We start from the raw sequence: 461,373 nt of genomic DNA on the forward strand, positions 1-461,373 counted from the left end.
TTGCCTGATATGGCGAGCGGTGAGAAAATTGGTGCATTTGCATTGACAGAGCCTGAGGCTGGGTCCAATGCCGCCAATTTAAAAACCACTGCCGTCAGAAAGGGTGACAAATACATTTTAAATGGCTTAAAGCATTATATTACCAATGCCACTGAGGCAAGTGTCTTCACTGTAATGGCGGTCACCGACCCGGAAAAAGGAGCCAAGGGAATTACTTCATTTATTGTTGAAAAAGATTTCCCCGGCTTTAAGGTCGGAGCGATTGAAAAAAAAATGGGTCTGCGCGGCTCGCATTCGGCAGAATTGATTTTTGAAGATTGCGAGGTTCCGGTGGAGAATGTGCTTGGGGTTGAAGGACAGGGCTACGTTAATGCATTAAAAATCTTGGCCAATGGCCGTGCTGGCCTAGCTTCTCGAAATCTGGGATCCTGTCAAAAGCTGCTCGACATGACAACGAGGTACGCGATGGAGCGGATCCAGTTCGGCAAACCGATTATCAAAAATCAGGCTGTCAGCCACATGCTGGCGGAAATGGCTGTGGAGATTGAGGCGCTGCGTTCATTTACCTACCGGGTTGCCTGGATGGTCGACCAGGGGATGAAGGTCATCAAGGAAGCGGCGATGCTGAAGCTTTATGGCTCCGAAGTTTATAACCGCGTTGCCGATAAGGCGGTACAGGTTCACGGCGGAATTGGCTATATTGCCGATTACCCGATTGAACGCTTCTATCGTGACGCGCGGATTACGAGAATTTATGAGGGCACCTCGGAAATCCAGAAAAACATTATTGCCGCCCAGCTGGAAAAAGAATATAGCTAATTTGATAAAGGAGGAGTTTGATGCAGGACGATATCGTGATTTTAAGCGCAGTCCGGACGCCCGTCGGAAGATATGGCGGCGCCCTTAAGAGTCTTAACTCTGGCCAATTGGGCGCAATCGCCATCAAGGAGGCGATTACCCGGGCTGGAATCACACCTGAACAGGTGGATGAGGTAATTTTAGGAGAGGTGCGGCAATCGACGGAATCCTCAAATGTTGCCAGGGTGGCAGCTTTGCGGGCAGGGGTCCCGGAAACTGCACCGGCATTTACAATTAATCGCCTTTGTGCATCTGGGATGCAGGCAGTTGCCTCTGCAGCTCAGCAAATTGCCTTCGGCCAGACAGAAATTGTTGTTGCTGGAGGAACAGAAAGCATGAGCAATGCGCCTATTTATCTGAGAAACTCCCGTTTTGGCGGGGACAATCCCAAGTTGGTTGATTCCAATACGGAGGCAGGGCAGCAGCCGCAGGAGATTTACGGCAGCGGGCTTGGTATGGGAATTACCGCCGAAAACGTAGCTGAGCGATTTTCAATTTCTCGTGAAGACCAAGACGTCTTTGCATTAGAAAGCCAGCGGCGTGCTGCTGTCGCAATCAGCGAAAAGCGCTTTGTCGAAGAAATCGTGCCAGTCGAGGTGAAAGGAAAAAAGGGTTCCGTACTCGTTACACAGGATGAACATCCAAGACCGGAAACCACTCTGGAGGCGCTGCGTAAACTGCGGCCGGTTTTTAAAGAAAATGGCAGTGTTACTGCCGGAAATGCCTGCGGTCGGAATGATGGCGCTGCCGCAATGGTTTTAACGTCGAATCAACATGCCGTAAAGCTAGGATTAAAGCCTCTGGCAAGAATCGTGGATTGGGCCGCGGCCGGTGTTTCTCCTGAGGTAATGGGAATTGGTCCGGTTCCTGCAGTGAAAAAATTGCTCCAACGTACAGGACTAACATTGGCTGACGTCGGTTTAATTGAACTCAATGAGGCATTTGCTTCTCAAGCACTGGCTGTCATTCGGGAACTAAAGCTTGATCCAAGGACTGTTAATGTTAACGGCGGTGCGATTGCGCTTGGGCATCCACTTGGGGCTACCGGGGCCAAAATCATGACCACCCTGATTTATGAAATGATCCGCCGCGGGGAAAAGCGGGGAATTGCCACTCTATGTATAGGCGGAGGCCAGGGAATGGCCATCATGGTCGAATTAATAGAAGAATAGAAAGGAAATTGCCTGTGAGAACGCCTGAAATGAAATCAACATTTTTTGAGTACATGGGCTTTAACAGCGCCATCACCGATAGGTTCCAGCTGGATTTGCCCTTGCAGCAGCATTTGCTGCAGGATGACGGAAGTATTCATCCTGGCGTTTTTTCAACAATGCTCGATATCACCATGGGAGCAACCATCTCGTTTGCGACAAACTCATTTGCGGCAACGATTAATCTGAATTGTTCCTATCTAGATCTCTCGCCAAAGGAAGCTTACCATGCCGAAACAAACATATTGAAACAGGAAGGAAAATATGTAACGGCGGAAGGGATGATTTACGATCACAATCGTGAGCTGGTTGCCAAGGGAATCGGCACTTTTAAGGCAACTCCCCGCGAAGACATAAGGAGGGAGGAGATTGATTAACTTGCAATCAGAGCTAACTAGAATACTCGAAGGTAATCCATTTTATCAGCATCTTGGGTTTGAAATTGTCGAGGAAGAAGGCAAGGAAATGGTTCTAAAGCTGCCGTTAAAACAAGATTTGCTAAATACAAACAAAACACTTCATGGCGGTGTCCATGCCTCGATGCTGGATGCAGTCTCTTCTGTGGTGTTACGCAGCCTCTACCAAACCCAGGTTAGTGCAGTGAATTTGGATGTGCACTATTTTGCCAAGTCTGTGTCAGGTAACCTGTATGCGCGGGCAAAGGTGCTGCAGCAGGGTTATAAGCTGGCGACAATTGAGGCAGTAATAGTCGATGATCACCAGCGGCTAATTGCCAAGGGAACAGGCGTCTATAAGATTGCCAGATGAAAGAGTTTTGTTAGTATGGAAATAAATTTTATAAAAAATTTAAAAAATAATAATACTTTAATATAGCTTTAATAGGCGATATTGTCCGAGCTTAGAAGGGCAGGTTTAGAGTCTCGTAGATTTAATATGTTTTTACTATACCTATGAAAAAAATGACGAAAATTTGTATGTTGAATATTCTAAAAATTTCTAATATTATAGGGTTATTCACATACTAACTAGTTAGTATGTTGAGTCATAAGAGGAGTGGATAAAGATGAATTTTAGTTATTCCGATAAGGTAGTAGAGTTGCAAAACAAGCTGAACCAATTTATGGAAGAGTATGTTTATCCAAATGAGCAAGTGTATCATGACCAGATTGATAAGAACGATCCATTTTCCAAGGTTCCGCCAATCATGGATGAATTAAAAGAAAAAGCCAAACAGGCTGGATTGTGGAATTTATTTTTACCAGAGAGTGAATATGGTGCCGGGTTAACTAATCTCGAATATGCGCCGTTATGCGAAATCATGGGCCGTTCTTCTATCGCTCCGGAGGTGTTCAACTGTGCCGCACCTGACACCGGGAATATGGAGGTTATTGTCCGTTATGGTACCGAGGAGCATAAGGAAAAATGGCTGAAGCCATTATTAAACGGTGAGATTCGTTCCTGCTTCTCGATGACAGAGCCGGATGTAGCTTCCTCTGATGCGACTAATATTGAAGCTAGTATTATCCGTGATGGTGATGAGTATGTCATCAACGGCACGAAATGGTGGTCATCAGGTGCTGGCGACCCGCGCTGTAAAATTGCGATTGTCATGGGGAAAAACGACCCGAATGCTCCGACACACGAGCAGCAATCGATGATTCTTGTTCCACTGGATACTCCAGGGGTAACAATTAGGCGAGTTCTTCCAGTCTTTGGTTATGACCATGCCCCACATGGCCATGCCGAGATAGAATATAATAATGTCCGCGTACCTGCTTCTAATATGCTTTGGGATGAAGGCAAAGGCTTTGCTATTGCCCAAGGCCGTCTTGGACCAGGACGAATCCATCACTGCATGAGAACAATCGGTGCCGCTGAACGTGCGCTTGAGTTACTCTGTAAGCGCGTTCAGAGCCGTGTGGCCTTTGGCAAAAAGCTTGCCGATCAGGGTGTTATCCAAGAATGGATTGCGGAAGCAAGAATGGAAATCGAACAGGCACGCCTGTTGACGTTGAAGGCTGCCTATATGATGGATACTGTCGGCAATAAAGAAGCTAAGGGCGAAATTGCCATGATTAAAGTGATTGCTCCTAATATGGCATTAAAGATTATCGACCGGGCGATCCAAGCCTTTGGTGCAGCAGGTGTCAGCGAAGACACACCACTTGCAGCCAGTTGGGCGAATATCCGTACATTGCGTTTAGCTGATGGTCCGGATGAGGTCCACAAGCGCGCGATTGCCAGATATGAATTGAAAAAATACCGTTAAGGTTTGGAAATAGGAGGATTTGTGGATGCATATTAACCAACTGTTTGATCTTACAGGAAAAGTGGCGATTGTAACCGGCGGCGGACGCGGTCTGGGACAGCAAATCGCCGAAGGGTTTGCCGAGTCGGGTGCCCATGTGGTTGTCTGTTCTCGTAGATTGGAAGCTTGTCAGGAAGTTAGTGAAGAATTGAAAAAGCTTGGGGTCGAAAGCCTCGCATTCAAATGTGATGTATCGAACCCGGATGATGTTCGCAATGTTGTCGAGAAAACGATGGAGAAATTCGGACGCATAGACATTCTTGTCAACAACAGCGGTGCTTCTTGGGGCGCTCCTGTAGAAGAAATGCCGCTTGACGCGTGGTATAAGGTAATGAACGTAAACGTGACGGGAACGTTCTTGATGTCACAGGCAGTTGGCCGCGTAATGATTGAACAAAAGGGCGGCAAGATTATCAATATTGCCTCTGTTGCCGGCTTGCAGGGCTCGAATCCGAAGTACATGAACGCAATTGGCTATAACGCCAGCAAGGGTGCCGTTGTCACGTTTACAAAGGACTTGGCAGTGAAATGGGGCCAGCACGGAATCTATGTAAATGCAATTGCTCCGGGCTTCTTCCCGACGAAAATGTCCAAAGGCTTGCTTGACCAAGGCGGTGCCGCGATTCTGGAAGGCACTCCGCTGCGCAAGTTTGGTTCGGATACCGACATTAAGGGTGTTGCCGTATTCCTGGCATCGGCTGCTTCGGATTTTGTGACTGGGGATATTGTGGTTGTAGATGGTGGCGCGCACGCGATGTAGTTTTTTAATTTTAAGGAGGAATGAACTTGAGCAATAGAGATGCAGTTATCGTTTCGGCTGTCAGAACCGCGATTGGCCGGCAGGGAAGTGCGCTGGCAAGTGTTCCGGCCCACGTTTTTGGCGCTGAAGTGATCAAAGAGGCGGTAAACAGAGCAAAAATATCACCGGAAATGATCGATGACGTTATTTTTGGAAATGTCTTATCAGGTGGTGGAAATATTGCTAGATTAACAGCTTTGCAGACGGGGTTATCGATCGATATCCCCGGTGTAACGGTCGACCGCCAATGCGGTTCAGGAATTAATGCCGTGAATTTGGCTGCCCAGGCGATTCGCGCCGGAGATGGCGACATCTTTGTAGCCGGCGGAGTGGAAAGCATGAGCCGTGCTCCTTATTTAATGGAACGGCCGGAAAAGCCCTATAGCGCAGCGCCGCCAAGCTTTAAAAAATCGCAGCTGTCACCAAAGGAGATCGGTGATCCGCCAATGGGCATCACCGCTGAGAATCTCGTAAAAAAATACAATATTACGAGAGAAGAGCAGGATGAATTTGCGTTAAGAAGCCAGCAGCGGATGGCAGCGGCTATGGAAGAGGGACACTTTGACGAGCAAATTGTGCCAATTAGCATCCCGGTTAGAAAAGGTGAGCCGATTGTTTTCAAAATAGACGAACATCCAAGACCGCAAACAACCCTTGAAGCACTGGCAAAGCTGCCCCCAGCCTTCCTTCAGGGCGGCACGGTAACCGCAGGCAGCAGCTCTGGCCTAAATGATGCGGCAGCAGCCCTGGTGATCATGTCGAGGGAAAAAGCCGAAGAATTAAATCTAACTCCACTTGCGGTGGTACGACAATTCGCCGTTGCCGGGGTAGACCCGAATATCATGGGAATCGGTCCGGTTCCAGCCGTCCGTAAGGTGATGGAGAAATCGGGATTGAGTGTAAGTGACATGGACGTAATCGAAATCAACGAAGCCTTTGCCGCACAAGTCATCGCTTGTAACCGTGAGCTAGAAATGGATATGGACAAAGTCAATGTAAACGGTGGAGCCATCGCACACGGACACCCGCTCGGAGCTACTGGCGCCATCCTGATCACCAAAGCCTGCTATGAACTAAAACGCAGTGGTGGAAGATACGCACTCATCACCGCATGCATCGGTGGCGGCCAAGGTATCGCTACCATCATCGAGCGCGAATAACCAAGAAGAAATCGCGGTGCCCGGTGTCCAAATCCGGAATTTTCAGCAATGATAAGGTGGTAAGGTGAGTAATGGTGTCAGGCACCATTTGCTGACTCCACCCCTTATATATGGTGAAAACCCTCCAAACCCGGGCGCCACGATGGATCAGGCTGAAAGGAATTGTCCTATGAAGCAGAAATTAATGGAGGCGGGTATCCTGTTGTTTGATCGGAATGGGTTTAAGTCGACTTCGATCCAGGATATTGTACAGATGATGGGTGTAACGAAGGGGACTTTTTACTATTACTTCAACAGTAAAGAGGAGCTTCTGAAGGAAATCCATTTGCAGTACATTGAGGGGCTGATCAAACGGCAGGAGGAAATATTGTTAAATCCTGATTATGATTTTGTCAGGAAGCTTTATGAGATTGTTTATTTGCTCATTCACAATATTAGGGGCGAGCTGCGCAGTGCCCGAATTTTCACAAGAGAAATGCGGCATTTAAGCGAAAGCAATGTAAAAGAAATAAAGGAAAAACGCAAGCTGTTTCGCTTAAACGTACAAAAATTTATTGAAGAAGCTTGCGAACGGGGAGAAATAAAAAAGGGGTTCCGGCCCGATATTTTAACAATGGGTATCCTTGGCATTACCAACTGGAGCTACTACTGGTTCAATCCGGATGGTGAAGTTTCCGAAGACAAGGTAGTGGAGATCTTCCTTGAACTAATCTTAAACGGGATTTCCCAAAATGACAGCGTTTCCAACTGCAATATTACTGAAGCAAATGCCTAGCAATCTACTAAAAGGAGAGATCATTTGTGTTAACTCTTCATTTTGAACACTGGCCAAAAATCTCTAAATCTTTAAAAGTACCAGCAACCTCTCTTTACGATAACCTCAAGGTCTCGGCAAGCCGTTACCCTGACCAAACAGCCATTTTTTATTACGGAAACACCTTAACCTACCAGCAATTGGATGAAGAAGTAAATGCCCTGGCGGGATACCTGGAGCATAAACTGGGTGTCAAAAAAGGTGACAAAGTCCTGCTGTTCATGCAAAACTCGCCGCAATTTGTGATTGGCTTCAATGCAATCTTAAGGGCTAATGCCATCGTCGTCCCAATCAACCCGATGCTGGTTGCCAATGAACTTGAATTCTATGTTCGTGACTGTGAAATTAAGACAGCGATTGCCGGACAGGAATTATACGACCGTGTTCAACCGCTATTGGGACAAACTTCTCTGCAGAACTTGCTATTGGCTGCCTACTCCGACTACAAAGGGGAAGGCTTTGAGTCCATGCTGCCAAAGGAAGTAGAGCTCCCTAGAGTTGTCTTCAATGAACCTAATCATTATTACTGGCGTGAAGCGATACAAGCCAATTTACAACCTTCCGAGCACACAGCGAAAGCAGATGACCTGGCCGTTTTTCCATATACTTCAGGAACAACAGGTCTACCAAAAGGCTGTATGCACAGTAACAGGACGGTAAATGCCAACGTTGTCGGGGCATATCACTGGTCGTCATCCACGCCAAATAACATTCATCTGATGACACTGCCGCTTTTCCATGTGACGGGAATGGTGCACAGCATGCTCATGCCGATTTACAGTGGCAGCCCGATGGTCATTTTAACACGATGGAACCGTGATGCAGCGGTACAATTGATAAAAAATCTGGGTTGTACCCATTGGGTGACCATTGCCACGATGATAGTCGACTTCCTTGCCAATCCGAATCTGAAGGCAGAGGATATTGCGTCGCTTACCTCGCTTTCCGGCGGCGGTGCCGCACTGCCAGAAGCAGTTGGTGAAAAATTATTCAACCTTACTGGATTGAAATTTGTCGAAGGCTATGGACTTTCGGAGACGATTTCCCAGACCCACTTTAATCCGCCAAACCGTCCTAAAATGCAATGTCTGGGTGTACCGGCATTTGATGTGGATGCTAGGGTAATAGAACCGGCAACAGGTAAAGAACTGGGCGTAGGCGAAATCGGCGAAATTATCGTGAATGGTCCACAGGTCATGGTTGGTTATTATAACCGCGATGATGAAAACCGAAGCTCGTTCATTGAGTTGGACGGGAAGAAATACTTCAGAACCGGCGATATCGGCCGCTATGATGAAGATGGCTATTTCTTCATTGTTGATCGGGTCAAACGCATGATCAATGCCTCAGGCTTCAAGGTTTGGCCGACAGAAGTAGAGTCCTACCTTTACAAGCATCCGGCAATTCAGCAAGCCTGTGTCGTTGGTGTACCTGACCCAAGACGAGGGGAAACGGTTAAAGCCTTTGTGATCTTAAATGAAGGTTACGAAGGAAAAGTAACGGCAGAAGAGATTATTGAATGGTCCAAGGAACATATGGCCGCTTACAAATATCCTAGATTCATTGAATTTAGAAAGTCATTCCCAATGACGTCCAGCGGTAAAATTTTATGGCGAAACCTCCAAGAAGAGGAAAAGCAAAAGGTAGAAAATAAAGTTCAGTAAATGTATAGAGTCATGGGAGTCGTCCCTGCGATCCATCAAGGACGGCTCCATCGGAAAAAAGGACAAGTTTTAAAGGGGGAAGCTATGGAGATTCTCATTCAGCAACTATTTAATGGCCTTACCATTGGAAGTGTGTACGCCCTTGTAGCCCTAGGATTAACGCTGGTCTATGGAATCCTGCACATTCCAAACTTTGCTCATGGAGCTTTGTACATGATGGGCGGATACATAACCTTGACGATGATGACAAGATTTGGGCTGCATTATTGGCTGGCGATTTTTGTGTCAATTATCGTAGTTGGACTTCTCGGCGTGTTGATGGAACGATTTGTCTTCCATCCACTTCGCGAGGCGCCGCCGATTCACGATAAAATTGCCGCCATTGGGATACTCTTGTTTCTTGAAGCTTTCGCCCAATTTTACTGGGGAGCGGAATATCAAAGTATGCCGACTCCATACGGGCAAATCGTTGAAATTTTTGGTCTTACCTTAACGATGCAGCGAATTCTGATTGTCGTTGCTGCGGTAGTCGTCATGATTATTTTATATCTATTCCTGAAAAAAACCTTTACCGGTGCGACCATTATTGCGATGTCGCAAAACCGCGAGGGGGCCAACTTGGTCGGGATTAATACCAATAAGGTGGCGATGCTGACATTCATGATTTCCGGAGGACTGGCAGCGATTGCCTCGTCTCTGTCAGCACCAATTAATCTCGTATTTCCAGGAATGGGACACCTCGTTATTTTAAAAGCTTTCGTCATTATTATTCTTGGGGGGATGGGCAGTATTCCGGGAGCAATTGTCGGGGGTTATATTGTCGGCTTCAGTGAAAGTTTGGGAGCTACTTATATCTCGAATGACTACAAGGATATTATTGCCTTTCTTTTCCTAGTGCTGATTTTAACCGTTAAACCAACCGGCCTGTTTTCGAAAGGGGGCAGCCATTGATGACAAATGTTTTAAACAAACGAAACGTGATCATTGTCCTGATTCTGTTTTCGGTCGCCTTTCCGATGATGACTTCAAACACCTACATGATTCACGTCATGACCCTATCATTTATTTGGATAATTGGTGTGTATGGTCTTAATTTACTTGCAGGATATACTGGATACCTATCTCTGGCCCATGCAGGATTCTTTGCGATTGGCGCATACGCTCTCGGCTTGTTAACGGTCAAAGCGCAAATGAACTTTTGGCTTGCTCTCGTACTATCTATAGTCATTACTTGTTGTATTGGTCTGGTAGTCGGTGTGGTTGCGTTAAGGACGAAAGAGCACTTTTTTGCTATCTATACACTTTGCTTGGGATATATTATCTATCTTGTGATTGATAAATGGGAAAGTTTAACAGAGGGTGTGCGCGGTTTAATCGGAATTCCTGCCCCGGCACCAATTGGGCCAATCACCTTTGAAACGGAAAAATCACATTATTACTTTGTATTGTTTTTCTTACTCTTGGTCGTGTTAATCATGTATCGTATTGTTCACTCCTTATCCGGGAGAACGTACATCGCCATCCGCAATAGTGAGGATTTGGCCCAGACAATTGGTATCTCAACGAAAACAAATAAATTAACGGTGTTTGTATTATCGACGGCTTTTGCTGGCCTGTCTGGTGCCCTTTATGCCTCATTTGTGCGCTTTATCGGGCCGGACATTGGATCAACGAATATCGTTTTTGATTTACTGACCTACCTGCTCGTAGGGGGAATTGGCACACTTAGCGGCCCAATCGTTGGTACCCTTATAATTGTGTGGCTCTCTCAGTTACTGCAGGACTTCCAGCAGTACCGGATGCTGATTTTCGGTCCTGCGTTAACACTCCTGATTATTTTTGCCCCGCGCGGAATTGTCGGAGCAGTGGCAACCTGGAATATGAACCGCAAGCTGAAAAAATATCCGAACTATCAAGGAAGGACTAGCCGCGGCAGGAATGATTCCTACACCCAAAGCGAGATTGTTCCTGAAAAACAGGTAAAGGAGGGCTAGGAATGATTTTTTTAGAAACAAAACAGCTAACGAAAAGATTCGGCGGGCTCGTGGCCGTTAACAATGTGGATTTTGCCATAGAGCAAGGAAAAATCAATGCCATCATTGGACCTAACGGTGCTGGTAAATCTACCTTTTTCAACCTGATCAGCGGTTTTCATCCTCCGACCTCAGGACAGGTTATTTTCAAGGGACAGGATATCACCAAACTGCCTTCTAATAAAATTGCCGAGCTTGGAGTAGCACGGACGTTTCAAACGACCAATTTGTTTGAGCAATCCACAGTTTTGGACAACGTCATCGTAGGCCATCGGCTCAGAACAAAGTCTACCCTGGTTGACGCGATTTTAAGAACGCCGCGTTTAAAACGGGAAGAGGCCCAGTGCCGCGAGAAGGCGATGGAAGTATTGGAGTTTGTCGACCTGGAGCATATCGCCCATAAACCGGTCGCAGGGTTAACCCAGGAGGAGAAAAAACGGACTGCGTTTGCCCTAGCCCTGGCAACTGACCCGGAAATTGTCTTTTTGGATGAACCAGCGGCAGGGGTAAATCCCGATGAAACGGAAGGTCTGGCGCAGTTAATGAAAAAGATGGTTAACAAAGGGATTACCGTGTGTCTGATTGAACACAAGATGCAAATGATTATGAAAATCGCCGATAAAATCATGGTATTGAACTACGGAGAAAAAATTGCCGAAGGAAGACCGGAGGAAATTCAAAATAATGAAATGGTGATAAAAGCTTATTTGGGAGGGAGTGCCAGTGCTTAAACTTACCGATGTCTCTGTCAAATACGGAAGCTTTACCGCCGTTCATGACATTAATATTGAGGTAAATGCAGGGGAAATCGTCGTCCTGCTGGGTTCCAATGGTGCCGGAAAAAGCACCACCTTCCGGACAATCAGCGGATTGAACAGGCCGGCAGTTGGTGAGGTTTTGTTTGAAGGGAATAAAATTAATCGCCGCTCGCCGGACCAAATCGTTCAAATGGGAATCGGCCAATGCCCGGAAGGCAGGAAGCTGTTCCCGGCGATGTCTGTCGAGGAAAACCTGCGGATGGGTGCGTTTGTCCACCGCCGAAAACGGGATCAGATAAAACATTCATTGGAACATGTCTATGAGTTATTCCCAATTTTACAAGAAAAACGCCACGATGCCGCAGGCTCTTTGAGCGGCGGGCAGCAGCAAATGGTTGCCATCGGCAGGGCGTTAATGTCCAAACCAAAGTTAATGCTGCTTGATGAACCATCGGTCGGTCTTGCCCCGTTAATCGTCGAGCAAATGTTTGAGGTTATCCAAAAAATTAACAAGGAAGGGACAACGATACTGCTAGCGGAGCAAAACGCCAATGCCGCATTAAAAATTGCCGATAAAGGCTATGTGTTTGAAAATGGGACGATCGTCCTGGAGGGCACATCAGCACAGCTGTTCTCCAATGATGAGGTCAGAAAGGCGTATATCGGGGCTTAGCAGGCAAAGCAAAGTCTTTTTAAAGGGGGTGATGAACAAAGAATTCATCACTGGCGGTTTCTGAAGATTTTTTTGAATAATAAAAGGGGGAAAACCAATGAAACGAATGAAATCACTATTTATGTTGGGTTTTATTTTCATCATGATTTTCAGTTTGGCCGCATGTAACAGTACATCTGAAAAGCCGGCAAACACCAAACCATCCGCTGGCGGCGGTGGCGGCGACACCAAAACAGAAGAAGCAGGAACAGTCAATATCGGTTATACCGGCCCGCTGAGCGGACCAGCAGCCTTTTATGGCGAGCGTACCTTAAACGGGGTTAAGATGGCCGTTGAGGAAATTAACGGTGCGGGTGGTATTGAAGTTAGCGGCAAGAAATATAAGTTTAATGTCGTGTCACTTGATGACAAATACTTACCGAACGAAGCAGGAGCCAACGCCAAGCGTCTTCTGCAGGAAAACAAAACACCGATCATTTTTACTCCGCACAGCGGTGGTGTCTTTGCCCTTCAAGTATTCAACAAGCAGCAGGATAAATTTATTATCGGCGCTTACACAAGTGAGCCGAAAGTTTCCGAAGTTGGCAACGAACTCACAGTTCGAATCCCTCCTCGTTATGATGGGTACTTGAAGCCGTTTACTGATTATTCTATGAAAAAATTCGGAAAGAAAATTGCGTTTCTTCCGACCGCTTCACAATACGGTAAAGACTGGGCCGGACACTTGAAACCATTCTGGGAAAAAGCAGGCGGCGAGGTAGTATTCGAATCAGCCATTGACTTTTCAAAGGAAACAGATTTCTTTACGCTCGTAACAAATGCATTGAAAGAAAAGCCAGATGTATTATTTATCGGCGGACCATCTGAGCCAACGGCGAAAGTGGCAAAGCAGGCACGTGAGCTTGGCTTTAAAGGCGGCTTTATCGTAATGGACCAGGCAAAATTTGATGAAATGAAGGCTGTAACTGGTTCCTACGATTTGCTAAACGGTGCGATTGGAGTTATGCCATTGCAAGATTCCAAGAATAGTCCAGCGGTTCCAGGCTTCATTAAAAAGTATCAAGAAAAATATAAAGAGATTCCAGGTTCTGAAGCTGGTTTGAACTACATCGGCATGTATATTTTTGCGGAGGCAATGAAAGCGGCTGGTTCCGTGGACGATGTGGATAAAATTATCGGTGCTATGCAGCAAGGTCTCGATAACGTTCCGGATGACGTAAAAATCTATCAATTTGATAAATTTACCGGCGGCGGCTTTGACGGAGACTTGGAAGTAGCTGCAATCGAAGACGGCAAGGTTGTTCCGATCAAGGTAAAATAATTTCGGCAATACATTACTGGTTCCCCTTGGATGATAGTTTTCAAGGGGAACTTTTACGAAAAAAAAAGCCTCCTTTATCAACAAAAGGAGGGCTTAACAACCATTTTAAGAAGGTTTGCTGCATAGGCTTCTGCAATTTCCTCGCCAGTTTGCGGGCCGTCATGGTTATACCAATGCCGGATTGAGTTTAAAGCACCGAGAATAATCATCCGGACCATTTTAATATCTTGAATCTCAAACACCTGTTTCTGTATTCCTTCTTTTAGAATCCTATCAAAAAAGTGGGCATACATTTTTTGGGCATCCAGCACTTCTTTTAACTGTTCATCGGTAAACTTTTGCGAAGGTTTATCCATAATCATAAACATCGATTTTTCTTCAATGGATAGCAGGATGTGAGCTTTAATGGCACTCTCTAGCTTATCAATCGGATTGGTATCACTGTCCGCTACTTCCTCGATTTTTTCAAGGCTCAATTCCATAATCATTTGATGGCAATGATAAAGTATATCATCTTTATTTTTAAAATAATAATACATTGAACCTTTCGTCATTAATAGCTGGGCGGCTATTTCTTCCATTGTTGTGCCATGATATCCTTTTTCGGCCAGAACAGCTGCGGCAGAACGCAGGATCTCTCGCTTTTTCTTGGCAATTTTTTGTTCTCTGAACGAAGCCATTTTTTATCCTCTCCAATGAAGCTATTTATGAATATTATACTAAAAGCTAGAGTAATAGTATAGAAGTCTAGGATAAAAATTAAACGCAAATTTAAATAATAAATCAATTGTTAAATTATCTAAAAATTGGTATTATTTTAATAGTTGGAAATGCTAACAAAATACCGTTTGGAGGGTACATATGAAAAGCTGGAAGGTCACAGAACTTGGCGAACCTCGTGATGTATTAAAAATCATGCAATTGGAAGTGCCGGAGAAACAGGAAAATGAAGTGTTAATTAAGGTAAAAGCAACGGCACTCAATTTTTTTGACATTCTTCTCTGTCAAGGGAAATACCAAGAAAAACCGCCGCTGCCATTTACGTTTGGTTCAGAGATTGCAGGTGTTGTCGTAAAAGCCGATCAGTACAGTACTTTCCAAGAAGGGCAGCGGGTTTTGGCACTGCCAAAGATGCCTAATGGAGGGCTGGCGGAATACATATCAGTTCCCGTAAACTTAGTTTATCCCATTCCAGAATCGATGAGTTGGAATGATGCCGCGGCCCTGTTTATTACCTATCATACTTCGTATTATGCCTTATATAATCGCGCCAATTTGCAGAAAGGTGAAGTGCTGCTTGTTCATGCGGGTGCTGGGGGAGTCGGTTCCGCAGCGATTCAGCTTGGTAAAGCAGCGGGGGCATTTGTGATTGCTACAGCAGGCGGCCCGGATAAAACGAAAATTTGTAAGGAACTGGGAGCGGATGTGGTCATTGATTATTTGCAGGAGGATTTTGTTGAGATTGTAAAAAGGGAAACTGGTGGAAATGGGGCAGATGTCATTTATGACCCGGTAGGCGGGCATGTGTTTGACAGGTCACGGAAATGTATTGCCTTTGATGGCAGACTTCTGGTCATCGGCTTTGCCGGCGGGGAAATCCCCAATATTCCCGCCAACCATATCTTAATAAAAAATTATTCCGTTGTCGGCGTTCATTGGGGCCTATTCAACCGTTTAACACCTGAGAAAGTTACCCAAGAACATGGTGAACTGATGAAACTCTACGTAGAAGGAAAAATAAAACCATTGATTTATCAAGAGTTTGATTTTGAGGAAGTACCAAAAGCCTTGGAATTATTGGCAACCAGAAAAACCTGGGGCAAGCTGATAATCAAACATTAATTTATCGAAAAAGGTGATTCAACATTGCTCAATGAAATCGGAGTTACAAGAGTAACCATTCCACTGCCATTCCGCTTGAACCATGTCAATTGCTTTTTCGCCCAAGGGGAAAAGGGCTGGACAATTATTGATGCCGGTTTGAACATTGATGTGTCCAGGGATAGCTGGCAGCCTATTATTGAAAAACATGATGTCAAGGACATCATTATAACCCATTACCATCCGGACCATTTCGGCTATGCCGGAACCCTGCAAACATTAACAGATGCAGAGGTTTGGATGACAAAAACAGATGCTGCTGCCGGTTTAACAGTTTGGGAGCCACAGTCCGCGATGTTGGCCGATGAGTATTACGATACTTGCGGCCTTCCCGGCAAGATTTTATCCAGAGCGTTAACAACTGATGAAAAAAGCTTTAATGCGAAAGTAAAACCATACCCTGAAGTGAATCATTACCTTGAAGAGGGAATGGTAATCCAATTTGGAAAATTACAGTACGAAGTTATTTTTACCCCTGGCCATTCCGATGGACTAATAACCTTATTTAACAAGGAACATAGCATCCTTTTCTCTACTGATCATATTCTGCCAAGAATATCACCAAACATCTCTTACTGGTTTCGAGGCGATCCCAATCCGCTTGAATCATTCTTTCACTCTCTTGAAAAAATGAAAGTACTGAACGCTGATTACGTCATTCCGTCCCACGGCCATCCGTTTCGAAATGCAAATAAGAGAATAGAAGAATTACTCCACCACCATCAGGAACGGTTAGCGCAAACATACGAGGCGATTAAACATCCTGCCAACATCTACGAAGTGAACAGCCATCTTTTCAAAAATTTAAACACCCACGAAACCCGGTTTGCGATCGGCGAAACCATTGCCCATCTTGAATATCTATTACACAACAATCAATGCCAAAAAAGCCTTATTAACGGAACCTGGTATTACAGAGCAATTTAATAACTATATAGGAGGAAATCACTATGACTGAATTAGTGCATCTCGAAAAATCCGAAGGAGTAGCCATTGTTACGATTGATAACCCGCCAATGAATGTCTTAAGCAGGCAGGTAACACAGGAACTTGGAGAGGTTTTTGCGGCCATCGCGGAGGATTCTGATGTAGTTGCAGCGATTTTAACGGGGGCCGGCAGCAGGGCGTTTATGGCGGGGGCAGACATTAAGGAATTTCCGCAATCATTGGGACTGGAAAAAGAAGAGTTTAAGAGAAATAATGGTAAGTCACATGAAATATTGAACTTTATTGCCGACATTCCTAAACCTACGATTGCCGTGTTAAATGGCCTTGCGTTTGGCGGCGGCTGTGAACTCGCGTTAACCTGTGATATTCGAATAGCTGAAGAGCATGTGAAGGTTGGGCTGCCTGAGATTAAATTGGGGCTATTCCCTGGCGGTGGTGGAACGCAGCGTTTACCGAGATTAGTAGGTTCATCGAAAGCAAAGGAATTAATGTTTTTAGGGGAGCCGTTATCGGCAGAAGAGGCTCTTAAAATCGGGCTTGTTAATCAGGTTGTACAGAGCGGAAAAGGGATGGAGACTGCCCTTTCCATGGCAAAAAAAATGGCGGGCTATTCCTTACAGGCGTTAAGCAGAATTAAGGAAGCAGTAAACAAGGGAACCGATACATCATTTGCCCAAGGAATGGAGATAGAGGCCGAGTTGTTTGCGCAAGTATTTGGTACAGAAGATGTAAGAGAAGGGGTTCAGGCATTTATTGAAAAACGGCAGCCTTCCTTCAAACACCGTTAATTTTAACGATTTCATTTCTGAATGTAGTTTAACAATTTAAAAGAGTTGAATGGAGGAAGAAGGAGATGGATTTTTCGTTTACAGAAAATGAATTAGCGTTTCAACAAGAGCTGCGGGCTTGGCTTGAGTGCAACCTGCCTGAGGGTTGGCTGGAAGGAAAACGGGTGATGCCGGAGGATGACAAAGGATCATTTTTAAGAGAGTGGCAGGCTAAGCTTGCGGAAGGCGGATGGGCAGGAATTTCCTGGCCAACAGAGTATGGCGGCAGAGGTGCCACGTTAATGCAGGAGGTTATCTACGAACAGGAGATGGCAAGGGTAAAAGCACCACCGGCATTGAATATTATTGGAACGGCCATGGTCGGCCCGACTCTTCTGCAAATTGGAACACATTATCAAAAGGAGCGGTATATCCCGAAAATTTTAAATGGGGAAGAGAATTGGTGTCAAGGCTACTCGGAGCCAAATGCCGGTTCTGATCTTGCTGCAATTCAAACAAGGGCGGTTAAACAGGGGGATAAATGGATTATCAACGGGCAGAAGATTTGGACGAGTTTTGCCCATTTGGCTGACAAGTGCTTTTTGCTTGCCCGCACTGAAAATACCGGAAAAAAACATGAAGGCATCACGGCTTTTCTTATCGACATGCACCAGGAAGGTGTGGAAACACGCCCAATCCGTTCCATCAATGACAACCGTATTTTTAATGAAATGTTTTTCAATGATGCCATCGCCTATGACCGGGATGTTGTCGGCGAGGTGAATCAAGGCTGGAAGTCCTCTTTGATTTTGCTGAGCCATGAACGTGTCGGTGTTGCCAGACAGACATTCAGACTGCAAAAGCTATTTGAAGAATTGGTAGATTTGGCTAAGTCATTGAAAAAGAATGGCCGGCCGCTCGCCCATGACCCGCTGGTTCGGCAAAACCTTGCCATTTTCCGGACTAAAACAAAAGCTATTCTTTTTAACTATTATCGCCACTTGACCAATACGATACGGACGGGACGTCCGGGTCCGGAAGGCTCAATGGATAAGCTTGCTTCAAGTGAATTGGGGCAGGAAATGCTGGCATATGCGATGTCACTTCAAGGCGCATCCGGCACCTTGTGGAAAGAAAATTCGCTGGTGGACCCAAGTTGGCAGCAGGAGTATCTCCGTTCCTTTGCTTATACCATTGAGGGTGGGACTTCGGAAATTCAAAAAAATATCGTAGCAGAACGGATTATGGGATTGCCAAAAGATATTAAATATTAAATCAAATGTGGAGGTGGGATTATGGATTTCGCATTAAATGAAGAACAGGTAATGTTTCAACAAACAACCCGGCAATTTTTAGAATCAAAGGGTGATTTGGGTATTCCAAGGGAATATATGAACGGAAATAAACAGGTGCTAGATGAGTTATGGAACGGTTTGGGCAATCTCGGTTTTATGGGTATTAATATTTCGGAAACTTACGGCGGGTTGGGTCTTGGGTCTCTGTCATTAGTTCCTATTTTAGAAGAAATGGGGCGTTGTGTGGTGCCGGGTCCCTATCCAGAAACCGTAGCTTTCGCGGTGCCGCTGTTAGAATCTTATGGGTCAGAGGAGCTGAAAAATAAGTACCTGACGGAGGTTGCCGAAGGTACTCGCAAGTTTTCACTTGCTTTGCTCGAGGATAGCGGGGAACTTTCACACTCCGCTATCCAATTGAAGGCTGAGCAAAGAGGCAATGAGTATGTTTTGCAAGGTACAAAGATCCTTGTTCCGTTTGCTGATAGCGCAGATACGTTGATTGTTCCGGTACGAACAGGCGGAGATGTTCAGGGGGAATTTGGAATTTCCTTGCTGTTAGTGGATTGCCGTCAAGAAAACATAGTGATAAAGGAATTGCAAAGCATTGATGAGACGAGACAGCTATTTAATGTAACGTTTAACAATGTAAGGGTACCAAATACTCAGTTGTTAGGTACAGAAAACGAGGGCTGGTCCCTATTACAGGATGGTCTAAATCATTTAAATGCAGCCTTTTCTTCAACAATGGCAGGAGGTATTGATCGTGTGGTAGCGATGGCAACGGAATATGCCAAGACGCGCGAACAATTCGGCCAGCCAATTGGCAGGTTTCAGGCAGTCAAACACCGGATTGTCGATATGAAACTGGCGCTTGAAAGCGCCCGGTCATTATCCTACTACGCCTCATGGGCAGTCGAAAACAAGGCTCCAGAATTGGTGGAAGCTGTCTCAATGGCCCGCTCATTTATTAGCGAAGCCTATATTAAAGCAGCAGGAGCCAATATTCAAATTCATGGGGGTATGGGTTTTACGTGGGAATTTGATTGCCATTTGTTCCTTAAACGGGCCCGTTCACTGGAAAATCATCTTGGTTCACCCCAATATCATCGCGAAAAAATCGCAGATGAACTGAGGTTGTCTGAGGATGTCCTTCCCGAAATGTTGATGTCATAACCGGATTTTTTAAAAAGGTAAGACTGCCGGAATGGGGCCTTACCTTTTTTAAAGTCATTTAGAAACAAGGAGGGATTGGTTAGTGAACGGGAAAACAGTTATCATTACTGGCGGCGGCAGTGGGATTGGGAAAGCTATGGCCCAGAAGTTTGCCAACAAAGGGGCAAACGTCATGATCACCGGCAGGAATGCCGAAAAGCTAAAAAATGCGAAAAGTGAAATACAAACCTTTGAAGGCCAGGTTTTAGATTTTGTAATGGATGTGCGGATCCCGGAAAATGCACAAGCGATGGTGGAAGCTGCAAAAGAAAGGTTTGGAAAAATAGATGTACTCGTTAATAACGCCGCCGGAAACTTCATTTGTGCCGCTGAGGATCTAACGGTTAATGGCTGGAATGCGGTCATAAATATTGACCTTAACGGGACCTGGTATTGTACGCAGGCAGTTGGCAAAGATTGGATTGCTAACAAGCAAAGGGGCAGTATTCTTAATATTGTCGCCACGTTTGCCTGGGGAGCAGCGCCGGGAAATGTTCATGCGGCAAGTGCAAAAGCCGGAATCCTAGCGATGACGCGGACCCTTGCGGTGGAGTGGGGGAGAAAATATGGAATAAGAGCAAATTGTATTGCCCCAGGGCCTATCGAAAATACAGAGGGAGTTGCCAGATTAATAGACTCAGGAGACGGTTATCAAAAGGCCATCAATCAAGTCCCGCTTAAACGTTTCGGCAGAGCAGAAGAGATTGCAAATCTTGCTTACTTTTTGTTATCACCGCAGGCAGAGTATATAAATGGGGAATGTGTCGCGATGGATGGAGCACTATGGTTAAATAACTCCGGACTCAAAGAAGTTTAGGATTTCTGCAGGCTATAGTCTTTAGTCGAACCTCATAAGGACAAAACCGCGCTCATAAGAGGTGAAAACACCTTTTGGTTGTAAAATTTTGGAATCACAAAGACAAAACGATTAATAAAAGCAGGCAAAATGTCTTTAAGCGAGGTTCTTAAAGACAAAACAGTGCGCAAAAGAGGCGAGAATGTCTTTGGGCTGTAAAATTATGGAACGCTAAAGACAAAACGACCAATAAAATCAGGCAAAATGTCTTTAATACAGCCTCTTAAGGACAAAACTGCGCTCAAAAGAGGCAAAAGTGTCTTAAGTCTGTAAGATTTTGGTAATCCAAAGACAAATTTGCAGTCTGAACATTAAAGTTACGTTACTTTGAAAAATAGGTGTGATTCCATGGCACCAATGCCTATGCCCACAGTTTATACTAGCAGCGGGAAACCCTTTCAAGAAAATAAAGTTATTTATGTATGGAGTTTTACGGTTTGGCTAGTGGTCATGAACACAACCATGTTTAATGTTGCCTTGCCATCAGTCCTTGCCGATTTTTCACTATCATCAACGGAGGCATCCTGGATTGTCTCAGGCTACTCGATTGCTTTTGCCATTTCAACATTAACATTTAGCAGGCTTTCGGATTTTGTTCCGATTTCCAGGCTGCTTTTTACCGGATTGTCGCTGCTAAGCGCTGCATCCATCTTCGGATTTTTTTCTACTCATTATTATAGTTTGTTAGCTGCTCGTATTCTGCAGGCAGCAGGGGCTGGGGCCGTGCCAGGACTGGCTATGGTTCTAGCCGGACGCTATATACCTGTTTCAAGACGCGGCAGGGCCATGTCATTTATCGCCTCCGCCGCTTCCTTGGGATTTGGTCTAGGTCCAGTAATCGGAGGCGGTATTACCCAATATTTGGGCTGGAATTTCCTCTTTGGTATTACTGGATTAGTAGTCTTATTCATTCCATTATATAAAAGGCTGCTGCCAATAGAGCAGGTAAAGGAAGGTCAATTTGATGTTGGCGGCGCTGCTTTAACTGGCCTAAGCGTAACAGCATTTTTACTGCTAACCTCTTCATTTTCTTATTTTATATTGGCGTTAACAATTGTCCTTTTTGCAATATGGTGGATTTATCTTCATCGGCAGTCTACACCATTTATTCAGCCAAAGCTGCTTAAAAATAGTCAGTATATAAAATTGATTACCATTGGTTTTAGCGGGTTTATCATTCATTTTTCAAGCCTTTTCTTAATTCCAATAATCCTCACCGCCGTTTACCATAAAGAGGCTGCAGAAGTGGGGCTTATTATCTTTCCAGGTGCTTGTCTTTCGGCGATTAGTGCTCAAGTAATCGGCAGGCTAATCGATCATTTTGGAAACAAATTAGTAATACTCCTTGGCCAAGGTTTACTGATATTCGCTGTTATCATGTTGGCATTTACTTCTACGATTTCTCCCTACTTGATCCTTGTAACCTACATATTTATGAGCACAGGTTTTACTGCACTCACTTCTAGCATATCAAATGAAGTGACTAGATTGCTGCCATCGTCGGAAATTGGGTCAGGTATGGGAATTGTCCAATTGGGCCAATTTATTGGCGGTGCATTCGGGGTGACTTTAACTGGGCTCTTGCTGACACTTCAACAAGGATTAGCAAATGAAAATATTTACCGAAACATTTTCCTTTTGCTCTCATTTATCTTCCTTAGTACATTTATCATCCTCATATCGTATTTCAGAAAGGCTAAACTTGCGCCGGTAAAAGAATTCCAAGTATAGGCAACAGGACAGCCGGTAATTGAAATGAAAAGGCTCTCAATATGGATGGAAGTTACTTTTTATCATAAAGGAGGAAGAATAATGACAACATCAAGCTTGCAAATGTCGCGTCAATTACTAGTAGGGGAATTAATTAGAAGAGTAGCTCACAAGACCCCAAATCAAGAAGCATTTATTTACGGTGATCAAAGATTGACTTATCTGGAGCTGGAAGAGAGGACATTGCAGCTGGCAGGCTGGCTCCAGGGGCAAGGACTGCAAATCGGTGATAAGGTAGGGATTATTTTTAAAAATAATCTCGCCTTTGTTGAGGTCATGTTTGCCGCCGCTTCTGCCGGATGTGTCAGTGTGCCAATCAACTTTAGATTGGTACAGGAGGAATTTATTTATATCCTTAATCATTCTGATACAAAGATCTTGTTTATCGAAGAAGAGTACCAAGAAATGATTCTATCAATTAGGAAGGAACTACCAAATGTCGAAAGGATTGTCGTTGTCGGGAAAGGAAATGTTCCGGAAATGGTTCCATATGATAGCATCTATGGAACAAATAGGCCCTATGTATCAGTTGACGGTCTAGTTGATGAAGATGACGCCTGCATGATTTGCTATACGTCCGGGACAACCGGAAAGCCTAAAGGAGCCGTATTAACACACAAAAATTTACTCATGAGCGCGACGAACAGCGTCATAGATTCCAAAATTGAGCATGGATCCAAACAATTATTGATTACACCGTTATTTCATATCGCCGGAGTTGGCAATGTGCTGATAAGCTGTTTGGTTGGCGGCCTGACTGTGATCCACCGAGACTTTAATCCGGTGGCAGTCCTTGAGACCATTGATCAGGAAAAGATTAATGGCTTGTTTATGGTGCCAGCCATGTGGAACCTGGTGCTGCATGTTCCCAATATTGAAGATTTCGATTTGACTTCGGTCATTAGGTGTTCAACAGGCGCGGCCATCTGTCCGCTGGAAGTGAAGCACAAAATGATGAAGTATTTTCACAATGGCGGGATCTTTGATGCGTTTGGCCAGACGGAGATGAGTCCTACTACTACTTGTCTTTTGCCGCAGGATAGTATTCGAAAAACTAATTCCGTGGGGAAACCGGCAATGAATGTGGAAGTGCGGATTGTTGATGAAAATATGAACGATGTTCCAGTCGGAGAAATTGGTGAAATTATTTACCGCGGCCCTACCGTGATGAAGGAATATTACAAAAATCCGGAAGCGACTGAAGAGGCATTCCGCGGCGGCTGGTTCCACAGCGGTGACTTGGTCCGCCAGGATGATGAAGGCTTTATTTATGTGGTTGACCGCAGCAAGGACATGATTATCAGCGGCGGAGAAAATATTTATCCTGCTGAAATAGAAGCGGCATTGCATCGGCATGAAGCCATTTTCGAGGCCGCAGTTGTCGGTGTTCCAGACCCGAAGTGGGGTGAAAGTGTCAAGGCATACGTTGTGTTAAAACCGGGAAGCAGCTTAACAGTACAAGGGGTCATTCTGCATTGTCAAAACCACCTGGCTTCCTACAAAAAGCCGAAATATGTGGAGTTTTTAAGTGAACTGCCAAGAAACACATCGGGAAAAATCCTGAAACGGGTGTTAAGGGAGCAGGAAGTAAACCTAAAATAAAGGCATTGCTGCCCAACCCGACTGTTTTAGCGGGTGGGCAGAGAAAAGAATGACCGAAAGGCGGGGGTCTAGTGACAGAAAAAATGGAAGAGGCGCTGCAGGCATATTTTGAATCTAAACTAACAGGGGCAAAAAACGTAGAAGTTCGGGACCTATTCCAACCCTCTGCCGGTTGGTCCGACGAGGCTTTTATCTTTAATGTCCACTGGGAATCCGCGAATGGAAAACAACAAAAAGGGTTTGCGGTTCGTAAACGAAATAAGGGCGGGTTAATGCGGGAAAACCGGAATTTTTATCAGCAGTTCAAGTTTCTCGACATTCTCAGTAAAAATAGTGACCTGCCTATCCCGGGTGTTCACTGGTATGAAGCCGACGAATCGATTCTTGGCGGACCGTTTTTTGTCATGGATAAGCTGCCTGGAAATAGTTTTGTTCCTTGGTCTAAACAGGGGCGGGATTTTTTCAAAGCAGCTCATGAGGAGGGAGACATTCCGGTTCAATTTGTTCAGTATTTGGCGAAGCTGCATCTGCTGGATTACCATGCCGCCGGATTTACCCAGGATTTTAGGGAGCCAGTAGGGAAATTCGGATTTATCGATGAAAAATTAAAAGATTTAGAGAATATGTACTATCGGTACCAAATCAGCCCGGACCCGGTAATGGTCGATGCCTTGGAATGGTTAAAGGCCAATAAACCTGCTCCCCAAAGGTATTCCCTGATACATAACGATTACCGGACCGGTAACTTATTATACAACGGTAACGAAATTACGGGGATACTCGATTGGGAGGCTGCGGAAATCGGCGACCCGTTGGCAGATATAGCCTATGTTTGTGCCAAATCGAACCGGATGGATTCACCCCTCTTGTGCTATCTATTAGACCGGGAGATGTTTTTGGAAACGTATAGCGAATTAACAGGTTTAAGTATCGAGGAACGTGTTCTTCATTATTATGAAGTATTTCATCAAGTCCGCTTTGTCCTCATTTCCCAGTCGGCAGGTACGGCTTTCGCTAAGGGAGAAACAAAGGACTTGCGGATGGCACGGCAAGGCTATCGCTGGCCGTTGATGCGGGGGATGGTCGCTGAATTACTAGGGTACTAGGAGGTAACAGATGTTCAATAAATCATTTACGATAAAAACCGTTAATGAAGTGATTAAAGATGTGATCATTCCTAATCTCTCAAATGACATGGCTAAGGAACAAGCTATTGCTATGCTTGCTGTTTTGAAAAACTTGGATACCAATACAGTCGAGAATACCAAACCGAAAGAACAGCTGAACCTATTAATCAAAGAATCTCTTAATGAGATTTTTCTAAAGATCCAGGAGGATGATGCCGTCTTTACCTGGGTAGAAGAGCTTCTGACTGCCATGGAGGATACGGATTTTAATGAGGATGTAACGGAAAAATGGAAGGAATTAAATGAGATTCAATGCCGGCTGCTTACCTTTTTATATAAGGAATGGGCTGTTCATCCAGGGGTTGAGGCACAGTATATTCACCCCTTCAGAAAAAAACTAAGAGAACAGCTTACCATTGAAATGGCTCTGGTTCGGTAAAAGCTTTGAGAAGAATGGGAGGGAAGTTGACGTTGAATGAGATTGAGCAAAGCTTTGGCATTAGTGAACATGTCTTAGAAATTCGCAACAAAGTTAGAAGGTTTATTGATGAGAAGGTAATCCCTGTTGAAACCATCATTGAAAAATGGGACGAACAAGGAGTAAGCACCCTTAAGGAATTACAGGCTCAGGCGAAACAAGAAGGAATCTGGGCGCTGGGACTGCCAACAGAAATTGGCGGCGGTGGACTCCAATTTATGGACTATGTATATATCAATGAAGTGATTGGCCGTTCCGAGGCAGCAATGGCGGCACTTGGCACCCATACGGCCCAGGATGGGACGATGTTAAATCTATTCGGAACAGAAGAGCAAAAGAAACGATGGTTATACCCGCTGGTCAATGGGGAAATCAATCCATCGGTAGGGTTGACTGAGCCTGATGTCGCCGGGTCGGATCCTACACTAATTGTATCAACCGCTTACCTTGATGGGGACGAATGGGTTATAAACGCCCATAAGTGGTTTACAACATTTGCAAATCACGCTGCCTTTACGACTGTTTTTTGTGTAACCGAACCAAATGATCCAAACCGTCATAAACGTGCTTCGATGATCATTGTACCGACTGATACTCCCGGTTACGAGATTGTTAGAGTTGTCCCAACGATGGGACATACTGGCGGAGGTCACTGCGAAATCCGTTTGACCAATGTCAGGGTTCCAAAGGAAAACCTGTTGGGAGAGCGGGGCCACGGTTTCGTCATAGCCCAAAAACGATTGGGGCCAGGCAGAATCTATCACTGTATGAGATGGCTTGGCCAAGCCCAAAGAGCGTTTGATTTAATGTGCCAACGGTCGTTAAACCGTTACGCCCATGGCTCGCTGCTATCGGAAAAGCAAATGATTCAAAAATTCATTGCGGACTCGGCAACTGAGATTCAGAGTGCACGGCTGATGACTCTTGAAGCGGCACGGAAAATTGACCGGGGGGAGGACGCCCGCATTGATATTGCGATGATTAAAGTGTATGGGGCAAAGGTGCTCCATGATGTGATTGATCGGGCAATTCAGGTTCACGGCGCATTAGGGGTTACGTCTGATACGCCGCTGGAAAAAATGTACCGGGAAGCCCGCTATGCCAGAATTTATGACGGACCGGATGAGGTTCACACCGCGACCATTGCCCGCCGTATATTACGAAAGTACCAACAAGAGGAAAGCTGGGACCCAGCCAATTTTTAAAGAATGAGGTGACTAAGTATGCAAGTAGTTGAATTTGAAACGTTAAAAACAGGTGTAAAAGATAAAGTGATGACGATTACCTTGTGCAGAGAAAATTTAAATGCGTTTAATGGGCAAATGTTAAATGAATTGCTTCAAGTATTGGATGTGGCTGATGCCAATGATGACGTAAGAGCGATTATTGTCACCGGTGACGGCAAGGCCTTCTGTGCTGGTGCAGATTTAGGGAGCGGTACCAGTACGTTTGAATATAAGGAAGGTTCCAGCGAGGAATTTCGCGATGGCGGCGGGATCCTAAGTTTACGAATCTATGAATTGAAAAAGCCGATTATTGCTGCGATTAATGGATCCGCTGTTGGAATTGGGGCCACGATGACCCTGCCAATGGATATTCGGATTGCATCCTCAAATGCCAAAATGGGATTTGTGTTCAGCAGGCGCGGCATTACCCCTGAAGCTTGCAGCGGCTGGTTTTTACCTAGAGTAGTAGGAATCAGCAAAGCAGCTGAACTGGTATTAACCGGAAAAATTATTCCTGCAGAGGAAGCGCTAAAAATTGGGTTGGTCAGTCAGGTCGTGCCACCTGAAGAACTGCTTCCGGCAGCAGAGGCAATCGCCAGGGAAATTGCGGAGAATATATCTGCCATTTCTGTTGCCTTATCACGACAGCTCATGTGGAAAATGCTTGGTGCTGACCATCCCTATGAATCTCATAAAATTGAATCGAAGATGCTCCAATGGATAGGACAGCAGGATGATGTCCGCGAGGGAATTACGTCATTTTTTGAAAAAAGAAAACCAAACTTTCCGATGAAAGTCAGCGCTGACATGCCCAGCTTTTATCCATGGTGGAAATCGAAAGGAGAAGCATAATGGACTACCAAGCGATTATCGTTGAAAAAATTGGCCGCATTGCCGTCATTACATTGAATCGGCCCGAAGCGTTGAATGCCGTTAATAGCAGACTATGGCTTGAAACCGGAACGGCATTGAAAGAATTCAATGACGACCCTGATCTTTGGGCAGCCATCATAACGGGTGCGGGTGACCGGGCTTTTTCGGCCGGGGCCGATCTGAAGGAGATCGGTTCAGGCGGTTTTTCCACAACTGAGGAAATGCAGGAATGGGGCTTTGCTGGGATCGTGAGGCATCATATATCCAAGCCCGTAATCGCTGCTGTTAACGGATTCGCCTTAGGCGGCGGGACGGAGATTGCCTTGGCCTGCGATTTAATTATTGCTTCTGAAAAAGCATCATTTGGCCTGCCAGAGGTAAAACGGGGACTGATTGCCGGGGCTGGAGGACTATTGCGTCTGCCAAGGCAAATTCCGCTGAAGGTGGCGATGCATGCCATCCTTACCGGCAAACCTATTACGGCGGAAGAAGCAAAGCAGTGGGGACTCGTCAACGAAGTGGTAGCCCATAACCAGGTATTGAATGCAGCGATCGCGCTGGCAGAAGAAATTATTGATAATGCACCGCTTGCGGTAAAAGCGAGTAAAGAAATTGTCTACAGAGGCTTGGATACAACCGTCGCGTTTCCACCAGAAGCGTGGTCGATCAATCAGGAATATGCGGGTAAAGTATTTGCCAGCCAAGATGCCAAAGAGGGGCCGCTGGCGTTTGCTCAAAAACGGAAACCAAATTGGACAGGAAAATAAATACAAGGGGGCTTTTTCGTGACTAAACCATATTTATCAGAAGAGCATGAAATTTTTAGAAAAGCATTCAGAAAGTTTTTGGACAAGGAAGCTTATCCATTTTTTGAAGAATGGGAAGAAGCAAAACAGGTTCCAAAATCATTTTGGAAAAAAGCCGGTGAGCAAGGATTTCTTTGTCCATGGGTGGATGAGAAATATGGCGGGTCCAATGCTGATTTTGGCTATTCAGTTGTGATTACCGAAGAGTTAGATAAAGTAGGTGCAGGAGCAGGCGGCATTGGCCTTCACAATGACATTGTCATACCGTATATCGGCGAATTTGCCTCTGAGGAACAAAAGCAGCGCTGGCTGCCAAAAGCGGTTAGCGGGGAGATGATTTCCGCCATCGCCATGACCGAGCCTGGAACGGGTTCCGATCTGGCTGCCGTGAAAACGACAGCTGTTAAAGACGGAGATAATTATATTATCAATGGTGAAAAAACATTTATCACCAATGGTTTTTCGGCAAACTTTGTTATTGTCGTTTGTGTAACGGACCCGAATGCGACACCAAGGCATAAAGGCATCAGCCTCATTGTCGTCGAAGAGGGCACCCCTGGATTTAAGAAAGGGAAGAAGCTCCGCAAACTGGGGCAGCATTCCAATGATACGTCTGAACTTATTTTTGAGGACGCCGTTGTTCCAATGGAAAATTTGATTGGCGAAGAAGGCAAGGGGTTTTATTACCTGATGGAAAAACTGCAGCAGGAGCGATTGATGCTCGCCATCGGCAGCATTACAGCCTGTAAGCACATGCTGGATATTACCGTTGATTATGTCAAACAGCGGACAGCATTTGGCAAGCCAATCAGCAAGTTCCAGAATACCCAATTTAAGCTTGCCGAAATGGCGACGAAAATTAAGATTGGCGAAACGTTTGTTGACAAGCTGATTGCTGATCATATGGAAAAGAAAAATGTTGTGAACGAGGTTTCGATGGCTAAGTGGTGGCTGACGGATTTAGCCAAAAATGTGGCCACTGAATGCATGCAGCTTCATGGCGGCTACGGCTATATGGAAGAGTACGAGATTGCGAGAAGATACCGGGATGTCGCCGTTGGCTCGATTTATGCCGGAACCAATGAAATTATGAAAACAATTATAGCGAAAAACATGGGTTTGTAAGGTAGTGATGCACGGGGTGGTTCATTTTCAGACCGGCCCGGATTAATCCAATTTTTATTATGAGGGTAAGGGAGGAATAGTAATGAATCTATTTGAAGCTCTTGAACGGAATGCGAAATACAACCCTGATAAGCAAGCGATTATCTTTGGAGAAAACGTCTTTACCTATAAACAATACAATGAACAGGTGAATAAGATTGCCAACGCGCTCATTAGTTATGGAGTAAAGCGAGGCGATAAAATTGCCTTGATGATGAAGAACTCAGATGTATTCTGTTTTGTTTATTATGCCATTTTAAAGGCCGGCGGGGTGGCGGTGCCTGTTAATTTCCGCTTAACAGCGAAAGAGGCAAGCTATATTTTGGACGATTCCGATTCCATGATTGTCTTCGCTGATGAAGATTTGGCTGACGTCACTCAAAAAGCGGCGGAAGGAAACGACAAGATTAGGCTTCAGGTAATTGCGGATTCAACAAGTAAGGACAATCAAATGCTGCTATCTCAGTTTCAAAGTTCCTCTGTCGCAGACCCTCTGATTCAAGTATTGGAATCTGATGATGCCGAAATTCTGTATACCTCGGGGACAACCGGACAGCCGAAGGGAGTAGTTCTTGATCACCACCGCGTGATCCATGTTGCTCTAGGAACCATGATTATGTTTAAAATGGGACCGGAAGATCAATTGCTCCATATTGCTCCGTTATTCCACTGTGCCCAGTTGAATTTGTTCCTTGTAACCGGCACGACGCTTGGATGCACCCAAATCGTCCGGCAGGAGTTTAATCCTGTTCAAACACTAAAAGATATTGACCAATACAAAATCAGCTTATTCTTTGGGGTTCCGACAATGTATAATTTCCTGCTGCAGGTGCCAAACCGGGAGCAATATGATTTATCAAGCGTGAAGCGCTGCGGTTACGGTGCAGCACCAATGCCGACAGCTTTATTGAGGCAAGCAATGGAGATGTTCCAGACTGACCAATTCTTTAATATGTGCGGCCAAACGGAAGGTGGCCCAGGTGGAGTTTACCTTCTTCCGGAGGAACACAAAACAAAGTTTGGTGCCTCGGGAAAGGGCTCCTTTGGAACTGATGTAAGAGTCGTCGATGAAAACGGTGCAGACGTGAACCCGGGTGAGGTCGTGGAGTTTATTATCAGATGTGAATCTGTCATGAAAGAATACTATAAAAAGCCGGAGGAAACGGCAAAGACGCTGAGAAATGGCTGGCTTTATACCGGGGACCTCGCCAATATCGATGAGGATGGCTATATCACATTGGTAGACCGAAAGAAAGACATGATTATTTCCGGAGGGGAAAATGTATATTCCACCGAGGTAGAACATGTGCTATACAAGCATCCTGATATTTTGGAAGCGGCAGTCATCGGTGTTCCCCATGAAGTCTGGGGCGAAACCGTCGCAGCCGTGATCGTACCAAAACCGGGCAAACAAATGAATGAAGAAGAACTGAAGCAATACTGCCGCCAGGAACTAGCGGGATACAAAATTCCAAGAATCTACTTTCAAATAGACCAACTCCCACGAAACGCATCAGGCAAAATCCTAAAATACCAATTAAGAGAAAACTACAAAAGCACAGCGGTAAATTAAAGCCCAAAAATGAGTGCATGCACCAAGGTGTCCACCCCAGATGGACAAATTAGTAAAATTGTCTTTTTGTGGTGCCTGACACCTTGTTGAATTTGCGTTTAAAAAATAAATTAATTGTAGAATTATATGAAAATTGGTATTATTGGAAATAGATAGATTGCTTGGTTTGTTTATGTGATGTGAAGGGAGTGGGTGGATTTGGGTATGCCTTTGGAGGGGATTCGCGTTTTGGATTTGACGCGGCTTTTGCCAGGGCCTTATTGTTCGTTGATGCTGGCTGATTTTGGGGCGGATGTGATTAAGATAGAAGATCCAAAGCTGGGCGATTATGCACGCTGGGGGGACCCGAAGTTTGGCGGGATGAGCGCCATGTTTCATTCGTTAAATCGGAATAAGCGAAGCATGAGCCTGGATTTAAAACAGGAAGAAAATAAAGACATTTTCATACAGTTGGTGAAATCAGCCGATGTTTTAATCGAGTCGTTCCGTCCTGGGGTCATGGACCGTCTGGGCCTTGGATATGAGGAACTGAAAAAGCATAATCCAAAATTGATTTATTGTGCCATTACCAGCTATGGCCAAACTGGCCCTTATAAAGATATTGCCGGCCATGATATTAACTTTTTAAGTTATTCGGGTTTGCTAGAATTACAAGGGGAACAAAATCGAAAGCCGGTAAGCGCTTCCGTCCAGATTGGCGATATTGGCGGCGGCTCTTTAATGGCGGTTGTTGGGATTCTCGTAAGTATTATCGAGGCTAAAAACTCAGGGGAAGGTCAGTTTATTGATATTTCCATGCTGGATGGTGCAGTCTCCTGGATGCAAACGTCGCTCCCTTCTTATTTAGCGAGCGGGCACCTGCCAAATCGCGGGGAGCTGGTCTTAAATGGCGGCATGGCCTGTTACGAGACATACGAAACGAAAGATCAACGACATCTCTCGGTAGGGGCACTCGAAATGAAGTTCTGGAAGAATTTCTGCCAGGTTATCGGAAAAGAAGAGTTAATAAGCCAATTAAATGGACCGGCAGAAGAACAAGCTTTAATGAAAAGAGAGATTCAAGCTGTCATTGAAACCAAAACACTAATCCAATGGGTAGAGTTATTCGACGGCGTCGATGCCTGTGTTGCCCCTGTGTTAACAATGGAGGAAATGGTTGCTGACCCGCAAATTCAGCACCGGGGCATGATTGAAAAGGTGGACCACCCGCAATATGGAACACTCAAGCAAGTGGCCAATCCTATTAAACTATCAAGAACAAAGCTGAAAACAGTTCGCCCTGCTCCCCTTCTTGGTGAACATAATGATGAGATTTTAGAAGAATTAGGACTACTTAAACCATTAGAAGAATAAGTATGTTTAGTCCTGTTATTTTACTATATTTAGGAGGTTTGAAGTATGAGAGAAGTTGTCATTGTTGAAGCAGTACGTACCCCTGTTGGAAAGAGAAAAGGATTGCTTGGTTCATCCCGCCCGGATGAGTTGGCTGCAAAGGTTTTAAAAGAAGTGGTTAACCGCGCCGGAATCTCCCCGGATCTTGTGGAAGATGTTATTTTGGGCTGTGTCAGCCAAGTGGAAGAACAAGGATTAAATATTGCCCGCAATGCTGCCTTAATGGCTGATTTCCCGATTCACGTACCGGGAACGACCATCGACCGCCAATGCGGATCCAGTCAGCAGGCGGTTCATTTTGCATCACAAGCGATCTTGAGCGGTGATATGGATGTTGTCATTGCCGGCGGCGTGGAAAGCATGACAAGAATCCCTTTGGGCGCTACCCGCCGGGAATCTGGCTGGAGCGAAGAATTAACCTCCAAATATGAAATGATCCATCAAGGATTATCTGCAGAGCGAATTGCCGAAAAATGGGGCTATTCTCGCAGCAAGCTGGACGAATTCTCGCTTGAGAGCCACCGCAGAGCCATTAAGGCACAGGAAGAAGGCCGGTTCGACCGAGAAATCATGCCGCTTGAAGTAAAACTGGCAGATGGCTCGACAATCACGGTGACACAGGATGAAGGACCGAGAAGGGACACCTCGATTGAAAAATTGGCTTCCCTTAAGCCTGCGTTTACACAAGACGGAGTCATCCACGCTGGAAATTCCAGCCAAATGAGCGATGGTGCGGCTGCGCTGCTGTTAATGTCACGAGAAAAAGCAGAGGAATTGGGGCTTAAACCGCGCGCTCGAATTGTTGCTCGCTCGGTAGTGGGTTCCGACCCAACATTAATGTTAACCGGCCCTTCGATTGCTTCCAAAAAGGTGCTCGAAAAAGCGGGACTTACCATTGATGACATGGATACTTATGAAGTAAACGAGGCGTTTGCACCAGTTCCAATGCTCTGGATGGACGAACTTAAAGCAGATCCTGAAAAGCTTAATCCGAACGGAGGCGCTATTGCATTAGGTCATCCATTAGGTGCATCGGGGGCCCGGTTGATGATCACCATGCTGAATGAACTCGAAAGAAGCGGCGGCCGCTACGGTTTACAGGCGATTTGTGAAGGCGGCGGCATGGCCAATGCCACGATTATTGAAAGAATAGGCTAATATAAAAGGAGGTTATATATATATGAAACTAAATGGCATCGTAGCAGTAGTTACCGGAGGCGCTTCGGGTCTCGGAGAAGCCACTGTCGAAAGTATTGTGGAAAACGGAGGAAATGTCGCCATTTTTGATTTACAGGAAGAAAGAGGCGCGGCTTTAGTTGAAAAATTTGGCTCAGACCGAATTTTATTTGTCAAAACAAACGTAACGAATGAAGAGGACGTAGCCAATGCCGTAAATCAAACGGTTGAAAAATTTGGCGCAATCAATGCATTAGTGAACTGTGCCGGAATTGGCGCGGCTGAAAAGACTGTTGGCAAGGATAAGCCTCATGATCTCGGCACTTTCACAAGAGTCATTAGCGTCAATCTAATCGGAACCTTTAACGTGCTCCGCTTGGCAGCGGAAAAAATGACCCAAAACGCTCCGAATGAAGACGGCGAAAGAGGCGTCATTATTAACACTGCTTCTGTTGCTGCCTTTGATGGCCAAATGGGTCAAGCCGCATACAGTGCGTCAAAGGGCGGCATTGTCGGCATGACACTGCCGATTGCCCGCGACCTGTCCCGGCATGGAATCAGGGTGGTGACAATTGCTCCAGGACTTATGGACACGCCATTATTTGCTGGCGCTCCTGAAAAAGTCCGCTTGGCATTGGGTGCAATGGTTCCGTTCCCTCAGCGTTTAGGTTACTCTGCTGAATATGCTCATTTGGCCAAATCCATTATTGAGAATCCATATTTAAATGGGGAAACTATCCGTCTGGACGGCGCGATTCGGATGCAGCCAAAATAATAGTTACCCTAACCTCCAGCGCATGAAGCTGGAGGTTTATTTTCAAACGAGATTTCACCTTAAAGGCAGGAGATATAAATGCAGACTACTACTAAAATTGTCGTTGCACCAGAAGACATCGATCAGCTTGGCCATGTGAATTACCTGAAATATATACTTTTTTTAGAAAAAGGTGTCAGTCATTGGTACAAACAGGCAGGAGTCAACTTTTATGAATTAAGAGAAAGAGACCTAGGTACTGTTGTGCTAAAAATGGATGTCTCTTATATTAAGGAAGCTAGATTGGGAGATACCTTGAATGTCACGACAACCCTAAAGCATGTTGGCAATAAAAGCTTTTCGGTAAAACAAGAAATCCATAATCAAGACGGTGTTCTGATCACCGAAGCAACAAAGACATTCGTCATGTTTAATACCGCAACAAGGAAAGGCGTCCCCGTAATCGAAGAGATTGCCCGTCATTTTAAATGCGCTCAATAATGCAAGATTACAACAGTGGCATCGCTTAATGCTTGCCACTGCTCTTATTAATAGATTGTGAGTACTCCAAAAACAACCGAGAAATTTGTCAAACGATAAATATTGTATATTTAGAAAATTTTGTATATATTAAAACTTGGTTACATACCAACTAGTTAGTACGAAAGGAAGTGTTTCTAGTCTTTTATAAAATGATAGCGTTTCCAAAACGCTATTTAAAAAAAGGTTTAGGGTTCCCTTATCGTCTATCATGTCATGGTAGTGAGAAAATTTTTGATGAGGAGAGGATTCAGTGAAACTAAAAGACCTGCTAGAAAAAAACATCGCCGACTTCGGCGAGTACCCGCTTTTATTTTTCAAAGAAAGAACCCTGACAAACGTGGAAACCAAGAATTTAGCCGACCAATTTGCGAACGGCCTTAGAAGACTGGGGATTCAAAAAGGCGACCGCGTTATGGTTTGTCTGCCCAATTGTCCGGAAGTCCTAATATCCTATCAAGGAATCACTCGGGCAGGGGCCATCATTGTTCCCGTCATGTTTATGCTGCATCCTAAGGAACTTCATTATATCGCCCTCAATTCCGGGGCAAAAGCAGTTATTACCTCCTCTTATGTACTTCAAAATGTTGAAAAATCACTGGAAGGCCTGCCGGGCAGACCGGAAGTCCTCGTGGTAGATCGTCCAACCGATAACCAAACTAAAAACTTCTATGATGTTATGGACCAAAGCAACAGCATTTTGCCAGATGATATCAAACCGGAAGATACCGCCGTCATTCTCTACACCTCCGGAACAACAGGAAATCCTAAAGGGGTACTATTAACCCATAAAAATTTATACTCAAATGCCGATAACTCGGCTAAGCATAATGAGACCGAACGCGGAACCACACTTGGAGTACTGCCGCTCGCCCATGTGTACGGACTAACCGTTTCCAATGTTTCATTTCTGACTGGCGGTTCGATCGTAGTCTTTTCTTCTTTTGATGTGAAAGAAGTATTGTCCGCCATTGAAAAATACAAGGTCAAATCATTTTCTGCCGTGCCGGCCATGATATACGCTCTCGTATCCTACCCGCAAGCAGACCAATACGATACGTCCAGCCTTGAATCAGTCGGTTCTGGCTCAGCGCCGCTTCCAGTTGCACTGCTGCATGCTTTTCAGAAAAAGTTTGGCGCCCAAGTATACGAGGGCTACGGTTTGTCTGAGGCAGCACCAGTCGTTACCGCGCATCGAAAAGGTAAGGAAATCAAACCGGGCTCTGTTGGAATCCCGATTCCTGGGGTACAAGTGAGAATTGTTAACGACCAAGGTGAAGAGGTACCGCGCGGCGAAGTAGGGGAGCTAATTGTCTCCGGCGATAATATCACGCCAGGATACTTCCAAAACCGGGAGGAATCAGAGCGGGTACTTCGCGATGGTTGGTTATACACCGGTGATGTGGCACGTCAGGATGATGATGGCTATGTTTACATCGTCGACCGCAAGAAGGATTTAATCATCCGCGGCGGTTTCAACCTCTATCCAAGAGATGTGGAAGAAATCCTGAATGCCCATGACAAAGTGGCCGAAGCTGCCGTAATCGGAATTCCGGATGAGCGGATGGGGGAGGAAATGGTTGCCTGTGTTGTGAAGAAACAGGATGCTGACGTCACCGAAGAAGAATTGATTACTTATTGCCAAGATCATTTGTCAAAACGGAAAACACCACGGCATATTGTCTTTCTAGAGTCTCTGCCAAGGAACGGCGTGGGCAAGATTCTAAAGACGCACTTAAGGAAAACAGCAGCGGACATTGTGGTTCGGTAACAGATTTTTTCACATAAAAGCTCAAAGAGAAGGGAGATTTTTTGATGGAAAAAAGAACAATTTTGACAACTAGTAAGCGGGGGCTGCTTGAGGATTCTTTCCCGTATCGCTTGTACCAAAAAGCCAAGAGGGTGGGAACTTGGAACCCGGCAGACATTGATTTCACAAAGGATGCGGCAGACTGGAAGAATATGACTGATGATCAGCGTGAGGACATTTTAAGACTTCTGTCACTGTTCCAAGCCGGTGAAGAAGCCGTCACGTTGGACTTGCTGCCATTGATGATGGCGATTGCCAAAGAAGGACGGCTTGAGGAGGAAATGTTCTTAACAACCTTCCTATACGAGGAAGCAAAGCATACCGAATTTTTCCGCCGGGTATTGAATGCGATTGGTGAAACAGGGGATCTCTCGCATTTCCATTCCGATACTTATAAAAAAATATTCTATGAGATTCTGCCAACAGCAATGGAACGGCTGGTGACGGATCAATCTCCAGAGGCCATTGCCGAAGCATCGGTTGTCTACAACATGTTTGTCGAAGGAGTTTTAGCCGAAACGGGATATTTCTCCTTTTATAATTCATTAGAAGCCGCTGGTATTATGCCGGGTCTAATGGAAGGGATCGGTCATTTAAAACGGGATGAGTCAAGGCATATCGGTTACGGAACATTTCTCCTGCAACGACTAATTTGTGAACATCCAGATCTCTATGATTTCATTACTGCCAAGATGGGAGAACTGGCTCCGTTATCGATTCAGCTCAACCAAGATGGGATCCAAGGAAAAGAAGTCAGTTCTTTCGGCGGAAACCCAGATGATGTGATGAATTTTACGATGAAGCAGCTGGCCGTGAGAATGGAAATCTTGGCCAGGGCGCGCGGCAAGAAAATTGAAGAGATTTATAAAGTAACAGAAAGCGAGATTGGGGTTCTATAGTTTAGCCTCGTCAGCGGTCAGCTTCGGACAAAACCAGGAGAAAAACCAGTCAAAGTGTCCGCAGGAAAGCCTCCTGCGGACAAACCTAATGTAAAAACTGGTCAAACTGTCCGCTGGACGGACAAGCCTAAAATTTTGAAGATTAAAAGGAGGAATAAGTCATGACAGTAAATGTTGAGGTGCAGACATTTCCCAACTTTATTAATGGACAGTGGGTCCCATCGTCCAGCAATGAAACATTTGATGTGTTCAATCCTGCAACCGGCGAGCTGGTTGCAAAGGTAGCAAAAGGTACGGTTGAAGACGTGAACACCGCTGTAGCAGCAGCGCGCGAGGCGTTTGCCCAAGGTGATTGGAAAAACATGAAACCGAAGGACCGGGCCAATGTCCTTTATGCGATTTCTTATAAAATCGCCGAGCACGGTCAGGAATTGGCCTACTTGGAGGCAATTAGCTCAGGAGGAACGGTTCGCCGCATCGGAGGCAGCGATATTTTACAAATGGTCGACCTATTCCAAACGCTCGCAAAATTCACACTCGAATATCCATTCTCCGAGACACTGCCAGTTCCGCCATTCCCGGGGCCAGCGCAAAACTTTATTTGGCGGGAGCCAATTGGGGTATGTGCAGCAATCACTCCATGGAACTATCCAATGGTCATCGGCTGCTGGAAAATCGCTCCAGCATTAGCAATGGGGAACACCATTGTCATCAAACCGGCAAGCTACACTCCGCTATCGACACTGAAACTGGCGGAAATTATTTCTGAAGTCGTACCGCCTGGGGTCATTAACGTAGTGGCTGGTCCTGGAGCAGAGGTAGGCGAGGCGCTCGTCAGCCATCCGCAGGTTGATAAGGTTGCCTTTACCGGTTCAACAGAAGTGGGCCGGAGAATTATGGGACTTGCAGCTGGCACCATCAAAAATACGACATTGGAATTGGGTGGAAAATCACCGAACATCATTTTGGAAGATGCTGACTTGAACCTGGCACTTCCAGGAAGTTTATTCGGGGTTTTCCTGCATTCCGGGCAGTTCTGCGAATCAGGTACGCGCCTATTTGTTCCAGATAAACTCTATGACCAAGTGGTTGAGGGTCTCGTTGCATTAGCGAGCAAATTGAAACTCGGCAATCCGCTTGATCCAGCAACGGATATGGGACCGGTCATTTCGATGAAGCAAAAGGAAACAATCCTTTCTTACATTGAAACGGGGCTTCAGGAAGGAGCCACGCTTGCATGCGGCGGCAAGGAAGTGAAGGTCCCTGGCTGCGAGGAAGGCAATTTTATTGAGCCTACCATTTTCACGAATGTCACTAATGACATGAAAATTGCCCAAGAGGAAATCTTCGGACCAGTCTTGGCGGTTATTCGCTACTCTGAGGTGGAAGAAGCGATTAAAATGGCGAATGACACGATTTATGGCCTTGCTGCTGGCGTGTGGACCCGCGATGTCAATAAGGCATACGAAGTAGCCCGCAAGCTCCAGGCCGGCGTCGTTTGGATTAATGACTGGCATATGCTCCGTAATGACGCCCCATTCGGCGGCTATAAACAAAGCGGAATTGGCCGGGAGATGGGCAAGCATTCATTGGATGCCTATACCCAGGTGAAGCATGTGCATACGTCAATGACATCAGAACTTGAAAGACGCCCTTGGTACGGAATGCTGTTTGGCCAAAATTAATGGAGAGGTGAGATGAATATGAAAACGACATTATCGCAGTTCGGTTTGCGCACAGCTATTAATAGCGGATCCAATTCACGGGCAATGGTTCCTAGTCTTTTTGCCGGATTTGGTGCCAAGCGGGTTTTGCTTTTAAGTGACAGGGGGTTGGAGAAAGCGGGAGTTGTCGAAAAAGTCGCCTCCATTTTTGACCTGACAAATCACGGCAGCGGCCCGGAATTAGTCGGGATCTATCTTGACATTGCCCAGGATGCAGAAAGCAGCTGCGTCAATGCTGCGGTCCGTTATGCCAAGGAAGTTGGCGCGGATAGCCTTCTGGCTGTAGGCGGCGGCAGTGTCCTTGACACGGTAAAAGGGGTTAAATATGCTCTTCACAAAGGTTTGACCGATATTAAAGGAGCCATTCCTGGCGGATTTGTCTACGAATCGTTCCCGCAAGCAAGTTATATTCCGATTCCGCATATCGCGATTCCGACAACAGCCGGAACGGGGTCAGAGGTATCGCCGATTGCCGTAATTTATAATGAAGAAATTCAAATGAAAACGAACATCATCAATCCGTTCCTGGCTGCTGATGTCGCAATCTTGGATCCGGATTTAACAGTCGGCCTGCCGCGAAGGATTACTGCGTTTACTGGCTTTGACGCACTGACACATGCAATTGAGGCGCTTGCTTCACCAACAGCAACAGGTCTGACAGATGCCTATGCTCTGCATGCGATACGCCTGATTGAGAAAAACCTGCCTGTTGCCGTTGCCGATGGGGGAAATCTCAATGCCCGGATGGATTTGCTACAAGCGAGCTTAATGGGCATCACGGCCTTCAGCTTTGCCTTAAATGCGATCCCAGTTCATAATATGGCCCACGCTTATGGTGCCTTGTTCCGAATCCCGCATGGGTTGGCGAATGCCGTTTTCTTGCCGGTTGTAATGGAGCTTGTGCCACAGCTATACTTGCCGCGCGTGTTTGAATTAGCACAAGCACTCGATGTGGATGTGAAAGATGATAGTGCAGAAACAGCATTAGCCAAGGTCGTTGATAAAATCCGGGTGCTTCAGCATAAAGTTGGCCTGCCGGCTGATTTCAAAGAATTCGATCTTAGCGAGGAAGCGCTCCAAGCGGCGATTCCAGCGGTCATGAAGGACCCTGCCGCACTCAATTTCCCAATGCCGCCTGAATTAATCGCGGCAATTGGCCAGAGAGTAGTGCCGATTGGAGTAAAATAGTCAAACCTCTAAATGCTTACAAAGCCCATTAAGGTTAACATCTTAATGGGTTTTTTATTGAAATGTATGGAAATTTTTAGTTTAATTAAATAGACTAAGTAGTCCATTTAGAGGGGTGTACTAAGGATGAGCGAGATTCGAAAGTTGGCGATTGAGGAATTACCAGATTTTATAGAAATTGTTCTAAATGCCTATCCAGGTATTCGTACTCCTTCACAAGAAGTGAGGGATGGCATGCTTCAACAATTTATAGAGATGCAAACCGATGATAAATCCCGGGATTTATTCGGGTTATTCCGAGGGGGCAAACTGATCGCCGGGATGCGCATCCACTATTTTCATATGAATCTTTTTTCAAAAATCATCCCTGTCGGCGGTGTCGGGCTGGTGGCTGTTGACCTCATGCATAAAAAAGAAAAGGCGGCCAAGGAGTTAATTCAAGGCTTTCTGGACATGTTTTTGAAACGTCGGGTTAATATGGTGCTGCTCTACCCGTTCCGTCCCGATTTTTATAAAAAGATGGGCTTTGGCTACGGACCGAAAATCCATCAATATCGAATAAGCCCGGAAAGCTTTCATATGGGGACGAGCAAGGCAAACCTGCGATTTTTAACGCCGGAGGACAAAGAAAAGATAAAAGATTGCTACAACCGCTATGCCAGGTCCACCCACGGGATGTTTTTAAAGACCCAGCACGAACTGGATGCCTTGTTTAAAAATCCAGCAAATAGATTCATTGGCTTTGAGTCTGATAACGAGATAAAGGGTTATCTATTATTCTCTTTTGAAAAAAAGAGCGAAACCAATTTTACCCACTACGATCTCCAGATAAAAGAACTGATTGCTGAGACACCGGAGGTTTTATCAGAGCTTAGCACTTTTCTCCAAAGTCAGGCCGACCAGGTTCATCAAATTGTTTGGAATACACAGGAAGACAATATTCATTACTTAATCAGTGACCCCCGCAATGGAAGTCATAATATGATTCCGAGTGTTTACCACGAAACCAACATTTCCGGGGTCGGACTGATGTACAGGTTGATTAATGCAAAAGGGATATTTGAAGATTTAAAGGAACATGACTTTAACGGCGTCAATGTATCCTTGAAATTAGCGATTAAGGATTCGTTCCTGCCGCAAAATCAACAGGAACTTGTACTGCACTTCAATGAGGGTAAAGTGAAAGTCAGCGATTCTGAGAACTACGAAGTGGAAATTTCCCTAGATGTATCGGACTTTTCATCGCTCCTGATGGGGGTTGTCAGTTTTAAAGACTTGTATGTGTTTGGTCGTGGAAAACTATCTGACCTTGCTTATTTGAAAACCATCAATAGGCTTTTTTCAACACTTGAAAAACCAAAATGTATATCTGCATTTTAGGGGGAAGAGTAAATGGAGATTATTTTTAAAAGATTAACAGAGTGTAAAATCGATGACATCATTACCGCCTGGAATCGCGGCTTTGAGGGGTATTTTGTGAAGATTGAAATGACCGCGGATATGTTTTTTCAAAGGGTTACTAACGAAGGACTGTCATTAAATCTGTCACTGGTGGGATTCTCTGGTGAAGAACCGGTGGCCATTGTGGTAAATGGCGTCCGTACGATAGACGGGAAAAAGACTGTTTGGAACGGCGGTACCGGGGTTGCTCCTGAATACCGCGGTAAAGGGGTTTCCAGGCTGTTAATGGAGGAGAATCTCAAGATTTATCAGGAAGAGGGGATCGAAGTGGCCACGCTGGAAGCAATTAAAGAAAACACAGCGGCAATTCGTCTTTATGAACGATACGGCTATGAAATTGTCGATCGGGTTGTTTTTGCCAATGGAAATTGGGCTGAAACAACGGCGGCAGATACGCGGATTAAAGTTAAATCAATCCGCCCGGAACAGCTGCCATTTCAGTCCTTCTATAAAGAAAACGTCCCTTGGCAATGCCAATGGCAAAGCGTAAGACCAGGGGAAGTACAGCTATATTACGACAAAGATGACAATCCACTTGGTTATTGCTTGTTTAGGAGAGTGTGGAACGGGGAGGGTGACCTTGAAAAAGTCATCATCTATCAGCTTGAGCTTTTTTCTGAGATAAATAGCAGCTTATTAGATGTCATTTTAGCATTCATTTCAGATGAGGAAAGTAGTCAAGTTAATATAATTACTGTAAATTTCAGTTTGTCGAACCCGGTGAGTCAGCTTTTATTGAATAATGATTTCCAGGTAGTTACCGAGCAGGTTGTAATGGAAAAATACCTATAATAAGTATAGCCTGGATCCTTTGGGGAATCAGGCTTTTTTATTTATATTTTTGTAAAATATTTATGAAAAGAAATAATTTCCACTATTCCATTTACCTAAGTATACCGATACTCTATTAAAGAGGAAGGTGAGTTTCGTGCAGGATAAGGACCTCGAAAAATTAGCCCAAATGATATATACACATTGTGGGCTTCGATATACAACAAAACTAACTGCCTTAAAAGATAAAATTTCAAAAAGATTAACAGAACTCAATCTCTCTTGCGCTGAGTACTGTGATTATTTAAACAAATTTTCTTTAGAATGGGATTATTTAATAGAGTTATTGACAATTAACGAAACCTATTTCTATCGGGAAGAACATCAATTAAATGAATGTTGTACCGTTGTTTTGCCAGCGATGAAAGAGGAATTTAAACATCGTCCACTTCGAATCTGGAGTGCAGCTTGTTCAACAGGTGAAGAACCCTATACACTGGCAATGTTGATTCAGGAAACCGGCAAGTTTCCAAAAGGATCGGTTGAGATTATTGCCACTGATATAAACAAAAAGGTTCTGCAAAAGGCACAGCAGGGTTGGTATCACCAGGGGTCATTTGCCTTCCGCAGGACACCTGAACGCTTTATGAGAAAGTTTTTCTACAAAACAGATAATGGTTATCAAATTCATCCATCTATTCAAAGTATGGTGAAGTTTCAACATTTAAATCTACTTGAACAAAATAATTATGCTCAAATAGGTGAAGTGGATATTATCTTTTGCAGAAATGTATTAATCTATTTTGACCAGGATACTATCAAACAAGTTATTCGAAGCTTTCATCAAACTCTTTCACCGAATGGATATCTGTTTCTTGGTCATGCTGAATCCATTACGGATATGGCTCTAGGGTTTCAAAAAGTAGACTCAGACAAGACTTTTTACTATCGAAAGGAACCTGATAAAGATGAAAAAGTACGGCGTATTAGTAGTTGATGACTCAGCATTTATGAGAAGGGCGATAAGCCAAATCATTGAGGGGGACCCACAGTTCTTTGTAGTCGGCATAGCCAGAAACGGGGTAGAGGCTGTTGAAAAGGTACTAAGACTTAAGCCAAACCTTGTCACCATGGACGTTGAAATGCCGGAGATGAATGGTATCCAAGCATTGGAACAAATAATGGAAAAGTCCCCCGTTCCAATTGTGATGCTAAGTTCCCGTACAGGAGAGGGAGCAAAAGAGACATTACAAGCGCTTGAACTTGGGGCTGTAGACTTTTTCTTAAAAGACCATCTAATAAAGTCTAGTGCCGATAGCGAACAGATTCGGGATTTTCATTATAGATTGAAAGGTATCGTAGAGGCTAAAATTACAAAAGACCATACAGAAGTAACTACACCAGTAAGGTTTTCACGGAAAATAAATAGACGAAAGACCGCTCTTATTTTTATTGGCTGTTCAACCGGGGGACCGTCCGCATTACAATCTATACTTCCACGATTTCCTAAGGATTTCTCGATACCTGTAGTTGTTGCTCAACATATGCCTCCTGGTTTCACAAAACCGTTGGCAGATCGCTTTAATAGTCTGTGCGCTTTAAATGTCGTGGAAGCCAGGGATGGTATGGAAATAAAACCTGGTTCTATTTATATAGCACCCTCGGGCTTTCAAACTCAATTTGAAAAGAAACTGGATGGGACTGTGATTTTTAAGATAGAAGATATGGTTGATATAAAAGCTTTATACAAACCATGTATTGACATTTCACTTAGCTCGGCCTCACCTATTTATACTGATAAACTATTATCCGTCATTTTGACCGGTATGGGATCAGATGGCACGAAAGGCTGCGGTGTAGTTAAGAAACATCAGGGCAATGTGTTCGTTGAGGCAAAGGAATCCTGTATTGTTTATGGGATGCCAAAATCAGTATTGGAAGCAGGCTATGCAGATGGCAAGTTTCCGCTATCACAAATGTACCAAGAGATAATTTCATTTATTGGCATTTGATGATACCTGTAGGATTGAAACGGGATAATAATGCGAATTTTCACCCCGTTCCCTGTTCACAAAAACTCTGAAAGGTGAAATGGTCATGATAGATAGCGAATTTATTAATTTTATTCATAATATTAAACATAAGACCGGTATTGACTTAGCGCAATATAAAGAAGATCAAATGAAGCGTCGGCTTATATCATTGTATAAAAAGCATGGTTATAAAAATTTTGGCCATTATTATGAGGGTATGGTAAATGATGCAATCCTATTGGATGAATTTTTGGATCATATGACAATTAATGTGACTGAATTTTTTCGAAATCACACACGATGGGAGGTTCTGCAAAAAAAAATTCTTCCACGTTTAAAAAGTGAAGGTCGAAAAATTAAAAGTTGGAGTGCTGCTTGCTCTACGGGTGAAGAACCTTATTCATTAGCAATGATTTATAAAGAAATGAAAATAGAACATTATGAAATTCTGGCTTCTGATTTAGACCAGAATGTTTTAGATAAGGCTAAAAGGGGTATCTATAATCATCGAACTCTACAGGATGTACCTCCTACTTACCAACAAAAATATTTTAACAAAAAAGATTTGTATTTTGAAATCTCTGACACTATCAAAAAAAGTGTGAAATTTAAAAAACAAAACTTATTAACAGACACTTTTGAAACTAATTATGATTTGATTGTCTGCAGGAATGTCATGATTTATTTTACTGAAGAAGCTAAAGATGAGCTTTATCGTAAATTTAGTGGCGCCCTCAGACCAGGTGGGGTACTGTTTGTTGGAAGTACGGAACAAATTTTTAAACCGGAGAGGTTTGCATTAGTGCCAGAAGATACATTTTTTTATAAAAAAGTGCCTTTTTGATATGCATTTTAATACAATAACAGAATATCAAACAAAATGATAAAAGTAGTAATAACCTAGTTTAATTACTAGAGTAAAATTCATCAAAAAAACACCATGACGAGAACGTCTAAATCAGGTATAATGTAGAAAAATGGAGAATTTTATCTTTATCTGTAATTAAAAAGGGGGTTACTGTTTGGAAATCACTCAAACTTCTATCAAAATAAATCAAATAGAGGGTGCAACCTCCGGTTCAAATAAACAAAGTGACCAAGATTACAATAATGCCTTTGACCAAATACTTGCAATGTTTGCAGCTCTTGGCCAATTGGCGCCAATAACTGGGCAACCAATAAGTTCTGATGTTCAAATTGGGAATAAAAGGGAGATTTCTGATTCTAATAATCTGAAAAGTCTGAGCGAGAATAGAATTTTGATGAACTCATCTACGAAAACTAAACAAGATGTAAATCTAATCTTGACTAATTTTCTTCAAGGATTGCAAGGATTAGATCAGATATCCCCCTCGGATCCAACTCAACAGCAACAGGAGCTTAAACTATTAATTTCTGATTTGCAATCGCACGGATATTTGAGTGGAATAGAGAATTTAGAAGGATTATTAAAAGAGTTCCCAACGACGTCAAATCAATTAAATGCAGGTTTAGAAACAGAACTTAAGTCTCTGTTTAACCTCAGCGAGTTCAAAGACACCGATTTATCATTTGATACAGTGCTTAATGACAATGAGAGTTCATACGTTGAAAAAAAACATGAACAAGCAATGGAAGCAAAACCACTACTAAGTTTAAACAAGGATGAAGTATTACTTTCTTCCTTTTCCAATCTTAAATCAAATATAACTGAGGAGGACTTGATTCCAGATTCGATTACCTCTTTCGAGGCAGGGTTAACAGAATCCTCCGAGTTGGCATTTTCTCTTGAGCCCAAAGTTCAAAATACTGGGCGATACGGTCAACAGGGACCCGAATCACCTGTTCCGACACTAACTGTTTCAGAGTTTGCCCCTGAAGTGAGTGAATGGATTGGGAGAAACATAAGGCTTTCCTCGGGGCAGTCGGGGAATACAGAAGCTAAATTTTCATTGTTTCCAGAACATTTGGGTCATATTGAAATAAAAATTTCATCTCAGAAGGGTCAGGTATCTGCACAAATTTTGACTGATACTTCATTGGCGAAAGAAGCGCTGGAATCACAACTTCCTCACTTACGGCAGGCGTTGCAACATCAAGGTATCATCGTGCAAAAACTAGATATTGTACAGCAACAGTCACAAATGGAAACAAACACATTGAATTTATCCTTTTCGCAAGGTGGTTTTACTTCATCTCAGGAGCAGCGAACCTTTTCTTTTAATCAAAATACATCAAATAAACAGAAAGAGTTTGTTCATCAGGATACAGAGGTTGAACCTGTCGTTAATACATATGGGAGAACTTCTCCATTTTCAGCCTCCAATATTGACTTTACAGCATAGGAAGGGGAAAGTTCTATGAGCAATTGGGTGGATATTAAAACTTTATCCAACAGCAATTCTGTTTTTAACAATGTCAAGCCATTTGAAGAAAAAAACAAGCTGGGTAAGAATGATTTTCTCCGGATACTGACTACACAATTATCGCATCAGGATCCTTCAAGTCCGCTACAAGATAAGGACTTTATTGCGCAAATGGCAACTTTTAGTTCATTGGAACAGATGACAAATTTGAACACCTCTTTTGAGAAATTTACCAGCCGCCAGATGAGCCAATATGCTGCTGTGATTGGAAAAGAAATAACATGGTCTTCGGCTGACTTAGCGACTAGGGTAACAGGTGTTGTAAATGGTGTATCAGTTCAAGGTGGCAGTTATTTTTATTTAGTTGGACCCGATAAAGTTCCGATGGAAAATGTTATCGAGATTAAGGAAGTAAAGCAGGAATCGAAATAATGATACAGGTTGGAATGAGGAGGAAAAACAAATGTTAAAATCGCTCTACTCTGGTGTATCCGGGATGAAAGGTTTTCAAACCAAATTGGATGTCATTGGTAATAACGTAGCCAATGTAAATACAGTCGGATTTAAGAAAGGCCGTGTGCTGTTTCAGGACATTATCAATCAAAACATTGCCGGTGCTACTGCACCAACTGATCAGCGTGGCGGTGTGAATCCAAAGCAAATTGGACTTGGGTCAAAGATTTCATCAATCGATACGATCCATACACCCGGTAGCCCAATGACTACCAATGTCGGTACCGATTTAGCCATTGATGGGGATGCGTTTTTTGTTGTTAGTCCCGATAAAGGCGCGGGCAATAATTATTTAACAAAAGCCGGCAATTTTACTAGAGATGCTAATGGCTTTTTAGTAAACTCAAATGGCTTTTTCGTAGTTGGTGTCGTGGAGGATGGAAGTGCTATTCCTGACCAAGTGGAAATTAAAATTACGGAAGATGAAAAAACAGGTCTTAAATTTACATCTTATTCTATCGACTCAGATGGTTATATCAATGTAGTTGATTCAGAAGGGAAAAATGGAAAATTAGCGTATGGACCGGTGGATACAAATACACCACCAACAAATGGATATTACTTAAGCCAGGATCCAGATTCAATTGAAAACATCTCCTTGGCAACTTGTGTTGTATTTAATCCAGGTGGTCTTAATAAAATTGGTAATACGATGTTTGAGGTAACAGGAGCTGCTGACCCAACTGGGGAGGCAGTCGTAAACCGGATTAAGAGTAACAGTGGGGGTTCAATTTCTGCAGGTATCCTTGAAATGTCAAACGCTGATTTGACAGAAGAATTTACTGAAATGATCGTCGCACAGCGTGGTTTCCAAGCGAATGCCAGAACTATCACAACTTCTGACTCTATTTTGGAGGAAGTTGTTAACTTAAAACGATAGGATAGCAGGAGGAGCCGCAAAAAATCGGCCCCTCTTTTAAAGGCGGGAGAACCCATGAAAGCTAAACTTAAATTAATTTTGATTACTTCCGTTATCGTATCACTTTTACTTGGTGGAGCAGGTTGGATTTTCTATAAACAAACCATAGCTAAAGAAAAACCAAAAGAATTAACTGCTGACGATATTGTAGCAACATTGGTCGAAATCGATCAGATTACCACTAATTTGAAATCTGGAGGTTTTGTTCAGCTCCGATTTAAGATCCAAACAAGTTCGGATGAAGCAAAAGAAGAATTAGAAAAAAGGGATTTTCAAATTAGAAATATCACACTACGGCTGATATCATCCATGACAGAAGAGCAAATAACCAGTCCGGATGGAATGGCCAGTTTCGAAAAAGAAATGAAAACCCAATTAAATAATTTGATGCAAAATGGGAGTATTGTTCAAATCTATACAACCAATAAAATAATTCAATAACTCAGGGAAGAGTTAGGGGGATGCCCTGTGGCAGATGTATTATCGCAACAAGAAATAGATGCCCTTTTATCGGCCTTAAGTAGTGGCGAACTGCAAGCATCCGATGTAGCAGAAGAAAAGGAAAAGGTCAAAGTATATGATTTCAGACGTGCGATGCGCTATTCAAAGGAACAATTACGGAGCATCATGCGGATTCATGAAAATTTTACACGCCTTTTAACTTCCTATCTATCAACCCAATTACGAACTTTTGTTCAAGTAGACATTGACCTAGTGGAACAAGTAAATTACCATGAATTTATTTCATCCATCCCTTCAAAAACTATTTTGAATGTCTTTGATGTAATGCCTATGGATGGAAAAATGGCACTGGAAATTGGTCCACAAGTAGCCTTTGCTATTTTGGAGCGGTTACTGGGTGGATATGGTGACCCGTCCGATAGAAATGGGGGACTAACAGAAATAGAAATGGTACTGTTAAGGAAAATTATTACCCGCTCATTTGACATGTACCATGAAGTTTGGAAAGACATTGAAAAAATAAATGCAAAATGGGAGGCATTTGAAACAAACCCACAATTTATACAAATTGCTTCGCAAAATGATACCGTAATTGTATTAGCTTTTCGTGTGACAATCGGGGAAGTTTCAGGCATGATGACACTTTGTCTTCCACATTTAATTGTGGAACCAATGCTGCCTAAGTTATCGACACAGCAATGGCTTTCTTCCAAGACGAAAAAAAATGCCCCGCAACAGGATAAAATCAAGCAAAATCTGGACAATGTTCAAATTCCTGTGATTGCTGAATTAGGCAGGGCGACCTTACCTGTTTCCGAGTTGCTTAATCTTCAAGTTGGAGATGTAATTGGAGTTGAAACAGGGAAAATACATGTAAAAGCCGGGACCTATACAAGATTTGTTGGAAATCCTGGAATTCAGAAAGGGCGTTTTGCGGTCCAAATCGATCAAGTCATTCACACGGAAGGAGAAGAACTATAAAATGAGCGACGGTTTACTATCCCAAGATGAAATAAATGCGCTTTTTAATCAAATGGAAACCAATACTGCTTTATCTATAGATGATTTTTTGAGTCCCATGGAGAAGGATGCTCTGGGAGAGATCGGCAATATATCATTAGGGAGTTCAACAACTGCACTTTCCACCTTACTAAATCAGCGCGTGGAAATTACCGCACCGAGCCTTACCGTCGTTGAACGGGAGAAATTGGAAAGCGAAATAACAGAAAAGCATGTCGCTGTCCACGTGGACTATACAGAGGGGATTCGCGGGAAGAACTTGCTAATGATTAAGGAGAAAGATGCAAAAATCATTGCCAATTTAATGATGGGAGGGGATGGAACGGAGCTCGAACCTGAACTTTCTGAACTTCATCTTAGCGCAGTTCAAGAGGCAATGAACCAAATGATGGGTTCTGCAGCTACCTCCATGTCGACCATTTTTAGTCAAAAGGTAGATATTTCGCCGCCTGATATTGATGTTCTCGGTTTCCCACCCAAAAAATTGGCAGACCTCGAGGACGATATTATTATTGAAGTTTCGTTCAGGTTAAAGGTCGGGAATCTGATCGATTCAAACATGATTCAATTTATTCCACTGTCTTTTGGCAGGGAAATGATTCATAAAATATTAAATCCTGGGGAGGCGGCAGCTGCAAGTGCAGTGGTTGAAGAGGTAAAAGTTCCACCAACACATCCTGTCTCGGCCAAGCCGGCAACTGCTCCAACATTTAACAAGGAACCGGACTTTCATTCGCAGCACCAGGTACAGGCAAATGCCAATGTTCAAAAAGTTCAATATGCCAGTTTTCCGGAAACAACAAGCTATAATACTGGAGGTACCAGAAATTTAGACTTGTTATATGATATTCCATTAGATATTTCCGTGGAATTAGGGCGTACAGAAATGCAAATTCGTAAAATTCTTGAATTGGGTCCGGGTGCTGTCATCCAACTAGATAAATTAGCAGGGGAACCAGTTGATATATTGGCTAATAACAAGCTGATTGCCAAAGGTGAAGTGGTCGTAATTGAAGAAAACTTTGGCGTGCGGATTACCGATATTATTAACCCTATCGAACGACTAACGAAAATGACGATGTAATAAGGAAAAAAGTATTGGAGGAGAAAGACAATGGCAAGAGTATTAATTGTAGATGATGCTGCATTTATGCGCATGATGTTAAAAGATATATTAACTAAAAATGGAATTGAAGTTATTGGCGAGGCTGTTAATGGCAATGACGCTGTAGACAAATACAAGGAACTACAACCGGATGTGGTCACAATGGATATTACAATGCCTGAAAAGGATGGTATTACAGCTGTTAAGGAAATCAAAGCAATACATCCGCAGGCCAAAGTGATAATGTGTTCTGCCATGGGACAGCAGCCAATGGTATTAGAGGCCATTCAAGCCGGAGCGAGAGATTTTGTAGTAAAGCCATTCCAAGCTGATCGGGTAATGGATGCAATTAACAAGGTGTTGGCTAGCTAATTTCATGTTTTTCCTATATTCTAAGAAAAATACAAACAGGGGAGGAGCCGGCGGTGACAGTAAAACTAGGTAATTGTAAACGATGTGGGAAGTTATACCTGCGAATGCGTGATTTTTGTGATGATTGTTACCAGAAGCAGGAAGATGATTTTCTTAAGGTAGCGGAATATCTACGTGACCACCCGGGGATTATCATTCAAGAACTTAGCGAAGAAACTCAGGTCTCAATCCTGCAAATTCGTCAATTTATTCTGGAGGGAAGGATCCTAGTTGGAAACTTTCCGAATCTCTCCTATCCATGTGAAAATTGCGGTACGATGATCCGGACAGGAAAAACCTGCGACATCTGTAATGACACACTCCAGCAGCTGAGTATGCAGAATTTACAGGAGGAGAAGGAATTCCGGCAAAAAGTATCCGAGCATCATGAAAAGAGAAACGCTTATATTACACATAAGCTATAGAGATTGAAAGGTGTTGTGACTTGGTCCAACACCTTTTGTAATGAAGTAAAAAAATTACCTTCATAGGATTTTCCCTATGAAGGTTTCTTATTTTCGAAGAATAATGATATTAACACGACGATTTGCTTTCATATTTGCAGGTGAATCGTTAGGGTATAAAGGTTTAAACTCGCCATATCCTGCAAAACTCAAACGAACAGGATCAATACTTTTAGTCTGCATATAGTGAACGACTGACAACGCTCTGGCACCCGAAAGTTCCCAGTTTGATGGGAACTTTGAATTGCGAATTGGTTTATTATCCGTATGACCTTCGATGGTAATAGAATTGTCTATTGTAGTAAACATCTCAGCCATTCCATCAAGAATAGGGTAGAAATTAGGCCGAATATTGTCGCTGCCTGAATCAAAAATGATACTATCTTTTAAGGTTATTTGTATGCCTTCTTTCATATCAGTTAAACTAATTTCTGCGTTTAAATTGTTCTGGTCAACGTATTGTTGCAGCATTGCCATTAAATCCTGTAATTTTTGTTCCTCGGCATTTCCTTCATTTCCTACCGTTTTTTCAGATTCTGCAGCTGGATTTGTTTGTTGTTGTTCTTTAGTGATACTTTTATTACCCGGTGACTGCCCGCCGCTGTTGGTTTCAAATACAGATACTGTATTAAAGGCCTTGTAAAGAGATTCCATCATTGCGTCCATTTTTTGTTTGTCCTCAGCTCGCATGGAAAACAAAACAATAAACAAGGCAAGCAGCAAAGTAAGGATATCAGCATAGGGAATCAGCCACGACTCATCAACATGATCTTCCTCGGGATGATGATTACGACGCTTTCTCCTGGCCACGGTTACCCTCCATATTCATTTCTGAATGATCATTTTTCTGTTCCACTTCATCAGGACTTAAATAGACACTTAATTTGTGTTCTAATTGTCTGCTATTTAGGCCTTCTTGAAGTGATAGAAGACCTTCCACCATAATTTGACGGATTTCCACTTCTCTTTTGGATAGTAATTTCAATTTATTACTCATTGGATGCCATAAAACATATCCCGTAAAAATACCGAGAAGTGTTGCAACAAATGCGGCAGCAATGGAATGTCCTAATTTTTCAACATCGGAAAGATTCCCCAATGCAGCAATTAACCCTACTACAGCTCCAAGTACACCTAATGTAGGGGCATAGGTACCAGCTTGCGAAAAAATCAAGGCTCCCTTACGATGTCGCTCTTGCATAGCACTAATTTTTTCCAATAAAACATCTTCGGTAAATTCAGTATCAGTAGTATCGATGATGAGTTCCAGACCCTGTTTTAGAAATTCATCCTCAATGCTGGGAATCTCATTTTCAAGGCCTAGTAATCCTTCTTTCCTTACAAGTGTTGCCCAATTTGTGAACATTTCAATAATTTCTGTTTTTGATGTAAGTTTTTGACTGCCGCCAAAAATAATTTTGATTAATACTGGGAATTTTTTTATTTCAGCCATAGGGAAACTTACGAATAGAGTAGCTGCAGTTCCTACGATGATAATTAAAAAAGCCGCCGGATTGACCAGTGCAGCAAGACTGGCGCCTTTTAACACCATACCAACTCCAACTGCCAGCACTGCCAGAACTATCCCTATCAGCGTAGAAGGCTCTTTCAAATTTATTCCTCCCTTATTTATGTAGAATAATATTTATGTATTTTAATTGTATTGGAATTCGAAAGATAAAACAACAATTTGTTTGATGGATATCAAAGAAATATAGGGGGATTTTTGATAGAAAAAAATACTATGAGAATATTGATGGATAATAATAAACTTATCCTATCAGTAACCGATAAAGAGAATAATAGTCTATTAATTTACAGGTCATTGTAGTTACACTACATAGTTTTTTTTGTACTACTTTATAAGTGGGGAGAGTATGGTATGGATTTAAATAGTTATTTGGAAATATTTATCGAAGAATCGAAAGAACATTTACAAGCCATCAATGAGGAATTATTGAAATTAGAAACTGAGCCTGAGAACACAGCAATAATTAATGAAATCTTTCGTAGTGCTCACACTCTCAAGGGTATGGCAGGCAGTATGGGGTATGAAGATCTTGCCTCATTAACTCATGAAATGGAAAATGTTCTGGACCTCCTCCGAAACGACAAATTAAAAATTACATCAAAAATAATGGATATTATATTTAAATGTGTAGATTTAATAGAAAAAATGGTTGAAAACATTGAACAAGGCGGTACTGGTGACGAAAATGTTACTGAAATTGTAAAGCAATTAGCTATGATTCATAATCCGTCAGGAGTATATGAATCTGTGATGGAAGAGGCAAAGCAAGAGGTTGCCGCTACAGCGACTTTGGAAGTTGATGAATTTCAGCGGTCCATCATTAATGAAGCTAAAAGAATTGGGAACAACATTTATCATGTAACAGTTACCATCGAAGAAAGCTGTTTGATGAAATCAGTTAGAGCTTATATGGTTTTCCAAGTGGCCGAGGAGCTTGGTGAAATTATTCAAACTAATCCATCAGTGGAGGAAATTGAAGAAGATAATTTTGGCAATTCATTCTCTATTTTGTTATTAACCAAACGTGATTCAAATGAAATTCAATCTCAACTATTGAATGTGTCTGAAATAAAAGATGTAGTTGTAATCGATGGAGTATTTCAGGATAGTGTTAAACCAAAAGAGAAGGTTGATACCTTTCAGGCAGAACAAGAAAAAACTCCAATCGCAAAGGATGAAAGTGAAGCAAGTAAGAAAAAACAACGGTCTAAATCTATTCGAGTTGACATTGAAAAACTCGATCACTTAATGAATTTATTTAGCGAACTTATTATAGATCGTGGAAGACTTGAACAAGTTGCTCGGAAATCACAGCTTCCTGACCTCAATGAAACGGTCGAGCATATGACCCGTATTTCAACAGATTTACAAGGCCTTATTCTTAACATGCGCATGGTTCCTGTTGAACAGGTTTTCAATCGTTTCCCACGTATGGTACGAGATTTGGCAAAGGAATTGAACAAGAAAATTCAATTGGTGGTTGAAGGTGCAGAAACTGAATTAGACCGCACTGTTATTGATGAAATCGGTGATCCGCTTGTCCATTTACTGCGAAATGCCCTTGATCATGGTCTGGAATCACCTGAAGAACGTTTGGCTAGCCAAAAACCTGAAGAAGGTAAAGTTTTGTTAAAAGCTTACCACAGCGGTAATCATGTTTTTATTGAAGTAAAGGACGATGGCAAAGGTATTAACCGCGAAAAAGTCCAGAATAAAGCGATAGAGCGGGGAATTATAACAAAAGAAGAAGCTGAAACGCTCACAGACCAACAAGTTTACGCATTGATTCTATCATCCGGATTCAGTACAGCTGATAAAATATCAGATATATCAGGACGCGGTGTAGGATTGGATGTAGTCAAAACGAAAATAGAATCGTTGGGTGGAGTCATTAATATTGATTCAACCCCTGGTCAAGGATCTACATTTCGAATTCAATTACCACTGACATTATCTATTATTTACGCAATGCTAGTAAAAGTACAGGAAGAAACCTACGCCATACCATTTAATTCTATTGTGGAGATTACAACAGTGAACAAGGAGCAAGTTTCCACATTGTACGGCCATAAAGTTATTCAGTTTAGAGGTCAGGTTGTGCCACTGGTGTATTTAGCAGACGTTTTCAAAGTTCCAGCTGTTGACCATGCAAATGATTTTGAACAGCTTTCCATTGTGATCGTCCGGAAAGGCGACAAAACTGTGGGGTTAGTGGTGGAATCAGTGTTGGGGCAACAAGAGGTAGTACTTAAATCATTAGGACACTATTTAAATAATCTTTATGCAATTTCAGGCGCGACTATTCTAGGTAACGGAGAAGTAGCGTTAATTATCGATGCCAACCAATTTATTGAATAGAAAGGGTGGACTTTTTAAATGGATATGGTAAAAATAGTCGCCTTCAAATTAGGAAACGAAGAATATGGATTAGATATCGATTATGTACAGTCCATTGAACGAATTCAGCAAATTAAAAGAGTTCCAAATGCTCCACAATATGTAAAAGGGGTCATTAATCTCCGCGGGAATGTCACTCCATTGATTGATCTAAAAAGCAAACTAAAACTTGGGGAAACAGAATTAACTGACCAAGCACGAGTTATTATTACGAAATATGAGGACATTGAACTTGGATTAATTGTAGATCAGACAAGCGATGTCATCGATGTTAAAGAGGATGAACTAGAGGCGGCCCCTTCAAGTGGGTTGGCGTCCGAATTTTTCGGCGGGATAGCCAAAATCAATGGTAGATTAATTATACTGTTAAAATTAGTAGAATTAATGAAATCAATGTAATCCAATTATATCAGTCTATTTAGAAAAGGAAGGGAAATGTATGTCCAATCAAATTACATTGCAGGATTTTAAAGCATTAGTATTTAAAGTTGGTCAAGAAGAGTATGGGGTTCATATTAATCAAGTTATTTCAATAGAACGAATGCAGGAAATTACACCGTATCCAAATCGTCCGATGCATGTTTTGGGGGTAACCACGATTAGAGACATCGTGACCCCCGTTGTAGATTTACGAACGGCAATTTTGGGAGAAACTCAACAACTCGTAGAAGATTCCAGAATTATTATTTTCCAAGTTCATGATAGAAATGTGGGACTCGTAGTGGATGCGGCAACCGATGTACTTGATATTGCATCGAACAGTATTCAGTATCCCAATCTGTTGGAAATGAAAGAGGTTTCTTATATTAAAGGAATTTCCAAGCTTGAACAAAGGTTAATCATTCTTTTAGATATAGAAATATTATTAGAGGACACAACTAACTTGGATGAATTGAAAGAATTAAAAAATTCTATTTAAAAACTTTTATTGAATGTAAAACTATTAGTGAGTATTTCAAAATTTTGAAGTATAATAGATTTAGGTTTTTGATAAATTTTGATAAAGATTTTGAAGAATAATCAAAAAAGTGGAGGTGCTGCTTATTGAAGATTATAGACCCGGTAAGAGTCAATATAAATGATTTTCGTCCTGCCTCAAATGAGCGTTCCTCCCAAAGTTCATTGTCTTTTCAAAAAATCATGAATACATATACGAAGGAATTGAATCAGGACCATCTACAGCAATTACTGAATGAAATAGACCAACAAGGCTTGCAGTTGAGTGAAAAACCTACGTTTAATGAATTAAGGAAATATAAAGAACTAGTTAAACGGTATATGAATGAGGTAACCAAAAATGGAATTGGGCTGCATCAATCTGAGAGTTGGGATCCGTACGGCGGAAACAAGACACTTAAAACAGTGCAAGTGTTGGACCGCAAATTAATGGAATTAACAGATCACATCCTGAAACAACAGAGTTCCGGACTGTCCATTTTAGAGCGGATCGGTGAAATAAAAGGTTTGTTGATCAACCTCTATACATAAATTAGCTTGGATAAGGGGTTGCCGACCATGAAACGGTTAATGAAAATTTTGATTATCCTGATTGTTGTTATTGTCATTGGAGGATTCGGCGGGTTTTTTCTCTGGGATCATTATTTCGCTCCAGATAAAGCCAAAGAAAAGTCAGATCCACCGACGATTGAAGAATTGGTAGCAAAATCAGTAGATACAGAAGATATAACAACTAACTTTGCAGATGGTGGTTATATCAAAACAAAATTCAAAATTATTACAAAATCCGATAAAACAGCAGAAGAACTTAAGAAACTACAATTTCTTGTTGAAAGTTCCATCATTAAAAGTATTAACCGGATGAAAAAGGAAGAAGCTGCAGGTCCGGATGGGATTGTATTAATTGAAACCAATATAAAAAACGAGATTAACCATAACTTGGGTGAAGACTATATAACTGAAGTTTTTATGGTTGATGAGTTAATTCAATCAAATTAGAGAGTTTTGAGGACGGCTCTGCAACATTTCAAGGGTGCCGTCTTTCTGCGTAATTATTGAACTAACCTTCAAGGTAAGAAAGGAGCATGTCATGATTAGAGGTTTATATTCAGCAGCTTCGGGTATGTTCGCCATGGAGCGAAAACAAGAAGCATTGGCGGATAATCTTGCAAATGCCCAAACACCGGGATACAAAAAAGATGAAACGTCACTTCGAGCTTTTCCAAAAATGTTATTAAACAGGATACGTGATTTCAACGAGGCTGGAAATATTCCCAGTTCGGGTGGGCAAAATTTGATGGCACAATCTGTTCCAGTCGGTGTCCTGGCTAATGGGGTTTATGCCCAGGAACGCATCCCTAATTTCGCGATAGGTACGCTGACACAAACAGACCAGCCATTGGACTTGGCTATTGATGACCAAAATATCCCGTTCCAAACTGTGAACGGACGGCAAGTGAAACCGGCTGCTTTCTTTGCCGTTGAACTTCCAGATGGTACTGTTGGCTACACAAGAAATGGAAAATGGGATTTGGATGCCAACGGAAATCTTGTCACAGCAGAAGGTTATCGAGTTTTGGGAGGGAACCATCAACCAATTCAACTTATGGCTAATCTTGGTAAAGAGGATATTCGAATCACACAAGACGGAACAATCATTGTCAAATCAAATGACCTTGAATTTAATTCTATTGGACAGGTTGGGATTTCGGTCGTTCAGAATCCACTGGAACTTAAACGCTTAGGCGGAAATGTCTATCAATCGGATAATCCAATTCCGTTTATTCAGGATGCAGGCGGAACAAATCCTGGCGTGTCCATTCTTCAAGGTTCTATTGAACAATCAAATGTGGACCCCGGACAAACAATGACGGAAATGATGTTAACTGTACGCGGGTATGAGGCCAATCAAAAGGTAATCGGCATGTATGATCAATCGTTACAACAGCTTTACTCTATTGGCAAAATTAACGGTTAATACTTAAAAGACAGGGGAAAGGGAAAATGAACACATCATTATATATTTCTTCCGGTGCTTTGCAAGCATATCAACAAAAGATTGATACTTCCGCCAATAACGTGGCAAATGTGAATACAGTAGGGTTTAAACGGAAAGACCAAAGCTTTTCGGAAATTTTAGCTTCACAAATAAATAATCAGGGCCGGGCAGGTCAAGAGGCTGGGAGGCTGACTCCACAAGGATTGCGAGTTAGTTATGGCACGAAGGCAGGTCTAACTCAACTGGATATGGAACAAGGTCAGGCGCAGGAAACTGGCAACCCTTTTGACTTAATGATCAATGGAAAGGGATATTTTCAGGTATCCTATTCTGCATCAAATAGCGGTCAACCAAATGAGATTCACTTTACAAGAGATGGTAGTTTTCACCTTAGTCCTGTTCAGGAAAAACCGGGAAAATATCATTTAGCCGATGCTAACGGTGGGCTTTTACTTGATCAAAATGGAAGCCCGATTGAACTTGACGAACAATTTGAAGTTAATATTGATACTGCCGGCCAAATTAAGTTAAGAAATAAAAACGGTCAAGGGGAATCATTTTTATCAACACAGCGGGTCGGCATGGTAGATATTAAAAATCATCATTTATTAAAGAACATGGGGGACAATCAATATATCATTGATACAGCTGTGCTGCCAAATGGGGCAACGGCCGCTAATTATACGAGGTTAATGAACACGGGAGAAATTCGAGTTTCTTCAGGTTTTTTGGAAGGATCTAATGTGGACCTAACAAAAGAAATGACGGACTTAATGACCTCACAGCGAAGTTTCCAAATGAACGCAAGGGCGGTTTCCTATGCTGATCAAATGATGGGAATTGCTAATGGAATATTGAAGTAGGGTGGGGTTAATACATATGAAATCAAGATTATTAAAATTTAAGATTAAGTTATCTAAATTACCAGTATTACAAAAATTAATTTCAACAATTTCAGTTAGAAAGAAATTATTTATTGGCTTTTTTTCTGTTCTAGTAATCTTAGTAGCTACCATAGCACTTGGCCATTTTCAGATGTTAAACGTTGAAAAAAAATATAGTAAACTTATTGATGACAAATCTAAGAAATTAATTTTGATAAGAGAATTGAGCTACGAAATCAAAAATGAACAGGCACATCTGAAAAGTTATTTAATGTTTGGTTACGAAAAGTCGAAAAAGGACTTTTCAGAAGCTCATAGCAATTATCTGAAGATTAGTAAAAGTTTAGCTGATAGCCTTGAAGAGCCGAAAGCAAAAGGGTATCTAAATGATTTAAATACTATTGAAAGAGAATATAATGTTTTCTTTAATCGGGTCTATGAATTGAATGAACAAAGTAAAACTGATGAAGCAATACAATTAGTTTCAATGCATGAAAGTAAATATTTAAATGAATTTGAAATAAAAACCGCTGAGTTCACCACTTTCCAACAAAAGCTGTTAGACAATGGAAAGCAAGAAACATCATCTGATGTTGATTCTGTCATTTTTATGCAGTTAATTTTAGGCATACTATCTGTTTTAGCGGGTCTTGCGATTGCTTGGTATTTAGGGGTGATTATCTCAAAACCGGTTTTTGAGATTCTTGATAGAGCAAAAAAAATAGCGGTAGGGGATTTGACTGGTCATAAGATTATCGTAAAAAATCGTGATGAATTTGGGGAATTAGCCGATGCTTTTAACCAAATGGCAAGTAATCTTCGCCAACTGATTCTACAAGTCAGTTCCAATGCCGACCAAGTTGCTGCTGCATCTGAGGAATTAACTGCAAGTGCCGAACAAAACACTAATGCTATTGAGCAAATCGCTTCGACAATACAAGAAGTAGCAAGTGGTGCGGAAAATCAAGTTCATGGTATACAGGAAGGCTCAGCTGCCATGGAAGAAATATCAATTGGTATTGGGCAGATCGCTATGAATACCTATCAGGTATCCCAATCAGCAATGCAAACATCCGAAGGAGCAGCAGAAGGAAATCAAGCTGTTCAAACAGCAGTTAAACAAATGAATTCAATTAACGATACTGTTGAGGGCTTAGCGAAGGTAATTGCAAGTTTAGGGGAGCGCTCAAAGGAGATCGGGCAGATCGTTGAAGTTATCACTGACATAGCGGGTCAAACCAATCTGTTAGCATTGAATGCTGCAATTGAAGCAGCAAGAGCCGGGGAGCATGGCCGAGGGTTTGCAGTAGTGGCAGATGAAGTTCGTAAACTCGCAGAACAATCCGCTAAATCAGCCCAACAAATTTCTGGATTAATTTCTATGATTCAAGCTGAGACGGAAAAAGCGATCCATTCCATGGGTCAAGCAACGAAAGAGGTTTCTCAAGGAATTAATGTCGTTAATACGGCTGGAAACTCGTTTGAACAAATTCATCGTTCAGTTAATGAAGTGTCAGCACAAATTCAAGAAGTTTCTGCTGCAGTTGAACAGATGTCTGCAGGCGTCGTCCAGGTGGACCAATCCTTTAAAATGGCAGCGGCAGTAGCCGAGGAATCTGCAGCTGGAAGCCAAAGTGCATCCGCCGCAACAGAGGAGCAGCTGGCCTCGATGGAAGAAATCACTGCATCAGCATCATCGCTTGCGAGAATGATGGATGAATTGCAGGAAGTAATTAGGAGATTTAAAGTTTAAAAGCTTTTATATATGAAACTCCCCTGGAACGATGGGGAGTTTTGGCTTTTTGTAAGTATTGATATTAAATTAAACTATAAAATTATAATTCCGATAAAATAAAATAAGGACTTTTTATGTGAAGGAGAGTGAATATCTTGATCACAAACAATACATTGCGAATATCAGGTCTTGCTTCGGGAATGAATACTGATGAAATTGTCGCAAACCTTGTAAAAGCTCAAAGCAGCCGATTAAATAAAATGCAACAATCGAAAACATTAGCTTCATGGAAAACCGATGCCTATCGTGACGTTAACAAAAAGGTCGATGAGTTCCATAAAGCAATGAGGGATTTACGATTGCAGTCTACTTTTAATAAACAAACTGTTAGCTCTTCCCAAGACAGTGTTGTTTCGGCCACGGTAAGTGGTACACCGACACAATCTTCCTATGAAATAACTGACATTCAACCAGCCACTCCAGCAAAAGCGACTTCCGTAAAGTTCTTTTTAAATGGTGGTTTAGATTTAGATGCATCAAAAAAACTTAGCGAACTAACAGATGATAATAATGATGGAAAAATATCATTAATAATCAATAGTACCCATTATGAATTTAGTACAGAAGATACGGTTGCATCAGTATTGGATAAACTGTCTCAGGCTAAAGTTGCTTCTTATTCATCAACGGAAAAATCTCTAACCTTTACAAATAGCACTACAGGACCAGCAGATATTTCAATTGGCGGCGATCAGAGTGTGCTTGAAGCTTTAAAAATACAAGCCGGATCTACTGGTACTGCCTCTTGGGGTACATATGATGTATCCATAGTTAAGGGAACCAATGCTGAAAAGGCAAGTATGAAAATTAATGGACTGGAGTTTCGCTCTGATTCAAATAAGATCACCTATGATGGTGTTACATTTGAAATTAAGTCCGCGATGGAAAGCGGTTCAGTCACAATTGCTACTACAAATGATACTGATGCGGTTTTTAATAGCATTAAAACTTTTGTCGACAAATACAATGATCTGATAGCAGATTTGAATGGAAGGCTCACTGAAAAGAAATATCGTGATTATCCTCCATTATTGGATGAACAAAAAAAGGATATGAAAGAAAACGATATTAAGCTTTGGGAGGAGAAGGCAAAAAGCGGCCTGCTATCCACTGATTCTACAATTAGTTCCTTTCTTGCCGAAATGAGGAATTCACTTTCTACCCCGGTAGGAGGAGTTCCCGAGGAATTTAATTCTCTTAAGGATATTGGCATTTCTTTCTCTTCAAGTTATCGAGATAACGGAAAATTAGAATTAAATGAAGAAAAACTGAAGGGGCTTCTGCAGACAAATTTGGAAGATATTAAGAAATTATTTTCCAATAAGGGAACGGGTGAAGCGGAAAAGTCAACAACAGTTACTGACAAAAATATGCATGATAAAAGTGGCTTTGGCTGGAGAATTTATGAACGGTTAAATGTAACTTTGACTGATCTAAGCTCGATTGCTGGGGCTCCAAGTGCCACAGTAGATACAAAAAGTTATATGGCAAAACAAATTAAATCGCTAGATACCAATATTTACAGAGAACAAGATAAGATAAATGCTTATGAAAACCGCTTGTGGAAACAGTTCACCGCAATGGAAAAGGCTTTATCTCAGCTTAATTCACAGAGTTCATGGCTATCACAACAACTTGGAATGTAATTTTTCTCAATTATAAATACAAGAAGCACCGTTTATCGTTAAGATAGGTGGTGTTTTTTGTTTGACAAACAAAGTAAGGATTTTTTACAGAAAAAAATTCAAATATTCTCTAAACAAATTTTGGGTAACACCGATAAAGTTATATAACAAGGGTTATTGGAGGATTAAATAAAAGTTGCTTAGAAGTATTAAACAAGAATGATAATCTTCCGATAATATAAAATACCAAGGTATTCCTTGTACAACACAATTTAGAAAATACGCTAAACATTTCTAGTTATCTCCCGATAATAAAAAATGAAACAACATGGAGGAGTGTAACGTGCTCATAATCGGAAGAGAAGTAGGGCAATCAGTGATCATCGATGATCTTGTAAAAGTTACTATCCTACATGATGGACTACAACTTCGGTTAGTCATAGATGCACCAAAAGGAGTTACTATTACCAGAAAGAAACCGAATGCGAAATTTATGAGGAATTATAAAAAAAGGGTTAAGGTTATTGGAGAAATCTTACATATCGGCGATTCAATAAAGATGTCGCTCCTCCAAACCGAATCCGGATTGATCCGTTTCGCAATCGATGCACCAAAGGAAGTAAACATCTGCCGTGAAGAACTCACTTGGAATCGAAGCCAATCTAAAAAACAAATAGTCCATAATTGCTGTTAGTAGACCCACAGGGTTTATTATAAATCATTTTTAAGGGTACAATCCCTGCCAATTAAAAATAAATAGGAGGAATTTAAATTATGCGTATTAACCACAACATTGCAGCACTTAACACACATCGTCAGTTGAATAGTGCTTCAAATGCTCAAGGGAAATCAATGGAGAAATTGTCTTCAGGTCTTCGGATTAACAAAGCTGGAGACGATGCTGCGGGTCTAGCAATTTCTGAAAAAATGCGTGGACAAATCCGTGGATTAGACCAAGCATCAAAAAATGCACAAGATGGTATTTCTATGATTCAAACAGCTGAAGGAGCATTGAATGAGACGCATGACATCCTTCAACGTATGAAAGAACTAGCTACTCAAGCAGCTAACGGAACAAACACAGAATCTGACCGAGGTGAAATTCAAAAAGAAATTAACCAATTGACTTCTGAAGTCAACCGAATTGGTAACACTACTGAGTTTAACACACAAAAGTTGCTTGATGGTGGTGCCGGTGCAAATAAAACAGCTCTAGGAAGTAATGAAGCTAAAGGTACGGCAGCACGTGGAGCAGTTTTACAATCTGTTAACCCAGATGCTGTAGCTGGAGGTAATTTTAGCTTAACCAAAGGAGACTTTGCTTTAAAAATCAATGGTGCAACTTTCTCTTTAGATGTAGACAATGATGCTTATAATGCAGATGCACTAACAAAAGCAGATGGAACAGCTGCAGGATTAAAAGCAGCTTTAGAAAGTTTGAAAACAGATGAATTAGGTGTTGCATTAAGTGAATTTGCAGATGTAAATGTTACAGAAAATGGTGTTGTTACAATTACTGCGAAAGGAACTGGCGATGCTTCTAATATCAGTATAGTTAAAGCATCAGATGGAGCAGCAGCAACTGCAGCAGAAGCTTCTAGCTTGCTAGGTGAACTTGGATTACCAGCAACAATGGATTTTGATGCTGGTGATACCATAACAGGTTCAAATGGAACTGCTGCAATTGTTACTGGAAACAAAATAGATGAAGCTACAGCATTTGGTACAGGTGCAAACCAAATTAATGCTGATACAGCTCAGGGCAAAAAATTTGATGTAACGGTTAATGGTGAAACATATTCAGTAACCTTAAATGATGCATCAATAAAAGAAACCAGTGGTTTAGGTTCAAGTAATGATTTGGATGGAATGGTGGTTACCTTAAATAAAGCATTAGAAACCGCTGTAGATAAAGACGGAAATACTGTCGATATCTCCTCCAAAGTCGTTGCAAGCAAAAGTACAGATAAGCTTGTATTCACTGGTTCAGGTGCAATTCCAGAGGACGGTTCAACACCTTCTGTAAAGATTTCTGGAGACTATGCTGCAACATTATTAGGTGGTATTTCCGATGGTAAAGATGCAGTAGGTGGAACATTTACTACTAAATTCCAAATTGGTGCTAATAACGGACAAAGTTTCCAAATGGATATTCAAGATATGCGTGCACAAGCACTAAATATTTCGGGTACTATTTCTGGTGGCTCAAATTCAGCTGTATCTGGTGCAAAATTCACGGCTACAACTAATGTGACTAACGGAACAAACAACGATGCAGTAGAATATGCCCTAGACGTATCAACTCATGAATCAGCTACAGCAGCTATTGAAGTTTTAGACAATGCAATTCAATCTGTATCGGCTCAACGTTCTCAACTTGGTGCATACCAAAACCGTTTAGACCACACAATCAATAACTTAAACACATCATCTGAAAACCTAACAGCAGCGGAATCTCGTATCCGTGACGTTGATATGGCGAAAGAAATGATGAACCAAACTAAGAACTCAATTCTTGCACAAGCAGCGCAAGCAATGTTGGCTCAATCCAATCAAATGCCTCAAGGAGTATTACAACTCTTGAGATAATTGATAAGAAGGGCGTCTAGCTTGGTAACGAGCTAGAGGATAACTGGGTGAATTGCTGGAACTTCCTAAAGCTTCATCAACCACAACGTAACTGGAAACGGTAAGCGTGATGGTGTGAAAATGATAAAGATGGAACAATGGATAATCAGCAGCCAAGCTCCTATGAGGAAACTCTGGAGAAGGTTCAACGACTAGAGAAAACGGTCTAAGGCGAAAGCTATGACTATGAATCTCGTAGGGCAGCAAATGCTGTTCGAAGTGCCCGGCTCCATGAAAAAACATGGATGAAGATATAGTCTATTCTGTAATCGAAAGATACAGTCGCAAAGCAAGCGAACCAACAACCACAAGGAGTTCTACAACTTCTTCGTTAATTTTAGATTTATGGAAGGGACTCTAGTTTTGCTAGGGTCTCTTTCTTTTTGTCTGTTTTAATACGTAATATAAACAGGAGGTGATAAAATGATTGCCGATTTTTCGGAGTTTACATACGGTTTTGCATTAACCCATGAGTTGATTAACATATCACCTCGTATCGTTCCAGTAGCACCAGTCTTTCCATCATTAATAGAGGAAGGAAGGGCAGGTGGAGGGTATGATGTAGGAATAGAATTTTCGGGATACCCCTTATTTCTGCAATTCAAATTAAGTGAATATATGAAAAATAGTAGCTCTAAGGAGTGGAATGTATATAATGCACCATATTATCGTTTTGCTATTCGTCCTCCATCAAGGTCAAATCAACATGACCTTCTTTTACAACTAGAACGAAGTCGAAGAAACGTTTTTTATGTAGCACCAGCATTTAATAAGGTAACCGAAATTAATGCCGCCTTTTTTACAAGTTCAGTAGCAAGTAATAGTGTATTTGTTCGTCCATCGGCAATAGGTAGCTTAACCGACAATAACGAGCATAATGTTGTTTTTCAACCGCATTCAAGTATTGGATACTTCTGTTCAACCCCTAAGAAGATACAGGTAAAAAATAGTAAAAAAATCACACAGATATTATTAAATGAGTTGAGAAAAGAAGATTATCTTGCAAATAAAGAAGATTTTATAAAGTTGGGAGAGGAATTGTTAATTATAGCTTCAGAAATAATGGGTGATAAATGGAAGGACATACAAGAAAACTATTTAACAAGAATACCAAATAAACCAGAACAAGTGGTTTCTTATTTTTCAAGACTACTGTTTAATTGTGCTTTTTACTTGATAAGGGATAAATAAGTATTTGATGTTCGTAATATTTATTTACGGTTATTCAGAAGGGCTATTTTTATCATTAATCGAATTGATAGAAAAAATAAGCATATATCATAATAATGAACTTCATGTTCATCAAAATGGGGCTTCTCTCTTCGGAGGGAAGTCCTTTTTCTATTTTGGAGGAGGAAATGTAATCATGAAAAATCAATCTGCAAAACGTGTAAACATTGTTAGCCTAAAGCTGGTGAAGGAATCGAGTATTCTTTACAAGAATCGTTGTGTACGAAGTCCTGAAGATGACTATCAATTATTGAAGCAGTTCTTAGGTGACGTGGATAGGGAATATTTTGTCGTTGTTTGTTTGGACACAAAGAATCAGCCAACAGCTATCAACATTTGCCACATTGGAAGCCTGAACGCAAGCATTGTACATCCAAGGGAATGCTTCAAGCCTGCCATTTTGAGTAATGCTGCTTCAATCCTTGTCGGATACAACCATCCCAGTGGCAAAAGCACTGAAAGCAGGGAAGATGTAGAGGTAACTAAAAGATTAGTTGAAGCAGGTAAAATCATAGGCATTGACGTTCTTGACCATATCGTGTTGGGTGATGGGGAGTATGTTTCTCTCAAAGAAAAGGGATACATTTGAAAGGAGTGGAAGTGATGATATATTTGGACTGGTTTGCAGAAACAATGAAAAAGACGTTTAATATTGAAGTCAAAAGAGAGGATATAGGCTATGAAGCTTATGATTTCTATCATGAAGAAATAGATGATTTGCTCATCCTAGCGGAACACTTAGAAAAGCTCCCTGACCCATTACTTATTGAAACACTGTCGTATGTGGATGATGAAGGGTATGAGTGGATTACTGGCTATCTACTGGAGGAAGGAACTAGAAGGAGGCTGTACGAGGTATGGATTAAGAATGGAGAACGAATTTCATGCGAGTTGTATGTGGATTAAAACAAACTACCAAGTAAATCTCACGACATTTCTTTCAGCAAACTTACGACAAAACTAAAAGGATTCAAATCATATTTAGCAGAATACATGAACGGCAAAGAATTGGAATGCTTTTTAGATGAAAAAACAGCCGACATTATTATATAACTGTCGTGAGCGGTTAAGAAAGGGAACTGGAAAATGAGTACAAAGAAAACGTAAAGGGCTATTGGTGTATGAATGAGTACATCAATAGCCTTTTTTCATTTATGGAGGAGAATCAATCGTGGAAATAGCAGAGTTTAGTCAATGGCTCTTTACAGAGGGGAAAGCAGCCAAAACAATCGAGTCGTATGTGAACGATGTCAAAGGGTTCCAATCATATTTGCAAGAAAAACTGAATGATGTTCCAGTCCTATCCCGCTTCTCATTTGTCAGGTACAAGGAACATCTGATGAAGGAGGGCTATGCCGTTTCAACCATCAACAAGAAGATTAATAGCCTAAAGGTTTACAATGATTTTCTAAGAACCAAAGGAGTTCTAAGCGAATCGTTTATTCAGTTAAAGCGGGATAAAATCAATATTGCTGCTGGAAGTGAGGATAATGTAGATGCACTTTCTGATGAACAGGTGGAACAATTGCTTTTTTATGTTGAAAACGGCAAGAAGGTTAGCACTCGTAACAAGCTGATAGTATATTTGTTGCTTTATACGGGTGTACGGGTTAGCGAATTAGTTTCAATCAAGATTGTAGACATTGATTTTTTGACGAATCAATTGGCGGTGATTGGCAAAGGCGGTAAGAGACGTGAAATCGGGCTTAGACAAGATGTGCTTCCATTAGTAAGGGGTTACATGAAGGAAGAGCGTTCTGAGTCTAATTTCAGCCATAGCGACTATTTGTTAGTGAGCCAGCGGGCAGAAAAAATGTATCGTGACGCAGTGAGGGATTGGTTAGCAAAGATTTCAATAGAACTAGGGTTCAAATTGCATCCCCATTTGTTTCGTCATATCTTTTGCACAAGGCTTTTGAAAAAAGGTGTTGACCTTACGACTGTAAGCAAGTTGGCAGGACATTCAACAGTAAATATGACGGCAAAGTTTTACATACAAACGACCAAGCAAGAGAAGATGGATGCGGTCAATCTACTATAAGGGCGGTGGAAAACAGTCTGTCAGATTACAAGCTTCAACGGCTGGAGATGCAGCTAATAACATTGATGTAAAAGTTCATGATGCAGTTAACGGCCTTGGATCAAATGCTATTAAACTACAAGTAGGTGCCAACTCATCTCAAAGCTTCAGTATTGATATAAATGATATGCGGTCAAAAGCTTTGGGAGTTGCGAACGGGGCAGGTGGCGGTAGTGCGGCACTTAGCGGATCAGGAGTAACTGCAGATGAAATTGCAAAATCTGCCAATGCTAAATTTGTAAGTACTGCTGGTTCCACTGATGGTACATCAAATACAAAGGATGAGTATGCACTAGATGTATCTTCTCATGAAACTGTGTCTGCAGCAATTACAGTTATCGATCATGCAATTGCAAGTGTTTCAAACGAGCGTGCTAAATTTGGTGCAAACCAAAACCGTTTAGAGCATACAATCAACAACTTGAACACATCTTCATAAAACCTAACTGCTGCGGAATCTCGTATCCGTGACGTAGATATGGCGAAAGAAATGATGAACCAAACGAAGAATTCTATTCTTTCTCAAGCAGCACAAGCAATGTTAGCTCAAGCTAATCAACAGCCACAAGGAGTTCTACAACTTCTTCGTTAATTTTAGATTAATTGAAAGGGACTCTAGACTATTACTAGGGTCTCTTTTTATTAAAAGAGTAAAGAAGCTGTTTGACAGGAGATTAACTAGATGGATAAAGAGGAACAAGAGCGGAAAAATTTTCTTTCTGGAAGAACAACTGGAATGGTGTAAGAAACAGGATGGTATCTTAGAAGAGATAGAAATGAAGCTTTACGAAATGAAAAGAATAGCTGAATATGTTCTTGAACTGAGCTTACTTCGTGGATAATTGACGAATTGAATAGTTAATTAAATGAATTGAAATGTGAAGTTCATTCTCTACAGGAGGAGTTACATTCTGTTGTTCATTAGAAGGAAAAGGTGGTGTTTTTCGTGGATGTAGCACTAACATCAATTGTATTAAACCAAGGACAAGTCGAGCAACAAGCTTCTCTATCGGTCATGAAAATGGCAATGGGAGATGCCAAACAGCAAGGAGGAGCCATTCAGAAGCTGATGAGTACAAATGACTCAGCGGCAATTCAACACGGAGCACAGCCACATTTAGGTGGAAGTATTGATTTGAAAGTGTGAAGGTAATTTTGGGAGTAGCCTGGACTGTGGGTTGCTCTTTTTCTTTTGGGGCAAATGGGGAAAATTGAATGTGCCCCGAAAGTCCACTTGGGCAGCTAATGTACTGAAAGGTGAGGAATGGCGAAGCGCATTCTCTAAGTCTAACCAGTAACTATTGAGTATTCAGATATATATTATAATCATAGAATGTACTTTTGTTCCATGGATACAAGGTGTTCAGGAAACAAGTGATCTAAGCCTCTACCTCAATCTTCGGGGTAGGGGCTATTTCTATTTTTAGGAGGAATCGTAATCATGAAAAATCAATCAGCAAAACGTGTAAACATTGTTAGTCTAAAGCTAGTGGAGGAATCGAGCATGCTTTACAAGAATCGTTGTGTTCGTAGTCCAGAAGATAGCTACCAATGTTGAAGCAGTTCTTAGGAGATGTGGATAGGGAATACTTTATCGTTGTTTGTTTGGACACAAAGAATCAGCCGACAGCCATCAACATCTGTCACAAGTCTAAACGCAAGCATAGTACATCCAAGGGAGTGCTTCAAGCCTGCTATTTTAATTAATGCTGCTTCAATCCTTGTCGGGCACAATCATCCGACCGGCAAAAGTGCTGAAAGCAAGGAAGATGTAGAGGTGACTAAAAGATTAGTAGAAGCAGGTAAAATCATTGGCATAGACGTTCTTGACCATATTGTACTGGGTGATGGAGAGTACGTTTCCATGAAGGAAAAAGGATACTTATAAAGGGGGGGAAAGATAACGCTCAATCAAATCAAATGCCTCAAGGAGTATTGCAACTTTTGAAATAATTGATTAGAAGGGCGTCTTATCTGGTTACGGATAAGAGGATAACTGGGTGAATTGCTGGAACTTCTTAAAGCCTCGTCAACCAAAACGTAACTTGAAACGGTCAGTGTGATGGTTTGAAAATGATGCGAATGAACCAATGGATAATCAGCAGCCAAGCTCCTGTGAGGAAACTCGGGAGAAGGTTCAATGACTAGAGAAAACGGTCTAAGGTAAATTCTATGACTATGAATCTTGTAGGGCAGCAAAAGCTGTTCGAAGTCCCAGCTCCATGAAAAACATGGATGAAGATATAGTCTATTCAGTGACCGAAAGGCATAGTGACAAAGCAAGCCAACCAACAACCACAAGGAGTTCTTCCAACTTCTTCGTTAATAACACTAAAGGAGGCTTTGGATTCAAAGCCTCTTTTATATTATAATAAATTCTTTCTTCTCAACTCTCTTAATTTGTAAACGATCGACCAATAACTTCTGCCGAGTAAATTAGCAATTTCTTTATGTTGAAACCATTTTTCTTTATAGTTAATTACCCTTGCAATTTCCTCTTTTGAGTAACTTGAATATCGATCTGAACTAGTTGCTACTATTTTATGGTCAGGATACACCTTCCTCCATTTTCCCCTTTCCATTTTTATGCGATATTCCCAATTAGTCTTATAAAACATACAGGGGCAACTTCGTTAAATTTCCGTGATTAGGTTTAAAAAGGCAATTGTCTCATTGACAGAGGTTGTACGCAAAATAGTTTTATGCCCATCTTTCCATCTTGGTAAATGTAAAATTAAACTGTAGGTATTATTGATGTAATCTTTAAGTAGGATTAAATCTTCAGGAGTGTAATTTTTTTATAATGATATATATGGGGTTAAGAATATTTGCTTGGTATTATGATCTACACGATGAGAGATGGATAAGGAACCATCATCCATCTATATTACGGCTAAAAAATATGGAAGTTTGCAATAGTGCAAAAGAGAATGAGGAATAATTTCCCCCCCTTTAGAGTTATAAAATATTTTTAACAGTTTTGTAAATAAAGGGTCTGATTTTGAACGCAATGTATTACTAATTGGTGTTAAATAAAACAGGTCCGCCATTAAGTATGCTTTCCACTCGCGATATTCTTTTTGGTTTTCGCCATAATGTTCGCATAAAATGCTATTTTTTCTTCTGCTTCCCATGTAAAGTATTGTAAGCTCACCATTCCCGATATTACAGGCGACAAGTATATTTATTTGTATTTCTGTTAGCTCGGTAAACACAGGATCATCTCTATATTATTAGAACGTACGTTTCTGTTTTAGCGCATTCATGATATTTTGTGAACAAATACGGTCTATTAAGTCTGTGCTATAGTAAGGCGTTAATGAACTCTAAACTTTCTCCCTTAATCACCGATAAAATAATTTGGGGGTATTCAATTAATGTGAAAATGCAGAAACTTCAAGGAGGGAACGTATGGATAGAGGAAACAAGTTTTCATCCCATTTCAAATGGAACAGTACAAGAACTAAATTAATCGCCGGAATGACAGCAGTATCAATTATTCCGACGATTTCAATTGCACTTATTTCCCACACTGTAACGGAAAACATTATGACGGAGGAAGTATCCAATTCAACCACACAGGTTACTAAACAGGCTAGTCGAAGCTTGGATAATAAAATTGACGGGGTCGTCAGCCAGCTTCAATTATTAGCAGACAATGTAAACTTTAAAGAGTTTTATAATGACCCGTCAAATGCTAAATTTGGTTATTATCTATTAGATGGTACTTTGCGAACTAATAGAGACTATGCTTTTGTCTATTTTGCTTCAACAAAAAAGGATATGTTAAGCGCTCCAGATTCTGAACTCCCTGAAGACTATGATCCAACAACTCGAGACTGGTATCTAGGTGCCTTAAAAAATAATGGCAAGGTTTTTTATAGTGAACCCTATCAGGATGAAGGAACGGGGCAAGTGGTATTGACAATTTCACAAACAGTGAAGGATAATACCGGAAATTTGGTCGGGGTAATGGCCATTGATTTGGATATGAGGAATTTTTCAAAGTCAATAGAAGAACTAAAGATCGGTAAAAATGGTTATTTGACAATGCTGAGCCCGGATGGTACCTATATATACCATCCAGAAGAGAAGAAAATTGGTTCTGATGCTGTTACCAAACTTTCACTTTGGAATGATTTAAAGAAAAATAAAGAGGGTTACAGTGAATATAAATCGGATGGAGAGGACAAGTTCTCTGCATTCACCACCAATAATAAAACTGGGTGGAAATTTGTTTCTGAATTGAATTACTCAGAAATAAATGACAATGCTAGTAAAATTGGAAACATCGGCTGGATCCTTACCTCCATTTTCGGTGTCTTGTCTGCGTTGAGTGCCTTTTTTATTGACAGACGAATTGCCAATAATATCAATGCAGTAAAAGACGCTTTGGAAACAGCATCAAAAGGTGACTTCACTGCAAGAGTAAAAGTGAATACAAAAGATGAATTTAAGGATTTAGAACAGAGCTTTAATAAGACCATGGAGCAATTATCAAGATCACTTAGAAAAGTTGAGGAATCTTCCAGAGCTGTGTTAGAAACATCCGGCCATTTATCTGAGATGACAAAAGAAACCAATGCCTCTCTTTCAGAGGTGGCAACTGCCATTGAAGAAATAGCTCAGGGGGCTAATTTACAGGTGAATAACGTAAATGAAAGTTCAGACCAAATGAGGGAGTTATCCCAACAATTGGATGGGATATCGGCATCAACGATAACTATGAACGATGCATCCCAACTTTCAATGGTATTAACTAGTAAAGGCCTGGAACAAGTTGAAATGCTTACGGGTAAATCCTCAGAAACAAAAGTTGCAACGAATGAAGTTACGGCGATTGTTAAAGAAGTGGATGGGCGGATGGAAGAAATTAATGAGATTATTGGGGCGATTACGAAAATCACTGACCAAACCAATCTTTTGGCACTCAATGCTTCAATTGAATCTGCCAGAGCAGGGGAGCATGGCAGGGGATTTGCAGTAGTCGCTAATGAGGTCCGAAAACTGGCTGAGCAATCCAGGACCTCAGCGGAGGAGATCAAAAGAATTGTCGACAGTATTAAAGCCGTTGTAAAAAAGGCAGTTGAAGCAATGGAAATGACCAATCAGGCGGTAACCGAGCAAGATGTTACCGTAACTGAAACAAAAGCAATTTTCAATGATATCTTATCTGCAATTTTGGAATTGTCACAAAAAGTGGGGGAAGTTCAAGGCTCCATTTATGAGAGTCAAGAAAATAAAGAGTCTGTCAGTCTGCAAATAGAAAGCATTACGGCTGTTTCACAACAAACAGCAGCAGCTACCGAGGAAGTATCTGCATCGGCTGAAGAAATTTCCGCTACGATGTCCTCCTTTACCCAGTATGCCGCCGGCTTAAAGGAATTATCGGAGCAACTTGAGCAAGAATTAGAGAAATTTAAATTATAAATAGAAAAAAGGGGTTCCAGACTTAAAGGAACTCCTTTTTTATACCCCAAAATATAATAATATTGGCTAAACTTACCACAAAAAATTGCCGATAAAATGATTAACACACACTGTAAAGGTAGTGTCAAAAGTTCTATGAAAACTCCTTAAGGGGTTAGGCTCCTTTCCACATATTGGGTGCGTCGGCCCCGCAACCGCTCTTGACAAACACGCCAATGGTTTGAGATTCCTTTATCAAGGGCGACGGGGACAAAAAGAAGGCATGCCAAATAGCCCTTGGTATTTCCATTTTAAACCATTGGCAAGTTCGGTTTGTCAAGAGTTCGCTTCGCCGGTTGCTAGTGGGTTCAAGGGCTCTGCTAAACAAAAAGTTAGACTGTTTGTTCAATGATCCAATCTTGAGCTAAACCTATTAATTTAGTCCAGCGTGCAGGCATATTCGGTCGCAGTAAGAGCTCTGGATTAACCACTGGCACATTACCTTCTAACGCTGAGTGAGACCGTAAAAAGTTAAAGTAAGCCACAAAAAGCGTCACAAACGAAACAGACCCATGTTCGGACCCAAACCCGTGTGTTGAGCGATAATTGCCCTTAAATGTGCGATTGAGTCTTTCAATCACTTGTTTGAGAGGCCTATACTCCTTTGATACAGGATCTTCATTGGTAAGCCCAATGACCTGAGTAATGTCAAAGTGAATATCATGCTGGGCGTAAAAGTGTTGGGCTAAGAGATATATCGGATTGCCGTCCACCACAAATGTAAGATCTTCCGGAATCTCTTTAAATTTCATTAGGACATCATCAATGGCACGGATTGCTGTCGCTGTATCTCGATTTGCTGACACTGGATAAGACAGAATGATCTTTTTTACCGCATCAAAGAAGAAGAACAAGTAATGCCAACGACCTTGAACCCTAATATAGGTTTCGTCCCCACAGAACTGATCAGAAAGCTCGTAGGGATAGTGGTCTACGTAAGGTTTAAGGATTAATGCAACTGCGTTCTCGTAATTTAAAATGCTTTGATGCGATATAGAAACACCATGGATATCTTTCATGAGTGCAGCTGTCTTCCGGGCCGAAAGGCCATAGTTAACGTGATAGGTTAAAATAAGCCCCAATGTATGTGGCGACACATAAAGCCTGGCCAAGTCAACCTTTGGTTTCTTAGGAGAAGCCTTTGACAATGGCTGAAAATCAATGTGGAACTGCCGGAAGATATATCTTAATTTAAAGGCTTGTGGATCCTTTTTAAACTGTTTCTTCTCTTTCGCAGACATGCCATTCAGTTTCTGCTGGTAGTAGGAACAGTCATTATTTTTACACTTGTACACGTCAAAGTCTTTTCGCTCTTTGACTTTCTCAAGGGTCCTAGAACAATGAGGACACTTCAAAATAGCCTCCTTCGAATAGCGATTTTTATCATTGAAAAGACAGGCACACACCTTACATTGAAACTGTCCTTTGCCTCCATTATTGGCATATAGATAATCCGCTGGAGCACCACACTGCGGACATTTCATTGACTTGGGCACACATGCCTTTGTATTCGAACGCCTTTGAACAGGTTTTAGTTGTTTACCGTTCTTCTCCAGGTATTCGGTTAGGAGGCTTCGGTAATCAAGTTTCTGAATGGTTTCGATGATCGGAAGATCATCCACCTGGAGTTTACGATAAGGTTTATTTACAGGTTTTTCCTCAGGCTTTTCAAACATCCCCTTCCCAATAAGAAGGGTAAGTAATGTTCGAATTATTTGTTCTTGGTACTTAATAAAAGTTAATAAATAGGTTATAATTTGAGGGTACAAATTGTCACTTCCTATCTAGGTTGTTGAGAGTGTGGTAACCTCAATTATCCTTAGATTTAAGGGGGTGGCAATTTTTTTGCTTATAAAGCCCTCTATAATAGGATTCTATAGCCTATTTCTTATAAAAGTTTTTACAATACGACTGTAAAAAAGGGGGGATCGGTATGATAGACAAAATATTGAATCAAAGTAGCCAGGTTAATGATTTCCAAGTTAAGCCCGTGGAAGGAGTATCAAAAGTAAAGGAAGTCAAACCTGAAAACCAAGACCAGGCGCAGCCTCAGGCAAACACCAAAGAGAAAACGGAAAAAGTCATTAACAGTATGAATGAGTTTTTAAAGGCATCCAACTCCCATTTAAAGTTTGAATTCCATGAAAAATTACAGGAATACTTTGTGACAATTGTGGACGATTCTACCAATGAGGTCATTAAAGAAGTTCCATCAAAAAAACTGTTGGATATGTACGCGGCTATGACGGAATATATCGGGCTTTTAGTCGATAAGAAGGGATAACTCCTTATAGAGAGGTGATTAAATGCAGCTCCCGCAACTTAGGATGAAACAAACCTATGCTCAAATTGGACTAAAAACCATCAAGCCGGTTCAAGAAATAGAGCAGCCGCCTGCTGATTTATCAATAAAACAAGTCCCTGCCAAAATGAATATTGACCGAAAACCATCCCATCTAGAGATTAATCAAGACCAGGCCTGGAACGAATTGGGATTTAAAAATCTAGGTCAATTGACATCTGATTTTGCTGATTATTCAAAGCAAGAAGGTTTAGAAGCGATTGCTCAGATTGCCCAAGAAGGGGACCAACTGGCGGCTATTGAGAGAAATGGTGACTCCATCACTGCTATTGCAGCACAAAAAGGTAATCCTGAACCTGACGACTTTAATATTGCCTTTATTCCGAGCTATGGTTCTGTTAAACTTCAATATACTCCTGCAGAAATTAACATAGATTGGAATTTAGGAGGGGCAGAAATTGATGCCACATTGCATGAACCGATCCATCGATATACCCCCGGAAGAACCGAAGTGTATCTTCGTCAAATGCAGCAGCTTCAAATCGAGGTCATAGGTGGAAATCTCGATAATAAATCATAATATACATATAACAGCGGAGGAAAGGATTACTTATTCCCCGCTTTTTTTCATGCGCATAAGCCAGTTAGATTAAAACTATTTAATGAAATAACCACTCTCATTTGTTAAAATAAAGAAAGGCATGTCAACCTTAAATTTCGATATGTTTTTTCAATAATGCTAAACTATACGTTAATAACGTCCGATAATAAAAAGTAAGGAATAGGAGGGAACGGATATGAGAATAAATGATGTAAGATATGGATTTTATTCCCAACAAAATCAACAAAATCGTACAAACAATACTAACACTTCAAATAAATCATCAGCATCTGCTGATGTAAATATATCTTCACGCGGTCGTGAAATCTCCCAAGCAATGATGTCGGAACAAGCTCAACGCCAAAAAAGGGTACAAGAATTAAAGCAGCAAATTGCTGATGGAACGTACCAAGTTGACAGCAGAAAGATTGCAGATAAAATGCTGGATTTTTGGAAGGAATCTGCTAAGTAGGAGATGGAAAATATGGAATCTCTGAATTCACTGATATACACAATGCAATCTATGGTCAACTTACACTCACAACTGCTGGAAACAGCAAAAGTGAAAAGGGCGGCCCTAGTTGAAGGAACTTTACAAGAGCTTCAGAACGTAACGCTTCGGGAAAATTCTCTAGTTGAGGAAATTCAAAATCTGGAACAACAAAGAAAGCAATTTGTTTACGATTATATGGCTAAAAAAGGGTTTAGTGGTCAATCCTTTACACTTGAAGAATTATTAAAATTTCCGAATGATGCTGCTAGAAAAGATGAATTAAAAATGATTGTCAAACAGCTTCGGATTCTAATTCAGGAAATTACTCATATAAACGACAGCAATCAACAGCTTCTTCAAACATCCCTTTCTTATGTGCAATTTTCAATCGGTATGCATGTTAGAAAAGAGCCTTCAATCGGATATGGGCCAAATTCGAAAAATCGGTACGTAAATCTTCTGGATGCAAAAATTTAAAAGGGTTACTTATAGATAGAAAGAAGGAATCAAAATGGCTTCAACCTTTCATGGTCTAGAAATCGGCAAAAGAGGGCTATATGCTCAGCAGCTGGCGCTAACTACAACAGGTCATAACATTGCAAATGCCAATACAGAAGGTTATTCCCGACAAAGGGCGGAAATGCAGGCAACCAGTGCAATACCTTATCCGGGAATAAATACGGATACCACTCCAGCCCAATTAGGAACTGGAGTGCAGGTTGAAAAGTTGGTACGCTTACGAGAAGATTATTTGGACGTCCAGTTGCGCGGAGAGAATAAGTACCTTGGATATTGGGAAGCCAAGAGTGATACCTACACTAAAATTGAGGAAATGTTTAACGAGCCATCGGATAATGGACTAGCATTTGCAATGGACGAGTTTTGGAAGGGATGGGAAGAGCTTTCCAAGAATCCAGATAGTTCAGCTGCGCGTGCTGTAATCAGCCAAAAAGGGGTAGCATTAGCTGAAACTTTTAACTATCTATCAAGTTCCTTGGACGAAATGCAAACGGATTTAAAAAACGTCATTATCACGAAGACTAACCAAGTAAATTCGTTGGCAGAGCAAATTAGCAGTCTAAATGATCAGATTTCCCGTGTGGTCCCTCATAATTATCAACCGAATGATTTATATGACCAGCGTGACCTGCTTATCGATCAGTTATCCAAAATTGTGAATGTAAAGGTTTCGCAACCAGATAGTAAGAATGGCATGGTAGATATTTATGTAGGAACAGAGCCAATAGTTTCCGGAATTAAAGCAAATAAATTTAGCATTGATTTTGATCAAACATCTGGTCTAGTGAATCCCGATTCTATCAAGATTGGTGGGAACCAGGTCAATCTGGATTCAGGAGAGCTGCTGGGGCGAATTGAATCATATGGACTACTTGAAAAAGAATCCAGCTCGATCATTCCTACTTTTAAGAACAAGCTTAATGACTTAGTTAAGACGTTCACAGGCGCAGTCAATGAAGTCCATGAAAAAGGACTAAGCTTAGAAAATATCAATGGCTCTTCTATCCCGGCGGTGAAATTTTTTATTGGAGATACAGCAGAGTCGTTAGTTGTTAATCCAGCAATCCTCAATTCATTGGACAAGATTGCAGCCGCAAAGGTTGAAGTTGACGGAAAATCATCCACCGGAAATGGGAAAAATGCAGAGGAAATCGCCAAATTGAAATTTCTTAATCTTACATTCGGTGACTCAACTTCTACTGCTGATGACTTTTACCGGAATATCATTGCTAAACTGGGGATTGATTCCCAACAAGCAGAGCGCATGAAGGATAATTCAGAGGTAATTATTCATCAAGTAGAGAATCGTCGCCAATCCGTTTCCGGAGTATCTCTTGATGAAGAAATGACGAATATGATTCGGTTCCAACAGGCATATAATGCCGCTGCACGGATGGTGACAGTTATGGATCAATGTCTGGAAAAGGTCATTAATGGGATGGGCCGAGTTGGCTTGTAAGGAGGTTTATAAATGAGTTTACGAGTTACTCAAAATATCTTAAGTCAAAATATGCTGTTTAATTTACAGCGAAATAATAAGGCGATGGACAAGTATCAAGAACAAACATCCTCCGGGAAAAAGATTAACAAACCATCAGATGATCCAGTCGTAGCTGTCCGAAGCATGTTTTATCGCTCATCATTAAATGAAATCGATCAATATAAACGGAATGCCGATGATGGACTTTCATGGATGACTGCAACCGATGAAGCTCTTGATGAAGTTACCTCCGTAGTGCAGCGGGTGCGGGAACTTGTTGTACAGGGCCAAAATGGTACCAATAGCCCTGCAGACAAGGAAGCAATTACACAAGAAATAAATCAGCTAAAGGAACATCTTGGGGAGATTGCTAATACACAGATAGCCGGTAAATATATTTTTGCGGGTACGGATGTGAAAACTGCTCCATACAGAGTGGACCCTGACAACGCTGACTCAGTAAAGGCGTTTCGCAATTCTAATAACGGGAAACTGGAGTTACAAGTAGGTCAAACAAATAATGTTCAAATTAATATTTTAGGAACGGATGTATTTAGTTATGGTGACGATGGAATTTTTAAATTGCTTGATAATATCGTTACTAACATAGATTCAGGTGATCACCTTAAAAGCTTAGATAACCAGATTGATAATATTTTGGGTAAACGAGCTGAACTTGGAGCACGAATGAATCGTATGGAGTTGAGTATGTCTCGGATTGAAGGACTTGAGGTCTCGACTACACAATTGTTATCAACCGAAGAGGATGTTGACATTTCTATGGTCATCACTAATTTAAAAGCCCAGGAAAATGTGCAGCGTGCAGCACTTGCCGTCGGAGCTAGGATTATCCAGCCCACTTTAATGGATTTTTTACGATAATAAATTATTAGTTTTGATTAGGTAATACAAGATAATCTTGTATTACCTTTTTTGATTGCATTTTAGGAGTTTTATTGAATCAAAATATTTTTATTTGATAGTAATTTTAACTAATAATCGAAATTTTATATATTATATTTTCATATTTTGGAATATAATGAGATTATAAAATATAGTTAGGTATAAAAAATAGGAGGAGTCTATGTTTCCAAAAATCAACCAGAACATTGTGATTGATATTTTTAGTAAGGGACACTCGTATCGATCCATTGTTGCAGATATCATAGAGAAGGAGATATTAATCGGATTCCCTTTGGGCGGTGACGATTTAGCGTTATACCCGAATGGAACCAAAATAGAGGTTTCATATATTATAGACGGAAATAAATATGGATTCCAAGCTGAAATTATTGGAAGAAAAATAGAGATAATTCCATTATACCGAATTACCAGACCGCAGCCGAATGAAATTAAACGGATTCAGCTTAGAGAAAATTTCCGGGTCAATGCCAATTTGCAAGTAATTATCACAAACCACAAATTCTATACAGTTAATATAAGTGCGGGTGGATTGTTATTTACCGTTGGTGATGAATTAAAACTGTACCAAGGTGAAATGATTGCAGGAACATTAATGGTTCCAGGTTCAAATAATGGCAACCCCGAACCGATTCCATTCCATGCCGAAATCATCAGGCTGCATAAACCGGTTGACCAGGATAGAGCAAACGTTGCTGTAAAATTTGTGAGAATTGAACCGCGAAATCAATCAAAATTGCTTCAATACTGTTTTGAGAAACAGAAACAAAATCGTTTTCAAAGATAATATGGAAAATCAACAAACTCCCTCAAACAAAAAAAGAGGGGGATTTTTTTCTCTATATAAGATTCTTACCTTCTTATTCATAAAATTTCACAAAAACTTCCAGAAACTATATGATAAATATTAAAGAAAAATAGCTATTATTTTTATTGAACACACCCATAAAAAGTTTTTTATCAGCGAATAATTTGGTAGATTACAACTAACAAAAGGCTAATCAAATCAAAAAAATGTTTGATAAGAATGATTTCCAACTTTATAAATTTGTGAAAAATATATAAATTAGGCAATGGGAGGTAAGAAGAACATGGGGCTAAAATCGGCAATATTCGAAATGAAAGATGCTATTGTGAAACAACAAACAGGGAGAACAGAAGAAGAGTTCGTTCATGAATTGGAACAGAAACATTCACTTATTCCGGGAACTTTAGTATCTTACTATAATAATTTGATGCTAATAAGCATCCATAACAAACAAAATTCAAGACACTCCTTTGATCCTTCCAAGAAAATTAATAGAAAATGGTCAAAAGTTGAAGTTGAATTTATGTTCCAATATATTGAAGAACGCCAAAATGAAGGCGGATTAAATATCACTGGCATTTTGGATGAAATCGCTCAATTATTAAATCGTGGTTATCAGTCGGTCAATTATAAATACTACAGTAAGATTAAAGAATATGAACAAAAACAGCCAATCAACCAGAAATATAACTTTATTACGATTCAAGAGGACGAAGTCCCGGTTATATCAACGGAGGTAATTCGGGATAATCCTGTGAATGCACATATGCAACAACAAGATAACCCGATTCAGGACGATTTATTGGACATCCTATCAGGACTTATCTCTAATGTTCAACAACTGCCAGGGATTAATCTGAATGAGCTGCTTAAAAGCCTGTATCAGCTTACAAACATGGCATTAATGAATCAAAGTGCTGCTCGGCAAATAGAAACGATTAAATCTGAAGTTCATCTTGAAAAGGAAGCACTTCATGAAAAACTATTAAGAAAAGATCAACAATTACAAGCGGAAAAGAAGCGTAATGATCAATTACAATTGGAAGTTTCGAAATTAGCAAAAGAAATCGCAGCCTTTAATAAACTGGGTGATGCAGCTAAAATTCAGAACCTTAAATCCTATACTCAAAGACTGAATTATATGATTGATGGGTTTGGAGTTGTGCTTCAAGTTGGAAGCTGAGGAAAACTATTTTATAATTGCTAATTCAAACATAACGAAAATTCTTTTAAACCATGTATGCTTAACTTTTTTTTCGAAAATCCGATAATATCAAATAGGAATTTGTTTATGAAAGGGAGTTGTAAAACATGGTTTTTAATAATCCATATCAGACCTATCAAAGGCAAGCAGTAACGACTTCAACGCCAGAAGAATTAACGTTAATGTTATATCAAGGCTTGGTAAAATATATCCGTTTATCCAAAGCGGCAATTCAAAATAATAAATTGGAAGAATGCCATAACTATAACCTTAGGGCCCAAGACATACTCAGCGAGTTAATGATTACGTTGAAAAAAGGGTATACAGTATCGGAATCGCTGCTATCAATATATGATTATATGAAAAATCGTCTGATTGAGGCGAATCTAAATAAAAAGGCAGAAATTTTGGATGAAGTAGAAGGGTTGGCTTTGGAACTTACTGAAACCTGGACAAATGCAATGAAATTATCTAAAACTCAAAGTTAGGATTTAAAAATGATAGATGAAATAATTACAAAAATGCATAATATAACAAAGCAAATGCTTCAGGTATTAAAAGACGGAGATTTTGCTGAATTTGAAAAGATGCTAAGTGAACGGCATGAGTTGATGAATCAGATGGAGGCAATTAAAACGGGAGACCCAACTTTTCACTACTCGCCAAAAGCGAAAAGTTTGATTGAAGAGATGGTTGCTCTTGATAGGCTTGCGGAGCCTTTGCTAAAATCCAGTCTTAGTGAAACTCAAATTTCACTTAATCAAATCAAAGTGAACAAAGAAATGTCGAAAAGATATCAACCATATATGAAGCAAATGAATGGTGCATTTTTAGATGAGAAAAAATAATTACTTGCACTATTGTCAACTTCAGACAAATTTAGACACAAATGGTTCTAAATACCTATAAAATACGACAACAATTAGGAACAAAGTAGGATATTCGGCGAAGTAAAAACGTTCTATTATGGATATGAGGCTAAGGTTTTAGGGACTGCACCTCGTTAAGGGCAATACTGATGAAAATCAGTTACGCAAAACTATAGGGGCTAAGGTGCAACTCACTATGCCAGCCAGTTACCGATAATAGGGCGTTCTCAAGAAAGATCAATGTTTTCATAGGTTTTCCTGTGGTTTGATTTGAAAGATGTATCCAACCCCGCATTCGGTAATGCGGGTTTTTTTGTTTGGAAGTTTTAATTAGTGTTGACACTCTTCAACATTATTTGCGTGATTACGCAAAAAAGGAGGAAATTCGACCTATTTTTTGCGCGAAGCCGAAAAAGATTTTTCGGTTATGGAAGTAATGTAATAGATTAAAATAATGATAACGGTTTACTATTCTGTAAATTAAAGGAACGTTTGAGTATAAACAACCGTTCTCGCTTCTAATTATTTAAGCGGAATCGCTTTTTTCAATCACATCAAGTGAGCGGAGAGGAAGAACATTATGGTTCGGGAGCAATTGTTGATAGATAAACAAAAGAGTGGTACAGTTTTTAATTTTTTAGATTATAAAAGCAGAAAACCATTCTTTATGGAGCCCATGCGCATTACTGTCGAAAATCTTCATAATAGTACATATTTAATGGTGAAAAATGTCGTATATAAAGAGAAACAAATACTTGCATTAAAAAACGAACTGGATCCGAACAACATTGTTTTAGTAGAAGGGAAAATCAAAAACGGACAATTAATTAATATATCAAAACTTCCTGAAGAATATTTAGGTGAAATTAGTAGAATTTTGGTTGGAACTTTATAATCCATTATACTCAATTTTATTGCGTAACCACGCAGATTTTGTGGTTCTTATATAAGGAAGTCTTTCAGTCGAATTTTTTGATTAGAAAGGGTGTTTTTTTTGAAAATTGTTAATGAATGGCTAACGAATACAATGTTAATTAATACATTGTCTCGAAATCAAAAACTGACTTCTCAAATTGGAAATTCTAATAATGAGTTTACTACTCTTTTCATGGGGATGCTGCAGGATTTATTTTTCGACAGTGACCTGCAAACTTCTCTACCATCCCAAGTAAATAATTATGTACCCAATAATTTAATAGGTGATGTGCCCTTTACCAGCGAACGGTCATATATGCCCCCTCAAGAGAGTTCAGGAAAGAATGAGGGACAATTGAGTTTCCAACCCATCAGTGTAGATAAGTTAAACCAAGTATTAGGGGGGAAACTGAAAGGTTTTGGAGAGGTCTTCGTCCAAGTCGGAAAGCGATATAATATCAACCCTAGGTTAATCGCCGCGATTGCCCAACACGAATCTGCTAATGGGAAATCACGGGCTGCAATCGAAAAGAACAATATTGCAGGAATGATGGGAAGAAATGGTTTGAAATCATACGCAACAATTGAGGACAGCATCTCTGATATGGCTCGAAATTTAAGTAAAAATTATCTAGGAAACGGATTAAACAATATTGCCAGTATTGGGGCAAAATACGCTCCAATTGGTGCTGAAAACGATCCAACCGATCTGAATAACCATTGGGTATCCGGTGTAACTAAATTTTTCAATCATTTTAGTGCATGATAGTAAAATTAAACTCAACGACACAGTTTTTTCAAAAATCTTTTTTGCCATACTGTTTAATTAAAAAAGTGGTAGATTTATACTCTTTCTATATAGTATATTGAGAAAGAAATCATTTTTTGATAGATTATACCGAAAACTGTCGAAAAGCTCTTAAAAGGAGAGGAGTGATTTATTTTGAACAATATTAACCTCCTACAGAAGGCATTATCTGCTTCCAGTTTACGTCAACAGGCGATTTCCAATAATATTGCCAATGCTGAGACTCCCGGTTATAAAGCAAAACAGGTTGTGTTTGAAGATATATTAAAACAACACTTATCAAATCAAACAAATTTTGTTGGCAATCGAACTGATGCGCGTCATGTCGTTATCGGAAATGCTTCTGAAGTGCCAAACGCCTATAGTGTTGAAAATACTGAAACGTTTATGCAAAACAATCAGAACAATGTGGATATTGAAGAAGAAATGACGAGATTGGGAAAAAATTCACTGTGGTATTACACGTTAACCCAACAATTAAACAGTGAGTTTCAACAATTATCTATTGCAATTAAAGGAAGGGTGTAAGGAAGTTGTTTGATTCATTAAATATTAATGCTTCGGCCTTATCCGCACAGCGATTACGTATGGATGTAGTATCTTCCAATATTGCCAATGCCTCCTCAACACGAGGAACTTTCATAAACGGAAATTGGGAACCGTATCAGCGAAAAATGGTCGTCATGGAACCAAGAGAGAAATCCTTTAATAGTGTTCTGCAAGGAGAGCTTCAAAAACAAACACAGTCACAACTGCAAGGTGTCAGGGTAACTGGAATCGTAAATGATCGGACCCCATTCAAGTTGGTTTATGATCCAAACCATCCCGATGCCAATGCTGAAGGTTATGTAAAAATGCCTAATGTAGACTTATCAAAAGAGATGGTTGATTTGCTTGCGGCATCACGAGCGTATGAAGCAAATGTAACTGCATTTAATACAGGTAAATCGATGATGTTAAAAGCATTAGAGATCGGCCGTTAGGAGGATTATAATGAATATTTCCGGAATTAGTGGTGGAACAATCAAAATCAATCAAAATCCTTTTCAAAAAACAGAAGCTGACTATTCAAACTCCTCCTTTGCTAATGTTTTGCAGGGGTATTTAAACAATGTGGATACAACAGTTAAACAGGCATCTGAACTGACGGTTAAAGCGGCAACTGGAGAAATTGACAATATCCACGATGTAACCATTGCTGCCCAGAAGGCGAAAGTCGCTTTGGAACTTACTGTTACCATCAGAGATAAAGCCGTAGAAGCCTATCAAGAAATGATGAGGATGCAAGTGTAAACAACGATGGAAAGCTGGGCAGGGTGAGAAATGAATCGATCATGGACAGATCAACTTAAACAATCTATGGAGCGCATAAGTACATATTGGAAGGCGCTTAGCACGAAACAAAAAGGACTGCTAATAGGATCTTTCGTATTTATTTTTACAGCGTTATCAGCCTTTATATTTTTCGCTTCCCGCCCGGAATTTGTGCCACTTTATACTGGCCAGCTGTCTCAGCGGGAAGTAGGAGATATAAAAGCTGAATTGGATAAGCAGGGGTATACAGATTATAAATTATCTGAAACGGGTACCATGCTCCTTGTTCCAAAAAAGGACGCACCGGATTTAATAGTAACTCTCGCATCGGAGGGCTATCCAAAAGACAACAAAATTAATTACGGGATATTTGGCGAAAACCTGTCATTTGGGGCCACAGATCGTCAATACGATATTCTTGAAAGGGAAGCAATGCAAAATCAGGTTGCTCAAATCATAAAGAATATCGATGGAATCAAAAATGCAGAAGTAATATTAACATTGCCGGAGGATTCAGTTTTTGTCAAACAGGATGAGGAGGAAGCTGCCAGTGCCTCCGTAATGGTTGAGATTGAACCTGGAAACAAGCTAAATTCCCAACAAATACGAGCACTCTATACATTGGTATCAAAAAGTGTTCCAAACCTTCCGCTCGAAAATATTACGATTATGAATCAGTACAGTGAAACTTTGGCACTTGAAGATGCAGATAATGAAGAAGGTTCATTGGATAAATATGCAGAACAGAGGAAAATTCAGAAAGACATTGAAGGGGATATTCAAAAAAATCTTCAAAACTTGTTAGGATCTATACTGGGAACGGATAAGGTGTTTGTCCATACTTTTGTCAAAATGAATTTTGATAAAGTAAAAACTCAAGAAAATCTGGTAAAACCGGCTGATGACAGCAATAAAGGTGTTCCAATCAGTTCCGAAAAAAGTTCAAAGACATCCAGTGGAACAGCGGCGAGTTCGGGTGGAGTTGTCGGTACAGGAGAAACCGACGTTCCTGGATATTCCGGAACAGATACTGGCGGGGAAAACAATTATGAAGAAACTCAAGAACGTATAAATTATGAGGTCAATCGAATTAATAATGAGATTATTAAAAGTCCGTATCAAATCGAAGATATTACGATTAATGTTGGTGTTGAAGCAGACTCATCAAAATCAGGTTCATTACCAATGACTACCGAAGAGAATATTCGGAATATTGTTTCCAATACTGTCCGGACAGCTCTTGGTCATCCGGATATTACTCAAGATGAGATTGACCAACGGATTACCATTTTCCCTCATACGTTAGCAAAAAATACAGCAACGGAGAAGGAGCAAGGCAACAATTGGATTTATATTGCCGGTGCAGGATTACTTGGAACAGTTTTGGCCGGCGGTTTCGTTTGGTGGATTCTGAGGAAACGCAAAGAAGACCATTCTGAACCTCAAGAGGAAAGTTTAATGATACCTCTAGTAGAGGAAGAGGAACATGAATACTTTGCTGAGAATGAATTGAGTGTCGAAAATCAGTTAAAGAAATTGCTTGACCAGCGGCCAGAGGATTTTTCAAAAGTGATAAGAACTTGGATCAATGAGGAGGGTTAAAGCCCATGGCAACAGCATCACCATTGAAGTTGAATGGAAAACAAAAAGCAGCTATTTTGCTTATTTCTATGGGTAAGGAAGCCTCCTCCAAAGTGTTCAAGCATTTGCCGGAAGAGGAGATTGAGCAGCTTACCCTTGCAATTGCAAACATTCAAAAAGTTGACTCGAAGGAAAAAGAAGAAGTACTTAAGGAATTTCATGAAATGTGTATTGCCCAAGATTTTCTATCTATGGGCGGTATCAATTATGCACAGGATGTATTGGAGTCCGCTCTCGGCAAAGAAAAGGCACGTTCCATTATTCATCGCTTAACGACACAGCTTCAGGTTAAACCATTTGATTTTGCGCGCAGAATCGATGCTACACAAATCTATCATTTTCTCCAGAATGAGCATCCGCAAATGATTGCTTTGGTATTGGCACACTTGGAGCCGCAGCAGGCTTCCATCATTCTGTCATCACTCCCAGGTGAACTTCAATCTGATGTGGCAAGGCGCATTGCCTTGCTGGAACAAACTTCGCCAGAGGTTATCAAAGAGGTTGAAAGGTTCTTGGAGCAAAAGCTTGCGGCGACAATTCGCCAAGATTTCACGGTTGTTGGTGGTATTGATTCTATTGTCAGCATTCTTAATGGAGTAGATAGAAGTACAGAGAAGATGATTTTGGATGACCTGGGAGCAAAAGATCTTGAACTGGTCGACGAAATCAAGAAGAAGATGTTTGTATTTGAGGATATTATTAATCTCGAAAGACGGGCAATCCAGCGAGTTATTCAGGAAGTGGAGAATCAGGATTTGTTGCTAGCATTAAAAGCATCAAGTCCGGATGTCAAAAAGGTTATTATGGAAAACATGTCCAAGCGTATGGCCGAATCGTTCGAGGAAGATATGTCTTTCCTTGGGCCGGTTAGGGTTAAAGATGTGGAGGATGCACAAGGCCGAATTGTTTCCGTTATTCGTCGATTAGAGGATACTGGAGAAATTCTCATAGCCAGAGGTGGAACCGATGAATTCGTACTCTAAAGTGTTTAAGGCATCACACCTCTCTTTAGTAGAAGAAGTAAAGGTCATTTCTCAAAAACTGATCCCAATAGGGATGAAGAACAATGAACTTCACTCGGAGAATCAGCAAGAAATGGTAAATGCCGCTTCTCATCAACAGGCAGATATGATAAATGAAAATGCCAAATCCGAGGCAAAAGTCATCTTAGAGAAGGCAGAACATGATGCGCGTTTAATTGAGGCTGAAGCTAAAAGGAATATTGAACAATGGTGGCAGGAGAATCAGGAAAAGCTGACAACTGAAAAAGCCCTAGCTAAACAGAGAGGTTATGAAGAAGGGTACGAACAGGGAATGCGGGAGGCCCGCCTAGCGGTACAACAAGATTACGAAGATAAGCTGGATCAAATCCAGACATTGCTTCAGATGGCCTATAAAGAAAAAGAAGCGATTATTTCAGAAGCAGAACCGTTTTTACTACAGTTAAGTACAGTCATTGCTTCACAAATTATAAAACAGGAATTAGAAGCGAACCCTGACCAACTGGTGAACTTAATTCAACAACATATTCTTCGCTTTAAAGAAAAAGAATCCATTACTGTTTGTGTTCATCCTGATGATTTTGAATTTATTCAGGGACAGAGGACTCATCTGATTGCTGTGGTGAATGGTGAAACAGAAATTAAAATCATTCCGGACCACTCTGTTTCGCCAAAGGGATGTATCATTCGTACGGCATATGGCAGCGTTGATGCACAAATTGATACCCAAATCGAAGAAATTAAAAAAGTACTTTTAGAGGCTGGAAGGGAGCCTGAAAGTGGTTTTATCAGCTGAGAACTATATCAAACTTGTTCGAAATACTGATCCTGTTAGGGTCAATGGGAAAATCACTCAAATCATTGGACTAACCATTGAATCTCAAGGCCCAGATGTGAGAATAGGCGAATTATGTTCTATCTATCCATCACATTCGCAAATTCCTATTCAAGCTGAAGTGGTGGGAATTCGGGAGAATAAGGTGCTGTTAATGCCACTTGGGGAGGTAAGGGCAATAGGTCCCGGATGTGACGTAGTTGCAAGCGGTAAACCGATGATGGTTAAGGCTGGGCATCAGTTACTGGGACGAATTCTAGATGGTTTGGGGCAGCCTTTAGATGGGAAACCATTGCCATTAGGTTTGGAAGAAGTCCCAACCCATACGATGCCGCCTAATCCGCTAAGCAGACCTCGAATTCACTCTCCTCTTGGGGTAGGAGTTCGAACAATTGACGGGCTATTAACGATGGGGAAGGGACAAAGAGTAGGTATTTTCGCAGGCAGCGGCGTAGGAAAAAGCACATTGTTAGGAATGATTTCTCGCAATACTACAGCTGATGTGAACGTGATTGCCCTGATAGGGGAACGTGGACGTGAGGTTTTGGACTTTATTGAACAGAACCTGGGCGAGGAGGGTTTGAAGAAATCCGTTGTCATTGTGGCGACATCTGACCAGCCTGCTCTTATTCGTATAAAAGGAGCATTAACGGCAACATCTATTGCGGAGTATTTCCGAGACCAAGGTAAAAATGTCCTTTTAGTGATGGATTCCGTCACACGTTTTGCAATGGCGCAACGGGAGATTGGTTTGGCCATTGGAGAGCCTCCTACCACCAAAGGTTATACACCTTCCGTGTTTGCTATGCTTCCGCAATTGTTGGAAAGGGCGGGTACTGGTCCAAAAGGATCAATCTCAGCCATATATACGGTTTTAGTGGATGGAGATGACATGAACGAACCTATTGCGGATGCGGTAAGAGGAATTTTGGATGGCCATATTGTCTTAAATCGTGCGATTGGTGGAAAAGGAATTTTTCCGGCAATTGATGTATTAAATAGTGCCAGTCGGGTAATGACCGAAATCACATCAGACGAGCACTTACAAGCTGCAGCCAACTTTAAAAAATTGATGGCAGCATATAATGAAGCGGAAGATTTAATCAATATTGGTGCTTATAAAAGGGGTTCTAATCGTGATATTGATTTGGCCATTCGATTAAAACAAAATATGGATCAATTTTTACGTCAGGGGATTTACGAATCTTCACAACTGGAGGATGCACAATCTTTCCTAATTTCACAATTTGGAGCGATGATGAGATGAAATATCAGTTTTCTTATCAAAAAGTGCTTGATTTTAAAGAGAAAGAGAAGGAAATGGCCCAGAATGAGTATGGTACGTTAAAACGCAAACAAATGGAAGTCCAACAACAATTGGCTGGTCTTGAAGCTCATAAAGAAGATGTTTTCAATCAATTCAATCATGTAGGTCAAAAAACAGTTCGGGACATTTTAGAAGTTCAAGAGGAAATGAATCATGTAAATCGACAGATGAATCTGCTTGTATCAAAATCACAGGAAATTCATCAAGAAGTAGAACAAAAACAACAACTTCTTATTGAGAAATCGAAGGAAGCAAAAATGTGGAATCAATGGAAATCAAAGTCCAAAGCTGCATTTCAAAAACAAATGGATCAAAGGGAGCAAGCCATGCTGGATGAAATGGCCGTCTTGCGATACTCCCGACGTGTATGAGGTGAGGAAGCCTGATGGAGGAGAACAAACGAGGAATATGGGGATCAATTTTGTTCTGGATGATTCCATTATTATTAACAGTGATTGTTGTTGCAGTTGTATTAAATTTTGTTGGAATTCCTGTTTGGGAATCTTTACAAAAGCTGCCGGTCATTAATCAAATAGTCCCTGACTCGGCAAAATCCGATGAAAACAGTAATAAACAGGTTGGTTCTGATTATTGGAAAAAGGAATATACAAAACTTGAAACAACCCTTAAAGAGAAAGATCAAAAAATTGATGAACTAAATAAACAAATTAAAGAAATAGAGACTTCAAATAATAGTAACGAAGAATTGCAAAAACAATCAAAGATTAATCAAAGCAATCAATCTATTGACCAAATGAAACAAGTTTCAGGTATTTATGAGAGTATACCAGCATCTAAAGCAGCAGCCATGTTTGATACCATGTCACTTGAAGAAGCAGGATTGACCCTGTCAATGCTTGACCAAGAGATACAAGGAAATATTCTGGGGAAAATGAAGGATCCTAAAAAAGCTGCTCAATTGACTTCATTATTAAGAGAAATTGCTATGTTGAATGAATCGAATCCGGCACTATTACAGGAACAAATAAAAGCCTTGGCGCAAAATCAAGCCAATCCAACAGATGTCTTATCTGAAACGATTGCTGAAATGCCCGCAGCTCAATCTGCTAGCATTATCGAATCAATGATGGCAACGAATTTTCAAGTAGCAATGAATATAATGAAAAATATTCGTACGGAAACCCGTTCTCAAATACTAGCAGAAATTGCAAAATCGAACGCCGCTAAGGCAGCTCAGATTACGGCGGATTTAAACAACTAGAAGTAACTCCAGGGAAGGAGAAAATCATGAAACGCCTCATCTATCTATTTGTTGCAATATTTTATCTTTTATCCAATCAACCCACGATCTATGCCGCAGGTACAACATCCAGCGGCGAGTCTTCTGTTTATGACGCTATTCATGAAGGAGGGGGGAAGTCCACACCTTCGACGGGTAAAGAAGTGGATAGCGGATCATCTTCTATATTTCCCTTATTTATTAAATTCATCTTTTCGTTTATCTTTGTGATTGTTTTATTGTTTTTATTGATTCGCTTTCTTTCGAAGCGAAGCCGTTTCACGCAGACAAATGGACCGGTCATTCCTTTGGGCGGTCATATGCTCGGAAACAACCGCTCTTTGCAAGTAGTCCTGATCGGGCAGACCATATATGTCCTTGGAGTAGGTGAGACCGTTACATTAATTCGTACCATTTCAAATGGAGAAGAATATCAGCACCTAATGGACAGTTTTGAGGATCAACCGGATGTACTTCCGGGCAATTGGTTATCTACGGATTCAATAAAGAAATGGAACACGGTCTTTCAGAATCAATTGCGTAAAATGCAGCGTGAGAATAGGGAGGATTAAATGCAATGTTACGTAAACTGGCGATCCTTGTTCCTATTCTGACACTAGGAATTTTTTCTGTTGCTCATGCGGCAGATCCTGTCAGTTCCATTTTGCCTGGCATCGATCTTGGTTCAGATGACCCTGAGAATGTTTCCAACAGTGTTCGAATCATACTTTTAATTACTGTATTATCAATAGCTCCTGCGATTCTAGTACTGATGACTTGTTTTACTAGAATCATTGTCGTATTAGGGTTTGTTCGAAATGCCCTTGGGACTCAAATGATTCCTCCAAATCAAGTTTTAATAGGGCTGGCACTTTTTATGACATTTTTTATTATGAGTCCAGTATTTTCAGAAATAAATCAGGATGCTTTTCAGCCGTTCATGTCAGGTAAAATGACCCAGCAGGAAGCATTTAAAACAGCAAGTGAGCCAATGAAGGAGTTTATGGCGAAACATACCCGTGAAAAGGATCTTGCGCTTTTTATGAATTATGCAAAAATGAAAGCCCCTGAAAAGGTTCAGGACATTCCACTTACTGCGTTGGTTCCAGCCTTTGCCATTAGTGAGCTAAAAGCCGCCTTTCAAATGGGGTTTATGATTTTTATACCATTCCTTGTAATCGATATGATTGTATCGAGTATTTTAATGTCAATGGGGATGATGATGCTGCCGCCGGTAATGATTTCACTGCCTTTTAAGATTCTGCTGTTCATATTAGTTGATGGCTGGAATTTAATTGTTAAATCATTGCTGATAAGTTTCTAAGAAGGGAGTATGGCCCATGACTATAGAAGTTATTTTAAAAATTGCCCAAGAGTCTGTTTATACGATTCTTATTGTCATTGCGCCGGTTACCGGGGTAGCCTTGGCTGTTGGATTAATGGTAAGTATATTTCAAGCCACAACACAAATACAAGAACAAACCTTGGCGTTTGTTCCCAAAATCGTTGCTGTATTCTTAGCCCTCCTATTTTTCGGCGGATGGATGTTACGGGAAGTGGTTGAATTTACACAGAATCTACTTGGTAATCTCGCAAGCTTTATAGGGTAGGTGATGGCAATGGATGCTTCCACTTGGTGGACTTTTCTGCTTGTATTTGTCCGAATCTCGTCTTTCATGGTTTCGGCACCTATCTTTTCCGGACGACAATTACCAGTCCATTATAAAATTGGTATTAGTGTGGTACTTAGTATTCTATGTATGGGATTGATTCAAGACCCTATCAGTAATCCGGAGAACGGAACCATTTTCCTATTAATACTCAAAGAGCTTATGGTCGGTATATCAATCGGATTGGTCGCGGGGATTTTGTTTTATACGATACAGCTTGCGGGTTCCCTGCTGGACTTTCAGATTGGGTTTTCCATGGCCAATCTCTTTGATCCCACTTTTGAGACAAGTATGCAATTGACCGGTCGATTCAAAAATGTTTTAGCGGTATTGTTTTTATTGGCTACGAATGGACATCATATGTTAATCCATGGGATATTGGCCAGTTTCGACTGGGTTAAATTGCAAGCTTTCGTTCCCGCCTTAACAGATGGTCGGCTAGCGGCATTAATGGTTGAATGTGTGCAGCAGATGTTCATGATAGGTTTTATGATGGCTGCCCCGATTATAGGTACGCTTTTTGTGGTTGATGTCGGCTTGGGGATTATTGCAAGAACTGTTCCGCAAATGAATATGTTTGTTATTTTCCCGCCACTCAAAATATTAATTCATTTTGCAATGTATATTATCGTTTTGCCAGGATTTTTTTACTTATTAAAAATTATGTTTCAGACAATGTTTGAGTCCATAGATTCAATATTGAGAATAATGGGGGCCTAACCATGCTGCTTCGTTTAGATTTGCAGCTCTTTTCCGGTGAAAAGACAGAAAAAGCAACACCGAATAAACGCCGAGAAGCTAGAAAAAAGGGGCAAGTCGCGAAGAGCCAAGAAGTTTCATCTGCTATTTTACTATTGGTTTGTTTTGCTTTTTTAATGGTTGGTGGAAAGAGTTTAATAGAAGGATGTTTTTTAATTTTTCGTCACAGCTATCAGGAATATATGCTGTGGGATTTATCTATTTCGAGCACTAGGGTCTTGTTTAACCAACTGCTGTGGGATGTGGCTAAAATAGTAGGGCCTATCTTTGCTTTGGTATTCATTGCAGGTTTAGTTGCTAACTATATTCAGGTTGGATTTATGTTTAATCCGGATTCATTGAAAATGAATTTTGGGAAAATCAATCCACTGCAGGGGGCGAAAAATATTTTTTCACTCCGTTCATTGGTAGAATTATTGAAATCAATCCTGAAAATTGTGATGACTTCCTACATTGCTTATTTGGTCATTTGGAAACAGAAAGACGAATTTGTATTACTTGGTGAAAAGAGCCTGTGGGATTCTGCCAGGTTTATAGGTTCATTGTCAGTGCAAGTTGGTATCACTGTATCGGCAAGCTTGGTCATCCTAGCAGCAGCTGATTATTTATATCAAAAGTATGAATATGAAAAAAAACTGCGAATGTCGAAGCAGGAAATTAAAGATGAGCACAAAAAAATGGAAGGTGACCCGGTCATTAAGGGGCAAAGGCGGGCAAGACAACGACAAATTGCCATGAATCGTATGATTCAAGAAGTACCTAAAGCAGATGTCGTAATTACAAACCCAACCCATTTTGCGGTGGCAATACAATATGATTTTGAAACTATGGATGCACCGCATGTTATTGCCAAAGGTCAAGACTATGTAGCTTTAAAAATAAAAGAAATTGCCAAACAACATAAAATTATGACAGTAGAGAATAGGCCATTGGCACGTGCACTTTTTGCATCGGTAGAAATTGGGGAGACCATCCCTGAGGAACTATTTAATGCGGTTGGGGAGATTCTAGCCTATGTATACTTCCAGGAAGGCCGGTATAAGGGGATGATGGAATGAAAATAAAAGATGTATCAGTTTTAATAGTTGTTATTTTAATTGTGGCAATGATGATCATCCCATTGCCGACATTATTATTGGACATTCTATTAATTTGTAATATCTCCATTTCACTGATGATCCTGTTGGTTGCGATGAATACGAAGGAACCTTTGGAGTTTTCCATTTTCCCAACAGCAATATTACTTACTACACTTTTCCGTTTGGCTCTTAACGTATCAACGACTAGATCGATACTTTCGAAAGCCGATGGGGGAGAGGTAATTGAAACCTTTGGTTCCTTTGTAATTGGAGGAAACGCGGTTATCGGTTTTGTTGTTTTCTTAATTCTGGTTGTCATTCAATTTATCGTAATTACAAAAGGGTCAGAGAGGGTAGCTGAAGTTGCTGCTCGTTTCACATTGGACGCGATGCCTGGTAAGCAGATGAGTATCGATGCCGATATGAATGCCGGATTAATTAGCGAGCAGGATGCCCGTGCGCGTCGCAGAAAAGTAGAAATGGAATCTGATTTTTACGGCGCAATGGACGGTGCCAGTAAATTTGTAAAAGGTGATGCAATTGCCGGCATCATCATTCTCCTCATAAACGTTATTGGCGGATTTATCATTGGAATGGCAATCCATGGTATGGGTTTTGCTGAATCTGCTAGTACATTTACATTATTATCAGTAGGGGATGGATTAGTCAGCCAAGTCCCAGCCTTATTAATCTCCACAGCTACAGGCATTACTGTGACACGTGCGGCATCTGATGGAAATTTAGGCTCGGATATTATGGGGCAGATTTTTAGTTATCCGAAGCTGCTTTATATTGTGGCAGGAACGATTCTGGTGTTAGGGCTTTTTACACCGATTGGGATTTTTCTTACACTTCCAGTCGCAGGAGCACTGGTGTTCAGTGCCTTTACGATGCAAAAGAATTTGAAAAAGGAAGAACTCCTACATGAGCAAAATGACGTTCAACAGCAGGAAGAAGACATTAGGAGTCCTGAGAAGGTTATAAACCTTCTCCAGCTAGACACGCTGGAATTGGAGATAGGCTATGGTTTAATCCCTTTAGCCGATCAAAGTCAAGGTGGAGACATTCTGGACAGAATAGTCATGATTCGCAGGCAATTTACAATTGAATTAGGTTTGGTAATCCCAACCATACGGATTCGCGATAATTTACAATTGCCTCCAAATGAATATGTATTAAAATTCCGAGGGAGCAAAATTGCATCCGGGGAGATTTATCTTGATCATTATCTGGCTATGAACCAAGGCCCAAATACTGATGAGTTAGAGGGTATACAGGTGATTGAACCAGCTTTTGGCCTTCCTGCCATTTGGGTTAATATGGAGGAAAAATCAAAAGCTGAATTATTTGGTTACATAATCGTCGATCCTCCTTCAGTCATTGCTACTCATTTAACGGAAGTGATTAAGCGCTATGCTTACCAGCTGTTGCGCAGGGAAGAAACTAAAGAATTAATTGATAACTTGAAGGAATCACATCCTAATCTAGTCGAAGAACTTGTCCCTAATTTATTGTCTGTTGGTGATATTCAGAAGGTACTGCAAAACATGCTTCGTGAACAAATTTCGATACGAGACTTGGCATCAATCTTTGAAACATTGGCTGACTATGCCATATATACAAAGGAACCAAGAGTTTTGACAGAGTATGTACGGCAGTCTTTGACACGTCAAATTACAGAGCAATATGCGGAAAATGGAGTGATTCATGTCTTAACTGCAGGGGCAACCTTGGAGAAGGGGATTTCTGAAAGTATTCATCAATCCGAAACTGGCGTGCAATATTTATCCATGGATCCGCAAATTTCCAGAAGAATTACTGATGAAGTAAGGGAACAGATTGAGCGGGTTATCAATGCCGGAGGTCAACCTATTTTCCTAACCTCCCCATCCATAAGGATGTATTTAAAACAGTTTGTTGATAAAATTCTACCAACAGTGCCGGTTCTTGCTTATACAGAACTCGAGCCAGATATTGAGATCCAAAGTATAGGAGTGGTTAATATATGAGAACCCAAAAAATAGTTGCGGATACGATGCCTCTGGCTTTAAAAATGGTCAGACAACAATTGGGAGAAAATGCAATTATTGTCAACACGAGGTCGATTAAGACAGGTGGGATATTTGGCATTTTTGGTAAACAAAAATTTGAAGTTACAGCCTATGCAATTGATAAAGAAAAACCAAGCCCGCAGTCAACAAAGGCTGCGGTGAAAAAGGAATTAAAAGAGACAGTTCCTCAAAATCATACGAATATTGTTATTAAACCTGAAGGTGATGAGGACGGGAGTTCTGTTTTATTTAAAAAACCACACACCCTCTATCAACACTATTCTCAAAATAATAAAGAACTGGAAAACCATGTACCTGGCATATCGGAAATAAAAGAAAATGATAAACCTTTAACTGAATCAAAGACAATTGAAAATGATAAACAGTTACTCGATGAATTACAGCAAATGAGAAAAATGATGATGAATTTCATGATGGGGGAAAAACAAGGAGTAGTCATGCCTGAAGGGTTGACTAAGTGGATTAATCGCCTGAAAAAACAGGGTGTAAATGAAGAAATTATTGAGTACATTGTGAATGAAATTATGAAGAGATACAATTCGCTTTCTGATGTAAGTGAAGAAATCATCCTTAAAGAGGTACGGGAAATCATCGAAGACATAATTAATACTCGAATACCTTTAACCAATAAAGTAGATGAAGGTACCCGAATGATTAATGTCATTGGTCCAACAGGTGTTGGAAAAACCACCTCAATCGCTAAGCTTGCAACTGAACAAGTTCTACGGCAAAAGCGAAGAGTCGCGATGATTACCACCGATGTTTATCGGATAGGAGCAGTGGAACAATTAAAAACTTATGCTGGTATTTTAAATGTTCCTTTTGAAGTGGTTCGATCTGCAAATGAACTGGAAAAGGCTCTCACAAATCTGGAACATTATGATCTTATCTATATGGATACAACTGGCCGCAATTATAAAGAACTTCAATATCGGCATTCCATTGATGAATATTTAAAAAAGCCGCTCAAAAGTGATCATTATTTGGTACTGAGTTTAACAACGAAATATGAAGATATGCAAGTCTTGTTAGATGGCTTTTTGGATAGTCCTATAAAAAAACTAATAATGACAAAGTTTGATGAAACAACCAGTTATGGTTCCATCCTTAATATTGCCTATTCATACCCTTATAAATTGGCTTATATCACAACTGGTCAAAGTGTCCCTGAGGATATCAACGAAACTGATGCGAAACTTCTTGCAAGTTACTTATTAGGAGAGGGAAAAGAAAATGGATCAAGCTCAAAGTCTTCGTGAACGGATGCATCGGTTAAATGTACAACAAAATAATCAGCATAACTCCCGAGTGATAACCATAACGAGTGGAAAAGGCGGGGTTGGCAAATCCAATTTTACACTTAACTTTGCTTTAGGCCTTAAAGCAGCAGGTAAAAGAGTGGTGGTGTTGGATTTGGATTTATTAACCGCAAACATTAATATCCTAATGGGCGTGAATTCAAGGTATAGTCTGGAGGATGTACTGCACCAAAGAAAAAGCATTTGGGATGTAATAGAAAAAGGAACTGCAGGAATTGAATATATAGCCGGCGGCCTTGAAATGACTGATTTAATAGAATTAGATGAAACAACATTATCGTTTTTCTGGAACCAAATTCAAGAACTTCAAACATATGCTGACTTTATATTGCTAGATACTGGAGCAGGAATATCAAAGGAACTGATTCATTTTATATTAGCTTCTGATGAAACAATTATGGTTACCACTCCGGAACCTACGTCCATTGCTGATTCATATGGGGTGTTAAAAACAGTTTTTAATTATAGTAGTCAAAGTCCTGAATTTCGGCTGGTGGTCAATCGGGCCCAATATTATGGGGAAGCAGTGGAAACATCTCGTGCATTGAAAAATGCCTGCAGAAAATTCTTAAAGATAGAATTAAAAACATTAGGTTTTATCATGGAGGATGCACATGTTCGCCAAGCTGTAAAATCCCAAACACCCTTCATGCTGTCACATCCTAAATGTGATGCATCAAAAAATATTAGACAAATTGTTTTTTCCTTCTTGCCTGAAATGGATCAACAGAAGCCCTCTTCACATAGTGGAATTAAAGGATTTTTCGAAAGAATTCTCTTATTGGGAAAATCGTCGTAAGGGGAGGAGCATATGGCAGGAAAATGGAAAGTTAACGTATTCTTGGGTTTTTCGGGATTTTTGGTCACCTATTTGTTTTCAATAACCAACAATACATGGCAGACAACAATAATCCGAGCGGTTTTTGGATTGATTTTCTTCTATTTACTAGGATTTATTTTACGATATGTTTTAAGTCTTAAAGGAGCAAATAGTGTTACGCCTCAGCTTAAAGGAGATAATACAAAAGCTGAGTTAAAAAAACCGAGGGAACAAAAACAAAATCAGGAAAAGGGCACGAAAGAGGATATACCCTTTCAGGCCATATCTCTCCACTCTTTACATAAAGTGGAAGAATTACACAACCCTGAAAATATAGCAAACGACAAATAATCATGGGACAATGAATAAGAGGAGGGATAATACGTGCGACCTGCTATTAAAGAATCTTTACCTAATTCTTTACTATGGAGAACGTTCAAGGAAAGCCATGATGTAAAATCACAAGAAAACCTAGTGAAACAATATGCACATCTAGTTGAACAAATGGCTAATCGGATGAGTTTAAGTATCCCGCAAAGTATTATTCCAAAAGAGGACTTAGTCGGGTTAGGATACATCGGATTACTTGAAGCAATCAAGAAATTCGATTATAAAAAAGGGTATCAATTTGAGACTTTTGGTCTTTGGAGAATAAAGGGTGCCATGCTGGATGGGATTCGGAAAATGGACTGGGTACCTCGCGGTTTGAGGGATAAAGCTACTAAACTGAAAACAGCCTTACGACAGCTTGAGCAAACACTTATGAGATCCCCAACGGAAGAAGAGTTAAGTCACTATTTAAATATGACATTGGAAGAAGTGGATGATGCTATGACAGCATTATCTTTATCAACAATGCTATCACTCGATGAGCCAGCACATTCCAATGATGAAGAGGGTAAAAAGCATAGCCGGTTGGAATTACTAAGTGATGAACAATCCAATAACCAGGACAGGAATATTCAGGGGGCTGAATTCCGAAAAATGATTGCTGAATGTATTGATAATTTGCCAGAAAAAGAAAGGCTTGTTATTTCATTATTGTATTACGAGGAATTAACACAAGTAGAAATAGCTGAAGTGCTGAATCTTACAAAGGGTCGAATTTCACAAATTCATTCAAAGGCAATTCTGCGCCTGCGTCATTATTTTGAATCAAAAGGGTTTTCAATGGATTCTTTTCTATAATTTATTACAGATAATATAGTAAATTGTTTTGAAGGGACAAAAGTCTTAATGATAAACATTTCAGCAATTCAATCATTGGTATTTTTTTTCGTTATACTCATTATTAGTTTTTTGTTCGTGTTAGGCAAATACTTGAAACGAATGATCTCCAATCGCAAGCTTGCCGAAGATAAACTGAAAGCAAGTGAAGAACGATATAGGTTACTGCAGGAAAGTTTAGACCATTTTTCGCAGGATTTGTTTAAGGTAATGAATATTACTGAACTAGAGGATCGGCTTATTTTAGAATTGAAAGAAGTTTTAAAGCTGGATGAAATTTATATTATTGAAATTGATGAAAGGCTTAATCTTTACCGGAGTACTGGGGGAAGTGCAGACTTTCATGAATTGGTATTGCAGAATTACATACAGTCTGTACCAATTGGAGAAATCTTCAAACTGGGTAAAGGCTGTTTTTCTAAAATAGGAGAAACTAATGGACGGATTATCCTGCTATGTATTGAAACGAACCGTGATATAGGAGAAATACTCGCGTTAAAAGTATGGCTGCAAACCATCTCGAGATATGTAAGCGTTCTTTACGAAAATTTATTTATGATTGAAGATCTGGCGAAAGAGTTGGAGCAGCGTTCACAGGATAAGTCAACTCCTCGTTGGATTTTAAGATTGTTGTTTTCGTTGGCAGAAAAGGAAAGAATGAAATTATCCGCGGATTTGCATGATACAGTACTGCAAAACCAAATTTTATGGTATCGTAAACTGCAATCATTGCGTGAGGATTCCAATTTATCCTTAGCACTGGATAGGGAGTTAATGGATATTGAGCAGGGAATGCTCGATATCATACAACAAATTCGAATAACTTGTAACGAGGTGCGGCCCCCGTATTTAAAAGAGTTAGGGTTAATAAAGGCTTTAGAAAGCCTATTTTCTCATACACAAAAGAGCGTAGAATATGAAATCATATTTAATTATGCTGACTTGAAACAACAGCTCAATGAGGAAGAGATGATCACCCTTTACCGCATTACCCAAGAACTTCTAGCTAATGCAAGGAAACATTCACAGGCAACAAAGGTGGATTTTATGATTTCTAGCCTAAATGATATCATTTATTTTAGTTACCAAGACAACGGTATTGGGATTGATATTGAAACGACAGTTGACCCTTTTGAGCATATTGGACTATCCGGTATTAAAAAACGGGTGGATAGTATTGGTGGAGAAATTGAAATATATTCGGTACCAGGAAAAGGTGTAAACATTTTAATATCTTTTCCAAAAGGGGAGAATAATCATTCAAATAGTGTGTTATCTGAGGTGTTTAAATGATCCAAATACTGCTTGTTGATGATCATCCTTTGGTTGGTGAAGGAACGAAGTTAATTATTGAAAATGAAAATGATATGAGGGTTAATATTGAGACTTCGGGTTTACGGGCGTTAGAACGTTTAAAGTCTGAAAAATTTGACGTAATGCTTTTTGATTTACAAATGCACGAATTAGATGGCTTTGAATTATCAAAAAAAGTTCTTGAAATAGAGCCCTTGTCGAATATCTTAATTTATACGGGATATGATATTCTGCCACATTGGGATCTATTCATGGATTCGGGTGCTATAGGCTTTGTCTCGAAAACAGCAACAAAAGAACAGTTAATCAGGGCAATCCGATGTGCGCTAAATCGAGAGATTGTCATTCCTTTCTCGTTATTAAAAGGAATATATCAAAATGGGAATACAACTCCTAATAATCTGCCTCCTAATAAAGAAGAGCTTATGCTTAATGAAAAAGAAAAGGAAATTTTAAAAGAATTGGCCAAGGGCAAAACGAATAAAGACATTGCTCAAACTTTATTTATTGGTCAACGGTCTTTGGAGTATAGTCTAACAAATCTCTTCCATAAGTTAGGGGTTCAGACAAGGGTTGAAGCGGTAGTAAAAGCGAATGTAATAGGGTTATTATAAGAAATCTGGCATTCTAGGACACTCTTGTTTGAGGGTGTTTTTTGTTTTTTTATTATTAAACACGTGGCTAATACCTGCCGATAAGTATATTAAATACCTTTAAGAAATGTGGGGAGCATGTATTTTGAGAAATCTAAAAATGGAATCTAATTTACTACTTGAGGTTTACAAATCACTTTTTGATTATCATGATGATGCCTGCTTTGCCCTTGATTTGGAAGGTAATTTTATATTGTTTAATCGTACTGCTGCCGAGTTGACTGGATACTCAATAGAGGAAGCTTTGCAAATGTCGTTTATCCCGTTAATACCGGATCAGTATTTAGAAGATACACTTTCTAATATTAAACGTGTTATCGATGATAATAGCAATAATTTTAATGTCTTAATTAAGCACAAGAACGGAAGAATCATTAATATTTATTGTACATCTAACCCAATTTATATTGATGGCAAACTAGCTGGTCTAGTTGGGATGGTCAAAGATAAACCTGACAACAACGATTTTAAGGCATTATTAGCTGGGCAAAATACCGTTCTTGAATTAATGGCAAAAGGTTACCCTTTTACAGCCGTATTGGATAGTATCAATTACCTTATCGAAGATTTTTCAAATGGTGGTTTTTGTTCTATTATGCTGGTAGATAAAAGTGGAGATAAATTAGTAACTGGCTCAGCACCAAATCTATCGGAGGAGTTTATTAAATCTATAAACCGTACCCCCATTGGGCCAGATAGGGGTTCCTGTGGCACGGCAGCCTACTATAAATGCCCGATTGTTGTGGAAAATATTGAAACTGATTCATTATGGATTGATTTTAGGGATGTTGCTTTAAGAAATCGTTTAAGGTCCTGTTGGTCTGCTCCCGTTTTTGACAACCAGAAAAATATCATTGCAGTCTTTGCCATTTATCATGACAAACCGTGGTATCCGAAAAAAGAAGATCTTCAGTTAATTGAAAAGGCTACATACTTGACCAGTTTGGTCATTCAGCACTACCGAAATGAAGAGAAGATTAATTATATGGCTAATCATGATGAATTAACCGGACTGCCAAACAGAAGACTTTTTCAAGAGAATGTGGAAAATACAATTACAGTTTATTCTAATTCTCCCGGGAAAAATTTTGGATTGTTATTTTTAGATTTGGACCGTTTTAAAATAGTTAATGATACACTGGGGCACAGAATCGGGGATAAGCTGTTAAAAGATGTTGCAATAAGACTTCAACGCTGTCTTCGCAAAGGCGATATTGCTTCCAGACAGGGTGGGGATGAATTTACCATCCTATTAAGAGATGTTTCAAAGATAGAGGCTACTCGTCTCGCTCAAAGCATAATAGAAGTGCTATCAGTACCAATTTTAATTGATCAAAATGAAATCTTTATTACTCCAAGTATCGGGATTAGTCTTTATCCCTTTGATGGAATTTCCCTTGATGAACTATTAAGAAAAGCTGATGTAGCCATGTACCATGCGAAGAAAGAGGGAAGGAATAATTTCCAATTTTATTATGATACTTTGGATAGAAAGACATATGAGAACTTGGAAATTGAAAATGAACTTAGAAAAGCATTGGATAAAGACCAGTTCAAACTTCTTTATCAACCTATTATCAATCTATCAACCAATAAAATGTCGGGAGTTGAGGCCTTAATACGCTGGAATCATCCCAAGCTGGGTATTGTTTCACCGGACAAATTTATACCAATTGCCGAAGAAACGGGCATGATTGTACCAATTGGGGAATGGGTATTAAAAACAGCTAGCCGACAATTAATGATATGGGAGCAGGAAGGCTTATTCCCGGAAACTGTTTCAGTTAACATTTCCCTGCGCCAGTTTTACCAATCAAACTTAATTCCAATGACTGAGCAAGTATTAAATGATGCTGGAATCGAGTATAACAGACTGACAGTTGAGATAACAGAAAGTATGACGATGGATGTACAGTCAGCAACCTCTATTCTCCACGATATAAAGAAACTTGGGGTTAAAATAGCAATGGATGATTTTGGAACCGGATACAGTTCATTAAGTCACTTGAAATTATTTCCAATTGACTATTTGAAAATAGATAAATCTTTTATTCAAGATATTACAAGAAGCAACGGTGATAAAAATATCGCGATAACTATACTTTTGATGGCACATAATCTGGGATTGAGAGTCATAGCAGAAGGAGTAGAAACGAAAGAGCAATTAAAAATTCTAAGAAAATATAATTGTGATGAGGCACAGGGATATTATTTTAGTAAACCATTATCTGCGGATGATTTAACACTATTTTTAGAGAAACAGATTCTTAGTTATAATTGAATCCTTTTTAGGATTAATATATAATTCCGATAGGGGAAATCTAAATTGGATTGCCTTACATAATTTAATACGGTTAGGAGAAATAACATGGAAAAAGTACTGATTTTCGGTCATAAGAATCCGGACACAGATACCATTTGTTCCGCTATCGCTTATGCAGATTTGAAGAAACAGCTTGGGATGAATGTAGAACCGGTCCGTCTCGGTCAAGTTAATAGTGAAACTCAATATGCTCTGACAACTTTTAATGCGGAAGCACCTCGTTTGGTTGAAAAGGTAGCAGGGGAAGTTAACTCTGTTATTTTAGTCGACCACAACGAGCGCCAGCAAAGTGCAGAAGATATTACCGATGTTCGTGTGTTGGAGGTTATCGACCATCACCGTATCGCCAATTTTGAAACAAGTGATCCTTTATATTACCGCTGCGAGCCAGTTGGCTGTACCGCAACCATTTTAAATAAAATGTATAAAGAAAACGGTAAGGAAATTAAAAAGGAGATCGCCGGTTTAATGTTATCAGCGATTATTTCCGACTCCTTATTATTCAAATCACCTACTTGTACGGCTGAAGATGTGGCTGCTGCCCGCGAGTTGGCTGAAATTGCTGGTGTTGATGCGGAAGCCTACGGTCTTGAAATGTTAAAGGCCGGTGCGGATGTTCGAGACAAATCCATTGAGGAGCTGCTTACCCTTGATGCCAAAGGCTTTGAAATGGGTTCAAGCAAGGTGGAAATTGCCCAGGTAAACGTTGTTGACACTGCTGATGTATTGGCTCGTCAGGCTGAGCTTGAAGGAGCTATTTCCAAAAAAATCGAAGAGAAGAACCTGGATTTATTCCTATTCGTCATTACCGATATCTTAACAAATGATTCTGTCGGATTAGCGCTAGGAAGCAAAGCTGCAGCAGTCGAAACAGCTTATAACGTTACACTTTCAAATAATACGGCAACACTTAAGGGTGTTGTATCCCGTAAGAAGCAAATCGTACCTGTATTGACTGACGTGTTCAATAAAGGCGTTTAATAATAAGACCGTTCATGCCTTTTGAGGCGTGAACGGTCTTTTAAGTTAATCCGGCTTTTGCTGGTTCTCTTCCTTCTTTTGGTTCATCAGAAAAAAGGTCAGCGGCTTGTCGGAACCGGTCATCAGTTTATACACATAGGAGGACGTTACCCTGTAGCCTTCCTCAATTCTTCCCGCCAAATAGTTAGTCCGTTCAAACAGTATTGACCGGATATGATTTAACTGGTGGGTTATTTTATCCACCAATGCCTCCTGTGCATCTAAACGGGTCAAAACCTGTGTTTGAAGTCCTTCTTGTTCACCAAGTTTTTCGACTACCTTCTGATGCATCTCCTCCTGTTCGTTGATTTTGTCCGCGGTCGCCTTTTGCAGCTCCAGCTGCTGATTCATTTGTTGTAAAAGCTGTTGGTTGGTCATTTCATGTTTCTCTAACCGATTCGCCATAGCTTCAATGGATTGATTCAAGAGATTCACTTTCTCCATCAATACCTGCTTGCTAAGGGATTCGTCCTTCATAAATTCAGCTAAGAAATCTCGTCTGCTATAGGCTTGATTTGGCGCTGTAAGCTCCTGATTATTTATAAAAACATCCGGGTGCTTGTTTTTATTGATATATAATCCCATACCTCACTCCACTCCTTTTTTGATATTTTATGTTTGATAATGGTAAGAAGGGACAGGAATGGGCTCGGCAATGGTAAAAGAGTTTTTTCATTAAAGAATATGTAATTAATAGAATTTCTTTTAAACATGCTCTTTTTTGTTTAGGTGTAAAAAACTATAATGGGATATAAGGGAATTTTTTCATAATGGAGGTTAGGTATGAATCGCTGCGGCTGGGTCAATCAAGATCCATTATATATTGATTATCATGATCACGAATGGGGTGTCCCCGTATATGATGATCGCCTATTATTTGAATACTTAAATCTTGAGGGAGCGCAAGCCGGCCTTAGCTGGTATACAATTTTGAAAAAGCGAGAGAACTACCGGGAGGCTTTTGATCATTTTGAAGCGGAGAAAATCATCCAGTACGATGAACGGAAAATCGAAGAACTGCTGCATAATGAAGGAATTGTCAGGAACAAATTAAAAATAAATGCTGTCATCAGTAATGCCAGGGCATTTCTCAAGATTGTCGAGGAATTTGGCTCCTTCCGTTCTTATATCTGGTCGTTCGTCGGAGGAAAGCCAATCCAACATCATTTCAAGGATATGGGAGAGGTGCCCGCTGCCACTGAAATTAGCGATGTGATGAGCAAGGACTTAAAGAAACGAGGCTTCAAATTTGTCGGGTCGACGATTTGCTATGCGTTCATGCAGGCAGTCGGCATGGTGAATGATCATATTGTCAGCTGTGATTGTTATAAAAAAATACCTGCAGATAAGTAAAAAGAAGGTCCATACTTGTGATGGGCCTTCTTTGTATTTGAAATACTATGATTGGGTAGAATTCTCCAAGCCGAAATCTTTTACAGGCAAAGTAATAATCTTGCCGCCAATTTGGACATGAACGGTATCGTTGAAAATGGCCTTTACGATTCCTTTTAACGAAATCGTGGAGTTAACCGAGATTTTTTTAGATTCAGATTGATTTGCCATATAAATCAACACCTTTCGAAGTAGTCATACCAATATAAAATAACTTTAACCTATATTATTCGAAGAAAGATTTTGATATCCTGCTTCCATTTGGCTGTTTTAAAAAAATTTTTTTGTGAAAAAATCGGTCATGTTATAGTCATTTCTATCGGTCAAGGGGTGTTGGACGGGGAAGTGATATAACATGAACCGTAGTTCAAGTATTGCACGAAACAGATTGCTTGTCAACGGAAAACATGAACTATGGTTCAATTTTTTGTTTTATGGTATGATGATGGCGAGGTGGTCATATGTCAGAGCGAGAAGAACTGCATGTAGGCAGTTTTCCATTTGTACCAAAACAGGAACGGGCCCAGCAAAAGAGAAAAGCATTAGAAGAAAGCGGACAGATTTTATTTATTGAAAAAGGATATGAGCATACAACCGCCAAGGATATTGCAGCACATGCCGGGGTGGCAATTGGTACGTTTTATCGATATTTTTCGGATAAACGCCAGTTGTTACTATCATTGCTGGAGGATAAAATCGAGCAAATGCTGCCTCCTGAACCAAAATGGTTTTCCGGTGATCCGGTGAACTTCTTGAATTCCTTATTAGAAGCACATGCAGCCCGATTGGATGAAGGGGGATTGCATCGTGTATTACCTGAATTAATTCTGAAAGACCCGGATTTTGCTGAGGTGCTCTCTAGAGCCAAAAAAAAGATATATGTAGGAATCGTTACCGGACTTCGCCAAGCTCACGCACGCGGCTTAACATGGCCCGACCTGGATGAGGAAACTGTCGCCTGGTCGATTATGACTTTGCTAGAAAACGCACATGAAAAAAAAGTTCAATCTGATGTAAAAGCAGATTATTACGAATTGGCAAAGGTCATCTGCCGAATGGTTTTTCCACCAGAAGTGTTGGAAAAATTACGGAAGTAAGTGGGGGTGCCAAGCATAGTACTTGCCACCCTTATTAAGTTACGGATGCAATTTGCGGTCCAAATCAGCAATCATAATTTGTGAAGCAGCATATTCCTGCTCCCGTCTTTTTTCGACTAATAATCTTACACCATGATTTTGGCTGTATACTTTATAACATACACCATGGGAGGCCAGCATTGCTTTTTCCATTTCACTTGTGTACTTCAATCTTAAGCTCTGGATAAGAATCTCCTCCTGTTTTTTTATAACATGGGTTTTATCTTACTATTGATATCCTGATAGCACAAAGTCGAAAAATCATGAAATGAAGCGATAATTAGTGGTGAGCAGGTGAGAGGGGAAAATAAGCGGTGAGTTCTTAAAATAATAGCCAAATCCTGCCTCTAAAACCATGTCTTATGTTGGAAGGGGTTTCATTTGTACAAAAAAAATCACGAGATACTGTCTCGTGATTTTTTCTTATCTTTTCTCATAAACTGCTTTCATTTGCTTCCTATGATGCTCATCATGCTCGGCCATATCCAAAAAGTACTTTTCGATTGTAAGGTTGTGTTCCCCTACTGAAAAACTTTTTTGATGGTCTACGAGGGATAGTACATCAATTAGATTTTTGCGGTTACTGATAAATTTATCAATTAACTCCACTTTGCTAATACCTGAATGGGCAAATGTTTCGGCTTCGTTGTTTATGTCCTGGACATTGACACCGCCACGTGGAAGATCATCAAGTTTTAACATCAACGGTAACCTGTTATTTTGGATATATTGATCCCAAAAGTATAGATGTGCCACTATTGCTGCCGATGACCATTTCCCTTCGCTGATTGGTTGGAAGAAAAGTTCATCGTTTTCCACCTTTTTTAACGCCTCAATAAAAGGAATGATTGCCCCAAATTGTTTAACCGCACTCATAAAAAATACCTCCCCCAATTCACTATCAATAGAATACCAGTTTTTTGAAGCAACAAGGTATAGATAGGCTTTAAAAAACTGGAAAATATTTATATTTTTTGTTGACAATATAGTATAGGGGGGTATAGTATATAAACATAAAGTAATTACTAAATCCACACATGAACAAATTAAGCGTGGATAGGGGGTAGCAATATGAGTGAACTTTTAGAGAAAAGCGAATTTGACATTATCGGCATGACATGTGCTGCATGTGCCACGAGAATTGAAAAGGGACTAAATAAAATCGAGGGAGTTACAAAAGCAACAGTCAATTTGGCGCTAGAAACAGCAACCGTCGAGTACACTCCATCACAGGTTAACGTCCAAGATATCATCAAGAAGGTAGAGAAAATTGGTTATGAGGCAACGCTGAAGCAGGATCAAACAGCCGACAGCCCAGACCACCGCCAAAAGGAAATTGAAAAGCAACAGGGAAAATTTATCTTTTCAGTCATCCTGTCATTTCCGCTTCTGTGGGCAATGGTCAGCCACTTTGAATTTACGTCTTGGATTTATCTGCCAGACTTGCTGATGAACCCATGGGTCCAGTTAGCTCTAGCAACACCAGTGCAATTTGTCGTGGGTAAACAGTTTTATGTCGGTGCTTATAAAGCACTCCGAAATGGCAGTGCTAACATGGATGTATTGGTCGCCTTAGGGACATCGGCCGCATATTTTTACAGTCTGTACTTGTCAATCATGTCGCTTACTACCGGCGAGCACATGGTGGAACTTTATTTTGAGACAAGTGCTGTCCTAATCACATTGATACTATTAGGGAAACTATTTGAGGCTAAGGCAAAAGGCCGCTCCTCTGAGGCAATCAAGAAGTTGATGGGGCTTCAAGCGAAAACGGCAACCGTTCTGCGAGATGGAATAGAGCTGGAGATCTCCTTAGAGGAAGTTGTCGTTGGCGACATTATCTATGTAAAACCAGGTGAAAAGGTGCCTGTCGACGGTGAAATCATCGATGGCCGCTCTGCACTAGATGAATCGATGTTAACAGGAGAAAGCGTCCCTTTAGATAAAACTGTTGGCGATCCGGTAATCGGTGCCACCATTAATAAAAATGGATTTTTAAAGATAAAAGCTACAAAAGTCGGCAGAGATACCGCTTTGGCACAAATCATCAAGGTGGTTGAAGAAGCGCAAGGCTCTAAAGCGCCGATTCAACGGCTTGCAGACCAGATTTCCGGTGTATTTGTCCCAATTGTTGTCGGTATTGCAGTGGTAACCTTCTTGGTTTGGTTCATCTGGGTCAATCCAGGAGACTTTGCGGAAGCGTTGGAAAAAATGATCGCTGTTCTGGTTATTGCTTGTCCTTGTGCTCTTGGCTTGGCAACACCAACCTCGATTATGGCTGGTTCGGGCCGGGCTGCAGAAGCAGGTGTTCTATTCAAAGGCGGCGAGCATTTAGAAATGACCCACCGGATTACCACTGTTGTACTTGATAAAACAGGTACCGTAACAAACGGCAAACCAGTCTTAACAGATGTTGTCGTGACAGGCACTCTTGATGAAGTAACTTTCTTGCAGTACGTCGGATCCGCTGAAAAGCAATCCGAGCATCCGCTTGCAGAAGCGATAGTCAGCGGCATTAAAGAAAAAGGTATTGAATTATTGGATGCTGCCGAATTCGAGGCAATTCCCGGTTATGGAATCAGAGCAGCAGTCAATAGCAGGGAACTATTAATCGGTACACGAAAATTAATGGAGAAATATGCTGTGGCGTATGATAACACAGGCAAAAAGATGGAGGAACTTGAGGAAAGCGGCAAAACAGCCATGCTCGTGGCCATTGATGGAAATTTTGCAGGCATTGTTGCCGTCGCAGATACCGTAAAAGAAACTTCCAAAGCAGCAATCAAGAAATTAAAGGATATGGGGCTTGAGGTCATCATGATGACAGGTGACAATATCCGCACCGCCAATGCCATTGCGAAAGAAGTTGGAGTTGACGCTGTGATTGCCGAAGTTTTACCTGAAGGCAAAGCAACTGAAGTGAAGAAGCTTCAGGAGCAGGGCAAACGGGTGGCGATGGTCGGCGACGGGATTAACGATGCACCAGCACTGGCAATTGCCGATATCGGAATGGCGATTGGCACAGGAATAGATGTCGCAATGGAAGCGGCCGATATTACCTTAATGCGCGGTGACTTAACCAGTATTGCTGATGCCATCTTTATGAGTAAGAAAACCATTCAAAACATCAAACAAAATCTATTCTGGGCATTTGGGTACAACACATTGGGCATTCCGATTGCGGCTATCGGCTTTCTAGCTCCATGGCTTGCCGGAGCGGCTATGGCGTTCAGCTCCGTTTCCGTTGTCCTAAATGCGTTAAGATTGCAAAGGGTAAGACTTTAACAAATGAATCACGAGGGTTAGGAGCAAATCAGGTTCCTCCCCTCGAACAAAGGGGAGCAATGACTATGAGAAAATGGGCGCGGTTCGAAAATACAGGTTATCATTGGCTTTGAACAAAACAAGGAACAAATTGTGAAACTTGTTGAACTGCGCTAATAAAAAAGCTTCCTGCACCCATCGCCTTACGGTACGGGGGTATGATATAATTTTAGCAAAAAGGAGGGCGTTGTGATGTCGATGAACGAAGAGGAAGTATTGGATGAGTCCTGTTGCGCAACTGATGGCAGCCATCGTAAAAGTCACCATTCAGATAAAGTAAAGAACAATCTGGTGACACGTCTTAACAGGATTGAAGGTCAAATTCGCGGAATCAAAGGGCTAATTGAAAAAGATACGTATTGTGATGATGTTATTAATCAGATTGCTGCAACTCAATCGGCGTTGAACAGCGTGGCCAAAATCTTGCTGGAAGGCCATATGAAAAGCTGTGTTGTCGAGCGGATTCAAGAAGGCGATTTCGAAGTAATTGATGAAGTACTGGTAACTGTACAAAAATTAATGAAAAAATAATGGAGGATGTAAAGTATGGAAACTGTAACTTTAAATGTTAGTGGAATGTCTTGTGGTCACTGTGTAAAGGCTGTAGAAGGCAGCGTTGGAAAGCTTGATGGAGTGAAAAAGGTGGAAGTGAAACTAGATAAAGGTCAAGTAGATGTTGAGTTCGATACGAATGTCGTCACTCTTGCCACCATTAAGGAAACAATTGATGACCAAGGATATGATGTAGAATAAAACGGGAGGCACTCAGGCTGGTTTAACCTGGGTGCTTTTTATTTTATTGATAAAATGCCGGTAAGATGTGATAGAATGTCATGAGGAATACATAGAAAAGAGGGGCACAGCGTTGAGTAAGCAAGGGGTAATATCGCTTGGGGATGCATTTATTGATCTAATCTCTCAAGATTCAAGCAATTCGAAATATCGTCGGTTCCTGGGCGGGGCAACAGTAAACGCGGCAGTATGGACAAGCAGACTGGGCACTCCATCCTATTACCTTACCAAGCTGGGGATGGACGAAGACAGTAAGTTTGTGGTGGAAGAATTAAAAAAGGAAAAAGTGAATCTCGACTACTGCCCGGTGGCTTTAGAGAAAAGGATTTGCAGTGTAACTGTTCACATTAACGATGATGGTGAAAGAGTTTTTCACTCATACGATAATTTAACGCCTGATGTTCTCCTTACTGCAGAGGAGCTGGAACAAGAACTGTTCAAGCAGGCTAAAATATTTTATTTTGGTTCAGGAACTCTTTTTCATAAAACTGCCAGAAATACGACGAATAAGGCTATGGAATATGCAAGGAAACAGGATAGTCTGGTGGCGTTTGACACCAATATCCGCCTGAAACGGTGGGAAAGTGAAGAAATATGCCGGCAAACGGTGTTGTCCTTTTTGAGCCGTGCCGATATTGTAAAAATGGCAGAGGAGGAATTATTTTTCCTGTCAGAAACAAACAGTTTAGAAGAAGGTTTGGAAAAACTTACTCAATACGGAGTCCCTTATCTATTTGTTACTATGGGCGGGGATGGGGCCTGTGCAGTTCATGATGGCAAAAAAATTGTTGTACCAAGTGTCAAAGTGGAGGCCATTGATACAACTGGGGCGGGGGATGCGTTCATGGCCGCCGTTCTATCAAAATTCCATGAACTAGGTACCCCAAAGGATGATACCCAATTAGAGAGTTACGTTCAATTTGCCAATGAAGTTGGAGCACGCGCTACAATGAAGTTAGGGTCGATATAAAAAGACGCCTTTCCTTTTAAAGAGGAATGGCGTCTTTTTCATTATTGAGATATCGTAGTTGATTGCGTTAGTTTATTCCCTTCCGGTACCCTTAACAGGATAACCCCGCCGATGACAAACAGGACTACTAAACTGAACACGCCGCTATTGGTATTACCTGTCACTTGGGCGGTGACCCCGACCAAAAACGGACCGAGAATGGCTGCGAATTTATAAAAAATACTATAAAAGCCGAAAAACTCGTTGACGCTTTCCTTCGGCACCAATTTCGCGAAGTACGCCCGGCTGAGTGCCTGAATACCGCCTTGGGAGGTCGCGACAAGCATGGCAAGAATCCAGAAATCTAAAACTGTCTTTAAGAAATAAGCATAAATACAAATCACGATATAAATTAAAATACCGACTAGGAGCATCGTTTTGCCTTTGAATTTATCAGCAAGCTTGCCATATAGGATCGCAAACGGCGCTGCTACAACCTGGGTGGCAAATAGGATGATTAACAGATTGGTAGAATCAATTCCTAAATCTGAACCATACGCGGTCGACATCGTAATAATCGTATTAACTCCATCAATATAAAAGAAATAGGCAATTAAGAACAGGAATAATGGGCGGTACGTTTTGATTTTCTTAAACGTTTCAAACAGCTGCTTAAAGCCGTTGGCAATTGGGTTTGGCACCCGCTCTTTATAATAAACCTGGTTTACATTTTTCAGCATTGGAATCGTAAACAAGCCCCACCATAAAGCAGTAACGGCAAACGCGGCCTGGCTGGCGACTGAGACTGAGATTGGTAAGATTTCATTCTGGGCTAAGATAATCAGGGCAATTCCTATTATGAATGGGATCGTACTGCCAATATAACCCATTGCATAGCCGCGGGAGGAAATTTTGTTCATCCGCTCTTCCGTGGTGACATCGACGAGAAAGGCATCATAGAAAATATTTGTTCCACCAAAGCCGATGACCGTAAGCATATAACAGATTAATAGAATCAGCCATTGATTACTTGGGACTACAGCGAGTAAAAAGGTAAAAATAATGCCTAATGCAAAGAAAAAGGTAAAGAATCGTTTCTTAAACCCGCGGAAATCCGCGATGCTGCCTAACACCGGAGCACAAAGAGAGATTAACAGTGTTGCAAACGAATTGGCGTATCCCCAGTAAGCAGTAGAAGTAGAGCCCGCAAGCCCGGCCTGTGTTGCTGCTGCCTTAAAGTACAGCGGGAACACAGCGGTGGTAATCAGGATTGAATAGGCAGAGTTGGCCCAATCATAAAACACCCAGCTCTTTTCTTGCTTTGTCATCGTGCTCATACATTTTCCCCCAATTGATTAGATTCAAAATCTAACAGTTCCTCGATAACACTGCCATCGGTATCACCTAAACTAACACCCAAAAGTCTCGCAAAGGTAGGCCCTTCATCAATCAGACGTGCCGAAGGGATAGTACCAGCTTTAATCCCTTTTCCAGCACCCATCAAAATTGTGCCATAGTTTTCTTTTTTCGGTGAATAGCCGTGCGTTGCTTGTGTATATTTTTTATCGGCCTTTGTGTTTTCCGGGGTTATTTTTTTTAAATATTCTCCGTGATAGTCTTCTAAAATGAAATATCCTCGTTTGGCCTCAATCATAAATGCGCTGTTAGCATCAGCCCCTTGTTTGGCTGCTTCTGCACCAGTTAGAACTTGCTCTATTCCGCCATCCTGATCGTTAAGCAATGAAACCAAAAGATTTTTTACAGTTTCATAGGTAGTTGTATCACTGGGGTCTTTAAGATAAATATATGCTGAACCATCACATGTTTTGCAGTAGGCCTTCCAATTTGTCATTTTTCCTTTCCCATTGACGGTAATCAAGTTTTGTTGGCGAAATAGCACATTTAGACTTATTGCCTTGTCTTCGTCTAATGCGCTGTGATCTCCCAAAACAACTATTGTAGAGTTTTCATAGATTTCGCTCTCCTGAAGGGCATCTATCATTCTGCCAAGTCTTGTATGATGACGGTGTATGGCTGCCATGGCTTCCTTCGAGGAAAAACCATGATAATGCCTCATGGAGTCCAAATCGGTAAAATGGACCATCAACAGATTCGGCTTTTTAGTTTTAATTGTATCGACTGCAGCCTCAAGGACAAAATCATCCAGTTCCGGTTGATTTAATCCGTTGCGGATATGGCCATAGCGTTTATTCATTTCCCATTGATAGCTCGGTGTTCCGTTTAGCAGCGAGACAAGTATTTGATTGTGCCAAGGGCGGTTAGCAAAAATTTCAGGCATGTTGTAATCAATGTTGGCTTTGCCAGTGACTGGCCACAACAAAGCGGCGGTTGTCAGGTTGGCCTTTTTGGCTTCATCATAGAGGGTTGTACACTTGATGGCGCTCCGGAACCAATTCCAATCGGGAGAAATCCTTCCTGGTTGAAGAAGTGTATTGTTAATGACTCCGTGGCGGTTCGGATAATTGCCTGTCACGATGGTCGCATGACAAGGATAGGTGACGGATGGATAAATTGTATCAACACGTTCCACTAATGCCCCATTTTTTAAAATACTTTGAAAGTGGGGCAAATCCTTAATAATTGGATAGTCTAAAGCTGAAAGACAATCAAAAGATATGATGATGAGGTGGTCGGTAAGTCGCTTCATGAAAACCCTCCGAAAGTTATGTACCAGCTATTTCAATTGTACTATAGGTGCTGTGATTGTTACAGAATATTTACAAAATATTTGAAAAAATGATAGAAACTGTCGAAAGGGAACTTGCAATAGTTGGTAATGAAGATTTTTCCAGTATAATGAAAGTAGAATAATTTATGGTTAATAAAGAAGGTGTTTTGCATGCCTAGCTTTCAAAATTTTATTTTTGAAAACCTTATGAAGTTATTTGTAAAAAGACTGGCGACAAAAAAACTGCGGGAACGAGGACTGACTGCACGCAGGAAGAAGTTCGATGAGATTGGGAGAAGGCTTGGCAAACTTCCGGGAAATTGCCAATGTGAACAGATTAGAATTGGTGAATTATATGCGGAATGGTTGAGCTTTCCAACGTCAAATGAAAATAGAGTCATTCTTTATTTGCATGGAGGCGCATATGAGTACGGTTCGGCTGACATCCATCGGACGCTGGCCGCAAAAATTGGCGAGGCTTGCGGGGTGAAAGTTCTCCTGCCGGAGTATCGGCTTGCCCCAGAATATCCGTTTCCGGCGGCAATTGAAGATGGTGTTCAGGTTTATCGTTGGCTCTTACGTCAAGGGTTCCGGCCTGCTGATATCATTTTTGCCGGTGATTCTGCCGGGGCTGGTTTAAGTGTTGTTACCGCCTTGGTGCTTCGGGATCAAAATGAACCTCTTCCTGCGGCTATTATCTGCTTATCACCTTGGGTAGATTTAACTAGCAGCGGGGACAGCTATGTGAAAAATCAACAAAAGGATCCGTATTTGACAGTTAGTTCAGTTAGACGGGCGGCTCGGTTATATGCTGGTCAGCACCGGCTGGACCATCCGTTGATCTCGCCGGTTTTCGCCGACTTGACCGGCTTGCCGCCTATGTTAATTCAGTCAGGAGGCCACGAAATCCTGCAAAGTGATGCCCAAAAGCTCGCTGCTCAGGCAAGACTGGGAGGGGTAGAGGTCACAATGCAGACGTGGGACGGTATGTGGCACGTCTGGCAAATCAGCGGTAAATTTTTACCTGAAGCGACAAAGGCAGTAAATCAAATCGGCCAGTTTGCAAAAAGCATATATCAATCACAGAAGCACCGGTGAATTGTCATAATACTGCCAATTATGGTTCGGGCAGTTGGGGATGAATGGTTTATACTGATAATAGGCCATGCTATAATCTTTGGGATTTTGTGAATGAGCGATTGTTATAGGCTGTATTTGAATCTGATAGTGAGAAGGAGGAGCATATTTTATGAAAACGTTAATTGTTTATTGCTCATCTCATGGTACGACAGAAAGGGCAGCCAGTTTAGTAGCCGAATACCTAGAGGGTGAAGTTTTATCAGTAGATCTAAAGCGTGATAAGGTTCATTTCGAACTGGATGATTTTGATACAGTGATTATCGGCGGTTCGATCCATGCAGGTTCAATTCAAAGAAGAATAAGGCAATTTATGGCTAAATACCATGCCGAATTGTTGGAAAAGGAATTGGGTCTGTTTCTTTGCTGCATGCGGGAAGGAGAGCTTGCAATAGAGCAATTTAATAACGCTTTTCCACAGGAGCTAAGAAAAAATTCTGCAGCAATGGGGTTATTTGGCGGGGAATTTCTCGTTTCAAAAATGAATTTCTTTGAACGGCAGGTTGTCAAAAAAGTGGACGGAGTGGTAGAAGACCGCTCCAATCTTGATAATAAGGCCATCATGGAATTTGCTTCAAAAATTAATGATAGGAATTTCTCCTTAAATTATTAAAATTTGCGTTACTGGCCTCTTTCCAAGGAAGGGGCGTTTTTTATGGATGAAGGGGTTTTTTCTAGGAAATTTGCTTTTTGTTAAAATTATCGTTATAATTTTTCAAGCGTTTGGAACATACTGGAAAAAATACGACAACGAGATGAGGTAATCATGAAGATTTGGTTTAACAGATGGTTTACAACAGTTTCGCATTATATTGAAATGATTCGAGCCAATCCCGACAAACGGGAATTTGTCATTTATGGGACAAGTCCAAATAAGGATGCGCTCTATTTACAATATTGTGACCATGCCTATGTGGAGCCGGATATTTCCGGTGATAAATATATTGAGTTCTGCTTGGATTTTTGTCAGACGCATGGAATTGATATTTTCATTCCCCGCAAGGAGAATGTCATGATTTCAAGAAGGCTGGCAGATTTCGAGGCGATTGGTGTACAGGTTTTGGTATGCCCTTATGCGGAGTTGGTGGAAACGCTCGACAATAAGGCAGCAGCCTATCAAGCATTTTTGAAGAGAGAGGCAGAGGGGACAACCATTTTTTCCATACCTGACCATTTTATCGTCAATAATGTCCATGACTTTAAAGCGGCGTACGAAAAGTTGAAGGAGAAAGGGCACCAGGTTTGTTTTAAACCTGTGATTGGAGAAGGGGCGAATGGTTTTCGGGTGATCAAGGATGAAATTGATTCTGTTGACCAGTTGCTGCGTCATGGAACCAGCTTTCGGATCCCTTTTAGTTATGCCTGTGATATTTTAGGCCAGCAGGAGACATTCCAAGATTTAATGGTCCTTGAGTATTTGGATGGCCGGGAATATAGTATTGATTGTTTAGCGTCAAGTGAACAGTTATTCGCGGCGATACCAAGAATGAAAGGGGATGGACGGGTTAGAGAGCTTGTGAATCACTTGGAACTGATAGAACTTGCACAAAAGTTTCACCAGGAATTCAAATTGCCCTACATCTTCAACATCCAACTGAAATACAACAATGGAGTGCCAAAGCTCCTTGAAATAAACCCCCGCATGAGCGGCGGCATGCACATCAGCTGCCTCTCCGGCATCAACTTCCCATACTTGGCCATCAAACTTTTACTTGGTGAAGAAATTGGCGGAGTCAGACCGAAATATGGCATTCGCGCCAGTCACATCGAGAAGGAAATGATTCTCAAAGACGGTTGGTGTCAGGCACCATAGAAAGACAAATCTTCCATTTCGTCCACCTGAGGCGGACAAAATGGATAAATAAGGTATTTATCTGCTCGGCAAATGGGTGACTTAATTTGCCGGGTTTTATTATTGTTTGAAAATGGTGTAGAATATTCTAATAATTAAAGCTGTAGTAAAGGAAGGTGGGTCAGATTGACATATTCGGAACTGGAAGTAATTGCAGAAACTAGTAAAGGACATGTAAGCAATGTGAAGCTTTTTGATTATTTTGACCAGGCTCGAAATAACTGGTATCGTTTCTGTGCTGAACTGGGGGTAGAAGCTGTAGCCGTACATATAAGTGTGGATTATAAAAAAGAGGTTTTCAATAAAGATATCTTAGTAGTAAGAACCTGGCTTGAAAGAGTAGGGAATACCAGCTTTACACTTATGCAGAGAATGGAGAGTAAACAAGGAATACTAGTTGCATCTGCCCAAGTGGTACTCACAACAATTAATAGGCAGACGCGAGTAAAAACGGCCGTTCCTCAGGGAGTTAGAAGCTTGCTCTATCAAGATGCAGAACTAGTGACAAAGTGATAAGGTGGTCAACGGAAAGGGGGGAAGGTAAGTGGAAGGAAAATGGCTGATTGCGGACCGCGATTTAAACGAACGGGAAGGATTAAAATGGATGATAAAAACGTCATCGATTCCGGTTACGGGCATTTTCTTAGCAGCCAATTATCAGGAATTTATTGTATTGTTCGATCGGGAGGCTCCGGATATTATCCTGATGGAACTTGATATGGTCAACAAGGAGGATTGGTCCAGTTTCCGCAACTTGATGCAAATCTATGACCCCGTGCTCGTTTTAACAAGTGCCGAAGCTACCTTTGAAAAAGCCCGCCAGACTATTGACTTGCAAGCTTTGGATTTATTAATTAAACCTTTCTCACCCACAAAAGTGAAATCAGTGTTACATAGAGCATCCCGTAAAATAAGTGGAAAAAGTCCAAATGAGGGTTTCACTTCCAAGTCATTTAAAGATGTTCGGTATGAACTTTTATTTTTACCACAGCACGGAGAAGAAGAAAATTACCATATTGCCGCTTTCCAAACCGAAAGCAGAGAAGTAATCAGCACACTTCATTCCTATTTAACGGAATATTCATTTAAAGACCAACAGGGAATCTTTGGTTTAAGTGATATGGTCATACTTTTGTTTAAAAATTCCTGTCAAAATATAACCGAACAGTGCCAGAAAATGATGCGAAAATGGGAGGAAGAGTTTTCGGAACCACTCGCGATTGTGGTCCATTGGAATAATCGTGTTTCCGGATTGTCACTAAACGAAAAATACCAGCAGACGAAGAAAATGCTGGAGTTTACCTATTATAAAGGATATCGGCAAGTCGTACAATTTGATGTCCCGCCGGAATGGGTTCATATTGACCCGTTTCTCGCACCTCCCGAGCAGCGGGAATGGGTGGAAATGCTGGCAGCCTTGGATTTAGAAAAAATAAAAAACTGGCTGTACGACGAATATTTGCAACTTCAGGAACCCTATCCGGACCCAGGGCTGGTAAGAATCCGATTAACCAGCATTCTTGCCCAAATAAGAAGATTTATGAAGACAAATCAGCTTGATGAAGTGGCGAAATATGAAAATGAATATCGTACTATCTTTAACTCAATTTTGTATGATGCAGTGCTTTATCGAACAGTGCAAAATCTGATCCTTTTTATCCAAAGAATATTTGTTGGCGCCAAGGATAACATCCAAAACTTTAAACAAGACCCGATTGAGCGGGGAATCGCGTTTATGGAGGCCAATTTTTCCAACAGCGGGCTAAAGCTTGAGGACGTAGCCAAGTTTGTTGACCGCAATCCGTCCTATTTCAGTCACCTTTTTATAAAGAAAACAGGGTCTAGCTTTACGGATGCTTTAGCTAAAATCAGGTTAAAAGAAGCCAGGAGACTGTTAATTGAAAGTAATATGCCGATTAAAGAGATTTCGTTGATAACGGGATTTCAAAATTCGAATTATTTTAGCAGGATGTTCAAGGAAGATAACGGCATGTCACCGAGGGAATATAGAAACAACAATAAATAGAAGGAAAAGACCAGTTTTAACAGGCAGGTCTTTTTTGTTTTCCAAAAATAATGCTAGTTTCCAAGAATATTATAGTTTTAAGACAAAACACCAAAATAAATTACGTTTAATCCAATAAATATTTTCATTTTTCCAATGATTGAATGATATTTTTCTGAAGTTTTCATCCTTATAATGTAATCAAGTTCAAATTACGGGGAGTGAATTTAATGGAAGCGCATACAACGAATAAAAGAGTTGTGAAAAATTATAAAGGCACACAATTGCATGCAAAAGGCTGGATTCAGGAAGCCGCACTGCGGATGCTGTTGAATAATTTGGATCAGGAGGTTGCCGAACGGCCTGAAGATTTGGTCGTTTACGGCGGGATCGGAAAAGCAGCGCGTAACTGGGAATCCTTTGATGCTATTGTAAAAACGCTTCTAGAATTAGAGGAAGATGAAACCTTATTAATTCAATCCGGTAAACCAGTGGCAGTTTGGAAGTCTCATAGGGATGCACCGCGCGTCTTGTTGGCCAATTCCAACCTGGTTCCTGCCTGGGCAAATTGGGAGCATTTCCATGAGCTTGATAAAAAAGGGTTGATTATGTATGGGCAAATGACCGCAGGAAGCTGGATTTACATCGGCAGCCAGGGAATTGTCCAAGGTACGTATGAGACGTTTGCCGAACTGGCTCGTCAGCAGTTTGGCGGTTCCTTAAAGCATACGATCACGCTGACAGCCGGACTTGGCGGTATGGGGGGCGCCCAGCCATTGGCCGTTACAATGAATGATGGTGTATGTATAGCAGTTGAAGTGGATGAAACAAGAATCGACCGGCGGATACAAACGAGATACTTGGATGTAAAAGCTTATGATTTGGATGAAGCACTGCGGATGGCTCAGGAGGCCAAAGCTGTCGGAAAGGCGTTATCAATCGGCTTGCTTGGTAACGCGGCTGAGATTTTACCATTAATGATTGAAAAAGGCTTCAACCCGGATGTGTTAACAGACCAAACCTCCGCACATGATCCATTAAACGGATATATCCCGGTAGGTTATTCGTTAGAAGAGGCGGCGAAATTACGTGCTGAAGACACAGTGAAATATGTCAAGCTTTCGAAGCAAAGCATGGCGATTCATGTGAAAGCCATGCTGATAATGCAGCAAAAAGGCGCCGTTACGTTTGACTACGGCAATAACATCCGTCAGGTTGCTAAAGATGAAGGCGTAGAAAATGCCTTTGATTTCCCTGGTTTTGTTCCGGCTTATATCCGTCCATTATTCTGCGAAGGAAAAGGCCCATTCCGCTGGGCAGCACTTTCCGGCGATCCGGAAGATATTCGAAAAATTGACGAGGTCCTGCTTCGCGAGTTTAAAGATGATGAACACCTTTGTAAATGGATTAAGATGGCTCAGGAAAGAATCGCTTTTCAAGGCCTGCCTGCCCGGATTTGCTGGCTTGGTTACGGTGATCGTGCCCGTTTTGGCAAACTAATTAATGACATGGTAGCTTCCGGAGAGGTTTCCGCACCGATTGTAATTGGCCGCGACCACTTGGATGCCGGTTCAGTTGCGTCGCCAAACCGTGAAACAGAAGGAATGAAGGATGGCAGTGATGCTGTTTCCGACTGGCCGATTCTAAATGCCTTAATCAATGCAGTCGGCGGGGCAAGCTGGGTATCCTTGCATCACGGCGGCGGAGTTGGCATGGGCTATTCCCAGCACTCCGGTATGGTGATCGTTGCTGATGGTACGAAAGAAGCCGAAGTACGCCTGCAGCGGGTATTAACAACTGACCCTGGTATGGGGGTTGTCCGCCATGCTGATGCAGGGTATGATCTTGCGATTAAAACAGCAAAAGAAAAAGGCATTAAGATGCCCATGCTGAAGAAGGACTAATTTTGAAAAAAATGGAGGGACAGGTTTTGGGCGTTTCAGTCCAAGACCTTCAGTCTTTTGATTTTTATGGGGTGAGTATTGGTACTTCGACGGAGAGGAAGGGAAGCGAAATGAAGAAGGCAATTTTTATAAGAAATGCGGCGCAGCTTGTCACTTTACAGGGAAGTTCCGAGGCACCATTGGTAAAAGGAGAAATGTCGGAGCTCGGTATTATCGAGAACGGCAGTGTCTGGATTGAAGAAGGTGTCATAGAAGCCGTTGGAACAGATGAAGAACTGGCGGTGAAATACCATGACAGACTTGCTGAGGCAGAGGTAGTGGATGCAAGCGGCAAGCTTGTTACCCCAGGACTCGTCGACCCACACACCCACCTGGTCCATGCCGGAAGCAGGGAAAATGAATTTAATATGCGTCTGCAGGGAAAAACGTACATGGAAATCATGAATGCCGGCGGCGGGATTCATGCAACAACCCGAGCAACAAAAGCCGCGTCCCATGAACAGCTTTTTCAAGAAAGCTATCAGCGCTTAAATCAATTCTTGCGCCATGGTGTTACAACGCTCGAGGCAAAAAGCGGTTATGGGATGGAATGGGAGACAGAGCTGAAACAGTTGGAAGTAGCAAAGCAGCTTCAGGAAAAACATGTTTGTGACGTTGTTTCCACCTTTATGGGGGCACATGCTATTCCGAAGGAGTACAAAGAAAATCCTGATGAGTTTGTTCGTGTACTGGTGGAAGAAATGATTCCGAAGGTGTCCGAGCTGGGGCTTGCACAATTTAATGACGTATTCTGCGAGCATGGCGTGTTTACGCCGGAACAGTCGCGGATAATTTTAGAAGCTGGGAAGCGCCATGGATTGATTCCGAAAATCCATGCGGATGAAATCGAGCCATATGAAGGGGCAGAATTAGCCGCGGAGGTTGGTGCAATATCGGCCGATCACCTTTTGAAAGCTTCGGAGAAGGGCATTTCAGCGATGGCGGAAAAGGGCGTAGTCGCAGTACTGCTGCCAGGAACGGCTTACTTTTTAATGGCTGAATCGGCAAATGGGCGAAAGATGATCGATCTTGGCGTGCCGGTCGCCTTATCAACGGACTGCAACCCGGGGTCATCGCCAACAGTTTCGCTGCCGTTTATTATGAGCCTAGGCTGCCTGAAAATGGGCATGACGCCAGCAGAGGTAATTACCGCCGCGACTATTAATGCAGCTCATGCGATTAACCGAGGTAAGGAAATTGGTTCGCTTGAAGTGGGCAAAAAGGGAGACGTCACTATATTCAGCGTAGGTAATTATATGAAACTTCAATACTCTTATGGAGTGAACCATACGGACACTGTGGTCAAGGGTGGCCGGGTGGTTGTCAGAGGGGGGCAATTGGTTGAAGAGCTTTCTTTATCCTAAACTGATTCCGCCTGGCTTTACTTGGGTACGGCCGGAAGATGGGGATTCGGCTGCAAAGGTTCACGAATGGATTAAGCCACTGTCTGCAGTTTCTGACCCGGAACAATCCAAGGAAGCAGACTTCGTCGTTGTTGGTGTGCCGCTGTCCCGTTCCTCCATCAGCGCATCGGGGGCATCGGAATTTCCCGATGCTTTCCGGCGCACTTGGAAAAGTTTCACCACCTATAACCTGGACGAGGATATTGATTTGGCTGAAAAAACGGCAATAGATGCGGGTGATGTGCCAATGCATGTGACAGATATCCGCTGTTGCCATGATAATATTATCGCTGCGTCGGATGCCCTTCATCGGCATTTTGTAGATTCGAAGATTTGTGCCATTGGCGGCGATCATTCCATCACAGCGATGATGGTGAAAGGTTTGCATCAGGCAAAACCGCATGAGCGGATTGGGATTATCCAGTTTGATACCCATTTTGATTTGCGGGACATGAGTGATAACGGGCCATCTAATGGAACACCGATGCGGAATCTGATTGAAAGCGGTGTGGTCAAGGGTGAGGATATGTACAACATCGGCCTTCATGGGTTTTTTAATACTAAGGACTTAAAGCAATATGCCGACGAACACGGTGTAAACTATATTACCTTGGGTAAGGCTCGAAAGATGGGAATCGAAGCAACAGTCCTGGCATGTTTGGAGGAACTGGCAGCGAAGGTAGACACTATTTACTTAACAGTGGACATGGACGTCTTGGATATCGCCTATGCCCCAGGGGTACCGGCCTCAACGCCGGGGGGCATGACAACCGCCGAACTGCTTCAAGGCGTACTGGCCGCGGGCCGGCACCCAAAAGTTAACGCCATGGACATCGTCTGCCTCGACCCGCTAAAAGACACCGCGGTCCAACCAACCGTCAAACTCGGCACCCACGTATTTCTCACATACTTAACAGGTGTAATGTTACGACAGGGATAAAGCGGCAAATGGTGTCAGGCACCACAGAAAGACATTTTTGGGCATTGTCCGCCCCAGGCGGACAAATGCCCGGAATATGTAAAGGAGAATATACGAACAAATCAAATAGGAATTATTTAAGGAGGATGGAGTATGGCAAATCATTCAGTGGAGACTGGAAAAGTGGTGCAAACAGGTGTACCGAATGGAAATATGTTGGATGTGATGAAGTTCTTTGTGTTTAGTGCAATAGGTATTTTTGTTTTCTTCGTACCTATTACCTTAAATGGAAAGTCGTCGATTATACTTGATCATTTTGTTTCGTTTATTCAGGCAGCGGTTCCTGGACTGCTGCCCTATTATGCACTGCTCGTCATTTTGCTTGGTGCAGTCTACCCTTTCTATAAGAAAACATGGAATAAGGATAGTGTTACCCTCATCTTTTCCATTCTGAAAGTATTGGGTCTTGTCGCTGGAGTGATGTTGGTATTTAATGTAGGTCCGAAATGGTTCTTTGACCCGGACATGGCACCATTTTTGTTTAATAAATTAGTGATCTCTGTAGGATTGTTGGTACCGATCGGTTCTGTGTTCCTTGCATTATTGGTAGGCTATGGTTTACTTGAATTTGTCGGAATTTTCATGCAACCAATCATGAGACCCGTCTGGAAAACCCCGGGAAGATCGGCAATCGATGCCGTTGCTTCGTTTGTTGGAAGTTATTCGATTGGACTACTCATTACAAACCGTGTATTTAAAGAAGGAAAATATTCCATTAAAGAAGCGGCAATAATTGCTTCCGGATTCTCTACAGTGTCAGCTACATTTATGATTGTTGTCGCGAAAACATTGAATTTAATGGATATGTGGAACGCTTATTTCTGGGTTACACTAGTCGTAACATTTATCGTAACCGCCATCACAGTCCGGATTTGGCCATTATCAAAAATGAGTAATTCCTACTATCAGGATATGGAAGGTGACCAAGAAGTCATTATTAAAAAGGACCGTGTGAAAACTGCTTGGAAGGAAGCAATGATCACCGCAAGCCAATCACCAAGCTTTGGAAAAAACATATGGGATAATCTAAAAGACGGCTTTGTGATGACAATGGGGATACTGCCTTCTATTATGTCAGTGGGTTTGCTGGGCCTAATTTTAGCTGAGTTTACGCCGGTGTTTGACTGGTTGGGATATATTTTCTATCCATTTACAGCCCTTGTCCAGCTGCCGGAGCCGATGTTAGCGGCAAAGGCCAGTGCTGTTGGAATTGCAGAAATGTTCCTTCCAGCACTTCTGGTAACGAAAGCCGCACTTGTAACAAAGTTTGTCATTGCCGTCGTTTCTGTTTCATCCATCATTTTCTTTTCCGCAGTGGTACCATGTGTCCTGTCAACAGAAATTCCGCTCACAGTTGGAAAGATGGTTGTTATTTGGTTCGAAAGGGTTGTATTCACTATTCTGCTAACAGCACCGATTGCCTTCTTAATTTTTTGACAAAAGTCTCTAGTCCGTTCCACATTAAAAAACCTTGATCAGTCAAGGTTTTTATTTTTTCAAAAAAGAAATTCATAGCAGTGGCAACAAGAATTTTCTATTTTCATAAAATAGTTCAAAGGATACATGATACAAGCCTTAACCATTTTGTCCTAACATGAATTAACTATAGAAGAGGATAGAACAGATTTTAAGAGTAAGAGTAATGGAGAACAGCCTTGAGCATGCACGAAGAAACGTTCTTCAATAACAAGGTCTATTTTCAAAAGAAATTCAAAGAAAGGAGGAACCAAATGGATATTAGGCATTTGGAATTTATGATTGGGGGAATAAAGGTCGAAAGAGTCCCCCACGATAACGTGAATGTGGTGAACTATTCACAGCTTTATATGCTTGGAAAAGGCCCACTTGGAGCCGTTTTTCACTATCAGGATGGAATCTGTGTAATGGTGTTTGGCAGCGAAGAGGATTGCACCCATGTCTTTCGGGCCCTTTCAAATGCACAGGATACCAATCTTGTACCAAAGGTTTATGCCAAAGGAAGGCATTATATCGCAATGGAACTGATGAAAGGGGTAGAGATGCAGGAATATCTGGGTTACACTCCGTTTTCTAACGTCTTATCGGGAAAATTAACCGGTATACTCGATAAGCTAGTAACGAGAATTACAGTTCAAAATCAGGTAAATGCAGATGTGGAAGTCGTAAATCATTCAGGACTAAGGATGATCGGAAAAGGGCGACAGGGTGCTGTTTTTTATTTTTCGGACGGAATTTGTGTAAAGGTTTTTGGCAATGTAGAGGACTGCGAGCGTGAGTATTATGCTCTATCTCTAGGTCAACATACAAATCTGTTTCCTAAGGTGTATGCCAAAGGGAATTTATATATTGCAATGGAAATCATTAAGGGAGTAGATCTTCGCGAATACCTGCAGTCACAACCGCTCTCTCGGGAACTTTCACGTAAATTAATCGAAATGCTGATTGTTTTTAAAGAAATCGGCTATGAACGAATTGACCATCATAAACGCCAGATTTATTTGCAGCCTGATGGGAGTTTAAAAGTCATTGACGTTGCCAGAACGGTTTGGCGTGACCGGGTCTATCCATATCCGCGTAAGCTGTTAACTTCACTTGGTGAAGAAAACAAGGCCATATTTCTATCACATGTAAAAGAAATGGCCCCGCAGGTTTATGAGGAATGGCTGCACTACATCCGCATGGAAGAGCTGTCACGACAAATTTATGGTGTGCTCATCCAAAACCCTGACAAATACAAAAAGTTGAAAACTAGTAAACTGCAAACCAGAGATGATGAACAAAACTATGTGACTCTGTTATCTGGTCTAATGCACAAGGTATTTAAAGAGGAATGGGTGAAAACGATGCTGGCCCTTGGGCACGACCCTGATGCCGTGATGGGGAAAATTGACGAATTCTTGGTAAAACGTGGACAAGGTGAAAAAATCAATCTCGATTTTGGAACATGGGACGAAGACGATCGCAAGCGGAATCGGGAAAAAGAGGAAAAGCGTGACAAAGAAAAGCATGGGAAAAAGAAGGAACGTTCCAAAAGCTATGAAGGCGATCGCGATCGCCGGCACAACGAAAAAAGAAAAGGGAAAGGTCATAATCGAAGCAGCGGACATCGAAAACATTAACTAAGATTGATGAGGAGGAGCCTCCAAAAAGAGAGGTGATCGAAAATATGAGGATACTTGTCATCTGGCGTTTACTCACGGTTGGCGGGGTAAATGCCGGCTGGCGCAACCGGTCCGTGTATTTTAAAAAACAGGGGATACAAACAGAATTTCTCTATACAACCGACCACGGCGGACTTCATATCATGCAGGATGTGGCAAAAGTCTATCTCACCAAGGATGAACAAGAGATAATAAAAATTATTAAGAAAAGTGCCTATGACGCCATTATTGTTTGTGATACAGGCGCTGCTTATAAGTGGATTCGCAAAGCCAAATATAAAGGCCCTGTATTAATAGAGGCCCGTACCCCTGAACTAATCAAGCTAATGCCCCATTTAAAATCATTTCGCGGGATTGATCCACAATTAATCGTGGTTCCATCAAATTACCAAAAGCGTCTCGTTTCAATTCTGACGGAAGAGATCCCCATTCATATCATTTACAATGGCGTCGATACTACCTTCTTCAAGGCATTGCCAGCGGGCGAAATCGATTTAAGCACCATACCAGAAATCCCAAAGGAAAAGAAAATCATCGGTTGGATTGGCCGTACCGATAAGCGGAAAAACTGGCCGATGCTAATTGAAGTAGCCAAAAAAATCAAGGCTGAGCGGAATGATGTTGAAATTTGGCTGATTGGCGGAGCACAGAGTGTTCAGCGTGAGGAATTTGCTGCGGCACGCGAGCAAGAGCTGCTTACCGATATCATTAAATGGTTCCCGGTTATACCTTATCAGCAAATGCCGCATGTCTATGCAAAAATACGTGAGTCAGGCGGCTGTACCCTCTCAACAACGAAGTCAGAGTCATTTGGTAACACCTTTATTGAATCAATGGTCTGCGGTGTGCCGGTCGTTGCATCCAATATTTTGCCAATCAACGAATTGGTTGTAAATGGTGAGACCGGGCTATTGTATCGTGGTCAGAATGTCGATGATGCTGTCGCTCAGATATATAAAATTATCGATAACCAGGAGCTGCACGGGCAAATGTCCCAGGCTGCTATCGAGCGAGTCGAGAAAAAATTTGCGATTGGTGTGGTGGCACAACAATATGTGGAGCTCATTAAAGGGATGATTGACGGCCATTCCGTATATAAGGGGGTGAATCCTCAATGATTTCACCCGTTACTTATCAGCGGAAATTGGATGGAAAATCAAATGCTCACCTCATCACGTTTAGTGATGGAAAAGACTACGCAGTCAAATTTTTCCAGCCAGGGTTTGAAAAATCTTTGCCAAACGAATGGGTAGGCTATTGTTTAGGAAGGTATCTTGGCCTGCCGATCCCTTTTGCAAGAATCGTGGAAATCCCTCGGGAATTCACGGAAGGGATTCCCGAATTAACGGAGATGAATGAATCGCAATACCAATTTGCCTCATTATATATTCCTGACTGTTTAAATGGCCATGAGATTTCGGTTTCTCAGATCGAGAATCAGGAGTCATTAGCAGGCATTATCGTTTTTGATTATTGGCTGCAAAACCGTGACCGAACCCGAAAAAATGTTCTTTTTCGAAAAGAGTCAGGAAATAGTTGGAAGCTTTGGGCCATTGACCAGGCTGAGATATTTGGCTCCTATAATTGGCTGCGGGCCGATATTGAAAAACTGCCTGCACGTCTAATCAAAAGTGCAACCCATCAAATGATGGCCGGCTTTATTGAGGATGAGACCCAATTTTATGAGGCACTGGAAATCATTCAAACGATGCCGATCCTGTTAATGGAGGAAATAGTTGAGTTAATTCCTGACGATTGGAAGGTGTCGAAGGAAGAAAAAAAGGCGATGGTAACAGCACTTGTAACCCGGCGTCATAAAATTCTTCCTAAATTGCTGGAAAAGTATCTTAACAGGAGATATCGTCCGCTGCATGCTAACAAGAATAACTCCCGCATCCAGTAGGGATGGGGGTTATTTTTCAAAACTGCCTGGGTTGATACCGTGGCGTAGATTGTCCAACTGCATATAAAAAAGTAATGATATTTGGAAAGGAGAAAGGTGGATGAAAATCCGAAAGGCCATTATTCCAGCCGCCGGTCTTGGTACCCGGTTTTTGCCAGCCACAAAGGCACAGCCGAAGGAAATGCTGCCAATTGTTGATAAACCAACGATCCAATATATTGTCGAAGAAGCAGTGGCATCCGGAATCGAAGAGATTATCATGATTTCCGGCAGGGGAAAAAGGTCAATTGAGGACCACTTTGATAAATCCTACGAGCTGGAAGAAACGCTATTAAAAAAGAATAAGTTAGTAGAATTGTCTGAGGTACAGAAAATATCCAATATGGTAACGCTGTATTATGTCCGGCAAAAGGAGCCATTGGGTCTCGGACATGCTATCCTCTGTGCAAAGAGTTTTATTGGAAACGATCCCTTCGCGGTTTTGCTAGGTGATGACATCGTTTTGTCTGAAACTCCGTGTTTGAAGCAGCTTATTGATGTATTTGAAAGGGAGAAAAGCTCTGTTATTGCCGTACAAAGTGTTCCTGAAGAGGATGTAAACAAATACGGAATAATTAAGCTGAAAGCTGAGAATTTGGTTGAGAACAATCTTTATTATGTAGAGTCGCTGGTTGAAAAACCGCGAGTTGAGGAAGCACCGTCGAACTTGGCAATCATGGGGCGTTATGTACTGCGGCCGGAAATCTTTGAAATACTGGAAAAGCTCCCACTCGGAAAAGGAAACGAACTGCAATTAACCGATGCCATCAACGAACTAAACAAAACTCAGGAAATAATCGCTTGTGACTTCAAAGGCACCCGCTACGATATTGGCGACAAAATTGGCTATATCAAAGCAACAATCGACATTGCCCTTGGGCGGGAGGACACCAAACAGGCGGTCATGGACTATTTAAACGGATTATTGCTCGGGAAAGCGCAGGAATAGACATTTCTCGTAGGTTTTGTCGGATGGCGGAAGGGCCGTCAGAGCTCTTAAGTAAACCATTATTTCCTCAATTTGATATAATATTAGAAAAATAGTATTTGGGGAGAAGTAATATGAGCAAACGCGTCATTGTTTATACAACTAACGACTGTATTGAATGCACGATGGTAAAGAAAGTTCTGACGGATGAAGGGATTGTCTTTGAAACGCGTAACCTTACTGAAAATCCTGGATATCAAAGCGAAGTAGAAAAGTATGGTTTTCTTGGAGTCCCAGTTACCGTTGTGGAAAATCGGGCGGTGAAGGGGTTTACTAATGAACTCAAAGAGTTAATGGAATTTGCGAAGGAGTAATTTATAAAGCAACTATTGAAAAAATGGCGTAAAACTATTTGGTTTTTACGCTATTTTTATTGAAATTAAAGGGATAAGTAAATCTTTTAAAGAATTAATACCTTATAAATTGGGAGTTGAGGTGCAACAAAAATGATGAAGCTTAGCAGTATGGAAAATGTTGTGAATACGGTGGATCAAGATTGGCGAAGTCTATTGGCGGAGACAATCCTGCCGCTTCAGGCAGTGGATATCCCGGAGTCCCCGGAGTATCCGAAATGGCTAAAGGACCTGAGACAGAAGTTGGGACTAAAACTGGCTGCTTACCGTTCAGGGTTTGATTTATATTAAATCTTCATATGGAGGTGTGTTCTATGAATCGAAAAGGAACTTTATCTAAATCCGGTATCTTTATTTATGACAGCTATAAGGATAATATTATCATCGACAAGTACAATCGTGTCTTCCGAAAAATGAGGGCATCCAAGCTTGAAGCTATTCGGAGCATAAACAGTGAGGATGCAATGACCTGGAACGCTTTTCGAACACTGCAAAAAATTGACCCAGAACTTTGGCTGCCGTTATTGTTTCAGCAAACATTCCAGGACCACCGTACCGATATCATTGAAAATATGAAAATATCATTATGGAAAAAGCTTAGTCCGCCGGTTGAATGGGGCCTTCGGGAGAGTGATTCCGAGATTGATGTCATGTTGGAGAATGACCATTTTGTTTGGTTTATTGAAGTGAAATATAAGAGCGATGTCAGTATGGGCACAACTCATGATAGTACAAGAAATCAAATCCTTCGTAATATTGACCTTGGCACAGAATATGCGGGAGGGAAGGATTTCTATTTTTCGCTGCTGATCCTTGATGAGAGGCATTCGCCTAAAGGTTTTGGGTTAATTGGGGAATATAGAAACGCTCCGGATTTGGCGGCGGTAAACCTGCCACATAGGGATGGAAAGTTGTTTAATTTAAAGGGGATTTCTTTGCTGAAATGGCAGGAGATAAGGAGTCTCTTTGGTTATTGTGAAGAGAATGCCCAATACGAAGACGAACAAGTGCTGGCCAGGCTGGCTAAAAATGATTTGGTTCGCAGGTTAACAGGGGATTAACGCTTTTATACAAATAGTTAAAGAAGTAGAAGTTTCCTGCTTATAATTAACCCCGTATATCATCCTTAATACAAGCATAAACATGGAAATGACTGGGATTAAAGGGGAGGAAAAATATGAGTGTAAAATTAATTCGTAATATTGTTATGTCAACTGCATTATTGGTTTCGGGAATTTTTTCAGTTTCTTCAGTTAAGGTAGAGGCCCAAAAAACGGTTGCGGGGACAGAGGCCTATCAGCATGTTTATTACTTAACCGAGAAAATAGGGCCTAGAGTTGCCGGCACTGAAAACGAAGCCAAGGCTGGCGATTATATTTTGAATGAATTGGAAAAACTAGGCTATCAACCTAGTAAACAGCCATTTTCCTATACAAGCAGAGGTGTGACAAAAAATTCTGCTAACATAATTGGCACAAAATACAGCCAGTCCAATAAATTCAAAAGCAATCCACAGGTGATTATCGGAGCCCACTATGATTCAGTCAGTGTAGGAAAGGGTGCGGATGACAATGCCTCCAGTGTTGGCGTTATCCTGGAGACCGCAAAGGCCATACAAAAAAGAAACCTTCATTACGATATCAAGATTGTATTCTTTGGTGCAGAGGAAGCGGGATTGAGGGGCTCCAATTATTACGTCTCCCAAATGTCCCAAGAGGAAAAGGATAGAACAATTGTTATGATCAATCTCGACAGCTTGCTTGCCGGTGACAAAATCTATGTATATGGCAGTCCGGGTGAAGATGGGTGGATTCGCGACCTTGCCTTAGATATTGCCAATAAGAAAAATATTCCGCTAGAAACAAATCCGGGGATTAACCCTGATTATCCAGAGGGCACCACCGGGGACTGGAGCGACCATGCCCCATTCCAGGATGCCGGAATTCCAATTGGCTATCTTGAAGCGACGAATTGGGAATTAGGTGATTTGGATGGCTATACCCAGACCGTTAAACACGGTGAGATCTGGCATACGAAAAATGACAATTTAGAATTTCTTGAGAGGGAGTTTCCAGGGAGAGTGCAAGAGCATCTTGAGCACTTCACGGAGATTTTAACACAATTATTAATTGATATTAAAAAGGAAAAATAAGGATTGTTATAGTAACTTTTCCCTATTTTGACGTTTATCTAGGGCAATTTTCTTTACATTTATAGATTAGTAGATTATTCTGAACTTAACTTCATACAAGTGTACTGCTAGGGGTGCCCTGATGCTGGGCTGAGAGAATACGGCGAACGTTTTTAACCCTTTGGACCTGATCTGGGTAATACCAGCGTAGGAAAGTAGAGCAACAACCATGACGGTTTCTCACTCTAATTATGCCAGGTCCAATTTTGGGACCTGGTTTTTTTATTTTTTTTAAAAGGAGAGAGCAATTTGGAAAAAACAAGAGTTTATGAGGTTTTACAAAAAGTTAGAGAGGTTAATCCGCTTGTCCACAACATCACCAATGTGGTTGTCACAAATTTCACAGCCAATGGGCTCTTGGCACTGGGCGCATCCCCGGTGATGGCCTATGCAGCAGAAGAAGTGGCGGAAATGGCACAGCTTGCCAATGCGCTAGTCCTGAATATAGGCACTTTGAATTCGCATACGGTAGAGGCGATGCTTCTCGCTGGAAAAGCGGCAAATGAAAAGAGTATTCCAGTTATCTTTGACCCAGTGGGTGCTGGAGCAACCAGGTTCCGAACGGAAAGTGCCAGAAAAATAATGAACGAGGTTAAGGTTTCGATTATCCGAGGCAACGCTGCTGAAATTGCCAATGTTGTTGGTGAAGAGTGGGACATTAAGGGTGTTGATGCTGGTGATGCGAAAGGGAATATTACAGAACTGGCAATTACAGCGGCAAAGAAACTGAACTGCATTGTGGCGATTACTGGAAAAGAGGATGTCATAACCGATGGCGATACAACATTTCATGTCGGCAACGGTCACCCGCTGTTAACAAAAGTAACAGGAGCCGGCTGTTTATTGACATCAGTTGTTGGAGCGTTTGCTGGGGTTGAACAGGATTTGCTGTTGGCCAGTGCCGCCGCATTAACCGTCTATGGGATTGCAGCGGAAAAGGCTGCGGAAATCACAGCTGGACGCGGCCCTGGCAGTTTTCAGATTGAATTTTTAAATCAACTGTCACTGGTTTCCTTAGAAGCTATTCATACAAAAGCAGTATATAAAAGGGAGTTGAGTTTGTTATGAAAAAAGCTTTAACGATTGCGGGTTCTGACAGCGGTGGTGGTGCAGGAATCCAAGCCGACCTAAAGACTTTTCAGGAGCTCGAGGTTTTCGGAATGTCGGCGCTAACGGCCATTACTGCACAAAACACATTGGGTGTTCACGGTGTATATCCGTTAACAGCAGAGGCGGTCGAACAGCAAATGAAGGCAATTGGTGAGGATATGGGGACTAATGCTGTAAAAACCGGTATGCTGTTTAATGCAGAAATTATTCAGGCGGTAGCGTGCGGCCTCAGGAAATTTGGATGGGAAAATGTTGTGGTGGACCCAGTGATGATTGCTAAAGGCGGCGCAGCCCTGCTCCAAGAAGCTGCCATTATTGCGTTGAAAATCGATCTCCTTCCCCTCGCTAGAGTTATTACACCTAATATTCCAGAGGCCGAGGTACTGACGGGAATGAAAATTGCAACCTCTGATGATAAACAAGAAGCAGCAAAACGTCTTTTTAATTTCGGTGTAAAAAATGTTGTGATTAAAGGCGGGCATGAGGAGTATCAATCAGAAGCCGTTGATTTATTGTTTGATGGGCGTGAGTTTTATAGCTTTCCCAACAGGCGGATACATACAAAAAATACCCACGGAACCGGCTGTACTTTTTCTGCAGCCATTACAGCAGAACTGGCGAAGGGTTCTTCAGTCTATGAAGCTATTAAAGTTGCCAAAGAGTTTATTCAAGCGGCAATTGAGGATGGGATTGAGATTGGGCATGGCCACGGGCCAACCAACCATTGGGCCTATCGAAAGAGAAAAATGGAGTTGGTGGAATCATGATAGAGTTGCGGGATGCGTTGAAAATTTATTTTATTATGGGAAGCAACAATTGTTTAAAGGACCCAAGTAAAGTGTTGGAGGAGGCCATTAAGGGCGGAATTACGCTTTTTCAATTTCGGGAAAAAGGGGAAAATGCCCTTCAGGGTGAAGAAAAATTTCGCTTGGCAAGGGAACTGCAAACCGTATGCAGGCGACATGGTGTCCCGTTTATTGTCAATGATGATATCGACCTCGCGCTAGCGCTCGATGCAGACGGTGTTCACATCGGTCAGGAAGATGATCCCGTTGAAAAAGTAAGGGAGCGAATTGGTGATAAAATTCTCGGAGTTTCCGTACATACAAAGGAAGAGGCGTCCACAGCAATTAAGGATGGAGCCGATTATTTTGGAATAGGTCCAGTATTCCAAACTAAAACCAAACTTGATGCAAAGGAAGTTCAAGGGACAAGGTTGATTCAGGAATTACGTGAAGAAGGATTTACGGTTCCAATTGTAGGGATTGGCGGAATTAACGCAGAAAATGCGGCCTCTGTTGTGGAAGCAGGCGCGGACGGGGTTTCTGTAATCACCGCTATCAGTCATGCCCAGTCGCATTTAGAGGCTGCGAAAGCGTTAGCCAGAAGTGTGAAGGGGGAACTGACCTGTGAATAAAACTCATAAATTGACGCTGACGGCGATGATGATTGCCATCGGTACATTATCCAGCAACCTTGTGGCTATTCCAATTGGATTTACTAAAGTTTTTCCGATGCAGCATTTTTTAAATGTGCTGTCTGCAGTCCTATTGGGACCTTATTACGCGGTAGCCCAAGCCTTTTGTGTTTCCCTGCTCCGGAACCTGATGGGAACCGGATCATTATTTGCTTTTCCGGGCAGTATGGTCGGGGCTTACTTGGCGGCACTGTTATTCTCAAAAACAAGAAAAATATATTTTGCTTTTTTCGGAGAGGTAGTAGGAACAGGTATTCTTGGGGCACTCCTTTCCTATCCAATTGCAGCGCTAATTCTTGGACAAAAAGCAACGCTGTTTGGATTTATTCCGTTGTTTATCTTTAGTTCTTTTGCCGGGGCATTGCTCGGGTTTGTCATCTTAACTGTATTTTTGCGAAAGAAGGTGGTTTCGCCTGATGCTAAGGTGAATATTTAAAATAGAAAGTCACACTGGGGGAAGCCATCTTGGCTTGAGATGAAGCGTATGCTTCGAACCCTTTGAACCTGATCTGGGTAAGGCCAGCGGAGGGAAGTGGAGGAGATTTGTTTACCTGCTCATTCCTTTTGTTATTGGTGAGCGGGTTTTTTATTTTTAAAAAGAGCTAATTAAACGAAGATTTCACAAAGCCTATATGTGGGGAGCTATTGGGAAATCAGCAGATTGCTAGCAGTAAACTATAAATGTTCTAGCAATTATCTATTTAATCAAGGAGGCGATTGGCCTGTCTGGTTCCACGATGTTATCTATAAAAGAATTAACTTTTTCATTTGACCCAGGCCTTGTGGCAATTTTTCAACAGCTTACCTTAAGTGTTAAGAAGGGAGAATTTGTTTCGGTTATCGGCCCAAGCGGTTCTGGTAAAAGTACGCTATTTAAATTGATTACTGGTTTAAAAGAGCCTTGTAAGGGAGAAATCACCATAGATGGCGTTGGATCTGGGAGCAGATTGGGAAAGGCTGGATATATGCCGCAAAATGACCTGCTTTTACCATGGAGTACAGTTTTTGATAATGTCATGCTGCCTGTCCGGATTTCGAAAAAAGATAAGCATGCTTCCGCCCTAGTCATTCGCGATTGGTTAACCCGCTTTGGGCTTTCACAATTTGAGCAGGCGTATCCTCATGAACTCTCTGGCGGAATGCGGCAGCGGGTTGCTTTTTTAAGAACCATCATGACCGGAAAGGAGCTATTGTTATTAGACGAACCGTTTGGCGCCCTTGACTCTTTGACGAAACGAAACATGCACGCCTGGCTATTGGGAATGTGGGAGGAATTGCAGAATACGGTGTTGTTCATTACGCATGACCTGGAGGAGGCAATCCTGTTAAGCGATCGGATTTACATCCTTAGGGACGGAAAATTACAGGAGTTTGCGGTAAACCTGCCAAGGCCAAGAAATACAGACTCTATTTACCAGGCAGAGTTTATGGAAATGAGAAAAGAACTTGAGAGGCTGCTTTATGATGAAGGTTAATTTGAAAAAATGGAGTGCAGAATACGGTTTATTTTTCCTAGCAGTTTTATTGATGACCTGTCTATGGCAGTGGATTGCGACAAAAGGAGTGGTTCCGGATTTTATTTTACCAGGCCCACTAGCAATTTGGACTTCATTGGTGGAAAACAGCAGGATCCTATTGCTGGAACATTTACCAGCGACCTTAAACGAGGTTTTGCTCGGGTTTGGTCTTTCACTTGGGGCTGGCCTTTTATTGGGAGTTGGAATGTACTTTTCCCGCTTTCTTGAGAAAGTTCTTTACCCGTTTCTAGTTATCTCGCAAACAGTGCCATTAATTGCGCTGTCACCTCTTTTTATCATGTGGTTTGGCTATAGTATTTGGAGTAAAGTGGGGGTGACGTTCCTGATTGCTTTTTTTCCAATAGTCGTAAATACATATGACGGGCTGAAGGCAGGAGGAACTGAATATCGAGAGTTGCTGATGACAATGGGTGCCGGCCGTTGGATGATTTTCAAAAAAGTACAGCTGCCTTTGGCATTGCCTTCGATACTATCAGGGTTAAAAATGTCTGTTGTCTACTGCGTTGTCGGGGCGACGATCGGCGAATGGCTTGGTGCCAGTGAAGGCTTGGGTTATTTTAGCAGAAGGATGTCGAGTAATTTGCAGGCAGATGCCGTATTCGCATCGATTTTCCTGCTTTCGTTAATGGGAATAGTATTGTTCTTGGTTGTTAGTTTGATAGAAAAACAGTTATTGAAACATTTTCGCTAGTTGATGAAAGGTCGTGCGTTGAAATGAAATGGAGATTAATAATAGTATTATGTCTACTAATTGTATTTACAAGCGGGTGTGGAAAAGGGGAGTTGCCTAAGTCTTCAGGGGAAGTGGATAAACCCCAAAAACTAAGTATCATGCTGGATTGGTATCCGAATGCTGTACACTCATTTCTTTATGCAGCCAAGGAGAAAGGGTATTTTAAAGAACAAGGACTGGATGTGGAGATTAGAATGCCAGCTGATACGAATGATCCTTTGAAATTGGTGGCAGCTGGCAAGGTGGATATGGCCATCAGCTATCAGCCTCAGGTAGTGGTTGCCCGTGTGGCGGGGATTCCTGTCAAGTCGTTCGCAGCTTTGGTACGTCACCCGTTGAATCAAGTTATGGTCCCGGGCGATAGCTCCATTCAGTCTCCTAAAGATTTAGCAGGGAAAACTGTAGGATATCCATCGATTCCATTAGATGAAGCGATTATTCAAACGATGGTGGAGACCGATGGCGGAGACGAGCAAAAGGTGAAAATGGTGGATGTTGGCTGGGACTTGATTCCGGCACTGGCAACCAAGAAAACGGATGCGTTAATTGGCGGCTTTATCAATCACGAGAAGCTGCTGTTGGAAAAAGAAGGTCACCCGGTGGTAACCATAAATCCGGCTGAATACGGGGTCCCAGATTATTATGAATTGGTGATGGTAGGGAATGATAAGAGTCTGGCGGCCAAGAAAGAGGTGTTTAAGAAGTTTATTACTGCAATCACCAAAGGGCAACAATATGTGGTGGAGCATCCTAATGAAGGCTTGGACATCCTTTTGCGGCAGGAAAACCAATCCTCTCCACTTGACAAAGAAATCGAAAGGAAAAGTTTAGAGATACTGCTGCCGCTCATGGACGCAGGCGAATATCCCTTCGGCCACCAAGACGCCGAAACATGGAAAACAGTAGCCCATTGGCTCAAACAAACCAAAATAATCAACAGAAATGTAGAGCCCGAGGAACTGTTTATCAACTTTTAATACATTGTTACCTTGTATAGGTCTGTATTGGTGTCAGGCACCACTCGAGGACATTTGTGCGCGAGGGGAGGACAGTGCGTCCCGTGATATTTCTATTGGTATATCGCAAATGGTGCCTGACACCGTTAAGCATTTTATCACCGCAGGAATGATAGATAATACGGTCTGGATATCATGGTCATAAGGTAGGCTGATATTTTCGGATTTTCTCTTCGTTTTTTGTTTAGGAAGTCGATGATGGTTTGGGCGCTTTGGATGCCGACACCGTGGCCGTAGTATTGGTCGCCGCCAAAGTAGATGACGTTTTCGGCACGCCAATGCGGTTCTTTCGGGCTGAAGTCCGGATTGTTGAAATGCAGGACATCACCAGGGAGAAAGTCGTCACGATAAAAGGTTAATACTGGCAGGTCCTCGTCGAATTGCCAATCCATTAAGTACAGGCGGTTGAATAGCAAATCAAATCTTCTGGTGCCGATAGTATACAGGGTTGCAATATAAAGGGAAATCGCAATCCCCGTAGAACACTCCGTAGCATAAAGGGTACCGTTTTTCAGAATATCGAGTATTCCGACAGAGGGACTGACATTCGGCTTTAATAGGAAACCACCGTTACTCAGACGGTCCCAATATTTTTTATTGCAAAAGGCGTATGAAAATGTGGTAAATTTAATCCCGCTCTTATTCAGTTCTCTTGCCGCGCGCAGCGTATTGGATCTAAATTCCAGTTCAAACTTTAATTGATCTAGTGTTAGGTATGAATAGACTTCCTTATAGGAATCCATTTGTTTAACGATATTTTTTTGTTCGGCATTCGTAATCTCCTTAATCAGTGTTCCGGGTTTGACGGTTTGGTTATTAATCCTAATCAAAAGAAATTCCCCCTCCAATCTCTTCCTCATTAAAAATATGAGCAATGATCCATAAATATAGATAAATGGAAAAAGAAAAAAACCAGGGGAAACCCTGGCAAATGTTTAAAAATATCAAGGCAATTGTCCACGTGGGGTGGACAAAAAGCTATATTTGTCCACGGCTGGTGCCTGACACCATGGAAGGATTGTTTCTTTTCATGAATTTCAGGTACATAAGCAAGAAAACGAATGCACTTAAGAGTCTCATGACGGTGCTGATGTTCAGAGCGGGGATCATTCCGGTTAGTTCAAGCAGCCAGATGCCGATTTGCGGAGCGACAAAGGCGACGAAGGACAGAAGCACGTTGTAGGTGGTAATACAATAGGTTCTTTTTTCCTTCGGTGATTGCTCCAGCAACAAATTGAATAACAGCAGCATGGTGCCGGATACAAAGAAGCCGGACGTCATGCTGACGAAGGTCAAATAATAAAGATTCGTAGACAAGGCGTTTAGAAATGGTGCTGTTGCCATTCCAAATGCGACCCATACGAGCATTAAAGTATTTGACTTTTGGTCGGCCCACTTTTTCCATAAGGGGTAAGAAAAAATCTGCACCAATTGGTTGGCCACGGAAAAGATGCTAATCCACAGAATCGTGGCATGGGCATATTTGACGTTGTAAATGTTAAATAGCCCCCACGCCATCTGCCAGGTAAAGTTAAAGGTTAATGCCGCAATGAGGAACCATTTATAACCATGATCTTTAAAAATGGACCAATCCATCGAGGCGTTCCGCTGCTCTTTATCAGCTTTCGGGACGACTATTTCTTTATGCTTCATCAAGAAATATACCTCGAGTAGTCCGAAAGCAAACGCTAAGCCGAACAATATTTGATAGGCTACGGAATGGTGTGACTCATTTTTCATGACAATACCGATAATGAGCATCGTAATCATTCCAACGATCGTTAACAGCCGGTTTCGGTCACTGAAAAAAGCGCCCCTCCGTTCATCGGCAATCATCCCGCTAATCAGCGTTTGCCAGCCGACATTTGAAATCGTGCCAGGGATGTTCATTAATGCGACGATGATTAAGAAAGTCCAAGCCTGAAATGACGATTGCAGGAAAACCACCCCGGCGAGGAGCAAAAACATAAGCCTTCCCCATAACACATTCATCGCTACCGTTTTCTTTTGCTGGTCCAGCCGGTTTAATATAATCGCCGCCGGAATGGTCATAATTAAAGCAATCAATGGCGGAAGGGAGCTAATCAAGCCAACCTGATAATTGGTTGCTCCAAGGATGGTTATGGCGAAAATTGGATAATAGTTACTTGTAAGATTCGCGGCAACGGTTGACACCATTCCATGATAGATACTGATTTTTTCATTGTAAGTACGCATGGGCCTCTCCATTTTCTTTTAATATACAAAGCTATTATACAGCCAAACTTATTCGGTGCACTAAATATTTTTTGTGAATTTTTATTAGTGACTTCTCTTCTAGGGTCTTTCTTTGAGACGTGCTATAATGAAACCACTAAGAAAGTGGAAGGACGTGAAGAAATGGCAGTCCAATACATACAGCCCAAAGGAGACTACGTAACCTTTCTGGATGACAACCATTTTAAAGAAAAATTAAAGGAATGGGGGCTCCCAATTGCCAAAAAGGAGTTCTGGTATAAGGATCGCAGCTTTCAGTCCCTTGTAACCATTAAAGGCTATGAAAGTTACGGAATAACCGGTGAATACAATACCTTGGTGATTGAATTTGAAGATGGCAAAGTTAGTTTAATCCACCCAGCCTATTTAAAGGAAATGCAATCAGCAAGCTTTGGCAAGGAAAGCTTGGTGCCGCTGGAGGAAAAAGGGGCAGATGAGGATTCTGACGTCAAGGAAGATAAAGGGGAAACAGCAGCTGTAGAACCGAAACCGTTAAAAACAGTTAAACCTGAACCAGCATCACCAAAGGTGACGAAACCTAAAGAAACGAAGCCGAAGAAAGAAAAAGCGCCTAAGCTGGTGCTGCCGGCAGATAAGGTTCATTTTACCGCCACAGTCAAGCAGTTTGCGCTAACGTACAACCCTTTTAATGAAGAAAATGATGAAGTCGTGGTTCTGGAGAATGTCCAAATTGTTCAGGAGCAGCCGCTCCAATTGGGTCTTGCCTGGTGCAGCCACAGCAAAACCTTGAAAAAGTTTGAACTTGCGCCGGGAGACGAAATGGAATTCGATGGAAAAGTCGCGGCGAAGAAACTGGGGAAGGGGAAGGATGCACCAGACGAATTCGTCATCGAGGAACCAGTATTATACAAAATCAATAATCCTTCAAAAATCGTTAAAAAGTAAATGGGGCTCGTAGGAGTCCCATTTTTTCATGCTTATGGAAAATAAATCTCCAACCGGTCTGAGCCCTTCCGGCATATATAATAATTAGGAAAATCAGTATTGAGTACAACACTCTCAAAATCTCCTAAATCTACAGACGTTATGTATCCGCCTTTCACTAATAAAACCAGCTTTCCTTCAGCAAATTGAACATATTCAAAGTGAAAGCCATCACGTTTCCACAGGAAATCTTCATCTCGGTAATAATTCAGGACGACTTGCCTGTGATGATATTCCGCAAAACATGATAAGTCTGATAATTGTTTTTCCATCTCCACATCCCCTTTATCATTATTATAAAAAAATGGTCAACAGTCTGGAGGTGATGGAAATCACTGTATTGTAAAGGATAATCAGCTCCTCTTTTCCTCTAGGTTCATGATATTGGGCAAATACCTATCCCGAATTGCCAATTAACACATACACTATTTTGTACTAAATTTGAGGAGGAGAAGAGATATGAACCAACAAGGGACATTTGGCATGGGCGGCGGTCCGATGATGGGAATGCCAACAGGGCTTCCAGGTATGGGGTCTCCAGCCATGGGCTACCCAGGCATGGGTGGTGGTCCGATGATGGGAATGCCAACAGGGCTTCCAGGTATGGGGTCACCAACGATGGGCTACCCAGGTATGGGTGGCATGGGTTTACCGAGTATGGGCAACCCAGGAATGGGCTTGGGCGACGGCCATTATCCAGGATATGATTATCACCACGGCCATGGCGGCCATAATCCTGGTCACGATTATCATCATGGGCATGGCGGCCAATATCCGGGACATGGTTACCACCACGGTCACGGCAGCTATTATCCGGGGCACGGCTATCACCACGGCCACGGCGGCTACTATCCGGGACATGGCTATCACCATGGACATGGAACGTTCACACCGAGACCAGGTTGAGGATCTTAATAAAATGAACAGGTCTGTTCATAAAGAAAAGCGGGAGTTGATCCTGCTTTTTTTATTTGTTGCACCAAAAAGAGGTGGTTTAAGATATAATATTGATTTGGAGTTGTTAAATTTTAGAGGAGCATGCAATTATGAATCAAACTTTTACCCTAAAGGAAAAAACAAAGCAAATCTTAGTTTTGTTGATTCCCATCCTTATTACACAGCTTGGCATGTTTTCAATGGTATTTTTCAACACGATTATGTCAGGGAAATTTAATTCCTCTGCTCTGGCCGGGGTTGCAATTGGCTCCTCGATTTGGAGTCCGATTTTTATAGGCTTTGGAGGAATACTACTGGCTGTGTCACCGATTTGTGCCCAATACTTCGGGGAAAAGAAAAGTGATGAAGTGTCCTCGATTGTTAAGCATGGGGTATTTCTCTCAGTCATTATAACAGTGCTCATCATCATTTCTGGATTCTTTTTATTGGAACCGATACTGGATAAAATGAACCTGCCTGCAAAAGTTCAAGAGACCGCTTTTGGCTATCTCACTGGCCTTAGCTTTGGAATTTTGCCGTTGTTTTTATTTAATGTATTGCGTTCATTTATTTACGCACTCGGGCGGACCCGTGTGGTTATGGTAATCATGATTTCGTCACTTCCGGTGAATTTCCTGTTAAACTATGTGTTTATCTTTGGAAAGTGGGGGGTGCCGGAGCTTGGCGGTGCTGGTGCGGGATACGCAACCTCCATCACTTATTGGGTCATTTTAACCATGACCATTTTTATTGTTAAAACACAGGCACCATTCTCGGCTTTTCCGGTATTTGCCAATCCCACGAAAATATCTTGGCAAAAATGCAAGGAGATCCTTAAAATTGGTGTGCCGATGGGGTTGTCTTCTTTCTTTGAAACGAGTATGTTTGCCTGCGTGACCATCCTGATCAGCAAATTTAACGTAACAACAGTCGCTGCTTATCAATCGGCGTTAAATATCGTCTCGTTTTTATACATGATTCCAATCAGTATATCAATGGCCCAGACGGTATTGGTTGGCTATGAGGTTGGAGCCCGCCGTTATAAAGATGCGCGCGCCTATAGCTGGCTTGGCATCGCTCTTGCTGTAATAAGTGCAATTGTGACTGGACTATTGGTGGTCTTTTTCCGCTATGAGGTTGCCGGATTTTATTCCAATGAAGATGCTGTCATTAGTCTGACGGCAAACTTCTTAATCTTTGCGCTATTTTTCCAAATCTCAGACGCCATACAGGCAACCGCCCAGTCGGCTCTGAGGGGCTACAAAGACGTTAACCTTGCCTTTATCATGACCTTGGTCGCCTACTGGCTCATCTGCCTGCCAGCTGGATACTTACTGGCCCACTTCACAGAACTAGGCGCAAGAGGCTACTGGATCGGCCTTACCATCGGCCTGCTCGCAGCAGGCATCGCCCTAACCCTAAGACTCATCTACATCCAACAGAAAAAATTCGTCACTGTGGAGATGAAAGAAGTAGGGTAGGGGGGTAAGGGAGGTGTCAGTCACCATCCGTGGACAAAACACCGATTTTGTCCGTCTCAGGTGGACACTGGACAAGAGGACGCTATTCGCGCGAATGGCGTCTTCTTTTTTGGAGCCCGCATTTTTAATACATGTTCCAATTTTCGCTGGATTTCATATGTATGTAAGATGAGGATATGGTGGAGGAAAGGGCTAAGAATATGAAAAAGGATTTATTGGTGTACGATGTGGACTGGTGGGTCTTGGGGAAACATGCCCGAATAATTAAGCAGCATTACCCCGAATTGGAGATTATGTCGCAGGAAGAATTTTTTCAGCAGCTACAACAATACGGCGCTGATTACTTTAATGAGAACTATGATGTAATATCAACACTATGCTTAGGGATTGCCCGAATTTTGATGTCTAACGGGGTGAGAGTGGATAGTTCGGCAGCGGTTTCCTATTATTATTTTATGAAAAATCAACAATCGTACCGTGAGTGGATGGATGATCCGATTTATGATTATGATTTTATAAAAGACTATGTCAGCAAAATAAAATCGATTGGAGCCATTAATCCTAACCTTGCCCAATTAATTAAAAACATTTCGCCAAGCACGAACGTAAAATATATAAAGCAATTCGTGGATAGTGATCAATTCAAACCGATGGACGTTGAAAACAATCCCGATGACTTTGTCATTGGCTGGGTCGGAGACACCGAAAAAATGTGCAAAAATTATTATACGGCGTATTTGCCGATTGTCGAAATTTGCAAACATCACATGCCAAATATTGCTTTTAAAGAGGCAACCATGAAATCGTACGTTTCCCCGGAGAAGATGCCAGATTTTTATAACTCCCTTGATTTGCTTCTTATCACTGGCAATAATGAAGGCGGACCTGCCACCGCGCTTGAAGCGTATGCTTGTGGGGTTCCCGTTCTCTCAAGCAACATAGGATACGTTAAAGCTGTGACGCATCCGTCCGCACACGAGTTTATTATGGAAAGCAATCATCCAATTGAATATATTACAAAAATAAATGAAATCACTCAAAATCGAAAACAATTGAAAGAAATCGCGAAATCCTGCCATGAGTACGTGAACGAAAACTTTACGATAAAAAATACCATTCCAGATTGGATCAACCAATTATTTTATTTAGAATAACAACCTATGAAACTAAGAAAGACGCCATTCTATTAATCTGGCGTCTTCATTTTCAATTAAAAAAGCTTTTTCAAACCTAGCAATTTTAATAATGGATTTTGATTTTTATCAGTAATGATCAATTCATTCATAATAAGCTTTTCTTGGTTATCGCTGATCCATTTTCGTAATTCATGTTTGTCTTTGCATTGTGTATAATATGTTTCCCCACCCTTACCAAGAGCATTGACAACATACCTACAAGTGTTCCCCATAGTGCCCACCTTTATAATGTGTGATGTAATTCTATATTGCATTATAACAGGCTTTTAAAAATAGTCCATCGTTATTTTCTATCAAAATTAGACATTATTTTCATGAAACCATTTCCTGCCTTCATCATACTGATAAAAAGCAAAATAGTTATTTAAGCACTCATAAAATACCAACTATTGTCACTTATAGGGTCAAATTGTGGTTGGGTAAAATAAACAGTGAAATACTGTTTTTAGTGGAAGCAACCTTAAATTATTTTTTCAAAATATATGAAAGGTTGTGGATGGACTATGGGAAAATGCAATGTTTACGTAAATGAACATCAGGTACAGAGTTTGAAGGAAGTTAATGATGGCTTGCATGTGGTATGCGGCTGGATTGTACCACACTCGTTGACTGGCATCCTTCGAAACTCACTTGGTAATTCAGTTCAGGAGCTTAATGAAGATAATCTACTGCAAAATCGAAAAGGAAGAAAGCTGCTCAAGCAATTCATTATTCAAATGCTCGAGATGGGTTGTATTCCAATTACCTCCATCAATGATCAACAATTTGTTGCTTCCGCCAAATTGGGCTCAATGCTGAATGACTGTATTAAAACACCAGTGCTACATAAACTGAACCTGGCCATTAATGAAAAAAACATTATCCATTTTGCTGACATGCTGGTGAAAAAATGCCCAGAAGAGATAGACGAGTTTCTTCGACTTATGAAGAGTCCTGACAAGCAAAAATTAAAGGTGTTGTTTAGGTCTTTCCGGCAAAAACTGTTAAATGAGAAGTCCATGTTTGCTCACCTTTTTTCAGAACGAGTGATTAATTTCGATGAATTGGTAAGTACATTAGTACTTAATAATAACCTGCCATCCAAAAAAGCTGCCTCCCTGGCGAAAACACCGGTATTTGCTCCGCTAATTTCCTCTCTCGAAACTTTTGGTAAAAAAAATGAGGTTAAACTAAATGTTTACGGAAATGAGTCCACACGCTTAAATGATCATTTCCAAACCTTTGCCGCGGGCAGTTTCACACAGGTGAGATACAGGGGAATCGCCAAATCAGACAAGGAACCGCTGATGAAAATGTCTGAATGGTTATCGGCGCTTATGAACTTTTTATTTGCGATCGATTTGGCAGGAGGAGAGGACCAGGATTTCTCGTTAATCGGCTACTTGGTCATGAAATATTCGATGAAATACCAAATGCTGATTAATCTGATGGATATGAGCAAATTCTCCCTTTTTGTAAGAGAATGGCGCCAGACCAATGAAACGCCGATGGTGAATTAACTTTAAAAAAAGCGTAAAACCAGTAAAGGTTCTACGCTTTTTGTCTTTTTCGGATGATAAAAAACCATCTCAGAAAAGGCGGAACCGCAAAATAAATGAAAAACAGCCGAAAAAGCTGGTAGCCGGTAACCATCGATAAATCTGCATTAATCTCATGGGCCATGATCGCCATTTGGTCCATGCCGCCTGGAGCCACGCTTAAGAAGCTGGTCGAGGGCGTGATTTGTTCGTAAAACACAAGAAAATAGCATAAGCCTAAGGAGCCTGCTATCATCGTTAATCCGCTAATCAAGGCAAGGGTTATGATCCTGGCCTTATGCTGCAATTTTTCAGGTTTTAATAATAGCCCGATATGACTGCCAATCATAAATTGCGAAAGATCTAAAATTGATGGGTGCAAGCTTGGGCCATGTACACCACCAATTGTCAGGATAGCCGTAATCAAGATGGGTCCAAGTAAATAGGGTGTTGGTGATTTGATTTTTTTGGCAAGGAAGGCCGCAGCCACGCAAAGTACGGCAAATAACAGGAAATTTGGTATGGTTGTATGCAAAGCCTGGCCGGAAAGAACCGGAACCTCTTGAGTAGTGGCAGCATTATGAAAAAACGGCCCAAATATCAGAAACGGAACGAAAAAAATAATCATCATCAACCTGGCCACTTGTAGGAACGTCACCGTAGTGATATCAATCCCTTTCATTTCCTCTGCAAATGTAATCATTTGCGAAAGACCTCCCGGAATACTCCCGGTTAGCACCGTCGGATAGTCCACGCCCGTTAACTTAGATACGATAATAGCAATTCCGGCGCAAAATAAAATCAGGGTAACGGTCATCAACAGCATCATCGGCAGTCCTGCTGCAATTTGAAAAAAGGCCGCTTTTGTAAAAGAAAGGCCAATGGAGTAGCCGACGATAATTAACCCTGCATCCCTAATCCAGGTTGGCCAATAAAGGGCGGTTTTTACGAATCTTGAACAGATGAAAACGGCGGTCATTGGACCAAGCAGCCATGGGATGGGTGTACCGATTGTTTGAAAAATTAGACCTCCGATGAGGGAGGCAATAAGTGTTATGAGAAATCGTTTGACCATACATGTAACCTTCAATCTAAAAAGAATAATAGCTTTTTTATTGTACCATTTTGAAACAATTTTCGGAGTGTATTCGTCTATTTCTATATTATGGAAATACATATCTTTATAGATTAGTAGATTGGAGTGCTTCAATTGGAGAAGAAAAATGTGACAAGAAGGCAATTTTTAACGTATACCCTGACTGGGGTAGGCGGGTTTATGGCTGCAGGCACACTAATGCCGATGCTGCGCTTCGCCATTGACCCGGTGCTCCAGGCAAAATCAGAGGACGATATGGTGGCTGTAACCCGTGTGGACAAACTAACGACCACACCCAAAAAGTTTGTCTATAAGGTCCATCAGATTGATGGCTGGTATGAAGATGACTTTCCTTACACGGCTTGGATTTATAAGGACAAGAATGACAAGATTGTCGCCCTGTCGCCAGTATGCAAGCACCTCGGCTGTACCGTAAGCTGGTATGATGAAGGGGACCATGCCAATAAATTCTTCTGCCAGTGTCACGGGGGGTTGTACCAAAAGAGCGGGAAGAATGTAAAAGGGACTCCACCGCTGAAACCTTTGGATTTATACGAGTTTAAGGTGAAAAATGGCGACCTTTATTTGGGAAGAACAATCCCTAATAAGGTGTAATGATGTAAATCGAACCAGGCGGGATTGTTGGTTCGATTTTTTTGCAGGAAAAATTATTGTGGTTGGCGATTCGCGGATATATTTGATTTTTCGCAGATATAATTGAATTTTCGCAGATATATCCTATTTTTTCGCAGATATAATTTTTCAGTTTTAATAACAGGGGTGTCATCAGAAGTTTGGTATGATGGTTATATGAGGGAGGGATATTAAAATGATTAAAAATTATGTATTTGTATACGGAACATTAAGACGGAATGAACATAATCACCGGTTGCTGCTGGGTGCGGAACTTGTGGCCGAGCAGGCATGGACAAATGGTGAAATGTACGACACTGGACTCGGTTATCCTGCCTTGAAAGACTCGGAAAATGGAAATGTGTTCGGAGAAATATACCTAGTTTCGGATGAACAGCTGCGCTTGTTGGACGAGTTGGAAGGCTGCAGGGAAGGGGCTGCGGATAATCTATACGACAGGAAGAAGCAAATTATTTATTATGATTGCGGCAAAACCGAAGCTTTTGTTTACACCATTGCAGCTCATAATCAAAGCATGCTCAAGACCCCGATTCCATATGGTGATTGGCGGGTTTACCAGTTTGAAAAACTGCAGGGCAATGTGATGTATTATGCATATGGCAGCTGTTTGGATGATGCCCGGTTTAAGCTTGCCGCCGTTGACCATTATTTTCAAAAAGTGATTGGAGTAGGTGTGCTGGAGGGTTACAAGCTTCGTTTTACAAAAAGCTATCCTGACGGCGGGCGCGCGGACATTGTCGAAGAGGAAGGCGTTGTCGAAGGAAAGGTGTATGATGTTCCACGAGAGTGTTTGACCTATTTATATAAACGGGAGGGAGTGCGCTCCCAGGTGTATCGTCCTGCATTGGTGAATGTAACCGTGAATGGTGAGTTGGTAAAAGATGTTCTGACCTTTATTGTGGTGTCAAAGGATCAGGAAACAGCCCCGCCGGACCATTATCTCGAGGAGATCATTCGCGGCGGGACAGGTTTCCTAAGTGATGCCTATTTAACACATTTGAAAAAGCATGTTGAAAAGCTGGAAAAGTAATTTTATAGATAACAGGGGGTGTGGCTTGAGCACGTATAGAGGTTCTCCGTGACCGTTAAAGGTTACCGGTCACGGAGAACCACATCCCAATCATGTTAAATCTCAATAATAACCGGCAAGATCATCGGTTTTCTTTTTGTATTGGCAAATAGATATTTTCCGACAGCTTTCCTTATGCTATTTTTGATCACATTCCACTGGCGGACATTCTCATCTTGCAGGTCATTTACTGTTTCTTTCACAAGGCGGTTAATCTGCCGCAAAAGATCCTCAGAATCCTTCACATACACAAACCCGCGCGTAATGGTGTCGGGCCCCTGAATAATTCGATGATCCCGCTTACTCAATGTTAAAACAATCACGACCATGCCATCCTCAGAAAGCTGTTTCCGGTCACGCAGGACGACCTCACCGACATCACCGACGCTTATCCCGTCCACATACGTGTCACCTGCGGGTACGGAACGAGTCTGCCGTGCCACCCCATTTTCGATGTCCACGACATCCCCGTTCCGGATAATAAACGTATTTCCCTTCTCGACTCCGACCGCTTCGGCTAACATCCGATGATGATGCAGCATCCGGTATTCGCCGTGGATCGGAACGAAGTAAGTCGGCTTTAGTAAAGTCAGCATTAACTTCAAATCTTCCTGATAGCCATGGCCTGAAACGTGCATACCAGTTGTACTGCCAGACCCATAAATGACACGTGCCCCAAGCTGGAACAGGTTGTCGATAATCCGGGAAACATCTTTTTCATTCCCAGGGATTGGTGAAGCGGCCATAATAACGGTATCCCCTGGATAAATCGTGGCGTCCCGGTAATTGCCGGCTGCAAGCCGTGCAAGGGCTGCATTTGGTTCCCCCTGACTGCCAGTACAAAGAATGGCCACCTTTTCGGGTGCAAAACTTTCAATCTCGCTTACCTCAATCAACATCCCCTCTGGAACCAGCAAATAGCCGCGCTCCATTGCCACATCAACGACATTCACCATGCTTCGGCCAAGCAACGCCAATTTTCGTCCCGTCTTCATACACGCTTCTACTACTTGTTGGACACGATTGACATTGGAAGCAAAGGTCGATACAAAAACCTTCCCATCCGCCTTCATGAATGCCTCATAAAGATGGTCGCCTACCATTTGCTCTGAAGGCGTCAAACCCTTCCGCTCCGCATTTGTACTCTCTGAAATCAAAGCCAGCACGCCTTCCTGACCGATGTTTGCCATTTTATGAATATCGGAATATTGGTTATTCTCCGGAGTTAAATCAAACTTGAAATCACCGGTATGGACCACTCTCCCTTCCGGCGTATCAAATACAATCCCCAGGCAATCTGGAATACTATGACTAACCCTGAAAAACGAAACTTTAATTTTTCCAAACTCCAACTGTGAATTCCCGTCAATTGTCACTAACTTGGTATCTCGTCCAAGCCGATGCTCATCCAGCTTTAATTCAATTAATCCAAGGGTAAACCGGGTGGCATAAATCGGTACATTTATTTTTTTTAAAAAATAAGGGACCCCGCCAATATGGTCCTCGTGACCGTGTGTCACGATTAACGCCTGGATTTTCTCCCGATTCTCTTCCAAATAGGACATGTCAGGGATAATTAAATCAATGCCAAGCAAACTTTCATCAGGAAACATGCCTCCGCAGTCCACAATGACAATGTCGTCATCATATTGTAGGACAAACATGTTTTTTCCAATCTCATTAATCCCGCCCATTGCATAAATAGATAAAGTTTTCACTTTGTTTGCCTCCCATTCAAATACAATGTCCATAATATTCCCGGAAAATGTTTCATTCATGAACACTTATTAAAGAGAATTTCATTTTGAGAGAAATTTTTCCTTATCCGAGAGTAAATGCTGCTTATCCGAGAGTAAAACCACTCCCTTCAAAATACATGCGGGGATCCCCGCAATTTCTGCGGTGGGTTTCCAAATGTCTGCGGTTTGTGAGGCTGGAAATCACCGTAGAATGAAATCATCCAATAAGGGAGGTAGAGGAAATGAACACAAAAAAGAAGGGTAAAAAGAAAATTGTGATCTGGGTGATTGCCGGACTTGCGGTAGTAACGATAATTTCAACTGTCATATTTTCACTGAAGGGCACTAGTGCTCTTGAAAAAGAAACAGCGCAAACAGCAAACATTACAACCTACTACAGTTTTTCAGGCGCAGTTGAAGCTAAGAACAAGAAAACCATCAATAGTGAAGAAGTAATACAAATAAAAGAAGTAAAAGTTAAAACAGGAGATCAAGTGAAAGAAGGCGACGTCCTCTTGGTAACGAAACAGGGTAAGAAAATTAAGTCCACCTTAGCCGGTGAAATTACCAAAATCCATGTAGAGAAAAATGGCGATGTGATGGCAGGTGCCCAGCTGGTGGATATTGTTGACTATTCCGTGCTGCAAACGACAGTAAAAGTTGACGAATACGATCTGAAATTTATTTCCGTTGGCCAAGAGGTAAATGTAGCCATCAATGCACTAGAAAAAGAAATTAAAGGAACGGTTTCGGCCATTTCAAAAGAAGCGGTCAATGAAAACGGTATTTCCTACTTTACAGCAACGATTGACCTTAGGAAAGATGATACCGTGAAAGTGGGTATGAGTACTGAAGCGAAAATATTGAAACAAGATGTTTCGGGTGTCACAACCCTTTCCATGGAAGCCATTAATTTTGATAGTAAAAATAAGCCATATGTGTTAATTCCATCAGAGGAAGGCGCACCAACCCAAAAATATGTTGTGACGGGTATTAACGATGGAACCATTATTGAGATAAAAGACGGAATCAGCACTGGTGATGAAGTGGTGGTTACCGAGAAAGATGCCGTTGTTCCAGCGATGATGCATGGAGGTGCTCAATAATGAGCGGCCAAATTTTGAAGATGACGCAAATAACAAAAACCTATTTAATGGGTGAGGAAGAACAAGTAGTCTTAAACAATATTCATCTGGAAGTCAATAAAGGGGACTTTGTCGCGGTTCTCGGTCCATCTGGTTCAGGAAAATCGACGCTGATGAATATTATTGGCTGTCTCGATTCACCGACAAGCGGAGATTATTTTCTATCGAATCAAAAGGTTGATGAGCTGGATGAATCGTCACTTGCTGTAATCCGCAATAAAGAAGTAGGGTTTATTTTTCAACAATTTCAGCTTCTGCCGAGGTTAAGCGCCGCTCAAAATGTGGAGCTTCCTCTGGTGTATGCCAAGGTACCAGAAAAGGAACGAAGAATGCGGGCACGTAATATGCTCGAAAGGGTGGGGCTTGGTGATAAATTGCAGAATCGCCCGAATCAGCTTTCAGGCGGTCAGCAGCAGCGTGTCGCTATCGCACGGGCCATGGTGACAGAGCCGACGATTTTACTGGCTGATGAGCCAACGGGTGCCCTCGACCAAAAAACTGGCCAGCAGATAATGGAGCTGTTTCATGAGCTTCATGAAGAGGGAAGGACCATCATCATGATTACGCATGATATCGAGATTGCTAAACATGCAAGCAGAATTGTAAGGATTTTGGACGGTAAGCTAAGAGAGGAGTTTGCCTATGTTTAAGGAAAATTTCAAAATGTCGTGGATGAATCTCATCCATAACAAATTGCGCTCGTTCCTGACGATGCTCGGCATTGTCATTGGGGTTGCTTCGATCATCGCCCTAATAACCATCGTAAAAGGGGCGATGGATGGGATGACAAGCGAGTTTTCATCTTTTGGGGCTGATAAAATAACGGTGCAGGCAATCGGCACGCCGCTAAAGCAGGGCTTGATGGACAGCGACATTGAAAAACTTGCGGAAATTGACAATGTGGCCGGTGTGTCGCCAACCCTTTCCGGTAAAACGACTGTAGTCTATGAAGGCAAGGAAAAAACGGAAGTTTCTGTTCAAGGGAAAAATGATGTTTATTTTTCCAAGACAAAGGACCTTGTGGATACAGGAAGGGGTCTGAATATCTTGGATATTGAAAATGAGAATAAAGTGTGCCTGATTGGAGCCAATATTGCGGAAGAATTGTTTTGGGGAGAAGATCCAATCGGCAAAAAAATGCAAATCGCCGGGGTGACCTACACCGTCATTGGAACGCTGCAAGAGTCGAGCAGCTTTTCTGACTCCTCCAATAATGATGCAGTGATTATCCCATACACGACCTCTATGAGTATCCTAGGAACCGGATTTATAAATAATGTTGATGTGTATATGAGTGACGCCAATCAATCAAAAAAAATCACCAGTGATATCGAATCTGTGTTAAACCAGGCGTTTAATTATAACAGTGAGGGTTTTATGGTCATCAATATGGAGGATATGCTGTCATCGATTAATAGGGTGACAACAATGCTATCGCTGATGCTCGGCGGGATTGCTTCGATTTCTCTTGTCGTCGGCGGTATTGGAATTATGAATATGATGTTGGTTTCAGTAACGGAGAGAACGACGGAAATAGGGTTAAGGAAGGCGCTCGGGGCGGAACCGAAGCGGATTCAACAGCAGTTTCTCCTGGAGGCAGTCTTTTTGTCGCTATTCGGCGGTAGTATTGGGTTGTTGCTTGGTGCAGGGATTGCCTATGTTGTTTGTTTGGTCATCGGCGCGAATTTTGCACTCGCCACCTCCACCATCCTCCTGGCGTTTGGGTTTTCGGCTGCGATTGGGATAATTTTTGGCCTTGCTCCGGCGAGAAAGGCTTCTAAGCTAAACCCGATTGATGCGTTAAGAAGTGTATAGGTATATTTGAAAGGGCCGGCGCGATCCGGTCCTTTTTTGTAGTAGTTCATAAGACGCGTGTCCCAAGATTTTTTAACCCTGACGCGCACTATGAAGCCTTCATAAGACGGTGTCCCGGATTCTATCCCTGACGTGTACTATGAAGCCTTCATGAGACACGTGTCCCAAACTTTTTCCCCTTGAAGCGCTCTTTGAAACAATCATAAGAGGTGAAGCCTCAGAATTTCACACTACACCACGCATTAAAATACACAATGCTTGCGGATGTTCCCTAATTTTTTGCGGGGATTTCAAAAATATTTGCGCGTAGGAGAGTCCTTTCATGAAATATGATAGTTTCATAAACCAATTCTTGAAAAATGAAGGGAGAATTTACGATGAAATCGAATGTAAAGATGATTGCTACCGGAGTATTGCTTTCTTTGCTCGTGATTCGGATATTTTATAGTTTCACAGTTCCTGTTTCCTATCAATTGTTTACGCTGTTCCTCGCCTTTACCGCATGTGTTTATGCAGGGGCTGCCTTATCGGATTCTAGAGTTACCTGGCTTTCCGTTGAAACCGTCATGGCTTTGATATTTTTTAACCTCGCAATCCTTGGGCTGACGCATTCACCTTTCTGGGTTGGGGCCGGGTTTATCCTCCATGGAATATGGGATATGCTTCATCATCCAAGAATCATTAAAACAAAGGTAGTAAGATGGTTTCCACCATTATGCGCCGCATACGATTTTACCGTCGGTATTTTCATTTTTAGTTTTTATTAATAGTAAGGAAGGATGAAAGCAATGAATATCCTATTACTGCAGTGGGGGCTATTCTCGTTTATGATCGGCATAGTATTGTCACTGCCGCTTGCTGCCGTTTACTATCAAAAAGATTCGCTGGCAAGGAGAATTTTTACTAATGCAAGAAAATTGAAATCTGCGCATCTCGACTATTTCATGCAGGCCTTTGCTGTTGGGATTGTATATTTACTGGAAATGGCGACAAAGTCCCAATTACCACTATATGTCTTCATCCCTCTTATCTATGGTACCATCATGAATCCAACCATTTTCTTATTGGAAGCAACACCGTACAATCGCAGCGGCATCACACGCTTAGTTTATCAGCTTCTTAAAGCCACCAGCCCGGTTTCACTGCTATTCGCTTGGTTTGCCATTGCCTTTATATACCTGCCTTTATTTTTAAAAATTTCCCTTCTCGTTTTAGTGTCCATTGGTTTTATGCTGTTCGGATTTCATTACTTGCAATCTAAGAAACGAGGGAAAGACCATCACACCGCGATTTAATAATTTTAACAAGACGACCTTAAATCCGGTAGCGGAATCAATCGCTGGTAACGTAGTGATGCAGTCTACGTGACCTAAATCGCTATGGAGTAAGTAAACGGTAACGTAGAGGCATTCTACGTTACCGAAAATAGTACAGGACAAGTAAATGGTAACGGAGAAGCCTGCTAAGACCTACACTCCGATTTTTCCTGCTATTGTGTTCTGTGAACAATGTGCATACCGAGCCAGGCTGCCGCTCTCGTTGTAACCTTGATCAAAATTAATGACCGGAACGAACATTATCCACGTGTTTAACGTGTTTATGGTTCAACGCTATAAAGATGACGGAAATAATGACAAATCCAGCTCCTACAAAAAATGGCATACTTGGGTTAAACCACTCGGCGAGTTTGCCGGCAAAATAGGGAGCAATTGCCCCTCCGATAAAGCGAAGAAAGCTATAGGCGGCAGAAGCAGTTGAACGTTCAACAGGTGCGGAGTTCATGACTGCGGTCGTAATCAACGTGTTGTTATTGCCCAACAAAGCACCTGCAGAAATAACTGCTGCAATGATTACCCATTGTGTCGAGGTCCAAATTCCCATTGCTAGTAAAACGAGAGCGAATATCGTCAACATCGCCGACATCGATTTTACAGTACCGAATCTACGTTGAAGAATTGGCGCCATGTAGACAGATGTAACGGCAAGCAGAATTCCCCAACCTAGAAAGACAAAACCAATGCCATGCTCATCGAGTCCCATCACAAATGGTGCGTAGGCTAATAAAGTGAAGAAACCAAAATTATAAAGGGCAGCACCGATACCAAAAACTAATAGGGCACGGTGTTTTAATGCGCGGAACGGGTCCCGTATAGAAGTTTTTGCTTGAGAAGCTGCTAATTGCTGTTTCGTATTTGGCATAAATGTGATAAGACCAATAAAAGCCACAACCATTAATGTTGCAACCCCTAAAAAAGGGCCTCTCCAAGACATACCGCCAAGCCAGCCGCCGAGCAGAGGACCTACAGAAATACCTAAACCAATTGCAGCTTCATACAGGATTATCGCTCTCGCAGTGCCGCTTGTCGAGAGAGATACAATGGCTGCTAAAGCGGTGGCAACAAATAAGGCATTACCTAGTCCCCATCCGCCACGGAGTCCCACAAGCACCCAGATGTTGTTTGAAAGTCCGCCAAGTGCAGAAAAGACAGCAATAATAATAATTCCTGAGAGTAGAGTCCATTTAATGCCAAGTCGGGATGAGATGGCACCAGTAATTAACATGGCCACAGCCATTACTGCATTATAGCTGGTGAATAGCAAGGTAACTTGACTTGGTGTTGCATGAAGCTGGTGGGCAATTGTTACGAGGATGGGGTCCACAAGTCCAAGACCCATAAAAGCAATGATGCATGCAAAAAAGACAGCCCAAACGGCTCTAGGTTGATTTAAAAAACTTTTATTTACTTCCATTGTTGAAGCCGATTTTGAGGATGCCATAGTTTGTGGTGTTGACGACATATTCCAATTCCCCTTTGTTTGTTTTTAATTACGATTATTTATAGCAGCATTCTGAAAAAAGCCTTAGTGACATTTCAACTGCAAATAATGCCGCCTATTATGCCATGGCATTCACTGGTACGCTTAATTTATTTCCCTCCTTTCAATCCTTTCGTCCATAAAGTTGTATCATGAAAGTACATTATTGTATTATACAACTATATAGTTTTCAGTCAATAGTATATTCTGAATAATCTTATAAATCACAGGGAAATTACCCGAAATTTTTAACCTTATGGTACGATAGAAAGTGTAAACATGAGTAAAGTGAGGACTAATGATGGAAGATAATTCACTGGAAATCATTGATTTGGAGTTGGCTATCCTTATTCGCCGTGTAACTTCTGCTAATCGAAAAATTGGTCACTTAGATCGTTCCGCATATCTATTGCTTCATCGAATCATTTCAGATGGACCAGCTGGGGTAAAGACACTTGCAGAGGAATTCCACTTAGATATTTCAACGATAAGCAGACAAGCTGCAGCACTGGAGCAAAAGGGGTATGTTTACCGGATTCCTGATCCTTCAGACAGAAGGGCTTACTCTTTAGAAATAACACAATTAGGGACAAAAGAATTTAAGGAACACCAGCAAATGCGATTTGCGCTTATCCAAGAAAATTTAAAGGAATGGTCAAAGGAAGAACAGAAACTTTTTGGCGACCTATTGCGAAAATATAATATTTCCGCCTCAATGAAATAATATCGTTCAACTTCATTCATCAGAATATAAGAAACCTGCACAGCTTAAAGAGGGAGCTGTTCTGGTGGTTGGCGGCATATCAAAAAATCACTTCTCAAAATCTAGTCTATTCACGTTAATTTGAAGAGCTTCCAAACTGGAAGTCTTTTTTTATTTAGCCACCTACAAAAACTTGCGGGGTAACTCAAAAACACTGCGGTGGTGTTCGAAAAGTATGCGGTTGGAGGCAGCACAAACCGCCGTACAATGAGAACAGATAGAATACAGTGAAGGGAGTTTCCCAAAATGAAAGATTTTAAGTTATTTTTACCCTATGTCAAACAAGTCCGTCGTCTCTATATGATTGGTTTCGTAGGAAGTCTGTTTCGCTTCCTGATCCCGTTGTTTGTGCCGCTCATTTTAAAATACATTTTTGATGGGCTGCTGCAAAACGAGTCATTAACACGGAGCCAAATGCTAGAGCAATTACTGTATATTGCTGCCGGTATGATTGTCATTTTTCTATTCATCCGGACCCCGATGGAATATGTAAGGCAATTCTGTATTCATAAGGCCAACAACAATATCATCAAGCAGCTGCGCCGAGATGCTTTTAAAAAGGTGCATTCGCTGGATGCTAAGTATTTTGTGGATAACAAAAGCGGAGAAATCGGAACGCGGTTTTTCGATGATATCGAAAAAGTGAAAGGATTCCTGACAGCGATGTTCGGGAATATCTGGATTGAAATGATTGTTCTCCTGTTTGTTATCGTCGTCATGATGACACTCAATATCAAATTAGCCATCCTTTCAATCTTTCTTGTTGGTTTTCAATTTATATTGGCCCATTTTCTTTCAAAAAAATTCAAACGCAGTACCCGCAGCATGATGCAATATCGCTCCGTGATGAGCGGGTTTATTTTTGAAAAAATCCAAGGGGCGTTCCTATCAAAATTATTCGCCGCGGAAAAGCGAGACAAAGCTGAACTTGAGCAGCACTTAACCAAGTTTGACAGTTTAACAGACCGCCATGCCAGGATTAATGCCATTATGTTGTCCCTTGTGAATGTTCTCAGTGACATGACACCATTCATTGTGGCCATCGTCGCCAGCCTGTTCGTCATCGACGGCAGCTTGACGGTCGGCAGTTTAATCGCCTTTTTTGCCTACGTTGATAAAATGAGAAGTCCGGTTGCCGCGCTGGTGAATGCCTACCCGGCCATCACCGAAGGCAGTGTCGCCTTAAACCGAATCTTTTCGTTCTTCCACACTCCGGCGGCGATTACGGAAATAGAAAACCCGGTGGACCTAAAGGAATTGACAGATTCTATTAAATTTGAGGATGTTTCTTTTTCCTATGATGGAAAAAAGAACACACTAAAGCATGTCACGCTAACACTTGAAAAAGGAAAAACGTACGCTTTCGTCGGTGAGAGCGGGGGCGGGAAGAGTACGATTCTCCAACTGCTGCTAAGAATGTACGATGTTTCAAGCGGTGAGGTTTTAATCGACAATACTAATATCAAAAACTATTCGCTGGCAAGTTTACGTGAGCACATGGGAATTGTCACCCAGGATAACTTTTTATACAGCACTTCGATAAGAGATAATTTGAAAATGGGGAAACTTGATGCCACTGACGAAGAAATCCTTGCGGCTGCCAAAAAGGCATATGCACATGAGTTTATCTCGATGCTGCCTCAGGGGTATGATACCGAAATTGGAGAGCGGGGTGTCAAACTTTCCGGTGGTCAGAAACAGAGGATTTCACTTGCTCGTGTCTTTTTAAAAAATCCTTCGATGATCATCCTTGATGAAGCGACGAGCGCGCTGGATAATGAGAGTGAAAAGCTGGTGCAGAATTCCATTAGTGAGTTGGCTCATGACAAAACAATTGTCATGATTGCACACAGGCTGTCGACCATTCTACATGCGGACACAATTTTCGTCGTAAAAAACGGGGAAATTATTGAAAGCGGGAATCATCAAAGCCTGCTTGCACTTGATGGGTATTATAAGGACCTGTATATGAAACAAAATAAATCAGCTCCATCATCCATTCATAGCAGAAAAATCGCCCAACCAGCTAGTGTTTAGTAAAAATTTTTAATATTCAGAAGGAAATTACCATTCCCAACTCGTATATGGTTATAGGGGACCTTCATCAAAATGAACATTTGGGGGAATGGGAATGACAGTTGAACGAATCGAAGGGAAACTTTTATGGGAACCATCACAACAATTCCAAGATGAATCAAATATGAAAAAATTTTTGTCCTGGCTCGAGGAAACGCGGGGAATATGTTTCCAGACTTACGAGCAGCTGTGGAATTGGTCCGTGACCGACATAGAAGGTTTCTGGTCAGCGATATGGCACTTCTATGATATTCAGGCGAAAACACCTTATGATCAGGTTTTAGTAGATAAAAAAATGCCGGGGGCCAAGTGGTTTCCAGGGGCGACCTTAAACTATGCGGAGCATATTTTTCGTAATGAAGTTCCTGAAAAAGCGGCGATTATCTATGAAACGGAAATTCGATCGCAAGGGGAGATCACTTGGTCTAGGCTAAAAAAGGAAACGGCGGCGATTGCTACTCATTTAAAGTCGTTAGGTGTCCAGCCTGGTGACCGAGTTGTTGCCTATGTTTCAAACATCCATGAAACAATTACCGCATTTCTAGCCTGCGCCAGCATTGGCGCAGTTTGGTCTAGCTGCGCTCCGGAATTCGGCATTATGAGCGTAATTGATCGCTTTAAACAAATTGAGCCCAAGGTGTTATTTGCGGTTGATGGGTACCGTTATGGCGGCAAGGATTTTGACCGGCTTGAATTAATCAAGAAGATTCAGGAGGAATTGCCGACCTTAACCCAGACCATCATTATCCCTTATTTGCAGCAGCAGCCTAAACTTGATGGGTTGAGGGATGCTGTCCTTTGGAACGGGGTTATTGCAAAGAATGAAGGCGCAGCCTTGAACTTTGAGCCGGTTCCGTTCGATCATCCGCTCTGGATTTTATACTCGTCGGGAACAACAGGAAAGCCGAAAGCGATTGTCCAAAGTCAAGGAGGAATCTTGCTTGAGCAGTTGAAAATGATTGGTTTGCAGAAGAATGTTACACCTGAGGACCGGCTGTTCTGGTTTACGACGACCGGGTGGATGATGTGGAATGTCGTTGCCAGCACGCTTTTGACGGGTGCTACCATTTTGCTTTTTGACGGAAATCCTGGCTATCCAAATTACGAAACCCTTTGGCGGTTTGCTGAGTCCACAAAAATGACGGTATTTGGCACCTCTGCCGGCTTTATTACCGCATGTATGAAGGCTGGTGTTAAACCAAAGGAACAGTTTGATTTGTCTCATTTAAAAAGCATCGGATCAACGGGATCACCGCTCCCTGTCAGCGGCTTTGATTGGGTATACCAGCAGGTGAAGGAAGATCTCTGGCTTGTGTCAACAAGCGGGGGGACGGACCTTTGTACCGCCTTTGTCGGCGGCTCACCACTATTGCCGGTTCATTCTGGAGAACTTCAGGCACGCTCACTTGGGGCGGCAGTGAAAGCCTTTGACGACTATGGGAAAGAATTAATTGATGAAATTGGCGAGCTGGTTATCACGGAACCGATGCCGTCGATGCCGATTTATTTTTGGAATGATGAAAATGGCGAGCGCTATCACGACAGCTATTTTGATGTCTACCCTGGCGTTTGGCGCCATGGTGATTTTATCAAAATTACAGCAAGGGGAAGTGGCATCATTTATGGACGTTCCGATGCGACGATTAATCGGGGTGGAGTTCGGATGGGAACAAGTGAAATCTACAGTGCGCTGGAAAGCATACCTGAGGTACTTGATAGCTTAGTAGTGGATATTCCTATAAGCAGCGAAGAATCCTATATGCCCTTGTTTGTGGTCATGAAGGAGGGGGAAGCGCTTACGGATGACGTGAAGAAGCGAATCAATCAGGTTATTCGCCAGAATTGTTCTCCAAGGCATGTTCCGAATGAGATTTTCCCTGTTGATGAACTGCCAAAAACACTGAATGGCAAGAAACTCGAGGTGCCAATCAAAAAAATACTGATGGGCACTCCAGTCGAAAAAGCCGTTAACCTGGGCTCATTGGCAAATCCAAATACCATCCAATATTTCGTTGAGTTTCAGAAAAATATATGATGCATGGGTTTCGACCCCTGCTTCGTAGAGACCTTTTTTCGATTTAAAGATTGGAGTCCTATAACGGGTACCGTTAAATATCGCAAATGTAATACAAAAAAATTGACCTTCAAATTGTATGGTAATTTGGAGGTCTGTTTTTTTTTGTATAAAGGGATTTCGATATTTACTTTGGGGGAATTTGCAGTGCGAATTGTATATTAAAATGTGGGGATACAAAAGTCAGTGTACCGCAGCACTACATTTTTACTTGCAAAATGATATACAGAAAAAATTCAGTTTAGGCTCTGCTGTATCTCGGTGTTGATTTGCCAGGAATGAAAAATAAACGGAAGAATTCCGGCTAAGTTGGGAAATACCCATATTTCCCTTAAAATAGGGGGAGATTTTCCGCTTATATTATCAAAATCTTTGAATTTTGTCTTATTTAGAGTAGTTAACCAGAAATTTTCCGCTTATTTCCGCTTCTTAAGCTTATCAATATAAATTAGCCGGAAATTCTCCGCCTATGAAATTCATGCCTACACAAAAGCCGATACGAAGGAGGAAATGCTTTCAACCCTATTAAATCGCAATTTAGCAATAAAAAGCAAAATAGCAAGGGAATGAACCCTTGCTATTTATAAGATTTTTTATCTCTTTATTTATATAGTTCAAAAAGGATCACATTATGATTTACATATTTATGTGCAAATTGACGTTTTGCGATAGGCACCGAAACCCATTAAGAATCCCAATCTCTTTTTTCTACTTATTAGTAGTTTAACCCATCTCCAAATTGATAGAAACCTGCAATGTTAACTGGGAGTTTTCCTCCTGGTTGTATCCCGAAGATGACGTCAACGCCAGCGTTCCAGGATGCAGGTACAGGGGAGCCCCAGCGCTCAATGGCATAGGTAGCAAGATAGGCACCTATTTCAGGGAAATTCTTAATATCATATGGCAGGCCTAATGCCATCACAACGACTGGTTTTCCAGTGGCTTCTAGTGCTTTCACCAGCTTCGTTTGACCCTGAGCCAGTTCACCTGGTGAGAAGGTAGCAACAATCACTCGGTCTGCCTGTTTTGCCATTTCAAGAGTTGCAGCAATTTCAGCATCACTTGCATTGGTGGCAGTAATCTTGCTTAGAACCTCTCCAGTCGCTTTGTCATTTACTTTTTGAATGATTTGATCAATTTGTCTCGTAGAATTATAAATCTTTGGCCCAACGACAAGTGTTTTTTCAGCGGAAGCGGCATTGAAAGGCAGCACGTTGTCATTTTTCAAAAGGGTAATCGACTTTCTGGCCAGTTCGTCTGCTGCTTGTTTATGTGCCAATGTGCTCACAACTTCTGTAGCTTTGGCAGGATCATCGTAACGATCATTAAATAGATCATATTTAAATTTGGCTGTGAGGATGCGTTTTAGCGATTCATCCACTCGTTTTTCTGTTAACTCGCCAGACTCCAATGCTTCATACAGGGCATCGTAGGTTTCAATTTGCTGCTCGAAGGTTCCGGTAGCCATAATAATGTCGGCACCGGCATTGATGGCCATGACACCTGCATGCCCGGCACCCCAGTTAGCATTAATAGCATCCATGCTCATCGCGTCGGTTACAATGATTCCTTTGTAACCCATTTCTTCACGCAGAAGACCGGTAAGTACTTTTTTCGATAAAGTAGCAGGAAGCTCTGGATCAATCGCTTCAATAATAACATGTGCGGTCATGATGGAATCAACGCCGGCGTCAATGGCTGCTTTAAATGGCGGCAGATGAACTTCATCAAGTGTTTTCCGGTCATAGGTAACAGAAGCAAGTCCTAAATGGGAATCGACGCTTGTATCACCGTGGCCAGGAAAATGTTTTGCTGTAGCGAGAAGTCCGTTTTCTTGATAACTCTTAACTTGAGCAGCAGTAAATTGTGAAACTAAGTCTGTTTTTTCACCGAACGAGCGAACGCCAATGACTGGGTTTGCCGGATTGGTATTCACGTCAGCAACAGGGGAGTAGTTCCAGTTAAAACCGGTTGCCTTTGACTCAATGGCCGTAATTTCCGCCATTTCCTCAGCAGCCTTTATGTCTCTCGTGGCGCCAATAGCCATTTGGCGTGGGAAAGCGGTTGCATCTGTGACGTGCATTCCTGCACCATATTCAAGATCGGCCGTAATAAATAACGGGATACCTAAGCGGGTATCCTGTGCCCATTGTTGGAGCTGATTATTGTATTTCGCCGTTGTTTCGGCGTTGCGATTATCATACACAATCACCGAACCGACATGGTACTCTTGGATTAATTTTTGTGTTCGTTCATCTGGCATTTTCATTGAATTATCTTGGGTGGCAGGCATGACAAGCTGACCGATTTTTTCTTTATCGGTCATATGGGCAATGATTCTTTGTACCATACCATTTACAGCGTTGGGTGATTGAGGGTCTGGGTAGTGTAGATCGTTGGTTGTCTGGGCCGCTGCACCGATAGGTAAGGTGAGTGTAGAAGCTAAAAGTACTGAGCTGATGATGGTGCTTAACTTCTTCATATTCTTCCTCCTTCATAATTGAAATTAAATATCACTACTTGGTAATAATAGTGAAATTTAATTTCAGGTTATCATGCTAATCTAAAGTGGACAATAACAAATGGTACCATTTGGAAAAAATGAATCTATAGTCATACTAATTCGACAGGCGAAATACTCTTTACAATATAGGATTCATACAAAAAGCATAGTAATAGTGAATGCCAAAGTAAATGATTAAAAAGAGGAAAAGTGTGTGCCGTTCAGACTAAATTGTGACACATTCTTTTCCTCTTTCTTAAACGGAAATATTCTTTGTTGGATTCCGATTGAATTTTAAGCTCAAGAAGTGTCGAAAGTTAAAAAAGAAAACGAAAAATAAAAGAATTCTCCTATCAAATTATTACAAAATATTCTGAATCCTCCTAGTAATATTATTAGGCAATACATATTTTTAATATAAAAGGAGGAAGACAATGAAGAAATCGAAAAAATTTCTATCAGTTTTATCTACTGCCGCAATAGTGGGTAGTATGTTAGTCCCAGCAGGAGCAAGTGCACAAGTGAAGGGATACAATCCCGACCCAAAGGTGCAGGAGGTAGGTTCAGATTTTCGGTCTGAAACGGTAGAAGAGGTACTTAGAGAAGGAAAAGTTGATTTCAGCTATGATGTAAACGGAGGAGAGTCATCGGAAGGCGGACAAGCAGGAGCGCAATCCGTAACTGCAGGTGATATAGGGAAAGTTGTGCGCTGGGTTACACATGATGATCGAGATGGAAAATATAGACTAAGAGATTTTACTCTCAAAGGTGTAGGGAAATATGGAGAGGTATGGGTAGCCAATGATCTTTCGTATAAGCCAGGAGATCCAAGAAATGCTGCCGGAGTATCAGTGGTAACTGATGAACAAGTAAAATATCTATTAAATGAATTTGATACAAAAATGTATGAACAAGAGGTTGCCTTTTTCGGTGCACCTGCAGAAAGAAAAGGAGAACATGGAGCTCTGCCTGAATATAAGGATGAATCAGGGCGTGTCGTTATCCTTGTAGATAACATTAAAGACGCTAACTATGACAATCCGAATTATCCTAGTTATATTGCAGGATATTTTTCAAACACCATTAGTGACCTAGCGGACCGAAATGTCATGACGATTGATAGTTTTGATTGGAAAAACCGGACAGGTCCAAATGCTGCAAGACCTTATTTGTATGAAGGAACGTTTGCCCATGAGTTTCAACATTTACTTCACCGCGACAGTGATGATGCAGAAGAAAACTTCATCAATGAGGGATTAGCTGATTTTGCACAATTTGAGGTTGGATATGGTCATGCAGCATCACATGTCGACTTCTTTATGAATAACCTGAAGAACTCCTTAACTCTATGGGGAGACCAGACTGATCTTCAAATTCTAGGAGACTATGGAACTGCTTATCTATTCCAACTATATTTATACGAACAATTCGGTAAAGAATTTATCCAGAAAGAATTTAAAAATCAGTTACAAGGGATCAATAGCATTAATGCGGTTTTACAAGAAATGGGCAGTAAGAGAGACTTTAATGCTCTATACCAAGATTTCTTGACGGCAGTTATGCTAGATGGGAAGTATCAAGGAGATAGTAAAACGTATAATTTTAATTCCATCAATCTTAATCCTAATATCGAGGCTGCAGCAAAGTTAGAAAAGAGTGCTCCTGCATGGGGAACTGATTTCAAAGTAATTACACCTGATAAGAAAATTGACCATCTCTATTTTAAAGGAATTGATTTCCTCGGTACAAACTGGACAACAGTAACTGATCCAGAAAGAGGTCAAGTACTATGGGGCAATCAAGGGGATGAACAGGACAATTTCTTAATTAAAGACCTTGATTTAACAAGTAAAACCAATTCAACCCTATCCTTCGATACAAAATATGATATTGAAGAAGAATGGGATTATGGCGTTGTCCAGGTATCCACAGATAATGGGAAAACATGGACTTCCTTAGAAAATGGAAATACAACTGATGAGGTTGACCCTAATGGCTATCCAAAAATTAAAGCAAATGTACCAGGCTTTACCGGAAGTTCTAATGGCTGGACAACTGAAAGCTTTGACCTATCTCAATACGCAGGTCAAAAAATACTCGTAGCCTTCCGCTATATGACAGACTGGGCGTCGAATGAAGCAGGCTGGTATGTATCTAACCTTAAGTTAAATGAAGTGGTGGTCGATGAAATGAAGTCTACCGAAGGCTTCTTGAGTTTAGAACAAGCAACAAAGGATTATGTAAATTACCAAGTTCAGTTTATTGGTTATAAAAAAGGAATTGCAAAGGGGAATGAAAATCATGTTAAAGTCATTAAATTCCCTAACCTGCTAAATATGAGTGAAACTGATAAGGTAGACCTTCGCGATATGCTGAGAAGTGCTCAATACTCCAAAGTCGTCATGATGGTCACCTATGCACCTGCCCCAGGTAAAGGTGGAAGTGCGGTTTATGATTATGATTTAATTATGAAGGCTAATAAAAAGAAATAAAAAATCGTGAAGCAGTGCGCTCCTTTACGGTATTGGCTAAACAAGATGTATTATCTCTTACAAACTTGTTTAGCCTTCTTTTTGTCTAGTGTGTTAGGGGAACTGACTACAAGCTTCCCCAAAAAGTAATCAAGTATTTATTCTAAAGTCGAAGCGACTTCAGAAATAATAATTTCGCTTCCCAAGATTGGCGAATCTTGACCGCCGCTTGTTGGACCTGTATGGGCTTCTTTGAAGGCTGCACTATTTTTCCATTGGGTAAAGTTTTCCATCGTGTTCCAGTACATATTTACATTTAGCTCATCGTATTCGGAAAGATTTTTAGTAATTAATACTTCGACTTTTACAAAACCCGCCATTGTCTGTAAGGCTCCTGGTCTTGTGAACATTGGAGCCATTTTTGCAGCAAAGCCTAATTTTGTTTTAATTCTGTTTGTTACAATAATCATGGTTTATTCCTCCTAATTGTTTTTTGCAGCTTTTAAATGAAAGTCAGCCGGCATCAGTTTACCATCTTCCATCCGATATACTTTGTCACAGTACTCTAACATTCGTTCATCGTGGGTTACCATAATGGCTGCTTTATTCCTAGATTTAACCTCTCTTGCGATAAGCTGGACGACCTCATGAGCTCTTTGAGTATCAAGACTTGCTGTTGGTTCATCTGCCAAAATAATCGAAGGATTATTCATCAAGGCACGAGCAATAGCCGTTCGCTGACGTTCTCCTCCGGATAGATGTTCCGGGAATTTCTTCATTTTTGATTCTAACCCAAGATGTTGAAGTAACTCTTTGGCAGTTTCTTTATCTGTCTTTGTCACTTTACCCGACATTTTTTTTATAACAAGTAATTGGTCGAGAACATTTAAATAGGGAACAAGATTGCTAGTTTGTAGGATAAATCCTATTTCTTCAAGGCGTATTTTTGATAACTCTTTCTCTTTTAAATCCCCGATTTGTTTTCCATTAAGGGTTACCTCCCCTTCGGAGGCTTGCAGTAAGGCCCCTGCAATAGAGAGAAACGTACTTTTACCAGAACCTGAGGGACCGACGACGGCAATAAATTCTCCTTGGCCGACGGAAAGGGAAACATCATGAAGCGCAACCACTTGATTTTCCCCCTGTTGATAGACCTTGGAAACATGATTAAACGTTATTCCTGACATTACTCTATCCTCCCAATGGCTTGAAGTGGGTCTATTTTTGTAATTTTACGGATGGATATCAATGAACTTAATATGGATATCACGAGCAATATAATAGCATAAATGACAACAAGCTTTAGATCTAGTGTAAACGGCATTCCCTCTGGGAGAATGAGTGCTGTTCCATAGGTTAAGAGTATTCCGACCACAATACTGCTAAATGAAAGTATAAATACCTGTGAAACTATGGTTTTACCTAAAAATCCATTACTAGCGCCAATTGCTTTTAAAATGCCAAATTGATTGGATTTTTGCAAGGTAAGTACATAAAAGAAAACAGCTAGCACAAAAGCAGAGATAGCTAAAAGGAAGGCAAGCATCATCATAATCGTACCGTTTTCCTCTTTGTATCCAGGCATTCCTTGGATTGCGTCCGCCTTTGTGACAATTTCCGTGTTATCGAAAGTATCATTTAATTTCTGCGGGTCAATATTTTCTCCTTGAAGCATAATCCCATTTACAGGATTCTTAATACCGTTATCAGACCCAGGTGCTGCGAATTGAATCGAGCGCCATTTATCTAGTGTGGTAAAAATAGCAGGTAAATGATTGTACGTTTCGTTTTCTACGAATCCGATAATTTCCATTTCCTCTAATGAACCTTCGATGGTGAGTGTATCCCCAATTTTAAATCCTTTGTCCTTTAAGGTGTCATTAGCGATCACTCCTAGTGATGTATCATTATTAAGAGGGTTTCCCTCAATAATATTTGGTTCTAAAAAACTCCCCGGCGTGATACCTAATATCGCAATATCTACTTTTTCACTATCTTTGGAAGGAGTGGATTTTAAAACGGTAGCCATTGTAGCTCCCATCGGCGCTGCTGAAGAAACTTGATCTTGGTCCTCTAGATCAGCCACTAATGATTCAGGTAATAATGAACGGCTCATAGAGGCTCTGGAGCCTTCTTCAAAAGTAACGTAATCTGCTTTCATATTTTTGAATGTGGCGGCACTCAGTGTGGAAAGTCCGTTTCCCAAACCTGATAGAATAAAGACTAGCCAAGCTATAAGGACGGTTATAATTCCAATCATAAGAAAACGATATTTGCCATGTTTTAATTCTTTTAAAGCTAGAAACAATGTAGGTCCTCCTTTAGATTTTTTTGATTAGTCATATGTGACTAATTTATTAGTATTATATTATTATATCGATGATTAGTCAAACATGACTAATTAGAAACAGAAAAGGAGTCAGTGGGGGATTTGATCTTCGTATATAGAAAAAGGAAACCCCTTAACAAGGTTTCCTCGAATTTAGAACTATTGATAGAGGGAGGATGATTACAAGTGAGAAGAAAGCTTTCTTATCGATTTTTCAAGAAAGGCAACCTCTGCTTCTAACATTGCCATCTTATGTTCTACCGCAAGATTAACTCCTGATCTTTCTCCGTGGGATGGGGTTTGTTTAATGATTTCTAATAATCTCTTATTATTATTCAACCGTTCTCTCAGCGCAGGAATTGTTTTTTCTAAAGGGAGAAAATCAATAAACATTAACCCAATATCTCCTTGATAATTCACACTTTCAGCTGAAGATAAATTCTGCAATAATAATTCGTAAAAATATTTCTTGCCATTTTCATTAATGGAGTACACTTTTCGGGTCGGTCTATTCCCTTCTTGCTCTAACTGAATGTCAATATATCCGTTATGACTGAGTTTATCTAAAGTGGCATAAGCAGTAGGTTTTTTCATATCTGTAACTGCACTTAGATTTCTCTCTATAAATTCATTGATTTGGTATCCATGTTGACTTTGACTCATGAGCAATCCAAGTAAAATAAGCGAGCGTTCTTCCATTGAGATCCCCCTTTCTGCTAACATCTCTTGGTTTATATTTTCTCGCATATTTTATTTGTAGTCAATTGAAGGCTTAACAACTAGGGAATGATATCCTTAATCTACATATTCTAAGTAAACACTGACTTTTATAGCGAATGAACATTTTTATTTGGAAGCAGACAGCCGGCACATGCTTATTAACATTATTACTGTCAAAGTAGGTAAAAAATTTTAAACTATAAATCAATTTGTGATACAATGTTAATTAATTATTATTATTCCAGAAAAGGTGTATGATTTTTCGCCCCTTCGCTTACTGTTTTTTTCTAGGCAGGAGCGCTTACAACCTTTCTGCAAAACTTTGGGGATAGGGATGGGAACAGTGAAAACAGACGTAATCTTAATCGGAGCCGGGATCATGAGTGCCACTTTAGGTACCATCTTGAAAGAATTAGTACCGGACTGGAACATTACAGTATTTGAAAAGCTTGAAAAAGCAGGAGAAGAAAGCTCTAATGAATGGAACAACGCGGGAACAGGGCATGCTGCACTGTGCGAGCTAAACTACACCGTCGAAAAACCGGACGGTTCAATTGATATTAGTAAAGCAATTAAAATTAATGAACAGTTCCAGGTTTCAAGACAGTTTTGGTCATATCTTGTAAATAGCAATTTAATTCGTAATCCACATGACTTTATCATGCCATTGCCTCATATGAGTCTCGTGCAAGGGGAAAAGAATGTGGAATTTTTGAAAAAACGCTTTAAAGCGCTTTCGAACAATCCGCTTTTCCAAGGGATGGAATTTTCCGAAGATCCGAAAAAATTGAAGGAATGGATTCCGCTGATTATGGATGGCCGCACTTCAAAGGACCCGATCGCCGCAACGAAAATAGATTCCGGCACGGATGTTAACTTTGGTGCATTAACGCGCATGTTGTTTGATCATTTACAGAAGCAAAATGTTGAAATCAAATACAATCATCTAGTGGAAGATATTAAACGTAAAGATGACGGCTCTTGGGAATTGAAAGTGTGGAATATGGATACCGGTGCCATCCAACGCCATTCAGCAAAATTTGTCTTTATCGGCGGCGGCGGAGGCAGCTTGCATTTATTGCAAAAGACAGGAATTCCGGAAAGTAAGCATATTGGTGGATTCCCTGTAAGCGGTCTATTCCTTGTATGTAACAATCCGGAAGTTGTCAAGAAGCATCATGCAAAGGTATACGGCAAAGCTGCGGTTGGAGCACCACCAATGTCAGTACCGCATCTTGACACTCGATTTATTGAAAACAAAAAATCATTACTGTTTGGACCATTTGCCGGTTTTTCTCCAAAATTCTTAAAAACCGGTTCAAATATGGATTTAATAACATCTGTAAATCCGAATAACCTTGTAACCATGTTAGCGGCAGGTGCAAAAAACATTCCGTTAACAAAATATTTGATTCAACAGTTGATGTTATCAAAAGAACAGCGGATCGAAGAGTTAAGGGAATTTATTCCAAATGCGAAAAGCGAAGATTGGGATATCGTAGTAGCGGGTCAACGTGTCCAAGTAATTAAAGATACCGAAGCCGGCGGCAAAGGAACTCTAGAATTTGGTACCGAAGTTGTCAGTGCTGCTGATGGCTCAGTCGCTGCCTTGCTCGGAGCTTCACCAGGTGCTTCTACAGCGGTTAATGTCATGCTGGAAGTCATTAAAAAATGCTTCCCGCAGCAGTTGCAGGCGTGGGAACCAAAAATAAAAGAAATGATTCCATCATATGGCGTCTCACTAATGGAAAATCCAGATCTCTTCAAAGTAATAAACGCCCAAACTGAGCGAGCGCTTGGTCTGAAGGAAGAATCTGCACAAAAACGTCAGAGTGTATCGTAGGACAGTTGCAACGAAGTAATATTAGCTAGACAAGATTTTTATTTAAGAGAATCTTGCCTAGCTTTTTTTCATGTTGTTAATGGATGACGTTTCCAGGATACTTAAGTATAATTTTATTAAAATGCCAATAGGACGTGATAATAGGGTGAAAAAAATAACAGTGGAAAACTTGATGCAAAAGTTTTCATTGAAGGTACTGGCCGGTGAGGCCCAGCTGCAAAATACGATAACACAACCACGAGTGCATCGTCCGGGCCTTGAATTTGTGGGCTACTTTGATTTTTTTCCAACTGAGCGGGTGCAAATTTTAGGAAAAAAGGAAGTTACTTATTTACATAGCCTAAGTGAAGAGGAACGAAAAGTTCGAATCGGAAACATTGTTCACTACCATCCGCCATGTTTTATCGTCACGTGCGGTGAGGAGGGACTTACCTATTTAATGCACCATTGTGCAGACCAGGGGATTCCCTTGCTAGTCACTAAAAAGCCTGAGATTACCTCCGAGTTTATTCCTAAATTGGATGCTTTTTTGGTAAAGGAATTAGCAGACGAAATTGCTGTGCATGGTGTATGCATGAATGTGTCCGGGATTGGGGTTTTGATTCGTGGAAATTCGGGAGTCGGAAAAAGTGAGACAGCCCATACCTTAATACGACGGGGACACCGTCTGGTTGCAGATGATATCGTAGTTTTAAAGAAACTAAGCCATCAAACGATCCTAGGTACTCATGATGAAAAAACCAAGGAGTTTCTAGCGTTACGAAGTATTGGCCTGTTGAACGTGGTTAGATTATACGGCCGCAAGGCGTTTCAGGATGAAACCCGAATTGCGCTTGATATTCATTTAACGAAGTGGGAAAAAGATGCCCTGTACAACGATTTGGATCAGGAGTTTCACTATACAGATTATATGGGTGTCAAGATCCCTTCGATTGAAATCCAGCTCCAGCCAGGACGTGATGTCGCCGGCTTAATTGAGGCAGCGGCAAACAACTGGTATCTGAAGCAACAGGGATACAGTGCGGCAGAGGAATTTATGAGCAGGATAGAGGCGGAGATGGGGAATTCAGGGGTGAAATAGGTATATGTGCCTTTTATTTACCAGTAAAATCCAAATCAAAGACATTTCTGCCTCGATTTAAGGCGAGTTTGTCATTAAGAGGCCGGATCAAAGACATTTTAACTCCTTTTAAAGGTAATTTTGTCTTTGATATTCCAGAAAAAACCAAATCAAAGACATTTTAGCCTTAAATCTAACGCGGTTTTGTCTTTATGAAGCCGGATCAAAGACATTTACCCTCTTCGCAAAGCCAATTTTATCTTTAACATTCCAGCAAATCCCATATTAGCGTAATAAATAGTAATCTAATAAAAAACCAAAATAGTATTTGTAAAAGATGGAGATAAACAACGTTCTTAACGAATGGTCGTTCTCCATCTTTTTTCATAGGACTTTTGTCGAGCCGCTGGGTATATTGTAGTAAAATTTGGAAAAATTTTTAGCTTAAGGAATAACTTCCTGTAATACTCTTAAGAGGTAACTCAGATTTTTACGTTTGTTACTAACAAGGGAGGAAAGTGGATGAAGAGGTGGCTTTATACTTTGGGATTAGCTGGGCTGAGTGCAGTATTACTGATTCCATTAATGGGATTCAGCGCGAATGCAAAAGGCCAGACCAAGATTAAACCAAATCAGATTACCTTACAAAGCGGCGGGATTGGCGTTGATTTTAAAGATGTTGGCGAATTTTTCCCAGAAATTTATCACCAACCTGTGGATGGAATCATATCAGGTGAGGCAGGTTGTGTACCAGATTTGCACGAGTTCAGCAAGAGTAATCCGGGTGAACACATTGTCTTTACAGCTGGTGTTGAAGAATTTGCCACTAATGAGGATGCAGCGGCATTGCTAGATAATTTCACTATTTATGTTGAAATCACAAGTAATGGGCAAAAGGTGGTAGAGTTACCCTTCTTTTATCATGCTGACCCGGCATCAGGGGAAGGTGTGGATCCCAACACAGGCAAACCATTCTGGGTAAGTGCTCTCTATTTCAGTCAAGCCTATCCTGGTGCTAAGGTTATCGATCTGCCTACTGGTGAGTACAACTATAAATTTAAAGCAAAAGCAAATGGCAAGAACGGCCACGTTCTCGATGTCTGGGTGCCAAAAAATCATAAGTTCACCATCACAGATTAATAACAACAATGGAATGGGGAGCTGTAAAACGCTCCTCGTTCTTTAAATATCAGGATTTCTTTTAATGAAGGAGCCTAAATATGATTAAAGCCTATAAAATTATATATATGATTACAGCATTGGTTCTCATTATAATGGTTGCCGGCTGCAGCAGTATCGGTACAGCAACAACGACGACGACGGAAAAAAAGAGTGAAACCAAAAGTAATAAAAGTGAACAATCCAAACAAGAGAAAACGCCAGCTTTCCCAGGTGAAATCACTCTCTCCACAACCAAAGGAGAGGTCGGGACACCAGTCCATTATACGATCAAAGGTCTCGAACCCAATTCAGCTACAACTTTAGAGTGGAAAACAGTCGAGGGGAAATACGATCTTAATGGATTGTATGAGTTTACCGGGGTCTCGTTTAAGGACAAGGTGGTCCCTTTAACGTCTGGAAAAAGTGATGCTAACGGCGTGCTCGAAGGGGACTTTGCGGTTCCAAGCGGATTTGGTGGAAATCATACCATACTGGTCAAACAAGGAACCAAATTAATGACACAAGCCAACATCCATGTAAATCCTACCTTCAAAATGTCACCTGAATCCGGACCGGTCGGTACCGAAATTACCATTACCGCTGATGGTATTGGCTATGCGGATATGGAACGAAACTGGCAGTTAACCTATGATAATAAATTTACTGGACTTCTTACAGCAATTACAACAGATGGGAAAGCAGTTGCCAAAATTCGTGCTTCAGGCGGAGTCGGAAAGCATACATTAACGGTTTGGCATGGCTATTTAGGAATGGCCTATATCAATCATGAGCAAGCACCAACCTCCTATTTGCCTGTACCTTTTTTCACATTTGAAGTTACGGATGGAGAAGTGGATAAAACAAACGTAGTTGAAGCCTTACCAACAGCTGCAGATGGCGGTGTTGTCATGCCTGCATTAAAGAATGAGTCAGGGGTGACAGTCACCTTGGATAAAGATTCAGGTGTTGTCGGAGAAAATGTAACCATGAATGCTGCTGGTCTCCCCAAGAATCAAAAAGTAGAAGCCATTTTTAATACGATGAGAGGAAGCCGTGTATCTGGAAATGGTTTTGGTGAGAAGCAAATAGATTTGTTTACACTGGAAACCGATGATCAAGGCGCATTTACAAAAACCTTTCCTGTACCAGATGATTTAGGAGGCATTCCGCATCGAATTGATTTGAAGGTGAATGGGAAAATATACGGCCAGGCATATTTGAGTATTACCCCGTCCATAGTGAAGATTACACCTGCATCCGGCCCGCCTGGAACTCCTTTTCAGATTGAAATAAAGGGAGTCGGCTGGACGGAATATGATAATACGTACCAGATAGCTTATGACAATGGGTATGTTGGCTATGTTTGTGGGTTTAATACAGCTGGCACAGTTATCGTTAATATGGTCGCGTCAGGTGAACCAGGCTACCACATCATCGACTTCTATCCTGGAATATATCGCGGAAAACAGCAAAAACCTGATATCTACCTGGCACCTCAGCTGACATATGGTGAAGATCATCCCGGCAGTGCCATCCCGGCGATCCGGTTAGGCTTTGAAGTAACTAAACCATAAATAATGACTGGAAAAAAGATTTATATATAGAACTGCAAAAAAAGCGTTTTTTAAAGTAAAGGGTTCAGTTTCCTAACGCAAAACGTTTATTTTGCACCGGAAAATGCAAAGTAAAATGTATTCCCTTTTGTAAATAAAATGAAGTGCAATTTGTAAGACTAGAGAGATTAAAAGCATTAAAAATAGCAAGGGTTTCTACCCTTGCTATTTTGCTTGTAATTGCTATTTCTTCGGATTGCCTATTTATGAAGTATATATGTTAGGTCCTCCTGCTCGTATTGATGATTGCGTAGGTAGGTATGGGAATTGATAAGCGGAGAATTTCCGCCTAATGCATATAAGGTAAGCTTAAGTAGAGGAAATAAGAGGAGAAATTCCGGGTAACTGCTCTAAATAAGACAAAATATAGAGATTTGGATAATATAAGCGGAAAATCTCCCCTTATTCTTAAGGAAATATGGGTATTTCCCGATTTAGACGGAAATTCTCCGTTTATTTTTCATACACAGTGAAATCAACATTTAGTTGAAGCAGAGCCTCACCAATATCTTCTGTATAAATGGAGTGATTTTGCGGAGATAAACTGGCTATTGTTCCTCTATATTTTAATATACAAATTGCACTACAGATTCCCCAAAATAAATATCGAAATCACTTTATATCAACAAAAACCATACAATTTGAAGGTAATTTGCATTGTATTTTTAATGTTTGCGATAGTTAACGGAACCTGTTACTTTCAAAGGCCCCTTTTTATTAAGTAAGAACTATCCAACCATCTATATAGTTCATTATGGCTATTCATTCTTAGTAGTCATATCTGAATTTTTGAGCCGTTTTCGGGCGGACATTAGGTCGGGGCTAACTGGTATAAGTTTCATGGCCTTCCCTAATCCATGACGCGGCATATTTCCATAAATAGATTCATATTCTCCGCCGTGCACTTTATATGTTTCATGATAGATTCCCACAGCATCGGTGCTGCCGACCTTTTTGTTGAAATTTTTCCAGGCGGTCAAGTGCTTTTCGTTTCGCGCATACGACAGCAAGTCGTCGATTGAGCGCCAATATTGGATCATGACAGTGGTTCTGAGGCCAAAAAAGCTTTCCATCGATAAAAAACCCAATTCATCCTTGTTTGAATAAAGCTATTTAATCATTCCTGGCATAGCAGTAAAAATCGGAAGCCACTTATGAATCGCAAGACGATTGTTAAACCTCATGCCGATAATGAAAATGACAAGCTCCTCATGATTCTCCGTTGTATAACTGCCGGTAAATAATTTTTTGGCCATTTTTATTCCCCCTGATGTGTAATTTGTTCTAGGGTAACATCGCACCAATCCATGGCAGCCTTAGTGACCCATTTTTTTTTGAAAAAAATATCCGGAAACAAAAAGAAGGCAGCACATCCCGCCCTTCAAACTAAGAGAAGAGTGGGGGATATACTGCCCGGAATAATCATCATTTTAAAATTCTATTTACAAATGCCTCATACATTACACAACTAAGCTTAGTAATAAGATAAATCCTAATCCAGCTACTGAGATAATCGTTTCAAGCAATGTCCATGTTGCAAAGGTTTCTTTCATGCTTAAGCCAAAGTATTCTTTGAACATCCAGAAACCTGCATCGTTTACGTGTGAAGCGATTAAGCTGCCTGCACCAGTTGCAAGAACCACCAAGGCAAGGTTTGCGTCTGTTTGACCCAGCATCGGGATGACCAATCCTGCAGTGGTTAAGGCTGCAACAGTAGCAGAACCCAAGGAAATACGTAAGATTGCTGCAATAATCCAGGCTAGCAGGATTGGAGACATGGCAGATCCTTTAAACAATTCCGCTACATAGTCACCTACGCCGCCGTTAATCAATACTTGCTTGAAGGCACCGCCGCCGCCAATAATCAAAAGCATCATGCCGATATGAGTAATAGCAGTGGTACATGAATCCATGACATTTTTGATTGGAATTTTTCTTGCGATTCCCATGGTATAAATAGCCACCAATAAAGAAATCAACATGGATGTTCCTGCATCTCCGATAAAACGGATAATGGCCAAGAAAGCGTTGTCTTCAAATCCCAAAGTTTTTTGCAGTAACGTAATAATGGTTGCAATCGACATTAGAATAACCGGAAGAATAGCAGTAAATACACTGATGCCAAAACCAGGTGTTTCTTCCATTTTAAATACTTTTTGTTCACCTAAAGAAGCGATGTTACCGGTTTTGTTGAAAGATTCAGGTACTAGTCTTTTAGCAATCTTAGTAAAAATGGGTCCAGCCAATAGGACAGTCGGTAGTGCAATAATAAATCCATAAAGTAAAACTTCACCAATATTTGCACCATACTCACCAGCAATAACAGTTGGTCCTGGATGTGGCGGCAAGAACCCGTGTGTAACAGATAGTGCCGCAGTCATAGGAATACCAAGATACAGAATAGAAATCTTTAACTCTTTTGAAATAGCAAATACGATTGGAATTAATAATACTAATCCTACTTCAAAAAATAGGGCAATACCGATAATGAAGGACGCGGCCACAACTGCCCATTGAATATTTTTTTCACCGAATTTGTTGACAAGGGTCATCGCAATCCGCTGCGCACCGCCGGAATCGGCGATTAATTTACCCAACATCGCTCCAAGGCCGAAGATTAAAGCCAAGTGACCAAGTGTTCCTCCCAAACCTGCTTCAATGGTCTTTACGATTTCTTCCAATGGCATTCCAAGGGCTAATGCGACTCCAAAAGATGTAATGATTAAAGAAATAAAGGTGTTTAATTTTAAGCCCATGATTAAAATTAATAATGCGATAATTCCGATGGCTACAATCACTAAAGGCATGATGTATTCCTCCTGTTGTTTAAATGTTTTATTTTAGTAAACTTCTTTGATACTGGGCAATACGCTGGTAATCTTCCTCAAGTACTCGCGATAAGTGGATAAAAATCGGCAATAACTTCCTGTACTCTTGAACTGCTTCTCCTTTTGGTGTGTGTTTGTGAGTGCTTCCGACCATTTCAGAAACTACATCAAACGAATCAATTTCTCCCAAGGCATATAGTCCCAATATACATGCTCCTAAGCAGGAGCTTTCAAAGCTCTCAGGTACAACCAGTTCTGAATCGAAGATGTCGGCCATCATTTGCCGCCAAACGTCTGATCTTGCAAAGCCGCCTGTTGCCTGAATTCTGGTAACTGGGCCATCCATGCATTCGGTTAAGGCTAGGAATACGGTGTATAAGTTATAGATAACACCCTCGAGTGCTGCACGAATCATATGTTCCTTTTTATGGGATAAAGTCAAGCCGAAGAAGGAACCGCGTACATCCGGATTCCATAATGGCGCCCGCTCACCGGCAAGAAAAGGATGGAATAACAGCCCATCACTTCCTGGTCTGACCCTTTCAGCTATTTTGGTCAAGACTTCGTAAGGATCGATTCCGAGTCTCTTTGCCGTTTCAATTTCTGAAGAGGCAAATTCATCACGAATCCAGCGAAGTACAATCCCGCCATTGTTTACAGGTCCTCCGATCACCCAGTGTTTTTCGGTTAAGGCATAACAAAAAATTCTTCCTTTTTCGTCTGTCTTGGGCTCGTCAATAATCGTTCGAATCGCACCGCTTGTCCCAATGGTGATAGCAACCTCGCCTTTTTTTATTGCGTTAACACCTAGATTGGATAGCACGCCATCACTCGCTCCAATGACAAATGGCGTTTGCGGTTCAATTCCAATTTGTTTGGCTAGTTCCGGATTACAGCCCTTAAAAGTTTTAGTAGTCGGGACAAGTTCGGATAATTGTTCCCGTGTGATTCCGGCAATACGTAATGCCTCCTCATCCCAATCCAATGCCTTAAGGTTCATCATCCCCATGGCTGAGGCAAGGGAGTAGTCGACAACATATTTGCCATAGAACTTGTTAAAAATGAATTCTTTTATCCCGATATATTTTTTTGCTTTACCAGCAATTTCGGGCAGCTCATTCACAATCCAGGTAATTTTACTTAATGGTGACATAGGATGAATCGGTGTACCTGTCCGTCTGTAGACCTCATGTCCGTTAAGCTCTTCCTTAATTTTATGGGCATATGCCTCACTGCGGTTATCTGCCCATGTGATACAAGATGTCAGCGGAGTGTCATTTTCGTCCATGGCAATGACGCTATGCATCGCACTGCTGAAGGAAATCAGCATGATCTTTTTATCGGGATGTTTCATTGTTATATTCGAAATCGCTTTCAAGACTGCCTGAAATATTTCCTCCGGGTTTTGTTCTGCGGTTGAGATATCAGGAGTGTATAGCGGGTAACCAATATTCTCTTGTTGAATGACTTCACCTTTTTTAGAGAATAAAACGGCTTTTGTACTTGTGGTACCGATGTCTACTCCTAACATATAATTAGTCATTTTTTGGATCTGCTCCTTCAATAAGCATTTGTTGGGACCTCCAAAGGTCATCTACTTTTCCTTGGACATCATCAAAATTCTGATGCAAAGATTTAACCATAAGCGAACGGTCTTTTGTCCTGATTGCTTCAATATAAAGCTCATGATTGTTGACAATCCTCGGAAAATCATTGTACTTTTCCTTAAATCGGGCACGCATGGATAATAAAATGAAGCTTTCCATGACGGGTTTTAAATTCTCCCAAATCATCAGAATGTACGAATGATTAGCTGCCCGAATAATCGTCTCATGAAAAAGAATGTCCTGATAGGAAAATTCATCGGCATCTGAATATTTGATGGCAACCTTCATCATTTCCAAAATTTTGCTCAATTCCATTACCAGTGAATCGACGTCCTTTTTTACTAGCCGTTCGAACACGAATGTTTCGATGAGCAGGCGGACATCATAAATTTCGTCAATTTCTTTATCCGTCAACCCTAGGACAACTGCGCCCATTCTTTCCAAATGAATGAGGTTTTCCGATGCCAATATCTTTAGCGCATCACGTATAGGTGACCGACTAACAGCAAAATCCTCAGCCAATTTGTTCTCTGATAGGGTGGTACCGCTTTCAATCATCCCAGAAATAATTCGCATTCTTAGCTCATATGCAACCCGGTCACCGGTTGAAGCCTTCGACAACCATTTTTCTGGATAAAGCTTTTCAAACGATTTAACCATTTTTACACCTCGCATAATTAAACAACTATACTTGTATACAAGTATTATAGTAAAGGGAATTCATAATGTAAACGTTTTTTTAAAGAATAATGTTATGGGAATTTTAGGGTTTTAATTTGGGGGTGATTGGTAGTACAACAGTTGATGTTGGAGGGACTAGGTTCGCAGGGGGGATGCTCAAGAGGCAGGGACGGTCAATCTTACTATAAGGCCGCCCCAGCGTTTGAAAAATATCTTCGAAGCAGAAAAGAAACCCACTTACAGTTATGATGATTGCGGATGTTTTCAAGAAGCCCCTTAACAATGGCTGGGCTGAAGGTCGGTTTATCCAGCTGCTGTTGTAGGAGGATAAGAGACTCTTTTTCAATAGGTTCTTCGAGTTCATTTATTTTTTGCTCAAGGACCGCGAAAAGCTTATCTTTAGAAATTTCTTCATTAATTGGCAGCATCATATTGTGAATCTCCTCCGAGACAAATGGAACGGTGGTGTGATGGGCCAGCAGGTTGGTTTTTTCAGCAAGTGATTGGGCAAGCAGTACTATATCTAATTCAATGTTATAGAAAACGAATAGGTGGGAATAGGAATTCATAAAGCCCTTAATGCTGTACATCAAATCATATCGGAAGTCTTTTATCCTATCGCCGTATAATCGGTTGATCATCAACAAAATGCTATTTTCGAGCAATTTATCATAATATTGCATTTTGGAAAATAGTTCTTTATTTAAAGTTTGCGACTGTTCCTTCATTAAAACTTTGGCAAAATCGGAACGGTCGTGAAAAGATTTGTAAAGGGCATAATAAAATTCGTATAATAAATGTTCTTCTTCTTTGTTACTGACCATGTAGTCAATATCAGCGATTATTTGCATCATAAACTGGTCAATAATAGCAATAATCAATTCATCCTTCGATTTGAATGACAGGTAAAAGGCACCCTTAGAAATTCCGCAACGCTCCGTTATTTGCTGTACAGATGTGGCCTCAAAACCTTGCTCCGCAAAAAGCTCCAATGCTTTTTCCATAATTAAATGTTTTTTTACCATCTACATGTCTCTCCCATAGTCTTTGATTGACAAATGACTCATTGGTCATTATTATAAGGAATTGAGTTCATTAAGTCAATTTAGGGCAGGTGTAACAGTGAAAGGTTTAGTAAATTTTGTGATCGGAAACAAACTGGCAGTTTGGCTACTGACCATTATCATTACTGCGTCCGGCATTTACTCGGGTACCCGAATGAATATGGAGACGATTCCGAATATCTCAATCCCATACTTAATGGTCATGGATGTCTATCCAGGGGCCACTCCCGAAAAAGTCATGAATGAAGTGTCAATGCCAATTGAAAAAGCGGCAGAGAACCTTGACCACGTCAAGGCGGTTTACTCGAATTCCTATTCCAACATGGCAAGTATTCAAGTGGAATACGAATATGGAATCGATATGGATGAAGCGAAACGTGAACTTAAATCAACGTTGGATTCATTGAAATTGCCTGAAGGGGCCGAAAAGCCGACAACAACCGCCATCAGCATGAACATGATGCCGATCATGGCGCTCAGTGTCAGCAGCTCCAAAGAAGATATTGTGGAATTAACCTCAACGGTGGAGGAAAGCCTTGTTCCAAAAATCCAAAAAATCGAGGGTGTTGCATCGGCTACCATTACCGGTCAGCATATCGAAGAAGTGGACCTTACGTATGACAAAGCCAAAATGGAACAATTTGGTTTAACAGAAGACAAAGTCAAAGAAATGATTCAAGCAAGCAACTTGGGTGTTTCCCTTGGTCTTTATGAGTTTAATGAAGGGGAACAGGCTGTTTCAATCGACGGCAAGTTTATGAGTGTGGATGAACTAAAGAATATGCTCATTCCAGTCACTCCGTCAGCAGCGAATCCGTCACCGTTTGTAAAAATCAGTGATATTGCCAAAATCGAAACAATTGGTAAAGTTCAATCGGTTTCCCGCACTAATGGGAAAGATGCGATTGCGATTCAAATTGTCAAAGGACAGCAGGCCAACACAGTGGATGTTGTCAATAAAGTGAAGAAATTAATCAAAGAAGAAAAGAAAAAATATGATGGTCTGAAAATCGATGTCTCCCTTGACCAAGGGAAACCAATTCAGGAATCAGTGTCAACGATGGTGGAAAAAGCGGTATTTGGCGGCCTGATCGCCGTACTCATCATCCTGCTGTTCCTGCGTGATTTCAAATCAACGATTATCTCAATCATTTCCATTCCAGTTTCTGTGTTTATGGCTTTCCTGTTATTGCACTGGATGGATATTACCTTAAACATTATGACGCTAGGTGCGGTAACGGTTGCCATCGGCCGTGTTATCGATGACTCGATTGTTGTCGTGGAAAACATCTATCGCCGCCTGCATTTAAAGGACGAAAAGTTAACCGGCCGTGCCCTGATTCGTGAAGCAACGATCGAGATGTTCAAACCGATCATGTCCTCCACGCTGGTTACGGTTGCGGTGTTTGCTCCGTTAATCTTTGTCGGGGGTATGGTAGGCGAATTGTTTGCACCATTCGGATTGACGATGGCTTTTGCCCTCGGAGCATCCTTGCTGGTGGCGATTACGATTGTTCCGGCGCTTTCGCACTTCTTATTCCGGAAAAAATTATATGGTGAGAAGACAACGAAACGTCATAAAGAAGCTGGCGAACTTTCGAAATGGTATAAGTTTTTCCTAGAAAAATCCCTTAACCATAAAGTGATTTCTGCTATTCTGGCAATCGTATTATTAGCTGGAAGTTTAGCTTTAACACCGTTAATCGGTTTTAGTTTCCTAGGCAGTGAAGAAGATAAGGTCATGTACTTGACCTACACACCAAAAGCGGGTGAACTTCACGAGGAAACATTGGAAAATGTAAAAGCTGTCGAAGACAAAATGCTAAAACGCGATGATATCGATATCGTCCAAATTTCCGTTACAGAAGAAGCTGACATGCAGACAATGATGATGGGCGGCAGTTCCAACGGGGCGTTAATGTACTTAATATTTGACCCTGACATGGAAAACTTTCCTGAGGTGAGGGCGGATATTGAAAAATATGTAACGAACCTTGATCAATCCGGCAAGTGGAAGAGCCAGAACTTCTCTTCCATGGGAGGTGGGGCTTCTGATGAAATCAGCTACACTTTTTACAGTGAAGATTTAACGAAGCTGCATCAATCCGTTCAAAAAGTGGAAGACCTGATGAATAAAAATAAAAATATCAAAGATGTTTCTTCCAGTGCCGAGGAAGCATATGTCGAATACACCTTCCGTGTCGACCAGCCGAGCTTGCTGCAATATGGTTTAACAACCGGCCAGCTATTGATGTTGCTTGGTCAGGATCGAACAAAAGATGTTCTGACTACGGTGGAAAAAGACGGCGATTCTCTTGATGTCATCGTCCAGCAGCCGCAGACTACCCAGCCAAAATCGATTGACGAGATGCTGGCAAAACAAGTGCCGACAGCCCTTGGCACAACGATGCCGCTTTCTGAACTTGTGCAAGTGAAGAAAGGGACAACAATGAATACGTTGGCGCGCAGTAAGGGTGAGTACTATGCGACCGTCTCAGGAAAAATCACAAGCAAAGATATTTCAAAAGTGACTTCTAAAGTTGGGGAACAAATCGATAAAATGGATTTCCCTAAAGGTGTGACGGTCAGCGTGGCTGGTGTTCAGGCAGATATGAACGAAACCTTCACCCAGCTTGGTGTTGCCATGGCGGCAGCAATCGCGATTGTTTACTTTATCCTGGTAGTCACCTTCCGTGAAGGGGTAGCGCCATTCGCGATTCTGTTCTCGCTGCCGTTCGCCGTTATTGGTTCATTTGTCGGCTTATATTTGGCCGGCGAAACCATTTCCGTACCAGTCATGATGGGTCTGTTAATGTTAATCGGTATTGTCGTCACGAACGCTATCGTGCTTGTCGACCGGATTATTCATATGGAACGTGACGGACTGGTCATGCGTGAGGCCGTGCTCGAAGCAGGATCGACTCGTCTCCGTCCGATTCTAATGACTGCGATCGCCACTGTAGGTGCGTTAATTCCGTTAGCGCTAGGCGAAGGCGGCGGAGGCTTAATCTCCAAAGGCTTGGCGATTACCGTTATCGGCGGCTTGACCAGCTCGACGTTGTTAACATTGTTTATCGTTCCAATTGTCTATGAAGTATTATCGAAACTCTTTAAGAAAAACCGCAGAGAGATTATCGAAGACTAATTTTTAAGAAGAAAGACCTGTCCGCTATCATGTGGATAGGTCTTTTTTCGTTATATAGAAGGGAAAACGTCTTTTTTATAGAATTATTTAGAGAGGTAATTGTTAGGAAGTGTGGTGGTCCTGGATGGCAAGCCGTTCGTTTATGGTGCTTTTAAGTTTACTAGCTGGAGCAGTCCTTACGTTATTGGTCTACTTTACTATTTTTGTTGAGCCCTCGATAAAACTAAGCGGAATTGAAAACGGAAAAGTATATGCTGCTCACCCTGTCATTCAACTGGAGGATCATTTCGGCAGCTCCTCGATTACTTTAAACGGCACGGAAATATCGCCAAACTACAAGGTGGATAAGAATGGCACCTATATCCTAACGGGTCAGGCAACCCTGCTTTGGAAAAAGAAACAGGTTTCCTATGAATTTTCGGTCGATGATAAGCCGCCGCTCCAACCTCGTCTTAAAGAGGGAGTTAAAAAAGTCTATTTTAAACAAGCGAATTTTACCATTGATAAGGAAGAACAGGTCACCTATATATCCAAATTGGATGGTGCTGAGGTTTCGCTGGATCAGCCAATTGAAGAGCCAGGTGATCATAAATTAACGATTACTGCCAGCAAACCAAATGGCTTGAGTTCAGCGAAAGAGATTTCTTTTTTCATAGACAAACGAACTTTTACTCAAAGTAATGTCCAACAATTTTTGGACTATTATTTTAGAGAAGATGTCGAGAAGCTCAATAAGTTTACAGATAAAGTGGCGATTCAACTTAGCGGTGAGTATAACCAGGATGATGTGAATATGGTTGAAAAGGCGATTACAGAGATTAAAACCTTTTTCCCTTATGAACTAAAAATCGTCGATCATCTTTCAAAGCATCCAGAATTCGAACGAAGTATCAAGATGGAGTTTATGCCGACGGCTAATTTTAAAGAATATAACATTATGCAAGAAAATCTATTAGGGGTCGAAATGCCGATTAGAATTTCCCCCGTATATGGGAAGATGGAAACATTGACACTGATTGGTACCGATAGTTTTATCACGAGAGAGATTCGGAACGGCGTGATTCTTCATGAACTCCTGCATGCAGTCGGCCTCTCGAATCATATTCCAGCACCGGAAACGAGCCCGCTGTTTGAATACGGGAATACCACAGTCACGCTGGGGGCAGTCGAGAAATTATATGGAGAACTTCTCTATCTGGACGAACTGTCACCAAATGCCACAAAAAATGTCGCGATGGAGCAATTGGCTAAAAGAATCCAATAGAAAAAGGAATGGGGCTGCCTAAGCCGTTCTTTTTCGAGGTACCAGCAACTATTAAAAAAAGCAAAGCAACGCTCTTTGCTTTTTTATGATGATATTTCAAGTTTTTCGGACCATGCTCCAATAAATAGACGGAAAAATTCCGCCTAATTAGCAAATAGAATAAAAAATTGCTTGAATAGACGGAGGGATTCCGTCTATTTAAGCAAAAACCGTGAAAATGAAGGATTTTCCTTTGCTTAAGCGGAAAACCTTCCCTTATATCCCTCGAAACAAGTGCCATTCTGCAATTAACCGGAAAAACGAGACCGTCGATTAAGTTGTAGTTTAGTCGCCTTCTAAGCCCTATTTCACATACTTTGTGAATTTTATTGAGTTTTTTCACAATCTTTCATGATTTTTTTGGTCTTTTCGCGTTCCAAGGCCTTCTGTTTTTCCTAATTTCCCTAATTTGGGCAGACGGGGGCCATCACCCGATTTTCGCATTTTTTGTAACGGTAAAAGGGCTTGATGGGTTCGGCTAATTTCTTTACCATAATTTTTAAATTGATGACCATGGCCGTCAATTTGGACGCAATCCTTAATGGTTCCCTTCCTCGTGTTCTTGGCTTCCTGAGTCCATGATGGTTGGCAGCTTCATGATTCGTCCTTTCCACATCATACCTGGCCCTTAATGCATGGTTTCCAGCTTCGGTTTGGTTAAAGGACTTCGCTTGTTCCATGAGTTCATAATAATCACTGATAAAGATAGACCGGCCGTCTTTATTCGTCGTACATTGTTCAAACAACGGGCAGGCTTTACACGTTTCTCCGAATTTAAATTGATACCCTTGCGCCTTGTTATTTCGTACTTTTTTAGAAGTCGAGTTCCCCAGCGGACAAGTGACTTCATCCAATTCAGTGTCATAGACAAACCAATCGTTTTCCAACAATCCCGTTGGATTTGTACTTCTTTGTATGGGGGCGCTCAGTAAGATCTGCATCTCTGTTATTTTCTGGCGATTTTCACCTGTACCATAAGCCGTGTCACCGATGACATGTTTCGGTGCCACACCATGGCGATTAATCATTTCCTCCACCATCGGGACAAGACGGTCCCCATCCCATTCGTTGCCTGGAATGGGTTCCGCATTTAAGATTAATCCGTGCTCCCTTGACTCCAAGACTTGGATTTTATCTCCGGTAAACTTCTTTGATTTCGTTTTGTGTCCACTCCGGATTTCTGGATCATAGGCACTTCGGATACGGTCTTGTGGTTTTTCTTTTTTCGATAATTCTTGGTAGTGGAGTGGTTCCTGTCCAGTACCTTCAGGTTTATTTGAAACCATCGGTTTCGTGTTCTCTTGTAAAATTTGATAGAGGGTCGCTTGAAGCTCCAAACAACGAAGCTGCTGCTCCGCTTTTTTCCATGTCCAAAATAAGGGGTGTACCCTTTCACTTTCTAGCCAATGTAATAGGCTGTAGGCTTCCACCGCCAGGCGGCTAAATAATACCAATCGATCCTTTTCAGTTGTTCGATCTGATAGCCGTTTCAGGAAGCTTTTGAGGGGACAGTCCTGTAAAAGATGGGTATATAACTTCGGATATGTACGTTTGATGTGTTGGATAAGTTGAAGGATCCCTTGCTGGATTAAACGGTATGCCCCCACCTTGGCAATGTTGGCGTAGGTATGAAAAGAATCGATAAGCCAACGGTCATCTTCTTTCCCCCATAGCCCTTTCGCCAAAGCCTGGGAAAGAATATGATGATGGCACGCATCAAAAAGGTCAGAACCCATGCGGTCTCGGTCGAGCCCCAAGGTACTATGATCGAATCCGTTAAAAGCTACAGGTACTCCGAAAAAACGTTTTAAATCCATACGATAAAGGATGGCCTCTTCCATTTCACGATCAGAGTAATTGTGATAGCGTTGAGCAAAATGAATCTTTAATTTTAATGAAGGGGCAAAAGGACGTTGCCCATTTGAGGAATATAAGGGCGCACAGAGTTCATCTGCAAAGGAAAAGTCAACCACTTGTTCCACTCGGCTCCAGAAAGGATGGGGAGGAACTGAAGCGAAGACTTCATAATCTGATAAGGTTAACTGGCCAAATGTTTTATATTGAATGTACGCCATCACAATCACTCCATACATAAGATATATCTTAATTTTATCGTATATATGGAGTGGATGATAATAAAATAATAGAATTTAGAAAAGTATGTGAAAAAGGTGTTTGTCGTGAGTTAATCGACGGTCTCAAAACTCCGGTTATTTTCTTCAGTTGGTTACGGGTACTTTTTTACGAGCATTGTTTAGCACTCAATCAAATTCGTTCCTGCAGATTCCATGGAACTTGGCAAGACCCAATGAAAATCTCCCAACCTATGATTCATTTCATCATTTCCTCCAAAGATTCATTACTAACAGATTAAATTAAATAGAAAAAGCTGCAATATACGATTCTAACAAAACGTATATTGACAGCTATTGGTTTACATTAGTTTTTTTATATTGAAATTATCCCTCAACAATGCCCAGTTTTGCGGGTACGGGTAGCCCAATGCCCAGTAGCTGACACCCCTCAAGTTATAGTTTTTCACCATATCGAACTTGGCCTGTGCACTTCTGGCGTCTTCAAACCACACCTCATGACCCTGGCCGTTCTCATCAACGTAGCGGAAAAATGGGGATTGGGCCGTAGTGTTATATTGAATATCCGCTCCATATTTAACGGCCCTTCTGATCGCTTCCTGCGGGCTGAATGTCTCTGCTTCTTGTCCTTTGACATGCGGAATTTTCCAATCTCGCGCGTATATTTGGAAGCCTAGAAAAATTTTTTCGGCCGGCATGACGGTAAGCGCATAATCCACAACTCGTTTCATTTCATTGATGGGCGAAATCGCTTGCGGCGGCCCAAGCCGGTAGCCCCATTCATAGGTCATCAGCACCACAAAATCGGCAATTCTTCCATGTGCCTCATAATCATGCGCTTCATACAATAGGCCAGCTTGTGTGGCTCCGACCTTTGGTGCTAAGGCTGTCGAGACAAAATATCCCTTAGGATGGAGTCGGTCGACCGCCATTTGTAAAAATTGATTATATAACTCGCGGTCCGCCGGCAACACGTTTTCAAAATCAATATTTAATCCCTTGTACCCTTTACTGTCCATTACTTGAATTATGTTCGACAGTACCTTTTCACGAATATCCGGTGTAGCTAGTATCGTATGGGCGACATTTGAGCCCGCTTGAGAGGAGGTAAAGTTGGTCACAGACATCATCGGGACAACATTGTTGGCTAACGCTGCCCGGACCGAGGCTTCGTCCTTTGCCGGCTGCAATGAACCATCCCCGGCAATCAGGTAGGCAAATGGACTAAAATAGGTGAGTAATGGCCCAAGTTCATTTATGGATTGGGCTGCTGCTTCAGGGGCTTGATAGGAATAGGCATTTACTTCGATAGTTGGTTTAGCTCTAGGAATCACTAGCTTTAATCCTGGATAAATTAAATTTGGGTTTTGAATCTGATTTTCGTTAATAATGGCTTGGACGGTAGTTCCATATCGGCTCGCAATTTGCCACAATGCTTCTCCAGGCTGGACGGTGTGGGTAATGGCCGGGATAAACAAGGTCATTCCAGGATACAAAACATTCGGGTTGGTTAGCTGGTTAGCCTGAACGATAGACTGAATACTGACGCCATATCGCTGGGCAATCGACCAAAGCGTTTCACCATATTTCACTATATGGGTTGTACCGGACTTTGGAATCACCAACGCCTGGCCAACCAATAACTTATTTGCGTCTGGTAGTTCATTTATTTGTATGATGGAATTCATCGGTACAGCGTATTTGTTGGCGATTTGCCAAAGCGTCTCGCCGCGGCTGATAACATGTATTAACATGGGGGTACCTCCAGATAGGCGTTTTCATTAATGTACTATATGATACCGTTGAAAAAGTGTTCAATCGTAATTCAAGGTAATAAACTTGAAATTATTCTAGTAATATCTCAAAATAAAGATATTCATTTTAAAAATAATGGCTATTTTGGAGGATCTATTTGTGGAAATAGGAATCAGTACCTTTGTTGAAACAACACCAGACCCTAGGACCGGTGAGGTCATCAGTCACGCCCAGCGCTTGCGGGAGGTGGTAGAAGAAATAGTTCTTGCCGACCAGGTTGGGCTCGATATCTTTGGAGTCGGTGAGCACCATCGCAAAGATTATGCGGCATCTTCACCAGCCATTGTCCTTGCCGCTGCGGCATCGCAAACAAAACGGATTCGTTTAACAAGCGCGGTGACTGTTCTTTCATCTGCAGACCCGGTTCGGGTGTATCAGGATTTTGCCACCCTTGACGCCATTTCTAACGGACGGGCTGAGATTATGGCAGGACGTGGTTCATTTATCGAATCGTTCCCGCTGTTTGGGTATGATTTAAAGGACTATGATGAGCTTTTTGATGAAAAATTAGAGCTGCTGTTAAAAATTCGTGATTCTGAGATCGTGAATTGGACTGGAAAATATCGCCCGGCCATTTATAATCGTGGTGTTTATCCAAGACCTGTGCAGGACCCGCTTCCTGTCTGGATTGGCAGCGGCGGAAATACGCAATCTTGTGTTCGTGCTGGACTGCTGGGCCTGCCATTGGTATTAGCGATTATTGGCGGGAGACCGGTACAATTCGCACCGCTTGTTCAGTTGTATAAGCGAGCTGCGGAACGGGCAGGTCATGATGGTTCGAAGTTGCCGGTAGCATCACATTCACACGGTTTTATAGCAGAAACTACTGAAGAAGCAGTTGAAAAGTTTTTCCCATCCACTCAACAAGCAATGAACGTCCTTGGCCGGGAGCGGGGCTGGGGCCATTATGACATTTCCAGCTTCAATGCTGCCCGCAGCTTTGAAGGAGCGTTGTACGTAGGGGATCCGGAAACAGTTGCTGCCAAGATTATTCAACTCCGCAAAAATGTTGGCATCACTCGCTTTATGCTGCATTGCCCTGTCGGAACCATGCCGCATGAGGATGTTATGAAATCGATTGAACTGTTAGGTAAAGAGGTCGCACCGCGTGTTCGTGAGGAAGTAGCAAAGTGGGAAGCGGAGCAAAATCAAAACTAAATGAAGTAGTAAACGGTCTGGCAGGTGAGTGCCAGACCGTTTTTTTTCGGACGCGGGAGATGTTCCGTTTATTATTTAACAAAAGCAGCATGTTGCCGTCGGGCTTGGATTTATGGCTTTTGGGGCAGTAACCACCATTTTTCAAGCAAGGAGAGAAACCGTTTCAAGAAGAAGACCTCATCGAAAACATCCATCTTTTAAATAATCACTACCCAAGGCTTTCTTATGGTAGAAGGCCTTTTTCTTTTTCAGTAAAATTGGAAACGCCTCCAATCCAAAAAATAAATCCATTTGTGAAAAATAGGAGTATAATTGAAATTTAGATTAGCAACGAATAGGGGAAGAGAGCATTGGAGAAACAAAGCAGCAAGTATCGGTGGGTTGTGTTTGCCGCCGTCTTATTTTCTTATTTTTTAATCGTCAGTCAACGGACTGCACCGGGTCTAATCACCGATCAATTAATGAAGGATTTCAATATTACCGCTTCAACAATCGGATTATTGGCAAGCATTCAGTTTCTGGCTTATGCGGGATTGCAAATACCAATCGGCATTTTGTCAGACCGATATGGGCCGAACTTTTTCTTAATTATCGGGACCATCCTCAATGGCTTGGGAACAGTTATTTATAGTCTGGCGCATCACGAATCCGTGCTTATTCTCGCCAGATTGCTGGTAGGAATGGGTGATGCCACGATCTGGGTTAACTTGGTGCTGATCTTAAGCCAATGGTTTAGGGCACAGGAATTTGTGCGATTGCTCGGCTTTGCCGGAATGGCCGGCAGCTTTGGGTTCCTGATGGCGACTGTTCCATATGCCTCATGGATTGCAGTGTCCGGGTGGAGACCTCCATTTTTTATTACCGGACTGCTGCTGTGCGCGTTAGGGTGTTTGCTATATTTTGTGCTTGAAAAAAAATCGAATCAATTATTCAAAAAAGACAAAGGTATAGGGAAGAAAAAGAGAAGTCACGAAAAAGTGGTTCCGTTATTACGAAGGATCTTTTCTACCCGGCAGGCATGGGCGGCATTTTTATGTCACTTTGGCCTGGTAGGAACTTATGTGGGCTTCATCGGGTCTTGGGCAGTTCCTTACGGTATGCATGTGTATGAAATGTCTCGTTCGGCTGCCAGTCAATTAATCATGTTCGGCCTGTTTGGTGCCCTTGTCGGTGCCCCGTTAACAGGATGGATTTCAAGCCGGCTTGGTACTATTAAAAAGCCTTATGTTTTGGCTCATATCATCGTCTTTATAAGCTGGGCTGTATTTCTATTGTTTGATGGTAAGCCGCCATTCTATTTGCTATTGGTACTATTTTTCATCATTGGTTTCGGGAATGGAGCAAGCTCCTTAACATTTGCCGTCGTCCGGAAGTCCTTTCCAATGAAAGAAGTCGGTGTGGTTTCAGGATTCGCCAATACCGGTGGATTTTTAAGCGCCGTCCTATTGCCCTACTTTTTTGGAAAAGTAATCGACCATTTCCAGCTTGAATCAAGCAACATCGCCTACTACTACGGGTTGTTTATTCCAATCACCTTCACCATGATTGGCCTGATTGGCGGTATCTTAATCAGGGAAAAACAAAAAGAAACCAGTACGGTAACGGAAATATCGGCTTAGGAAGCAGAGGATTCTCTGCTTCTTTTTTATGGGAAAAAGCAGCAGACGGTTTTCCACTTAACTTATTAGTGGACCGGATGAGGCTTTCTTTTTACTTTACATTTCCTTTATTTTGATTTAAAATATCTCTAATTCAAGATAATAATTTTTATCTCTGTTATTGATACTAAATAAAAAAGGATGATTAATATGGATAAATTTCATGGATCACCAAATGTTTATGTTGGAGAGATTAATATCAACGTTAAAAACCTGGAATATTCGTTGACTTTTTATCAGAATATAATTGGTCTAAAGGTATTGGAAAAGACGGAGCGAAGAGCTGTCTTAACAGCGGATGGCAAGACGGCACTTGTGACGATCGAACAACCAGCAGATGTTATTGCCAAACCGGAGCGCACGGCCGGTTTATATCATTTTGCGATTTTGCTGCCGTCTCGCGCGGACCTATCAGTGTTTTTACGTCATCTGCTGCAAACCGGCTACCCGCTTGGTGCTGCCGACCACTATGTCAGTGAGGCGTTATATTTGAATGATCCGGATGGAAATGGGATTGAGGTTTATCGTGACCGTCCATCGGATGAGTGGAATTGGAAAAACGGGTTAGTTGACATGGCTACAGAACAACTGGATGCTGAGGGGATTTTGGCTGAAAGTAATGCCGAATGGACTGGACTGCCGGCAGGAACGATTATGGGCCATCTCCACCTTCATGTGGGCGATGTGAAAAAAGCGGAGGAATTTTATACAAAGGGACTAGGGTTTGAGGTAGTAAGCTACTATCCGCAGGCAGCCTTCCTTTCGACAGGAGGGTATCACCACCACATTGCCATCAACACCTGGCAAGGAGCAGGGGCACCTACACCACCGAAAAATAGCGTGGGGTTAAATTGGAGTACACTCGTTTTCCCACATCACGAGGCGAGAGCTGAGGCGATTGACCGCCTGGAGAAAATGGGGGTTACTGTTACTCCGGAAGCAGAATACTTTGTGACAAGTGATCCATCGGGAAATCAATTTAGACTGGTTATTTAATGATGGTATGCGACAGTAAAAACGGGTCATCCGAAAGTTGGAGAGTGCTATGCGACAGTAAAATGGGGTCATCCGCCAATTGAGATTTACCGCTTGAGAGGAAAAAATGGTTATCCGAGAGAAAAGTGTTGCTATCCGAGAGTAAATCGGGCTTATCCGAGAGTAAACAAGTATAGAAGGATACCGCCCCTAGACGGTATCCTCATATTTATCGATTGGCTTCCTTCATCACTTCACAATAAAACTTGATTGCATTCAAATAATTCTCCACGCTGACGTGTTCGTTTGTTCCGTGCATGCGATTTAAATCATCGGATGTAATTTGCACTGGCAGGAACCGGTAGGTGTTTTTCGAAACGTAATCATAGTGCTTGGCATCAGAGCCTGCAAACATTAAGTAAGGGGCGACAACGGCATCCTGATATACATTTCTCGCCGCTTGCTGAACCGTTTTGAATTCCCGGCCATTAACTGACGACACCTTTGTTGCTTCACTTCCGGAAACAGTAACTTTAATATCCTCATCGTCTATCGTATCTTTTATAAAGGTTTCCACATCATCCAAGGAATCACCGGGCATTAGCCGAAGGTTGATAATCGCCGAAGCCTTTTCCGGCAAGGCATTGTACTGTTCGCCTGCTTGAAAAATTGTCGGGGCAATTGTAGTCCTTATTAAAGCAGCTGATGCGGGCTTCCCGAGCAAGATTTTTTCAATAACCGGTTCATATATCATTTTGTTGGCAAAAACATACTTCATGCCAAAGTTCATTTCTGGAGCCACGAACTCAAATAAATCTTCACCGGGGCCCCTAAGGTCGCCCTTGAACTGGGTATTTTCCAGCTTTGCAATCGCGCTGGCAATTCTGCCAATGTTGGTATGGTCCTTTGGTTGGGAGGAATGGCCGCCGCTGCCTTCAATCGATAGTTCTGCTGTCGCCGAGCCTTTTTCTGAAATACCAACAACCCCAACAGGCTGTTTGACACCCGGAACCATGTTTTCGACGATGGCGCCACCCTCGTCCAAAACGAAATCAAACCTGACCCCTCGGTCTTTTAATGTCTTGGAAATTACATTAGCGCCTTCATCCCCGCCAATTTCCTCATCAAAACCGAACATCAAATACAGGTCTCGCTCTGGTTTGAAGCCATCCTTTAACAAATGCTCGGCCGCCTCCAAGATTCCTATGACACCGATTTTGTCATCTAGTGTACCTCGGCCCCAGACTTTTCCGCCAGCAACCTCACCGCTGAATGGACCATGCTCCCACTTGTCTTCCGTTCCTTCCAAAACAGGAACAACATCGTAATGGCTCGTCAATCCAATCGGATTTTTGGAAGAATCGGACCCCTTCCATTTATAAACCAGGCCGTAATTATTGATTACTTCCCGTTCCAACTGTTTATGTACCTCCGGATAGCTTTCTTTTAAGTATTCAATAAACTTATCAAATTCCTTGAAGTCAAACTTACTCCGATCCTGATAGGAAACCGTTTTGAAAGTAATCGCTTTTGATAAATGTTCGACAGCCTGTTTTTCTTCGACAGCTACATTTGTAGGACTTGGGGACGGCTGTTTTGATTTAACAGTAAAGGCATTGAAAACGGTACCAATAATGAATAGACCAATAACCGCGACGATAGCCAGAAATAATTTTCTTTTTTTCATAAAATTCCTCCAATCATATATTTGTATTTTAATATAATTGGAGGTTTTGGAATAGTTAGATTTTTATGAATTTGTTTTTGCGTTGTGGGAGAAGCTAAAATAGGTTAATAGGAGTTGATAAAATGTCTCAACAATACGAACTAGCGACATTCGCAGGCGGCTGTTTCTGGTGTATGGTTTCACCTTTTGATGAACAGCCGGGGATAAAAGAAGTTATATCGGGCTTTACCGGAGGACATTCGGAAAATCCAACATATGAAGAAGTGCGTTCAGATACAACAGGACACTATGAGGCGGTCCAAATCACATTAGACCCAGCCGTATTCCCTTATGAAAAATTACTGCGGATTTTTTGGCAGCAAATCGATCCAACCGATGAAGGCGGGCAATTTAATGATAGGGGATCATCGTACCGTACAGCGATTTTTTATCATAATGACAAACAGAAGGAATTAGCGGAAGCTTCTAAAAGGGAACTCGCAGCAAGCGGTCGTTTTAAAAACCCGATTGTAACGGAAATCCGGCCGGCAGGACCATTTTACCCTGCAGAGGAAAAGCATCAAAACTATTATAAAAAAATACCTTTTCATTATAATCATTATTTTGAAGCTTCCGGACGGGCAAAATTCATTCGGGAAAACTGGAAAAAGCGTAAAAGCGATGAAGAGCTGCGCATGGAACTATCGCCTTTGCAATACTCGGTAACAAAGGAAAATGCAACAGAGCCGCCGTTTAAAAATGATTACTGGGATCATACCGAGGAAGGAATTTATGTTGATATCATCTCGGGTGAGCCACTGTTTAGCTCGACAGATAAATATGATGCCGGTTGTGGCTGGCCAAGCTTTACTAAACCGCTTCGACGGATTGAATTGGAGGATCGGTTTGATACCTCCCATGGTTTACGGCGGATTGAGGTGCGCGCCAAAACATCCGATTCGCATCTGGGGCATGTATTTGACGACGGGCCGGGCCCTGACCGTGCAAGGTATTGCATCAATTCGGCTGCATTGCGATTTATACCAAAGGACAGGTTAGAAGAAGAGGGATACGGGGAATATAAAAAACTGTTTGATAATGATTAGAATTTGCGTGGGGGAATGATTGGTGACCGATAACTAGGTAAGAACAAGGTTTGGGTAGCCAATCAAGGGTATTGGCCACCAAAACCCTATTAAATATGCCACCTCCAATACTATTCAGCATTTTAAAAAAATTATTGACACTAAACTACTTTCCTGCAATAATAAACAAGAACTTAATACTGGTACCTTTAATTCAGTCCCGTGAGGCTGACAAGGACAACGGAAATTATGACAACCAATGGGTTTCGAGCCATTAACTTTGCCCATGGGTTTGTCATAACAAAGAAGCTTCTTGTCAGAAATGGCAAGAAGCTTTTTTTGTAGAATCGAAGGCTTCCTTCGGTACCAGTTCAAACCAAAATTTTATTTACAACTGGAGGAATTGGTATGAAAAAAGTAGATTTGGATTTTTCACTGCAGCCTGTGCCACAGGCAAATCGGAATGGATTTTGGAACATGCTCGTCGTAATGCTCGGGCTGACATTCTTCTCGGCAAGTATGTGGTCTGGCGGGTCACTGGCAAAAGGACTGGATTTCAAAGAATTTATCTTGATTGTCCTTGCAGGAAATCTTATTCTTGGTCTCTACACAGGTGCACTTGCCCATATCGCGGCAAAAACCGGCCTATCAACCCACTTGCTTGCACGATATGCTTTCGGTGAAAAAGGCTCGTATCTTTCATCGTTTTTACTAGGGGCCACTCAAGTTGGCTGGTTCGGAGTCGGTGTAGCGATGTTTGCCGTCCCGGTCCAAAAAGTAACTGGTTTGGACACATACCTTTTAATCGGTATCGCTGGAATAGCGATGACCGCAACAGCGTTCTTCGGTATCAAGGCACTTGCCATTCTAAGTTTCATCGCGGTCCCATCCATCGTCGGATTAGGCGGCTTCTCAATGGTTAAAGCAACAGAAACAATCGGTGGAGTAAGCGGATTATTCGATTATCAACCGACGGCATCGATGGGAATGGCTGCAGCGCTAACGATCTGTATCGGTTCCTTCATCAGCGCCGGTTCATTAACACCAGACTTTGCCCGCTTCGCGAAAACGAAACGTTCAGCGGTAACATCTACAGTCATTGCTTTTTTTATCGGCAATTCCCTAATGTTCCTGTTCGGAGCGGTTGGAACCATTGTTACCGGCCAAGCAGATATTTCGGAAGTCATGTTTATCCAAGGACTCATTGTTCCGGCCATCATCGTCCTTGGCTTCAACATTTGGACAACGAACGACAACGCATTATATGCTTCCGGACTTGGATTCTCAAATATTACTAAAATTAAAAAAAGCAAAATGGTTATTTTTAACGGGATTGTCGGAACGATTGCCGCCATGTGGTTATATAACAACTTCGTCAACTTCTTAACAATTTTAGGGTCGACATTGCCATCCATCGGCGCGATTATCCTGGCTGACTTCTTTATCATAAATCGCGGCAAGTATCCGAAATTTGAAGGCATGAAATTTAAAGCAGTCAATTGGATTGCCATCTTGGCATGGGTTGCCGGTGTAGTGCTGGCGAAGTATATGCCGGGCATCCCGCCAATCAACGGACTTTTAGGATCTGCCATTATCTATGTAGCCATAACGAAAATAACCGAACAAGTAAAAGTAATGAACTATGCAACTGACATGAAAAAGGTGGGCTAATCGATGATAATCAAAAATGCAAAACTTCGAGGAAAAGACGGACTTTGGCACATCGTGGTAGCCAATGGAAAAATTGTAAAACTGACTCAATCGCTTGAAAACTGGGAAGGTCACGAGGTCATCGATGTTGATGGTTCCCTTGTCCTGCCGCCATTCATTGAGCCTCACATTCACTTGGATACCACCTTAACGGCAGGGGAGCCGGAGTGGAATATTAGTGGGACACTTTTTGAAGGGATTCAAAGATGGTCGCAGCGTAAAGAAACGTTAACACATGAAGATGTGAAAAACCGGGCAAAAACCGCTTTAAAATGGCAGATGGCCCAAGGCATTCAGCATGTCCGTACACATGTGGATGTAACGGATCCGGATTTAACCGCGTTAAAAGCAATGCTTGAAGTAAAAGAAGAAATTTCACGAAACATCGATTTACAGATTGTCGCATTCCCACAGGAAGGAATCTTGTCCTATCCTAACGGTGAGGAGCTACTGGAAGAAGCGTTGAAAATGGGCGCCGATGTAGTCGGAGGAATTCCGCATTTTGAATTCACACGAGAATATGGCGTCGACTCCTTGAAAAAGGCATTCCAACTGGCGGAAAAATATGACCGCCTTGTTGATATCCATTGCGATGAAATCGATGATGAGCAGTCGCGTTTCGTGGAAGTGGTCGCAGCTGAAGCACATGCCCGCGGTTTTGGTTCCAAGGTAACCGCAAGCCACACCACGGCGATGGGGTCATATAATGATGCATATGCCTACAAGTTATTTAGATTATTAAAATTGTCTTCGATAAACTTTGTCGCCAACCCACTTGTGAACATTCACCTGCAGGGAAGATTTGATACGTATCCTAAACGCCGGGGAATTACACGTGTTAAGGAATTGCTCGAAGCCGGATTGAATGTGAGCTTCGGTCATGATGATATTTTCGACCCATGGTACCCGCTGGGAACTGGCAACATGCTTCAAGTATTGCACATGGGAATCCATGTTTCACAGCTAATGGGTTACGACCAAATCTTGAATTCAATTGATTTGATTACAAAAAATAGTGCCCGTACGCTAAATATTGAAGACATGTACGGAATTGAAGAAGGCAAACCTGCTAACTTCATCGTTTTAGCAGCGGAAAATGAATATGAAGCCATCCGTAAGCAGGCCGTAGTGCGTTATTCAATCCGTAACGGTCGAATCATTGCAGAAACGAAGCCAAGCGAAACCACTCTCACATTAGGTGATACTCCAGAAATCGTCAATTACAAAAAATAATGATTAAATGCCACAGTTCCTCTGACTGTGGTATTTTTTCATAATAATTTCACTTTTTAGAATAGTTGTCGATGGTAAAATAAGGTAAAGGAAACTAATTCAAAAAGGGAAGTGTGTTTATGAAAACCAAGCTTTTTCTTTTCATAGCATTGTTTTCGATTTTATTAGTGGGCTGTACTGGTGGTTCATATGTGATAACCACAGGCTCTGTAGAAAGTTCCTCTAATTCTATCAGTGGTAATTATAGTAAATTTTCAGGATATTACTACAAAGAAGTTAAATTCGCCAAAGGAGATAATATCAATTTTACCTATTTAATTTCTACAAATGATGGAAAACTTTCTGCTAAACTGCTTGATTCCTCAGGAGATGTCATAGAAAAAATCACTAAGGATACCACAATTACTATTCTCAAAGAAGATACGTACAAAATTCAGGTAAATGCTAAAGATCACAAAGGAAGTTTTATCATTTCGTGGGATGAAGATTAGTTATCAGTCTCAATTGTGCTTGGGGGAGTGGTATGTATGAAGGTATTATTGGAATTAGTATCGGAATAAGTTTCAATTTAGTGTGGTATACCGGGAAAGGCAGAGAGAAATTTACTAGAAAGGTGACATCCCTGCTAATTTCTGGCTCCATCCTCCTATTAGTCTTGCCGCCGCTATTAAGTTACTTATTTAGTTAGCGAAAAATTTTTAATGCCACAGTACTATAGACTGTGGTATTTTTATTGAAAGGAAAATTTTGGAGGGACCCCTGCTGAAATATTTACTCTTTATATTGGCTGATCTCGGTTTAAAGTATTTGATATGGATTCTATCAGGAGGAGAGGTGCTTTTTCCAGAACATGAAGGGGATCAAGCGTTCATGTTCACTATCTATACTGCAGCAGTTTTAATGTTGGGCTATTCTATATGGTTATTAAAAAGGAACGCAAACAAGATCTATACTACAACATGGTTTGCCCTAATGATATTCCAACTGCTCCTTTTTATCTTTTATTCTATGTACAGTCGCTTTAGTAACTCCTCAGTTTTCCTATTTTTAAACTGGGATTATCTGCTTTGGGAGCTAGTTGTTCCTGCCTTTTTAATATCTGTCCAACTAATCTTTTATCTGGTGTATAGTTTGATGAAAATCTTTAAATGGAGATGAATCATCATGGGTAAGCGAATAATCGGTTTCCTATTTATTATGTTACTTAATCTAGCCGGCTGTGGGCTGGAAACAAAAACACTTTCAGAGTTTTACGGGCGAGATTTGGATCGTGTTACGAAAATCGTCATCCTTGATGGAAGTACCGGGTATAAAAAGACGATTAACGATAGTAAGGTTATCGATGAATTTATTAATGAGATAAAGGATATTAAGTTTATTCCGGAAGATAATCAAGAAAAACGGGATGGATATCGATACGCCATTACTTTATTCGAAAAAGGCGAGAAAACTTTTCAATTTACCCCGATTGAGATAGATGACCACTATTACCATACTGAACCCGATATCCATCACATTTTGGACAGTTTTTATATGAGACAAGAGGTAAAAGAAGGTAGTAATGAAGATTAACTGAAAGTTGATATAGCCTGTCAGTTCAAAACTGGAGTCTCTATGGGTTTTATAAAAGGTGGATAGAGCTCTACAAAGGAAGAATCGGGAGTCTGCTATCACTATAAAAGGTTCATAAAGCCCGTCCAGGGAAGAATCAAGAGTCCGCGGTCACTATAAAAGCTTCATAAAGCCCGTCCAGGGAAGAATCAAGAGTCTGCGGTCACTATAAAAGGATTCATAATCCCGCCAACAATTGAAATACGAACTTTATCGGCCCTATGAATAGGGTAGGGGAAGATAATGGCTATAAGTTATTATCTCCCCAGCCACATCTTCCTTCCAGCTTCTAATTCCCTATATAAATTACCCTTGAGTTGAAATTTTACCAGCCAGAAATCTTTTTCCCATAATGAACAATCCACTTCAAAATGGTGCAGAAGTTCCAACATCGAGATAATTTCAGAAGCTTCAATTTCTATGACCTCATTTTTATGGCATAGCGCAAATTCATTGTGACCAAAAAGAGCAACAGGGCATTTTACCGGAATATCCCCTTCCCAGCATAGGTATTTCTCAGAATAAATAAATCCCTCAAATGTGACTGTCATAATTTCCTCCTAATATTTCATGCATTCTACTAAATTTTACGATTTAAAGGCGGGTTTGCGAATCTAATCCTCCCTTTTTTCTTTTATAAAACATTGGTATCCTAGTAAATATGGATTTGAAAATTTTCCCTTAATAGGAATTTTAATAAACCTTAAGAAAATCTTAAGATTTATACTAAGTTAGTTTTAAGATTTAATGTTTAGGATAGAGACATGAAAGGGTAGAAAGAAGGCGGAGGAAATGACTAATTATAATGTGCTTGTCGTGGATGATGAAAAGGAAATCCGTGATGCGATAGAAATATACCTTAAAAATGAAGGCATTACTGTGCTCAAAGCACAGGACGGAATCGAGGCGCTGGAGATTTTAAATGAACGAACAGTACACCTGATTGTTCTCGATGTCATGATGCCAAGACTCGACGGAATTTCCGCAACCTTTAAAATTAGAGAAAAACAAAATATCCCCATCATTATTTTAAGTGCAAAAAGTGAAGATACCGATAAGATTCTCGGGCTACAGGTTGGTGCCGATGATTATGTCACCAAACCGTTCAATCCGATGGAGCTTGTTGCCCGCGTGAAATCGCAGCTGCGCAGATATGTGACCCTAGGAACGTATAATGGCATTAAAAAAGTCATCGATCTAAACGGGCTGACGTTGGACCAGGCGGCAAAGGAAGTATCCATAAACGGCGAGCCCGTCAAGTTGACACCGATCGAATACAAGATTGTCGAGTTATTAATGACAAATGCCGGACGTGTTTTTTCGATTGATGAAATTTACGAACGGGTTTGGAAGGAACCTGGCTATAACGCGGAAAATACCGTGGCGGTACATATTCGAAAAATCCGTGAGAAAATTGAGATCGATCCGAAGAATCCAAGATTTTTGAAGGTGGTGTGGGGCATTGGGTACAAAATGGAAAAGTAGTATCATCCTATATATTTGGACTTTCTTTTTAACATTTGCACTGAGTGGAATTTTTACCTTTCTCGTATCAGGTCAACGGTACACAAATCAGGACTATTTTCACACCCCAGAGTTTCAATCCCAAATGGACGAAATGGCCTCCTATATAGCCATGTTTGAATTAAATAACACAACCCCGGAGGAGGCAAAAGCAGCGATTACTGTCAGCCAAGAAGAAATTGATGAGCATCGTTTTCGCTATGGCGATTTAAATGTGCAAATTTCCAGTATTAAAGCACAATATGAACCCCGGATTCAGGATGCCAAAGACGCTAATAACGAAGAAGTCGCTAATGCCTACATAAAGGAAAGGGACACAAAGATTGACGACATCAGCCAAAATTTTTCCAGCGATGACCATGTACGTCAAAAGATTATCAAAGAAAAAGAAACAAAAATAGATAAATTTTTTAAAGACCGAGAGCAATATCGCTCAAATTTTTCAAGGTACAGCAAGGCGTTTACCTATTATTATAAAGACCCGAAGACCGAGGAGGTCTATACAAACCAACCTGATTCGGCGCAAGAGGGCCTGAAGCAAAAAGACATGGTTTACGTAACCGACTTTTCAATTCCGAGCGATTACTTTATCCATTATGGCTCAGGAGGATATGAGGAACTTTCAGAAGCATTGACGGCGGCAAATAAAAATGTAACTTATGAAGGACAGCTGGGTATCGCTAAAACCGTCCCTGATTCAAACTTTCTTATGAATGAATACAACAACTTTAAACAGAATCAGATCATCTTGTTGATTTACGGCTTGACAAGTGGTGTCGTTCTATTATTGTGCCTGTTTTTTTCAAGGAGGATGGCCGGTGTACATGCTGAATTGGCAAAATGGCGGCCTTACTATAACAAGCTTCCAATTGATGTAAGGGGAGCGCTGTTAGCGGTAATGGCGATTGTGGCTGTGGTTCTGCTGTTTGTCTTGAGTGACAGCATATCCTATCTTCCGCTAAATCCTTATTTCTCTAATGGAATAGAAATTGCCTTCAATCTGGTTATGGCTGCTTTAGTGATTATGGTGGCGTATGTTCAAGTGAAATTCTTTATTGCAGATATTCGAGATTGGCCTAGTATGAAAGTCCAGTGGGATAATAGCCTTTTGAAAAAATCCTGGAAAATGACGAAGGAATTTTCTGCCAAGGTAAAGGAAAGCCTGGTCGAAGCATTTCTTGTTCAAAGTACGGGTGTACAGGTATTCATTTTGTTAGCAGCCGTATTTTTTATTGGCATGGCGGCTGTGATTATTACGGTCGATCCGGTTTTTCTCTTATTCTATGTGGTATTGTTGGCAGCAGCTGGCGTTCCGCTGGGCATGTTCCTTGTTAAAAAGCTTGGTTATTTTAACCGGATTGTTCAAAAAACAAATGAACTCGCTGCTGGGAAACTGGGTGAAGATCTCCCGGTTAATGGGAAATCAGTGTTTGCGACGCTTGCCGGAAATATCAATGTGTTGAAGCAAGGAGTAAAGCAATCCCAGTCGGAGCAAGCCAAGAGTGAGCGGTTGAAAACGGAGTTAATTACGAATGTCAGCCATGATTTACGAACTCCGTTAACTTCCATTATCACTTATTCACAGCTGTTAAAAGAGAGTGATTTGTCTGCTGAAGAACGGGCAGCTTACGTCGAAATTATTGACCGGAAATCAAAACGGTTAAAGGTGCTCATCGACGATTTATTTGAAGTATCAAAAATGGCCAGCGGCAATATTGAGCTTGTGAAAGAACGAGTGGATTTAAACCAGCTGTTAGAGCAGGCACTTGCTGAATACGACGAAAATATTCAATCGTCAAGCCTGCAATTCCGGGTGACAAAAGCTGGTGAGCCAGTATATGCGCTTGTGGATGGACAAAAGCTGTGGCGCGTGTTTGATAACCTGATTGGGAATATCTTGAAATATTCATTGGAAAATTCACGGGTATATGTAGCAATTAAGACAGTGGATGACAAAGCTATTCTGACGTTTAAGAATGTTTCTAAATATGAACTCAGCGACAATGCCGATGAATTATTTGAAAGGTTTAAACGTGGTGATACCTCGCGTCATACAGAAGGGTCCGGCCTTGGTCTCGCGATTGTGAAATCAATTATCGATCTTCACGAAGGAAAAATGGATATCGAGGCGGACGGGGATTTATTTAAAGTGACGATTACTTTATGGATAGAGAGTTAATGAACTAGTTTTTAGAGTGAGAGAGGGGGAGGACAAGATGGTAGTGGATTTTTCAGAGATTTATTCTATGTACTATAAACGACTGTATCTTATCGCATATTCCATTACAAGAGACCGATATTTTGCAGAAGATATCGTCCAGGAAACGTTTATTAAGGCAATGAACAAATTGGATAGTATTGAAGAGGAACGAAAAATGGGGGCTTGGCTGTCAGTGATTGCCACCCGGACGGCGATTGATTTTATTCGTAGGGAAAAGAAAAGAAGTGCTGTTCTGATGGACCAGAAGACGCTCGAGTTCATCGGCAAGGAAATGAACCAAAACGTATTGCAAGAGGTGGAAGCGTCCTGTTTGTTCGATTCAATTAGAAGTGCAGCCAGCAAGCTGTCCCACGAGCAGCAAGGGCTATTGTCGCTCAAAGTGTTGAAGGGCTTGAAAGAAGAGGAAATCGCCCATTTATTGCAGTTAAACCCATGCACGGTAAAAACCAAGATTTATCGGGCGCGGAAAAAACTAAGAACGCTGGTGTTTGAGACGAAAATTGCTTAGGATTTGAAGAAGCTGCAGGACACCACGGGGACGGTTCTGGTGGGAACCGGGAGCCACTAGAACCGTCCCCATGGAGCCTCTGAAAAATAAACGGAAGAATTCCGGCTAAATTGGGAAATACCCATATTTCCTTAAAAATAGGGGAAGTTTTTCCGTTTATATTATCAAAATCTTCGAATTTTGCCTTTTTTAGAGCAGTTAGACGGAATTTCTCCCCTTATATCCGCTTCTTAGGTATCCCCTACCTACATTAGCAGGAAATTCTCCGCCTATTAATTCACATACTAGTCTAGCCTTACAAATTATCACAATTTAATCTGCAAGTAGCGGTAATTTATCCCGTGGTTATAGCTGCCGTCACCTATAAATAGCAGAGTTTTTTCCTATCACCATAGTCTAAATACCGAGTTTGTCTCATATGATGTAAGCGCATACATTCGCAATCAAGCGGAAGTGGAGGAAACAATATGAGTCAAACAGTTATTGAAGGACCGTGGGTTGGTCAAAATCAGCCTTTGGACTTGGAGAAGCCGGGCAAAAGAGAAATGTGGTCGTACGGAATTGGCAGCTTTGGGATATTTTCCGTCACGACGCTAATCAGTTCATTTTTAACCTTTTATTACACAGATGTCGTAGGACTCGCAGGCGGATTGGTCGGAACGATGATGATGGTTGCCCGCCTGTTTGATGGAATCACGGATGTCTGGATGGGGTCCATTGTTGACGGCACGAAATCGAGGCATGGAAAGGCGAGGCCTTGGCTGCTTTGGATGTCCGTACCGCTCGGGATTACCATTGTGGCTTTATTTTCCGTTCCCGACCTTGGATTGACTGGAAAAATCGTATATGCCTATATCACCTACATGCTGTTTATTCTCCTGTATACGGCCGTGTCTATCCCATACAAAACGTTATTAGGCGTGATGACGCAGCACCAGCATAGCCGCTCATTATCTAACATCTATTCCACGATTTTCACAATGATTGGAACCCTCATCGTCATGACCTTCACACAGCCGATGTCAAAATTAATCGGGTGGACAGGACTCGCTTCTTTTTATGGAATTCTATCCGTTGTCACTCTTTATATCACCTTCCGTTCCGTGAAAGAAAGAGTAGGAACAACCTCGGAAGGATCAGAAAAGATTCCATTTTCCACCGGCTTCAAAGCCTTATTGAAAAATAAATATTGGATTATTATCACGATTTTTTGCGTCACCTTCTACACAACAATATGCCTTGTGCAAGGGGCCGGACTCTATTATGCCCAATGGGTGATTGGTGACATCAACAAGTTTCCGATTATTGGTCTAACTTTGACAGCACCGATGATTTTAGGATTATTTTTCATTGGTCCGTTGGTGGCCCGATATGGAAAACGAAATGTTGCCATTATCGGGGCATTTATAGCGATTATTGGCCAAATTATTAAATGGGTTGACCCGAGTAATTTGCCGGTATTCTTAGTGGGTAGCGCCATTGCCGGATTCGGGGTAATGCCGACGCTCGGTCTCATCATTGCCATGGTCAACGACACAGTTGAATACGGGGAGTATAAAACAGGGCTGCGCACAGAAGGACTAGTGAACAGTGCAGCAAGTTTTGGGATGAAATTTGGCACCGGGCTTGGTCTGGCCTTGGTAGGCTGGCTGCTCGGCATCGGCGGATACGTGGGTGGAGCAGCAGAACAGCCTGATTTAGCTATTTCCATGATAAAAGCGGTAAACATTCAAATCCCGCTCGCGTTAGCTGTTATACAGATCATCCTCATGTTAATGTTTAAAATTGATAAAGAATATCCAGCGATAGTGAAGGAACTGCAAAGGCGGAAAACAAAATAGGATTCAGAATTTATTTGTAAAAAGTAAGCAAAATAAAAGGGTAAATTCAACTAAGGAGGCTTTTGCAGTGTCCAAGAAAAAGTTTACACCCTCGCCGGAAGTAGACCAAAAAAAATTACTGGATGACAAAGTGAAACAGGCCCGGGCAAACAATTTTGAAGATGACCATACACGCCGGGTTACGCCAAACGGAGCAGATGGGCAATAGAAAAAACGAAGGGGAGCAGTCCTCTTCGTTTTTTATGTGGTTCGATATTGATGTTTGAGTTGATAAATCATTTGTTCAGAAATAGCAGTATAGCCTTTAGTATTCGGGTGGACTCCATCAGCAGAGAGATTATCAAGATTTTCCCCGTTAATCACCTTGGTTGTCTCGACAACCACCGATGAACTCACTCCATTGGCAGCTTCATAGATCTTTAGATTCCATTTTGGCAGCAATTGATCGGCAAGAGAGTAAAGGTTGTCATTCGGTGCCAGTGGATTGTATTGTTCAAGAAATACAATCGTGGCGTCAGGATTGACCATTTTTATCTTCGCTGTCATTTCTGATAAGTTTTTCGAAAAATTGTCCTGCAATTGACTAAACGTTTGAAAAACGGTGGTGAGATCTTGGCCGGCGGCACCATCGAGAATATCATTTCCGCCCACGTTAATGGTAATAATGTCCGCCTGGTTGATTTCCTCATCAAACTGACCAGACTGAACCAGGTTGTTTAATTCACTGCTAGTAATTCCGTTGATCCCCTCGTTTTGAGATTGAATCTGTTTGTTGATTTGCTTGCCTAATTTAGCAGAAAATTGGGAGATCAAATCCTTATTTTGTTCCGCACCGTATCCGTGGATCACCGAATCACCTAGCGCCAAATGATGGATTACAGCAGACTTTGAATGACCAAAATAATCTATATAGGAGACCTTTGCAGATTCCGAACTGACAGTTTGCTTTTTCATCTTATGAATTTGATATTGTGGATAATAAACCCAAGATGCAACTCCGAGGCCGATGAGTAACAGAAACAATATCAGATATTTTAATATTTTCATAGTATCACCTCTTAATTCTCCTATTATAGCAGGGATAAATAAAAGAGGTAATGAGAAGTAGTTTCCAATTGGTGCGTTTAATCTCGATAATAAAAGCTTAAAATAAGCAAAAATAGGTCTGGCGTGGTGACTTTGAATTTTATTGTTGAAGGGTTTCTCCTATTAATTACAAGTGTAGTGTTATTAAGATTTACTGGGAAAAAATCGATTGCTCAGATGACAAATTTGGAGACGGTTATTGTATTGGCAATCGGCACAACAATGGGGCATGCAATCAAGGAGAATAAATTTTGGCAGGTGATCCTCCTTTTAATTTTTTTCGGGATTTTCTTAATTGTTTTTCAAAAAATCCAGATGAAATCGAGTAAATTCGAACGATACATGATTGGTGAAGCAACTTTGGTAATTAATGATGGAAAAATAATTATGGAAAACTTGAAGAAATTGCGATTGACGGAAGGACAGCTGGAAATGAGATTGCGGCAGAAAGGGATATCTTACGTTTCTGATGTGAAAATAGGAACCATTGAATCGGATGGCGAACTCGGTTACGAATTAATGCCTCAGGCGAAACCTGTCACCCAAGAGCAGCTAGTCCAACTATTGAATCAACAGGAGTCTTCGGGGAGTACGCAATCAAAAGGGGAAAATATTTTTGATCAGGTTGTCAGGAATAATAAATAGCTATGTGCCCGAAAAAGTATCGAGGACATAGCTATTTTTCAAATAACCGTTTCTCCAATCTTAAGGACCTTCAGTTGTTGGGCTGGCAGGTTTAATTTCTCCCACTCGCGATAGAGCCGGTCCAATGCTTCGGGGCCAGTATCATCCGCCAATCGATAGGCCCCGTAATGCATGGGTACGAACACCTTTGCCTCCAGTTCTAGAAAAGCTTTAATACTATCTTCTGGATTAATATGGGAAACTCTCATAAACCATTCTGGTTCATAAGCTCCAATTGGCATAAACACTGTATCAATGTTAAACCTCTGGCCAATTTCCTTAAACCCGGAGAAATACCCGGTGTCTCCGACGAAATACATCGTTTCATCTGGGCTTTCAAAAACAAACCCACCCCAGTGTGAAGTATTGGTATCGGTCATACTCCGGCGCGTCCAATGCTGTGCCGGGACAAAGTGGACTAGTATTCCTTCATATTCAACCTCATCCCACCAATTCATTTCAATGACCTTTTTATAACCTTTTCTAACAAAAAGCGACTTCATGCCAACAGGAACAAAAAATTGAGGATTTCCTTTTAATTTTTTCAAAGTAGGGAAGTCCAAATGGTCATAATGGCCATGAGAAATGACTACGGCATTAATTTCGGGCAAATCGCCTAAGGCCAAACCTGGTTCCGTCAGCCGTTTTTGAAAACCCATACGCTGAGCCCAAACCGGGTCTGTTAGAATATTTAACCCGTTTAATTGAATGAGAAACGTGGAATGACCAATCCAGGTATACGAGGTTAAAGTCCGGTTTTCCCGGATTTCCTCACCCTGCTTTACTGGTGATTGCGGAATCTGAATCGATAAATCCTTCACCTTACTCCGTCTTTCCTTGTTCCACTTCAGCATATCTTTAAATGATTTTGTATTTGACACATTATCTAAATTTGAATATCGTACCCGCATCATTTCACCTGATTATCTTTTTGAAAAAATTATAACAGCAATATTTTGGTAAGGGAACCTAGTGAAATGGTAAAATTAAGTAACAATAGGAAAAAGGGGGCTACGAGTTGACAGTTACATACAAATCTAGAGCAGAAGTACCTCAACAGGAAAAATGGAATTTCGCGGATATCTATCCTTCTATCGAAAAATGGGAAGAGGATTATGTGTTCATTCAATCGATGACGGAAAAATTAAATCAATATGACGGCACCATTCAAAATGGGGCGTCTCTGTATCAATTTTTATCGGAAAAAGAAGAGGTTTCCAGCAAATTTAACCTGGTTTATGTATATGGAATGCTGCAAACGGACGTGGACACACGTGATACAGAAGCGCAATCGCTGGTTGACCGTGCCAAGCAGTTGGCTGTGAAACTGAATGCGGCCACATCGTTTTTCATGCCATTTCTTTTAAGCCTGGATGAAAGCACATTAAAAGAATACATTCGCGAGGAACCGCGTCTCGACTATTTTGAAAAAGATTTATTCGAGTCTTTCCGTTACAAGCAGCATGTATTAAGTAAGGAAAAAGAAGAGATCTTGTCCAATTTGGGGGAGGCACTCTCGGCTCCAAGTAACACCTATAGTATGTTGAATAACGCCGATATTAAGTTTGGCGAAGTAACCGTGGAAAATGGCGAGAAGGTCGAATTGACCCGCGGCATGTACTCCAAGTTGATTGAGGATGAGGATCGGGATAAGCGGAGGGAAGCTTACAAAGCATACTATCAGCCATATGTACAATTGAAAAATTCGATTGCCTCTACATTGGCAGCCAGTGTCAAGACAAACGTTACGCTATCTAGACTGCGAAACTATCCGTCCGCATTGGAAAAGGGCTTGTTCGGGGATATGGTTCCAAAAGAAGTCTATGAAAACCTGATCGAGGCAACAAAAGCGAATATCGGTCCGATGCACCGCTATGCTGTGATCCGAAAGGAAAAGCTGGGGGTCGACGAGCTGCGTCAATATGACCTGAATGCGCCATTAGTGGACGGAGTAAAAATGGAAATCTCCTATGATGATGCCTATGAAACGATCCTTGAGGCATTGGCTCCGCTTGGTGAGGATTATTTGACTACGTTGAAATCGTTCAAGGACCTGCGTTATATCGATGTCCGCGAAACACCAGGTAAGCGCTCCGGTGCCTATAATCTCGGTGTTTACGGTGTTCACCCGTTTGTCCTGTTGAATCAGCATGACGATTTGGACAGCATGTTTACGATGATTCACGAATTCGGTCATGCGATGCATTCATATTACTCAAGCTCACATCAGCCAAGGATTTCCGCAGGCTACAGCATTTTCGTCGCTGAAGTAGCCTCAACCGTCAATGAAGTGTTGCTAATTAACTATTTATTGAAAAAAGAAACCGATCCTGGTATTCGTAAATATTTATTAAACCATTTTATCGACCAGTTTAGGGGCACGTTCTTCACCCAAGTCATGTTTGCTGAATTTGAAAAAACTACCCACGAACTGGCGGAAAGCGGCCAGCCACTCAATGCAGATGTGTTCAGCAAAACGTATGAATCCCTATTCCGCCAGTACAACGGCGACGAGATCGTGTTTGATGACGAGGTTAAATACGGCTGGGCAAGAATCCCGCATTTTTACCGTCCGTTTTATGTCTACAAATACGCAACCGGCTTTGCCTCTGCGATACATATCGCAGAAAAGCTATTGACCGGCGATGAAGAAGCACTTGGGGCTTATCTAGAGTTTTTGAAAAGCGGGAGCTTGGACTACCCGCTTGAACTGCTAAAGAAAACAGGTGTGGATTTGACTACGCCAGAGCCAATTGACAATGCGTTGAAGCGGTTCGGGGAGCTGATTGAGGAATTTGCGGCTTTATAGAAGAGTCTATATTAAAGACAATTTCCCCCTTTATAAGGGGAATTTCGTCTTTGATATTCCAGAAAAATCCAAATCAAAGACAATATACCCTGATATCTAAAGAGTTTTGTCTTTAAGAGGCTGGATCAAAGACAATATCCTTCGTTACGAAGATAGTTTTGTCTTTTATATTCCAGAAAAATCCAAATCAAAGACATTTTTCAATTTATTACCTTGTATTGCTATTGAAAAAATAGATAAAAAATTCCCGAGGACTCGTAAAATCCTCGGGAATTTTCACTATATAGAGGCTGCACGCTGTTCCTCAAGCCGTTCCAATATTCTTCTTTTCCGATACAACATGATCCCGGCCTCGGCTACATCGCCAATCGAAGAACGATTGACGAAAGCTCCAAAGATCATGCCGGCAATCGGAACCATCTGCAACAGCTTTTTCCAGCCGAAATTATCCCGGTAGGTCATTACAACCTCACGCCAGCCTTGCAATTGTGAAATCACGCGCTTTTTTTCTGCACCTTGGTCATAGGCCGACAGTTCTTCTAGAATCGCCTTTTTTCCAACGATGTCGGAGGAGGCAAATTGCAGGCATTTTACAATAAAAATACGCTCCGCCTTATCCTTCGGGTCATAGCCGTAGCAAAGAGCAATTTCTTGTAATGCTTTCAGTGATATCCCTAATATGAGCGGGATATCAATAGCAAGCGTGAAGATTCCCCCAATTCCGGTGGTTGCGCCCTGAACGGCAGCCAAATTCGCACGTGAGGTCTTCAGTTGTTGTGCCACTTCATCCATTTTGCTTAATGGGACATGCCGAAGGTCCTCCAGGGTTGAATTCTGTAAGTCGAACTTTTTATAAATACTTTCTTCACTGATTAAGTATTGCCCGCCAGTCTGGATGTAACTGCCCAACTCGTCGATGGCGACACCCATTTTCTCCTGAATAAACTTGGGTGTTAATTTATCCAAGAGCATAAACGGCAGCCGGCCGATTTTTTCCCAAAACCATAAGCCTTTTTGATCCTTTTCCCAGGCTTCAATCTTATGTAATTCTTCTTTTAAAATTTCTGCAGATTCCAATTCATTCAACTCCATCTTTCTTTGTCCACTTGTATATACGAACATAGTTAAAACTAGTTTCAACTTTGTGGGGAAAAATATGAAAGATGAAATATGCCTCTACGTGACCGAACAAGATGAAAACAGAATCCCACGGTCACGCAGCAGGGTTTTAATGAAAAAAGCTCCCTAGCAAAACAAGTATTAACATCGCATCAAATGGTACACCCATAATTGAAAAAACAAATTTCATTCTTTCCATTTTAATTCTACCTTTATTATTTGATGGTTACATCATAACCAGGAAGAATGAAATCCTTCTGAAAACCGTAAAAAAAATGACTATCAATTTTCTGATAGTCATTTTTAATGGAACTCCACATTAAACGGAAGCCGATGTATGAAACTGTGCAACTTCCTTGCGTTCTTTTTTTCCATGAAGGAAAAAATACAGCACAATCACAGAAACAGCGATAATCCCCATGATGAAATACAAGTTGCTGTAACCTGTCACCGGAATGAGGAACCCGAGTAAGTACGGGCCAAATCCAAGGCCGCCATCCAAAAAGATGTAATAGGTCGAAGTCGCCAGACCCATGCGGTGTGGCTCAGTCAGCTTTACAGCAACCGCTTGTGATACAGATTGCATATTTCCGAAGCCAAGACCAATTAACGCACCAGCAAGCAATAAGGCCCAAGCAGAATGTGCGGTGCTAAGCAGTAACATCCCGGCTCCCAAAATCATAAACGCCGGATACATGATGATATTAGCGCCTTTCAAATCCATTAGTTTGCCGGTTACCGGACGTGAAACCAATACGGCTATGGCATATACGACAAAGAAGAAGCTAGCGGCATCAACCTGATCAATTTCGATTGCATAAAAATTGATAAACGAAAGCACGCTAGAATAACAAAAAGACACAAGCAGAAGAACAAAAGCAATCGGCAGCGCCTTTGGTTCGACGTAGTTCGAAAGCTTAAAGCCATTGGTTTCGGAAGCCTTAACAGCACCAGTTAACTCCGGCACTTTTACAACTAAAGTAATCAATAAACAAATCACACATAATACAAAACAAAAGCTAAAAATAACTTGGAAAGTCGTATGCTGACTCATAAATAATCCGATAAACGGACCGATGGCGGTGGCAAGCGTTGCACTCATACTGTAATAGCCGATGCCTTCACCTCTTCTTCGTGTTGGAATGACTTGGGCAACGATCGTACCTGCAGCGGTACTAGCTACCCCAAGAGTAACCCCATGGATGAAGCGGTTAATAAGCAAGAAAGTGATACCAAGGTGAACAAAATATAAAAGTGTGGTAATAGTAAATAAAACTAATCCAATAATTAATGTCCGTTTAAGACCGAACACCTCAATTTTACTGCCGATATAAAGCCGGCCAATCAATGTCCCGATAATGAAAATCCCGGTAACCAGCCCAGCCTGGCTCGTTGAAGCATGATATTCATTTACTGCATAAACGGCAATGGTTACCATTAATAAATAGAAAATCAGCGTTAAGAAAAAATTGACGGAGGACACAATAATAAAATCCTTCGTCCAAAGTTTAGGTCTTGTTTGATCCAACCTGTTCATCCCCTTATTTTACAATGTTGTTCCGTATTTCTCCCATGATACGGATTGCTTCTAGCTGCTCTTTTTCCGAGACCCCTGATAAAATTTCCTCTTCAAATTGATCAATTGGCACACGAATTTCGCAATAAACCTTTTTGCCAAGTTGTGTCAAATGCATCTTTTTCTCGCGTTTATCTTTGCTGGGAACCTGCTCAACATAGGCCAATTCCTCCAAGCGATTCATCGTTCTGGTCACAGTGGGCTTTTCAACCCCTTGATAATGGGCAAGTTCCACTAGTGTGGCGGCACCATAATGATACAGATAGTACAAAATCGTCCACTGTGCCCTCTGTAACCCATGTTCATAAAGCAGCACATTCAGCTTATTTTCAAAAGGACGATAAAGCATCATAAAATGATGAAAGAATTTCTGCGAAGATTTAATGGTAATCACCTCTGCCAAAAAAATAGTTACCCAAAGTAACAGTTAGCGAAGGTAACTAATATACTATATCAGAGGTGTTCACAAAATGTCCATATTTACGGCAAATTTTTTTAAAAAACCGGCACGTTGACTGTATAGTTTGTATTGTGATATAGTATTTATATTAGAAAGGGGTGGGTAAGTTGGGAAGTTGTATCGAATTGGCGAGTTAGCTAAAACTACGAATCTATCAAAACGGACGATAGATTACTATACCCAAATAGGCTTACTGAACCCTGTGAGAGCGGACTCCAATTATCGATTATATAGCGATGAGTGTATTCAGATTTTGGAATTGGTGGAACACTATAAAAATTTGAATATGCCGCTTGAAGAAATCAAAGGTGCTATTGAATTGATGAAGGCAAATGATGAAATCGATAAAGAAAAAGTAGAAAAGCACGTCGATCAGATTGCCGCCATTATGGCGCATTTAAAAGAAGAAATTAAACTGATGGAACCGTTTTTGGAAAAATTAAATTCCAATGAGAAGGAAATGGTAGTCAGCAAACTTTCACCACAGGGAATCACGTTAGCACAAACTTTACTATTATTATTGAACTAGATTACTATTTTTCTAACAAACAGGAGGTGTAACCTGGCTTAACAATTGTTAAGTTAGGAGACATGATAGCCATTAATTTACTTGTAATTGCAATACTGATTGCTTTTACAGCTTTTTTCGTAGCATATGAGTTTGCTATTGTAAAAATCCGCAGTACCCGTATTGATCAGCTTGTCGGCGAAGGAAACAAAAGCGCCATTGCTGCAAAAAAAATAGTTACCAACCTAGATGAATACTTGTCGGCCTGTCAGCTCGGGATTACCGTGACAGCGTTAGGATTAGGTTGGTTGGGTGAACCAACAGTGGATCATATGCTGCATCCGCTATTGACTTATATAAATTTACCAGAGTCAGTTGCGAGCATTGCATCATTTATTATTGCATTCTCGTTAGTCACCTTCATCCACGTTGTAGTTGGTGAATTGGCACCTAAGACTTTTGCCATTCAAAAGGCAGAAACGGTGACACTACTTTTTGCCAGACCGATGATTATTTTCTATAAAGTCATGTATCCATTTATCAAAGCTTTAAACGGATCAGCCCGCTTTATTGTCGGGATATTTGGCTTAAAACCTGCGTCCGAACATGAAACAGCCCACTCTGAAGAAGAGCTGCAATTAATCATTTCAGAAAGCTACAAGAGCGGGGAAATTAATCAATCAGAATACAAATATGTGAACAATATTTTTGAATTTGACGACCGTGTCGCCAAGGAAATTATGGTGCCGCGTACGGAGATTGTTGCATTTGATAAGTCCGAGACGTTGGCAGAATGCCTTGGTATTCTGAAGTCTGAAAAATATACGAGATACCCAGTTATTGATGGGGAAAAAGACAACATTATCGGTATGGTCAACATGAAAGAGGTCTTAACCGATTATGTGGCCGGCAAGAATCTCGATAAAACCATAGAGGAATATGTCCGTCCGGTGATTCAAGTGTTTGAATCAATTGCGATTCACGATTTGCTGGTGAAAATGCAGAAGGAACGGATTCATATGGCCATCTTAATGGATGAATACGGTGGAACTGCCGGTCTTGTTACCGTTGAGGACATCCTCGAAGAGATTGTCGGTGACATTCGTGATGAATTCGACGCCGATGAAGTGCCTGAAATAAATAAAATTAGCGAAAATAAAACGATTGTCGATGGTAAAGTGTTAATTGAAGAAATCAATGATTTATTCGGTTTGGACCTCGATGATTCGGAAATGGACACAATTGGCGGCTGGATTCTGTCACAAAAAATGGACGTCGTCAGCGGTGACAAAATTTGTTACGGCGACTACGAATTCACGATTCTCGAAGTCGACGGCTACCATATCATTTCATTAGAAATTGCAAAGATTATGAAGCAGGCCACGCCTGCATAAGAATAGATGAGGGATTCCTTTTGTGGTGTCAAGCACCGCTATGGGGGTCCCTTTTATTTTTACCGTGGGCTTTGTTTGAAGAGGGCACTTTAAAAAAGAATACCTTTATCAAACAAAATTTCTATGTATGTAAAGAAAAAATTATCTATTAAGGAAATATCTGTATGGTATATTTAAAACAAAAAGATAATTATAAAGGTGATAAATAGATGAGTTACCAATTTTTCAAACAACTAGAAAACTATATTCCCACTCTCTGTCAATTTCTGGATGATGGAACCTCAAACACAAAAAGACTAGATGAGGAGACAGGATATCCAATACCAGATACCCTCAAGGCTCTGTACTCCATACATAATGGTGAAAAAGAGATGCACCTGAGAATGGCGATTATTCTGTTCTTAATAATCTTAAAAATATTGAGTATATCACTTGCCCGTTTCCTGCTTTCATGGAAGCAAAGAATCAATTGGATCGAAAGGTTCATTTTGCCATAAGTGGCAGGATGAGCGAGGCTGAAGAACAAATTTATCGGGACTATGTAAAGGGGAGACTTTGATGCCGGTAAGTATTCGTCCTCCAAAGCTTGAGGATGCAAAGGCAGTGTGATCTAGTCATTGCATGCGACATTGAAGATTTTGGGGCACCGGACTTTGACTTGGGGGAATTACTGGATATGTGGGAAGCTTTGACCTTCAACATAATGTGTGGATTGTTGAAGATGAAGCAGTCCAAATCGTGGGATATGCGATAGAAAAGGACAATTAGAATTTAATGTAAATTTGTTTATCTTTTTCAAGAAAATTCTAATATAATAAACTAAGGTTGGATTACTTAAAAGGATACAACGGATGACAACTTAAAAGATAAAGAGATGGGGGTAACATTTAATGTCTAATGAAAATGATGTTTTATTAGAAAAAGGAAAACAAACCGAACCAAAAATTAGGGTTGAACGGAAAGAAGGGGAACCGACTGCAGCTTTCAAAGGAGCATCTTGGGGTGCGTTGTTAGTTGGTGTTGTGGCCTATCTCATTGGTTTGTTTAATGCAGATATGCAGTTAAATGAAAAAGGGTATTATTTCGCAGTATTAGTATTCGGACTCTATGCATCCGTATCTTTACAGAAAGCAGTAAGGGATAAAGATGAGGGTATTCCAGTCACTAATATCTATTATGGAATTAGTTGGTTAGCACTTATTGTATCTGTATCATTAATGGGCATCGGTTTATATAATGCCGGAAGCATTGTGTTAAGTGAAAAAGGATTTTACGGTATGGCATTCGTTCTTAGTATATTTGCTGCCGTCACTGTACAGAAGAATATTAGAGACACCCAACGGGCTCGGGAGAAAGAATAGGGTTAATTGTGAATATTTCCACCCCAGCTTTGAACTATATAACAATACAAAAGAACAACCGTAATGGTTGTTTTTTTTATCTCTTTGGTATACACAGGGTCATGAAAAATAAACGGATGAATTCCGGTTAAATTGGGAAATACCCATATTTCCTTGAAATTAAGGGGAGGTTTTCCGCTTATAGTAACCAAATCTTTAAAATTTGTCATATTTTGAGTAGTTAAACGGAAATTCTCCGCCTATAATCGCTGTTTTAGGCTTCCCCTATATCATTAGCAGGAATTTCTCCGCCTATTGAATTCTCATTTTAGCCTTACAAATGATCCTACCTTTTATTGTGCAAAAAGTATTACATTTTAGATTGCATTTTCCTATTAAATTTAATCTATACTTTGTACCTCTTTCCTTTATAGGGAACATTATTTTGTCCTGGGGATTCATTCAAGGAAGCAAAATATTTGGGAATACGGTTATGCTTGGCGGTATTCAGACTAGAGTGTATGCCGTTCTAGTAACATTACTATCTATTTTGGTTCTCCATCAGAAGATCTCGATCTATTCCATTATTGGGCTCTTTCTGATTGGTATCGGTACTATCTTTTTAAATAAATAACACTAAAGAAAACACTGTGTTTCACTATTGTAACAAATACCTTCTGTAGTCACTTTTTACTAGATTGACCATTCTTGTTTACTATTTCACAAAAAGAAATTATTATGTCTATATTGGATTAATTTTTATGGAATGTAACCTATGATGGTTACAACAAGGAGGTAATACATATGAAAAAATCTGTATTTCCAGAAGGATTTTTATGGGGCGGTGCAACTGCTGCGAACCAGCTAGAAGGTGCTTATAATGAAGGCGGCAAGGGCTTGTCCATTTTTGATATGGTTACGTTTGTTCCTAAGGAAGAACGTGGAATGGATCACTCCATGGATGTTCATAGCGAGCAGGAATTGGAAGAATTATTAGCCGGGAAAAAAGACGACAACTTCCCGAAACGCCGCGGCATTGACTTCTACCACCGTTATAAAGAAGATATCGCACTATTTGCTGAAATGGGCTTTAAAACATTCCGTTTGTCCATCTCTTGGCCACGGATTTTTCCAAATGGTGATGACCTAGAGCCAAATGAAGAAGGCTTAGCATTCTACGATAGAGTATTTGACGAGCTTTTAAAATATGATATTGAACCGTTAGTCACGTTATCTCACTATGAGATGCCGCTTCACCTTGTTCAAAAATATAACGGCTGGACAGACCGCCGTCTGATTGAGTTCTTTGTCAATTATGCTGAAACAGTGTTCAAGCGTTATAAGGATAAGGTAAAATACTGGTTGACTTTCAATGAAATTAACATTTCTACGTTCTCTCCTTATATCGGAAGCGGGATTCTTGTTGACCGCGTCGAGAACAAAGAGCAAGCGGTTTATCAAGCGCTGCACCACCAATTTGTCGCTAGCGCACGAGTAACAAAACTATGCCACGAAATTATTCCAGGTTCCATGATGGGCTGTATGCTGGCACGCATGGAAACTTATCCGGAAACTTGCAATCCAGATGATGTGTTGAAAGCATTAGAAGATGACCAGAAGAATTTATTCTTCACAGACGTGCAAGTGCGCGGCTATTATCCAAGCTTCATGAACCGTTATTTTGAAGAAAATAATATAAAAATTGAAATGCTGCCTGGCGATGAGGAAATCTTACTTCAGCACCCAGTAGATTACTTATCATTTAGCTACTATATGTCCATGGTGTCAAGCGGAAACCCGGATAAACTACAAGAAAAGGGCAACTTCTTCAATGTTATCAAAAACCCTTACTTAAAAGCTTCTGACTGGGGCTGGCAGATTGATCCTAAGGGACTGCGTATCACTTTAAAGAAATTGTATGATCGCTACCAAGTGCCATTGTTTATCGTAGAAAACGGCTTAGGTGCTTATGATAAAGTTGAGGAAGACGGCTCTATCATTGACGATTATCGAATCGATTACATGCGTGAACATATCGAGCAAATGGGAGAAGCCATCAAGGATGGCGTTGACCTCATCGGCTACACTAGCTGGGGCTGCATCGACTTAATCAGTGCGGGTACATCAGAAATGTCCAAACGCTACGGTTTCATCTACGTAGACCAGGACGATTACGGCAACGGTACACTGGAAAGAAAAAAGAAAAAATCCTTTGATTGGTATAAACAGGTTATTGCAACCAATGGCGAAGAACTATAATTAATGCAATGAGGAACCCAAATAATGTCATGTTATTTGGGTTTTTTAGTGGATACAGTTTTATCGCTCTATATCCTTTGCTAGTAAGCTGAAGGTAACTATGTCCTCAAAATGGTCGTATAGCCATTGACTCTCTCGCTTATTTCCTTCTTTAAAAAACCCCAATCTATCTCTATTTCTTCGTCTACTTTGAATAAAAACAAATAAACTCCCCCAAAAGATTATTTTTAATTATCTTTATTCTTTAAACCCGATGACCCGAATCCTTTTGTAATCCGCAACCCAATGACCATCTTTATATAAATCTTCTTTTAAATTATTTACAACCTTTGAGATAATCCAATCTTGTTTATCCGTGGATATACCTTTGAATAAACTTACTCCAAACATGTCAATCCAATTCCTCAAGCCATTATCACCGTCTAATTTTGTCGGCCTGTCAAAATGCTGAGCAAAGGTTACCCTGAATCCCGCTTTTTCCATTAAAGATGAGTACTCTGCAATGCTTGGATAGAACCAGGGGAAAGAATCCATATGGAATGGGATTCCAGCATTCCCAATTTCCTTAATGATCTCATCTGTTATGGTTTGTACATTCCCTTTACCGCCAAATTCGGCCACAAACCTTCCACCAGCTTTTAAACTTTTGTAAATACTATTTAATGCTTGAGCAGGTGGTTTCACCCAATGCAGCACAGCATTGGAGAACACAGCATCAAATTCCTCACTATAACCCAAATCCGTCGCATCTTTCACAGTAAAATGAATATTGGGGTATTTGCTCTTTGCCTGTACAATCATGTTCTCAGAGTTGTCTACACCGATTACGTCTACACCAAAATACAACAAATACTTGGCCAAATCTCCAGTTCCACATCCAAGGTCAAGAATTCGCTCGCCTTTTTGGGGAGCCAATAATTCTACTAAATTTTCTCCAAATCCCGAAACGAATGAATGTTTGCTATCGTATAAATTGGCATTCCAGCTGTCCTGTTCAAGTTTTTTCAAAGAAATCTCCCCCATTCCAATAACCTTATTATCACACATTATGACCAGTTATTTTAAACTCCAAGATACCTTTTTTCGTGATAAAATAAATTAATAGTTTAAGGTATTTTCTACATACATGGGGGAACGGTTATGGCTGTAGTGAAATCAGTGAAATTCGATGGTGAGCAAATCCATGTATTTAACAGTGCAATCTATATATTTGAGTCCGGTGAGGACCTTACATTACAACTGGACTTAATCGTTAGTGAGGTCGTGATAAAAAAGGTTCATCATCTGGAGAATATTATTGTTGAAATTGAACTGCAAGATGACAGGATCATCCAATCAATTATGCATGTGAAAATTATTCCCGGATCACTGCCACAGCTCAGTTTGTTTGCTGAGATTGATGACCTTCAAGAATACAACTTTCTTGAGGTGGTTAACGAAAACGATGCTTGGTTTCCAAATATAGAAGAAGGCATCACCCTACAAGACATAAGAAAGGTAGAAATGCCGGAGGAAGAAATTCGACTTAAGCTTAAGCTGCCTATTGACCAGGTCGAATGGCTGAAGTCACAAAAGAAATCGCGTTTGAATGAATTTTTGCAGGAAATAATACACGAATACATGAAAAAGCAACATTAATCCTGTACCAAAAGTGCAGGATATTTTTTATTTCAAATTTTTCGAAATATTATTGACAAGAAAATAAATAATATTTATTATAAAAATCAGATAAATAATATTTATTTTTAAAAAAGGATGGTGGTCACCATGCTTTAAAAAATCACAATAAATGAAAACGTTTACTTGAATAATAAATTTGCCTCTAAACTTACTATCCTACTGAAAATCATGTATTCTATTGGTATGTTTAGAATGCGGTAACTGCAGGAGGATATAGTTTTATGAAAAATATAAGTGATCAGCTCGTCCATGAACTAGGTAGAAAGATTGTAACGGGTGAGTTTCCACAGGGGGGAATTCTACCAAAAGTGGAGGACTTAAGTGAAACCTATGAGGTAAGCCGCACGGTAGTTCGCGAGGCTTACAGGGGACTATCCACACTTGGGCTTGTCCGGTCTAATCAAAGGGCTGGGACAGTGGTGCTGCCGCGATCTGAATGGCAATGGTGGAACTTGGATGTACTAACATGGGTACTTGAAGATGAGAACAATACAGACTTTTTGCTGCACTTGACGGAAATAAGACTTGGACTTGAACCAACTGCAGCAGCGCTAGCAGCAAAAAGGGCGACAGAAGAAGATCATCTGAAAATAACAGATGCCTTTAAACGGCTTGAGCAGTCACTTGGTGATGAAAAGGCGTGGGCCATTGCTGATTATGATTTCCATGAAAGCATCTTACAGGCTTCTCATAACGATTTAATGATTAATACCATTAAAACACTACGAAAAGCGTTGGTCATTAGCCGTGAAAAAACATTGGAAGCAGCGAAAAACGAGCAAGAATCGCCTTATGATACCCCGACACAAGAGGTTTTAGAAAGACATCGTTCCATATATGATGCTGTCATGACGCGCAATGAAACACTAGCACACCAGAAAATGACAGAATTAATCTTGCGTGTCCAAAACATATTAGAAAAAATTTATGGTTACCAATCATAGAGGGAGGAATGTACAAATGGGTTTACAGATTGTCAGGTTTGAAAAAGAGAAAAAAGAGCAATGGGGAGTAGTTTCGGGTAATCAAATTCTAGTACTAACGGAATCCTATAGCTCTTTGGCAGATTTCTTGAAAAATGGAGCTGAAGAAGCGAGAAAGGTAAAAGAGAATGGATCGGGTGAAACAGTCACGCTCGAAGAAGTGGCAATCCTAAGCCCAGTCACTAAACCGGCAAGAATTGTCTGTCAAGGAGCCAATTATTCTTCTCACCGGGCAGAAGCAGGGCTTGAGGCAGCGCGCCCTCCATTTAATTTGATTTTCGGCAAAGCAGATAGCTCGCTATGTGGCGCCTATACGGAGATTGTTCGACCGTCTAACGTCCAGCTATTAGACTACGAAATTGAATTAGGACTTGTTCTTGGAGCAGATATCGAGCAATCCTTAGAAGTAACTGATGAAAATCTGCACCAATATGTTGCCGGTCTTGTGATTTTCAATGATGTTTCTGCCCGGGATGTTCAGCTGACAGAAGGCCAGTGGCTGAAGGGGAAAAGCTACCGGACATTTGGACCAACAGGACCATTCTTATATCTGTTGGACAAAGAAGAAATTTCGCTTATCCATGACCTTGAATTGAAGTGCTGGGTGAATGATGAATTGCGTCAATCGGCCAATACGAATCAACTGCTGTTCAAACCTGCCGAAACCCTTTCAGAGCTGTCACAGATTATGGACTTATCAACTGGCGATTTAATCGTAACTGGTACAACAGGCGGTGTTGCGCTAAATCTTACTCCGGACGTTCTCGGCCAAGTCTCAGGGATGGGAACTCCTTACCAGAAAAAGCTGGAATTACTTGTTGAAAGTCAAATCAACAATGGCAAGTACTTAAAAGATGGCGATGTCATTCGCTGCCAAATCAAAAGCAGTGATGGAACCATTGACCTTGGTGAGCAAGTAAATAAGGTCGTTTCCAGTAAAGTCGCCATTTCCTAACATTTAGCCGGGATTTAATGATTTAAATCCCGGCACCTCAAATCTACCCATCATAGATAAACACATTCGTATTCTTCAAAAATGCTTAATATGTATCCGCTTACAAACCAAATAACGAAGGGGTATGATGAATGAAACCAGAAAAGTTCGATGTTGCGATTGTTGGTTATGGTCCGGTATCTAAGGTTTTGGCAGCTTTGCTTGGTCAAAAAGGCTGGAAGGTTGGGGTCTTCGAGAGGTTCCCAAAAGCATATCCGCTTCCACGTGCTGTCCATTTTGATGACGAAACCGCCCGTATTTTACAATCTGTAATACCCGCTAGCGAAATTGAAAGAATTACTGATGTTGCGGAAGACCTCTATACCTGGTGTAATGCTGAAAGAAAGAATCTGCTTGAAATAGACTTTTCTATGTTTGGTGTTTCAGGTTGGCCAGGGCATTTGTTCTTTAATCAACCCGAACTGGAAGACGTATTGGATCGTGCCTGCCAGGAGCAGACTACGGTAAGCGTCAATTTTGGGAATGAGGCCATTGGATTGACGGAATTTGATGATCACGTGGTACTCGAAGTAAAGGATCTGCAGGGTGAAATAAGCAAAATCCAAGCTAAATATGTGGTAGGAGCTGATGGAGCCAACAGTTTTGTGCGGAAAAATATGGAACATAGTATCACGGATCTTGGATTTGTAGCGGATTGGCTGGTAGTGGATATCATTCCGCAAACAAAAAGGGAATGGAAGCCGATGAATCTGCAAGTCTGCGACCCAGCACGCCCAACAACGGTAGTTTCAGGTGGTCCTGGCCGGAGACGCTGGGAGTTCATGGCCCTGCCTGGTGAAACGAAGGAAGATCTGAATAAGGAAGAAGTAGTATGGGAATTACTCAAGCCATGGGACATTAACCCAGAAAACTCCATTTTGGAGCGTCATGCCATCTATACCTTTAAAGCTTTATCGGTGGATGAATGGCGTAAAGGAAGATTGATATTAGCTGGAGACTCTGCCCATTTAACACCGCCATTCGCTGGTCAAGGGATGTGCGCAGGAATTCGTGATTCCAAGAATTTAGCATGGAAGCTTGATTTAATCCTATCAGGAAAAACAGATGACACCATCCTTGATACGTATACGAAGGAACGGAATCCACATAACCGTGAGGTGGTCGAATCTGCCTTGTTTTTGGGAAAAGTCATTTGCGTAACGGATCCGGAAGCTGCCGCTCAGCGTGATGAAATGTTCTTTACAGGTCAAGTGCCGCCATTTCCTGAATTCCCATATTTGACTGACGGCCTTCTAGCCCACCAAGGCAGTTATACTGGAAAACTATCGTTTCAAAGCAGGGTCAGTTATCAAGGGAAAACAGGACTATTTGATGATATTGTCGGGGACGACTGGATCATTATGAGCCCAGTTGAGGATCCGAAAAAGGTATTGACTGAAGAACAAATCGCTTTCCTCGACAGCATCGGTGCAAAGTTCATAAAGATTTCCCAATTTTCAGATTCCAACTCTGACAATCAAGTAATAGATGTAGATGGAAAATACCAGCAGTATTTTAATGAAACGGGGTTAGAAGCCGTAATCGCCCGTCCGGATTATTACCTCTTTGGAGCTGTATCAAACCTAGCAGAATTACCAACGCTTGTTGAGAGCTTAACGGAGCAATTGGGTCAATATATGAAGAGTATTACTGTAGGGTAAATCAATTTTCTATATACCATGAGGGGGAATGTTAGATGTCAAACGTAAAAGTATTCCGTGTAGCGTATGTTGATTTATATGCGAAAAATCCTGTGGAAATGGTGGACTATTATACAAACACAATGGGTTACCGAATTACCGAAGAAAAGGATGGTGTAACCTACCTCAGCAACGGGTTTGACCATCACAATATCGTTGTGACGCCTGCTGAGGAAAAATCAGTCCGCCGCTATGGATACCAATTGGATGGCAAATTAACACTAGAGGAGGTCCAGGAGCAGCTGGATTCCAAAGGAATTTCTTCTAGTCTAAAAATAAATTCTAAACCAGGAATCTCAAGATTGCTAGAACTGCAAGATCCGGCAGGAAATGTTCTCGAATTATTTACAGAAATGGAGCAAACAGCCGTTGGTTTCGGCACTACCGGCATTGTACCGCATAAATTGGGGCATATTGCCTTCCTAGCGAAGAATTTCAAGGATACCATTGAATTCTATAGGGATGCATTAGGCTTCTATTTTACCGACCAAATTGGGCATGAATTTGCTAACTTCCTTACTTGTAATAATGACCACCATGTCATTAATGTGGTTGCCTCTGATGAGACAAGGCTGCACCACATCGCGTTCCAGTTGAAGGATGCCAGCCATCAATATGCCAGCTCCGATGTGTTGGCCAAAAATGGGGTGTCAGTCATTTGGGGGCCTTCCCGCCATACGGCAGGCCATAATATCGCAACCTATCATTATGATCCAGATGGAAATGTAGTGGAATTATATATTGATATGGATGTCCTAGTTCCTGAGCTTGGGATTTTCGAACCCCGCCCATGGCATGAGGTGCTTCCGTTGAAACCGAGAGTTTGGGAAGCCCTAAGTGCGTGGGGAACACAATTTGATTTTGATTTGGCCAAAGTGTAAGGAGAGCAGACGAAATGGTGCAAGAAACCTTTTTCCTTGAAGTGAAACCTGGCTCCCAACAGGAGTTTGAGACTGCTTTTAAAAAAGTAGCCGGCCTACTTTCGACTGCCAAGGGCTTCTTGGGATCTGAACTGCAAAGGTGCATAGAGCAAGATAATAAGTATCTAGTCTGTGTTAAATGGAAAACTGTGGAGGATCATGTGGTTGAATTTAAAAATTCGCCTGCCTTTCAAGAAATGAAGGCTTTAATTGGTCCCTTCTATTTGCATGTTCCTCAAACAGAGCATTATAGACTGATACTTTAATAGAAAAAGTGGAGACAATGGAAAGTAGAAATTGAAAGAAGGATGGGACATTGGGGTCGTATTTCGTTGACTTTTTCGTCCCTCTTCTTTTTTAAGGTTACATATTTTTTGAAATGAATGGAGGAGCATAATGAACACTTATATTATTGATGGGGCGAGAACCCCGTTTGGAACGTATGGCGGTTCTTTAAAGGAAGTAAGCGACTTGAACCTAGGTGTAATAGCAACAAAGGGAGCGATAGAGAGAAGCGGCATTCCTGCATGTGATATCGATGAAATTATCTTCGGAAATGTGATTGGGACAGGGAGTCATTCTCCTTATTTGGCAAGGCATATAGGCTTAAAAAGCGGGATGTCCCAGTCATCAGCAGCGCTTACCCTCAACCGGTTATGCGGGTCAGGATTACAGTCCATTGTATCAGGGGCACAGGCGATTGCATTAGGGGAAGCAAGTGTGGTGGCAGCTGGCGGGAGTGAAAGCATGAGCTTAGCACCTCAAATCCTGAAGGGAACGCGTTTTGGTTCGCCAAACAAGGCACCTGAAGTGGTCGATATGCTTTGGGAGACCTTAATCGACCAATATGTTGGCTGTGGAATGGGCATGACAGCAGAAAATCTTGCGGAGAAATACAACATCTCGCGTGAGGAACAAGATTCATTTTCAGTTCTGTCTCAGGAAAAGGCTAAGAATGCAAGGGATGGCGGCCGTCTTGGTGATGAAATTGTGCCAGTTATTATCAAAGACCGGAAAGGAAAAGAACTTGCGATCAGTGTTGATGAGCACATAAGAGATGGTGTCAACATGGAAGGCTTGGCCAAATTAAGACCTGCTTTTAAGAAGGATGGTTCGGTAACGCCAGGAAACGCAAGCGGCATAAATGACGGTGCTGCTGCTGTCATCCTAGCCTCAGAGGGATATGTACAAGAGCATCAATTAAAACCATTGGCAAGAATCGTTTCATGGGCCGTAGCAGGAGTCGATCCGAAAATGATGGGAATCGGGCCTGTTCCAGCAAGCAAAAAAGCATTGGAAAAGGCTGGGTTAACCCTTGCCGATATTGACTTAGTTGAATTAAATGAGGCGTTTGCTGCCCAATCGTTAGCTGTTATCAAAGAACTGGGGCTAGATCAAGAAAAAGTAAATGTGAACGGCGGGGCGATTGCTCTAGGTCATCCCCTAGGTGCTAGCGGAGCGAGAATTACCTATTCTTTGGCGCTTGAACTGCGAAAACGGAACTTGAGATATGGTTTAGCCACCCTCTGTATCGGCGGCGGACAAGGAATCGCAATGATTATTGAATCAGTAAGGTGAAGGGAGAATGACAATGGAACAAAATCTTGTTAATTTATCTATAGAAAATAACGTTGCTATTGTTACATTAAACCGTCCGGAAGCAGGGAATGCCATAGATCTTCAAATGGCTAAGGAACTGATGGAGGCAGCTATCTATTGCTCTGAAAGTCAAACCGTAAGGGCTGTTGTGATCACTGGGGCAGGAACGAGGTTTTCTGTCGGGGGTGATTTGAAAAGCTTTGCGGCGGAAGGCGAAGACATCAGTGCGCATCTGAAAAAGGTGACATCTTACCTGCATCAAGCGATTTCGTTTTTTGCCAGAATGAACAAGCCTTTCATTGGGGCAATTAATGGTGCAGCTGCAGGCGCCGGGATGAGCATGGCGTGTGCCTGCGATTTGGTTTATGCATCAGATAAGGCAAAGTTTGTCATGGCCTATAACCGGATCGGGTTAACGCCAGATGGCTCCGGCAGTTATTTTTTACCACGGTTGGTGGGAATGAGACGGGCCTTAGAGCTAATGTACACCAATCGCCAGTTGACTGCAGACGAGGCTTGTGAATGGGGGATCGTCAACCAGGTTGTAGCGGAGGATCAATTAATGGATACTGTCCTCGGATTAGCAGAAACGTTGGCTAAGGGTCCAATGAACGCATATGGGGAAACGAAAAAACTTTTCTATCATTCCCTGCAGGAAACACTGGAATCGCAAATGAGCAAGGAGTCGTTGCTGCTTGCTGAAAGAGCGAGCAGTAAAGAGGGAAAAGAGGGAATTGCCGCTTTCCTGGAGAAGCGAAATGCAATTTTTTCTTAAGAAATGGTAGCTTGGAGGGATAGGAATGAAGGCAGAAAAGATGCAAGCGAAGTTACTTTGGGAGCCCTCGCAAGACATACAAGATCAGTCAAATATAAAAAGGTTTATGACTTGGCTAGAGGTACATCGAGGGCTGAAATTTGAGCAATACGATCAATTATGGGAATGGTCCGTCACTGAGGTGGAAAACTTTTGGTCTGCCATTTGGGACTACTTCGAAATCAAAGCAGAAAGACCTTATGAAGACGTACTATCCGGGAGTAAAATGCCGAATGTTCAATGGTTTTCGGGTGCGGTGTTGAACTATGCTGAACACATTTTCAGAAATGAAGAACGTGGTAAAATCGCCGTCATTCATCAGTCCGAAATCCGTGAACAACAGGAGTTGACCTGGGAGGAATTAAAAAGAAATACGGCAGCAGCAGCACAACACTTAAAGTCCATTGGAGTAACGAGCGGGGACCGGGTTGTAGCGTATGCCCCTAATATCCCGGAAACTCTGACAGCCTTTCTTGCATGTGCCAGCATTGGCGCGGTTTGGTCAAGCTGTGCACCGGAATTTGGAATCAAAAGTGTCATTGATCGTTTCAAACAAATCCAACCCACCGTTTTGATAGCCGTTGATGGCTACCAATATAGCGGAAAGAAATACGACAGGCTTAATCTTGTGAAAAATTTACAAGACGAATTGCCTACTTTAAAGCAAACCATTGTTATTCCATACTTGAATGAACAAGCAGACATTGCGGACCAACAAAATTCTGTCCGTTGGGATACTATCATGGCAGAACACAAGAATGCACCGCTAATTTGTGAACAAGTGCCGTTTAGTCATCCACTTTGGATTTTGTATTCTTCGGGAACAACGGGAAAACCAAAAGGGATTGTTCAAAGTCAGGGAGGAATCCTGCTGGAGCATTTGAAATTCCTGGGTCTGCAAGGAGATTTAAAGAAGGACGATCGATTTTTTTGGTACACCACTACAGGCTGGATGATGTGGAATATTACTGTCAGCGGGCTGTTGACCGGGGCAGCGATCGTGATGTATGATGGCAATCCGGCCTATCCTGATTATGAAACAATGTGGAAATTGGCGGAATCTACTAAAATGACGACTTTTGGAACGAGTGCAAGCTTTATAATGGCAAGCATGAAGGCCGGTGTGAAACCGAAGGAACAGTTTGATTTATCATCTCTAAGAAGTATCGGGTCTACGGGTTCGCCTTTGCCTGAAAGCGGGTTCCAATGGATTTATGATGAGGTGAAAGAAGATATCTGGCTCTATTCCACGAGCGGGGGAACGGATATTTGTTCAGGATTTGTCGGCGGCAGTCCAATCTTGCCGGTCTATTCAGGGGAAATCCAGGCCAGGGCACTAGGAGCTGCTGTAAAGGCATTTAATGATGACGGTGTTGAGGTATATGATGAAATCGGCGAATTGGTCATTACCGAACCAATGCCCTGTATGCCGATTTATTTTTGGAATGACGATGATGGCTTCAGGTATAAGGACAGCTACTTCGACGTCTACCCCGATGTTTGGAGGCATGGAGACTTTATCGAGGTCACTTCAAGAGGAACAGTAGTGATTTATGGCCGTTCGGATGCGACTATTAATCGCGGCGGCATTCGCATGGGAACAAGTGAAATATATGGCGCACTGGAAATCATCATGGAAGTGGTAGATAGTTTAATTGTGGACATTCCGATTAATGCTGAGGAATCTTACATGCCGTTATTTATTGTACTCAAGGATGGAGCGGAGCTATCAGATGATTTGAAAAACCGCATTAACCAAACCATTCGTGTCAATTGTTCTCCAAGGCACGTGCCTAATGAAATTTTCAGTGTGAAAGACCTGCCAAAAACGTTGAATGGTAAGAAACTGGAGGTTCCAATCAAGAAAATTCTGATGGGTATGGAGATTGAACAGGCGGTAAATGAAGGTTCACTGTTAAATCCGGAGACATTACCATACTTTGTTGAATTTAGAAACGGGTTAGTTCAGGGGGTTAAAAACTAAGGTGATATTCATTTACTACTAATAACGTCGCTACCATGTTTGGTTTAAAAAGTTTAAAGAGCTACTCCCAAATTGAGTAGCTCTTTAAACTTTACCAGTCGCCCAATTCAAGGAATTTTTCCCTCGTTTCCGCATCAAAGATAGCGGCTCTCGGTATTCCTTTCTCCGATACAGAGATAAAGACGTATACTTGCCTCTCAGGATGACGCCCATTACCGCTGCCAACTCTAAAATGCGCATAATCGTCGGCACGCATCAGCACGGAGTTTACATTTTTATAAGGTGTTTTTTCACGGATAGTCAGCTTCGAATCCTTAAATTCCTCATATTCCCACTGGTCTAGGGAATTATAAAACGCCTCGGCATCTTTAAATTTTTTCGCGGAGTTGTCTGGATAATCACTCCAGGGTGCTTGTTTAGGGAACATGGAATTGACCACTTTTATTAAATCCGTTTGCGTAGGTTTGTATTTCCCATTGGTGCCATTTAAGCTCACGTTATACTGCAAATCTTCTTGCGAGAAGACTAGCTTATAACCCATTGGTGTATTTCCAATCAAGCCTTTTTTTCTATCACTAATAACAACCGGCTTATACCCCTTCGGAACATCAACCGCAGGAGCTGCCGTAATTTCGAGGACACCAGCCATTTTCATATTTTTATATTCAATAGATAGTTCCTTCCCAGTAACCTTACCCTCAACATGAGTGATATGAAACGGAAAATAGCTGGGCACAAGGATTTCCTTATTAAACTTTTCACGATATTCCTTGGTTACAATCAATTCATTCATAAGTGGGTTTGTCACATCAGAAACTACCTTGATATGTGATATTTTGTGATCCTTCCATGTAATCTCCCAGATAAAAGCAATTCTCTCGGCCTGCCCATCTTCAAAAAAATGGCCCATTAAAATAAGAGTGTTTTTCCGCGGAGAAGGAAGAGTTCCAAGTCCACCTAACGGCGTTTTCTCCCTGATTTCCGGCAGCTTGACATGAGGCTCCTTTAACGTATTTAGTCTTTGGTGGTCATTATGAAACAAAGCCTTATCAAATGCACGAAAAACTTCCTGTTCAAAATTCCTGTTTGCGGCAGCTCCAATGATATTTGATGTGCCTAAAAAACAAATTAGCACTAATAACAATATTTTACCTTTCACTTATTCATCACCTCAATTTAAGGTCACCAATATCAACCTAACCTATTCAGGTGTTCAAAGCTTATGCATTCAACTGCTCCAATTAAACCTATTGGCGTAGTACAACGTCAAAATTCAGGTGTCAATTACGCCAATAGAGTTTATTGGCGCAGTGCAACATCGACAACCGGTGTGTGACTGCTGCAATAAAGGAATGGGAGCAGCTCATGTACGCAAATTCGTAATCACAGATGTAAATGAAGAAGGTGGGCATGCTTTAGCGGTGGAATTAGGGGAGTGGACACTTACGGATCCGGATGAGGGAATAGTATGGTTGCTAAATAAGCGGAGAAAGTTCCCTTAATTTGAAAATAGTACCCAAAATACAATAAATAGACGGAAGAATTCCGACTATTGACTTGAAAAATGTGAAAATAGGTGATTTTGCTTTGCATAAGCGGAAAACCTCCGCCTATTTACCCATATTGAGCTCCATTCTGCGGACTAACCGGAAAAGTTCCGCTTATATTTTGTTAAAGGATACGGAACCCGTTAATCGAAAGTGCCTTTCTTTTATAAAGAAAGGTTTTTTTTATTGAAGAAGACTTTTAACCATTATCACTACAACCATAATGATAAATACATAGCCTTATATGTTAAAATTAGGATATTATAAATCTATCAAAGTTATGGAGAGTTAGTATGAACGTTCAATCACTAAAATTTGTAAAATCAACGCAAGATATGCTAGAAGAAGTCAATGCAATTTATCTAAAGTGCCGTGAGAATCTATTTGAAAACGGCATTCTCCAGTGGGATGACCACTATCCAAATAAAGACTATTTTCAGGAATGTATCGAAGATGATGCTTTGTTTGTTCTAATGGAAAACGGAGACATCATTGGTCATGTCGTCCTTAATGAATGGGAATCTGACGAATGGCAAACCATCACTTGGACAGGAAGCCAGCCAATAGTCATCCATTCCTTAATGGTTGATCCGTCAAGGCAAGGAAACGGTATTGGCACGGATTTTGTGAAGCTATGCGAGAAATTTGCAAGGAAGCAGGGCTACAAATGTATAAGATTGGACGCCTTTTCGGGGAATGCGAAAGCCATCCATTTATATGAAAAATTGGGGTATCAAAAACGAGGCAGTGTCTTTTTTAACTCAAAGCCGGAAGGCCACCAGGAATATATTTGTTTTGAAAAAGAATTATAAGGAGTAGGTACGATGAATTTATCAGATTTAACCTATGAAGACTTTCAATCTTTAAATGAGGATTCACCCTTTTGGGACCGAAAAATGAACCTGATTGTGCAGCAGGAAAACCTTCCTGAAGGAGCATTAGAGCGATTTTCATACGGTTCCAATATTGTTTACAGCTATAACCACGAACTGGTGATTAAACTATTTCCTAGTTATTTTAATGAGCAATTTGACAGAGAAGTGGAAGTACTACAGGCAATCGACGGGCGCATTCATTTAGTCGAGACGCCTAAGCTTATTTCAGTGGGCAGCCTGGAGGGGTGGAATTACCTCATCATGTCCGAATTAAAGGGTACGCTGTTGATAGATTTATGGGATGATCTCACGACAGAAGAACGAGCAGCGTGCGGTGTGGCTTTAGGGAAGGTAATCCGGGAGTTTCACCAGGTTCCTACAGAGCATTTTTCAAAAATTAATGTGAATTGGCGCGAGTTTATCGATAGGCAATATCAAAATAGGTTGGACAACCATGCCGATTTGCCACCGCATCTGTTGCAATCACTTGAATCATATGTGGATGAATCCTATATTGATTACACGCCTAACCTGAAATTACTGACAGGGGAATATACGCCATTCAATTTACTATTTAATAGAGTAGAAGGAAAATGGACATTAACAGGTGTGATTGATTTTGCCGATTGTTTTTTAGGAGATGGGGACTATGATTTGCTGGGGCCAATCCTGTTCATGTTTAATGGGAACAAGGAAATGACTACAGCATTTATAAAAAGCTATGGCAATGATGAACTGAATGAATCGTTGCGTAAAAAGCTGATGATTTATAGTATTCTGCACAGATACAGCGATATTAATTTTTATATTTCAAAAAACGAGCAAGCCGGCAAGAGTGAAGACTTTGAGGAGCTATCCACCTTTTTGTTCCACTTTTGAGTTACTCTGAAAGCAAGTCTTTTAAATTAGAAAATTGCCAATATATAAATATTTTCTAGTTCCAAAAAATCATGCACATTTTTTTGAATCCGTCATATATTAGCTTCTGTGTGATATTACAGATGGAAGGATGACAGAAGATGAGCAAAGACCAAGTAACGATCATAAGAAAAGACACGAATGGGGAAGGTACCATAAAAATTATTGAATGGAATGTATCTGACCCAGCAGAAGGCACCTATGCAGTAGTTACCCCAGTTAAAATGAAATAAATCTATCTACCAAACCACCTTTATGTAACTATACATAGAAAAGGTGGTTTTTTATTACAAATTCCGTTTGAGATATGAATTGGCTGACACTTATTTTAGTAAGAACCAATAAAGTACCAGTTCTTGTCCATTTTTTCTATTTTCTTGAAATCGCCTTCAAACGCATTTTTAGAAGGAGTTTGGTCGTTCGGCGTATACACAAAACCTGAAAAATTATCTAATATGCCACGATAAGTAAAAAAAGAGAATATTGTAACCATTGCCCGATTTCTCCACTACAATTTCTCCATAGACCCCCATCCCACAACAAAAAGAGTGGCACTCCAATTAGCACCACCCCAAAAACTATCCCTGTATAAACGGACGATTTTTCAAATGCCCGGTATGATCCTTCAAATGATAGTAAAACAAATCGTACTGCACCCATCTCAACGGAATCTTAAAAGCTAGTTCATTTTTCTTGTTATAAACAAGGACATGCTTTCGGTTGTATTCCACCTTCTTAATCTCGTCCATCCCAATACTGAATTGCTTAGACCCATCCTGCTTCACAAGCTGGCGGCCGACAATCAATACCTTTCGCTGCTTATTTCTAGTAAACTCGTAATAACACGCAGCACCGCCAACTATAGTAAACAATAAAGATATCCACAACAATCCTTCAAACCCGGAGAGAATCACCCGAACCCAATGGGTGATCAACAAGGCGATAAAGAACCAGGCACCTCTGCTAAGCCTTGGCGAACTCTCGTAATACACACTTTTTTCCATTTCTTGAATAGCCTCAGACCGATAATGGAAAAATTGCTGTTTATGTTCCTCGATACTTAATGAATCAAAGTCGACAAAATCCGTATACGTCCCATCCCACATTAAAGCAGTATCATCGCCATCCTCTAGCGAATAACCGCCAGCCCAGCCGGCATACATACGGTCTTGCTCACGGAAGCTCATTAAATAATAGCAGATTGGCTGGCCGTACGTATTTTCGGTTTCCACGTGATCCACCACTTCAATGTCCTCAGGATAGTGCACAATCCCGTCATCATCCTCTGGCAGATGGATAATCGTCGAAAACAATCTAGTCCGTGCCAAATGCTGCTGTTTATTCTCGGAAATCGGGTAGATGTGCTCAAGATTTTTGTCCTTCAGCTCCCAATAGACCATTTCGGCGGTTTCAATATTCTTTGCACAGTCCAACAATGCAGCAGCATCATAGTCAAGATTCTTGGAGATCGCAATCAGCACAGCTTCCCCTTTTAAAAATGGATCGTGGAAACCTTGGGCCTGTTGAAGCTCATTTTGCGTTTCTTCAGAAAAATAATATTCCATCAAATTAATAAACAATCGCATCCGGTTGCGGACAATCATATAATTGTCTTTCCAGGCAGTGTAAACAAATTTCGTCGTATAGTCAGGGTCAAACTTTAAATACTCCAGCTTCTCTGCTTGGTAATCTTTTAGCAAGATCGGAAGGACTTGCTCCTTCTTAAATCCCTGCTCATACCCAGAAGTGTTTAACGACAGTAGCAGGTCATACATCATGAATTTATAATGCTTGGAATCTAGTTTATCGAGGGTGTATTCCAAGATTCCCTTAATCAGCATGGGATAAGAAGACAACTGCCGATAGGGGACCAGAAAATCTTCACTCTCCATTAACCCGACTATCTTTTCTTCTAAAAAATAAAAGATTTCTTCGTTTTCCGTTCCAAGAAGATAATCAATCGCCCGTTCCTTCGCCTGAAGCTCGAAACCATCAAAATGCTTCATGAGCCCCTCAATGACTTCGGGTCTGGCAAAATCGCAGACAAAATCAACGAGATAGACGGAAGGATTGTCCCAGTTGTCGACAGGCTGAGGGAACTTACTAGCAGCAGCTTTAATCATATCTTTTAGGACCTCGATCTGAACCTCTAATCCATCCTGCTGCTTAATTTCAAAAAGCTTTCCAAGGGCTTCGTATCGTTTTTGCGGATTTTCATTTTTCACTTGCCTCAGAATCTTGCGCAGCTTTAATTCGTACAAGATCTTCACCTGTCTTCCCTGAAAACTCTTTAACTATTAAGTTTATTGTATTTCATGCCAAAATGCCCGTCAAACAAAAATAAAACGATAAAAGGTGTGTAAAATTCAATAACTTTTTATTGAAAAACGATAAATAATGATTTAAAATCAATATAAAATAATACCATGAGGTGGTTTTTATGAGAAATGTCTCGACATTGTTTTTAAAAATAGCGGTAATTCTTATGGGAATTCCAGTTCTTGCCCTATGCATCTTTTTGGTGCCTGAGATGGGGGATCTTGCAGCAAAATTGCTTCCAAACTTTGCTTTTATAAAATATCTCGTTTCGATTATCTTTTACGCATCGGCGATTCCGTTTTACTTTGCTTTGTATCTAGCTTTCAGCCTTTTACGCTATATTGACAAAAATAATGCTTTCTCCGAACTTTCCGTCATGGCTTTACGGAAAATCAAGTACTGTGCCGTCATCATTAGTGGCTTACATCTGCTTGTCTGGCCGCTCTTTTATCTGTTTGCCGAAGCAGATGATGCCCCAGGTGTTGTCCTTGTCGGATTGATTGTTCCGTTTGCTTCCATAGTAATCGCAGTCTTCGCTGCAGTGCTTCAAAAGCTTTTACAAGAAGCGATTGATATAAAATCGGAAAATGACTTAATAATCTGAGGTGAACAGAATGGCAATTATAATCAACATTGATGTGATGCTGGCAAAGCGGAAAATGAGCGTAACAGAGCTTTCAGAGCGGGTAGGGATAACCATGGCGAACCTTTCTATCTTGAAAAATGGAAAGGCAAAGGCGATTCGGTTTTCCACATTAGAAGCGATTTGTAAGGCTTTGGATTGTCAACCTGGAGATATTTTGGAATACCGAAATGATGAATAGAAGAGGATAGGAAATTGAACAAACTATTACTAATTCCAATTATGTTAATACTGTTTTTATCTGCATGTAGCGAACAGTCGGGTACTCCGATTAAACCCAATGAAAACAATATGATCATTACGATTAAAAACAAGTCTAATTTTGACTTCAATGGACTGGGCGCGGCTGTTCTGAACCATTCATCCAATATGACCAATGCTGATGGGTCAAAAATTGAAAAAGGGGAAGAACTAAGGTTTGAATTCCTTAAAGAAGACTTTGATTTAGATGGTGAAGCCGAGATGGAAGTTCAGATTTTAAAAGATAACGGCGATACCATTCCACTTAACAAAAAAGTTACACTCCAATTAGTCGACAATCAGGAACTATTCTTTGAGCTTACGGGTAATTCTGTAGAAGAGACAGAAGTTATAAGAGTAAAATGAGTATGGAGAGATTCAAATTGATAAAAAATATGAGCCTGATAACAGATGAAATAAAAGATTTTTCCTTACAAAATATCGAGTCTATCGTTGGTTTCGTTTTGAACTTTCAAAATAGGTCTTTTAAAGACAGTTGTGTCCTGGATATCGATTTTCTTATTAAGGATAAAGGAACAGAATATATCGCCTGTTTTCGCTTCCATAACCCGAATACCATCAAATTTGAAAGCGGGGGTATTTTCCATCAACTCTCCCTCGAGATGTTTGATATTAGCGATCGAGGCTGGGACAATAAGAAATTTGAAGTGATTGATTACGAGGAAGATACGTTGCATTTTTATTGTACAGAGATTGAAGTAATTTCTGTTAGAGATGCGCAGCCCATTTTATAGAAAAAGAGCCCTTTCTCCAGAATGAGTTAGGGCTTAAATAGTTAAGGTATGAAATACCCGCGTTTTGTCCGTAGTTTTTCATATAAATACTGAATGCCATACAATAAATAGGCTTTATAGTTCAGGTAAATAAAAAACTGGATATGATTTAACTTGTTAAGCCGAATGATTTTTAATTTCTTCAGAATATCAATGATTAAAAACTCAAAAGCTCCGTCCGCAATAGCATTCAGCCCCACAAATTTCTTAAAGTTGCCGAAGGAAAATTTAAGCAGCCACATCGAAAGGGGCGCATAAGGTCCGACACTAAAAGGCAGTTCATCCCGCATAAATGACTTGTTCTTTTCGTAAAATTTCCACCAATTCCGTTTATGTCCATATAAGTGATTAATAATTTCAAAAACAATAATAAACATGCCAGCAAAGGAAAACCGTCTGAAATCGCGTCTTCCGAACAATAGCAGAGACAACCACGGAACGATGATGATGATCAAATTAAATAGAAAATGCCTCTTTCGGATCATTACTCTTTCCACCTCAACCCAATTTTTTCTACGCTTCTTTATGATAACCATTTTTTTAAAAAATCTCCCTCATTAAGGCAAATTGTATAGGTAGTGCCGATAATTTGTGAATTGGGGCGGATATTTCGGAACTAGAAGTTTTCACTGAAGAAGCATCTTTGTTAAAATATTTATAAAAAGTAATAGATTAGGAAGGTATTTAGAATTATGTCTTTACGAACTTTGATTGAAGCAGCAAACCAGTTTACCATTGATGAAGATTACATACGTATCACCGAGGAAAAGAGAAGGCAATTTGTTGAGCGATTTCCATTAGATAGACTGCCGGATATGACAGTGGAAGAGTACGCCGATACACCAACAAGAGATGCGTTTATTTATTGGCTGGAGCGAAAAGAAATTCTTGGGGGCATCGGTGGCGGCAATGCCTCGAAATTTGGTATTTACCGCAGCAGCACTGGGGATTATTGCATGGGTGCCTCTACGAAAAAGAAAGTATTGCAAGGAGAAGAGCTCGAAGCAGAGTTTTCAAAATTAAAAAATCAACTTGTGACCAATCTGCATTTGGCTTCAAAGGATCTTGTGGAAGATATCAAGGTAAATGAATTGATGATGTGGCCCATGGTCATGTTGAAAATTTTGAATATCTATTTTCCGGAAAAGTTTTTTAATGTTTACGCCCGAAAAGTCTTGGAACCATTGGCTGAGGATATGGAATTGCCGGCTGAAATCATTCAAGATACCTCTAAAAACTTTATCTTATTGCAATATCTAGAGTATAAAAGACTTAAGGAAATCGAGCCGTTTAAAAGCTGGAATTATGTGAAATTAAGTGAATTTATTTGGAAAAGGTACGGAGAAAAGGAACCTACCCATTATTATTTAATTGAACACCGCTATGAAGAACGGGATTATTTGAGCCATTTTATCGAACATAACGTCATTTCACTCCCGATTTTTAAAAATGATTTATCGAGTTACATAACCAGCGATGAGATGAATCTTATTTATGCTGAAATTAAGGATGAAAAAGAAAAGGATGCCATTGAAGCCTTCTTCAAATTGAAGAAAGGGGATATTGTCGGTGTCAAAACCACCTATTCCGAACGGCAAGAGGATGGCGGTTTAAAGTACATTTTAAAAATTGCCGCAATCGCACAAGTTAGCGCCAATCCAATTGATGGATATAAGTTCGATGATATTTTGGGTCATACCATTCCAATTGAGTGGATTTCGAAAGAGGAACGACTATTGCCTGGATACGGTGGTTTCCGCGATCGAATCCATGAAATTACGAAAAAAAGGCACATAAATGTGATGTTTAACGGATTAAAACCAGAAGAGGAAACCCCTTCAGTGAAAGTGGAACCAACACCTGCGAATCTGCCAAATAGTCCATTAAACGTGATTTACTATGGCCCTCCAGGGACAGGGAAAACATTTAATATAACAAAAAGTGCTGTTGAAACAATTGAAGGCTCATTTGAGGATATTGATTATAAGAAGCATTACAAATCGCTAGTGAATCAAGGACAAGTCCAGTTCATCACGTTTCATCAAAGTTTCTCCTACGAAGATTTTATTGAGGGACTCCGTTCGGATGGAGAGGGAGGATTTAGACCAGAAGATGGCACGTTAAAACGGATTGCCATTGAAGCACTATATGAAGGCCTAAATATGAGTAACCCGGCAGAAAGGTATGAAGATAAAAAGCAGGCAGTGTTAAAAGCTATGCAGGAAAAGGACCGTTTTGATTTTTCCTCGGCGCCGCGTTATGTCCTTGTCATTGACGAAATTAATCGGGCCAATATTTCCAAAGTCTTCGGGGAACTTATCACATTGCTTGAAGACGACAAACGATTGACCAGGGAAAACGAAACAGTGGTTAAGCTTCCGTATTCACGGGAACTATTTGTCTTGCCTCCCAACCTTTATTTGATTGGAACAATGAATACAGCAGACCGTTCTATTTCATTACTTGATACAGCATTGCGCCGCCGGTTCGCATTTGAAGAGATGATGCCAAAGCCCAATCTGTTGCAGCCAATTGAAAATATTGATTTGCCTAATCTTTTGGAACTGATGAACAAAAGGATTGAAGTTTTATTTGATCGCGACCATACAATCGGACATGCCTACTTCATGCATGCAGAGACAGAGGAAGAAGTTTTTCTTGTCTTATTAAATAAAATTGTTCCTTTGCTGCAAGAGTATTTTTATGATGATTGGGAAAAAATCGGTTTGGTCCTTGGCGGGATTGGTACCTCAGAAGAGGAAGCGTGCATTGTGTACCGTGAGGAGATAAACCTGCACAAACTTTTTAAAGACTCTGTTATGCTGGCAACGCTTGATTTACCGGTAAAATACCGGATTAAAAAGCAACTAAAACTTCGGGATATTCAAAGGATTTACGAGTAATGAAGACCATCAGTATTCGAGAAGCCTATGATTGGCTTCTCTTGGGTAAACATATCAATCAAGAAGAATGGGATGAACTGCTTCAATTTGCATCCGAAAAGTATATTTCCTTTATGGAAATTGGCTATGGCAAAATTCGTTTTATTAATATTGTTGGGGTCATTCAACTTTCTTCAGTACGCTTGGAAATATTGCCAAAAATAGCCATTCATCAAGACTCTGAAGAGGAAAACAGAAAAGCGCTAATAAATATGTTAAATAAAACTCGTTATCTGCCAATCACCCTTCATGATGCGACCATTAGCCAGCTAGCTAAAGCAGATCTCTTTCATATCTATGCAAAAGTATATTTACAGCTCTTGCTTAAAGAATTGAGAAGGGGAGTGTATAAAGAATATAAGCTGAAGCAGGAAAATGTTTTAGCATTAAAAGGGCGATTTGTGCTAGCTGAGCACATCAGACAAAATGCCTTTCAACCAGTAAAAGCATTTTGTGAATTTGATGAACTACAAGAGGATGTACTGCTGAATCAAATCTTGAAACGGGCGTTGCAATTACTGTTTCCGTATCTTTCGAAAAGTACACTAAAAACGGAATCACTGATTATATTGGATATGCTGCAAAGTGTTTCAGATGTTACTATTCGAAAAGAACACTCGGACCTCATGACTTTTCATCGGCAAAATCGGCGTTTTGAACAGGTTTTTAAGGTTGCAAGATTGATTATTGAAAACGAAATGATGACTTCAAAATATAGCAACAGCCACAGCTTTTCATTTCTATTTGAAATGAATCAACTGTTTGAAGCGTATATTGAATCAGCTTTTCGATTCCTTGCAATTGATGAGAATATTTCGGTTCGCGCGCAGCATGATGAAAAACGGCTGTTAATAAACGTTAACACAGGACAGGAAAATATTAAACTAAAGCCTGATTTTGTTATTAACGGAGATAGATATCAACTAATCGTTGATACCAAATGGAAGACAATCATTCGTGAGGGAAGACTTATGTATCTGCAGAGTGATTTGTACCAAATGTATGCTTATGTTACTTCTTATAAAGAAGCGGAAAAATGTGTGCTCCTCTATCCGAAAACTGAGGCTAGTGCCGGACTTCCTAAATGGCAGGTGCCGGGGGAAGAAAAATATATTGAAATACAAACGGTTAGGTTGAGTAGTTTTATGGAGACGGTGGAGGATTTAAGGGACATTATATTAAATATGTGAATTACCTTAAAGATAGATGTGGATTGTGCGTTTGGCGTAAAATATTGATATGAAGATACTGATTATATTAAGTACTCATTTTCCTGATACCATTCATGATGATATTCTTTCTAGCTAATTTTGAAAAATTCCGGAGATACTGGATTGTTAACAAATATTGAATAGCGTTGTTCATCTATAAACGGAGAATATTGATAATATGACCTTTTAATCCTAGATTTAAATATTGTTTAAGTGAATATTATTATTGTTGTTATGCTCAGTTCTAAGTGAAATGTGTACCATCTCCATTACCAATTTGAGTGGAAAGTTAAACTCCCTAGATTCATAAATCTGGGGAGTTTTTGTTACTCAGAAAAAATCACCGATGTTATTTTTTCTTAAGGACGCCTTTTTTGACCAAATTTATTAGTGTTCCTTTGTTCTTGTACCTTTGAAATGCAATTAGCCGATTTAAATCTTTAACGGTTAACTCGGCAGGGTCAATAGCCAATTCAAATTCATTGCTGACCTTGTCAATTAGAGATAAGGCATATTCAGTTTGTTTTGGAGTTAATTTGTAATCTTCCTCATTTTTGTCTTGATTTTCACTTTCTTTGGTTGCAATATTATTTTCTAATGCTGCAGCATGTTCCTTTAATTTTGCATCAATTAATGCCTCCACATCAGCCTGGCTAATTTTTGGTGTTTCTTCTTGTATGACATTTTGATTTTGTTTAAATAATTTTTCAATAATTCCCTTAAGCAAAACTACCACTCCACTTTCCTAGAGTTCGTTAAATCTCAATTGTTAATATGAATATTTATCCAATTATAATATTAAAATAATAGAATAAAAAAACAACACTTTTTGGATAAATTTTGTTATATAAAGTAAAAGTATGTAAAAAATATAGGAGATTTTTAATGGATTTTGTAAATATTTAGGTTAATAGTACTATTTATAGTATAATGGAGAAAATTGCAATTTTTGGAGCGGTTGTTATGGCGATTACGATTCCTGAAACAATACGATCATCTGCCACTGCTGGAGAAAGATTATTCTTTCGAACTTTAAAAACGTTTCTTCCAGATGATTATATTGTTTATTTTGAACCGGAAATACAAGGAAAACGGCCGGATTTTGTTATCATCGGCCCTGATTTAGGAATTGTAGTTCTGGAAGTAAAGGACTATACCAAGAATACTCTTTTTCAATTAAACCATGATGAATGGCATATTGTTACGACTTCGGGTGACCAAGCGGTAATAAAAAGTCCAATGAAACAAGCAAGGGATTATATGTTCCATGTTGTGGATGTACTGAAAAAAGATAAAAATCTTGTTCAATTAGATGGAAAGCATAAATTTCAACTGAAATTTCCTTATGGCCATGGTGTTGTTTTTACCAGATTGTACTCCAAGGATTTTATTAAGGACGGTCTTTATTCAGTTATTGAACCCCATCTTTGTTTAACAAGGGATGAAATTGATCCGGAAAAGGAAGAGTTTTCTGAAGAAGTACTAATGGAAAAGATCTTAAACATGTTTGTCGTTCCTTTTCGATTAAGGGAACCACTGTCGATAGAAGATATTAATGCGATTCGCTATCATTTATTCCCTGAGGTTCGAATAAGCGCTGAGTTTAAGGCACCAGTTCCATATCAAGATCAGTTGCTTTTGTCTTTACACGATATTAAAACGATGGATCTTCACCAGGAGAATTTGGCCAAACAAATCGGGGATAAGAATCGCTTGATTCGAGGAGTTGCCGGCAGTGGTAAAACGATAATACTTGCAAGTCGTGCAAAGATGTTATTAAAACAAAATCCGGATTGGAGGATACTCATCCTATGTTTTAATATCTCATTGGCTAATGCGATTCAACAAATGATTAATCATATGTTAAATGAACCAGAGGATCTATTTGATTTCGATCCAGGGTCAAAAGAAGTTCAAAATCAAAATATAATCGTTCGAAACTTTCATTCATGGTTGAAACATGATTTGAAAATGAATGAATATCAGTTACCAGATATGATTGAAAAAATTGAGAGGAACGAAACGATTCTCCCTACCTACGATGCGATACTGATTGATGAGGGCCAGGATTTTGAGGTTGAATGGCTGCGATTGGTCAGCCTGCTAATTAATTCTGATACTCAATCACTGCTATTGGTAGAAGATAGAGCACAAACTATTTACAAACGTAAACGCTCATACTTGCAGGATACTGGTTTGAGTTTTCAAGGAAGATCAAAAGTTTTAACGATAAATTACCGAAATACTTCACAAATTGTAAAGTTTGCCTGGGATTTTTACAGGGAGCACTCCATGTTTAAAAATAAGGTTGTGAATCGTGAACTTGAAGGGGAAATTATTGCTCCGCAAAGTACAAAAAGAAAAGGCCCAGACGTAGGTATTATTAAGGCAAAAACCTTTCCTGAAGAGATAAGAGTGGTAGCAAGACAAATAAAAAAACTGCATGAAGAAAAGAAAGTACCGTTAGACGAGATGTTGATACTCTACCGCGTTAAAAAGACTCACAAGTTCCCGGTTGTTGATTCTATTAAACGTATTTTGGGTGAATCTGGGTTGACATACTATTGGATAACTGAAAATGATGGTTCAAAGCGCTCCTTTAAGAAAGATGATGGAAAGATCAAGATAAGTACTATTGATAGCAGTAAAGGCCTTGATTTCCAGGCAGTGTTTATTGTAAATGTTGATTCAATGCCATTCCCATTGGAAGATGATAAAGAGCGGGAGGTATCTTTACTTTACATAGGGATGACAAGAGCAAAACAATATTTATGCTTGTCGTACTCGGGGGAATCTGAGTTCACCCAGTATTTTGATGGAATTTTACTAGAAAGAAACCAAAAAAAGAGTGGGTTTGAAAAAATAAATTAATGATAAAAAAGAGTTGGCAAAGTAAATTTCCAACTCTTTTTTTGCTAATCTTAACAGGCCTACTTGAGTTTAAAATCTCTAAAATACACAAAATGCTTATCCGTAATATATCTGTCGTATACTTTGGCCACATCTCGATCGATATCCACGCGAATCTCCACCAACGCATCAGAATATCCCTCGAAATATACATTACATTATCCCCAAAAGGCTAAATAATAAAGTAATATTAATATTCTCTATTGAGGTTATTATAGTAAGCACTCGCCATGAAAATATTTTCACCTTGGATTTTGTGGATAATCACAATGACCTTGTATATGATTACCGTGACAATGACTCCTATTTTTTTCTTATGCAACTAAATTTTAAAAAGATACTTATAAACGGGTTACCATTTGCACATTTTAAAAGAAAAAAAGGAGGGGGCTTTCTATTGATATGGATTATTGGACTATACTTATTAAATACTGTTTTTATGATCATAATGGCGGTTCGCGAGGTAAGGCGACCAGCAGTTGCTTTAAATTGGATAACCATTAGTTTTATCTTCCCTGTGATTGGTTTTGGGCTCTATCTTATTACATCAAATCCAATACGTATAAATCAAAGTAAGAAGCCCACTTTTATTTCTTCTCAATCAGACATGCTTCCTGATTCCTTTGCCAACTCAGCTCAGCAAATAGCGAAAGCATTGAAACATTTAACCGGGAGTGGATTAAAGTCTGGACAAGTACAAGTGCTTATAAATGGGATAAATACTTACGAAAAACTTATGGAATCTATACAGAACGCCAAAAAAACAATTGACCTTGAATATTACATATATAGAGACGACGAAATCGGAAGGTGCATTACGGACTTACTGATTGAACGGTCATTGGAAGGTGTACATATCCGGTTTATAAGAGACGGTTGGGGGAGCAGGAAATTATCCCAAAAACAGGTTTTTCGGATGGTGGATGCCGGAATAGAATGTCGGACTATTTTTCCTTTACGTGCCCCTTGGATATTTTCAACATTGAATAACCGGGATCATTGTAAGATTGCCTTATTTGACGGCATAGAAGCTTATACCGGCGGGATTAATATTGGGGATGAATATACTGGATTAAAGCCAAATGTAGGCTACTGGCGTGACACTCATGTAAGAATAGTTGGTGAAGCTTCAGCTGATTTGAAAATGGTTTTCGAGAACCATTGGAAGATTGCCTCACCTGAACATATTAGGGGGAAATCTGGAATGAAAACAAAAACAGTAAAAGATGGTTCCTCAATCATTCCTAAAACCAGCCGGTTAACACCATTTACCACGATGACAGAATGGAGCACAGAGTTGGGAACGGTTGAACGAACGAAGACGAATAAAGTTCCGACTAATGAGAAAATGCGCCAAGCCTATGTTCAGACAGTAGAAGGTGATCCAAGTATTCCTACACCTTTTATTAGGCAAGCGTACTTTATAGGGTTAACACAAGCCACAAAGACCATTGATATCACCACACCCTACTTTGTACCAGATCAGGATATTATTATGGGGCTTAAGACGGCTGTGCAACGTGGCGTACGGATAAGATTGCTGGTACCTCGTCAAGTAAATCAAAAAATGGTAGAACGGGCAAGCTTTACTTATTATGGAGAGTTATTGGAAGCAGGGGTCCAAATCTACTTATATAACAAAGGAATGCTTCATGCGAAGACGATGGTTATCGATGGGGAAGTAGCAGAAGTCGGAGCAGCAAACTACGATATGAGAAGTTTTCGTTTGAATTACGAAGTGAGTGAATTTTTTTACAGTAAAGATGTCGCGATAGATCTTACAGAACAGTTTGAGCAAGACCTTTGTGATTCTGTCCCATTGCGAATGGATGATTTATTGCAACGCTCTCCTTCACAGCGGATAATGCAGCAAGGGGCCCGCCTTCTTTTTCCGCTGTTGTAAGCTATTTTGAAGATAATCATAATAATACATTCCATAAGCCCTCAGACGATTCAATCTGAGGGCTTTTTTGAAAATGAAATTAGAAATCTTTCATAGAAGTTCTTTTTTATTCACAAGGATTAATATCCCTTTTTTAAAACGAGCCAACCTTCCACTCTGGTAAATACGGTGGTATTGGTACATTAATGGTTGATGCCGGTATCTCAAGTATCTTTCCAATTTGAATATCGTAGGGTGAAATTAATGCGTTGGCTTTTTGTAGATTATCAACGGATATGCCATATTGATTAGCCAGTGATTGTAAAGTATCTTCTTCAGTAACGATATGCTGGGTTCGTAACTTTTCGATTTTACATGCTGATTGCTTAAATGTTGGCTGTTTGGATAGTGGGTCGGTAAAATCCGCTGTTAACTCATTTGCAGCTTCCCGTCTTTCCCAACTGCCAAAATGAAATGGAACAAATACTAGTCCTTTTTGTACCACCTTTCCAATTCTTGCAGGAACCTCAATCCATCCACGTGGGGACGAGATACGGATAAGTTCTCCAGGAAGAAGAGAAAGTAACTCTGCATCTGCCTCATTGATTTCCACATATCCCCGGGGAGCAGCTACATGCAAAAAAGGTGATCGAGCCGTCTTTGTCCTGGTATGCCAATGCCAAACAAGTCGTCCTGTTGTCAGCCACATTGGATACTCTTTTGTCGGCTGTTCAGCAGGTGGCAAATAGGTGATTGGATAAAGGATTGCCCGGCCATTTGGATTTTTCCTTTCATATTCTTGTTTTGTTAAAGGCCGTCCTGTAAATTGATGTTTCGTAAAACTCTGGGTATATTCTGTTTCTGTAGGAAATTTAAAATCAGAATATAGTCTGGTTGTACCTTCAGGATGCTCTTCATTTACAGGCCAGCGAAGGCCATTATACTTTTCTAACTTTTCGTAAGATATCCCGGTCATATCACAAGGACGGCCACGAGAGACATTTTTCCACTCTTCAAAGCATTCTTCTGTTGTAGTGTAATCAATTAACGGATTTCCATCACGATCCTTTAAACCCATCCGTTTTGCAAAATCTAACAAAATTTCAAAATCAGTTCTTACTCCTTCCGGTGGGTTGACGGCTTTTCTTAATAAATTTATCGTTCGCTCTGTATTCTCCATCACTCCCTCTTTTTCCCCCCACAAAGCAGTTGGCAGAACAACATCTGCAACCGTGGCCGTCTCTGTTAAAAAAGGATCCTGAACTACAACGAATGTTTTTTCAAATGCTGCTTTGGCCCGCCGTCTATTCGGAAGAGAAACCATGGGATTGGTGCCGATATTCCAAAAGAAGCCGATTTGGCCCATTTCCATCATATCAATTTGTTCCTCAATACCCTTTTCCGGTCCCACCGGAAGTTTCGCTTCCTCTACATTCCATAGCCTTGCCATCTCTTGTATATGTGACGGATTGGCCGAATTCCGCTGTGCTGGAAAAGTTCCCACCCCGCCTGCTGTCCGGTTGGCGGATGAGCTTGGCTGTCCTGCCATATGGAGTGGTCCGCAGCCTGGCTTGCCAATTAACCCTCTAATCAAATGCAAATTATTGATGGCGACACATGCTGTTGTCGCATCAGCGCTTTGATAGATTCCTTGCAGAGTGGTGGTGATAAGTGATGGTGTTTTCCCTAGCTGTGCTGCCACAAGCAGGAGTAGGTCGATAGGTACCCCCGTTACTTCAGAAGTTTTCTCCGGGGTCCAATTTTTTACGGATTCCTCCATTTCTTGAAACCCAATTGTATGATTATCAATAAAGTTTTCATCAATCCAGCCATTTGTTAAAATCAGATGAAGAATTCCGTTTAAAAGAGCCACATTTGTTCCAGGATAAAGCTGAAGATGGATGTCCGCGGCCTTTGCTGTCAGTGTCCTTCTAGGATCAACAGTGATAATGAACGGTTTTCCTGTTCTCTTCTTACGGTCCATTATCCGTTCAAACAGCACTGTACCCGTTTCAGCTACATTGTGTCCAAACAACAAGAGCGTATCAGTTTCGTCTACATCATCATAGGAAGTTGGGCTGCCATCTGCACCAAATGATTGTAGTAAGCAAAATTCGGTGGTAGCTGTACAAAGCCGGGTATTGGCATCTAGCAAATGAGTTTGCAAGCCGGCCCTGCCGATCTTTGCAATTGTATAGTAATCCTCTAAGAAACCTTGTCCGGTTGAATAGATGGCTATGCTATTTGACCCTTTCTGTTTTAGAGAATCGGTCGCTTTTTTTACTATTAAATTCATCGCCTCATCCCATGTTGCAGGAACTAACTTTCCGGAAGAATCACGGATCATGGGAGTTAACAGACGATCGGGGCTATTATTGGCATACCACTGATTTTCCCCTTTTGGGCCAAGTCTGCCTCTGTTAATGGGATGGGCACTGTTTCCCTTGATTCCAACTATCTTCTCATCTTTCACAGCTATATAGCAGCCGCAGCCGATTGAGCATATATTACAGGTACTGTACACCCACTTATCAATATCTCCCTGGCTGTACACATTTATATCGGTTCTTTCAGTTTCCCAGGACATTGAACTTCCTCCTTGGATATTAGTTGTGAGAAAAAAGATTTTACTGCTAGCGAAGGGCAGATATGTAAAAAGAAGGGATGATATACTTCGTTTGCTCAGCCCCATAAATCCTTTCCAATTCGGCAGCTGAGTGTTCAAGGTTGGTCTTAATTTCCTGGAACAAAGGCTCCAAATTATTCACTGATTCCAGGTATGGAAGACTCATCCATTCAACCGCTCTTTTCCATGCTCGAAATGTAGGATTGGCTATTTCATTATCATGATAAATAATTGTCAGAAATTCTGTGATGTTCTTTAGTTCGGCCCTATCATTTGCAAGCTCTTGCATTAGCTTTTTAATCATTTCCAGTTGCTCTCTCAATATAGTTTGAAGTAAAATCGCAATCGGGTGATCAGAATTTTTTATTTCCTTTATTGCTTTTTCAGTTTGGTTTTGAAGATCTGAATATAACTCTTTTAGTTGTAACAATAAATTTCCTCTCTTTCAAAAATAATTAAAACGCTTGCGCGCAGCGCTCTTATTCCTTACTAAATTTCCCAATCATTTCACGAATATACTTTAGATGGAACTACTTTCCATTTAAAGTTAGAAGTTGGGTGAGTTTTTTAAAACAATCGAATTAGCATTACTCTTACAGAACAGTTTGGACGAGACTTAATGATTCTTAGATTATTGGAGGAGATTACCCAGGTATTGCCTTCCACACTCTATCGACTTTTGCCTCGAGCCTTGATACATAGAAAAACACCGTTTGCGGAACAAACGGTGTTTAATTTTATTCATCTTTATTATCTGGGTCATTTACATCTTTAGGATCTTCAATTGGTTCTTCTTTATCAGTGTTTACATTATTTTCATCAATATTATCTGGATCTGCTGCATCTTCAGGATCTTCAATTGGTTCTTCTTTATCAGTGTTTACATTATTTTCATCAATATTATCTGGATCTGCTGCGTCTTGAGGATCTTCAATTGGTTCTTCTGTCCCTGGATTTACATCCACTTCAGGTGGTGGTGGATTATTATCCTTATCTCTATTATTACACCCCAATAACAGGAAGATAGAAAGAAAAACTGTTGGTAATAGTCTTAACCACTTAAGATTCATTTTTACCGCCCTTTCCATTGTGATTTTCTCGTTTATTCTTTGTTTATTCTAACTGGTAGTATTCATAAAATTTTTTACCTATATTGGATCATTTTTCCCCAAAAAAATGGGACTTCTCAATGAGGTCCCATTTTCTTGTTTATTAAGTGTAATAATCTCTTTAATGGAAAGATAAACCGAACATTTGTTCGTGATGCTAAAAAAGAATATACGGATAATACGGATAATAATAATAAGGATAAGCATACCAAAATCCATATGGTCGTAATATCAACCCCGTTAATAAGCCACCTAATAAACCTCCTAATAAACCGCCTAGAAAAGGGTTAGCCCAATATGGCCCCCAAAAGAAGGGTCTAAAGGGGAACGGTCTAAAAAAGGGTCTAAAGAAAAATGGCCTTATACCCCAAATCCTTTGGTCTAAATTTTCAACCTGATTATTTTCCTGAGATAGATCGTAATAATATTGCGGTTCTGGATTCATGAAAAGCACCTTCATTTCATTTTTAATCCAGAATATGCGTTTACCTATTTTTATTCTTGGGTTAATATCCCTACTTTAAAATGGAAGAGACACAAAGTAAAAAAACAACTATACAGGCGAAGGAAATTAAATGGTTGTATACCTGTAATGAATTATAAATAAATACAGAGGTTGATACTCAGGGATAGGGAAATTTTTTTGAAAAAGCTCAATTTCTCAGTAATTGCTCAATAATTGTCTTCTAAAGGAAAATTTGTTTATTTAGAATTGAGGATAAAACATATTATTCGAGGCATTCTATCTGTTGTACTAAACTACAAACAGGAGGAAGTAACATGGATAATCAAATTGATACAAATAAATTAAAACAAGCAGAGGCAGCATCTTCTATAGTAAAAGATATGATAACTTCAGCGATTGAACAATCAGCTGCTAATACTACTCTTGCTTCAGAAGCGTTAAAACAAGCATCAAATGAGGTTGCACAAATACAAACATTAATTAGTCAAGTACAATCTCAGTTACAAGGCCAAGCATCTGCATCGGAACAATAAAACTATAATAATCTTTTAGCTAAGATGGTTAGATGGGATTTGCAATATACGCAAATCCACTTTTTATTTTTAATCATACGATGAACAGCGAACTCGATATTGGAACTGATGGGGATTTGAAACGAGGTTACTACAGAAAAAATGGTGCTATTCGCCAATAGTAATTTTATAACAATTTTTCCAAAAAATTTCCCGCATATCAAAATTTTGATTCAGACAATCTAAAAACGCAGGTCAAAAAATTTCAAGGAGGATTTTATCATGACAGTGATTACTCAAGTAAAACAGACATTAGCCGGCTTAAAAAGTGCACAAGCAAGTTTCGAAACATTTGCTCTTGGTACAGATAATCAACAGGCAAAGCAACTTTACCAAGATGCTGCTAAACAAACCCAATCCGTTATTAACAGCCTTGAACCACGCATTCAACAAATTGAACAAGAAGAACCTCAATACAAACAATAATGATTAGGAAAAAAAGGTTGGTTGGGAGGCCAACCTTTTTTAAGTCCTTTAAATAATGGGAAAAACGGAGATGGTTCCATGAAAGACAAAATAACCAAAATAAAAATTTTTCTTTCCATTTTAGCCGTGATTGGGTTTGGAACAGGATGTAACAATAACCAAAATCAGTTAGATGAGGATAACAATGATTTTGGTATTTCACAAGTACAGACGAGTAAACCCATCGGTCAATCTGTTGCCAATAGGGCTAAAGAAAAGATTATTGTCAAAGAAGAAATTTCAGATGTAAAGGCTGTGAATACAGATAAAGAGCTTTTTGTAGCAATAAAAGTTGAAAATTTTGATCGCTTTCGGCTAAAGAAAATTGAAAATTCAGTAAAGTTAGACTTGGAAAAAATGTACCCAAACCATGAAATAATTGTTTCAACAGATAAAAAAATGTTATGGGAATTGGAACAATTAGAACAAAAACTTCAAAAAGGCAACACAGATAAAAAGAGCTTAAAAAAGGACTTAAATAAAATTAAAAATCTAATGAAAGAGAAAACGTAAAGAGAAAGAGGCAAGCTATGTCAAATAATCAAAAGAAACAACTAACCCCAGTGCAGCAAGAATATCAAAAATTGCAAAAAAATCGAGAGATCAACAGACCCATTTTTAAAAATTGTATAAAGGCCTTTTTAACAGGTGGTCTGATTTGTCTTATTGGCCAGGTTATTCAAGACTTATACATTTATTATTTTGATTTTACAGACCAAACGGCTGGAAATCCAACTGTGGGTACATTAATATTTATTGCTATGCTTCTTACAGGTTTTGGGGTTTATGATCGAATTGCTCAATTTGGAGGAGCTGGTTCAGCAGTTCCAGTTACCGGATTTGGTAATGCTGTCATTTCAGCTGCTATTGAACATCGAACCGAAGGTTTTGTATTAGGAGTCGGAGGCAATATGTTTAAATTAGCTGGGGCGGTCATATTATTTGGTGTTTTTTCTGCATTTGTTATTGCTTTAGTAAAGACGATTTTAATAAGGTGGGGTGGTTTATGATGCTCGCAGGTCATCGTACATGGATCTTCGAACAAAAACCTGTGATACTTTCTACCGGAACAGTTGGTGGACCATTTGAAGCAAACGGAGCGATCGCAGAAGATTTCGATCTTCTTCATGCTGATTTATGGCTTGGACAGGATTCCTATGAAAAGGCACATAAAGTCCTTTTTGAAGAAGCCTGTCAAAAAGCCATGGAAAAAGGGGGCATCCAAAAGGATCAAGTTCAATTTATCCTAGCTGGGGACCTAATCAATCAGATTACCCCAACAAGTTTCGCTAGTCGAACAATTGGAGCACCGTATTTTGGTTTATTCGGTGCCTGCTCCACGTCTATGGAAGGATTAGCTCTAGGTGCTTATATTGTGAATACAAAAGGAGCGAAATATTTATTAACCGGAGCATCCAGTCATGATACAGCTGTTGAAAAACAATTTCGTTATCCAACTGAGTACGGCGGTCAAAAACCCCCTACTGCACAATGGACTGTTACTGGTGCGGGTGTGGCCCTTTTATGTGATTCTGGGGAAGGACCGCGTGTCACTTCTGCCACAATTGGACGTGTGATTGATATGGGCTTGACAGATCCATTTAATATGGGAGGAGCTATGGCGCCAGCAGCGGTTGATACCATTGAAGCCCATTTAAAGGAACGAAATGTCGAGCCATCTTATTACGATTTAATTGTAACCGGGGACCTGGGCCGGATTGGACATGAAGTTTCCATGGATCTATTTAAAAAGCACGGGACTCTTATTAACGAAGAACAATACCAAGATTGTGGTCTTATGATTTATCGGGAGGGACAACCTGTTTTAGCTGGGGCAAGTGGTGCAGGCTGTTCAGCGACAGTGGTATATGGCCATCTGTTAAACCGGATGAAAAAAGGTGAATTTAAACGAATGTTAATCGTGGCAACAGGTGCTTTGCTTTCACCGTTGTCCTTTCAGCAAAACGAAACCATTCCCTGCATTGCTCATGCGGTATCAATTGAATATGGAGGTGAATAATAAGATGATCTATTTTTGGGCTTTTGTCATAGGCGGTATCATCTGTGTTATTGGTCAAATTATGTTTGATGTGTTTAAACTTACACCAGGACACACGTTAAGTACCCTTGTAGTAATTGGTGCCCTTTTAGATGGCTTTGGTTTATATGAACCCTTAATTGATTTTGCCGGGGCGGGAGCCACAGTACCTATTACAAGTTTTGGAAATGCACTTGTACATGGGGCTATGCAAGAAGCTGAACAACATGGACTTGTTGGACTTATTACGGGTATTTTTGAAGTCACGAGTGCGGGTATTTCTGCTTCTATTATCTTCGGTTTTATAGGTGCCTTGATTTTTAAACCAAAAGGATAAGGAGAATATTAAATGACAATCGCATCCGATGTAAAACAATCACTTGCCAGCCTTAAAGGTGTGGAAGCCAGTCTTTCAAGTTTTGCATTACGAACTCTAGATATTGAATCGAAACGTACACTACATGAAACTATGATGATTTTACATGAGGTGGTAACGGATTTAAAAAAACGAATTGGAGAACTAGAACGAGAAGAATTCCAATATAAAGGATTTTAAAATAGGAGGGTCTACTAATGCCTCTTTGGCTAAATGTTGTTTCTCGAGTTATTTTATTTGTGATTATTCTATTCTTTAGCACAAAAATTCTAGGTAAAAAGCAACTATCTCAACTTTCTTTCTTCGAATATGTAACAGGTATTACGATAGGAGGAATTGCAGCAATCGTTATTCTTGAAGTCAGACATAGCATTTTTATAGCTGGACTAGCAATTGTGACAATGGCAGCTATCCCTTATTTAGTTAGTCTCATCTCTTTAAAAAGTCAAAAGTTCCGTGACTTTGTAGAAGGGACAGGATCTATATTTATCAAAGATGGAAAAATTATGGAAGATAATCTAAAAAAAGAAAAATACACCACGGACGAGTTATTAGAATTACTTCGAAAAAAAGATGTTTTTCAGGTAGCTGATGTAGAATTTGCGGTGTTAGAGCCAACGGGGGATTTATCCGTGATGTTAAAAAAAGAGAATCAACCTTTAACAGCAAAGGATCTAAACTTAACAACCGCCTCAGTTAAAGAGCCCCAGACTGTCATTATGGATGGTATAGTAATGGATGAGCCACTTGCCACCATTGGTCAAAGTCGAGCTTGGTTACATACTGAATTAGAAAAATTAGGGGTTACGATAGAAAATGTATTCCTTGGACAAGTAAATTCCTATGGTGAGCTCACAGTGGACTTGTTTGACGATAAATTACAGGTCGCTTCCCCTCAGGAAAGACCTTTAATCCTTTCAACCTTGAAAAAATGCCAAGCAGATTTAGAATTATTTGCTCTTGGAACTGAATCAAATGAAACAAAACAAATGTATAGTAAAAATAGTGAAAAATTACAAAAAGCCATTGATATAATAACCCCTATTCTAAAACAATAGTATTTGTTTTTATAAATGTCTTAATTTGCCGTTTGACTGTAATTTAAGAACATCGGGATACCAGATATTCAGGATACTAAAGCTGATCGGAAGAACGTAGATACTTGCTTTTTGCGTCTGCGTTGAATAACCGATTCGATGCCGGCTATTTTCATAAGTCGATAAATCCGTTTTCGATTGATTTGCATATCAAATAACCGTTCAATGTGCATAGTCATTCGGCGGTATCCCAAAATCCCCTTTCTTTTACTAATTCAACCCACTCTTCAGGAAGTTGATCGTTTTGAACATTTCTTTTTACAACAATGGTTTTAACCTCCTTCATTTCCCGACATTTCATTTGTGTTCTTTTCCTGCTTGATTCATTGCTTTATTAATGATTTCTACCACAAAGGGATCTCGATTTTCCAAATCATCTAGTGTTACAGATCCATTCATTAAACTGTCGCAAATCTCATTTATATCTTCTTGAACTGATACAGGAACTAGGTTCCAGGTCATCATTTTTTGAAGTTCATTAGCTACTTTTGTTTCAAGATTCAATAAAAACACAGCCTTTCCGAAGTTGTTCAATTAGTGTTGGTTTTTAATTGTTTTTTATTCAATATTATTACATTGTCACTATTTTTACCGAGTCCACATCAACTTTCACAAGTGTTCAAAACAAGATTGCGAAGGAATTCACTTAAGTGAACCGGAGCTTCGGACCAATAGGAAATATCGACCACTAGGAGCCTAAAAATATTCTTATTGACTTCTGGAAAATTGTTGAATAAAATATTGTTAATTATCAAATAAAGGCTTTGAAGAGAAAAAGTAAAGTGATTTTGTTTTTCACCAGAGAGCTTCGGCAGCTGAAAAGAAGCAAAAACAGTCATTTGAACAATGGTCTCTGAGCTGCGTACTGAACATACTTACCATGAGGAACCACCAGAACCGTCCCCGTGGTCCCTAGGTATAAGTAGGCTACGACGGGATTTGGCACTCGTTATTAATGTCACAGTATAAGAGTAGGATTGGATACTCCGTACTTGTTGAGGCAAATGGTGTGAGCTATTTGTGAATTAAGGTGGTACCGCGTGGATTTCAGCCCCGCCCTTAACTTTTATAGTTGAGGGCGGGGCTTTTTTGTTTTTTTGAAAATTACATTTTTTAGGAGGTTTTATTTATGAGTATTTTTATTGGTGGGGCTTGGGCATATGCGAACGGATCGTTGCATTTAGGACATATTTCTAGTTTGTTGCCTGGGGATATACTGGCGAGATATTACCGGTTAAAGGGGGAAAAGGTGTTGTATGTGTCAGGAAGTGATTGTAATGGAACACCGATTACAGTCAGGGCCAGACAAGAAGGTGTTTCTCCGGCTGTCATTGCAGACCGTTATCACAAAGAATTCGAAGAGTGTTTTTCAAGATTAGGTTTCTCCTACGATACGTATACAAGGACTGACACGGAACATCATCATAAAATCGTGCAGGAAATCTTTTTAGAGTTACTGGAAAAAGGACTGATTTACAAAAAAGAAATCGAACAAACATATTGTGAACATTGTCAGCAGTTCTTGCCTGACCGTTATGTGGAGGGGCTTTGTCCAGTTTGCAAAGAGCCTTCACGCGGGGACCAATGTGATCATTGTTCGACGATCTTAGAACCGCTCGAACTGCTTGAAAGAAAATGTAAACTTTGTGGAAACGAACCTACAACAAGATTTACTGAGCATTTTTACTTTTCCTTAAGTACTTTTCAAAATGTTTTGGAGAATTACACCCAAGAAGCGGAAGACAAGCATCTTTGGCGAGAAAATGCCATTTCTCTTACGAAGCGCTACTTAAAGGAAGGGTTGCAGGACCGGGCTGTATCAAGGGATTTGCCGATTGGAGTGAGCGTTCCTGTTGCTGGATATGAAGAGAAGAAAATCTATGTTTGGATTGAGGCGGTATCAGGATACTACACGGCTAGTAAACTATGGGCGAAGGAAACAAATAACGATGATTCACATTTTTGGAATTTTTCCGCGGAATCGTATTACGTCCACGGCAAAGATAATATTCCTTTCCATTCGATTATTTGGCCAGGAATTCTTACAAGTCTTGGAAAAGAACCATTACCGACGCATATCGTTTCAAATGAGTATTTAACATTGGAAAAGAAAAAATTATCGACAAGTCGGAATTGGGCCGTTTGGGTCCCGGATATTTTGCAAAGGTACGACCCAGACTCCATCCGCTATTTCTTAACTATCAATGCACCAGAGAACCGTGATGCTGATTTCTCTTGGAAAGAATTCATATACAGCCACAATAGCGAGTTATTAGGGGCATACGGAAACTTCGTCAATCGGACATTAAAATTTATAGAAAAGTCATTTGCTGGGGTTGTTCCTGAGAAAGACATATCCACAGATATTCAGGAAAGAGTGAATCGACTTTACAAGGAAGTAGGTCACTGCATTGAAACTGCTGCCTTCAAACAAGGGTTGGGGAAAGTATTTGAATTGGTTAGATTTTCGAACAAGTACTTTGATGAGCAACAGCCTTGGAAACAAATAAACGATAATCTCGAGTCTTGTAAACAAACTCTGGCGGATTGTGTGTACCTTATTGCCAATTTAGCTCAAGTCCTGACACCATTTCTTCCTTTTTCCAGCACAAAAGTGAAGGAAATGATCAATACAACAGAAACCGAATGGAGAGCGTTTACTGTTAAATCGCAGCAATTGTCAAAAGTAGAGCCATTGTTTGAGCGGATAGACACTGCAAGAATGGAAGAAGAGCTTCAAAGATTAAACAACCAAACTGTTTAACAATAAAGTGATTGCCGTATTCGTTAAAAAATAAGTCTAATTGACTAGATAATCAGCTCTAATTATTGGAGGGAAAAATAGGAATGCAATCGAATTATTTTACTTGAATACTTTTTTGAAAAAAGGTCGTGATGAGGTGAGTAACGATGGCTAAAAACAATTACAGCCTTATAAAAGAAGAACATCATTCTTCTTACGATGCCATAAAAATGCTTGAAAAAGATGGATCTGAAACAGATGAAGAATTTATACGGCGGGTAAAACAAATGCCCCCTGTGGAGGTAGGAATTGCTTTTTTGAATCTATCTCAAAAAAGTAGTTCAAATGAGAATTTATTATTTAGTTTTGATCTAGAACAAAGCCTGCCATTTGTATTGGAACAACCGAATGTGCTTTATGTAACCTTAAAGGATGTAGAAAATCTTTCTCAAGAGGATAATCTTTTTAACTTTCCTTTACGGGTTTCTTTAACTGTTTTGGAAGGGACCGTAATGGCGGATACGAAAACTTTTTCCTTAAAAATATGTGATTATGACATTTCTTGTCAGTCTGTTTATCTCAAGAAACTATTTTTTGAATCAGATGAGGAATTTAGCAGCCGTATTACTAGTATTCCATTATTAAATATAGGAACCGTAAAATTACTGAAGGAATTGTATAATAGCGAGCTCGGGCTTTTCCCGGGCTATTTAGAATCGTATAAATGGTATGAAGGAGCTGCCGAATTTGATCACGAGGCACTCCTTAAAATAGATAGAGTCAATGCTAGAAAACTATATATTAGTGGTGAGGATCACCCTGTTTATTCACAATTCAAAGTGGTAGATACCAAAATACATTTAGCTAACACCAAGATTATATTCGAGGAACAACCATATTCTTTTAGTGGTGCGGAGGAGAAGGAATTCAATACTACTGCTTTATCAGCGATTCGAGGGAATGCTTCTGCACAACACAGGCTGGGCGAGATTTATTTTCATGGTGAATTAGGCAAGGAAAGCAATCTAGGTTATGCAGTAAGCTGGTTTCAGAAGGCTTATCTCGAAGGACATGCAAATTCCCTCTTACAATTAATACATATTTTCGTGCAAAGATTGATTCCAATTGGCTTATTAAAACAATTGGAAGACTTTTTAGAGGTAGTATTGAAAGAGGGGAATAGTGAATACCAGTATTTGGTTGCAAAGTCATATGCTGATGAAGAAAATTATGACCGGGCGGCCATTTGGTTTAGAAAAGCGGCCCAGCAAGGAAGCCAGGAGGCTGTTTCCCAATTGCTGCTGTTGGAAAAAAGCAAGTTAATACCCCAAGGAGAGAATACGGCCATATCGCTTAGGTTTAACGATCAAGAAACTCACAAACTTATTAAAGATGATAGGAAATTCACAGCTTCTATTCAGTCCATTAAGTTTGTGGAAAATCAAGAAGTAAAACTGGAAGTGACGGATTTTATAGGGGAATTGAATATCCATGACAAGTTAGTATTTTATAAAAATGGAAGTGCAATATCTAAGAAAAACTTTGTGGTAAAACGAATTCTTAAACTAAAACGTCCAAATGGAAAAGCAATGATGAATGTCTATATTTGCGGCAGCAGATTTGATATTGATGCAAAAAGTGATCAAGTGCGCGTGGAATAGCAGTTGTATGGAGTCCGTTAAACAAAGATTGTTGGCCGAAAGCCTTTACATATTTATCATCTATGTAAAGGCTAAAATTTTTTAGAAAATAATTTACCGTTTGTCAAGGGTACTATGGCCCTCTAGTATCATTTATGTTTTTTCCGCTTCTCTTTTTCCTTTTCTATAAATATCTTAAATTCCTCTTTCGTTATATCAGATTCCATGGCTTCTTTTACTAACTCCAACCATTCTTTCGGAAGATCATACTCAGTTTTTTTCATGTTAATCCCTCCATCTAAACCAGATATATTGTAAAGTTGAGAATGCATTTGAGATAAACTACTCTCAATATATTTTTCGAGATATAACGGTAGATTTTTGTCGTATAAAAGAAATTGAAAAATAAATGAAAAATACGACATAGGATATTAATATGACGCAGATGAAGGATGAGGAGATAAGTGTAAAACGTAAGTTAACTGCTGTTCATTATTCATGGCAAAATGCAAATGATTATTTACATTTTGCAATAAGTAATTTACAATTATAGTAAATAATGTAAGAAGGTAAAATTTATGCTGGAAAATAAAGTTAGAGAATTACGTGCGCGTTATAGATGGACTCAGCAAGACTTGGCTGATGCAATTGGAGTAACCAGGCAAACCATTGGATTAATCGAAAAAGGAGACTATTCCCCGTCAGTGACAATGGCGTTAAAGATTGCAATAGCATTTAAAGTCACCGTGGAGGATGTGTTTTTTCTAAAAGGGGAGGACTGATTTAATTGTTGAGATCGATTTTACGTACACCAATTTTTCCTATGATATTACTAACTTTAATTACTTGCAGCCTAGCATTAAAAATAACGGATACCCAGCCGTTATTGGCTAAAATATGTGCTTGGATAGCTATTGTTTTGGTATTTGTCTGGAGTATTCTTATTAAAGTACATAACCATAAAAATCCTGAAGACAGAATCAAATTAGCGGGTTACATTCCTTATGAGTTTCGAGAAATGGATGAAGGGCAACAATGGGTCACTTATAAGGCATGCCGGAATGTCTATATTTATTACAGTCTTGCCATCCCTGTTGCAGCCTTCATTTGCTTCGGGTTTTCACAAAATATTTTTGTCCCGATTTTGAGCGTCGGAGCATTAGGTGTAGGACAATACATTGTTTATTGGTTGACCACTTTTCGGCTTTTAAATCAGACCTGACAGAAGAGCTTGGACATTCCAAGCTCCTCAAATACACAATTTGGACTGTAAAAACCTCGTTAGTTTTACTACGAGGTTTTTTTATACACCATACAACGTAGACTGATCGTGCCTGCTTTTTATTTAACGATTACTTTCCCAACCATACCATCCTGAGAATGGTACCGACAGATCAGTTTATATGTACCGGGGCTTTTCGGGCTCACGGTAATGGTTGTTTCTTTTCCAGGCTGGACTTCGACATCAATTCCAAGCTTTTCCACTGTGAAAGTGTGTTCTCTATTGCCTGCGTTTTTCAATTTTAACGATGTTGTTTTTCCGTTGGGAATCGTGATGACATCTGGACTGAAGTAATTATCTTTCATTATGACCTCAATTGCATTCGCAGTCTCCAAAGTATCCATGGCATCTGATTGTGCCGACACGCCAAGTGAAACTAGAGTAGTCGCGCCAACAATCATTACAAGCAAAACAGCCAATCCTGATAACCATTTTTTCAAACACATTCATAATCCCTCCTTTCCTCAACTTTATTTTTTTCTAATTTGTAAAATATTATCACTATTATTAGAAATGTGAGATGACGCAGTTAGAATAGTACAAGCATGTTATTAGAATCCGAATATACTGAAACTGATTTAGGAAGAATGGAGGTGAAACGATGCCTAAACCCCGGTCCCATCATTCTGCTATTAGTGAGCAGGAATTTAAGTTAAGTAATTCCATGCGTCTAGCATGGGAACAGCACGTCTATTGGACAAGATTAACAATCAATAGCATCGCTTTTAATTTACCTGATTTAGACGCGAATACGACACGACTTCTTCGAAATGCAACAGATATGGGAAATATACTAAGGCCTTTCTACGGAAATACTAAAGCCACCACGTTCGCCAACTTAATTAGGGAGCACCTGGTAATTGCAGCGGAACTTGTTCAAGCTGCCAAAGCAGGAGATCAAAGAGCTGTGGCAGATGCAGAAAGAAGATGGTATGAGAATGGGGCAGAAATTGCCCAATTCCTTAGTACTATCAATCCGTTTATTTCAAGAAGGGAATTCCAAGAAATGTTTTTCGAACATCTGGCCCTAACTGAAAGGGAAGCAGTATTAATACTCCAACACGATTTTACTAGGAGTGTTGCGGTGTTTGATAAAATTGAGGCGGAGGCTTTACAAATGGCCGATACAATAACGGCTGCCATAGTCAGACAATTCCCAAGAAAATTTTGATTTTGAAAAAGGAAGCAAATGTCATGACAGGAGAAATGCGGTGGTCCCCATCTATTGATAGATGGGGGCTATTTGTTGTTTTTTGCTATGGAATTTGTACTATTATGGAATAGTTTCATATAAAATGTGAATTAGAAGATAATTTAATAGTACAAAGTGGGGGTCGGCATGTATATTCCTAAATATTTTAAAATTGATGATGAAGAAATGATTTATGACCTTATAGAAAAGTATAGCTTTGCCACTTTATTTTCCCAGCATAATGGAGAGCCTTATGCTACTCATTTGCCATTGGTATTGGACCGAACTGAAAAGGCCTTATATGGTCATTTTGCTCGTCCAAATGAACAGTGGAAGGATGCGGAAAACCAACTTGTTTTGGCAGTTTTCCAAGGTCCTCATTGTTATATTTCTCCGTCTTGGTATGAGACAGGTACCGCAGTGCCTACCTGGAATTATGTTTCGATCCACTTATATGGCAAAATGGAGATTGTTGAAGATCCAAAAGTAATAATTGATACTTTAAACGATATGGTAATTAAATATGAAGAACCAGATAGCTCATACGATTTAAAGGATGTAGATTCCAAATATATCGATGGATTGACTAAAGGGATTGTGGCGTTCAAAATACCCATTACAAAAATTGAGGCAAAAGCAAAATTAAGCCAAAATCATCCCGTAGAGCGACAAGAGTTAGTGATTAAGCAGCTGGAAAAAACATCTGTTCATGATAACCTGCAAGTGGCAGCGCTTATGAAGGAAAATTTGCAGAAAAGGTAATTGGAGCAGTAGGGATTGACCAGTCTTCGGATAAATTCCTGTGATTTACAACTTGTTTTGTCCGAAGTATGGTGTTCTTCGGACAATCTTCAGCTTTTTTCAACTGGTTTGTCCGAAGTAAGCCTTGCTGCGGACATTTCCTTGTGATTTTCATTCGATTTTGTCCACAGGAGGCGTGGTAAAGGGCAACACTCGTTATACACAACAAAGCACCCCGTTTTCGGTAAGGGGTGCTTTGTAACTTAATTTAAAGACAATATTTCCTTAACCTTCAAAACCACTTCACCTGGACTGAATGGCTTAGAAATGAGCCCATTTGCGCCTAATGATAACGCTCGCTTTTGATCTTCTTCGCCGCTTTGTGCCGTAAGCAAAACAACCGGTGTTTCTTTGGACTTTCGAAGTTCCTCTAGTACCTGGAACCCATTTTTTCCTGGCATAAATACATCTAATAGGATTAAATCATAGTTTTCGTTTAATGCTTTATTTAAGCCATCTTCGCCATTATGCTCCACATCAACAACAAAGGATTCCCGTTTCAAATAAATCCTTAACAAACTACTGATTCTCGTTTCATCTTCTACAATTAAAATCTTCAATCCTACGTGTCCCTCCATGTTTTATACGTTGTTATATTATTCTATTATAGCAAGGGTTTTTCCTTTTTAGATAGTGAAAACTCTAAGTTTATATTTAGCGTGGGATTATGTAAAATGAGGTTACAAATACCAATAATGGGATGTGTACAATGAATTATACAACGGAGCGCACGCGGCGCCAAATCATCCAGAGTTTTATGCGGATTCTTCATAATAAACGATTTTCTGCTATAACGATTCAAGATATTTGTGATGATGCCTTGATTCATCGCACAACGTTTTATCGTTATTATGAAGATAAATATAGTTTGTTACGAGATTTTATTTATCATCTATCGGAAGAGATCATAAATTTGAATAAAAATTCTAGTACTGACACGTTTAGAATGTTGGTCGATTATGTAGAAGAAAATTTTGTCTTGTTTGAAAATACTTTATTAGGGTCGGAAGGGCACATCTTTTTCAAAAGCATGGTCAAAATCGCCAGTGATATTATGCGTGAACACTCCAAAACAGGGGTGGACCCAATTTCAACCAGGATTAGAGAGTCCAAGTATCCTAATGTTATGTGTGAGTTATATGCCACGTCCTTTATGACCATTTTGCAAAATTGGGTCAGTAAAGAATATAACTACCAAAAAGAGGAGTTATTTGAAATCTTCAATCAAGTGATGCTCTAATAATACAATTTGAGTAAAATGTAGCATTTTGAATCACTCGTTCTTTATTGCTTTTTGCGCCGTTCTTCATCCGCTGTTATAGTTTCTAATGTAAAAAAAAAGATTTCTTGATGTTCTGTTCTTTCCGGGACAAAACAAAACAGAGAAAATACATTTAGAATCTAGTAACGGGGAGGATACACGGTGAAAAAAATCATCAAAGGGCGCTGGGCAATTTTTTCGATATGGTTGATTGCAACTATCTTGCTTACAGTCATTCAGCCAGACATCAATGCCATCCTAAGGCAAAAAGGGCAGCAGGGAACAAGCAGCAGCAGTCCTTCTGTCATCGCGGACAACATCTTGAAAAAGATGGAGACGACAAAAGGGACGAACGATATCATTGTTTTTTATGACAAGAATAAAATTTCAAACGGTGAAATGGATAAAATCGGTGATGCTGTAAAGGGAATTAGTGACAGCAGTAAAGAGCTGGGAATTACCGATATGATTGATCCGTTCAGTATGCCTGAAGCGAAAAGCTCGTTAGTTTCCAAAGATGGCACGACTGTTATGGTGAGCTTTAAGTTAGATAAAAAGGGCAGAGAAGTAGATGACATTCAAAAAGACCTTGATTCCAAGCTTAGTGATGTACCAGTTGAATACTATTTAAGCGGTGAAGATTTTATTAATAACGACTATCTAAAGGCTTCTATGGCAGGAGTGGAGAAGAGTGCGGCACTGACGGTTATCTTTATTTTGGTCGTCCTCATTATCGCATTCAGATCAGTTGTTACCCCTTTGGTATCTTTGGCAGCGGTAGGTTTTTCCTATCTAGTTTCAATGGGAATAGCCGCGCAATTAATTGACAAAGCTGGGTTTCCCATCACGAGTTTGACCCAAATGCTATTGGTACTCATCCTTTTTGGAATTGGTACGGATTATAACATTCTTTTGTTTAATCGATTTAAGGAAGAACTGGCCCATGGCCACTCCGTTGACGAAGCCATCGTCAACACGTATAAAACAGCAGGTAAAACGATTGCTTATAGCATTCTCACAGTCTTTATTGCTTTTCTTGGGCTCATGTTTGCAGAGTCACCAATTTATAAATCCGGTGTGGTTGTCGCAATCGGGGTAACGATCCTATTGCTTGAAATTTTAACGTTAACGCCTTTTGTCATGAAAGTGCTTGGAACAAAGCTTTTCTGGCCATCAAAGGGTATCAATGGACATAAGGAGAACAAGTTCTGGGGAGCGACATCATCCTTTGCTGTCAAACGACCGCTGATCACAGTGATTGTGATTCTGTTAATCTTAGTGCCTACAGTCCTTATGCACGAAGAAAAGCTTAACTTTGATACGGTGGGAGAATTAGGCAATAGCTATCCTTCATCAAAAGGCTTTAATATCGTTGCGGACCACTTTGGTAAAGGTCAGGCAATGCCGGCAACGATCGTGATTGAAACTGACAAAGCGTTAAATAATAATGAGTCGCTTGCAGTCATTGATGACGTGACAGAGCGGCTAAAAAATATTGATGGTGTCAAGCAGGTTTCTTCAGCAACACAGCCTTTGGGCAAGCAAATAGAAGATTTCTATGTTTACAAACAGATGGGCTCTGTAACCGATGGGGTTTCACAGACGCAAGATGGTGTGGACCAAATAAATGATGGATTGAAACTGGCTCAAGAAAAGCTGGGGAGTGCTGATTTTTCCCAGGTGGGTCAAATGGTTGACGGAACTGCCAAGCTTCAAGACGGCTTGACTGCCTTAACAAACGGGTTAAAGCAAATCCAAAATGGAATTGATAACGGGTCAAGCAATTCTCAAACTATTAGCAATGGTATTGCTGAAATACAAACCAATCTCACAAAAGTGAGCGGCGGCGTATCACTTCTAGCTGAAAATTATGGAAAGCTGCAGGCTGGATACGCAGAGATGGGCACACACTATCAGGGGGCAGCACAGGCGCTCCTAGGAGTAAAAGGTGCACTCTCACAAATGCAAACCATGGTAGCAGCTGTTGGTCAGAGTTATGAAGGTGCCGAAAGTGATGCGAATTTCCAAGGGTTAAAGCTAACGATTGACCAATTATCATCATCCTTAAGTCAAATTACACCTGAAGGAATGGCAGAATTAAATAAGAATTATAATGCGGCAACCGCCGGTTTTGCTGAAGCCAATAAGAACCTGGGTGCCATGAGCAGCGGTTTATCGCAAATGGCAGACGGCTTGAAGCAACTTCAAAGCGGTCTGGGCAAAGCCTCTTCCGGAATCGGCACAATCGTCACCAATATGAACAGTGTCAACGCTGGGCTTGGCCAGATGAAAAATGGGCAGCAACTGTTGGCGGACGGTCTTAATGGGTTCAGTGACTTTGGTGAACAGCTGTCACAAGTTAATGGCGGATTAGAGCAAATTTCTGATGGACTTGGGCAGACCAATGGATACTTGAATCAATATAAAACTAATAAAACCTTCTTTATGCCAATAGAAGCCCTAGAAAACAAAGATTTTGAACAATCATTGGATACCTTTATGTCTGATGATAGAAAAATTACGAAGATGATGGTAATCTTGGAAGCTGACCCTTATTCAAAGGATGCTTTAAGCACCATCAATAAAATTAATACTGAGGTTTCTGCAGGACTAAAGGGCTCTAAACTAGCAGATGCGAAGTTTGGCACCTCCGGACCTAGCGCAACAACGAAGGACATGAATGATGTCTTGAGCCGGGATCTCAATAGAACAACAACAATCGTCATCATTGGCGTATTATTGGTACTGTTCTTTGTTATCCGGTCATTCTGGACACCAGTGTTCATCACAGCATCACTTTTGGGAGCCTACTATGCAGCGATGTTTATCATCAACTATATTTTCATAGACTTAAAGGGGTATGAAGGAATTTCTTCGTTCGTTCCATTCTTCTCGTTTATCATTATTGTGGCCTTGGGGGTTGACTACAGTATTTTCTTGATGATGCGCTTTAAGGAGTACCCTCACATGTCGCAGAAAGAGGCCATCGTGTTGGCTTCCAGACATATCGGCGGTGTCATCATCGCAGCGGTAATCATATTAGGAGGCACGTTTGCCACACTGATGCCATCTGGTATCATCCTTTTATCTGAATTGGCGATCGCAGTCATTACCGGACTGGTCGTACTATGCTTTGTCCTGCTGCCAATCTTCTTACCGGCAATGATTGCTTTGCCAAGTGCTTTGTCGAATTTATTTTCTAGAAAAGAGAGGAACCAGCAAGTCTGGAGCGAAATGTAATATAGGTTTTACAAATGAACCGGTCGTCTATTTAGGATGGCCGGTACTTTTTTATGTATAAAGAGATGATTTCCCCCAACTATATGAAGATCACAGAATTATGACTGGGAGCGATTTTTCAAGCAATATCAGAAAATGAAGGAAGAAGGTATTTGCTTTGTGGTGGCAAGCGGCAATCAGTACTATCAATTGAAATCCTTTTTTGACGATTTTCAAGATGAGCTCTGTTATGTTGCCGAAAATTGCATTTGTTGTGGGATGAAAATGGTCTAGAATGGTGTCCAAAAACGCAAATAATTTATGACGTATTTATGAAAAGTGTAATTTTGTGATTTACTTCACATATTAGGTTCTCCTAAACCCATATTCTTTAATTTGTGGATAGAAAAAAGGTTTTAGGAGGTCTATTTTTTATGAGTATGTTTTGTCATCAATGTCAGGAAGCTCTGAAAGGTACTGGCTGCAACTTACAGGCCGGGGTATGTGGAAAGACAAGTGAGGTTGCTAATCTTCAGGATTTGTTAATTTATACATTAAAAGGAGTTGCCTTGTATAATCAACAGGCACGCCAAGCCGGCATTCACCAGCCAAAGACAAATCGTCTGATCATCGAAGGTCTGTTCTCGACGATTACCAATGCCAATTTTGATGAGGTTTCGATTTCCACTCGAATCCAAAAAGCTTTGCAAGAGCGTGAAGCTATTAAGGGTGGTCTAATCAAGAGCGGGGCTTTAGAAGAGCGTCTATACCCAGAGTATGCTACTTGGACAGGGGATCGTAGTGAATATGTAACTAAATCGGAAGAAAAGCAGGTCGGTATTTTCTCAACAGAAAACGAGGATGTACGCAGCTTACGTTCCCTAGTCTTATTTGGGTTAAAAGGTATGGCAGCCTATGCTGAGCATGCTCAAAATTTAGGGTATGAAGATGAGGCCATTTTTGAATTCATCGAGAAAGCTCTTATTGCAACGGAAGATGACACATTAACTGCGGATGAACTTATCAGCTTAGTAATGGAAACGGGCAAAATTGGTGTCGATGTGATGGCATTGCTGGATAAGGCCAATACAACTTCTTACGGACATCCTGAAATGACGGAAGTAAATATTGGTGTACGTAACAACCCAGCCATTCTGGTTAGTGGTCATGATTTGAAAGACTTTGAAGAATTGCTCGAGCAAACGGAGGGAACAGGGGTTGACGTATATACTCACTCTGAAATGCTTCCTGCTAACTATTACCCTGCTTTCAAAAAGTATGATCATTTCGTCGGGAACTATGGAAATGCTTGGTGGAAGCAAAAAGAAGAGTTCGAAAGCTTTAACGGTCCAGTATTATTTACAACAAACTGTATTGTACCCCCTAAAGCAAGCTACTCACATCGCATTTATACAACAGGGGCTACTGGATATCCAGGATTTATACATATTCCTGACCGTGAAGAAGGCAAGAAAAAGGATTTCTCAGCAATCATTGAACATGCGTTAAAGCTGCCAGCTCCAATAGGAATCGAAGAAGGAACCATCGTTGGCGGATTCGCACACAATCAAGTGGTCCAATTAGCTGATCAAGTCGTCGAAGCTGTAAAAATGGGCGCTATCAAAAAATTCTTTGTCATGGCTGGTTGTGACGGTAGAATGAAGTCACGTTCCTATTATACTGAATTTGCTGAAACCCTTCCGAAGGATACGGTCATTTTAACGGCTGGCTGTGCCAAGTATCGTTACAACAAGCTTCCGCTTGGAGACATCGGTGGTATTCCTCGTGTGCTCGATGCCGGACAATGCAATGATTCCTACTCCTTGGCAGTAGTTGCTATGAAACTAAAAGAAATCTTTGAGTTAAATGATATCAACGAATTACCAATCGAATATAACCTTGCCTGGTATGAACAAAAGGCAGTTATTGTTCTTTTGGCATTATTATATCTAGGTGTGAAAGATATTAAATTAGGACCTACACTTCCAGCGTTCCTATCTCCAGGTGTCGCCAAAGTCCTTGTTGAAAACTTTGGAATCAGCACCATTTCTACAGTCCAAGAAGATATGGAAGCATATATGGATTTGGCTTTAGCTTAATCAAAAAAGACATGTAAACTAGCAGTTTTACATGTCTATTTTTTGTAAAATCTACTCCACCTCATGATGAACAACCCCATTTACCATTATTCTTCCTTTATAAAACAAGTATTTGTTAAAATGGAGTTAATAGGTGCGAAAGCAGTGATAAGAGTGATAATTAAAAATATATCTAAAAAATTATATCGAAGGCTGATTTTGGGAGATTTAATTTTCGGTAGTAAAAGCAGTTTGTTACTACTTCTACTTTACATAATGTTGTGGAGAGTGTTGTACAGTATTACAAAAATCGGTCAATTGAAAACGAATATTCCGATCTTTTTAGGACTCCTCTTTTTGCTGTTATTAACGTTTATCTATATTTTTATTATTTATCGCAGCCATATGAAAAAGCACTGGCTATTCCAAGCCGGGAGTCAGCTTGAAATCAATGGGGAGCAATTGGTTGTTGTATCAAGTCATACCGGTGAGCGTCATATTTTTTCCATGGAAAATTTAAAAAAGATGAAGGAAAATAAAAAATGGTATTTCCTATATTATGACGATCATACGTTTATCCCGATTTCAAAATTGTCTCATGAACATCTTCCTATTGTTAAGACCATGCGCCCTCTATACTGGAAATGGACAGGAAGTTTCCTTTTATTCATTACCATCGCAGGCGTTTATTTTGTAGGTTCCAATGCTGTTCATTTTAACGGGGTGCTAGCTTGGAAAATAAACGAGTTAAAAACAGATACAAAAATAAAACTGAGCAATGAAAATTTTTATAAGACAAAGCTGGGTGGGATCATGGATTCCGTGAAAGCAGAGATGGAATTAGAACCCTATTTAATGACAGATGATTTAAAAATTGAATTCCAGCAGGATGGGACAATTACCAGTATTGAAACCTATATTTATGGGTTCGACCAAAACAAGAAATTGCAATCTGGTTATTTAATTTATTTCGATATAACAAAGGACAAAAAGGTAACCGTCCATAAACAAGATTGGAAGGGACAAGGAACAACTATCTATGACCACAACAATGATTTGTCGATTGTCCTCAAGATGTTAAAATGGATTCCAGTTAAAGAAGAAGTAACAAGTTGGAATGAAGAAAAGTACGCTGTCCTGTATAAAGGTATTAGGACATGGACCAGTCTGAAGGGAATTCGTTTTATTGATGAACATGGTAAGATAAATAACCCTTACCATGCTGATATCGTCAACAGCGGTCCAACGATCTCCTTGTACATTCCAGGCAAGGAGGAACTTATTACTCCCCAGCGTTATGTATATAAACCATATTTTGGGGATGAGTAAATTTATTTTTTGATATAGGATGATTCTAATGAAAAAACCAAGCAGAAGAATTTTTGTTCTTATTTCCATATTCATCGTAATCTTCTTTATTTTTCAAATGGTGAATAAGGAGAACGAAACTCCGAATACGAAACCAGTTCAGGTAAAAAAAGCAGATATAAACAGTTTGCTGCCCTACACAGTTCAAGTAGAAGAATATGATCTGAAACCGGAAATTATTGCTTACCGGGTCTGGTTTGATTTTGTTAAAAAGTTAGAGAGTGAAGGAAATATCATTTATCCAAGCTTCACTAGATTTACCAAGTTATCGGGAGATGAAAACTCTTTTGTGACAGCGGTTGTGTTTCAAGTGGGGATTCCTGATAAAACACCCAAAATCGATTACGGCTGGGGAAAGATGGGTGAAGATAGAGTCGTTCCAAACGTCGTTTGGAAACTAACCATTAATAAGGAAGAGAACCTGACTTACACTTTAGCCAAGATAGAAAGAACGACCGATACGCAAATCGGGCTGCCGCCTGTTGAATCGATGGAGGAATATCGGAGGAAGGCTGGAAATGAGGAACCTTCGGAAAAGATGAGGTATGAAATTAAGGGTCAAACACTCAGGGTCACTTATAATGGTGGCAGTGAATGGAAGGATGTACCTGTCTCTGTCGATGATTTAGCAGCCAGTGGAACCAACCAATCAAAACAACAGTTACAGGAAGGCAGCTATGTGATTACGCCAAAGATAACAGCATTTGCTATTAATGGAGGATCGCGGGTTCTGATAAGTTCGGATAAAGGGGAAACATGGAAAAGGTCCTTGGTTTCAGATCAGCTGCCATTTTTGCGCTTCCTAAAACTAGGATTCACCTCAGACCAGAATGGTTACCTAATCGTTACAGGAGATAAAACGATGAGTAGTGAGGCGCACTTTATTTTTAAAACGAACGATGGTGGTCAGTCATGGTCCAGCACCGGGCCAGTAAAAGACGTCTATTCCTTGGTGACGGATGGGGGTTTTGTTAGCGATCAATTAGGGTTTATGTCTTTTGGCGAATTGCGTTACGAAGATCAGCCTGCTGTTCCAAATCTATACCGGACTGCTGATGGTGGAGCGAACTGGGAACGAGTTGAGGTTCCGATACCGGCAGAATATCAAGGTTACTTTACGATAGCAGAGATACCTACCTTTAACGGAACAGAGGGAATTATGTTAGTAAACCAGGGACCAGATGGGGATTATTTGGGCGGAAAGGTATTGGCCAAGTTTACTTCACAAGATCAAGGGAAAACGTGGTCGTTTGCTGGATTGGTTGATCCAGAAGGGGTGCTTGGCGCGAAATAATTTGGAGGAAACTTAAATGAAAAGTGCAAACCCATATGTATTTATAAACAATTGTTTGCAAGTAATGGAATATTACAAGGATTTATTTAGGTTACTAAATTATCAAAATTAAGTACAAAATGATGGAATTAGCCGCCATTTATAAATTTCAGTATAGTTCTTGTTCCCTTTTCAAAAAATAAAAAAGCTGGAAAGGGGAGATAGAATGTTTACCGATGAAAATACTCATGATTTTGTCCAGCAGCCGCTTATGTCAACCGGTACCACAGAGCCAGGTTTTTCAATTAATAATGAGAAGCCCAAACAAGAGGTTAAACCGAGAATTGGTGAAAAAATCATAGGAGATGATGGACATGAAAACAAAGGATGATTTTCAAAAAGGTGCAAAAGTCACCAACGACAATCAAATTTATGGGACCCCTAATAGCAAGAGCAAGAATGGGACCGGCGATTCGCCAAATGATAATGGCGGCAGGACGAAAGGGATCCCTAACAATTGATTAATCTGCCAAGAGTATCTTGGTTGATTTTTTGATTGACTGGATTTTTGGAGTAGTAGAACCGGGCTGCGGAGATGACTTTTTTGGTTACTTTCTAGTAAAACGGTACTTCGGACATTTTGGTGATGTTTACAATGGGTTTTGTCCGAAGTTAGCCAGTCTTCGGACATTTTTATGATGATACCGTTCAGTTTTGTCCGAAGTAAGTCAGTCTTCGGACATTTTGGTGATGTTTACACTGAGTTTTGTCCGAAGTTAGCTGTCTTGCGGATATTATTCGTTTTTAAAAACGATTTTGTCCGCAGGCTGCTACTACTTACTTCTTAATAAAAGAATCAATCGTTTGTGCTACCTTCGTTGCCGTGGCGATGCTATCCCAATGAAGGTTATGCGAGCCCCCGTCAAAATCTACATAGGTAACCTGAGCTGACGATTCTGACAACAGAGTTTTTAATTGATCTTGTGTTGGTTTTGGGAAAAGTACATCATCTGATCCCCATAACACAAGAACATTACCAGTCATTTTCTTAATCCCATCGACATTATCAAAATGGCGGGCACCGTTGAAAATACTTTTCCAGCAATGAAGGGGAATCTGTGAAGCATGGGCTAACGTGGCGTCTCTGAAGCTAGCGTCTTCATTCGTACTTCCCGCCCATTCTTTAATGAAGGCTTCTGGCATCTCAGCGTGATCTGGCAAAGTATTCAGTCCGGGATATCCGTCCTCAGTTCCGTCGCCAAAAAGAATCCAAGCTATGGCTTCATTATCATCATTTACTAAAGGGCTAGTAGCGATGAGGGTTGATGATAGCACTCTTTCAGGAATATGTACGTTTAGTTTTTGTGTAATCAAAGACCCCAGTGAGTGGCCGACGATATGGGCACGTTCCAAACCTACGGCATCCATAAAGGCAATCACATCCTGAGTATGGAGATCTACTGTGTAGCGGTTCTCGTCAGTTTCCGGTTTATCGGAAAAACCATGTCCGCGTAATTCTGGGACGAAGCAATGGAATCCTTTCTCAGCCATCAATGGAGCTATCTGAGACCAGGACACACGGCTGTCTGTTGCGCCATGAAGAAATAGAATAGGGGCGCCATCACCATGACCGCATTCTGTGTATGCTAGGGTGACGCCAGTGGAAAGCTTTACTTTTTTACCTGTCCATTTCATCTCCTGATACTCCGTATATGATTTCAACATGTGGTTCCTCCTCAATAAAATATATAATATGAACAAAACTATTATATGAGACAATATGCCGGTAAATGAGTCATCTTCGCCAAAATCGACCAGTAATAAGTACCTGAGTTTGAAAGATTCTAAGTAAAAAAAGCCCAGATTGCTCTGAGCTTTTTTGGATATTTTCATTTTCGGAACCACCTAATAAAGATTAGGGTCATTTCACTGTGTTTGAAAAATAAACGGAGAAATTCCGTTTAAAATGGGAAATACCCATATTTCCTCAAAAATAAAGGGAGGTTTTCCGCTTATATGATCAAAATCCTTGGATTTTGCCTTATTTAAAGCAGTTAATCGGAATTTTTCCGCTTAAATCGGCTTCTTAAGCCTTCTTTACATACCTTAGCCGGAAATTCTCCGCCTATGAATCTCATATCTACCCGAAAATGAGTAATAAACAATAACTGAGCTAAAGATTAAGTATGAATCAAAGTCCCATTTAATGCCGCAATATACCGATCCGCAGACTTCTGAACCGACGATTTCGCATCCTCTTGAACAATGCCGTGAAAGGCATTATACAATCTATCAAATTGGAAATCTTTTACCGTGTCCGCGATCTGGCGTACTTTAGCTGCAGGCAGTGGGATCAGATTAGGATAACTGTACATAAAACTGACCCATTTCCTGTCGGCCACCACTTGAATGATATCCCCTGTTAGAAGTATTCCCTTCCCGTCATTGGCTTTTTTCCATTCCAAAACAGCCCCGCCTTTAAAATGTCCGCCCAGACGGTGGATCACCAACCCCTCATGCAATTGGAGGGATTCGCCTGACCAAAAAATAATCCTGTCACTTGGTCTCATGACCCATTCGCGGTCATCTTCATGGATATAAACAGGCACATCAAAAGCCTCGGCCCATTCAACTTGCGTCGAGTAATAATGAGGATGGGAGAGAGCAATGGCATTGATACCGCCCAATTCGTTTACCTTCGCAATTGTCCGTTCATCAATATAAGTGATACAATCCCACAATAAATTGAAGCCTTCGTTTTGGACAAGATAGGCGGTTTGTCCGATTCCAAGCTTTGGCGTCGTTATAATGCTGAATAAGCCTGGTTCTTCTAAATGAAACATGTTTTTATATTCGCCATTCACCAATTTCTCCAAGGAAGTCCAAGATTGCCCATTCGGATTCACATACTGGCGCTCTTCATTACAAATTGTACATTGATCCGGTTCCGCTTCTGAACGTTCATACTGGACCCCGCAAGTCTCACAAATGTAATTTTTCATAACTCTCCCAACCCTTCCAAAATATGTATCTATCTAAAGTCATCATAACAAATTATAGATGTATTAGGAAGCAGGGAAATGTTCCATGCTTTCGATACTACAACAGTACTATTTTCAAAAAGGGATTGGCTGTCATGGCATTGAAGGGAGATTCATCCATATAATTGTTCTACACCATTATTGAAGGGGGATTGGTTTCATGAATCAACAAACCTTGATATTGGATTTGGATGATACGCTGATTCATTGTAATAAGTACTTTAAGGAATCCAAGAACAAGTTCGCGTTTGTGATGCGGAAATGGTTTAAGAATCTATCCAAAGAAGAGCTAATGAGGAAGAAAACCGAACTTGATATTAAGAATGTTGAGGAGCATGGCTTGCATTCCATAAATTATCCGGTTTCCCTCGTGGAAACATACCTTTATTTTTGTAAAAAATATAAAAAGAAGCTTGATAATAAGAAAATTGAGCAAATTCGTCAAATTGGCCAAAGTGTATTCGAACGAAAAGTGGAGCCGTTTCCTCATACCTTTGATGTATTGCATAAGCTTCAAAATGATGGGCATCGACTATGCCTGTTTACTGGCGGAGATGTGGCCAACCAGCTTCGAAAGATTAATCAATTAAATCTGGAGCCATTCTTTACGGACGGGGTGTTCATTTTTGAAAAAAAGGATAAACAGGCTTTAAAGAAGGTGCTCTACGAGCTGAAGGCAGACAAGAAGTTTACATGGATGATAGGAAATTCCATGAGAACCGATATTATACCGGCAATTGAATTGGGCATCAATGCCATCCATATCCCGTCAGAAATTGAATGGAGCTATAATGTGATGGATGTCGAAATCGAACCGAGTGGCACTTTTGCACAACTGCCGTCACTTCAGGAGTTACCTGGCTATCTACAGGAGCATTGTTTTCAATTTGGGAGTAAAGAAACATCCCCTGCCTCATGAATATTTTTTCTATATATGTCAATGGTAAATAGTAGAAAAGTGTTGAAAGTTTTAGCAGAAAAATTTAAAATTAACCTAGGATAAAAGATAAGATGCTTTTGTCTTAAGTAAGGATGATTTTGTTTGGATAAGAAACAAGTTCAAATGGACCTGGCAAGTTATATCGGCAGAACACTTCGTGAGAATTTCGGTAAAGGACCTGAATCTGTTTTTGTTTCATTAAACGAAAATGTATTAACGGTGTATTTACGAAACTTTATTTCTCCTATGGAAAATGTACTGCTGGAGCAGCGAGAAGAAATGTTGGTTCAGAGGACTAGAGATATTTTGATGGGGACCCTGATACCCGAAATAAAAGCGTACATCCATATCCTCACTGGGGTGGAAGTGAAAGAATTTTATTATGACTGGGGTTTGCATAATAATAGCGGTGTGTTTGTCTGTATTGGGTTAAATACTGCTGAAGTTAATCTGAATGTTGACTACCGAGGCAAAAAAGAGGTCGAGGAACGGGTTCGGATCATTAGTATTCAAGCCCAAAAAGAGCCTGAGGAGATTTTCTCGTTTTTATTAAATGACAGAACGTTGGTCGTTATCCGAAAAGGCATATTCGTTCCGATAGAAAAAGAACTAATCATGTTAGGGAATTCCGAGACGTTAAAGTTGGCGAAGCGAAATCTTGAGAAACGATTGCTGCAGAATAAAGGCAATTTTGGTGACATTCTTCAATCAAAAGTAATAGATATTTTTGTGGATTGGGATTTTCAGTTAGACAAAAGTGCTATCGTCCTCATTTTATCTCCAACAACATAAAGGCGGAAGTGAGTTAGACAATTGCGATTGAGCTAAACACAAGCCAAGATGGGATGTCTATTCCTGTCTTGGCTTTTTTTATAGACTATTTATTAATGGACCATAAGGGGAAAGGAACTGAAGAGAGAGATGAACAGTCCTGTAGAAAATATTAAAAGTGAAAAGCAATTGTTATTGAAAAAATATGCTGATGAAAGGATTAGCAACAATGAAGTCCTAATTGACCAAAATCAGGATGCGATTTTTTATTTAGATTTGGATGGGTACTTGGTCAAAGTGAACCCGGCGTTTGAAACATTGACAGGCTATACGGCAAAAGAAGCTATACAGTTGAAGATGCAAAAGTTTTTTTCGCTCGATTGCCTCGAAAAATTGTACCACCACTTTTTAAAGGCCACGCTGGGCAGGCTGCAAAACTTTGATTGCCAAATACAAACCAAAAGCGGATCGCTGATTGAAGTGAATATTACCAATATTCCCATCAGCACTGAAAATCAAATTATCGGTATTTGTGCCGTGGCAAGGGATATCAGCCATTTGAAGAAAAAGAAAGCGGAAGTTAGAAAAATGGAAGAATTCCACCGAGTATTAACTGAAAATGTGCTCGATGTAATTGTTTGTACGAACTTGCTGGGGAAAATTGTCTATATTTCTCCTTCTTGTGAAATGATTTCCGGTTATAATGCTGAGGAGGTTGTAGGCCAATCTTATTTTGACCTAATCTATCCTGACGATTTAGAACTTGCCAACGCGGAGCGCACGTTGTTATTAAATGATTTGGAGAACATCCGCAGTAAATATCGGATTCTCAAAAAAGACGGTGATTTTGTTTGGGTCGAAGCACTTTGCAAGCCGATTGTCGACCCGGAAACTGGAGAAGTAGTCGAAGTTTTAACCGTAATCAGGGACATAACCGAACGAATTAAGGCGGAGGAGGATTTGTGGAGCCGGAAACGGGCATTTCGGGACTTGGTCGAACATTCACCAGATGCGGTTATCATTACTGATTTCAATGACATTCTCTTTATTAATGAAACGGGGTTCCAGTTATTGGGTGCAGAAAAAAGTGACGACATTCTTGCTAAGCGATTCCTTGATTTCATTCATCCGGAGGATCATCGTAAGGCAAGGAACATGATTGAAACCGTTCATAGCAACGAGACTGTCGATTTTCATGACTATAAAATTACAAAGTTAGACGGTTCGGTGTTCGTTGCGGAAATCAAAGGAATTCCGACATATTTTCAAAATCAAACAGCCCAGCACATTATTATTCGTGATGTTACAGAACGGAAGAAAACTCAAGAGATCCTGCTTCATTCTGAAAAACTGTCGGTTGCCGGGCAGTTGGCGGCGGGTATTGCCCATGAGGTGCGAAATCCGTTAACAGCGATTAAAGGATTCCTTCAATTAATGGAGACGCAGATGGAGAACAAAACGTACCTGGAAATCATCCAGTCGGAGATAGAGAGAATTGAACTGATTTTAAGCGAACTTTTGGTCCTTTCCAAACCTCAAGAGTCAAAGGTGGAAACAGTTGATTTAATGGTATTGATTGAAGAAATTAAAACGTTGATCGATACTCAGGCTATCATGAACAACGTTCAAATTAATATTAAAAGCGATTGTATCAAGCTGCCGATCAATTGCGATAGTAATCAATTAAAACAGGTATTTATCAATTTTTTAAAAAATGCGATTGAAGCCATGCCGGAAGGTGGTACTGTAACCGTTGAAGTGAAACAGCTATGTTCCGATAAGGTGAAAATCTTTTTCAAGGATACCGGAGTCGGCATTCCGCAGCACCTGTTGAAGCGAATCGGCGAGCCGTTCTTTACGACCAAGGAAGGCGGAACAGGGCTGGGAATTATGATTTCCAAGCAGATAATCGAAAACCATCACGGCAGCTTACATATTTGGAGTGATGACAAGGGAACGATTATTGAGGTCATTTTGCCAGTGAAGTTTGACCACGTGGATTAGGCGGAAATTTGGTTTCGCATTTTCTGGAAATTAATTTTTGGAATTCTATTAGCCTTTCTTGGTCTGTTGTTTTGTATATTCTTTCATTAGATTAGCAAGTTCTCATGATAATGATGTTACTTATTAAAAAAAATTTTTAGTTAACAATAAGGTAATAAATTATCATGAAAGGTACCTCTTGATGGAAAAAGAATACCAAGATGATTCCTGGTCACAATTCCCTTCCATAACGGTACGGTACATACCAGTATTATGGAAATTTTGGCTTAGTCATGGTTTAGCACTAATTTGGATGCTGGGATCCATTTTGATATCCATTCCATGGGTTATGGAATTAGGCGAGCTTGTGTCAATACCAGCAGCCATTGCCATCATCACCGGAATTGCTTATATACCCGGCTATTTAAATGCGTTCCTCGTGGTCAGTTTACTATTCGACCGCCAGCCTAAATTTAAAATCTTGTATCCAAAAGAACCTATATCCATTTTAATCGCTTGCCGGAATGAGGAGAAGGGAATTGTCGACACCCTTAAACAAATTGCCAAACAGGATTACCATGGAAAAATTCATGTTTATGTCATCGATAACAATTCTACTGACAGAACGGCTGAAGTGTCAAAGCAGTTAAGTGTGGAATTGGGATTGAATGTTACGGTTCTTTTTGAAAAAAAACCCGGGAAAAATTTTGCTTTAAATGCGGGTCTGCACCATGTTAAAACGAAGTACGTCATAACGCTGGATGCCGATACGCTGCTTCATCCTCAAGCGATTCGCCGCTTGGTGGCAAGGATGGCATCTTCACCAAATAATGTGTGCGCCATCGCTGGGGCAGTCCTTGTCCGCAACAGCCGGGATGGCTGGCTGGCCCGCATCCAGGAATGGGATTATTTTTTGGGGATTGCGTCGATTAAACGACTGCAAGGGCTATACCAGGGAACCCTTGTCGCCCAAGGAGCCTATAGCCTTTACCTTACGGATGTCATTCGGGAGGTAGGGGGCTGGCCGGATGCGATTGGCGAAGACATCGTGCTGACATGGGCGTTCCTTGAAAATAATTATAAGGTTTATTTTGAGCCCTCCGCTATTGCTTTTACAGATGTTCCAACACAGATTAAACACTTCGCCCGCCAGCGCAGCCGCTGGGCGAGGGGGATGCTTGAAGCTTTGAAACGGGTCAAGCCATGGCAGCAGCCGATGATTTTCACCCGCTATTTAACTGGATCCAACCTGGTGATGCCTTACCTCGATGTGGTCTATACGTTCGTTTGGATTCCCGGACTTATCTTAAGTTTCTTTGGGTATTTTTGGATTGTGGGTCCACATACACTCTTTGTTTTGCCGCTTACCTTGCTGACCAACTATATTTTACTTCGTTATCAGAAAGGTATTTTTAAAACCTTGAATTTACGAATTCGGAAAAATTGGTTCGGATTTATCCTATATGTGTTATGTTATCAAGTGATTATGGCACCGATTTCTGTTTGGGGATACATGCAAGAGCTCATGCATTTGCGCAGGGTTTGGAAGTGATAAGGGATTTTTCAAAAACATTTTGAAAAATCTCTTTTTTGTTTGCGGGCAAAGCAGTAAAATGAATAGGCGGAAGGGGGAAATTATTTGCCTAAACGACCTATCATCTACCTCTCTATTTTTCTCTTTTTTTATCATTCATCAAATACGCTGATTGGGACATTTCTACCATTGTATTTTCAGGATCAAGCTTTGTCAGGAACTGAAATTGGCTGGCTGATGGCAGTTGGTCCGTTAACGTCACTATTTTTCCAACCGTTTTTCGGTTATATGAGTGATAAATACAAAACCATCAAAACAATGTTGTTTATCTGTTTGGCGGGAGTCCTCATTAGCAGCTTAGTTATGTTTCAGGTTCACGGATTCTTGCTGCTCCTGCTAGTATGCGGGGTCTTTTTTTCATTGTTTATTCCAATCGGGGCACTGGGTGACAGTCTGGCGCTCAACACCGCTCAAACGGTGGGTTCTTCGTTTGGGAGAATCAGAATGTGGGGCTCGGCCGGATTTGCGGTCACTTCGTTTATCGGCGGACAAATTCTTTTGAAAATTGGTATTGGTAATCTGATGTACCCTTATCTATTGTTTTCTTTGCTAACGTTTGTGATTTGCTGGAAATTAACAGATGTAAATGTCCCAGGTGATCCTGTGAATTTCAAAGGGGCCGTTTCGGCGGTGCTTCAACCGCGATTTGTCGTGTTTCTACTATTGATCATGTTTATTACGATTGGTCATCGGACAAATGATATTTTTTCAGGTTTATATATTAACGAATTGGGTGGAGATGAATCACTAGTAGGGCTGTCGTGGTTTGTCGGTGTTACCTGCGAGGCGATGATCTTCTTGTATAGTCCAATCTGGCTTCGTTGGTTGAATGAAATGATCTATATGATTATTGCTGCTACTTTATATGGTTTAAGGTGGATATTGATTTCGGCTGCTTCATCTCCGATGGAAGTAGTTTGGCTACAGGCGATGCATGGCCTTACATTTGGTGTATTTTATTTGTGTGCTTTCCAATATGTGACCAGTTATTTTCCTGCTAAATTTCGTTCGACCGGCCAACAGGTGTTTATTTCGGTGTTTTTCGGACTCTCGGGTATCATCGGTTCACTTGGAGGCGGGATGGTTCTTGATCATTTTAGCGGTGAGGACTTGTACGTGGATATAGGTTTTAGCGCCTTTGCCGGCTGCGTCGGGCTAGTGTTGTATCATACTTTTATGAATAAAAATAAGATTGGGGTTTCCTTTAGGTGATGGGTGAACCTCATCTTGCGGATAGAGGACAAACTTCTTTGAAAAAATAAGCGGAGTGTCCTCAATAATCGTTGTTGAGGACAGAACTCACCGAAAAACTGAGGGAAGTGTGCTCAATAAGGCTCCTTGAGGACAGTACTCAACCAAAAACTGAGTAAAGTGTCCTCAATAAGGCCTCCTTGAGGACAGAACTCAATCAAAAACCGACTGAATTGTCCTCAATAAACAAATATGACAAAGGGGAGAATACATATGCGAACAGAAGGTTTAATACAAGTAACCGGGGGAAAAGTGTATTATCAGAAATACGACAAGGGAACGGGCAGGACACCGGTCATCGTGCTCCACGGTGGTCCGGGATCCTCTTGTTATTCTCTTGAATGCTTGCAGGCACTCCAAGAAGACCGTCCCGTCATTCTGTATGACCAATTGGGCTGTGGTAGATCCGACCGGCCAAATGATACCTCATTATGGCATGTAGACCGCTTTGTTGAAGAGTTAGGTCAAATCAGACAAGCTCTAAACCTTGATGAAGTACATATTCTAGGCCATTCCTGGGGGACAACGCTAGCAGCAGCGTATTGTTTAACGAAGCCGGAAGGTGTGAAGAGTGTTATTTTTTCGAGCCCATGCTTAAGTGCTCCGTTATGGGAGCAGGATCAAAAACGCAATCTGAAAAAATTGCCTGCGGAGGTTCAGGAAATTATCGAACGTTGCGAGGAAGAAGGTACCACTGATTCAGAGGAATTCGAACAGGCGATTGAGGTATTCGCAAAGGAATTTGTTTGCCGAATCGAGAGACCGGAGCATCTAAAGCTTAACAGGCATTACCGAAATCCTGAAATCTACAATATTATGTGGGGGCCATCGGAATTTACCGTAAAAGGTAACTTAAAAGAATTTGATTGTACAGGTCGATTGAATGAAATTACCTGGCCGACGCTATACACCTGTGGACGCTATGACGAGGCTACACCAGAATCAACGCAATATTTCAGCAGTCTTACTTCGGATTCAACCTTCCATGTGTTCGAAAACAGCGCCCATATGCCGTACATCGAGGAACCCGAAGAGTACTTGCGAGTGGTTCGTGAATTTTTAACATCCATTGATCCCCGATAATCTCTTTTTTAAAAAATCCATTCGGAACATGTCCCGGGTGGATTTTTTGGTGAACAAGCCAATTTCAGTTTACATAAGACTATTATTTTTTAAAAAACTATTTTGAAGGAAATAAAAAGTTCTCGTCGAATTACTTATAGAAATACGTATATAAGAGGGATTATTATGAAAATATGGGGCCAAATATCGCTTGTGTCCATTTCCATATTATTTACTGTCTATCAATGGATGGTGCATCATCGTCCGTTATATACGATAGATTTTTTTATTTTTACATTGATTGCATGGTTAGTTGGCTGGCAATACGATCGGGCACGCTTTTTTGAAAAAAAAGCCCGGGCCAGCGAGGATAGTTATAAACAGTTGCTCGATGCGATGCCAGAGACAATTTTTATATATCGTGACAATTTAATTCTTTATGGGAATAAGGCTGCATTGGCAATGGTAGGTGCTAGCAGCCTGGATGAAGTTATAGGCCGATCTGTATATGAATTCCTAGACCAACAGTATGTGGAGCGGTTACGGGAAAGAATTAAGCTAATTAAGAAGGAAAAACGGCCTTTAACAAACTTGGAATATAAACTGAAACGGCTTGATGGGACTAAATTTTTCTTCGAGGCATCGCCCTTATTGATTGTTTATGGAGGAAAAGAGTCGATTCTGGTTGTCGGTAAGGACATCACCGAACGGAGAGAACAAACCGACCGGCTGCTGCAAAAATCGGAAAAATTAGCATTGCTTGGCCAGATGGCGGCGGGTATTGCCCATGAAATTCGCAACCCGCTCACGTCAATTAAAGGCTTTATTCAGTTATTTAAACACAATCAGCTTAAGGAAGAATATTATGATATTGTTTTATCGGAGCTTGACCGAATTAATGACATTGTTGGTGAATTTCTTGTTCTTGCCAAACCGACGGCAGCCGTTTTTACTGAACTTGATGTGAAAACTCTAATTAGGGATGTCGTGACCCTTTTTAACACGCAATCGATTATGAGCAATGCCCAAATTTTTGTAGAGTTTGACGGCGAGCTGCCAAAGGTCAACGGTGAAGAGAACCAGCTTAAACAGGTGTTTCTCAATCTTTTAAAAAATGCGGTCGAGGCAATGCCGAATGGCGGTAATATTGATGTTAAGGTAAGGGTGGAGGAAGAAGGGAAAATTTCAGTTCGAGTTAGTGACCAGGGAGTCGGCATTCCCGAGGAAAGACTTCCAACACTCGGTGAGCCGTTTTATACAACAAAGGAAAAAGGCACCGGCTTAGGATTGATGACCTGTTTTAAAATTATTGAAAGCCATAACGGTGAATTAAAGATTTACAGCGAGGTTGGTAAAGGAACGACGGTTGAGGTGACGATGCCAAGTATTACACAGCCGCTGTTGAAAAAGGAATTGAGCTATTCATAGATTGATCTTACCGGACATGCTAATGCAGCATGTCCGGTTTTTTTATCAGACTTTTGTTGTATAAAATATCATTCTATTTGGTATATTTTAAGTAATGCAGCTCCTGTAAAATTAAGTAAAAGGTATAAAAATATAGATTGGTATAAAGATTATTGCTATAATGTTCTAGTGCAATTTTGGTGGTGTAAAAAAAAGGAAATTAATGCAGTATTTAGTGGGGGTTCATTTATGGGGAAAAATAAATATGTACTATGGGGGCTTGTGATTACAACCCTTATTTCGGCACTTGATGCCAATATTATGCAGACGGCTAGTCCGACAATCGTGAAGCAGCTCGGTGGCAGTGAACTGTTTGCCTGGATTTTTGTTGTCTACATGCTGGCGAGTACTGTAACCGTACCGCTGTACGGAAAACTGGCGGATATGTATGGACGGAAAAAGCTTCTAATGATTTCGGTGGCTATGTTTACGATTGGATCCATTCTTTGTGGCATGGCGAATTCGATGGTCCAGCTTGTCATTTACCGAGGCGTTCAAGGTCTCGGTGCGGGTGGGATGGCTCCATTGTCCATGATTATAGTTGGGGATTTATTCTCTATTGAAAGGCGAGGGAAAATTCAAGCTGTGTTTAGCAGTATTTGGGCAATTTCTTCGATTGTAGGTCCTGTTTTGGGGGCATTTTTTGTTGAGACATTAACCTGGGAGTGGATTTTTTACATTAACATTCCAATTGGAATTGCCACTGTGCTTTGCTTGCTGCCTTATAAGGAACAGATGGAATTTAAGAAAACGTCCATCGATTATAAAGGATTTTTTCTGTTTGGGACTTCGATTACGTTATTACTGCTGGCCACAAACGTCACTGAGCCGTTGTGGTATATAGTCTTTGGCATAATTGGGTTGATTGTGTTTGCGCTGGTAGAGCGAAAGGAAGCCAATCCGTTTCTATCCGTTTCCTTGTTTAAAAATAAAGGGATCTTTAGAGCGAATTTATTTATGCTTTTTTATTGTTTGTCCTTTTTCGGAACATCGAATTATATTCCGTTATTCCTGCAAGAAGGCTCCAATATGAGCATTTATAAAAGCGGACTGATTCTGCTTAGTATTTCAGGCGGGTGGATGTTCGGAAGCACGCCAGCAGGAAACTGGATTATCCGGTTTGGTTATAAAAAGCTTTTTGTGGCAGGAAGTTTTATAACGGCCCTTTCTGGTGTGTCACTGTATTTATTTATTGAACAGTTATCTTATACGAATTTGTTTATTATTCTTACCCTTCAAGGTTTCTCGTTTGGTCTGTTGTTTGCAGTCGGAACGATTGCCGTACAGGAATTTGCCGAGCCGGGGATAAAAGGTTTGTCCACTTCACTGCAAATGTTTGTCCGTAACATCGGAACGTCGATTGGTGTTACCGTCATGGGGGTAATCATGAACCAGGCGGCCAACGTTGTAGTGGGGATGCAAAATGTATTCCTGTATGCGTTAATTTTGAGCATCGTTACAGTTTTCTTAAGCTTTCTAATACCGGATGAGTCGAGTGTATTGGTTGCGGAGAGTGCTTCTTAAGAAAGTCGTACGGGGGATGGCTGCATAATTACTAAATAATATTGTAATGCCGAGCATGGATCCACATCGCTCGGTATTTTTATTTTATAGATAATTCCATTACCTATTTATGGAATATCAAAGACAAATCTGCCGTGGAACACAGCCAAAATGTCTTTGAAACGGGTTCTTAAGGACAATAAGCCTTTAAAAAGAGGTGGAATTGTCCTTGATATTCCTTTTTCTGGATTATCAAGGACAAAACAGTACCAAAAAACAGCCGAAATGTCTTTAATAAGGCTTCTTAAGAACAAAACACCATTAAAACCGACTGAAAATGTCTTCGATATACCTAATTCTGGAAAAAATGGTGAGAAATTTTTTGGTGGAAACCACCTCATTCCCAGGACATAAAGACATCTTCACAAGCAACTTATAATCGTTGTTTAATCAATCTTATCCTCCGGACTTCTAACATCCGGCGTGACCGGTGTCAGCTCCTCCGATGCCTCTGTTCCAAATTGAGGGCGAGGTTGAATCTGGCTATGTCTAGTGGTTTGTTTCTGATCCTTTACCACAAGAAACTTATGAAAGAAGTATTCAAACCCTGCTACCGCCAGTGCTGAAATTAACGAAGCAGAGAAGAGGTCATCTTCAATCGTCAGTGCACGGCCCATGAACCAAACAACCAAAAACGTTAAAGCAAAATCAGCAGCGGTCGACAACAAATTATTGGCAGCACGCAGCAGTAATAAATCCCCCAAAATATAACTGACAAGTCCCAAAACAGCAGAGATTAACACCACATCGGCAAAGCTGAAATCATAAAACATACCGAGAATAATACCTAACGCAACTAGACAAGCAATAAATTTAATTGCCACCCTTAGAACATGCTGCATTAAAAATCAGCCTCCTTTTTTGGATAGTTTGCCCAATTTGCACTGTATATACATACTAATGGGTGTCAGGCACCCTTTTCCCATGGTGTCTGACACCCAATCTCATTAAATAACTTACAAAAAGTAATTGACATTACCTCAATTACATATATAATAATGGTTAATTAATATAAATCCGATAAAACTAATATGAATTATGGGTAAAGAGGGTGAAAGGGATGTTTCTTCACATTTCAAATGTAAATAAGATATTCTCCAATCAAAATTCGACTAGTACGGTTTTGTCCAATATAAATCTTGAAATCAAAGAGGGAGAATTTGTATCGATTCTTGGGCCATCAGGTTGTGGGAAATCTACCTTGCTTTCCATCGTGGCCGGTCTTACTAAACCAAGTGGAGGAGAAATTCTTCTCAACGGTCAGAAAATCACTAAGCCTGGAAAAGACCGTGGAATGGTATTCCAGCAGGCTGCCTTATTCCCTTGGCTGAACGTCGAGGAAAATGTCATGTTTCCATTACGAAAAGAGATGAAAAAGGCGGAAGCACGGGAAGTGGCTCATCGCTTTCTTAAGATGGTGCAGTTAAGCAACTACACTAAGCATTCGGTCCATGAGCTTTCAGGCGGAATGCAGCAACGGGTGGCGATTGCCCGGGCACTGTCAATGAACCCAACGGTGCTGTTAATGGATGAACCATTTGGCGCCTTGGATGAGCAGACTCGATCCCGACTGCATCATGAACTGGAGAAAATTTGGCTTGAAACCCGGAAAACAATTCTGTTTGTGACTCATAGCATCAGCGAGTCTATTAAATTATCAGACCGAATTATTGTTATGGGAACAAGACCAGGAATCGTTCTTGAAGATATCCAAGTCAAAATTCCTAGACCGAGAGCAAATCATCCGCAAATGGTCGCAAAATTAGAAGAGAAGATTATGGGATTGTTACAATCCGAGATTGATAAAGTGGTGAAAGAGGAACTGGCATATGCAGCAAACAATTAAACGCATCATTTTCTTTGCCCTGCTGCTAATAGGCTGGCAGGCTGCAGTAAGAATCTTTGAAGTATCACCGTCACTGATGCCGGCGCCGACAGACGTCATTGGGGAACTTGGCAAAGGTTTCGCTGACAAAACGTTAGTGTACGATGTATTGGCAAGTTTTAGAAGGCTGGCAATCGGGCTCGCGGCAGCTATCGTAATTGGTGTCGGTTTGGGGATTCTTTTAGCAAAAAATAAAACAGCTGATGAAACGCTGGGCACGATGGTGTTGGCCCTGCAAAGTGTACCAAGTATCGTCTGGCTCCCGATTGCGATTATGTGGTTTGGACTAAATGAAAAGGCGGTTACCTTCATCGTCATCCTTGGAGCGACTCTTGTTATCACCATCAATATGCGAATGGGGATAAAGAACGTTTCACCGCTTTACATAAGAGCGGCTCAAACGATGGGGTCAAAAGGGATTGACTTATTTGTAAAGGTTATTTTTCCAGCGTCAATTCCTTACGCCGTGACAGGAATCAGACTTGGCTGGGCATTTGCCTGGCGGGCACTTATGGCCGGGGAGATCCTAAGCACCGGACCGGGGCTTGGATATACGTTGAAGTATGCATCTGATTTCGGCAACATGAAGATGGTCATTGGGATTATGATCATCATTGGAGTAATTGGTACGATTGTGGATATCCTTTTCTTCCAGCGTGTGGAGAAAAATGTGCTGCGCCGCTGGGGTTTGGAAACAAATAATTAATTTTTAAAAAGAGGGGAAAAAAGATGAAGAAACAATCAGCAATTATTAGTTTCATATTTTTATTGATTATCGGAGCGTTAGCTGGCTGCGGCAGTACTGATAAGGCAAGCTCTGGCAGTGAAAAAGCTGCGAAAAAAGTAGTGATTGGGTACTTCCCAAATATCGATCATGCACCAGCGATGGTCGCTCGTGAAAAAGGTCTTTATGAAAAAGCCTTAGGTAAAGATGTGAAAGTGGAATACAAAACATTCCCTGACGGCGGTGCTTTCATGACTGCGTTAAAAACCGGTGATATCGATGCTGGTTTGGTTGGACCTGGACCAGTTATGAATAACTTTACCAATGGTGCTGATGTGAAAATTATTGCCGGAGCATCTTCTGGCGGTACAGCGATTGTTGCCAGCCAAAAGAGCGGCGTGAATTCAGTTGAAGATTTCGGCGGAAAAACCTTCATCACTCCAGGTGTAGGCTGCACACATGACGTTCAAATGGAAACATTTTTACAAGATTACGGTGTAAGTTCTGCCCGTATTGGTGGTACGTTGAAGCACGTAACCGGCAACCCTGCTCAATATGCTAACATGTTTGAATCTGGAAAGGTTGATTTGGCTGCCGTACCAGAACCTTGGGCTTCTCAGTTAGTGAAGGATGTCGGCGCGAAAATCATCGTAGACAGCTCAAAAATTTCTTACGGAAAAACATTGCCTAATACTATCCTAGTTTCCAGCGGTAAGACAATTAAAGCAGATAAAGACCTGATTGAAAAGATTGTTAAAGCACAGGATGAAGCGATTGCTTTTATCGGGGAAAATCCTGAAGAGGCAAAAGAAATCACAATCAAGGCTATTAAGGACATTACCAAGCAAGAACTAGATAAAGACGTTATCGACAATGCTTGGAAAAATATCCGCTTCACCTCTGAAGTAAATAAAGAGGTGATCCAAGAATTTGCTAATTCTTCTGTTGAATTGAAATTCTTGAAAGAGCAGCCTGATTTTGCTGCATTAATTGATACTTCATTTATTAACTAAAAAGAATAGAGGGTGCTGGGCGAGTTGGCTCGGCACCTTTTTTATAAGGTGGTATGCTTCCTAATGAAAAAGTGGCTTTTGGTTCTGTTTTGTGCAATTGTTTTGACGGCTTGTACCGAAAAAAAGGAAGAGGTTGTCTTTCCGCTAGAGATGAAGGTAGAGAAGTTTGCAGGAGTTAATCAAAATGGAGCGCCTATCACTTTATCAAATTTAAAAGGTAAGGTTTGGGTGGCGGATTTTGTGTTTACCAATTGTGATACGGTATGCTCGCCGATGACTGCGAATATGGCTGAACTCCAGCGGAAGTTGGCGGCTGAAGGTGTTGACGCTCGGTTAGTTTCTTTCAGTATCGACCCGGAGCAGGATTTGCCCGAGGTATTAAAGGATTACGCCAGCGGGGTGCAGGCTGATTTTTCGAACTGGGACCTGATAACGGGGTATGACCAAGAATTTATCGAAAGCTTCGCTAATAAGTCTTTCATGGCTCCAGCAGCAAAACTTGAAGGATCAAACCAGTATGTTCATAGTACTTCCTTCTATTTGGTCAATCAGGATGGAGTCGCGGTTCAGAAATATGAAGGGGCGTCCGAGACGCCATATGAGCAGATAATTAAGGATATTAAATCGCTTCAATAAAGTTTTAAGGGTAACCCATTATTGGAATGGGTTACCCTTTCTTTGTTATTTCTTTGCTTCCCGAGCCGCTTTTTTTCTTGCCTTCTTGCTAAGGCTTGTTTCTGAACCGAATTCGGTGTCAGCTTTTTTGCTGCCTGTGTGTGGTTGATTTCGATTGTCATTACGGTTTGTCATGCTCATTCGCCTCCGATAATGGTTATTGTAGTACCCTTTTACATACAAAAAGCCACCAATTACAGACCACCTTTTAGGGAGTATCTTCCAGCAGCTAGTCATAGCATGTGTTAAAAATAGGTAAATATTCCGATAAAATGACCGTCAAGTAACAAATAGGAGAGTGGGTCAAAGGTATGGTTTTTAGAATTATTTGGAAAATCATGTTACTATGAAGGGGAAAGCTAGTGGGATAATCTTTTAAAAGGAGAGATTATAATGGGCAAAAAGCGAAATTTGGTACTTTTTATTGCTTGCAGTTTGGACGGATATATTGCGACAGAAGACGAGTCTCTTGAATGGCTATTTAAAGTAGAAGGTGAAGGTGATAATGGCTATTCTGAGTTTTATGATACTGTTGATACGGTATTAATGGGAAAAAGGACATACGATTGGATTATGAACCATAATGATACAAATAAATTTCCTTATAAAAATAAAGCCTGCTATGTGTTTACAAGATCTTCCTTGGAAGATACCAATGATGTGAAATTTGTTAATGGTGACCTGACTAATTTTGCGAATAAGTTGAATAACCAAGATGGGAAGGATATCTGGATTGTTGGCGGAGGAGAAGTGTTATATTATTTTTTACAAGAAAAATTAGTGGATGAAATCATTATGACAATTGCACCAACAATTCTTGGAAAAGGAATTCCTTTATTTCGAGAGGGAGACTATCAACTAGAACTATCTTTAAAAGGAATTAGGAACTTTAATCAGTTTGCAGAATTGCACTATGAAGTTAAGAGATAAAACCACTTCAACTAACCCCGTTTCTGTCATGAAACGGGGTATTACAGGTTGCCTCATTTAAGGATCTCTTTAAAATCTTTCCCTTTTTGTACATAATGGACACTAGACATCTGCAGCATTTGCAAGTCTTTTTCAGTCAGTTCGCGGACGACCTTCCCGGGAGACCCGAGAACGAGCGAGCGCGGCGGGATTTTTATCCCTCCTGCTAGAAGTGTATTTGCCCCGATAATACATTCCTCGCCGACTTCCACGTTATCAAGCAGGGTAGAACCCATGCCGATAATAGAATGATTGCCGATTTTGCAGCCGTGGAGGATGACGTTATGGCCAATTGTGACGTCGTCGCCAATGATGACAGGGAATCCTTCATACAGGTGAATGGTAGAGTTATCTTGGATACTGCATCTTTCGCCGACGATGATTGGCCCGTCATCTGCCCGTAAAACGGCATTAAACCATACCGTCGAATCTTTTCCGATTTGGACATCACCAATTAAATAGGCGCCAGGGGCCACAAAGACTGATTCATGAACTTCAGGGGATTTACCGTTATAAGGAATTCTCATGTCACTTTCCTCCAATAACTATCTGATTATTTCCATAATTATAACATTTTATCATAGGAGTATGTGAAATAGAATAGCAGAATTTGATATTATTAGAAAAAGGGAAGGTGACAACTTTGACAAGGACAATTTTTACAAACGGAAGAATCTGTACGTTTAGTGCGGACAAACCGTTGGTCGAAGCAGTAGTAGTTGAGAATGGAAGAATTATGGAAACAGGAACACATACCGACATGCTGCTGCAATGGGGGCGGGAAGGCACTAAAGTCATTGACTTGGCAGGGAAGATGGTGACGCCGGGGCTGATTGACAGTCATTTGCATCTTTCTGGAGTGGCCTTCAACTTACTAGATTTGGATTTAGTAGGGGTAAGGTCCAAGGGCGAAATGCTTGAAAAAATTAAAGCGAGGGCTCGAGACTTGGCTCCAGGAACTTGGCTGATAGGCGTGGGCTGGGATGAGAATTTATTTACGGATGGAACCATTCCAAGTATGGAGGAACTGGATCAGGCTGCCCCGCACTGCCCTATCTATTTAAAGCGTGTTTGCCATCATGCGTTTTTGGTCAATTCAAAGGCGTTGGAAATTAGTCAATATCACCCTTCAATGGATGTTCCCCCAGGAGGAACGGTTGTTCTTAATCCGGATACCGGCAAACCAACGGGGCTATTACTGGAATCTGCCTCAAAACTGGTTACGAAGCACATTCCAGAGAGATCCTATGAGGAGCTTAAACAAGGTATAAAGCAGGCGATGCAGTTTGCCATTAGCAAAGGTTTAACGAGTGTACATAGTAATGATCCATCTTGGTTGGGCGGTCTGGCTCAAACCTATCGAATGTATGATGAGCTGATCAATCAGGAAGGTCAAGGCCTGCGCTGCAATCTTCTAATAGATTATCCTTTTTTAAAAGAGTTGAAGGAAAGAGGAATGTACGCTGGGTACGGCAATGATCGTTTGCAAATCGGAGCGATTAAGATTTTTGCTGATGGGGCGTTTGGCAGGAGAACCGCCCTGTTGTCGGAGCCATACAGTGATGCTCCTGGGCAATTTGGCGATGCAATGCTAAGTCAGGAGGAATTGTATGAGATTGTTAAGCGGGCGAGAGAGCATTCCATGCCGATTGGGGTCCATACAATTGGTGATCAAGCATTAGCGAACGTGTTGGATGTATTGGATCAGTTTCCACGGCTGGCGTACCGTGATCGTATCATTCATGCTTCCTTAGTCCGCGGGGATTTAATCCGGCGGCTGCAGGACCCAAGCCGGATTTGTGATATTCAGCCGCGTTTTGTGGTTGGGGATTATCCGTGGATATTGGACAGGCTGGGTTCCGAGCGGGAAGAGCATTTATACGCTTGGAAGACCTTACTTCATGCTGGTGTATTATGTGCGGGCGGTTCAGATGCGCCTGTTGAGCCAGTGAATCCATTGCTAGGCTTGCATGCAGCCGTCACACGCAGAGCACCAGGCGATCCACATGAGGGATGGAATGTGAATGAGAAACTGTCGATGCTAGAGGCATTGAAGCTATTTACCATTGGCGGCGCTTACGCCACGAACGAAGAAAACCTGAAAGGAACGCTTGTACCCGGAAAGTTAGCCGACATAACCGTCTACACCGAAAACTTGCTGGAAATGAAAGACCCAGATGGACTACTAGAAACGGAAATCGAAATGACCATCATCAATGGTGAAATACAATTTTCACAGTGAGAATAGTGCCATGGGTGTCAGGCACCAATAGCTGATATTACACAGTCGTAATAGTGCTATCGGTACCTGACATCCGATTTTTTTAAGGGGAAATACATATTTTGTAATGAAAGCGCTTTATTAATTGTCTAAATATATAAAATAGTCAAAAAATATTGACACGCCTATTTTTCGGTGGTAACCTTATTAAAAATTGATGAGAAATCGATGACGAGAAGAGTAGGTTTAGTACCTTGTCCGTAGAGAGTCGGCGGTTGGTGGGAGTCGATGGCGGGGCTATTCTGAAGATCATCTCCGAGATGCGTAGCTGAACATTTCAAGTAGGCTATGCCGGAACGTCCGCCGTTAAAATGGAACTCGTACAGCCGAACTGATCCTGTACGTGAATCGAGAGCCGCAGCTGTCAGGAGATTTTTAGCTGCGGAAGTAGGGTGGTAACGCGAGCCAACTCGTCCCTATTTTATAGGGGCGGGTTTTTTATTTTTTATCAGGAAATTTTGAATGAAGATGCATGAAATAACAGGAGGGACTAATGAAATGAGTCAGCAAGTCGAGAAGAAAACGTTACATGTGGAGGATATCATCATTGCCAGTCACACCATTAAAGATGTGATTTCACCGACTCCGCTGCAGTATAATCATTTATTATCAGAGCGATATAGCGCACAAATTTATCTGAAGCGCGAGGACATGCAAAGTGTTCGTTCGTTTAAGATTCGCGGGGCCTATAATCGGATTAAACGCCTTAGCCCAGAAGAGCTTGAAAATGGCATCATTTGTGCGAGCGCAGGAAACCACGCTCAGGGAGTGGCCTACTCCTGTCATTTGTTAAACATAAGCGGGAAGATTTATATGCCTAGCACAACACCAAAACAAAAGGTCAATCAGGTCAAGTTTTGGGGCAAAGAAGATGTAGAAATCGTGCTGGTCGGCGACACTTTTGATGATGCGTATGAAAAAGCGATGGAATGCAGCCTAGCGGAAAACAGGACGTTTATTCATCCTTTCGATGACTACGACGTGATTGCCGGGCAAGGGACAGTCGGTGTGGAGCTCCTAAATGATTGCCATGAAAACATTGATTATCTGTTTGCAGCAATCGGCGGCGGCGGCCTGCTATCGGGAGTGGGAACCTATTTGAAGCACTATTCCCCACAAACCAAATTAATTGGCGTTGAGCCTCAAGGTGCTGCCGGAATGAAGGAATCGATTTTAAAAGGGGAAGTCACTACATTGAACCAGATCGATCCATTTGTCGATGGGGCAGCTGTGAAAACGGTCGGGTTCAACACGTTTAACATTTGTAAGGAAATTGTTGACGACATTGTCGTGGTTCCAGAGGGCAAGGTTTGCACGACGCTTCTTTCTCTTTACAATGAAAATGCCATCGTCGTTGAACCGACGGGCGCACTTTCTATCGCTGCACTCGATACATATGCTGACCAAATCAAAGGTAAAACGGTGGTTTGTGTCGTCAGCGGCGGTAACAATGATATCGGCCGGATGCAGGAAATTAAGGAACGCTCCAAGCTTTATGAAGGACTGCAGCATTATTTTATCGTTCAATTTCCACAGCGGCCAGGTGCGTTACGCGAATTTTTAATGGAAGTACTCGGACCTAATGATGATATCAGTCATTTTGAATATACGAAAAAGAACAACCGTGAAACAGGCCCTGCCTTGGTAGGAATTGAACTAAAGGATAAAGAGGATTACTTCCCATTAATCGAGCGGATCAAGACGAAAGGATTTTTATACCGTGAAATCAACAAGGATAGTACATTGTTCCAGATGCTGGTGTAGGAAAGTTGATTTTTCGCAAATAAAACCTAAGAAATCGCAAATAAACATTGCATAAACGCAAATAAGGTAATAGAAATCGCAAATAAGACTCAAGAAAGAAGTGGTTCAACATTCGTTGAACCACTTTTTTTGCGAAAAATTACAAATAAGTAGAGATATAGGAATAATTAATAAAAATTGGAAAAAATAATCATCAGGGGGTGGTAAAGATGTCCTTGTTTAAAAATTTAATGAAAAATAAAAAAAGCAAGATGAAAATTCCTAGTAAATGGGAGGAGCAGCTTGACCACACTACTACCTCAGGATCGATTAAAGAAACGGAAGAATTGCTTAAGCAACTTTTAGGGAACAATGACGGTCTTCTTATAAAGCATTTTAAAATTTTCGGTCAATTTCAGGCCATGACTCTTTATTTTTCTAATTTAATTAATCAAGACGTGATTAATAAGGATATTTTAAAACCTTTAATGTATATACCAGAACATCTACAGAGCAAAACGATTCATCACAGCAATTTAATCGAGATGATTTTGACTGAAACTTTGTACCATAGTCAAGCAAAGGCGGAGAAGAACACTGAAAGCTTAATAGAATTTATTTTACGCGGAGAGACGCTTATTTTCATTGAGGGAATCAAAGAAGCAATCCATATCGACACCCGAAGTATTGAAAAGCGAGCTATCGCCCAGCCAGAAACGGAACAGGTCATTTTGGGTCCGCGTGAGGGATTTATTGAAAGCATTACAACCAATATTGCATTGTTAAGGTATCGGCTTCCGACAGCGGATTTTCAAGTTAAGACGATGAAAATTGGCCGTCTTACCAAATCAACCGTCGCTTTTTGTTATCTGAAAGGAATAGCAAGTGAGACAGTCGTTAACGAGGTGGAAAAAAGGCTCTCAGAAATCGATATTGATGTTATTTTGGATGCGGGGTATCTGGAACAATTTATCGAAGATAATCCATTCTCTCCCTTTCCACAGGTGCAAAGCACGGAGAGGCCTGATAAAACTGTGGCCAATCTGGCGGAAGGCAGGGTCGCGATTCTTGTGGATGGTTCGCCATTTGCCTTAATGGTTCCAGTCGTTTTCAATCAATTCTATCAAACAGCCGAGGACTATTCTTCACGGTTTTTAATGGGGAGTTTTGTCAGGCTTGCTCGGATATTGGCGCTTGTGTTCTCGCTGATATTCCCTTCGCTTTACGTTTCTCTGATTTCCTTTAATCCTGAATTGCTGCCAACTGAATTTGCCGTGGCGGTTGCAGGCGGACGGGCTGGGGTCCCTTATCCGGCTGTGATTGAGGTTTTGATTATTGAAGTCGCCATGGAGGTTTTACGGGAGGCGACAGTCCGACTTCCAAAACAAGTGGGCGGGGCTTTATCGATTGTGGGTGTTTTGGTGATTGGACAGGCTGCGGTTGAGGCTGGGATGTCCAGCCCGATTACAGTTGTTGTCATCGCCTTGACCACGATTGGTTCGTTTGCAACACCTGCCTATTCAGCTGCATTTGCACTAAGGATGCTAAGGTTTCCCATCATGATTTTAGCAGGGATTTTTGGATTATATGGAATCGTGATTGGGGTTATTTTTATTTTTAATCATATGCTTTCACTTAAATCATTCGGCGTGCCGTATATGGCACCTGTTTCTCCAGAGGACTATCCGGGGATGAAAGATGTCGTCATTCGGAGCCCATTATGGTGGATGCCGAAACGGCCGGCCTTTCTACATCCTAAAAATCAAAGTAGACTTGGTAAAGACAGCAAAACCATCTTAGAACACAATAAAGTAGGTAATGATCAGCGGGAGGGATCGAGCAGTGGGGGACCCAAGAGAAATAACGACTCTTCAGGCAACAACAATTCTAATTAGCACGATTATTGGTGTCGGTGTTCTTCCGCTTCCTTTGTTCGCTGTTCGGGCAGGTGACACCGGAGCGCCATTAGTTACCTTATCCGGGATTCTTTTAGCGGCAGTTGGATTATTTATTCTGACGAAGCTAAGTATGCGGCATACCCAAAAAACAATCATTACTTATAGCCAGGATATCATTGGGAAGTGGATTGGCAGGTTTTGCAGCCTACTTGTGATTATCTTTTTTTTGATTCTAACTGGACTTGCTGCCCGGGAGTTTGGGGAAGTGGTTGTTTCTGCCGTATTGAGGGAAACGCCTTTAGAGGTTACGGTCATTGTTATGCTTTTACTTGCATGTATTAGCTGCCGGAACAATATTAATGTGTTTGCCTATATTCACAATTTCTATGTTCCGATTATTTTGGCCCCAGCATTGATTGTTGTGGCATTTTCATTAAGAAATGCTAACCCTTTATATTTGCTGCCTATCATTGGGAATAACTATCACGACATGTTTGCAGGTATGTTAACAATATCAGCGTTGTTTCAAGGTTCTTTTATTATTACGATGATTATTCCGTCCATGAAAAAACCAAATAAGGCGATGAAAGCAAGTTTTTGGGGGATTTTTATTTCAGGCGGTCTATATTTGTTACTTGCCATCGCTACTGTATCCGTTTTTGGACCAGAAGAGATAAAACAAATCTTTTGGCCGACCTTGGAACTGGCGCGGACAACTTCCATGCCTGGAAATATCCTGCAGCGGCTGGACGTTATCTTTCTAGCAGTATGGGTGACAGCTGTATTTACCACGTTATTTTCTAGTTATTACTTAACGATTAATTCAATTAAAGAATTGGTTAAATTAGATGACCATAAAATGTTATCCTATTTTATTCTGCCGATTGTATTTACCCTGGCGATGCTGCCTCAGAACATCTTACAAATGTACAAGGTTATCCAAAATGTTGGCAGAGCGGGTCTTGTTATTACCATTGTGTACCCTGGTTTGCTATTAATGATTGATCTCATTAGGAGCTGGAGGCAAAAGAAACGTGTATCTCAACAATCGTAATATATGGTTATGCCTTCTCATATTTGTTCAAATCCCATTACTATCAGGGTGCTGGGACGCTCAGGAAATTGACCAGCGTGCTACCGTGATGGCAATCGGGATTGATCATGCCACTGAGGAAGAACAGGAACAGGAAGATGATATTGCCCATTTAAAACATAAATTTCCCATTCCCAATCGAGAAATGATTAAACTGACGGCTCAAATCGCTATTCCAGGCCGAATCCCACTTGGTCCTGAATCAACGGGAGGAGCCCAGAAGTCCGTTTTAGTTCTACAGGTCGTCGGACATACGATAGAAGATGCACTTGTCAACCTGCAACAGGAATTGGCTGATCAACTTTTTTTAGGTCATTTACGTATTATTGTTCTAAACGAAGAAATAGCCAGACATGGAACGAAAACTCTTAATGATTTTCTAAAAAGAAATCCACAGATTCGGAGGACAGCCTCCTTGGTAGTGTCAAAAGAACCCGCATCCACTTATATGAAAATATCACCTGAGCTTGAACGCATTCCTTCGTTATATATGGCGGACATGGTAGATAATTTATCAGCACTGGGGAAATTTCCTCCCAGCTTTATCGGCTTATTTTGGACACACCTCTCCAGTAAGGGGCAGGATCCGTACCTGCCATACTTAAAACTCAAGAAGGGCGATAACATTCAATTAAATGGCCTAGCTTATTTTAATGGTGATAAGATGGTTGGTAAAACTTCACCATTAGAAATTGGGATCTTTATGTCGGTAATCGGAATAAAAAAAGGAGGATATGGAGCCTTTGTGGAAGTTCCAGGCACAGACGAGGTGATCGTCTACAAAGCCATTTCTCGAAAAACGAAAATCGAGCCAAGCATAAGAAACGGAAAACCACATGTTACTATCAAAATTCGTTATGAAGGTGAGCTAGAGGAAAGGGATCAGTCACAAATACTATTAAACAGTTCCGAAATAATAAAAAAAATTGAGGATGAAGCATCAAAGGATGTCGTAAAGTCCACAAGGGCCTTAATCCGAAAGACACAGCAGAAAAACTCGGATATTTTTGGGTTTGGGGAACATATTCGGGCGAAATTGCCACGCTATTGGAATTCACGAATAAAAACGAAAGAAACTTGGGAAGAACTTTATAGTGATCTCACTTTTGATATTCAAGTAGACACTCACATTCATCGAGTCGGAATGAAAGCCAAGTAATTGCATTGGGAAGGACGGAGAATGCTTGTTTATTGGTTTTTTGAGCTATTTAATCACCCTCTTTTATGTCACTGGCATGTTAATTTTACTAACCGACGTAAAGGCCTATAAAAATGCTAATTTAAAAAAGGAAAAAAAAGCCTCGCTCTTTCTAGGGTGGACAAACATTTCATTTGGTTTTCTACTCATGACGGTACTTTGGGTGTACAGACAGTTTTTCTGGTAAATCGGTATTGAAAAAGTATTGAAGTTATCGATTCTTGCTTTATAATAGAAAAGTGCAGAATCAAATAAGAAAGAGAGTGTTCTTATGGGTCGTAAATGGAACAATATTAAAGACAAAAAGGCAGCAAAGGACGCAAACACAAGCCGAATTTACGCAAAATTTGGCCGTGAGATTTATGTTGCGGCACGCAGAGGCGAGCCAGATCCGGATGCAAACCAAGGTTTAAAATTTGTCCTAGAACGCGCCAAAACATACAATGTGCCAAGACATATTATTGACAAGGCGATTGATAAGGCAAAAGGCGGTTCAGAAGAAAACTACGATGAGCTTCGTTATGAAGGTTTCGGTCCAAACGGTTCGATGATCATCGTGGATGCCTTGACAAATAACGTAAACCGCACAGCATCAGAGGTTCGGGCCGCGTTCGGAAAAAATGGCGGCAATATGGGTGTCAGCGGATCTGTTGCCTATATGTTTGATGCAACAGCTGTTATCGGTGTTGAAGGCAAAAACGAAGAAGAGGTTCTCGAATTGTTGATGGAAGCGGATGTCGATGTCCGCGATGTGATTCCGGAAGACGAGCAGGTGTTAGTCTACGCCGAACCAGATCAGTTCCATGCTGTTCAGGAAGCATTCAAGAACGCGGGTATAACTGAATTTACAGTTGCGGAGCTCACCATGCTAGCTCAAAACGAAATTACACTTCCGGAAGATGCAGTGGCGAAATTTGAAAAACTGATTGATGTACTGGAAGATTTAGAGGATGTTCAGCAGGTTTATCATAACGTTGACCTGGGTGAATAAGAAGAGAAGCAGACCTTTTTTTGAAGGTCTGCTTATTTTTTGACTGATAAAATAAAAACGGTTGCAATGATGGCTAATGATCCGATCCATTCAGCCACGCCGAACGAGACTTGAAGCCAGACAACAGCCAGAAATGCAGCAGACATCGGCTCGACACAGGCGAGTAGGCTTGCTTCTGATGCCGTGATATATTTTAAGCTTTCCATATAACAGAAAAAGGCAATTAAAGTTCCAAAAATGACGACGAATACCACGGCCACGAACGATGGGAGTGACCAGGTACCCTGGAACACCCAAGGAGGACTGATGAAACTGAACGCGACCCCGCCAATGAGCATCCCCCATCCAACCGTAATCAATGAACCCCATTTTGCCAACATCCTGCCCGGATAGAGGGTATAGAACGCCAGTGCAAACGCGGACAAGATTCCCCAAATAAAGGCGGGGAGTGATATGGAAAGGGCACTTACATTCCCCCTGGTTACCAGCAGGAACGTTCCACCGAGTGCAAGTATAATGGCGATAGATTCATTTTTGGACGGCCATGATTTTGATTTGAGACAAAGGTAAGCCGCAATAATCACCGGTGCCAGGTATTGAAGCACCGTTGCCGTAGCGGCGTTTCCGTATTGAATGGCAGCAAAGTAGGTATATTGCACCCCGAGCATTCCGATCACACCAAAGATAATGAGCTGCAGGATATCGTGTTTATTTTTCCAAACGCTCCATATTTTTTGTTTTCCTGCGGTATGGGCAAACAATAGTAAGCCTGCACCCGAAAATAACAGGCGGATTACGACCAGCCAGCCTGAGCTGAACCCTTGCTGATGGAAAAGAAATTGTGCCACCGAACCGGAAACACCCCAAAATGTCGCCGCAATCAGGACGAGTAGTATCCCTTTTGTCCGTGGATAGGGCATGGTTGCGCCTTGTGTTGTCATCTATGTATCCTCCAATCCAGCCTTAAATGTTTTATTGAAAAAGAGTACCCGAAGGCCGCTCCCCCAATCTATTATTTTCCTTGGAGCTCTTTTATGCTTTTTCCAGATGTATAGGCATGACCTGTTTTAAATTTACCCACTGTATTAAACCCATATCTTGCATAAACCTTTTCAACTCGTTCATTAATTGGAAACACCCACAAATGTTGAATTCCACGTTTTTGTACCTCTTTTTGAATATGAAGTATCAACTCGCCAATTAAGCCTTTCCCTCGATACGCTTCAAGCGTTGCCACACTTTCCATTCGAGCCAGGCCGTTATGCTCGAATATACAAGCTGTGGAACAGGCGACACCATCATAACGCAGTAGATAATGGGTGTAGGCGGGATGCTTGAACTCCTCTGGAAATGCCTTTTCGCGGACTTCGCGGCCGCCAAATTCTGTTATGTTGCACTCAATTTCCAACGCCTCTTGGAAATTTGCTTCGGAAACAACTTCAATTGTCACCTTGTCATTGGAATGGTGCTCATGGATTTCTTTGGTCCAGGTTTGCACGGGGCTGATTAATTCCTCGTACTTAAATCCGTAAATAGGTAATTCTTGAAGTAGATTTATGTGATTTTCAGGATAATAAATATAAAAACGCGGTGTTAAATTCTTATTTTTATAGAATTGTATGACTTCTTCAATTATAGCTTTTGGGTTGGCAGGTACATCAACAATTTGAGCATGATTGGCATCGTAATAGCTGGGCTGCGCCTCATTATAGAACAAATAACCCCAGTCTCTATTTATTCGGTTCGTAAAGGTATCCAGATAGGCCATATCAAGCTCCAGAACTTTTTTTAATAAGTCTTTCAAGTTAGTAACCTCCAAAAATTGCAAATATTATCTTAATTAAATCATATTTTATTGTTTCAGTGCTATTTCCAAGAGATGAATATTTGTGATATTAATCTTGTATCTATGTGGTAGCGGAGTGCTAGCATGTAGGTGAGCTACGATAGCAGGAGGGGATCTAGACCGCTGTGTCAGGTACCTTGCATTACGCTTTAACGGATAAAAGAATTAAAGCATAATTGTTGTTTAATTGTGGGAATATTGGTACTATACTTTTTAAAGTCGAAAAAGGAAGGATGGAAATGGATGTCAATTGAAAGTGTAAGAGAGCATTTTAAACAATGGGATCGAGACCAGGATATTATGGAGTTTGATACTTCAAGTGCAACGGTTGAGCTAGCAGCCGCCGCAATTGGCGTCGCTCCAGCCCGAATCGCCAAAACACTATCGTTCAGAGGTGAAGGTGAAAACGCCATTTTGATCGTGGCAGCCGGTGATGCCAAAATTGATAACAAAAAATTCCGGCATACATTTGGCATGAAGGCGCGTATGCTGACACCTGAAGAGGTGCTGCAACAAACTGGACATGCTATTGGCGGTGTTTGCCCGTTTGGTTTAATAAATAAACTCGAGGTTTATCTGGATGTATCGATGAAGCGGTTCGAGACTCTATTCCCTGCCTGTGGCAGTACTAACTCTGCGATTGAATTAACCTGTGAGGAGATTGCGCGATATTCATTTGCTAAAGATTGGGTGGATGTATGCAAAGGCTGGGAGGAAGAAGATGAGCTAACGGAACATACAGGGTAATGTGGTTAGTTAATTTACAGTACATATGATTGCAATCGTCTTGGGTGACGGTTGCTTTTTTTCAGACTTAAGACGTAGGTAATCTCAGCCGAAGTCTTGATTTCATGACATCGCAATCCTCTTATAATAAAGGTAATTAAAGGAAAATCTTAGGGAGGCGTTAGCGATGACGTTTAATATAATTTTTTTTACGATTGAGATTAGAAAAAAGGCGGCAACTCTAGAAGCAGCCATCCATCAACAGCAGGTTGAAAAGCTTTATGATGAAAACAGAGACCGGCAAATATCAATGCTTCATATGATGTAACTTGGATGAAGGACATCTTTCTAGTGCAGGCTATGAAGAGTGTCCTTTGAACAAATGAAACGACTCCCAGATGCTTCTAGGAGTCATTTTTATTTTTTGCCAGCTCTTCATTGTTTTGCGGTCCCGGTGGTTGTTCCATCCAGTTATGTTGTAATCTCTCCTACGTAAACAGGTGAATGTTCTTTTTCTATTCTTTACCAAAGGGTGAATTTTCATGAAGAAGCAGGAAGTGATTCCCGCTTTGTGAATACCTTTTATTACAGTCTTTTTAAATAAACATAACTGACCTTGTCATAGTCCATTTTCTCTTCATAAAAACGATGAGCGTCCAACCGCTGCACCCCGGATGATAGGGAAACAATTCCGTAGCCATTTTCCTTTGCCCAAGCTTCCACGTAGGACAGAAGAGCGGCACCATGGCCTTTTGAACGATACTTGGAATCTGTGACCAAATCGCAAACCCAGATTGCTCTGCCATTATAAAGGGTAATCATGTGCTGATAGCCGACTACAGCGGCGACTTGTTTTTCTTCGTATAGGGCCGCTAATTGGTAGCCTTCTTTTTGGACAGCTTCTTCCACTAGTTCCAAGTAACTTTGCTCATCAAGGTGAGTTCGCAATTGCTTCATTACCGGGAAAGCATCCAGCCATTCTTGTTGGGTTTTAAGTTGTTTAATCATTTGTATTCCTCCTTTTAACTAAATTTTACCTAAAGCTGATATAATCAAAAGTATCAGATTTCAAGTTTTTGATGGTACCAGAAGGGGGCTGCAGATGTTTGAACTAACGCCAAGCTTTAATGAAAAAAGCAGTACACCGCTATATTTACAGCTTGCACAATACTTTAAGGAAGAGATTTTTAATGGAAGAATCCGGCCAATGGAAAAATTGCCATCCAAACGCAAGTTGTCCCAACATCTTGGGTTAAGTCTTAATACAATTCAAGCGGCCTACGATCAGTTAGCGGCAGAAGGATATGTGGAGAGTAAACCTCGACAAGGACTGTTCGTGGCAGAAATAGAAGAGGAATTGTTACATAAGCAGGTTACACCAGATGAAAACAGTGTGGACGAACCTGAGCCATCTCCGCTTATGATCGATTTTAATTCAGGTAAGGTTGACTTGGAATATTTCCCGTATTCTATTTGGAGGAAGTTGAGTATTCAAGCGCTCTATCACGACCAGGGAGAGCTTTTTAATATGGGCCATCCCCAAGGAGATAGGGCGCTTCGGAATGAAATTGCTCAGTATCTTTTTCAATCGCGAGGGGTTAGGTGTACGGCCGATCAAATCGTAATCGGAGCGGGAACCCAGGTACTGATGGGACTGTTATGCTTGATTTTAGGGAAAGACCGCGTATTTGCGGTTGAGAATCCCGGTTACCATCGAACAAGAATTATTATGGAGGACTTTGGCGTTCGGACTATTCCGGTCTCTTTGGATGAAGATGGTCTGGATGTCAGACTCTTGAAAAAAATGGATGCAAGTGTTGCCTACGTAACTCCGTCTCATCAATTTCCATACGGAATGGTCATGCCGGTTTCAAGGAGAATGGAGTTATTAAAGTGGGCGGAGGAAAAGGATGGCTTTATTATTGAGGATGATTATGACGGTGAATATCGCTACAAGGGCCGGCCGATTCCTTCACTTCAAGGTCTGGATACCAGCGGGCGAGTTGTTTATTTGGGGACTTTCTCAAAAGCCTTGATTCCGTCCATCCGTATCAGCTATATGGTTTTGCCTCAGAAGCTGTTGAACAAGTATCAGGAGCACTTTGCTGTTTATAAGCAGACCGTTTCGCGGCTTCATCAGGACACTCTTTTTCGGTTTATGAAAGAAGGGCACTGGCAAAGCCATTTGAATAAGATGCGAACCCTTTATCGTCGGAAGCATGGGAGTTTGCTGGCTGCCATTCGTCGTTATATGGGCGAGCATGTTGCAGTAATCGGGGAGAAATCGGGGTTGCATATCGTATTGGAGGTAAGGGTTGATTTGACGGAAGCGGAGCTCGTCGAATCGGCAATGTTGGCCGGAGTAAAGGTATATCCAGTGTCTGTTTATTATGATGATCCGAGAGTAGTTGAGGGTGGACCGAAAGTGGTCATTGGCTATGGCGGGTTATCGGAGTCTGAGATGGATGAAGGGATACGGCTTTTGGCTGAGGCTTGGGGGATTTAGTCTTTGGGTTTGTGGAAGGTTTTTGGGGGAATTGAAGCGATCATAAGACACGTGCCTTTGGATTTTCTCGTGAGCCGGTCACTATGAAGTGTTCATAAGACCCGTCGCCCCGGAAATTCCCGCGAGCTGGTCGCTATGAAGTGTTCATAAGACCCGTCGTCCCGGAAATTCTCGTGAGCCGGTCGCTATAAAGCGTTCATAAGACCCGTGCCTCCGGGAATTCCCGCGAGCCGGTCACTATAAAGCGTTCATAAGACCCGTGCCTCCGGGAATTCCCGCGAGCCGGTCACTATAAAGCGTTCATAAGACCCGTGCCTCCGGAAAATCCCGCGAGCCGGTCACTATGAAGCGTTCATAAGACCCCTCGTCCCGGAAAATCTCGTGAGCCGGTCGCTATGAAGCATTCATAAGACCCCTCGTCCCGGAAAATCCCGCGAGCAGGTCACTATGAAGCGTTCATAAGACCCGTCCCCCCGGAAAATCCCGCGAGCCGGTCACTATGAAGCGTTCATAAGACCCGTGCCTCCGGAAAATCCCCGCGAGCCGGTCACTATGAAGCGTTCATAAGATCCGTGCCTCCGGAAAATCCCGCGAGCCGGTCACTATGAAGCGTTCATAAGACCCTTCGCCCTGGAAAATCCCGCGAGCCGGTCACTATGAAGCGTTCATAACTTATATAGCAACAAATTATCTTAAAAAATCGCCTGGAAGATTCACCTCCAGGCGCCTTAATAAAATCCCTATCCCATTTTCCCCACAACAAATTCGCCAATTTCATCAACCGATTGCTGGCCTTCGGGAATGTTAAACGTTTGGAACACATGCCACATGTCATCCCAAATTTTGAAACTAATCTCTACACCAGCAGCAGTAGCGCGGTCGACGAGGCGAACCGAATCGTCCAACAGAATTTCATCATTGCCTACATGTACGAGCATTGGCGGAAGATCGGATAAATCAGCATAAATTGGCGACACATGCGGGTCACGCGGGTCCAATTCACGAATATATAAAGCTGGTGTCGAGCGAGTGGATTCTGGTTTTAACCAAGGGTCTGCGTCTTTCCGCGTTTCCATGGACTTACCAGTTGCGGCCAAATCGGTCCATGGCGACAAGAGCACAGCCAAGGCCGGCAGCCTCTCGCCAGCTTCTTTTAACGATAAAAGCGTCGATAAGGTTAGGCCACCCCCGGCAGAATCTCCGCCAATGATGATATTCTCAGGAGAAATGCCTGAGTTAACTAACCAGCGGTAAGCGGCAAGTGCATCCTCAACAGCCGCTAGATAAGGGTTTTCAGGGGCTAGACGATACTCTGGCACGAGAACGCGCGAGGCTGTTGAACGTGAAAGTTTGGAAGCTAGGAATCTATGGGTGTTGCAGCTGCCCATTATGTATGCCCCGCCGTGCAAATAAAGGAAGACGCGTTCTTCTTTGGCATTTGGTGCCGTGACCCATTCAGCCGGAATGCCTTCAACAGATAACCTTTCCACTTTTACATCAGGAGCCACAGGAGTGAATGCGGATAATGCCTCCAATCCTCGACGCGCGGCATCAATGCTAAATTCTTGCGTTTGGTTTGTTAAAGAGGCTTTAAGTAATTGTTTTACCATCAAACTTTCTTGACTTGGCATAAAATAATTCCCCCTTTTGGTGTGATACGTATTAGTACTTCGCTATATTTCTTATAAATTCCTTTTTTTAAAAAAGTAAAAAAGAACCCATGCTTCATGGGTTCAAGAAAATTTGCCCGTTACCTTGGCGTCAGCGGTTTTACCGAAATAGCGGGGGAGAGGGTCGTCACGACGCAGCCCTCCAATTGCTCGGGTTTCAAAATTTCCAAGTCCAGTGCAGCCTTGATTTTTGTATCATCTGGCTTTTTCACGACTTGAATCAGGTCATTCAATTGCAGTTCTTCCAATCTCTTAACGGTTTCCACCTCGTTGTACCTTTCCGTTTTTCGAACCTGCCGCTGCAATTTGTACCCGCTGATCGTAATTTCACCTTTATGGTCAGTGCCTACAAGATTATTAAAATATGTTTGGAAAACATCTTTTAATTGGTTCATTTCCAGCTCAATTTCCTTTTTCTTCTTGTTCAGTTCGTAATACTTGACCAACATCTCTCCTGTAATCAAGGACTCATTACTTTTTAGCAACATCCTCGCCTCCCTACGAACGTATATTCTATTTTATGGGATTTTCCAAAAAATAGTACCACTAGATCACGAAGAAATTGATTTATTTTCTGACAAATTTTTTCTATTTATTTAAAAATTGGTATGATAGAATAATATTAGTTGGAAAATTCAAAAACTTTGCAAAGGAGCGTTGGAAATGAATGTACCTTTAGTATTGCCGCATTTTTTGGACCGGGCCGTGTCATTGTATGGGGACAAGCAGGGTGTGTATTGCGATGGGCGCAGTTTTACATACAAGGAACTAAATGCGCGTGTCAATCAGCTTTCCCACGGTTTGAAGGACCTGGGCGTCGAGCAAGGCGATCGCGTTGCTTATCTTGCACCAAACACTGTCGAGATACTTGAAGGTTTTTATGGGGTATTTCAGCTTGGCGCGATTATGGTACCGCTCAATATTCGTTTAAAGCCTGAGGAATATTTGTTTATTTTAAATCATAGTGAATCGAAGGTTCTTTTGGTTGACCAGGATCTATACCATTTGATCAAACCAATCAAGGCAGAGCTCACTACGGTTGAGCACATTATCGTCCATTATAAAGAGGCGGATACGAATGAAACCGATTACAACAACTGGCTGGCCAGCTATCCACAAACAAGTTTCCAACGGGCCGACCTTGACGAAAATGACGTGTGCAGTCTGCTTTACACTAGCGGCACTACCGGCGATCCTAAAGGTGTTATGCTGACGCACCGAAATAATTATCTGCATGCGCTAAGTTCCATGCATCACCTGCGCGTCACTGACCGGGATGTTTACTTGCACGTTCTCCCGATGTTCCATGTGAATGGCTGGGGTTCACCGTTTTACTACACTGCTAATGGTGCCAAACACGTTTGTTTGCGAAAGGCAACGCCTGAGTCCATTTTTCAAGCCATTATTGAGCAGAAGGTCACGGTGCTCCATATGGCTCCGACCGTGTTGAATTCGCTCCTGCAGTATTATGAAAAGTATCTCCCGGAAATTGGGCAGCCTGTTCGGGTAGTCATCGCCGGTTCCGCACCGCCGCCAGCTTTTGTTGCCAGGGTGGAAAAGGAACTAGGCTGGGAGTTTATCCAGGTGTATGGGATGACGGAATCATCGCCATTAAGCTTGGTTTCAACCATTCGCTCAGAACTGGAACACTTAACAGCCGGAGAAAAAGCCCGCATTAAAGCGAAGGCTGGCTACCCAATGATTGGCGCTGATGTGAAGGTGGTTAACGAGCATGCGGAAGAAGTTGCCCATGACGGAATGGAAATCGGTGAGGTTGTGACGAGGAGCCACGGCGTCATGCTGGGCTATTGGAAAAATCGGGAAGCAACAATGGAAGCCATTCGGAATGGCTGGCTTCACACAGGGGATATGGGAACAGTTGATGCCTACGGCCATATCGATATTGTTGACCGGAAGAAGGATATTATCATCAGTGGCGGGGAGAACATCTCTTCGATTGAAATAGAAGGGGCGCTTTACGAGCATCCTGCCGTTTTGGAAGCCGCTGTTATTGCCGTCCCGCATGAAAAATGGGGCGAAACCCCTCACGCCTATGTGGTGCTAAGGGAAGGGGATGAAGTCTATGAAGCTGACATCATTGCATTCTCTCGAGAAAAATTGGCCCATTTCAAGGCGGTAACCAGTGTCACGTTTGTAAAAGAGCTGCCGAAAACCGCTTCTGGAAAAATCCAAAAGGTCCATCTGCGCGATGAATATTGGCGTGCCAAAGGGAAATCGAATCGTTTTGTAAATTAAATAGCTTAATCGAGCCGCTGCAGGTCCCGAACCTATGGCGGCTGTTTTTATTTTTAAAATATGGAAACTTTTTCTTGTGCAATCCATCTAGAATCTCTACAATGAATCTAGCAAAAATAAAATGAGGGATGTTAATGAGCCAAAGAAGATATGATATTGACTGGCTACGAAATCTAGGAATTCTGTTGTTATTCCCGTTTCATTCGGCAAGAGCGTTTGATTATTGGGATCCGTTCTATGTGAAAAGTGAGGAGCTCAGCTGGGGATTAAGCTGGTTTATTGCCGTTACTAGTTATTGGTTTATGCCATTGCTGTTTTGGCTGGCCGGTTCGGCAAGCTGGTATGCGCTCGAGCGGAGGTCGAATCAGCAATATGTCAAGGACCGCGTGAATCGGTTATTGATTCCGCTTATTTTTGGGATATTCTTTATTATTCCTCCGCAAGGCTATTTTGCACAATTAAGTCACACTGGTACCGCGGGGAATTATTTTTCTTTTTTAAAAAACTACTTTACTGATTTTAGTGACCTTTCTGGTTATTTTGGCACGTTTACGCCTGCTCATCTATGGTTCATTTTGTATTTATTTGTGCTATCGTTAGCAGCACTGCCGGTCTTCTCATTTTTTCGAAGTAGAAACGTTGAAAAATTCAATGAGGTTTGCAGCAGGCCATCGGTGTTCTTGGCACTTTTCATCTTATTGGCGGGAAGCCAAGCGTTACCGGCACCAGGCGGGCAGAATCCATTCTTTTTCTTTGTTATTTTTATCCTGGGTTTCATAACCTGCAGTCACCCAAGCTACCAAGAGATGTTTAACGGTGTTCGGAGAATAGGGCTTATTGCTCTGTTTGTTTTGGTGCCCACATGGGTCGTGTTACTGCAAAGGCTTCACGAAGGGCATGCTTTTCTAGGAGCAGACATCATCCTAAATATTTTAAGGTCGTTCAATGTTGTATTAACCTTGATGGTGATTTTAGGATACGGTCATAAGTTTTTGAACTTCAATCACAAAGCTATTCCTTATATGAATGAAGCAGCGTTTCCCGTGTATATCCTGCATCAAAGTGTGTTGATTGTGGTCGGATATTTTATCTTAAAATGGAATCTTAGCGTCCTGCCGTCGTTATTGATCATTCTGGTGTTAACCTTTCTAATTTCTTTGTTTATTTACGAGTTTATGATAAAGCGGATTGCGGTTTTCAGATGGGTATTTGGAGTGAAAGTAAAGCCTGTGAAAGGGAAGAAAGGAGCCGCCACATATGCTGAGCTCTCTGAAAAGAAGTGATTTTGATTCGATAGATGATTCAAACCTTGGGGCAGCTTGTTTTGAACCCTTTATCCCGTTTATTCGCGGGAAAAACATAAAGGTTAAAGAGGAGCTTTTTCAAAAATTGACTACGGGTCAAAAAGCGTTGTTCATGTTTAAGGCGTACTACAATCATGCAAATAAGTCATTGGCGGAATTTTATTGGTGGAGTGCTTATTATTATGCACAGCCGAAATCGTGGGCAGCGATGAAGGCTGGGCTCCAATACTTTGGAGCGGCTGCCTTTTACATGCTGGTTGAAGAAATAGAAACGGTCCTAGAGGCGAGGGGGTTCCCAAACAGTTTGGATGATTTCACAGTCTCATATAATGATATAGAAAAAGATCATGAACTACTATCAGAGATAGAACCCCTTCATAAACTTTTCATCCAATTTTCACCAGAAACGTTGAAGAAGATCGGCAAGAAAATCAGATCCAACCCGAGCGAATTTATTCAATTTGAAGAATAGTGCAGGGAATTAAAATAAGAATGGTGAATTTTATTAAGGAATAGGAGGATGCATCTTGATTATAACAAAAGCAACGCTGAACGAATTAGAAGCAGTAACAGAACTATTTGACTTGTACAGACAGTTTTACGAGCAGCCAAGCAACCTGCCCGCGGCAAGAGAGTTTTTGCAGGAAAGAATAGAGAACAATGAGTCGATAATTTATATTGCCTATGATGGGGAGTCGGCTGCAGGCTTCGTCCAGCTATATCCATCGTTCTCATCGGTGAGCCTGAAGCGGGTGTGGGTGTTAAACGATTTATACGTGAAAAAAGATGCCCGCAGCAAAGGTGTTGGTGAACAGCTAATAGCCAAGGCTGCTGAATTGGCTGTAGAAACAGGTGCAAAGGGACTTTTCCTGGAAACGGCCAATGATAACATACCTGCCCAACGGCTTTATGAAAAAATTGGGTTTCAAAAAGAATCAAGTTACTTTTATTTCTTATCCGTATAAAAAGGATGCCTTCAAGCATCCTTTGTCTTCATTTCCGGGTTTAACTCTTTAATCGTTTCCTTATCACAAATGACAAACAACTGGGCATCGGCCGGTATGGGCTGGTCGAGCTTTTGGTTGATATGGAGGTCACTGCGGTCGGCGACCAAGGTGGCTCCTTTATTAAGCAAATCCATAAACGCATCCCGATAAGTTTTCCATTCAGGCTGCTTCGGAATTTCATACATAGTCTCCCTATGCTGTGTACTCATCAATTCCGAGTAAATATTGGTGACACCATGGGAGAATAGCGATCTTACTGCAGCATGAGAAATCATTTCCTGCGTCGGAATAAACTCATCCACTTTGACATGTTTGAACAATTGAATATGGTCCTGGTTGATTACCTCGGCAGTGACGTGTATTTCTTTTTTTAGCTTTTCCTCCAGAGTGGTGATGGCGGTAGCTATTAACAGGGTTTTGCCATCGACCAGCAGGGGGTCGCGATTGGCGTAGTTATCTTGGGTGATTTGGTCGGCAAAGATAATCACACCTTTAGATTTTGCAAGGTTTGCATTAAGTAATGTTTCTTCTTCTGTGGCATTGCCGCGCACATAATATAGCCGCTCTTCCATCATTGGCGCTTGTTTTAGGTCATCGATAATGACGATATCCATTTTCTTGTCGGATTTAAAAATTTCCCGGATCGCCAATTTGGATTTCGCGCTCCATCCAATCAAGATAATATGGTCCTTGCCAGTATATTTCATTTTTCCTCCAACCTTCATTCTGTCAATCAAATAGACAGATTTAATCATTTTACCGATAAAAACGCTAACAAGTCCAATCCCCGTAACGTACATAAAGATCGTATAAATCTTTCCTTGGTCCGTAACAGGGGCGTAGTCCCCGAATCCGACCGTTGCCAGCGTGGTCAGCACCCAATAAATCGAGGTTATGTACGATTCAAATGTTTTCGGTTCAATGAGATATATCCCGAGACTTGCCAGTAAAATATATAAAAGTACAAATGGAACAAATATCTTGTCCCGAAGTTTAATCAAGTGATAGAGCAGCTTTTTTACCTTCATCCCCAAGAGCGATCATCCCTGTTGTGAGTCATTCGTAATTTTATATTTCCCAACTTTCACCAAAAAAGTATGTTTCTCTTCATTCAAGCATAAAAAGCACTAAGGAGGGGGGCTAATAGATGGAGAGCCAAAAGAAGCAGACTGTCCTGTTGCTCGTATTTTTCGTTTTAAGTGCTGGCGGGTTTATCATGATACATGAGGTGACGATAAAACCCAACCAGTATTCGGGGAATGGTAATTTCGGCATCCTATTCATGATGCCGACTGTTCCCATTTATCTTATTTTCTTATTTCTTTTTGGCAGGTTCATGACCCATGTGTCTGTAAAAATCAGCTTGATATTGTCTGTTATCGTTATTATTTTATTACTCTTTGCAGAGATGGCTTTTATAAAGAACTTGGTAACGGAACTGGGTGGTGGACCGGAACAACCAGATTCAAGGATCTTTCGATTCGGCTGGTTCAACCAATATACGAATTCCATCTATTTTAATTGGATGACTTTCATGATGGGAATGTGCCTTTCTGCGTTCATTTCGTCTTGCATTGGTATAGCAAGGGGTAGTAAACGGGGTTAAATATTCTTTAATTTTTCAAAACTTTTGCAGTTCCTCGTGGCCATAGTTTGATAGATTGAATGTAGTGGACAGAGGAGGGATACTGTTGAATATTACCCCAGTGGAAAAAATTATTTCTGGTAACGTGTATATGGTAGAAATGGCGGACGGAGCCGTAGATTCTTTTCGAGTGCTTACCGAAACGCCAACACATTATATTTTGTCTTATTCTATCGATGGAGCAGTCGAGGTGTTTGAAAAAACTAAAAGTGAAATCAAAGCCATTTATGATGTGAAGGAATGGCTGGCAGGAAATAAAATTTAACGTGATGGAGTCCTTGTAGTGGGCTCCTTTTTCCATTTTCTGATAAAATATGAATGGAATTTACATTTGGCAGGGGGAAATGAAAATGGGGGAGCCATCTATTTCAAAAGAAACCGTCGTGTTGGATTTTTATCGTGATACATATAGAAATTATTTTGAAGATTATTTCTTACCGGAAGAACAGGCTAAGTTTACCGCGCACCCGTTGGATGCACTGCTTGCCTGCGAAAAGGACCGTACCCGATATCCGATTATTATTTTTTATAATGGTGTACCTGCAGGCTTTTTTGTCCTGCATGGGTGGGAAGGCGTGAAGGAATACTGGAATAATCGGGATGCCATTCTGGTGCGGGGATATTCGGTCAATACTTCTTTTCAGGGAAGGGGAATTGCCCAGAAGTCCTTGGAATTGCTGCCAGCGTTTGTGAAACAGCATTTTCCTGATATCAACGAAATTATACTAGCCGTCAATTTTGGTAATGGATTGGCACAGCATGTATACAAAAAATGTGGATTTTTAGACCAGGGCGTTCGGACAATGGGGAGTAAGGGTGAGTTGTTTATTTATCATCTAGCACTATAAATGAATGGGCATATTATTCGGTACCTACCACGAAAGGAACTATCATGAATTTTCTGTTTGAGCTCATTGTTGAATTTATCTTAGAAGTTGTTTTCCACGGAATACTTCGTCTTTTTGCAGGTATCTTTAGGTTTTTTCAAAAAATATTTCGAGGGATTTCTAAGCTTTTTAGGACACGGAAATAAGCACACACCCCCATCCTCATAAGGAAAGGGTGTGTGTGACCTCATTGAGTTGTACAAGTTCATTAGACGATAAAGCGAGTTTGATTAATAAGCGGAGAAATTTCTCTTATTTAAGAAAAAGCTCCGAAAATAGCCTAAATAGACGGAAGAATTCCGGTTATTGACTCAAAAAACGTGAAAATAAGTGATTTTTCTTTGCTTAAGCGGAAAACCTCCGCTTAAATTCCCCGAACCGAGCCCTATTCACAAGACTAACCGGAAAATCTCCGCCTATCTAATATCACTTGCTACTTCAATTAAGGAAAGGGGGCTTCCCGTTTATTTTGCTAAAAGACGATCAAGATGTTTTAAAATTGCCTCACGATTCCCGGAAATCTTTGATTCACGTTCCTGGTCCTTGGTTAATTTTTTTAAGGATTTCGCTAACACCTCTTGTTCGCACTCTTGCGGGATGACCACTACCCCGTCTGCGTCGCCAACGATAATGTCACCAGGGTTTACGGTCATTCCTCCGCATGAAATCGGGACATTGATCTCGCCCACTCCGGCTTTGCCGCTGGCGGCCACTGTCGTTCCTTTGCTAAAAACAGGGAAATTTAACTCTTTGATGCCGATAATATCACGAATCACTCCGTCGACGACTAGTCCGCCGATTCCGAGTGTTTGCATCATACCAACGACAAAATCACCGGCAATTGCCCGGTATTGGTCTCCTTTGGCATCGACTACCAGAATATCACCGGGCTTTGCGTTTCGAATCGCTTTTAGAACGGCAAGATTATCGCCGACAGGAATCTTGACTGTGAATGCCCTGCCGGCTAATTTATATTCTTCTTTTAACGGTTTGATCGAAGGGTCCAGGTTGTTTAATCCATCCATACCATCTGAAATGCAGGTAGTTGGCAGCTTTTGGAACTCTTTTACAAGGTTGTTCATTATAAAAACCTCTTTCCGTCATTTTCACCTATTATACTATTATTCTGAAAATATTGGGAAATATAAAAAATCGTCAACACTTACCGTTGACGACTCAAAAATCTTAAATAAGACTATTCTTTCCTGTCCAGCTGTCACTTAAATCTGCATCGGAAATATAGGAGATGGGGATAAATATTGGAGCAAAATCGCCATTCTGTTCCCCGTAGCCTTGATTTCGTTTATAGGAGACGAATTGATCTATAAACACATTCGGCCCCATATTAAGAACCGAGGCATGGTCCAATACATTCACCTTTATGTTTCCTAGATTGACAACCATCGGTGCAAATAGCAACCATATCCCCCCTTAAATAAGGCTGTTCTTAGAAGTTGCACTGTCTGAAACGTCTGGATCTACCACATAGGAAATCGGGATGTTAACAGGGGAGAGATCACCGTTTTGTTCCCCAACGCCTTGATTGCGCTTATAGGAAGTGAATTGGTCAATAAATTGGTTGGGCCCTAAATTGACAATCGAACTATTATCCACCGTATTTACCTTAAACGCCAAGAAATTAATCGACATAGGTGCAATATTCAAGGTACAACACTTCCTTTTTTTATAGTCGGCATATCGAGGATTTCATCTTCAAACACAATCTGAACAGGGCAGATCGTGACCGATGCATCAGCACTCTGCTGGCCAAAGCCTTGATTTTTTTTGGCAGTGCTATTGGTTCCAATCATGAAATTAGTACCAAAGGAAACCGCACTTTTATGGTCGGGACTACCCAATTTTAACTCACCAATATTGACTCTCGTCGGGATAAACATGGTCATATCTCCTAAAAAGGATGTATTTTTAAACTATATTCGCCTGACCAACTAGATATGTACCAAAAAAAGAAAAGTGGCATCTGCCACTTTTAAGAAGGAAAAACTTATGGGTTAGTACATCCTATGTCGGAAGGTGGACGTGCATGTAGGCAACTTGTCCTGTATCTGAAAAAATGTGCATTAGCACATTTTTTGAATGAGTTGTATTGAATTATTTTTCGGTGAATTAACCAATGGAGAAACCTTATATGCTTCCATTCGTTTATGATCTAGCGGAACCAATAAATGCGACAATAATCTTGGATCCTTATTGGCTGGATTCAGCCAGGTTGGTTCATCTTCAGGCCTTAAGATGACCGGCATGCGGTCGTGAATTTCCGTCATCAATTCGTTTGGAGTGGTTGTAATCACTGAGCAGGAGAAGACCGATTTTCCCTCAGGCGATTTCCATTGCTCCCAAAGTCCTGCCATCGCGAACAAATCTTCTCCCTTTAATTTAATTCGCATTGGCGTTTTTGTTTTATCCTCGTGCCGCTTCCATTCGTAAAAGCTATCGGCGATTATTAAACACCGTTTCTTTTGAAAAGCATGGCGAAAGCTTGGTTTTTCCGCGATTGTCTCTGCACGGGCATTGATCATTTTATAACCAATCGACATATCCTTGGCCCATGGCGGAATTAATCCCCATTTCAGAAATCCCATCCGGTTGGCTTTCCCGTCGTTAATAATTGCTAATACAGACTGTGATGGGGCAATATTGTAACTGGGAGCATAGTTTTCTTCATCAAGAAATGCCTGAATATCAAAACGGTCAAGAATCTCGTCAATCGACGCAGTCAGTGTAAAACGGCCGCACATATAGATCACCTCGTGAAATACTTACGTTCATTTTAGCAAAAATATAGGACAGGAGTGAAGAGATGCCTACGATCGATAAATTGTTTAGGGAAAGAATTGGCTATCCCGAAAAGGAGAAAATTACTTTTGAAAATTTGGATGAAGTTTTGGAAAGAACCGCATTTACGATTCCATTTGAAAATATCTGCATCATGAATAATACCTTCAAAGACATCACAAAGGAAAATGTTATGGATAAAATTTTGACTCGCAGGGAAGGCGGGGTATGCTACGAATTAAATTCCATTTTGCATTACTTTTTACTTGAGAACGGTTTTGACGTGAAGTTGGCAGGCGGGGTTGTATTTAATCATAATGCCGGGTCCTGGAGCGAAACCGGGAGGACACATGTTCTGAATCTTGTGCTGCATAATGGGAAGGAATACTTGGTTGATACAGGTTTTGGCGGGAATATCCCATTAAAACCTGTGCCGCTGAGCGGTGAGGCTGTTTCCTCCCGAAACGGGGAGTTCAGGATCAGGAAAGAGAAGACGGAGCATGGTGATTACATCTTGGAAATCAAAATTAAGCACCGCCATGCCGACTGGACGGTCGGTTATGCATTTGATTCGACAGCACCAATCAATGAAATCGATTTGAATGATATTCAAAAAATAATTGCAGAGAGCCCGGCATCCGGTTTTAATAAGGGTCTTCTGGCAACTGTACTAACCGAGAGCGGCAGCAAGGTGTTATCCGAAACTTCCTTCACCGAGCGGATCGACGGCAGGGAAGTAAAGAAGGAAATTGACAGGAGTCGGTTCAAGGAATTCGCAAAGGAGCACTTCGGCTTAAAAATAGGAGACATATGACAAAAAACACGCTGAAACTTAAATCAGCGTGTTTTTTTGTATAATTAATGATTAGCAACTTTCTCAAAGGCGCCTGGCCTGTTATGAACAGAAATTTTGTCCAATAGCTTGATACTCTCTGTATTTAGACCTTTTAGATTCACGACTACACCATTTTGATGGAACTTTATTACAACTTTATCAATCGCACCGACAGCGGAGTCATCCCAAAGGTGAGCATTTGATAAATCGATATCCACTTCAGTTACATTCTCTTTATAATCAAAACTGTTTACAAACTCCGTTACAGAGGCAAAAAACAGCTGGCCAGAAACGTGATAAACCTTATTATGAGCGCCTTTTGCAGAAAGGCTGGTTACCTTTACTTTTGAGATTTTTGATGCAAAGAAGATTGCACTTAAAATAATTCCAACCAGTACTCCCAGTGATAAGTTATGGGTTTTTACAACGGTCAAAACTGTAACTGCCATAACAATCGTATCCGTAACAGGCACTTTTCGTAATGTTTTTAGGCAAGACCAGTCGAACGTACCAATTGATACCATAAACATGACACCAACTAGTGCTGCCATTGGAATCTGTACGAGAAATCCTTGCAATGATACAATCAGGGTTAATAAAAAAGCCCCCGCAACAAATGTAGATAAGCGGCCCCTACCGCCAGACTTTACATTGATTACTGTTTGACCAATCATGGCACATCCTGCCATACCGCCAAACAAACCAGAAACAATATTGGCAATTCCTTGACCACGCGCTTCTTTATTTTTATCACTATCTGTATCCGTCATATCATCAACAATTGAAGCAGTTAGAAGGGTTTCTACTAATCCAACAATGGCGATAGATAAAGAATATGGAAAAATAATCTGCAGCGTCTCCAAGTTAAATGGAATGTCTGGAATTAAAAACACAGGTAATGTTGACGCTAATTCACCCATATCTCCAACTGTCCGAACACCACTTCCAGAAAAGATCGAAATAGCAGTAATCACAATAATGGCGACTAATGGTGATGGAACAGCTTTCGTAAATCGAGGAAGGATATAAATAATCGCTAATGCTCCTGCAACCATCGCATACATTTGCCAGGATGCACCTTTAAACTGAACCAGTTGAGCCATAAAAATTAAAATGGCAAGGGCATTGACGAAACCTGTCATCACAGATCGTGGGACAAACTTCATTAAACGACCTAACTTTAAAGCGCCCATAATGATTTGGATAACACCAGTTAAAATGGTTGCAGCAAGTAAATACTGCAGGCCATGATCTTTTACCAATGTTGTCATTAATAAGGCAGTTGCTCCTGTAGCTGCAGAAATCATGCCGGGCCTTCCGCCAACAAAAGCTATGGTCACAGCAATACAAAACGAAGCGTATAATCCCACCATTGGGTCTACACCTGCAATGATGGAAAAGGCAATTGCTTCAGGGATCAAAGCCATTGCAACCACAATTCCTGAAAGAATATCTCCCCTGATGTTTCCAAACCATGAATATTTTATTGTACTAAAATTCAAACGTCGCGCCTCTCCCTTTGTTTTTATTTTTGTGACTTTCAACTCTCATGAAAGTCGGGTCCGTTGTGAACAAGACACAGTATAATAGAATGTGACAAATTTGTGAAATGCGATGAAAGCGGACACATTTTGTCCGTTCTTTGTTTTACGCTATTTTCCTTCGTTTTCCGGTAGACATCTATAATTTTTTGAGGGAATGGAGGATTAGATGAAATGTGGAAATAATTGTCCTCATGCTAGGTTAATGAGGACAAAGTCGGAGTAAATCCAGATGCAGCTGTCCTCATAATAATCAACTCTCTCCCAATGAGGACAATTGACTCGTTATAATGGAAATAAAAGGGTGAATACTCCACTAAATCCATATCATTTGCATTACTTTTTCACTTTATTGCTTTAAAGTGTTGTGCGAAAATTATGAAAATGGTAAAATGTAATTGTTTAAATTCTTCTGAGTTTAGACCTCCTAACTTTGAGAACTTAGCTGTCCGCTAGTTTCTCGCTTGGGCCTTTGATTCCTGTCAAAGGTTCTTTTTTATGACTTTAACATGGTATAATTTGGCATATAATATGAACGAGGAAGGAAGGTAGGCAAGTATTGCAATTCATAACGTTTGATCAATGGAATGATGAGTTGTGGCAAAAGGTTCTTCCCATATATGAGCATGCCTTTGCTGGAAAGGGGGCTAAACCGGAAAAAATTATCATCAACATGTTTCGAAAACACATCTGCTATTTGCATGTTGGTCTGTTTGGAGATGATGTTGTGGCAATGGCACTGACTGGCGGGTTAAAAGAAATCAGGGCATTGCTGATTGATTATCTGGCAGTGGCTGAGAACTTCCAAAACCAGGGGCTTGGCTGGGAGATGGTTGACCACATAAAGGAATGGTGCCTACCAGAGGGCAAGTTCGAAAGTATTGTATTAGAAACCGAGGCAGAAGACACTCCAGAAAACCTCGCGCGAATCCATTTTTGGGAAAAATGCGGATTCACCTTAACTGATTATATTCATCACTACATATGGGTTCCGGAAACATATCGGGCGATGTTTGTAAAATTGGTGCCTAACACAGACCTCCCGGAACATGGGGAAGACCTGTTCCGGTATATTGGAAGGTTTCATAAAACTTCTTTTCAAGGGTCTTAATATAATATTTCATTAATTGCAGGTTCTTCGGACCTTTTATTGTAAATAATACTAAGGTTATTTTATCAAGGGAGATGTTTTAGATGCGTGGACAAATCACACCGTACTTAATGTTTGATGGCAATGCAAAAGCAGCCCTGGAATTTTATCGTGACGTATTTGGCGGAGAAATATCAAATCTTCAAACCTACGGAGAGGCTGATTACCCAACTCCACCTGAGGCAGATGAGCGAATTATCCATGCCCAATTTAGAAAGGACGATTTGGTACTCATGGTGTCCGATGCATCACCTGGGAATAAGGTAATCATCGGGAACAATATTTCATTAACATTGGACTTTGAAAGTGAAGAGGAGATTCAATCCATTTATGATTCTCTTCGGGAAAAAGGGAACGTCTACATGGAATTGCAAGATACATTCTGGGGAGCCAAATACGCCAAGGTTCAGGATGCATTTGGATTGATTTGGGATTTGAATTATCAAAAGTCTTAATATGGATGTTCACGTGAGAGAGTCTTACGTGAACATTTTTATTTAATCCAAAAATATATTTTTCCATTCCGGCCGAGGCAGCATACAACTATCGGCTTTTCCGAACCATTTATATCGATTGTTGGCGATGATTTTGTAAACGAAATCACGTAAAGGCCGTGGCATAATGAGGAATATAGATAAGTATTTCCATGCCCCGCTGAGTCCTCTGCACACTCTAAGTGCCGCAGTCGATTCCACATAGACTTTCTTATTTTCTATTAAAACAAAGCTGTTGATATCATGACTTAACCCAAATTTATGAACCAGGTTTTTCCCAATTTCACCTTGCAAGGATGCGAAATGAAATCGGCCTTCAGGATCTCTTTTTATAATGAATTGCACACTGCTGTTGCAAAGGTTGCATACACCATCAAATAAAACGATACGATACATTTCTCTCACCACCTACTAATCTATAATTGGATACCTAAATCTTACCATAACCTAAAGATCGAAATAGGCAGTTTTGACAGAGCTTTCTCTGATAATTTACCTGTTTTCGTTAATGACAGGGTTTTTTCAGGGATGACGTTTCCTGCGTTGACATCAAATGTTACATGGATTTCATTTGGGTCGTCTGTCCCGAATTCAAAGGCGCTTCCGAACTGTACTAAATCATCAAGCGGAGCAAATTCCTGAATAACTTCAAAATAAGTATCACTATCGCGATTGATCATCCTGCCTGCAACACACGTTTTATAAGATTTGCGTGAACCGGAAGTGGTTGAGTAAGAAATACCCGAGCCGGGAATTCCTACAGTCGAAGTCCGTCTTCCACTGCTATGGATGGTATATCGCAGTCCAGGTCCGCCAAAACTGACGCCTACACCTTTTTTGCCTACATTCATCCGGACGCCTGGTGCAATTTTAAAGCTTTTTCGAAAACGCAACCCCATTCCAACTACCTCCAAAACATTGTGATAATTAAAATTATGACACGGTAACGGAGGATTTACAATTTGAGCAAAAAAACTTCAATCATATAGGAAAAAATGATACTTTTAAAGAAACTTCAAAATATTCAAATGGCGGTGGGCATTATGTGGGAAAACGATTTAGTCAAGTTGTTACAAATTACTTACCCAATTATTCAGGCACCAATGGCAGGCGGGGTGACTACGCCGGAACTAGCCGCAGCGGTATCTAATGCCGGCGGGCTTGGGATGATTGGCGCAGGCTATCTGACTTCAGTTGAATTAAGCAATCAAATAAGAGAAACTCGTAAGTTAACCAACAAATATTTTGGGGTGAATTTGTTTGTACCAACCCCGTATGCAATAGATGAGGAAAAACTTCAAACAGCTAATCAAATCTTACAGGGGGTACTAACCGAACTGGGGATAAAGGACCAACCTCAGTTTCCAACCTATGAAGCTGATCTTCAAACCTTCCATGAACAAATTGATATCTTAATAGAAGAAAAGATTCCGGTTATCTCGTTTACTTTTGGGCTTCCCTCCAAAGAAGTTGAAACGAAATTAAAACAAAATTCGTCAATATTAATAGGAACAGCCACTACGGTTAAAGAAGCAATTCTGAATGAAAAAGCAGGAATGGATGCTGTTGTTATGCAGGGTTTTGAGGCTGGCGGCCACCGTGGGACTTTTTATCGCAGTGACAATGAGAGTTTAATTGGATTAATGTCGCTCATTCCGCAAACCGCTGACACAATCGGCATTCCGATCATTGCGGCAGGGGGCATTATGGACACCCGGGGAGTGATGGCGGCCAAATGCTTAGGTGCTCAAGCTGTGCAAATGGGAACTGCCTTCCTTGTTTGTGAAGAGAGCGGGGCAAACAACCTGCACAAGAATGCCATTGTTGACGCTACAGAGGACCAGATTGTATTAACCAAGTCCTTTTCGGGAAAAATGGCCCGTGGCATTCATAATAGATTCATTGAAAAGTTTCAAGACGTGGAACATCTCCTGCCAGATTATCCGTTGCAAAACCAACTAACAAAAGCAATCAGAAAAGCGGCGGGTGCTAACGGAACATCAGATTATCTGTCACTTTGGTCTGGCCAAAGCCCACGTTCAGCCAAAAAACAGACAGTAAAGGAGCTTTTCCAAGAAATAATTTCAGATGTAGAAAAACTGCGATATTAGGAGTTTTTTGAAGGAAGGTAGGGAATAAGTGAGCAAGTTTTTGAAAAAAACACCTTATTTGTTGGTTTTATTGGTATTTCCTATGCTAGGCGGAGTATACCATTTGTTAAACAATCGGCCGCAAAAAGCAGTGGTTCTGATAACGACAGTGGACAAGGAAATCCCGTTTATGCCGATTTTTATTATTCCCTACATCCTTTGGTATGGGTATATTTTCTGCTATTTAATTTATTTTTGTTTTAAGGATACAAAGATTTATTTAAAAACCATTACATTGATAGTAACCGGTGAACTGATTTGCTTTGGTATTTATTTCTTTTTCCAGACGTATGTACCTAGGCCACCGGTCGAAGGGACTGGATTTTTAACGATACTGGTGCAATGGATTTATGCGAAGGATCAGCCGTATAACTGTTTTCCAAGTATCCATGTGCTAACCACTTTTGCCATTATGCTGGCATCGCTTCACATTAAAAATAAAGATTTCCTAAACACAGCCTGTATTCATATCGTGGGCAGCTTGATTATTATTTCCACGCTGTTTGTCAAGCAACATGTGATTTTCGATATGATTTCATCTATGTTCTTAGTAACCTTTCTTTATGGACTATCATTTGAACTGCTGTCACTTCGACTCGATCAAAAGTCTCAAGCAGCCATTATTAAGAATGAATGAAAACGGACTAAATAAAGTCCGTTTTTTAATTTAAAAAAATAAAAAGAGTGCCCTTTTAAGACACTCTGATTGATTGGCCTAGGTCTGGCTTGGTCAATTGCCCGAGAAAAAAATAGCATTTCTACGTCATATGAACCGTTTTAATATGCTGGAGATTTAAATAAACAGGATCACCCTTTGCCGTAATGATTTCAACAAAATTATCCTTGATTCCTTGAATTTTACCTATGACATTTTCATTCTCACCAATATTGAACACAATCAGTTCGCCCTTTAATTTTTCAATCTGAATTTCAAAAGATCGAGCAAAGGTGATGTTACTAGGATTTACTGGCAGACTGGCATTGCTTAAGCCGTATGGCCGTTGATGATTCGTATAAGGAATCAGCCATTTCAGATGGTTTAAGGAGATGAACATGGTTTTATAAATGGGGGAGTAAAACACAAAGTAATTATTCATGATGCTGATAATATATCCATGCAAAGCTTGTTTACTTGTCACATATATTTCTGAAAAGATTCCCTTTGCCAATGTTAGTGTTTTCCTTAAAGAGATTTCTTCATTATGATTATAAATCGGTGTAGGTTCATTATTTAGGGTGAATTCATCAATTTCATCCTTTTTTAAATATTGCCAATTCTGTATATGAACGGTTGGAATATATAAATAATCATACCCATTATAAAGGACACATAAATCGCCGCCAACATCTACCATCATGCCGCTTATTGTTTTTTTTCCAGAAAGTTCAAGTTTAATATATTTACCGATATTACCTTTTAAAGTCATTCATTCACATCCTTTCTGTTAGGACGACATTACAAAAAGAGAAGGGCTGTCAAAAATCTTAAGGCAATCGTGTCAGTTGACAACAACATGTGCCCGGCTCATTTTGTAATCTGGTTCGATTGGTATTAAGGTCATTGAAGGATTAGTTTTGGAAGCTCTCATAGTCGTAACTAGGCATTAAAAATTTAAAAATCCTGATGTTTTCTTTACTTTGTTTGGGAAACCCGCAAATGGGAACGCTCTTGGGGTATCATTTGCAGCTATTGGTTCACCGGCGAATGGGAAAGTTCTGGAATGATCAGGCGCTTTGAATTCACCGCCAAATGGGAAGGCTCTAACGTTATCCGTTTTTGTTGGTTTCTCTGATTTCCCTTTTTCCTTCACTGGTTCAGTTGAAACAGCCCCCTTTTTCTCGTTCGTTGCTGTTACAGGTTCACCTGCAAACCGGCTGGATTTCTTTGCTTGGCTAATTGGTTTCCAAACATAACTTGTGTTGTTCTTTTCTGCGACCATCTCGTTAGAGTGCTTTTCTTTTTGTGGAGCTTCTGCTTTGGCTGTGTCTTTTTGTTTTGGTGGAGTGGCATCGTGTTTGGCCTCTTGCTTCGGTTTGTCTTTCTCCTTCGGAGGTATTGGTTTTGGTTTCGCGATTTTTGGCTCTTCTTTTGCCTTATCCATTTTTGGCTCTTCTTTTTGTTTATCCATTTTTGGCTCTTCTTTTGCCTTATCCATTTTTGGCTCTTCTTTTTGTTTATCCTTTTTTGGCTCTTCTTTTGTCTTATCCATTTTTGGCTCTTCTTTTTGTTTATCCTTTTGGTTCATTTCATGCTTCTTATCAGTATTGCCTTTAGATGACTTTGATTTATCTTTATGGGAACCGGTTGAAGTATCAGCTTCACATGGCTCGCATGTTTCGGTTTTGATTGGTTTTGACCAAGATGCAGTATTGCTTTGTTGCACCACGGTCACATGCTGGTGTTTTTCAGTATCCTTGTTTTCTTGTTTTGCTTTCTTTTCAGATTTCCCTTGCTCAGTGAGATGGGTATTTGCCTGCTTGTCAGATTTATGCTCACGCTTATCGGCCGCGGCCTCTTTTTTCGTGGATTTATTGTCTTCTCTTTTCTCTGATTTGTGTTCATTCTTATCTTTTTCTGAAGCAGCTTCATCATTATGGTCCTTTTTATCCTCTGAGTTCCTGCTTTGAGTTTGAGCCTTTTCATTCTTTGCGTCCGCTTTTTCTTCTTCTTCCTTAATAAAGCCTTTTAAAATGTTCGATACATAATCCAATTTTAACAAGATTCGCTCTTCACCATTAATTAAGGTAACAAAATCAGAATCGACTTCGGCTAAGACCCCGTTAAATCTTTGTTTATGAATGCTTAAGATGCTGACCCAGGTATTTTGAAAAGATTGCAATAGCTCCATTAAGCTTTGTGTTTGTTTGAAATGAGCGTTTGATTTCTGTGTTTTAAAATCTTTGGTATTTTTTGTGATTGCTTGAATTTTGTCGATTCGATAGTAAAAAATATATTTTTTATCAGTTTCTAAAACAACATGGTCCGATTCGACGCCTAATAACTTTCCTTTATAGACTTCTTCGCCAACATAAAGATTAACGTCGAATCCTTTTAGGTGATCCAATGCTGCGGTGAATTTCTCCAATTTCATTTTTCAGCCTCCTTTAGAGATAATGGGTCGCTTCTCGGTAGGAGAAGCGACATGTTATTATTCGTTATCCTCGTCTTGGTTTTCGTTGCCATTGTTATCATTATCGTTGTCGTTATCATCATCATCTGATTTACCGGAATCTTCACCTGATCCAACGACCAATCCATAGCTGATGTTTCGAATATGCTTCATTGAAAAACGGACAACTTCTTCTTTCACAATTAATGAAGCAATGTCTTTCGTGACATCGTTTAAAACTCCTTCCAATGCTTCATGGCCGCCACGATTAATCCGAATCCATTGATATTTAATGCTTTCCAAAAGCTTAACGAAGTTTTCTGCGCTTTTGTACTCGAAATTTTTCGGAACATTGATGCCCAGTTTCATAAGGTCTTTCGAGCTTTCTGTGACACTTCTGATATGATTGGTTTTGTAATAAACCACTCCATCCTTTTTGGTAAGAAGGATAAAATAATCATCGTGAACTGCCAACAATTTACCGATTCTGGACTCAGGGCCGCCCCGATCCACCCTGATTATTTTGCCTACGTACTGCATCATAGCTTCTTTATTCATAACCCAAAGTTTCCTCCTTTTATTTAGATAAACATTTACACTGCATCTATATGTGTCATGGTGGGATGTTGTACTAATAAAGTAGCCTTTTTTTCATACTTTTGAGTAAAAATAGGCGAATGATGATAGAGTCCCACTATTGAAGTTGGAAAAGTTGCTGTGTTAAGAAACGATTTCGTTCGTTAATAAAGTTGAAGATGAATTTTTTCTCCTCATCAAGCCTATCATCGGTTGTATCGATAAACGGATCTAGGTGAATGTAGGGTTTAAGTGAATTGATCAAACTATCAATCTCTTTTTTTTGGGCATCTACAGTAAAGGTTTCCTCAAGGATGTGTGACAAAATGCCTAAATATTTCTTTTTAAAAGCTGGAAAGTGCAGTATTCGGCCAGTCAGCGTGTTAAATCCAGTGATCGGTACAAAATCAACATCATTTGGTCTGCCATGCAGGTCTCTGCCCCAGGTACCATCGTAATCCCAAGGGGTTATTTCATATAGGCCAGTTTCACTATTTTTATATAGAGCATAATTATGGATAAATCCATCAAAATTTTGCGTGCACACAACACCGGCAAGCCAGGTTAGATATTGGTCAAGATTAAGAATTTTCGGGATCTCTGCTTCAAAGTCTTCATTCTTATAGGAGTTAATCATGGCAATCCATTGCTCCAAGTGGGATAAGTCCTTTTTATTGCCATATTTCAGTGTATAACCCTCAAGCAAACTGGTTTTTACAGTATTCTCTGGGGTTAAAAGTGAAAAATTGGCGTGGTAATTGGTTGCATAAATAATGGGACCGGGTGGTAATTTCCGCTTTTGGAGTAGATATTGGTCGAACGATTCAAGCTCTAAATAAATACCCTTGCAGGATCCGTTTATATATAGGAGAACATGTCTGGAGTAGGGGGCAGTTACCCCAATTTTTTCAAAAAAATCAAGGGACAGCTTATTCCTCGATAAGGAAATGTCGCTGAATTCGGCATTAAGGTGGATTTCATGGGCTCCATCCACTACTGCTGGTTTATGAAATACGATGTGATAGGACTTTTTCTTCTTTTTTCTGATAACATTTCCCCGGTAGCACAGTCCTATTTTATAACGTTTATCACCCGCTTTTAGAATCCCGTGGACGTGGTTCTTTGTCCAAATATCTTCATCCAACTGCTTAAGTAATTTTGGATTAATCAAAATTTCGTATTTTAACATTTTTCTACCCCTAAAAGTGATAATTTCTAAATAATATGCCCGGTTCAGATGGAACGTGAGCTTTTGGGTACTTGTATAAATATCAAAAATTATATGTACGTCTATATCAAAAGACCTTTCACTGCCATAGATTAGAAATGAGCATATTACTTTTTGGAAAGTGGTGGGTTATTTGGTAATGAGGATTGACGTGGAACAGTTACTATCTGAGGCCCAGGATAATGGTGTCCTGGCATTTCTAGATAATAATCCTGTAGAGACCGTAACGATGCTTCACAAAAAAGGGAAAAAGGGAAGCAAAGGCAAGGGCTCAAAAGGCGGTAAGGGGTCTAAAGGCGGAACCAAAGGCAGCAAAGGTTCCAAAGGGGGCCATGGTTCTAAAGGCAGTGGCGGCTCCAAGGGCAGCAGCGGATCAAGTGGCAGCAGTGGCTCGAGTGGCAGCAGTGGCTCGAGTGGGAGCAGCGGATCAAGTGGCAGTTGCGGATCAAGTGGCAGCTGTGGATCAAGTGGAAGTTGTGGCTCGAGTGGCAGCTGTGGATCAAGTGGAAGTTGTGGTTCGGGCGGCAGCAGCGGCTCGAGCGGCAGCAGTGGATCGAAAGGTACTGGCGGTTCGAAAGGAAGCAAAGGGCATGGGCCAAAAGGGAAAAGAGGGCCAAAAGGGAAAAAAAGAAAAGGAAGTAAGGGTTCCAAAGGTTCCAAAGGCGGAGGCACCAAGGGCAGCAAAGGCTCAAAAGGCGGAGGTACCAAGGGCAGCAAAGGCTCAAAAGGCGGAGGCACCAAGGGCAGCAAAGGCTCAAAAGGCGGAGGCACCAAGGGCAGCAAAGGCTCAAAAGGCGGAGGTACCAAGGGCAGCAAGGGCTCAAAAGGCGGAGGTACCAAGGGCGGCAAAGGCTCAAAAGGCGGAGGTACCAAGGGCAGCAAAGGCTCAAAAGGCGGAGGTACCAAAGGAAGCAAGGGATCCAAAGGCAATAAAGGTTCGAAACACAAGAAGTAGAAAACTTTTCCTCCTGCAGTAATGGGGGGCTCATAAACCGATACTTTGAATAGTATCGGTTTATTCATTTTGTAACAAGGATAAATGTCTCTAATTTCAAAGATAGGTAAAAGCCTAATAGATTAAAAATAGGTACAAACCTAAAAGAAATTTTATAGTTTTTAGCTGATTTACCAAAAAACGAGATATTCGTTTAGGTCAAGCCATTCGTAATGCACGTACTATAAACCAAGGACAAGGAGATGAAATTTGAAAGCAAGAAGGGAGTTAAACAATTTTTATGTATCATCCAACAACGATGATCATCACAATATTTGCCTTTTTACTCACCATGATCATGATCTTTATTCGGCCTAAAAATATGAATGAGGCAATTCCAGCGACCGCAGGAGCGATTATTGTATTCCTAAGCGGCAGCGTTTCATTTACGGATTTAATCGATATTAGCTCGAAGGTTACAGGAGCAGCGATCACCATTATAGCGACGATTGTCATGGCGATTGTTTTAGAGAGTTTTGGCTTTTTTAGCTGGACCGCGGCTCTCATGTTAAAACTATCAAAGGGATCGGGGATTAGGCTATATTGGTATACCTTATTACTTTGCTTTTTCATGACGCTATTCTTTAATAACGATGGCAGTATTTTAATTACCACACCTATCTTGATTTTAATCTTAAGGCATCTGGGATTAAAAAATAGGCAAATGATTCCGTACCTGCTTAGCGGTGCCCTGATTGCTACGGCTTCGAGCGCTCCAATCGGCGTCAGTAATATCGTTAATCTTATTGCTTTAAAAATTATCGGAATGGATTTATACCTCCAAACTGAAATGATGTTTGTGCCCGGAGTAATTGGTTTGCTATTTTTATCCTATCTATTGTTTCTCGTATTCAAAAAAGACATACCTCAAACAATTCGTATCCCCAATTACTCTATTACACTGCAAAAAAGCCCCTATCATCCGCTGCAGAAAAACAATGAAAACCTGTTCAATCAGCAAAAGAAGCTAATGATCAATATGCTGATCTTTGTATTTTTTGTGAGAATCAGCCTATTTGTCGCCTCCTTCATCGGAATTTCCGTATCATTAGTCGCCGTTCTTGGTTCAATCATTCTTTTAATATGGCGCTGGATTCATTTAAAACGAAGTCCTAAGGATGTAGTCGGGAAAATCCCATGGCATATACTTGTTTTTGCCTTTGCGATGTATGTCATCATTTATGGTCTGCACAATATTGGCCTAACTGCAATGTTAATATCCCATCTAAAGCCGCTTGTTAACGATAGTTTGTTGCATGCCAGTCTGACAATGGGGATGATCACGGCATTCCTATCAAATATTTTTAACAATCATCCAGCCTTGATGGTATCAACGTTAGCCTTAACAGAAATGGGACTGGAGCCGCTTATCATGAAGACGGTTTATCTGGCCAATATTATTGGCAGCGATATTGGCTCACTTATCTTGCCAATTGGTACATTAGCTACGCTAATTTGGATGCATATTCTCAGAACGAACAAAATCATGATTTCATGGGTTGACTATATTAAAGTTACCATTATAGTCATTCCGCCAACGCTATTCTTCACGTTAATCTGTTTATACTTATGGCTCCGGCTCGTATTTGTCTAGATATTTGTCTCATAATGGTACATGCCTATGCATGTACCTCATTTTTTATCCCCCAGAGAAGCTTCAAAAACTCTCCAATAATTGTAAAAGAATCACTAGAAGCTGTCCTTAATAGCAACTATAATTGTACATACATCCCTACACCTGTCTTCGCATACAATTCAATGATGTATATTCGTGTTTTGACTAAGGGGAGAAAAGAAGTGGCACTGTTTAATAATCTTGAATTGACCAAACAACTTCAAAATCTCTATCAGCAAATCGTTGAAGAGTGTGAGAGGACGATTGCTGATTTCCCCCTAAAAAATGCCGAACCCAATCGCGATAATTTACTTGCCTTTTTATCCCTAAAAGAAAAAATAACCCCTTCGATAACGAATGAATTGGTGGAGCGGGGTTTATTCCCACTACCCCAATCTCACACCCACGTTTTATATACAATCTCGCAAATTTTAAAACTTATGACCCATCCTGGAATCCCGTCTGAAAACCTAATTTCCCCCACACCCAAGGTTGCTAGGAGCATCATAGAAGAAAGAGCAGTAGAATTACTGGGCCAAAAATGGAATCACCTGCAAGCTTCGATCATGGTCACTTTAGATGCCAAGATGGTCCACGAAGAGATGTTAATGGAACAGCTGCTACTGAATGGAATGACAATTGCCAGAATTAATTGTGCCCATAATCATGAACAAATCTGGGGAGACATCATTGGTACCTTACGTAAAGTTGAAACAAAGTTAAGGGAAGAAGGGAAATACGAGGGGCGCAGCTGTAAAATTTTTATGGACCTCGGAGGCCCAAAGGTCCGTGTGGGAAAGCTGGCCCCCGAGGAAATTTTGGTCAAAAAAGGTGATGCTCTTAAGTTATATCTCGATTCAAACCGGCTAGGGCACCCTGCAGGTGAACAGGCCCCGGCCGGGATTCCGGTGACCCTTGTAAAAGCATTTCGCAATGTTCGTTTACACCATCGGGTAGTCATTGATGACGGAAAAATTCATGGAGTTGTCCGCGAAATTTCCAGTGAATTCATTGAGGTGGAGATTCTCTCCCCAGAGCAGCCCTTTAGGGTAAAACAAGGGAAAGGTCTGAATTTACCAGACTCGCTATTAAGCTTAAATTTACCAGCGTTAATGGAAAAAGATTATCAGGATTTGGAATTTGTAAAAAAGCATGGTGATATCGTTGGAATATCCTTCGTTCACTCACCGCTAGATTTGAAAAAGTTGCGGGAGGCATTGGAAAGGCTAGGGCACTCAGATTTGGCAGTCGTAGCTAAAATTGAAACAAAAGATGCAGTGAATCAACTGGCAAGAATCATTCTCGAAGGGTTACAATTTAAAGCTTTTGGAATAATGATCGCACGAGGTGACCTAGCTGTTGAGGTTGGTCCTGAAAATCTATCAGATGTTCAGGAGGAAATTTTGAGGATTTGTTCGGCAGCATATGTTCCGGTCATTTGGGCCACTGGCGTTTTAGAAAAGTTGACAAAAAAAGGGATACCGGCCCGTGCCGAAATCACGGATGCTGCCCAAGGAAAGCGGGCAAATTGCGTCATGCTTAATAAGGGCCCGTATATTTTGGACGCACTTGTTATGTTAACCAAGCTTTTAAGAGCTGAAGAACCAGATTCTTCGAAACACGCCGAAATTACGGAGTTAACCAGACAATTTGGTGTTTTAGATGGTTATCGGAAATTGTAGCGGGTGGATTGAAGCAGTGCGACGCTGAAAATCAGGGGGCGGCTGCTCCAATAAGGGTTATTGGCGTAGTGAAGCACCGAAAATGAAGTCTGGACTACTCCAATAAATGATATTGGAGTAGTCCGGCATCAAAAATGTACTCTCAACTATGAACGTAGCAAGCCCCACCTCCCAAAAAGGCGGGGCAACTCTATTTTTTTTACCCTTTTTGGTAATATTCTTCTAAAATATCTCTCGGCACCATGCTGCCGCCAGTTGCCCAGACGATGTGTGTGGCGGAACCTGCCTTTTCAGTTAAGCCATTTCTAGTAAGATAATCGCTTCCGTTTTTAACAAGTTTCACCGGACCAAGCATCCCAGCCAACGCCGATGGCTCAAGATAGATACCCTCCGAATCTGCCAAATCCTTCAGCAGCTTAAACATCACTTCATCGCTAATTGTAAATATCCCTGATAGCAAAGGCTCCATTACTTTACCGACAAACCCCGATGGTCGTCCGACTGCCAATCCATCCGCAGCGGTTTGATTATCAATTCCGATATCCTGAACGGAAATTTGATCGTGCAGACCTGTCATCATCCCAAGCAGCATGCAAGGGGAGTGAGTAGGTTCGGCAAAGAAACAGTGAACAGTATCACCAAACATAAGCTTTAAACCAAATGCCACTCCACCAGGGCCGCCGCCGACTCCACAGGGAAGGTAAACGAACAGCGGGTGACTTTCATCGACCAACACACCCATGGACACTAATTGTTTTTTCAAACGGAAAGCCGCAACTGCATAACCCAAAAACAGGTCGCGTGAGTTCTCATCATCGACAAAATGACAATTAGGGTCGGAATCGGCTTGACGCCTGCCTTCCTCAACTGCCTTGCTGTAATCGGCCACATATTCTATCACATTAACATTTTTACTGCGCAAAAGATCTTTTTTCCACTGTTTGGCTTCCGCTGACATATGAACGGTGACGTTAAATCCCAACTTGGCGCTGATGATCCCGATACTTAAACCAAGATTACCTGTTGAACCTACAGCAATTGAATACTGAGAGAAGAAAGAGCGGAACCTTTCGCTGTCCAGAATGGTGTAATCGTCCTCTAGCGTAAGCATTTGATGCTGCAGTGCCAGATGTTCTCCATGCTTTAAGACTTCATAAATTCCGCCCCGAGCTTTAATCGAACCTGAGATGGGCAGGTGGGAGTCGAGTTTCATGTACATTTCTCCAAATATATCCTTCCGGTACCTGCTTTCTACTAATTTTTTCATAGACGGGATTTCCACCAATGGTGATTCAATGATGCCGCCAGCGGCCTGTGTTTCCTGAAATACCTTTGCAATATACGGAGCAAAGCGGACCAATCGTTGCTCGGCATCCATTACATCTTCGACCTTAAGGGGGGATTGCTCCATACCAGATTGAAAGTCTTTAAGATTCGAATTAATCCAAAACACTTCTTCTAATGAGATGAGTTTTTGCATTAAGGGGAAATGTTTATTATGTACTTTCATTTCAATACCTCCCGGACTGTGGTAAATAAAGTGTAGCATAAGGCCCGAACCTGTTCATCATAAAAAAACAGTCATGGATTTGACCCATGACTGTCATGATGAAATAACCTGCATTTTGATTACTTCATCATTATTTATTAATAGTAATATCCGCCCATGTAGCTAGCACCTACGATGATAAGCAGAATGAATAGAACAACAATGAGAGCAAAACCTGCTCCTGATCTGCCGTCGCTCATACTTTTCACCTCCAACATCTTTAATACAAGATATGAAGGGAGGGACAGCGACGTATAGACAAACATGTAATTCTAAGCCATATTTTTATGAGTTAGTTATGATCGTGACTTTCGTGATCGTGACTCTCGCTTAAACTTTCAAATTCTGGTCCAGGCGGCATAAAACCAAACGGTCCCCGCGGCGCCAATTCCGCACGATAAAATGCCACAATTTCTTCAATGCGAATCAAAATTTTGACTGGCCGACGTACCGCTCTATTTGTTAATATGATAACATCCTTACCAACCTTCAAAAGTCTTCCTTCGAAATTCCCTTGGGTAGTCACTACATGAACGTCTTCATTCAAATGATCGTGGGCAAATTCATGAAATAGCGCATCGCTCATCTTTTACCATCCTCCTCTTTAGGATAGTAAATGCAAATTATAGGAAAATGAGATTGTATTATTCATTTTTTTAAATCTTAACGGGAAATGGATTTACTAAGGTTTATAACATGACAGGCGGAATGAATACCTGGTTATTTGAAATGGAGCAATAAATCATCCTTTACTATTGAGCCCTTGGACAAGCAAAGCTTCAAGGGCTTCTCATATACTATAATACCTATGATTTTACTTGGTAATAAACGGTATGTTTGTTATAATTATTTTGAGATAAAATATCATAAAGGAATAGCATTGACATCATACCCTTATGGGTATAATATAAATCGTATCAATACGTTTTAAAGGAGGAACGGGTAGGAACATGGATTACAATGATCAAATTAAAAATAGAGTTAAGCGAATTGAGGGTCAGCTTCGAGGAATTTTGAGAATGATGGAAGAAGATAAAGAATGTAAAGATGTAATTACCCAGCTTTCAGCCGCAAGAACTGCCATTGACCGGACGATAGGAGTAATTGTAAGTTCCAATTTAGTCAATTGCGTTCAAAAAGCAGAGGAAAAGGGCGAAAACATGGAAGATTTAGTTAAAGAGGCCGTCAATTTATTAGTAAAAAGCCGATAAAAAAGGGGTGATGCCCTCTTTTATTTTTTTTTTTTATAATACCCTTGTGGGTACTAGTTGTGTTTGGCTGTACCTGCAGGGGTATAAAAATTTTAGGAGGATTTCCATGGAATACGTGAGATATCTTATTATTGCTCTGTTCCTTTATTTTATCATCAAGAGAGTATTGCCAACAAAAGGAGTTACCAACATAACAACAACTCAATTAAAATCTATTATACAAGATAAAAATATACAATTTGTTGATGTGCGTACTCCTGCAGAATTTAAAGGTAACCATATCCGAGGGTTCAAGAACATTCCGCTTCACCAGCTAGGACAAAAAGCTGAGAAAGAACTTTCAAAGCAAAAAGACGTAGTTGTGATTTGTCAAAGTGGAATGAGAAGCCAAAAGGCAAGTAAGGTACTGAAGAACCTAGGTTACAATGTGACGAACGTAAGAGGTGGTATGAGCACCTGGAATTAATGTGAACTAAGCATGACTTATTGATAGTCATGCTTAATTTTTTTGAATTCAAGGTAAAAATATGACAGAAAAAAATGTGGGTTGAAATGACAAACTGGAGGTAGGAAAATAATAACACCAAAACCTTCGGTTGATTTTGGCGTTATTATTTCTATTAAGAAACCTGAGTACTTTCAATATATGTTTCCAACGCAGGATGGTATTCTTTTTGGTAATGGCTTTCCGGACAAGTTTTGATGATCGTTGCCTTGAAGAAATTTGATTTTTTTGTCTCTAATACTTTATTACAAAAAGGACATTTATCAGTAAAAAGGCGGTTTATCAGGCTCATTTTCCAAGCTCCCTTCTTCATTGAAAGTTAACCTAAAACCCTTAATTCTTATATATATACTAGGAATTATATGTGGTTTATTCATTTTTTTCAATAGAAAATTACATATTATGGTTAGGCAAGTTTTTAATATAAAATATGAAAAGAATAAAGATTGGTGAATATTCATTTTTGTGGGGATTCGTTCGTTAAGAAAGAAAGGATTTCGAGTACTCGGATACACCTTTACAATATTAATACCTTTATTAAAATTAGTAAGTGTGCCTGAGACAACAATAAAAAGTGTTGACACCTGCAAGATTTTTAATTAACATTATACCCGTAGGGGTAATTGAATTAAAAATTTTTTAAAAAATAATAATACCTATACACGTATTGGTTTAATTAAAACATACAATTCAGGAGGTAACAAAATGACAGAAACAAAGAAAACAACGATTATCTTATTTAGCGGTGATTATGATAAAGCAATGGCAGCCTATATTATTGCAAATGGTGCAGCCGCTTATGATCATGAGGTTACGATTTTTCACACCTTTTGGGGATTGAATGCATTAAGAAAGGATGAAAATATTCCTGTTAAAAAAGGGTTTATGGAAAAAATGTTTGCAAAAATGATGCCAAAAGGCGCGGATAGAATGGGTCTGTCTAAAATGAACTTTGCCGGAATGGGTCCCAAAATGATTAAGGGAGTCATCAAGAAGCATAATGCGATGACACTTCCTCAATTAATTGAAATGGCTCAAGAGCAGGAAGTTAAATTAGTAGCATGTACCATGACAATGGATTTATTAGGATTGCAAAAAGAAGAACTATTGGAAAATATTGAGTATGCAGGTGTTGCTGCTTATTTGGCGGATGCACAAGACGGCAATGTCAACCTGTTTATCTAACACTGACAGGGGGTTACCCCCCTATATATAAATGGCGGTGGTGATGCCGTCTGGAAGGGAATGTAGATTAAAAATTTTTATTAAAAAACATACCTATAGTGGTATATAACTGGAGGTTATACAATGGAAAACATAAAGGCAAACGTTATACTTGATGCAAAAGGATTGGCATGCCCAATGCCAATTGTTAAAACAAAAAAGGCAATGAAGGATTTGGAAGCGGGTCTTGTGTTGGAGGTGCAAGCAACTGACAAAGGTTCAAAGTCCGATATGAAGGCATGGGCAGAAAGTACAGGGCATCAATATTTAGGTACCCTGGAGGAAGGGCAAGTTTTAAAGCACTACTTACGAAAGTCCACCCAAGATGAGACATTGGAAAACAAGCATCCACATGTTATTACCAATGAAGAGCTTGAAGCTAAGCTGGAAGCTAATGAAAATATTCTTGTTCTTGATGTGAGGGAAACAGCAGAGTATACGTTTAACCACATTCCAAATGCCATTAGCATTCCATTGGGTGAGCTGGAAAAGCGAATTGAGGAATTGAACCAAGAAGATCAGATCGCTATCGTATGCCGGACAGGGAACCGCAGTGACATGGCTGCACAAAGGCTGGCAGAGAAGGGTTTCGCCAATGTTGTAAATGTCATCCCAGGCATGAGTAAATGGTCTGGAAAAACAACTGGAATTTAAAGAAATAACATCGGGCTGTTATCGCTATTGTAATGAGACAAATTTTTTTGAAATAAAATATACTCTGGGGGGTAATTTCACATGACTATGAGAGCCATGACTTCAAAAGAAGTAACACAAAAGATTTTTAATAAACAAGAATTATTTATTCTGGATGTCCGAAATGAAGGAGACTTTAAAGATTGGAAAATCGAGGGGGAAAACTTCGGACACCTTAATATCCCGTACTTTGAATTGCTTGATGGCGTAGAGGAGATTCTTCATAAAATTCCGCATGATAAGGAAATTCTGGTTGTCTGTGCAAAAGAAGGTTCATCAGTCATGGTGGCGGAGATGTTGTCTGATGCCGGACTCAATGTTTCATACCTTGAAGGCGGCATGAAGGAATGGAGTGAGCACCTGGAACCTGTTAAGGTAGGGGATTTAAAGGATGGCAGCGAACTATACCAATTTGTCCGCATCGGGAAAGGTTGTCTTTCCTATATGGTTGTTTCAAACGGAGAAGCGGCTATTATCGATGCCACTCGCATGACAGATGTGTACCTTGAATTTGCCAATAAAATCGGAGCAACCATCACTCATGTATTTGATACACATTTACACGCAGACCATATTTCCGGCGGCAGAAAAATAGCCGAGAACACCGGCGCCACTTATTGGCTGCCACCTAAGGATGCAACCGAAGTCACGTTTGCCTATCTGCCTTTAGAAGACGGGAATGACGTGGAGATTGGTTCAGTTAAAATCAACATTCACGCTCTATATTCTCCGGGTCATACAATTGGGTCTACTTCTTTTATAGTGGATGAGAAGTACTTGCTTTCAGGTGACATCTTATTCATTGACTCAATTGGCAGACCAGATTTGGCCGGTTTGGCTCAAGATTGGGTCGGAGATTTGCGTGAAAGTTTATATAAACGTTACAGAGAGCTTTCCGAGGAATTAATCGTCCTTCCAGCGCACTTTATGATTATTGAAGAGTTGAACGAAGACGGCAGCGTATCTGAAAAGCTTGGCACATTGTTTGCCAAAAACCACGGCTTAAATATTGAAGACGAAAATGAATTCCGTAAACTTGTGACGGAAAATCTCCCGCCGCAGCCAAATGCCTATCAGGAAATTCGCGAAACAAATATGGGTAAATTAGCGCCAGATGAAGATAAACAACGTGAAATGGAAATTGGACCAAATCGCTGTGCAGTTCGCTAAATTGCTATTTAGGAGGAAAATGAAATGGAAGTAAATAAAATTTTGGATGCAAAAGGGCTGGCTTGCCCGATGCCCATCGTAAAAACAAGAAAAGCAATAAATAAAATGGAATCAGGTCAAATCCTAGAAATCCATGCAACTGATAAAGGGGCAAAAAATGACCTTGCCGCATGGGCAAAATCAGGTGGACATGAACTAGTGAAACATGAAGAAGAAAATGGTATATTAAAGTTCTGGATAAAAAAAGGATGATTAACCGTGAGGGGACCGGTTTGGGTTCCCTTATTTTAGGGAGTGGAACACCATGGATTTTGGTTTTATCATAACGATTCTCATAATTGGATTTATTGGTTCTTTTATTTCAGGGATGCTGGGTATTGGTGGTGCTATTATTAATTTCCCCATGCTGCTGTATATTCCTGCACTAGTCGGAGTAGCCCATTTTACAGCGCATGAAGTTTCCGGCATTACAGCCATCCAAGTATTCTTTTCTACTATTGGTGGCATTTATGTATACCGTAAAGGTGGGTTTTTAAATAAAAAGCTGATTGCCTACATGGGAGGCAGCGTTTTACTTGGTAGTTTGATTGGCGGATATAGCTCCACCAACATGCCGGAAAGCGGAATTAATATTGTATATGGGGTTTTGGCATTAATTGCTGCGATTATGATGGTTATCCCCAAAAAAGGACTGGATGATATTCCTCTGGAACAAGTGAACTTTAATAAATGGCTCGCAGCATCGTTATCCTTCATTGTAGGAATCGGCGCAGGGATTGTCGGGGCTGGCGGGGCATTTCTGTTAATTCCTATTATGCTTTCACTGTTAAAAATTCCTACAAGAATGACAATTGCATCTTCCTTAGCGATCACCCTCATATCGTCTATCGGTTCTGTTACCGGAAAAATCACAACGGGGCAGATTCCCTTACTACCATCCATCATTCTGGTTATCGTCAGTTTGATAGCTTCTCCACTCGGAGCATCTGCCGGCAAAAGGATTAATACAAAGCTTCTGCAAATTGTGATGGGAATATTGATTGTAGCTGTTGCAATAAAGACTTGGCTGGAAATCTTATAAGGGCATTGTTAGCCCTTTTTTAATTTTCAGTCATATCTTTTTTCTCTTTATACCCCTTATAGTATAATGAGTGAAAATAAAACTTTTTGGGGGCTTCATGGGTATAATAAATCCCATAAGAAGAAAGAGGGGTCATAATGGTAAAGGCTACACAGGCTGCGATATCAAAAATCACAGAAGAAGTACAAGATGTCATTAATGAAGGGAAGAAGCCATTTATCCGTTTGGAAATGGGAATTGGCTGAGGGGGTCCACAGCTTCGTCTGACTCTGGAAGAGTCAGCTTTAAAAAATGATGAAATCACTGAAATCGAGGGAATTCAATTTCTGGTGAATGACCGCGATCAAGTATATTTTCAAGATGCAAAAATTGATTACGTCCGAAGTATCATGGGCGGTGGACAGTTTAAAGTTCTTCGCGTTTAAAAAAGAGGCTGATGGGCCTCTTTTTTTATGCAAACTTTCGCATACTAAGAAAGAGGTGAAAGAAATGACCCTGGTACGACTAGGCTATGTAGCCATGAGTATGGAATTGGCAAATGCATCTCCATCCAAAACTATGACATTTGCCCAATTCCAAAAAATTACTGACCGCGACGCAGCCCTTCATAAATTAGAAAGGATTGCCCAGCAAAATTTACATAACACACTTCGACTCATGAGACATAATGTTGCTTCTGAAATTCATTTTTACCGGTTAACTTCACGACTTATCCCTCTGGCAAATCATGAGGAGCTTCTTGATTGGGACTATATGAAGCCGCAAAAGTCTGCATTAAGTGAACTAGGCGATTATATAAAAGAACACAATATTAGGGTTGATTTTCATCCAGATCATTTTGTTTTAATAAATTCGATGCAGCCTGAGATATTAAAAAATTCCCTCAAGACGTTAAAGCTGCATTATTTATTATTAAAAGGGATGGGAATCGATTCTAAACATCGTTGTGTCATGCATGTTGGCGGCAACTATAAAGAGACGGAAACATCACTGGAACGGTTCATCGAAAACTGGATGGTCGTCCCGAGGTCGATTCAAAAAATGATAATACTCGAAAATGACGATACTTCTTTCACCTTGGACGACACCCTTTATTTATGTGAAAAACTTGAGATTCCACTCGTGTTCGATTATCACCATCATCTGGCCCATCACGAAAATCCAAATTGGGAGGAGAATTGGGAACGAGTTGTCGGGACATGGAAGCATTCACCGCTGCCAATAAAAATGCATATCTCCAGTCCCCGAAGCGAGAAAGAGTTTCGGCATCATTCGGATTATGTAGATGTAGATATGTTTTTAAAATTTTTAAAAGAAATTAAGGGAAGTGTCCCGCAAATTGACTGCATGATTGAAGCCAAGAAAAAGGATGAGGCACTCTTCAGATTAATGGAGGAGATAAAGGAGAGAGGTGGCGTTGAAATTGTTGACGGTTCATCGTTTCTTTTAAAATCATAATTCTGCTTCTGAAAGCAAACAATAGTGGGGTAATGTTGGTATTAATAAAATTGCGGGGGTACGATTATGGCTAATCGACAAGCAAACCGAAATCAGCAGCAAAAAGGGAAAAACTCAGAAGGTTCGGGGACACAGTATCATAAAGAACATGCCGGAAATGTTCCGGGGTATGGTAATAATCCTGCTGAACAAACGAGAAAGTAATAAAAAGTGAAGGACCGCCACAAAATGGCGGTCCTACTTCTTGTAATCATAGTACCTCAACGTCTCAACTTTTGATGTTGGGACTTCCTCGGTCACATTCCCATTTTCATCTTTGTAAATTTCATACTCCTGATACGTTTCCACAATATAACCGTCTTCTTTTTTGCGTTTGACTAGCTTTTCAACTAACTCTGGCCCTTCATCCTCGGGCTCCACCGCAACTGGCTCCACCGCCGCCGGCTGGTCAGCAACGTATACCAAGTCTTTATTCAGCACTGAAAATGGCGATTGAAGATAAGCGAGCAAGCCTAAGGTAAGCAACAGAGAAATTCCGAAAAAAAGATTTTTTGAGTTCATGAGTTCCGTGGCTCCTTTTTATATGAATCCTCGTAACCCATTTTATGCATGTCCTAAAAACATATGACAACCCATCTTAAATGTTTGGTTGCTTTGCCTTTGAGCGAAAACCTAGGAAGAGGACGAACGCAACAATTGTAAGAATGACACCAGATATATACGGAAGTCCAATTGTGATTGAAAACAGCCAGCCGCCAAGTACAGGCCCAATGATACGGCCTAACGAATCAAATGATGATAAGAGGCCAGTGGTACTTCCATGACCTGAAGTAGAAATCTTTGTTAATAAGGAAGATACGCTTGGGCGGATGACCCCATTGCCAATCCCAAAAATGGTAAGATAAATCGCTGCTGTCGTGAAATTATTAACGAGCAGGATTAAGCCGAAGCCAATTGCCGAGACAATCATGCCGCCCTGAATAACGGCACTTTCCCCGTATTTCTTTGTCCAGCGGCCGACTAAACCGCCCTGGACCATCGCTCCTGCAAAGCCCATAATCATAAAAATATATCCAAGCTGGGTTGAACCTAACCCGGCTTTATCGGCAGCAAAATAAGCAAAAGTTGCTTCAAGTCCAGACAAAGATAAAGATATAAACAATTGAACGAAAAACAACATCGAAACATCAGGGGTAAATGCTTTCCAAACGGATTGCTGTTGGGTAGTTTCCCCTTTGTTCTGTTTTGATTCTTTTAAAATAAACGCAACTAGGATCAACGTAATCAGTGAAGAGGCACCTGCAAGATAGAACGGCATACTTAAGCTATGTTTTGAAAAAATCCCACCGACCGCAGGTCCAAATACAAATCCAAGCCCAACAGCAGCTCCGACAATCCCCATTCCTTTTCCGCGATTCTCTTCAGTAGTGATGTCAGCAACATAAGCCATGGCGGTTGGCATATTGGCCGAAGACAGGATACCGCCGATGATCCTAGCGGCAAACAGCATCCAAAGTTGTGTTGATATGGCCTGGATAAAAAATGATAATGCCAGGCCGGCAATTCCAATCATCATCACCGGTTTACGTCCGATTTTATCGGACAAACGGCCCCACATTGGTGCGAAAATCAGCTGCATTAATGAGTAGACAGCCATTAATAGCCCGAGTTGTGTCGGATTTGCCCCCATATCCTCCGCATAAAATGGCAGGACCGGGATAATAATTCCGAATCCAATCATGACAAGAAACATGACTAAGAATAAAATTGGTAAAGCAGATTTTGCCTGCAAGGATGTTCACTCCTAAAACTTTATATAAGTTCAAATTTAGTCCAATAACAATTATCACCTAGCTTGGCAAGATAATGCAACCTGCAATTCCTAAATCTTTGTTGCAACCTTGCGAAAATGTAAGGTTAAGCGTCGAAATCGTAAGGATTCATAATGGAAAAGCATCCGCAATTTTTCTATGATAAAACTAAGCAATAATGAGAAATGGGGATGAACCAAATGGAAATCATTTTAGAAGCAAAGGGAGTAAGTAAAGTTTTTGGCGGGAAAAGAAATCAATTTTCTGCCCTTCACGATATTGACCTAAATATTGCGAAAGGGGAATTCGTCGGGGTCATGGGGCCGTCTGGTGCAGGCAAATCAACATTACTTAATGTTTTGTCCACCATTGAAAGCCCGACAACGGGGAAAATCCAGTTTGATGGAGCGGAACTTACAAGTTTGAAGGAGCGGCAATTGACGGAGTTCCGTCGCGACAAGATGGGGTTTATTTTTCAAGATTATAATCTGTTGGATACGTTAAGTGTTGAAGAAAATATTATGCTGCCGCTGGCATTCACGAACATGGCGCCAGAACAAATCAAACAAAGAGTCAAGGAATTAGCGAAGCAGTTCGGGATTGAAGCGATGCTTGAAAAATACCCATATGAAATTTCAGGCGGGCAGCAGCAGCGAACGGCAGTCTGCCGAGCGCTTGCAGGTAATCCAAGGCTGTTGTTTGCGGATGAACCAACCGGAGCACTGGATTCAAAGTCGGCGTACCAGCTATTGGAAACCTTATCGAAGCTTAATCAGGAAATGCAAGCGACCATTTTGATGGTAACACACGACCCTTATGCGGCTAGTTTTTGTTCGAAAATAATTTTCATAAAAGATGGCAGCCTTTTCACTGAAATTCGCAAGGGAGAACAGTCAAGGAAGCAATTGTTTCAACAAATTCTAAATATCCTTTCGACTATTGGAGGCGGGCAGTATGACGTTATATAGTCTCGCTAGGAAAAATATTATCAAGAACATCCGCCAATACATGCTATACCTGTATTCCATGGTGATCAGCATCGCGATTTATTTTACGTTTGTCTCTTTGCAGTACAATCAGCAATTGCAAGATTCTACTGTTACTCTTGGAAAAATTGAATCGGCCTTTTTTGCGGCATCTGTCATTCTCGTTGTTTTTGCGACGATTTTCATTTGGTATTCCAATTCTTTTTTTACGAAAACACGTAAAAAGGAAGTTGGGTTGTACGCCCTGTTTGGAATGAGCAAGAAAAAGATTGGCACCCTGCTTTTTTACGAAAATATCATTATTGGCGTGATTGCCTTGATTATCGGAATCGGACTAGGGATCCTATTTTCAAAGCTGTTTATGATGGTAATTTTTAAAATAATGGGCTTTTCACTTGAAGTTACATTCACCATGTCAAGCATGGCTTTCCTGCAGACCATCGTTGTGTTTGTGCTTATTATCCTTATCACTTCAGTTCACAGCTACCGGCTGATATACCGCTTTTCCCTGTCCGGGCTGTTTAAAGCGGAGAGAAAAGGGGAGAGGCTGGCGAAAGGGTCGCCAATTACCGGGATGTTGGCCCTGCTGTTGATGGGTTCTGCTTATTTATTATTCTTGAATCCTGATGGTCTCGCATTAATTAATAATGGCGGCCTGCGCATTTTAGCCGCAACCGGCTTATTAATAATCGGATCTTATTTATTTATGAACTCCCTTGTCACTATCCTGTTAAAGGTGATTCGAAAGGTTCCGCCGATTTTTTTCCAAGGGAAGAACCTGCTCAGTGTCACAAATCTGCTATACAGATTTAAAGGTAATGTGTTAATTTTGACGGTTATTTCACTATTAAGCAGTGTCACGCTGTTTGCCTGTACCACTACGTTAGGCTTTTATTTTCAACTAGATCATATTTCCAAATTGCATAATCCATATTCGTATATGTTTGATCTGAAGGATGAGAAAGCGACAGGGGAAGCAGTACAATTATTGAAACAAAATACGGAAGGCGAACTGTTTTATTCTTATCAGCTTCAATACTTGCCAGTTAAAGCGGATGTTTCAGAAATCCAAAGGGTTCCCGATTTCTTTCAGACAATGCTGATTTCGGAATCATCATTTCAACAGCTCATGAAGCTAAGAGGAGAGAACGAGCCGGTAGATTTAAGAAAAGATGAAGCCATTGCCTTTTATGACGGGAATTTAGATGTGAAATCCAACCCGTTTACCGGAAAAACGCTGACACTGTCAGAAGGAGAGTATTTAAAAATTGCTGAATATAAGTCTTATGCGTTTTTAAACCAGGGAAATATGCTTTTCCCGCTTGTGGTGAGCGACGAGCTCTATCAAGAGGTAAGCAGTAAGATTTCACCTGAAAAATTAGAAATATATAAATTTGCGAATGAGAAAGAGTTGAGCAAGCTTGATGGTGAAATAACACAAATCGTTAAGCCGTTGATCCACCGGGATAATGGTACTATATATTCAAGTTTTTATGAGCAATACCATTATGGCATGGAGACATATGGCCTGATGATTTTTATTGGCGGTTTTCTGGGGCTAGTGTTTCTGGCTGCTACAGGGAGCATGATTTACTTTAAACAGTTGATGGAAGCTGTGTCTGACAAGCCGCGTTATCAGATATTGAAGAAGATTGGCATTCCTGAAAAAGAGGTTAAGAGGTCGGTTGCGAGACAGGTTTGGTTTGTCTTCTTCTTGCCGCTGCTACTTGCTGTTTGCAATAGTGCATTAATCACATACACTTTGGGGGAGTTTATCCAAATCTCCATGCTCGTTCCTTTTGCCATTTGTTTGGCGGTTTATCTATTGATTTATGCTAGCTACTTTGTGCTTACAAATTTCAGTTACTTAAGAATAATAAAACCAAGCTCATAATGTGTTGAGCTTGGTTATTTAGAATTGGTGAAGATAATCATTCCGAACTGGGAAATGGATTGTCGCAGTTGTTCCATGACCTAGGGTAGACGCTATGGAAATTGTGTGACCCAATTTATCGGCCGTTTTCTTTGCTAAATACAGTCCCATTCCGGTTGACCGTTGGTGCGTACGGCCGTTTTTGCCGGTAAATCCTTTGTCAAACACACGGGTGAGGTCTTCTTCCGGTATCCCGATGCCATTATCAATGATCTGTAGTTCTCTTGCTTTTGGATTGACAGTAATGGTAATTTCGCCGTGTTCATCGGTATACTTTAGTGAGTTAGTCAACAGCTGCCGAATCAAATAGGTTAGTCCCTTTTTATCGCTTAAAATGATGGACGATTTAAGGTTTAATGTGAGTTTAATTTTTTTCGCGATAAATGGTTTCATTTCAGCCTTGACGATTTCCTTGATTATTTTCTCAATTTCTATTTCTTGGATGATATAATCCTTGTTAAACTCATGAAGCCTGGTAAAGTACAGTGCTTGTTCTACATAGCCCTCGATTTTATCGATTTCGTCTTTTAAACTTTGAGACACGATTTCCGTTTCGAGCAGGAGGCGGCTGACTGAAATGGGTGTTTTAATTTCGTGAAACCACTGAGTCATAAACTCAAGCTGCTCTTTTGATGTTTGGTTTTGTTCTTGGATTGTATCAAGATAGTGGTCCTGTAAATTTTTCAGTGCTTTTACATACACCTCTTGTTCATAGGTCGCGGCTGCAGGAAGTGGTTGAACTGTTGTCCACTTTTTTAGCTGATTATTTTTTAAAAAATATCCTCCGATAAAAAAGGAAGCATATATAATGGACGAGATGAAAATTAAATATATTAAACTGCTGCCAGTAACAGTTAGTTTGGGGTCCACACTTACTAGAATGGTAATGAAAAGAAGAACAAAGAAGTAGGTAACCAACTGCCATTTTTGGTCCGCGATATAGTGTTTGAATTTCATGGGATGATATATCCTTGTCTTTTTTTGGTTTCAATATACTGCGGATGACCCAATTCCTCTAATTTCCGGCGCAGCCGGGCAATATTGACTGTCAGGGTATTGTCGTCAATAAAATTCTCGCTTTCCCATAGCGCCTGCATAAGTTCATCGCGTGAGATGATTGTTTCTCTCTTTTTTAATAGAAGGTATAGGATTTGGAATTCGTTTTTCGTTAAATCCATTTCAGTTTCCCGATAGGCAATGGTTCCTTTGCTGATATTCAGGATTAAGCCTTTATGCTCAAGGAAATCATGAGCCTCCTGCTGATAGGTGTACGTTCTCCTTAAGATTGCATTCATCTTTGCCATCAAAACCTCAAGCGAGAAAGGTTTCTGGATAAAATCATCACCGCCCATGTTCATGGCCATCACAATGTCCATGTTTTGGTCGCGCGATGAGATAAATATAATTGGCACATTGGAAAGCTGGCGGAATTTGCCGCACCAGTAGAAGCCGTCATAGACTGGGAGATTGATATCCAAAAGCACCAGGTGTGGCTTAATGGATAGGAATTGCTTGTCCAGGTTTTCAAAATCACTTGCTTCATAGGCGTCAAACTTCCATTTCGTCAGCTGCTCAGAAATGATACAACTAATTTTAGCATCATCTTCAATGATCATTATTTTGTACATTGGATCACCATTTTTTATTATTTGTTTCTATTATACTGTTTATCTATTGAATAGGAAAATTTTAGTTTTATAGGAAAAAAGTCGGAAATATATATTCTAAATTTTGTATAAATTTGCTATGATTACACTGCTTAGTTAGTTGCTATATATATAGGGGATGAGGTTATGAAAAAGTGGGAAAAACAGATTGATCCAAACAATAAGTATGGCGGTGCGTTTATTCTCGGTGACCGAAACGTGGTGTTACCGCCAACGGCAGTGGTATCGGTTACAAGAGGGGAACAGTTTAATATTCCACGGCTGATCATCAATGGCTTTTTAAATCAAATGATCATGAAGGCGATGAGTAAGAACGAAAATTTACTTTACGCCGAGTTAAGGGGGCAATTGGAGGGAGGAATTGGCCAAACGATGACAGTTTGGAAGGCGGGGAAGGAGATGAACTCCTTCCGTACCGGCGGGTTTCACAATTTTGCCCGAAAATTCTTCAGCTGGGTATTTTATAGCGGCAAGGTGCAATCCTACTTTTTGACGTGGAAGGCAAATGAACACATCCCAAGTTACGACGAGGCATTAGAAATTGTTACCACTTACGGCCGGCATTTTGATGGGGGTAAACTGGTTCGGAAGGCATCACAGCCTCCTAACGATTTTTCTGACCAGAAACCAGGTTGAATCCACCTAGGTGGCTATTGGCGTAGTAATATGCAAGAAAAGAAGCGTCCACTGCGCCAATAAAGGTTATTGAAGCAGTGATGGGCGAAAAGAGAGGGCGCCACTACGCCAATAAAGGTTATTGAAGCAGTGATAGGCAAAAAAAGAGGGTGCCACTACGCCAATAAGAGTTATTGGAACAGTACCGGACTGAAAAAGCGTCCCCAACTACGCCAATAAAAATTCGCCTGCAGATAAAGTTACCTTTACTACTTTAATTTAAAAAACTCGGCCACCAATCACATATATGGCGGTCGAGTTTCATTTAAACTAAAAGCTATTTCACCGCTTTGCGCGTGCTTTCCGAGGCAAAGTCGGCGATAATGACTAAAATCATATAACAAAGAATTAACAATGTAATATCCGTATATTGGAAAAAGCTCATCGCCAGCTTAAATTCCATTCCCAAGCCGCCGGCACCAACGAAACCAACAACAATCGTGGTTCTCATGATAACTTCCCAGCGGTACAAAATATAGGTAAGGAATCGCGGCATGACAATTGGAAGAATGCCGTAAAAGAACGTTTCAATTTTGGATGCACCTGCGGAAGCTAGATTCCGTATCGGCCGTGGATCCATATCTTCAATCACCTCGGCCCACAGCTTTCCAAGTATCCCAAAATTATGGAGCGCAAGAGCGATCGCACCCGGCAGAAGGCCAGGTTTAAAAATAAAGATAATCATCATTGCCCAGACTAGTTCCGGCACAGATCGAGAAAAAATATAGACAATCCGAACAATCCCAAACAAAATCCAGTTATACCATTTCTTCGAACCAGTCAGGCTGCCGTTGGCAATATTACCGGCGGCGGGCAATACAGTCAAAAACGCCGCAATTGTAGAAAATCCAATGGCCATTATACTCATTTCCAGCGTTTCATAAGTCAGCTTTACAGCAGACGACCATTTTCCGGTATCAAAGAAGGCTGGATTTTGCTCATTGATGCCTACAAGGCCACCGAAAAACTTCCCGGCAAATTCGATGTTGCGATCAGAGAATAACTCCACAAAATTTGCTTTTTCCCCAATCGTAATAAACATCCAGGAACCACCCGTAAGCAACAGTGCCGCTAAAACATTACTCCAGCCAGAAATGAGGCCTGCTTTGCGTTTCCGAGCATTCAACCCACGTCTAACAAGATGACTCCAGCCATCGACTAATACAACTATAGCAATGAGGAAAAATACATAAGTCCAAACTTGGTCATAGTTCAAATCTGCAAGTGAAAGCTGGATTTGATAGCCGAGTCCGCCAAGACCAACAAAGCTCATGATGGCTGACGAACGGATGGCACATTCAAACCGATACATTGTATAGCTGATCAAATCAGCCCATACTAATGGCAAATAACCGTAAATCAATGTTTGCAAACGAGAAGCACCGGCCGATTTTAACGCTTTGATTGGAGCTTCCGGGGCATCATTTAACATATCGGCAAAAATTCGGCCAAGGATTCCGCCATATGGGATTGCCAGCGCAAAAATGGCTGCATAAGGCGAGAAGCCGATCGCGGCCACAAACAACCAGGCCCAAACTAGTTCATGAATTGATCTGGTAAAACCTAATATACCTCTGAAAAAGATTTTGGAAACCAGTCTCGAGGTTCTGCTTGAGGTTAACGTGCCCGAGGCGAGTACTCCGAAGATAAACGCATAAATAATTGCAAGTGACATACCAGCAACAGCATAAGCAAGCGTAATCCAGGCAGCCTGCAGTCCTGCCGACAAAATGTCAGGCGATAAATCAGGATGAACTAAGCCTTCCAGTATTTGCAGCATCGTTGGGATACCGCCGGCATGGACCAATTCTTTCCCGGTCCATTTAACGGAGAACAGACTCCAAACAAACGCTGCACCCAACAGCAAACTTAATAGAAATCGTTTATGCAGTTTAATGGAAGAAGCCAGTTTATTCATGTTTGAACTGCTCCTTAAAGTGATAGAGTTCCTCAAGCAGTTCATCTGTCACTTTTTCTGTTGGCAAATCGAAGATAAGCTCGCCATTTTTCAAGGCGATAATTCTTGAAAAATACTTGCGGGCATACTCAACAGAGTGGAGACTGGCAATCAACGTTTGCTTTTCTTCTGAAACCAGTTTTGTCAGCATCGCCAACACGTCATCGGCTCGTGCCGGGTCAAGCGAAGCAACCGGTTCATCTGCTAAAATAATCTCCGGCTTCTGTACCAGTAACCGTGCCATCGCCACCCGCTGCTGCTCGCCGCCGGAGAGGGTGGAGGTGATTTCAAAAGCTTTATCACCGAGACCTACCCGTTTCAACGCGTTTATTGCCGTATCTTTCTCCCGCGGCACTAGTAACGAGATTAACGATTTCACCGTATTCCATTCCACCAATTTTCCGGCGAGTACATTATGAATAACCGCGAGGGGACCGATTAAATCAAATTGCTGCCGGATGACACCGATTTTTTTTGCAAAAGCTTTACTTTTTTTATAAAAAGGAAGAGGCTGTCCGTCGATTAGTAACTCACCGGTTTCAAGTGGAACAAGGCGGGCAATTGTGTTTAAGAGTGTCGTTTTTCCGGCACCGCTCGGTCCGATTAATGCGACCAATTCTCCTTGTTTTATGGTAAAAGAAAGGGAAGATAAGGCTACCTTCCGCTCAAAGTGTTTCGATACATTTTTTACGTCAATCATATTTTTTGCCGTCATGTGTGGCTACACCTACTACTTAATAATCTTTAGTTCTTTGGCGACCTGTTCAATCTTGCCATAGTTTTCGTTTTTCGTTTCAACGAATTTATCAGTTTGGAACAAGTCCACAATTTCTTGCGGCTCGCCGTTGAAGGAAAGAAGCGCATCCTTGACTTTATCCTTTGTGCCTTTTCCAAACACGTCTTCGACGTTGCTGTTAATGGTCCAGTTATAATCGAAATAGTCAGGAGTTGTGTAGAACACTTTTACTTTATTCGTGTCGACTTTTCCTTCTTTAACTGCTGCTTCCCAAACGGAAATATTTAGGGCACCTGCTTGGAAAGAGCCAGATTCGATTAACTTATAGGTTGTGTCATGGGAGCCGGAAAAATTAGGTTTACCATTAAAATCTTTGTTCGCATCGATGCCTGCTTCAGATAAGAAGTAGCGTGGCATTAAGTGACCGGAGGTTGAGCTTTCACTACCGAAAGTAAATGATTTCCCTTTTAAATCCTCCAAGGATTTGATGCCAGAGTCTGCTTGGGTAATAAATACTGATTGAAATTCGGCGTCGCGTGGACGTTGCACGATTGATTCCGCATCAGGTACAAGGTTTCGTGCTTGCACGCTAGTTAATCCGCCAAACCAAGCCATATGAATTTCACCGCGCTGGAAGCCAGTAACCAAAGCGGCATAGTCGACAGATGGAACAAATTCTACTTTTAAACCAGTTTTCTCACTTAGGTATTTTGCGACACCATCCATCCCTTTTTGGAGGTCGGCAGCATTTTGGTCAGGAATTGCTCCAATTTTAAATACTTCTTGCTTTTTTGGTTCGTTCGCACTTTTATCCTTGTCGTCTGATTGGCCGCAGGCAGCCAATGAAAATACCATTATTACTAGAATGATTACAGAAAGCCATTTTTTCATTAATATATCTCCTTATGAGTACAAAATATTGAGCCTTCTACATTATAGGGAAATAATATGATTTAATAAATTCAATTTATCTATTTATTAGTTGTAAAAGAATCGATTTTTTCTATTGGAAAAAATAGCATAAAAAATCCCCTGTATAAGATGACAGGGGATTTTTCAGTATGGCTAATAAAAAGGGGCACACAAGTGAATTTATTGGATACCCCTTAATCTTTATTTAAAATACTTTCGTAGTCCAATCCTCACAATTCCAAATATCGGTCGCAATTTCACGATAGAAATCAGGTTCGTGGGATACCATCAAGATACTTCCGCGATATGCCTTTAAAGCACGCTTCAATTCTTCTTTTGCATCCACATCTAAGTGATTAGTAGGCTCGTCTAAAATTAATAGATTCGTCTCTGTGTTTAAAATTTTACACAAACGAACTTTTGCTTTTTCGCCGCCAGATAGAACTTCGACTTTACTTTCAATATGTTTTGTCGTTAACCCACATTTTGCAAGAGCAGCACGGACTTCAGCCTGATTCATACTTGGAAACTCGCTCCAAATCTCTTCAATACAGGTATTGTAGTTGGCCTGTTTTACTTCCTGCTCGAAGTAACCGATGTGTTGATACTCACCACGTTCCACTTTACCCTCCAGCGGATCAATCAAGCCAAGAATACTTTTTAGAAGAGTAGACTTACCAATACCATTTGCACCTACGAATGCAATTTTTTGTCCACGTTCCATTTTTAAATTCAGAGGGCGTGAAAGTGGTTCATCGTAACCAATAACAAGATCTTCGGCTGTGAAAATATAACGACTAGCTGCACGAGCTTCTTTGAAATTAAACTCTGGTTTTGGCTTTTCTCTCCCCAATTCAATAACTTCCATTTTATCAAGCTTCTTCTGACGAGACATCGCCATATTACGTGTCGCAACACTCGCCTTGTTACGAGCAACGAAATCCTTCAAATCAGCAATTTCTTGCTGTTGACGCTTGTAAGCAGACTCTAGCTGTTGCTTCTTCATTTCATATATTTTTAGGAAGTTATCATAGTCACCAACGTAACGATTCAACTCTTGGTTTTCCATGTGATAGATCAAGTTAACAACATTGTTCAAGAAGGGAATATCATGTGAAATCAAGATAAAAGCATTCTCATATTCCTGTAAATAGCGCTTCAACCATTCGATATGCTGTTCATCCAAATAGTTCGTGGGCTCATCTAGTAATAGGATTTCAGGCTTTTCTAGCAAAAGCTTTGCCAGCAAAACTTTCGTACGCTGCCCACCGCTAAGATCATCTACATCTCGATCAAGGCCAACATCGTCTAATCCCAGACCGCGAGCAACTTCTTCAACTTTTGAGTTAATTTGATAGAAATCATTACTATCTAAAGTTTCTTGCAGCTCTCCAACTTCTGCAAGCAGCGCATCGATATCAGCACCTTCATCACCCATTTTGGCATAAAGTTCATTGATTTCTGCTTCAGTATCAAATAGATATTGAAAAGCAGTACTCAAGGCGTCACGCATCGTCGACCCTTTTTGAAGTACAGCATGCTGATCTAAGTAACCAACTCGAACTTTGCGTGACCACTCAACTTTGCCCTCGTCGGGCTGCAACTTTCCCGTCACAATATTCATGAAAGTAGACTTACCCTCACCATTTGCCCCAACTAAACCAACGTGCTCACCTTTTAATAGCCGAAAAGACACATCATTAAAAATTGCACGATCACCGAAACCGTGACTTAGATTTTTTACGTTTAATACGCTCATTTTTTTAACCCCTTATATAATGTCACATGTAGATTTTGGCTGCTTTTTACTTCGTTCAAGATTCAATCATTATTTCATATTACAAGATTTTCACAAATTCGACTAGACTTTTTACTTGTATATTATATGGAAATTCTCTTTTCGTCTGAAAAAGGAAATCACTTATGTATAGTTTTGCATTCTCCAAGGGCAACTTAAGGATAAAAAAGGAATAATTGTATGATCGGACTTATCGCTGCCATAATCCTGTTTAATTTTATCGCCTTTAAACAAAAAAAAATTATGACTGCTAATCAAATCGTTCATATTTGGGTATTTACCATTGCCCTCCAAACCACTTTCGACGTATTTGTTGAATTTAAGTATCATGCATACTGGTATTTTGACAATAGTGTGAACTGGCTAGGTTTATTGCCCCATCTATTGATTGTCCCAGCAGCCAATATCATTTTCTTAAATTGGTTTCCATTTAAGAAGAATCGATTTCATATGGTTCGATACTTTTTTCTCTTTACCCTGATTATTTTAATTTTTGAGCTTATTACTTTATTGCCTGAACCTTGGGGATTCTTTCACTATGGATGGTGGAGTATTTGGCATTCAGTGTTACTCGATCCGTTTTTGCTGCTAATTTTATTAGGATATTATAAGTGGATTTGCATATTAGAACAGAAGGCGTGCTCCCAAATCAAATAGTTTATCGAAAGTTTAAACAAGTACTGAAACTTGTACATATTATAGTAAAAACTGAGTTTTTTGCTATGGGGAGGAGAATTCATGGCTATTAGTCGGGATGGGATCAATATCGGAACGATTTCAGGGGGGATTGTCAACTTTGGCGGGGCTGTTTACATTTCGCCAATCTCGGTTACAAAAACGGTTGCAGGATCGGGGGAAGGCAATGATACTACTTCTACAACAAACTCATTGCAAAGTGCGACAGATACCGCTGCCAATTTGGCAAGCAACTTACTGAATACAATAAGGCGGAGCAGGTAACCCTGCTCCGTCCTCTTTTTTATGAAGCTTTTAATTCTTTGGAGATATTGGTGCTTTGCTTAATCGGCTTCGCTACATTAAATACAATGTTTAGGAAAATAGCAGTCAAGCTTCCGGAAACGATTCCGCTATTTGTCAAGATTTTCACACTTTCAGGAAGGTGAGCGAATAAATCCGGTACGGTAGTTACGCCTAATCCAACCCCAACCGAGCAAGCGATGATCAACAGATTTTCCTGGGATGAAAAATCAACCTTGCTGAGCATTTTGATTCCCGAAGCAATGACCATGCCAAACATCGCGACCATGGCACCGCCAAGAACAGCAGTTGGAATAACTGTTGTTAAGGCGGCAACTTTTGGCACAAATCCTAGAAAAATTAAAATACCGCCCATGGTGTAAATTACACTTTTAGTTTTTACCCCTGAAAACTGGACAAGCCCGACGTTTTGCGAATAAGTGGTATAAGGGAATGAATTAAAGAACGCCCCAATTATACTTGCCAAGCCTTCTGCCCGGTAACCCTTAACCAAATCCTGTTCCGATAGTTTTCGGCCAGTGATATCACTTAAAGCAAAATAAACCCCAGTTGACTCCACAAGACTTACAATCGCCACGATGGTCATCGTAATAATCGGCGCCAATTCAAATGAAGGAACTGCAAAATGCAACGGAGTTACCATATGGAACCAAGAAGCGTCACCTACTGCAGAGAAGTCTACTTTTCCCATTAAGGCCGCGGCTATCGTCCCTGCCAATAACCCCAATAAAATCGAGATGGCACGAATGAAGCCTTTAAAGAAACGATATAGAATGATAATAAATAATAGCGTTCCAAATGCAAGGGCAATGTTAGAAATGGAACCGAAATCAGGACTGCCTTGCCCGCCGGCAACATTATTCATGGCAACAGGTATCAGGGTTGTCCCAATAATGGTTACAACAGACCCGGTTACGACAGGAGGGAAGAAGCGAATTAGTTTCCCAAAATATTTGGCAATTAACACGACGATGATTCCAGATACAAGGATAGAGCCGTAAATCGCAGACAACCCGTACTGGTTACCAATGGCAATAATCGGACCCACGGCGGTAAATGTACAGCCAAGCACAATCGGCAGCCCAATCCCAAAATAACGGTTCTGCCATACCTGCAGGATGGTGGCAATTCCGCTCGTAAGGATATCAAGCGAGACTAAATAGGCAAGCTGCTCATTTGTAAGATTCAAAGCACCTCCGATAATCAGCGGGACGATGACCGCTCCTGCATACATAGCCAGAACATGTTGAATACCAAGTGATGCCGTTTTTAATGGATGATTTTTCATTAGACAAGTTCCTCCACTTTCTCTGTTTTAAACAAGACTTCCCCGTTAGAAAGGGAAGCAACCCGTGCTAGCGATTCCACTCTGATCCCTTGTTGTTGAAGCAACTTTGCTCCATGTTGGAATGACTTTTCAATGACTATTCCAAGGCCTGCCACGCTGGCACCGCTACTCTGAACAATCTCGATCAAGCCAAGTGCAGCCTGGCCATTGGCAAGAAAATCGTCTATTACCAAGACCTTATCATTACTATTTAAAAACTTTTGGGCAATTGAAATCTCGTTTGTTTCATTTTTTGTAAACGAATGAACGGCTGATGTTAAAAGACCATCTGTCATGGTAAGTGATTTTCTTTTTCTGGCAAACACAACTGGCACATTCAGCTCTAGACCAGCCATTACCGCAGGTGCAATACCAGAAGATTCAATGGTTACAATTTTAGTAATGTCTTCATCCTTAAAAAGGCGGGCAAATTCTTTGCCGATTTCAAGCATTAAGCTGGGATCAATTTGATGATTCAAAAATGAATCCACTTTTAAAACCTGTTCCGAAAGGACGATTCCGTCTTTTTGTATTCTTTCTTCCAATAATCTCATGATGTACCCCCAGTATTTTTAAAAAATAAAAAAGCCCAAAGAACAGCGCTCACACAATCAAGAGTGAGGCAATGTCCTTTGGGCTTAAGTCCAAATGTAAATAAGAAGGAAGACCGCTATGAATAAAGCGGTGGCCATTACCCACTCATAGTCAGATTGTTAACGGCAATCCGGTAGAAACTTGCGGGCCATATCCCCGCTATTATATGAGTGTTGCTATGTTGAATTTATTCACAATTATATCACGTACTTTCATCATTACAAGCATTTTTTTCGGAAAATACGAATGATATGGTAAATTAAATAAATTTCGTTCGCCTTTGAATTCCCTTTCATTATTTGGTGTTGCAGGTTTTTATTTTATTAGGGCATTCTAAACATAATAAAAATATTTTTTACTTTTGTCCTCCAGGGGTGAACATTCTTGGGAAAATGTGATAAAGTATAGTATAGAAAACCCTTTAGTGACGCAGTTTACAAGGGTTTATACTGTCCGTCTCAGGAGGACAAATGTATTTTCTCAAACTACAAAAGACAAGTTTCGATAAAAAAGGGGGATTTAAAATGTCCAGTCATACTTTGGAGCAATTCTTAAATGAAAACCTTGAAGATTTAAAAGGGAAAGGTCTTTATAATGTTATCGATCCACTGGAAAGTCCCAATGGCCCGGTGATTACGATTAACGGACGCGAGCTTATTAATCTTTCTTCCAATAATTACTTGGGGTTGGCAACCGATGAGCGCTTGAAGCAAGCAGCAACAGAGGCCCTTGAGAAATATGGTGTTGGTGCAGGTGCTGTTCGAACAATCAATGGCACGATGAAGCTTCACGTGGAATTAGAAGAGAAGCTGGCAGAATTTAAACATACGGAAGCAGCTATTGCTTACCAATCCGGTTTTAATTGTAACATGGCTGCTATTTCTGCGGTAATGGACCAAAATGATGCGATACTATCCGATGAATTAAACCATGCCTCAATTATCGATGGCTGCAGACTCTCCAGGGCAAAAATCATCCGTTTCAACCACTCTGACATGGATGATTTACGTGCAAAAGCTAAGGCAGCTAAAGAGTCAGGTCAATACAACAAATTGATGGTCATTACAGATGGCGTGTTCTCGATGGATGGAGATATCGCATTATTGCCGGAAATCGTAAAAATTGCTGAAGAATTCGACCTGATTACATATGTGGATGATGCCCATGGCTCCGGCGTGTTAGGTGAGGGTGCTGGTACCGTCAAACATTTCGGACTTTCTGATAAAATCGATTTCCAAATTGGAACGCTTTCAAAGGCTATCGGTGTGGTTGGCGGCTATGTAGCCGGCAAGAAAAATTTGATTGACTGGTTGAAGGTGCGCAGCCGCCCATTTCTGTTTTCAACCTCGTTGACTCCAGCCGATGTCGCAGCAAGTAAGCGGTCGATTGAAATTCTGATGGAAAGCACAGAGCTTAATAAAAAGCTTTGGGAAAACGGAAACTATCTGAAAAAAGGCCTGGAGGAGCTAGGTTTTAATATTGGCAACAGCGAAACGCCGATCACTCCGTGTATTATTGGTGAAGAAACATTAACTCAGCAGTTCAGCAAGCGTTTGAACGAAGAGGGTGTTTATGCCAAAGCAATTGTGTTCCCAACGGTGCCAAAGGGAACTGGCCGTGTCCGCAATATGCCAACAGCAGCACATACAAAGGAAATGCTTGATCGCGCGATTGAGATATACAAAAAAGTCGGTAAGGAAATGGGCATCATTTAAGGAGGAGCTGTAATGAAGCGGATTATGATAACCGGTGCTTTAGGGCAGATTGGTTCTGAACTCACCTTAAAGCTTAGAGATATATACGGAAAAGACAATGTCATTGCCACAGATATTAAGAAAAATGACAGTGAAGCGGCACTTGGCGGCCCTTTTGAGACGGTAGACGTGACCGATTTGAATAAAATGGTTGAAGTTGCAAAGAAATATAAAGTGGATACCGTTATGCATTTGGCCGCGTTGTTATCTGCGACCGCAGAAGCTAAGCCGGTATTTGCCTGGAATTTAAACATGGGCGGATTAATGAATGCTCTTGAAACAGCCCGCGAGTTAAAGGCGCAATTTTTCACGCCAAGTTCAATTGGAGCGTTTGGCCCGACAACACCAAAGGACAACACACCGCAGGACACAATTATGCGTCCGACTACCATGTATGGGGTCAATAAAGTTGCTGGTGAATTGTTAGCGGATTACTATTATCATAAATTCGGGGTTGATACTCGTGGCTTGCGATTCCCTGGTTTGATTTCTTATGTAGCACCTCCAGGGGGCGGCACGACGGATTATGCCGTGGAAATCTTTTATGAGGCAGTGAGGAATGGCCGCTACACCTCGTATATTGATAAAGGCACGTACATGGATATGATGTATATGCCAGACGCACTGAATGCGATTATCGATTTAATGGAAGCAGAACCTGCTAAGTTGGTTCACCGCAATTCCTTTAATGTGAGCTCAATGAGCTTTGAACCGGAGGAAATTGCCCGGAGCATCGCTAAGTATATTCCTGGATTTAGAATTAGCTATAATGTCGACCCAGTTCGTCAACAGATTGCTGAGAGCTGGCCGAATTCAATTGATTCCAGTGCTGCAATAGCAGAGTGGGGCTTTAAATACGATTATGATTTAGACAAAATGACGAAAGACATGATTGAAAAACTTCGCCAGAAATTTCAATTAAGAATCCCAAGCTAATGCTTGGGGTTTTTTTGTGGCGAAGCGGGCTTGAGTACAGGAAGCTCCAAACAAAAAAAACAGCGAAGCTTTCGCCGCTTCGCTGTTACCTTTTTACATATATCAATTTTTCTTTTCTCTCTGTAACCCGTCCGACAACCGCGGCATGTGCCAAACCTCGTTTGTGCAGCTCTTCCACATAAGGTCCGGCTTCTTCTTCACTCAGCGAAACCAGCAGCCCGCCAGAAGTAATTGCATCGCATAACACCAGTTGTTCTTCAGGCAAGATATCCTCCTCGTAATGAACATCATCAATCAACCATTTATGATTTGACTTTGAACCTCCCGGAACAACGCCTTCTTTGGCCAATTCAAACGCGCCATCAAGAACAGGGACCTGTCCTAAATTCACTTCGAAACTTACCTCGCTGCCGCGAGCCATTTCGCTGCCGTGCCCCAGTAATCCAAATCCGGTTATATCTGTTACAGAATGTGGAGAATACGGCATTAACGCTTCCGCAGCGGCCTTATTTAACAGGGCCATTGTTTCAGTGACCTCAGCTTCCTGTTCAGACGTTACCACGCTTCTCTTAATACCGGTAGTTAGAATGCCAACACCAAGTGGCTTTGTTAGAACAAGCACATCACCAGGTTTTGCGCCAACATTTTTCCACACCTTGTCTGGATGGACAATTCCTGTAACGGAAAGGCCAAATTTTGGTTCCTGGTCATCGACTGAATGACCACCGACCGTTAGTGCGCCCGCTTCTTTCACTTTATCGGCAGCGCCGCGTAAAATTTCCGCTAGCATATCAGCGCCTAATTTTTTAATGGGATAACCAACAATATTAAGCACTGTTTTAGGCTCGCCGCCCATGGCATAAACATCACTCAATGAATTGGCGGCAGCAATTTGCCCAAACATATATGGATCGTCCACTATTGGAGTAAAGTAATCGACCGTTTGAATTAACGCAATCGTATTTGTTAACTTATAAACTCCTGCATCATCACTCGTTTCGTGTCCCACGATTAACTCCGGAACGGGGTCTTGCTTTGGTAATTGACGCAACACTTGCGCCAGGTCCTCTGGACCAATTTTGCAGCCTCAACCAGCCTTAGTCGACAAAGAAGTCAAACGAATTTTCTCTTGTTCACTCATCGTATGTACACCTCCATTTTCCTAGTATACCTTTTTCTAGCTCAATCCGCACGTAATTAAAGCGTAACATTTGCGGAATAATAGGGGGATAGGCTAAACTATTTTTACTATTAGAACAATGTAAACTGCAGGGGGGTACATAATGAAGGACTTACAAATAACTGTCGAATTTTGCATGCAATGAAACTACGCACCAAAAGCCGCGAGTTTCGCGGAAGAAATCATTACTCATTTCAGAAGAGATATCGCTAAAGTAGAACTCATCCCAGCTTCAGGCGGTGTTTTTGAGGTCTCCGTTAATGGCGAGAAAATCTACTCTAAGGATGAAACAGGCGTTTTTCCTGATACTGAAGAATTGATTCAGAAGTTGGAATCAAAATAAAAATACTCCTCGTACCGTAATGGTGCGAGGTTTTAATTTATTAATAATAATGTTATGTCAACTAACCTATAAAAATTACCTAAGGCAAGGTAATAAACCGATTTTTCCCAAAACTATTCTCCATCTTTTTTGAAATAAAAATCTCTAAGACACCATGCTGAAAAGAAGCATTTATACAATGATTAATAATGGTAAATGGAAAATTAATGCTGCGAATTCGTTTTGGAAATGGGGACGGATAGGTATATGCGTGCTTTTGGGCGGTAATGATTAATTGGGAACCTTCCACTTTTACGGTAATTTCAGAGCTGATAAATTCGTCCAAGAATCCTTCGACAATCCAATTCTCATCTGTTTCATATATATCAAGCCTAAATTGGGTATGGTCATAATGGGACGTGAGCGGATCTAAGAAATAATCTTTTAACCATTGTTCCACTTTTTCCAAATTTATTGTTTGATATTGAGGAATATTTTTCTTCTTCACTTCCATTTCCTCCTTGCTCGTATCATATTATTCACAGAGCGGTCAAACGTGAAAAATGTTATAATAGGACGAAAGAAGGAATTTTAAAGGAGTACATACAATGAAAGAATGGCTGCGATCAATCCCCCCTGTCCACGAACTACAAAAACATGATGAATTTTTCCATATCCTTGAAAGGAATGGGCTTGATTCTGTTCAGTTAACCAACCAATTAAAGGAGGTTATCGAAGAGATCAGACAATTGATGATTGAATCCCGGTGGGGTGGCCCCCAACCTGGAACGGAACAATTTATTAATGAACTGTTTGAAACCCTAAACAAAAAAGTGACCAAACAGTTTTCTTATACACTTGAGAGAGTCATAAATGCAACGGGAACCATTTTACATACGAATCTTGGCAGGGCACGATTAAGCGAAGCTGCCATTAATCATGTAATTGAAACTGCAAGAGGTTACTCCAATCTTGAATACAGGCTAATAGAAGGGGAGCGGGGCTCCAGGCATAGTCATGTGGAAGCCTTGGTAAAAGAAATAACCGGTGCCGAGGCAGCAATGGTGGTCAATAACAATGCTGCTGCTGTTTATCTTGTGTTGCGGGCGCTGGCAGAAAATAAAGAAGTCATTGTTTCACGGGGTCAGCTTGTCGAAATTGGCGGATCATTTCGAATTTCTTCCATCATGGAGGAAAGCGGTGCCAAGTTGGTAGAAGTTGGGACAACCAATAAGACTCACCTTTATGATTATGAGGAAGCCTTAAGTCCTGACACGGCGATTATCATGAAAGTTCATACAAGTAACTTTAAAGTAATTGGATTTACTAAATCTGTGGAAACAGAAGAGTTAATCGGGCTTTCGAAAAAAGCAGATGATGTCATTTTTTATGAAGACTTGGGCAGCGGTGCCCTATTTGATTTTAGAAAACACGGAATTGGCGATGAACCGGTCGTAAAAGAGGTTATTCAAATGGGGGCGGATGTTGTAACTTTTAGTGGCGACAAGCTTTTAGGAGGCCCTCAGGCTGGAATTATTGCTGGAAGAAAAGAAATAATTGAAGCATTGAAAAAACATCAATTAGCGAGAGTGTTACGAGTAGATAAAATGACACTGGCCGCGTTGGAAGGTACATTATTAGCTTATGCCCGCGGTGAAAAGGGCATGCTTGAGATTCCGACCATTCGAGATTTATTAGTTTCCGTTACTGAATTAGACGAAAGGTCTCGCACCTTTGTTTCAAGATTGTTACAAATGTCTACTCAATATGAGGCAAAAATTTTACCTGATGTAAGCCAGGTCGGCGGGGGAACGATGCCAGAGGTTGAACTGCCGACGGTGGTGATCTCATTAAACCATCAAGAGCTAACAGCGGAACAATTAAGCCGGAAGCTTAGAACTGAAAATAAACCGGCGATTGTGGGCAGGATTCAAAAGGATGAATATATGATAGATTTACGGACTGTCACACCTGAGGAAGAAGAACTGCTCTTGACGGCATTACTAAACCAATAAAAACATCGGTCCCATCGTACGCAGGGACCGATGCCTACTATTAATTCAACGAAACCTACATATCATGATTTGAATTATGTTTTTGACGGGTATGGTTGCGATTCTTGACCTTTTTTGAGCCGCTTAACGGCTCCGGCTGGCCTGAGGTCTTCGGTTGATTCCGGTGCATATCCTTGCTGTCATTTTTGTTGGTCATTTCTATCCCTCCTCATTTTTAGGATGCAGTCCTTCCGCCTTTTTATGCTGTATATTTTTTTAGCATTTGTGCAATTTAAAGGGTAAACATTTTGAAGGAGGCAAGTACAAATGCAAAGAAATCCGTACAACAAGAATAAGCAGGAAGCCTTTCAGGCTGCGCAGCAAGGATTTGAGAACGCTCAGGGTCTTTACGATACCATTGTCAGTGACAGTGCGAGCTATGGCCATCAGTTAAAACATTTGAAAAATGAAGTAAACGAGGCTTACCAGCAAATCGAAAATGCCCTTGAAGTTGCGTCTGAAACTCAGAGAGCGCAATTACAGCGCTTCCAGCAGGATTTACAGCAAATGGTGAACGAAGTAAATATGGATTAACATAAAAAGCGCAAGCGTCCTGGCCAGCAACTAGGGCGCTGGAGCTGGATTAATATAAAAAGCGGGGTCCCCACGATCCCGCTTTTTCAATTATTTATTGATTCTTTTTTCGTTTTTTATTGTTCCTTTTTTCCATTTCCGTTAAGTGTTCAGTTGCCATTTCTTCATTAAAACCTGCACCTACACCTTGTGCCTTGGCAGCATTCATGCCAGGTCTTACATGGTTCGCTTTTCGCTTCGCCAAGTCCATTCACCTCCTAATACTGTTATGTTTTCCATTAGGTCGAAATAAATGACAAATTAAAGTTTTTTTGCCATAATGATAGAGAAAGTCCTTCGGCTTACTAAACACAATAAACATAAGTAATCGCAGTGTTTTCAAAATATTCCGAACAAATTACATAAAAAAAGATAAGTAAAACTTATCAAACACAATAACTTTCTTGTTATTTACTTATGTAATCGCTTGTATTAAGATAAGAATTGTGAGAAAAGTTAAGCCGGATGGGAATTTTCAAACTTTTCGATTTTTCGAATAAGGGGGTTTATTAAATGGTGAAACATGATGTATTTAACGCCCGTGCTTCCTTTGACGTAAACGGAAAAAGCTACCACTACTACCGTTTAGCCGCTTTGGAAGAAGCAGGCATTGGCAACGTATCAAAATTGCCATATTCCGTAAAAGTATTACTTGAATCTGTACTTCGCCAATATGATGGCCGTGTGATCACAAAAGAGCACGTTGAAAACTTAGCAAAATGGGGAACTAATGAACTGAAAGAGGTGGATGTGCCATTCAAGCCATCCCGTGTTATCCTTCAGGACTTCACAGGTGTTCCTGCTGTTGTTGACCTTGCTTCACTAAGAAAAGCAATGGCTGACCTTGGCGGCGACCCAGACAAAATCAACCCTGAGAAAACAGTTGACCTTGTTATCGACCACTCTGTACAGGTTGATGCATATGGAAATGAAAACGCGTTAAAAGTAAATATGGATTTAGAATTCGAACGTAATGCCGAGCGTTATCAGTTCTTAAGCTGGGCACAGAAAGCATTCAACAACTATCGTGCAGTTCCACCTGCAACAGGTATCGTTCACCAAGTTAACCTTGAGTACTTGGCAGATGTCGTTCATGTTGCCCAAGTAGACGGTGAACTAGAAGCGTATCCAGATACCCTTGTTGGTACTGACTCTCATACAACTATGATCAACGGTCTTGGCGTTCTTGGCTGGGGCGTTGGCGGTATTGAAGCAGAAGCAGGCATGCTTGGCCAGCCTTCTTACTTCCCAGTACCAGAGGTTGTTGGTGTTAAATTAACTGGCGAACTGCCAAACGGAGCAACTGCAACTGACCTTGCATTAAAAGTTACCCAAGTTCTTCGTAAGCATGGCGTGGTAGGTAAGTTCGTAGAATTCTTCGGACCTGGTGTATCTGTATTGCCACTTGCTGACCGTGCTACTGTTGCCAACATGGCTCCTGAATACGGCGCAACTTGTGGTTTCTTCCCAATTGATGATGAGTCTCTTGCTTATATGCGCTTAACAGGCCGCGATGAAGAAGCAATTAAAGTAGTAGAATCATATTGCAAGGAAAACGGCTTATTCTTCGATCCAACTCAAGAGCCAGTTTATACTGATGTAATCGAAATCGACCTTGCTGAAATCGAAGCAAATCTTTCCGGTCCTAAACGTCCGCAAGATTTAATTCCACTTTCAAAAATGAAGGAAGAATTCGTGAAGGCTGTTTCTGCTCCTCAAGGCAACCAAGGCTTCGGTTTAGGTGCTGATGAGCTTGAAAAGTCTGCAACTGTTAAATTCAATAATGGTGACGAAGTAGAAATGAAGACTGGTGCAGTTGCGATTGCGTCAATCACTAGCTGTACTAACACTTCTAATCCATATGTGCTAGTAGGTGCAGGACTAGTTGCGAAAAAAGCTGTCGAACTTGGAATGGAAGTTCCTAAGTTTGTTAAAACTTCTTTGGCTCCAGGATCCAAGGTTGTAACTGGATATCTTCGTGATTCCGGCTTGCTGCCATACCTTGAGCAAATCGGCTTCAACCTTGTAGGTTACGGCTGTACAACATGTATCGGTAACTCCGGTCCATTAAAAGAAGAAATCGAGAAAACTGTAGCAGAAAACGACCTATTAGTTACATCCGTTCTTTCCGGTAACCGTAACTTCGAAGGACGTATCCATCCGCTAGTAAAAGCTAACTACCTGGCATCACCGCCGTTAGTCGTTACTTATGCATTAGCTGGTACAGTCAATGTTGACTTTGAAAAAGACCCAATTGGTAAAGACAAAGATGGCAACGACGTGTTCTTCAAGGACATTTGGCCAACAACTGCAGAAGTTAATGATGTTGTGAAGCGTACCGTAACACCAGAGCTATTCCGTAGAGAATACGAGAATGTGTTTGGTGACAACGAACGCTGGAACGAAATCAAAACTAGCAATGAGCCGCTTTATACTTGGGATGAAGATTCCACTTATATTGCGAACCCGCCATTCTTTGAAGGCTTATCTAAAGATCCAGGCCAAGTTGAGCCAATCACTGGTCTTCGTATCGTTGGTAAGTTTGGTGACTCTGTCACAACTGACCATATTTCTCCTGCAGGAGCAATCGGCAAGAATACTCCAGCTGGAAAATATTTATTAGAAAAAGGCGTTCAGCCTCGCGACTTCAACTCCTACGGTTCCCGCCGTGGTAACCACGAAGTTATGATGCGCGGTACGTTTGCAAACATCCGTATTCGTAACCAAATCGCACCTGGCACAGAAGGCGGCTTCACTACTTACTGGCCAACGGGCGAAGTTATGTCCATTTACGATGCTTGCATGAAGTACAAAGAGCAAGGCACTGGCTTAATGGTTCTTGCCGGCAAAGACTACGGTATGGGATCTTCCCGTGACTGGGCTGCCAAAGGTACAAACCTATTAGGCATCAAAACTGTACTGGCTGAAAGCTTTGAGCGTATCCACCGTTCTAACCTTGTGTTAATGGGCGTTCTGCCGCTTCAATTCAAAGACGGCGACAGCGCTGAAACACTTGGTTTAACTGGTAAGGAAACATTTGAAGTCCAGGTTGACGAAAATGTAAAACCACGTGATCTTGTAAAAGTTACAGCAACTGCTGAAGACGGCAGCAAGAAAGAATTTGAAGTGGTTGTCCGCTTCGATTCTGAAGTCGAAATTGACTACTACCGTCACGGCGGCATCCTGCAAATGGTATTACGTGAAAAATTACAAGCATAATATACAAACGACGCACCATGCTCCTTGAGCACGGTGTGTTTTTTTGGTTGAAAATATGGGGTTCGCGGATATATTGGTGATTTTCGCGGATATAATGAATTTTTCGCGGATATCAGTTGAAGTTTCGCGGATATTTGAAAAATTTCGCGGATATCCACTGGAAAATCGCGGATATCCAAAAATGAGGCCCATTTTCCGGCTAAGTTTTATGATAATCATTGACATTTTCGGCTTTTTACAAATAAAATGGTACTATCAAACACGTAAAGGAATGAAACAAAGGCCGATGAAGTTTTAATCTTATTTTTCAGCACATGATTTCAATACATGAAATATGTTGAACCTGAAGAATGGGATTAATCTGTCCTTTTTTATGTCCTGATTATATAAACACAAACTTAAACCAGTAATGTAAGGTTTATTTTGCGTGCTTATTAAAAATGACAACAAACTCTCTTCAGGTTCGCTTGAAGGGGGTTTTTTTATGAATAAAAATACTGTCATTTTAAACGTAAAAGGTTTAGAAAAAAGCTTCAATCTGCGTAAAATTCTGGATCAAGTCCAGTTTGATATTAAATTTGGGGAAAGAATCGGTCTTGTTGGCTATAACGGTACCGGTAAAACTACGTTAGCCAACCTGATTATTGGAAAGGAGACTCCCGATAACGGAAATATCGAAAAAGCAACTAATCTAAAAATCGGCTATCTTTCGCAATCGATTGACTATAAGGTAAATGATTTTCAGGAAACACTAAAAGTAAAAGAAGTGTATCAGCATGCTAGTGAACTTGGACTAAAAAAGATTCATGACTGGCAGGAAGACAGGCTGGCTAATTTAAGCGGCGGGGAGAAATTAAAGCTTGCCTTGTCCAGCATTTGGGCATCAAACCCGGATATTTTGATTCTCGATGAACCAACAAACCATCTTGACCTAAATGGCGTCAATTGGTTAGTAGCTGAAATTGAAAAATTCCAAGGTACAGTCCTAATTATTTCGCACGACCGACACTTCCTTGACAGGTCTGTTACAAGGATTTTTGAACTAGAAGCCGGAAAACTCCACATCTACAACGGAAATTACAGCGCCTATCGCAAGCAAAAGGACCAACTTAGGGCGAACAAACAGCATCAATATGAAGTCCAGCAACGGCAAATCGAGAAGATTGAAGCACAAATGGAGCAATTGGCCAATTGGTCAGATAAAGCGCACCGTGCATCAACAAAAGAAGAAGGGTTTAAGGAATACCATCGCGTAAAGGCAAAAAAGGTGGACAATCAAGTAAAATCGAAAAGAAAACGGCTAGAAAAAGAACTGGTTAAAAACAAAGTGGAAAAGCCGTTAGAAGAGGCAAAACTTCGCTTTCAATTTGACAGCGAGGGCAAACGAGGAAAAAGAATTATTGAAGCGCGTAAACTAGGGATGTCATTAAGTGAACGAAAGCTATTCGAGAACTCACAGTTTTACATTAATCACGGCGAACGAATTGGGATTCTTGGTGAAAATGGCTGTGGTAAAACAACATTCATCAAGATGATACTTGGTCTGGTGCCAGCCACGTCAGGTGAACTTTGGACGAGTGAATCCCTTAAAATTGCCTATTTAAGCCAGGACGTTTCAGACTTGCCTGTTGAGAAGACTGCTATTGAAGCACTAGATATTACCGACAAAGAAAGCATCTTTAAAGCCCGAACAATGCTTGCGAACTTAGGTTTAAAAGAGCAGCTTATTACAAAGCCTATCGGAACCTTAAGTCTCGGTGAACGGACCCGAGTTAAGCTTGTTGACATGCTCATGAAGGAGTATGATGTGCTGATTCTGGATGAACCGACCAACCATCTCGACCTGCCGAGCAGGGAACAGCTTGAACATACATTGAATGAATTTAATGGTACGATTATCACTGTTTCACATGATTATTATTTTTTAAACAAGCTTTCGCATATGGTGCTTGCGTTTGAACATCATCAAATCAAGCGTTTGGAAATGACACCTGAGCAATATTATAATATAGAGACTAAAAATGTCGATGAAAACCAAGAAACATTGTTAGTAATTGAAACAAAGATTGCAGCGGTACTCGGCGCGTTATCGACCATTGACCGAAAAGATCCAAACTATCAGGTGTTAGATCAAGAATTTCAAGCGCTATTAAAACAAAAAAGGCAATTGTCACAGAATTAACACATCAGCCTTGGTTTCCACATGGTTTATAGTGTAAAATCAAGTTTAGTGATAATAATGAAGGAGAGATTCGGGATGTGGAAAAAAGTAGTTGCTGCCGTGTTGTTAATTTCGTTATTAACCGTAGCAATTGTCCAAGCAGTTAATAAAAATACAGAAGAACCCGAAACCGCGAGTCCGACCGCAGCAAGTCAAACTGGCCCGGCAGTAGGCTCAAAAGCCCCGGATTTTGAATTGAAAACATTGACTGGCGAAAGTGTAAAGCTTTCCGATTTAAAAGGGAAGAAAGTAATGCTGAACTTCTGGGCAACTTGGTGCCCGCCATGTAAAGCGGAAATGCCTGATATGGAAAAATTCCATCAGGAAGTTAGCGATGATGTGACCATTTTGGCAGTAAACATTGACCCGCAATTGGATGTTCAAGCATTTGTTGATGAATATAAAATTACCTTCCCAATTCCCTTGGATACTGATGATGTGGTGAACGGACAATACGATGTCCTTTCGATTCCAACCACTTACTTTATTGACAGTAAAGGAATAATTCAACATAAATTTGTTGGTTCAATGAAGCTTGAGGACATGAAGGAACAGGTAAGTAAATTAAAATAGGTACTTGAAGACATTGGATATCGCCAATGTCTTTTTTATTGAAATACTCCATCCGACAGTAAAATCCGCATATCCAACAGATAAAGGTACTTATCCGACAGTTAAGCTCGTTTATGCGACAGTAATCCACGCTTATCCAACAGTAAACAATATTTTGAAAAAATTATCCTAAAAACCGAAGAAATTTTCAAAAAGTTGTAATAATTGCAACCGTTTCCGGGCATAATTACTGTTACAATAGTACATAAGGAAGGTGATACAAATGAGAAAACCAAGAAAACGTTCTTTTGCAGAACTAGTATCTGAAAATAAATCGCAACTTTTAAAAGATCGTGATGCAATGGAAAAAATTGAAGAGCGGATCGAAGCAAAGCGCCTCGGAAAAGCGGAGTAACCCAAAAGTTTACCAATTATCGTTTATCGCCCCTTTGGACAAAATGTACTTAAGGGGGGATTAGACCATGGGTAAAGGGTACCAAACGAAACGATTTAGACCTTCACATGTAGGCACACAGCCTAGAAGATCGTCTGCAAATAAAGGAAATCAAATGCAGGATACATCTGGCGAACACGCCCAGGTAATGCAAACAAAAGGCGAATAAACATTGATGATAGACCCTTAGCTGTTAATCGGCTGAGGGTCTTTTTGTTTTTCCAGAACGGCCAAATTAATGTACCGAAATGGCGAAATTTTTAGCCATTCAGATAAACTTTGCTGTGATATTTTTTTGCTGTCGATACAAACTATATCTGTAGTAAGTACATTTTCAAGGAGGATTTACGAATGGCTTATAAAAACAAACCGAATCCTGATGACCGCAGTGATAATGTTGAAAAGCTGCAAAACATGATTGAGAATACGATTCAAAACATGGAGGCAGCGGAAGAGTCAATGGCATTAACGGACAGCGATACACAGCGCCGGCAAATCCAAGAGAAAAATGAGCGCAGACGCGAAAGCATCGACTCATTCCGTTCGGAAATCAAGGATGAGGCTCATAATCAGGAGTAATTCATTACGAAGAAGGACCAGTTCCAATGGGAGGGTCCTTTTTTAATGCCGTTTGTTTCTCCGGAACGGGAACTTTGTGGTAAGATAGGGAAAGAAATTTTTATAGTGATGTGATAATGAATGAATCAAGAGGAACAACAGCAACTCCTTTCGTGGGAGAACGAGCTAAATGAAGCCGGAGTGATAAAAGAGGAAAGCCGCGTCCTGGAAGCCTTTAGTCAAGAACAGGATGTTAAGATTTCCTCAAGGCTGCTGACATTATTGGCCCTGTCACGGCTTGGCCGGGATTCGCAGGACCCTTTAGCAGCTACACTGCTCGAAAAAGCACTCGTTCTAAACCCCGAGAACAAACAAGCCAGGGAGGTCCTCGTTCGCAGCGATTGGCTGGACTTTAAAGACATATTGGACTCACTCTCCTTTCCGGCCATTAGGGAAACGGATAACCGCACGGCTAAAAAGAAAGTATCAGAGCAGTACATAAGTGTGTGCCAGAAATTCTTGCAAAAGGGTGAGGAGCAGCTTCCAGTTTTGGAGGGGAAACTCGATCTTGCCTCGACCATGATGGATAAAAATATTTTTCAAACCTACCGCAAGCTTTATGAGTTATTAACTTCTGCTATCAATGAAACAACGAGCTTGTTGAAAGCGGCAGAGGAGTATGACCAATCGATTACTGGTGTCTTTCATACTGCCACCTATTACGATGACTTAAAATTTCATCTTTCTAATGTTGAAGAAATTAAGACCAAGTGGAAGCCGCTTTTTATAACGTCAGCGGATGAGCCTGCCAGTGCTGAAAAGACTGCTTTAGATCAATTAAACGGATTAATCGGAATGGAGTCAGTCAAAAAACGGGTCAATGACTTTTACCGTTTTTTAAAATACCAGCAACAACGGAAAAAGCTTGGCTTTGCCAGTAAAGATGCAATGAACCTTAATATGGTCTTAACCGGAAATCCTGGGACGGGAAAAACCACCTTGGCAAGGCTGTTGGCCAAGATCTATCATGAGCTTGGTGTCCTGCCCCGGGAGGAAGTAATCGAAACAAACCGTTCGCAGCTTGTCGGTTCCTTTGTCGGGCAGACTGAGGAAAATGTCAGGATGATTGTGGAACGGGCAGTCGGCGGCGTGTTATTTATTGATGAAGCCTATAGCTTAAAGCGTGAAGGGCAAACGGGCAATGATTACGGACAAGCTGCTGTCGATACTCTCGTTTCCTTGATGACTTCCAACGAATATGGCGGTAAATTTGCTGTTATTCTGGCAGGCTACCCTGAGGAAATGCGGACGTTTTTACATGCTAATCCCGGGCTGCGCAGTCGGTTTCCACAATCGAACTTTATCCATTTACCGAATTATTCCAATGATGAATTAATTCAAATTGCTGAAGCAACAGCCTTGGGTAACGATTACTACGTAACCTCTGATGCAAAGCGCGAAATAGGTCATCGCCTTGACAAGGAACGAGTGGACGATACATTCGGAAATGCTCGGACAGTCCATAATATTATCATGGACGCGATTTTTAAAAAAGGGGCGGATACAAGCGGGAACGAGCTCCTGGAATATATGCTGCTAACTAAAGCGGACTTTACCATCGAACGTCAAGAAAAGGCAGAATCACCTAATGAAAAACTTAACAAATTAATCGGGCTGGAAACGTTAAAATCAGAAATTTCTTCATTGGTTTCGTTTGTTAAAATGCAGCGGTTTCGCCGAGATCATGGTCTCCCGACAGTACCAGTTCAACTGCATTCCGTGTTTACCGGAAACCCAGGGACCGGAAAAACAACAGTGGCTAAAATCTATTCGGAGCTGCTAAAGGAATGCGGGCTATTAAAGCGCGGCCACTTAATCATAACCAGCAGAGCTGATTTTGTCGCAGGGTATGTGGGGCAAACTGCAGAAAAAACGAAGCGAAAAATTAGAGAAGCACTTGGAGGCGTACTCTTTATTGATGAAGCCTATTCGCTGCTGAGTCAAACATCAGGAGATTTTGGTAAAGAAGTGATCGATACACTGGTTGATGAAATGACCAAGCAGAACGAAAACCTGGTGGTCATATTAGCCGGTTATCACAATGAAATGAATGCCCTGCTAGAAAGCAATCCCGGCTTGCGTTCGCGGTTCAAAAAATTCTTCTTCTTTCCGGACTATTCACCAGAAGAATTATTGCAGATTATCGAATCTTATGGTGACAGTTTTCAATACAGTCTGACAAACGAAGCGAAACAATTGCTAATAGATACGCTTGAAACAGAAACGCCTCGGGGGAATGGCCGGTTTGCAACCAATTTGGTCGATGAAATGATCCAGGCTCAGGCCGCCAGATTAATGATCGGTGACCAGAGTGAAAGTCTGTTGGAACAAGCGCTGATACTGAATGCTGAGGATGTAACCGCGGCTTTGCAAAAAATAAAGGGAGTGTAGAGTTAATGGATAATTATCTTATTTCGACAAGAGAGATACAGCTTTATTATGCCGATACAGATATGATGGGCGTGATTTATCATGCCAACTATTTAAAGTTTTTCGAGCTTGGCAGGACAGGCTTGATCGAAGACCTCGGCTACAATTATTTGTCAATGGAAGAGGCGGGATATTATGCTCCTGTTTATGATATCCAAATAACCTATAAGAAACCGCTCCGTTATGGTGACAAAGCGTTTGTTAAAACATGGGTAGAGCTCAATGATGGGATTAAAACGATATACGGTTATTCAATTATCAATGGGAATGATGAAGTATGCGCTGAGGGAACTTCGACTCATATTATTGTGAAGAAGAATAATTTTAGACCAACATCCTTTAAGAAGGCATTCCCTGAATGGTTTCTTAAATACGAGGAAATTAAAAAGAAGTGAAGGGTGAGGCGAGAGTGGCGTTTGGGATTAAGAGACGCGACGTGGCACAATGGAAGGAGAAAATCGACTCTGGCGAAATTGCCTTTCTAACTCATTATTGGCTCGATGACCGCTTCCCTGGGTATAAAACCGTAACGAAGGTTGGTTGTGCGGACCTTGACAAGCTCGCACAATGGGGGGAGAAATATGGTCTGAAAAAGGAGTGGATTGACCATCGTAAGGACGGCTATTCTCACTTCGATTTAATTGGACCAAAGCAAAAGGAGATCCTGCTGCAGGAAGGGCAATTCCAACATATTTGGGAGAAAAGCGAGGACATACACAAAGACTAGTGTATGCCCTCGTTTTTTCATATTGGCAGTATTACCATACCGCTCAATAAAATAATGATTGTAACCAAACTATGAACTACAAAGGCAGGAAGGATGCTGTTTGTTTTCAGTGTTAAAAAAGTGAACAGGAAGCCCAACAGGATATAGAGGATGCTAATTTGGACTGATATACCAAACATCGTCGAACTTAATCCGAAAGCGATACTTGACACCATCAACCCCCACGTTTTCCCTATTGTTTTCATAAACTGAGGGAGAAGTAATCCCCGCCACAACACTTCATCCACCAAAGCGTGAATAATCGAAAGCAGCAGAAGAAATGAAATGGCTCTAGCACTTAAGTTTTCTTTTTGAAAGAAAAGCATTCCTAGAATAACTAAAAGCAATAGACCTGAAAAAATCAGGAACCATTTCCAAACCGATGCCGCTACTCTTTGTTCACTAAGGCTTTGCCATACTTTTTGCTTGAATTGCTTCAAAATATAAAGTACAAACACTATAGGAATCAGACCAAGCATTTGACTGATTACACCATTAGACATTGGCGAGAGGTGATAGTTATCCAAGAATTGATCGCCATAGGCGGCAGTTACATTTCCAATGAAAAAGGCAAGCAGAATCCAGGTGAAGATTCGATTATTTTCTTTTAGAAATATGATGCTCAGAAATAAACAAACCAGTAACACAAAGAATGGTGTGTAAATCCCTCTTGATAACAGAAAAAGCATCATCGTAAATGCAACACTTATTAAAACGCCGATATAATAACGGTTCTCCATCCCAATATCGCCCGTGAACCCATGTTCTATTTGTATTGATTCATCGGAGCCATTGTACCATATGTTCTTGAATTTCGTTATTTTTTGCCACTGCATTAGGCAGCCCAATTGTTGTCGCTGTTTCGAGCGGGACCACGCGATAGTGATTATTTATCTTCGTAACGTATGTTGGATAAAAGACTGGATTCGTCAGCTCAACCATATGTTCAGTGCCGGATTTATAGAGAGAGATATCAATACTGGCCATTCCGCCGATATCTTTATACTGACCGGTTTGGGCTGACAAGAAATTCCCTAATGAATACACGACAAATGTTTTTCGGCCATCTTCTCTTTGGATCCATTCCATCGGCTGCAGGACATGGGGGTGTGAGCCAAAAATGATGTCAACGCCCTTATTGGCCAAAAAGCTTGCCAACTCTTTTTGCTCCTTGGAAGGATTCCGCTGATATTCAATTCCCCAATGAATACTCATGATGACAACATCGGCTTGAACTTTGGCCCGTTCTATTTCTTGTGCAATTCTTTCGGTGTTGATGAGATTGACTAAGAAATCTTTTCCCCTTGGAACAGAAATCCCGTTTGTCCCGTATGTATAGGAAAGAAACGCCAGTTTGATTCCATTTTTTTCGATAATTCTCAATGTCTTACTGTCGGCGGCATCAATAAAGCTGCCAACATAGGGCAATCCGATGCCGTTTAAATAAGCTGCTTCAGCAAGGATTCCTTTCTCGCCCCGATCCAATGTGTGATTATTAGCAGTTGAGACGATGTCAATCCCATTTGCCTGGAGAGCATCAGCTACTTGGTGTGGACTATTGAACCTGGGATATCCGGACAGGCCCAATTTCACACCGCCCAGCATACTTTCCTGGTTTGCGGTAAGAATATCCGGTGCTTCCAGCATTGGTTTAACCTGTTGGAACATCGGATTAAAGTCGTAGGTAGCCCCATTATAGGCATCTCGAAAAAGCGGGCTATGAATCAGAATATCGCCGATGGCAGCGACCGTTATTTTTTGCGTAATGTCATGCTGAATGGTTTGAAATGAACGCGGTTGATGAATAGCTGCAGCTTTTGCGATGACAGGCTGCTTTGGATGTCTAAGTTGTTGGACAAGGAGGAAGGAGGCTAGAAGGCTGCAGCCGATAATCATGATAAAAGATGAAAGAAGTGCTCTTTTTTTCATAGACCCTCCAATATTATTGAAATTTACTATCTTACTACTACTATAGTTGATTATTTATAATTTTGGAATAATTTTAAAAATAATAAAAACGAGGACCTTTATGACGGGCCCCCGCTTCATACCAATCTAATTTTCTAATTCATTTAAGAAATCGATTAATTCATCAAAATTCTTCGTTATTTTAAATGGAGAGCCTTCAGCAGCATTGTCAGGATAAAATTCAATAATAAATTCATTGGCATCAGTGCTATCGGAAACAACGGTTGAAAAAGTATATTCCTGTTTCGTACTTGGCATCTTTTGTTCCCCTCCAGAATGAGTACAGTATTTATAACTTAAGTTTACTTTAATTTTTACTGCGTAACTGGAAGAAAAATGAAAGTTTCTTGAATAGTAAAAGGGACCTTCTTGAGGCCCCTTTTACAACCAACTGATTTTTGGTTCAGTTTTATTCTTTATTCTCTTAATATTTGCCCGGTGACGGTAAATAACGAATGAAGCCAATAGAATGATTGCGATTAGCAAGGGGATGTCCATACTTTGAATCATTCCAGTCGTTAGGACATATAAAACAGCCACTATGCCTGCGATCATCGAAGACAAGGAAACGTATTTCGTGAGCGACAGACTAATAAAAAATGCTACTAACAGTGTGACAAATAACAGTGGTGCATAAAATAGCAGAACGCCTCCGGAGGTTGCGACCGCTTTCCCACCGCGGAATCCGGCAAAGATCGGATAGGTATGTCCTAAAACAGCCAGAACACCAGGCAATAATGGGTGGATATCTACGTTAAGAAGTAAAGGCAGAGCGGATGCCAAAGTTCCTTTCAATATATCCGCAGTTGTTACAATTAAACCTGCTTTTACACCGAGTGTCCGAAATGTATTCGTTCCACCTAAATTTCCGCTACCATGCTGGCGGATATCGGTTTTATAAAAGACTTTTCCAATGATTAAGCCAGAGGGAATGGAACCAAGCAGGTAGGCAAGGACCAAGACTAGAATAATTTGAATCATTAATAATAACTCCTTCAGTCAAAAATTCAGGTTCTTTTATTTTACCATGGATTTTTCAAAAAACACTATCTTCTCCTTTTCATCTTTAAGAATTTATAATTATTTCTTTCCATTTTCTACTTCATACCGTACGATAAATACGGGAGTGAGAGAATTGTTACATACAGACATGCAAAAAAATCAAAAACGATCCAAAAAATGGCTATTCGCGGGTCTTGCTTGCGGACTATTCCTAGTTATTTCTTCGATTACTCTATTATTATATCCATTTGCTTCACAAGAAAAAAAGACTTATTTTAACGGTAAGTATCCGATTGTTTACAACGGGAAGCAGCAAAGCAATGCTCTAGTTGAAGGAAACACTACATTTGTTCCATTAAATTTTTTAAAGGAGCAGCTAGACCCAAGCATCGTTTTTGACGAAAAATCAAAATCGGTGATTATTACAACAAAGGATAAGGTTGTGCAGATGCCAACTGATTCGTTAACTTATTTTGTCAATGAACAGCCGGTCAATTTGCAGCTTTCACCGATTGTATCAAGGAACGGAGAGATTTTTGTTGGCTTGGATGCCATCCTGCCATTTTACCAAATTCAATACCAGAATTTGCCCGAGAGTCAAGCAATTCTGATTCAAAGTGATGGGGAGCAATTTATCTCCGGCAGAGTGATAGAAAGGGATATTGATAACGAAAAGTTAAGGCTGCGTACAGGCGCTTCCTTGCAAACACCATATGTCACGGAAATGAAGCAAAACGAAGCTGTCACGATTGAAAGTGAGAAAGAAGACTATTATTTTGTCAGAAAAAGCAATGGAGTCGCCGGATATATCAAAAAAGACTATGTAACAAAGGGAGAACCTGTAAGGATTGAGGTTACCCGAGAACAGAAGTCTGTCTCGGTCCCAAAAATCAACGGACCGATTCATTTAACATGGGAAGCGGTTTATACGAAAAACCCAAAAGCCTCGCAAATACCGGAAATGGCCGGTGTCAATGTTGTTTCGCCAACTTGGTTCTCACTAGGTGGTGGTGATGGCTCTATAAAAAATCTAGCGTCATTGGAATATAGCAAATGGGCTCAAGGCAAGGGGTATCAGGTTTGGGGCGTATTTTCCAATGCTTTTGACCCGCAGCTCACCCATGAAGCCTTGGAAAACTTTGAAACGAGAAAAAACATTATTCGGCAATTGCTACACTTTGGTCAGCTTTATCAGCTGAACGGGATTAACTTTGATATTGAAAATGTTAATCCTGAGGATGGGCCGCTCGTTACTCAGTTGATGCGCGAAGCTGCTCCATACTTGCATGAAGCGGGGTTGATTGTTTCGATGGATATTACCTTTGCCGCTGGCGAAAACAATAATTGGTCATCTTTTTATGAACGTCCCAAGCTTGCAGAAATTGTAGATTATTTGGTAGTAATGGCCTATGATGAGCACACCCAATCTTCTGGCCCAGGAAGTGTTTCGAGTTTCCCATGGGTAGAGAGAAATCTGGAAAATCTGCTGGTTGAGGTACCTAAGGAAAAACTGGTCCTCGGTGTGCCTTTGTATGCAAGACTATGGAAGGAACAAACCGGTGCTGATGGTACAGCAGAAGTGACCGCCACTGCGCTATCAATGGATAAGGTGAAAGCATGGCTGGCGGAAAATGGATTGCAGCCGGTGTATGATGAAGAGTCTGGCCAAAACTATGCCGAATACTATTCTGAAGGTGAGAATGCCACTTATAAAATTTGGATTGAAGATGAGATGTCATTGAAAAAACGGGCAGATCTCGCAATGAAACATGGGTTGGCAGGGGTAGCCAGCTGGTCGAGACAATTTGGCGACCAAACCGCCTGGACTGCTTTAAACCTTAAGACTGATACGACAGTGACACAAAACGATTAAACCGGCGAATTGCCGGTTTTTTTAGATATACAAAGCAACTGCAAAGGAAAATAAACAGGGAAGATTTTCCTAGAAATTAAGAAGATTTAAGGTCAAATTCTTTACAAAAGTATGGAGAATTTTCAAACCATTTGTTAACTTGTAGATTCTCATATAGCGAAAAACCTATAATTTAAGTACATCAAAACACAGAGTGAATAGTTTAACCGGCCATCATCCATCCAGATTTGGTCGGTTTTTCATATAAACCCGATAAGATGTGACCACCATGGCCAAAACTTTCATCGATTATTACCAATCTGAACATAACGGAAGTGAGCTTATGAAAAGTGCAGCAGTAACAGAAATGACTGAACGGGAACTGGCGGAGAAATACGAGGCTATTAATCGCCGGCTAGAGGAACAACTGCAGCGTGAAATCGCCAAAAACAGAGAAAAGGATCAAATCCTGATCCAACAGGCAAGGCTTGTGGCAATGGGAGAGATGATCACGACCATCGGCCAGCAGTGGCGCCGGCCGTTAAAAAGCCTATCACATCTTATTCAGGATGTAAAAGAGGCCGATGAATTCGGTGAAATTGATGGGCCATTCATTGATCGATTTACCCGTGAAAGCATGATGCAAATCAATCTGATGTCACGCGCTATTAATGATTTTCGAAAATTTTATAAGCAGGATTATGACAAATCAACTTTTTCCGTCGGAGATGCCATCGAAGACGCCTTGTTTATTTTTACCCCGAGCCTCAACGATCATAGAATTGAGGTGGAATTTGAATATCGAGGGCAGCAGCCCGCCTTTGGCTATCCAAACGAATTTAGTCAGGTTGTCTTGCATATTTTAACCAATGCCCGTGATGCCTTTATTGAATCAGGAAGAAGCAACCGGATTTTAGCTATTAAAATCGGAGAAACAGACCAGTTCATTACAGCGGAATTTACTAATAATGCCGGCGGGATTGAACCCAGTCTGTTGAAAACAATTTTTGCTCCTTATTTTACGACAAAACCGCATGGCACGGGCCTTGGTCTTTATATGACCAAAAAAATCATGGAAAACATGAATGGTCAGGTTACTGTTGAAAGCACCGGAAATGGTGCCCGTTTTACCTTATACGTTCCAAAGGTTACGGCAGCAGTCAAATCAGATTTTTAACTAGGTTGCCAAGTGGGCTTCCGAGCTATTCGGAAGCTTTTTATTATATATTTTTCTGAAATAAAGGTAAAATAAAGGAAATACATACCATAGGAGTGAAAAAAATGGCCGTTGAAAATCCAAGCTTAGAAGAAATCGGGGCAATTCTAAAAAAAGCGAAAAGAATCGCGGTTGTGGGGTTAAGCAATAATCCAGATCGGACATCCTATCAAGTTTCCGAGGTTATGCAGCAAGCAGGTTACGAGATTATCCCAGTTAATCCTACGATTGACGAAGCTTTGGGAGTCAAAGCGGTGGCGTCGTTAAAGGATATTGAGGGGCATATCGATATCGTGAACGTTTTCCGTCGTTCCGAGCAATTATTGGATGTTGCCAAAGAATTTGTTGAAATAGATGCAGATGTTTTTTGGGCTCAGCAAGGTCTCGTTAATGAAGACGCCTACCATTTCTTGAAAGAAAAAGGTTACACCGTCATCATGGACCGCTGTATTAAGGTAATGCACGCCTATACCAGGGATTAATAATTTTCTCGAAAAGCTGCACAAAATGAGGCAGCTTTTTTATTTTTTTATCGTCAAAAACATATGTCAAAATACTGTTGGTTTAAAATACATATTTGCCAAATCAAAATAAATCGCTAAAATAAAGCTTAGACACACTCGAAACTTATGGTAAAATTAAGTAACAAACATTTGTTCTCGAATGGTTTTTATTATTGGATTCGCTATTTTAAAAACAATTTATTATGAAAGTTTCTTAAAAATAGAAATGTGTTTCTTTTTGTGAGGGAATGAAAGGGGTATTTTAGTGGCAAGAAATCAGCAAGCTTTTGATTACAATGATGATGCCATCCAGGTGCTTGAAGGACTTGAAGCAGTCCGAAAGCGCCCTGGTATGTATATCGGCAGCACCGACGGCCGCGGTCTTCATCATCTCGTCTACGAGATTGTCGACAACGCGGTGGATGAAGCGCTGGCAGGCTTTGGTGATCACATCATTGTCAAAATACACAAAGATAATTCCATTAGCGTCGTCGACAAAGGACGCGGTATGCCGACGGGTATGCATAAAATGGGGAAACCGACACCAGAAGTCATCCTAACGATCCTCCACGCCGGGGGAAAATTTGGCCAGGGCGGCTATAAGACAAGCGGTGGTTTGCATGGTGTGGGCGCGTCTGTCGTTAACGCATTATCAGAATGGTTAGTTGTAACCATCAAGCGTGACGGTTTTACGTATGAACAACGATTCGAGAATGGCGGCAAGCCAGTCACCACGCTTGAAAAAATCGGCAAAACGAATCAGTCAGGAACAACGATTCACTTTAAACCGGACCCGACGATTTTCTCCACCACCACCTATAATTTTGAAACACTTGGTGAGAGGTTAAGAGAGTCGGCCTTTTTGCTTAAGGGCTTAAAAATAGAGATTATTGATGAGCGGAACGAATTGCATGAAGTGTACCATTATGAGAATGGAATCGAGGCGTTCGTCACCTATTTGAACGAAGAAAAGGATTCCCTTCACCCCGTTGTCAGCTTTGAAGGCTCTCAAAACGGAATTGAAGTGGATTTTGCTTTTCAATTTAATGATGGCTATTCCGAGAATGTCTTGTCATTTGTTAACAACGTAAGGACAAAAGACGGCGGGACGCATGAGGTCGGTGCCAAAACGGCAATGACAAGGGTATTTAACGACTATGCCCGCAAGGTTAGTTTATTAAAAGAAAAAGATAAAAACCTCGATGGAGCCGATGTTCGTGAAGGATTATCAGCGATTGTTTCGGTTCGTATCCCGGAACAGCTATTGCAATTTGAGGGACAAACGAAAGGTAAACTGGGTACGAGTGAAGCCCGGTCGGCCGTTGATGCCGTTGTCTCTGAGCATCTGTCCTACTTTTTAGAAGAAAACCCGGATATCAGCTCCCTGCTTGTTAAAAAGTCAATTAAGGCCTATCAAGCCCGTGAGGCGGCAAGAAAAGCACGTGAGGATGCGAGAAGCGGTAAAAAGCGTAAACGTTCCGAGGCGATGCTGTCCGGTAAATTAACACCGGCACAATCACGGAACCCGCAAAAGAATGAACTTTATCTGGTTGAGGGTGATTCAGCGGGCGGTTCCGCCAAGCAAGGCCGTGACCGTCGTTTCCAAGCAGTTTTACCGCTAAGAGGTAAAGTTATTAACACTGAAAAGGCTAAACTTGCTGACATTTTTAAAAACGAAGAAATCAATACGATGATCTACACGATCGGCGGCGGTGTCGGATCTGATTTTAATATTGAGGATATAAACTACGATAAAATTATTATTATGACTGATGCCGACACGGACGGGGCCCATATTCAAGTATTATTGCTGACGTTCTTCTACCGTTACATGAAGCCGCTCGTCGAAGCCGGACGTGTCTATATTGCCTTGCCGCCGCTTTACAAAGTAAGCAAGGGTACTGGTAAAAAAGAGATCATTGAATATGCCTGGAATGAACAGGAATTGCAAGTTGCGATGAAGAAGGTTGGCCGCGGCTACATTATCCAGCGTTATAAAGGTCTTGGCGAAATGAATGCTGACCAACTGTGGGAAACAACGATGGACCCGGAAAAACGTACGCTTATTCGGGTAAAAATTGATGATATCGCTAGAGCGGAACGTCGTGTTACGACGCTTATGGGCGATAAAGTCGAACCGCGCCGCAAATGGATTGAAAGCAATGTTGCCTTTGGTTTAGAGGAAGATGATAACATTTTGGAAAATGAAAACATCTCCGTATCTGAGGAGGTGCAAGAAGGATGAGTGCAACAGAAAAATTTCGCGACTTACCTTTAGAAGATGTTATTGGCGACCGTTTCGGCCGCTATAGTAAATATATTATTCAAGAACGGGCCTTGCCTGATGCCAGAGATGGACTTAAGCCGGTCCAGCGAAGAATCCTATATGCTATGCATGTTGAGGGCAATACCCATGACAAAGGTTTCCGAAAAGCGGCCAAAACCGTAGGTAACGTTATCGGTAACTACCACCCGCATGGCGACTCCTCTGTATATGAGGCAATGGTTCGGATGAGCCAAGATTGGAAGCTTCGTAATATGCTTATTGAAATGCACGGAAACAACGGCAGTGTCGACGGTGACCCGCCGGCCGCAATGCGATACACAGAAGCGCGTCTTTCCGCCATTTCGGCAGAGCTCATGCGTGATATTGAAAAAGATACCGTTGAATTCATTCCAAACTTTGATGATACATCCAAGGAACCAACCGTTCTGCCTGCTGCGTTTCCAAATTTGCTCGTGAACGGCTCTACCGGTATTTCTGCTGGTTATGCGACTGATATCCCGCCGCATCACCTAGGAGAAGTCATTGATGCAGTCATCATGAGAATGGATAATCCCATGGTGTCTGTGGATGAATTATTGACCGTGATCAAGGGCCCTGATTTCCCAACTGGGGGAATTATTCAAGGGCTTGAGGGCATCAAAAAAGCCTATGAAACTGGTAAAGGCAAAATTATCGTTCGCGGAAAAACCGACATTGAAGAGCTCAGAGGCGGCAAGCAGCAAATCGTTATTACAGAAATTCCGTATGAGGTCAACAAAGCGAATCTGGTGAAAAAAATCGATGAATTACGGTATGATCGTAAAGTCGAAGGAATTTCCGAGGTGCGTGACGAAACCGACCGGACCGGATTAAGGATTGTCATTGAATTAAAAAAAGATGCCGATGCCGAGGGCATTTTAGCGTTTTTATTTAAAAATAGTGACCTGCAGGTAACCTATAGCTTTAATATGGTTGCGATATTTAACAAGCGGCCAAAGCTTATGGGATTGCGCGAACTGCTTGATGCCTATATTGGACATCAAAAGGAAGTCGTCACAAGAAGAACTAAATTTGATTTGGCGAAAGCGAAGGAACGCCAGCATATTGTGGAAGGCTTGATGAAGGCTCTATCCATCTTGGATGAAGTTATTGCCGCTATCAGGGCATCAAAGGACAAGCGTGATGCCAAGGATAACTTAATCGCCAAGTTTGCTTTTACAGAGCCGCAGGCAGAAGCGATTGTTTCCTTACAGCTTTATCGCTTAACCAATACAGACATTACCGCTTTAAGGAATGAAGCGAAGGAATTGGCAAAAAAAATTGAGGAGCTTACAAGTATTTTGGAAAGCGAGAAAAAGCTTGCCTTGGTTATCAAAAAAGAATTGAAAGACGTGCGAAAACGTTTTGTTGATGAGCGCCGTTCCAAAATACAAGCGGAAATTGAAGAAATTAAAATCAATCTGGAAGTCTTGGTCCCTAGTGAAGATGTCATCGTAACCATAACCGAGCATGGTTATGTAAAACGGACAAGCCAACGTTCGTTTGCCGCCTCCAATGGTCAGGACCTAGCGATGAAGGAATCAGATCGGCTGCTTGCAAAGCTTGAGATGAATACACAGGACGTTCTTCTTCTGTTTACGAATAATGGCAATTACCTTTATTGTCCGGTTCATGAGCTTCCTGATATTCGTTGGAAGGACATGGGACAGCATATTGCCAATATTATCCCGATTGACCGGGATGAAGAGATCATCAAGGCCATTCCTATTAAAGATTTTGAAGCATCCGACGCATTCTTAGTGTTTATCACGAAGAATGGAATGGCCAAGAAAACGGATTTGAAGCAATATAAAGCACAGCGGCATTCCAAACCGCTGGTGGCTGTCAATCTGAAGGAAGATGACCAGGTTGTCGATGTCCATCTGACCGATGGCAGCAAGGAGATTTTCCTCATTTCCCATTTCGGTTACGCCTTATGGTTTGCCGAAGAGGAAATTAGTATTGTCGGTGTTCGTGCTGCCGGCGTAAAAGGAATGAATCTGAAAGATGGCGATTATATCGTCAGCGGCCAACTCCTGAGCCAAGGCAGTAAAGAAACTATCGTGGTAGCTACCCAGCGCGGTGCCGTTAAACGAATGAAATTATCTGAGTTTGAAATTGCATCTAGGGCGAAACGCGGTGTTGTAATTCTTCGTGAATTAAAAGCAAATCCGCACAAGATTACCGGTTTTGTCACAGCTAAAGACGAAGATGAAATTTTCATTTTGACGGAAAAAGGACATATCGAGACATTAAAGACAGGCGAAATTCACTTTAGTGACCGGTACTCCAACGGTTCGTTTGTTCTGGATGAAGGAGAAAACGGGAAAGTCACCTCCCTATGGAAAGTTCCGGCACCAGAGAAGCCATCTGAATAATAAGCAAACAGGAACCTCACGAAAGTGGTTCCTGTTTTTTCATCTTTTTTCCATAATTGGGCATACTAACTATTACTTGATTATGGGAGGGGTAAAAAATGAGGAAGGAATTGCTTCTTGCGATGGCAGCATTCTTTTTGATCTCGACTACAGTGGTCTATGCCATCGAAGAAAATAACAAGATTGTAACCATCTCCAGGGAAACAGCAGATATCACTGGAGACGGCAAGGTTGATGACATTTTGTTGCAGGGTATAGCCTATCAGGATGAAGCTGGTTATTTAAAAGAAATCTATATCGAAGTAAAAGCTTCAAACGGAAAAACATATAAGATTCCGTTTGAAAGCGGCGCTAAAGCAGGGCTGAAACTGGTAGATTCCAATCATGACGGCCTGAACGATCTATTCGTTACTGTTGAAACGGGTGGCAGCGGCGGGATTATCGTGAACTATTTATATACACTGAAGGGTTTTACTGTAACTGACTTAACTGTCCCGGAACCGTTGGAAATGGACACAAATTTTTTAAACGGATATAAGGCCGAAATAAAGGTAAAAGCAACTGGTAAATCATATGTTTTTAACTTAAAAGATCGGAAGAAATATTATAATAAAATGGGGTTGTATGTTAAAGGAAAGTTAAATGAACCAATGGAGTTAATGGTCAATGCCTATAGCAGCATGGAACCAATAACGTTAATGGACGGCAAACTTGGCTTAAAAGGTGTTCAGAGGGTTGCTGGTATCGCAAATGCTGATACAATTGCTTACGTGGAATCAACCTGGTCGTTTGTGGACGGAAAATGGCAGGCAATCAATGTTGAGGTTAAACAACACAGGGATCAATAACCCTGTGTTTTTTTATTTAAAAATTGACGAAGCTTACCTGCGAGAATATAATTAGGTATGCAAATTAATAGGTAACCTAATTATTAATAAACTTAACAAAATCGAGGTGAAAATGATGGCAGATATCGAGAGTGCAACAGCACAAAAACTGCTGCAGGCATTCATGCAATTTCGCAAAACTGGGTGGCATGAAAAGAAAATTGCCGGTTATAATCCAAGTGAATTTAAAGTGTTGGCAACCATTCACAAAGTCACATCCGAGAAACAGACAGACATGAAAGTGTCGGAAATCAGTCAGGAGCTGCAGGTCACTCCGCCAACCGTTACACAAATTATCAATACGCTTGAAAAAGATGGGTTAGTACAGCGGACAATCGACCCTGCTGACCGCCGGGCTGTAAAAATTAAGCTAACACCAACGGGAACGGAAGCAGTTATGGAGGCAAGAGCAGCCTTTACCGAAACATTCCTAGGATTAATTGATTACCTAGGTGAGAGTGAAAGCGAACAATTGGCCGACACGCTGACCAGAGTCCATCACTACTTTCAAAATTTAAACCGATAAACCAAATTGGAGCTGATCATTTATGGGTAAATTACTAACATTTTTAAAACCCTACCAAGCCCAAGTGTATTTCGTGTTAATTCTTGTCCTGCTGCAATCTCTTTCAGAGCTTTATTTGCCAACCTTGATGGCCGATATTGTCGATAAAGGTGTTGTAACCGGTGATACGGGGTACATTTGGAAGATTGGCGGCTTTATGCTGTTAGTTGCAGCAGGAGGAATGATTTGTTCGGTTGTGGCAAGTTTCCTTTCTGCCAAGGCAGCATCTGGTTTTGGGAAATTACTGCGGAGCAAGATTTTTGCACATGTCGAAAATTTCTCACTACACGAATTTGATAAACTAGGCACAGCCTCACTGATAACCAGAACGACAAACGATATTACGCAAATTCAGCAGGTATTAATCATGATGCTGCGCATGATGGTAATGGCTCCAATGATGTGCATCGGCGGCATTATCATGGCTTATTCAAAGGATGCCAAGCTTACCTTGGTTCTGGCTGTCTCGCTTCCAGTCCTGGTACTTGCAATTGTTATTATTGCCAGAAAAGGGATACCACTTTTTAAAGCAATGCAGGTAAAACTTGATAAAGTCAATCTGGTGCTAAGGGAGAATTTAACCGGAATTCGTGTAATCCGCTCGTTTAACATGGTTTCATATGAAAAAAACCGTTTTGACGGAGCAAACTGGGACTTAACTGATACCGCGATTAAAGTAAATAAACTCATGGCGGCAATGATGCCGATCATGATGATTGTTCTAAACCTAACCACAGTGGCTATCGTTTGGTTTGGCGGCATCCGCATCAGCAACGGTCATATGGAAGTGGGCGATATGATGGCATTCATCCAATATGCGATGCAAATCATGTTCTCGTTCATCATGCTCTCGATGATGTTTGTGATGATACCAAGAGCCCAAGTTTCTGCCACCAGGATTAATGAAGTATTTGCAACAACTGCCGACATTGTTGACCCTGATAAGCCAAAAGCCAGCAATGGCACCCGAGGTCAAGTCGTATTTGAAAATGTTACGTTTAGCTATCCAAGTGCAGAAATGCCTGCGATTTCCAATATTTCTTTTAAAATGAACCCAGGTGAAACTACAGCGATTATCGGTGGAACCGGATCAGGTAAATCGACGCTCATCAATTTAATTCCGCGTTTTTATGATGTGGAAAGCGGTCGTGTCCTCGTTGACGGAATCGATGTCCAAGACATGACGCAAGATGCCCTAAGGGAAAAGATTGGCTTCGTTCCGCAGCAAGCAGTGCTGTTCACCGGAACAATCGCTGAAAATATCCGATTTGGGAAAGAAGATGCCACAGACAATGAAGTGCAGCACGCTGCAGAAATTGCCCAGGCGTCAGAGTTTATCGCCGAGATGACAGAAGGATTCCATACGACAATTGCTCAAGGGGGAACAAATGTTTCTGGCGGGCAAAAACAGCGCCTGTCGATTGCCAGGGCTCTTGTAAGAAAGCCGGAAATCTATATTTTTGATGATAGTTTCTCCGCTTTGGATTTCAAAACAGACGCAAAGCTGCGTGCTGCCTTAAAAGAAGAAACGGTTGATGCCACTGTATTAATCGTCGCCCAACGGGTCAGCACGATCATCGATGCCGATCAAATTGTAGTACTGGATAATGGTGAAATCGCAGGAATTGGCTTCCACCACGAATTACTGAACACCTGTTCTGTCTATCGGGAAATCGTCATGTCGCAGCTATCGGAGGATGAAATCGCATGAGCAGAGAAGCCAAGAATAATAGACATGAAGAATCCGGACGAAGAGGGCCTGGAGGCGGATTCGGCCCGCATGGAATGGGTGCGCCGGTAGTGAAGGCGAAAGACTTTAAAGGCACGCTTAAACGGTTAATTGGCTATTTAATGCCCTATAAGCTTCAACTGATCGCTGTGTTCATTACGGCAATTATCGGTACCGTATTTGCGATTGTCAGCCCTAAAATCATGGGAAAAGCCACCACAAAGCTGTTTGAGGGCCTAATGGCGAAGCTTAGTGGCGTTCCAGGAGCCAAAATTGATTTTGATTATATTGGCCAGATTATTCTGCTGCTGATAGGTTTATATATTTTAAGTGCGGCATTTACCTATCTTCAGCAATATATCATGGCAGGCGTCGCGCAAAAAACAGTCTACAACCTACGTAAAGAGGTTCTTGACAAGCTTAACACTCTGCCGCTGAAATATTTTGACTCTAAGACACACGGAGAAATTCTTAGCCGCTCTGTCAATGATGTCGATAATATCAGTTCGACGCTGCAGCAAAGCTTAACCCAGTTGATCACCTCGATTGTTACCATTATTGGTGTCATTGTGATGATGCTGTCAATCAGTCCGTTAATGACCTTGATTGTTGTCATTACGTTGCCATTGAGTGTAGTCGCCACTGCTAGTATTGCGAAGAAGTCGCAAATATATTTTAAAGGACAGCAAAAGGCACTCGGTCAGTTGAACGGTCATGTCGAGGAAATGTATACCGGTCACAAAGTGATTAAGGTATTTGGTCATGAGCAAAAGTCGATTAGCCAATTTGAAGAAATCAATGACCAGCTTTATCAGTCCGGCTGGAAGGCACAATTCATGTCCGGAATGATTATGCCGCTCATGTCATTTATTAATAATATCGGCTATGTGCTTGTGGCGGTGACGGGCGGGATACTAGTGACGAAAAAGGCAATTGAAATTGGTGATATCCAGGCGTTTATCCAATACGCCCGGCAGTTCTCGCAGCCAATTGCCCAAACGGCCAATATTGCAAACATCATCCAGTCAACTGTTGCCAGTGCGGAACGTGTGTTCGAAATCCTCGATGAAACAGAACAGGTACCTGAAGCAGCATCGACTAGGGAATTGACTGACCCGGATGGGGAAGTTGTCTTTGAACATGTCTCCTTTGGCTACAAGGAAGATGAATTATTAATGGAAGATTTGAATATAGCCGTTAAACCTGGGCAAAAAGTAGCGATTGTTGGTCCTACAGGTGCCGGTAAAACGACTCTAATAAATCTGTTAATGAGATTTTATGAAATAAACGGCGGTCGGATATTAATTGACGGAATTGATACGAGAGAAATGAAACGCGAGCATCTCAGAGGTTTATTCGGGATGGTGCTGCAGGATACTTGGCTATTCAATAGCACCATTCGCAGCAATATTGCTTATGGAAAAGAAGGGGCAACTGAAGAAGAAATTGTCGCCGCATCCCAGGCAGCCAATGCGGATCATTTTATCAGGACACTTCCTGAAGGCTACGACACTATTTTAAACGAGGAAGCCTCGAATATTTCACAGGGGCAGAAGCAATTATTAACGATAGCGAGAGCAATCCTAGCCAATCCGGCTATCCTAATCCTTGATGAGGCAACCAGCAGTGTCGATACCCGGACTGAGGTGCAAATTCAAAAGGCGATGGACCATTTAATGAAGGGACGCACCAGCTTTATCATTGCCCATCGGCTATCAACAATTCGTGACGCTGATTTAATCCTGGTGATGAATCATGGGAAGATTATCGAAAAAGGAAATCATCACGAATTATTAGAACAAGGCGGTTTTTATGCCGATCTATATAATAGTCAGTTCTCTGCCAACCAGCAGAAACGGGTCGGTTAAATGGCGTTTGGAGAGTCCTATTTTGGGCTTTCCAAACGCCTTTTTCATGCTCTGGGATAACACACAAGAGGAACGGTTTCAATAAATTAAAAGAAGGATGATTTTTTTAAAAAAATGAGGTGAAATCCTTCGTGAAAAAAAATACGGTGCGGACAGAAAAGAAAATTTGTCTTTGCATGATAGTTAAAAATGAATCAGCGATTATTGAAAGATGTTTAAATGCCGCAAAACCAATTATTGATTTTGTTTCGATTTGTGATACCGGGTCAAGTGACAATACCGTGGAGCTTATTGAGAATTGGTGCAGCGAGAATGGGATTCCGGGGACTCTGCATTTTGCCCCATTTAAGAATTTTGGCTACAATCGGACGCTGGCTGTAAGGTTGGCGCAGCAAACGTATCCGGAAGCTGATTATTTGCTATTACTCGATGCCGACATGCTGCTCGAGGTTGACCCTAAATTTGATAAATCAGTGTTGGATAAGGATCAATATTTAACATTGCAATATAACTCGCAAATTAAGTTTTGGCTGACGCGCCTCCTGAAAGCATCACTGCCTTGGCATTCAGTAGGGGTTACTCATGAATACTGGGATTTGGATCGCTCCAGGCTATTGAATAAAAACTATGTGGATACTTCTGGAAAGCTTGACGGGCTGCCTATCTTTGACCATGAGGATGGCGGCAGCAGGATGGATAAATTCGAGCGTGATAAACGATTATTGTTAGAAGGTCATGAGGACCCAACTACCCCTGAGGACCTAAAAATGAGATATAAGTTTTACTTGGCACAAACCTTTAATTCGCTTGATGAACTGGAGGAGGCCATTAAGTGGTATAAGCTAAGAGTGGAAGCGGGCGGCTGGGTGGAGGAAGTGTACTACTCATTACTTCAGATCGGTTTTTGCTTCGAACGGCTGGCGGTTCGCGCTGGGAGCAAAGCCAAGAGGGAGGAGGAGGAGCAATATTTTGCCCTGGCCCTGTTATATTTTCAAAAAGCTTGGGAATATCGACCGGTGCGAGCAGAATCCTTATATCAACTGGCAAGAATGCACCGAGAAAAGGGGAATAATCAAATTGGCTTAATGTATGCGTTAAGAGGGAAAGAAATCCCATATCCAAAGGAAGATCTGTTATTTGTGGATTATCATGTATACGATTACTTGTTCGACTACGAGATATCGATATGTGCCTATTATATAAAATCAAAGTTTCAGTTGGGGCGGAAAGCACAAAAGCGCTTAATGGCCAAAATAAATCAATTGCCGGAGTATATTGCCGCAGCCGTAAGAAATAATGAAAAATTTTATAATACCAAAAAATGATGAAAATTTTGGTTGTCTCACTATCTTAAGTATACTTAGGAAATGAGACAAAAATGATTTTTGTAAACATAATAATATTATGTAAACTCATAAAAAGAGAGGCTGACAATAGGGTGCAGCCTCTTATTCGATTTGTTCCTTGGGCATATCCATCTTATCTACAGCAATTTTAAGGTCATCATTTTTAATATGCGTATAAATCATCGTGGTTTGTATTGAAGAATGGCCTAATTGCCGGCGTAATTTTGGCACATCGTTAATCTCAGCGTGGTATCTGGTAGCAAATGAATGCCGTAATTTATGTACCGATAACGATGGTTTGCCAAAAGCTGTTGCATATTTTTCGATTAATTTTTCAATAGAACGCGCTGTTAGTCGTCTAGTTTTGCCTTTTGGTCCCATACCAGCAGCAATAAACAAAGCTTTATTGGTTTTGTCGACCTCGTATTTTGAGGTTCTGACAGCAAGATATTCCTGCAAATCATCCATTGCCGTTTGGCTAAAATAAACGAATTGTTCTTTGTTGCCTTTACGAATCACACGAGCGCAATACTTGCTGAAGTCGATATCTTCAAGATCGAGACCGATTACTTCTGAAAGCCGCAGACCCGAACCAAGAATTAACGAGACAATGGCCGTGTCACGTTCCTTGTTTAGTTGATAAAAATTGAAGATTTTCTTGTTGTCTTTGTTGATTTCACCGTATTCATGAGCAACAAACAAACGAAAACGCTCATATTCATCACCGAGCAATATTTTGCCTTCCATTTTGTTTGCTTTCGTTTCCATCGATTCTTTTACTTCGTTAAATTCGATTTTCGCCATAACATTACGGTTAATATATGGCTGAAAATCTGTTGTCTCCGCAATATTTTGCAGATAATTAAAAAGAGACTTTAATGCCGATAATTTACGATTTACCGTTAATTCTTTATTATTTAATTGGTAGTGAAGATAGTTTAAAAAACCATCAACCTCGATGACCGTCAATTTTTCCAGACGCTCCAGCGGAATATCTTTGATTTCACCGGTCCATAAATTTTCACTGATCATCCAATTGAAAAAGATTTTGTAATCATGACAATAATTAAACAGTGATGCAGTCGAAAGTTTTCGTAATTTGTGGTTGATGTATTCGTCAACATACCAAGGGAGCTCATTAAGCAGACCTTGAAGTTTTTTATAATTTTGCTGTTTTGCCAGATTTACCATAAAAACACCTCTACTACATTTTACCTTTTATACATTAGTTCGTCAAATTTATATTTTACGTAATTTTGTAATGGTCAGTTGTATTGAGTTTTTGTTCCCCCTATTTCTCTAGTGACGAGTGACACAAAACTTTATCCTAAAGTGACACAAAAGTTTATACTCCTCTCTATTCTAAATTTAGTGTGACACAAAAGTTAAGACTAATAGTGATTTAATTACTCAATTTGAGACACAAAAGTTTAGACTTATAAACCCAGATTCTTAAAAATGACACAAAAGTTTATACGATATTGATCGAATAAACATTAAAAATTACAAATCCATATTTCTTATCCTTTTCATTTTTATTATGGGCTAAGAAACATGGATTTAAATTAAATTAAACTTAATAACTTGATAGGATTTATAAATTTTTGAAAATTACCTACTCCTGGACAATTGCAATCCTCTATCAATTCATTAATATCAGTATCATTATCTGAGTTTATATATATAAAATACTCTTGGTCCTCTTTGCTGTAATCTTTAAAGATTATTTTTGGCATGAATGTATATGAATTTAGTACTTTATGGCTAAGTTTCGTTCCTTTATTAATATGATTATTTGCTGCTTGAAGATGGGTTTTAAAATCGCCTATAATTATCTCCCCTACTATCCGATTTATATGCCAAGTGAAATAATTAATATAACCATCTGTTAAATATTTCTCGTAGCGATAGTTTTTATATAGGTTCTTGATAGAATCATAAAAATGGTTTATCGGTATGCCATTATCCTTCAATGAAGATTTAAATAAAGGGGAAAGTCCACCATTGTCAACAAACCTCGTATCTTTAAAACCCTGGTACCTTTTTTTCCAATATACATAGGCAATTGCAATTGGGCAAGTTTCCTCTATAATTAGCTTGTCGTTTCTCGTGATATTTTTTATACATTTAATATGGTTCTGTAGTATTGTTTTCCGATAATGTCTAGCAATGGAACTAAATATCTGCTGAATATTCGTATAAATTTTTTCAAGGTAATCATCGTTAAAATCGTTAGGAAATATGCTGCTAAACAATTCGTAATGATTTTTTATTAGGTATTTTTTTCTACTATTCAATAATTTCCTTCGGTAGCTTTTAGGTAAATTTAATTTTATCCTATACTTTTTGTTCAATACTTGATTTAGATCAGTGTAGGAATAATTATAATCTGATTCAGAATACAGCATCTCATCGAAATCATGTAATAATTTTATGATACTGAGTCGTCCAATATTTTCCTTTGATAATTTAAGCCAATCATTAATTCCTTTATTGGAAATTTTATTAGTAAAAACGTAATTTCGAAAAGGTTTATTTTCACTGAATAAATGACCACATTTACATTGATATGGACGTTGAAACATTGAATCATCAAATTTATATGGAATTTCCATGTTACAACTAGGGCATTTGTTAACTAATTGAATATTGTGAAATGGACATTCTTGAAAAAAATGAAACTGATGCAGAGTTGAATGAAATTTTCTTTTTAAGCATAACGGACAAAAAGTAAAATTATTTCGAAACTTATGAACAATATTATTTGTTTTTGATGGTGTGACAAAAGGGCTTTCTAATTGCTCTAACATTGCATTATTCATTTCTTCTAAAGGATAATTCAAATCCTTCTCAAGAAGTTTTAAATCAAACCCACTTAAGCTGTAAAGATTTTTATGAACGAATCCGATTTTTTGTTTTATTTTTTTAACCTCTCTAGTGCCATATAATCGATACATTTGGTCACATGAAAGTGCGTTAGCGGCTCTAAAATTTGTAAGAATACTCCACGTGGATTCATAAGGCATAATCCATTTCGAATTCCAATTTAGCTGAATATCAGTACAATCTTTGCTACTTAATGATAAATTTATTAGTCTGTCGATTGTAACACCTCCGATTGTATATAACCGGATTCAATAATTCCTTCATTCCATACGTTTTGGTTCGGCCAAAAAATACAGCCGTCATTTGAACCATAAGTCATTAGAACATAGTTAATAATGGAAATAACATAATGCATTGGAACTTCTATCTTTCTTTTAATTCCATGTTCCATTCTTATGTTATTTATTAAATTCCAAATAACATTTGCTTCCTTTTCTAGTCTGTATCCTCCAACAAATGCATCAGGAAAGAAAAATTTTGTATAGCTCCACCCACTCTTCAGAGGATATTCCGCAATGGAATCGTAACCTTCTAAAAGAAAAGCAAGTTCCTCAGCATTCTTCATACCAAAAAACTGCTTTTCATGAATCATAAATCGTCCCACAATTTGTTTACTGGTCTTTAAATACAAATTTCTTTTATGTTTTAGCTCATCTTGTCCAACCAAAATTGTCGTCAAATTAATTCCATACCTCTGTAATTCATTAAAAATATCCATTAGCCACTCAAATTCATACCAGGTTAGTCTTTGCGCATCGTCATAAAACCAAACTATTTGATTCCTAATTGTTTGGTCTCCCTTTTCATATAAAAAATTTATTAATCTCTCTTTTTTTTCCGTAACCTTTCCGGGAGTATCTAATGAATGTCCAACATTTTTTAATAAATGATAATAAAATCGATCCTCGTTAGGAGTTTTTGTTTTTTCTGAGTTGATTAAAAATGTTGTAAATTCATTATTATATTTTATTTCAAATACTCTTTTAAGATATTTAATTGCATAACTTTTCCCTATACGAGGAGTTCCATAAATTATTGCACCAGTATTTCTCAAACGAACCCATTTAATAATAGCTTCTGACAGAGAATTAATAGCTATAGTCTCCAAAATGTACATTCCTTGTTCGATAGGGTGTGTCCCTACGGGAATATAAGGTCTTTTAATTTGCGGTGCTGTCTTTACTGCTTCCCCTTCCATAAAATCCCTTCCTTTTATGAATTAAAAAAGTAGCGTTCCCTTGTATTTTTTTGTTTTGATTCATTATGATGATAATCGATTACTAATGAATTTTTTTTATTTGGACGAAGATCTTTCGAATTGTAATCGTTAGGTAATTCACAGCTATTAATTTCATCGCTCTCAACCTTGGAAATTGTTTCTTCTTTGCAAACATGTTCAAATTGAACAAGTTTTGTTCTAGATTTACGGTTTTCTTTAGCCTTAGTTTTTAAATAATTATGATAAATTTCTATTGGATCGTCTTCATTTAAAAAATGAAGTAGACCTCTATAGTTAAGACTATTGATAGCTTTACGAATTTTTAGCGAGTGCTTTCTAATGGCCCATTTACCTTGAGCTTTAAGTATGCCAAGTTCACCTCCGTCTGGTAAATAGGCCCTTAAATATCTTAAATCATCAGTATCGATTTCTAATGTAAGTTTAGTTCCTACTAGACTAAAACTTTCAGCAAGTAAATCATTTCTGTAATCCACACCCTCATACCTGATTAAAGGCCTTCTACCTTTTTCAATGCTTCCTCTTAATGTTCTTGTGTCATATATGACCATAAACTCTCTTCCATCTCTATATTCTTCATCCAGTGTCCTAAACGCGTAGTTCCTATTAATCCTTTGCTGCATTACCTCAAGTGGAGATAGATTATTGAGTGATCGTTGTGGTTTGCCATTTTGATTCGCAATATATACTTCAACTAATTGTTCAATTTCTTCAACAGAGATTTCATAGGTAACCGCCTTTTTTTCCGGATCTTTTCTTCTTGGGTCTTTGGGATTACTCCCTGTTGTATTTACTAACCGATGAAAAGCTTCATCTTCAAGAATGTGAAAGAGCTTCTCAATCCTAGGTCTTCTTGTAGGTGTTCCAACGGGCCCTGTGTTAACTGCACAGCCAATAATTTGCTTTAATTTCTTTTTAACTTTATTTGCAAGGTGAGCCTTTGCATTATCGAAACAAATTTCATCCCAAATAGCATATTTAGTAACAGGGATAATTTCTGAAGCGAATCCCCCTTCCTTAGGCATTTTTAAGGCAGGAATCGTTAATTTTTTTGGTACCCAGGGTAAACAAGCATTTCTTACACACATCATTACATCGTCTGCAGAGTATTCCTTGTTTATAACAATATGATAACCAAGGGTAAGATTAGTAGCGACATCTACAATAGCAAGTAACCAGATACGGTCAATTGTATTAACAATCTCATCTCCCTCTGGTGTGGTAAATCGGACTGCTAAAGAAATATCAAGCCTATGACCATCAAATTCTACTCTTTCAAATGGACGTTCAATAATGTTATTTTTATCCCCGACCCCTGTACTGTTGTAAAGCATTTCAGCATCTTCCCCAAAATTTTTCATAATAAGTTGTGGGTTTGAAAGCCTTAGATTTTTCACATGACGATAAAAAGATCTTCTTCCAAGATCTCTTGTATTAAAAGGATAGCTTCCCTTTTCAGGTGTTAAACCTTGAGATTTACAGAATCGAATAAATTTCTTATAAATATCTTTGATTCTAGAGTTTTCTTTTACTTTTTCATTTTTGTCCTTTTTAAAAACTAATCTTTCAATTTCATCTGCAATTGCAGGGTAATTGTTTAATAACGCCTGAAAAGCACCCGTTTTTTTGGACTCCTTATTCTCGAACCCATTAATATTCTGAGTGGTCTTTAATGTGTACTCATCCGTTCTATAGTATGGAATGAGTGCCCGATATCCTAGTATTATTCCATTTTTATCTAGCTTTTGACACCTATTCAATAGCCTATAAATTTCGGACTTTAACATCCCGGTATCAGCGGTTATTTCTTCTATTGTTACTGAAGTATCAATATAGGCGTCTATCGCCTTTTTTCTCTTTAAAAAAATTTCTTTACTTTTGTCATCAAGTAATTCAGGATTCACTATCGGCCACTCTTTACGATCAATCATTATCTCATGTTTATTTTTAGGCATATATAATACCTACCTTTGAATTTAGGGAATACATTGTTGTGGAAAAATCAATATGAACTTTATTTAACAAGTAAAGATAAAATAACGTTTCATTCATTGATTGGGGAGTTATTTTTGTTTTAAGAATTAGTTCATTAACCGACATTTCTTTTTCAGTTAATAGCGTTAATACGGAGTGGCAATAATCCTCATTCAGTTTTTTTAGCTTTCTGGTGTAGGGTAAGAGCATTTTTCTGTTGGTTAGAAGTGGCTGTAATCGTATTTCTTTCTCTGTTACAATACGATAATTAACATTGGTATTTTTGCTCCATTTTTCTTGGATACTAAGCTGGATATGGATTTTCTTACTTCTTTCATTTTTTTGTGTTGCTGCTTCAATTACGTCTTTTTCATATTTTACTTCTACAAATTCCTCTTTTCCATCTTTCCATTTAATCCAAATATCAATAATTGAATCGTGTTTTTTCTCATCATAGTATTCCGAAATTTTTATTGGTTGCTCGCAAAAGCACTCTATATCGGGATTCGTTTCAACTAATATCCAGTGTTCATATTCTAGGTCGCTATAAAAATTTACATCTCTATTGATTTTATTACTAAAACTATCCCAAAAGTTGCTGCCAAAATGATTAGATTTTAAGCTTAGTACCGGTTCATACATAACCTCACCTCCGGAAAATAGCTATTATTATTATCAATACTATATGGATACATTGTGAAAACTAGAAATATAGGAATGTCGTAAATTGTTATGAGCATCCTTTCTTTAACTTCCGTTTTACTCAATTTTTAACATAATTAATTAAATGAATTTGTAACAATTTGTCAATAATAATTAATTGTCATAGAATTTTAATATTTCTCCTAACATAGCAGGGAATAATGCTTCCATAAATTAAGCACTAGTATCTTATATTAATATTAGAATTGCTATTTTAAAATCAACCAAGAATAATGTTTACGTAGGTTTTTAATTTCATTTATAAAAGCTGCCACAATGTGACAGCTCTTTCAATCTCCCTCTAGTGGTCTTATATCAACTTTAAAACATTGATAAATTGTCATGTAATAATATTTCTCAACCAATATGGATATTATAATCAAGGACTAGCTATAAATATTGGTAATTAGTGTGTAAAATGACACAATAATTTATTCCGAAATTTATCCAATAATCTATTTTTCCTTTCAGTCTTTGTCCTAGCGGATAGAAATAACAATCGTAGCATTAATAATAAACATACTCATGCTTTTTCACATAACTGTTCTTCGTACTGGGGGTATTAGGTAAAACAGGGGTCTTATCATTTTCAAAAACGCAATGAGTAAAAGCTAGTGTTTTGTATTTAGCAGCACCGGCAACTGATTGTGCATGAGTCTCGTTGTAAAACTATACCTCTTACCTATCTTAGGTAATTGCACTTTTTTAATCGAAAATAAATAAAACTGAATGATCAATTTCTTCGGTTACCTTTTCAGCATCTGATTCGACTTGGTTAGCTGAAAACTCTATCTCGTTTACTTGCACCGTTTCCAGAATATATTCAGCCAGCCTATCTTTATTGTTGTCTCCGGGATTGTTATATTTTCTATTTAGTGCAGCAACGAACAAATCGGCAAACTGCAAAAATAAATGTTCGTGTGAAGGCATAGAAATTAGTTGATCCATTATTAAATCATCTTCATAATGGATTTTAAAATTATCTTCTAAGCCCTGTTTCAATGTTTCTAGAATGAGTGCGCTTTCTCCCTCCTCATCCTTAGTTAAATTAATCTTTTTAGGCAACTGAACCCTGTTCGAGCTTATCTCGTGGTTAATACCCAACCTGATGAACTGATAATAAAGCTTTGTTACCAAATCAGATATTGGAACTCGGTTAATTTTACTTTTATTAACAGCAACTGCCTTAAAACTAACCATTTCCCCGTTTCGTATAATAAGATTGAAAAATTCTTTGTAAATTTCTAACTCTTGGTTGTTCCGATTATTTAAATTCTTAAAGTGGAATTCATCGGGTATTTTTATCCCTTGTTTGTACTTTTCACTTGACCATTTAAGAAAATCTCTTTGAATTTTTGAGGCCAATTGCTCGCTTAAAAACCAAATACCTGCAACAATAACATACTTTTCAGTCTTGCCGGTTTCATCTGCAAAAACATTTATTGTTCCATAGGAAGGCTTATCTAACAATTGTGCTTCCTTTTCTTCTTCCTCTAAGGTTCTTCTGCGCCGTCTTACCTCGGTATCAGCCAAGAATAGCTTGTATTCATTTTGAATTTTTGCACGAGCTCTTACTATGGATGTCAAACGCTCTAACTTAAACATTTTTGATATATCAACAAAATTAGAAGTGAGACCATTATAAACTTGCCAGTATTTAATTTGAAGAGCTATGTCTGAGTTTCTTGTTTCAGGGTATCTGTTTAATATATTGGCTACCCTAGTAGTCAAATGCTTATCATCTCCCATTTGAACTGCTTTCCATAATGCATCTGCTTTCTTTTTTCTCTCTTGATCCTTTTCTAAACTTTCTACTTTATCTTCGGAATTTTCAATTTCCTCCTCAAGCAATTCATTTTCAATTTGCTCAAGGACATCCAAATCTTTTTCCGACATTTAAATCCCCCCACTAACATTTCAAAGGAAAATATACACTTCCCATTCAACAATGCACTCCTGCCCGTCATTACACCCAATTTACGGCACTGTTCTTTTTGCTATGCCACAAGACCGCATTTATATGACGGCTAGAAATGGGAAAGGCGGAGAGCTAGAAAGGATATTTGAGTCCTTGAAATCCATGAATTCCCAAATTTATATTCACTATGCGAATTAAGACAAATTAAAGGCATGAGTCCGGTTCAATACAGAACCCATGCCCAAGCAAATGCATGATTATTGGCGTTAAGATTACGGCGCTCTTTTCTTGTTTCAATAATAAAGTGTTCGGGTTAAAAATATTCTCCTTTAAATTAAAATTATTTTGTTTCAAATAAAAAAGTCTCTTGGTACTTTCTATCGTCTTTATCTATGATACCTTTCTTTGACCAAGTTATAATTACTTCTAACTTTTTTGCACTTAATGCAACAGGTAGGTTTTTATGGTGTAAAGATTCTGTTATTTTTAATTTATCTCCATCAGCGGTAAAAAGTTCATACTTTGTTTTGGAATCTGGTTCATCCCTATAAACTTCAATTCTTTCAAGTTCAATGGTTTTATCACCAATATTTCTAATATCAAGACTGTATTCATTAAATTTTTTTGTTGCTTTTTGGTCTTTAGGAAATGGATTGTCAGGATTCCCTATCTCTATTTTCCATTGTTGTGATGACTGAGATATGGGCAATTTATCAAATGTCAAAGCAAATGTTTTCAATGATGGGTTACTAATAAAAAACACCGTAAAAAACAGACTTATACCTAAAAATATTCTCTTCACATTATCACTTCCTTTTATTTTTAGTATTGTCTAGGATATTAAAAATAATGCAAGGATATTGTTCAACTACCATGAAAATTAACTTCTGAAGATAAGGTGAAAAGGCAATCTGAAGAGACGCAGCTCATTTGTTTTCAAAAAATTGGTATAGATCTTACTGATTATGAATGAGTTCGGTTATATAAGTAGCTCAAGATGCTTCCAGTTCTTCCAATGTAACTGAACCTAAACATTCAAGCTTTCGGAGTGAGTGTGCCACATAATCGATTGTTGAAGTAGTCTTCACCTAAGTCTGTATACACTGTAAGGAGGTAGTAAGGAATCCTAAACATGGCATGAGATACGAGGATGCATGTGTGTTTTTTTACTTTTCGCGCAGCGGTGCATATATACTGGAACCGAAATTGGTTTTGGATACTTTACGGGATGAACTGCTTCTAATAATCCTGAACCCAAATTTCTATTTCATTTTTTCATTTTGGAAGATTTCCTTTTTCCCTCTACTTTCGTTGTGACAAGTAACTAGACCTGCCCAAAAATGTAAATAAAAACTGTTCTTTTACATCCGTTCAGGTTTAAGATAAAATCTGTTCAGCTATCCTCGTGGCAATTCCGGATATGGAGTCCCCGGACGACATCTTCATGGTGGGTACTTAATCTTGCCACATCTAAGGGTTCGTAATTTGTCAGTGATAGCAATAGTCACTCTACATGGAGTCTCTGCGGTCCTGGGTTCCCCTGGAAGAATCCAGGATTCATGGGGATGGCTTGCCAATAAGTAGCATGCCCGCCTCTACATGTTAAAGTGCCTTTCTAGTTCGTTTACGTATCCTAGAGTGGCTCTAAAAATGGCAGTCATTGTGAATATTTTTGTCCGACGTGTCACACTTTGGCAGGGGTATCACTTTCGCATGGCTGTATGCATCCAGTACCTTTTGGATCCGATTATGTAGTCAGGCACGTTCTTCGATAGCATACTTGGACGAAATCGTACGTGATCTAAAAGTACCCACTGGCTCATTTATGTTCCTTGAAAAAAGCTCTAATAAAAAACACCTCATCCTTTGGTAAAATGAGATGATGAGAATCACTACCATACAGAAGAGGTGTCTCATATATGCCAAAACCCTAAAGATTTAAATTTTATTTTCAGGGAATTAGAGATTTTAAAGGCTCTCCAAAATGCTAGGATGAAGTTAAGATTTGAATTTCAGCTTTCTATTTTTTTCAATTTGTTTTTTTCTTAATTTTTCATCGAAGCATTTATAAATCCTTCTTCGTTCAGGATCCAACTAAAGATGCTGTTTAAGGTTTTATAGTCCATTCAAAGTTTGTTTAGCACAATGTTTAGCCTTCTATTGTGAGTACTATTCAACCAATCAGTATCCTAATGGATTTTTATCGCCAAAAACATAGGTAATTGATGATGAATCCATAGTTCTCCGAAATTCGAAGTAAAATGTGGAGCTTTTAGCCAGCTGTATAATCATTGTATGCCTTAAAGAAATTACCTAAATATATTTTTAATCCATGAGAATGTGTGTATTTCGGTGAACTAAGTAAATAATTTTTTGGGTCTAGTAGCATTATTGTTGGAGTTGTTCTAATTTTATAATCCTTAAAAAGCATTTTAGAAACCAAAAAGTGAATGTTTTGATCATAAAGTTCATCACTTAATTTTTCTTCACTAATAACAATTAATTCCAAAGGAAATTTCTCTTTAAATTCTTTTAAATTTGAAATTATTTCCTTACAATATATGCAGTCTTTTTGTGCAAAAATTAATAATTTGTATTCTTCACTATCTTTACTCAACACTACCTCTCTCTTTAACTGATCTTTTTCTCTAAATAACGGAACTTTTTCTCCAATTTTAAGTTCCACAAATTCGGGTTTTCCGTTTGAAATACGAAATTTTTTAATGAACTCGGCAACTAGTTTCGTTAAGGAACATAAAAATATTATTTGTAAAATTACAATACACCATAAGACAAAATTTGAAAGATAGATTCCACTCATTTTGCTAACCCCTTTAATTATTATTTTGAAAAGCTTCTTAAATGTTCAATTATTTTTATATTCTGCCTTATGGTTTCGTTAATATTAAATAGTGCAATAACAATAAAACAATTAACTAAGAAATAAAAAGAAAGTATATCTTGGTAATACATTACAAAAGAATTTTCTAAGCTTAAAAAATTTGATGTATTTAAAGACAAGTATATTAAACCCAAAATAAAAATAGAGTTTCTAATTACTAACCACCAAGAAATTGTATTTGACTCTAAAACTCCACCACATCCACACGAGAAATCATTCCTTCCTTTAAATAAATTTATTGTTATTGCTATAGTATAAATTAATACTAAAATAGCACCGATTACACTCGTAAACTTTTGTATAATTCCCAACAATAAAAGTGAGCCAATTACTATTTCTAGTAAGATATTTGCAACAGAAAAAGGTTTACTAAAAGAATTAGGTATTATTTTATAATCTTGAATTGTTAAAATACTATCATCAAAATGCTTGATTTTTGAAATTGCAGTACTTAGAAAAATAGAAGCCATTAATAATCTAATTAATAGTAATAATTCATCATTAACTGTTTCCAACTTTTTCTCCTTTCAATAACTTATTTTTCATAAAATTATATGCTAATACCGAATTAGGACTTAAAGCAATTACACTCGTATCAATATCAATTAATGCTATTGTTGGGAAAGAATTTATTTTATCAGCTATTTCTGAATACGGTATAACTTCTATCTCTACTAATTCTTTATATTTGTTTATAAAATCACTTGTATTTTTATCTTCTACAGGTAGGAATACTCTTGCAGGTACTTTTCCGAAACAATTTTGAAGTTCGATTAGATATTCTAATTCTGAATGACAATGAGAACACTTAGGAGTGGCAAAATAAAAAATGTATGGAGAATCAATTTGCCAAGTTATTTTGTCAGGAGCCATTTTTAATGACGGTAAATTCGGAAACGAAAGTTTCGGTGATGAATATATTTCGCAACCGAAACTTTCGTTTCCTTTTTATTTTCGCCATATTAATTGGCACTTTATGGATATAAGTTCCATTGAAATCTATTGTTGTTTGTATTATTCTCAATAAAAGAAAAAGGACCGACAAGGTCCTAAAAACGGTAGTCATCAATGACTCTCTCTACGGAGTCTTCATCTACCAATTCTTGTTTTCTGGAAACGGCATCAAGCAGGCATTCTGTACATAAACGGTTAGTTAAGCGTAGAATGCCCCTTGTTTCCTTGTATATCTTCTTTAAGGATGCTTCAGTGAAAATCTGCCGATTTTCACCAGCGTTTTCTAACTGATGAGTAATGTACTCACGCGTTTCATCATATGTGAGACCTTCAAGGTGGAATCGAGTGTTAATCCGTTGTGAAATGGCTTCTAAACTTCGTAAACGCAGCTTGTCTCGTAATTCTGGCTGTCCAACCAAGATTAGCGCTAGCGGCGAAAGAGAGTCAATTTCAAAATTTGTTAGAAAACGAATCTCCTGCAACATCGATGGAGATAATAAATGCGCTTCGTCAATGATTACGACGGGCGTTTTCTTTTTATTTTCATAGATATCCATCAATGCCGTTTTGAATTGCCTCTTTAAATCACTAGCTAAAAACATAGGTTCAATTCCCACTTGGAGAAGCATCTCCCGATAAAAGTCGCGTGGCTTCAAAGCTGAATCCGATAAATAAAGAAATACATGCTGATTTGCTTCTAATCGATCTTTTAAATCTCGAATCGCTGTAGACTTACCTGCCCCAACCTCGCCGGTAATCAAGCCAAATGAACGTTGTTGAATCATAAAGGTCAGACGCGCTTGCAGTTCTTTAAATTGCTTGGTCATAAACAAATGTTTTGTTTGAACATCCTTTTGAAAAGGGGTAAAGTTCCATCCAAAATGTTTAGAAATCATCTATTTTTCTCCCTCCACAAGGGATTGATAACTTAATGCTCCTCGCTTTTCTTTTTGTTTTGTTTCATGACTAGGCGCAGTTAATTCAAGAAAGTTTAAGCCGGATTCTTCGCTTGTTTGAATCAATTCTTCAGATGCTGCTTTTTCATGTTTTGGCCGTGAAAGATTCAAGGGAATGGCACTCTCAAATTGTTTTCCGTCAAACCAAACTTCTAATTTTTCTAGATCATTAGGATTAAAACGAATCGTGATGTATTCTCCGACAAGCTGCGATTCCACCTCATACTTGTTCCCCTGAAAGGAAATACAACCGGTTTTATCCACCTTTCGTTCCTCTTCCCAATAAAATGCCTTTTTTAATTCATCAAAGGAAACAGAAACCGTAGGTTGCTCACATTCTTCCCATCTTTGTTTTGGTGTCTGTTTTGTTTCACCATGCTTTCGCTCATGGTAAATAGATTCTTTCCAAATATGAAAATAGCGATTTAACTGCTCTATAGATTGAATCCTTCCAGATTCTATTAAGTCATAAGCCTCCGGCTTAAATGATGAATCTACAAATTGAAAGAATCGCTCAATTTTCCCACGCCCCTGGGGCCTTCTCGGGGTTGAATGTGAAAGCTTAATCCCCAATCTTGCACAGGTAGTTTCTAATGCCTTTGCTCGATAAATTGCTCCATTGTCGACATAGATTTGCTCGGGCTTTCCGTGGCTCATTATGGCTTTAAATAAACAGTCCTCTAACTGTGCCCCTTTTTCATCAAAATAGAACTGCCCATGCACGATATGCCTAGAATAATCATCAATAAATGCAAATAGTTTTGCTACTCGCTTTTTGCTTGAGTCCTTCGGATCCGGTAAATAAAGAGTGTGCTGCACATCGCCTTGCCAACAAGCGTTCCGATAAGGAAATTCAAATCGGCGAAATTGCCTTCCTTTTGGTGACTTTTGTAATTTCTTTCGGGTAATTCCTGCTTTGCGCAACTGTTTAGATAATGTACTTTCTGAAATAGATCCTGGCTCTATTACTTCTGCCAATTCCATGATTCGAATAATCTGTTGAACGGAGCGCTCTGGACGCTCTGTTTTCAATAGTATGGCTTGTTCAAGCACATCGTTTGAAACAGCTCTCGGAGCGTATCCGCCCCGTTTAGATGGTTTCAAAGCTTCGAATCCACCTTTACGATAAAGTTGCAGGTAGCGTTCTAATGTACGGATCCCGACTTTTTGCAACTCCCCATATGGATTAAGATGCTCACTCTCTGCAATATTCCGAAGCCTTTGTGCCTGCTCTCCATTTGGAAGCTCTCTTGTTACGATTTCGGCAATTAGGCCGAAACGGTATAAAGCAATATCATTTCTTAACTTTTCATCCATTAAAAACTCTCCTTTTCATAATTAAAATTCTTATATGTTCCATTTAATAATGATTACAAATAGAAAGGGAGAGTACAGATTTTGTGGGAACATTAGTTTCGAATAGGGGAAATGAGCTAAAATTACCCCGAAGGGGTGGAAAATAAGGTTCGGAAAGGAATATGGCAAAACAGTGGGAATGGGCAATAATGGATTTGGAGGTTTATATTCTATGGATTAGTTGATTTATCCATTTGAAGAAGCCACAGAAAGGGTAAGGGGCACTGGGATGAAATATTTTCCATGCCAATGGTAAGAGGAATATAAGTGCTTGTTCATCTGTTAATGGTTTTATAGCTTGAAAATCAAACGCAATTGGATGATTCTCAACTATATTTGAAAGGAGAAAATTTATCAGTTTGCTTTTTTTATTCTTCCAAATCCCATCCCATTTTTTAACCGTCTTATAACTGATGCCCCCAATTACATTTGTAGAAATATACGTTTGAATTTGGTTATAACTTCTTCCTTTTGCATACCGTAAAAGCCATGCTTTTTGAAGAATTTCCTCACTATGCACATGGTATCGAAAAAGAAAATCAGGCAATAAAGAAAATGTCTTTCCACAGGCAGGGCAAAGCCAGCGATAAATAGGGATTTTTATAATTTTATTTCTAGTTACGACTGATCGATAGTAGCGGCCATGTCTGTATAATTTCCTTTGACAGTCAGTGCAACCCTCCTCACATATCGGAGGTACATCCTGGTAAAGCCGTAGGTAGCCCTTGACTGTCTTACCAAGATATCTTACTCTATTCATAGTTTATTAGTTCAATCTGCCTCGAAGATACTGCAATCTCTTCGGGGTATTTTTTTGTCCTCCTCCCGCCAGGGAATTATTTGTATTTTTACATTGTCGCATAATATTCTCTAATTGTACCGACATAAAATTTTCCTAAAACAATAAAAAACACTGCCATTGAAAGTGGCAGTGGACATTATTTTTGGAATTTCTTTTTTTAAGTAGGAGTTTTCCAAGGGATGTGCGTATAGGGCAACATCAACAGGTTGTAAAAAAACTAGTTCTTTTTTTAATTTAAATAAATAAAACAAAAATAAAACCAAAAAAGCACTCCAACTCATTGAAAACAAAAAAGTGTTTGTTAAAATAATAACCCCCCCTTTTTTTATTAGTTATATTATAAACTGAAAACTTCCATTTTTTAATAGAGAATTTCCGAAAAAAGTAAATTTTGGGAATTATTGTAAAATTGGAAAATTTATGATAATATCTTAATAGAAATCACAACGGTGTAATACTCCATATAATTTAAAAGGAGAGATTGAAAATGATGTCAAAAATTTTGAATGTATCTACAGCATCATGTACACCAGTTAGAAGTGAAAGTAGGTGTAATTACATCTACAGAAGATGTTCTCAACAGTTATCAAACGGAGATGAAATCTGGTACATGTATGATAAATATGGAAAGCTTTGTTCTACTACTAACTTTGGTGAATGCTGCTATTTCTAATTGCATATAAGAGAACGAGAATTTCCCTAAAAAGGAGCAGTTTTGCTGCTCCTTTTTTGCTCCTTTTTTATATTTTCTTTGAAAGGAACTTGTTAAATGAAACTAACTGTTATTTTTAAAGCTATTAAAATAGTAAGTAAGTTAAGTAGAATATGGCTAATATTTAATATCCTATATCCTATTATTATGGGTTTAATGCCCGTGTTGACAATTTATATTACTAAAGAGTTCATAAATCAGTTATTTGTTTTGATAACAGATGAAAAGCAATCTCTTTCAATAGTGTTTTTGTTAATAGCTCAAGTTTTAATTATGCTGGGGACCAGATTATTAAACGATATAAAGCATTATCTTGATCTTAAAGTTGATGTTGAAGTTGGTTATTCGATAGAAAAAAAAGTTTTAACTAAAACTACTTCCATTAAGTTTAATAATTTTGATGATCCGTATTTCTACAATTATTTATCACGTATTCAAGGGAATTACGGTCAAAGATTTTTAGCTCCAATTAAAGAAATTGTTGAACTAATAAAAAATACTATCTCACTAACGAGTATCTTTTGGTATATAATATCTATTCATTGGATATTTGTACTTTTTATTATCATTCCACTAATTCCTCTATTTATTGCAAAGTATAAATACGGAATAAATAGTTACAAATTAGGGATAGTAAATACTCCCTTAAAAAGGGAGGCCGACTATATTTCAAGACTATTAACAAACCGCGATGCAGCAAAAGAAATCAGAATTTACTCTTTGGGGAAATATTTAATAGAACGATGGTCAAATAAACATTTAGAAAATTCAAATAAATTTTTGCACCTTTCCAAAAAGCAACTAACTATTGAGTATTATTTGGAAATTTTCAACTGTTTAATTTATGTTTTAACGATCTTTTATATCATAAAACTAATAAAAAAAGGGACATTTTCTATTGGGGAATATATTACGCTTATTCAAGCATTGCAAGAAATACAATCTAGCTTAAACTTTGCAATCTTAAATATTACTAATATTATTGAACAATCCCTTTATCTTTCTGACTACTTTGAATTCATAAATATTAAGGAAGATAAATTAACTACTGATATTGATAAAGAAAAGAAGTTTCCTAATAAACTTTCAAAAGGAGTTACAATAAAAAACCTTACCTTTTCTTATGACTCTAAAATAATATTAAATAATATTAATTTAAATATTAATACTGGAGAAAAAATCGCTATTGTAGGAGAAAATGGTTCAGGAAAATCAACTTTAATAAAATGTTTACTTGGTCTTTATGATGCAAAGTCAGGGGATATTTTATTTGATAACATTTCAATTAAAGATATAAAAAAAGTAGATCTAAATAGAAATATTACTGCCTTATTCCAGGACTTTCAAAAATATTCATTTACTGTTAACGAAAATATAGGATTTGGTAATTTAAATTTACTAAACAATAATGAAGCAATTACGCAAACTGCAATAACAATTGGAGCACATGAATTTATTAGTAAACTAGAAAATGGATACAGCACCTATTTAAATAGGAATTTATATAAAGGTGAGGACATATCAGGAGGGCAATGGCAAAAAATAGCCTTAGCACGTGTTTTGATAAGAAACAGTAAAATAATAATTCTCGATGAACCGACTTCAGCCCTTGATCCTTTATCCGAACATGAATTATACAAGCTATTTGACAAAGTAACTTCTGAAAAAACAGTACTTTTTATATCCCACAGAATGACAACTACTCGATTTGCAGATCGAATTTTAGTAATGAAAAATGGAGAAATAATTGAGGAAGGAAATTTTGAAAGTCTAATGGAAAAAAATGGAGAGTTTTTTAAGATGTATCAAATACAAAACAACATTCAATTCCAATTTGCCTAAGCCACATAGAAAGGGAAGTATAATTTGGATAATTTTCTATAGACATTACAAAGTACTAGCCAAACCGAATGTTACTCTTTCTTTTTCACATCATGAATGTCGGGCGAATAACACAATCCCCCTCTCCCATGTGAGTTTCGTCGGCAATTATACTTAGTTAATTATTTTTCAAATGAAGAGTTTTAGATCAAGAGTGTCTAAAGATTTGTGTCACTTTTGTTGAACGTCTGGAGTTTTGTGTCAAAAAAATAGAACGTATAAACTTTTGTGTCGGAAATTATTGACACAAAAGTTTATACGCCGATAGTAAAATGTTGATTCTATAAGGTTTTTTTAGTCTAAAAATTTGTGTCACTCGTCATCTAGTTACTATGTTATGATTAAAAATATCCCCATATGTTTTAGGAGTGAATTTCATGAGTGTACATAAAGATTTAATCAACCATGCTGCCAACCAGAATAAATTGTACCAAGAATTTTTGTCCTTGGATCAGCTTCGCGAATCATATATTGCCGAGGCTGTGGAATTATGTAAACAAGGCAAACCTTTTTCCACTGACAAAATTAATCAAGTAACTAATAAAATGAATACAATAAACTTGCGTATCGTTTCACTTCGGAAAAATGTGACGGCTGAAATGGTCCAGGATTATGTAAATACCTTATAGTTTTTATAAATCACTTTGAATTAAAATCAAGGTGATTTTTTTATTCCTCCCTCCTTCCCTTCTAATCACATATTAAGTTTAATTTTTGCTCATTCTATAGTTGATTGAATTGATTATGAAAGGAGTCCATTTATGCAAATGAATCAAGCACCAATGTCTACGCCTCCAGAGGTAGTAACAACTAAGGATTTAATGTATTTAAAAGATGCTATGTCATGGGAGCTGTCGGCATTCAAGAAATTCCACTTTCTTGCTGAACATGCGACAAACCCGCAGGTTAAGCAAACCCTTGATAAGGCTGGAAAAATGCATCAGGATCACTATCAACGGCTGCTGAATCATCTTCAAGTTGATAACAATTCTGTAATGGCCAACATGCCAAATACGCAGCAAACCCACTAATTGATGGTGAAATGGAGGTAAAGTAAATGCAAAATCAACAAAACCAGCAGGCTCAAAGTCAGAATCAAATTGCGAATCCACAAACCGGCCAATTACCACAAGTGAAAGGCCCTGAAATGAATGACCGTGATTTTCTAAATGACGGTCTAAGCACATGCAAATATATTACAGACAGTTTAAATACCGCGGTACGAGAGGCCAGTTATGATCGGCTTCATGCAGACCTGCTGCAAATATTGAATGAAACTCATCAATGCGCACGTGAGATATTTGAGGTTATGTTCCAAAATGGCTGGTATAAACTTGAAGCAGCTGAGCAGCAAAAAATTGACCAGGCGTACAAGCAATTTAGCAACTACTCTAGTCAGTTTCCTTATTCCTAATTGCTTCAGAAAACAGAAAAAGCAGCCTAAGGAAATCCCCCTCAGGCTGCTTTGTATTCTTTACTTCTTTTTAGAAGTTTCTTCCCCATCTATACTATAGTCATACTTCGTACGATCTACTGGTGTGAAGCCGTCTGGAGTATAGAAACGTAATAAATCTCCGTTTACCACTTTATCAGAAAGAGCCAATTTATGCTCAACTGATTCAGAGTATTGATTTGCTTCTTCCAGTTTATCCTTCTCAAGTTCCAATCCAGTTACAGTGTTGTAGTACTTTCCTCCAACAGATGTAATCGTCGGGCTGACATAGTCCCCATTTCGGAATGGAATCACTTCATCATGCTCTTCAGATAATAAGTCTGTACCGAATTGGATATATTCTTTCGAATCTACACCCAATAGGTGAAGCAGTGTTGGCAGGATGTCAATTTGTCCGCCGTATTCATGATTTACTCCGCCTTCCATACCAGGGACACGGATGAAGAATGGCACGCGCTGCAAGCCAGCGCTTTCGAACGAATTGATTTCTTTACCAAGCACTTGCTCCATCGCTTTATTATGGTTTTCGGATATTCCATAGTGATCACCGTACATAATAATAATGGAATTGTCGTATAAACCTGTTTCCTTCAAGTAGTCAAAGAATTCCTTTAACGCTTCGTCTGCATAGCGAGCCGTTTGGAAATAGTTATCGACTGACTTATCCCCTGTTACGTTTGGTCCAATGCTTGTTAGTTCTTGGTCCATGCTATAAGGGAAGTGATTGGAAACCGGGATAAATTTTGTATAGAACGGTTGTGGCAATGTTTCCAACAATTTATATGACTGCTGATAGAACGGTTTATCCATCAAACCGTATTCAGCCAGATCATTATCTTGTAAATCATAATATTTATCATCAAAGAAATGATTATAGCCAAATGATTTGTAGATTTCATTACGGTTCCAGAAGCTTCCAGAGTTACCATGGAACACAGCTGATGAATAGCCCTGCTGGCCAAGAATCGCTGGAGCTGCTTGGTACGTGTTCATGCCTTTTGTTGTAAAGGCTGCACCCTGCGGCAATCCGTATAATGAGTTTTCCAAAATGAATTCAGCATCAGCCGTTTTACCTTGTGCTGTTTGATGGAAAAAGTTATCAAAGTACATTGTGTTCTGGTCTTTGGTTAATGAATTTAAAAACGGTGTTACCTCTTCCCCATTCAGCTTGTAATTGATTAGGAAGTTTTGCATTGATTCAAGGTGAAGATAAATCACGTTCATGCCTTTTGCAGCACCGAAATACTTTGGATTTGGCGCAGCATAGTTAGAAGTGGTAAAGTTCTCCACTTCAGTTATATCATCGCTATCAGCCATAACCCGCTGTGCAGAAGCTTTCGTGCTTTTAACTGCATCATAAATCTGGTAGTTGTACATACCCAAATATTTAACAATATAGTTACGGTCAAATCCGCGTGTTAATAACTGCGGACGATCTGTTTCAGCTAACGATAGGTTTAAACAAGAAATCGCCAATGACATCGAGAATAACGCAGCCACTTTTGGACGACTCAGGTTCTTTGCCTCGATTTTAACAACCCGGAAAGCAAGTAAAGCAATTAATAACAGTGTATCAACGAAGAACAAGAAGTCATATGGCTTCATTAACGTAGTCACACTGCCGCTGACATCACCGAAGTTCTGTGTCTGCGTTAAAGTCGGTAAAGTGATGAAATCATTAAAGAATCGATAGTATAAGATATTGGCATATAAAAGGAAAGATAATAGAAAATCTAACACAATCAGCCAAATATATTTTTTCCGTCCTTTAAACAAGGCAGAAAACCCTAGAAAAATTAACGCTGATCCTAATGGGTTAATAAACAGTAATATTTTTTGGAGCGGATTTTCAATTCCTAAGTCAAATTGCGTTAGTTGGGCAAAGTAAGTTTTTAGCCATAACAGCAATACAGCCAAAAAGAAAAAGCCAATATATTTGTTGAAAATACGTTGACTCACTTGTCGTAATGTATTCATTTTACACCATCCTCTAGCAAGTAATGCTATTTATATATTAAACTAGAATGTATTTAACATGTCTAATATTTTACCAATCAGATATGAACAATCTATGAACAAATCAAAAAAAATAATTTACAATATCTTAACAAGAACATAACTATACTCCTTTTTTATAAAATGTCAAGGCATCCTCTATAAAGACGGAATTAATACAAAGGTAGTATTTTTCTAAATTTTTAATATATTCTTAATATTCTATTGACGCTTCTTACTATATAAGATATATAAGTTATATATATTTTTTCGGTCTGTCATTCTATGGAAAAATAAAAAAGCGAGGTAATAGTATGTACGAGTTGTATTGCAGGACCTATCAAGGAACAATGAAAATGGCGTCCTACATCCTGCCATGGCGGGAACCAGTGTTGCTGCAGGGTGAAAACAGCTTGGCTAAACTGCCTAAATTGATTAAGACGAAGAATATTGACAACGTTTTAATCGTCACAGACCAAGGAATTACCTCAATTGGACTGATGGATGACTTTTTAGAAGGGCTGACAGCTGAAGGAATCAAGTATTTTGTGTATGATAAAACGGTCCCTAATCCTACGATTGATAATATTGAGGAAGCCTATGGGATGTACCAGGCTAACCAATGTCAGGGAATTGTCGCTTTTGGCGGCGGCTCACCGATGGATTGCGCAAAAGGCGTTGGCGCCCGTGTTGCCAAGCCGAATAAGAGCATTCCCAAGATGAAGGGTGTCCTGAAGGTGATGAAAAGCATCCCGCCGTTGTTTGCGATTCCGACAACAGCCGGGACTGGGAGTGAAGCGACGCTTGCAGCAGTTGTATCCAATAGCCAGACACATGAAAAATATGCGATTATGGATACCTCCCTCATCCCCCACTATGCTGTGCTTGATCCGCTATTGACGGTAAAACTTCCACCGCACATTACCGCCGCAACCGGGATTGATGCGTTGACACATGCGGTTGAGGCCTATATCGGCAAGGCCAATACAAAAAGCACGACAAGATGGAGTATTGAGGCGGTTAAAATCATTTTTGAAGATTTGTATGAGTCATATGAAAACGGGTCAAATATTAAGGCGCGGACCAACATGCAGCGGGCTGCGTACCTTGCAGGGATGGCGTTTACCCGTGCCTATGTCGGCTATGTCCATGCGATTGCCCATACCCTTGGGGGCTTCTACTCTGTTCCGCACGGGCTCGCAAATGCGATTATCCTCCCTTATGTTCTCGACTATTACGGGGAGAGTGTTCATAAGCCATTGGCGGAGCTTGCCGCTGTAGTTGGTTTAGGAGAACCAGCAGATACAGATGAACAAAAGGCCAAGAAATTTATTGACGCAATTAAGCAATTAAACAAAAAAATGAACATACCGGAAAAAGTCAGCGAAATTGTCGAAAGTGATATTCCCCTCATGGTCGAGCGGGCCATAAAAGAAGCAAATCCGCTTTATCCGGTTCCAAAAATCTTATATAAAGAAGATTTAGTTAAGCTTTATCATATGATAAAGGAGTAGATTGTAAATGACTTATGTAAATAATACCCTTACCTTAAAGGAAGGTGATGGTTTGGAAACTTACTGCGAACTTGTGCAAAAACAAAAAGCATTTTTTAAAACAGGAAAACCGAAAAATGTTGTTTATCGTTTGGAGGCACTGCAAAAATTAAAAAGTGCCATCCAACAAAATGAAAAAAAATTAATGGCTTCCTTACGAGCAGACTTAAACAAATCTGAATTTGACGCCTATACCGCTGAAATTGGATTTGTCCTTTCCGAATTGGGCTACACCATCAGCCATTTGGAATCATGGATTAAACCGAAAAAAGTTAAAACTCCGGTTACCCATATGGGTTCGGCCAGTTATATTTATTCGGAGCCTTATGGTACGGCACTCATTATTGCCCCGTGGAATTATCCGTTCCAATTGGCGATTGCACCCTTAATTGGAGCAATTTCAGCAGGAAATTGTGCAGTAATCAAACCTTCCGAATTGACACCGAAAACCTCAGAAGTACTGGCTGAGTTAATTAGAGGTTTATTCCCGGAGGAGTATATTGCAGTCGCCGAGGGTGCAGTTGACACAAGCACGGCCCTGCTTAAGGAGAAATTTGATTATATCTTTTTCACTGGAAGTGTGCCTGTTGGAAAAATCATCATGGAAGCAGCGGCCAAAAATTTAACCCCGATGACATTGGAGTTAGGCGGTAAAAGTCCTTGTATTGTCCATGGCGATGCTAACATTAAATTAGCGGCAAAACGAATTGCCTGGGGAAAATTCACTAATGCGGGCCAGACTTGTATCGCACCAGATTACCTTTATCTTCATAAAAACATTAAGGAAACTTTTTTAAAGCAATTTAAAGAAACAATTAAAGAGCTATACGGTGCGCAGCCGTTAAATAATCCCGATTATACCCATATTGTCAGCCAACGGCATTTCCGACGTCTGGAGTCTTTCCTGAAAGATGGCGAGGTTTATTGTGGCGGCCAAACTGATGAGACAAAATTGGCGATTGAACCGACCGTTTTGACAGAGATAACTTGGAATGATCCTATTATGGAGGATGAAATTTTCGGGCCAATACTGCCTGTAATGGAATACGAGAGTTTAGATGAGGTATTGGAGGGAATTCATAACCATCCGAAACCGCTTGCCCTTTACATTTTCACAGAAAACGATAGCGTACAGCAAAAAGTTTTAGATAGTGTACCCTTTGGCGGCGGCTGCGTAAACGACACCGTCTATCACTTTGCCTCCCCTCACCTGCCCTTTGGCGGGGTCGGTCCGAGCGGGATTGGTTCCTACCATGGGAAAGGAAGCTTTGATACATTCTCTCATAAAAAAAGCGTCTTAAAACAAACAACGTTATTTGATATTCCGTTTCGCTATCCAAATGTTAAAAATGGGTTGAAAAAGATTAAGATGTTTCTTAAATAAAAGAAAAAAGTCCTTGAATCAGGGACTTTTTTCTTTAGCTATGCATTTTTGGATTGATGACAATCTTCCGCTTCAAGAAGTGTGTCATGTACAGCTTCATACTTCGCGTGAAACGGGCAGCCGCTCATTGGACCTTCAAAGGGGTTACTGGAAGAACTTCCTTCTTTACTGACATGTTCATGCATAGTTAAGCCAAACGTCGTAACAGCATCCTTTAGCAATTTATTTTTCCAGTCGTCAAATTGCTTTTCAAATTCACCGCTGGCATCTCCTTCACCGCGACGAGAAAATCGAGTGGCGCCTTTTAGCACAAGCTGTTGATCAATCAACCGTGGAACATCTTGATAGGTAGTAGCCCAATTGGAATCACCGCATCCAAATACGGCATAGTTCACTCCTTTAAGACTGCCTGGGTCTAGCTGTTCCACCCATTTAACAAAATGACGGGCATTTCGCGGCGGCTTTCCATTATAAGAAGATGTGATAATAATGACGGCACCCTCTGTCGGCAGCTTGCCAATCCAGTCATTGAGTGGCGAGGCTTCACTTTTAACGCCAAGTAATTGGGCCCTATCCGTAAGTTCATGAGCGATCCTCTCGGCAGTTCCCATATTGGAACCGTATAGTACGAGAAGCGGAGTGTCATTTACCCCGCTGAGAGTAAATTTCGGCACACCCTTTTCATTTCTTGCTTCGCTGGAAATTTTAGGTTTGCCTTCTACCGGAAATGGCATTTTGCTTTCACGCAATTTTACCATAATGTTGAAATTGTCCGGCTTTAACGTCAGTGTTTGCTTAATTTTCAATTGATAGTTCATATAATCTATCAGGTCAAAATGCTGAAGAATCATCCCAAGTACCAATGTGGCCTCATGCAAGGCAAACTGCATGCCGATGCAGGCCCGCTGTCCATTGCCGAATGGTTTATAGGTATGAACCGGAATATTACTCATGTCTGCAAACCGGTCGGGACGGAACTCTTCAGCATCCTCACCCCATGCATCTTTGTCCCGGTGAAGTTTTGGCAGGAGAATACCAATATTATCATATTTGTTAATCTGATATTTTCCGCCGATGACGGTATCTTCTTTTGCAAAAAGGGTGAATTGCGGTGCCGTCGGATAGAGACGTAAGGCTTCATGTAAAATCATCCGAATGTATTTCAATTCTAAGACTTGCTGATAGGATGGCACAGGATCGATTAACACCTGGTCAACTTCGGCGCGGGCTTTATTGAGGACTTCTGGGTGTTTCATCATCAGGTAAAGCGCAAACGACAATAGTCCACTCGTCGTCTCATGACCAGCAATTAGAAAGGTAATGATTTGGAAACGGATGTTTTCATCATCAAGCACTTCGCCAGTATGAGGATCTTTAACATTCAGCATCCGTGCTAGTAAATCTGTCTCTCCTTGGTCGCCGCGTTCTTTTCGTTCCGCAATCATTTTATCCACCAACGAGAACATGGAGTTTATATCGCGTTCAAACTGCCGCTTTGTTAACAGCATCATTTTAGTTTGGAACGGCAGCCTTGTCGCCTGATGCATGGCTTCATCAAGAGCCCTAACCATACTATTGATAAATGGATTGTGCTGCTCGCGGTAAAAGCTATTAAACCGATAGTTAAAACCGCACAGGCCAATTGTATCCAGTGTCAGTCTTGTCATATCATCCGGTACATTAATGCTTTCGTTATGATTTAACCGGGCCCATTTGAGGATAAGCTGCTGGGCAATATCAACCATCATCGAATGGTACCCTTTCATCGCTTGCTGGCTAAAAGCCGGCATCAAGATATTGTGCGCTTTCTGCCAGTTTGGCTCTTTGGTTTTGCTGGTAAATAGGCCGTCTCCACCGAGTGCGCGTAGAAAATACAAGCCACCTGAGAGACTTTTTCCAAACCGTGATTCATCACAAATTTCCGCAGCCAACTCATGACCGGAAACAAAATACATTTTAAAGCCAAATGCCTCAAAACGATAAATAGGACCACACTCATCTGCAAGTTTCCAAAATGACAGGGTCGGAGCATCCTTTTCGATTAATGGAATATTTCCAAGGGGGCCAAACGTTTTCGGTTGCGGAATCGGAATGATCTTTTCCATTTGCATCTCCTCACATATCTTTTTTGCCTAAAATGCCATATAACAAGATATCTGCAAGCTCATCAGCCATATGGTCAAGGTGCAATTTTTCCGAGATGACTTGGTCTTGGAGTTTTTCAAAATTGAGAATGGACCATATTGCACTAGTTATTCCTAACTCGTATAGAAGTGATTGAACTGGAGGAATGTCATCGTTTGAGGTCTTCATCAGCTGCTCCATACTTTTGTCCTGAGTATATATTTGTTCCAAAAACATTTTAGCAATCTCCGGGTGATTCGGTGACTCACGGTACAAAATGTTAAAACTGTCGAGGTTGCTGCGAATTAGCTTCACTCTTGCTTTGATCAACTGTCTAATCGATTCCGCTGGGTTTTCAACATCAATATCGACTTTAACGTAGTCAGTTGGTGTTAAACAGGCAAGGATCATCTCTTTTTTGCTTTTAAAGTGCTTGTATAGGGCTGCTTCCGAGACCCCCACCCTTCTGGCGATTTCTGCTGTGGTTGCGGCACTGTAGCCCCGGTCAGCAAATAATTTTCGGGCCTCCTCAATGATTTTCTTTTTTGTGCTTATTTGAGTCTGCACTTTTATCACCTGCTTCGGTTAGTGAATACTTACTAACACTATATAATCTTCAGAAAATTAGGGCAATACGACCTTTGGTGTATTTGTATACCACTGAATGGGTATTTTTTTCGCAAAAAAGCTGACAAGTGGTGTGCCTGTCAGCTGATTTCTTCTTATAAATATCCTATTCCGTTTTGACGACTTGTTCTGTTGTGTCGTAGACAAGCCAGTCAGAGCCATTGATCTTATTGGAAGAATTGATGATTTTCTTCTTCACCCGGTCACGCTCTGCCCCTGTTAAAAGTTTCGGTTGATAGTTATTCCTATTTGACACGGACGAAATCGAGAATGGCACCACAGCGATTTCTTTTTTGTCGGTTAATTCACCGTTCTTCAAGTGGAAGGTTTGTTGAAACACATAGGTGTCCTTATCGCTTGGATTTCGATTACCACCGAACATAAAGTTGCCAAGGCTGTACACGATAAATTTCCCGTTATATTCTTCAATTCCTTGAACCACGTGAGGGTGATGGCCTAGTACTAAGTCGGCACCGCTGTCAATTGTAAACCGGGCCAATGACTTCTGCGATGCATTCGGTACATATTGTCTTTCAATTCCCCAGTGGTAATGAACAAGAACAATTTGTGCCCCCTGGTCTTTTAAGCTTTTAATCGCTTGGGACACCTTTTCCCGGATTTGTGGTGTATCCTGCCATCCTTCAAAGCCCAAGGCCCCGATTTTTACTCCTTTCACTTCAGTCAAGTATTGATTATCATAACCGAAATAGCCAATCCCCTGGTTTTTCAGGGCAGCAATGGTGTCAGTGTAGCCTTTTTCAAGATAATCATGGATGTGGTTGTTCGCTAAGTTGACGGCTTCGATTCCACCTAACTCAAGAATCTTTGTATAACTTGGGTCTCCCTTAAAGCGGAACTTCTTTGTCGCTTTTTGGGTGGCATTCGTTAGGGTAGTTTCTAAATTAACCGTGGTCAAATCATCTTCCGCGAAGATATTATTTAAACCTTTCACGAAATAAGGCAGTCCATTTGTTTTCGCGACATTGACAAACGAATCGCTATAATTAAACGTCTCATCCGTTCCAATCGTGAAATCTCCCGCAGCGCTAATTTTGATCGTTGTTTCCGTTACCGGCTCCGGTTTTTGTTCTTGTTTCTTTTCTTCTTTTGGCTTTTGTTTTTCAGCAATGGTATTCTTTTGCTGTTTTTCTGCAACCTTTGGCTCAGGCTGGTCTGGCTTCATCAAGTAGGCCAAGGAAATACTGCCAACCGCCAAAAGTATGACTGCAACGATGGCAAATTTAACCCAATTTTTCAACCTTCGCCGTTCTTTTAATGACTTACTCCTGTTTCGACCTTCTCTATTATCCATTACGTCCTTTGACCCCTTTTACTATTAGTCACAACATCCTAAAATTTTACCATAGAAAGTGGATTCATTCAAAATATTACCAACTGCCACCCCTCTCCTTTTCTGTTAAACTTTTAATTGAATACTAGATTGGGAGGAATAAGATGATGAAAAATAAAAAGCTCCTCCTGGCATTGATCATTGTGATCACCTTTATTGGAGGCATCATGACAGGCGTTATGTTCACTAATAACAGTTCAAATAGTATTAAGTTTAAAAAAGCTTCAAAATCAGTGATTAAACCTATGGAAAAAGCAAAACCTCAAGTAACTCAAACTGGGTCGAAAGTATTGATTGGGTACGTTCAGGATTTTCGTGACCCGAATACGGTAGATTATGATAAATTAACTCATGTGATTTTTTCTTTTGCCCATCCAACCAAGGATGGCGGAATGGTATTGAACGGTAATACTGCCCTAGGAAACCTGCGGGCAACGGTGGCAAAAGCCAAAAAGCATGATACGAAAGCTATACTGGCCATCGGTGGCTGGTTTCACCTGTATGGCGGCGAATCCTATGACTATTTTAAAGCAGCCATTTCGAATCCTGCCTCACGTTCAAAACTAGTTAATGAACTGACTAGTTTTGCGGACCGGGAGCAGCTTGATGGCATTGATGTTGATTTTGAACATCCCCGCAGTGCTGTAGATGCTCAGAATCTCGCTGCTTTTGTAAAAGAATTAAGCGATCAGCTTCATCCAAAAAATAAGGAACTGTCGATTGCTGTGTATCCCAAAATCCATGCTGTCACGTTGACAGAGGTTGGCTTTGTTCAATTTGACCCAGCTATGTTCCAATACGTGGACCATGTCAATATAATGGCCTATGATGGTCAGTATGATGACGGCTATCATGCAGAAAATTTATCACCATATCCATATGCAGAGGCCATCGTCAACTATTGGAGTAATCTTTTTGACGCGAACGGTTTACCGCGGGAAAAACTTGTTTTGGGCGTTCCATCCTATGCTCAGCCGGAGGATCCAAAAATTAAGCAGGTATCCTTTTCGGCAATCGTAGATAATAATGAGGCCAATGCCAACAATGATACCGTTAGTATGAACGGAACCACCTATCATTATAACGGTGAGAATACAGTCAAAATGAAAACCAAATTGGCGCTTGATCACGGTTTTGGGGGCATGATGATGTGGGAGGCAGGACATGATGCACATGGCCCGCATAGTTTAACAGGTTCGATGTTTGAGGTACTTCAGGATTTTGCCAAGGATGCAAAAACGAAGTATTATTCAGCGAAATAATAAGTAGCAGTTAAAAGGCAGCACGCTTAGTTACAGAGCGGCTGCCTTTTTTAATGGATTAATCGATCAAGACTCCAGGGTTTAGAATATAATTGGGGTCCAATGTCCTTTTGATTGACTGTAATGCAGAGGCAAACAATGGTGGTCGTTGATGGTCATACCATGGGCGGTGATCACGCCCTACAGCGTGATGATGCGTTATCGTGCCCCCCAAACGGATAATTGTTTCTGAAACAGCGGCTTTGATTTCATCCCATTGCTCCAACTCGCCTCCGTTATGCCCAAGTGCTTTCACCGTGTAATAGGGAGCCGGACCGTCTGGATATACATGTGTTATTCTACAGGTCACCCAGCCATTAAGTCCGGAAATTTCCCTGACAGCATTTTGTGCTGCTTCCATTACACCTTTATGAAACTCTTCAAAACGATTCCAAGTAATCGCTGTTTCAAACGTTTCGACAATCACACCCAAACCGACCATTACATCACGAAGATAGGGAGCCTGAATAAACGCGTTTCTCCAGGTTTCCACAGCTCCTTCCCTGTTTCTAGTTGAATTCTGTGCTGTTTTAATCAGGTCAGGGTTATAGGTACCTCCGTATTCCTTGCAGCATTCCAACGCCCTAATCATCCATATATCCAGCAGATGGTCATGTGATTCAAAGCCAAGCAATAAGACAGCGGTTTGTCCGTCACCAGCACCAGAATCCTGTGCTTCTCCAGGATCAAGCAAACGGCAATTGGACGGATATAATCCTGATTGACTGAGTTTTTTAACGGCCATTACACCTGATTGAAAATCAGGAAACCTAACTGATGCAGATGTTCGATAAATCGGGCGGTCCTGCAGCCGCACCCATGCCTCTGTGATGATTCCAAGAGTGCCTTCCGAGCCGATAAATAACCGATCCGGGCTCGGACCAGCACCCGAACCGGGAAGTCTCCTAGTTTCAACAACACCTTTTGGCGTGATGACCCGAAGCGACTCCACCAAATCGTCAATATGGGTGTTTAATGTAGCAAAATGCCCGCCGGCTCGAGTCGCAATCCAGCCACCCAAAGTTGAAAATTCAAACGACTGTGGAAAAAATCGAAGCGAAAGGCCATGGTCTTTTAACTGGCTTTCCATGACAGGGCCGCGAATCCCTGCTTGTATCCGAGCAGCCCGAGAGATTTCATCTACCTCAAGAACACTATTAAAGTTCCGCAAATCGATAGTAACGGCACCAGAGTAGTGATCACCAATGGCAGCCTCAACTCCACCGACCACACTTGTTCCTCCGCCGTAAATAATGGCAGCTGCATTCATACCATTACACCAATCTAAAAGGTTTATTAAGTCTTCTTCAGTATGCGGAAATGCCACGATATCTGGTGCGTTTTTAAAATCGCGGCGAAAGGCCCGGACCACATCCCGATAGGATTTACCGTAAGTATGTGAAAGTCTCTCGAAGGGGGCGGTTGAACAGAGATGTTGCAGTGTTTGCGGTATTGATAATCGTGACGGGGTTAATTGTATTTCTCCAATTGTTGGAGGGGGTGTTTTCTTCCATTCATCAACCCCAAATCGATGCGCCATAACAGATTCCACTTGCTTCTGAACTTGAGGCGCTAATCCATCTTCATAGCCCCAGCCCCAGAATTTCAATTTACGAGGTGCCATTAGCATTCACCCTTTCAAGTGTCTTATTCAACCTGATAAAAATGCTGCTCAAGTTCCTGCCTGATATGATACGGAATAGGCTCTGATTTCTGGGTTTGCAGGTTGAAATTCACGTACAGCGCAGTACCTTTTGCGCATAGCCGGCCTTCCTGGTGAATTTCTTCATACAGTTCCAAACTGGAATTTCCAATTTTGCTCACCCATGTTTTTATCTCGACATTTCTTCCGAAGTAGATTTGCGCCACATAGTCTACATTCATTTTTAATATAATCATTTTCCAGTTTTGAAACGAATCGTCCGGAGTAAATAATTTGAATAGCTGGTTCCTGCCGGCTTCAAACCAAATCGGGATGGTCGTATTATTGATGTGGCCCACTCCGTCTGTCTCCGAAACACGCGGTTCAATTATGGTTGTATACATATAGTTCACCCTTAAATGCCGTTATAGGCCATTTGATAAATTTGAAAGATATCATCCTCATTTAACCTTTTAGGACTGCGGGCCAATAACCGCGTTTGTTTAATAGCATCCTCCGTTAAACTACCGAGCGCTTTCTGTGGAATTCCGTATTCCTTTAATGTTGTCGGCAAGCCTACTTCTTCCACCAGCTTGTAAAAAATCTCAAAATAATCCTGATGTGACCATTTCATACCAAGGATATCGCACAGTGTATTTAATTTTTCTGGACAACTGGAGGAGATATAGTCCATTACATAAGGAAGCAAAACAGCATTGGATTCACCATGAGGGAGTTTAAATTGACTGCCTAATGGATAGGCAAGCGCATGTACTCCGGCAACACCGGCATTAAAGAAGGCGAGCCCTGCTAAATAACTGCCATAACTCATGGCTGTTCTTGCCTTTTGGTCTTCAACGTTTTCTACAGCTTGTTTTAACGAGCCGCTAATTTGTTCAACAGCCTTGATGGCCAACGCATCGGTGGCTTCATTGGCATTGACGGAAAGAAAAGCTTCTACTGCGTGGGTAAGCGCATCAATGCCGGTTGCTGCGGTTATTCTTTTCGGTACGGATACGGTTAGTTGCGGATCAACGATGGCGATGTCTGTAAGTAAATAGTCGTGGGTAACAACATCTTTGGTGCCTGCTAGGGAAACGACGGCAATATCTGTTACTTCGCTGCCCGTTCCGGATGTAGTGGGAATCAGAATTTTGGGGACCCCTTTATTGATTAGCGTCTTCGTGCCAGTTAGATTTAGATAGTCGGTTACAGTTCCTTCATTTTGCGGAATTACAGCCGCAAGCTTGGCTAAATCCAAGGCGCTGCCGCCGCCTACGCCGATGACACAATCAAAGCACCCTTCTCGAGAAAAGCTTACCAGTCTTTCTGCACAAGCAATGGAAGGCTCTGGCTCCACATCGGTATAAACAGTAACTTGGTAACTTTCAATGACAGTTGATAAAAATTTTTCTAACAGCCCGATTTTCACTAATGTCTCGTCGGTGACAACAAGAATTTTTTTAGGTTTTAATTCATTAAGTTCTCTGACCAGTTTTTGAATCGAGCCCCAGCCGGTATGTGACACTTTTGGAAATCTTAAAGTCGAAATCATCGCACTTCCTCCTCATCTTCCTTTGGATATGTATTTCAACAAACTATAAAAATTTACCTGCCATACCTGTAAAATAAATAGCCCGGCGGCTGCCAGGCTATTTATAAAATTTTTTTAAAATTTGGTGATGACGTTAAATCCATAGGTTTTAAAGTTAGTCATATCGTTAAGGACGTCGTTCACATTGTCTAAGGCCACTTCCCGGGAGACAAGAGAACGTGGATTTAATTTTCCTTGGGCAATTAATGATAGAAGTCCATCATATTCGGTCCGTGGATTACCTAAGCTTCCGACAACCTCGAGCTCCATTGCTGTTATGGCATCAATCGGCAGACCGACGATTCCGGCCTCATTGTGTGTCGTTAAGCCAATTTGCACATGACGGCCGCCCTTACGTAAACATAGCACCGAATTCAATATCGTTTCCTGAATGCCCAATGCTTCAATGGAGGCATGGGCACCGCCTCTGGTGATTTCTTTTACAGCTTCCACCACATTATCTTTACGGGCGTGAACGGCGGCAACCGCCCCCTCTTTCATCGCCATTTCTAATTTCGCATCATCAACATCAACGGCAATGACTTGTGCGCCGACAGCATTAGCGACCTGAACGGCAGATAACCCTACGCCGCCTGCACCATGAACGACCAGCCAATTACCAGGTTTTAAATTACTGCGGACAACCCCATGGTAGCCGGTCATATAGCGGCAGCCAATCGCCGCAGCCGTTACCGCATCCACTTCATCTGGAAGCAACACCAAATTGAAATCGCCATTTGGAACCTTAACATATTCGGCATAAGCACCGTCATAGCCAAAGCCAAAGATTTGCAGGTTATCACAGCGATTGGAATGGCCGCTTAAGCAATTGGAACAATGCGAGCAGCCTTCATGAAATGGAGTGGTAACCCGGTCACCGACCCGAAAATTCTTTATTTCTTTTCCGACTGCTGCGATTGTACCCCCAAATTCATGACCAGGAATAATCGGTAATTCTGGGCTTAAACCTAGCCAGGCCCAATCGCCCATCCACGCATGCCAATCGCTCCGGCAAATGCCGCTTGCTTCAATTTTGACAATGACGTCATGCGGCCCTGGTGTCGGATCTGCGACATTCCCAATTCTTAATGGCTGCCTGTGTTCAATAATTTGAGCTGCTCTCATCACTTTTCCCCCTCTTTTTAAACGCTTCGTTTTCATACATATTCGTTGTCCACTATAACTATGATGAAATTCCCAAGGATAACGTCCTATTTTTTTCTAAGGGGTGTTTTAAGAATCTTCCCAGTAGTCGTCTTTGGAAGTTCTTTTAAAAAGTAGACTTTTCTTGGTACTTTATAATGGGCTAGCTGCTGCTTACAATAGGCTGTGATTTCGTCCGGTGTTTTTGGAGATTTGGTCACCACATAGGCAGCCACTTCTTCTCCAAAAATTGGATCTGCTTCTCCTACAACGGCACACTCGACGACATCAGGATGCGTGTATAGTACCTCCTCTACCTCCCTTGGGTACACATTATAGCCGCCGCGGATGATCATGTCCTTTTTGCGGTCGACAATATACAGGTAGCCTTCTTCATCACGTTTACCAAGATCACCGGTGTAAAGCCAGCCATCTTTAATCGTTCGCTTCGTTTCTTCTTCCTTTTTGTAATAGCCTTTCATGGCATTAGCACCCTTAAAGATGATTTCGCCAACCTCACCTGCAGGTACTTCCCGTCCGTTGGGATCGACAATTTTCAGATCAATTCCAGGAAGCGGCACACCCACTGAACCGTATTTTTTCGGAATATCACTTGGATTACAGCTGATCATGACCGTACTTTCGGTTTGACCATAACCTTCACCGAGTTCGACACCCATTTCTGCTTTTACTTTATCGATAATCTCTAACGGCAGGCTGGCACCACCTGAACCTGCCATTCTTAAACTTGTAAAATCTAATTCTTTTATTTTCGGTGAGTGGACAAACATGGTATACATAGTCGGTACACCTAAAAAGATGGTAATCTTGTTTTCTGACAGCTTTTGGAGGATAAGATCTGGAATGAACCGTTCCTCCAAATAAATTGTGCAGCCTGTTAACACGCACTGCAGCAAACCTTGCAGCTTGGCGTAGGCATGAAACAGCGGCAGAACAACCAGTACCCGGTCATCTTTCGTTAATTCGAGAATACCCGCACTCGTTTTGCTCATCCACTCGAGGTTGCCATGGGTTATCAGTGCACCCTTTGGTTTTCCCGTAGTTCCGGATGTATAAATGATTTGAGCATTATCGATAGGGTTTTTATGCGCAATGGCGAACTTTTCCGGGTTACCTGAAACCTCATTCCATGGTGTAAACTGATCGGTTGGGGTCAGGGAGAAGAGTCTTTTTACGGTTGTTAATTTACTCCGAGCTTTCTTTACCTCTTCCAACCCAACCTCATCCACGATGACTGCCACAGCATCAGAATCGTTGAGAATATAGGTAATCTCCTGTTCTTTAAAGGTAGGATTGATAGGAACTACTGTTGCTCCAATCGACAGCAAAGAAAAGTAGGCAATGACATAATCTGGCTTATTTGCCATCATCAAACCGACGTGGGAACCATTTGAAATTCCTTGTGTTAGCAGGCCCGTTGCTTTTTCTTGAACTCTCTGGACAAACTCCTTATACGTAAAACCCTCATTCCTGAAAACAATCGCCGGATGATCTGGCAGCTCCCGAGCTGTATCTAGTAAAATATGACTAATATTCACTCCATTTCCCCCTCACATCTATTAAACTAGTCCTACATAGGCATATAGACATAATGTATGCGCTTCCATTACAAACTATGAAAAGAAAAAAGCATTCTAGTTTCCTAAACCTGCTTCCTTTGCCCGTAAATTTCATCTGCTGTCAATTGCTCAAAATTTCACTCCCCTCTCTTTAATTTTGCCAACCAAAAAATCAATGGGAATTCATGCCATAAATATTCTTTATGTAACCGAAAAAATCCTCTATTTATACTATTCATAGTTTGTTTATTTTTTCCTTTTCCTGGATTATCGACCTCCTACACATCAATCAACTTTTAAAAAAGAATGAAATCGGAGTTATTCAAGAGACTCCGATTTCATTCTTTTTATTGTTTAAATGATACTTTTATTTGCACGATTTCTGCTTGTGTTCCTATTCTAAGCGGTGTCCCCCAAAAGCCGTAACCGGAAGATACAATCGAATGCATTTGCCCTTTTTTAAGATAGCCGAAATCATTTTCAAATAGCCTGTCTGTAACCAGGTTACCTGGGAACATTTGGCCTCGGTGAGTATGACCGGACACCATCAGGTCAACCCCATTGTCTGCGGCGATATCCAAATCATATGGCTGATGGTCGAGGAGAATCACTGGTTTGGTTTTATCCACCTGCTTCATTAAATCAGCCAGTTTCAAGCGTATAACATCCTGATACCCGCGGTCCTTCCTGCCCACAAGCGTAATCCCGTTATCTAAAACGACAACCTCATCAGCCAAAAGCTTCATTCCGCTGTTCTTAAAGTTTTCAACAAGATCCACATCTGGATCCTCACGATCATGATTTCCGAATGAGGCATAAACAGGGGCCTTAATTTCCTTAAGAATATCCGGGATTCCCTTTCTTAAAAAAGGACCAATGTCATCGTCAATAATGTCACCTGGGAACAAGACTATATCTGGATCTAAAGCATTGATTTCCTTGACAAGATTCTTGGCATGACTGGCACCTGACATTTCACTGAAATGCATATCGGAAGCCATCACGATGTTGATATTTTTTGCTCCTTCAACCTTTTTTGGAATCGCAACTTCATAAGTCCTGACGACCGGTGTAAAGGCATTATGAATTCCTAAGACAAATAACCCGACAATAATAATTAATGTAGAGAACCCGGCCCATTTTTTAGCCTGCTCTCTAGGAATCCTTGTGAATTTTATTAAAAAAACAATCAGATTAACAATGGGCAGCAGTAACACCAAATAAAATAATAACCCAAGCCATATGCCGCCTAACCAAGTCAGTACAGGAAAATCGTCCAAAAAGCGGGCAAACACAAAAGTATAGGAGAACAGAATCAGGACCAACCAATATGTATACTTTAGCGGCCTGCGATCCCCGATTAAGGTTTGCAGCCATTTCCATCCGTTCCAGCCAATATAAATCAATAACAAATTATAAAGTAATAGCACTCCTACTACGAAAAATCCCACAAATGCTTCCTCTCTTTACACTCAGGATGGTTATTTTTATTAGAAACTATTTTTCGAAAAATGACAACAGATTGGCTTTCTGTCACGATTTTGTCATAAATCTTGGTAAATGTCGAATGATTTTCCAACTTTCATGCAGGGATTTGTCGAAAAAGAATGTAATATAGTAGATGAGTCGTAAACCTAAAGGAGGAAAATCGGATGAAGAAAAAACTACTAGGACTTTTATGTGGCGGGGTAATGGCTTTATCGTTGTTTGCAGCACCGGGGAATTCTGTTCAAGCGGCGGAACCTGATGATGATTGCTCTTGTCATGAACTTCTCCCTCTTACTGGTGCTGAAAGAAACAAAATTGTTGCTAAGTTTTTGAGCAGTTCAGAGTTCCAAGCTAAAAAATTAGAATTGCTTGCATCTGGTAATTCATGGAATGGTGCCCACACAATTGAGGTCGTTCAACCTGCTGAGGGTGTTACAATGGTTGGTGTCCCTTTTACAAATGCAGAAGGAATACCTTCCGTATATGTATTTATTAATGGAGTTTTTGTTGGTATTTCCCAAGCTTAATCATTAGTCTCAAAAAAGCCTTGCAGATTTCTTCCTGCAAGGCTTAAATTTTTTATTTCACCCAAACTGCCAAACACTATGAGTAAGGCTTCCATACCTGAAGCTCCGGTGCAACAATGTCGCTTTCTTCACATCATCGGCTGCCCCCATTGCATAAAACAGCGGGATGAAATGCTCGTTTCCATATGGAGGTACCGAGTATGCGGCATTTGGGGCCAAGGTATCGTACTTAAATAACGATTCCAAATCCCAAGTCTGTAAATGGTGGGCAAGCCAGTCTTCAAATTCAAGCGCCCAAGGGAATACTTCCCCATTATCAGCCCAGTTTAACGCCCTTAGGTTATGTGAAGTGCCTCCGCTGGCGACAATTAAAATATCATTTTCTCGTAAAGCCGATAGGGCTTTCCCAATTTTATATTGTTCTTCCGGCTTTAGCCCGGGATTAACTGACATCGCAATAACCGGAACATCTGCATTTGGGTAAAGCATCCTTAGTACCACCCAAGATCCGTGATCCAAACCACGCTGCGTCTCAACCTCAAACGGTACACCATTGGACGTAAACATTTCCTTTATTTGTTGTGAAAGTTCATGGTTGCCTTTTGCTGGATACTGAATTGTATATAGTTCCTGCGGGAAACCGCCGAAATCATAAATCGTGCTGTACTCATCGACTTCGCTGACCTTTTGAGTTCGAGATTCCCAGTGTGCTGAAAACACGACAATTGCCTTAGGAGTGGGCAAATTTTGCCCCAACTGATTCAAAAATTGCGTGTACTCATTATTTTCAATCGCCAAGAGCGGTGCACCATGTGCTACAAATAGTGATGGAAGCATAGTAATGTCCTCCTTTGTTTATGCTGCTCTTTTTGCAGCAGTAGTCTCAGACTTATCTTTTTTGAAAATTAATTGATCAAGTGCGAACATTTTGCTGTCATTAATAGCAATAAATAATGCCATCGCCATTAAAGCCAAATCCAATTCATAACCGGCACCCTGGCCGTTTCCTAAGAATCCGCCAGCTAATTTCACCTTCACAGTTGCTCCAAGCATTAACAAAACGAATAATGCAGAAAGTATTCTGCTGCCAAAACCTACAATCAATGCAATTCCGCCAACCATTTCTAACAAGGCAACACAATAAGCCATAAATCCTGGAAGTCCAATACTGTCAAACCAGCCAGCGATATTTTCAATGCCGCCTTGGAATTTAACTAGACCATGAATAAAGAATGTTGCACCTAAAACCAAACGTAGTATCAATGTACTTGCTTCAAATCTTTTTAACATATTTCTTCTCTCCCCAATAATAATTTTTTTATTTTGCTATATCTTCCAATAGCCATTTCGTGAAATCTTGCAGATTTTTTAAAGACACAGTATGACCTTCCTGATATGAATGGAAAGAAACCTTTGCCCCGAGTTTTCTAAAAAATTCATCGTTTTCCACACCCCATTGGTATGGAAGAACCGGGTCCATTTCTCCGTGAGAAATAAATAATGAAAGCTCATTTACTGGGCTCAAGTCATAGTCTTCCTTAACAAACCCGGGAATATAGCCGCTTAGAGCAACAATACCTCTAATTGTATTCCCCAGTGTCAGACCCAAGGTCATCGAAAGAATCGCACCTTGACTAAAGCCGAGCAGATAAATTCGGGATTGGTCGATTGGATATTGTTCGGAGGCATAATCAATAAAACTTGATACTTTCCGAACCCCTTCATCAAATACCTCACGATGCGGTTTTCCATAGCCTTGGATTGTAAAGAATGCAAAGCCTGGAGGCTGCGGAAGCGGTCCGCGAATACTAAAAATATAAAAATGCCTATCCAGTCCGGCTGCTGCGGCCAATGACACCATATCTTGTTCATTACTTCCCATGCCATGCATTAAAAACAAGGCTGGATAATTTTTATTGCTTTCAATTTGGTCAGGTTTACGGAGTTCATACATCAATGGTGAATTCATACTGTCACTCCCGTATTTACTTTTATCTATTCACATTAATAGATTGTCTAATTTTGTAAAAAGCTATTTAGAATATCGATTTTCACCACCTTTTTATTTGTATAAACAAAAAAGATTCATATAAGAAAACTCATGCACAAAAAAATAAAATGTTTTCTCAATATGAACATTTGTTGTTTATAGGATAACAAGAGTCTCGCTAGATTGTCAATCAATTTTTTGCTAATATAGAAATATGTTGCATATAATGAAACCTATGAGGTGGAAATAAATAATGGATATCGGAGCAAAAATTCGTGCCATACGAAATCGAAAGAAAATAACGATCGCCCAAATGTGTGAAGGTACTGGACTTTCAAAGGGATTTATCAGTAATGTAGAAAACAATAACACCTCTCCATCAATTAACACTTTGCAAACAATTGCAAGCTTTTTAGACGTTCCATTACCCTATTTATTACTTGAGAAAAAAGAACATATGCGGGTGGTAAAAAAAGAGGAACGAACCTATTCCAATTTTAACAACCTAAAAATTGAACATATTTCATCAAAAGGCGGACTGCGGATGATGAGCGTGGAATTTCCACCCGGCGCCTGTATTGGTGAGGCCCATTCGCACGAAGGGGAAGAGTGTCATTTGGTACTGGAAGGAAAGGTTTCGGCTGAACAAGGCGAAGATTCTTTTATATTGGAAGAAGGAGATTCTTTCAGTTGGAATGCTAGTGTCCCTCACACTGTCAGGAATATCGGGGACAAAAAAGCGGTAGTGTTGATTGCGGTATACTCAGATAGCGAGCTAAAAGATTTATTTTAAAATAAGGCTCTTTTTAAAAACATTGTTGCTTTTTGCTCCCTTTTTAAGGCTCGTTCTAAAAAATAGAGGTAGAATTTCCCCTTATTTAGGAAAATCGAGGGTAATTAGCTGAAATAGAAGGAGGAATTTCCCTTATTTGATTTTAAACTGCTAAAATCGGGAGCTTTTCATTGAATAACGGAAAATACTCCGCTTATTTTTTACTAAATAAGCTTAATTTTGCAGATAACGGAAAAACTTCCGCTTATTTTTACTTTTGCAAGGGGGGCTATCCTGTAATCCAGTCTTTTCACAGAATCCGCTTATTCCTAATTGAATAAACCACCACTTTTCTTGCATAACAACAAAGTTTACGAAAACAGCCTAAAATAAAAAGAGAGGGGCTGCATGATAAACCCTCTCTTGAAACTAACTTATATTTTCTTCGCTATTCTCCGCTGAATTAATTAAAGACCTTTTATTTGGGACCATTGTCAAGTTCGATCGTTTAAGTAAGTAATCAAGGTGTTCCACAGGCATTGACCCGTAGCCCTTATCCTCCCCAAGCGTAAATTGAACGGTTATCCCGTTATTGGAAACGACGGTTAACGATTCAGCAGAATTGAAATTGCCTTGAATCCCTTGAGAAATTTGAAACTTCATACCTTCTTCAATAGACATTCGTCTACCTCCATTGTTTTACTCCCTATCAGTATACCATTTAAAACATTATTCATACATAATTTTACCAATTGAAAAAAGAGAGGCAATGTTATGCCCCTCCTTCGTTACTCTTCCCCTTCGGCATCCATCATTTCCTCGAACGCCTGGGTTACCTTATCAAACTCCTCATCATCTTCAATCTCGGATAGACTTCCATCTTCCTCTGCTTTTAAGAAAAAGATATCGATGTCCTCTTCATTTTCTTGCTGAATATCCTCAACAAAGGCCACGACCGCGTATTCCGCTCCCTCAACCTTTAGGACACCAAGGACTTCAACGTCTTGTTCTTCACCATTTTCGTCATTTAACGTAAATATTTCGCCTGATTCAAGCTTACCCATTTCATATCTCCTCGCGTAAAAAAATTTATTCCTATACATTATTTCATAAAAGGATAAATTTAATCAAATCAGACCCAAGATTTTAACTGTTTGGGTAATAATGAATGGGATCAATATTGCAATGGCGGTCGGAATGAGAAACGATAGGAACGTCCATTTTTTACTTTTGGTTTCTTTATATATATTTAGCATCGTGGTCCCGCATGGGTAATGCAGCAGTGAAAACAGCATCATGTTAAGAGCCGTTAACCACGTCCAGCCGTGATCAAGAAAGATCTGTTTCAAATCCACCAGGCTGTCTACTTCCGTTAACGAACCGGTTGACAGGTATCCCATTAGCAGGATTGGAAGGACAATTTCATTCGCTGGCAGCCCTAGAATAAACGCCATCATAATATATCCGTCGAGTCCCAACAGTTTTCCGAATGGATCTAAAAACTGCACGGTATACATTAAAATGCTGGTATCACCGATGTTGATATTGGCGAATACCCAGGTTAAAATTGCCGCCGGGGCCGCGACTTTTACTGCTCTGACGAGTACTGACCAGGATTTCGTTAACGATGACCGAACGACGGTATCAAATATTTTCGGCCTGCGGTATGGCGGCAGCTCTAACGTGTAATGGGTAGGTACCCCTCTCAAGGCTGTTTTGGAAAGAACCCATGAGACAAAAAATGTAACAATAATTCCAAAAAGAACAATCCCGACAAGAACCCCAGTTGTAACAAGTGATTTAAATACGCCAGTAAAGCCGGCACCCATAAATAACGTGGCAAATACAATCAACGTCCCCCAGCGGCCATTACACGGAACAAAGTTATTGGTCAAAATTGCCAGCATCCGTTCACGTGGTGATTCAATGATCCGTGTTGAAATGACCGCTGCTGCGTTACAGCCAAACCCCATTGCCATTGTCAGTGACTGCTTCCCATGGGCCCCGACTTTTTTAAACAAACGGTCCATATTAAAAGCAACCCGCGGCAGGTAGCCGTAATTCTCCAATAATGCGAATGTCGGAAAAAAGATCGCCATTGGCGGCAGCATCACGCTGATAACCCAGGTGGTACCCCGATATAAGCCTAGCACGAGCATGCCGTGGAGCCAATCTGGCGCATGGATAAACGTAAAAAAGCTGGTTATATATTTTTCCAACGAGCCAAAGAAATCTGCCAGCATGGATGAAGGAATATTTGCTCCCGCAATAGTGATATAAAAAACAATTCCAAGCATGACCAACATAATCGGAAAACCGAAAATTGGTGAAGTAAAGATAGCGTCGAGCTTCTCCGTCCGGGTATCACGGTTTGTTTTTGTATAGGAGACACCTTCCTGACAGAGCTTTTGACTCCGTTCATAAAGCTGTTGAACAATATCATCCCTCATTTTCGCGGTCGAAAGCTGCTGTGCTTCTATATATAGCTCCTGGATGTTCATCCGCCCACCCCCTGAGGCACAAATCGGTTGGCTAGTTCCGCTAATAATGCCTCATCGCCGTCCAGTAAACGCAAGGATATCCAGCGGGAAGAAACCCGGTCACCGACCACCTCGCGGACTTTCGGCTCTAGAATGCCGATTTGTGCTTCGATTTCCGGGGAATACTGCATTTGCTTAGGGAGACATTCAATTTCTCCGGTGACAATTCGATCAATGGTGTCAAGTAACACTGGAAATCCCTGCTTGTTTCGGGCTGAAATTTTGACAACCGGTACACCCAATCGATTCATCAGCAGCCGTTCATTAATCCTGATGCCCTGCTTTTCCGCCTCATCAATCAGGTTAATGCAGACAATCACATTTTTCGTCATTTCTAAAACCTGCAGAGCAAGGTTAAAGTTTCGCTCTAAGGAAGTGGCATCGAGAACAACCAAGGTCACATCCGGTTTTTCGAACACGATATAATTACGGGCGACTTCCTCATCCTTTGAATTAGAAAATAGCGAGTACGTTCCCGGCAGGTCGATTAGATGAAAGGTTTTGTCTTTAAAAGGCACACTGCCTTGGGCTAGGGATACGGTTTTACCCGCCCAGTTGCCGGTATGCTGCCTTAATCCGGTTAATGCATTAAACAAGGTGCTTTTGCCGGTATTCGGGTTTCCCGCCAAAGCAATTCGATATTCATTCCCCATTTGAAACCAGCTCTCCTTCAATTTTCGCACTTTCTTCTTTCCTTAAGGCAATCGTCGTTTGCGCAACACGAAATGCAATCGGATCGCCAAGCGGGCTTTTCCGGACAACCTCTACCACCGCACCTGATACAAAGCCTAAATCTAATAATCTTCTTCTCATCACTCCATCAAGGTTGATGGAGGTTATTTTAATTAAGTTCCCCTTTTGACCATTTGCAAGTTTGATAATATTAGGCAAAGCCATTTCTCTTGCCCCCTTTTCAAAGTTTTTACCTGGTGCAACTTTTTGTTAATTATATGACAAAGATTCTGAATTTGTCATCATATTTGAAAAAAATTATTAAAAAAAGCACACCCATTGGATGTGCGCTACATAATCGTATAGTTGCTCCATTCTTCAGGAAGCAGCGAATGATAGGGCTGCTTGAGGAACCGGTCATCCACAAGGACGATTGTTCCTTGGTCAGACTCTGAGCGGATTAACCTGCCGCCTGCCTGCAGAACCTTGTTCATCCCTGGATAGACATAAGCATAGTTGTAGCCGCTTTTTCCACTACTGTTAAAATGGTCTTTAATCAGGTCCCGCTCAAAACAGAGCTGCGGCAAGCCGACCCCTACTACCATGACACCATTTAACCGGTCCCCCTTTAAATCAATTCCTTCCGAAAATATCCCGCCTAGGACGGCGAAACCGATCAAGGATTCCTTTGCATCAGGTTGAAATTCCTTTAAAAATGCTTCCCGATCGGCTTCTGTCATTCCCGTAGATTGAAGAAGTGTTTTCGTCTCGGAATCCTCTTCCTTAAACTGTTCATATACGCTCAGTAAATATTGATAGGACGGAAAAAAGATCAGCCAATTCCCGGGTCGATTTTTTATTAGGTTAACGATGGCTGCCACGATGGCACCCTTTGTATTCTCTCGATCACGATACCGCGTCGACAGGGGGTTAAGGTACACATCAGTCTGTTCTTTAGAAAAAGGTGATGGAATACTAACAGCATAATCCTCTTCGTCCCCTCCAAGCATGTCACGATAATAGGTCATTGGCGAAAGTGTTGCTGAAAAAAACACTTTAGAGCGGTAGCTTTTTCCCGTTTGTTTCAATAGTTTTGAAGGATCGATACAGAAAAGCTTCAGGATAACATCATTTTTATTTTTCTCCCCATATATCACAAAATGATCATCGAGCAGTTCTGAAATTTTTAAAAAGCTTTGCACAGTAAAGTAGGCATCGAGAAGGTTTGGGTGTGAATCTGCCTTAAGCAGTGGTTCACCATCTATTACAAACTGACGCAGCAGTTCTAATAAACTCTCATCCAAATTATTGATCACAAATTCTCTGTCATGTTCTTTTTTCAATGAAATGAACCATGAATTTACTTTACTTGTGATCTCAAAGAGTGACTTGTTCATTTCTTTGAATTCCTTTTTTAATTGCAAGAACCTATCTTTATTGATGGAGGCTGAAAACATCTCCCGCCCGCGGTCGACCAGGTTATGGGCCTCGTCCACCAGTAAGACCGTTGATTTTTTCTGCTCCTCAAATAACCGTTTCAGTGACACTTGCGGGTCAAAAATATAATTATAATCGCAAATCACGGCATCGACGGCATAAGCAAGGTCAATCGAAAATTCAAATGGACAGACCTTATGCTTGCGGGCGTATACCTCAATGACTTCCCGGGTCAGTCCCTGTTCATTGGCCAAGATATCAAGAACTGCACCGTTAATTCGATCGTAATAACCATGTGCAAATTCGCAATAGTCCTTTTGACAATTGGTTTCCTCTTTAAAGCAGACCTTATCCTTTGCGGTAATCGTAAGTGATTTTAAACAAAGGCCGCAGGAGCGCATTGTATCGAAAGCCTCCTCTGCTGTGGTCCTAGTAATCGTTTTGGCAGTTAGATAGAAAATCCTGTTCATCTGTCCTTCACCAATCGCCTTGACTGACGGAAACAGCGTTGAAATTGTCTTTCCGATTCCAGTCGGGGCTTTGGCAAATAGATTTTTCTTGTCTGTAATGGTTTTATACACCGTTCCGGCCAATTGCCGCTGTCCATTTCGATAGGCGGGAAATGGGAAAGATAGTTCTTTGGCTGTTGTGTTACGCTTCGTAAGGTGCTCCTGCTGCAGCCGGGCATAAGGGGCGTAACCTTTAACGACTTCAAACATAAAGTTCTCTAATTCATGCAGAGTAAACTTCTTTTTATAATACTTTTTCTGGTCGTATTCCGTATTGACGTATGTAAGCTGGACAGAAATATCGTGAAGCTCCTGCTCTTTGGCATAAATATAGGCGTAAACCTTTGCCTGAGCCCAGTGAACAGGATAGCCGTCTCCCTCCAACTGCTCCAATGGCAGCGAAAACGACTTGATTTCATCGATAATTACTTCTCCGTCTTGGAACAAAAGACCGTCGCAGCGGCCGTCAATGACAAAGTTCATTCCATCAAAAGGTATCTCTACGCTAAGATAAACTTCCTTTTGATCACCTTCATTATAAGTTTTCTGGATTTTTTGATGGGCCCGGGTTCCATCCACCAACGTTGATTGCGGCCGGAACCTGGAATCGATACTTCCGCTAGAATAAACGTATTCAACCAACGTCCGCACTGAAATCTGTATATCAGACATATCATGATCAACTCAGTTCACTAGAATATATGTTCTATTATAGCAAAAATAGTAACTTTATTTGCCATTTTGACTAGTTTATTTGCGAATTCCCAGTATTTATTTCTACATAGAAAAAAACTCCCCGTAAAGAGGAGTTATTATTCGCGAATTTGGCCCGTTCCCCGGACGATTGCTTTCGTTGTCGTAATGGCCTTCAGCCCCATCGGCCCGCGGGCATGCAGTTTTTGCGTGCTGATGCCAATCTCCGCTCCATATCCAAATTGTTCGCCGTCAGTAAACCGGGTCGAAGCATTATGATATAGCACAGCTGCGTCTACCGCTTGGAAAAATAACTGAACATTGTTTTCATCTTCAGAAATAATCGCTTCAGAATGCTTCGTGCCGTATTGATCAATATGTTCAATTGCATCTTTTACATCTCTAACAAGCTTTACTGCCAAAACTGGAGCTAAAAATTCCACTTCCCAATCCTCTTCAACCGCCTGTTGGACAAAAGAGTATTCCGCTGACAAAGCTTCATCTCCACGGAGTTCAACCCCACTATTGTGAAGTTCATTTAATAATTCTGCGGCACAAGGCCATTTCTCATGAATTAGAACTGTTTCCGCCGCGTTGCAAACCGAAGGACGCTGTAATTTTGCGTTAAGGACTATCGGAATGGCCATTTCTTTTTTGGCAGTTTCATCGATAAAGATGTGGCAGTTTCCCACCCCTGTCTCCAGAACAGGCACCGTTGCATTTTGTACCACAGATTGAATTAACCCTGCCCCGCCGCGCGGAATTAGTACATCCAAATATTGATTCAGGCGAAACATCTGTGAGGCAGTCTCACGGCGTGTATCTTCTAACAGTTGAACAGCATCTGCAGGTATAGCCGTATCTTCAAGCGCTGTACGCATCACCCTTACAAGTGCTTTGTTCGAGTTTAACGCCGAGGTGCTGCCGCGTAACAGCACGGCATTGCCTGCCTTTAAACAAAGGGTTGCCGCATCAACTGTTACATTCGGACGTGCTTCATATACCATCCCAATGACCCCAAGCGGGACACGGATTGTCTCGATTTGCAGACCATTTGGCCGCTCCCAAGCTTCAATCATCTCGCCAATTGGATCTTCTAACCCGATAACCTGATAGATTCCATCAACAATTTGATCAATTCTTTCTGGAGTCAGGAGAAGGCGGTCCAACAGTGATTCTGACAAGCCATTTTCCTTTCCCGCCGTGAGGTCCTTTTGATTTTCTTGTAAAATAAACTCTTTTTCTGAAGAGATTCCCTCAGCCATCACTGCCAACGCTTTGTTTTTTTCTCCGCTGGACAGCATTGCTAACTTCTTTGAAGCAGCCTGTAATTTTCTCGCTTTTTCCACCAATTCCGTCATTCTCTTCACTCCTCTCTTAATGTCACCCAATTATCCCGATGAATTACTTCCGCGCGATGATTAATTGAAAAGGCCTTCGATTGTTCACTCGGCAGTCCCTTTACTTTTGTTAAATCGTGTGCTGAAAAATATACCTGGCCTTTGCCAATGGTTTTTCCTTTTTGATTGCGGACTTCAACAACGTCCAAGGCATTAAACTGACCGATAACATTGGTTACCCCCACTGGAAGCAGACTTTTTCCCTTTTGAACAATGGCCATTTCTGCGCCGTCATCGATTTCAACTACACCCTCAACATGTGAATGATAGGCAATCCATTGCTTTCTCATTTGCATTTGTGTTTGGAACGGTCCGCCGACGTACGTGCCATCCCCTTTGCCAGCCAATATATCCACCAATTTTTCCTTGCCTGCCCCGGTCCCGACAAAGACGCTGACACCAAGAGATAGTGCCTTTTTGGCGGCCAGCAGTTTGGATTTCATGCCGCCCGTCCCAACAGAGCTGCCGCTGTCTCCGGCTGCTGCAAGCATAGTTTCTGATACTTCCGGGATAAAATTGTACTTCTTGGCATTTGGCGAAACTCTTGGGTTCCCATCATAAATCCCGTTTACATCCGTTAGGATGATAAGCGCATTCGCATGCAGAAATCCGCTTACCAGTGCCGACAGCATGTCATTGTCGCCGAACGTCAATTCATCAATAGCGACAGAATCATTTTCGTTAATAATTGGCACAACTCCCCGATGGAGCAACTCCGCCATCGCCGAATACAAGTTTTGGAAACGCTGTTGGCTGTAAAAATCCTCTTTTGTTAGCAGGATTTGTGCAGGAACCATTTCATATTTTTGAAACAGCTGATTATAATGCTGCATTAACAGCCCTTGGCCCACAGCCGCAGCCGCTTGTTTCCCGGCAACACTTTTCGGACGTGAAGGATAGCCGAGTGCTCCAAATCCGGCTGCAATGGCCCCGGAGGAAATGAGAATGACATCATGTCCCTGTTTTTTTAATTGTGCAAGCGCCTCGACATGGTCTTGCATTTTTTCAGCTGATATTGTTCCCGATGCTGTAGTAAGCGAGCTGCTGCCGATTTTTACAACCACCAATTGTTTCTTCATCTGTAACCCTTCTTTTTTAAAAAATAAAAAACGACCTTTCTGTCCTTATAAACAAAGGACGGAAAAGTCGTTCCGCGGTACCACCTTATTTGATGCCATGCACCCACTTTAACCCATAACGCGGGAGGACGGCTTATGTTTACATAAGCAGTTTGATCAGGGCAGGTTCTATCTTTTTTCCATGAGAAACCTTGCAGCCACGGGTTTCACTCTCTGGCATGTTCCAAAAATTTACTAGTCCCATACTGTTACATTTTCAATTTTATTAATTATCTATAGAAAATCGGTAAAAGTCAATAGAGTTTTTTGAAAATTTAATTTAAAATAAAATAGGAGCTAACCGATATACCTCGATTAGCTCTTCCAATTATATCATTGATTTGCTTTTTTCACCCATTCAGCCACTTGAACTGTGCGCTTGGCCTGGTGCTTGACAGTAGCCTGAACATCTTCAATCATTTTTCCGTTCTGGTCAACTGTGACACTTGTTCCGTATGGGTTACCTCCAGAACTGAAGATGACCGGATCGGTGTAGCCAGGTGCGGCGACAATGGCTCCCCAGTGATACATCGTGGTGTATAGGGATAAAATGGTCGCTTCTTGACCACCGTGCGGATTTTGGGCTGATGACATGGCACTAACCACTTTATTTACTAGCTTACCATTAAACCACAGGCCGCCAGTTGTGTCCAAGAATTGTTTCATTTGTGACGGCATATTTCCGAATCGGGTTGGAACACTGAAAATGATTGCGTCTGCCCATTCAAGGTCATCCAATTTCACTTCAGGTACATTGGCAGTTGCCTCAACATGTGCTTTCCAGGCTGGATTTCCTTCAATAGCAGATTGTGGAGCGAGTTCAGGTACTTTTAATATTTTCACTTCGGCCCCTGCTTCTTTCGCGCCTGCTTCCGCCCACTGGGCTAATTGATAATTTGTTCCACCCATACTGTAATAGATAATAGCCAATTTTACATTTGTCATCACTTGTGTCTCCCTTTCCTTAGAAGTACCAAATAGTTTGTCAAATAACCCCATTAGTTATCACCACCGAATATAGCTTTTACAAGTAACGAATATTTATGCAAAAAAAAATGGAAAACCAATCATGGCTTTCCATTTACATTTTTGGATTTTATGACACTAAAAATCGTTGAAGGCTTAAATAAAATAGCTGCTGAGCTTTTCAAATTCATGACTTTAACAAAATCTTGATAAATAGGCCGATTCATAGCCGAAAGCTGAAAAATCCGTTTCACGTACCATTGTTGGAAGCTTAGGCCAAAAGGCTTCTTGCCTTTAACCCCAGGATAGCGGAAGTCCTCACATAAAACCATCATCCAAACCGGGGCGACAACTCTAGCCAATTTCTTTTGTAATTTTTTCAGAGTGCCCTGTTGTTGGCTTTTTGAAAAATACTCTCTTACCGCCAATGCTTCCAGTGCCGCAATACTCATCCCTTGTCCGAACACTGGATCAATCCGGCATACGGAATCACCCGCAACGAGAAGGACATTCGGAAGTTTGATTTTATCAAACCGGCGCCATTTAATCTGAGGAACTTTAAAAATTTTCGTTTCAGAAAGGGAGGCTGCATTTACTAGCTCTTGATGGATATCAGGCAGCGGCAGCTTGGCTGCCTGTTGGATAAAGCCTTGCTCACTGTTCACGTCTGCTGGATTCAAGCTATTCAAATAACCGTTTAGTGTCACAATATACTTATTTTCCTCCACCATAGAGAGGGTACCTCCGAGCATTTGATTGGGAGGCTCAGGATAAAGGATTTTAATCTTAAAATCCCTGGGTTGTTCCGACAATTTAAATTGTCTTGTCGCATAACAAAGCCCGATATCCACTGTTTCTTCCGGAACAGATATAGCTTGCTTTTCCAACCATGCTTTCGTAAGAGAGCTAGACCCACTCGTATCAATGACAATGTCGGCCTTTAGTAGTCTTGATTCATTGTTTTCTAACACCTCTACGCCGGTTATCACATTCTTATCAGATTGATAGGTATATGCTAGCACTTTGACGCCATATGTATAGTGGATATTCTCAATATGATCTACTCGTTCCTGGACATACGATTCCAGCAATGGTCTTGTTTGTAGCAATGTTGTGTCGGTACCTTTAAACCGTAGTTTCCATACTCCATGATGAAACCAAGCCAAATCTTGAGTCGAATTGATTAAATTCGAACCTCGGGAAACCATATCCTGTTTAAAGCCAGGGAACAACGTCTCAAGCGCATGATCACCAGCAAACAGCAGTGCATGAATATGATGCCCCTGAGATACTCCAGGCCGGACCTTACTCGTGTTTTGATCTTTCTCTAAAATTTGTACTCTATCAAAATAGGGTGAGATGGCAGCAGCTATTAACTTTCCGGCCATTCCCCCGCCAATGATGATTGCAGTTTGATGATTCAACTTCTATAACCCCTCTTTATCCGTTTTTTTGCCATGACTAGTTTATCATATTTTTCGACATACGAAAGATTTAAATAGAATAGGATGGGTAATATCAAGGGGAATTTTTAAAAAGAAAAGGAGTAACAGTGGATGGAAAATAAAAAAAGATTATGGATTTATGCCATCATTGGGATGTTAACTACCATTGTAGTGTTAGCGTTTGCTCGCTTGTCCTACGGAATCATTCTTCCGTTTATGAGGGATGGACTGTCACTTACATATAAAGAGGCGGGCTTTCTTGGAACAACCACGTCATTTGGATATTTATGCACGTTAATTTTTGCTGGGATTCTTGCGTCCAAATGGGGAGCAAAGAGAACTGTTTTATTGGGAATTTCCCTTGTTACGATTGGCCTAACTGGACTTTCTTTTACTACAGCATTTTCGGTTGCATTTTTGTTTATGCTGTTACTGGGAATTGGGACATCTTTTACCTTTACCCCATTAATTTCTTTGCTAGTTGGCTGGTTTCCCCAGAAAAAAGGCTTTTTAATTGGTCTGGCAACTAGCGGTGCAGGGATTGGCATTTTGTTTGCCGGCATAATCATTCCCTATTTAAATAGCCTTAACAGTGAAAATGGCTGGAGATATGCCTGGGGGATTTACGCTGCCATTGGCTTGATGGTAATATTATTGACTTTCATTTTTATAAAAAATCCGCCAAATGATTTCTCCCCTGGAGAGCAAACGCAACGTTCCTCCGCAAAAGAAATCTATAAAAATCCAAAAGTGATCAACATTGGCCTTATTTATGGAGTTGTCGGAATTACTTATATCGTCCAGGCTGTTTTTATCATGAGTTATATGATTGAATCAGGAGTACAAGTGAAATTTGCGGGACAACTGATGGCATTAAACGGAGTATTGTCCATCTTTGGCGGACCTATTTGGGGAGCTATTTCCGATAGAATTGGGCGGAGAACTTCGTTAATTATAACGATGGCTCTTACAATGGTATCGATGATTTTGCCTGTTCTGCTTCCTTCTATTATCGGCTTTACCATTCATATTATCGTGTTAAGTTGTACCTCGACAGGGCTATTTACGCTCACTCAGGCCTCTAGCATGGATTATGTCAAACCGGCTGATATTCCCATTGCCTTTAGTTATGTTACGTTTTATTTTGCGGTTGGACAATTAATTGGTCCTGCCATCGCCGGGTGGTTCATTGAGGACTTGGGCGGGTTTAAAACGGCCTTTATTTTCTTAACTGTTTGTTTGGCACTGGGTCTCTTGTTAACGCTAAGAGTGAGAAATTCAGGACAAAATCATGCCGAATCGTCGCCCATTAAAGCTGAATTGAATGAACATGCCGCACCATAAAATTGAAAAACCCGCCAATCGGCGGGTCCTCTGGATAGGAAGCATTGTGTTTGACGCATTTATTATGGTCTAATTCCGTGTCGTGAAGGTCCGAGCTGCTGAGGCAGCAGCGCATAGGCGTCCTTTACCCACTCACATAGGAGTGGCCGTGTCTCCCTAGGGTCAATTATTTCTTCAATTCCGAATGCTTGTGCTGTGCGGAATGGTGAGCGGACAGCTTCCATGCGTTGCAGCAAGTCGTTTAGCAGGGCATCCGGGTTGTCACTAGCTTCAAGCTCTCTTCGATAAGCCACTTGGACGCCGCCTTCAAGCGGCAGTGAGCCCCAGTCACCCGACGGCCACGCATATCTGAGATTCAGCCGATGACCATTGGTCATTCCGGCACCTCCGACCCCGAATACTCTGCGAAGAATAATTTCAACCATTGGAACCTTTGCTTGATAAATCGCAGAAATGGCGCGGACTCCTTTGCGGATAGTGCCTTTCTTTTCCGATGGCAGACCGATAACCATGCCGGGCTGGTCGACGAGATTGACTATTGGCAGATGGAAAGTCTGGCAAAGATCGACGAACCGCTCCAGTTTTTCCGAGCTTTCAGCGGTTAATCCTCCCCCGTTAATGTAAGGGTCTGAGGCTAGAACCCCTACTGGGTGCCCGTCCAGTCTTGCAAAACAAGTAAGGGTTCCACCCCCGTAATACCGTCCCATTTCAAAAATCGAACCTTGGTCAAAAATCATGGGGAGTAGTTCGCGGATTTTATAAGGTACGCGGCGATTTTTTGGAATAAAGGAAATTAGCTTTTCCTCCTTCCGAATGGCATCATCTTGGGATGACGATACTGGTGGAAGCTGCCACACATTTGAGGGCAAGTAGGATAAAAAGGTACGAATTTGCTGGAACGCCTCTTCCTCGGACTTCGCGATATTGTCCACTGCTCCGCTTGAGCGATGAACTTGCACCCCTCCGAGTTCCTCTTTCGTTAAATTCTGCCCCATTCCGTATTTTACTACGGGCGGACCAGCGACAAACAGCTGAGAGGTTTCTTCAATCATGATTGAAAAATGTGCGGCAGCGACCCTTGCTGCACCAAGGCCTGCCACAGAGCCTAAACAGGCTGCTACTACGGGCACCCGCTCCATATTTGCGACCACGTAGTCCCATGCTGGGTTTACTGGAACGTATGTATAACCCTCAGTATCGAGGAATTTCACACTCCCGCCGCCGCCCGTGCCATCGACAAGGCGAATGATGGGGAGTTGGAGATCATGTGCCATTTGTTCAGCATATACCTGCTTGCGGAAGATGGCCCCGTCCGCCGCCCCGCCTCTTACAGTGAAATCATCCCCCCCAACTACCACTTTGCGCCCATTGACTCGTCCAGTCCCGAGGACGAAGTTTGCCGGGGTAAAATCAATGATTTCACCTTGTTCGTTATACTTTGCTTTTCCCGCCAAGGCGCCGGTCTCATGAAACGAATCCGGGTCAAGCAGTTTTTCGATTCTCTCCCTTACTGTAAGACGGCCTTGTAATTTATGTTTGTTTACCCGTTCCTCGCCGCCCATTTTTCTCGCCAGTTCTTCACGGCGGCGCAATTCTGCAATTTCTGGTTCCCAGGTCATGGTGGATAATACCTCCTTTGATTTAATTTTTTCTGAATTTTCAATATATAAGTATTATAATAGATTCCTTTTCCAACCACAATGATACATCTGGATTAATCTGGATTCCCCCCAATTAAAAAAGAAGCAGTTATAACCCTATCGGCTACAACTGCCTCTACTTCTATTTATTTAATTTTCTCAAGTGATTCTGTTAGTGTTTTCACCATAAAGTTCAGGTCCTTCTGCTCAATGGATAACGGCGGCGATAGTGTCAGCACATTGTTAAAGCCTGCGACTGTTGCGCCATTTTTACCGATTATAACGCCCTGATCCTTGCAGTTGGCGATAACCTGATTGACTAAACGAACATCCAGTGGTTCTTTGGTCGCTTTGTCCTTCACCAATTCTATCCCAACCAACAGCCCTTTGCCACGGACATTTCCGACATATGGATGGTCCTTAAGCAGGTTGGTAAGATCATTTAATAGCTGTTCACCTAAATCTTTTGAACGATCAAATAGCTTTTCTTTTTCCATGATTTCAAGGTTTTTTAACGCCAAAGCACAGGCTGCTGGATTGCCGCCAAATGTATTGACGTGGCGGAAATAATCATATTCCTCCGTTCCCTTAAAAGCTTCATAGATTTCCTTGCGAACAGCGGTTGCAGATAGTGGTAAATAGGCGCTCGTAATCCCTTTTGCCATTGTGATAATATCCGGTTTGACACCATAATTCATAAACCCGAATGGTTTTCCAGTCCGGCCGAAGCCACAAATGACTTCATCGACTACCAATAGTGCACCATGCTTTTCGCAAACCTGTTTCGCTGCCTGCATATACCCATCAGGCGGAACAAGGATGCCGCCGCCGGTAATAATTGGCTCCATAATTAGTGCGGCAATGGTCTCACTGAGTTCCCACGTCATCGTTCTGTCGAGGTCTTGGATAGACGACAAATCCATCGGGTCCGCTACGTTTGTATCATCGCGGTAGGAATCCGGCGGTGCCACATGAACGAAGCCTGGTGCGAGCGGCTCGTATTTATATTTGCGTTGGGCCTGACCGGTTGCCGCAAGTGCCCCGTACGAGTTACCGTGGTACCCGCGGTAACGGGAAACGATTTTATAGCGGTTGTGCTCCCCTTTTTGCTGATGGTATTGCCGGGCGATTTTAAAGGCAGTCTCATTGGCTTCAGAACCGCTGTTTGAGAAAAAGATGACGTACTCGTCACCGAGCATTTCATTTAGTTTTTCTGCTAGTTTAATAGCCGGCACGTGGCTCTGGGTAAGTGGAAAATACGCCATTTCCTTTAATTGTTCATAGGCTGCCTCGGCAAGTTCCGTTCTCCCGTAGCCAATATTGACACACCAAAGTCCAGCCATACCATCCAAATACCGACGTCCATCCACATCGGTTATCCAAGACCCCTCGGCCTTCTCTGCCACAATCGTAGCCTGCGGGCTATGAGGCCTCATCGCATGCCAAACGTACTTATCATCCTTATTAAGCAATGTATCCTGGGAACGATCCGTTTGGACCATAACCATCCCTCCAATTCTAGTAATTGGGTAATGGTGCCTTACACTATTCGTATGCTCATAATACTCGCTTCAGTGCCTGACACCATTAGCTACCTTACCAACTTTCTTATGCATTAAACCCTTAACGCTAAATCTAGGCGTCGAAGCGGGAGGTGATCATTTTCTTTCTGGTGTAGAAGTTGACACCATCTTTGCCGTTGACGTGCATGTCGCCGTAGAAGGAGTCTTTCCATCCGGAGAATGGGAAGAAGGCCATGGTGGCTGGAACACCGACGTTAATTCCAAGCATGCCGGCATCGGCTTCTTCACGGAACTGCCGGATTGCTTTGGCATTGTTAGTGTAGATAGTCGCGCCATTTCCATATCTGGACTTGCGAATGTACTCCAAGCCCTCATCTAGGTCCTTCGCACGCAGAAGGCTTAAAACCGGCGCGAAAATTTCATCCCTTGCTATCGTCATGTCCGGTGTAACATGGTCAAAAATAGTCGGACCAAGAAAGTTGCCAGCTGTATGTTCATCTATCTCCTTGCGGCCGTCTCTAATCAGTTCAGCCCCCTCTGCCACACCTTTATCGATGTAGCCCAACACCTTTTCACGGTGCTCCTTGCGGATTACCGGTGTTAACAGCACTTCCTCATCCATTCCATTTCCGATAATCAACTCATCCGCTTTTTTCTTTAAAGCCTGCACAAACGGCTCATTATCACCGACAACCACTACCGCACTACAGGCCATGCAGCGCTGGCCGGCACTGCCAAAAGTAGAGCTGATAATATGCTGAACCGCTTTATCCATTTCGGCATCAGGCATGACGATATGATGATTTTTCGCACCCGACAGTGCCTGAACTCGTTTTCCTTCAGCGGCTGCGCGCTCATACACATATTTGGCGACTGGCTGGGAGCCGACGAACGAAATCGCAGCAATATCTTTGTGCTCAAGAAGGCCATTTACAACGTCATGCGCACCGTGGACTACATTCAATACTCCCTTTGGCGCCCCTGCTTCTGAAAACAACTCTGCTAATCTATTTGCTAAAATTGGCGTTCGCTCAGATGGCTTAAGGATAAATGTGTTTCCGCATGCGATTGCCAGCGGGAACATCCATAATGGCACCATCATTGGGAAATTAAACGGCGTAATTCCTCCGACCACACCTAGCGGATAACGGAACATTTCCGAATCAATGTCTTCGGCTATGCCGGACAATGTTTCGCCCATCATCAAGGTTGGGGCACCGCAGGCAAATTCCACACATTCGATCCCGCGCTGCACCTCGCCATATGCCTCCTTGAAAGCCTTGCCATTTTCTTGAACGATCAAGCGCGCTAATTCCGCGTGATTTTCGGTTAACAGCGTATGATATTTATAAAAAATCCTTGCTCTTTTTGGCACCGGAACGTTTCTCCATGACTTAAACGCTTCCTTTGCTGCGGCAACGGCCAGACTCACATCCTCCTTGGAGCTGACTGGCACTTTTGTCAACAGAACGCCTGTTGCCGGATTAGGAACATCCAATGTTTGGCTGCTTAAAGCGTTGATCCACTCTCCGTTTATAAAATTCTTTAAGACGACAGTATCACTTTTCGTTACACTCATCCTTGAACCTCCTTATTGTAAGATTTCTATTCTCATTATCTCTAATTCTAAATAAACAATCATTAGACACAATGTTAAATGGAGCCTGTTAGTTCTTAAACACGTTGAAATGCTTATTACCGAACCTGCCCCATCCTCCCAGGCTGTGATGCCGTTAAATAATCATGCACCAGCAGCATAAATTCAATTGCCACCCGTTTTTCCCGCTCCATAAAATCCTCGCCGAGCAGGTTCTCCAGCTTTTGAAGCCGGTGGTAAAGGGTCTGCCTGACAATATAAAGCTTATTAGAAGTCTCCTGTTTTGACCCGTTGCACTCCAAATAGGCTTTTAACGTTTCTAGCAGCTTGGCGTTGTATTTTTGATCATACTGAATGACGGGCTGAAGATACTCCGCTGCCAATTCCTGCAGATCGGTGTACTTGCTTAACTGGGAAATCAGCCGGTACAAATGCAAATCCTCATAAAAGTAATAGCTTTGCTGATGGCTCATTTTTTGCTGAATCCTCAGCGTCTCCTTCGCGGTCTGATAGCTTTTATGTATTTCGCTAAGAGATTCTGAGAACTTTCCAGCAGCGATGATGAATTTGGCCGAGCCCTGCTTACGGATAAACTCAGATTCCTCAATGGACACAATCGCTTTCTTAATTCGTTCCTTCAAATTCTTTTTTGCACGATTGTTTAATAGGATAAACGTTAGCTCATTTCTTTTTTCAACAAAAAACACCGTAAACCCATTTTGTTCAAAAACCGAACGAAACAACAGCTTGAGATACGTACTATCAGGAATTGATTTTTCCCTCACTGGAAACAGCTTTGTAATCAGGACAGCGGCCTCACAGCCTTTTGCCTTACAGCCATTTTCAGACAAATATTCATAAATATCCTCAAGTGTATGTTCGCCGGCAAGCCAGCCCTGCAGCCATTCAAACTCTTCGGCCCGCTTCTTTTCCTCAACATACATTTCCCTTAATAAATGCTGGGCCAGCGCAGTTGCGGTCCGGTCCAGTATTAATAAATCGTATTCGCTGATAGGGATATCCTCCGAATAAATGCTTAATTCGGCAAATTCCTGACCAAATAGAAAAATGGGGGCAACAGCCATGTGCTCGCTGGACTGTTTTTTTGCAAGTTGTTCAATGATAACCTCCTGATCTTGGTGATTGATCTCGGGTACAAATTCATACTCCTGATTTTTAAGTCTGAAGATAATTTGAACGTCCAGGGCTGAAAAAATAAACTGCAGGATATCCTCATAGCTTTCAATCGTCAACAGACGTTTATTTAAGCTCTGCGAATAATTCTCCAAATCGGATATCTTCTTGTATTGTTGATTGATAATGACAGAATGAATATCCTGGGTGATTTCAACAAACGGAACCTCCTGTTGAAAAATAATAATCGGGAACTTGTGGTGATTAGCGAGTTCAATTACTTCCTCAGGAATATCGGTAATATAAGTCCCAAGCTCAATGCACAATCCAGCGGCTTTTGTCTCAATAAATTCCTCCACCATCGATGCAAAAAGAAGAGGCTTATCCTTCCATGCTACACCTGTGGACAAAATGAGCTCCTGTCCTTTTAAGAGATTGCGAATACTCGTCACTTCGACGACATGAACCCACTTGACAATACGGTCAATGCCGTCATGACCAGCAATAATCGCAGCATTTTCAAAGTGTTGTCTCTTTAAAACATCCAGGACTTTCAATTGGAATAGTTCTTTCATAGAATTTATCTCCTTGGAAAAATCACCGGAAAAGGATTGGATACTGGGCCAATCCTTTTCCGCAATTTACACCCCTTGATTTTGCTTGATTAGCAGACTGGAAAAATATTTCCGGGCATTGGCATTTCCAATCAATAAGGTTTCGATGACGTTTCCATTCGGATGAACGAAATCTACCGTTGCCCCATCCAAGTGCTCCTTTACAGCGGAAATCTTGTAACCTTTTTGAATTAAGTAATCAATCTTATCCCGTTCTGCCAAAAATTGCTGGTGCTCTGACACGTAAACCTCACCTCATATCTCTAATATAAATCTAGATTTTCCGGCATCTTCTCAACAGCGGGTTCAAACACCAGTTCATCCTCAATGACCCAGTCACGTCCAACCGAAATACCCAAATATTTATCATCGCTCGGGTCGTCTAGTTCCGCTTGGCGATACTTGTTAAACCACCAATATTTAGCCAGAACATAATATACTGCGGCACCGATTAAAAAGCCGACCACAAACCCATATTCCGGAACAAAATAAGAAGCAACCCCGCCGATAATCCAAGCGATAAACCCGGCAATATTGACACCGCCCATATATCGATACTGGCCTTGGTCCTCATATAATTGCGGTACATTGACTCTTCTTTTTCGAATTAAATAGTAATCCGCAAACAGGATGCCAACGATGGCCGATAGTATTCCTCCGACAAATAAAAGGAATGGAATAATAATCCCGAATAGTTCCCAGGGCTGAACTACCGTTCCTACGATACCGGCCGTAATCACGCCGGCCCAGAATGGAAACTTCGGCCCGCCGACGTTTGAAAAAATAGTAGCAGCCGGTACTACGTTTGCTGCTGTATTCGTTGACCACTGTGCTAAAACGATCATTAATAATAAAATGGCAAGAATAAAGCCGCCAGCAGCCTCCTGAAGGGCAACAACAGGATCATAGTTCAATACAGCAATATAAGAGACCGCTCCGATGATAATCATAAATGTCTGGGTTAATGGCATGGCGACAAGGTTGCCAATCAATGAACCTTTATTTCGTTTAAACCAGTTATTTTCATTGGCCGGCGCCTTGATATACCGGGAAATCGATGGTATATCGGCACTTAACGTGGCCCAGAATCCCATATTAGCAAAAATAACCACTAGAAATGCAGTAAACGCTGCACCACCTGTTACTGGCGACTCCACCCAGCTCCATACATCCCTGCCAGCGGCGGTAGCCTGGTCTGACAATGATACATACATCCACAAGGAGATAATCAATATAACCGGAGCAGCCATGTCCGCAAACCGCTCGATCGATTTAATCCCCAACGCAGTATTCACCAATTGAACAATGGCAAATATGAAAAAGCAGACAAACCAATTGTCAAAGCCAAATAAAATATTTAGAATACCGTTCATTGCTGTTGCCCCAAAATACGTATTAATCCCAAACCACATGGAAGCCGTTACACCGCGAGTAATCGAAGGAATATGGGTGCCAATGGTCCCAAACGGTGCCCTCATATAAACGGGAAAGGACAATCCATGTTCAATCCCAATATCCGCAATCAACGAGATAAAAAATCCAATTGCCAGACTTCCAATTACTGTAGCTAGGATCACCCAAGGCAAAGATAATGTCATGACACCAGACCCGCCAATGGCAAAGGTGGCCAGCACGACAACCATTCCCACCCACATAAACGAGTAACCTAAATTGGTTATTTTCCGATCCTTCTGGTGGATGGGCAATAAATCCGGTGATTTTAAATGGCTTTTTTTCATATGAACACTCCATTTCGGTTTAAATTTCTATAAATCCAAAGATCCATACAACCGACATCAACGGACATTCATCAAGTGCAATTGCCGAGAGGCCCGGCAATTGCAGGAGTGGTTCATCAAGAAGCGTGGGTGCACAAGGATGCTCAAACTAGATTGATAGGGTTTGATTTTGGGTAAACTGTGTATTAGTGTTATATTTCGCCCGCTTCAAATATTGACCGGCGCCAGGCTTGCCGACAAACTGTTTATCCCGGACAACGTATTCACCGCGAACCAACACAGAAACCGGTTCACCAGTTACCTTCATTCCCTCGAAGGCATTATAATCGACAGCCATATGATGTGTTTCCGCCGAAAGTACCCGTTCGACATTCGGATCAAAAATGACCAGATCGGCATCGGCCCCAACAGCAATGGTACCTTTATTCGGAAATAACCCAAATAGTTTCGCTGCCCGTGTCGAGGTAATGTCTACAAACTGATTAAGAGTAATTCGTCCCTTCTTCACCCCCTCGGAGAATAAAATCGTTAGCCGATCTTCGATAATAGGACCGCCATTCGGAATTTTCGTGAAGTCATCACGGCCCAAATCTTTCTGACCTTTAAAATCGAAGGAACACTGGTCAGAACCCAGCGTTTGCAGCTGGCCGCTCTTGAGTGCGTTCCACAGCGCTTCCTGGTTCCATTTTTCACGGAGCGGCGGCGACCAGACATACTTCGCTCCTTCGAAGTTCGGTTTTTCCAAATAGCTTTGATCAAGCACCAGGTATTGCGGACAGGTTTCGCCCCAAACATCATAGCCTTTGGCCCTTGCCTCAGCGATTTTTTCCGCAGCATCGGCACATGAGACATGGACGACATATAATTGTGAATTGGCCAGTCCCGTAAATCTAGCGGCACGGCCAGTAGCTTCCCCTTCCAGTTCCGGCGGTCTTGTCAGCGCATGATAAATCGGCTCGGTATTACCCTCGGCCAGTGCCTTTTTCGTTAAGAAATCAATGACATCTCCGTTTTCGGCATGAACCATGACCAAAGCCCGGAGATCCCTGGCAGTGACCAGCGTTTTGAACAAGGTTTCGTCGTCGGCCTGAAACACGTCTTTATAGGCCATAAATACTTTAAAGGAGGTGATTCCTTCTTCATCAATTACCTGAGGCAGTTCCCCTAGAACTTTATCATTAATTTCACTGATCATCAGATGGAAGCTATAATCAATGACAGCTTTATCCTTTGATTTCTCGTGCCAGGTTTGGATTGCATTTTTCAACGGTTCGCCCTTATTGGTTAAGCAGAAATCAATAATCGTTGTTGTTCCGCCAAACGCTGCGGCAATCGTGCCTGATTCAAAATCATCCTTTGTGACGGTTCCCCCAAATGGCATATCCAAATGGGTATGCGGGTCGATTCCTCCTGGAAAAACTAGACAGCCTTTGGCATCAATCACGTCTGCACCAAGCACCGAAAGAGTACTTCCAATTTGCGTGATTTTTCCATCTTCAATTAAAATTTCGCCTTGAAACGTGTCAGTTGCGGTAACAATTGTTCCATTTTTAATAATTTTCTTCATCCTTACATACCTCCTAATCTATTACTTTGAAACATCTATTTTGCAATCAACTGCTGCATTTATCACTGCTTGGCGCTCGTTCCAGGTCATTGGCGGCAGTTCATTTGGAACTTCAATCATGTCAATGGCGCCATCGACCGGGCATACAATGGAGCAGAGGTTACAGCCAACGCAATCTTCTTCACGCACCCTCAGATAGCTTTTTCCATTATTATCGGTCAACATGTCGATACATTGATGTGAGGTATCCTCACAGGCGATATGACATTTATTGCAGTTAATGCAAACATCCTTATTAATTCTCGCTACTATGTTGTAATTTAAATCCATGTCACCCCAGTCGGAGTACTTAGGAACCGATTTGCCAATTATGTCGGAAACTGCAGTTATTCCCTTTCTGTCGAGATAGTTGTTTAAACCCTCAATCATATCCTCAACAATTCGGAAACCATGGTGCATGGCTGCAGTACAAACCTGGACACCGGTTGCACCCATCAGCATAAATTCAACGGCATCCTGCCAGTTGGAGATTCCGCCAATTCCGGATATAGGCACATTAATATGCGGACTTCTGGCACATTCAGCGACCATGTTCAATGCGATTGGCTTGACTGCCGGTCCGCAATAGCCGCCGTGAGCTCCTTTACCGGCCACATGCGGAATCGTGTTCCACGTATCAAGGTCCACACCCATCAAACTATTGATGGTATTAATCATACTGATGGCATCGGCGCCACCATTGCAGGCCGCTTCAGCAGTAGCCGTAATATCAGTGATATTCGGTGTCAGTTTGACAATCACCGGAGTTTTTGCAGCTTCCTTAACCCAATACGTTTGTTTTTCAACTAACGATGGGACCTGCCCGGATGCAGAACCCATACCGCGCTCAGCCATGCCATGCGGACAGCCGAAATTCAATTCAAGGCCATCGACGCCGACATCCTCGACCCGCTTGACGATTTCATGCCATTTTTCCTGCTTTGGTTCGACCATTAGCGAGGCAATTATGGCGTGATTAGGAAACTTCTTTTTCGTCTCATAGATTTCTTTTAGGTTCACGTCTAAGGGACGATCAGTAATCAATTCAATATTGTTAAAGCCGGCTACCCGCTGTCCGTTAAAGTTTATTGCAGCAAATCGTGATGTTACATTTAAAATCGGATCCCCCAACGTTTTCCAGACTGCACCGCCCCATCCGGCTTCAAAGGCTCGCTGCACCTGATACCCGGAATTGGTTGGCGGTGCTGACGCCAGCCAAAATGGATTGGGTGACTTAATTCCTGCTAGATTGATCCTTAAATCAGCCATTTTCTTTCCCCCTTTTAATTAACACTTTCAACGGTACAGTATTGTTTATGAATGGCGTAGGCCACATCTTTTCCTTGCTGAGCAGCACTTACGACCATCGCGTCCCCTTTTCCTTTGCCGAAAATCACATCGCCACAGGCGAATATTTTTGGATTGGATGTTTGAAGTGTGATAGGGTCAACCTTAACGACTCCTCCGTTATGCTCAACGCCCAAATCGTCAATTAACCCGAGATGCCTTGATTGTCCGATTGCTTTGATTACGGCATCTACCTGAATCACATGCTCCGACCCTTCCACAGTAACCGGCCTGCGCCGGCCATCACTTTCCGGATCACCAAGATTCATCTTCACACACTGTATTCCAGTTACTTTTCCATTTTCATCACCAATAATCATCTTAGGCGCTGTTAACCAGCGGAATTCAACACCATCCTGCTTGGCAAATTCATACTCAAACTCATAGGCTGTCATCTCTTCCGCTGTTCTGCGGTATAGTATCTTAACGTTTTCTGCTCCCAAACGTACTGAACAGGTAGCCCCGTCAATAGCGGTATTTCCTGCCCCGATGACAACTACCCGTTTTCCGACAAAATTCTGAGATAGCGCACCGTCTTTGGTTGATTTCACAAATTCAATGGCATCGTACACTCCATCCAGATCCTCGCCGTAAATGCCGAGATTTGGTACTTGCCCCATCCCAACGGCAAGAACAATATGGTCAAACCCTTCTAATAATTCCTGTACAGAAATATCTTTGCCAACAACAGTGTTGGTCTTGATCGTGACATTTAATTTCTTGACCTGGTCAACCTCCCAGAACGAGATTCGCTGCGGCAAGCGGAACGAAACAATTCCATATGTGTTTAAGCCGCCGGCCTTATGAGCTGCTTCAAAAATGGTGACAGCATAGCCGAGTCGTGCCAGCTCGCGGGCAGAGGATAATCCTGCAGGGCCGCCGCCAATCACGGCAACTTTACGGCCATTGGGTTCTCCCGGCTCAAAAAGGGTACTATCGTTGTGGATGGCCCAATCTGTCGCATAACGCTGCAGATTGCCAATCATAATGGGTTTAGTGGAACGATTTAACACGCAAGCTCCCTCACAGAGCTCCTCTGTTGGGCAAACGCGTGAGCAGCTGGCCCCGACCGGGTTGGAAGACATGATGGTTTTAGCAGATCCGAGTATATTTCCTGAGGCGATTTTTTTAATAAAGGTCGGGATATCAATACCTGTCGGACAGGCTTTGATACACGGGGCGTCATAACAATAGAGGCAGCGATTGGATTCTTCCAACGCTTCTTGGTTTGTTAGTCCGGGTTCTACCTCTTGAAAGTTCCTTTCAAGGTTTGTCAGGGAAATCCGTTGCATTTTTTCAACTGCCAATGAAAAACCCTCCTTTTATAAATGTTTTTAAAGGTGAAAGCGCTTTAATTATTTTTTTCTAGAGAAATTTAAATTAGATCACTCCCATTTCTACGTCCTTTTACAGAAAATTCCGCATTCTATACTTTATTTTACAGATTGTAAATAGGCATTACACCTTACATTCTGTAAAATGCTGTATCGTATCAAATATTCACTATGTAAAAAGTTTGCAGATATCCTTTTGCACGTACAGTTTTCTGAATACTTCACCAATTTACCATACCCTAACTGAGAAATTTGTAAAAATTCATCGAGATGGTAAATTATCTGACAGAATAATTTCTTATTTATTAATACCTGGTCTCAATATCCAGATAAAAACTTATCGACAAAAGGATTCCGTTTTGAGTAGGTTCTCTTGGATTTTTCAGAAAAGACTCACTCTCTTTAGAATCAAATGACTTGTCCTTGATTGGAGTAACCAGCAAATGTAAAATAAGCGGATTTTTTCCGGTTAAATGCAGACTGGTGTTCATTTCGGGGGATATAAGGGAAGGATTTCCGGTTATGCTAAGCAAAATCTCCTATTTTCGAGTTTTTCGAATCAATAGACGGAAATTCTCCGTCTATTTTGGCCTTTTTTAACAAAAATTAATAAATAGGCGGAA

The 461,373-nt window shown here is 40.9% G+C and carries 439 protein-coding genes, 6 pseudogenes, 4 riboswitches and 2 other annotated features (1 of these 451 cut by a window edge); of the genes and pseudogenes, 304 read left to right on the plus strand and 141 right to left on the minus strand.

Annotation, left to right across the window (positions count from 1 at the left end):
• The 14 genes from ACZ43M_RS11560 to ACZ43M_RS11625 form a co-directional block, all read left to right on the plus strand.
• Nucleotides 1-819 carry the 3' portion of an acyl-CoA dehydrogenase family protein gene (locus ACZ43M_RS11560; protein WP_464507553.1) on the plus strand. It extends 330 nt beyond the left edge of the window, so 819 of the gene's 1,149 nt are visible here — the last part of the coding sequence; its start codon lies off the left edge, out of view; its stop codon occupies nucleotides 817-819.
• A 20-nt stretch (nucleotides 820-839) separates the two neighbouring features.
• On the plus strand, nucleotides 840-2,030 hold the full coding sequence (locus ACZ43M_RS11565; RefSeq protein WP_464507554.1) for a thiolase family protein: 1,191 nt from the start codon (nucleotides 840-842) through the stop codon (nucleotides 2,028-2,030).
• 29 nt (nucleotides 2,031-2,059) lie between these two features.
• Nucleotides 2,060-2,446, plus strand: a complete 387-nt coding sequence (locus ACZ43M_RS11570; RefSeq protein ID WP_464507555.1) for a PaaI family thioesterase — start codon at nucleotides 2,060-2,062, stop codon at nucleotides 2,444-2,446.
• Nucleotides 2,439-2,837, plus strand: coding sequence for a PaaI family thioesterase (locus ACZ43M_RS11575; RefSeq protein WP_464507556.1), 399 nt, complete (start codon nucleotides 2,439-2,441; stop codon nucleotides 2,835-2,837). The genes ACZ43M_RS11570 and ACZ43M_RS11575 overlap by 8 nt, the downstream gene beginning before the upstream one ends.
• Nucleotides 2,838-3,093: 256 nt before the next feature.
• On the plus strand, nucleotides 3,094-4,299 hold the full coding sequence (locus ACZ43M_RS11580) for an acyl-CoA dehydrogenase (protein ID WP_464507557.1): 1,206 nt from the start codon (nucleotides 3,094-3,096) through the stop codon (nucleotides 4,297-4,299).
• A 25-nt stretch (nucleotides 4,300-4,324) separates the two neighbouring features.
• Complete coding sequence (locus tag ACZ43M_RS11585) at nucleotides 4,325-5,098, plus strand: SDR family oxidoreductase (protein WP_464507558.1); 774 nt, start codon at nucleotides 4,325-4,327, stop codon at nucleotides 5,096-5,098.
• 20 nt (nucleotides 5,099-5,118) lie between these two features.
• The gene (locus ACZ43M_RS11590) at nucleotides 5,119-6,297 is read left to right on the plus strand and encodes a thiolase family protein (protein WP_464507559.1); all 1,179 of its coding nucleotides are present in this window, start codon (nucleotides 5,119-5,121) and stop codon (nucleotides 6,295-6,297) included.
• A 169-nt stretch (nucleotides 6,298-6,466) separates the two neighbouring features.
• A complete protein-coding gene (locus ACZ43M_RS11595) occupies nucleotides 6,467-7,072 on the plus strand; it encodes a TetR/AcrR family transcriptional regulator (RefSeq protein ID WP_464507560.1) in 606 nt (201 codons plus the stop codon).
• Between the two features lie 26 nt (nucleotides 7,073-7,098).
• Nucleotides 7,099-8,775 carry a long-chain fatty acid--CoA ligase gene (locus ACZ43M_RS11600; protein ID WP_464507561.1) on the plus strand — a complete coding sequence of 559 codons (1,677 nt, stop codon included), beginning with the start codon at nucleotides 7,099-7,101 and terminating at the stop codon, nucleotides 8,773-8,775.
• Nucleotides 8,776-8,859: 84 nt separating this feature from the next.
• Nucleotides 8,860-9,726 carry a branched-chain amino acid ABC transporter permease gene (locus tag ACZ43M_RS11605; RefSeq protein ID WP_464507562.1) on the plus strand — a complete coding sequence of 289 codons (867 nt, stop codon included), beginning with the start codon at nucleotides 8,860-8,862 and terminating at the stop codon, nucleotides 9,724-9,726.
• Nucleotides 9,726-10,769 (plus strand): branched-chain amino acid ABC transporter permease, encoded by a 1,044-nt coding sequence (locus ACZ43M_RS11610; protein ID WP_464507563.1) that lies wholly within the window; start codon nucleotides 9,726-9,728, stop codon nucleotides 10,767-10,769. Before ACZ43M_RS11605 ends, ACZ43M_RS11610 begins: the two co-directional genes overlap by 1 nt.
• 2 nt (nucleotides 10,770-10,771) lie before the next feature.
• Nucleotides 10,772-11,539 (plus strand): ABC transporter ATP-binding protein, encoded by a 768-nt coding sequence (locus tag ACZ43M_RS11615; protein WP_464507564.1) that lies wholly within the window; start codon nucleotides 10,772-10,774, stop codon nucleotides 11,537-11,539.
• Nucleotides 11,532-12,239, plus strand: coding sequence for an ABC transporter ATP-binding protein (locus ACZ43M_RS11620; protein WP_464507565.1), 708 nt, complete (start codon nucleotides 11,532-11,534; stop codon nucleotides 12,237-12,239). Before ACZ43M_RS11615 ends, ACZ43M_RS11620 begins: the two co-directional genes overlap by 8 nt.
• A 97-nt stretch (nucleotides 12,240-12,336) precedes the next feature.
• Nucleotides 12,337-13,560, plus strand: a complete 1,224-nt coding sequence (locus ACZ43M_RS11625) for an ABC transporter substrate-binding protein (protein ID WP_464507566.1) — start codon at nucleotides 12,337-12,339, stop codon at nucleotides 13,558-13,560.
• Between the two features lie 77 nt (nucleotides 13,561-13,637).
• Here the strand turns inward: ACZ43M_RS11625 and ACZ43M_RS11630 are convergent, their stop codons facing one another.
• Complete coding sequence (locus tag ACZ43M_RS11630) at nucleotides 13,638-14,240, minus strand: TetR/AcrR family transcriptional regulator (RefSeq protein WP_464507567.1); 603 nt, start codon at nucleotides 14,238-14,240, stop codon at nucleotides 13,638-13,640.
• Nucleotides 14,241-14,421: 181 nt separating this feature from the next.
• Between ACZ43M_RS11630 and ACZ43M_RS11635 the strand changes: the two genes are divergently transcribed.
• From ACZ43M_RS11635 to ACZ43M_RS11810, 36 genes are all read left to right on the plus strand, one after another.
• Complete coding sequence (locus tag ACZ43M_RS11635) at nucleotides 14,422-15,402, plus strand: NADPH:quinone oxidoreductase family protein (protein ID WP_464507568.1); 981 nt, start codon at nucleotides 14,422-14,424, stop codon at nucleotides 15,400-15,402.
• A 24-nt stretch (nucleotides 15,403-15,426) separates the two neighbouring features.
• Nucleotides 15,427-16,368 (plus strand): MBL fold metallo-hydrolase, encoded by a 942-nt coding sequence (locus tag ACZ43M_RS11640; RefSeq protein WP_464507569.1) that lies wholly within the window; start codon nucleotides 15,427-15,429, stop codon nucleotides 16,366-16,368.
• A 17-nt stretch (nucleotides 16,369-16,385) separates the two neighbouring features.
• Entirely contained in the window at nucleotides 16,386-17,177 is a 792-nt protein-coding gene (locus ACZ43M_RS11645; RefSeq protein ID WP_464508009.1) for an enoyl-CoA hydratase, read from the plus strand.
• Between the two features lie 65 nt (nucleotides 17,178-17,242).
• The gene (locus ACZ43M_RS11650; RefSeq protein ID WP_464507570.1) at nucleotides 17,243-18,430 is read left to right on the plus strand and encodes an acyl-CoA dehydrogenase family protein; all 1,188 of its coding nucleotides are present in this window, start codon (nucleotides 17,243-17,245) and stop codon (nucleotides 18,428-18,430) included.
• A gap of 21 nt (nucleotides 18,431-18,451) precedes the next feature.
• Nucleotides 18,452-19,624, plus strand: coding sequence for an acyl-CoA dehydrogenase family protein (locus ACZ43M_RS11655; protein ID WP_464507571.1), 1,173 nt, complete (start codon nucleotides 18,452-18,454; stop codon nucleotides 19,622-19,624).
• Nucleotides 19,625-19,706: 82 nt separating this feature from the next.
• Nucleotides 19,707-20,480 (plus strand): 2,4-dienoyl-CoA reductase, encoded by a 774-nt coding sequence (gene fadH, locus ACZ43M_RS11660; protein ID WP_464507572.1) that lies wholly within the window; start codon nucleotides 19,707-19,709, stop codon nucleotides 20,478-20,480.
• A gap of 387 nt (nucleotides 20,481-20,867) precedes the next feature.
• Nucleotides 20,868-22,250 carry an MFS transporter gene (locus ACZ43M_RS11665; RefSeq protein ID WP_464507573.1) on the plus strand — a complete coding sequence of 461 codons (1,383 nt, stop codon included), beginning with the start codon at nucleotides 20,868-20,870 and terminating at the stop codon, nucleotides 22,248-22,250.
• Between the two features lie 81 nt (nucleotides 22,251-22,331).
• Nucleotides 22,332-23,891, plus strand: a complete 1,560-nt coding sequence (locus tag ACZ43M_RS11670; RefSeq protein ID WP_464507574.1) for an acyl-CoA synthetase — start codon at nucleotides 22,332-22,334, stop codon at nucleotides 23,889-23,891.
• A gap of 71 nt (nucleotides 23,892-23,962) precedes the next feature.
• Nucleotides 23,963-24,997 (plus strand): phosphotransferase family protein, encoded by a 1,035-nt coding sequence (locus ACZ43M_RS11675; RefSeq protein WP_464507575.1) that lies wholly within the window; start codon nucleotides 23,963-23,965, stop codon nucleotides 24,995-24,997.
• Between the two features lie 10 nt (nucleotides 24,998-25,007).
• Complete coding sequence (locus tag ACZ43M_RS11680) at nucleotides 25,008-25,457, plus strand: hypothetical protein (protein WP_464507576.1); 450 nt, start codon at nucleotides 25,008-25,010, stop codon at nucleotides 25,455-25,457.
• A gap of 32 nt (nucleotides 25,458-25,489) precedes the next feature.
• Complete coding sequence (locus ACZ43M_RS11685; RefSeq protein ID WP_464507577.1) at nucleotides 25,490-26,701, plus strand: acyl-CoA dehydrogenase family protein; 1,212 nt, start codon at nucleotides 25,490-25,492, stop codon at nucleotides 26,699-26,701.
• A gap of 18 nt (nucleotides 26,702-26,719) precedes the next feature.
• A complete protein-coding gene (locus tag ACZ43M_RS11690) occupies nucleotides 26,720-27,574 on the plus strand; it encodes a crotonase/enoyl-CoA hydratase family protein (RefSeq protein ID WP_464507578.1) in 855 nt (284 codons plus the stop codon).
• Nucleotides 27,574-28,362: a crotonase/enoyl-CoA hydratase family protein gene (locus ACZ43M_RS11695; protein WP_464507579.1), complete on the plus strand. Its 789-nt coding sequence runs from the start codon at nucleotides 27,574-27,576 to the stop codon at nucleotides 28,360-28,362. Before ACZ43M_RS11690 ends, ACZ43M_RS11695 begins: the two co-directional genes overlap by 1 nt.
• 18 nt (nucleotides 28,363-28,380) lie before the next feature.
• Nucleotides 28,381-29,526, plus strand: a complete 1,146-nt coding sequence (locus tag ACZ43M_RS11700) for an acyl-CoA dehydrogenase family protein (protein WP_464507580.1) — start codon at nucleotides 28,381-28,383, stop codon at nucleotides 29,524-29,526.
• Nucleotides 29,527-29,608: 82 nt separating this feature from the next.
• Nucleotides 29,609-31,138 (plus strand): class I adenylate-forming enzyme family protein, encoded by a 1,530-nt coding sequence (locus ACZ43M_RS11705; protein ID WP_464507581.1) that lies wholly within the window; start codon nucleotides 29,609-29,611, stop codon nucleotides 31,136-31,138.
• Between the two features lie 204 nt (nucleotides 31,139-31,342).
• On the plus strand, nucleotides 31,343-32,491 hold the full coding sequence (locus tag ACZ43M_RS11710) for a CaiB/BaiF CoA transferase family protein (protein WP_464508010.1): 1,149 nt from the start codon (nucleotides 31,343-31,345) through the stop codon (nucleotides 32,489-32,491).
• 45 nt (nucleotides 32,492-32,536) lie between these two features.
• Nucleotides 32,537-33,688, plus strand: a complete 1,152-nt coding sequence (locus ACZ43M_RS11715) for a thiolase family protein (RefSeq protein ID WP_464507582.1) — start codon at nucleotides 32,537-32,539, stop codon at nucleotides 33,686-33,688.
• A gap of 22 nt (nucleotides 33,689-33,710) precedes the next feature.
• Complete coding sequence (locus ACZ43M_RS11720; RefSeq protein ID WP_464507583.1) at nucleotides 33,711-34,481, plus strand: 3-hydroxyacyl-CoA dehydrogenase; 771 nt, start codon at nucleotides 33,711-33,713, stop codon at nucleotides 34,479-34,481.
• Between the two features lie 78 nt (nucleotides 34,482-34,559).
• A complete protein-coding gene (locus ACZ43M_RS11725) occupies nucleotides 34,560-34,961 on the plus strand; it encodes an acyl-CoA thioesterase (RefSeq protein ID WP_464507584.1) in 402 nt (133 codons plus the stop codon).
• A 292-nt stretch (nucleotides 34,962-35,253) separates the two neighbouring features.
• Nucleotides 35,254-36,771 (plus strand): long-chain-fatty-acid--CoA ligase, encoded by a 1,518-nt coding sequence (locus tag ACZ43M_RS11730; RefSeq protein WP_464507586.1) that lies wholly within the window; start codon nucleotides 35,254-35,256, stop codon nucleotides 36,769-36,771.
• 44 nt (nucleotides 36,772-36,815) lie between these two features.
• On the plus strand, nucleotides 36,816-37,709 hold the full coding sequence (locus ACZ43M_RS11735) for a R2-like ligand-binding oxidase (RefSeq protein ID WP_464507587.1): 894 nt from the start codon (nucleotides 36,816-36,818) through the stop codon (nucleotides 37,707-37,709).
• A 161-nt stretch (nucleotides 37,710-37,870) separates the two neighbouring features.
• The gene (locus ACZ43M_RS11740; protein WP_464507588.1) at nucleotides 37,871-39,394 is read left to right on the plus strand and encodes an aldehyde dehydrogenase family protein; all 1,524 of its coding nucleotides are present in this window, start codon (nucleotides 37,871-37,873) and stop codon (nucleotides 39,392-39,394) included.
• 18 nt (nucleotides 39,395-39,412) lie between these two features.
• The gene (locus ACZ43M_RS11745; RefSeq protein ID WP_464507589.1) at nucleotides 39,413-40,621 is read left to right on the plus strand and encodes an iron-containing alcohol dehydrogenase; all 1,209 of its coding nucleotides are present in this window, start codon (nucleotides 39,413-39,415) and stop codon (nucleotides 40,619-40,621) included.
• Between the two features lie 126 nt (nucleotides 40,622-40,747).
• Nucleotides 40,748-42,001, plus strand: coding sequence for a GNAT family N-acetyltransferase (locus ACZ43M_RS11750; protein WP_464507590.1), 1,254 nt, complete (start codon nucleotides 40,748-40,750; stop codon nucleotides 41,999-42,001).
• Between the two features lie 12 nt (nucleotides 42,002-42,013).
• Complete coding sequence (locus ACZ43M_RS11755; RefSeq protein ID WP_464507591.1) at nucleotides 42,014-42,874, plus strand: GNAT family N-acetyltransferase; 861 nt, start codon at nucleotides 42,014-42,016, stop codon at nucleotides 42,872-42,874.
• Nucleotides 42,875-43,010: 136 nt separating this feature from the next.
• On the plus strand, nucleotides 43,011-43,850 hold the full coding sequence (locus ACZ43M_RS11760) for a CheR family methyltransferase (RefSeq protein WP_464507592.1): 840 nt from the start codon (nucleotides 43,011-43,013) through the stop codon (nucleotides 43,848-43,850).
• The gene (locus tag ACZ43M_RS11765; RefSeq protein ID WP_464507593.1) at nucleotides 43,822-44,865 is read left to right on the plus strand and encodes a protein-glutamate methylesterase/protein-glutamine glutaminase; all 1,044 of its coding nucleotides are present in this window, start codon (nucleotides 43,822-43,824) and stop codon (nucleotides 44,863-44,865) included. Before ACZ43M_RS11760 ends, ACZ43M_RS11765 begins: the two co-directional genes overlap by 29 nt.
• 85 nt (nucleotides 44,866-44,950) lie before the next feature.
• Nucleotides 44,951-45,730: a CheR family methyltransferase gene (locus tag ACZ43M_RS11770; protein WP_464507594.1), complete on the plus strand. Its 780-nt coding sequence runs from the start codon at nucleotides 44,951-44,953 to the stop codon at nucleotides 45,728-45,730.
• Nucleotides 45,731-45,908: 178 nt separating this feature from the next.
• Entirely contained in the window at nucleotides 45,909-47,210 is a 1,302-nt protein-coding gene (locus ACZ43M_RS11775) for a flagellar hook-length control protein FliK (RefSeq protein ID WP_464507595.1), read from the plus strand.
• A gap of 15 nt (nucleotides 47,211-47,225) precedes the next feature.
• Nucleotides 47,226-47,663 carry a flagellar hook assembly protein FlgD gene (gene flgD / locus ACZ43M_RS11780; protein ID WP_464507596.1) on the plus strand — a complete coding sequence of 146 codons (438 nt, stop codon included), beginning with the start codon at nucleotides 47,226-47,228 and terminating at the stop codon, nucleotides 47,661-47,663.
• Nucleotides 47,664-47,694: 31 nt separating this feature from the next.
• Complete coding sequence (locus tag ACZ43M_RS11785; protein WP_464507597.1) at nucleotides 47,695-48,624, plus strand: flagellar hook-basal body complex protein; 930 nt, start codon at nucleotides 47,695-47,697, stop codon at nucleotides 48,622-48,624.
• 54 nt (nucleotides 48,625-48,678) lie between these two features.
• On the plus strand, nucleotides 48,679-49,104 hold the full coding sequence (locus ACZ43M_RS11790) for a flagellar basal body-associated FliL family protein (RefSeq protein ID WP_464507598.1): 426 nt from the start codon (nucleotides 48,679-48,681) through the stop codon (nucleotides 49,102-49,104).
• A gap of 27 nt (nucleotides 49,105-49,131) precedes the next feature.
• Nucleotides 49,132-50,106 (plus strand): flagellar motor switch protein FliM, encoded by a 975-nt coding sequence (gene fliM / locus ACZ43M_RS11795; RefSeq protein WP_464507599.1) that lies wholly within the window; start codon nucleotides 49,132-49,134, stop codon nucleotides 50,104-50,106.
• A gap of 1 nt (nucleotide 50,107) precedes the next feature.
• Nucleotides 50,108-51,229: a flagellar motor switch phosphatase FliY gene (gene fliY, locus ACZ43M_RS11800; RefSeq protein ID WP_464507600.1), complete on the plus strand. Its 1,122-nt coding sequence runs from the start codon at nucleotides 50,108-50,110 to the stop codon at nucleotides 51,227-51,229.
• A gap of 30 nt (nucleotides 51,230-51,259) precedes the next feature.
• Nucleotides 51,260-51,622, plus strand: a complete 363-nt coding sequence (locus ACZ43M_RS11805) for a response regulator (RefSeq protein WP_464507601.1) — start codon at nucleotides 51,260-51,262, stop codon at nucleotides 51,620-51,622.
• 53 nt (nucleotides 51,623-51,675) lie between these two features.
• Nucleotides 51,676-52,086 carry a flagellar protein gene (locus ACZ43M_RS11810; RefSeq protein ID WP_464507602.1) on the plus strand — a complete coding sequence of 137 codons (411 nt, stop codon included), beginning with the start codon at nucleotides 51,676-51,678 and terminating at the stop codon, nucleotides 52,084-52,086.
• Between the two features lie 87 nt (nucleotides 52,087-52,173).
• Here the strand turns inward: ACZ43M_RS11810 and ACZ43M_RS11815 are convergent, their stop codons facing one another.
• Together ACZ43M_RS11815 and motA are read right to left on the minus strand one after the other, a co-directional pair.
• Entirely contained in the window at nucleotides 52,174-52,935 is a 762-nt protein-coding gene (locus ACZ43M_RS11815; protein ID WP_464507603.1) for a flagellar motor protein MotB, read from the minus strand.
• Nucleotides 52,913-53,737, minus strand: a complete 825-nt coding sequence (gene motA, locus ACZ43M_RS11820) for a flagellar motor stator protein MotA (RefSeq protein ID WP_464507604.1) — start codon at nucleotides 53,735-53,737, stop codon at nucleotides 52,913-52,915. Before motA ends, ACZ43M_RS11815 begins: the two co-directional genes overlap by 23 nt.
• Nucleotides 53,738-54,007: 270 nt before the next feature.
• Here motA and ACZ43M_RS11825 point away from each other — a divergent pair, with 270 nt between their 5' ends.
• The 18 genes and pseudogenes from ACZ43M_RS11825 to ACZ43M_RS11910 all read left to right on the plus strand — a co-directional run bounded on the left by ACZ43M_RS11825 (nucleotide 54,008) and on the right by ACZ43M_RS11910 (nucleotide 71,139).
• Nucleotides 54,008-56,014, plus strand: a complete 2,007-nt coding sequence (locus tag ACZ43M_RS11825; RefSeq protein WP_464507605.1) for a chemotaxis protein CheA — start codon at nucleotides 54,008-54,010, stop codon at nucleotides 56,012-56,014.
• 18 nt (nucleotides 56,015-56,032) lie between these two features.
• On the plus strand, nucleotides 56,033-56,452 hold the full coding sequence (locus ACZ43M_RS11830; protein WP_464507606.1) for a chemotaxis protein CheW: 420 nt from the start codon (nucleotides 56,033-56,035) through the stop codon (nucleotides 56,450-56,452).
• Nucleotides 56,453-56,492: 40 nt separating this feature from the next.
• Complete coding sequence (locus ACZ43M_RS11835) at nucleotides 56,493-56,972, plus strand: chemotaxis protein CheW (RefSeq protein ID WP_464507607.1); 480 nt, start codon at nucleotides 56,493-56,495, stop codon at nucleotides 56,970-56,972.
• A 125-nt stretch (nucleotides 56,973-57,097) separates the two neighbouring features.
• Complete coding sequence (locus ACZ43M_RS11840) at nucleotides 57,098-57,541, plus strand: YaaR family protein (RefSeq protein WP_464507608.1); 444 nt, start codon at nucleotides 57,098-57,100, stop codon at nucleotides 57,539-57,541.
• Nucleotides 57,542-57,568: 27 nt separating this feature from the next.
• Nucleotides 57,569-58,009, plus strand: coding sequence for a flagellar basal body-associated FliL family protein (locus ACZ43M_RS11845; RefSeq protein WP_464507609.1), 441 nt, complete (start codon nucleotides 57,569-57,571; stop codon nucleotides 58,007-58,009).
• Nucleotides 58,010-58,100: 91 nt separating this feature from the next.
• Nucleotides 58,101-58,988, plus strand: a complete 888-nt coding sequence (locus ACZ43M_RS11850) for a flagellar hook-basal body protein (protein ID WP_464507610.1) — start codon at nucleotides 58,101-58,103, stop codon at nucleotides 58,986-58,988.
• A gap of 26 nt (nucleotides 58,989-59,014) precedes the next feature.
• Nucleotides 59,015-59,872: a flagellar hook-basal body protein gene (locus tag ACZ43M_RS11855; protein ID WP_464507611.1), complete on the plus strand. Its 858-nt coding sequence runs from the start codon at nucleotides 59,015-59,017 to the stop codon at nucleotides 59,870-59,872.
• Between the two features lie 16 nt (nucleotides 59,873-59,888).
• Entirely contained in the window at nucleotides 59,889-61,646 is a 1,758-nt protein-coding gene (locus ACZ43M_RS11860; protein ID WP_464507612.1) for a methyl-accepting chemotaxis protein, read from the plus strand.
• A gap of 137 nt (nucleotides 61,647-61,783) precedes the next feature.
• Nucleotides 61,784-63,334 carry a flagellar filament capping protein FliD gene (gene fliD, locus ACZ43M_RS11865; protein ID WP_464507613.1) on the plus strand — a complete coding sequence of 517 codons (1,551 nt, stop codon included), beginning with the start codon at nucleotides 61,784-61,786 and terminating at the stop codon, nucleotides 63,332-63,334.
• A 322-nt stretch (nucleotides 63,335-63,656) separates the two neighbouring features.
• Nucleotides 63,657-64,007 (plus strand): carbon storage regulator, encoded by a 351-nt coding sequence (locus tag ACZ43M_RS11870; RefSeq protein WP_464507614.1) that lies wholly within the window; start codon nucleotides 63,657-63,659, stop codon nucleotides 64,005-64,007.
• 80 nt (nucleotides 64,008-64,087) lie between these two features.
• On the plus strand, nucleotides 64,088-65,902 hold the full coding sequence (locus ACZ43M_RS11875) for a flagellin N-terminal helical domain-containing protein (protein ID WP_464507615.1): 1,815 nt from the start codon (nucleotides 64,088-64,090) through the stop codon (nucleotides 65,900-65,902).
• A 462-nt stretch (nucleotides 65,903-66,364) separates the two neighbouring features.
• On the plus strand, nucleotides 66,365-67,132 hold the full coding sequence (locus ACZ43M_RS11880; protein WP_464507616.1) for a hypothetical protein: 768 nt from the start codon (nucleotides 66,365-66,367) through the stop codon (nucleotides 67,130-67,132).
• Nucleotides 67,133-67,307: 175 nt separating this feature from the next.
• A complete protein-coding gene (locus ACZ43M_RS11885) occupies nucleotides 67,308-67,760 on the plus strand; it encodes a JAB domain-containing protein (RefSeq protein ID WP_464507617.1) in 453 nt (150 codons plus the stop codon).
• A 14-nt stretch (nucleotides 67,761-67,774) separates the two neighbouring features.
• Nucleotides 67,775-68,077, plus strand: a complete 303-nt coding sequence (locus ACZ43M_RS11890; RefSeq protein ID WP_464507618.1) for a hypothetical protein — start codon at nucleotides 67,775-67,777, stop codon at nucleotides 68,075-68,077.
• Nucleotides 68,078-68,342: 265 nt separating this feature from the next.
• Nucleotides 68,343-69,212, plus strand: a complete 870-nt coding sequence (locus ACZ43M_RS11895) for a tyrosine-type recombinase/integrase (protein WP_464507619.1) — start codon at nucleotides 68,343-68,345, stop codon at nucleotides 69,210-69,212.
• A gap of 97 nt (nucleotides 69,213-69,309) precedes the next feature.
• Nucleotides 69,310-69,843, plus strand: a pseudogene (locus ACZ43M_RS11900) (flagellin); the annotation flags it as partial.
• 354 nt (nucleotides 69,844-70,197) lie between these two features.
• Nucleotides 70,198-70,398, plus strand: coding sequence for a YjfB family protein (locus tag ACZ43M_RS11905; protein ID WP_464507620.1), 201 nt, complete (start codon nucleotides 70,198-70,200; stop codon nucleotides 70,396-70,398).
• A 294-nt stretch (nucleotides 70,399-70,692) separates the two neighbouring features.
• Nucleotides 70,693-71,139, plus strand: a pseudogene (locus tag ACZ43M_RS11910) (JAB domain-containing protein).
• 994 nt (nucleotides 71,140-72,133) lie between these two features.
• Here ACZ43M_RS11910 and ACZ43M_RS11915 read toward each other — a convergent pair.
• Nucleotides 72,134-72,466 carry a hypothetical protein gene (locus tag ACZ43M_RS11915; protein WP_464507621.1) on the minus strand — a complete coding sequence of 111 codons (333 nt, stop codon included), beginning with the start codon at nucleotides 72,464-72,466 and terminating at the stop codon, nucleotides 72,134-72,136.
• 196 nt (nucleotides 72,467-72,662) lie between these two features.
• Between ACZ43M_RS11915 and ACZ43M_RS11920 the strand changes: the two genes are divergently transcribed.
• Nucleotides 72,663-74,681 carry a methyl-accepting chemotaxis protein gene (locus ACZ43M_RS11920; RefSeq protein WP_464507622.1) on the plus strand — a complete coding sequence of 673 codons (2,019 nt, stop codon included), beginning with the start codon at nucleotides 72,663-72,665 and terminating at the stop codon, nucleotides 74,679-74,681.
• Between the two features lie 371 nt (nucleotides 74,682-75,052).
• On the opposite strand, the gene ACZ43M_RS11925 is transcribed toward ACZ43M_RS11920, so the two are convergent.
• Nucleotides 75,053-76,489, minus strand: a complete 1,437-nt coding sequence (locus ACZ43M_RS11925; protein WP_464504863.1) for an IS6 family transposase — start codon at nucleotides 76,487-76,489, stop codon at nucleotides 75,053-75,055.
• Nucleotides 76,490-76,653: 164 nt separating this feature from the next.
• Here ACZ43M_RS11925 and flaG point away from each other — a divergent pair, with 164 nt between their 5' ends.
• The 35 genes from flaG (at nucleotide 76,654) to ACZ43M_RS12100 (ending at nucleotide 107,215) form a co-directional block, all read left to right on the plus strand.
• Nucleotides 76,654-77,004, plus strand: a complete 351-nt coding sequence (flaG, locus tag ACZ43M_RS11930) for a flagellar protein FlaG (protein ID WP_464507623.1) — start codon at nucleotides 76,654-76,656, stop codon at nucleotides 77,002-77,004.
• Nucleotides 77,005-77,026: 22 nt separating this feature from the next.
• Nucleotides 77,027-77,602, plus strand: a complete 576-nt coding sequence (locus tag ACZ43M_RS11935) for a DUF6470 family protein (RefSeq protein WP_464507624.1) — start codon at nucleotides 77,027-77,029, stop codon at nucleotides 77,600-77,602.
• 217 nt (nucleotides 77,603-77,819) lie between these two features.
• Nucleotides 77,820-78,095 carry a flagellar biosynthesis anti-sigma factor FlgM gene (gene flgM / locus ACZ43M_RS11940; protein WP_464507625.1) on the plus strand — a complete coding sequence of 92 codons (276 nt, stop codon included), beginning with the start codon at nucleotides 77,820-77,822 and terminating at the stop codon, nucleotides 78,093-78,095.
• A gap of 12 nt (nucleotides 78,096-78,107) precedes the next feature.
• Nucleotides 78,108-78,593 (plus strand): flagellar protein FlgN, encoded by a 486-nt coding sequence (locus tag ACZ43M_RS11945; RefSeq protein ID WP_464507626.1) that lies wholly within the window; start codon nucleotides 78,108-78,110, stop codon nucleotides 78,591-78,593.
• Nucleotides 78,594-78,627: 34 nt separating this feature from the next.
• Complete coding sequence (flgK, locus tag ACZ43M_RS11950) at nucleotides 78,628-80,094, plus strand: flagellar hook-associated protein FlgK (protein ID WP_464507627.1); 1,467 nt, start codon at nucleotides 78,628-78,630, stop codon at nucleotides 80,092-80,094.
• Between the two features lie 12 nt (nucleotides 80,095-80,106).
• On the plus strand, nucleotides 80,107-80,997 hold the full coding sequence (gene flgL, locus ACZ43M_RS11955) for a flagellar hook-associated protein FlgL (RefSeq protein WP_464507628.1): 891 nt from the start codon (nucleotides 80,107-80,109) through the stop codon (nucleotides 80,995-80,997).
• Nucleotides 80,998-81,199: 202 nt separating this feature from the next.
• Nucleotides 81,200-81,823, plus strand: coding sequence for a flagellar brake protein (locus ACZ43M_RS11960; RefSeq protein ID WP_464507629.1), 624 nt, complete (start codon nucleotides 81,200-81,202; stop codon nucleotides 81,821-81,823).
• 304 nt (nucleotides 81,824-82,127) lie between these two features.
• Nucleotides 82,128-83,027 carry a hypothetical protein gene (locus ACZ43M_RS11965; protein ID WP_464507630.1) on the plus strand — a complete coding sequence of 300 codons (900 nt, stop codon included), beginning with the start codon at nucleotides 82,128-82,130 and terminating at the stop codon, nucleotides 83,025-83,027.
• Nucleotides 83,028-83,155: 128 nt separating this feature from the next.
• Nucleotides 83,156-83,536: a flagellar export chaperone FliS gene (fliS, locus tag ACZ43M_RS11970; protein WP_464507631.1), complete on the plus strand. Its 381-nt coding sequence runs from the start codon at nucleotides 83,156-83,158 to the stop codon at nucleotides 83,534-83,536.
• 9 nt (nucleotides 83,537-83,545) lie between these two features.
• Nucleotides 83,546-83,896 carry a flagellar protein FliT gene (gene fliT, locus ACZ43M_RS11975; RefSeq protein WP_464507632.1) on the plus strand — a complete coding sequence of 117 codons (351 nt, stop codon included), beginning with the start codon at nucleotides 83,546-83,548 and terminating at the stop codon, nucleotides 83,894-83,896.
• 150 nt (nucleotides 83,897-84,046) lie between these two features.
• A riboswitch (cyclic di-GMP riboswitch) is annotated at nucleotides 84,047-84,132 on the plus strand.
• A 365-nt stretch (nucleotides 84,133-84,497) separates the two neighbouring features.
• A complete protein-coding gene (locus ACZ43M_RS11980) occupies nucleotides 84,498-84,812 on the plus strand; it encodes a hypothetical protein (protein WP_464507633.1) in 315 nt (104 codons plus the stop codon).
• A 99-nt stretch (nucleotides 84,813-84,911) separates the two neighbouring features.
• The gene (locus ACZ43M_RS11985; protein WP_464507634.1) at nucleotides 84,912-85,598 is read left to right on the plus strand and encodes a glucosaminidase domain-containing protein; all 687 of its coding nucleotides are present in this window, start codon (nucleotides 84,912-84,914) and stop codon (nucleotides 85,596-85,598) included.
• Nucleotides 85,599-85,775: 177 nt separating this feature from the next.
• Nucleotides 85,776-86,168, plus strand: coding sequence for a flagellar basal body rod protein FlgB (gene flgB, locus ACZ43M_RS11990; RefSeq protein ID WP_464507635.1), 393 nt, complete (start codon nucleotides 85,776-85,778; stop codon nucleotides 86,166-86,168).
• Between the two features lie 5 nt (nucleotides 86,169-86,173).
• A complete protein-coding gene (gene flgC, locus ACZ43M_RS11995) occupies nucleotides 86,174-86,623 on the plus strand; it encodes a flagellar basal body rod protein FlgC (RefSeq protein WP_464507636.1) in 450 nt (149 codons plus the stop codon).
• Nucleotides 86,624-86,633: 10 nt separating this feature from the next.
• Nucleotides 86,634-86,933, plus strand: a complete 300-nt coding sequence (fliE, locus tag ACZ43M_RS12000; protein WP_464507637.1) for a flagellar hook-basal body complex protein FliE — start codon at nucleotides 86,634-86,636, stop codon at nucleotides 86,931-86,933.
• A 30-nt stretch (nucleotides 86,934-86,963) separates the two neighbouring features.
• Nucleotides 86,964-88,556, plus strand: coding sequence for a flagellar basal-body MS-ring/collar protein FliF (gene fliF / locus ACZ43M_RS12005; protein ID WP_464507638.1), 1,593 nt, complete (start codon nucleotides 86,964-86,966; stop codon nucleotides 88,554-88,556).
• Between the two features lie 5 nt (nucleotides 88,557-88,561).
• Nucleotides 88,562-89,578, plus strand: coding sequence for a flagellar motor switch protein FliG (fliG, locus tag ACZ43M_RS12010; RefSeq protein ID WP_464507639.1), 1,017 nt, complete (start codon nucleotides 88,562-88,564; stop codon nucleotides 89,576-89,578).
• Nucleotides 89,562-90,392 carry a FliH/SctL family protein gene (locus ACZ43M_RS12015; protein WP_464507640.1) on the plus strand — a complete coding sequence of 277 codons (831 nt, stop codon included), beginning with the start codon at nucleotides 89,562-89,564 and terminating at the stop codon, nucleotides 90,390-90,392. The genes fliG and ACZ43M_RS12015 overlap by 17 nt, the downstream gene beginning before the upstream one ends.
• Nucleotides 90,376-91,698 carry a flagellar protein export ATPase FliI gene (gene fliI, locus ACZ43M_RS12020; RefSeq protein ID WP_464507641.1) on the plus strand — a complete coding sequence of 441 codons (1,323 nt, stop codon included), beginning with the start codon at nucleotides 90,376-90,378 and terminating at the stop codon, nucleotides 91,696-91,698. Before ACZ43M_RS12015 ends, fliI begins: the two co-directional genes overlap by 17 nt.
• Entirely contained in the window at nucleotides 91,695-92,129 is a 435-nt protein-coding gene (gene fliJ, locus ACZ43M_RS12025) for a flagellar export protein FliJ (protein ID WP_464507642.1), read from the plus strand. Before fliI ends, fliJ begins: the two co-directional genes overlap by 4 nt.
• Nucleotides 92,130-92,143: 14 nt before the next feature.
• Complete coding sequence (locus ACZ43M_RS12030; RefSeq protein ID WP_464507643.1) at nucleotides 92,144-92,980, plus strand: hypothetical protein; 837 nt, start codon at nucleotides 92,144-92,146, stop codon at nucleotides 92,978-92,980.
• 26 nt (nucleotides 92,981-93,006) lie between these two features.
• Complete coding sequence (locus ACZ43M_RS12035; protein ID WP_464507644.1) at nucleotides 93,007-93,570, plus strand: flagellar biosynthetic protein FliO; 564 nt, start codon at nucleotides 93,007-93,009, stop codon at nucleotides 93,568-93,570.
• Between the two features lie 5 nt (nucleotides 93,571-93,575).
• Nucleotides 93,576-94,322 (plus strand): flagellar type III secretion system pore protein FliP, encoded by a 747-nt coding sequence (gene fliP / locus ACZ43M_RS12040; protein WP_464507645.1) that lies wholly within the window; start codon nucleotides 93,576-93,578, stop codon nucleotides 94,320-94,322.
• 16 nt (nucleotides 94,323-94,338) lie between these two features.
• Complete coding sequence (gene fliQ / locus ACZ43M_RS12045) at nucleotides 94,339-94,608, plus strand: flagellar biosynthesis protein FliQ (protein ID WP_464507646.1); 270 nt, start codon at nucleotides 94,339-94,341, stop codon at nucleotides 94,606-94,608.
• A gap of 9 nt (nucleotides 94,609-94,617) precedes the next feature.
• Nucleotides 94,618-95,388, plus strand: a complete 771-nt coding sequence (gene fliR / locus ACZ43M_RS12050; protein ID WP_464507647.1) for a flagellar biosynthetic protein FliR — start codon at nucleotides 94,618-94,620, stop codon at nucleotides 95,386-95,388.
• Between the two features lie 2 nt (nucleotides 95,389-95,390).
• Nucleotides 95,391-96,485, plus strand: coding sequence for a flagellar biosynthesis protein FlhB (flhB, locus tag ACZ43M_RS12055; protein WP_464507648.1), 1,095 nt, complete (start codon nucleotides 95,391-95,393; stop codon nucleotides 96,483-96,485).
• Nucleotides 96,482-98,515, plus strand: a complete 2,034-nt coding sequence (gene flhA, locus ACZ43M_RS12060) for a flagellar biosynthesis protein FlhA (RefSeq protein WP_464507649.1) — start codon at nucleotides 96,482-96,484, stop codon at nucleotides 98,513-98,515. The genes flhB and flhA overlap by 4 nt, the downstream gene beginning before the upstream one ends.
• Complete coding sequence (gene flhF, locus ACZ43M_RS12065) at nucleotides 98,512-99,837, plus strand: flagellar biosynthesis protein FlhF (RefSeq protein WP_464507650.1); 1,326 nt, start codon at nucleotides 98,512-98,514, stop codon at nucleotides 99,835-99,837. The genes flhA and flhF overlap by 4 nt, the downstream gene beginning before the upstream one ends.
• A complete protein-coding gene (locus ACZ43M_RS12070; protein ID WP_464507651.1) occupies nucleotides 99,812-100,696 on the plus strand; it encodes a MinD/ParA family protein in 885 nt (294 codons plus the stop codon). Before flhF ends, ACZ43M_RS12070 begins: the two co-directional genes overlap by 26 nt.
• 12 nt (nucleotides 100,697-100,708) lie before the next feature.
• The gene (locus ACZ43M_RS12075; protein WP_464507652.1) at nucleotides 100,709-101,068 is read left to right on the plus strand and encodes a hypothetical protein; all 360 of its coding nucleotides are present in this window, start codon (nucleotides 100,709-100,711) and stop codon (nucleotides 101,066-101,068) included.
• 33 nt (nucleotides 101,069-101,101) lie between these two features.
• Entirely contained in the window at nucleotides 101,102-101,905 is an 804-nt protein-coding gene (locus ACZ43M_RS12080; protein WP_464507653.1) for a sigma-70 family RNA polymerase sigma factor, read from the plus strand.
• A 48-nt stretch (nucleotides 101,906-101,953) separates the two neighbouring features.
• Nucleotides 101,954-103,237: a sensor histidine kinase gene (locus ACZ43M_RS12085; RefSeq protein WP_464507654.1), complete on the plus strand. Its 1,284-nt coding sequence runs from the start codon at nucleotides 101,954-101,956 to the stop codon at nucleotides 103,235-103,237.
• Complete coding sequence (locus ACZ43M_RS12090; protein ID WP_464507655.1) at nucleotides 103,234-103,872, plus strand: response regulator transcription factor; 639 nt, start codon at nucleotides 103,234-103,236, stop codon at nucleotides 103,870-103,872. Before ACZ43M_RS12085 ends, ACZ43M_RS12090 begins: the two co-directional genes overlap by 4 nt.
• A gap of 124 nt (nucleotides 103,873-103,996) precedes the next feature.
• The gene (locus ACZ43M_RS12095; RefSeq protein WP_464507656.1) at nucleotides 103,997-106,192 is read left to right on the plus strand and encodes a bifunctional diguanylate cyclase/phosphodiesterase; all 2,196 of its coding nucleotides are present in this window, start codon (nucleotides 103,997-103,999) and stop codon (nucleotides 106,190-106,192) included.
• A gap of 87 nt (nucleotides 106,193-106,279) precedes the next feature.
• Nucleotides 106,280-107,215 (plus strand): manganese-dependent inorganic pyrophosphatase, encoded by a 936-nt coding sequence (locus ACZ43M_RS12100; protein ID WP_464507657.1) that lies wholly within the window; start codon nucleotides 106,280-106,282, stop codon nucleotides 107,213-107,215.
• Nucleotides 107,216-107,260: 45 nt separating this feature from the next.
• Here ACZ43M_RS12100 and ACZ43M_RS12105 read toward each other — a convergent pair whose 3' ends face one another.
• Nucleotides 107,261-107,839, minus strand: a complete 579-nt coding sequence (locus tag ACZ43M_RS12105) for a hypothetical protein (RefSeq protein ID WP_464507658.1) — start codon at nucleotides 107,837-107,839, stop codon at nucleotides 107,261-107,263.
• Between the two features lie 198 nt (nucleotides 107,840-108,037).
• Here ACZ43M_RS12105 and ACZ43M_RS12110 point away from each other — a divergent pair, with 198 nt between their 5' ends.
• Nucleotides 108,038-108,607, plus strand: coding sequence for a DNA-3-methyladenine glycosylase I (locus tag ACZ43M_RS12110; protein WP_464507659.1), 570 nt, complete (start codon nucleotides 108,038-108,040; stop codon nucleotides 108,605-108,607).
• Between the two features lie 45 nt (nucleotides 108,608-108,652).
• Here ACZ43M_RS12110 and ACZ43M_RS12115 read toward each other — a convergent pair whose 3' ends face one another.
• Entirely contained in the window at nucleotides 108,653-108,817 is a 165-nt protein-coding gene (locus ACZ43M_RS12115; protein ID WP_172799200.1) for a hypothetical protein, read from the minus strand.
• A 290-nt stretch (nucleotides 108,818-109,107) separates the two neighbouring features.
• Here ACZ43M_RS12115 and ACZ43M_RS12120 point away from each other — a divergent pair, with 290 nt between their 5' ends.
• A complete protein-coding gene (locus ACZ43M_RS12120) occupies nucleotides 109,108-109,743 on the plus strand; it encodes a TetR/AcrR family transcriptional regulator (protein WP_464507660.1) in 636 nt (211 codons plus the stop codon).
• Nucleotides 109,744-109,782: 39 nt separating this feature from the next.
• Here ACZ43M_RS12120 and ACZ43M_RS12125 read toward each other — a convergent pair whose 3' ends face one another.
• Together ACZ43M_RS12125 and ACZ43M_RS12130 are read right to left on the minus strand one after the other, a co-directional pair.
• Complete coding sequence (locus ACZ43M_RS12125) at nucleotides 109,783-109,953, minus strand: hypothetical protein (RefSeq protein ID WP_464507661.1); 171 nt, start codon at nucleotides 109,951-109,953, stop codon at nucleotides 109,783-109,785.
• A 252-nt stretch (nucleotides 109,954-110,205) separates the two neighbouring features.
• Nucleotides 110,206-110,658 (minus strand): DinB family protein, encoded by a 453-nt coding sequence (locus tag ACZ43M_RS12130; protein WP_464507662.1) that lies wholly within the window; start codon nucleotides 110,656-110,658, stop codon nucleotides 110,206-110,208.
• A gap of 210 nt (nucleotides 110,659-110,868) precedes the next feature.
• Between ACZ43M_RS12130 and ACZ43M_RS12135 the strand changes: the two are divergent.
• The 4 genes and pseudogenes from ACZ43M_RS12135 to ACZ43M_RS12150 form a co-directional block, all read left to right on the plus strand.
• Nucleotides 110,869-113,067: pseudogene (locus tag ACZ43M_RS12135) on the plus strand (heavy metal translocating P-type ATPase); the annotation flags it as partial.
• 231 nt (nucleotides 113,068-113,298) lie between these two features.
• Nucleotides 113,299-113,637 carry a metal-sensitive transcriptional regulator gene (locus ACZ43M_RS12140; protein ID WP_464507663.1) on the plus strand — a complete coding sequence of 113 codons (339 nt, stop codon included), beginning with the start codon at nucleotides 113,299-113,301 and terminating at the stop codon, nucleotides 113,635-113,637.
• A gap of 15 nt (nucleotides 113,638-113,652) precedes the next feature.
• Nucleotides 113,653-113,859, plus strand: coding sequence for a copper chaperone CopZ (gene copZ, locus ACZ43M_RS12145; protein WP_464507664.1), 207 nt, complete (start codon nucleotides 113,653-113,655; stop codon nucleotides 113,857-113,859).
• Nucleotides 113,860-113,971: 112 nt separating this feature from the next.
• Entirely contained in the window at nucleotides 113,972-114,868 is an 897-nt protein-coding gene (locus ACZ43M_RS12150; RefSeq protein WP_464507665.1) for a carbohydrate kinase family protein, read from the plus strand.
• A 41-nt stretch (nucleotides 114,869-114,909) separates the two neighbouring features.
• Here ACZ43M_RS12150 and ACZ43M_RS12155 read toward each other — a convergent pair whose 3' ends face one another.
• Nucleotides 114,910-116,184, minus strand: a complete 1,275-nt coding sequence (locus ACZ43M_RS12155; protein ID WP_464507666.1) for an MFS transporter — start codon at nucleotides 116,182-116,184, stop codon at nucleotides 114,910-114,912.
• The gene (locus tag ACZ43M_RS12160) at nucleotides 116,181-117,515 is read right to left on the minus strand and encodes an alkaline phosphatase family protein (protein ID WP_464507667.1); all 1,335 of its coding nucleotides are present in this window, start codon (nucleotides 117,513-117,515) and stop codon (nucleotides 116,181-116,183) included. The genes ACZ43M_RS12155 and ACZ43M_RS12160 overlap by 4 nt, the downstream gene beginning before the upstream one ends.
• 192 nt (nucleotides 117,516-117,707) lie before the next feature.
• Here ACZ43M_RS12160 and ACZ43M_RS12165 point away from each other — a divergent pair, with 192 nt between their 5' ends.
• From ACZ43M_RS12165 to ACZ43M_RS12280, 24 genes are all read left to right on the plus strand, one after another.
• Nucleotides 117,708-118,634 carry an alpha/beta hydrolase gene (locus ACZ43M_RS12165; protein ID WP_464507668.1) on the plus strand — a complete coding sequence of 309 codons (927 nt, stop codon included), beginning with the start codon at nucleotides 117,708-117,710 and terminating at the stop codon, nucleotides 118,632-118,634.
• 151 nt (nucleotides 118,635-118,785) lie between these two features.
• Entirely contained in the window at nucleotides 118,786-119,286 is a 501-nt protein-coding gene (locus ACZ43M_RS12170; RefSeq protein ID WP_464507669.1) for a flavodoxin domain-containing protein, read from the plus strand.
• A gap of 153 nt (nucleotides 119,287-119,439) precedes the next feature.
• Nucleotides 119,440-120,486: an ATP-grasp domain-containing protein gene (locus tag ACZ43M_RS12175; protein ID WP_464507670.1), complete on the plus strand. Its 1,047-nt coding sequence runs from the start codon at nucleotides 119,440-119,442 to the stop codon at nucleotides 120,484-120,486.
• Between the two features lie 165 nt (nucleotides 120,487-120,651).
• Nucleotides 120,652-121,038, plus strand: coding sequence for an acyl-CoA thioesterase (locus tag ACZ43M_RS12180; protein ID WP_464507671.1), 387 nt, complete (start codon nucleotides 120,652-120,654; stop codon nucleotides 121,036-121,038).
• Between the two features lie 31 nt (nucleotides 121,039-121,069).
• Nucleotides 121,070-122,551: a helix-turn-helix domain-containing protein gene (locus tag ACZ43M_RS12185; protein ID WP_464507672.1), complete on the plus strand. Its 1,482-nt coding sequence runs from the start codon at nucleotides 121,070-121,072 to the stop codon at nucleotides 122,549-122,551.
• Nucleotides 122,552-122,760: 209 nt separating this feature from the next.
• On the plus strand, nucleotides 122,761-124,434 hold the full coding sequence (gene hutU, locus ACZ43M_RS12190) for a urocanate hydratase (RefSeq protein ID WP_464507673.1): 1,674 nt from the start codon (nucleotides 122,761-122,763) through the stop codon (nucleotides 124,432-124,434).
• Between the two features lie 110 nt (nucleotides 124,435-124,544).
• Nucleotides 124,545-125,837, plus strand: a complete 1,293-nt coding sequence (gene hutI / locus ACZ43M_RS12195) for an imidazolonepropionase (protein ID WP_464508011.1) — start codon at nucleotides 124,545-124,547, stop codon at nucleotides 125,835-125,837.
• Nucleotides 125,815-126,816 carry an agmatinase family protein gene (locus tag ACZ43M_RS12200; RefSeq protein WP_464507675.1) on the plus strand — a complete coding sequence of 334 codons (1,002 nt, stop codon included), beginning with the start codon at nucleotides 125,815-125,817 and terminating at the stop codon, nucleotides 126,814-126,816. The genes hutI and ACZ43M_RS12200 overlap by 23 nt, the downstream gene beginning before the upstream one ends.
• Nucleotides 126,817-127,008: 192 nt before the next feature.
• Complete coding sequence (locus tag ACZ43M_RS12205; protein ID WP_464508012.1) at nucleotides 127,009-128,292, plus strand: YjiH family protein; 1,284 nt, start codon at nucleotides 127,009-127,011, stop codon at nucleotides 128,290-128,292.
• Nucleotides 128,293-128,585: 293 nt separating this feature from the next.
• Nucleotides 128,586-129,953 carry a hypothetical protein gene (locus ACZ43M_RS12210; RefSeq protein ID WP_464507676.1) on the plus strand — a complete coding sequence of 456 codons (1,368 nt, stop codon included), beginning with the start codon at nucleotides 128,586-128,588 and terminating at the stop codon, nucleotides 129,951-129,953.
• Nucleotides 129,954-130,000: 47 nt separating this feature from the next.
• Nucleotides 130,001-131,113 (plus strand): glycosyltransferase family 4 protein, encoded by a 1,113-nt coding sequence (locus ACZ43M_RS12215; protein WP_464507678.1) that lies wholly within the window; start codon nucleotides 130,001-130,003, stop codon nucleotides 131,111-131,113.
• The gene (locus ACZ43M_RS12220) at nucleotides 131,110-131,898 is read left to right on the plus strand and encodes a HipA family kinase (RefSeq protein ID WP_464507679.1); all 789 of its coding nucleotides are present in this window, start codon (nucleotides 131,110-131,112) and stop codon (nucleotides 131,896-131,898) included. Before ACZ43M_RS12215 ends, ACZ43M_RS12220 begins: the two co-directional genes overlap by 4 nt.
• A 100-nt stretch (nucleotides 131,899-131,998) precedes the next feature.
• Nucleotides 131,999-132,886, plus strand: a complete 888-nt coding sequence (gene galU / locus ACZ43M_RS12225) for a UTP--glucose-1-phosphate uridylyltransferase GalU (protein WP_464507680.1) — start codon at nucleotides 131,999-132,001, stop codon at nucleotides 132,884-132,886.
• A 113-nt stretch (nucleotides 132,887-132,999) separates the two neighbouring features.
• Nucleotides 133,000-133,239: a glutaredoxin family protein gene (locus ACZ43M_RS12230; RefSeq protein ID WP_464507681.1), complete on the plus strand. Its 240-nt coding sequence runs from the start codon at nucleotides 133,000-133,002 to the stop codon at nucleotides 133,237-133,239.
• 132 nt (nucleotides 133,240-133,371) lie between these two features.
• Nucleotides 133,372-133,569, plus strand: a complete 198-nt coding sequence (locus tag ACZ43M_RS12235) for a hypothetical protein (protein ID WP_464507682.1) — start codon at nucleotides 133,372-133,374, stop codon at nucleotides 133,567-133,569.
• A 23-nt stretch (nucleotides 133,570-133,592) separates the two neighbouring features.
• Nucleotides 133,593-134,339: a hypothetical protein gene (locus ACZ43M_RS12240; RefSeq protein WP_464507683.1), complete on the plus strand. Its 747-nt coding sequence runs from the start codon at nucleotides 133,593-133,595 to the stop codon at nucleotides 134,337-134,339.
• A gap of 116 nt (nucleotides 134,340-134,455) precedes the next feature.
• Nucleotides 134,456-135,430: a M20/M25/M40 family metallo-hydrolase gene (locus ACZ43M_RS12245; protein ID WP_464507684.1), complete on the plus strand. Its 975-nt coding sequence runs from the start codon at nucleotides 134,456-134,458 to the stop codon at nucleotides 135,428-135,430.
• A 99-nt stretch (nucleotides 135,431-135,529) separates the two neighbouring features.
• A riboswitch (TPP riboswitch) is annotated at nucleotides 135,530-135,640 on the plus strand.
• A gap of 78 nt (nucleotides 135,641-135,718) precedes the next feature.
• Nucleotides 135,719-136,537, plus strand: coding sequence for a hydroxyethylthiazole kinase (gene thiM / locus ACZ43M_RS12250; RefSeq protein ID WP_464507685.1), 819 nt, complete (start codon nucleotides 135,719-135,721; stop codon nucleotides 136,535-136,537).
• The gene (gene thiD / locus ACZ43M_RS12255; RefSeq protein ID WP_464507686.1) at nucleotides 136,534-137,346 is read left to right on the plus strand and encodes a bifunctional hydroxymethylpyrimidine kinase/phosphomethylpyrimidine kinase; all 813 of its coding nucleotides are present in this window, start codon (nucleotides 136,534-136,536) and stop codon (nucleotides 137,344-137,346) included. Before thiM ends, thiD begins: the two co-directional genes overlap by 4 nt.
• Nucleotides 137,343-137,996, plus strand: a complete 654-nt coding sequence (thiE, locus tag ACZ43M_RS12260) for a thiamine phosphate synthase (RefSeq protein ID WP_464507687.1) — start codon at nucleotides 137,343-137,345, stop codon at nucleotides 137,994-137,996. The genes thiD and thiE overlap by 4 nt, the downstream gene beginning before the upstream one ends.
• Nucleotides 137,989-138,492, plus strand: a complete 504-nt coding sequence (gene thiW / locus ACZ43M_RS12265) for an energy coupling factor transporter S component ThiW (RefSeq protein WP_464507688.1) — start codon at nucleotides 137,989-137,991, stop codon at nucleotides 138,490-138,492. The genes thiE and thiW overlap by 8 nt, the downstream gene beginning before the upstream one ends.
• A 6-nt stretch (nucleotides 138,493-138,498) precedes the next feature.
• Nucleotides 138,499-138,604, plus strand: a riboswitch (TPP riboswitch).
• A 189-nt stretch (nucleotides 138,605-138,793) separates the two neighbouring features.
• Nucleotides 138,794-139,531: an ABC transporter ATP-binding protein gene (locus ACZ43M_RS12270; protein WP_464507689.1), complete on the plus strand. Its 738-nt coding sequence runs from the start codon at nucleotides 138,794-138,796 to the stop codon at nucleotides 139,529-139,531.
• Nucleotides 139,521-140,285 (plus strand): ABC transporter permease, encoded by a 765-nt coding sequence (locus ACZ43M_RS12275; protein WP_464508013.1) that lies wholly within the window; start codon nucleotides 139,521-139,523, stop codon nucleotides 140,283-140,285. The genes ACZ43M_RS12270 and ACZ43M_RS12275 overlap by 11 nt, the downstream gene beginning before the upstream one ends.
• Nucleotides 140,286-140,308: 23 nt before the next feature.
• Nucleotides 140,309-141,304 carry an ABC transporter substrate-binding protein gene (locus ACZ43M_RS12280; RefSeq protein WP_464507690.1) on the plus strand — a complete coding sequence of 332 codons (996 nt, stop codon included), beginning with the start codon at nucleotides 140,309-140,311 and terminating at the stop codon, nucleotides 141,302-141,304.
• 137 nt (nucleotides 141,305-141,441) lie between these two features.
• On the opposite strand, the gene ACZ43M_RS12285 is transcribed toward ACZ43M_RS12280, so the two are convergent.
• Together ACZ43M_RS12285 and ACZ43M_RS12290 are read right to left on the minus strand one after the other, a co-directional pair.
• On the minus strand, nucleotides 141,442-142,173 hold the full coding sequence (locus ACZ43M_RS12285; RefSeq protein WP_464507691.1) for a protein-glutamine gamma-glutamyltransferase: 732 nt from the start codon (nucleotides 142,171-142,173) through the stop codon (nucleotides 141,442-141,444).
• Nucleotides 142,174-142,321: 148 nt separating this feature from the next.
• Entirely contained in the window at nucleotides 142,322-143,560 is a 1,239-nt protein-coding gene (locus ACZ43M_RS12290) for an MFS transporter (protein WP_464507692.1), read from the minus strand.
• Nucleotides 143,561-143,722: 162 nt separating this feature from the next.
• Here ACZ43M_RS12290 and ACZ43M_RS12295 point away from each other — a divergent pair, with 162 nt between their 5' ends.
• On the plus strand, nucleotides 143,723-144,505 hold the full coding sequence (locus ACZ43M_RS12295; RefSeq protein WP_464507693.1) for a hypothetical protein: 783 nt from the start codon (nucleotides 143,723-143,725) through the stop codon (nucleotides 144,503-144,505).
• 32 nt (nucleotides 144,506-144,537) lie between these two features.
• Here ACZ43M_RS12295 and ACZ43M_RS12300 read toward each other — a convergent pair whose 3' ends face one another.
• Nucleotides 144,538-144,816 (minus strand): hypothetical protein, encoded by a 279-nt coding sequence (locus tag ACZ43M_RS12300; RefSeq protein ID WP_464507694.1) that lies wholly within the window; start codon nucleotides 144,814-144,816, stop codon nucleotides 144,538-144,540.
• A gap of 187 nt (nucleotides 144,817-145,003) precedes the next feature.
• On the opposite strand from ACZ43M_RS12300, the gene ACZ43M_RS12305 reads away from it, so the two are divergent.
• From ACZ43M_RS12305 to ACZ43M_RS12315, 3 genes are all read left to right on the plus strand, one after another.
• On the plus strand, nucleotides 145,004-145,450 hold the full coding sequence (locus ACZ43M_RS12305; RefSeq protein WP_464507695.1) for a hypothetical protein: 447 nt from the start codon (nucleotides 145,004-145,006) through the stop codon (nucleotides 145,448-145,450).
• Between the two features lie 140 nt (nucleotides 145,451-145,590).
• Complete coding sequence (locus ACZ43M_RS12310; RefSeq protein WP_464507696.1) at nucleotides 145,591-146,961, plus strand: MATE family efflux transporter; 1,371 nt, start codon at nucleotides 145,591-145,593, stop codon at nucleotides 146,959-146,961.
• Nucleotides 146,962-147,161: 200 nt separating this feature from the next.
• Entirely contained in the window at nucleotides 147,162-148,115 is a 954-nt protein-coding gene (locus tag ACZ43M_RS12315) for a glycosyltransferase (protein WP_464507697.1), read from the plus strand.
• A 56-nt stretch (nucleotides 148,116-148,171) separates the two neighbouring features.
• Here ACZ43M_RS12315 and ACZ43M_RS12320 read toward each other — a convergent pair whose 3' ends face one another.
• Nucleotides 148,172-148,369 carry a hypothetical protein gene (locus tag ACZ43M_RS12320; protein ID WP_464507698.1) on the minus strand — a complete coding sequence of 66 codons (198 nt, stop codon included), beginning with the start codon at nucleotides 148,367-148,369 and terminating at the stop codon, nucleotides 148,172-148,174.
• Between the two features lie 291 nt (nucleotides 148,370-148,660).
• On the opposite strand from ACZ43M_RS12320, the gene ACZ43M_RS12325 reads away from it, so the two are divergent.
• Nucleotides 148,661-149,656 (plus strand): hypothetical protein, encoded by a 996-nt coding sequence (locus ACZ43M_RS12325; protein ID WP_464507699.1) that lies wholly within the window; start codon nucleotides 148,661-148,663, stop codon nucleotides 149,654-149,656.
• A gap of 31 nt (nucleotides 149,657-149,687) precedes the next feature.
• Here the strand turns inward: ACZ43M_RS12325 and ACZ43M_RS12330 are convergent, their stop codons facing one another.
• On the minus strand, nucleotides 149,688-150,749 hold the full coding sequence (locus ACZ43M_RS12330) for an AbrB family transcriptional regulator (protein ID WP_464507700.1): 1,062 nt from the start codon (nucleotides 150,747-150,749) through the stop codon (nucleotides 149,688-149,690).
• Nucleotides 150,750-150,884: 135 nt separating this feature from the next.
• Here ACZ43M_RS12330 and ACZ43M_RS12335 point away from each other — a divergent pair, with 135 nt between their 5' ends.
• Both ACZ43M_RS12335 and ACZ43M_RS12340 read left to right on the plus strand, forming a co-directional pair.
• A complete protein-coding gene (locus ACZ43M_RS12335; protein WP_464507701.1) occupies nucleotides 150,885-151,385 on the plus strand; it encodes a Rieske 2Fe-2S domain-containing protein in 501 nt (166 codons plus the stop codon).
• Between the two features lie 214 nt (nucleotides 151,386-151,599).
• On the plus strand, nucleotides 151,600-152,454 hold the full coding sequence (locus ACZ43M_RS12340) for a gamma-glutamylcyclotransferase (RefSeq protein WP_464507702.1): 855 nt from the start codon (nucleotides 151,600-151,602) through the stop codon (nucleotides 152,452-152,454).
• Between the two features lie 95 nt (nucleotides 152,455-152,549).
• Here ACZ43M_RS12340 and ACZ43M_RS12345 read toward each other — a convergent pair whose 3' ends face one another.
• Nucleotides 152,550-154,187, minus strand: coding sequence for a ribonuclease J (locus tag ACZ43M_RS12345; protein WP_464508014.1), 1,638 nt, complete (start codon nucleotides 154,185-154,187; stop codon nucleotides 152,550-152,552).
• A 287-nt stretch (nucleotides 154,188-154,474) separates the two neighbouring features.
• On the opposite strand from ACZ43M_RS12345, the gene ACZ43M_RS12350 reads away from it, so the two are divergent.
• The 5 genes from ACZ43M_RS12350 (at nucleotide 154,475) to ACZ43M_RS12370 (ending at nucleotide 158,487) form a co-directional block, all read left to right on the plus strand.
• The gene (locus ACZ43M_RS12350; RefSeq protein ID WP_464507703.1) at nucleotides 154,475-155,338 is read left to right on the plus strand and encodes an efflux RND transporter periplasmic adaptor subunit; all 864 of its coding nucleotides are present in this window, start codon (nucleotides 154,475-154,477) and stop codon (nucleotides 155,336-155,338) included.
• On the plus strand, nucleotides 155,338-156,027 hold the full coding sequence (locus tag ACZ43M_RS12355; RefSeq protein ID WP_464507704.1) for an ABC transporter ATP-binding protein: 690 nt from the start codon (nucleotides 155,338-155,340) through the stop codon (nucleotides 156,025-156,027). Before ACZ43M_RS12350 ends, ACZ43M_RS12355 begins: the two co-directional genes overlap by 1 nt.
• Nucleotides 156,020-157,192, plus strand: coding sequence for an ABC transporter permease (locus ACZ43M_RS12360; RefSeq protein ID WP_464507705.1), 1,173 nt, complete (start codon nucleotides 156,020-156,022; stop codon nucleotides 157,190-157,192). Before ACZ43M_RS12355 ends, ACZ43M_RS12360 begins: the two co-directional genes overlap by 8 nt.
• A 377-nt stretch (nucleotides 157,193-157,569) precedes the next feature.
• Complete coding sequence (locus ACZ43M_RS12365; RefSeq protein WP_464507706.1) at nucleotides 157,570-157,959, plus strand: DUF6010 family protein; 390 nt, start codon at nucleotides 157,570-157,572, stop codon at nucleotides 157,957-157,959.
• A 21-nt stretch (nucleotides 157,960-157,980) separates the two neighbouring features.
• Nucleotides 157,981-158,487: a hypothetical protein gene (locus ACZ43M_RS12370; RefSeq protein ID WP_464507707.1), complete on the plus strand. Its 507-nt coding sequence runs from the start codon at nucleotides 157,981-157,983 to the stop codon at nucleotides 158,485-158,487.
• A gap of 262 nt (nucleotides 158,488-158,749) precedes the next feature.
• On the opposite strand, the gene ACZ43M_RS12375 is transcribed toward ACZ43M_RS12370, so the two are convergent.
• Complete coding sequence (locus ACZ43M_RS12375; protein WP_464507708.1) at nucleotides 158,750-159,991, minus strand: MFS transporter; 1,242 nt, start codon at nucleotides 159,989-159,991, stop codon at nucleotides 158,750-158,752.
• A gap of 316 nt (nucleotides 159,992-160,307) precedes the next feature.
• Here ACZ43M_RS12375 and ACZ43M_RS12380 point away from each other — a divergent pair, with 316 nt between their 5' ends.
• The 3 genes from ACZ43M_RS12380 to ACZ43M_RS12390 all read left to right on the plus strand — a co-directional run bounded on the left by ACZ43M_RS12380 (nucleotide 160,308) and on the right by ACZ43M_RS12390 (nucleotide 164,883).
• Complete coding sequence (locus ACZ43M_RS12380) at nucleotides 160,308-160,733, plus strand: MarR family winged helix-turn-helix transcriptional regulator (protein WP_464507709.1); 426 nt, start codon at nucleotides 160,308-160,310, stop codon at nucleotides 160,731-160,733.
• 285 nt (nucleotides 160,734-161,018) lie between these two features.
• Nucleotides 161,019-162,809, plus strand: coding sequence for an ABC transporter ATP-binding protein (locus tag ACZ43M_RS12385; protein WP_464507710.1), 1,791 nt, complete (start codon nucleotides 161,019-161,021; stop codon nucleotides 162,807-162,809).
• Between the two features lie 94 nt (nucleotides 162,810-162,903).
• Entirely contained in the window at nucleotides 162,904-164,883 is a 1,980-nt protein-coding gene (locus ACZ43M_RS12390; RefSeq protein WP_464507711.1) for an acetoacetate--CoA ligase, read from the plus strand.
• Between the two features lie 754 nt (nucleotides 164,884-165,637).
• On the opposite strand, the gene ACZ43M_RS12395 is transcribed toward ACZ43M_RS12390, so the two are convergent.
• Nucleotides 165,638-167,404, minus strand: coding sequence for a glycoside hydrolase family 3 protein (locus ACZ43M_RS12395; protein ID WP_464507712.1), 1,767 nt, complete (start codon nucleotides 167,402-167,404; stop codon nucleotides 165,638-165,640).
• Nucleotides 167,405-167,859: 455 nt separating this feature from the next.
• On the opposite strand from ACZ43M_RS12395, the gene ACZ43M_RS12400 reads away from it, so the two are divergent.
• Nucleotides 167,860-169,917 (plus strand): choice-of-anchor J domain-containing protein, encoded by a 2,058-nt coding sequence (locus ACZ43M_RS12400; protein ID WP_464507713.1) that lies wholly within the window; start codon nucleotides 167,860-167,862, stop codon nucleotides 169,915-169,917.
• A 137-nt stretch (nucleotides 169,918-170,054) separates the two neighbouring features.
• On the opposite strand, the gene ACZ43M_RS12405 is transcribed toward ACZ43M_RS12400, so the two are convergent.
• The 4 genes from ACZ43M_RS12405 to ACZ43M_RS12420 form a co-directional block, all read right to left on the minus strand.
• A complete protein-coding gene (locus tag ACZ43M_RS12405; RefSeq protein WP_464507714.1) occupies nucleotides 170,055-170,366 on the minus strand; it encodes a heme oxygenase in 312 nt (103 codons plus the stop codon).
• 12 nt (nucleotides 170,367-170,378) lie between these two features.
• A complete protein-coding gene (locus ACZ43M_RS12410) occupies nucleotides 170,379-171,083 on the minus strand; it encodes an ABC transporter ATP-binding protein (protein ID WP_464507715.1) in 705 nt (234 codons plus the stop codon).
• Entirely contained in the window at nucleotides 171,083-172,204 is a 1,122-nt protein-coding gene (locus tag ACZ43M_RS12415) for an ABC transporter permease (RefSeq protein ID WP_464507716.1), read from the minus strand. Before ACZ43M_RS12415 ends, ACZ43M_RS12410 begins: the two co-directional genes overlap by 1 nt.
• Before the next feature lie 201 nt (nucleotides 172,205-172,405).
• Entirely contained in the window at nucleotides 172,406-172,924 is a 519-nt protein-coding gene (locus tag ACZ43M_RS12420; RefSeq protein ID WP_464507717.1) for a PadR family transcriptional regulator, read from the minus strand.
• 364 nt (nucleotides 172,925-173,288) lie between these two features.
• Between ACZ43M_RS12420 and ACZ43M_RS12425 the strand changes: the two genes are divergently transcribed.
• From ACZ43M_RS12425 to ACZ43M_RS12440, 4 genes are all read left to right on the plus strand, one after another.
• Entirely contained in the window at nucleotides 173,289-174,788 is a 1,500-nt protein-coding gene (locus ACZ43M_RS12425; protein WP_464507718.1) for a malate:quinone oxidoreductase, read from the plus strand.
• A gap of 145 nt (nucleotides 174,789-174,933) precedes the next feature.
• Nucleotides 174,934-175,869 carry an HPr(Ser) kinase/phosphatase gene (gene hprK / locus ACZ43M_RS12430; RefSeq protein ID WP_464507719.1) on the plus strand — a complete coding sequence of 312 codons (936 nt, stop codon included), beginning with the start codon at nucleotides 174,934-174,936 and terminating at the stop codon, nucleotides 175,867-175,869.
• 501 nt (nucleotides 175,870-176,370) lie between these two features.
• Nucleotides 176,371-176,988 (plus strand): hypothetical protein, encoded by a 618-nt coding sequence (locus ACZ43M_RS12435; protein ID WP_464507720.1) that lies wholly within the window; start codon nucleotides 176,371-176,373, stop codon nucleotides 176,986-176,988.
• Between the two features lie 80 nt (nucleotides 176,989-177,068).
• A complete protein-coding gene (locus ACZ43M_RS12440; RefSeq protein WP_464507721.1) occupies nucleotides 177,069-178,583 on the plus strand; it encodes a hypothetical protein in 1,515 nt (504 codons plus the stop codon).
• A 797-nt stretch (nucleotides 178,584-179,380) separates the two neighbouring features.
• Here ACZ43M_RS12440 and ACZ43M_RS12445 read toward each other — a convergent pair.
• From ACZ43M_RS12445 to ACZ43M_RS12465, 5 genes and pseudogenes are all read right to left on the minus strand, one after another.
• Nucleotides 179,381-179,878, minus strand: a pseudogene (locus ACZ43M_RS12445) (DUF4188 domain-containing protein).
• Between the two features lie 204 nt (nucleotides 179,879-180,082).
• On the minus strand, nucleotides 180,083-181,429 hold the full coding sequence (locus tag ACZ43M_RS12450) for a GntP family permease (RefSeq protein WP_464507722.1): 1,347 nt from the start codon (nucleotides 181,427-181,429) through the stop codon (nucleotides 180,083-180,085).
• Between the two features lie 28 nt (nucleotides 181,430-181,457).
• Entirely contained in the window at nucleotides 181,458-182,993 is a 1,536-nt protein-coding gene (gene gntK / locus ACZ43M_RS12455; RefSeq protein WP_464507723.1) for a gluconokinase, read from the minus strand.
• Nucleotides 182,986-183,717 carry a GntR family transcriptional regulator gene (locus ACZ43M_RS12460; RefSeq protein WP_464507724.1) on the minus strand — a complete coding sequence of 244 codons (732 nt, stop codon included), beginning with the start codon at nucleotides 183,715-183,717 and terminating at the stop codon, nucleotides 182,986-182,988. Before ACZ43M_RS12460 ends, gntK begins: the two co-directional genes overlap by 8 nt.
• Nucleotides 183,718-183,920: 203 nt before the next feature.
• A complete protein-coding gene (locus ACZ43M_RS12465) occupies nucleotides 183,921-184,763 on the minus strand; it encodes a TetR/AcrR family transcriptional regulator (protein WP_464507725.1) in 843 nt (280 codons plus the stop codon).
• A gap of 97 nt (nucleotides 184,764-184,860) precedes the next feature.
• Here ACZ43M_RS12465 and ACZ43M_RS12470 point away from each other — a divergent pair, with 97 nt between their 5' ends.
• Together ACZ43M_RS12470 and ACZ43M_RS12475 are read left to right on the plus strand one after the other, a co-directional pair.
• Nucleotides 184,861-187,947, plus strand: a complete 3,087-nt coding sequence (locus ACZ43M_RS12470; RefSeq protein WP_464507726.1) for an efflux RND transporter permease subunit — start codon at nucleotides 184,861-184,863, stop codon at nucleotides 187,945-187,947.
• A gap of 124 nt (nucleotides 187,948-188,071) precedes the next feature.
• A complete protein-coding gene (locus ACZ43M_RS12475) occupies nucleotides 188,072-189,211 on the plus strand; it encodes a hypothetical protein (protein ID WP_464507727.1) in 1,140 nt (379 codons plus the stop codon).
• A gap of 443 nt (nucleotides 189,212-189,654) precedes the next feature.
• On the opposite strand, the gene ACZ43M_RS12480 is transcribed toward ACZ43M_RS12475, so the two are convergent.
• Complete coding sequence (locus tag ACZ43M_RS12480; protein WP_464507728.1) at nucleotides 189,655-191,325, minus strand: transposase; 1,671 nt, start codon at nucleotides 191,323-191,325, stop codon at nucleotides 189,655-189,657.
• A 359-nt stretch (nucleotides 191,326-191,684) separates the two neighbouring features.
• A complete protein-coding gene (locus ACZ43M_RS12485) occupies nucleotides 191,685-193,097 on the minus strand; it encodes a glycoside hydrolase family 18 protein (RefSeq protein WP_464507729.1) in 1,413 nt (470 codons plus the stop codon).
• Nucleotides 193,098-193,257: 160 nt separating this feature from the next.
• Between ACZ43M_RS12485 and ACZ43M_RS12490 the strand changes: the two genes are divergently transcribed.
• The 3 genes from ACZ43M_RS12490 (at nucleotide 193,258) to ACZ43M_RS12500 (ending at nucleotide 196,970) form a co-directional block, all read left to right on the plus strand.
• Nucleotides 193,258-194,316: an LLM class flavin-dependent oxidoreductase gene (locus tag ACZ43M_RS12490; protein WP_464507730.1), complete on the plus strand. Its 1,059-nt coding sequence runs from the start codon at nucleotides 193,258-193,260 to the stop codon at nucleotides 194,314-194,316.
• Between the two features lie 350 nt (nucleotides 194,317-194,666).
• The gene (locus ACZ43M_RS12495; protein ID WP_464507731.1) at nucleotides 194,667-195,935 is read left to right on the plus strand and encodes an MFS transporter; all 1,269 of its coding nucleotides are present in this window, start codon (nucleotides 194,667-194,669) and stop codon (nucleotides 195,933-195,935) included.
• A 189-nt stretch (nucleotides 195,936-196,124) separates the two neighbouring features.
• Nucleotides 196,125-196,970: a VOC family protein gene (locus tag ACZ43M_RS12500; protein WP_464507732.1), complete on the plus strand. Its 846-nt coding sequence runs from the start codon at nucleotides 196,125-196,127 to the stop codon at nucleotides 196,968-196,970.
• A 208-nt stretch (nucleotides 196,971-197,178) separates the two neighbouring features.
• On the opposite strand, the gene ACZ43M_RS12505 is transcribed toward ACZ43M_RS12500, so the two are convergent.
• The gene (locus ACZ43M_RS12505; RefSeq protein ID WP_464507733.1) at nucleotides 197,179-198,636 is read right to left on the minus strand and encodes a M20 family peptidase; all 1,458 of its coding nucleotides are present in this window, start codon (nucleotides 198,634-198,636) and stop codon (nucleotides 197,179-197,181) included.
• A 122-nt stretch (nucleotides 198,637-198,758) separates the two neighbouring features.
• Here ACZ43M_RS12505 and msrA point away from each other — a divergent pair, with 122 nt between their 5' ends.
• From msrA to ACZ43M_RS12530, 5 genes are all read left to right on the plus strand, one after another.
• Nucleotides 198,759-199,721 carry a peptide-methionine (S)-S-oxide reductase MsrA gene (gene msrA / locus ACZ43M_RS12510; RefSeq protein ID WP_464507734.1) on the plus strand — a complete coding sequence of 321 codons (963 nt, stop codon included), beginning with the start codon at nucleotides 198,759-198,761 and terminating at the stop codon, nucleotides 199,719-199,721.
• A 387-nt stretch (nucleotides 199,722-200,108) separates the two neighbouring features.
• Nucleotides 200,109-201,371, plus strand: coding sequence for a cytosine permease (codB, locus tag ACZ43M_RS12515; protein ID WP_464507735.1), 1,263 nt, complete (start codon nucleotides 200,109-200,111; stop codon nucleotides 201,369-201,371).
• 3 nt (nucleotides 201,372-201,374) lie between these two features.
• Nucleotides 201,375-202,643, plus strand: a complete 1,269-nt coding sequence (locus tag ACZ43M_RS12520) for a cytosine deaminase (RefSeq protein ID WP_464507736.1) — start codon at nucleotides 201,375-201,377, stop codon at nucleotides 202,641-202,643.
• 119 nt (nucleotides 202,644-202,762) lie between these two features.
• Nucleotides 202,763-203,134: a hypothetical protein gene (locus ACZ43M_RS12525; protein ID WP_464507737.1), complete on the plus strand. Its 372-nt coding sequence runs from the start codon at nucleotides 202,763-202,765 to the stop codon at nucleotides 203,132-203,134.
• Between the two features lie 673 nt (nucleotides 203,135-203,807).
• Nucleotides 203,808-204,215, plus strand: coding sequence for a hypothetical protein (locus ACZ43M_RS12530; RefSeq protein ID WP_464507738.1), 408 nt, complete (start codon nucleotides 203,808-203,810; stop codon nucleotides 204,213-204,215).
• A 296-nt stretch (nucleotides 204,216-204,511) separates the two neighbouring features.
• Here the strand turns inward: ACZ43M_RS12530 and ACZ43M_RS12535 are convergent, their stop codons facing one another.
• Nucleotides 204,512-204,805: a hypothetical protein gene (locus tag ACZ43M_RS12535; protein WP_464507739.1), complete on the minus strand. Its 294-nt coding sequence runs from the start codon at nucleotides 204,803-204,805 to the stop codon at nucleotides 204,512-204,514.
• A 241-nt stretch (nucleotides 204,806-205,046) separates the two neighbouring features.
• On the opposite strand from ACZ43M_RS12535, the gene ACZ43M_RS12540 reads away from it, so the two are divergent.
• From ACZ43M_RS12540 to ACZ43M_RS12560, 5 genes are all read left to right on the plus strand, one after another.
• Nucleotides 205,047-205,739, plus strand: a complete 693-nt coding sequence (locus ACZ43M_RS12540; protein ID WP_464507740.1) for a response regulator transcription factor — start codon at nucleotides 205,047-205,049, stop codon at nucleotides 205,737-205,739.
• Entirely contained in the window at nucleotides 205,717-207,957 is a 2,241-nt protein-coding gene (locus ACZ43M_RS12545) for a histidine kinase dimerization/phospho-acceptor domain-containing protein (protein ID WP_464507741.1), read from the plus strand. The genes ACZ43M_RS12540 and ACZ43M_RS12545 overlap by 23 nt, the downstream gene beginning before the upstream one ends.
• A gap of 37 nt (nucleotides 207,958-207,994) precedes the next feature.
• On the plus strand, nucleotides 207,995-208,507 hold the full coding sequence (locus ACZ43M_RS12550) for an RNA polymerase sigma factor (protein WP_464507742.1): 513 nt from the start codon (nucleotides 207,995-207,997) through the stop codon (nucleotides 208,505-208,507).
• 467 nt (nucleotides 208,508-208,974) lie between these two features.
• Nucleotides 208,975-210,348 carry an MFS transporter gene (locus ACZ43M_RS12555; RefSeq protein WP_464507743.1) on the plus strand — a complete coding sequence of 458 codons (1,374 nt, stop codon included), beginning with the start codon at nucleotides 208,975-208,977 and terminating at the stop codon, nucleotides 210,346-210,348.
• A 67-nt stretch (nucleotides 210,349-210,415) separates the two neighbouring features.
• The gene (locus ACZ43M_RS12560) at nucleotides 210,416-210,556 is read left to right on the plus strand and encodes a hypothetical protein (protein ID WP_464507744.1); all 141 of its coding nucleotides are present in this window, start codon (nucleotides 210,416-210,418) and stop codon (nucleotides 210,554-210,556) included.
• A 32-nt stretch (nucleotides 210,557-210,588) separates the two neighbouring features.
• Here the strand turns inward: ACZ43M_RS12560 and ACZ43M_RS12565 are convergent, their stop codons facing one another.
• Complete coding sequence (locus ACZ43M_RS12565) at nucleotides 210,589-211,395, minus strand: GDSL-type esterase/lipase family protein (protein ID WP_464507745.1); 807 nt, start codon at nucleotides 211,393-211,395, stop codon at nucleotides 210,589-210,591.
• Between the two features lie 132 nt (nucleotides 211,396-211,527).
• On the opposite strand from ACZ43M_RS12565, the gene ACZ43M_RS12570 reads away from it, so the two are divergent.
• Nucleotides 211,528-212,079 carry a DUF421 domain-containing protein gene (locus tag ACZ43M_RS12570; protein ID WP_464507746.1) on the plus strand — a complete coding sequence of 184 codons (552 nt, stop codon included), beginning with the start codon at nucleotides 211,528-211,530 and terminating at the stop codon, nucleotides 212,077-212,079.
• Nucleotides 212,080-212,117: 38 nt separating this feature from the next.
• On the opposite strand, the gene ACZ43M_RS12575 is transcribed toward ACZ43M_RS12570, so the two are convergent.
• Nucleotides 212,118-213,029 (minus strand): MBL fold metallo-hydrolase, encoded by a 912-nt coding sequence (locus ACZ43M_RS12575; protein WP_464508015.1) that lies wholly within the window; start codon nucleotides 213,027-213,029, stop codon nucleotides 212,118-212,120.
• Between the two features lie 107 nt (nucleotides 213,030-213,136).
• Between ACZ43M_RS12575 and pepF the strand changes: the two genes are divergently transcribed.
• A complete protein-coding gene (gene pepF, locus ACZ43M_RS12580; RefSeq protein WP_464507747.1) occupies nucleotides 213,137-214,927 on the plus strand; it encodes an oligoendopeptidase F in 1,791 nt (596 codons plus the stop codon).
• A gap of 279 nt (nucleotides 214,928-215,206) precedes the next feature.
• Here pepF and ACZ43M_RS12585 read toward each other — a convergent pair whose 3' ends face one another.
• The 3 genes from ACZ43M_RS12585 to ACZ43M_RS12595 form a co-directional block, all read right to left on the minus strand.
• Nucleotides 215,207-216,019: an EcsC family protein gene (locus ACZ43M_RS12585; protein ID WP_464507748.1), complete on the minus strand. Its 813-nt coding sequence runs from the start codon at nucleotides 216,017-216,019 to the stop codon at nucleotides 215,207-215,209.
• A 346-nt stretch (nucleotides 216,020-216,365) separates the two neighbouring features.
• Complete coding sequence (locus ACZ43M_RS12590; protein ID WP_464507749.1) at nucleotides 216,366-217,574, minus strand: MFS transporter; 1,209 nt, start codon at nucleotides 217,572-217,574, stop codon at nucleotides 216,366-216,368.
• A gap of 13 nt (nucleotides 217,575-217,587) precedes the next feature.
• Entirely contained in the window at nucleotides 217,588-217,974 is a 387-nt protein-coding gene (locus ACZ43M_RS12595) for a MarR family winged helix-turn-helix transcriptional regulator (RefSeq protein ID WP_464508017.1), read from the minus strand.
• A 223-nt stretch (nucleotides 217,975-218,197) separates the two neighbouring features.
• On the opposite strand from ACZ43M_RS12595, the gene ACZ43M_RS12600 reads away from it, so the two are divergent.
• The 5 genes from ACZ43M_RS12600 (at nucleotide 218,198) to ACZ43M_RS12620 (ending at nucleotide 223,583) form a co-directional block, all read left to right on the plus strand.
• On the plus strand, nucleotides 218,198-218,611 hold the full coding sequence (locus ACZ43M_RS12600) for a MerR family transcriptional regulator (RefSeq protein ID WP_464507750.1): 414 nt from the start codon (nucleotides 218,198-218,200) through the stop codon (nucleotides 218,609-218,611).
• A 62-nt stretch (nucleotides 218,612-218,673) separates the two neighbouring features.
• The gene (locus tag ACZ43M_RS12605; RefSeq protein WP_464507751.1) at nucleotides 218,674-219,984 is read left to right on the plus strand and encodes a hemolysin family protein; all 1,311 of its coding nucleotides are present in this window, start codon (nucleotides 218,674-218,676) and stop codon (nucleotides 219,982-219,984) included.
• A 209-nt stretch (nucleotides 219,985-220,193) separates the two neighbouring features.
• Complete coding sequence (locus tag ACZ43M_RS12610) at nucleotides 220,194-220,481, plus strand: hypothetical protein (RefSeq protein ID WP_464507752.1); 288 nt, start codon at nucleotides 220,194-220,196, stop codon at nucleotides 220,479-220,481.
• A 393-nt stretch (nucleotides 220,482-220,874) separates the two neighbouring features.
• The gene (gene yiaA / locus ACZ43M_RS12615) at nucleotides 220,875-221,345 is read left to right on the plus strand and encodes an inner membrane protein YiaA (RefSeq protein WP_464507753.1); all 471 of its coding nucleotides are present in this window, start codon (nucleotides 220,875-220,877) and stop codon (nucleotides 221,343-221,345) included.
• A 783-nt stretch (nucleotides 221,346-222,128) separates the two neighbouring features.
• A complete protein-coding gene (locus ACZ43M_RS12620) occupies nucleotides 222,129-223,583 on the plus strand; it encodes a glycoside hydrolase family 1 protein (RefSeq protein ID WP_464507754.1) in 1,455 nt (484 codons plus the stop codon).
• Nucleotides 223,584-223,820: 237 nt separating this feature from the next.
• Here ACZ43M_RS12620 and ACZ43M_RS12625 read toward each other — a convergent pair whose 3' ends face one another.
• A complete protein-coding gene (locus ACZ43M_RS12625; protein ID WP_464507755.1) occupies nucleotides 223,821-224,606 on the minus strand; it encodes a class I SAM-dependent methyltransferase in 786 nt (261 codons plus the stop codon).
• 117 nt (nucleotides 224,607-224,723) lie between these two features.
• Here ACZ43M_RS12625 and ACZ43M_RS12630 point away from each other — a divergent pair, with 117 nt between their 5' ends.
• The 9 genes from ACZ43M_RS12630 (at nucleotide 224,724) to ACZ43M_RS12670 (ending at nucleotide 234,257) form a co-directional block, all read left to right on the plus strand.
• Nucleotides 224,724-225,221 (plus strand): hypothetical protein, encoded by a 498-nt coding sequence (locus ACZ43M_RS12630; protein WP_464507756.1) that lies wholly within the window; start codon nucleotides 224,724-224,726, stop codon nucleotides 225,219-225,221.
• A 263-nt stretch (nucleotides 225,222-225,484) separates the two neighbouring features.
• On the plus strand, nucleotides 225,485-226,207 hold the full coding sequence (locus tag ACZ43M_RS12635) for a FadR/GntR family transcriptional regulator (protein ID WP_464507757.1): 723 nt from the start codon (nucleotides 225,485-225,487) through the stop codon (nucleotides 226,205-226,207).
• A 16-nt stretch (nucleotides 226,208-226,223) separates the two neighbouring features.
• Nucleotides 226,224-227,201 carry a fumarylacetoacetate hydrolase family protein gene (locus tag ACZ43M_RS12640; protein ID WP_464507758.1) on the plus strand — a complete coding sequence of 326 codons (978 nt, stop codon included), beginning with the start codon at nucleotides 226,224-226,226 and terminating at the stop codon, nucleotides 227,199-227,201.
• Nucleotides 227,202-227,332: 131 nt separating this feature from the next.
• Nucleotides 227,333-228,901 (plus strand): bifunctional 3-(3-hydroxy-phenyl)propionate/3-hydroxycinnamic acid hydroxylase MhpA, encoded by a 1,569-nt coding sequence (mhpA, locus tag ACZ43M_RS12645; RefSeq protein ID WP_464507759.1) that lies wholly within the window; start codon nucleotides 227,333-227,335, stop codon nucleotides 228,899-228,901.
• Between the two features lie 35 nt (nucleotides 228,902-228,936).
• The gene (locus ACZ43M_RS12650) at nucleotides 228,937-229,821 is read left to right on the plus strand and encodes a VOC family protein (RefSeq protein ID WP_464507760.1); all 885 of its coding nucleotides are present in this window, start codon (nucleotides 228,937-228,939) and stop codon (nucleotides 229,819-229,821) included.
• 14 nt (nucleotides 229,822-229,835) lie between these two features.
• Nucleotides 229,836-230,126: an antibiotic biosynthesis monooxygenase family protein gene (locus tag ACZ43M_RS12655; protein ID WP_464507761.1), complete on the plus strand. Its 291-nt coding sequence runs from the start codon at nucleotides 229,836-229,838 to the stop codon at nucleotides 230,124-230,126.
• A 127-nt stretch (nucleotides 230,127-230,253) separates the two neighbouring features.
• Nucleotides 230,254-231,438: an acetyl-CoA C-acetyltransferase gene (locus ACZ43M_RS12660; RefSeq protein WP_464508018.1), complete on the plus strand. Its 1,185-nt coding sequence runs from the start codon at nucleotides 230,254-230,256 to the stop codon at nucleotides 231,436-231,438.
• Between the two features lie 13 nt (nucleotides 231,439-231,451).
• Nucleotides 231,452-232,234 (plus strand): enoyl-CoA hydratase/isomerase family protein, encoded by a 783-nt coding sequence (locus ACZ43M_RS12665; protein WP_464507762.1) that lies wholly within the window; start codon nucleotides 231,452-231,454, stop codon nucleotides 232,232-232,234.
• A gap of 25 nt (nucleotides 232,235-232,259) precedes the next feature.
• Nucleotides 232,260-234,257 (plus strand): acetoacetate--CoA ligase, encoded by a 1,998-nt coding sequence (locus tag ACZ43M_RS12670; protein ID WP_464507763.1) that lies wholly within the window; start codon nucleotides 232,260-232,262, stop codon nucleotides 234,255-234,257.
• A gap of 91 nt (nucleotides 234,258-234,348) precedes the next feature.
• Here the strand turns inward: ACZ43M_RS12670 and ACZ43M_RS12675 are convergent, their stop codons facing one another.
• Nucleotides 234,349-235,416, minus strand: a complete 1,068-nt coding sequence (locus tag ACZ43M_RS12675; protein ID WP_464507764.1) for a hypothetical protein — start codon at nucleotides 235,414-235,416, stop codon at nucleotides 234,349-234,351.
• Between the two features lie 681 nt (nucleotides 235,417-236,097).
• Between ACZ43M_RS12675 and ACZ43M_RS12680 the strand changes: the two genes are divergently transcribed.
• The 3 genes from ACZ43M_RS12680 (at nucleotide 236,098) to ACZ43M_RS12690 (ending at nucleotide 237,830) form a co-directional block, all read left to right on the plus strand.
• Entirely contained in the window at nucleotides 236,098-236,616 is a 519-nt protein-coding gene (locus ACZ43M_RS12680; protein WP_464507765.1) for a GNAT family N-acetyltransferase, read from the plus strand.
• A 12-nt stretch (nucleotides 236,617-236,628) separates the two neighbouring features.
• A complete protein-coding gene (locus ACZ43M_RS12685; RefSeq protein ID WP_464507766.1) occupies nucleotides 236,629-237,558 on the plus strand; it encodes a phosphotransferase family protein in 930 nt (309 codons plus the stop codon).
• 140 nt (nucleotides 237,559-237,698) lie between these two features.
• Nucleotides 237,699-237,830: a hypothetical protein gene (locus tag ACZ43M_RS12690; protein WP_464507767.1), complete on the plus strand. Its 132-nt coding sequence runs from the start codon at nucleotides 237,699-237,701 to the stop codon at nucleotides 237,828-237,830.
• A 95-nt stretch (nucleotides 237,831-237,925) separates the two neighbouring features.
• Here the strand turns inward: ACZ43M_RS12690 and ACZ43M_RS12695 are convergent, their stop codons facing one another.
• Together ACZ43M_RS12695 and ACZ43M_RS12700 are read right to left on the minus strand one after the other, a co-directional pair.
• Nucleotides 237,926-238,090: a hypothetical protein gene (locus ACZ43M_RS12695; protein ID WP_464507768.1), complete on the minus strand. Its 165-nt coding sequence runs from the start codon at nucleotides 238,088-238,090 to the stop codon at nucleotides 237,926-237,928.
• An 85-nt stretch (nucleotides 238,091-238,175) separates the two neighbouring features.
• Nucleotides 238,176-239,858 (minus strand): hypothetical protein, encoded by a 1,683-nt coding sequence (locus ACZ43M_RS12700; RefSeq protein ID WP_464507769.1) that lies wholly within the window; start codon nucleotides 239,856-239,858, stop codon nucleotides 238,176-238,178.
• A 179-nt stretch (nucleotides 239,859-240,037) separates the two neighbouring features.
• On the opposite strand from ACZ43M_RS12700, the gene ACZ43M_RS12705 reads away from it, so the two are divergent.
• Genes ACZ43M_RS12705 through ACZ43M_RS12720 form a run of 4 tightly spaced genes read left to right on the plus strand, consistent with a single transcriptional unit; the run spans nucleotide 240,038 to nucleotide 241,554 of the window.
• Nucleotides 240,038-240,520 carry a DUF2975 domain-containing protein gene (locus tag ACZ43M_RS12705; protein ID WP_464507770.1) on the plus strand — a complete coding sequence of 161 codons (483 nt, stop codon included), beginning with the start codon at nucleotides 240,038-240,040 and terminating at the stop codon, nucleotides 240,518-240,520.
• A 10-nt stretch (nucleotides 240,521-240,530) separates the two neighbouring features.
• Nucleotides 240,531-240,740, plus strand: a complete 210-nt coding sequence (locus tag ACZ43M_RS12710; RefSeq protein WP_464507771.1) for a helix-turn-helix domain-containing protein — start codon at nucleotides 240,531-240,533, stop codon at nucleotides 240,738-240,740.
• A 14-nt stretch (nucleotides 240,741-240,754) separates the two neighbouring features.
• Entirely contained in the window at nucleotides 240,755-241,165 is a 411-nt protein-coding gene (locus tag ACZ43M_RS12715) for a hypothetical protein (protein ID WP_464507772.1), read from the plus strand.
• 17 nt (nucleotides 241,166-241,182) lie between these two features.
• On the plus strand, nucleotides 241,183-241,554 hold the full coding sequence (locus ACZ43M_RS12720) for a hypothetical protein (protein ID WP_464507773.1): 372 nt from the start codon (nucleotides 241,183-241,185) through the stop codon (nucleotides 241,552-241,554).
• Between the two features lie 41 nt (nucleotides 241,555-241,595).
• On the opposite strand, the gene ACZ43M_RS12725 is transcribed toward ACZ43M_RS12720, so the two are convergent.
• Nucleotides 241,596-242,078 carry a hypothetical protein gene (locus ACZ43M_RS12725; protein WP_464507774.1) on the minus strand — a complete coding sequence of 161 codons (483 nt, stop codon included), beginning with the start codon at nucleotides 242,076-242,078 and terminating at the stop codon, nucleotides 241,596-241,598.
• Between the two features lie 207 nt (nucleotides 242,079-242,285).
• Here ACZ43M_RS12725 and ACZ43M_RS12730 point away from each other — a divergent pair, with 207 nt between their 5' ends.
• Together ACZ43M_RS12730 and ACZ43M_RS12735 are read left to right on the plus strand one after the other, a co-directional pair.
• Nucleotides 242,286-244,496, plus strand: coding sequence for an McrB family protein (locus tag ACZ43M_RS12730; RefSeq protein ID WP_464507775.1), 2,211 nt, complete (start codon nucleotides 242,286-242,288; stop codon nucleotides 244,494-244,496).
• Nucleotides 244,496-245,725: an McrC family protein gene (locus ACZ43M_RS12735; protein WP_464507776.1), complete on the plus strand. Its 1,230-nt coding sequence runs from the start codon at nucleotides 244,496-244,498 to the stop codon at nucleotides 245,723-245,725. Before ACZ43M_RS12730 ends, ACZ43M_RS12735 begins: the two co-directional genes overlap by 1 nt.
• 370 nt (nucleotides 245,726-246,095) lie before the next feature.
• On the opposite strand, the gene ACZ43M_RS12740 is transcribed toward ACZ43M_RS12735, so the two are convergent.
• A complete protein-coding gene (locus ACZ43M_RS12740; protein WP_464507777.1) occupies nucleotides 246,096-246,482 on the minus strand; it encodes an ABC transporter ATP-binding protein in 387 nt (128 codons plus the stop codon).
• Nucleotides 246,483-246,709: 227 nt separating this feature from the next.
• Between ACZ43M_RS12740 and ACZ43M_RS12745 the strand changes: the two genes are divergently transcribed.
• The gene (locus tag ACZ43M_RS12745) at nucleotides 246,710-248,617 is read left to right on the plus strand and encodes a 3'-5' exonuclease (RefSeq protein WP_464507778.1); all 1,908 of its coding nucleotides are present in this window, start codon (nucleotides 246,710-246,712) and stop codon (nucleotides 248,615-248,617) included.
• A gap of 436 nt (nucleotides 248,618-249,053) precedes the next feature.
• Complete coding sequence (locus ACZ43M_RS12750) at nucleotides 249,054-250,559, plus strand: phospholipase D-like domain-containing protein (RefSeq protein WP_464507779.1); 1,506 nt, start codon at nucleotides 249,054-249,056, stop codon at nucleotides 250,557-250,559.
• Between the two features lie 133 nt (nucleotides 250,560-250,692).
• On the opposite strand, the gene ACZ43M_RS12755 is transcribed toward ACZ43M_RS12750, so the two are convergent.
• The 4 genes from ACZ43M_RS12755 to ACZ43M_RS12770 all read right to left on the minus strand — a co-directional run bounded on the left by ACZ43M_RS12755 (nucleotide 250,693) and on the right by ACZ43M_RS12770 (nucleotide 254,718).
• Nucleotides 250,693-253,125, minus strand: coding sequence for a molybdopterin-dependent oxidoreductase (locus ACZ43M_RS12755; protein WP_464507780.1), 2,433 nt, complete (start codon nucleotides 253,123-253,125; stop codon nucleotides 250,693-250,695).
• A gap of 46 nt (nucleotides 253,126-253,171) precedes the next feature.
• Nucleotides 253,172-253,594, minus strand: coding sequence for a hypothetical protein (locus tag ACZ43M_RS12760; RefSeq protein WP_464507781.1), 423 nt, complete (start codon nucleotides 253,592-253,594; stop codon nucleotides 253,172-253,174).
• 307 nt (nucleotides 253,595-253,901) lie between these two features.
• Entirely contained in the window at nucleotides 253,902-254,234 is a 333-nt protein-coding gene (locus tag ACZ43M_RS12765; RefSeq protein ID WP_464507782.1) for a hypothetical protein, read from the minus strand.
• Between the two features lie 196 nt (nucleotides 254,235-254,430).
• Complete coding sequence (locus ACZ43M_RS12770) at nucleotides 254,431-254,718, minus strand: hypothetical protein (RefSeq protein WP_464507783.1); 288 nt, start codon at nucleotides 254,716-254,718, stop codon at nucleotides 254,431-254,433.
• A 335-nt stretch (nucleotides 254,719-255,053) separates the two neighbouring features.
• Between ACZ43M_RS12770 and ACZ43M_RS12775 the strand changes: the two genes are divergently transcribed.
• The 8 genes from ACZ43M_RS12775 to ACZ43M_RS12810 all read left to right on the plus strand — a co-directional run bounded on the left by ACZ43M_RS12775 (nucleotide 255,054) and on the right by ACZ43M_RS12810 (nucleotide 259,248).
• Nucleotides 255,054-255,272, plus strand: coding sequence for a hypothetical protein (locus ACZ43M_RS12775; RefSeq protein ID WP_464507784.1), 219 nt, complete (start codon nucleotides 255,054-255,056; stop codon nucleotides 255,270-255,272).
• Between the two features lie 261 nt (nucleotides 255,273-255,533).
• Nucleotides 255,534-255,737, plus strand: coding sequence for a DUF1657 domain-containing protein (locus tag ACZ43M_RS12780; RefSeq protein WP_464507785.1), 204 nt, complete (start codon nucleotides 255,534-255,536; stop codon nucleotides 255,735-255,737).
• 21 nt (nucleotides 255,738-255,758) lie between these two features.
• Entirely contained in the window at nucleotides 255,759-256,289 is a 531-nt protein-coding gene (locus tag ACZ43M_RS12785; RefSeq protein ID WP_464507786.1) for a YhcN/YlaJ family sporulation lipoprotein, read from the plus strand.
• Between the two features lie 17 nt (nucleotides 256,290-256,306).
• Nucleotides 256,307-256,786: a stage V sporulation protein AC gene (gene spoVAC / locus ACZ43M_RS12790; RefSeq protein WP_464507787.1), complete on the plus strand. Its 480-nt coding sequence runs from the start codon at nucleotides 256,307-256,309 to the stop codon at nucleotides 256,784-256,786.
• The gene (gene spoVAD, locus ACZ43M_RS12795) at nucleotides 256,786-257,796 is read left to right on the plus strand and encodes a stage V sporulation protein AD (RefSeq protein WP_464508019.1); all 1,011 of its coding nucleotides are present in this window, start codon (nucleotides 256,786-256,788) and stop codon (nucleotides 257,794-257,796) included. The genes spoVAC and spoVAD overlap by 1 nt, the downstream gene beginning before the upstream one ends.
• 4 nt (nucleotides 257,797-257,800) lie before the next feature.
• Nucleotides 257,801-258,151, plus strand: coding sequence for a stage V sporulation protein AE (gene spoVAE, locus ACZ43M_RS12800; protein ID WP_464507788.1), 351 nt, complete (start codon nucleotides 257,801-257,803; stop codon nucleotides 258,149-258,151).
• Nucleotides 258,152-258,163: 12 nt separating this feature from the next.
• On the plus strand, nucleotides 258,164-258,370 hold the full coding sequence (locus ACZ43M_RS12805; RefSeq protein WP_464507789.1) for a DUF1657 domain-containing protein: 207 nt from the start codon (nucleotides 258,164-258,166) through the stop codon (nucleotides 258,368-258,370).
• Between the two features lie 17 nt (nucleotides 258,371-258,387).
• On the plus strand, nucleotides 258,388-259,248 hold the full coding sequence (locus ACZ43M_RS12810; RefSeq protein ID WP_464507790.1) for a DUF421 domain-containing protein: 861 nt from the start codon (nucleotides 258,388-258,390) through the stop codon (nucleotides 259,246-259,248).
• Nucleotides 259,249-259,355: 107 nt separating this feature from the next.
• On the opposite strand, the pseudogene ACZ43M_RS12815 reads toward ACZ43M_RS12810, so the two are convergent.
• Both ACZ43M_RS12815 and ACZ43M_RS12820 read right to left on the minus strand, forming a co-directional pair.
• Nucleotides 259,356-259,487: pseudogene (locus tag ACZ43M_RS12815) on the minus strand (IS3 family transposase); the annotation flags it as partial.
• Nucleotides 259,488-259,584: 97 nt separating this feature from the next.
• Complete coding sequence (locus ACZ43M_RS12820) at nucleotides 259,585-259,791, minus strand: hypothetical protein (RefSeq protein ID WP_464507791.1); 207 nt, start codon at nucleotides 259,789-259,791, stop codon at nucleotides 259,585-259,587.
• A gap of 251 nt (nucleotides 259,792-260,042) precedes the next feature.
• Nucleotides 260,043-260,351, plus strand: a binding site (T-box leader).
• A gap of 65 nt (nucleotides 260,352-260,416) precedes the next feature.
• Between ACZ43M_RS12820 and metG the strand changes: the two genes are divergently transcribed.
• The gene (gene metG, locus ACZ43M_RS12825; RefSeq protein WP_464507792.1) at nucleotides 260,417-262,051 is read left to right on the plus strand and encodes a methionine--tRNA ligase; all 1,635 of its coding nucleotides are present in this window, start codon (nucleotides 260,417-260,419) and stop codon (nucleotides 262,049-262,051) included.
• Nucleotides 262,052-262,197: 146 nt separating this feature from the next.
• Nucleotides 262,198-263,691, plus strand: a complete 1,494-nt coding sequence (locus ACZ43M_RS12830; protein ID WP_464507793.1) for a tetratricopeptide repeat protein — start codon at nucleotides 262,198-262,200, stop codon at nucleotides 263,689-263,691.
• A gap of 128 nt (nucleotides 263,692-263,819) precedes the next feature.
• Here ACZ43M_RS12830 and sinI read toward each other — a convergent pair whose 3' ends face one another.
• Entirely contained in the window at nucleotides 263,820-263,954 is a 135-nt protein-coding gene (sinI, locus tag ACZ43M_RS12835; RefSeq protein WP_464507794.1) for a DNA-binding anti-repressor SinI, read from the minus strand.
• 294 nt (nucleotides 263,955-264,248) lie between these two features.
• Here sinI and ACZ43M_RS12840 point away from each other — a divergent pair, with 294 nt between their 5' ends.
• Nucleotides 264,249-264,452, plus strand: coding sequence for a helix-turn-helix transcriptional regulator (locus ACZ43M_RS12840; RefSeq protein WP_464507795.1), 204 nt, complete (start codon nucleotides 264,249-264,251; stop codon nucleotides 264,450-264,452).
• A gap of 5 nt (nucleotides 264,453-264,457) precedes the next feature.
• A complete protein-coding gene (locus ACZ43M_RS12845) occupies nucleotides 264,458-264,892 on the plus strand; it encodes a hypothetical protein (protein WP_464507796.1) in 435 nt (144 codons plus the stop codon).
• Nucleotides 264,893-265,011: 119 nt separating this feature from the next.
• On the opposite strand, the gene ACZ43M_RS12850 is transcribed toward ACZ43M_RS12845, so the two are convergent.
• On the minus strand, nucleotides 265,012-265,398 hold the full coding sequence (locus ACZ43M_RS12850; RefSeq protein WP_464507797.1) for a cupredoxin domain-containing protein: 387 nt from the start codon (nucleotides 265,396-265,398) through the stop codon (nucleotides 265,012-265,014).
• A gap of 155 nt (nucleotides 265,399-265,553) precedes the next feature.
• On the opposite strand from ACZ43M_RS12850, the gene ACZ43M_RS12855 reads away from it, so the two are divergent.
• The gene (locus tag ACZ43M_RS12855; protein ID WP_464507798.1) at nucleotides 265,554-266,123 is read left to right on the plus strand and encodes an acetylglutamate kinase; all 570 of its coding nucleotides are present in this window, start codon (nucleotides 265,554-265,556) and stop codon (nucleotides 266,121-266,123) included.
• Between the two features lie 168 nt (nucleotides 266,124-266,291).
• On the plus strand, nucleotides 266,292-266,906 hold the full coding sequence (locus ACZ43M_RS12860; RefSeq protein ID WP_464507800.1) for an FMN-binding negative transcriptional regulator: 615 nt from the start codon (nucleotides 266,292-266,294) through the stop codon (nucleotides 266,904-266,906).
• 242 nt (nucleotides 266,907-267,148) lie between these two features.
• Here ACZ43M_RS12860 and ACZ43M_RS12865 read toward each other — a convergent pair whose 3' ends face one another.
• Entirely contained in the window at nucleotides 267,149-267,505 is a 357-nt protein-coding gene (locus ACZ43M_RS12865) for a response regulator transcription factor (protein ID WP_464507801.1), read from the minus strand.
• A gap of 149 nt (nucleotides 267,506-267,654) precedes the next feature.
• Between ACZ43M_RS12865 and ACZ43M_RS12870 the strand changes: the two genes are divergently transcribed.
• The 7 genes from ACZ43M_RS12870 to ACZ43M_RS12900 all read left to right on the plus strand — a co-directional run bounded on the left by ACZ43M_RS12870 (nucleotide 267,655) and on the right by ACZ43M_RS12900 (nucleotide 276,665).
• Nucleotides 267,655-268,185 (plus strand): TetR/AcrR family transcriptional regulator, encoded by a 531-nt coding sequence (locus tag ACZ43M_RS12870; RefSeq protein ID WP_464507802.1) that lies wholly within the window; start codon nucleotides 267,655-267,657, stop codon nucleotides 268,183-268,185.
• 183 nt (nucleotides 268,186-268,368) lie between these two features.
• Complete coding sequence (locus ACZ43M_RS12875) at nucleotides 268,369-271,446, plus strand: MMPL family transporter (RefSeq protein WP_464507803.1); 3,078 nt, start codon at nucleotides 268,369-268,371, stop codon at nucleotides 271,444-271,446.
• A 413-nt stretch (nucleotides 271,447-271,859) separates the two neighbouring features.
• Complete coding sequence (gene hcp / locus ACZ43M_RS12880; protein WP_464507804.1) at nucleotides 271,860-273,524, plus strand: hydroxylamine reductase; 1,665 nt, start codon at nucleotides 271,860-271,862, stop codon at nucleotides 273,522-273,524.
• A 267-nt stretch (nucleotides 273,525-273,791) separates the two neighbouring features.
• The gene (locus ACZ43M_RS12885) at nucleotides 273,792-274,832 is read left to right on the plus strand and encodes a hypothetical protein (RefSeq protein ID WP_464507805.1); all 1,041 of its coding nucleotides are present in this window, start codon (nucleotides 273,792-273,794) and stop codon (nucleotides 274,830-274,832) included.
• 28 nt (nucleotides 274,833-274,860) lie between these two features.
• Nucleotides 274,861-276,165: a WD40/YVTN/BNR-like repeat-containing protein gene (locus ACZ43M_RS12890; RefSeq protein WP_464507806.1), complete on the plus strand. Its 1,305-nt coding sequence runs from the start codon at nucleotides 274,861-274,863 to the stop codon at nucleotides 276,163-276,165.
• Between the two features lie 205 nt (nucleotides 276,166-276,370).
• A complete protein-coding gene (locus tag ACZ43M_RS12895; protein ID WP_464507807.1) occupies nucleotides 276,371-276,535 on the plus strand; it encodes a hypothetical protein in 165 nt (54 codons plus the stop codon).
• The gene (locus ACZ43M_RS12900; RefSeq protein WP_464507808.1) at nucleotides 276,519-276,665 is read left to right on the plus strand and encodes a hypothetical protein; all 147 of its coding nucleotides are present in this window, start codon (nucleotides 276,519-276,521) and stop codon (nucleotides 276,663-276,665) included. The genes ACZ43M_RS12895 and ACZ43M_RS12900 overlap by 17 nt, the downstream gene beginning before the upstream one ends.
• Nucleotides 276,666-276,981: 316 nt before the next feature.
• Here ACZ43M_RS12900 and ACZ43M_RS12905 read toward each other — a convergent pair whose 3' ends face one another.
• Both ACZ43M_RS12905 and ACZ43M_RS12910 read right to left on the minus strand, forming a co-directional pair.
• Nucleotides 276,982-278,037, minus strand: coding sequence for an alpha/beta fold hydrolase (locus ACZ43M_RS12905; protein WP_464507809.1), 1,056 nt, complete (start codon nucleotides 278,035-278,037; stop codon nucleotides 276,982-276,984).
• A gap of 287 nt (nucleotides 278,038-278,324) precedes the next feature.
• Nucleotides 278,325-279,146, minus strand: a complete 822-nt coding sequence (locus tag ACZ43M_RS12910) for an MBL fold metallo-hydrolase (RefSeq protein WP_464507810.1) — start codon at nucleotides 279,144-279,146, stop codon at nucleotides 278,325-278,327.
• A gap of 199 nt (nucleotides 279,147-279,345) precedes the next feature.
• On the opposite strand from ACZ43M_RS12910, the gene ACZ43M_RS12915 reads away from it, so the two are divergent.
• From ACZ43M_RS12915 to ACZ43M_RS12955, 9 genes are all read left to right on the plus strand, one after another.
• A complete protein-coding gene (locus tag ACZ43M_RS12915; RefSeq protein ID WP_464507811.1) occupies nucleotides 279,346-280,104 on the plus strand; it encodes an HAD family hydrolase in 759 nt (252 codons plus the stop codon).
• A gap of 123 nt (nucleotides 280,105-280,227) precedes the next feature.
• Nucleotides 280,228-280,917: a Na-translocating system protein MpsC family protein gene (locus ACZ43M_RS12920; protein ID WP_464507812.1), complete on the plus strand. Its 690-nt coding sequence runs from the start codon at nucleotides 280,228-280,230 to the stop codon at nucleotides 280,915-280,917.
• A 129-nt stretch (nucleotides 280,918-281,046) separates the two neighbouring features.
• Entirely contained in the window at nucleotides 281,047-282,900 is a 1,854-nt protein-coding gene (locus ACZ43M_RS12925) for a PAS domain S-box protein (RefSeq protein WP_464507813.1), read from the plus strand.
• A gap of 181 nt (nucleotides 282,901-283,081) precedes the next feature.
• Nucleotides 283,082-284,431, plus strand: a complete 1,350-nt coding sequence (locus ACZ43M_RS12930) for a glycosyltransferase family 2 protein (RefSeq protein WP_464507814.1) — start codon at nucleotides 283,082-283,084, stop codon at nucleotides 284,429-284,431.
• A gap of 87 nt (nucleotides 284,432-284,518) precedes the next feature.
• Nucleotides 284,519-285,685, plus strand: a complete 1,167-nt coding sequence (locus ACZ43M_RS12935; RefSeq protein WP_464507815.1) for an MFS transporter — start codon at nucleotides 284,519-284,521, stop codon at nucleotides 285,683-285,685.
• 252 nt (nucleotides 285,686-285,937) lie between these two features.
• Nucleotides 285,938-286,807 carry a proline iminopeptidase-family hydrolase gene (locus ACZ43M_RS12940; protein ID WP_464507816.1) on the plus strand — a complete coding sequence of 290 codons (870 nt, stop codon included), beginning with the start codon at nucleotides 285,938-285,940 and terminating at the stop codon, nucleotides 286,805-286,807.
• A gap of 165 nt (nucleotides 286,808-286,972) precedes the next feature.
• Nucleotides 286,973-288,214, plus strand: coding sequence for an ATP-binding protein (locus ACZ43M_RS12945; RefSeq protein WP_464507817.1), 1,242 nt, complete (start codon nucleotides 286,973-286,975; stop codon nucleotides 288,212-288,214).
• Nucleotides 288,215-288,442: 228 nt separating this feature from the next.
• Nucleotides 288,443-289,777, plus strand: coding sequence for an MDR family MFS transporter (locus tag ACZ43M_RS12950; RefSeq protein WP_464507818.1), 1,335 nt, complete (start codon nucleotides 288,443-288,445; stop codon nucleotides 289,775-289,777).
• A gap of 150 nt (nucleotides 289,778-289,927) precedes the next feature.
• Complete coding sequence (locus ACZ43M_RS12955) at nucleotides 289,928-290,170, plus strand: hypothetical protein (protein WP_464507819.1); 243 nt, start codon at nucleotides 289,928-289,930, stop codon at nucleotides 290,168-290,170.
• Nucleotides 290,171-290,202: 32 nt separating this feature from the next.
• On the opposite strand, the gene ACZ43M_RS12960 is transcribed toward ACZ43M_RS12955, so the two are convergent.
• Nucleotides 290,203-290,658 carry a YndM family protein gene (locus ACZ43M_RS12960; RefSeq protein ID WP_464507820.1) on the minus strand — a complete coding sequence of 152 codons (456 nt, stop codon included), beginning with the start codon at nucleotides 290,656-290,658 and terminating at the stop codon, nucleotides 290,203-290,205.
• A gap of 218 nt (nucleotides 290,659-290,876) precedes the next feature.
• Between ACZ43M_RS12960 and ACZ43M_RS12965 the strand changes: the two genes are divergently transcribed.
• The 4 genes from ACZ43M_RS12965 (at nucleotide 290,877) to ACZ43M_RS12980 (ending at nucleotide 294,074) form a co-directional block, all read left to right on the plus strand.
• Nucleotides 290,877-291,662 carry an ABC transporter ATP-binding protein gene (locus ACZ43M_RS12965; protein WP_464507821.1) on the plus strand — a complete coding sequence of 262 codons (786 nt, stop codon included), beginning with the start codon at nucleotides 290,877-290,879 and terminating at the stop codon, nucleotides 291,660-291,662.
• Nucleotides 291,646-292,407, plus strand: a complete 762-nt coding sequence (locus ACZ43M_RS12970; protein ID WP_464507822.1) for an ABC transporter permease — start codon at nucleotides 291,646-291,648, stop codon at nucleotides 292,405-292,407. Before ACZ43M_RS12965 ends, ACZ43M_RS12970 begins: the two co-directional genes overlap by 17 nt.
• Before the next feature lie 23 nt (nucleotides 292,408-292,430).
• Nucleotides 292,431-293,438, plus strand: a complete 1,008-nt coding sequence (locus ACZ43M_RS12975) for an aliphatic sulfonate ABC transporter substrate-binding protein (RefSeq protein WP_464507823.1) — start codon at nucleotides 292,431-292,433, stop codon at nucleotides 293,436-293,438.
• Nucleotides 293,439-293,501: 63 nt separating this feature from the next.
• Entirely contained in the window at nucleotides 293,502-294,074 is a 573-nt protein-coding gene (locus ACZ43M_RS12980; RefSeq protein ID WP_464507824.1) for an SCO family protein, read from the plus strand.
• A gap of 45 nt (nucleotides 294,075-294,119) precedes the next feature.
• Here ACZ43M_RS12980 and ACZ43M_RS12985 read toward each other — a convergent pair whose 3' ends face one another.
• Entirely contained in the window at nucleotides 294,120-294,248 is a 129-nt protein-coding gene (locus tag ACZ43M_RS12985) for a hypothetical protein (RefSeq protein WP_464507825.1), read from the minus strand.
• Nucleotides 294,249-294,506: 258 nt separating this feature from the next.
• Here ACZ43M_RS12985 and ACZ43M_RS12990 point away from each other — a divergent pair, with 258 nt between their 5' ends.
• Nucleotides 294,507-295,043: a dihydrofolate reductase family protein gene (locus tag ACZ43M_RS12990; protein ID WP_464507826.1), complete on the plus strand. Its 537-nt coding sequence runs from the start codon at nucleotides 294,507-294,509 to the stop codon at nucleotides 295,041-295,043.
• A 53-nt stretch (nucleotides 295,044-295,096) separates the two neighbouring features.
• Here the strand turns inward: ACZ43M_RS12990 and ACZ43M_RS12995 are convergent, their stop codons facing one another.
• Nucleotides 295,097-295,609 carry a gamma carbonic anhydrase family protein gene (locus ACZ43M_RS12995; RefSeq protein ID WP_464507827.1) on the minus strand — a complete coding sequence of 171 codons (513 nt, stop codon included), beginning with the start codon at nucleotides 295,607-295,609 and terminating at the stop codon, nucleotides 295,097-295,099.
• 116 nt (nucleotides 295,610-295,725) lie between these two features.
• Here ACZ43M_RS12995 and ACZ43M_RS13000 point away from each other — a divergent pair, with 116 nt between their 5' ends.
• The 7 genes from ACZ43M_RS13000 (at nucleotide 295,726) to ACZ43M_RS13030 (ending at nucleotide 304,286) form a co-directional block, all read left to right on the plus strand.
• The gene (locus ACZ43M_RS13000; RefSeq protein ID WP_464507828.1) at nucleotides 295,726-297,324 is read left to right on the plus strand and encodes an amidohydrolase; all 1,599 of its coding nucleotides are present in this window, start codon (nucleotides 295,726-295,728) and stop codon (nucleotides 297,322-297,324) included.
• Between the two features lie 198 nt (nucleotides 297,325-297,522).
• Nucleotides 297,523-297,784 (plus strand) — a binding site (T-box leader).
• 77 nt (nucleotides 297,785-297,861) lie between these two features.
• Entirely contained in the window at nucleotides 297,862-299,127 is a 1,266-nt protein-coding gene (gene ilvA / locus ACZ43M_RS13005) for a threonine ammonia-lyase IlvA (protein ID WP_464507829.1), read from the plus strand.
• A gap of 209 nt (nucleotides 299,128-299,336) precedes the next feature.
• A complete protein-coding gene (locus ACZ43M_RS13010) occupies nucleotides 299,337-301,001 on the plus strand; it encodes a spore germination protein (RefSeq protein ID WP_464507830.1) in 1,665 nt (554 codons plus the stop codon).
• Nucleotides 300,949-302,058 carry a GerAB/ArcD/ProY family transporter gene (locus ACZ43M_RS13015; RefSeq protein ID WP_464507831.1) on the plus strand — a complete coding sequence of 370 codons (1,110 nt, stop codon included), beginning with the start codon at nucleotides 300,949-300,951 and terminating at the stop codon, nucleotides 302,056-302,058. Before ACZ43M_RS13010 ends, ACZ43M_RS13015 begins: the two co-directional genes overlap by 53 nt.
• Nucleotides 302,039-303,256 carry a Ger(x)C family spore germination protein gene (locus ACZ43M_RS13020; RefSeq protein ID WP_464507832.1) on the plus strand — a complete coding sequence of 406 codons (1,218 nt, stop codon included), beginning with the start codon at nucleotides 302,039-302,041 and terminating at the stop codon, nucleotides 303,254-303,256. Before ACZ43M_RS13015 ends, ACZ43M_RS13020 begins: the two co-directional genes overlap by 20 nt.
• A 40-nt stretch (nucleotides 303,257-303,296) precedes the next feature.
• Entirely contained in the window at nucleotides 303,297-303,482 is a 186-nt protein-coding gene (locus ACZ43M_RS13025) for a CLC_0170 family protein (protein ID WP_464508020.1), read from the plus strand.
• 84 nt (nucleotides 303,483-303,566) lie between these two features.
• Nucleotides 303,567-304,286 (plus strand): YebC/PmpR family DNA-binding transcriptional regulator, encoded by a 720-nt coding sequence (locus ACZ43M_RS13030; protein WP_464507833.1) that lies wholly within the window; start codon nucleotides 303,567-303,569, stop codon nucleotides 304,284-304,286.
• Between the two features lie 32 nt (nucleotides 304,287-304,318).
• On the opposite strand, the gene ACZ43M_RS13035 is transcribed toward ACZ43M_RS13030, so the two are convergent.
• A complete protein-coding gene (locus tag ACZ43M_RS13035; RefSeq protein ID WP_464507834.1) occupies nucleotides 304,319-305,227 on the minus strand; it encodes an EamA family transporter in 909 nt (302 codons plus the stop codon).
• 71 nt (nucleotides 305,228-305,298) lie between these two features.
• Nucleotides 305,299-306,054 carry a GNAT family N-acetyltransferase gene (locus tag ACZ43M_RS13040; protein ID WP_464508021.1) on the minus strand — a complete coding sequence of 252 codons (756 nt, stop codon included), beginning with the start codon at nucleotides 306,052-306,054 and terminating at the stop codon, nucleotides 305,299-305,301.
• A gap of 321 nt (nucleotides 306,055-306,375) precedes the next feature.
• Here ACZ43M_RS13040 and ACZ43M_RS13045 point away from each other — a divergent pair, with 321 nt between their 5' ends.
• On the plus strand, nucleotides 306,376-306,879 hold the full coding sequence (locus ACZ43M_RS13045; protein WP_464507835.1) for a YbaK/EbsC family protein: 504 nt from the start codon (nucleotides 306,376-306,378) through the stop codon (nucleotides 306,877-306,879).
• Nucleotides 306,880-307,045: 166 nt separating this feature from the next.
• Nucleotides 307,046-307,186 carry a YrzI family small protein gene (locus ACZ43M_RS13050; RefSeq protein ID WP_464507836.1) on the plus strand — a complete coding sequence of 47 codons (141 nt, stop codon included), beginning with the start codon at nucleotides 307,046-307,048 and terminating at the stop codon, nucleotides 307,184-307,186.
• 257 nt (nucleotides 307,187-307,443) lie between these two features.
• Here the strand turns inward: ACZ43M_RS13050 and ACZ43M_RS13055 are convergent, their stop codons facing one another.
• The gene (locus tag ACZ43M_RS13055; protein ID WP_464507837.1) at nucleotides 307,444-307,866 is read right to left on the minus strand and encodes a GNAT family N-acetyltransferase; all 423 of its coding nucleotides are present in this window, start codon (nucleotides 307,864-307,866) and stop codon (nucleotides 307,444-307,446) included.
• Between the two features lie 94 nt (nucleotides 307,867-307,960).
• Here ACZ43M_RS13055 and pdxR point away from each other — a divergent pair, with 94 nt between their 5' ends.
• A complete protein-coding gene (pdxR, locus tag ACZ43M_RS13060) occupies nucleotides 307,961-309,364 on the plus strand; it encodes a MocR-like pyridoxine biosynthesis transcription factor PdxR (protein ID WP_464507838.1) in 1,404 nt (467 codons plus the stop codon).
• Between the two features lie 740 nt (nucleotides 309,365-310,104).
• Here the strand turns inward: pdxR and ACZ43M_RS13065 are convergent.
• Together ACZ43M_RS13065 and ACZ43M_RS13070 are read right to left on the minus strand one after the other, a co-directional pair.
• On the minus strand, nucleotides 310,105-310,995 hold the full coding sequence (locus ACZ43M_RS13065) for an alpha/beta hydrolase (protein WP_464507839.1): 891 nt from the start codon (nucleotides 310,993-310,995) through the stop codon (nucleotides 310,105-310,107).
• A gap of 119 nt (nucleotides 310,996-311,114) precedes the next feature.
• Entirely contained in the window at nucleotides 311,115-311,522 is a 408-nt protein-coding gene (locus tag ACZ43M_RS13070) for a hypothetical protein (RefSeq protein ID WP_464507840.1), read from the minus strand.
• A gap of 175 nt (nucleotides 311,523-311,697) precedes the next feature.
• On the opposite strand from ACZ43M_RS13070, the gene ACZ43M_RS13075 reads away from it, so the two are divergent.
• From ACZ43M_RS13075 to ACZ43M_RS13090, 4 genes are all read left to right on the plus strand, one after another.
• Nucleotides 311,698-313,290, plus strand: a complete 1,593-nt coding sequence (locus ACZ43M_RS13075; protein ID WP_464507841.1) for a long-chain-fatty-acid--CoA ligase — start codon at nucleotides 311,698-311,700, stop codon at nucleotides 313,288-313,290.
• A gap of 134 nt (nucleotides 313,291-313,424) precedes the next feature.
• The gene (locus tag ACZ43M_RS13080; protein WP_464507842.1) at nucleotides 313,425-314,573 is read left to right on the plus strand and encodes an acyltransferase family protein; all 1,149 of its coding nucleotides are present in this window, start codon (nucleotides 313,425-313,427) and stop codon (nucleotides 314,571-314,573) included.
• A complete protein-coding gene (locus ACZ43M_RS13085; protein ID WP_464507843.1) occupies nucleotides 314,548-315,066 on the plus strand; it encodes a hypothetical protein in 519 nt (172 codons plus the stop codon). Before ACZ43M_RS13080 ends, ACZ43M_RS13085 begins: the two co-directional genes overlap by 26 nt.
• A gap of 55 nt (nucleotides 315,067-315,121) precedes the next feature.
• Nucleotides 315,122-315,559, plus strand: coding sequence for an N-acetyltransferase family protein (locus ACZ43M_RS13090; protein WP_464507844.1), 438 nt, complete (start codon nucleotides 315,122-315,124; stop codon nucleotides 315,557-315,559).
• Nucleotides 315,560-315,570: 11 nt separating this feature from the next.
• On the opposite strand, the gene ACZ43M_RS13095 is transcribed toward ACZ43M_RS13090, so the two are convergent.
• A complete protein-coding gene (locus ACZ43M_RS13095) occupies nucleotides 315,571-316,629 on the minus strand; it encodes an ion channel (protein ID WP_464508022.1) in 1,059 nt (352 codons plus the stop codon).
• A gap of 119 nt (nucleotides 316,630-316,748) precedes the next feature.
• On the opposite strand from ACZ43M_RS13095, the gene ACZ43M_RS13100 reads away from it, so the two are divergent.
• From ACZ43M_RS13100 to ACZ43M_RS13110, 3 genes are all read left to right on the plus strand, one after another.
• Nucleotides 316,749-317,207 (plus strand): hypothetical protein, encoded by a 459-nt coding sequence (locus ACZ43M_RS13100; protein WP_464507845.1) that lies wholly within the window; start codon nucleotides 316,749-316,751, stop codon nucleotides 317,205-317,207.
• A gap of 85 nt (nucleotides 317,208-317,292) precedes the next feature.
• Nucleotides 317,293-317,511: a hypothetical protein gene (locus ACZ43M_RS13105; RefSeq protein ID WP_464507846.1), complete on the plus strand. Its 219-nt coding sequence runs from the start codon at nucleotides 317,293-317,295 to the stop codon at nucleotides 317,509-317,511.
• 85 nt (nucleotides 317,512-317,596) lie between these two features.
• Nucleotides 317,597-318,094 (plus strand): GNAT family N-acetyltransferase, encoded by a 498-nt coding sequence (locus ACZ43M_RS13110; protein WP_464507847.1) that lies wholly within the window; start codon nucleotides 317,597-317,599, stop codon nucleotides 318,092-318,094.
• Between the two features lie 503 nt (nucleotides 318,095-318,597).
• Here ACZ43M_RS13110 and ACZ43M_RS13115 read toward each other — a convergent pair.
• The 5 genes from ACZ43M_RS13115 to ACZ43M_RS13135 all read right to left on the minus strand — a co-directional run bounded on the left by ACZ43M_RS13115 (nucleotide 318,598) and on the right by ACZ43M_RS13135 (nucleotide 320,892).
• Nucleotides 318,598-319,215, minus strand: a complete 618-nt coding sequence (locus tag ACZ43M_RS13115) for an RraA family protein (RefSeq protein WP_464507848.1) — start codon at nucleotides 319,213-319,215, stop codon at nucleotides 318,598-318,600.
• A gap of 103 nt (nucleotides 319,216-319,318) precedes the next feature.
• On the minus strand, nucleotides 319,319-319,552 hold the full coding sequence (locus ACZ43M_RS13120) for a hypothetical protein (RefSeq protein WP_464507849.1): 234 nt from the start codon (nucleotides 319,550-319,552) through the stop codon (nucleotides 319,319-319,321).
• 12 nt (nucleotides 319,553-319,564) lie between these two features.
• A complete protein-coding gene (locus ACZ43M_RS13125; protein ID WP_464507850.1) occupies nucleotides 319,565-319,798 on the minus strand; it encodes a hypothetical protein in 234 nt (77 codons plus the stop codon).
• Nucleotides 319,795-320,031 carry a hypothetical protein gene (locus ACZ43M_RS13130; RefSeq protein WP_464507851.1) on the minus strand — a complete coding sequence of 79 codons (237 nt, stop codon included), beginning with the start codon at nucleotides 320,029-320,031 and terminating at the stop codon, nucleotides 319,795-319,797. The genes ACZ43M_RS13125 and ACZ43M_RS13130 overlap by 4 nt, the downstream gene beginning before the upstream one ends.
• A 183-nt stretch (nucleotides 320,032-320,214) precedes the next feature.
• The gene (locus ACZ43M_RS13135; protein ID WP_464507852.1) at nucleotides 320,215-320,892 is read right to left on the minus strand and encodes an SOS response-associated peptidase; all 678 of its coding nucleotides are present in this window, start codon (nucleotides 320,890-320,892) and stop codon (nucleotides 320,215-320,217) included.
• A gap of 62 nt (nucleotides 320,893-320,954) precedes the next feature.
• On the opposite strand from ACZ43M_RS13135, the gene ACZ43M_RS13140 reads away from it, so the two are divergent.
• On the plus strand, nucleotides 320,955-321,743 hold the full coding sequence (locus tag ACZ43M_RS13140; RefSeq protein ID WP_464507853.1) for an arylamine N-acetyltransferase family protein: 789 nt from the start codon (nucleotides 320,955-320,957) through the stop codon (nucleotides 321,741-321,743).
• A gap of 44 nt (nucleotides 321,744-321,787) precedes the next feature.
• Here ACZ43M_RS13140 and ACZ43M_RS13145 read toward each other — a convergent pair whose 3' ends face one another.
• Nucleotides 321,788-323,266, minus strand: coding sequence for a SulP family inorganic anion transporter (locus tag ACZ43M_RS13145; protein WP_464507854.1), 1,479 nt, complete (start codon nucleotides 323,264-323,266; stop codon nucleotides 321,788-321,790).
• A 598-nt stretch (nucleotides 323,267-323,864) separates the two neighbouring features.
• On the opposite strand from ACZ43M_RS13145, the gene ACZ43M_RS13150 reads away from it, so the two are divergent.
• Both ACZ43M_RS13150 and ACZ43M_RS13155 read left to right on the plus strand, forming a co-directional pair.
• On the plus strand, nucleotides 323,865-324,416 hold the full coding sequence (locus tag ACZ43M_RS13150) for a GNAT family N-acetyltransferase (RefSeq protein WP_464507855.1): 552 nt from the start codon (nucleotides 323,865-323,867) through the stop codon (nucleotides 324,414-324,416).
• 83 nt (nucleotides 324,417-324,499) lie between these two features.
• On the plus strand, nucleotides 324,500-324,910 hold the full coding sequence (locus ACZ43M_RS13155) for a VOC family protein (protein WP_464507856.1): 411 nt from the start codon (nucleotides 324,500-324,502) through the stop codon (nucleotides 324,908-324,910).
• A gap of 42 nt (nucleotides 324,911-324,952) precedes the next feature.
• Here ACZ43M_RS13155 and ACZ43M_RS13160 read toward each other — a convergent pair whose 3' ends face one another.
• Together ACZ43M_RS13160 and ACZ43M_RS13165 are read right to left on the minus strand one after the other, a co-directional pair.
• Nucleotides 324,953-325,345, minus strand: coding sequence for a thiol-disulfide oxidoreductase DCC family protein (locus ACZ43M_RS13160; RefSeq protein ID WP_464507857.1), 393 nt, complete (start codon nucleotides 325,343-325,345; stop codon nucleotides 324,953-324,955).
• Nucleotides 325,346-325,386: 41 nt separating this feature from the next.
• Nucleotides 325,387-325,848: a DUF4236 domain-containing protein gene (locus ACZ43M_RS13165; protein ID WP_464507858.1), complete on the minus strand. Its 462-nt coding sequence runs from the start codon at nucleotides 325,846-325,848 to the stop codon at nucleotides 325,387-325,389.
• Nucleotides 325,849-325,992: 144 nt separating this feature from the next.
• Here ACZ43M_RS13165 and ACZ43M_RS13170 point away from each other — a divergent pair, with 144 nt between their 5' ends.
• On the plus strand, nucleotides 325,993-327,060 hold the full coding sequence (locus ACZ43M_RS13170) for an NAD(P)H-dependent flavin oxidoreductase (RefSeq protein ID WP_464507859.1): 1,068 nt from the start codon (nucleotides 325,993-325,995) through the stop codon (nucleotides 327,058-327,060).
• A 103-nt stretch (nucleotides 327,061-327,163) separates the two neighbouring features.
• Entirely contained in the window at nucleotides 327,164-327,736 is a 573-nt protein-coding gene (locus ACZ43M_RS13175) for a phosphatase PAP2 family protein (RefSeq protein ID WP_464507860.1), read from the plus strand.
• Between the two features lie 121 nt (nucleotides 327,737-327,857).
• Here ACZ43M_RS13175 and ACZ43M_RS13180 read toward each other — a convergent pair whose 3' ends face one another.
• The 4 genes from ACZ43M_RS13180 to ACZ43M_RS13195 form a co-directional block, all read right to left on the minus strand.
• Nucleotides 327,858-328,526: a DUF2642 domain-containing protein gene (locus ACZ43M_RS13180; protein ID WP_464507861.1), complete on the minus strand. Its 669-nt coding sequence runs from the start codon at nucleotides 328,524-328,526 to the stop codon at nucleotides 327,858-327,860.
• A gap of 177 nt (nucleotides 328,527-328,703) precedes the next feature.
• Entirely contained in the window at nucleotides 328,704-330,191 is a 1,488-nt protein-coding gene (locus tag ACZ43M_RS13185) for a hypothetical protein (RefSeq protein WP_464507862.1), read from the minus strand.
• 57 nt (nucleotides 330,192-330,248) lie between these two features.
• The gene (locus tag ACZ43M_RS13190; RefSeq protein ID WP_464507864.1) at nucleotides 330,249-330,767 is read right to left on the minus strand and encodes a hypothetical protein; all 519 of its coding nucleotides are present in this window, start codon (nucleotides 330,765-330,767) and stop codon (nucleotides 330,249-330,251) included.
• Nucleotides 330,768-330,903: 136 nt separating this feature from the next.
• Nucleotides 330,904-331,974: a CotH kinase family protein gene (locus ACZ43M_RS13195; RefSeq protein WP_464507865.1), complete on the minus strand. Its 1,071-nt coding sequence runs from the start codon at nucleotides 331,972-331,974 to the stop codon at nucleotides 330,904-330,906.
• A gap of 371 nt (nucleotides 331,975-332,345) precedes the next feature.
• Here ACZ43M_RS13195 and ACZ43M_RS13200 point away from each other — a divergent pair, with 371 nt between their 5' ends.
• From ACZ43M_RS13200 to ACZ43M_RS13210, 3 genes are all read left to right on the plus strand, one after another.
• Nucleotides 332,346-332,990: a hypothetical protein gene (locus ACZ43M_RS13200; protein ID WP_464507866.1), complete on the plus strand. Its 645-nt coding sequence runs from the start codon at nucleotides 332,346-332,348 to the stop codon at nucleotides 332,988-332,990.
• A gap of 258 nt (nucleotides 332,991-333,248) precedes the next feature.
• Nucleotides 333,249-334,601, plus strand: a complete 1,353-nt coding sequence (locus ACZ43M_RS13205; RefSeq protein ID WP_464507867.1) for an arsenic transporter — start codon at nucleotides 333,249-333,251, stop codon at nucleotides 334,599-334,601.
• A gap of 203 nt (nucleotides 334,602-334,804) precedes the next feature.
• Nucleotides 334,805-336,304 (plus strand): pyruvate kinase, encoded by a 1,500-nt coding sequence (locus ACZ43M_RS13210; RefSeq protein WP_464507868.1) that lies wholly within the window; start codon nucleotides 334,805-334,807, stop codon nucleotides 336,302-336,304.
• A gap of 199 nt (nucleotides 336,305-336,503) precedes the next feature.
• Here ACZ43M_RS13210 and ACZ43M_RS13215 read toward each other — a convergent pair whose 3' ends face one another.
• From ACZ43M_RS13215 to ACZ43M_RS13225, 3 genes are all read right to left on the minus strand, one after another.
• A complete protein-coding gene (locus ACZ43M_RS13215) occupies nucleotides 336,504-337,814 on the minus strand; it encodes a D-serine ammonia-lyase (RefSeq protein ID WP_464507869.1) in 1,311 nt (436 codons plus the stop codon).
• Nucleotides 337,815-337,951: 137 nt separating this feature from the next.
• Nucleotides 337,952-338,053, minus strand: coding sequence for a YjcZ family sporulation protein (locus ACZ43M_RS13220; RefSeq protein WP_464507870.1), 102 nt, complete (start codon nucleotides 338,051-338,053; stop codon nucleotides 337,952-337,954).
• 92 nt (nucleotides 338,054-338,145) lie between these two features.
• Nucleotides 338,146-338,439, minus strand: a complete 294-nt coding sequence (locus tag ACZ43M_RS13225) for a hypothetical protein (protein ID WP_464507871.1) — start codon at nucleotides 338,437-338,439, stop codon at nucleotides 338,146-338,148.
• Nucleotides 338,440-338,803: 364 nt separating this feature from the next.
• Between ACZ43M_RS13225 and ACZ43M_RS13230 the strand changes: the two genes are divergently transcribed.
• The 9 genes from ACZ43M_RS13230 to ACZ43M_RS13270 all read left to right on the plus strand — a co-directional run bounded on the left by ACZ43M_RS13230 (nucleotide 338,804) and on the right by ACZ43M_RS13270 (nucleotide 345,399).
• On the plus strand, nucleotides 338,804-339,064 hold the full coding sequence (locus ACZ43M_RS13230) for a metal-sensitive transcriptional regulator (protein ID WP_464507872.1): 261 nt from the start codon (nucleotides 338,804-338,806) through the stop codon (nucleotides 339,062-339,064).
• 106 nt (nucleotides 339,065-339,170) lie between these two features.
• A complete protein-coding gene (locus ACZ43M_RS13235; RefSeq protein WP_464507873.1) occupies nucleotides 339,171-339,530 on the plus strand; it encodes a rhodanese-like domain-containing protein in 360 nt (119 codons plus the stop codon).
• Between the two features lie 744 nt (nucleotides 339,531-340,274).
• Nucleotides 340,275-340,754, plus strand: a complete 480-nt coding sequence (locus ACZ43M_RS13240; RefSeq protein WP_464507874.1) for a DsrE/DsrF/DrsH-like family protein — start codon at nucleotides 340,275-340,277, stop codon at nucleotides 340,752-340,754.
• A gap of 123 nt (nucleotides 340,755-340,877) precedes the next feature.
• Nucleotides 340,878-341,447, plus strand: coding sequence for a sulfurtransferase TusA family protein (locus ACZ43M_RS13245; RefSeq protein WP_464507875.1), 570 nt, complete (start codon nucleotides 340,878-340,880; stop codon nucleotides 341,445-341,447).
• Between the two features lie 81 nt (nucleotides 341,448-341,528).
• On the plus strand, nucleotides 341,529-342,656 hold the full coding sequence (locus ACZ43M_RS13250) for an MBL fold metallo-hydrolase (RefSeq protein ID WP_464507876.1): 1,128 nt from the start codon (nucleotides 341,529-341,531) through the stop codon (nucleotides 342,654-342,656).
• 24 nt (nucleotides 342,657-342,680) lie between these two features.
• Nucleotides 342,681-342,908, plus strand: a complete 228-nt coding sequence (locus ACZ43M_RS13255; RefSeq protein ID WP_464507877.1) for a sulfurtransferase TusA family protein — start codon at nucleotides 342,681-342,683, stop codon at nucleotides 342,906-342,908.
• Nucleotides 342,909-342,960: 52 nt separating this feature from the next.
• The gene (locus tag ACZ43M_RS13260; RefSeq protein WP_464507878.1) at nucleotides 342,961-343,737 is read left to right on the plus strand and encodes a sulfite exporter TauE/SafE family protein; all 777 of its coding nucleotides are present in this window, start codon (nucleotides 342,961-342,963) and stop codon (nucleotides 343,735-343,737) included.
• A 489-nt stretch (nucleotides 343,738-344,226) separates the two neighbouring features.
• Nucleotides 344,227-345,195 (plus strand): UV DNA damage repair endonuclease UvsE, encoded by a 969-nt coding sequence (gene uvsE, locus ACZ43M_RS13265; protein WP_464507879.1) that lies wholly within the window; start codon nucleotides 344,227-344,229, stop codon nucleotides 345,193-345,195.
• Nucleotides 345,196-345,261: 66 nt separating this feature from the next.
• Nucleotides 345,262-345,399 carry a hypothetical protein gene (locus ACZ43M_RS13270; protein WP_464507880.1) on the plus strand — a complete coding sequence of 46 codons (138 nt, stop codon included), beginning with the start codon at nucleotides 345,262-345,264 and terminating at the stop codon, nucleotides 345,397-345,399.
• Between the two features lie 33 nt (nucleotides 345,400-345,432).
• Here the strand turns inward: ACZ43M_RS13270 and ACZ43M_RS13275 are convergent, their stop codons facing one another.
• Entirely contained in the window at nucleotides 345,433-345,756 is a 324-nt protein-coding gene (locus ACZ43M_RS13275) for a hypothetical protein (RefSeq protein ID WP_464507881.1), read from the minus strand.
• 76 nt (nucleotides 345,757-345,832) lie between these two features.
• Entirely contained in the window at nucleotides 345,833-346,987 is a 1,155-nt protein-coding gene (locus tag ACZ43M_RS13280) for an MFS transporter (RefSeq protein ID WP_464507882.1), read from the minus strand.
• Nucleotides 346,988-347,206: 219 nt separating this feature from the next.
• Here ACZ43M_RS13280 and ACZ43M_RS13285 point away from each other — a divergent pair, with 219 nt between their 5' ends.
• Nucleotides 347,207-347,974, plus strand: coding sequence for an ABC transporter ATP-binding protein (locus ACZ43M_RS13285; protein ID WP_464507883.1), 768 nt, complete (start codon nucleotides 347,207-347,209; stop codon nucleotides 347,972-347,974).
• Complete coding sequence (locus tag ACZ43M_RS13290; protein WP_464507884.1) at nucleotides 347,961-349,886, plus strand: ABC transporter permease; 1,926 nt, start codon at nucleotides 347,961-347,963, stop codon at nucleotides 349,884-349,886. The genes ACZ43M_RS13285 and ACZ43M_RS13290 overlap by 14 nt, the downstream gene beginning before the upstream one ends.
• An 18-nt stretch (nucleotides 349,887-349,904) precedes the next feature.
• Here ACZ43M_RS13290 and ACZ43M_RS13295 read toward each other — a convergent pair whose 3' ends face one another.
• Together ACZ43M_RS13295 and ACZ43M_RS13300 are read right to left on the minus strand one after the other, a co-directional pair.
• A complete protein-coding gene (locus ACZ43M_RS13295) occupies nucleotides 349,905-350,882 on the minus strand; it encodes a sensor histidine kinase (protein ID WP_464507885.1) in 978 nt (325 codons plus the stop codon).
• Nucleotides 350,879-351,553, minus strand: a complete 675-nt coding sequence (locus ACZ43M_RS13300) for a response regulator transcription factor (RefSeq protein ID WP_464507886.1) — start codon at nucleotides 351,551-351,553, stop codon at nucleotides 350,879-350,881. Before ACZ43M_RS13300 ends, ACZ43M_RS13295 begins: the two co-directional genes overlap by 4 nt.
• A 165-nt stretch (nucleotides 351,554-351,718) precedes the next feature.
• On the opposite strand from ACZ43M_RS13300, the gene ACZ43M_RS13305 reads away from it, so the two are divergent.
• Complete coding sequence (locus ACZ43M_RS13305; RefSeq protein WP_464507887.1) at nucleotides 351,719-352,228, plus strand: hypothetical protein; 510 nt, start codon at nucleotides 351,719-351,721, stop codon at nucleotides 352,226-352,228.
• A gap of 316 nt (nucleotides 352,229-352,544) precedes the next feature.
• Here ACZ43M_RS13305 and ACZ43M_RS13310 read toward each other — a convergent pair whose 3' ends face one another.
• The 4 genes from ACZ43M_RS13310 to ACZ43M_RS13325 all read right to left on the minus strand — a co-directional run bounded on the left by ACZ43M_RS13310 (nucleotide 352,545) and on the right by ACZ43M_RS13325 (nucleotide 357,631).
• Nucleotides 352,545-354,185, minus strand: coding sequence for a PhnE/PtxC family ABC transporter permease (locus tag ACZ43M_RS13310; RefSeq protein WP_464507888.1), 1,641 nt, complete (start codon nucleotides 354,183-354,185; stop codon nucleotides 352,545-352,547).
• Nucleotides 354,178-354,939 (minus strand): phosphonate ABC transporter ATP-binding protein, encoded by a 762-nt coding sequence (locus ACZ43M_RS13315; RefSeq protein ID WP_464507889.1) that lies wholly within the window; start codon nucleotides 354,937-354,939, stop codon nucleotides 354,178-354,180. Before ACZ43M_RS13315 ends, ACZ43M_RS13310 begins: the two co-directional genes overlap by 8 nt.
• A 15-nt stretch (nucleotides 354,940-354,954) precedes the next feature.
• Complete coding sequence (locus ACZ43M_RS13320) at nucleotides 354,955-355,851, minus strand: putative selenate ABC transporter substrate-binding protein (protein ID WP_464507890.1); 897 nt, start codon at nucleotides 355,849-355,851, stop codon at nucleotides 354,955-354,957.
• A 226-nt stretch (nucleotides 355,852-356,077) separates the two neighbouring features.
• A complete protein-coding gene (locus ACZ43M_RS13325; RefSeq protein WP_464507891.1) occupies nucleotides 356,078-357,631 on the minus strand; it encodes an ABC-F family ATP-binding cassette domain-containing protein in 1,554 nt (517 codons plus the stop codon).
• A 219-nt stretch (nucleotides 357,632-357,850) separates the two neighbouring features.
• Between ACZ43M_RS13325 and ACZ43M_RS13330 the strand changes: the two genes are divergently transcribed.
• Nucleotides 357,851-358,327: a hypothetical protein gene (locus ACZ43M_RS13330; RefSeq protein WP_464507892.1), complete on the plus strand. Its 477-nt coding sequence runs from the start codon at nucleotides 357,851-357,853 to the stop codon at nucleotides 358,325-358,327.
• An 81-nt stretch (nucleotides 358,328-358,408) separates the two neighbouring features.
• The gene (locus tag ACZ43M_RS13335) at nucleotides 358,409-358,630 is read left to right on the plus strand and encodes a spore germination protein (protein ID WP_464507893.1); all 222 of its coding nucleotides are present in this window, start codon (nucleotides 358,409-358,411) and stop codon (nucleotides 358,628-358,630) included.
• Nucleotides 358,631-358,649: 19 nt separating this feature from the next.
• Here ACZ43M_RS13335 and ACZ43M_RS13340 read toward each other — a convergent pair whose 3' ends face one another.
• Together ACZ43M_RS13340 and ACZ43M_RS13345 are read right to left on the minus strand one after the other, a co-directional pair.
• Nucleotides 358,650-359,957 (minus strand): nucleobase:cation symporter-2 family protein, encoded by a 1,308-nt coding sequence (locus ACZ43M_RS13340; protein ID WP_464507894.1) that lies wholly within the window; start codon nucleotides 359,955-359,957, stop codon nucleotides 358,650-358,652.
• Entirely contained in the window at nucleotides 359,957-360,550 is a 594-nt protein-coding gene (locus ACZ43M_RS13345) for a xanthine phosphoribosyltransferase (protein WP_464507895.1), read from the minus strand. Before ACZ43M_RS13345 ends, ACZ43M_RS13340 begins: the two co-directional genes overlap by 1 nt.
• A gap of 128 nt (nucleotides 360,551-360,678) precedes the next feature.
• Nucleotides 360,679-360,780, minus strand: a riboswitch (purine riboswitch).
• A gap of 334 nt (nucleotides 360,781-361,114) precedes the next feature.
• Here ACZ43M_RS13345 and ACZ43M_RS13350 point away from each other — a divergent pair.
• On the plus strand, nucleotides 361,115-362,305 hold the full coding sequence (locus ACZ43M_RS13350; protein ID WP_464507896.1) for a glycine C-acetyltransferase: 1,191 nt from the start codon (nucleotides 361,115-361,117) through the stop codon (nucleotides 362,303-362,305).
• A gap of 12 nt (nucleotides 362,306-362,317) precedes the next feature.
• Entirely contained in the window at nucleotides 362,318-363,280 is a 963-nt protein-coding gene (locus tag ACZ43M_RS13355; RefSeq protein ID WP_464507897.1) for an L-threonine 3-dehydrogenase, read from the plus strand.
• Between the two features lie 85 nt (nucleotides 363,281-363,365).
• Here the strand turns inward: ACZ43M_RS13355 and selD are convergent, their stop codons facing one another.
• Nucleotides 363,366-364,421, minus strand: a complete 1,056-nt coding sequence (gene selD / locus ACZ43M_RS13360) for a selenide, water dikinase SelD (protein WP_464507898.1) — start codon at nucleotides 364,419-364,421, stop codon at nucleotides 363,366-363,368.
• 196 nt (nucleotides 364,422-364,617) lie between these two features.
• On the opposite strand from selD, the pseudogene ACZ43M_RS13365 reads away from it, so the two are divergent.
• Nucleotides 364,618-364,803 (plus strand): annotated as a pseudogene (locus ACZ43M_RS13365) (Rdx family protein); the annotation flags it as partial.
• 79 nt (nucleotides 364,804-364,882) lie between these two features.
• Here the strand turns inward: ACZ43M_RS13365 and ACZ43M_RS13370 are convergent.
• On the minus strand, nucleotides 364,883-365,290 hold the full coding sequence (locus ACZ43M_RS13370; protein ID WP_464507899.1) for an Hsp20/alpha crystallin family protein: 408 nt from the start codon (nucleotides 365,288-365,290) through the stop codon (nucleotides 364,883-364,885).
• A 100-nt stretch (nucleotides 365,291-365,390) separates the two neighbouring features.
• Between ACZ43M_RS13370 and selA the strand changes: the two genes are divergently transcribed.
• Complete coding sequence (gene selA, locus ACZ43M_RS13375) at nucleotides 365,391-366,797, plus strand: L-seryl-tRNA(Sec) selenium transferase (RefSeq protein ID WP_464507900.1); 1,407 nt, start codon at nucleotides 365,391-365,393, stop codon at nucleotides 366,795-366,797.
• A 55-nt stretch (nucleotides 366,798-366,852) separates the two neighbouring features.
• On the opposite strand, the gene ACZ43M_RS13380 is transcribed toward selA, so the two are convergent.
• The gene (locus ACZ43M_RS13380; RefSeq protein ID WP_464507901.1) at nucleotides 366,853-366,993 is read right to left on the minus strand and encodes a small acid-soluble spore protein P; all 141 of its coding nucleotides are present in this window, start codon (nucleotides 366,991-366,993) and stop codon (nucleotides 366,853-366,855) included.
• 110 nt (nucleotides 366,994-367,103) lie between these two features.
• Here ACZ43M_RS13380 and ACZ43M_RS13385 point away from each other — a divergent pair, with 110 nt between their 5' ends.
• Nucleotides 367,104-367,370, plus strand: a complete 267-nt coding sequence (locus ACZ43M_RS13385) for a hypothetical protein (protein WP_464507902.1) — start codon at nucleotides 367,104-367,106, stop codon at nucleotides 367,368-367,370.
• 94 nt (nucleotides 367,371-367,464) lie between these two features.
• Here the strand turns inward: ACZ43M_RS13385 and sspO are convergent, their stop codons facing one another.
• On the minus strand, nucleotides 367,465-367,614 hold the full coding sequence (gene sspO, locus ACZ43M_RS13390) for a small acid-soluble spore protein O (protein WP_262303947.1): 150 nt from the start codon (nucleotides 367,612-367,614) through the stop codon (nucleotides 367,465-367,467).
• Nucleotides 367,615-367,922: 308 nt separating this feature from the next.
• Between sspO and acnA the strand changes: the two genes are divergently transcribed.
• From acnA to ACZ43M_RS13435, 9 genes are all read left to right on the plus strand, one after another.
• A complete protein-coding gene (acnA, locus tag ACZ43M_RS13395; protein WP_464507903.1) occupies nucleotides 367,923-370,628 on the plus strand; it encodes an aconitate hydratase AcnA in 2,706 nt (901 codons plus the stop codon).
• A 484-nt stretch (nucleotides 370,629-371,112) separates the two neighbouring features.
• Complete coding sequence (gene abc-f / locus ACZ43M_RS13400) at nucleotides 371,113-372,810, plus strand: ribosomal protection-like ABC-F family protein (protein WP_464503058.1); 1,698 nt, start codon at nucleotides 371,113-371,115, stop codon at nucleotides 372,808-372,810.
• A 75-nt stretch (nucleotides 372,811-372,885) separates the two neighbouring features.
• Complete coding sequence (locus ACZ43M_RS13405) at nucleotides 372,886-373,422, plus strand: redoxin domain-containing protein (RefSeq protein WP_464503059.1); 537 nt, start codon at nucleotides 372,886-372,888, stop codon at nucleotides 373,420-373,422.
• Nucleotides 373,423-373,684: 262 nt separating this feature from the next.
• Nucleotides 373,685-373,816, plus strand: coding sequence for an FbpB family small basic protein (locus tag ACZ43M_RS13410; RefSeq protein ID WP_464503060.1), 132 nt, complete (start codon nucleotides 373,685-373,687; stop codon nucleotides 373,814-373,816).
• A 67-nt stretch (nucleotides 373,817-373,883) separates the two neighbouring features.
• On the plus strand, nucleotides 373,884-374,024 hold the full coding sequence (locus tag ACZ43M_RS13415; RefSeq protein WP_464503061.1) for an acid-soluble spore protein N: 141 nt from the start codon (nucleotides 373,884-373,886) through the stop codon (nucleotides 374,022-374,024).
• A gap of 182 nt (nucleotides 374,025-374,206) precedes the next feature.
• Complete coding sequence (gene tlp / locus ACZ43M_RS13420) at nucleotides 374,207-374,434, plus strand: small acid-soluble spore protein Tlp (RefSeq protein ID WP_464503062.1); 228 nt, start codon at nucleotides 374,207-374,209, stop codon at nucleotides 374,432-374,434.
• Nucleotides 374,435-374,554: 120 nt separating this feature from the next.
• Nucleotides 374,555-376,864: an AAA family ATPase gene (locus tag ACZ43M_RS13425; RefSeq protein ID WP_464503063.1), complete on the plus strand. Its 2,310-nt coding sequence runs from the start codon at nucleotides 374,555-374,557 to the stop codon at nucleotides 376,862-376,864.
• A 5-nt stretch (nucleotides 376,865-376,869) separates the two neighbouring features.
• Entirely contained in the window at nucleotides 376,870-377,298 is a 429-nt protein-coding gene (locus tag ACZ43M_RS13430; RefSeq protein ID WP_464503064.1) for an acyl-CoA thioesterase, read from the plus strand.
• Between the two features lie 14 nt (nucleotides 377,299-377,312).
• Complete coding sequence (locus ACZ43M_RS13435; RefSeq protein WP_464503065.1) at nucleotides 377,313-377,630, plus strand: hypothetical protein; 318 nt, start codon at nucleotides 377,313-377,315, stop codon at nucleotides 377,628-377,630.
• Between the two features lie 17 nt (nucleotides 377,631-377,647).
• Here the strand turns inward: ACZ43M_RS13435 and ACZ43M_RS13440 are convergent, their stop codons facing one another.
• The 4 genes from ACZ43M_RS13440 to plsY form a co-directional block, all read right to left on the minus strand.
• Complete coding sequence (locus ACZ43M_RS13440; RefSeq protein WP_464503066.1) at nucleotides 377,648-378,409, minus strand: CPBP family intramembrane glutamic endopeptidase; 762 nt, start codon at nucleotides 378,407-378,409, stop codon at nucleotides 377,648-377,650.
• A gap of 40 nt (nucleotides 378,410-378,449) precedes the next feature.
• Nucleotides 378,450-379,598, minus strand: coding sequence for a CapA family protein (locus ACZ43M_RS13445; protein ID WP_464503067.1), 1,149 nt, complete (start codon nucleotides 379,596-379,598; stop codon nucleotides 378,450-378,452).
• Nucleotides 379,599-379,724: 126 nt separating this feature from the next.
• The gene (locus ACZ43M_RS13450) at nucleotides 379,725-379,895 is read right to left on the minus strand and encodes a hypothetical protein (RefSeq protein ID WP_464503068.1); all 171 of its coding nucleotides are present in this window, start codon (nucleotides 379,893-379,895) and stop codon (nucleotides 379,725-379,727) included.
• Nucleotides 379,896-380,018: 123 nt separating this feature from the next.
• Nucleotides 380,019-380,618, minus strand: a complete 600-nt coding sequence (gene plsY / locus ACZ43M_RS13455; RefSeq protein ID WP_464503069.1) for a glycerol-3-phosphate 1-O-acyltransferase PlsY — start codon at nucleotides 380,616-380,618, stop codon at nucleotides 380,019-380,021.
• Nucleotides 380,619-380,772: 154 nt separating this feature from the next.
• Between plsY and ACZ43M_RS13460 the strand changes: the two genes are divergently transcribed.
• The 10 genes from ACZ43M_RS13460 to ACZ43M_RS13505 all read left to right on the plus strand — a co-directional run bounded on the left by ACZ43M_RS13460 (nucleotide 380,773) and on the right by ACZ43M_RS13505 (nucleotide 395,267).
• Nucleotides 380,773-382,512 carry a glycosyl hydrolase family 18 protein gene (locus ACZ43M_RS13460; protein WP_464503070.1) on the plus strand — a complete coding sequence of 580 codons (1,740 nt, stop codon included), beginning with the start codon at nucleotides 380,773-380,775 and terminating at the stop codon, nucleotides 382,510-382,512.
• A 268-nt stretch (nucleotides 382,513-382,780) separates the two neighbouring features.
• A complete protein-coding gene (locus ACZ43M_RS13465; RefSeq protein WP_464503071.1) occupies nucleotides 382,781-383,668 on the plus strand; it encodes a sensor histidine kinase in 888 nt (295 codons plus the stop codon).
• A 104-nt stretch (nucleotides 383,669-383,772) separates the two neighbouring features.
• Nucleotides 383,773-384,189: a CoA-binding protein gene (locus ACZ43M_RS13470; RefSeq protein WP_464503072.1), complete on the plus strand. Its 417-nt coding sequence runs from the start codon at nucleotides 383,773-383,775 to the stop codon at nucleotides 384,187-384,189.
• Between the two features lie 286 nt (nucleotides 384,190-384,475).
• On the plus strand, nucleotides 384,476-386,455 hold the full coding sequence (gene parE / locus ACZ43M_RS13475) for a DNA topoisomerase IV subunit B (protein ID WP_464503073.1): 1,980 nt from the start codon (nucleotides 384,476-384,478) through the stop codon (nucleotides 386,453-386,455).
• A complete protein-coding gene (gene parC / locus ACZ43M_RS13480) occupies nucleotides 386,452-388,893 on the plus strand; it encodes a DNA topoisomerase IV subunit A (protein ID WP_464503074.1) in 2,442 nt (813 codons plus the stop codon). Before parE ends, parC begins: the two co-directional genes overlap by 4 nt.
• 98 nt (nucleotides 388,894-388,991) lie before the next feature.
• On the plus strand, nucleotides 388,992-389,741 hold the full coding sequence (locus ACZ43M_RS13485; RefSeq protein WP_464503075.1) for a hypothetical protein: 750 nt from the start codon (nucleotides 388,992-388,994) through the stop codon (nucleotides 389,739-389,741).
• 112 nt (nucleotides 389,742-389,853) lie between these two features.
• Nucleotides 389,854-390,306 carry a MarR family winged helix-turn-helix transcriptional regulator gene (locus ACZ43M_RS13490; protein ID WP_464503076.1) on the plus strand — a complete coding sequence of 151 codons (453 nt, stop codon included), beginning with the start codon at nucleotides 389,854-389,856 and terminating at the stop codon, nucleotides 390,304-390,306.
• 22 nt (nucleotides 390,307-390,328) lie between these two features.
• On the plus strand, nucleotides 390,329-392,056 hold the full coding sequence (locus ACZ43M_RS13495; RefSeq protein ID WP_464503077.1) for an ABC transporter ATP-binding protein: 1,728 nt from the start codon (nucleotides 390,329-390,331) through the stop codon (nucleotides 392,054-392,056).
• Nucleotides 392,053-393,942: an ABC transporter ATP-binding protein gene (locus ACZ43M_RS13500; protein ID WP_464503078.1), complete on the plus strand. Its 1,890-nt coding sequence runs from the start codon at nucleotides 392,053-392,055 to the stop codon at nucleotides 393,940-393,942. Before ACZ43M_RS13495 ends, ACZ43M_RS13500 begins: the two co-directional genes overlap by 4 nt.
• Nucleotides 393,943-394,118: 176 nt before the next feature.
• Nucleotides 394,119-395,267 carry a glycosyltransferase gene (locus ACZ43M_RS13505; protein WP_464508023.1) on the plus strand — a complete coding sequence of 383 codons (1,149 nt, stop codon included), beginning with the start codon at nucleotides 394,119-394,121 and terminating at the stop codon, nucleotides 395,265-395,267.
• Nucleotides 395,268-395,390: 123 nt separating this feature from the next.
• Here ACZ43M_RS13505 and xerS read toward each other — a convergent pair whose 3' ends face one another.
• The 13 genes from xerS to ACZ43M_RS13570 all read right to left on the minus strand — a co-directional run bounded on the left by xerS (nucleotide 395,391) and on the right by ACZ43M_RS13570 (nucleotide 410,933).
• Nucleotides 395,391-396,479, minus strand: a complete 1,089-nt coding sequence (xerS, locus tag ACZ43M_RS13510) for a tyrosine recombinase XerS (protein ID WP_464503079.1) — start codon at nucleotides 396,477-396,479, stop codon at nucleotides 395,391-395,393.
• Between the two features lie 374 nt (nucleotides 396,480-396,853).
• Nucleotides 396,854-398,314 (minus strand): TniQ family protein, encoded by a 1,461-nt coding sequence (locus ACZ43M_RS13515; protein ID WP_464503080.1) that lies wholly within the window; start codon nucleotides 398,312-398,314, stop codon nucleotides 396,854-396,856.
• A 65-nt stretch (nucleotides 398,315-398,379) separates the two neighbouring features.
• The gene (locus ACZ43M_RS13520) at nucleotides 398,380-399,372 is read right to left on the minus strand and encodes an ATP-binding protein (RefSeq protein ID WP_464503081.1); all 993 of its coding nucleotides are present in this window, start codon (nucleotides 399,370-399,372) and stop codon (nucleotides 398,380-398,382) included.
• A 14-nt stretch (nucleotides 399,373-399,386) separates the two neighbouring features.
• Nucleotides 399,387-401,366: a hypothetical protein gene (locus ACZ43M_RS13525; protein WP_464503082.1), complete on the minus strand. Its 1,980-nt coding sequence runs from the start codon at nucleotides 401,364-401,366 to the stop codon at nucleotides 399,387-399,389.
• Nucleotides 401,359-402,027, minus strand: a complete 669-nt coding sequence (locus ACZ43M_RS13530; protein WP_464503083.1) for a Tn7 transposase TnsA N-terminal domain-containing protein — start codon at nucleotides 402,025-402,027, stop codon at nucleotides 401,359-401,361. The genes ACZ43M_RS13525 and ACZ43M_RS13530 overlap by 8 nt, the downstream gene beginning before the upstream one ends.
• Before the next feature lie 765 nt (nucleotides 402,028-402,792).
• Nucleotides 402,793-403,983, minus strand: a complete 1,191-nt coding sequence (locus ACZ43M_RS13535) for a DUF3800 domain-containing protein (protein ID WP_464503084.1) — start codon at nucleotides 403,981-403,983, stop codon at nucleotides 402,793-402,795.
• A gap of 362 nt (nucleotides 403,984-404,345) precedes the next feature.
• Complete coding sequence (locus ACZ43M_RS13540) at nucleotides 404,346-404,807, minus strand: hypothetical protein (RefSeq protein ID WP_464503085.1); 462 nt, start codon at nucleotides 404,805-404,807, stop codon at nucleotides 404,346-404,348.
• A gap of 1,470 nt (nucleotides 404,808-406,277) precedes the next feature.
• The gene (traF, locus tag ACZ43M_RS13545; RefSeq protein ID WP_464503086.1) at nucleotides 406,278-406,826 is read right to left on the minus strand and encodes a conjugal transfer protein TraF; all 549 of its coding nucleotides are present in this window, start codon (nucleotides 406,824-406,826) and stop codon (nucleotides 406,278-406,280) included.
• 20 nt (nucleotides 406,827-406,846) lie between these two features.
• Nucleotides 406,847-407,422 carry a MauE/DoxX family redox-associated membrane protein gene (locus ACZ43M_RS13550; protein ID WP_464503087.1) on the minus strand — a complete coding sequence of 192 codons (576 nt, stop codon included), beginning with the start codon at nucleotides 407,420-407,422 and terminating at the stop codon, nucleotides 406,847-406,849.
• Nucleotides 407,409-407,780 carry a hypothetical protein gene (locus ACZ43M_RS13555; protein ID WP_464503088.1) on the minus strand — a complete coding sequence of 124 codons (372 nt, stop codon included), beginning with the start codon at nucleotides 407,778-407,780 and terminating at the stop codon, nucleotides 407,409-407,411. The genes ACZ43M_RS13550 and ACZ43M_RS13555 overlap by 14 nt, the downstream gene beginning before the upstream one ends.
• Nucleotides 407,781-407,956: 176 nt before the next feature.
• On the minus strand, nucleotides 407,957-408,757 hold the full coding sequence (locus ACZ43M_RS13560) for an ExeA family protein (RefSeq protein ID WP_464503089.1): 801 nt from the start codon (nucleotides 408,755-408,757) through the stop codon (nucleotides 407,957-407,959).
• A complete protein-coding gene (locus ACZ43M_RS13565; protein ID WP_464503090.1) occupies nucleotides 408,758-410,134 on the minus strand; it encodes a transposase in 1,377 nt (458 codons plus the stop codon).
• A gap of 202 nt (nucleotides 410,135-410,336) precedes the next feature.
• Nucleotides 410,337-410,933 (minus strand): DUF6431 domain-containing protein, encoded by a 597-nt coding sequence (locus ACZ43M_RS13570; protein WP_464503091.1) that lies wholly within the window; start codon nucleotides 410,931-410,933, stop codon nucleotides 410,337-410,339.
• An 811-nt stretch (nucleotides 410,934-411,744) separates the two neighbouring features.
• Here ACZ43M_RS13570 and ACZ43M_RS13575 point away from each other — a divergent pair.
• The 4 genes from ACZ43M_RS13575 (at nucleotide 411,745) to ACZ43M_RS13590 (ending at nucleotide 414,982) form a co-directional block, all read left to right on the plus strand.
• On the plus strand, nucleotides 411,745-413,529 hold the full coding sequence (locus ACZ43M_RS13575; RefSeq protein ID WP_464503092.1) for an ABC transporter ATP-binding protein: 1,785 nt from the start codon (nucleotides 411,745-411,747) through the stop codon (nucleotides 413,527-413,529).
• A 416-nt stretch (nucleotides 413,530-413,945) separates the two neighbouring features.
• Entirely contained in the window at nucleotides 413,946-414,197 is a 252-nt protein-coding gene (locus tag ACZ43M_RS13580) for a DUF2533 family protein (protein WP_464503093.1), read from the plus strand.
• A 132-nt stretch (nucleotides 414,198-414,329) separates the two neighbouring features.
• Entirely contained in the window at nucleotides 414,330-414,599 is a 270-nt protein-coding gene (locus ACZ43M_RS13585) for a ferritin-like domain-containing protein (protein WP_464503094.1), read from the plus strand.
• Nucleotides 414,600-414,625: 26 nt separating this feature from the next.
• The gene (locus tag ACZ43M_RS13590; RefSeq protein ID WP_464503095.1) at nucleotides 414,626-414,982 is read left to right on the plus strand and encodes a spore coat protein; all 357 of its coding nucleotides are present in this window, start codon (nucleotides 414,626-414,628) and stop codon (nucleotides 414,980-414,982) included.
• Nucleotides 414,983-415,042: 60 nt separating this feature from the next.
• Here the strand turns inward: ACZ43M_RS13590 and ltaS are convergent, their stop codons facing one another.
• The gene (gene ltaS, locus ACZ43M_RS13595; protein WP_464503096.1) at nucleotides 415,043-416,998 is read right to left on the minus strand and encodes a lipoteichoic acid synthase; all 1,956 of its coding nucleotides are present in this window, start codon (nucleotides 416,996-416,998) and stop codon (nucleotides 415,043-415,045) included.
• A gap of 332 nt (nucleotides 416,999-417,330) precedes the next feature.
• On the opposite strand from ltaS, the gene ACZ43M_RS13600 reads away from it, so the two are divergent.
• Both ACZ43M_RS13600 and ACZ43M_RS13605 read left to right on the plus strand, forming a co-directional pair.
• Entirely contained in the window at nucleotides 417,331-418,530 is a 1,200-nt protein-coding gene (locus tag ACZ43M_RS13600; protein WP_464503097.1) for an iron-containing alcohol dehydrogenase, read from the plus strand.
• Between the two features lie 7 nt (nucleotides 418,531-418,537).
• Nucleotides 418,538-419,953, plus strand: coding sequence for an aldehyde dehydrogenase (locus ACZ43M_RS13605; protein ID WP_464503098.1), 1,416 nt, complete (start codon nucleotides 418,538-418,540; stop codon nucleotides 419,951-419,953).
• 38 nt (nucleotides 419,954-419,991) lie between these two features.
• On the opposite strand, the gene ACZ43M_RS13610 is transcribed toward ACZ43M_RS13605, so the two are convergent.
• The 3 genes from ACZ43M_RS13610 to ACZ43M_RS13620 all read right to left on the minus strand — a co-directional run bounded on the left by ACZ43M_RS13610 (nucleotide 419,992) and on the right by ACZ43M_RS13620 (nucleotide 424,016).
• Nucleotides 419,992-422,058, minus strand: a complete 2,067-nt coding sequence (locus ACZ43M_RS13610; RefSeq protein WP_464503099.1) for a cytochrome P450 — start codon at nucleotides 422,056-422,058, stop codon at nucleotides 419,992-419,994.
• A gap of 10 nt (nucleotides 422,059-422,068) precedes the next feature.
• Nucleotides 422,069-422,644 carry a TetR/AcrR family transcriptional regulator gene (locus ACZ43M_RS13615; RefSeq protein WP_464503100.1) on the minus strand — a complete coding sequence of 192 codons (576 nt, stop codon included), beginning with the start codon at nucleotides 422,642-422,644 and terminating at the stop codon, nucleotides 422,069-422,071.
• Nucleotides 422,645-422,810: 166 nt separating this feature from the next.
• Nucleotides 422,811-424,016, minus strand: coding sequence for a CapA family protein (locus tag ACZ43M_RS13620; protein WP_464503101.1), 1,206 nt, complete (start codon nucleotides 424,014-424,016; stop codon nucleotides 422,811-422,813).
• Between the two features lie 143 nt (nucleotides 424,017-424,159).
• On the opposite strand from ACZ43M_RS13620, the gene ACZ43M_RS13625 reads away from it, so the two are divergent.
• Nucleotides 424,160-425,317: a glycosyl hydrolase family 18 protein gene (locus ACZ43M_RS13625; RefSeq protein ID WP_464503102.1), complete on the plus strand. Its 1,158-nt coding sequence runs from the start codon at nucleotides 424,160-424,162 to the stop codon at nucleotides 425,315-425,317.
• A 58-nt stretch (nucleotides 425,318-425,375) separates the two neighbouring features.
• Here ACZ43M_RS13625 and ACZ43M_RS13630 read toward each other — a convergent pair whose 3' ends face one another.
• The 6 genes from ACZ43M_RS13630 to ACZ43M_RS13655 form a co-directional block, all read right to left on the minus strand.
• Nucleotides 425,376-426,980, minus strand: coding sequence for an FAD-binding oxidoreductase (locus tag ACZ43M_RS13630; protein WP_464503103.1), 1,605 nt, complete (start codon nucleotides 426,978-426,980; stop codon nucleotides 425,376-425,378).
• Nucleotides 426,981-427,003: 23 nt separating this feature from the next.
• Nucleotides 427,004-427,402 carry an acyl-CoA thioesterase gene (locus ACZ43M_RS13635; RefSeq protein WP_464503104.1) on the minus strand — a complete coding sequence of 133 codons (399 nt, stop codon included), beginning with the start codon at nucleotides 427,400-427,402 and terminating at the stop codon, nucleotides 427,004-427,006.
• Between the two features lie 11 nt (nucleotides 427,403-427,413).
• A complete protein-coding gene (locus ACZ43M_RS13640) occupies nucleotides 427,414-428,553 on the minus strand; it encodes an iron-containing alcohol dehydrogenase (protein WP_464503105.1) in 1,140 nt (379 codons plus the stop codon).
• 114 nt (nucleotides 428,554-428,667) lie between these two features.
• Nucleotides 428,668-429,717 carry a zinc-dependent alcohol dehydrogenase family protein gene (locus ACZ43M_RS13645; RefSeq protein ID WP_464503106.1) on the minus strand — a complete coding sequence of 350 codons (1,050 nt, stop codon included), beginning with the start codon at nucleotides 429,715-429,717 and terminating at the stop codon, nucleotides 428,668-428,670.
• Nucleotides 429,718-429,803: 86 nt separating this feature from the next.
• Nucleotides 429,804-431,294 (minus strand): long-chain-fatty-acid--CoA ligase, encoded by a 1,491-nt coding sequence (locus ACZ43M_RS13650; RefSeq protein ID WP_464503107.1) that lies wholly within the window; start codon nucleotides 431,292-431,294, stop codon nucleotides 429,804-429,806.
• Nucleotides 431,295-431,662: 368 nt separating this feature from the next.
• Complete coding sequence (locus ACZ43M_RS13655) at nucleotides 431,663-432,766, minus strand: metallophosphoesterase (RefSeq protein ID WP_464503108.1); 1,104 nt, start codon at nucleotides 432,764-432,766, stop codon at nucleotides 431,663-431,665.
• A gap of 201 nt (nucleotides 432,767-432,967) precedes the next feature.
• Here ACZ43M_RS13655 and ACZ43M_RS13660 point away from each other — a divergent pair, with 201 nt between their 5' ends.
• Nucleotides 432,968-433,330: a hypothetical protein gene (locus ACZ43M_RS13660; RefSeq protein ID WP_464503109.1), complete on the plus strand. Its 363-nt coding sequence runs from the start codon at nucleotides 432,968-432,970 to the stop codon at nucleotides 433,328-433,330.
• A 57-nt stretch (nucleotides 433,331-433,387) separates the two neighbouring features.
• Here the strand turns inward: ACZ43M_RS13660 and ACZ43M_RS13665 are convergent, their stop codons facing one another.
• From ACZ43M_RS13665 to ACZ43M_RS13675, 3 genes are read right to left on the minus strand one after another with little or no spacing between them, the layout of a single operon-like run.
• Complete coding sequence (locus ACZ43M_RS13665) at nucleotides 433,388-434,167, minus strand: DODA-type extradiol aromatic ring-opening family dioxygenase (RefSeq protein ID WP_464503110.1); 780 nt, start codon at nucleotides 434,165-434,167, stop codon at nucleotides 433,388-433,390.
• 18 nt (nucleotides 434,168-434,185) lie between these two features.
• A complete protein-coding gene (locus ACZ43M_RS13670; protein WP_464503111.1) occupies nucleotides 434,186-434,620 on the minus strand; it encodes a DoxX family protein in 435 nt (144 codons plus the stop codon).
• Nucleotides 434,621-434,648: 28 nt separating this feature from the next.
• On the minus strand, nucleotides 434,649-435,299 hold the full coding sequence (locus ACZ43M_RS13675; RefSeq protein WP_464503112.1) for an alpha/beta hydrolase: 651 nt from the start codon (nucleotides 435,297-435,299) through the stop codon (nucleotides 434,649-434,651).
• Nucleotides 435,300-435,573: 274 nt separating this feature from the next.
• Between ACZ43M_RS13675 and ACZ43M_RS13680 the strand changes: the two genes are divergently transcribed.
• The gene (locus ACZ43M_RS13680; RefSeq protein WP_464503113.1) at nucleotides 435,574-436,113 is read left to right on the plus strand and encodes a helix-turn-helix domain-containing protein; all 540 of its coding nucleotides are present in this window, start codon (nucleotides 435,574-435,576) and stop codon (nucleotides 436,111-436,113) included.
• Nucleotides 436,114-436,521: 408 nt separating this feature from the next.
• On the opposite strand, the gene ACZ43M_RS13685 is transcribed toward ACZ43M_RS13680, so the two are convergent.
• The 10 genes from ACZ43M_RS13685 to ACZ43M_RS13730 all read right to left on the minus strand — a co-directional run bounded on the left by ACZ43M_RS13685 (nucleotide 436,522) and on the right by ACZ43M_RS13730 (nucleotide 446,851).
• Nucleotides 436,522-436,773: a hypothetical protein gene (locus ACZ43M_RS13685; RefSeq protein ID WP_464503114.1), complete on the minus strand. Its 252-nt coding sequence runs from the start codon at nucleotides 436,771-436,773 to the stop codon at nucleotides 436,522-436,524.
• Nucleotides 436,774-436,880: 107 nt separating this feature from the next.
• Nucleotides 436,881-437,156, minus strand: coding sequence for a DUF1292 domain-containing protein (locus ACZ43M_RS13690; protein ID WP_464503115.1), 276 nt, complete (start codon nucleotides 437,154-437,156; stop codon nucleotides 436,881-436,883).
• A gap of 63 nt (nucleotides 437,157-437,219) precedes the next feature.
• Nucleotides 437,220-438,593 carry a nucleoside recognition domain-containing protein gene (locus tag ACZ43M_RS13695; protein ID WP_464503116.1) on the minus strand — a complete coding sequence of 458 codons (1,374 nt, stop codon included), beginning with the start codon at nucleotides 438,591-438,593 and terminating at the stop codon, nucleotides 437,220-437,222.
• The gene (locus ACZ43M_RS13700; protein ID WP_464503117.1) at nucleotides 438,590-439,285 is read right to left on the minus strand and encodes a FeoB small GTPase domain-containing protein; all 696 of its coding nucleotides are present in this window, start codon (nucleotides 439,283-439,285) and stop codon (nucleotides 438,590-438,592) included. The genes ACZ43M_RS13695 and ACZ43M_RS13700 overlap by 4 nt, the downstream gene beginning before the upstream one ends.
• Entirely contained in the window at nucleotides 439,275-439,529 is a 255-nt protein-coding gene (locus tag ACZ43M_RS13705; protein WP_464503118.1) for a FeoA family protein, read from the minus strand. The genes ACZ43M_RS13700 and ACZ43M_RS13705 overlap by 11 nt, the downstream gene beginning before the upstream one ends.
• 125 nt (nucleotides 439,530-439,654) lie before the next feature.
• Nucleotides 439,655-441,922: an ATP-dependent DNA helicase gene (locus tag ACZ43M_RS13710; protein WP_464503119.1), complete on the minus strand. Its 2,268-nt coding sequence runs from the start codon at nucleotides 441,920-441,922 to the stop codon at nucleotides 439,655-439,657.
• 140 nt (nucleotides 441,923-442,062) lie between these two features.
• On the minus strand, nucleotides 442,063-443,304 hold the full coding sequence (locus ACZ43M_RS13715) for a glutamate-5-semialdehyde dehydrogenase (protein ID WP_464503120.1): 1,242 nt from the start codon (nucleotides 443,302-443,304) through the stop codon (nucleotides 442,063-442,065).
• A gap of 5 nt (nucleotides 443,305-443,309) precedes the next feature.
• On the minus strand, nucleotides 443,310-444,422 hold the full coding sequence (gene proB / locus ACZ43M_RS13720) for a glutamate 5-kinase (protein WP_464503121.1): 1,113 nt from the start codon (nucleotides 444,420-444,422) through the stop codon (nucleotides 443,310-443,312).
• Nucleotides 444,423-444,794: 372 nt separating this feature from the next.
• Nucleotides 444,795-445,460 carry an NAD(P)H:quinone oxidoreductase gene (gene wrbA, locus ACZ43M_RS13725; protein ID WP_464503123.1) on the minus strand — a complete coding sequence of 222 codons (666 nt, stop codon included), beginning with the start codon at nucleotides 445,458-445,460 and terminating at the stop codon, nucleotides 444,795-444,797.
• 68 nt (nucleotides 445,461-445,528) lie between these two features.
• Nucleotides 445,529-446,851 carry an FAD-dependent oxidoreductase gene (locus ACZ43M_RS13730; protein WP_464503124.1) on the minus strand — a complete coding sequence of 441 codons (1,323 nt, stop codon included), beginning with the start codon at nucleotides 446,849-446,851 and terminating at the stop codon, nucleotides 445,529-445,531.
• A 132-nt stretch (nucleotides 446,852-446,983) separates the two neighbouring features.
• On the opposite strand from ACZ43M_RS13730, the gene ACZ43M_RS13735 reads away from it, so the two are divergent.
• Nucleotides 446,984-448,216, plus strand: a complete 1,233-nt coding sequence (locus tag ACZ43M_RS13735) for an MFS transporter (protein ID WP_464503125.1) — start codon at nucleotides 446,984-446,986, stop codon at nucleotides 448,214-448,216.
• 62 nt (nucleotides 448,217-448,278) lie between these two features.
• On the opposite strand, the gene ACZ43M_RS13740 is transcribed toward ACZ43M_RS13735, so the two are convergent.
• From ACZ43M_RS13740 to ACZ43M_RS13780, 9 genes are all read right to left on the minus strand, one after another.
• The gene (locus ACZ43M_RS13740; protein WP_464503126.1) at nucleotides 448,279-449,835 is read right to left on the minus strand and encodes an acyl-CoA carboxylase subunit beta; all 1,557 of its coding nucleotides are present in this window, start codon (nucleotides 449,833-449,835) and stop codon (nucleotides 448,279-448,281) included.
• A 167-nt stretch (nucleotides 449,836-450,002) separates the two neighbouring features.
• A complete protein-coding gene (locus ACZ43M_RS13745) occupies nucleotides 450,003-451,358 on the minus strand; it encodes an aminotransferase (RefSeq protein ID WP_464503127.1) in 1,356 nt (451 codons plus the stop codon).
• Between the two features lie 133 nt (nucleotides 451,359-451,491).
• Complete coding sequence (locus ACZ43M_RS13750; protein ID WP_464503128.1) at nucleotides 451,492-452,958, minus strand: CoA-acylating methylmalonate-semialdehyde dehydrogenase; 1,467 nt, start codon at nucleotides 452,956-452,958, stop codon at nucleotides 451,492-451,494.
• A gap of 116 nt (nucleotides 452,959-453,074) precedes the next feature.
• Nucleotides 453,075-454,685, minus strand: coding sequence for a PucR family transcriptional regulator (locus ACZ43M_RS13755; RefSeq protein WP_464503129.1), 1,611 nt, complete (start codon nucleotides 454,683-454,685; stop codon nucleotides 453,075-453,077).
• A 66-nt stretch (nucleotides 454,686-454,751) separates the two neighbouring features.
• The gene (locus tag ACZ43M_RS13760; RefSeq protein ID WP_464503130.1) at nucleotides 454,752-454,967 is read right to left on the minus strand and encodes a hypothetical protein; all 216 of its coding nucleotides are present in this window, start codon (nucleotides 454,965-454,967) and stop codon (nucleotides 454,752-454,754) included.
• Nucleotides 454,968-454,987: 20 nt separating this feature from the next.
• Nucleotides 454,988-456,463, minus strand: a complete 1,476-nt coding sequence (locus ACZ43M_RS13765) for an NCS1 family transporter (RefSeq protein ID WP_464503131.1) — start codon at nucleotides 456,461-456,463, stop codon at nucleotides 454,988-454,990.
• 148 nt (nucleotides 456,464-456,611) lie between these two features.
• Nucleotides 456,612-458,030 carry a dihydropyrimidinase gene (hydA, locus tag ACZ43M_RS13770; RefSeq protein WP_464503132.1) on the minus strand — a complete coding sequence of 473 codons (1,419 nt, stop codon included), beginning with the start codon at nucleotides 458,028-458,030 and terminating at the stop codon, nucleotides 456,612-456,614.
• Between the two features lie 21 nt (nucleotides 458,031-458,051).
• Nucleotides 458,052-459,338: an NAD-dependent dihydropyrimidine dehydrogenase subunit PreA gene (preA, locus tag ACZ43M_RS13775; protein WP_464503133.1), complete on the minus strand. Its 1,287-nt coding sequence runs from the start codon at nucleotides 459,336-459,338 to the stop codon at nucleotides 458,052-458,054.
• A 14-nt stretch (nucleotides 459,339-459,352) separates the two neighbouring features.
• Nucleotides 459,353-460,708, minus strand: a complete 1,356-nt coding sequence (locus ACZ43M_RS13780) for an NAD(P)-dependent oxidoreductase (protein ID WP_464508024.1) — start codon at nucleotides 460,706-460,708, stop codon at nucleotides 459,353-459,355.
• Nucleotides 460,709-461,373: the final 665 nt, after the last annotated feature.

This window comes from Neobacillus sp. B24 (assembly GCF_055381825.1).

What these genes read in the sequence shown, in the direction of transcription:
- ACZ43M_RS13590 (WP_464503095.1), top strand. Translation starts at nt 414,626, where the DNA reads ATGCAAAATCAACAAAACCAGCAGGCTCAAAGTCAGAATCAAATTGCG.
- ACZ43M_RS13320 (WP_464507890.1), bottom strand. Translation starts at nt 355,851, where the DNA reads ATGAAAAAATGGCTTTCTGTAATCATTCTAGTAATAATGGTATTTTCA.
- ACZ43M_RS11705 (WP_464507581.1), top strand. Translation starts at nt 29,609, where the DNA reads ATGAATCTATTTGAAGCTCTTGAACGGAATGCGAAATACAACCCTGAT.
- ACZ43M_RS13575 (WP_464503092.1), top strand. Translation starts at nt 411,745, where the DNA reads ATGAAACTAACTGTTATTTTTAAAGCTATTAAAATAGTAAGTAAGTTA.
- ACZ43M_RS13095 (WP_464508022.1), bottom strand. Translation starts at nt 316,629, where the DNA reads ATGAAGGTAAAAAAGCTGCTCTATCACTTGATTAAACTTCGGGACAAG.
- ACZ43M_RS13045 (WP_464507835.1), top strand. Translation starts at nt 306,376, where the DNA reads ATGTCAATTGAAAGTGTAAGAGAGCATTTTAAACAATGGGATCGAGAC.
- metG (WP_464507792.1), top strand. Translation starts at nt 260,417, where the DNA reads ATGAGTATTTTTATTGGTGGGGCTTGGGCATATGCGAACGGATCGTTG.
- ACZ43M_RS12220 (WP_464507679.1), top strand. Translation starts at nt 131,110, where the DNA reads ATGATTTCACCCGTTACTTATCAGCGGAAATTGGATGGAAAATCAAAT.
- ACZ43M_RS13750 (WP_464503128.1), bottom strand. Translation starts at nt 452,958, where the DNA reads ATGAGTGTAACGAAAAGTGATACTGTCGTCTTAAAGAATTTTATAAAC.
- ACZ43M_RS13555 (WP_464503088.1), bottom strand. Translation starts at nt 407,780, where the DNA reads ATGGCTCCTGACAAAATAACTTGGCAAATTGATTCTCCATACATTTTT.
- ACZ43M_RS13225 (WP_464507871.1), bottom strand. Translation starts at nt 338,439, where the DNA reads ATGAGCGATGCGCTATTTCATGAATTTGCCCACGATCATTTGAATGAA.
- ACZ43M_RS13625 (WP_464503102.1), top strand. Translation starts at nt 424,160, where the DNA reads ATGATGAAAAATAAAAAGCTCCTCCTGGCATTGATCATTGTGATCACC.
- ACZ43M_RS13515 (WP_464503080.1), bottom strand. Translation starts at nt 398,314, where the DNA reads ATGCCTTATGAATCCACGTGGAGTATTCTTACAAATTTTAGAGCCGCT.
- ACZ43M_RS13085 (WP_464507843.1), top strand. Translation starts at nt 314,548, where the DNA reads ATGCTGAGCTCTCTGAAAAGAAGTGATTTTGATTCGATAGATGATTCA.
- ACZ43M_RS12140 (WP_464507663.1), top strand. Translation starts at nt 113,299, where the DNA reads ATGTCGATGAACGAAGAGGAAGTATTGGATGAGTCCTGTTGCGCAACT.
- thiD (WP_464507686.1), top strand. Translation starts at nt 136,534, where the DNA reads ATGAAAAAAGCTTTAACGATTGCGGGTTCTGACAGCGGTGGTGGTGCA.
- ACZ43M_RS13350 (WP_464507896.1), top strand. Translation starts at nt 361,115, where the DNA reads ATGTCCAGTCATACTTTGGAGCAATTCTTAAATGAAAACCTTGAAGAT.
- abc-f (WP_464503058.1), top strand. Translation starts at nt 371,113, where the DNA reads ATGAATAAAAATACTGTCATTTTAAACGTAAAAGGTTTAGAAAAAAGC.
- ACZ43M_RS13355 (WP_464507897.1), top strand. Translation starts at nt 362,318, where the DNA reads ATGAAGCGGATTATGATAACCGGTGCTTTAGGGCAGATTGGTTCTGAA.
- ACZ43M_RS11885 (WP_464507617.1), top strand. Translation starts at nt 67,308, where the DNA reads ATGAAAAATCAATCTGCAAAACGTGTAAACATTGTTAGCCTAAAGCTG.
- ACZ43M_RS11830 (WP_464507606.1), top strand. Translation starts at nt 56,033, where the DNA reads ATGGATATGGTAAAAATAGTCGCCTTCAAATTAGGAAACGAAGAATAT.
- ACZ43M_RS12890 (WP_464507806.1), top strand. Translation starts at nt 274,861, where the DNA reads ATGAAAAAACCAAGCAGAAGAATTTTTGTTCTTATTTCCATATTCATC.
- ACZ43M_RS11630 (WP_464507567.1), bottom strand. Translation starts at nt 14,240, where the DNA reads ATGGCTTCGTTCAGAGAACAAAAAATTGCCAAGAAAAAGCGAGAGATC.
- ACZ43M_RS11945 (WP_464507626.1), top strand. Translation starts at nt 78,108, where the DNA reads ATGGAATCTCTGAATTCACTGATATACACAATGCAATCTATGGTCAAC.
- ACZ43M_RS12210 (WP_464507676.1), top strand. Translation starts at nt 128,586, where the DNA reads ATGGATATTAGGCATTTGGAATTTATGATTGGGGGAATAAAGGTCGAA.
- ACZ43M_RS12630 (WP_464507756.1), top strand. Translation starts at nt 224,724, where the DNA reads ATGGCTGTAGTGAAATCAGTGAAATTCGATGGTGAGCAAATCCATGTA.
- ilvA (WP_464507829.1), top strand. Translation starts at nt 297,862, where the DNA reads ATGAGTCAGCAAGTCGAGAAGAAAACGTTACATGTGGAGGATATCATC.
- ACZ43M_RS13345 (WP_464507895.1), bottom strand. Translation starts at nt 360,550, where the DNA reads ATGAGATTATTGGAAGAAAGAATACAAAAAGACGGAATCGTCCTTTCG.
- ACZ43M_RS11745 (WP_464507589.1), top strand. Translation starts at nt 39,413, where the DNA reads ATGAAAACGACATTATCGCAGTTCGGTTTGCGCACAGCTATTAATAGC.
- ACZ43M_RS12405 (WP_464507714.1), bottom strand. Translation starts at nt 170,366, where the DNA reads ATGATTATTGTAACAAACAGAATTAAAACAAAATTAGGCTTTGCTGCA.
- ACZ43M_RS12400 (WP_464507713.1), top strand. Translation starts at nt 167,860, where the DNA reads ATGAAGAAATCGAAAAAATTTCTATCAGTTTTATCTACTGCCGCAATA.
- ACZ43M_RS13245 (WP_464507875.1), top strand. Translation starts at nt 340,878, where the DNA reads ATGGAAAACATAAAGGCAAACGTTATACTTGATGCAAAAGGATTGGCA.
- preA (WP_464503133.1), bottom strand. Translation starts at nt 459,338, where the DNA reads ATGGCTGATTTAAGGATCAATCTAGCAGGAATTAAGTCACCCAATCCA.
- ACZ43M_RS12520 (WP_464507736.1), top strand. Translation starts at nt 201,375, where the DNA reads ATGATAATCAAAAATGCAAAACTTCGAGGAAAAGACGGACTTTGGCAC.
- ACZ43M_RS12310 (WP_464507696.1), top strand. Translation starts at nt 145,591, where the DNA reads ATGAATCAAACTTTTACCCTAAAGGAAAAAACAAAGCAAATCTTAGTT.
- ACZ43M_RS12945 (WP_464507817.1), top strand. Translation starts at nt 286,973, where the DNA reads ATGAAAATATGGGGCCAAATATCGCTTGTGTCCATTTCCATATTATTT.
- ACZ43M_RS12910 (WP_464507810.1), bottom strand. Translation starts at nt 279,146, where the DNA reads ATGAAAAATTACATTTGTGAGACTTGCGGGGTCCAGTATGAACGTTCA.
- ACZ43M_RS13665 (WP_464503110.1), bottom strand. Translation starts at nt 434,167, where the DNA reads ATGCTTCCATCACTATTTGTAGCACATGGTGCACCGCTCTTGGCGATT.
- ACZ43M_RS13030 (WP_464507833.1), top strand. Translation starts at nt 303,567, where the DNA reads ATGGGTCGTAAATGGAACAATATTAAAGACAAAAAGGCAGCAAAGGAC.
- plsY (WP_464503069.1), bottom strand. Translation starts at nt 380,618, where the DNA reads ATGATTCAAATTATTCTAGTCTTGGTCCTTGCCTACCTGCTTGGTTCC.
- ACZ43M_RS12940 (WP_464507816.1), top strand. Translation starts at nt 285,938, where the DNA reads ATGCGAACAGAAGGTTTAATACAAGTAACCGGGGGAAAAGTGTATTAT.
- ACZ43M_RS12385 (WP_464507710.1), top strand. Translation starts at nt 161,019, where the DNA reads ATGAAAGATTTTAAGTTATTTTTACCCTATGTCAAACAAGTCCGTCGT.
- ACZ43M_RS11835 (WP_464507607.1), top strand. Translation starts at nt 56,493, where the DNA reads ATGTCCAATCAAATTACATTGCAGGATTTTAAAGCATTAGTATTTAAA.
- ACZ43M_RS12130 (WP_464507662.1), bottom strand. Translation starts at nt 110,658, where the DNA reads ATGAGTGCGGTTAAACAATTTGGGGCAATCATTCCTTTTATTGAGGCG.
- ACZ43M_RS12035 (WP_464507644.1), top strand. Translation starts at nt 93,007, where the DNA reads ATGAAACGCCTCATCTATCTATTTGTTGCAATATTTTATCTTTTATCC.
- ACZ43M_RS13525 (WP_464503082.1), bottom strand. Translation starts at nt 401,366, where the DNA reads ATGCCTAAAAATAAACATGAGATAATGATTGATCGTAAAGAGTGGCCG.
- ACZ43M_RS12540 (WP_464507740.1), top strand. Translation starts at nt 205,047, where the DNA reads ATGACTAATTATAATGTGCTTGTCGTGGATGATGAAAAGGAAATCCGT.
- fliS (WP_464507631.1), top strand. Translation starts at nt 83,156, where the DNA reads ATGGTTTTTAATAATCCATATCAGACCTATCAAAGGCAAGCAGTAACG.
- ACZ43M_RS12280 (WP_464507690.1), top strand. Translation starts at nt 140,309, where the DNA reads ATGAAATGGAGATTAATAATAGTATTATGTCTACTAATTGTATTTACA.
- fliJ (WP_464507642.1), top strand. Translation starts at nt 91,695, where the DNA reads ATGAAATATCAGTTTTCTTATCAAAAAGTGCTTGATTTTAAAGAGAAA.
- ACZ43M_RS11880 (WP_464507616.1), top strand. Translation starts at nt 66,365, where the DNA reads ATGATTGCCGATTTTTCGGAGTTTACATACGGTTTTGCATTAACCCAT.
- ACZ43M_RS13205 (WP_464507867.1), top strand. Translation starts at nt 333,249, where the DNA reads ATGTATCATCCAACAACGATGATCATCACAATATTTGCCTTTTTACTC.
- ACZ43M_RS12680 (WP_464507765.1), top strand. Translation starts at nt 236,098, where the DNA reads ATGAACGTTCAATCACTAAAATTTGTAAAATCAACGCAAGATATGCTA.
- ACZ43M_RS11750 (WP_464507590.1), top strand. Translation starts at nt 40,748, where the DNA reads ATGAGCGAGATTCGAAAGTTGGCGATTGAGGAATTACCAGATTTTATA.
- ACZ43M_RS12175 (WP_464507670.1), top strand. Translation starts at nt 119,440, where the DNA reads ATGAAGATTTGGTTTAACAGATGGTTTACAACAGTTTCGCATTATATT.
- ACZ43M_RS13055 (WP_464507837.1), bottom strand. Translation starts at nt 307,866, where the DNA reads ATGATTAAACAACTTAAAACCCAACAAGAATGGCTGGATGCTTTCCCG.
- ACZ43M_RS11585 (WP_464507558.1), top strand. Translation starts at nt 4,325, where the DNA reads ATGCATATTAACCAACTGTTTGATCTTACAGGAAAAGTGGCGATTGTA.
- ACZ43M_RS12565 (WP_464507745.1), bottom strand. Translation starts at nt 211,395, where the DNA reads ATGAAAATATTAAAATATCTGATATTGTTTCTGTTACTCATCGGCCTC.
- ACZ43M_RS12970 (WP_464507822.1), top strand. Translation starts at nt 291,646, where the DNA reads ATGCAGCAAACAATTAAACGCATCATTTTCTTTGCCCTGCTGCTAATA.
- ACZ43M_RS13160 (WP_464507857.1), bottom strand. Translation starts at nt 325,345, where the DNA reads ATGTATCGTATCGTTTTATTTGATGGTGTATGCAACCTTTGCAACAGC.
- ACZ43M_RS12850 (WP_464507797.1), bottom strand. Translation starts at nt 265,398, where the DNA reads ATGTGTTTGAAAAAATGGTTATCAGGATTGGCTGTTTTGCTTGTAATG.
- ACZ43M_RS12980 (WP_464507824.1), top strand. Translation starts at nt 293,502, where the DNA reads ATGAAAAAGTGGCTTTTGGTTCTGTTTTGTGCAATTGTTTTGACGGCT.
- ACZ43M_RS13405 (WP_464503059.1), top strand. Translation starts at nt 372,886, where the DNA reads ATGTGGAAAAAAGTAGTTGCTGCCGTGTTGTTAATTTCGTTATTAACC.
- ACZ43M_RS12030 (WP_464507643.1), top strand. Translation starts at nt 92,144, where the DNA reads ATGGAGGAGAACAAACGAGGAATATGGGGATCAATTTTGTTCTGGATG.
- ACZ43M_RS13340 (WP_464507894.1), bottom strand. Translation starts at nt 359,957, where the DNA reads ATGAAAAATCATCCATTAAAAACGGCATCACTTGGTATTCAACATGTT.
- ACZ43M_RS12205 (WP_464508012.1), top strand. Translation starts at nt 127,009, where the DNA reads ATGTTGGATGTGATGAAGTTCTTTGTGTTTAGTGCAATAGGTATTTTT.
- ACZ43M_RS13315 (WP_464507889.1), bottom strand. Translation starts at nt 354,939, where the DNA reads ATGACGGCAAAAAATATGATTGACGTAAAAAATGTATCGAAACACTTT.
- spoVAE (WP_464507788.1), top strand. Translation starts at nt 257,801, where the DNA reads ATGATCTATTTTTGGGCTTTTGTCATAGGCGGTATCATCTGTGTTATT.
- ACZ43M_RS13500 (WP_464503078.1), top strand. Translation starts at nt 392,053, where the DNA reads ATGAGCAGAGAAGCCAAGAATAATAGACATGAAGAATCCGGACGAAGA.
- ACZ43M_RS13295 (WP_464507885.1), bottom strand. Translation starts at nt 350,882, where the DNA reads ATGAAATTCAAACACTATATCGCGGACCAAAAATGGCAGTTGGTTACC.
- ACZ43M_RS12355 (WP_464507704.1), top strand. Translation starts at nt 155,338, where the DNA reads ATGAGCGGCCAAATTTTGAAGATGACGCAAATAACAAAAACCTATTTA.
- ACZ43M_RS11805 (WP_464507601.1), top strand. Translation starts at nt 51,260, where the DNA reads ATGGCAAGAGTATTAATTGTAGATGATGCTGCATTTATGCGCATGATG.
- ACZ43M_RS12745 (WP_464507778.1), top strand. Translation starts at nt 246,710, where the DNA reads ATGGCGATTACGATTCCTGAAACAATACGATCATCTGCCACTGCTGGA.
- codB (WP_464507735.1), top strand. Translation starts at nt 200,109, where the DNA reads ATGAAAAAAGTAGATTTGGATTTTTCACTGCAGCCTGTGCCACAGGCA.
- ACZ43M_RS12770 (WP_464507783.1), bottom strand. Translation starts at nt 254,718, where the DNA reads ATGAATCCAGAACCGCAATATTATTACGATCTATCTCAGGAAAATAAT.
- ACZ43M_RS12710 (WP_464507771.1), top strand. Translation starts at nt 240,531, where the DNA reads ATGGCAATTATAATCAACATTGATGTGATGCTGGCAAAGCGGAAAATG.
- ACZ43M_RS12840 (WP_464507795.1), top strand. Translation starts at nt 264,249, where the DNA reads ATGCTGGAAAATAAAGTTAGAGAATTACGTGCGCGTTATAGATGGACT.
- ACZ43M_RS13430 (WP_464503064.1), top strand. Translation starts at nt 376,870, where the DNA reads ATGGATAATTATCTTATTTCGACAAGAGAGATACAGCTTTATTATGCC.
- ACZ43M_RS11625 (WP_464507566.1), top strand. Translation starts at nt 12,337, where the DNA reads ATGAAACGAATGAAATCACTATTTATGTTGGGTTTTATTTTCATCATG.
- ACZ43M_RS13735 (WP_464503125.1), top strand. Translation starts at nt 446,984, where the DNA reads ATGGAAAATAAAAAAAGATTATGGATTTATGCCATCATTGGGATGTTA.
- ACZ43M_RS13300 (WP_464507886.1), bottom strand. Translation starts at nt 351,553, where the DNA reads ATGTACAAAATAATGATCATTGAAGATGATGCTAAAATTAGTTGTATC.
- ACZ43M_RS13585 (WP_464503094.1), top strand. Translation starts at nt 414,330, where the DNA reads ATGCAAATGAATCAAGCACCAATGTCTACGCCTCCAGAGGTAGTAACA.
- ACZ43M_RS13080 (WP_464507842.1), top strand. Translation starts at nt 313,425, where the DNA reads ATGAGCCAAAGAAGATATGATATTGACTGGCTACGAAATCTAGGAATT.
- ACZ43M_RS11935 (WP_464507624.1), top strand. Translation starts at nt 77,027, where the DNA reads ATGCAGCTCCCGCAACTTAGGATGAAACAAACCTATGCTCAAATTGGA.
- pdxR (WP_464507838.1), top strand. Translation starts at nt 307,961, where the DNA reads ATGTTTGAACTAACGCCAAGCTTTAATGAAAAAAGCAGTACACCGCTA.
- ACZ43M_RS12245 (WP_464507684.1), top strand. Translation starts at nt 134,456, where the DNA reads ATGAGTGTAAAATTAATTCGTAATATTGTTATGTCAACTGCATTATTG.
- ACZ43M_RS11790 (WP_464507598.1), top strand. Translation starts at nt 48,679, where the DNA reads ATGAAAGCTAAACTTAAATTAATTTTGATTACTTCCGTTATCGTATCA.
- ACZ43M_RS13155 (WP_464507856.1), top strand. Translation starts at nt 324,500, where the DNA reads ATGCGTGGACAAATCACACCGTACTTAATGTTTGATGGCAATGCAAAA.
- ACZ43M_RS13495 (WP_464503077.1), top strand. Translation starts at nt 390,329, where the DNA reads ATGGGTAAATTACTAACATTTTTAAAACCCTACCAAGCCCAAGTGTAT.
- ACZ43M_RS13470 (WP_464503072.1), top strand. Translation starts at nt 383,773, where the DNA reads ATGGCCGTTGAAAATCCAAGCTTAGAAGAAATCGGGGCAATTCTAAAA.
- flaG (WP_464507623.1), top strand. Translation starts at nt 76,654, where the DNA reads ATGATAGACAAAATATTGAATCAAAGTAGCCAGGTTAATGATTTCCAA.
- ACZ43M_RS12485 (WP_464507729.1), bottom strand. Translation starts at nt 193,097, where the DNA reads ATGTTAATACATGTTATCAGCCGCGGCGAGACGCTTTGGCAAATCGCC.
- xerS (WP_464503079.1), bottom strand. Translation starts at nt 396,479, where the DNA reads ATGGTAAATCTGGCAAAACAGCAAAATTATAAAAAACTTCAAGGTCTG.
- ACZ43M_RS12300 (WP_464507694.1), bottom strand. Translation starts at nt 144,816, where the DNA reads ATGGAAAAACAATTATCAGACTTATCATGTTTTGCGGAATATCATCAC.
- ACZ43M_RS11650 (WP_464507570.1), top strand. Translation starts at nt 17,243, where the DNA reads ATGGATTTTTCGTTTACAGAAAATGAATTAGCGTTTCAACAAGAGCTG.
- fliR (WP_464507647.1), top strand. Translation starts at nt 94,618, where the DNA reads ATGGATGCTTCCACTTGGTGGACTTTTCTGCTTGTATTTGTCCGAATC.
- selA (WP_464507900.1), top strand. Translation starts at nt 365,391, where the DNA reads ATGAAAGAATGGCTGCGATCAATCCCCCCTGTCCACGAACTACAAAAA.
- ACZ43M_RS12635 (WP_464507757.1), top strand. Translation starts at nt 225,485, where the DNA reads ATGAAAAATATAAGTGATCAGCTCGTCCATGAACTAGGTAGAAAGATT.
- ACZ43M_RS13610 (WP_464503099.1), bottom strand. Translation starts at nt 422,058, where the DNA reads ATGGAAAAGATCATTCCGATTCCGCAACCGAAAACGTTTGGCCCCCTT.
- ACZ43M_RS13570 (WP_464503091.1), bottom strand. Translation starts at nt 410,933, where the DNA reads ATGAATAGAGTAAGATATCTTGGTAAGACAGTCAAGGGCTACCTACGG.
- mhpA (WP_464507759.1), top strand. Translation starts at nt 227,333, where the DNA reads ATGAAACCAGAAAAGTTCGATGTTGCGATTGTTGGTTATGGTCCGGTA.
- ACZ43M_RS11960 (WP_464507629.1), top strand. Translation starts at nt 81,200, where the DNA reads ATGTTTCCAAAAATCAACCAGAACATTGTGATTGATATTTTTAGTAAG.
- ACZ43M_RS13330 (WP_464507892.1), top strand. Translation starts at nt 357,851, where the DNA reads ATGATCGGACTTATCGCTGCCATAATCCTGTTTAATTTTATCGCCTTT.
- ACZ43M_RS12610 (WP_464507752.1), top strand. Translation starts at nt 220,194, where the DNA reads ATGAGTTACCAATTTTTCAAACAACTAGAAAACTATATTCCCACTCTC.
- ACZ43M_RS13240 (WP_464507874.1), top strand. Translation starts at nt 340,275, where the DNA reads ATGACAGAAACAAAGAAAACAACGATTATCTTATTTAGCGGTGATTAT.
- ACZ43M_RS13200 (WP_464507866.1), top strand. Translation starts at nt 332,346, where the DNA reads ATGGTTCTAAAGGCAGTGGCGGCTCCAAGGGCAGCAGCGGATCAAGTG.
- ACZ43M_RS12460 (WP_464507724.1), bottom strand. Translation starts at nt 183,717, where the DNA reads ATGGTTAAATCGTTTGAAAAGCTTTATCCAGAAAAATGGTTGTCGAAG.
- ACZ43M_RS13285 (WP_464507883.1), top strand. Translation starts at nt 347,207, where the DNA reads ATGGAAATCATTTTAGAAGCAAAGGGAGTAAGTAAAGTTTTTGGCGGG.
- ACZ43M_RS12480 (WP_464507728.1), bottom strand. Translation starts at nt 191,325, where the DNA reads ATGGCGTACATTCAATATAAAACATTTGGCCAGTTAACCTTATCAGAT.
- ACZ43M_RS12705 (WP_464507770.1), top strand. Translation starts at nt 240,038, where the DNA reads ATGAGAAATGTCTCGACATTGTTTTTAAAAATAGCGGTAATTCTTATG.
- ACZ43M_RS13445 (WP_464503067.1), bottom strand. Translation starts at nt 379,598, where the DNA reads ATGAAAAAAAGAGCACTTCTTTCATCTTTTATCATGATTATCGGCTGC.
- ACZ43M_RS13780 (WP_464508024.1), bottom strand. Translation starts at nt 460,708, where the DNA reads ATGCAACGGATTTCCCTGACAAACCTTGAAAGGAACTTTCAAGAGGTA.
- ACZ43M_RS13440 (WP_464503066.1), bottom strand. Translation starts at nt 378,409, where the DNA reads ATGGAGAACCGTTATTATATCGGCGTTTTAATAAGTGTTGCATTTACG.
- ACZ43M_RS13535 (WP_464503084.1), bottom strand. Translation starts at nt 403,983, where the DNA reads ATGTCGGAAAAAGATTTGGATGTCCTTGAGCAAATTGAAAATGAATTG.
- ACZ43M_RS12450 (WP_464507722.1), bottom strand. Translation starts at nt 181,429, where the DNA reads ATGCCTTTAGTGATTGTAGCCATCGGAATTATCGCATTATTAATTTTA.
- ACZ43M_RS12595 (WP_464508017.1), bottom strand. Translation starts at nt 217,974, where the DNA reads ATGATGCTTTATCGTCCTTTTGAAAATAAGCTGAATGTGCTGCTTTAT.
- ACZ43M_RS13270 (WP_464507880.1), top strand. Translation starts at nt 345,262, where the DNA reads ATGGCTAATCGACAAGCAAACCGAAATCAGCAGCAAAAAGGGAAAAAC.
- ACZ43M_RS13040 (WP_464508021.1), bottom strand. Translation starts at nt 306,054, where the DNA reads ATGGCCTATCTGGATACCTTTACGAACCGAATAAATAGAGACTGGGGT.
- fliF (WP_464507638.1), top strand. Translation starts at nt 86,964, where the DNA reads ATGAATCGATCATGGACAGATCAACTTAAACAATCTATGGAGCGCATA.
- flhA (WP_464507649.1), top strand. Translation starts at nt 96,482, where the DNA reads ATGAAAATAAAAGATGTATCAGTTTTAATAGTTGTTATTTTAATTGTG.
- ACZ43M_RS13380 (WP_464507901.1), bottom strand. Translation starts at nt 366,993, where the DNA reads ATGACCAACAAAAATGACAGCAAGGATATGCACCGGAATCAACCGAAG.
- flhB (WP_464507648.1), top strand. Translation starts at nt 95,391, where the DNA reads ATGCTGCTTCGTTTAGATTTGCAGCTCTTTTCCGGTGAAAAGACAGAA.
- ACZ43M_RS13065 (WP_464507839.1), bottom strand. Translation starts at nt 310,995, where the DNA reads ATGCCAAGTCAAGAAAGTTTGATGGTAAAACAATTACTTAAAGCCTCT.
- ACZ43M_RS13135 (WP_464507852.1), bottom strand. Translation starts at nt 320,892, where the DNA reads ATGTGCGGCCGTTTTACACTGACTGCGTCGATTGACGAGATTCTTGAC.
- ACZ43M_RS13255 (WP_464507877.1), top strand. Translation starts at nt 342,681, where the DNA reads ATGGAAGTAAATAAAATTTTGGATGCAAAAGGGCTGGCTTGCCCGATG.
- ACZ43M_RS13505 (WP_464508023.1), top strand. Translation starts at nt 394,119, where the DNA reads ATGATAGTTAAAAATGAATCAGCGATTATTGAAAGATGTTTAAATGCC.
- galU (WP_464507680.1), top strand. Translation starts at nt 131,999, where the DNA reads ATGAAAATCCGAAAGGCCATTATTCCAGCCGCCGGTCTTGGTACCCGG.
- ACZ43M_RS13165 (WP_464507858.1), bottom strand. Translation starts at nt 325,848, where the DNA reads ATGGGGTTGCGTTTTCGAAAAAGCTTTAAAATTGCACCAGGCGTCCGG.
- ACZ43M_RS12990 (WP_464507826.1), top strand. Translation starts at nt 294,507, where the DNA reads ATGGGCAAAAAGCGAAATTTGGTACTTTTTATTGCTTGCAGTTTGGAC.
- ACZ43M_RS12395 (WP_464507712.1), bottom strand. Translation starts at nt 167,404, where the DNA reads ATGAAGAAGTTAAGCACCATCATCAGCTCAGTACTTTTAGCTTCTACA.
- ACZ43M_RS12375 (WP_464507708.1), bottom strand. Translation starts at nt 159,991, where the DNA reads ATGTCGTCAACACCACAAACTATGGCATCCTCAAAATCGGCTTCAACA.
- ACZ43M_RS13325 (WP_464507891.1), bottom strand. Translation starts at nt 357,631, where the DNA reads ATGAGCGTATTAAACGTAAAAAATCTAAGTCACGGTTTCGGTGATCGT.
- ACZ43M_RS12605 (WP_464507751.1), top strand. Translation starts at nt 218,674, where the DNA reads ATGATAGCCATTAATTTACTTGTAATTGCAATACTGATTGCTTTTACA.
- ACZ43M_RS13705 (WP_464503118.1), bottom strand. Translation starts at nt 439,529, where the DNA reads ATGGCTTTGCCTAATATTATCAAACTTGCAAATGGTCAAAAGGGGAAC.
- ACZ43M_RS11890 (WP_464507618.1), top strand. Translation starts at nt 67,775, where the DNA reads ATGATATATTTGGACTGGTTTGCAGAAACAATGAAAAAGACGTTTAAT.
- ACZ43M_RS13755 (WP_464503129.1), bottom strand. Translation starts at nt 454,685, where the DNA reads ATGAAAGAACTATTCCAATTGAAAGTCCTGGATGTTTTAAAGAGACAA.
- ACZ43M_RS13070 (WP_464507840.1), bottom strand. Translation starts at nt 311,522, where the DNA reads ATGTTGCTAAAAAGTAATGAGTCCTTGATTACAGGAGAGATGTTGGTC.
- ACZ43M_RS11735 (WP_464507587.1), top strand. Translation starts at nt 36,816, where the DNA reads ATGGAAAAAAGAACAATTTTGACAACTAGTAAGCGGGGGCTGCTTGAG.
- fliY (WP_464507600.1), top strand. Translation starts at nt 50,108, where the DNA reads ATGAGCGACGGTTTACTATCCCAAGATGAAATAAATGCGCTTTTTAAT.
- ACZ43M_RS12955 (WP_464507819.1), top strand. Translation starts at nt 289,928, where the DNA reads ATGTCTTTGAAACGGGTTCTTAAGGACAATAAGCCTTTAAAAAGAGGT.
- ACZ43M_RS12070 (WP_464507651.1), top strand. Translation starts at nt 99,812, where the DNA reads ATGGATCAAGCTCAAAGTCTTCGTGAACGGATGCATCGGTTAAATGTA.
- ACZ43M_RS11765 (WP_464507593.1), top strand. Translation starts at nt 43,822, where the DNA reads ATGAAAAAGTACGGCGTATTAGTAGTTGATGACTCAGCATTTATGAGA.
- ACZ43M_RS13235 (WP_464507873.1), top strand. Translation starts at nt 339,171, where the DNA reads ATGGAATACGTGAGATATCTTATTATTGCTCTGTTCCTTTATTTTATC.
- ACZ43M_RS12550 (WP_464507742.1), top strand. Translation starts at nt 207,995, where the DNA reads ATGGTAGTGGATTTTTCAGAGATTTATTCTATGTACTATAAACGACTG.
- ACZ43M_RS12830 (WP_464507793.1), top strand. Translation starts at nt 262,198, where the DNA reads ATGGCTAAAAACAATTACAGCCTTATAAAAGAAGAACATCATTCTTCT.
- ACZ43M_RS12505 (WP_464507733.1), bottom strand. Translation starts at nt 198,636, where the DNA reads ATGAAAAAAAGAAAATTATTTCTGGCTATCGTCGCGGTTATTGGTCTA.
- ACZ43M_RS13580 (WP_464503093.1), top strand. Translation starts at nt 413,946, where the DNA reads ATGAGTGTACATAAAGATTTAATCAACCATGCTGCCAACCAGAATAAA.
- fliP (WP_464507645.1), top strand. Translation starts at nt 93,576, where the DNA reads ATGTTACGTAAACTGGCGATCCTTGTTCCTATTCTGACACTAGGAATT.
- ACZ43M_RS12215 (WP_464507678.1), top strand. Translation starts at nt 130,001, where the DNA reads ATGAGGATACTTGTCATCTGGCGTTTACTCACGGTTGGCGGGGTAAAT.
- ACZ43M_RS12925 (WP_464507813.1), top strand. Translation starts at nt 281,047, where the DNA reads ATGAACAGTCCTGTAGAAAATATTAAAAGTGAAAAGCAATTGTTATTG.
- ACZ43M_RS12270 (WP_464507689.1), top strand. Translation starts at nt 138,794, where the DNA reads ATGTTATCTATAAAAGAATTAACTTTTTCATTTGACCCAGGCCTTGTG.
- ACZ43M_RS11635 (WP_464507568.1), top strand. Translation starts at nt 14,422, where the DNA reads ATGAAAAGCTGGAAGGTCACAGAACTTGGCGAACCTCGTGATGTATTA.
- ACZ43M_RS12315 (WP_464507697.1), top strand. Translation starts at nt 147,162, where the DNA reads ATGAAAAAGGATTTATTGGTGTACGATGTGGACTGGTGGGTCTTGGGG.
- ACZ43M_RS12895 (WP_464507807.1), top strand. Translation starts at nt 276,371, where the DNA reads ATGTTTACCGATGAAAATACTCATGATTTTGTCCAGCAGCCGCTTATG.
- ACZ43M_RS13695 (WP_464503116.1), bottom strand. Translation starts at nt 438,593, where the DNA reads ATGAACATCCAGGAGCTATATATAGAAGCACAGCAGCTTTCGACCGCG.
- ACZ43M_RS12585 (WP_464507748.1), bottom strand. Translation starts at nt 216,019, where the DNA reads ATGGAGTTGAATGAATTGGAATCTGCAGAAATTTTAAAAGAAGAATTA.
- ACZ43M_RS13305 (WP_464507887.1), top strand. Translation starts at nt 351,719, where the DNA reads ATGAAAAAGTGGGAAAAACAGATTGATCCAAACAATAAGTATGGCGGT.
- ACZ43M_RS13675 (WP_464503112.1), bottom strand. Translation starts at nt 435,299, where the DNA reads ATGAATTCACCATTGATGTATGAACTCCGTAAACCTGACCAAATTGAA.
- ACZ43M_RS12320 (WP_464507698.1), bottom strand. Translation starts at nt 148,369, where the DNA reads ATGGGGAACACTTGTAGGTATGTTGTCAATGCTCTTGGTAAGGGTGGG.
- ACZ43M_RS12640 (WP_464507758.1), top strand. Translation starts at nt 226,224, where the DNA reads ATGGGTTTACAGATTGTCAGGTTTGAAAAAGAGAAAAAAGAGCAATGG.
- ACZ43M_RS13660 (WP_464503109.1), top strand. Translation starts at nt 432,968, where the DNA reads ATGAAGAAAAAACTACTAGGACTTTTATGTGGCGGGGTAATGGCTTTA.
- ACZ43M_RS12950 (WP_464507818.1), top strand. Translation starts at nt 288,443, where the DNA reads ATGGGGAAAAATAAATATGTACTATGGGGGCTTGTGATTACAACCCTT.
- flhF (WP_464507650.1), top strand. Translation starts at nt 98,512, where the DNA reads ATGAGAACCCAAAAAATAGTTGCGGATACGATGCCTCTGGCTTTAAAA.
- acnA (WP_464507903.1), top strand. Translation starts at nt 367,923, where the DNA reads ATGGTGAAACATGATGTATTTAACGCCCGTGCTTCCTTTGACGTAAAC.
- ACZ43M_RS12230 (WP_464507681.1), top strand. Translation starts at nt 133,000, where the DNA reads ATGAGCAAACGCGTCATTGTTTATACAACTAACGACTGTATTGAATGC.
- ACZ43M_RS13010 (WP_464507830.1), top strand. Translation starts at nt 299,337, where the DNA reads ATGTCCTTGTTTAAAAATTTAATGAAAAATAAAAAAAGCAAGATGAAA.
- ACZ43M_RS12170 (WP_464507669.1), top strand. Translation starts at nt 118,786, where the DNA reads ATGAAAACGTTAATTGTTTATTGCTCATCTCATGGTACGACAGAAAGG.
- ACZ43M_RS12500 (WP_464507732.1), top strand. Translation starts at nt 196,125, where the DNA reads ATGGATAAATTTCATGGATCACCAAATGTTTATGTTGGAGAGATTAAT.
- ACZ43M_RS12575 (WP_464508015.1), bottom strand. Translation starts at nt 213,029, where the DNA reads ATGCGGGTACGATATTCAAATTTAGATAATGTGTCAAATACAAAATCA.
- spoVAD (WP_464508019.1), top strand. Translation starts at nt 256,786, where the DNA reads ATGCTCGCAGGTCATCGTACATGGATCTTCGAACAAAAACCTGTGATA.
- ACZ43M_RS12275 (WP_464508013.1), top strand. Translation starts at nt 139,521, where the DNA reads ATGAAGGTTAATTTGAAAAAATGGAGTGCAGAATACGGTTTATTTTTC.
- ACZ43M_RS13635 (WP_464503104.1), bottom strand. Translation starts at nt 427,402, where the DNA reads ATGTATACAACCATAATTGAACCGCGTGTTTCGGAGACAGACGGAGTG.
- ACZ43M_RS13035 (WP_464507834.1), bottom strand. Translation starts at nt 305,227, where the DNA reads ATGACAACACAAGGCGCAACCATGCCCTATCCACGGACAAAAGGGATA.
- ACZ43M_RS12090 (WP_464507655.1), top strand. Translation starts at nt 103,234, where the DNA reads ATGATCCAAATACTGCTTGTTGATGATCATCCTTTGGTTGGTGAAGGA.
- ACZ43M_RS12015 (WP_464507640.1), top strand. Translation starts at nt 89,562, where the DNA reads ATGAATTCGTACTCTAAAGTGTTTAAGGCATCACACCTCTCTTTAGTA.
- ACZ43M_RS11720 (WP_464507583.1), top strand. Translation starts at nt 33,711, where the DNA reads ATGAAACTAAATGGCATCGTAGCAGTAGTTACCGGAGGCGCTTCGGGT.
- ACZ43M_RS13710 (WP_464503119.1), bottom strand. Translation starts at nt 441,922, where the DNA reads ATGTCTGATATACAGATTTCAGTGCGGACGTTGGTTGAATACGTTTAT.
- ACZ43M_RS13230 (WP_464507872.1), top strand. Translation starts at nt 338,804, where the DNA reads ATGGATTACAATGATCAAATTAAAAATAGAGTTAAGCGAATTGAGGGT.
- ACZ43M_RS11610 (WP_464507563.1), top strand. Translation starts at nt 9,726, where the DNA reads ATGACAAATGTTTTAAACAAACGAAACGTGATCATTGTCCTGATTCTG.
- ACZ43M_RS12775 (WP_464507784.1), top strand. Translation starts at nt 255,054, where the DNA reads ATGGATAATCAAATTGATACAAATAAATTAAAACAAGCAGAGGCAGCA.
- ACZ43M_RS13190 (WP_464507864.1), bottom strand. Translation starts at nt 330,767, where the DNA reads ATGAATAAAGAAGCTATGATGCAGTACGTAGGCAAAATAATCAGGGTG.
- ACZ43M_RS13410 (WP_464503060.1), top strand. Translation starts at nt 373,685, where the DNA reads ATGAGAAAACCAAGAAAACGTTCTTTTGCAGAACTAGTATCTGAAAAT.
- ACZ43M_RS13140 (WP_464507853.1), top strand. Translation starts at nt 320,955, where the DNA reads ATGCCTACGATCGATAAATTGTTTAGGGAAAGAATTGGCTATCCCGAA.
- ACZ43M_RS11615 (WP_464507564.1), top strand. Translation starts at nt 10,772, where the DNA reads ATGATTTTTTTAGAAACAAAACAGCTAACGAAAAGATTCGGCGGGCTC.
- ACZ43M_RS12930 (WP_464507814.1), top strand. Translation starts at nt 283,082, where the DNA reads ATGGAAAAAGAATACCAAGATGATTCCTGGTCACAATTCCCTTCCATA.
- ACZ43M_RS11690 (WP_464507578.1), top strand. Translation starts at nt 26,720, where the DNA reads ATGCAAGTAGTTGAATTTGAAACGTTAAAAACAGGTGTAAAAGATAAA.
- ltaS (WP_464503096.1), bottom strand. Translation starts at nt 416,998, where the DNA reads ATGAATACATTACGACAAGTGAGTCAACGTATTTTCAACAAATATATT.
- hcp (WP_464507804.1), top strand. Translation starts at nt 271,860, where the DNA reads ATGAGTATGTTTTGTCATCAATGTCAGGAAGCTCTGAAAGGTACTGGC.
- ACZ43M_RS13050 (WP_464507836.1), top strand. Translation starts at nt 307,046, where the DNA reads ATGACGTTTAATATAATTTTTTTTACGATTGAGATTAGAAAAAAGGCG.
- ACZ43M_RS12765 (WP_464507782.1), bottom strand. Translation starts at nt 254,234, where the DNA reads ATGAATCTTAAGTGGTTAAGACTATTACCAACAGTTTTTCTTTCTATC.
- ACZ43M_RS13485 (WP_464503075.1), top strand. Translation starts at nt 388,992, where the DNA reads ATGAGGAAGGAATTGCTTCTTGCGATGGCAGCATTCTTTTTGATCTCG.
- ACZ43M_RS12530 (WP_464507738.1), top strand. Translation starts at nt 203,808, where the DNA reads ATGGGTAAGCGAATAATCGGTTTCCTATTTATTATGTTACTTAATCTA.
- ACZ43M_RS12985 (WP_464507825.1), bottom strand. Translation starts at nt 294,248, where the DNA reads ATGACAAACCGTAATGACAATCGAAATCAACCACACACAGGCAGCAAA.
- ACZ43M_RS13100 (WP_464507845.1), top strand. Translation starts at nt 316,749, where the DNA reads ATGGAGAGCCAAAAGAAGCAGACTGTCCTGTTGCTCGTATTTTTCGTT.
- ACZ43M_RS12650 (WP_464507760.1), top strand. Translation starts at nt 228,937, where the DNA reads ATGTCAAACGTAAAAGTATTCCGTGTAGCGTATGTTGATTTATATGCG.
- ACZ43M_RS12305 (WP_464507695.1), top strand. Translation starts at nt 145,004, where the DNA reads ATGAACCAACAAGGGACATTTGGCATGGGCGGCGGTCCGATGATGGGA.
- proB (WP_464503121.1), bottom strand. Translation starts at nt 444,422, where the DNA reads ATGAAGAAACAATTGGTGGTTGTAAAAATCGGCAGCAGCTCGCTTACT.
- ACZ43M_RS12380 (WP_464507709.1), top strand. Translation starts at nt 160,308, where the DNA reads ATGATGGAAGATAATTCACTGGAAATCATTGATTTGGAGTTGGCTATC.
- ACZ43M_RS13670 (WP_464503111.1), bottom strand. Translation starts at nt 434,620, where the DNA reads ATGTTAAAAAGATTTGAAGCAAGTACATTGATACTACGTTTGGTTTTA.
- ACZ43M_RS12085 (WP_464507654.1), top strand. Translation starts at nt 101,954, where the DNA reads ATGATAAACATTTCAGCAATTCAATCATTGGTATTTTTTTTCGTTATA.
- ACZ43M_RS13690 (WP_464503115.1), bottom strand. Translation starts at nt 437,156, where the DNA reads ATGGGTAAGCTTGAATCAGGCGAAATATTTACGTTAAATGACGAAAAT.
- hydA (WP_464503132.1), bottom strand. Translation starts at nt 458,030, where the DNA reads ATGAAGAAAATTATTAAAAATGGAACAATTGTTACCGCAACTGACACG.
- ACZ43M_RS13450 (WP_464503068.1), bottom strand. Translation starts at nt 379,895, where the DNA reads ATGCCAAGTACGAAACAGGAATATACTTTTTCAACCGTTGTTTCCGAT.
- ACZ43M_RS11980 (WP_464507633.1), top strand. Translation starts at nt 84,498, where the DNA reads ATGGTTCGGGAGCAATTGTTGATAGATAAACAAAAGAGTGGTACAGTT.
- ACZ43M_RS12685 (WP_464507766.1), top strand. Translation starts at nt 236,629, where the DNA reads ATGAATTTATCAGATTTAACCTATGAAGACTTTCAATCTTTAAATGAG.
- ACZ43M_RS12110 (WP_464507659.1), top strand. Translation starts at nt 108,038, where the DNA reads ATGAATCGCTGCGGCTGGGTCAATCAAGATCCATTATATATTGATTAT.
- ACZ43M_RS13700 (WP_464503117.1), bottom strand. Translation starts at nt 439,285, where the DNA reads ATGGGGAATGAATATCGAATTGCTTTGGCGGGAAACCCGAATACCGGC.
- ACZ43M_RS13425 (WP_464503063.1), top strand. Translation starts at nt 374,555, where the DNA reads ATGAATCAAGAGGAACAACAGCAACTCCTTTCGTGGGAGAACGAGCTA.
- hutI (WP_464508011.1), top strand. Translation starts at nt 124,545, where the DNA reads ATGAAGAAGGCAATTTTTATAAGAAATGCGGCGCAGCTTGTCACTTTA.
- ACZ43M_RS12915 (WP_464507811.1), top strand. Translation starts at nt 279,346, where the DNA reads ATGAATCAACAAACCTTGATATTGGATTTGGATGATACGCTGATTCAT.
- ACZ43M_RS11850 (WP_464507610.1), top strand. Translation starts at nt 58,101, where the DNA reads ATGATTAGAGGTTTATATTCAGCAGCTTCGGGTATGTTCGCCATGGAG.
- ACZ43M_RS13180 (WP_464507861.1), bottom strand. Translation starts at nt 328,526, where the DNA reads ATGACTTTAAAAGGTAATATCGGTAAATATATTAAACTTGAACTTTCT.
- ACZ43M_RS12665 (WP_464507762.1), top strand. Translation starts at nt 231,452, where the DNA reads ATGGAACAAAATCTTGTTAATTTATCTATAGAAAATAACGTTGCTATT.
- ACZ43M_RS12735 (WP_464507776.1), top strand. Translation starts at nt 244,496, where the DNA reads ATGAAGACCATCAGTATTCGAGAAGCCTATGATTGGCTTCTCTTGGGT.
- ACZ43M_RS12435 (WP_464507720.1), top strand. Translation starts at nt 176,371, where the DNA reads ATGAAGAGGTGGCTTTATACTTTGGGATTAGCTGGGCTGAGTGCAGTA.
- ACZ43M_RS12655 (WP_464507761.1), top strand. Translation starts at nt 229,836, where the DNA reads ATGGTGCAAGAAACCTTTTTCCTTGAAGTGAAACCTGGCTCCCAACAG.
- fliE (WP_464507637.1), top strand. Translation starts at nt 86,634, where the DNA reads ATGAATATTTCCGGAATTAGTGGTGGAACAATCAAAATCAATCAAAAT.
- traF (WP_464503086.1), bottom strand. Translation starts at nt 406,826, where the DNA reads ATGAGTGGAATCTATCTTTCAAATTTTGTCTTATGGTGTATTGTAATT.
- ACZ43M_RS12370 (WP_464507707.1), top strand. Translation starts at nt 157,981, where the DNA reads ATGAATATCCTATTACTGCAGTGGGGGCTATTCTCGTTTATGATCGGC.
- ACZ43M_RS12330 (WP_464507700.1), bottom strand. Translation starts at nt 150,749, where the DNA reads ATGGTCAAACGATTTCTCATAACACTTATTGCCTCCCTCATCGGAGGT.
- ACZ43M_RS12410 (WP_464507715.1), bottom strand. Translation starts at nt 171,083, where the DNA reads ATGTCAGGAATAACGTTTAATCATGTTTCCAAGGTCTATCAACAGGGG.
- ACZ43M_RS12625 (WP_464507755.1), bottom strand. Translation starts at nt 224,606, where the DNA reads ATGGGGGAGATTTCTTTGAAAAAACTTGAACAGGACAGCTGGAATGCC.
- ACZ43M_RS11565 (WP_464507554.1), top strand. Translation starts at nt 840, where the DNA reads ATGCAGGACGATATCGTGATTTTAAGCGCAGTCCGGACGCCCGTCGGA.
- ACZ43M_RS12960 (WP_464507820.1), bottom strand. Translation starts at nt 290,658, where the DNA reads ATGCAGCATGTTCTAAGGGTGGCAATTAAATTTATTGCTTGTCTAGTT.
- ACZ43M_RS13290 (WP_464507884.1), top strand. Translation starts at nt 347,961, where the DNA reads ATGACGTTATATAGTCTCGCTAGGAAAAATATTATCAAGAACATCCGC.
- fliT (WP_464507632.1), top strand. Translation starts at nt 83,546, where the DNA reads ATGATAGATGAAATAATTACAAAAATGCATAATATAACAAAGCAAATG.
- ACZ43M_RS12805 (WP_464507789.1), top strand. Translation starts at nt 258,164, where the DNA reads ATGACAATCGCATCCGATGTAAAACAATCACTTGCCAGCCTTAAAGGT.
- ACZ43M_RS13560 (WP_464503089.1), bottom strand. Translation starts at nt 408,757, where the DNA reads ATGATTTCTAAACATTTTGGATGGAACTTTACCCCTTTTCAAAAGGAT.
- ACZ43M_RS12100 (WP_464507657.1), top strand. Translation starts at nt 106,280, where the DNA reads ATGGAAAAAGTACTGATTTTCGGTCATAAGAATCCGGACACAGATACC.
- ACZ43M_RS12695 (WP_464507768.1), bottom strand. Translation starts at nt 238,090, where the DNA reads ATGGTTACAATATTCTCTTTTTTTACTTATCGTGGCATATTAGATAAT.
- ACZ43M_RS13195 (WP_464507865.1), bottom strand. Translation starts at nt 331,974, where the DNA reads ATGTTAAAATACGAAATTTTGATTAATCCAAAATTACTTAAGCAGTTG.
- ACZ43M_RS12345 (WP_464508014.1), bottom strand. Translation starts at nt 154,187, where the DNA reads ATGGGCGGGATTAATGAGATTGGAAAAAACATGTTTGTCCTACAATAT.
- ACZ43M_RS12475 (WP_464507727.1), top strand. Translation starts at nt 188,072, where the DNA reads ATGGCAAGCCGTTCGTTTATGGTGCTTTTAAGTTTACTAGCTGGAGCA.
- ACZ43M_RS12440 (WP_464507721.1), top strand. Translation starts at nt 177,069, where the DNA reads ATGATTAAAGCCTATAAAATTATATATATGATTACAGCATTGGTTCTC.
- ACZ43M_RS13075 (WP_464507841.1), top strand. Translation starts at nt 311,698, where the DNA reads ATGAATGTACCTTTAGTATTGCCGCATTTTTTGGACCGGGCCGTGTCA.
- ACZ43M_RS13745 (WP_464503127.1), bottom strand. Translation starts at nt 451,358, where the DNA reads ATGGTCCAAACGGATCGTTCCCAGGATACATTGCTTAATAAGGATGAT.
- ACZ43M_RS13110 (WP_464507847.1), top strand. Translation starts at nt 317,597, where the DNA reads ATGGGGGAGCCATCTATTTCAAAAGAAACCGTCGTGTTGGATTTTTAT.
- ACZ43M_RS11825 (WP_464507605.1), top strand. Translation starts at nt 54,008, where the DNA reads ATGGATTTAAATAGTTATTTGGAAATATTTATCGAAGAATCGAAAGAA.
- ACZ43M_RS11710 (WP_464508010.1), top strand. Translation starts at nt 31,343, where the DNA reads ATGCCTTTGGAGGGGATTCGCGTTTTGGATTTGACGCGGCTTTTGCCA.
- ACZ43M_RS12120 (WP_464507660.1), top strand. Translation starts at nt 109,108, where the DNA reads ATGTCAGAGCGAGAAGAACTGCATGTAGGCAGTTTTCCATTTGTACCA.
- ACZ43M_RS11770 (WP_464507594.1), top strand. Translation starts at nt 44,951, where the DNA reads ATGATAGATAGCGAATTTATTAATTTTATTCATAATATTAAACATAAG.
- ACZ43M_RS11860 (WP_464507612.1), top strand. Translation starts at nt 59,889, where the DNA reads ATGAAATCAAGATTATTAAAATTTAAGATTAAGTTATCTAAATTACCA.
- ACZ43M_RS12340 (WP_464507702.1), top strand. Translation starts at nt 151,600, where the DNA reads ATGATTAAAAATTATGTATTTGTATACGGAACATTAAGACGGAATGAA.
- ACZ43M_RS11605 (WP_464507562.1), top strand. Translation starts at nt 8,860, where the DNA reads ATGGAGATTCTCATTCAGCAACTATTTAATGGCCTTACCATTGGAAGT.
- ACZ43M_RS13220 (WP_464507870.1), bottom strand. Translation starts at nt 338,053, where the DNA reads ATGAGCGACGGCAGATCAGGAGCAGGTTTTGCTCTCATTGTTGTTCTA.
- sinI (WP_464507794.1), bottom strand. Translation starts at nt 263,954, where the DNA reads ATGAAAAAAACTGAGTATGATCTTCCGAAAGAATGGTTGGAGTTAGTA.
- ACZ43M_RS13565 (WP_464503090.1), bottom strand. Translation starts at nt 410,134, where the DNA reads ATGGATGAAAAGTTAAGAAATGATATTGCTTTATACCGTTTCGGCCTA.
- ACZ43M_RS13680 (WP_464503113.1), top strand. Translation starts at nt 435,574, where the DNA reads ATGGATATCGGAGCAAAAATTCGTGCCATACGAAATCGAAAGAAAATA.
- ACZ43M_RS12755 (WP_464507780.1), bottom strand. Translation starts at nt 253,125, where the DNA reads ATGTCCTGGGAAACTGAAAGAACCGATATAAATGTGTACAGCCAGGGA.
- yiaA (WP_464507753.1), top strand. Translation starts at nt 220,875, where the DNA reads ATGTCTAATGAAAATGATGTTTTATTAGAAAAAGGAAAACAAACCGAA.
- parC (WP_464503074.1), top strand. Translation starts at nt 386,452, where the DNA reads ATGAGTGCAACAGAAAAATTTCGCGACTTACCTTTAGAAGATGTTATT.
- ACZ43M_RS13715 (WP_464503120.1), bottom strand. Translation starts at nt 443,304, where the DNA reads ATGACGGAATTGGTGGAAAAAGCGAGAAAATTACAGGCTGCTTCAAAG.
- ACZ43M_RS11855 (WP_464507611.1), top strand. Translation starts at nt 59,015, where the DNA reads ATGAACACATCATTATATATTTCTTCCGGTGCTTTGCAAGCATATCAA.
- ACZ43M_RS11875 (WP_464507615.1), top strand. Translation starts at nt 64,088, where the DNA reads ATGCGTATTAACCACAACATTGCAGCACTTAACACACATCGTCAGTTG.
- ACZ43M_RS11590 (WP_464507559.1), top strand. Translation starts at nt 5,119, where the DNA reads ATGAACTTGAGCAATAGAGATGCAGTTATCGTTTCGGCTGTCAGAACC.
- ACZ43M_RS13250 (WP_464507876.1), top strand. Translation starts at nt 341,529, where the DNA reads ATGACTATGAGAGCCATGACTTCAAAAGAAGTAACACAAAAGATTTTT.
- fliG (WP_464507639.1), top strand. Translation starts at nt 88,562, where the DNA reads ATGGCAACAGCATCACCATTGAAGTTGAATGGAAAACAAAAAGCAGCT.
- fliQ (WP_464507646.1), top strand. Translation starts at nt 94,339, where the DNA reads ATGACTATAGAAGTTATTTTAAAAATTGCCCAAGAGTCTGTTTATACG.
- ACZ43M_RS12350 (WP_464507703.1), top strand. Translation starts at nt 154,475, where the DNA reads ATGAACACAAAAAAGAAGGGTAAAAAGAAAATTGTGATCTGGGTGATT.
- ACZ43M_RS13645 (WP_464503106.1), bottom strand. Translation starts at nt 429,717, where the DNA reads ATGAGAGCAGCTCAAATTATTGAACACAGGCAGCCATTAAGAATTGGG.
- flgM (WP_464507625.1), top strand. Translation starts at nt 77,820, where the DNA reads ATGAGAATAAATGATGTAAGATATGGATTTTATTCCCAACAAAATCAA.
- ACZ43M_RS13640 (WP_464503105.1), bottom strand. Translation starts at nt 428,553, where the DNA reads ATGATTTCGACTTTAAGATTTCCAAAAGTGTCACATACCGGCTGGGGC.
- ACZ43M_RS12420 (WP_464507717.1), bottom strand. Translation starts at nt 172,924, where the DNA reads ATGGAAGAACGCTCGCTTATTTTACTTGGATTGCTCATGAGTCAAAGT.
- ACZ43M_RS11670 (WP_464507574.1), top strand. Translation starts at nt 22,332, where the DNA reads ATGACAACATCAAGCTTGCAAATGTCGCGTCAATTACTAGTAGGGGAA.
- ACZ43M_RS12555 (WP_464507743.1), top strand. Translation starts at nt 208,975, where the DNA reads ATGAGTCAAACAGTTATTGAAGGACCGTGGGTTGGTCAAAATCAGCCT.
- ACZ43M_RS13170 (WP_464507859.1), top strand. Translation starts at nt 325,993, where the DNA reads ATGTGGGAAAACGATTTAGTCAAGTTGTTACAAATTACTTACCCAATT.
- flgL (WP_464507628.1), top strand. Translation starts at nt 80,107, where the DNA reads ATGAGTTTACGAGTTACTCAAAATATCTTAAGTCAAAATATGCTGTTT.
- ACZ43M_RS11695 (WP_464507579.1), top strand. Translation starts at nt 27,574, where the DNA reads ATGGACTACCAAGCGATTATCGTTGAAAAAATTGGCCGCATTGCCGTC.
- ACZ43M_RS13275 (WP_464507881.1), bottom strand. Translation starts at nt 345,756, where the DNA reads ATGAACTCAAAAAATCTTTTTTTCGGAATTTCTCTGTTGCTTACCTTA.
- ACZ43M_RS11655 (WP_464507571.1), top strand. Translation starts at nt 18,452, where the DNA reads ATGGATTTCGCATTAAATGAAGAACAGGTAATGTTTCAACAAACAACC.
- ACZ43M_RS12160 (WP_464507667.1), bottom strand. Translation starts at nt 117,515, where the DNA reads ATGAAGCGACTTACCGACCACCTCATCATCATATCTTTTGATTGTCTT.
- hutU (WP_464507673.1), top strand. Translation starts at nt 122,761, where the DNA reads ATGGAAGCGCATACAACGAATAAAAGAGTTGTGAAAAATTATAAAGGC.
- ACZ43M_RS11580 (WP_464507557.1), top strand. Translation starts at nt 3,094, where the DNA reads ATGAATTTTAGTTATTCCGATAAGGTAGTAGAGTTGCAAAACAAGCTG.
- ACZ43M_RS12075 (WP_464507652.1), top strand. Translation starts at nt 100,709, where the DNA reads ATGGCAGGAAAATGGAAAGTTAACGTATTCTTGGGTTTTTCGGGATTT.
- ACZ43M_RS12620 (WP_464507754.1), top strand. Translation starts at nt 222,129, where the DNA reads ATGAAAAAATCTGTATTTCCAGAAGGATTTTTATGGGGCGGTGCAACT.
- ACZ43M_RS13130 (WP_464507851.1), bottom strand. Translation starts at nt 320,031, where the DNA reads ATGTTTATCCCGACGAGAGTCAATATTGGTGAGTTAAAATTGGGTAGT.
- ACZ43M_RS12810 (WP_464507790.1), top strand. Translation starts at nt 258,388, where the DNA reads ATGCCTCTTTGGCTAAATGTTGTTTCTCGAGTTATTTTATTTGTGATT.
- gntK (WP_464507723.1), bottom strand. Translation starts at nt 182,993, where the DNA reads ATGACTAATTATATGTTAGGAGTAGACATCGGTACCACAAGTACAAAA.
- ACZ43M_RS12900 (WP_464507808.1), top strand. Translation starts at nt 276,519, where the DNA reads ATGAAAACAAAGGATGATTTTCAAAAAGGTGCAAAAGTCACCAACGAC.
- ACZ43M_RS12975 (WP_464507823.1), top strand. Translation starts at nt 292,431, where the DNA reads ATGAAGAAACAATCAGCAATTATTAGTTTCATATTTTTATTGATTATC.
- thiE (WP_464507687.1), top strand. Translation starts at nt 137,343, where the DNA reads ATGATAGAGTTGCGGGATGCGTTGAAAATTTATTTTATTATGGGAAGC.
- ACZ43M_RS13310 (WP_464507888.1), bottom strand. Translation starts at nt 354,185, where the DNA reads ATGAATAAACTGGCTTCTTCCATTAAACTGCATAAACGATTTCTATTA.
- ACZ43M_RS12525 (WP_464507737.1), top strand. Translation starts at nt 202,763, where the DNA reads ATGAAAACCAAGCTTTTTCTTTTCATAGCATTGTTTTCGATTTTATTA.
- ACZ43M_RS12995 (WP_464507827.1), bottom strand. Translation starts at nt 295,609, where the DNA reads ATGAGAATTCCTTATAACGGTAAATCCCCTGAAGTTCATGAATCAGTC.
- ACZ43M_RS11725 (WP_464507584.1), top strand. Translation starts at nt 34,560, where the DNA reads ATGCAGACTACTACTAAAATTGTCGTTGCACCAGAAGACATCGATCAG.
- ACZ43M_RS13260 (WP_464507878.1), top strand. Translation starts at nt 342,961, where the DNA reads ATGGATTTTGGTTTTATCATAACGATTCTCATAATTGGATTTATTGGT.
- ACZ43M_RS13630 (WP_464503103.1), bottom strand. Translation starts at nt 426,980, where the DNA reads ATGGCACCTCGTAAATTGAAATTCTGGGGCTGGGGCTATGAAGATGGA.
- ACZ43M_RS12730 (WP_464507775.1), top strand. Translation starts at nt 242,286, where the DNA reads ATGTCTTTACGAACTTTGATTGAAGCAGCAAACCAGTTTACCATTGAT.
- ACZ43M_RS13740 (WP_464503126.1), bottom strand. Translation starts at nt 449,835, where the DNA reads ATGACCTGGGAACCAGAAATTGCAGAATTGCGCCGCCGTGAAGAACTG.
- ACZ43M_RS12390 (WP_464507711.1), top strand. Translation starts at nt 162,904, where the DNA reads ATGACAGTTGAACGAATCGAAGGGAAACTTTTATGGGAACCATCACAA.
- ACZ43M_RS11680 (WP_464507576.1), top strand. Translation starts at nt 25,008, where the DNA reads ATGTTCAATAAATCATTTACGATAAAAACCGTTAATGAAGTGATTAAA.
- tlp (WP_464503062.1), top strand. Translation starts at nt 374,207, where the DNA reads ATGGCTTATAAAAACAAACCGAATCCTGATGACCGCAGTGATAATGTT.
- spoVAC (WP_464507787.1), top strand. Translation starts at nt 256,307, where the DNA reads ATGTCAAATAATCAAAAGAAACAACTAACCCCAGTGCAGCAAGAATAT.
- copZ (WP_464507664.1), top strand. Translation starts at nt 113,653, where the DNA reads ATGGAAACTGTAACTTTAAATGTTAGTGGAATGTCTTGTGGTCACTGT.
- ACZ43M_RS12360 (WP_464507705.1), top strand. Translation starts at nt 156,020, where the DNA reads ATGTTTAAGGAAAATTTCAAAATGTCGTGGATGAATCTCATCCATAAC.
- flgK (WP_464507627.1), top strand. Translation starts at nt 78,628, where the DNA reads ATGGCTTCAACCTTTCATGGTCTAGAAATCGGCAAAAGAGGGCTATAT.
- ACZ43M_RS13335 (WP_464507893.1), top strand. Translation starts at nt 358,409, where the DNA reads ATGGCTATTAGTCGGGATGGGATCAATATCGGAACGATTTCAGGGGGG.
- ACZ43M_RS11665 (WP_464507573.1), top strand. Translation starts at nt 20,868, where the DNA reads ATGGCACCAATGCCTATGCCCACAGTTTATACTAGCAGCGGGAAACCC.
- ACZ43M_RS12290 (WP_464507692.1), bottom strand. Translation starts at nt 143,560, where the DNA reads ATGCGTACTTACAATGAAAAAATCAGTATCTATCATGGAATGGTGTCA.
- ACZ43M_RS12465 (WP_464507725.1), bottom strand. Translation starts at nt 184,763, where the DNA reads ATGGTAAAAAAACATTTAATTATGGAAAAAGCATTGGAGCTTTTTGCG.
- ACZ43M_RS12325 (WP_464507699.1), top strand. Translation starts at nt 148,661, where the DNA reads ATGGGAAAATGCAATGTTTACGTAAATGAACATCAGGTACAGAGTTTG.
- ACZ43M_RS12240 (WP_464507683.1), top strand. Translation starts at nt 133,593, where the DNA reads ATGAATCGAAAAGGAACTTTATCTAAATCCGGTATCTTTATTTATGAC.
- ACZ43M_RS13520 (WP_464503081.1), bottom strand. Translation starts at nt 399,372, where the DNA reads ATGGAAGGGGAAGCAGTAAAGACAGCACCGCAAATTAAAAGACCTTAT.
- ACZ43M_RS13600 (WP_464503097.1), top strand. Translation starts at nt 417,331, where the DNA reads ATGTACGAGTTGTATTGCAGGACCTATCAAGGAACAATGAAAATGGCG.
- ACZ43M_RS13115 (WP_464507848.1), bottom strand. Translation starts at nt 319,215, where the DNA reads ATGAACAACCTTGTAAAAGAGTTCCAAAAGCTGCCAACTACCTGCATT.
- ACZ43M_RS13385 (WP_464507902.1), top strand. Translation starts at nt 367,104, where the DNA reads ATGCAAAGAAATCCGTACAACAAGAATAAGCAGGAAGCCTTTCAGGCT.
- ACZ43M_RS12155 (WP_464507666.1), bottom strand. Translation starts at nt 116,184, where the DNA reads ATGAGCACGATGACAAAGCAAGAAAAGAGCTGGGTGTTTTATGATTGG.
- ACZ43M_RS11845 (WP_464507609.1), top strand. Translation starts at nt 57,569, where the DNA reads ATGAAACGGTTAATGAAAATTTTGATTATCCTGATTGTTGTTATTGTC.
- ACZ43M_RS11740 (WP_464507588.1), top strand. Translation starts at nt 37,871, where the DNA reads ATGACAGTAAATGTTGAGGTGCAGACATTTCCCAACTTTATTAATGGA.
- ACZ43M_RS11595 (WP_464507560.1), top strand. Translation starts at nt 6,467, where the DNA reads ATGAAGCAGAAATTAATGGAGGCGGGTATCCTGTTGTTTGATCGGAAT.
- ACZ43M_RS12670 (WP_464507763.1), top strand. Translation starts at nt 232,260, where the DNA reads ATGAAGGCAGAAAAGATGCAAGCGAAGTTACTTTGGGAGCCCTCGCAA.
- ACZ43M_RS12105 (WP_464507658.1), bottom strand. Translation starts at nt 107,839, where the DNA reads ATGGGATTATATATCAATAAAAACAAGCACCCGGATGTTTTTATAAAT.
- ACZ43M_RS12905 (WP_464507809.1), bottom strand. Translation starts at nt 278,037, where the DNA reads ATGAAAATATCCAAAAAAGCTCAGAGCAATCTGGGCTTTTTTTACTTA.
- ACZ43M_RS12870 (WP_464507802.1), top strand. Translation starts at nt 267,655, where the DNA reads ATGAATTATACAACGGAGCGCACGCGGCGCCAAATCATCCAGAGTTTT.
- ACZ43M_RS12860 (WP_464507800.1), top strand. Translation starts at nt 266,292, where the DNA reads ATGTATATTCCTAAATATTTTAAAATTGATGATGAAGAAATGATTTAT.
- ACZ43M_RS12690 (WP_464507767.1), top strand. Translation starts at nt 237,699, where the DNA reads ATGAGCAAAGACCAAGTAACGATCATAAGAAAAGACACGAATGGGGAA.
- ACZ43M_RS11570 (WP_464507555.1), top strand. Translation starts at nt 2,060, where the DNA reads ATGAAATCAACATTTTTTGAGTACATGGGCTTTAACAGCGCCATCACC.
- ACZ43M_RS11965 (WP_464507630.1), top strand. Translation starts at nt 82,128, where the DNA reads ATGGGGCTAAAATCGGCAATATTCGAAATGAAAGATGCTATTGTGAAA.
- flgD (WP_464507596.1), top strand. Translation starts at nt 47,226, where the DNA reads ATGAGCAATTGGGTGGATATTAAAACTTTATCCAACAGCAATTCTGTT.
- ACZ43M_RS13605 (WP_464503098.1), top strand. Translation starts at nt 418,538, where the DNA reads ATGACTTATGTAAATAATACCCTTACCTTAAAGGAAGGTGATGGTTTG.
- msrA (WP_464507734.1), top strand. Translation starts at nt 198,759, where the DNA reads ATGTCTCAACAATACGAACTAGCGACATTCGCAGGCGGCTGTTTCTGG.
- ACZ43M_RS13530 (WP_464503083.1), bottom strand. Translation starts at nt 402,027, where the DNA reads ATGTATGAACCGGTACTAAGCTTAAAATCTAATCATTTTGGCAGCAAC.
- ACZ43M_RS12780 (WP_464507785.1), top strand. Translation starts at nt 255,534, where the DNA reads ATGACAGTGATTACTCAAGTAAAACAGACATTAGCCGGCTTAAAAAGT.
- ACZ43M_RS11755 (WP_464507591.1), top strand. Translation starts at nt 42,014, where the DNA reads ATGGAGATTATTTTTAAAAGATTAACAGAGTGTAAAATCGATGACATC.
- ACZ43M_RS12855 (WP_464507798.1), top strand. Translation starts at nt 265,554, where the DNA reads ATGCCTAAACCCCGGTCCCATCATTCTGCTATTAGTGAGCAGGAATTT.
- ACZ43M_RS12235 (WP_464507682.1), top strand. Translation starts at nt 133,372, where the DNA reads ATGATGAAGCTTAGCAGTATGGAAAATGTTGTGAATACGGTGGATCAA.
- ACZ43M_RS12365 (WP_464507706.1), top strand. Translation starts at nt 157,570, where the DNA reads ATGAAATCGAATGTAAAGATGATTGCTACCGGAGTATTGCTTTCTTTG.
- ACZ43M_RS13215 (WP_464507869.1), bottom strand. Translation starts at nt 337,814, where the DNA reads ATGAAAGTACATAATAAACATTTCCCCTTAATGCAAAAACTCATCTCA.
- ACZ43M_RS13620 (WP_464503101.1), bottom strand. Translation starts at nt 424,016, where the DNA reads ATGGATAATAGAGAAGGTCGAAACAGGAGTAAGTCATTAAAAGAACGG.
- ACZ43M_RS13465 (WP_464503071.1), top strand. Translation starts at nt 382,781, where the DNA reads ATGGCCAAAACTTTCATCGATTATTACCAATCTGAACATAACGGAAGT.
- ACZ43M_RS13765 (WP_464503131.1), bottom strand. Translation starts at nt 456,463, where the DNA reads ATGAAAAAAAGCCATTTAAAATCACCGGATTTATTGCCCATCCACCAG.
- ACZ43M_RS13185 (WP_464507862.1), bottom strand. Translation starts at nt 330,191, where the DNA reads ATGAAATTGGAGAAATTCACCGCAGCATTGGATCACCTAAAAGGATTC.
- ACZ43M_RS13490 (WP_464503076.1), top strand. Translation starts at nt 389,854, where the DNA reads ATGATGGCAGATATCGAGAGTGCAACAGCACAAAAACTGCTGCAGGCA.
- ACZ43M_RS11785 (WP_464507597.1), top strand. Translation starts at nt 47,695, where the DNA reads ATGTTAAAATCGCTCTACTCTGGTGTATCCGGGATGAAAGGTTTTCAA.
- ACZ43M_RS12115 (WP_172799200.1), bottom strand. Translation starts at nt 108,817, where the DNA reads ATGGCAAATCAATCTGAATCTAAAAAAATCTCGGTTAACTCCACGATT.
- ACZ43M_RS11920 (WP_464507622.1), top strand. Translation starts at nt 72,663, where the DNA reads ATGGATAGAGGAAACAAGTTTTCATCCCATTTCAAATGGAACAGTACA.
- ACZ43M_RS12965 (WP_464507821.1), top strand. Translation starts at nt 290,877, where the DNA reads ATGTTTCTTCACATTTCAAATGTAAATAAGATATTCTCCAATCAAAAT.
- ACZ43M_RS13415 (WP_464503061.1), top strand. Translation starts at nt 373,884, where the DNA reads ATGGGTAAAGGGTACCAAACGAAACGATTTAGACCTTCACATGTAGGC.
- wrbA (WP_464503123.1), bottom strand. Translation starts at nt 445,460, where the DNA reads ATGGGGTTATTTGACAAACTATTTGGTACTTCTAAGGAAAGGGAGACA.
- ACZ43M_RS12535 (WP_464507739.1), bottom strand. Translation starts at nt 204,805, where the DNA reads ATGACAGTCACATTTGAGGGATTTATTTATTCTGAGAAATACCTATGC.
- ACZ43M_RS12725 (WP_464507774.1), bottom strand. Translation starts at nt 242,078, where the DNA reads ATGATCCGAAAGAGGCATTTTCTATTTAATTTGATCATCATCATCGTT.
- ACZ43M_RS13685 (WP_464503114.1), bottom strand. Translation starts at nt 436,773, where the DNA reads ATGTCTATTGAAGAAGGTATGAAGTTTCAAATTTCTCAAGGGATTCAA.
- ACZ43M_RS12295 (WP_464507693.1), top strand. Translation starts at nt 143,723, where the DNA reads ATGGCAGTCCAATACATACAGCCCAAAGGAGACTACGTAACCTTTCTG.
- ACZ43M_RS12165 (WP_464507668.1), top strand. Translation starts at nt 117,708, where the DNA reads ATGCCTAGCTTTCAAAATTTTATTTTTGAAAACCTTATGAAGTTATTT.
- uvsE (WP_464507879.1), top strand. Translation starts at nt 344,227, where the DNA reads ATGACCCTGGTACGACTAGGCTATGTAGCCATGAGTATGGAATTGGCA.
- ACZ43M_RS11715 (WP_464507582.1), top strand. Translation starts at nt 32,537, where the DNA reads ATGAGAGAAGTTGTCATTGTTGAAGCAGTACGTACCCCTGTTGGAAAG.